Annotated in this window: 423 protein-coding genes, 1 tRNA gene and 5 pseudogenes (2 of these 429 only partly in view); 192 read left to right on the top strand and 237 right to left on the bottom strand. The window is 66.3% G+C overall.

Annotated elements, in window-relative coordinates; translation table 11 throughout:
• The 4 genes from tssJ to tssA form a co-directional block, all read left to right on the top strand.
• Window positions 1-230, top strand: partial view of a type VI secretion system lipoprotein TssJ gene (tssJ, locus tag QFZ83_RS26135; protein WP_307511233.1) — the 3' end only. Its footprint begins 394 nt before the window's first position; the window shows 230 of its 624 coding nt (coding positions 395-624); its start codon lies beyond the left edge, outside the window; the stop codon is at window positions 228-230.
• 68 nt (window positions 231-298) lie between these two features.
• The gene (tssK, locus tag QFZ83_RS26140; RefSeq protein WP_176661955.1) at window positions 299-1645 is read left to right on the top strand and encodes a type VI secretion system baseplate subunit TssK; all 1347 of its coding nucleotides are present in this window, start codon (window positions 299-301) and stop codon (window positions 1643-1645) included.
• A gap of 25 nt (window positions 1646-1670) precedes the next feature.
• On the top strand, window positions 1671-2453 hold the full coding sequence (gene icmH / locus QFZ83_RS26145) for a type IVB secretion system protein IcmH/DotU (protein ID WP_307512817.1): 783 nt from the start codon (window positions 1671-1673) through the stop codon (window positions 2451-2453).
• Window positions 2450-3577, top strand: coding sequence for a type VI secretion system protein TssA (gene tssA / locus QFZ83_RS26150; protein WP_307511234.1), 1128 nt, complete (start codon window positions 2450-2452; stop codon window positions 3575-3577). Before icmH ends, tssA begins: the two co-directional genes overlap by 4 nt.
• A gap of 37 nt (window positions 3578-3614) precedes the next feature.
• Here tssA and QFZ83_RS26155 read toward each other — a convergent pair whose 3' ends face one another.
• The 6 genes from QFZ83_RS26155 to QFZ83_RS26180 all read right to left on the bottom strand — a co-directional run bounded on the left by QFZ83_RS26155 (window position 3615) and on the right by QFZ83_RS26180 (window position 12077).
• Complete coding sequence (locus QFZ83_RS26155) at window positions 3615-4439, bottom strand: OmpA family protein (RefSeq protein WP_307511235.1); 825 nt, start codon at window positions 4437-4439, stop codon at window positions 3615-3617.
• A gap of 5 nt (window positions 4440-4444) precedes the next feature.
• On the bottom strand, window positions 4445-5434 hold the full coding sequence (gene tagF / locus QFZ83_RS26160) for a type VI secretion system-associated protein TagF (protein ID WP_307511236.1): 990 nt from the start codon (window positions 5432-5434) through the stop codon (window positions 4445-4447).
• Window positions 5431-9267 carry a type VI secretion system membrane subunit TssM gene (gene tssM, locus QFZ83_RS26165; RefSeq protein WP_307511237.1) on the bottom strand — a complete coding sequence of 1279 codons (3837 nt, stop codon included), beginning with the start codon at window positions 9265-9267 and terminating at the stop codon, window positions 5431-5433. The genes tagF and tssM overlap by 4 nt, the downstream gene beginning before the upstream one ends.
• A gap of 24 nt (window positions 9268-9291) precedes the next feature.
• Window positions 9292-10791, bottom strand: coding sequence for a hypothetical protein (locus QFZ83_RS26170; RefSeq protein ID WP_307511239.1), 1500 nt, complete (start codon window positions 10789-10791; stop codon window positions 9292-9294).
• Between the two features lie 87 nt (window positions 10792-10878).
• Window positions 10879-11172 carry a PAAR domain-containing protein gene (locus QFZ83_RS26175; protein ID WP_013543900.1) on the bottom strand — a complete coding sequence of 98 codons (294 nt, stop codon included), beginning with the start codon at window positions 11170-11172 and terminating at the stop codon, window positions 10879-10881.
• A 59-nt stretch (window positions 11173-11231) separates the two neighbouring features.
• Window positions 11232-12077 carry a M15 family metallopeptidase gene (locus QFZ83_RS26180; protein WP_013543901.1) on the bottom strand — a complete coding sequence of 282 codons (846 nt, stop codon included), beginning with the start codon at window positions 12075-12077 and terminating at the stop codon, window positions 11232-11234.
• Window positions 12078-12225: 148 nt separating this feature from the next.
• On the opposite strand from QFZ83_RS26180, the gene QFZ83_RS26185 reads away from it, so the two are divergent.
• From QFZ83_RS26185 to QFZ83_RS26215, 7 genes are read left to right on the top strand one after another with little or no spacing between them, the layout of a single operon-like run.
• Complete coding sequence (locus tag QFZ83_RS26185) at window positions 12226-13029, top strand: hypothetical protein (protein WP_307511241.1); 804 nt, start codon at window positions 12226-12228, stop codon at window positions 13027-13029.
• A gap of 27 nt (window positions 13030-13056) precedes the next feature.
• Entirely contained in the window at window positions 13057-16458 is a 3402-nt protein-coding gene (locus QFZ83_RS26190; RefSeq protein WP_307511243.1) for a type VI secretion system Vgr family protein, read from the top strand.
• 5 nt (window positions 16459-16463) lie between these two features.
• Window positions 16464-18938: a hypothetical protein gene (locus QFZ83_RS26195; protein WP_307511245.1), complete on the top strand. Its 2475-nt coding sequence runs from the start codon at window positions 16464-16466 to the stop codon at window positions 18936-18938.
• A complete protein-coding gene (locus tag QFZ83_RS26200) occupies window positions 18935-20059 on the top strand; it encodes a T6SS immunity protein Tli4 family protein (RefSeq protein WP_307511247.1) in 1125 nt (374 codons plus the stop codon). The genes QFZ83_RS26195 and QFZ83_RS26200 overlap by 4 nt, the downstream gene beginning before the upstream one ends.
• A gap of 16 nt (window positions 20060-20075) precedes the next feature.
• Window positions 20076-20363: a hypothetical protein gene (locus QFZ83_RS26205; RefSeq protein ID WP_307511248.1), complete on the top strand. Its 288-nt coding sequence runs from the start codon at window positions 20076-20078 to the stop codon at window positions 20361-20363.
• Window positions 20363-21901: a hypothetical protein gene (locus tag QFZ83_RS26210; RefSeq protein ID WP_307511250.1), complete on the top strand. Its 1539-nt coding sequence runs from the start codon at window positions 20363-20365 to the stop codon at window positions 21899-21901. The genes QFZ83_RS26205 and QFZ83_RS26210 overlap by 1 nt, the downstream gene beginning before the upstream one ends.
• 16 nt (window positions 21902-21917) lie before the next feature.
• Entirely contained in the window at window positions 21918-23108 is a 1191-nt protein-coding gene (locus tag QFZ83_RS26215) for a hypothetical protein (protein ID WP_307511252.1), read from the top strand.
• A 46-nt stretch (window positions 23109-23154) separates the two neighbouring features.
• On the opposite strand, the gene QFZ83_RS26220 is transcribed toward QFZ83_RS26215, so the two are convergent.
• Complete coding sequence (locus tag QFZ83_RS26220) at window positions 23155-23646, bottom strand: hypothetical protein (protein WP_306882969.1); 492 nt, start codon at window positions 23644-23646, stop codon at window positions 23155-23157.
• 188 nt (window positions 23647-23834) lie between these two features.
• Here QFZ83_RS26220 and QFZ83_RS26225 point away from each other — a divergent pair, with 188 nt between their 5' ends.
• From QFZ83_RS26225 to QFZ83_RS26270, 10 genes and pseudogenes are all read left to right on the top strand, one after another.
• On the top strand, window positions 23835-25361 hold the full coding sequence (locus tag QFZ83_RS26225; protein WP_307511254.1) for a class I adenylate-forming enzyme family protein: 1527 nt from the start codon (window positions 23835-23837) through the stop codon (window positions 25359-25361).
• A gap of 893 nt (window positions 25362-26254) precedes the next feature.
• Window positions 26255-26860 (top strand): annotated as a pseudogene (locus QFZ83_RS26230) (sensor histidine kinase); the annotation flags it as partial.
• 3 nt (window positions 26861-26863) lie between these two features.
• The gene (locus QFZ83_RS26235; RefSeq protein WP_307512818.1) at window positions 26864-28225 is read left to right on the top strand and encodes a sigma-54 dependent transcriptional regulator; all 1362 of its coding nucleotides are present in this window, start codon (window positions 26864-26866) and stop codon (window positions 28223-28225) included.
• A 150-nt stretch (window positions 28226-28375) separates the two neighbouring features.
• Window positions 28376-29155 carry a hypothetical protein gene (locus QFZ83_RS26240; protein ID WP_307511256.1) on the top strand — a complete coding sequence of 260 codons (780 nt, stop codon included), beginning with the start codon at window positions 28376-28378 and terminating at the stop codon, window positions 29153-29155.
• 19 nt (window positions 29156-29174) lie between these two features.
• Window positions 29175-30455: an MFS transporter gene (locus tag QFZ83_RS26245; RefSeq protein ID WP_306882964.1), complete on the top strand. Its 1281-nt coding sequence runs from the start codon at window positions 29175-29177 to the stop codon at window positions 30453-30455.
• A complete protein-coding gene (locus QFZ83_RS26250; RefSeq protein ID WP_307511258.1) occupies window positions 30452-31597 on the top strand; it encodes an SLC13 family permease in 1146 nt (381 codons plus the stop codon). Before QFZ83_RS26245 ends, QFZ83_RS26250 begins: the two co-directional genes overlap by 4 nt.
• 42 nt (window positions 31598-31639) lie before the next feature.
• Window positions 31640-32191: a hypothetical protein gene (locus QFZ83_RS26255; protein ID WP_307511260.1), complete on the top strand. Its 552-nt coding sequence runs from the start codon at window positions 31640-31642 to the stop codon at window positions 32189-32191.
• 53 nt (window positions 32192-32244) lie between these two features.
• Window positions 32245-32946 carry an AraC family transcriptional regulator gene (locus tag QFZ83_RS26260; protein WP_307511261.1) on the top strand — a complete coding sequence of 234 codons (702 nt, stop codon included), beginning with the start codon at window positions 32245-32247 and terminating at the stop codon, window positions 32944-32946.
• 72 nt (window positions 32947-33018) lie between these two features.
• Window positions 33019-33864 carry a DMT family transporter gene (locus QFZ83_RS26265; RefSeq protein WP_306882961.1) on the top strand — a complete coding sequence of 282 codons (846 nt, stop codon included), beginning with the start codon at window positions 33019-33021 and terminating at the stop codon, window positions 33862-33864.
• 117 nt (window positions 33865-33981) lie between these two features.
• Entirely contained in the window at window positions 33982-34302 is a 321-nt protein-coding gene (locus tag QFZ83_RS26270) for a hypothetical protein (protein ID WP_013543918.1), read from the top strand.
• A 10-nt stretch (window positions 34303-34312) separates the two neighbouring features.
• Here QFZ83_RS26270 and QFZ83_RS26275 read toward each other — a convergent pair whose 3' ends face one another.
• From QFZ83_RS26275 to QFZ83_RS26300, 6 genes and pseudogenes are all read right to left on the bottom strand, one after another.
• A complete protein-coding gene (locus tag QFZ83_RS26275; RefSeq protein WP_307511263.1) occupies window positions 34313-35329 on the bottom strand; it encodes a fimbrial protein in 1017 nt (338 codons plus the stop codon).
• A complete protein-coding gene (locus QFZ83_RS26280; RefSeq protein ID WP_373457531.1) occupies window positions 35326-37452 on the bottom strand; it encodes a fimbria/pilus outer membrane usher protein in 2127 nt (708 codons plus the stop codon). Before QFZ83_RS26280 ends, QFZ83_RS26275 begins: the two co-directional genes overlap by 4 nt.
• 39 nt (window positions 37453-37491) lie before the next feature.
• Window positions 37492-37976: pseudogene (locus tag QFZ83_RS26285) on the bottom strand (FimD/PapC N-terminal domain-containing protein); the annotation flags it as partial.
• A 20-nt stretch (window positions 37977-37996) separates the two neighbouring features.
• Complete coding sequence (locus tag QFZ83_RS26290; RefSeq protein ID WP_307511270.1) at window positions 37997-38782, bottom strand: molecular chaperone; 786 nt, start codon at window positions 38780-38782, stop codon at window positions 37997-37999.
• A 217-nt stretch (window positions 38783-38999) separates the two neighbouring features.
• A complete protein-coding gene (locus QFZ83_RS26295) occupies window positions 39000-39557 on the bottom strand; it encodes a fimbrial protein (RefSeq protein WP_306882957.1) in 558 nt (185 codons plus the stop codon).
• A 295-nt stretch (window positions 39558-39852) separates the two neighbouring features.
• Complete coding sequence (locus QFZ83_RS26300) at window positions 39853-40743, bottom strand: DUF4019 domain-containing protein (protein WP_307511272.1); 891 nt, start codon at window positions 40741-40743, stop codon at window positions 39853-39855.
• A 103-nt stretch (window positions 40744-40846) separates the two neighbouring features.
• Here QFZ83_RS26300 and QFZ83_RS26305 point away from each other — a divergent pair, with 103 nt between their 5' ends.
• A complete protein-coding gene (locus QFZ83_RS26305) occupies window positions 40847-41149 on the top strand; it encodes a hypothetical protein (RefSeq protein WP_307511274.1) in 303 nt (100 codons plus the stop codon).
• A gap of 3 nt (window positions 41150-41152) precedes the next feature.
• Here QFZ83_RS26305 and QFZ83_RS26310 read toward each other — a convergent pair whose 3' ends face one another.
• The 15 genes from QFZ83_RS26310 to QFZ83_RS26380 form a co-directional block, all read right to left on the bottom strand.
• On the bottom strand, window positions 41153-42196 hold the full coding sequence (locus QFZ83_RS26310) for a fimbrial protein (protein ID WP_307511276.1): 1044 nt from the start codon (window positions 42194-42196) through the stop codon (window positions 41153-41155).
• Window positions 42193-44913, bottom strand: a complete 2721-nt coding sequence (locus tag QFZ83_RS26315; protein ID WP_307511277.1) for a fimbria/pilus outer membrane usher protein — start codon at window positions 44911-44913, stop codon at window positions 42193-42195. The genes QFZ83_RS26310 and QFZ83_RS26315 overlap by 4 nt, the downstream gene beginning before the upstream one ends.
• A 19-nt stretch (window positions 44914-44932) precedes the next feature.
• Window positions 44933-45673, bottom strand: a complete 741-nt coding sequence (locus QFZ83_RS26320; protein ID WP_307511279.1) for a molecular chaperone — start codon at window positions 45671-45673, stop codon at window positions 44933-44935.
• 260 nt (window positions 45674-45933) lie between these two features.
• Complete coding sequence (locus tag QFZ83_RS26325; RefSeq protein WP_307511280.1) at window positions 45934-46488, bottom strand: fimbrial protein; 555 nt, start codon at window positions 46486-46488, stop codon at window positions 45934-45936.
• 165 nt (window positions 46489-46653) lie between these two features.
• Window positions 46654-47697 carry an NADP-dependent oxidoreductase gene (locus tag QFZ83_RS26330; protein WP_307511283.1) on the bottom strand — a complete coding sequence of 348 codons (1044 nt, stop codon included), beginning with the start codon at window positions 47695-47697 and terminating at the stop codon, window positions 46654-46656.
• Between the two features lie 109 nt (window positions 47698-47806).
• Window positions 47807-49159, bottom strand: a complete 1353-nt coding sequence (locus QFZ83_RS26335) for a HAMP domain-containing sensor histidine kinase (protein ID WP_307512820.1) — start codon at window positions 49157-49159, stop codon at window positions 47807-47809.
• 38 nt (window positions 49160-49197) lie between these two features.
• On the bottom strand, window positions 49198-49905 hold the full coding sequence (locus QFZ83_RS26340; protein ID WP_307511285.1) for a response regulator transcription factor: 708 nt from the start codon (window positions 49903-49905) through the stop codon (window positions 49198-49200).
• 50 nt (window positions 49906-49955) lie between these two features.
• On the bottom strand, window positions 49956-50345 hold the full coding sequence (locus QFZ83_RS26345; RefSeq protein WP_307511287.1) for a hypothetical protein: 390 nt from the start codon (window positions 50343-50345) through the stop codon (window positions 49956-49958).
• Window positions 50339-50815, bottom strand: a complete 477-nt coding sequence (locus QFZ83_RS26350; protein WP_307511289.1) for a DUF4260 domain-containing protein — start codon at window positions 50813-50815, stop codon at window positions 50339-50341. Before QFZ83_RS26350 ends, QFZ83_RS26345 begins: the two co-directional genes overlap by 7 nt.
• Window positions 50808-51272 carry a Spy/CpxP family protein refolding chaperone gene (locus QFZ83_RS26355; protein ID WP_307511291.1) on the bottom strand — a complete coding sequence of 155 codons (465 nt, stop codon included), beginning with the start codon at window positions 51270-51272 and terminating at the stop codon, window positions 50808-50810. Before QFZ83_RS26355 ends, QFZ83_RS26350 begins: the two co-directional genes overlap by 8 nt.
• Window positions 51273-51405: 133 nt before the next feature.
• A complete protein-coding gene (locus QFZ83_RS26360) occupies window positions 51406-51780 on the bottom strand; it encodes a DUF4148 domain-containing protein (protein WP_307511292.1) in 375 nt (124 codons plus the stop codon).
• A 170-nt stretch (window positions 51781-51950) separates the two neighbouring features.
• Window positions 51951-53750 carry a phosphoenolpyruvate--protein phosphotransferase gene (ptsP, locus tag QFZ83_RS26365; protein WP_307511293.1) on the bottom strand — a complete coding sequence of 600 codons (1800 nt, stop codon included), beginning with the start codon at window positions 53748-53750 and terminating at the stop codon, window positions 51951-51953.
• A gap of 10 nt (window positions 53751-53760) precedes the next feature.
• Window positions 53761-54030 (bottom strand): HPr family phosphocarrier protein, encoded by a 270-nt coding sequence (locus tag QFZ83_RS26370; protein ID WP_013543930.1) that lies wholly within the window; start codon window positions 54028-54030, stop codon window positions 53761-53763.
• Window positions 53999-54454, bottom strand: coding sequence for a PTS sugar transporter subunit IIA (locus QFZ83_RS26375; protein WP_307511295.1), 456 nt, complete (start codon window positions 54452-54454; stop codon window positions 53999-54001). Before QFZ83_RS26375 ends, QFZ83_RS26370 begins: the two co-directional genes overlap by 32 nt.
• Before the next feature lie 100 nt (window positions 54455-54554).
• Window positions 54555-55094: a hypothetical protein gene (locus QFZ83_RS26380; RefSeq protein ID WP_307511296.1), complete on the bottom strand. Its 540-nt coding sequence runs from the start codon at window positions 55092-55094 to the stop codon at window positions 54555-54557.
• Between the two features lie 105 nt (window positions 55095-55199).
• Here QFZ83_RS26380 and QFZ83_RS26385 point away from each other — a divergent pair, with 105 nt between their 5' ends.
• Window positions 55200-55697 carry a TlpA disulfide reductase family protein gene (locus QFZ83_RS26385; RefSeq protein WP_013543933.1) on the top strand — a complete coding sequence of 166 codons (498 nt, stop codon included), beginning with the start codon at window positions 55200-55202 and terminating at the stop codon, window positions 55695-55697.
• 64 nt (window positions 55698-55761) lie between these two features.
• Here the strand turns inward: QFZ83_RS26385 and QFZ83_RS26390 are convergent, their stop codons facing one another.
• The gene (locus QFZ83_RS26390) at window positions 55762-56208 is read right to left on the bottom strand and encodes a cytochrome c (RefSeq protein ID WP_306882942.1); all 447 of its coding nucleotides are present in this window, start codon (window positions 56206-56208) and stop codon (window positions 55762-55764) included.
• 160 nt (window positions 56209-56368) lie between these two features.
• On the opposite strand from QFZ83_RS26390, the gene QFZ83_RS26395 reads away from it, so the two are divergent.
• On the top strand, window positions 56369-57079 hold the full coding sequence (locus tag QFZ83_RS26395; RefSeq protein ID WP_307511299.1) for a cytochrome b/b6 domain-containing protein: 711 nt from the start codon (window positions 56369-56371) through the stop codon (window positions 57077-57079).
• Window positions 57076-57663 (top strand): GNAT family N-acetyltransferase, encoded by a 588-nt coding sequence (locus tag QFZ83_RS26400; RefSeq protein ID WP_013543936.1) that lies wholly within the window; start codon window positions 57076-57078, stop codon window positions 57661-57663. The genes QFZ83_RS26395 and QFZ83_RS26400 overlap by 4 nt, the downstream gene beginning before the upstream one ends.
• Window positions 57664-57679: 16 nt before the next feature.
• Here QFZ83_RS26400 and QFZ83_RS26405 read toward each other — a convergent pair whose 3' ends face one another.
• From QFZ83_RS26405 to QFZ83_RS26515, 23 genes are all read right to left on the bottom strand, one after another.
• Window positions 57680-58186 (bottom strand): peroxiredoxin, encoded by a 507-nt coding sequence (locus QFZ83_RS26405; RefSeq protein WP_307511301.1) that lies wholly within the window; start codon window positions 58184-58186, stop codon window positions 57680-57682.
• Window positions 58187-58265: 79 nt separating this feature from the next.
• Window positions 58266-58535, bottom strand: a complete 270-nt coding sequence (rpsQ, locus tag QFZ83_RS26410; RefSeq protein ID WP_013543938.1) for a 30S ribosomal protein S17 — start codon at window positions 58533-58535, stop codon at window positions 58266-58268.
• 9 nt (window positions 58536-58544) lie between these two features.
• Window positions 58545-58796 carry a 50S ribosomal protein L29 gene (gene rpmC, locus QFZ83_RS26415; protein WP_306882938.1) on the bottom strand — a complete coding sequence of 84 codons (252 nt, stop codon included), beginning with the start codon at window positions 58794-58796 and terminating at the stop codon, window positions 58545-58547.
• A 13-nt stretch (window positions 58797-58809) separates the two neighbouring features.
• Window positions 58810-59226: a 50S ribosomal protein L16 gene (gene rplP / locus QFZ83_RS26420; RefSeq protein WP_007838137.1), complete on the bottom strand. Its 417-nt coding sequence runs from the start codon at window positions 59224-59226 to the stop codon at window positions 58810-58812.
• Between the two features lie 28 nt (window positions 59227-59254).
• Window positions 59255-60169 (bottom strand): 30S ribosomal protein S3, encoded by a 915-nt coding sequence (gene rpsC / locus QFZ83_RS26425; RefSeq protein ID WP_013543940.1) that lies wholly within the window; start codon window positions 60167-60169, stop codon window positions 59255-59257.
• Between the two features lie 17 nt (window positions 60170-60186).
• Entirely contained in the window at window positions 60187-60519 is a 333-nt protein-coding gene (gene rplV / locus QFZ83_RS26430) for a 50S ribosomal protein L22 (RefSeq protein WP_007838134.1), read from the bottom strand.
• A 9-nt stretch (window positions 60520-60528) separates the two neighbouring features.
• On the bottom strand, window positions 60529-60807 hold the full coding sequence (rpsS, locus tag QFZ83_RS26435; RefSeq protein ID WP_007838132.1) for a 30S ribosomal protein S19: 279 nt from the start codon (window positions 60805-60807) through the stop codon (window positions 60529-60531).
• Between the two features lie 11 nt (window positions 60808-60818).
• Entirely contained in the window at window positions 60819-61643 is an 825-nt protein-coding gene (gene rplB, locus QFZ83_RS26440) for a 50S ribosomal protein L2 (protein ID WP_013543941.1), read from the bottom strand.
• Between the two features lie 2 nt (window positions 61644-61645).
• On the bottom strand, window positions 61646-61981 hold the full coding sequence (gene rplW, locus QFZ83_RS26445; protein WP_007838129.1) for a 50S ribosomal protein L23: 336 nt from the start codon (window positions 61979-61981) through the stop codon (window positions 61646-61648).
• Window positions 61978-62598, bottom strand: a complete 621-nt coding sequence (gene rplD, locus QFZ83_RS26450) for a 50S ribosomal protein L4 (protein ID WP_013543942.1) — start codon at window positions 62596-62598, stop codon at window positions 61978-61980. The genes rplW and rplD overlap by 4 nt, the downstream gene beginning before the upstream one ends.
• On the bottom strand, window positions 62598-63278 hold the full coding sequence (gene rplC / locus QFZ83_RS26455; RefSeq protein WP_013543943.1) for a 50S ribosomal protein L3: 681 nt from the start codon (window positions 63276-63278) through the stop codon (window positions 62598-62600). Before rplC ends, rplD begins: the two co-directional genes overlap by 1 nt.
• Before the next feature lie 243 nt (window positions 63279-63521).
• Window positions 63522-64052: a hypothetical protein gene (locus QFZ83_RS26460; protein ID WP_307511304.1), complete on the bottom strand. Its 531-nt coding sequence runs from the start codon at window positions 64050-64052 to the stop codon at window positions 63522-63524.
• A gap of 11 nt (window positions 64053-64063) precedes the next feature.
• Window positions 64064-65644 (bottom strand): hypothetical protein, encoded by a 1581-nt coding sequence (locus tag QFZ83_RS26465; protein ID WP_307511305.1) that lies wholly within the window; start codon window positions 65642-65644, stop codon window positions 64064-64066.
• Between the two features lie 148 nt (window positions 65645-65792).
• Window positions 65793-66107, bottom strand: coding sequence for a 30S ribosomal protein S10 (rpsJ, locus tag QFZ83_RS26470; protein WP_007838118.1), 315 nt, complete (start codon window positions 66105-66107; stop codon window positions 65793-65795).
• A gap of 24 nt (window positions 66108-66131) precedes the next feature.
• The gene (tuf, locus tag QFZ83_RS26475; protein ID WP_013539103.1) at window positions 66132-67325 is read right to left on the bottom strand and encodes an elongation factor Tu; all 1194 of its coding nucleotides are present in this window, start codon (window positions 67323-67325) and stop codon (window positions 66132-66134) included.
• A 142-nt stretch (window positions 67326-67467) separates the two neighbouring features.
• Entirely contained in the window at window positions 67468-69567 is a 2100-nt protein-coding gene (gene fusA, locus QFZ83_RS26480) for an elongation factor G (RefSeq protein ID WP_307511308.1), read from the bottom strand.
• A gap of 95 nt (window positions 69568-69662) precedes the next feature.
• Window positions 69663-70136 carry a 30S ribosomal protein S7 gene (gene rpsG / locus QFZ83_RS26485; RefSeq protein WP_013543947.1) on the bottom strand — a complete coding sequence of 158 codons (474 nt, stop codon included), beginning with the start codon at window positions 70134-70136 and terminating at the stop codon, window positions 69663-69665.
• Between the two features lie 152 nt (window positions 70137-70288).
• The gene (rpsL, locus tag QFZ83_RS26490; RefSeq protein WP_013543948.1) at window positions 70289-70666 is read right to left on the bottom strand and encodes a 30S ribosomal protein S12; all 378 of its coding nucleotides are present in this window, start codon (window positions 70664-70666) and stop codon (window positions 70289-70291) included.
• Window positions 70667-70849: 183 nt separating this feature from the next.
• Window positions 70850-72019: a D-alanyl-D-alanine carboxypeptidase family protein gene (locus QFZ83_RS26495; RefSeq protein WP_307511309.1), complete on the bottom strand. Its 1170-nt coding sequence runs from the start codon at window positions 72017-72019 to the stop codon at window positions 70850-70852.
• Window positions 72020-72059: 40 nt separating this feature from the next.
• The gene (locus QFZ83_RS26500) at window positions 72060-72692 is read right to left on the bottom strand and encodes an alpha/beta hydrolase (RefSeq protein ID WP_307511310.1); all 633 of its coding nucleotides are present in this window, start codon (window positions 72690-72692) and stop codon (window positions 72060-72062) included.
• A 70-nt stretch (window positions 72693-72762) separates the two neighbouring features.
• Entirely contained in the window at window positions 72763-73116 is a 354-nt protein-coding gene (locus tag QFZ83_RS26505; RefSeq protein WP_307511311.1) for a ferredoxin, read from the bottom strand.
• 36 nt (window positions 73117-73152) lie between these two features.
• Window positions 73153-74277, bottom strand: coding sequence for a VanZ family protein (locus QFZ83_RS26510; RefSeq protein WP_307511313.1), 1125 nt, complete (start codon window positions 74275-74277; stop codon window positions 73153-73155).
• 5 nt (window positions 74278-74282) lie between these two features.
• Window positions 74283-74711: a CopD family protein gene (locus QFZ83_RS26515; RefSeq protein WP_307511315.1), complete on the bottom strand. Its 429-nt coding sequence runs from the start codon at window positions 74709-74711 to the stop codon at window positions 74283-74285.
• A 370-nt stretch (window positions 74712-75081) separates the two neighbouring features.
• Here QFZ83_RS26515 and hemB point away from each other — a divergent pair, with 370 nt between their 5' ends.
• Together hemB and QFZ83_RS26525 are read left to right on the top strand one after the other, a co-directional pair.
• A complete protein-coding gene (gene hemB / locus QFZ83_RS26520) occupies window positions 75082-76068 on the top strand; it encodes a porphobilinogen synthase (RefSeq protein WP_307511317.1) in 987 nt (328 codons plus the stop codon).
• 65 nt (window positions 76069-76133) lie between these two features.
• Window positions 76134-77312, top strand: a complete 1179-nt coding sequence (locus QFZ83_RS26525; RefSeq protein WP_307511318.1) for a magnesium transporter CorA family protein — start codon at window positions 76134-76136, stop codon at window positions 77310-77312.
• Window positions 77313-77392: 80 nt separating this feature from the next.
• Here the strand turns inward: QFZ83_RS26525 and QFZ83_RS26530 are convergent, their stop codons facing one another.
• Window positions 77393-77761, bottom strand: a complete 369-nt coding sequence (locus tag QFZ83_RS26530; protein ID WP_307511321.1) for a DUF4148 domain-containing protein — start codon at window positions 77759-77761, stop codon at window positions 77393-77395.
• Window positions 77762-77977: 216 nt separating this feature from the next.
• Complete coding sequence (locus tag QFZ83_RS26535; RefSeq protein ID WP_307511323.1) at window positions 77978-78319, bottom strand: alpha/beta hydrolase; 342 nt, start codon at window positions 78317-78319, stop codon at window positions 77978-77980.
• Between the two features lie 108 nt (window positions 78320-78427).
• On the opposite strand from QFZ83_RS26535, the gene QFZ83_RS26540 reads away from it, so the two are divergent.
• A complete protein-coding gene (locus QFZ83_RS26540) occupies window positions 78428-79330 on the top strand; it encodes a LysR family transcriptional regulator (protein WP_307511325.1) in 903 nt (300 codons plus the stop codon).
• 49 nt (window positions 79331-79379) lie between these two features.
• Here the strand turns inward: QFZ83_RS26540 and QFZ83_RS26545 are convergent, their stop codons facing one another.
• Both QFZ83_RS26545 and QFZ83_RS26550 read right to left on the bottom strand, forming a co-directional pair.
• Window positions 79380-80063, bottom strand: coding sequence for a dienelactone hydrolase family protein (locus QFZ83_RS26545; RefSeq protein ID WP_307511327.1), 684 nt, complete (start codon window positions 80061-80063; stop codon window positions 79380-79382).
• A gap of 64 nt (window positions 80064-80127) precedes the next feature.
• Window positions 80128-80730 (bottom strand): 2-hydroxychromene-2-carboxylate isomerase, encoded by a 603-nt coding sequence (locus QFZ83_RS26550; RefSeq protein WP_013543960.1) that lies wholly within the window; start codon window positions 80728-80730, stop codon window positions 80128-80130.
• A gap of 74 nt (window positions 80731-80804) precedes the next feature.
• On the opposite strand from QFZ83_RS26550, the gene QFZ83_RS26555 reads away from it, so the two are divergent.
• Together QFZ83_RS26555 and QFZ83_RS26560 are read left to right on the top strand one after the other, a co-directional pair.
• Window positions 80805-81551 (top strand): SDR family oxidoreductase, encoded by a 747-nt coding sequence (locus tag QFZ83_RS26555; protein ID WP_307511329.1) that lies wholly within the window; start codon window positions 80805-80807, stop codon window positions 81549-81551.
• Window positions 81552-81556: 5 nt separating this feature from the next.
• Complete coding sequence (locus tag QFZ83_RS26560) at window positions 81557-82210, top strand: MarC family protein (protein ID WP_080898413.1); 654 nt, start codon at window positions 81557-81559, stop codon at window positions 82208-82210.
• Window positions 82211-82220: 10 nt separating this feature from the next.
• On the opposite strand, the gene QFZ83_RS26565 is transcribed toward QFZ83_RS26560, so the two are convergent.
• The 10 genes from QFZ83_RS26565 to purT all read right to left on the bottom strand — a co-directional run bounded on the left by QFZ83_RS26565 (window position 82221) and on the right by purT (window position 92963).
• On the bottom strand, window positions 82221-82682 hold the full coding sequence (locus tag QFZ83_RS26565) for an EVE domain-containing protein (protein ID WP_307511330.1): 462 nt from the start codon (window positions 82680-82682) through the stop codon (window positions 82221-82223).
• A gap of 62 nt (window positions 82683-82744) precedes the next feature.
• Window positions 82745-83911 carry an ABC transporter substrate-binding protein gene (locus tag QFZ83_RS26570; protein ID WP_307511331.1) on the bottom strand — a complete coding sequence of 389 codons (1167 nt, stop codon included), beginning with the start codon at window positions 83909-83911 and terminating at the stop codon, window positions 82745-82747.
• 40 nt (window positions 83912-83951) lie between these two features.
• Window positions 83952-85832 carry a long-chain fatty acid--CoA ligase gene (locus QFZ83_RS26575; protein WP_307511332.1) on the bottom strand — a complete coding sequence of 627 codons (1881 nt, stop codon included), beginning with the start codon at window positions 85830-85832 and terminating at the stop codon, window positions 83952-83954.
• A 1-nt stretch (window position 85833) separates the two neighbouring features.
• Complete coding sequence (locus QFZ83_RS26580; protein WP_307511334.1) at window positions 85834-86607, bottom strand: ABC transporter ATP-binding protein; 774 nt, start codon at window positions 86605-86607, stop codon at window positions 85834-85836.
• Window positions 86608-86860: 253 nt separating this feature from the next.
• Window positions 86861-87688, bottom strand: coding sequence for an ABC transporter ATP-binding protein (locus QFZ83_RS26585; protein WP_307511336.1), 828 nt, complete (start codon window positions 87686-87688; stop codon window positions 86861-86863).
• Complete coding sequence (locus tag QFZ83_RS26590; protein ID WP_013543968.1) at window positions 87685-88761, bottom strand: branched-chain amino acid ABC transporter permease; 1077 nt, start codon at window positions 88759-88761, stop codon at window positions 87685-87687. The genes QFZ83_RS26585 and QFZ83_RS26590 overlap by 4 nt, the downstream gene beginning before the upstream one ends.
• 6 nt (window positions 88762-88767) lie before the next feature.
• Window positions 88768-89643, bottom strand: a complete 876-nt coding sequence (locus QFZ83_RS26595; RefSeq protein WP_307511338.1) for a branched-chain amino acid ABC transporter permease — start codon at window positions 89641-89643, stop codon at window positions 88768-88770.
• Between the two features lie 18 nt (window positions 89644-89661).
• A complete protein-coding gene (locus QFZ83_RS26600) occupies window positions 89662-90507 on the bottom strand; it encodes an AraC family transcriptional regulator (protein ID WP_307511340.1) in 846 nt (281 codons plus the stop codon).
• Window positions 90508-90642: 135 nt separating this feature from the next.
• On the bottom strand, window positions 90643-91584 hold the full coding sequence (locus QFZ83_RS26605; RefSeq protein WP_307511341.1) for an alpha/beta hydrolase: 942 nt from the start codon (window positions 91582-91584) through the stop codon (window positions 90643-90645).
• A 176-nt stretch (window positions 91585-91760) separates the two neighbouring features.
• Window positions 91761-92963 (bottom strand): formate-dependent phosphoribosylglycinamide formyltransferase, encoded by a 1203-nt coding sequence (gene purT, locus QFZ83_RS26610; RefSeq protein ID WP_307511343.1) that lies wholly within the window; start codon window positions 92961-92963, stop codon window positions 91761-91763.
• Window positions 92964-93154: 191 nt separating this feature from the next.
• Between purT and QFZ83_RS26615 the strand changes: the two genes are divergently transcribed.
• Genes QFZ83_RS26615 through QFZ83_RS26625 form a run of 3 tightly spaced genes read left to right on the top strand, consistent with a single transcriptional unit; the run spans window position 93155 to window position 96222 of the window.
• Entirely contained in the window at window positions 93155-94003 is an 849-nt protein-coding gene (locus QFZ83_RS26615) for a 3-hydroxybutyryl-CoA dehydrogenase (RefSeq protein WP_307511344.1), read from the top strand.
• Window positions 94004-94037: 34 nt separating this feature from the next.
• On the top strand, window positions 94038-94853 hold the full coding sequence (locus QFZ83_RS26620; RefSeq protein WP_307511346.1) for a crotonase/enoyl-CoA hydratase family protein: 816 nt from the start codon (window positions 94038-94040) through the stop codon (window positions 94851-94853).
• A 31-nt stretch (window positions 94854-94884) separates the two neighbouring features.
• Window positions 94885-96222, top strand: coding sequence for a serine hydrolase (locus QFZ83_RS26625; protein ID WP_307511348.1), 1338 nt, complete (start codon window positions 94885-94887; stop codon window positions 96220-96222).
• Window positions 96223-96237: 15 nt separating this feature from the next.
• On the opposite strand, the gene QFZ83_RS26630 is transcribed toward QFZ83_RS26625, so the two are convergent.
• Window positions 96238-97014 (bottom strand): type III pantothenate kinase, encoded by a 777-nt coding sequence (locus QFZ83_RS26630; RefSeq protein WP_307511349.1) that lies wholly within the window; start codon window positions 97012-97014, stop codon window positions 96238-96240.
• A 134-nt stretch (window positions 97015-97148) separates the two neighbouring features.
• Between QFZ83_RS26630 and lysM the strand changes: the two genes are divergently transcribed.
• Genes lysM through QFZ83_RS26645 form a run of 3 tightly spaced genes read left to right on the top strand, consistent with a single transcriptional unit; the run spans window position 97149 to window position 98770 of the window.
• The gene (gene lysM / locus QFZ83_RS26635; RefSeq protein ID WP_306881987.1) at window positions 97149-97613 is read left to right on the top strand and encodes a peptidoglycan-binding protein LysM; all 465 of its coding nucleotides are present in this window, start codon (window positions 97149-97151) and stop codon (window positions 97611-97613) included.
• A 40-nt stretch (window positions 97614-97653) separates the two neighbouring features.
• A complete protein-coding gene (locus tag QFZ83_RS26640; RefSeq protein WP_306881988.1) occupies window positions 97654-98373 on the top strand; it encodes a nucleotidyltransferase domain-containing protein in 720 nt (239 codons plus the stop codon).
• Entirely contained in the window at window positions 98321-98770 is a 450-nt protein-coding gene (locus QFZ83_RS26645) for a DNA-binding protein (protein WP_307511350.1), read from the top strand. Before QFZ83_RS26640 ends, QFZ83_RS26645 begins: the two co-directional genes overlap by 53 nt.
• Before the next feature lie 81 nt (window positions 98771-98851).
• Here the strand turns inward: QFZ83_RS26645 and QFZ83_RS26650 are convergent, their stop codons facing one another.
• A complete protein-coding gene (locus QFZ83_RS26650; protein WP_306881990.1) occupies window positions 98852-99262 on the bottom strand; it encodes a rhodanese-like domain-containing protein in 411 nt (136 codons plus the stop codon).
• A 219-nt stretch (window positions 99263-99481) separates the two neighbouring features.
• Between QFZ83_RS26650 and QFZ83_RS26655 the strand changes: the two genes are divergently transcribed.
• From QFZ83_RS26655 to QFZ83_RS26670, 4 genes are all read left to right on the top strand, one after another.
• Window positions 99482-100597: a TRAP transporter substrate-binding protein gene (locus tag QFZ83_RS26655; RefSeq protein ID WP_013543980.1), complete on the top strand. Its 1116-nt coding sequence runs from the start codon at window positions 99482-99484 to the stop codon at window positions 100595-100597.
• A 93-nt stretch (window positions 100598-100690) separates the two neighbouring features.
• The gene (locus QFZ83_RS26660) at window positions 100691-101320 is read left to right on the top strand and encodes a TRAP transporter small permease subunit (RefSeq protein ID WP_306881991.1); all 630 of its coding nucleotides are present in this window, start codon (window positions 100691-100693) and stop codon (window positions 101318-101320) included.
• Complete coding sequence (locus tag QFZ83_RS26665) at window positions 101317-103311, top strand: TRAP transporter large permease subunit (protein WP_307511352.1); 1995 nt, start codon at window positions 101317-101319, stop codon at window positions 103309-103311. Before QFZ83_RS26660 ends, QFZ83_RS26665 begins: the two co-directional genes overlap by 4 nt.
• Window positions 103308-103844, top strand: a complete 537-nt coding sequence (locus tag QFZ83_RS26670) for a hypothetical protein (RefSeq protein ID WP_307511353.1) — start codon at window positions 103308-103310, stop codon at window positions 103842-103844. The genes QFZ83_RS26665 and QFZ83_RS26670 overlap by 4 nt, the downstream gene beginning before the upstream one ends.
• A gap of 12 nt (window positions 103845-103856) precedes the next feature.
• Here QFZ83_RS26670 and QFZ83_RS26675 read toward each other — a convergent pair whose 3' ends face one another.
• Entirely contained in the window at window positions 103857-105893 is a 2037-nt protein-coding gene (locus QFZ83_RS26675) for a PEP/pyruvate-binding domain-containing protein (protein ID WP_307511354.1), read from the bottom strand.
• A gap of 125 nt (window positions 105894-106018) precedes the next feature.
• On the opposite strand from QFZ83_RS26675, the gene gorA reads away from it, so the two are divergent.
• A complete protein-coding gene (gorA, locus tag QFZ83_RS26680; RefSeq protein WP_307511355.1) occupies window positions 106019-107377 on the top strand; it encodes a glutathione-disulfide reductase in 1359 nt (452 codons plus the stop codon).
• Here the strand turns inward: gorA and QFZ83_RS26685 are convergent.
• Window positions 107374-108279, bottom strand: coding sequence for a ketopantoate reductase family protein (locus tag QFZ83_RS26685; RefSeq protein WP_307511357.1), 906 nt, complete (start codon window positions 108277-108279; stop codon window positions 107374-107376). The genes gorA and QFZ83_RS26685 overlap by 4 nt on opposite strands.
• A gap of 61 nt (window positions 108280-108340) precedes the next feature.
• Between QFZ83_RS26685 and QFZ83_RS26690 the strand changes: the two genes are divergently transcribed.
• Window positions 108341-109858, top strand: coding sequence for an AMP nucleosidase (locus QFZ83_RS26690; protein WP_013543986.1), 1518 nt, complete (start codon window positions 108341-108343; stop codon window positions 109856-109858).
• Between the two features lie 111 nt (window positions 109859-109969).
• Window positions 109970-110983 carry a tripartite tricarboxylate transporter substrate binding protein gene (locus QFZ83_RS26695; protein ID WP_307511358.1) on the top strand — a complete coding sequence of 338 codons (1014 nt, stop codon included), beginning with the start codon at window positions 109970-109972 and terminating at the stop codon, window positions 110981-110983.
• A gap of 9 nt (window positions 110984-110992) precedes the next feature.
• Here QFZ83_RS26695 and QFZ83_RS26700 read toward each other — a convergent pair whose 3' ends face one another.
• Entirely contained in the window at window positions 110993-111688 is a 696-nt protein-coding gene (locus QFZ83_RS26700; protein WP_307511360.1) for a helix-turn-helix transcriptional regulator, read from the bottom strand.
• Window positions 111689-111770: 82 nt separating this feature from the next.
• Here QFZ83_RS26700 and QFZ83_RS26705 point away from each other — a divergent pair, with 82 nt between their 5' ends.
• Window positions 111771-112943 (top strand): cytochrome P450, encoded by a 1173-nt coding sequence (locus QFZ83_RS26705; RefSeq protein ID WP_307511363.1) that lies wholly within the window; start codon window positions 111771-111773, stop codon window positions 112941-112943.
• Between the two features lie 5 nt (window positions 112944-112948).
• On the opposite strand, the gene QFZ83_RS26710 is transcribed toward QFZ83_RS26705, so the two are convergent.
• Both QFZ83_RS26710 and QFZ83_RS26715 read right to left on the bottom strand, forming a co-directional pair.
• Complete coding sequence (locus QFZ83_RS26710; RefSeq protein WP_307511365.1) at window positions 112949-113920, bottom strand: pyridoxamine 5'-phosphate oxidase family protein; 972 nt, start codon at window positions 113918-113920, stop codon at window positions 112949-112951.
• Window positions 113917-114573 carry a glutathione S-transferase family protein gene (locus tag QFZ83_RS26715; protein WP_307511367.1) on the bottom strand — a complete coding sequence of 219 codons (657 nt, stop codon included), beginning with the start codon at window positions 114571-114573 and terminating at the stop codon, window positions 113917-113919. Before QFZ83_RS26715 ends, QFZ83_RS26710 begins: the two co-directional genes overlap by 4 nt.
• Window positions 114574-114698: 125 nt before the next feature.
• Between QFZ83_RS26715 and QFZ83_RS26720 the strand changes: the two genes are divergently transcribed.
• Window positions 114699-115589, top strand: a complete 891-nt coding sequence (locus QFZ83_RS26720) for a LysR family transcriptional regulator (RefSeq protein ID WP_307511370.1) — start codon at window positions 114699-114701, stop codon at window positions 115587-115589.
• A 3-nt stretch (window positions 115590-115592) separates the two neighbouring features.
• Here the strand turns inward: QFZ83_RS26720 and QFZ83_RS26725 are convergent, their stop codons facing one another.
• Together QFZ83_RS26725 and QFZ83_RS26730 are read right to left on the bottom strand one after the other, a co-directional pair.
• Window positions 115593-116285 carry a hypothetical protein gene (locus tag QFZ83_RS26725; protein ID WP_307511371.1) on the bottom strand — a complete coding sequence of 231 codons (693 nt, stop codon included), beginning with the start codon at window positions 116283-116285 and terminating at the stop codon, window positions 115593-115595.
• Entirely contained in the window at window positions 116282-117124 is an 843-nt protein-coding gene (locus QFZ83_RS26730; protein ID WP_307511373.1) for a hypothetical protein, read from the bottom strand. The genes QFZ83_RS26725 and QFZ83_RS26730 overlap by 4 nt, the downstream gene beginning before the upstream one ends.
• Before the next feature lie 88 nt (window positions 117125-117212).
• Between QFZ83_RS26730 and QFZ83_RS26735 the strand changes: the two genes are divergently transcribed.
• The 6 genes from QFZ83_RS26735 (at window position 117213) to QFZ83_RS26760 (ending at window position 122443) form a co-directional block, all read left to right on the top strand.
• Window positions 117213-118193, top strand: coding sequence for an ATP-binding cassette domain-containing protein (locus tag QFZ83_RS26735; protein WP_307511375.1), 981 nt, complete (start codon window positions 117213-117215; stop codon window positions 118191-118193).
• 3 nt (window positions 118194-118196) lie between these two features.
• Window positions 118197-119030, top strand: a complete 834-nt coding sequence (locus QFZ83_RS26740) for an ABC transporter permease (protein ID WP_307511377.1) — start codon at window positions 118197-118199, stop codon at window positions 119028-119030.
• Between the two features lie 83 nt (window positions 119031-119113).
• Window positions 119114-119569 (top strand): MarR family winged helix-turn-helix transcriptional regulator, encoded by a 456-nt coding sequence (locus QFZ83_RS26745; RefSeq protein WP_013543997.1) that lies wholly within the window; start codon window positions 119114-119116, stop codon window positions 119567-119569.
• Between the two features lie 95 nt (window positions 119570-119664).
• Window positions 119665-120090 carry an organic hydroperoxide resistance protein gene (locus QFZ83_RS26750; protein ID WP_013543998.1) on the top strand — a complete coding sequence of 142 codons (426 nt, stop codon included), beginning with the start codon at window positions 119665-119667 and terminating at the stop codon, window positions 120088-120090.
• A 168-nt stretch (window positions 120091-120258) separates the two neighbouring features.
• Complete coding sequence (locus tag QFZ83_RS26755) at window positions 120259-121374, top strand: DUF2855 family protein (RefSeq protein WP_307511380.1); 1116 nt, start codon at window positions 120259-120261, stop codon at window positions 121372-121374.
• Window positions 121375-121408: 34 nt separating this feature from the next.
• Complete coding sequence (locus QFZ83_RS26760) at window positions 121409-122443, top strand: serine/threonine protein kinase (RefSeq protein WP_307511382.1); 1035 nt, start codon at window positions 121409-121411, stop codon at window positions 122441-122443.
• Here QFZ83_RS26760 and QFZ83_RS26765 read toward each other — a convergent pair.
• The gene (locus tag QFZ83_RS26765; RefSeq protein WP_307511384.1) at window positions 122434-123321 is read right to left on the bottom strand and encodes a LysR family transcriptional regulator; all 888 of its coding nucleotides are present in this window, start codon (window positions 123319-123321) and stop codon (window positions 122434-122436) included. The genes QFZ83_RS26760 and QFZ83_RS26765 overlap by 10 nt on opposite strands.
• A gap of 92 nt (window positions 123322-123413) precedes the next feature.
• Here QFZ83_RS26765 and QFZ83_RS26770 point away from each other — a divergent pair, with 92 nt between their 5' ends.
• From QFZ83_RS26770 to QFZ83_RS26780, 3 genes are read left to right on the top strand one after another with little or no spacing between them, the layout of a single operon-like run.
• Window positions 123414-125135, top strand: coding sequence for an acyl-CoA dehydrogenase family protein (locus tag QFZ83_RS26770; RefSeq protein ID WP_307511386.1), 1722 nt, complete (start codon window positions 123414-123416; stop codon window positions 125133-125135).
• 22 nt (window positions 125136-125157) lie between these two features.
• Window positions 125158-126153 (top strand): Bug family tripartite tricarboxylate transporter substrate binding protein, encoded by a 996-nt coding sequence (locus QFZ83_RS26775; RefSeq protein ID WP_373457512.1) that lies wholly within the window; start codon window positions 125158-125160, stop codon window positions 126151-126153.
• Between the two features lie 29 nt (window positions 126154-126182).
• A complete protein-coding gene (locus tag QFZ83_RS26780; protein WP_307511388.1) occupies window positions 126183-127322 on the top strand; it encodes a CaiB/BaiF CoA-transferase family protein in 1140 nt (379 codons plus the stop codon).
• Here the strand turns inward: QFZ83_RS26780 and QFZ83_RS26785 are convergent.
• Entirely contained in the window at window positions 127308-128648 is a 1341-nt protein-coding gene (locus QFZ83_RS26785) for a UDP-glucose/GDP-mannose dehydrogenase family protein (RefSeq protein ID WP_307511390.1), read from the bottom strand. The genes QFZ83_RS26780 and QFZ83_RS26785 overlap by 15 nt on opposite strands.
• 108 nt (window positions 128649-128756) lie before the next feature.
• Here QFZ83_RS26785 and QFZ83_RS26790 point away from each other — a divergent pair, with 108 nt between their 5' ends.
• The 4 genes from QFZ83_RS26790 to QFZ83_RS26805 are packed head-to-tail and all read left to right on the top strand — an operon-like array spanning window position 128757 to window position 132676.
• A complete protein-coding gene (locus QFZ83_RS26790) occupies window positions 128757-129788 on the top strand; it encodes a glycosyltransferase family 2 protein (RefSeq protein WP_306882012.1) in 1032 nt (343 codons plus the stop codon).
• Window positions 129785-130783 carry a hypothetical protein gene (locus QFZ83_RS26795; protein ID WP_306882013.1) on the top strand — a complete coding sequence of 333 codons (999 nt, stop codon included), beginning with the start codon at window positions 129785-129787 and terminating at the stop codon, window positions 130781-130783. Before QFZ83_RS26790 ends, QFZ83_RS26795 begins: the two co-directional genes overlap by 4 nt.
• A complete protein-coding gene (locus QFZ83_RS26800; RefSeq protein ID WP_306882014.1) occupies window positions 130773-131534 on the top strand; it encodes a hypothetical protein in 762 nt (253 codons plus the stop codon). The genes QFZ83_RS26795 and QFZ83_RS26800 overlap by 11 nt, the downstream gene beginning before the upstream one ends.
• Before the next feature lie 8 nt (window positions 131535-131542).
• Entirely contained in the window at window positions 131543-132676 is a 1134-nt protein-coding gene (locus tag QFZ83_RS26805) for a hypothetical protein (RefSeq protein WP_307511391.1), read from the top strand.
• On the opposite strand, the gene QFZ83_RS26810 is transcribed toward QFZ83_RS26805, so the two are convergent.
• The 8 genes from QFZ83_RS26810 to htpG all read right to left on the bottom strand — a co-directional run bounded on the left by QFZ83_RS26810 (window position 132677) and on the right by htpG (window position 144118).
• The gene (locus QFZ83_RS26810; RefSeq protein ID WP_307511392.1) at window positions 132677-133663 is read right to left on the bottom strand and encodes a tripartite tricarboxylate transporter substrate binding protein; all 987 of its coding nucleotides are present in this window, start codon (window positions 133661-133663) and stop codon (window positions 132677-132679) included.
• 4 nt (window positions 133664-133667) lie between these two features.
• Entirely contained in the window at window positions 133668-134879 is a 1212-nt protein-coding gene (locus QFZ83_RS26815) for a VWA domain-containing protein (protein WP_307511393.1), read from the bottom strand.
• Window positions 134880-135030: 151 nt separating this feature from the next.
• A complete protein-coding gene (locus QFZ83_RS26820; protein ID WP_307511394.1) occupies window positions 135031-137373 on the bottom strand; it encodes a DUF5682 family protein in 2343 nt (780 codons plus the stop codon).
• Window positions 137374-137377: 4 nt separating this feature from the next.
• Entirely contained in the window at window positions 137378-138457 is a 1080-nt protein-coding gene (locus QFZ83_RS26825; RefSeq protein WP_306882019.1) for an AAA family ATPase, read from the bottom strand.
• Window positions 138454-140010: a DUF5691 domain-containing protein gene (locus QFZ83_RS26830; protein WP_307511396.1), complete on the bottom strand. Its 1557-nt coding sequence runs from the start codon at window positions 140008-140010 to the stop codon at window positions 138454-138456. Before QFZ83_RS26830 ends, QFZ83_RS26825 begins: the two co-directional genes overlap by 4 nt.
• 55 nt (window positions 140011-140065) lie before the next feature.
• Entirely contained in the window at window positions 140066-141415 is a 1350-nt protein-coding gene (locus tag QFZ83_RS26835; RefSeq protein WP_306882021.1) for an SWIM zinc finger family protein, read from the bottom strand.
• Between the two features lie 52 nt (window positions 141416-141467).
• Window positions 141468-142085, bottom strand: a complete 618-nt coding sequence (locus tag QFZ83_RS26840; RefSeq protein WP_307511399.1) for a hypothetical protein — start codon at window positions 142083-142085, stop codon at window positions 141468-141470.
• Window positions 142082-144118 (bottom strand): molecular chaperone HtpG, encoded by a 2037-nt coding sequence (htpG, locus tag QFZ83_RS26845; RefSeq protein WP_306882023.1) that lies wholly within the window; start codon window positions 144116-144118, stop codon window positions 142082-142084. The genes QFZ83_RS26840 and htpG overlap by 4 nt, the downstream gene beginning before the upstream one ends.
• 284 nt (window positions 144119-144402) lie before the next feature.
• Here htpG and QFZ83_RS26850 point away from each other — a divergent pair, with 284 nt between their 5' ends.
• The 6 genes from QFZ83_RS26850 to QFZ83_RS26875 all read left to right on the top strand — a co-directional run bounded on the left by QFZ83_RS26850 (window position 144403) and on the right by QFZ83_RS26875 (window position 150039).
• Window positions 144403-146691: an SdrD B-like domain-containing protein gene (locus QFZ83_RS26850; protein ID WP_307511401.1), complete on the top strand. Its 2289-nt coding sequence runs from the start codon at window positions 144403-144405 to the stop codon at window positions 146689-146691.
• Window positions 146692-146756: 65 nt separating this feature from the next.
• Window positions 146757-147368: a hypothetical protein gene (locus tag QFZ83_RS26855; RefSeq protein WP_306882025.1), complete on the top strand. Its 612-nt coding sequence runs from the start codon at window positions 146757-146759 to the stop codon at window positions 147366-147368.
• Window positions 147368-148030, top strand: coding sequence for a hypothetical protein (locus QFZ83_RS26860; protein ID WP_306882026.1), 663 nt, complete (start codon window positions 147368-147370; stop codon window positions 148028-148030). Before QFZ83_RS26855 ends, QFZ83_RS26860 begins: the two co-directional genes overlap by 1 nt.
• Before the next feature lie 7 nt (window positions 148031-148037).
• Window positions 148038-148523 carry a hypothetical protein gene (locus QFZ83_RS26865; RefSeq protein WP_306882027.1) on the top strand — a complete coding sequence of 162 codons (486 nt, stop codon included), beginning with the start codon at window positions 148038-148040 and terminating at the stop codon, window positions 148521-148523.
• Window positions 148520-149359, top strand: a complete 840-nt coding sequence (locus QFZ83_RS26870; RefSeq protein ID WP_307511402.1) for a hypothetical protein — start codon at window positions 148520-148522, stop codon at window positions 149357-149359. The genes QFZ83_RS26865 and QFZ83_RS26870 overlap by 4 nt, the downstream gene beginning before the upstream one ends.
• A gap of 53 nt (window positions 149360-149412) precedes the next feature.
• Window positions 149413-150039 carry a hypothetical protein gene (locus QFZ83_RS26875; RefSeq protein ID WP_307511404.1) on the top strand — a complete coding sequence of 209 codons (627 nt, stop codon included), beginning with the start codon at window positions 149413-149415 and terminating at the stop codon, window positions 150037-150039.
• Between the two features lie 67 nt (window positions 150040-150106).
• Here QFZ83_RS26875 and QFZ83_RS26880 read toward each other — a convergent pair whose 3' ends face one another.
• Together QFZ83_RS26880 and QFZ83_RS26885 are read right to left on the bottom strand one after the other, a co-directional pair.
• A complete protein-coding gene (locus QFZ83_RS26880; protein WP_373457513.1) occupies window positions 150107-151153 on the bottom strand; it encodes an ABC transporter substrate-binding protein in 1047 nt (348 codons plus the stop codon).
• A 58-nt stretch (window positions 151154-151211) separates the two neighbouring features.
• Window positions 151212-152132, bottom strand: a complete 921-nt coding sequence (locus tag QFZ83_RS26885) for a LysR substrate-binding domain-containing protein (RefSeq protein WP_307511406.1) — start codon at window positions 152130-152132, stop codon at window positions 151212-151214.
• Window positions 152133-152233: 101 nt separating this feature from the next.
• Between QFZ83_RS26885 and QFZ83_RS26890 the strand changes: the two genes are divergently transcribed.
• On the top strand, window positions 152234-153244 hold the full coding sequence (locus tag QFZ83_RS26890; RefSeq protein WP_307511407.1) for an NAD(P)-dependent alcohol dehydrogenase: 1011 nt from the start codon (window positions 152234-152236) through the stop codon (window positions 153242-153244).
• A gap of 179 nt (window positions 153245-153423) precedes the next feature.
• Window positions 153424-154131: an aquaporin Z gene (gene aqpZ, locus QFZ83_RS26895; protein ID WP_306882032.1), complete on the top strand. Its 708-nt coding sequence runs from the start codon at window positions 153424-153426 to the stop codon at window positions 154129-154131.
• Between the two features lie 16 nt (window positions 154132-154147).
• Here aqpZ and QFZ83_RS26900 read toward each other — a convergent pair whose 3' ends face one another.
• From QFZ83_RS26900 to QFZ83_RS26920, 5 genes are all read right to left on the bottom strand, one after another.
• Window positions 154148-154486, bottom strand: coding sequence for a hypothetical protein (locus tag QFZ83_RS26900; protein ID WP_306882033.1), 339 nt, complete (start codon window positions 154484-154486; stop codon window positions 154148-154150).
• 125 nt (window positions 154487-154611) lie between these two features.
• Window positions 154612-156012: a HAMP domain-containing sensor histidine kinase gene (locus QFZ83_RS26905; RefSeq protein ID WP_306882034.1), complete on the bottom strand. Its 1401-nt coding sequence runs from the start codon at window positions 156010-156012 to the stop codon at window positions 154612-154614.
• On the bottom strand, window positions 156009-156665 hold the full coding sequence (locus QFZ83_RS26910; RefSeq protein WP_013544025.1) for a response regulator transcription factor: 657 nt from the start codon (window positions 156663-156665) through the stop codon (window positions 156009-156011). The genes QFZ83_RS26905 and QFZ83_RS26910 overlap by 4 nt, the downstream gene beginning before the upstream one ends.
• A gap of 121 nt (window positions 156666-156786) precedes the next feature.
• Window positions 156787-157902, bottom strand: coding sequence for a winged helix DNA-binding domain-containing protein (locus QFZ83_RS26915; RefSeq protein ID WP_306882035.1), 1116 nt, complete (start codon window positions 157900-157902; stop codon window positions 156787-156789).
• A gap of 13 nt (window positions 157903-157915) precedes the next feature.
• On the bottom strand, window positions 157916-158749 hold the full coding sequence (locus tag QFZ83_RS26920) for a pseudouridine synthase (RefSeq protein WP_306882036.1): 834 nt from the start codon (window positions 158747-158749) through the stop codon (window positions 157916-157918).
• A gap of 82 nt (window positions 158750-158831) precedes the next feature.
• Here QFZ83_RS26920 and QFZ83_RS26925 point away from each other — a divergent pair, with 82 nt between their 5' ends.
• Both QFZ83_RS26925 and QFZ83_RS26930 read left to right on the top strand, forming a co-directional pair.
• Complete coding sequence (locus QFZ83_RS26925; RefSeq protein ID WP_306882037.1) at window positions 158832-159902, top strand: bifunctional nicotinamide-nucleotide adenylyltransferase/Nudix hydroxylase; 1071 nt, start codon at window positions 158832-158834, stop codon at window positions 159900-159902.
• Window positions 159903-159967: 65 nt separating this feature from the next.
• The gene (locus tag QFZ83_RS26930) at window positions 159968-161413 is read left to right on the top strand and encodes a nicotinate phosphoribosyltransferase (protein ID WP_306882038.1); all 1446 of its coding nucleotides are present in this window, start codon (window positions 159968-159970) and stop codon (window positions 161411-161413) included.
• A 401-nt stretch (window positions 161414-161814) separates the two neighbouring features.
• Here the strand turns inward: QFZ83_RS26930 and QFZ83_RS26935 are convergent, their stop codons facing one another.
• Window positions 161815-162891: an IS110 family transposase gene (locus QFZ83_RS26935; protein ID WP_306883359.1), complete on the bottom strand. Its 1077-nt coding sequence runs from the start codon at window positions 162889-162891 to the stop codon at window positions 161815-161817.
• A 340-nt stretch (window positions 162892-163231) separates the two neighbouring features.
• Between QFZ83_RS26935 and QFZ83_RS26940 the strand changes: the two genes are divergently transcribed.
• The 4 genes from QFZ83_RS26940 (at window position 163232) to QFZ83_RS26955 (ending at window position 166625) form a co-directional block, all read left to right on the top strand.
• Window positions 163232-164374, top strand: coding sequence for a glycosyltransferase (locus QFZ83_RS26940; protein WP_306882039.1), 1143 nt, complete (start codon window positions 163232-163234; stop codon window positions 164372-164374).
• Window positions 164371-164865 carry a hypothetical protein gene (locus tag QFZ83_RS26945; protein ID WP_306882040.1) on the top strand — a complete coding sequence of 165 codons (495 nt, stop codon included), beginning with the start codon at window positions 164371-164373 and terminating at the stop codon, window positions 164863-164865. The genes QFZ83_RS26940 and QFZ83_RS26945 overlap by 4 nt, the downstream gene beginning before the upstream one ends.
• Window positions 164865-165404 carry a dual specificity protein phosphatase family protein gene (locus QFZ83_RS26950; RefSeq protein WP_373425424.1) on the top strand — a complete coding sequence of 180 codons (540 nt, stop codon included), beginning with the start codon at window positions 164865-164867 and terminating at the stop codon, window positions 165402-165404. Before QFZ83_RS26945 ends, QFZ83_RS26950 begins: the two co-directional genes overlap by 1 nt.
• Before the next feature lie 90 nt (window positions 165405-165494).
• Window positions 165495-166625, top strand: a complete 1131-nt coding sequence (locus QFZ83_RS26955; protein WP_307511408.1) for a zinc-binding dehydrogenase — start codon at window positions 165495-165497, stop codon at window positions 166623-166625.
• 47 nt (window positions 166626-166672) lie between these two features.
• Here the strand turns inward: QFZ83_RS26955 and fusA (QFZ83_RS26960) are convergent, their stop codons facing one another.
• Window positions 166673-168691, bottom strand: a complete 2019-nt coding sequence (gene fusA / locus QFZ83_RS26960) for an elongation factor G (protein ID WP_307511410.1) — start codon at window positions 168689-168691, stop codon at window positions 166673-166675.
• Window positions 168692-169289: 598 nt separating this feature from the next.
• On the opposite strand from fusA (QFZ83_RS26960), the gene QFZ83_RS26965 reads away from it, so the two are divergent.
• Entirely contained in the window at window positions 169290-169730 is a 441-nt protein-coding gene (locus QFZ83_RS26965) for a hypothetical protein (protein WP_307511412.1), read from the top strand.
• A gap of 62 nt (window positions 169731-169792) precedes the next feature.
• Here QFZ83_RS26965 and kdpE read toward each other — a convergent pair whose 3' ends face one another.
• From kdpE to QFZ83_RS27010, 9 genes are all read right to left on the bottom strand, one after another.
• Complete coding sequence (gene kdpE / locus QFZ83_RS26970) at window positions 169793-170491, bottom strand: two-component system response regulator KdpE (RefSeq protein WP_307511413.1); 699 nt, start codon at window positions 170489-170491, stop codon at window positions 169793-169795.
• A 4-nt stretch (window positions 170492-170495) separates the two neighbouring features.
• On the bottom strand, window positions 170496-173243 hold the full coding sequence (locus QFZ83_RS26975; RefSeq protein WP_307511414.1) for a DUF4118 domain-containing protein: 2748 nt from the start codon (window positions 173241-173243) through the stop codon (window positions 170496-170498).
• A 17-nt stretch (window positions 173244-173260) separates the two neighbouring features.
• On the bottom strand, window positions 173261-173395 hold the full coding sequence (locus QFZ83_RS26980) for a hypothetical protein (protein ID WP_307511415.1): 135 nt from the start codon (window positions 173393-173395) through the stop codon (window positions 173261-173263).
• Window positions 173385-173687, bottom strand: coding sequence for a hypothetical protein (locus QFZ83_RS26985; protein ID WP_307511416.1), 303 nt, complete (start codon window positions 173685-173687; stop codon window positions 173385-173387). Before QFZ83_RS26985 ends, QFZ83_RS26980 begins: the two co-directional genes overlap by 11 nt.
• 64 nt (window positions 173688-173751) lie before the next feature.
• Window positions 173752-174336, bottom strand: coding sequence for a potassium-transporting ATPase subunit KdpC (gene kdpC, locus QFZ83_RS26990; RefSeq protein WP_307511419.1), 585 nt, complete (start codon window positions 174334-174336; stop codon window positions 173752-173754).
• 12 nt (window positions 174337-174348) lie between these two features.
• The gene (gene kdpB, locus QFZ83_RS26995; protein ID WP_307511420.1) at window positions 174349-176448 is read right to left on the bottom strand and encodes a potassium-transporting ATPase subunit KdpB; all 2100 of its coding nucleotides are present in this window, start codon (window positions 176446-176448) and stop codon (window positions 174349-174351) included.
• Window positions 176449-176461: 13 nt separating this feature from the next.
• Window positions 176462-178270 carry a potassium-transporting ATPase subunit KdpA gene (gene kdpA / locus QFZ83_RS27000; RefSeq protein ID WP_307511422.1) on the bottom strand — a complete coding sequence of 603 codons (1809 nt, stop codon included), beginning with the start codon at window positions 178268-178270 and terminating at the stop codon, window positions 176462-176464.
• Between the two features lies 1 nt (window position 178271).
• A complete protein-coding gene (gene kdpF / locus QFZ83_RS27005) occupies window positions 178272-178370 on the bottom strand; it encodes a K(+)-transporting ATPase subunit F (protein WP_019657711.1) in 99 nt (32 codons plus the stop codon).
• Window positions 178367-178492, bottom strand: a complete 126-nt coding sequence (locus QFZ83_RS27010; protein ID WP_307511424.1) for a hypothetical protein — start codon at window positions 178490-178492, stop codon at window positions 178367-178369. The genes kdpF and QFZ83_RS27010 overlap by 4 nt, the downstream gene beginning before the upstream one ends.
• 311 nt (window positions 178493-178803) lie before the next feature.
• Here QFZ83_RS27010 and QFZ83_RS27015 point away from each other — a divergent pair, with 311 nt between their 5' ends.
• Genes QFZ83_RS27015 through QFZ83_RS27035 form a run of 5 tightly spaced genes read left to right on the top strand, consistent with a single transcriptional unit; the run spans window position 178804 to window position 185757 of the window.
• On the top strand, window positions 178804-179907 hold the full coding sequence (locus QFZ83_RS27015) for an efflux RND transporter periplasmic adaptor subunit (RefSeq protein ID WP_307511426.1): 1104 nt from the start codon (window positions 178804-178806) through the stop codon (window positions 179905-179907).
• Window positions 179904-182984 (top strand): MexW/MexI family multidrug efflux RND transporter permease subunit, encoded by a 3081-nt coding sequence (locus QFZ83_RS27020; RefSeq protein ID WP_307511428.1) that lies wholly within the window; start codon window positions 179904-179906, stop codon window positions 182982-182984. The genes QFZ83_RS27015 and QFZ83_RS27020 overlap by 4 nt, the downstream gene beginning before the upstream one ends.
• A 2-nt stretch (window positions 182985-182986) precedes the next feature.
• Window positions 182987-184417 (top strand): efflux transporter outer membrane subunit, encoded by a 1431-nt coding sequence (locus QFZ83_RS27025; RefSeq protein ID WP_307511430.1) that lies wholly within the window; start codon window positions 182987-182989, stop codon window positions 184415-184417.
• A 43-nt stretch (window positions 184418-184460) separates the two neighbouring features.
• A complete protein-coding gene (locus QFZ83_RS27030) occupies window positions 184461-185126 on the top strand; it encodes a metalloregulator ArsR/SmtB family transcription factor (protein WP_307511432.1) in 666 nt (221 codons plus the stop codon).
• Window positions 185127-185175: 49 nt separating this feature from the next.
• Entirely contained in the window at window positions 185176-185757 is a 582-nt protein-coding gene (locus tag QFZ83_RS27035) for a superoxide dismutase (protein WP_307511435.1), read from the top strand.
• A 16-nt stretch (window positions 185758-185773) separates the two neighbouring features.
• On the opposite strand, the gene QFZ83_RS27040 is transcribed toward QFZ83_RS27035, so the two are convergent.
• Window positions 185774-186151, bottom strand: coding sequence for a VOC family protein (locus tag QFZ83_RS27040; RefSeq protein ID WP_307511437.1), 378 nt, complete (start codon window positions 186149-186151; stop codon window positions 185774-185776).
• Window positions 186152-186362: 211 nt separating this feature from the next.
• Between QFZ83_RS27040 and QFZ83_RS27045 the strand changes: the two genes are divergently transcribed.
• Together QFZ83_RS27045 and QFZ83_RS27050 are read left to right on the top strand one after the other, a co-directional pair.
• Window positions 186363-187343 carry a tripartite tricarboxylate transporter substrate binding protein gene (locus QFZ83_RS27045; RefSeq protein WP_013544051.1) on the top strand — a complete coding sequence of 327 codons (981 nt, stop codon included), beginning with the start codon at window positions 186363-186365 and terminating at the stop codon, window positions 187341-187343.
• 60 nt (window positions 187344-187403) lie between these two features.
• A complete protein-coding gene (locus QFZ83_RS27050) occupies window positions 187404-188447 on the top strand; it encodes an MBL fold metallo-hydrolase (RefSeq protein WP_307511439.1) in 1044 nt (347 codons plus the stop codon).
• 144 nt (window positions 188448-188591) lie between these two features.
• Here QFZ83_RS27050 and QFZ83_RS27055 read toward each other — a convergent pair whose 3' ends face one another.
• From QFZ83_RS27055 to QFZ83_RS27070, 4 genes are all read right to left on the bottom strand, one after another.
• Entirely contained in the window at window positions 188592-188849 is a 258-nt protein-coding gene (locus tag QFZ83_RS27055; protein WP_013544053.1) for a hypothetical protein, read from the bottom strand.
• A gap of 32 nt (window positions 188850-188881) precedes the next feature.
• A complete protein-coding gene (locus tag QFZ83_RS27060; protein ID WP_307511441.1) occupies window positions 188882-189646 on the bottom strand; it encodes an SDR family NAD(P)-dependent oxidoreductase in 765 nt (254 codons plus the stop codon).
• A 71-nt stretch (window positions 189647-189717) separates the two neighbouring features.
• A complete protein-coding gene (locus QFZ83_RS27065) occupies window positions 189718-190188 on the bottom strand; it encodes a hypothetical protein (protein WP_307511443.1) in 471 nt (156 codons plus the stop codon).
• Window positions 190185-190964 carry a Crp/Fnr family transcriptional regulator gene (locus QFZ83_RS27070; protein ID WP_013544056.1) on the bottom strand — a complete coding sequence of 260 codons (780 nt, stop codon included), beginning with the start codon at window positions 190962-190964 and terminating at the stop codon, window positions 190185-190187. The genes QFZ83_RS27065 and QFZ83_RS27070 overlap by 4 nt, the downstream gene beginning before the upstream one ends.
• Before the next feature lie 84 nt (window positions 190965-191048).
• Here QFZ83_RS27070 and QFZ83_RS27075 point away from each other — a divergent pair, with 84 nt between their 5' ends.
• The 7 genes from QFZ83_RS27075 (at window position 191049) to QFZ83_RS27105 (ending at window position 199599) form a co-directional block, all read left to right on the top strand.
• Window positions 191049-193004 carry an AMP-binding protein gene (locus tag QFZ83_RS27075; protein WP_307511445.1) on the top strand — a complete coding sequence of 652 codons (1956 nt, stop codon included), beginning with the start codon at window positions 191049-191051 and terminating at the stop codon, window positions 193002-193004.
• On the top strand, window positions 193001-193786 hold the full coding sequence (locus QFZ83_RS27080; RefSeq protein WP_307511447.1) for an ABC transporter ATP-binding protein: 786 nt from the start codon (window positions 193001-193003) through the stop codon (window positions 193784-193786). The genes QFZ83_RS27075 and QFZ83_RS27080 overlap by 4 nt, the downstream gene beginning before the upstream one ends.
• A 1-nt stretch (window position 193787) precedes the next feature.
• A complete protein-coding gene (locus QFZ83_RS27085) occupies window positions 193788-194717 on the top strand; it encodes a branched-chain amino acid ABC transporter permease (protein WP_013544060.1) in 930 nt (309 codons plus the stop codon).
• 3 nt (window positions 194718-194720) lie between these two features.
• On the top strand, window positions 194721-195785 hold the full coding sequence (locus tag QFZ83_RS27090; protein ID WP_306882063.1) for a branched-chain amino acid ABC transporter permease: 1065 nt from the start codon (window positions 194721-194723) through the stop codon (window positions 195783-195785).
• 72 nt (window positions 195786-195857) lie between these two features.
• A complete protein-coding gene (locus QFZ83_RS27095) occupies window positions 195858-197189 on the top strand; it encodes an ABC transporter substrate-binding protein (RefSeq protein WP_307511449.1) in 1332 nt (443 codons plus the stop codon).
• 99 nt (window positions 197190-197288) lie between these two features.
• Window positions 197289-198101: an ABC transporter ATP-binding protein gene (locus QFZ83_RS27100; protein WP_307511451.1), complete on the top strand. Its 813-nt coding sequence runs from the start codon at window positions 197289-197291 to the stop codon at window positions 198099-198101.
• 253 nt (window positions 198102-198354) lie between these two features.
• The gene (locus QFZ83_RS27105) at window positions 198355-199599 is read left to right on the top strand and encodes a phenylacetate--CoA ligase family protein (RefSeq protein ID WP_307511453.1); all 1245 of its coding nucleotides are present in this window, start codon (window positions 198355-198357) and stop codon (window positions 199597-199599) included.
• On the opposite strand, the gene QFZ83_RS27110 is transcribed toward QFZ83_RS27105, so the two are convergent.
• Window positions 199590-200567, bottom strand: coding sequence for a hypothetical protein (locus tag QFZ83_RS27110; protein WP_307511454.1), 978 nt, complete (start codon window positions 200565-200567; stop codon window positions 199590-199592). The genes QFZ83_RS27105 and QFZ83_RS27110 overlap by 10 nt on opposite strands.
• A gap of 121 nt (window positions 200568-200688) precedes the next feature.
• Window positions 200689-201813, bottom strand: a complete 1125-nt coding sequence (locus QFZ83_RS27115) for a citrate synthase/methylcitrate synthase (RefSeq protein ID WP_307511456.1) — start codon at window positions 201811-201813, stop codon at window positions 200689-200691.
• A gap of 82 nt (window positions 201814-201895) precedes the next feature.
• On the opposite strand from QFZ83_RS27115, the gene QFZ83_RS27120 reads away from it, so the two are divergent.
• Complete coding sequence (locus tag QFZ83_RS27120) at window positions 201896-203065, top strand: citrate synthase (protein ID WP_307511458.1); 1170 nt, start codon at window positions 201896-201898, stop codon at window positions 203063-203065.
• Window positions 203066-203080: 15 nt separating this feature from the next.
• On the opposite strand, the gene QFZ83_RS27125 is transcribed toward QFZ83_RS27120, so the two are convergent.
• On the bottom strand, window positions 203081-203653 hold the full coding sequence (locus QFZ83_RS27125; protein ID WP_307511459.1) for a type 1 glutamine amidotransferase domain-containing protein: 573 nt from the start codon (window positions 203651-203653) through the stop codon (window positions 203081-203083).
• A 433-nt stretch (window positions 203654-204086) separates the two neighbouring features.
• On the opposite strand from QFZ83_RS27125, the gene QFZ83_RS27130 reads away from it, so the two are divergent.
• The gene (locus QFZ83_RS27130; RefSeq protein ID WP_013544074.1) at window positions 204087-205061 is read left to right on the top strand and encodes a tripartite tricarboxylate transporter substrate-binding protein; all 975 of its coding nucleotides are present in this window, start codon (window positions 204087-204089) and stop codon (window positions 205059-205061) included.
• Window positions 205062-205143: 82 nt separating this feature from the next.
• On the opposite strand, the gene QFZ83_RS27135 is transcribed toward QFZ83_RS27130, so the two are convergent.
• Complete coding sequence (locus QFZ83_RS27135) at window positions 205144-207273, bottom strand: carboxypeptidase regulatory-like domain-containing protein (protein ID WP_307511461.1); 2130 nt, start codon at window positions 207271-207273, stop codon at window positions 205144-205146.
• 210 nt (window positions 207274-207483) lie between these two features.
• Between QFZ83_RS27135 and QFZ83_RS27140 the strand changes: the two genes are divergently transcribed.
• Entirely contained in the window at window positions 207484-208461 is a 978-nt protein-coding gene (locus tag QFZ83_RS27140; RefSeq protein ID WP_306882070.1) for a helix-turn-helix transcriptional regulator, read from the top strand.
• A 15-nt stretch (window positions 208462-208476) separates the two neighbouring features.
• On the opposite strand, the gene QFZ83_RS27145 is transcribed toward QFZ83_RS27140, so the two are convergent.
• Window positions 208477-210585, bottom strand: a complete 2109-nt coding sequence (locus tag QFZ83_RS27145; RefSeq protein ID WP_307511463.1) for a PQQ-dependent dehydrogenase, methanol/ethanol family — start codon at window positions 210583-210585, stop codon at window positions 208477-208479.
• A 133-nt stretch (window positions 210586-210718) separates the two neighbouring features.
• On the opposite strand from QFZ83_RS27145, the gene QFZ83_RS27150 reads away from it, so the two are divergent.
• The 6 genes from QFZ83_RS27150 to QFZ83_RS27175 all read left to right on the top strand — a co-directional run bounded on the left by QFZ83_RS27150 (window position 210719) and on the right by QFZ83_RS27175 (window position 221259).
• Window positions 210719-211981, top strand: coding sequence for a helix-turn-helix domain-containing protein (locus tag QFZ83_RS27150; protein WP_307511465.1), 1263 nt, complete (start codon window positions 210719-210721; stop codon window positions 211979-211981).
• Between the two features lie 345 nt (window positions 211982-212326).
• The gene (locus QFZ83_RS27155) at window positions 212327-215263 is read left to right on the top strand and encodes a type VI secretion system Vgr family protein (RefSeq protein WP_373457514.1); all 2937 of its coding nucleotides are present in this window, start codon (window positions 212327-212329) and stop codon (window positions 215261-215263) included.
• Between the two features lie 85 nt (window positions 215264-215348).
• Window positions 215349-218711, top strand: a complete 3363-nt coding sequence (locus QFZ83_RS27160) for a DUF6531 domain-containing protein (protein WP_307511470.1) — start codon at window positions 215349-215351, stop codon at window positions 218709-218711.
• 12 nt (window positions 218712-218723) lie between these two features.
• Window positions 218724-220388, top strand: coding sequence for an RHS repeat-associated core domain-containing protein (locus tag QFZ83_RS27165; protein ID WP_307511471.1), 1665 nt, complete (start codon window positions 218724-218726; stop codon window positions 220386-220388).
• Window positions 220385-220714, top strand: a complete 330-nt coding sequence (locus QFZ83_RS27170; protein WP_306882076.1) for a hypothetical protein — start codon at window positions 220385-220387, stop codon at window positions 220712-220714. The genes QFZ83_RS27165 and QFZ83_RS27170 overlap by 4 nt, the downstream gene beginning before the upstream one ends.
• A gap of 155 nt (window positions 220715-220869) precedes the next feature.
• Window positions 220870-221259 carry a hypothetical protein gene (locus QFZ83_RS27175; protein WP_307511473.1) on the top strand — a complete coding sequence of 130 codons (390 nt, stop codon included), beginning with the start codon at window positions 220870-220872 and terminating at the stop codon, window positions 221257-221259.
• Window positions 221260-221278: 19 nt separating this feature from the next.
• Here the strand turns inward: QFZ83_RS27175 and QFZ83_RS27180 are convergent, their stop codons facing one another.
• From QFZ83_RS27180 to QFZ83_RS27215, 8 genes and pseudogenes are all read right to left on the bottom strand, one after another.
• Window positions 221279-221572, bottom strand: coding sequence for a hypothetical protein (locus QFZ83_RS27180; RefSeq protein WP_306882078.1), 294 nt, complete (start codon window positions 221570-221572; stop codon window positions 221279-221281).
• Window positions 221473-221747 (bottom strand): annotated as a pseudogene (locus QFZ83_RS27185) (hypothetical protein); the annotation flags it as partial. The pseudogene QFZ83_RS27185 and the gene QFZ83_RS27180, both read right to left, overlap by 100 nt.
• 201 nt (window positions 221748-221948) lie before the next feature.
• On the bottom strand, window positions 221949-224408 hold the full coding sequence (locus QFZ83_RS27190; protein WP_307511475.1) for a glucose/quinate/shikimate family membrane-bound PQQ-dependent dehydrogenase: 2460 nt from the start codon (window positions 224406-224408) through the stop codon (window positions 221949-221951).
• 70 nt (window positions 224409-224478) lie between these two features.
• Entirely contained in the window at window positions 224479-225636 is a 1158-nt protein-coding gene (locus tag QFZ83_RS27195; RefSeq protein WP_306882080.1) for an ROK family transcriptional regulator, read from the bottom strand.
• Window positions 225637-225652: 16 nt separating this feature from the next.
• Window positions 225653-226456 (bottom strand): ATP-binding cassette domain-containing protein, encoded by an 804-nt coding sequence (locus tag QFZ83_RS27200; RefSeq protein WP_307511477.1) that lies wholly within the window; start codon window positions 226454-226456, stop codon window positions 225653-225655.
• 1 nt (window position 226457) lies between these two features.
• Entirely contained in the window at window positions 226458-227648 is a 1191-nt protein-coding gene (locus QFZ83_RS27205) for a sugar ABC transporter permease (RefSeq protein ID WP_307511480.1), read from the bottom strand.
• Between the two features lie 117 nt (window positions 227649-227765).
• Window positions 227766-228788 carry a D-xylose ABC transporter substrate-binding protein gene (gene xylF / locus QFZ83_RS27210; protein WP_013544086.1) on the bottom strand — a complete coding sequence of 341 codons (1023 nt, stop codon included), beginning with the start codon at window positions 228786-228788 and terminating at the stop codon, window positions 227766-227768.
• A 113-nt stretch (window positions 228789-228901) separates the two neighbouring features.
• Window positions 228902-229525, bottom strand: a complete 624-nt coding sequence (locus QFZ83_RS27215; protein WP_307511483.1) for a CHAP domain-containing protein — start codon at window positions 229523-229525, stop codon at window positions 228902-228904.
• Window positions 229526-229658: 133 nt separating this feature from the next.
• On the opposite strand from QFZ83_RS27215, the gene QFZ83_RS27220 reads away from it, so the two are divergent.
• Window positions 229659-230681, top strand: a complete 1023-nt coding sequence (locus QFZ83_RS27220; protein ID WP_307511484.1) for a thiamine pyrophosphate-dependent dehydrogenase E1 component subunit alpha — start codon at window positions 229659-229661, stop codon at window positions 230679-230681.
• Window positions 230672-231640 (top strand): alpha-ketoacid dehydrogenase subunit beta, encoded by a 969-nt coding sequence (locus tag QFZ83_RS27225; RefSeq protein ID WP_307511486.1) that lies wholly within the window; start codon window positions 230672-230674, stop codon window positions 231638-231640. The genes QFZ83_RS27220 and QFZ83_RS27225 overlap by 10 nt, the downstream gene beginning before the upstream one ends.
• 16 nt (window positions 231641-231656) lie before the next feature.
• Here QFZ83_RS27225 and QFZ83_RS27230 read toward each other — a convergent pair whose 3' ends face one another.
• Complete coding sequence (locus QFZ83_RS27230; protein ID WP_307511487.1) at window positions 231657-232430, bottom strand: SDR family oxidoreductase; 774 nt, start codon at window positions 232428-232430, stop codon at window positions 231657-231659.
• Between the two features lie 123 nt (window positions 232431-232553).
• On the opposite strand from QFZ83_RS27230, the gene QFZ83_RS27235 reads away from it, so the two are divergent.
• A complete protein-coding gene (locus QFZ83_RS27235; RefSeq protein WP_307511488.1) occupies window positions 232554-233480 on the top strand; it encodes a LysR family transcriptional regulator in 927 nt (308 codons plus the stop codon).
• A gap of 64 nt (window positions 233481-233544) precedes the next feature.
• On the top strand, window positions 233545-234564 hold the full coding sequence (locus tag QFZ83_RS27240; protein WP_307511490.1) for a tripartite tricarboxylate transporter substrate binding protein: 1020 nt from the start codon (window positions 233545-233547) through the stop codon (window positions 234562-234564).
• Window positions 234565-234585: 21 nt separating this feature from the next.
• On the opposite strand, the gene QFZ83_RS27245 is transcribed toward QFZ83_RS27240, so the two are convergent.
• Window positions 234586-234909, bottom strand: a complete 324-nt coding sequence (locus QFZ83_RS27245; protein WP_013544093.1) for a DUF1840 domain-containing protein — start codon at window positions 234907-234909, stop codon at window positions 234586-234588.
• A gap of 12 nt (window positions 234910-234921) precedes the next feature.
• The gene (locus QFZ83_RS27250) at window positions 234922-236196 is read right to left on the bottom strand and encodes a cyclopropane-fatty-acyl-phospholipid synthase family protein (protein WP_306882090.1); all 1275 of its coding nucleotides are present in this window, start codon (window positions 236194-236196) and stop codon (window positions 234922-234924) included.
• A 135-nt stretch (window positions 236197-236331) separates the two neighbouring features.
• Between QFZ83_RS27250 and QFZ83_RS27255 the strand changes: the two genes are divergently transcribed.
• The 6 genes from QFZ83_RS27255 to QFZ83_RS27280 are packed head-to-tail and all read left to right on the top strand — an operon-like array spanning window position 236332 to window position 243269.
• On the top strand, window positions 236332-238716 hold the full coding sequence (locus QFZ83_RS27255; protein WP_307511492.1) for a bifunctional salicylyl-CoA 5-hydroxylase/oxidoreductase: 2385 nt from the start codon (window positions 236332-236334) through the stop codon (window positions 238714-238716).
• A gap of 1 nt (window position 238717) precedes the next feature.
• Entirely contained in the window at window positions 238718-239197 is a 480-nt protein-coding gene (locus QFZ83_RS27260) for a MarR family winged helix-turn-helix transcriptional regulator (protein WP_013544096.1), read from the top strand.
• Window positions 239194-240048: an enoyl-CoA hydratase family protein gene (locus QFZ83_RS27265; protein ID WP_307511494.1), complete on the top strand. Its 855-nt coding sequence runs from the start codon at window positions 239194-239196 to the stop codon at window positions 240046-240048. The genes QFZ83_RS27260 and QFZ83_RS27265 overlap by 4 nt, the downstream gene beginning before the upstream one ends.
• 4 nt (window positions 240049-240052) lie before the next feature.
• Window positions 240053-241246, top strand: coding sequence for an acyl-CoA dehydrogenase family protein (locus tag QFZ83_RS27270; protein WP_307511496.1), 1194 nt, complete (start codon window positions 240053-240055; stop codon window positions 241244-241246).
• A 5-nt stretch (window positions 241247-241251) separates the two neighbouring features.
• Entirely contained in the window at window positions 241252-242874 is a 1623-nt protein-coding gene (locus tag QFZ83_RS27275; protein WP_307511498.1) for an AMP-binding protein, read from the top strand.
• Entirely contained in the window at window positions 242871-243269 is a 399-nt protein-coding gene (locus QFZ83_RS27280) for a RidA family protein (protein ID WP_013544100.1), read from the top strand. The genes QFZ83_RS27275 and QFZ83_RS27280 overlap by 4 nt, the downstream gene beginning before the upstream one ends.
• Before the next feature lie 20 nt (window positions 243270-243289).
• On the opposite strand, the gene QFZ83_RS27285 is transcribed toward QFZ83_RS27280, so the two are convergent.
• Window positions 243290-244267, bottom strand: coding sequence for a GlxA family transcriptional regulator (locus QFZ83_RS27285; protein ID WP_307511500.1), 978 nt, complete (start codon window positions 244265-244267; stop codon window positions 243290-243292).
• A 115-nt stretch (window positions 244268-244382) separates the two neighbouring features.
• Between QFZ83_RS27285 and QFZ83_RS27290 the strand changes: the two genes are divergently transcribed.
• Window positions 244383-245030, top strand: coding sequence for an HD domain-containing protein (locus tag QFZ83_RS27290; RefSeq protein WP_373457515.1), 648 nt, complete (start codon window positions 244383-244385; stop codon window positions 245028-245030).
• A 109-nt stretch (window positions 245031-245139) separates the two neighbouring features.
• On the opposite strand, the gene QFZ83_RS27295 is transcribed toward QFZ83_RS27290, so the two are convergent.
• From QFZ83_RS27295 to rplN, 18 genes are all read right to left on the bottom strand, one after another.
• Window positions 245140-245216, bottom strand: a tRNA-Met gene (locus QFZ83_RS27295).
• Window positions 245217-245234: 18 nt separating this feature from the next.
• Window positions 245235-245633 carry a 50S ribosomal protein L17 gene (gene rplQ / locus QFZ83_RS27300; protein ID WP_013544103.1) on the bottom strand — a complete coding sequence of 133 codons (399 nt, stop codon included), beginning with the start codon at window positions 245631-245633 and terminating at the stop codon, window positions 245235-245237.
• Between the two features lie 87 nt (window positions 245634-245720).
• Complete coding sequence (locus tag QFZ83_RS27305; protein WP_009124827.1) at window positions 245721-246710, bottom strand: DNA-directed RNA polymerase subunit alpha; 990 nt, start codon at window positions 246708-246710, stop codon at window positions 245721-245723.
• A 139-nt stretch (window positions 246711-246849) separates the two neighbouring features.
• A complete protein-coding gene (gene rpsD, locus QFZ83_RS27310) occupies window positions 246850-247473 on the bottom strand; it encodes a 30S ribosomal protein S4 (protein ID WP_013544104.1) in 624 nt (207 codons plus the stop codon).
• A 128-nt stretch (window positions 247474-247601) separates the two neighbouring features.
• Window positions 247602-248006 (bottom strand): 30S ribosomal protein S11, encoded by a 405-nt coding sequence (gene rpsK, locus QFZ83_RS27315; protein WP_009124825.1) that lies wholly within the window; start codon window positions 248004-248006, stop codon window positions 247602-247604.
• 12 nt (window positions 248007-248018) lie between these two features.
• Window positions 248019-248384: a 30S ribosomal protein S13 gene (gene rpsM, locus QFZ83_RS27320; protein ID WP_013544105.1), complete on the bottom strand. Its 366-nt coding sequence runs from the start codon at window positions 248382-248384 to the stop codon at window positions 248019-248021.
• A 23-nt stretch (window positions 248385-248407) separates the two neighbouring features.
• Window positions 248408-248521, bottom strand: coding sequence for a 50S ribosomal protein L36 (gene rpmJ / locus QFZ83_RS27325; protein WP_013544106.1), 114 nt, complete (start codon window positions 248519-248521; stop codon window positions 248408-248410).
• Between the two features lie 75 nt (window positions 248522-248596).
• Window positions 248597-249910 carry a preprotein translocase subunit SecY gene (secY, locus tag QFZ83_RS27330; protein ID WP_013544107.1) on the bottom strand — a complete coding sequence of 438 codons (1314 nt, stop codon included), beginning with the start codon at window positions 249908-249910 and terminating at the stop codon, window positions 248597-248599.
• Between the two features lie 27 nt (window positions 249911-249937).
• Window positions 249938-250369: a 50S ribosomal protein L15 gene (rplO, locus tag QFZ83_RS27335; protein ID WP_013544108.1), complete on the bottom strand. Its 432-nt coding sequence runs from the start codon at window positions 250367-250369 to the stop codon at window positions 249938-249940.
• Between the two features lie 11 nt (window positions 250370-250380).
• Window positions 250381-250566 (bottom strand): 50S ribosomal protein L30, encoded by a 186-nt coding sequence (rpmD, locus tag QFZ83_RS27340; protein ID WP_009124818.1) that lies wholly within the window; start codon window positions 250564-250566, stop codon window positions 250381-250383.
• Window positions 250567-250591: 25 nt separating this feature from the next.
• Window positions 250592-251110, bottom strand: a complete 519-nt coding sequence (rpsE, locus tag QFZ83_RS27345) for a 30S ribosomal protein S5 (RefSeq protein ID WP_013544109.1) — start codon at window positions 251108-251110, stop codon at window positions 250592-250594.
• 18 nt (window positions 251111-251128) lie between these two features.
• A complete protein-coding gene (gene rplR, locus QFZ83_RS27350) occupies window positions 251129-251494 on the bottom strand; it encodes a 50S ribosomal protein L18 (RefSeq protein WP_041944073.1) in 366 nt (121 codons plus the stop codon).
• A gap of 14 nt (window positions 251495-251508) precedes the next feature.
• On the bottom strand, window positions 251509-252042 hold the full coding sequence (gene rplF, locus QFZ83_RS27355) for a 50S ribosomal protein L6 (RefSeq protein ID WP_013544111.1): 534 nt from the start codon (window positions 252040-252042) through the stop codon (window positions 251509-251511).
• A gap of 24 nt (window positions 252043-252066) precedes the next feature.
• A complete protein-coding gene (gene rpsH / locus QFZ83_RS27360; protein ID WP_013544112.1) occupies window positions 252067-252462 on the bottom strand; it encodes a 30S ribosomal protein S8 in 396 nt (131 codons plus the stop codon).
• A 20-nt stretch (window positions 252463-252482) separates the two neighbouring features.
• Complete coding sequence (rpsN, locus tag QFZ83_RS27365; protein WP_013544113.1) at window positions 252483-252788, bottom strand: 30S ribosomal protein S14; 306 nt, start codon at window positions 252786-252788, stop codon at window positions 252483-252485.
• 7 nt (window positions 252789-252795) lie between these two features.
• Window positions 252796-253335 carry a 50S ribosomal protein L5 gene (rplE, locus tag QFZ83_RS27370; RefSeq protein ID WP_013544114.1) on the bottom strand — a complete coding sequence of 180 codons (540 nt, stop codon included), beginning with the start codon at window positions 253333-253335 and terminating at the stop codon, window positions 252796-252798.
• A gap of 11 nt (window positions 253336-253346) precedes the next feature.
• A complete protein-coding gene (gene rplX, locus QFZ83_RS27375) occupies window positions 253347-253679 on the bottom strand; it encodes a 50S ribosomal protein L24 (protein ID WP_013544115.1) in 333 nt (110 codons plus the stop codon).
• A 13-nt stretch (window positions 253680-253692) separates the two neighbouring features.
• The gene (rplN, locus tag QFZ83_RS27380; RefSeq protein WP_013544116.1) at window positions 253693-254061 is read right to left on the bottom strand and encodes a 50S ribosomal protein L14; all 369 of its coding nucleotides are present in this window, start codon (window positions 254059-254061) and stop codon (window positions 253693-253695) included.
• A 272-nt stretch (window positions 254062-254333) separates the two neighbouring features.
• Here rplN and QFZ83_RS27385 point away from each other — a divergent pair, with 272 nt between their 5' ends.
• Together QFZ83_RS27385 and proC are read left to right on the top strand one after the other, a co-directional pair.
• Window positions 254334-255446, top strand: a complete 1113-nt coding sequence (locus QFZ83_RS27385; RefSeq protein ID WP_306882106.1) for an esterase-like activity of phytase family protein — start codon at window positions 254334-254336, stop codon at window positions 255444-255446.
• On the top strand, window positions 255443-256300 hold the full coding sequence (gene proC / locus QFZ83_RS27390) for a pyrroline-5-carboxylate reductase (RefSeq protein WP_306882095.1): 858 nt from the start codon (window positions 255443-255445) through the stop codon (window positions 256298-256300). The genes QFZ83_RS27385 and proC overlap by 4 nt, the downstream gene beginning before the upstream one ends.
• Window positions 256301-256307: 7 nt before the next feature.
• Here the strand turns inward: proC and QFZ83_RS27395 are convergent, their stop codons facing one another.
• The 5 genes from QFZ83_RS27395 to QFZ83_RS27415 all read right to left on the bottom strand — a co-directional run bounded on the left by QFZ83_RS27395 (window position 256308) and on the right by QFZ83_RS27415 (window position 260120).
• Window positions 256308-256775, bottom strand: a complete 468-nt coding sequence (locus tag QFZ83_RS27395) for a MaoC/PaaZ C-terminal domain-containing protein (RefSeq protein WP_307511503.1) — start codon at window positions 256773-256775, stop codon at window positions 256308-256310.
• Window positions 256776-256786: 11 nt separating this feature from the next.
• On the bottom strand, window positions 256787-257647 hold the full coding sequence (gene ubiA, locus QFZ83_RS27400) for a 4-hydroxybenzoate octaprenyltransferase (protein ID WP_307511505.1): 861 nt from the start codon (window positions 257645-257647) through the stop codon (window positions 256787-256789).
• 80 nt (window positions 257648-257727) lie between these two features.
• The gene (locus tag QFZ83_RS27405; protein WP_307511507.1) at window positions 257728-258324 is read right to left on the bottom strand and encodes a Dps family protein; all 597 of its coding nucleotides are present in this window, start codon (window positions 258322-258324) and stop codon (window positions 257728-257730) included.
• A 134-nt stretch (window positions 258325-258458) separates the two neighbouring features.
• Entirely contained in the window at window positions 258459-259424 is a 966-nt protein-coding gene (locus QFZ83_RS27410; RefSeq protein ID WP_013544122.1) for a LysR substrate-binding domain-containing protein, read from the bottom strand.
• Window positions 259425-259508: 84 nt separating this feature from the next.
• Entirely contained in the window at window positions 259509-260120 is a 612-nt protein-coding gene (locus QFZ83_RS27415; RefSeq protein ID WP_307511508.1) for a hypothetical protein, read from the bottom strand.
• A gap of 168 nt (window positions 260121-260288) precedes the next feature.
• Here QFZ83_RS27415 and QFZ83_RS27420 point away from each other — a divergent pair, with 168 nt between their 5' ends.
• Together QFZ83_RS27420 and QFZ83_RS27425 are read left to right on the top strand one after the other, a co-directional pair.
• The gene (locus tag QFZ83_RS27420; RefSeq protein ID WP_307511509.1) at window positions 260289-261662 is read left to right on the top strand and encodes a chloride channel protein; all 1374 of its coding nucleotides are present in this window, start codon (window positions 260289-260291) and stop codon (window positions 261660-261662) included.
• Between the two features lie 358 nt (window positions 261663-262020).
• On the top strand, window positions 262021-263517 hold the full coding sequence (locus QFZ83_RS27425; RefSeq protein WP_307511510.1) for a Crp/Fnr family transcriptional regulator: 1497 nt from the start codon (window positions 262021-262023) through the stop codon (window positions 263515-263517).
• Window positions 263518-264266: 749 nt separating this feature from the next.
• Here the strand turns inward: QFZ83_RS27425 and QFZ83_RS27430 are convergent.
• Window positions 264267-265307, bottom strand: a complete 1041-nt coding sequence (locus tag QFZ83_RS27430; protein ID WP_373457532.1) for a YadA-like family protein — start codon at window positions 265305-265307, stop codon at window positions 264267-264269.
• A gap of 111 nt (window positions 265308-265418) precedes the next feature.
• On the opposite strand from QFZ83_RS27430, the gene QFZ83_RS27435 reads away from it, so the two are divergent.
• The gene (locus tag QFZ83_RS27435) at window positions 265419-268811 is read left to right on the top strand and encodes a hypothetical protein (protein ID WP_307511514.1); all 3393 of its coding nucleotides are present in this window, start codon (window positions 265419-265421) and stop codon (window positions 268809-268811) included.
• A gap of 1082 nt (window positions 268812-269893) precedes the next feature.
• Here the strand turns inward: QFZ83_RS27435 and QFZ83_RS27440 are convergent.
• From QFZ83_RS27440 to QFZ83_RS27450, 3 genes and pseudogenes are all read right to left on the bottom strand, one after another.
• Window positions 269894-270178 (bottom strand): annotated as a pseudogene (locus tag QFZ83_RS27440) (ESPR domain-containing protein); the annotation flags it as partial.
• Between the two features lie 451 nt (window positions 270179-270629).
• The gene (locus tag QFZ83_RS27445; protein ID WP_306881129.1) at window positions 270630-271172 is read right to left on the bottom strand and encodes an ureidoglycolate lyase; all 543 of its coding nucleotides are present in this window, start codon (window positions 271170-271172) and stop codon (window positions 270630-270632) included.
• Entirely contained in the window at window positions 271169-272833 is a 1665-nt protein-coding gene (locus tag QFZ83_RS27450; RefSeq protein WP_306881130.1) for a SidA/IucD/PvdA family monooxygenase, read from the bottom strand. The genes QFZ83_RS27445 and QFZ83_RS27450 overlap by 4 nt, the downstream gene beginning before the upstream one ends.
• Before the next feature lie 157 nt (window positions 272834-272990).
• Here QFZ83_RS27450 and QFZ83_RS27455 point away from each other — a divergent pair, with 157 nt between their 5' ends.
• A complete protein-coding gene (locus tag QFZ83_RS27455; RefSeq protein WP_307511516.1) occupies window positions 272991-273899 on the top strand; it encodes a LysR family transcriptional regulator in 909 nt (302 codons plus the stop codon).
• Window positions 273900-273932: 33 nt separating this feature from the next.
• On the opposite strand, the gene QFZ83_RS27460 is transcribed toward QFZ83_RS27455, so the two are convergent.
• Complete coding sequence (locus tag QFZ83_RS27460) at window positions 273933-276974, bottom strand: autotransporter outer membrane beta-barrel domain-containing protein (protein WP_307511518.1); 3042 nt, start codon at window positions 276972-276974, stop codon at window positions 273933-273935.
• 322 nt (window positions 276975-277296) lie between these two features.
• Between QFZ83_RS27460 and QFZ83_RS27465 the strand changes: the two genes are divergently transcribed.
• Window positions 277297-277929 (top strand): LysE family translocator, encoded by a 633-nt coding sequence (locus QFZ83_RS27465; RefSeq protein ID WP_307511520.1) that lies wholly within the window; start codon window positions 277297-277299, stop codon window positions 277927-277929.
• A gap of 6 nt (window positions 277930-277935) precedes the next feature.
• Here QFZ83_RS27465 and recG read toward each other — a convergent pair whose 3' ends face one another.
• Genes recG through QFZ83_RS27480 form a run of 3 tightly spaced genes read right to left on the bottom strand, consistent with a single transcriptional unit; the run spans window position 277936 to window position 282238 of the window.
• Window positions 277936-280062, bottom strand: a complete 2127-nt coding sequence (gene recG / locus QFZ83_RS27470; protein WP_307511522.1) for an ATP-dependent DNA helicase RecG — start codon at window positions 280060-280062, stop codon at window positions 277936-277938.
• Between the two features lie 11 nt (window positions 280063-280073).
• Window positions 280074-281570, bottom strand: a complete 1497-nt coding sequence (locus tag QFZ83_RS27475; protein WP_307511523.1) for a TIGR01777 family oxidoreductase — start codon at window positions 281568-281570, stop codon at window positions 280074-280076.
• A complete protein-coding gene (locus QFZ83_RS27480; RefSeq protein ID WP_307511524.1) occupies window positions 281567-282238 on the bottom strand; it encodes a DUF4166 domain-containing protein in 672 nt (223 codons plus the stop codon). The genes QFZ83_RS27475 and QFZ83_RS27480 overlap by 4 nt, the downstream gene beginning before the upstream one ends.
• Before the next feature lie 128 nt (window positions 282239-282366).
• Here QFZ83_RS27480 and queA point away from each other — a divergent pair, with 128 nt between their 5' ends.
• Together queA and tgt are read left to right on the top strand one after the other, a co-directional pair.
• Window positions 282367-283410 (top strand): tRNA preQ1(34) S-adenosylmethionine ribosyltransferase-isomerase QueA, encoded by a 1044-nt coding sequence (gene queA / locus QFZ83_RS27485; protein ID WP_307511525.1) that lies wholly within the window; start codon window positions 282367-282369, stop codon window positions 283408-283410.
• Between the two features lie 5 nt (window positions 283411-283415).
• Window positions 283416-284588: a tRNA guanosine(34) transglycosylase Tgt gene (tgt, locus tag QFZ83_RS27490; RefSeq protein ID WP_306881138.1), complete on the top strand. Its 1173-nt coding sequence runs from the start codon at window positions 283416-283418 to the stop codon at window positions 284586-284588.
• Window positions 284589-284608: 20 nt separating this feature from the next.
• Here the strand turns inward: tgt and QFZ83_RS27495 are convergent, their stop codons facing one another.
• Window positions 284609-284983: a hypothetical protein gene (locus QFZ83_RS27495; protein ID WP_307511527.1), complete on the bottom strand. Its 375-nt coding sequence runs from the start codon at window positions 284981-284983 to the stop codon at window positions 284609-284611.
• A gap of 143 nt (window positions 284984-285126) precedes the next feature.
• On the opposite strand from QFZ83_RS27495, the gene QFZ83_RS27500 reads away from it, so the two are divergent.
• On the top strand, window positions 285127-285909 hold the full coding sequence (locus tag QFZ83_RS27500) for an SDR family NAD(P)-dependent oxidoreductase (RefSeq protein WP_307511528.1): 783 nt from the start codon (window positions 285127-285129) through the stop codon (window positions 285907-285909).
• Window positions 285910-285985: 76 nt separating this feature from the next.
• On the opposite strand, the gene QFZ83_RS27505 is transcribed toward QFZ83_RS27500, so the two are convergent.
• The 7 genes from QFZ83_RS27505 to QFZ83_RS27535 all read right to left on the bottom strand — a co-directional run bounded on the left by QFZ83_RS27505 (window position 285986) and on the right by QFZ83_RS27535 (window position 292365).
• On the bottom strand, window positions 285986-286363 hold the full coding sequence (locus QFZ83_RS27505) for a DUF3597 domain-containing protein (protein ID WP_306881141.1): 378 nt from the start codon (window positions 286361-286363) through the stop codon (window positions 285986-285988).
• 186 nt (window positions 286364-286549) lie between these two features.
• Window positions 286550-287614: a zinc ribbon domain-containing protein gene (locus QFZ83_RS27510; RefSeq protein ID WP_307511529.1), complete on the bottom strand. Its 1065-nt coding sequence runs from the start codon at window positions 287612-287614 to the stop codon at window positions 286550-286552.
• Window positions 287615-287640: 26 nt separating this feature from the next.
• Entirely contained in the window at window positions 287641-288426 is a 786-nt protein-coding gene (locus QFZ83_RS27515; RefSeq protein ID WP_307511531.1) for a DUF2145 domain-containing protein, read from the bottom strand.
• Entirely contained in the window at window positions 288423-288881 is a 459-nt protein-coding gene (locus tag QFZ83_RS27520; RefSeq protein WP_306881144.1) for a hypothetical protein, read from the bottom strand. The genes QFZ83_RS27515 and QFZ83_RS27520 overlap by 4 nt, the downstream gene beginning before the upstream one ends.
• Window positions 288878-289420, bottom strand: coding sequence for a YiaA/YiaB family inner membrane protein (locus QFZ83_RS27525; RefSeq protein WP_307511532.1), 543 nt, complete (start codon window positions 289418-289420; stop codon window positions 288878-288880). The genes QFZ83_RS27520 and QFZ83_RS27525 overlap by 4 nt, the downstream gene beginning before the upstream one ends.
• Before the next feature lie 117 nt (window positions 289421-289537).
• The gene (locus tag QFZ83_RS27530) at window positions 289538-291493 is read right to left on the bottom strand and encodes an MFS transporter (protein ID WP_307511534.1); all 1956 of its coding nucleotides are present in this window, start codon (window positions 291491-291493) and stop codon (window positions 289538-289540) included.
• A gap of 14 nt (window positions 291494-291507) precedes the next feature.
• Window positions 291508-292365, bottom strand: coding sequence for a hypothetical protein (locus tag QFZ83_RS27535; protein ID WP_307511536.1), 858 nt, complete (start codon window positions 292363-292365; stop codon window positions 291508-291510).
• A 138-nt stretch (window positions 292366-292503) separates the two neighbouring features.
• Here QFZ83_RS27535 and QFZ83_RS27540 point away from each other — a divergent pair, with 138 nt between their 5' ends.
• Window positions 292504-293238, top strand: coding sequence for a helix-turn-helix transcriptional regulator (locus tag QFZ83_RS27540; protein ID WP_013544144.1), 735 nt, complete (start codon window positions 292504-292506; stop codon window positions 293236-293238).
• A gap of 107 nt (window positions 293239-293345) precedes the next feature.
• Here QFZ83_RS27540 and pyrF read toward each other — a convergent pair whose 3' ends face one another.
• The 5 genes from pyrF to QFZ83_RS27565 are packed head-to-tail and all read right to left on the bottom strand — an operon-like array spanning window position 293346 to window position 297085.
• Window positions 293346-294170 (bottom strand): orotidine-5'-phosphate decarboxylase, encoded by an 825-nt coding sequence (pyrF, locus tag QFZ83_RS27545; RefSeq protein ID WP_307511538.1) that lies wholly within the window; start codon window positions 294168-294170, stop codon window positions 293346-293348.
• A 28-nt stretch (window positions 294171-294198) separates the two neighbouring features.
• Window positions 294199-294999, bottom strand: a complete 801-nt coding sequence (locus QFZ83_RS27550) for a uracil-DNA glycosylase family protein (protein ID WP_307511539.1) — start codon at window positions 294997-294999, stop codon at window positions 294199-294201.
• Window positions 294999-295541 carry a ribosomal protein S18-alanine N-acetyltransferase gene (gene rimI, locus QFZ83_RS27555; RefSeq protein ID WP_307511541.1) on the bottom strand — a complete coding sequence of 181 codons (543 nt, stop codon included), beginning with the start codon at window positions 295539-295541 and terminating at the stop codon, window positions 294999-295001. Before rimI ends, QFZ83_RS27550 begins: the two co-directional genes overlap by 1 nt.
• Entirely contained in the window at window positions 295538-296263 is a 726-nt protein-coding gene (gene tsaB / locus QFZ83_RS27560) for a tRNA (adenosine(37)-N6)-threonylcarbamoyltransferase complex dimerization subunit type 1 TsaB (RefSeq protein WP_307511544.1), read from the bottom strand. The genes rimI and tsaB overlap by 4 nt, the downstream gene beginning before the upstream one ends.
• A 48-nt stretch (window positions 296264-296311) precedes the next feature.
• Window positions 296312-297085: a DeoR/GlpR family DNA-binding transcription regulator gene (locus tag QFZ83_RS27565; protein WP_307511546.1), complete on the bottom strand. Its 774-nt coding sequence runs from the start codon at window positions 297083-297085 to the stop codon at window positions 296312-296314.
• An 80-nt stretch (window positions 297086-297165) separates the two neighbouring features.
• Here QFZ83_RS27565 and QFZ83_RS27570 point away from each other — a divergent pair, with 80 nt between their 5' ends.
• The 3 genes and pseudogenes from QFZ83_RS27570 (at window position 297166) to QFZ83_RS32805 (ending at window position 300948) form a co-directional block, all read left to right on the top strand.
• Window positions 297166-297753, top strand: coding sequence for a GDP-mannose pyrophosphatase (locus QFZ83_RS27570; protein WP_307511547.1), 588 nt, complete (start codon window positions 297166-297168; stop codon window positions 297751-297753).
• A 28-nt stretch (window positions 297754-297781) separates the two neighbouring features.
• Entirely contained in the window at window positions 297782-299206 is a 1425-nt protein-coding gene (gene dacB, locus QFZ83_RS27575) for a D-alanyl-D-alanine carboxypeptidase/D-alanyl-D-alanine-endopeptidase (RefSeq protein ID WP_307511549.1), read from the top strand.
• Window positions 299207-299363: 157 nt separating this feature from the next.
• A pseudogene (locus tag QFZ83_RS32805) lies at window positions 299364-300948 on the top strand (alpha/beta hydrolase family protein).
• 103 nt (window positions 300949-301051) lie between these two features.
• On the opposite strand, the gene QFZ83_RS27585 reads toward QFZ83_RS32805, so the two are convergent.
• From QFZ83_RS27585 to purE, 3 genes are read right to left on the bottom strand one after another with little or no spacing between them, the layout of a single operon-like run.
• Window positions 301052-302053: an L-threonylcarbamoyladenylate synthase gene (locus QFZ83_RS27585; protein ID WP_307511550.1), complete on the bottom strand. Its 1002-nt coding sequence runs from the start codon at window positions 302051-302053 to the stop codon at window positions 301052-301054.
• Window positions 302050-303243, bottom strand: coding sequence for a 5-(carboxyamino)imidazole ribonucleotide synthase (locus QFZ83_RS27590; protein ID WP_307511552.1), 1194 nt, complete (start codon window positions 303241-303243; stop codon window positions 302050-302052). Before QFZ83_RS27590 ends, QFZ83_RS27585 begins: the two co-directional genes overlap by 4 nt.
• Window positions 303240-303791: a 5-(carboxyamino)imidazole ribonucleotide mutase gene (gene purE, locus QFZ83_RS27595; protein ID WP_307511554.1), complete on the bottom strand. Its 552-nt coding sequence runs from the start codon at window positions 303789-303791 to the stop codon at window positions 303240-303242. The genes QFZ83_RS27590 and purE overlap by 4 nt, the downstream gene beginning before the upstream one ends.
• Window positions 303792-303827: 36 nt before the next feature.
• On the opposite strand from purE, the gene QFZ83_RS27600 reads away from it, so the two are divergent.
• The 4 genes from QFZ83_RS27600 (at window position 303828) to QFZ83_RS27615 (ending at window position 307019) form a co-directional block, all read left to right on the top strand.
• Window positions 303828-304748, top strand: a complete 921-nt coding sequence (locus tag QFZ83_RS27600; RefSeq protein ID WP_307511557.1) for a tetratricopeptide repeat protein — start codon at window positions 303828-303830, stop codon at window positions 304746-304748.
• Between the two features lie 125 nt (window positions 304749-304873).
• The gene (locus QFZ83_RS27605) at window positions 304874-305182 is read left to right on the top strand and encodes a helix-turn-helix domain-containing protein (RefSeq protein ID WP_013544157.1); all 309 of its coding nucleotides are present in this window, start codon (window positions 304874-304876) and stop codon (window positions 305180-305182) included.
• A gap of 41 nt (window positions 305183-305223) precedes the next feature.
• Window positions 305224-306513 carry a type II toxin-antitoxin system HipA family toxin gene (locus QFZ83_RS27610; RefSeq protein ID WP_307512826.1) on the top strand — a complete coding sequence of 430 codons (1290 nt, stop codon included), beginning with the start codon at window positions 305224-305226 and terminating at the stop codon, window positions 306511-306513.
• A gap of 65 nt (window positions 306514-306578) precedes the next feature.
• On the top strand, window positions 306579-307019 hold the full coding sequence (locus QFZ83_RS27615; RefSeq protein WP_307511559.1) for an META domain-containing protein: 441 nt from the start codon (window positions 306579-306581) through the stop codon (window positions 307017-307019).
• Between the two features lie 106 nt (window positions 307020-307125).
• Here the strand turns inward: QFZ83_RS27615 and QFZ83_RS27620 are convergent, their stop codons facing one another.
• The 4 genes from QFZ83_RS27620 to QFZ83_RS27635 form a co-directional block, all read right to left on the bottom strand.
• A complete protein-coding gene (locus QFZ83_RS27620) occupies window positions 307126-308031 on the bottom strand; it encodes a phosphoribosylaminoimidazolesuccinocarboxamide synthase (protein ID WP_042577435.1) in 906 nt (301 codons plus the stop codon).
• 108 nt (window positions 308032-308139) lie between these two features.
• Window positions 308140-309204 carry a class II fructose-bisphosphate aldolase gene (gene fba / locus QFZ83_RS27625; protein ID WP_042577434.1) on the bottom strand — a complete coding sequence of 355 codons (1065 nt, stop codon included), beginning with the start codon at window positions 309202-309204 and terminating at the stop codon, window positions 308140-308142.
• Between the two features lie 64 nt (window positions 309205-309268).
• The gene (locus tag QFZ83_RS27630; RefSeq protein WP_307511563.1) at window positions 309269-310198 is read right to left on the bottom strand and encodes an alpha/beta hydrolase; all 930 of its coding nucleotides are present in this window, start codon (window positions 310196-310198) and stop codon (window positions 309269-309271) included.
• A gap of 35 nt (window positions 310199-310233) precedes the next feature.
• Window positions 310234-310719 (bottom strand): Lrp/AsnC family transcriptional regulator, encoded by a 486-nt coding sequence (locus QFZ83_RS27635; protein WP_307511565.1) that lies wholly within the window; start codon window positions 310717-310719, stop codon window positions 310234-310236.
• Between the two features lie 136 nt (window positions 310720-310855).
• On the opposite strand from QFZ83_RS27635, the gene QFZ83_RS27640 reads away from it, so the two are divergent.
• A complete protein-coding gene (locus QFZ83_RS27640) occupies window positions 310856-311872 on the top strand; it encodes a 1-aminocyclopropane-1-carboxylate deaminase (RefSeq protein WP_307511567.1) in 1017 nt (338 codons plus the stop codon).
• Window positions 311873-311945: 73 nt separating this feature from the next.
• Here the strand turns inward: QFZ83_RS27640 and pyk are convergent, their stop codons facing one another.
• From pyk to QFZ83_RS27655, 3 genes are all read right to left on the bottom strand, one after another.
• The gene (gene pyk / locus QFZ83_RS27645; RefSeq protein WP_013544165.1) at window positions 311946-313394 is read right to left on the bottom strand and encodes a pyruvate kinase; all 1449 of its coding nucleotides are present in this window, start codon (window positions 313392-313394) and stop codon (window positions 311946-311948) included.
• A gap of 87 nt (window positions 313395-313481) precedes the next feature.
• A complete protein-coding gene (locus QFZ83_RS27650; RefSeq protein WP_307511569.1) occupies window positions 313482-314675 on the bottom strand; it encodes a phosphoglycerate kinase in 1194 nt (397 codons plus the stop codon).
• Window positions 314676-314768: 93 nt separating this feature from the next.
• Complete coding sequence (locus QFZ83_RS27655; RefSeq protein ID WP_307511570.1) at window positions 314769-315674, bottom strand: LysR family transcriptional regulator; 906 nt, start codon at window positions 315672-315674, stop codon at window positions 314769-314771.
• 84 nt (window positions 315675-315758) lie between these two features.
• Between QFZ83_RS27655 and QFZ83_RS27660 the strand changes: the two genes are divergently transcribed.
• Genes QFZ83_RS27660 through QFZ83_RS27685 form a run of 6 tightly spaced genes read left to right on the top strand, consistent with a single transcriptional unit; the run spans window position 315759 to window position 321292 of the window.
• On the top strand, window positions 315759-316307 hold the full coding sequence (locus QFZ83_RS27660) for a VOC family protein (RefSeq protein ID WP_307511572.1): 549 nt from the start codon (window positions 315759-315761) through the stop codon (window positions 316305-316307).
• Window positions 316300-317421, top strand: coding sequence for a S9 family peptidase (locus tag QFZ83_RS27665; RefSeq protein ID WP_307511574.1), 1122 nt, complete (start codon window positions 316300-316302; stop codon window positions 317419-317421). Before QFZ83_RS27660 ends, QFZ83_RS27665 begins: the two co-directional genes overlap by 8 nt.
• A gap of 7 nt (window positions 317422-317428) precedes the next feature.
• Window positions 317429-319099: an FAD-dependent oxidoreductase gene (locus QFZ83_RS27670; protein ID WP_307511576.1), complete on the top strand. Its 1671-nt coding sequence runs from the start codon at window positions 317429-317431 to the stop codon at window positions 319097-319099.
• Window positions 319096-319305 (top strand): DUF2783 domain-containing protein, encoded by a 210-nt coding sequence (locus QFZ83_RS27675; RefSeq protein ID WP_307511579.1) that lies wholly within the window; start codon window positions 319096-319098, stop codon window positions 319303-319305. Before QFZ83_RS27670 ends, QFZ83_RS27675 begins: the two co-directional genes overlap by 4 nt.
• Complete coding sequence (locus tag QFZ83_RS27680; RefSeq protein ID WP_307511581.1) at window positions 319302-320279, top strand: MBL fold metallo-hydrolase; 978 nt, start codon at window positions 319302-319304, stop codon at window positions 320277-320279. Before QFZ83_RS27675 ends, QFZ83_RS27680 begins: the two co-directional genes overlap by 4 nt.
• A gap of 41 nt (window positions 320280-320320) precedes the next feature.
• Entirely contained in the window at window positions 320321-321292 is a 972-nt protein-coding gene (locus QFZ83_RS27685) for a tripartite tricarboxylate transporter substrate binding protein (RefSeq protein ID WP_307511582.1), read from the top strand.
• A 30-nt stretch (window positions 321293-321322) separates the two neighbouring features.
• Here QFZ83_RS27685 and QFZ83_RS27690 read toward each other — a convergent pair whose 3' ends face one another.
• Genes QFZ83_RS27690 through def form a run of 5 tightly spaced genes read right to left on the bottom strand, consistent with a single transcriptional unit; the run spans window position 321323 to window position 324366 of the window.
• Complete coding sequence (locus tag QFZ83_RS27690) at window positions 321323-321658, bottom strand: AzlD domain-containing protein (RefSeq protein ID WP_013544174.1); 336 nt, start codon at window positions 321656-321658, stop codon at window positions 321323-321325.
• The gene (locus QFZ83_RS27695; RefSeq protein ID WP_306881171.1) at window positions 321655-322395 is read right to left on the bottom strand and encodes an AzlC family ABC transporter permease; all 741 of its coding nucleotides are present in this window, start codon (window positions 322393-322395) and stop codon (window positions 321655-321657) included. The genes QFZ83_RS27690 and QFZ83_RS27695 overlap by 4 nt, the downstream gene beginning before the upstream one ends.
• Window positions 322395-323348: a methionyl-tRNA formyltransferase gene (gene fmt, locus QFZ83_RS27700; protein WP_307511584.1), complete on the bottom strand. Its 954-nt coding sequence runs from the start codon at window positions 323346-323348 to the stop codon at window positions 322395-322397. Before fmt ends, QFZ83_RS27695 begins: the two co-directional genes overlap by 1 nt.
• Window positions 323345-323842 carry a hypothetical protein gene (locus QFZ83_RS27705; protein WP_307511586.1) on the bottom strand — a complete coding sequence of 166 codons (498 nt, stop codon included), beginning with the start codon at window positions 323840-323842 and terminating at the stop codon, window positions 323345-323347. Before QFZ83_RS27705 ends, fmt begins: the two co-directional genes overlap by 4 nt.
• Window positions 323843-323847: 5 nt before the next feature.
• Window positions 323848-324366: a peptide deformylase gene (def, locus tag QFZ83_RS27710; protein WP_306881174.1), complete on the bottom strand. Its 519-nt coding sequence runs from the start codon at window positions 324364-324366 to the stop codon at window positions 323848-323850.
• Between the two features lie 160 nt (window positions 324367-324526).
• Here def and QFZ83_RS27715 point away from each other — a divergent pair, with 160 nt between their 5' ends.
• The 3 genes from QFZ83_RS27715 (at window position 324527) to QFZ83_RS27725 (ending at window position 327537) form a co-directional block, all read left to right on the top strand.
• A complete protein-coding gene (locus tag QFZ83_RS27715) occupies window positions 324527-325744 on the top strand; it encodes a LysM peptidoglycan-binding domain-containing protein (protein ID WP_306881175.1) in 1218 nt (405 codons plus the stop codon).
• Window positions 325745-325781: 37 nt separating this feature from the next.
• Window positions 325782-326933 carry a DNA-processing protein DprA gene (gene dprA / locus QFZ83_RS27720; protein ID WP_307511588.1) on the top strand — a complete coding sequence of 384 codons (1152 nt, stop codon included), beginning with the start codon at window positions 325782-325784 and terminating at the stop codon, window positions 326931-326933.
• Window positions 326934-327018: 85 nt separating this feature from the next.
• Window positions 327019-327537 (top strand): DUF494 family protein, encoded by a 519-nt coding sequence (locus tag QFZ83_RS27725; RefSeq protein ID WP_013544181.1) that lies wholly within the window; start codon window positions 327019-327021, stop codon window positions 327535-327537.
• Between the two features lie 27 nt (window positions 327538-327564).
• Here QFZ83_RS27725 and QFZ83_RS27730 read toward each other — a convergent pair whose 3' ends face one another.
• The 5 genes from QFZ83_RS27730 to QFZ83_RS27750 all read right to left on the bottom strand — a co-directional run bounded on the left by QFZ83_RS27730 (window position 327565) and on the right by QFZ83_RS27750 (window position 337344).
• Window positions 327565-330018, bottom strand: a complete 2454-nt coding sequence (locus tag QFZ83_RS27730) for a DUF1631 family protein (RefSeq protein WP_306881178.1) — start codon at window positions 330016-330018, stop codon at window positions 327565-327567.
• Window positions 330019-330175: 157 nt separating this feature from the next.
• Window positions 330176-331135 (bottom strand): protein translocase subunit SecF, encoded by a 960-nt coding sequence (gene secF, locus QFZ83_RS27735; RefSeq protein ID WP_013544183.1) that lies wholly within the window; start codon window positions 331133-331135, stop codon window positions 330176-330178.
• Between the two features lie 9 nt (window positions 331136-331144).
• Window positions 331145-333037, bottom strand: coding sequence for a protein translocase subunit SecD (secD, locus tag QFZ83_RS27740; protein WP_307511590.1), 1893 nt, complete (start codon window positions 333035-333037; stop codon window positions 331145-331147).
• A 79-nt stretch (window positions 333038-333116) separates the two neighbouring features.
• Complete coding sequence (gene yajC, locus QFZ83_RS27745) at window positions 333117-333449, bottom strand: preprotein translocase subunit YajC (RefSeq protein WP_013544185.1); 333 nt, start codon at window positions 333447-333449, stop codon at window positions 333117-333119.
• 286 nt (window positions 333450-333735) lie between these two features.
• Window positions 333736-337344, bottom strand: coding sequence for an indolepyruvate ferredoxin oxidoreductase family protein (locus QFZ83_RS27750; RefSeq protein ID WP_307511592.1), 3609 nt, complete (start codon window positions 337342-337344; stop codon window positions 333736-333738).
• 181 nt (window positions 337345-337525) lie between these two features.
• Here QFZ83_RS27750 and QFZ83_RS27755 point away from each other — a divergent pair, with 181 nt between their 5' ends.
• The 4 genes from QFZ83_RS27755 to QFZ83_RS27770 all read left to right on the top strand — a co-directional run bounded on the left by QFZ83_RS27755 (window position 337526) and on the right by QFZ83_RS27770 (window position 342242).
• Window positions 337526-338002, top strand: coding sequence for an Lrp/AsnC family transcriptional regulator (locus QFZ83_RS27755; RefSeq protein WP_042577412.1), 477 nt, complete (start codon window positions 337526-337528; stop codon window positions 338000-338002).
• Between the two features lie 166 nt (window positions 338003-338168).
• Window positions 338169-340610, top strand: coding sequence for a hypothetical protein (locus tag QFZ83_RS27760; protein ID WP_307511594.1), 2442 nt, complete (start codon window positions 338169-338171; stop codon window positions 340608-340610).
• Window positions 340611-340618: 8 nt separating this feature from the next.
• Entirely contained in the window at window positions 340619-341341 is a 723-nt protein-coding gene (locus QFZ83_RS27765; protein WP_307511596.1) for a hypothetical protein, read from the top strand.
• A 58-nt stretch (window positions 341342-341399) separates the two neighbouring features.
• Window positions 341400-342242, top strand: a complete 843-nt coding sequence (locus tag QFZ83_RS27770) for a hypothetical protein (protein ID WP_307511598.1) — start codon at window positions 341400-341402, stop codon at window positions 342240-342242.
• A gap of 24 nt (window positions 342243-342266) precedes the next feature.
• On the opposite strand, the gene QFZ83_RS27775 is transcribed toward QFZ83_RS27770, so the two are convergent.
• Complete coding sequence (locus tag QFZ83_RS27775) at window positions 342267-343952, bottom strand: M28 family metallopeptidase (protein ID WP_307511599.1); 1686 nt, start codon at window positions 343950-343952, stop codon at window positions 342267-342269.
• A gap of 195 nt (window positions 343953-344147) precedes the next feature.
• Here QFZ83_RS27775 and QFZ83_RS27780 point away from each other — a divergent pair, with 195 nt between their 5' ends.
• The 11 genes from QFZ83_RS27780 (at window position 344148) to QFZ83_RS27830 (ending at window position 354909) form a co-directional block, all read left to right on the top strand.
• Window positions 344148-344915 (top strand): basic amino acid ABC transporter substrate-binding protein, encoded by a 768-nt coding sequence (locus QFZ83_RS27780; protein ID WP_306881185.1) that lies wholly within the window; start codon window positions 344148-344150, stop codon window positions 344913-344915.
• A gap of 85 nt (window positions 344916-345000) precedes the next feature.
• Window positions 345001-345771, top strand: a complete 771-nt coding sequence (locus tag QFZ83_RS27785; RefSeq protein WP_307511601.1) for an amino acid ABC transporter permease — start codon at window positions 345001-345003, stop codon at window positions 345769-345771.
• Window positions 345772-345802: 31 nt separating this feature from the next.
• On the top strand, window positions 345803-347428 hold the full coding sequence (locus QFZ83_RS27790) for an MFS transporter (RefSeq protein WP_307511602.1): 1626 nt from the start codon (window positions 345803-345805) through the stop codon (window positions 347426-347428).
• 146 nt (window positions 347429-347574) lie between these two features.
• Window positions 347575-348396 (top strand): creatininase family protein, encoded by an 822-nt coding sequence (locus QFZ83_RS27795; protein ID WP_306881193.1) that lies wholly within the window; start codon window positions 347575-347577, stop codon window positions 348394-348396.
• Window positions 348397-348407: 11 nt separating this feature from the next.
• Window positions 348408-349211 (top strand): ABC transporter ATP-binding protein, encoded by an 804-nt coding sequence (locus QFZ83_RS27800; protein WP_013544196.1) that lies wholly within the window; start codon window positions 348408-348410, stop codon window positions 349209-349211.
• Complete coding sequence (locus tag QFZ83_RS27805; RefSeq protein ID WP_013544197.1) at window positions 349189-350070, top strand: ABC transporter permease; 882 nt, start codon at window positions 349189-349191, stop codon at window positions 350068-350070. Before QFZ83_RS27800 ends, QFZ83_RS27805 begins: the two co-directional genes overlap by 23 nt.
• Window positions 350071-350074: 4 nt before the next feature.
• A complete protein-coding gene (locus tag QFZ83_RS27810) occupies window positions 350075-351439 on the top strand; it encodes an FAD-binding oxidoreductase (RefSeq protein WP_307511605.1) in 1365 nt (454 codons plus the stop codon).
• Between the two features lie 56 nt (window positions 351440-351495).
• Window positions 351496-352524 (top strand): ABC transporter substrate-binding protein, encoded by a 1029-nt coding sequence (locus tag QFZ83_RS27815; RefSeq protein ID WP_307511606.1) that lies wholly within the window; start codon window positions 351496-351498, stop codon window positions 352522-352524.
• A gap of 143 nt (window positions 352525-352667) precedes the next feature.
• Window positions 352668-353258, top strand: a complete 591-nt coding sequence (locus tag QFZ83_RS27820) for an NAD(P)H-dependent oxidoreductase (RefSeq protein ID WP_306881198.1) — start codon at window positions 352668-352670, stop codon at window positions 353256-353258.
• A gap of 23 nt (window positions 353259-353281) precedes the next feature.
• Window positions 353282-354250: a PDR/VanB family oxidoreductase gene (locus QFZ83_RS27825; RefSeq protein WP_307511609.1), complete on the top strand. Its 969-nt coding sequence runs from the start codon at window positions 353282-353284 to the stop codon at window positions 354248-354250.
• Between the two features lie 2 nt (window positions 354251-354252).
• Complete coding sequence (locus QFZ83_RS27830) at window positions 354253-354909, top strand: TetR family transcriptional regulator C-terminal domain-containing protein (RefSeq protein ID WP_307511611.1); 657 nt, start codon at window positions 354253-354255, stop codon at window positions 354907-354909.
• Window positions 354910-355024: 115 nt separating this feature from the next.
• Here the strand turns inward: QFZ83_RS27830 and QFZ83_RS27835 are convergent, their stop codons facing one another.
• The 8 genes from QFZ83_RS27835 to mdeB all read right to left on the bottom strand — a co-directional run bounded on the left by QFZ83_RS27835 (window position 355025) and on the right by mdeB (window position 363983).
• Window positions 355025-355480 carry a RidA family protein gene (locus tag QFZ83_RS27835; RefSeq protein ID WP_306881201.1) on the bottom strand — a complete coding sequence of 152 codons (456 nt, stop codon included), beginning with the start codon at window positions 355478-355480 and terminating at the stop codon, window positions 355025-355027.
• Window positions 355477-356673 carry an amidohydrolase family protein gene (locus QFZ83_RS27840; RefSeq protein ID WP_307511613.1) on the bottom strand — a complete coding sequence of 399 codons (1197 nt, stop codon included), beginning with the start codon at window positions 356671-356673 and terminating at the stop codon, window positions 355477-355479. Before QFZ83_RS27840 ends, QFZ83_RS27835 begins: the two co-directional genes overlap by 4 nt.
• Window positions 356670-357488, bottom strand: coding sequence for a 2-oxo-tetronate isomerase (gene otnI, locus QFZ83_RS27845; RefSeq protein ID WP_307511615.1), 819 nt, complete (start codon window positions 357486-357488; stop codon window positions 356670-356672). The genes QFZ83_RS27840 and otnI overlap by 4 nt, the downstream gene beginning before the upstream one ends.
• A gap of 12 nt (window positions 357489-357500) precedes the next feature.
• Entirely contained in the window at window positions 357501-358169 is a 669-nt protein-coding gene (locus tag QFZ83_RS27850) for an aldolase (protein ID WP_307511617.1), read from the bottom strand.
• A complete protein-coding gene (gene otnK / locus QFZ83_RS27855) occupies window positions 358166-359437 on the bottom strand; it encodes a 3-oxo-tetronate kinase (protein ID WP_307511619.1) in 1272 nt (423 codons plus the stop codon). The genes QFZ83_RS27850 and otnK overlap by 4 nt, the downstream gene beginning before the upstream one ends.
• Entirely contained in the window at window positions 359434-360363 is a 930-nt protein-coding gene (gene ltnD / locus QFZ83_RS27860) for an L-threonate dehydrogenase (RefSeq protein ID WP_307511621.1), read from the bottom strand. The genes otnK and ltnD overlap by 4 nt, the downstream gene beginning before the upstream one ends.
• Window positions 360364-360498: 135 nt before the next feature.
• A complete protein-coding gene (locus tag QFZ83_RS27865) occupies window positions 360499-361275 on the bottom strand; it encodes a FadR/GntR family transcriptional regulator (RefSeq protein ID WP_307511623.1) in 777 nt (258 codons plus the stop codon).
• A gap of 53 nt (window positions 361276-361328) precedes the next feature.
• Window positions 361329-363983, bottom strand: coding sequence for an alpha-ketoglutarate dehydrogenase (mdeB, locus tag QFZ83_RS27870; protein WP_307511625.1), 2655 nt, complete (start codon window positions 363981-363983; stop codon window positions 361329-361331).
• A gap of 105 nt (window positions 363984-364088) precedes the next feature.
• On the opposite strand from mdeB, the gene QFZ83_RS27875 reads away from it, so the two are divergent.
• Complete coding sequence (locus tag QFZ83_RS27875) at window positions 364089-364562, top strand: Lrp/AsnC family transcriptional regulator (protein ID WP_013544210.1); 474 nt, start codon at window positions 364089-364091, stop codon at window positions 364560-364562.
• A gap of 21 nt (window positions 364563-364583) precedes the next feature.
• Here QFZ83_RS27875 and QFZ83_RS27880 read toward each other — a convergent pair whose 3' ends face one another.
• From QFZ83_RS27880 to QFZ83_RS27890, 3 genes are all read right to left on the bottom strand, one after another.
• On the bottom strand, window positions 364584-366611 hold the full coding sequence (locus QFZ83_RS27880) for a PhoX family phosphatase (protein WP_307511627.1): 2028 nt from the start codon (window positions 366609-366611) through the stop codon (window positions 364584-364586).
• Between the two features lie 238 nt (window positions 366612-366849).
• Entirely contained in the window at window positions 366850-369087 is a 2238-nt protein-coding gene (locus tag QFZ83_RS27885) for a PhoX family phosphatase (protein ID WP_307511629.1), read from the bottom strand.
• A gap of 268 nt (window positions 369088-369355) precedes the next feature.
• Window positions 369356-370504, bottom strand: coding sequence for a murein transglycosylase A (locus tag QFZ83_RS27890; RefSeq protein ID WP_307511631.1), 1149 nt, complete (start codon window positions 370502-370504; stop codon window positions 369356-369358).
• On the opposite strand from QFZ83_RS27890, the gene QFZ83_RS27895 reads away from it, so the two are divergent.
• The 3 genes from QFZ83_RS27895 to QFZ83_RS27905 all read left to right on the top strand — a co-directional run bounded on the left by QFZ83_RS27895 (window position 370503) and on the right by QFZ83_RS27905 (window position 372170).
• Entirely contained in the window at window positions 370503-370664 is a 162-nt protein-coding gene (locus QFZ83_RS27895; RefSeq protein ID WP_167330566.1) for a hypothetical protein, read from the top strand. The two genes, QFZ83_RS27890 and QFZ83_RS27895, sit on opposite strands and share 2 nt — an antisense overlap.
• 198 nt (window positions 370665-370862) lie before the next feature.
• Entirely contained in the window at window positions 370863-371522 is a 660-nt protein-coding gene (locus tag QFZ83_RS27900; RefSeq protein WP_042577385.1) for an OmpA family protein, read from the top strand.
• A gap of 81 nt (window positions 371523-371603) precedes the next feature.
• On the top strand, window positions 371604-372170 hold the full coding sequence (locus QFZ83_RS27905) for an OmpA family protein (protein WP_307511632.1): 567 nt from the start codon (window positions 371604-371606) through the stop codon (window positions 372168-372170).
• A 4-nt stretch (window positions 372171-372174) separates the two neighbouring features.
• Here the strand turns inward: QFZ83_RS27905 and QFZ83_RS27910 are convergent, their stop codons facing one another.
• The 4 genes from QFZ83_RS27910 to QFZ83_RS27925 are packed head-to-tail and all read right to left on the bottom strand — an operon-like array spanning window position 372175 to window position 379880.
• Window positions 372175-372801, bottom strand: a complete 627-nt coding sequence (locus QFZ83_RS27910) for a response regulator transcription factor (RefSeq protein WP_306881215.1) — start codon at window positions 372799-372801, stop codon at window positions 372175-372177.
• Window positions 372802-372838: 37 nt separating this feature from the next.
• A complete protein-coding gene (locus tag QFZ83_RS27915) occupies window positions 372839-374896 on the bottom strand; it encodes a nitrogen regulation protein NR(II) (protein WP_307511634.1) in 2058 nt (685 codons plus the stop codon).
• 5 nt (window positions 374897-374901) lie between these two features.
• Complete coding sequence (locus QFZ83_RS27920; RefSeq protein ID WP_307511637.1) at window positions 374902-375717, bottom strand: carbon-nitrogen hydrolase family protein; 816 nt, start codon at window positions 375715-375717, stop codon at window positions 374902-374904.
• Window positions 375714-379880 carry a YhdP family protein gene (locus tag QFZ83_RS27925; RefSeq protein ID WP_307511638.1) on the bottom strand — a complete coding sequence of 1389 codons (4167 nt, stop codon included), beginning with the start codon at window positions 379878-379880 and terminating at the stop codon, window positions 375714-375716. The genes QFZ83_RS27920 and QFZ83_RS27925 overlap by 4 nt, the downstream gene beginning before the upstream one ends.
• Before the next feature lie 25 nt (window positions 379881-379905).
• Between QFZ83_RS27925 and glnE the strand changes: the two genes are divergently transcribed.
• Window positions 379906-382710 (top strand): bifunctional [glutamate--ammonia ligase]-adenylyl-L-tyrosine phosphorylase/[glutamate--ammonia-ligase] adenylyltransferase, encoded by a 2805-nt coding sequence (gene glnE / locus QFZ83_RS27930; RefSeq protein WP_307511640.1) that lies wholly within the window; start codon window positions 379906-379908, stop codon window positions 382708-382710.
• On the top strand, window positions 382703-383860 hold the full coding sequence (locus tag QFZ83_RS27935) for a septal ring lytic transglycosylase RlpA family protein (protein WP_306881220.1): 1158 nt from the start codon (window positions 382703-382705) through the stop codon (window positions 383858-383860). The genes glnE and QFZ83_RS27935 overlap by 8 nt, the downstream gene beginning before the upstream one ends.
• Window positions 383861-383866: 6 nt before the next feature.
• Here QFZ83_RS27935 and QFZ83_RS27940 read toward each other — a convergent pair whose 3' ends face one another.
• From QFZ83_RS27940 to QFZ83_RS27950, 3 genes are all read right to left on the bottom strand, one after another.
• The gene (locus QFZ83_RS27940) at window positions 383867-384328 is read right to left on the bottom strand and encodes a carboxymuconolactone decarboxylase family protein (RefSeq protein WP_306881221.1); all 462 of its coding nucleotides are present in this window, start codon (window positions 384326-384328) and stop codon (window positions 383867-383869) included.
• A 94-nt stretch (window positions 384329-384422) separates the two neighbouring features.
• Entirely contained in the window at window positions 384423-385304 is an 882-nt protein-coding gene (locus tag QFZ83_RS27945; protein WP_307511641.1) for an RNA polymerase sigma-70 factor, read from the bottom strand.
• 83 nt (window positions 385305-385387) lie between these two features.
• The gene (locus tag QFZ83_RS27950) at window positions 385388-386245 is read right to left on the bottom strand and encodes a ferritin (RefSeq protein WP_041943094.1); all 858 of its coding nucleotides are present in this window, start codon (window positions 386243-386245) and stop codon (window positions 385388-385390) included.
• A 130-nt stretch (window positions 386246-386375) separates the two neighbouring features.
• On the opposite strand from QFZ83_RS27950, the gene QFZ83_RS27955 reads away from it, so the two are divergent.
• The 6 genes from QFZ83_RS27955 (at window position 386376) to QFZ83_RS27980 (ending at window position 392701) form a co-directional block, all read left to right on the top strand.
• Window positions 386376-386990, top strand: a complete 615-nt coding sequence (locus tag QFZ83_RS27955) for a glutathione peroxidase (protein ID WP_013544225.1) — start codon at window positions 386376-386378, stop codon at window positions 386988-386990.
• A 293-nt stretch (window positions 386991-387283) separates the two neighbouring features.
• Window positions 387284-388591: an NAD(P)/FAD-dependent oxidoreductase gene (locus QFZ83_RS27960; RefSeq protein ID WP_307511643.1), complete on the top strand. Its 1308-nt coding sequence runs from the start codon at window positions 387284-387286 to the stop codon at window positions 388589-388591.
• Between the two features lie 23 nt (window positions 388592-388614).
• A complete protein-coding gene (locus QFZ83_RS27965; protein ID WP_307512827.1) occupies window positions 388615-389391 on the top strand; it encodes a DUF1365 domain-containing protein in 777 nt (258 codons plus the stop codon).
• Window positions 389388-390614, top strand: a complete 1227-nt coding sequence (locus tag QFZ83_RS27970) for a cyclopropane-fatty-acyl-phospholipid synthase family protein (protein ID WP_306881224.1) — start codon at window positions 389388-389390, stop codon at window positions 390612-390614. Before QFZ83_RS27965 ends, QFZ83_RS27970 begins: the two co-directional genes overlap by 4 nt.
• A 6-nt stretch (window positions 390615-390620) precedes the next feature.
• A complete protein-coding gene (locus QFZ83_RS27975; RefSeq protein ID WP_307511645.1) occupies window positions 390621-391910 on the top strand; it encodes an MFS transporter in 1290 nt (429 codons plus the stop codon).
• A complete protein-coding gene (locus QFZ83_RS27980; RefSeq protein WP_307511647.1) occupies window positions 391907-392701 on the top strand; it encodes an SDR family NAD(P)-dependent oxidoreductase in 795 nt (264 codons plus the stop codon). The genes QFZ83_RS27975 and QFZ83_RS27980 overlap by 4 nt, the downstream gene beginning before the upstream one ends.
• 48 nt (window positions 392702-392749) lie before the next feature.
• Here the strand turns inward: QFZ83_RS27980 and QFZ83_RS27985 are convergent, their stop codons facing one another.
• The gene (locus QFZ83_RS27985) at window positions 392750-393361 is read right to left on the bottom strand and encodes a glutathione S-transferase N-terminal domain-containing protein (protein ID WP_013544231.1); all 612 of its coding nucleotides are present in this window, start codon (window positions 393359-393361) and stop codon (window positions 392750-392752) included.
• A 137-nt stretch (window positions 393362-393498) separates the two neighbouring features.
• Here QFZ83_RS27985 and purB point away from each other — a divergent pair, with 137 nt between their 5' ends.
• From purB to QFZ83_RS28005, 4 genes are all read left to right on the top strand, one after another.
• A complete protein-coding gene (purB, locus tag QFZ83_RS27990; RefSeq protein WP_013544232.1) occupies window positions 393499-394878 on the top strand; it encodes an adenylosuccinate lyase in 1380 nt (459 codons plus the stop codon).
• A gap of 138 nt (window positions 394879-395016) precedes the next feature.
• Window positions 395017-396162, top strand: coding sequence for a PepSY domain-containing protein (locus tag QFZ83_RS27995; protein WP_307511649.1), 1146 nt, complete (start codon window positions 395017-395019; stop codon window positions 396160-396162).
• Window positions 396163-396250: 88 nt separating this feature from the next.
• On the top strand, window positions 396251-398383 hold the full coding sequence (locus QFZ83_RS28000; RefSeq protein ID WP_307512828.1) for a TonB-dependent siderophore receptor: 2133 nt from the start codon (window positions 396251-396253) through the stop codon (window positions 398381-398383).
• 34 nt (window positions 398384-398417) lie between these two features.
• Window positions 398418-398978 carry a YaeQ family protein gene (locus QFZ83_RS28005; RefSeq protein WP_307511651.1) on the top strand — a complete coding sequence of 187 codons (561 nt, stop codon included), beginning with the start codon at window positions 398418-398420 and terminating at the stop codon, window positions 398976-398978.
• A 19-nt stretch (window positions 398979-398997) separates the two neighbouring features.
• Here the strand turns inward: QFZ83_RS28005 and QFZ83_RS28010 are convergent, their stop codons facing one another.
• Both QFZ83_RS28010 and QFZ83_RS28015 read right to left on the bottom strand, forming a co-directional pair.
• On the bottom strand, window positions 398998-399303 hold the full coding sequence (locus QFZ83_RS28010) for a putative signal transducing protein (RefSeq protein WP_013544236.1): 306 nt from the start codon (window positions 399301-399303) through the stop codon (window positions 398998-399000).
• A gap of 12 nt (window positions 399304-399315) precedes the next feature.
• On the bottom strand, window positions 399316-399789 hold the full coding sequence (locus tag QFZ83_RS28015) for a DUF3717 domain-containing protein (protein WP_041943095.1): 474 nt from the start codon (window positions 399787-399789) through the stop codon (window positions 399316-399318).
• Window positions 399790-400287: 498 nt separating this feature from the next.
• On the opposite strand from QFZ83_RS28015, the gene QFZ83_RS28020 reads away from it, so the two are divergent.
• From QFZ83_RS28020 to QFZ83_RS28030, 3 genes are all read left to right on the top strand, one after another.
• On the top strand, window positions 400288-401034 hold the full coding sequence (locus QFZ83_RS28020) for a TerC family protein (RefSeq protein ID WP_013544238.1): 747 nt from the start codon (window positions 400288-400290) through the stop codon (window positions 401032-401034).
• A gap of 94 nt (window positions 401035-401128) precedes the next feature.
• Window positions 401129-401593 carry a hypothetical protein gene (locus QFZ83_RS28025; RefSeq protein ID WP_013544239.1) on the top strand — a complete coding sequence of 155 codons (465 nt, stop codon included), beginning with the start codon at window positions 401129-401131 and terminating at the stop codon, window positions 401591-401593.
• 85 nt (window positions 401594-401678) lie between these two features.
• Window positions 401679-402032, top strand: coding sequence for a phage holin family protein (locus QFZ83_RS28030; protein WP_307511653.1), 354 nt, complete (start codon window positions 401679-401681; stop codon window positions 402030-402032).
• Between the two features lie 12 nt (window positions 402033-402044).
• Here QFZ83_RS28030 and QFZ83_RS28035 read toward each other — a convergent pair whose 3' ends face one another.
• Window positions 402045-403622 (bottom strand): M48 family metalloprotease, encoded by a 1578-nt coding sequence (locus QFZ83_RS28035; protein ID WP_307511655.1) that lies wholly within the window; start codon window positions 403620-403622, stop codon window positions 402045-402047.
• A 120-nt stretch (window positions 403623-403742) separates the two neighbouring features.
• Between QFZ83_RS28035 and moaC the strand changes: the two genes are divergently transcribed.
• Window positions 403743-404231 carry a cyclic pyranopterin monophosphate synthase MoaC gene (gene moaC, locus QFZ83_RS28040; protein ID WP_013544242.1) on the top strand — a complete coding sequence of 163 codons (489 nt, stop codon included), beginning with the start codon at window positions 403743-403745 and terminating at the stop codon, window positions 404229-404231.
• 37 nt (window positions 404232-404268) lie between these two features.
• Here the strand turns inward: moaC and QFZ83_RS28045 are convergent, their stop codons facing one another.
• A complete protein-coding gene (locus QFZ83_RS28045) occupies window positions 404269-406008 on the bottom strand; it encodes a Wzy polymerase domain-containing protein (RefSeq protein WP_307511657.1) in 1740 nt (579 codons plus the stop codon).
• Window positions 406009-406117: 109 nt separating this feature from the next.
• Here QFZ83_RS28045 and QFZ83_RS28050 point away from each other — a divergent pair, with 109 nt between their 5' ends.
• From QFZ83_RS28050 to QFZ83_RS28075, 6 genes are read left to right on the top strand one after another with little or no spacing between them, the layout of a single operon-like run.
• Complete coding sequence (locus tag QFZ83_RS28050; protein WP_307511658.1) at window positions 406118-406630, top strand: type IV pilin protein; 513 nt, start codon at window positions 406118-406120, stop codon at window positions 406628-406630.
• Window positions 406627-407214: a GspH/FimT family pseudopilin gene (locus QFZ83_RS28055; RefSeq protein ID WP_307511661.1), complete on the top strand. Its 588-nt coding sequence runs from the start codon at window positions 406627-406629 to the stop codon at window positions 407212-407214. Before QFZ83_RS28050 ends, QFZ83_RS28055 begins: the two co-directional genes overlap by 4 nt.
• Window positions 407215-407270: 56 nt before the next feature.
• On the top strand, window positions 407271-407702 hold the full coding sequence (locus QFZ83_RS28060; protein ID WP_307511662.1) for a hypothetical protein: 432 nt from the start codon (window positions 407271-407273) through the stop codon (window positions 407700-407702).
• Window positions 407703-407707: 5 nt separating this feature from the next.
• Window positions 407708-408850 (top strand): PilW family protein, encoded by a 1143-nt coding sequence (locus QFZ83_RS28065; protein ID WP_307511663.1) that lies wholly within the window; start codon window positions 407708-407710, stop codon window positions 408848-408850.
• Window positions 408847-409542, top strand: coding sequence for a hypothetical protein (locus QFZ83_RS28070; protein WP_307511664.1), 696 nt, complete (start codon window positions 408847-408849; stop codon window positions 409540-409542). Before QFZ83_RS28065 ends, QFZ83_RS28070 begins: the two co-directional genes overlap by 4 nt.
• An 18-nt stretch (window positions 409543-409560) precedes the next feature.
• On the top strand, window positions 409561-413118 hold the full coding sequence (locus QFZ83_RS28075; protein ID WP_307511666.1) for a PilC/PilY family type IV pilus protein: 3558 nt from the start codon (window positions 409561-409563) through the stop codon (window positions 413116-413118).
• 980 nt (window positions 413119-414098) lie between these two features.
• On the opposite strand, the gene QFZ83_RS28080 is transcribed toward QFZ83_RS28075, so the two are convergent.
• From QFZ83_RS28080 to sucC, 8 genes are all read right to left on the bottom strand, one after another.
• A complete protein-coding gene (locus tag QFZ83_RS28080) occupies window positions 414099-414563 on the bottom strand; it encodes a prepilin-type N-terminal cleavage/methylation domain-containing protein (protein ID WP_307511667.1) in 465 nt (154 codons plus the stop codon).
• A 203-nt stretch (window positions 414564-414766) separates the two neighbouring features.
• Window positions 414767-415570 (bottom strand): 3',5'-cyclic-nucleotide phosphodiesterase, encoded by an 804-nt coding sequence (locus QFZ83_RS28085; protein ID WP_307512829.1) that lies wholly within the window; start codon window positions 415568-415570, stop codon window positions 414767-414769.
• A gap of 53 nt (window positions 415571-415623) precedes the next feature.
• The gene (locus tag QFZ83_RS28090) at window positions 415624-417876 is read right to left on the bottom strand and encodes a CHASE2 domain-containing protein (RefSeq protein ID WP_307511669.1); all 2253 of its coding nucleotides are present in this window, start codon (window positions 417874-417876) and stop codon (window positions 415624-415626) included.
• Between the two features lie 54 nt (window positions 417877-417930).
• Window positions 417931-418584 (bottom strand): FHA domain-containing protein, encoded by a 654-nt coding sequence (locus QFZ83_RS28095; protein ID WP_307511670.1) that lies wholly within the window; start codon window positions 418582-418584, stop codon window positions 417931-417933.
• 69 nt (window positions 418585-418653) lie between these two features.
• Window positions 418654-419463, bottom strand: coding sequence for a Stp1/IreP family PP2C-type Ser/Thr phosphatase (locus tag QFZ83_RS28100; RefSeq protein ID WP_307511671.1), 810 nt, complete (start codon window positions 419461-419463; stop codon window positions 418654-418656).
• A 28-nt stretch (window positions 419464-419491) separates the two neighbouring features.
• Window positions 419492-420175: a TerC family protein gene (locus QFZ83_RS28105; protein WP_013544257.1), complete on the bottom strand. Its 684-nt coding sequence runs from the start codon at window positions 420173-420175 to the stop codon at window positions 419492-419494.
• A 118-nt stretch (window positions 420176-420293) separates the two neighbouring features.
• The gene (sucD, locus tag QFZ83_RS28110; RefSeq protein ID WP_013544258.1) at window positions 420294-421187 is read right to left on the bottom strand and encodes a succinate--CoA ligase subunit alpha; all 894 of its coding nucleotides are present in this window, start codon (window positions 421185-421187) and stop codon (window positions 420294-420296) included.
• Window positions 421188-421197: 10 nt separating this feature from the next.
• Window positions 421198-422364, bottom strand: a complete 1167-nt coding sequence (gene sucC, locus QFZ83_RS28115) for an ADP-forming succinate--CoA ligase subunit beta (protein WP_013544259.1) — start codon at window positions 422362-422364, stop codon at window positions 421198-421200.
• 206 nt (window positions 422365-422570) lie between these two features.
• Between sucC and argC the strand changes: the two genes are divergently transcribed.
• Entirely contained in the window at window positions 422571-423494 is a 924-nt protein-coding gene (gene argC, locus QFZ83_RS28120; RefSeq protein ID WP_306881245.1) for an N-acetyl-gamma-glutamyl-phosphate reductase, read from the top strand.
• A 25-nt stretch (window positions 423495-423519) separates the two neighbouring features.
• On the opposite strand, the gene QFZ83_RS28125 is transcribed toward argC, so the two are convergent.
• Window positions 423520-424248: a hypothetical protein gene (locus QFZ83_RS28125; RefSeq protein WP_306881246.1), complete on the bottom strand. Its 729-nt coding sequence runs from the start codon at window positions 424246-424248 to the stop codon at window positions 423520-423522.
• A gap of 117 nt (window positions 424249-424365) precedes the next feature.
• On the opposite strand from QFZ83_RS28125, the gene yiaA reads away from it, so the two are divergent.
• On the top strand, window positions 424366-424806 hold the full coding sequence (gene yiaA, locus QFZ83_RS28130) for an inner membrane protein YiaA (protein WP_306881247.1): 441 nt from the start codon (window positions 424366-424368) through the stop codon (window positions 424804-424806).
• Window positions 424807-424816: 10 nt separating this feature from the next.
• Here the strand turns inward: yiaA and QFZ83_RS28135 are convergent, their stop codons facing one another.
• From QFZ83_RS28135 to recA, 3 genes are read right to left on the bottom strand one after another with little or no spacing between them, the layout of a single operon-like run.
• Window positions 424817-425248 (bottom strand): SRPBCC family protein, encoded by a 432-nt coding sequence (locus tag QFZ83_RS28135; protein ID WP_307511673.1) that lies wholly within the window; start codon window positions 425246-425248, stop codon window positions 424817-424819.
• The gene (gene recX, locus QFZ83_RS28140; protein WP_307511674.1) at window positions 425229-425693 is read right to left on the bottom strand and encodes a recombination regulator RecX; all 465 of its coding nucleotides are present in this window, start codon (window positions 425691-425693) and stop codon (window positions 425229-425231) included. Before recX ends, QFZ83_RS28135 begins: the two co-directional genes overlap by 20 nt.
• A gap of 53 nt (window positions 425694-425746) precedes the next feature.
• Window positions 425747-426859, bottom strand: a complete 1113-nt coding sequence (recA, locus tag QFZ83_RS28145) for a recombinase RecA (protein ID WP_013544265.1) — start codon at window positions 426857-426859, stop codon at window positions 425747-425749.
• Between the two features lie 147 nt (window positions 426860-427006).
• Here recA and QFZ83_RS28150 point away from each other — a divergent pair, with 147 nt between their 5' ends.
• From QFZ83_RS28150 to QFZ83_RS28165, 4 genes are all read left to right on the top strand, one after another.
• Window positions 427007-427492, top strand: a complete 486-nt coding sequence (locus QFZ83_RS28150) for a MarR family winged helix-turn-helix transcriptional regulator (RefSeq protein ID WP_307511675.1) — start codon at window positions 427007-427009, stop codon at window positions 427490-427492.
• Between the two features lie 62 nt (window positions 427493-427554).
• Complete coding sequence (locus QFZ83_RS28155) at window positions 427555-428226, top strand: response regulator transcription factor (protein WP_176661219.1); 672 nt, start codon at window positions 427555-427557, stop codon at window positions 428224-428226.
• Window positions 428227-428275: 49 nt separating this feature from the next.
• Complete coding sequence (locus QFZ83_RS28160; RefSeq protein WP_307511676.1) at window positions 428276-429718, top strand: sensor histidine kinase; 1443 nt, start codon at window positions 428276-428278, stop codon at window positions 429716-429718.
• The gene (locus QFZ83_RS28165; protein ID WP_307511677.1) at window positions 429715-430458 is read left to right on the top strand and encodes a HEAT repeat domain-containing protein; all 744 of its coding nucleotides are present in this window, start codon (window positions 429715-429717) and stop codon (window positions 430456-430458) included. Before QFZ83_RS28160 ends, QFZ83_RS28165 begins: the two co-directional genes overlap by 4 nt.
• 15 nt (window positions 430459-430473) lie before the next feature.
• On the opposite strand, the gene QFZ83_RS28170 is transcribed toward QFZ83_RS28165, so the two are convergent.
• From QFZ83_RS28170 to QFZ83_RS28180, 3 genes are read right to left on the bottom strand one after another with little or no spacing between them, the layout of a single operon-like run.
• Window positions 430474-430671: a hypothetical protein gene (locus QFZ83_RS28170; protein ID WP_013544271.1), complete on the bottom strand. Its 198-nt coding sequence runs from the start codon at window positions 430669-430671 to the stop codon at window positions 430474-430476.
• A gap of 11 nt (window positions 430672-430682) precedes the next feature.
• Window positions 430683-431495, bottom strand: coding sequence for a biotin--[acetyl-CoA-carboxylase] ligase (locus tag QFZ83_RS28175; RefSeq protein WP_307511678.1), 813 nt, complete (start codon window positions 431493-431495; stop codon window positions 430683-430685).
• A 1-nt stretch (window position 431496) separates the two neighbouring features.
• Window positions 431497-432126 (bottom strand): SET domain-containing protein, encoded by a 630-nt coding sequence (locus tag QFZ83_RS28180; RefSeq protein WP_306881254.1) that lies wholly within the window; start codon window positions 432124-432126, stop codon window positions 431497-431499.
• An 89-nt stretch (window positions 432127-432215) separates the two neighbouring features.
• On the opposite strand from QFZ83_RS28180, the gene QFZ83_RS28185 reads away from it, so the two are divergent.
• Window positions 432216-435185 (top strand): DNA topoisomerase III, encoded by a 2970-nt coding sequence (locus QFZ83_RS28185; RefSeq protein ID WP_307511680.1) that lies wholly within the window; start codon window positions 432216-432218, stop codon window positions 435183-435185.
• Window positions 435186-435433: 248 nt separating this feature from the next.
• Entirely contained in the window at window positions 435434-435619 is a 186-nt protein-coding gene (locus QFZ83_RS28190; RefSeq protein ID WP_307511682.1) for a hypothetical protein, read from the top strand.
• A gap of 10 nt (window positions 435620-435629) precedes the next feature.
• Here QFZ83_RS28190 and QFZ83_RS28195 read toward each other — a convergent pair whose 3' ends face one another.
• The gene (locus tag QFZ83_RS28195; protein ID WP_306881257.1) at window positions 435630-436511 is read right to left on the bottom strand and encodes a gamma-glutamyl-gamma-aminobutyrate hydrolase family protein; all 882 of its coding nucleotides are present in this window, start codon (window positions 436509-436511) and stop codon (window positions 435630-435632) included.
• A 136-nt stretch (window positions 436512-436647) separates the two neighbouring features.
• On the opposite strand from QFZ83_RS28195, the gene QFZ83_RS28200 reads away from it, so the two are divergent.
• Entirely contained in the window at window positions 436648-437703 is a 1056-nt protein-coding gene (locus tag QFZ83_RS28200) for a sugar phosphate isomerase/epimerase (protein ID WP_307511684.1), read from the top strand.
• A gap of 9 nt (window positions 437704-437712) precedes the next feature.
• Here the strand turns inward: QFZ83_RS28200 and QFZ83_RS28205 are convergent, their stop codons facing one another.
• Together QFZ83_RS28205 and QFZ83_RS28210 are read right to left on the bottom strand one after the other, a co-directional pair.
• Complete coding sequence (locus tag QFZ83_RS28205; RefSeq protein ID WP_307511686.1) at window positions 437713-438798, bottom strand: catalase family protein; 1086 nt, start codon at window positions 438796-438798, stop codon at window positions 437713-437715.
• A gap of 102 nt (window positions 438799-438900) precedes the next feature.
• Window positions 438901-440358, bottom strand: coding sequence for a PLP-dependent aminotransferase family protein (locus QFZ83_RS28210; protein ID WP_307511688.1), 1458 nt, complete (start codon window positions 440356-440358; stop codon window positions 438901-438903).
• An 82-nt stretch (window positions 440359-440440) separates the two neighbouring features.
• Here QFZ83_RS28210 and QFZ83_RS28215 point away from each other — a divergent pair, with 82 nt between their 5' ends.
• The 4 genes from QFZ83_RS28215 (at window position 440441) to dbpA (ending at window position 444209) form a co-directional block, all read left to right on the top strand.
• Complete coding sequence (locus QFZ83_RS28215) at window positions 440441-441700, top strand: MFS transporter (protein ID WP_307511689.1); 1260 nt, start codon at window positions 440441-440443, stop codon at window positions 441698-441700.
• 390 nt (window positions 441701-442090) lie between these two features.
• A complete protein-coding gene (locus tag QFZ83_RS28220) occupies window positions 442091-442342 on the top strand; it encodes a hypothetical protein (RefSeq protein WP_257863292.1) in 252 nt (83 codons plus the stop codon).
• 60 nt (window positions 442343-442402) lie between these two features.
• The gene (gene infA / locus QFZ83_RS28225) at window positions 442403-442672 is read left to right on the top strand and encodes a translation initiation factor IF-1 (RefSeq protein ID WP_013544282.1); all 270 of its coding nucleotides are present in this window, start codon (window positions 442403-442405) and stop codon (window positions 442670-442672) included.
• A gap of 85 nt (window positions 442673-442757) precedes the next feature.
• Complete coding sequence (gene dbpA, locus QFZ83_RS28230; RefSeq protein ID WP_306881262.1) at window positions 442758-444209, top strand: ATP-dependent RNA helicase DbpA; 1452 nt, start codon at window positions 442758-442760, stop codon at window positions 444207-444209.
• Here dbpA and QFZ83_RS28235 read toward each other — a convergent pair.
• Window positions 444175-445659: an MATE family efflux transporter gene (locus QFZ83_RS28235; protein WP_307511691.1), complete on the bottom strand. Its 1485-nt coding sequence runs from the start codon at window positions 445657-445659 to the stop codon at window positions 444175-444177. The genes dbpA and QFZ83_RS28235 overlap by 35 nt on opposite strands.
• A 59-nt stretch (window positions 445660-445718) precedes the next feature.
• On the opposite strand from QFZ83_RS28235, the gene QFZ83_RS28240 reads away from it, so the two are divergent.
• The 3 genes from QFZ83_RS28240 (at window position 445719) to QFZ83_RS28250 (ending at window position 447267) form a co-directional block, all read left to right on the top strand.
• Window positions 445719-445889, top strand: coding sequence for a hypothetical protein (locus QFZ83_RS28240; RefSeq protein ID WP_013544285.1), 171 nt, complete (start codon window positions 445719-445721; stop codon window positions 445887-445889).
• Between the two features lie 85 nt (window positions 445890-445974).
• Window positions 445975-446295 (top strand): hypothetical protein, encoded by a 321-nt coding sequence (locus QFZ83_RS28245; RefSeq protein ID WP_306881264.1) that lies wholly within the window; start codon window positions 445975-445977, stop codon window positions 446293-446295.
• A gap of 84 nt (window positions 446296-446379) precedes the next feature.
• Window positions 446380-447267 (top strand): EamA family transporter, encoded by an 888-nt coding sequence (locus QFZ83_RS28250; protein ID WP_306881265.1) that lies wholly within the window; start codon window positions 446380-446382, stop codon window positions 447265-447267.
• Between the two features lie 4 nt (window positions 447268-447271).
• Here QFZ83_RS28250 and QFZ83_RS28255 read toward each other — a convergent pair whose 3' ends face one another.
• The 5 genes from QFZ83_RS28255 to QFZ83_RS28275 all read right to left on the bottom strand — a co-directional run.
• Entirely contained in the window at window positions 447272-448207 is a 936-nt protein-coding gene (locus QFZ83_RS28255) for a fatty acid desaturase family protein (RefSeq protein ID WP_307511693.1), read from the bottom strand.
• Window positions 448208-448278: 71 nt separating this feature from the next.
• Window positions 448279-448947 carry a GntR family transcriptional regulator gene (locus QFZ83_RS28260; protein WP_307511695.1) on the bottom strand — a complete coding sequence of 223 codons (669 nt, stop codon included), beginning with the start codon at window positions 448945-448947 and terminating at the stop codon, window positions 448279-448281.
• 20 nt (window positions 448948-448967) lie between these two features.
• Window positions 448968-450251, bottom strand: a complete 1284-nt coding sequence (locus QFZ83_RS28265) for an FAD/NAD(P)-binding oxidoreductase (protein ID WP_307511696.1) — start codon at window positions 450249-450251, stop codon at window positions 448968-448970.
• Window positions 450248-450496: a (2Fe-2S)-binding protein gene (locus QFZ83_RS28270; protein ID WP_013544291.1), complete on the bottom strand. Its 249-nt coding sequence runs from the start codon at window positions 450494-450496 to the stop codon at window positions 450248-450250. The genes QFZ83_RS28265 and QFZ83_RS28270 overlap by 4 nt, the downstream gene beginning before the upstream one ends.
• Window positions 450493-450811, bottom strand: the end of a protein-coding gene (locus QFZ83_RS28275) for an FAD-binding oxidoreductase (protein ID WP_307511697.1). It continues 785 nt past the right edge of the window; only the last 319 of its 1104 coding nucleotides appear in the window; its start codon lies beyond the right edge, outside the window — the gene reads right to left on this strand; the stop codon is at window positions 450493-450495. The genes QFZ83_RS28270 and QFZ83_RS28275 overlap by 4 nt, the downstream gene beginning before the upstream one ends.

The raw sequence follows: 450811 nt of genomic DNA on the forward strand, positions 1-450811 counted from the left end.
ATGCAGTGGGCGTGGTGGTGCTGTTCCATTCGCCCGACGCGCAGCGCTGGCGCTTCGCCTTCAACGCCGCGGACGCGGAAAAAACCGGCATCGTGATGGGCGCACATGCCTGCGCGCTGACTGTCACACAGGGCGCGGTGGTCGGCCAGCAGAATGCGCAAGGCGGTGCCGCGACCGGCAGTGCGCTCAACCTGCTGGGCCCGGTGACCTGCCGGCCTTCGCCAGCCTGACGTGCTTGTCCATCAGCAAACTACGATGCGATACTGCCTGCCGAAAAACTAAGGGGAGCTGATCCGACGTGAGCTATGCCGCCAAGGTCCTCTGGGGAGAGGGCTTGTTTCTACGCCCCCAGCATTTCCAGCGCCAGGACGCGTACCACGAGGCACGCCTGCGTGCCACGGCGCAGACGCTGCATCCGTACTTCTGGGGCGTGCGCTCCATCAGCTTCGACCTGGACGCGCTCGCGAGCGGCATGCTCCGCGCCTCGCAGTTGTCGCTGGTGTTCCCCGACGGCGAGCCCTACTCGGCGCCACAGGCCGATGCACTGCCGCCGCCCATCTCGCTCGACACGCTCAACCCGGGCCAGAACGAGATCACCTTCTACCTGGTGCTGCACCCGGTGAAGGAGCTGGGCAAGAACTACACCGATCCCAACGAAGAAGGCTTTGCCGCGCGCTACACCAGCGACGCGACGCAATCGCTCGACCTCTACACGAATGCGGTGAGCGCCGAGGTGGTGTTCCTGCGCAAGAGCGTGAAGCTGCTCGCCGACACCGAGCCGCGCGAGCAGTTCGTGTCGATCCCGGTGATCCGCATCCGCCGCACAGCCGCGGGCGGCTTCGAGATCGACCGCAGCTTCGTGCCGCCGTGCACCTCCATCGATGCCTCGGCCACGATCTTCCAGCAACTGCGCCGGCTGCTCGACGTGCTGCAGGCCAAGGTCAACTCGCTCTACGGCATCCACCGCGAGCCGAGCAAGAACATCATCGAGTTCCGCTCGGGCGACATCGCCTCGTTCTGGCTGCTGCACACGGCCAACTCTGCGTTCGCCTCGCTCTCGCATCTGTTCCATCACCCGTCGCTGCATCCGGAGCGGCTGTTCCAGGAACTGCTGAGCCTGGCCGGCGCGTTGATGACCTTCGCCAAGACCTACTCGCTCAACGACCTGCCGGTGTACGACCACGAGAAGCCGGGCCCCGCCTTCGCCGAGCTCGACCGCATCGTGCGCGACCTGCTCGACACGGTGATCTCGACGCGCTACTTCGCGATCGCGCTCACCGAGACGCGCAACGCCTTCTACCTGGGGCGCCTGGACTCCGGAAAGATCGACGAGAAGACGGTGTTCTACATGTCGGTCACCGCCAGCATGCCCGCCGCCGAACTGGCAGAGGCGGTGCCTCAGCGCTTCAAGATCGGCGCGCCCGAAGACGTCGACAAGCTCGTGCTCTCGGCCATGCCGGGCGTGCGCATCGTCTATGCGCCGCAGGTGCCGCCGGCCATTCCGATTCGCGCGGGCGCCTGCTATTTCTCCATCGACAGCAAGAGCCAGCTGTACGACCGCATGCTGCAAGCGCAGAGCGTCACCATCTATGCGCCGGCCGGCATTCCTGACATGCAGCTCGAACTGATTGCCGTGACCGGCTGATCTCCTGATCGCAATGAACACCACCATCAACAAGGCCCCTTCCCTGCTCGGCGCCGACGCACCCGCTGCGTCGTTCACGCCCGCGGGCGCCGCCCCCGATGCGGGCGCAAGCCTGCTCGACCTGCTGTACGACGGCTTCGTGATGCTGTTCCTGCTGAAGAAGAAGCAGCAGCCCGCCACCACCGAGCAGTTCCTCGCCGGCATCCGCAACTACCTGGGCGAGTTCGAGCGCAACGCGCGCAAGCTCGACGCGACGGCCGAGCAGATCCACGCGGCCAAGTACGCGTTCTGCGCGACCATCGACGAGTTCGTGCTCTCGGCGCCCGAGTTTGCGATCCGCTCCGAGTGGGAGCGTCGGCCGCTGCAGCTCACGCTCTTCGGCGACCAGCTGGCCGGCGAAAACTTCTTCAACATGCTCGAAGTCGAGCGGGCGCACGGCGCCGCGCGCATCCAGACGCTCGAGGTGTTCTATATGTGCCTGCTGCTGGGCTTCCAGGGCAAGTACGCCATCGACGGCACCGAGAAGCTGGCCTACCTCACCGCGCGCGTGGGCGACGAGATCGCCAATGCCCGCGGCAAGCGCACGCCGTTCGCGCCGCATTGGCCGCTGCCCGACCTGATCTCGCACTCGCTCAAGCGCGAGGCGCCGCAGTGGGTGGTGGCCGCGCTGTTCGCGTTGATCGGGCTGCTCGGTTTCATCGGCCTGTCGGCCCACATCGGCAGCACCACGCAAGGCACGCTCGCGAGCTACCAGGACATCGTGAAGCTCGGCCCGCGCCAGGCCAACCTGACGATCTCGCTGCCATGACGACGCGGCTCGATCTGCCGGCCTTGCTGGCCCCGATCTCGGAAGCCTCGCCTTGCGGCGAGGACATGCTGTTCTCGCGGCAGTTCGACGCCATCCAGGAGGCGCGCAAGCACGACGATCCATCGCTCGAGCAGGGCGAGTGGGTCATCGAGCTGAAAGAAGCCAACTGGCCCTTCGTGATTTCCGAGTGCGAGAAGCTGCTGCGCGAATCCACCAAGGACTTGCGCCTTGCCGTGTGGCTCACCGACGCGCTGGCCAGCCAGCGCGGCTTCGAGGGCCTGGCCGGCGGCTACCGGCTGCTCACCGGCCTCTGCCAGCAGTACTGGGACCAATTGCATCCGCTGCCCGAGGGTGGCGACATCGAGATGCGCGTCGGCAACGTCACGTGGCTGATCGGGCGTTCGGTCGAGTTGCTGCAGCGCGCGCCCATCGTGAGCGATGCCAACACCGGCTACAGCGCGCTGGTCTGGGAGACCGCGCTGGCGCTCGATCAGAGCATCCGCCGCACGCCGGCGCAAGCCGACGAGCTGCAGCGCAACAAGGTGACGGTCGAGCAGTTCGACCGCATCCGCCGCGCGACGCCCGCGAAGTTCCTCCAGAAGACGCACCGCGACGTGCAGGCTTGCGAGCAGGCGCTGGCCGAGTTCGAGGCCGTGTTCGATGAGCGCACCGCCTCCAATGGCCCGAGCTTCCGCGCCGCCAAGGACGCGGCTGCGGCCATCCGCCAGACGGTCGAGCGCTTCGCGCGCGAAGCCGGCGTGCCGATGGACAACGGCGCACCGGCGGCACCCGCAGCGGCACCGGCCGCCGGTACGCCTGCGCCTTCGCGCATCGAGCCGGTGTTCGACGCCGTGGTGCCGCATCACGCACCCGCGGCGGCGCCCGCCGCGCTGCCGCCCGGCATCCACAGCCGCGCACAGGCCATCGCCCAGCTCAAGGAAGTGGCTGCGTATTTCGAGAAGACCGAGCCTTCGAGCCCCGCCGCCTACATGGCAAACAAGGCCGCCCGCTGGGCCGACATGCCGCTGCACGCCTGGCTGCGCAATGTGATCAAGAACGAACAGGAACTGGCCCAGCTGGTGGACCTGCTCGACCTGCCGAAAAGCGACGACGAGTCGCGCTGAGCAACCCGCGGACGCGGGTCGCCGAGCGGCTTGCTCGTCAGGTGCGCCCGACCCGGAACTCGATGCGCCGGTTGCGCGAGCGGCCTTCGTCGGTCGCGTTGTTCGCCACCGGCTGGTCCGGCCCGACGCCCGAGGTCGTGAGCGTCATCGGATCGATCCCCTTGCCGACCAGGTAGCCCTTCACCGCCTCGGCGCGCGACTGGCTCAGCGCCAGGTTCGACGCCCGGCTGCCGGCGTTGTCGGTGTGGCCGATGACCGCCACCGACTTGTTCGTGAGCTTCTGCAGGATCGGCGCCATCTCGTCCAGGATGTCGCGGCCCTTGCGCGTGAGCGTCGCGCTGCCCAGTTCGAATTCGATGGTGCGGTTGGCCAGCGCCTGGTCGACCGTGATCTGCTCCGACACGGGCACGCGCAGGCTGTTCTTGATCGTGTAGGTCGGGTTGAGCGAATTCGCCATGTCGCTCACGATCTTCTGGCGCAGCGCCTCGTTGCCGACCTCGCCGCTCAGCGCCATCTGCGTGCCCTCGATCTGGAACTGCCCGCGGTGGATGTCCTTGAGCGCGGGCGTGATCAGCCGCTGCACGTTGGCGGCCCAGTTGGCCGGCATGCTGACGGTGTTCACCACCTCGATCTTGTCGATGACGCCGCTCGGACCATAGATGCGGCGCAGCGCCTCGATGACGGCGACGCGCGTGGCCTCGTCGGGCACCTGGCCGCCGGCCACGACCTGTTCACCCTTGCCGGCAGCCGCGGGCGTGGTTTCGACCAGAGCGCCGGGAGCACCTGCCGTCTGGGCGTGCACGGCGGCCGCGGCAAATACGAGCCCGAGGCCCAGCGACAGAACGCGCAAATAACTTTTCATGACCGTCATTCCCCGATGAAGACTTCGCGAAAAGCCGTGAGCACGATGTCCAGCGGCAGCTGCGGCTGGTCGAGGTAGCTCACCAGCTTGAACATCGCGTAGTTGCTGTGGATGGTGTCTTCGACCCACTCCGGGTTGTCGATGTCGATGTTGTGCTCGGTGTAGACCTGCGGATGCAGCACGCTCTGCAGGCTGCGCGGCGACAGGCCGTTGAAGCCGATCACCAGCCGCGAACGGCCGTCGATCTCGGTGGCCATCAGCACCAGCTCGAAGTCGGCCTTGGCGAGGAACTGCGACACCAGCTCGAGCCAGAAGGTGGCGATGAGCGAGCGATCGACCGGGTCGCGCGGCAGCGGCAGCGTGAGCCCTTTTTCGAGGTGCGACACCGCGCTGGCCATCACCGGTTGCAGCAGCAGGCCCAGCGCCAGGATGGCGCGACGCAACGACACCTTGTGGCCGTCGAAGTTGAGCATCTGCTCGATGCGCAGCAAGCTCGTGTCGCGCGTGAAAGCCGCATAGGTGGCGCGCGAGGCCGACTTCTTGAAGCCCGTTTCGATGGCCGGATCAAGCGCCTCGAAGCGCTTCAATTCGCTGTCGAGGTCGGTGCCTTCGGCCAGCGCGTTGACCTGCACCGCCATGCGGTCCCAGTAGGGACCGACGAGCATCGGCGCACCGCGCATGAAGTCGAGCGCCTCGTCGACTTCCACCGAGGTGGCCGCCAGGAACGGATAGCGCCGCGACGACTCGTCGCGGCTCGCCTTCAGGTGCCCCGCAATGGCGACGCGGCTGCGCGAACCGAGGCAGACGAAATGGATCGGCGCCGCGTTGTCGTAGATGATCTTCCAGCGCGGGTCTTCCGACAGCATCTCCATGGTCTGCGACAGCCAGTTGTCGAACACCTTGATGAGCTGTGGGTTGTAGAGGCCCTTCACGAAGTCGCCGCGGCCGGGCAACTTGCCGAAGTAGCACAGCTGTTGTGCCTGCAGCGCGCTCATTTGCCGACTCCCTGTGCCGGTGCTCCCGGTGCCGTTGCCGCAGGCGTTGCGCGCGATTGCGCAGGCACGCCGATTTCCGCCACCGACGACGGCAGCACAGTGCCGCGCAATCCCTTGCCTTGCGGCGAATCGCCGCCCGAGCCGCCCGACTGGGTGTTCTGGATCACGCGCAGCTTGACGGTCACGCTCGCGTTGTCGCGCGCCCAGGTGAGCTCGAAACTGCCATCGGGCAACTTCGTGCGCTGGGCCGTGCTGAGCAGGCGCTCCAGCCCGAAGTTGCCAGGCTCGTTGATCAGTTCGACGGTGCGCCCGTCGAAGGTGACGGCGGTGATCCGCGCGCCCGGCGTGCCCTGCGCGTTGGGCCACACGAAGTTGGACCATTGCGGCGGCGTGTTCCGGTAGCGCAGCTGCTGGCCGTCGATTTCCACCATGTATTCCGTCAGGCCCGACACAGGCTGCGGCAGGATCTGGAACAGCGTCTGCGGCTGCGCGGCACCGCCGCCTCCGCCGGCCGCGGCGCCCGAAAGCGGCGCCACCCATTGCGAGAAGCCGTTCACGAAATCGGGGCTCAGCGTGAGGCCCTGGTCGCCCCAGGCGCGTGGCGAGAGCAGGTCGCCGCGGCGGATGACCAGCGAACCCAGCGTCGTCGTCACGAACTTGCCGATGGCGCCTTCAGGCCCGAAGAACTGCGCGATTTCCGCCGGCGAGGCCTCGATCTTCGCGCCCGTGGAGAACGGGTACTTGGTCGCGAGCGACTGCTGGAACGGCTGGTGCACCTGCGCGCTCCAGATCTTGTTGACCTCCACCGCCGTCGGCTGGATCGTCACTGCGTAGGCCTGCAGCAGCGGCCGCACCAGCAAAGGCCGCAGGGCCTGGCGCTGCGAGGCGTCCATACCGGTGAGCATCTGCTCGTCGACGTACTTGAGCGCGTCGGCCAGCTCGGAGCCGTTGCCCTCCAGCGTCTGCTGCATGAGCTGGCGCGCGCCCGGTCCGGGGTCGCCCTGGTTCTTGATCTGATTGAAGCGCCCGCGCAGCTTCGACAGCGTGGCGAGGTAGCCGCGCAAGAGCGAGGTGTTGTCGCGCTCGACCACCAGGCGCGCGACGCCCGCGAACTCCCGACCGATCGGGCCCATCGGAATCTCGGTGCGGTTGCCGCTCGCGTCGATGTTCACGTTGACCTGCGACGGCGTGGCGCGGCTGAAGAGGTTCTTGAACCAGTTCAGCGCCCCCGTGCGCGCCTGCTGCAGGCCGGCATTGACCAGAGAGGGGTTATCCCACGAGGTCTGGTCGTAGACGGTGTCGAAGACCTTGCGGATCGGTGAGTTCTGTGGATCGCCCAGGAGGTTCATCGCCACCACGGCCTGCTCGAAGCTGCCCATGTCCTTGACCGCGATGCCCTGCAGGAAGCGCTGCCATTCCTTGGCGTACTCCAGCTTGTACATGGTGGCCAGCGTCTTGCGGATCTGCTCAGGACTGCCTTCAAGCGTCAGATCGTCGTTGCCCGCGACGTTGAGCACCCAGTCCTTGCTCGATGTTTCCTTGTTGGCGGCATCGCGGATCGCATCGTCCACGTACTGCTGCCAGGCCTCGCGCGTGAAGGCGCCCGAGATGGCGACGCTGCCGGCGATGGTGCCTTCGCTCTCGGCGCCGGCCGTCGCGCCCAGGATGCGCGCCACCGTCATCGGTGCGAAGCGCGTCGAGGCACGCGCCTTGATCTCGGCATACACCCGCTCGCGCGCCGGCATGCCGCGCACCACGCGGCGCAGGTTGTCGCGCGTCTGCTCGACCAGTGCGAGGTTGGTGTCGGCCAGCGCGGGCCAGTTGTCGTCGCCCACGCGGCGCAGGTAGAAAGTGATCATGCGCTCGGCATCGCGGATGACCGCAGCGCGCGGCATGTCGCCACGGTTGCTTTCGAGCCAGCCGCGCCAGAAGCGCGATATCTGGTCCGTCAGGTGCGCGGTCTCCACCTGACGCTTGTCGGACAGCATGAGGTACGTCTTGAGCGCGTTGTAGGCGTCCTGCACATCGGCCGGCGACGAGCCTGCATACAAGCCGCCGCTCTCTGCAGCGGGCGGCGTTGCCGGCGTGGCGGCCGACACAGCGACCGGCGCGGCAGGGTTGCCCGCTGCATCGGCACGCCGGAGGCGCTCCGGATGCGCGTTGACCTCGCGAAGGAACGCCTGCAGGTTGTCGGACACCGGCGCCAGCATCAGCTGCTTGACGCCGCCGTAATACTCGGCGACGAGCTTGTCCTCGAGCTGGTTGCCCTGGTAGAGGCCGAGCGAGAGCGACAGCGGACGGTCGTTGCGGAATTTTTCGAGTTGCTCGATGCGGTCCTGCAGGATGCCCAGTGCCTCGAAGCGCGTGCGCAGCCCGTTGTCGCTGGCCTGCAGCTTGACCACCTTGTCGAGGTCGGCCTGCACGTTCTCCACCAGCTGCCGGTTGCCGAGGTAAGACCAGGTCCATCCGCCGAGCAGGAGCCCCAGCACCGCGACGAAGGCGAAGAAGCTCACGTAGCGCACGCGGGCCTTCACCGGGCTGGAGAACTGCCGCACCGTCTTCTTGTCTGCAAAGATCACCTTGGAGAACAGGTCGCGCAGGAAGAATCCGTTCTGCGAATAGATTTCCTTGGACTTGGTGGCCGCGTTGTTCAGCGTGAGCCCGAAGCGCTTGGCGATGCGCTCGGTCGACAGGCTGCGCATCGTGCCCTCTTGCAATGCGCTGGTGAAGTAGAAGCCGCGGAACACCGGCTTGTGCTGGAACGGATTGCTCTCGAACAGCGTGGCGAGGAAGGCGCGCAGCGCAGGCTTGATGGCTGCGAATTCGAGCGGAAAGATCAGGAGCTCGGGCGACGGGTCGCTGCCGCGATGGCTCGCGAAATGCGAGACGCTGATTTCCTTCAGGCCCAGGTAGAGCTCGTCGAAGCGCTTGTCGAACAGGGCCACGGCATCCTGCTTCTCGTCGCCGTCGTAGGGCAGCGATGCGCCCCACACGCGGTCGCGCTCCATCTTGTCGCTGTCGCCAAAGAACTCCGCAAAACCGGTGATCAGGTCGGCCTTGGTGAACATCACGTAGACCGGCGCGAACACCTCGAGCCGCTCGGTCAGCTCCTGCATGCGCTGGCGCAGGTTCTTGGCGAGCTGGATCGCGAAATCGGGCCGGCTGCCGATCAGCTCGGGAATGCTCGCCGTGATGATGATCCCGTTGATCGGCGCCTTCGGACGGTACTTCTTGAGCAGGTCCAGAAAGCCGAACCACTCCTTGCGGTCTTCCTGGTGAATGGAATAGCGGCCTGCGGTGTCCAGCACGATACCTTCGGTGGTGAAGAACCAGTCGCAGTTGCGCGTGCCGCCGATGCCCTGGATCACCGCGTTGCCCTTGTCGGCGAACGGGAACTGCAGGCCCGAATTCAGGATGGCGCTGCTCTTGCCCGCTGCCGGATTGCCGATGACCATGTACCAGGGCAGCTCGTACAGCGCCTCGCTGCCCGACATCTGCCCGATCTTGGAAGTCTTGATGGTCTTGACCGCCTCGACCATGCGCCCGCGCAGTTCATCGATCTCGGCCTTGCGCTCGGGGTCGCTGTCGCGCACGGCTGCATCGGCCTGGTCTTCGAGCATGTCGCCGAGCTTGCGGTTGGCCGAGCGGGTGCGCATGCGCCGGATGAACCACACGAGCAGCCACAACAGCAGCAGCACGGCGAAGATGCCGACCGCCCAGATCGCGCCGATCTCGAGCGTCTGCGCGCCGATCAGGAGGAACGCGCCGAGCGCGATGGCGCCGATCACCGAGAGGGTGCGCGGATCGGCCAGGAAACTGAAGAATCGCCGCATAGATGTTTCTGGAATCGGTCCGGTTTAGGTGGCTTGTCGTACGGAGTTCGGAGGGGTCGGCGGGCTCGCGGGGCCCGCCAGCATCGCTGTCCGGGCGCGCGCGTCCTGCACCGAAAGCGCGAGCACGTGCCGTGAATCTCGCACGGCGAGGTGACACGCGAGTGCCACGGCGGTCATGTCGGCCGCGGCCCCGAGATGGCCCAGGCTCGCGCAGACGGAAAGGTTGTTTTCGAAGGGCACATGCGGCAGTCGCTCCTGCACGAGCTTGGCGACTTCGGTGACGCGGCTGGTGCGGTGATCGGCATCGCTCACGACCCAGTCGACGGTGTCGGGCTGCACGGCCGAAGCGGAGAGCAGGCGCTGGGCGAAGAGATCGAGCAGGCTCGCGTCGGGCATGCGCGCGGTGTCGGCCGACTCGTCGCGCTGGCCGCTTGCGCTGCGCGAGAGCACCACGCCGTGCGGCTGCGCGAACAGCGCATCCCCGGCACGCGCGAGCAGCAGTCCCGCGGCGGCTTCGCCGGGTACGCGGCCATTGCGGCGCGCGGCGGAATGAAGCAGGCCTTCGGCCTCCCAGCGGGCGATGCACTCGTTGGAAATTGCGGAGTCGGCGGCCAATGCGATCCACAGCGCGGGTCGCTGTTCTCGATGCAGCGCGAGGTTGATGCGGTCGAGCAGCGCCATCGCGGAAACGCCGGCTTCGCTCTTGAAGCAGTCGACGGTCCAGTGCTGCGACGGGTCTGCTTCGCGCGCGAGTTGCTGCACCCATTGCGTGGCGACCGCGCGCTCGCCTTCGCTCCATGCGCCCGGCAACAGCAGAGAGATGCACAGCTGCGGCGCAGCAGCTGCACCGGGAACGATCGCGCCGCTCGACACGAAACGCCCGGGCGCGCGCGCCGACAGTGCATCGCCGGCATTCAGCAGTGCGTCGGTCGCCGAGGCCAGCAGCTCCTGCAGCACGTCGGACATCAAGTGGATGGCACGCAGCCGGTCGTCGGTCAGCGCGTCGGCATCGAAGCCTTCCGGTGCGGGTCGCAAGGTCTCGCGCAGGTGTTCGCGAAGTTCGTTCGCGTCAAGGCCGGCGACGCAGCCCGCGAGCAGGGGAAAGCCCTCGCCGTCGCGCAGCTCGGGGACCAGCTCGGGCGCTTGCGCCTGGCCGACCGCGGTGGCTACCGTGTCGGCATCGTTGCCGCGCGGCGTGTGAAGAGCGAATGCGAGCACCGACATCTGAAGACGCTCTTGCTGTTGCGCATCGGCCGTTGCCCCCGTCGATGCGGTGGCACCCGTTGCAGCGGATGCGCCGCGCGTCGCCGAAGGCAACGCAACGGCAGGCGGCGGGCTCGCGAAGATCCGCCGCAGCACAAGATAGAACACCACCAGTGCCAGCGGCAGCACGACGAGATAGAGCGCGATGTCGCTCGTGCTCGGCATGCGCGCCGTGTAGTTCCAGTAGACGACCACGATCACCCACACCGTGATGAACACGGCGGAGAACATGAGGGTGGGCTTGACCAGTCGCGCCAGCATCAAGGACTCGTCGATGCCTTTGTCACGCGGCGACGCATGCGGTCGCGATGCCGCATGCCATGCCTGCAGCCAACGAGGTGGCCTTTGTCATTCGGACGCGGAAGCGATCTGACTGGACAGCAGCGTGCAGCCGCAGCGGGCCTTGTCGCCGTGCCGTGCAACGTACCGGCCGTCGAGCATGACGTAGCGGCTGCCGGTCACGATGGGGTTGATGCCGTGGCCGGGCCGCGGACACGACACGAGGTCGCCGATGCGTGCGACGCGGCGCTCGTCGATGCTCGTGTTCTCGGACGCGGTGATCACGATGCCGCCGTGGTCTGTCTTGTCGTGCAGGACGATCCACGGACGATCGTTGTCCGCGGTGGGTTGATCCTCTTCCATTCGAACTCCCCCTTGCTTGCCTCGTTGGTTTGTCGATGCGACCGATGCCATGCCGGCATTCAGTCGCGTGGCAATTTGAAACCGGGCTTGCGGTACTCCACGTGACCGTAGTCCTTGATTGAAGACCAACGACCACCCCACACAAGCCCTACGGACTCGGCCACCTCGCCATAAAGACGGTAGCCCTCCATGGCCCACGGGTCTCTTTCCGAGATCACCAGCTTGCCATTGCGATAGAACGCATTGTCTGCCGCAAGTCCATATTGATGATAGCTTTGATTCGCCTTGGCGAGCGTCACCGTGTTGCCCAACGCAGCGAGTTTGGCCTGCCGTTCGGGGCTGCGATAACCCTCGAGCAACGCGAGGTCGTAGCCGTGTTTCTCTTTCATGATCTTGTAGACCAGCAGCAGGCGATTGCGGAAGTCCGCATCGAGCACGGCCCAGTCGCGACTGCCTTCCTTGGTAAGCGGGCGGACCTGTTCGACCTCTGCGGTTGCGAAGATTTCAGGTGGCAGCGCAGGCGGCGGCACGAGCTGCTCGCCCTTGAGAAGCGCCTCGATCTTCGGATCGCTTGTCGCGGTCGAGTCATCAAAAAACAGGACGCGTCCGGTTCCGAAGGCCACGCTCAACATCACCGGAATGACGAGCAAGCCCATGCCCGACAACAACAGATAACGATGACGTACGGCGAAAGTACGCACACCCAAACCGCCATCGCGCACCAACTGAAAACTTGCTTCGGACACCAAGCCGAATCGATGGCCTAACTTGATAAAAAAGACTGCAGTTGCAGTCGTCAAAGTGATCGTGGCTCGCAACACACGCTCACGAAAAGAAGGGAACAAGAAGATGGCAAGCGCAGCCACCATCAAGGCAAAATAACAAAAGAGAGCGAAGAAGATCAACGGTGTTCGAAGAGTGCAATTCATTGTATGAGTCGCACAACACTTCGAACCGCTCGCCGCAACAACTGCATCCAAGTTGCAACGTTGCGTCGGTCACACCATAAGCCGCGGGGGGAAAAAACATGCCTGCTTTCGGGACCACCCATTCATGATGGGCGCGCCAGACGACAACAAGGGACGGCCGAGCCTGCTCGGTTCCAGCACTTCCGCCGCGGACGCATCGTCTGCAACCGCACCCAACGCGGAATCCACGCGCGTGCTCGCGCAACTCGGCGGCCGCGAGAGCGGTGCGAAGTCCTTCTTCAAGCGACCGAGCGTGTGGGCTTCACTCGCACTATTGATCGGCGTTGCAGGTGCTACGACCTATCAGCTGCAATCGAAACGCACCGATGCACCAGTGAACATCGCGACCGCAGCGCCGGCGAAACCTGCACCGGTTGCCGAGGCTTCACCCGTTGCGCCGCCTGCGCCCGAGACACCCGCTGCTGCGCCCGAGCCGGCAACCGCACGCATCGTCGAGGGCGACACGTCCTCGCCTTCTCAGCAGCAGCAACAGCAATCCACACCGTTCGCTGCGATCGGCGCGCAGCCCATGGTCGTTCCGCCTTCGGGCAAGTCGGCGCGCGCCGCGGCCACAACAAATCCGCCACGCGCAGAGAAGACGACGATGACTGCTGCAGCCGCAAAGAAGCCAACGCAAGTCGCTTCGTCGAAGCAGCCTGTGCGCGCGGCCGACGGCAAGCCCGTCAAGACGGCAGCCAATGCATCGAAGACGCCGAAGCGCGCCAACAACGCCACGCAGACGGCATCGCGCCCCAGCAAGCCCGATCCCGACACCGACCTGCTGACCGCCCTCCTCAGGCGCAGCAAGGCACCAGACCCCGCACCGCAACCATCGGCGCTGGCCGAGGTCGCGGCGGATTGCAAGTCCGGCCAGCGATGCAAACCATGAGCCCCCGTGCCGACGCGAACCACTACGATGCCATCCGCTGACCGCAGCGCGCTCTGGGCCGAGCTCAGCCAGACCAACCGGCTCTACCGTCTCGAGACACCAGGCGCTTCATCGACAACCAACGCCAGCATCGACGCCCTGCGCGTCGAAGGCTGGGTGCAGCGCGAGGCCGTGTCGCAGCCGTTCGAGATGCGCATCGTCTGCCTGAGCCTGCGCGCCGATCTCGCGCTCTCTTCGATGATCGACCAGCCTCTCACGCTCATCACCGTGCTGGCCAACGGCTCGACCGGCAAACGCACCGGCCTCATCCGCGCGGTGGAGTCGCTCGGCTCCGACGGCGGCCTCGCACGCTACCGCCTCACGCTCGTGCCATGGATCTGGCTCGCCACGCAGCAGGGGCGCAGCCAGGTGTTCCAGCAACGCTCGGTCGCCGACATCATCGAGCGCGTGCTCGCGCCGTATGCCGACGCGGGCAGCTGGGCCTTCTCTTCCGAGGTGAGCGGCTTCCTGGCCGATGCGCCTGTCCGCACCTACTGCACGCAATACCGCGAGAGCGACTTCGATTTCTTCTCGCGCCTGCTCACCGAAGAAGGCCTGGCCTGGCGCATCGAAGAAGACGAGAAGGCGCCCCTAGGGCACAAGCTCGTGATCTTCTCGGCGAACGATGCGCAACCCGCGGACCCGGGTTCGCCCATCCGCTTTCATCGCAAGAGTTCGCAGGAACGCAGCGACGCCGTGCAGGCGCTGGTGCGCCGCATGCGGCAGTCGGTGGCGCAGGTGCATTTGAGCGCGTGGAACGTCGACGGCAAGCGCCAGTTGGCGGGCAGTGCCGCCGCGCGATTTGCGATCGGCGGCAAGAACGCACCGCGCATCGAGTACGACGATGTGCTCGGCCTGAACGACCGCAGCCGCGGCTGGGACAGCAACCGCACGCTCGAACGCTATGCCGGCCTGATGATGGAAGCGGCCGAATGCCGCGCCGACGTGATGCTCGGCCACAGCACCGTGCGCACGCTGCGCGCGGGCACGCGCATCGCGGTCGACGACGCACCCGCACTTGGTTTGCAGGCAAAGCCCACGCTGCTGCTGGACACCGTCGAGCATGTGGGCATCAACAATTTGCCGAAGGACACCGCGGCATCGATTGCTGCGCAACTGGGTGATCTGTCGGAGCACCTTGTGTTCGACAGGCCCTGCGCATCCGTCACTGCCGAAGACGATGTGTTCGGGCTGGTGCCGACGGCCACGGGCAGTGCGCGCGACGAAGCGAACGATGTCCATCCGCAGGCGCAGAGCCTTGTCGCGGCAAAGACGCTTGGCTATGCCAACAGCTTTTCGGCCGTGCATGTGGATCGCCCCTGGCGGCCCGTGCTCGCGGCCGCGGATGGCGCGCGGCTCCATGCGAAGCCCACGGCCAGCGGCGTGCACAGCGCGATCGTCGTCGGGCCCTCGGGCGAGACTTCGCCGAACGGCGCTGACGAGCTGTATTGCAACGACCGCGGCGACGTGCGCGTGCGATTCCACTGGCAGACCACCGATTCGGCTGGCGGCGATGCACAGCACACCAACGGTGGCGACGCCAAGGACAACCGCAGCACGCGATGGATTCGCGTGGCGCAGCGCCAGGCCGGCCCTGGCATGGGCTGGCAGTGGTTGCCGCGCATCGGGCAGGAGGTGCTGGTGAAGTTTGTCGACCTCGATGTCGACCAGCCGGTGATCGTCGGTGCGCTGTACAACGGGCGCGGCGATGGGGGCATCGAACCTACGCCCGGTGGGGCATCGCGCAATCAGGAAGGCTCGACAAGCCAGGGCCAGGAGAGCGATGTCTTTGCACAGGCGCGCAACGGATCGTCCAGCGCGCAGGCCAACCTTGCCGCTGGCCACGCGCCGGCTTGGCACGGCTCGAGCGCGGATGACAAGGGGCATCGCAACGCTGCAGCGCTGAGCGGCTTCAAGACGAAGGAGTTCGGCGGCGAGGGGTTCAGTCAACTGGTGTTCGACGATTCGAATCAGCAGTTGCGTGTGCAGCTGCATGCGAGCACGGCGCACAGCCAGTTGAACCTCGGACATCTGATTCATCAGGCAGACAACTTCCGCGGGAGCTTCCGCGGACAGGGGCTCGAGCTTCGCACCGATGGCTATGCAGCCTTGCGTGGTGGAAAGGGCGTGCTGTTGAGCACGTACCACGGGGCCGGTGGGAAGCAGCTTGAACCTGTTGGCGACTTTGCTGCGGGCATGGCGTTGCTCAAACAAGTGCAGCAGTTGGGGCAGGCGCTGAGCGAAGCCGCGATGAAGCACGAGACCGTGCAGCTGGCCGGACATATCGGTTCCGACAAGGCCAACGCTTCACAGCTCGACAAGGAGCGCGCACCGTACGCGGCGATGGAGCATGTGGCAAGCGGCATGGTGGCCGGCGATGCGCTGGAGACGGCTTATTCGGATGCGTCGGACAAGTCCGTTACTACCGGCGATGGCAAGGTGCCGCACACGACCGACGCGGTTGTTGCGCTGGCTGCGCGCGGCGGCCTGGCGATGGTCGCGGGGCAGCAACTGCAGATCGTGGCGGGTGAGACTGCCACGTTGGCCAGTGGTGGGGATATCAACCTTGCGTTGGCGGATGTGCTGAGGGTGCACAGTGGGCAGGCGATCGGGCTGTTGGCCGGGGCGCAGAAGGCCGACGCTGAGTCGGGCCTGTCGATCATCGCGGGCAGCGACGACCTGGACTTTCAGGCGCAGCATGATGAGCTTCGGGTGCAGGCGAAGGATGCGCTGAAGATTGCGAGTACGGACAAGACGGTGGAGTTTGCTGCGCAAAAGAAGATCCGTGTTGCCACTGCGCAAGGCGCATCGATCACGCTGCAGAACGGGGACATCACGTTCGAATGCCCAGGGAAGATTACCTATCACGCTATACAGAGGAAGCTGGCAGGGCCCGTGCGACAGAACTATCCGTTGCCGCAGTTTCCACGCTCGGCAATCGACGGAGAACTCAAGTTTGACTTGGTGCTCAAGGACATGCCCGGCCCACATGGTGTGCCGCATATCAATACGGATTGGCGCATTGTGCGGGCGGAAACTCCTGCGGCAGCCTTGATCAGTGCTGAAGAGATCCTCAGTGGCTGCAGTGATGATGATGGGAAACTCGCTCTCGGCGACGTAGACGAGAGGCAGTTGCACGAAGCTTGGAATCGGACGCCCAACGCACTTTGGATCGTTTCGGAAGGCCATGCACACGAATTGGCGTTGACGCGCGACCCCGATGGCTGGACCGATGAGCAGCAACGCGCTCATGCCATGGATGCAATGGGGTATAGCGACGATCTCGAGATGGTGGGTGACGACGGCACAGACGTTTTTCATCGCACTCTGGCGGAACGCGATCTACGACTCTCCACCGGGGCAGGCATGCTCAAGAAGATCAAGGGATAGTTCAAATGGTAGCGCCACCCAAGAGAAACACGCATCAGATCGTCGACAAAGACGGCAAGCCCTATGAATCGACCATTACCAGCAACACCTGGGTCGGTGGCGCCACTGTTTTTTCCCGCGAAACGAAAAACAACAAGGTCATCGCCTTTACGACGGGCAAGGAATACTTTGCAGACCTGATCCAATCCTGCAAGGCGGCGCAGAGCGAGATCTGCATCGCAAGCTGGCAGGTCAGCTGGGATGGTCTGCTCGCCCAAGGTGTCACTCTCTATGACTTGCTGTGCGAGGTAGTCCAGGCTAACAAGAGCGTGCAGATCTACGTTATGCCATGGAACGATACCGAACCTGTACAAACGTATGACGATCAGACTGCTACGGTGCTGCGCTCCATCAACCAGCGCTTCAACACCCAACAGGTCCACGTATTGCTTTCGCCAAGTTATGCGGCTGTCGATCGGCGTTACTTCAGTCATCATCAAAAGCAAGCGGTCATCGATCGCAAGATAGCCTACGTCGGTGGGCTCGATATTTGTTATGGCCGATTCGACGATGCCACCTACGATCTACGCGCTGACGCAGAAGGTCGCCAGGCGCTGAATCGCTACAACGGTTGCGTAGAGCAGGTACAAAAGCTCGATCCTGCCATCTTGATCGACCCTGACCTGATGACCGGTACGTGGGATCGAACGCCGGGTCTGTTTAACTCAAGCAATGCGCAGGTAGAAACAGACAAGTTGCGTGCCGGCAATGCGTGGCAAGTAAAGTACAAGATGGCGGGCAGTAAGGGGATCGTGATCAATCGAGGTTCTACATCGGCCAACGTTTCCGACCCTACTACGCTGGACCCCTCACGGCAGCCGCGCATGCCGTGGCAAGACGTGCATACGCGCATAGAGGGGCCGGCGGTACGCGATCTATTGCGCAATTTTGTGCTGCGTTGGAACATCGAAGCGAAAGGGGAGGACGTGATCCCGCCAGTCGGCCCACCAGCCGAATTTCCCGAAGCGGGTAAAACGCACGTGCAGGTGCTGCGCAGCGCACCTGCAAATCAACTCCAACAAGAGAGCAAGCGCGCTGCGCCTGATGATCGCTGGCCGAATTCTGGAACGCAAGACGATATCCACCGCGCCATGATTTCTCTGATACAGGAGGCGCGGCGTTTCGTGTACATCGAGAATCAATTCTTCGTGAGTGCTTTCGGCACAGAGGCGCCGCGCCCCCCCGATCTCTCACCCGCCGCCCAATTCATCAACACCTACGGTGGTGGAGATCAAAATGCAGGCGCAATTACGGCGGGCAAGGCCAACAGCAAAGGCAAATTCAATTTGGGCGCCTCTGGCATGTTCGACAGAAGCGAGACGTTGAAGCCGCCCACCAACCATATATGCCAAGTGCTAATCGAGCGCATCAGCCGCTCGATTCTTTCTCGGAAGCCGTCGCCCTTTCACGTCTATATCACGCTGCCGGTTTACTCCGAGGGCACGCTATGTACGGCCGGCACGGCGGTGCAGGTGTACTGGACCATGCAAACCCTGGTTTTTGGTACTCAAAGTTTGCTAAACGGCATACGCCGGTACCTGAAGATGCGCGAACTGATGGACAAAGACGTTGCCGACGGCAAGGTCTGTGGCGACCACCGCAATGTGCTGAGCGACGATAACAAGGACTACGAGAGCATTCCTCTCGAGAAATGCTTCGAATACGTCACGTTGCTGAACCTGCGCAACTGGGCCAAAGTGGGCGACCGCTACTTGACTGAGCAGGTGTATGTCCATACCAAGACGATGATCGTGGATGACTTGTATGCGTTGGTTGGAACCGCCAACGTCAACGACCGCAGCTTACTGGGCGAGCGCGACAGTGAGTTGGCAGTGTTAGTAGTGGACGGGGAAACCACGCGCGCCGACATCAACGGCAACGGCAAAGCGCGAGAGGTGAGGGTGTTTGCGCACGAACTCAGAAAGAGCGTGTGGAGAAAGCTATTCGGCATCACCGGTGGGGTACGGCCCGCGACGGAGTTGCAACAAGCCATCGAGCGCCCCGGCAGTCCCAGCAGTTGGACTGCCATTCAGAAGCGAGCGCAACAAAATGCCGAGCTCTACGAGGCGGCGTTTTCCTGGATACCGAGGAGCTTCGCCACAAACGAAAAAGGCGAAACCAGGCCGGCAAGTATTCTTCCAACATGGGATCCGGCCTTGCCAGCGCCTGCAGGCCAGCAATGGGAGGCAGGCAATTTAGGCTCGCCAATGCCTTTTCAGGCAGAGTTTTGGGATACGCCACAACACAATGCAGAGGGTGTTGCAGGACTAAATCAGATCAAAGGTTTTATTACGGCATTGCCTATCGAATGGACCAAAGGCGAGAACGTTCGTTTTGAATACCCCACCGCACTGGTTGCCGATAGAGAAGAATTGCCAAGCATGAATTCCAGCCCGAGCTCGATAGCGCAAAACACCAAGTCAGACGCCGAGGTCGTTTGAAATTGAAAATCGCGCCTCCCACCACCGCTTTGCGCACAGCTGCTGCGCTACTTTGCATCGCGACAGCAAGCGGATGCCTTGCACAACATTCTGAGGCAATCCCGTCTGACTGGGTCACCGACTGTGTAGGCCGCATGCAATTGAGCATGCCTGGGCAGGTGGAAATCGCAGCGTATTCTGCAGCCTCCTTGGCCAAGCTTTTTCAACCCACAGTGGAAAATGGCAAGTTCGAATTTCCAGATGGGCAATCTGCTGGCTATTCAGGATCCTCGTACAACGCGAGTCTCCGTGTAACTCATCCTCTTTCTGAGGCTCAAGCAAAAAACTTGCTTGAGCAAGCAGAAAAACGTGAGGCCCGGACACGTGATTTTATTTGGAAGAGGAAACAATCGCTAAGTGACAATGCTCCTCGCTTCGAAGAAATTGCACTAACGCAGAGGGGCGGCGTGGCATTTCGAGTTGGTGCGAGTTATTCACTGACGGTTCCTGTTGGATCGAATTTATTTCACGCCGACGTTTCTTATCCAGGCAAGGATTGGTCGTCAGTACGCGGTGAATTCGAGGCGCTCGCTTATGGTTCCGCTCCTCGCGCAATTGGGGACGTTCCAAAAACACCTGGCGTTTGCCTACCGTATGTCTTCATCAAAGATGGTGGTGATGCGCGCAGATATGTTGCGACGACATATCGGTTGACGAAGCACCCCGATGTAACGATCATGCTTCGAGACAGCAAGGCAGAGCCAATCTCCAGCAACACGGCCCCTGACAAGATCACACCAGAAGCGCAGATTGAATTTTTCTGGCGGCATGCCTACCAAGACCCCAAGCGTATGGAAAGCATTTGGCGCTTCCTGCATCCGATCAAGTTGGCCAATGTCGATGGCAAAGCCAGTTTTGTTCAACTCACCCGCGTGGACGATCAAGTTGACTATGGCTATCTTGCCGTTGCGCAAGGCGACCCGAATGCCAAGGAAGACACACCCAATCTCATGCTCTATGTGATTCGCGATGCGAAAAACGCCAAGGCCAAGGGTATCGAGCCCCTAGGCAAGGACGAATTCATCAAGCTCGCTCAAACCATCGCAACAAGCGTGAGGCAAAGGCCAATCTCTTCGCAATGACGAAATTGAACAAATTTTGAGCGGCAACATCGATGCCCATCGGATTCTGATCATGGGGTACACGGCATCGGCCTATAAACCTCTACAGCGTGTTCACGGCTACGGTGGCTGGCAGAACACCTTCGTGCTGCCCTCGATCCTGGTGGACATGCGCAGCTACACACGACTCGAAGCGCCCGAACTCACTGTCAATCTGCCGCCGTTCGAGCAAAGCATGGAGCGGCTGAATGCACTGCTGAAGAGCATTCGCTTGCGACCTACAGAGCCGGCAATGCCCGAACTGGCGAATCTGCCCGCGAAGTGATGATGATCGGCACACATGCAGATCGATCACGTGAACCCAAACGTGAAACAGATGCGGTTGCCAAGTCCACGATGATTCGCCGGCGAAATCCGGTGGCGGGACTCCTCTTCTTGACCTGCTTGAGCTCAATCCATGCAGCCTGCAACACGCGCGCAAACTGGCTTGAATCACCTAGTGACGGGATCAAGGTCTTGATCGGCTACGAGCAAGACTTGGGAGGACGCTTCGCATCGCAACCAGCAAACGGACTCGACACGCCTGCGTTCGCACCGCTCCTGCCGCAAGACATCCAGGCAAAGGACGCGCAAGGCATCTTGCCCAACGATCAAGACAAGGGTGTCGTGTCCTACTACGAACCCGACGGCAAGGACGGCTGGCGCATCTGCCGCAAGGAAGACTGGTTCCGACGCAACGAAGGCACCCGCCCGGCCAGCATTGCCAGGACCGAGAAAAACCAGTCGCGCAACACCAGCCTCGCGCCCGTTTTGCGATCGCATGTCATGGGAGCCGCACGGGTCTATCTCTATGACTCGAAAGGAAGAATTCAAGAAACGTTCGCGGCGGCTGTCTATGAGCCGGAGAAGAGCGAGCGCGTGACAACGGACGAGCGTCAGTGCTTTCGCTTCAACGATCAGAACCTGCTGCAGTTGTACGTCTCAGCCACCGCGACCAACGCCTGCCCGTCTGGCGATCCTGACCCGAGGGATACGTGGCGCAGGTTCCGCTATGGGGCATTCAAGAACGACCGCGGCCATACCGAAAACGGCAGCCTCTGGATTCAATGGCACCAGGGGAACGAAGATGGCCGCTGGAGCGAATCCATTGTGTTTCGCAACTCGCCCAAGCCCAGCCCTGAGCGCCATGGTGGCAACGCAAGCGTCGACTCCAACAAAGGCGTCACGCAAATTCTCGGTGGCTTCAACATCGGTCTGCGAGACCGCAGCGACGGCCCCGCGCTGAAGTACACCGACGGAAGTAGCAAGCCAATCGAGTACTACTTCACCAAACCCCCGGTGCCGGTCTCGATCCTTGACGACGTCGACCAGATGTACCGTCATGACCGTCGGCGCGAGACACAGGTGCTCTCGGGCATCAAGCTGATCGAGCTCTACCCCGCGGGCGCGCACCAGCCGCTCGACCGCTTCTACATGGCGGCCGGCCGAACCCTTCGACAGGAACAGTACGACGACTCGGGCAAGCTCAAGCGCGTCATCAATCTGGGCTTCGTCGGGCTGAACAAGAAAGACGGCGGCTTCTACGATGAAGATCTGCGCGGCAAAGTCGGCCTCAAACTCAAGGGCAGCAAGCTGTTGTATCGGGTGTGGGAATATGACGCTGCAGGCAAGGCCAGCCTGATAGCCATCGGCTGGGACGCCAAGTTCGGCTCGGCCGCGCGCGAAGAGCCTCTGGAACTCGCGCAATTGGCCTTCGGGTCGCCCGACGGCACGGTGGGCTGGAAGCGCGAAGATGAATTTTTTAAGGCTTTTGACTTTGATCCGATTGCCAGCCGAGCGTATCCCGATCCGGTTGCTAAATAGGCCGCCGCGGTCTCGTATGAATGCGATGTTGAAAGAACACTTCAGACAACATCCTTTGGTGCTTGCCTTGCTCGGCATGATGCTTTCGAACCAAACTGTTGCGCAATCACTCCCGTCCATCCGTACTGAGTGCCTCGGCTACCAAACGATAGATGTGCCTGGTGAAATCGAATACGCCACTCTGCCACCCAACATGTCGCCTGCAAACGGAGGAGGCTATGGATTCGACACCGGCGTTGGCGTCTGGAAAACGTACCAACTCGTAGACAGTGAGGGCGTATTCGACGCGGATGAAAGCTCCAGATCGATTCACACCTCCAGCCTAAATAGCGCCGCAGGCCTCCAATCGCAATTGCTGGAACTCAATAGAAAACGACAGCAGCAAAAAGACATCGTGCTTGCTCATGCTGACATGCTCGCACGACACGGCGATATGGATCCCGGAGGAAAACTCAGGCAGGCGGACTTGGATGAGGCGGCTGCCTTCCGCTTTTATCAGCCGTACAACGGCGGAAATTCGTTCGGATTCATCAATGGTTCCGGCAAATTCAACTTTTCCACGTTGGCGGGTGATCACGTCGTATCTGCCAGCAGAAAACTCGAAGGCACGCCAGAGCAAACCATCGCCAACTTCCTGAGGTTCTATCGCGCACGCATGCCATTCGCGGTTCCAGCCGAACCCGGCGTTTGCCTACCCTATGGTTTCATGACCGGCGAGAAAAAACCCGCCCATGTTGCCGTCTCTTTTCGACTTGTAGATCGTCCCGACATCGTGGTGTACCTGAGCGACCGCGACGCTTCAAGCGAGGACAGCATCGATTCCGAGAAGTTCGTCAACGAAGCCGTGCAGCGAGGCTACTTTTACGGTGCCAAGCTCACAGAACCATTGGACGGCCGTGTGCGCCCGTTTCATTCAATTACGGTAGACGGGCGACAAGGGCTTGGCGGCATGGCACTCATCACTCGCAGCGTTCTCAGTGGGCCGCCGATTCACAACGAGACCAACAAGAACCAGGACTGGGGCTATCTGGCCTACATACCCGGCGACAAGAACGCACCGCCCGGCACCTCATCCAATCTCATCTTCAAGGTCGAGCGTTTTGGCCGCTTCGCCAAAGCGCCCATGACAGAGAGCGAGTTTCGCGATCTGGTCAAGACCATCGCGCAAAGCATCAAGCGCAGGCCTGGAGCATGGCGCGCAGGTTGATGATTTGATCCGGCACCCGAGGTTGACCGCGCTGCCGTCACACGCATCACCCCCGCGTCGCGTTCTCCTTCATCTTCGCCAACGCAATCGCCAACACCGCCCCACCCAGCGTCTTCACCAACCCCGAGTGCTGCGCATAGAACCGGCTCACCTCGTCGATCACCCCCGCGTGCTGCTCTTCGGCATGCGCTGCAATCTCCGTCACCTGCGTGGGTGACAGCTGCGAGGCCTGCTCCGGCGTGAGTTGCGTCTGCCCCGGCTGCAGCATCCGCCCCAACACGCCGCCTGCCAGCATCGACGCCGCGGCCGGACCCAGCGTCGCCAATATCTGGTTGAGCACGCCAGCCTGCTGCATCGGCGAAGACTGGCCGAACAACCGCCCCACCGTGTCGCCGAACGCCGGCGTCTGGTCGGAGCGCATCGCCGCTGCGAGCCCCGCGCCGATCGCGTCGGGCGACGCGTGCTGCGTGATCTGGTCCACATGCGCACCACCGTTATCGCTGCCGATGGCCTCTTGGAGGATGTCGAGTAGTCCCATGGCGGAGCTCCTTCCTGGAGAAGAAACGTCGATCCTCGACCTGCACCCCTGAGCGGTGGCTGACTGGCTGACCGGCTGCGCGCAGCCGTCGCGCACGGCTCACTGATTTCCGATCGTCTTCGCTATCCTGCCGGCTGGCCAAGACGAAGGATTCGATTTTGCAAACGCACCCCGCCATTCAAGCCGCGATGGAACGTGATTTCGGCGCCATTGCCGACCTGGTTCGCCTCCACGCCCAGCACACGCCCGACCATGTCGCGCTCGCGGACGCGCAGCACGCGCTGAATTACGGCGCACTCGACGCGCTGATGGACCGCATCGCCGCCAGCCTGCAGCGCGACGGTCTCAAGGCAGGCGACGCCATCGCGGTCTGCGCCACCTCGTCGGTGAACTACGCCGCGGTGTTCCTCGGCGCATTGCGTGCGGGCATCGCGGTCGCCCCGCTCGCACCGGGCTCCACGCCCACCAGCCTCGCCCGCATGATCGAAGACGCCGACGCGCGCATCCTCTTCACCGACGCCTCGGCCGCCGTCGTGGTCGGCCCCGCGAAGGAAGGCGGCATTCTGCGCGTCGCACTCGACGGCTCTTCGGCGGGACGCGATTTCGCCGGCTGGCTCGCACCGGTCGGCGCGAAGCCCGAGGCCGTCGAGGTGCAGCCTTCGTGGGCCTTCAACATCATTTACTCCTCGGGCACCACCGGCGAGCCCAAGGGCATCGTGCAGGGGCACGGCATGCGCTGGGCGCACGTGCAGCGCGGCGCCAAGTACGAGTACAGCGCCGACACCGTCACGCTGCTGTCGACGCCGCTCTACTCCAACACCACGCTGGTGGTGTTCTTCCCCACCATCGCCTTCGGCGGCTGCGTGGTGTTGATGCCCAAGTTCGATGCCGGCGGCTACCTGCAGCTGGCCGAAGCGCGCCGCGTGACGCACACGATGCTGGTGCCGGTGCAGTACCAGCGGCTGATGGCGCACCCGCGCTTCGACGCGCACGACCTCTCGTCGTTCCAGTTCAAGTTCAGCACCAGCGCGCCCTTCAACGCCGCGCTCAAGGCCGACGTATTGAAGCGCTGGCCCGGCGGGCTGATCGAGTTCTACGGCATGACCGAAGGCGGCGGCACCTGCATCCTCGAGGCGCACCTGCACCCGACCAAGCTGCACACCGTGGGCCAGCCGGCGCCGGGCAGCGACATCCGGCTGATCGACGAGGAAGGCAACGAACTCCCGCAGGGCAATACCGAGGTGGCCGGCGAGGTGGTGGGCCACTCGGCCGGCATGATGACCGGCTACCACCGCCAGCCCGCGAAGACGCGCGAAGCCGAATGGTTCGACGCCACCGGCAAGCGCTTCATCCGCACGGGCGACGTGGGCCGCTTCGATGCGGACGGCTTCCTCACGCTGTTCGACCGCAAGAAGGACATGATCATCAGCGGCGGTTTCAACATCTACCCGAGCGACCTCGAAGCCGTGCTGCGCGGCCATGCGGCGGTGGCCGACGTGGCGGTGGTGGGCATGCCGTCCGAGCAGTGGGGCGAGACGCCAGTGGCCTTCGTGGTGCGCCGCGAGAACGACGCCACCACCGAAGACGCGCTGCTGCAATGGACCAACGACCAGCTCGGCAAGACGCAGCGCCTGGCGCGCCTGCACTTCATCGAGGAGCTGCCGCGCAGTGCGATCGGCAAGGTGCTCAAGCGCGAACTTCGGGAATTGCGGTAACGGCCGGACGCGCCTCCGGCTGACGCGCCGGGGCCTGGAGAAGAGGCACGATCGCGACATCAATGAAATCTCTTCGCGGCCAGCTCGTCTTCTTCTGGGTGCTGCTGTTCAGCGTGTGCGCCGCGCTGGCCGTGGTGATGCTCACGCTGTACCGCAGCAGCGCGGGCGCGCAGGTCGAGGCGGGGCAGGCGGCCACAGAGCAATCGTGCCGCGCGATCGCGGCGCGCTACGCCAAGTCGGTGAGCGAGCCCTCGCCCCCGCAACCGCAGGTCGACCTGCTGCAGGTGCTGCTGCAACTGGTGCTGATCGAGGCGCCGCATGTCGAAGGCGGCGTGTGGCAAGGGGCCGGCGGGCTGCTGGCCTATGCCTACCCCACCTATGAAGGGAGCGGCGTCAAGCGGGACGTGCCCGCCGCCGAGCAGCCGCTGATCGTCGAACTCTCGCAACTCGCGGCGCGCACCCAGCAGCCGCAGACCGACGTGGTGCGCGGCAGCCGCGAGGCGCTCATCGTGTCGGCCTGCCCGCTCTCCGCGCCGGGCAAGGACCTCGCGGCCTGGACCATGACGCGCACCCACGCCGGTGCGCTGGCGGCGCAAGGGAGCCTGCGCGCCGGGCTGGCGGTGCTGCTGCTGGTCGTGCTGGCCTCGGGGCTGTGGCTCGGCTTCATCCTGTTGCGCGGGCTGCGCCATGTGCAGCGCCTCGAAACCCGGTTGGCAGAGGCCGATGCAAGCGGCGACGCGATGCCCGAGCTGCCGCGCACGGGCGTGCAGGAACTCGACCGCATCGTCGACGGCTTCAACCGCTACCGCCTGCGTTTCGAGGAAGCGCGTGCGAACCTGCGCGCGGCCGCACAGCAACGCAGCCGCGACCAGCGGCTGGCGGCGCTCGGCCGCATGACGGGCGGCGTCGCGCACGAGATCCGCAACCCGATCGCGACGATGCGCCTCAAAGCCGAGAACGCGCTGGCCGCCACGCCCGAGCGGCAGGGCGAGGCGCTGCGCACCATCGTCGGCCAGATCGACCGGCTCGACGGACTGGTGCAGAGCCTGCTCGCGCTGGTGCAGCCGGTCACGCTGGCGCCGCAAGAGGTCGACCTGCACCGCTGGCTCACGGACCGCACGGCTGCCGTCGCGGCGAAGGCGGCCACTGGCGACGTGCAGGTCGCGCTGCGGCACGAGGGCCCCGCAAAGGCGGTGTTCGACCCCGTGCACCTGGCGCGCGCCATCGACAACCTGCTGGACAACGCCGTGCGCCATGCGCCGCGCGGTAGCCGCGTGACCTTGTCCGCATTGCAGCCCGATGTGCGCACGCTGACGATGCGCGTGGACGACGACGGCCCCGGCGTGCCCGAGTCGCTGCAACCGCATCTCTTCGAGCCCTTCGCCACCGGCCGCGCAGACGGCACCGGGCTCGGGCTGGCGCTCGCGCGCGAGGTGGCGCTGGCGCACGGCGGCGAACTGCACCATGTGCCGCTGGCGCAGGGCACCCGCTTCGAACTGGAGATTCCATGGGCGCACCTGCTGATCGTCGATGACGACGACGCCTTTCGCGACACGCTGGCCGAGACGCTGCAGGGCCTCGGCCACGACGTGATCGCCGCGGCCGGCGGCGCCGAGGCGGTGGAGACGCTGGCGCGCGGACGCTTCGACGCCGTGTTCCTCGATCACCGCATGCCCGGCATGGACGGCCTGCAGACGCTCGCCGCCATGCAGGCGCGGCTGGTGCACCTGCCGCCGGTGATCGTGCTCACCGCCTTCGCGAGCGCGGGCAACACCATCGAGGCGATGCGCCTGGGCGCCTTCGACCATCTGGCCAAGCCGATCAGCCGCGAGGCGGTGCGCGAAGTGCTCGAGCGGGCGCTGCAGCAGCGAGCGATCGCAACGACGCCATCGCCCTCCACGGTGGACGAAGACGACAGCGGCGACCTGATCGGCCCGGGCCACGCGATGCGCGAAGTGCACAAGCGCATCGGCCTTGCCGCGGCGAATTCGATGCCGGTGCTGGTGCTCGGCGAAACGGGCACCGGCAAGGAAATGGTGGCGCGCGCGCTGCATCGCCATTCGGCCCGCGCCGACCGGCCCTTCGTGGCCATCAACTGCTCGGCCATTCCGAAGGAGCTGCTCGAAAGCGAACTCTTCGGCCATGTGCGCGGCGCGTTCACGGGTGCGACGGGCGAGCGCCCGGGATGCTTTCGCGCGGCCGACGGCGGCGTGCTGCTGCTCGACGAGATCGGCGACATGGCGCTCGATGTGCAGGCCAAGATCCTGCGCGCGCTGCAGGAGGGCGAGGTCACGCCGCTGGGCAGCCACAGAACGATCAAGGTCGACGTGCGCGTGATCGCCGCCACGCACCGCGACTTGGCCACCGCGGTGCGCGAAGGGCGCTTTCGGGAAGACCTGCTCTACCGGCTCGACGTGCTCTCGATCCGCCTGCCGCCGCTGCGCGAGCGGCTGGCCGACATCATTCCGCTGGCCGAGCACTTCCTGCGTCGCGCGGCAACGCCCGAGGCGCCCAAGGCGCTGTCCGCCGACGCCGCGCAGCGGCTGCTGAGCCACCCCTGGCCCGGCAACGTGCGCGAGCTGCGCAATGTGATGGAGCGTTGTCAGGCGCTGGTGCGCCACCGCGTGATCGGCGGTGCGGACCTGGCTGCCGCACTGGGTGTTGCGCGCCCTGGCGAGACCGAGCAGACGCTACCGGCCGGCTGGCTCGACGCCGAGCTGCCCGCCGCCGTGGAGCGGCTCGAACGGCTGCTGATCGCAAACGCGCTCGCGGAGACGGGGGGCAATCGCGCCGAGGCTGCACGCCGGCTGGGCATTCACCGGCAGTTGCTCTACCGCAAGCTCGCGCAGTACGGGCTCGAGTAAGGCGAGGTGTCCGGAAACCGGACACCCGATGTCCTGGGATCATCCGGGCACCGACCGTCCGTCGCGCGCAAGCTGTTGATTTCAAAGGGTTTCCTGGCTGGCACGTTGTGTGAGATGTCCTTGGGCATCCATCCACACAAGGAGCCCTCCATGACACCCCGCATCACTTTCATCGCCGCCGCCTGCCTGCTGGCCGGGAGCGCGGCCTTCGCGCAAATGCCGCCTCCGCCGCCCGGCGGACCGGTGCCTCCTGCGCCCATCGCTGCAACGCCGGAGGCCGGCACCATCACCGTCAGCGGTCGTGCGCAGCAGTGGCTGATCAATCCGAACGGCGAGGCCGACGGGCTGCTGCTCTCGGACGGCACGCAGGTCGCGTTTCCGCCGCATCTCTCCGCGGCCGTGATGCAGATGCTCAAGCCGGGTGAAACGGTGCAGGTCAGCGGCTGGCGCGCGCCGAACGTGCCGGTGGTGCGTGGCCAAACCCTCGTCGCCAACGGCCGCAGCGTGACCGACCAGCCGCCGGCCCCGGGCATGGCCCCGCCGCCACCGCGCGAATCGGGCGCGCTCAGCGCCATGACCGCGGGCGGCCGCATCGCGCGCCTGCTCTACACCGACCGCGGCGACGTCCATGGCGTGATGCTCGAAGACAAAACCATCGTGCGCTTCCCGCCGCACATCGGCGCCGCGTATGGCGCGCAGCTGCAGCCCGGTGCGCCGCTGCATGCGCGCGGCTGGGGAACCCGCAGCGCGCAGGGCACGGCGCTGGAAGCGACGAGCCTGGGCCAGAGCGCCGACACCGTGCGCGAAGTGTTCAGCGGACCGGGCCTCGAACCCGCACCGCCGGTCGGCGGCCCGCGTGGACCGCGCGGACGGGGTCCGGTGCCGCCGGCCCCGGTGATGCCGCTGCCAGCGCCGAACCCCGCCTCCTGACCCTCGCGCGAAACCCGCCATGACCCGTCCCTCCGCGCCCATCACACCCTCGCGCCGCAGCCTGCGCGCGCTCGACGCGCTGGCCTTCCTCGCGCCCGACATCCAGGGCGGCGTCGGGCCGTTCCTGATCGTCTTCATGGCCGGCACGCTGGCCTGGGACCCGCAGCGCATCGGCACCGTGATGTTCGTCTCGGCGCTGGTGGGGCTCGCGGTGCAGGCGCCGGCCGGCGCGCTGATCGACAGCGTGCGCCACAAGCCGCGCTGGATCGCGGGCGCGATCTCGCTGATCGCCGTCAGCCTGCTCGTCATGGCGAACTGGCCGAGCTATGGCGTGATCCTTGCCGGGCAGTCGCTCATCGGCGCGGCCGGCACGCTGGTCGCACCGGCGATCGCGGCGACCAGCCTCGGCATGGTGGGTCGCGCGGGCCTGGATGCGCGCATCGGCCGCAACGCCGCGATCACCGCGGCGGGCACGGTGCTGTGGGCGCTGGGCACGGGCTGGGTCGGCCATGCATTCGGCCCGCACGCGATGTTCTTCTATGCCGTGGCCATGGCGCTGCCGACCATTGCGGCGGCGCTTCGCATCCGGCACCACGACATCGACCTGCAACTGGCGCGGGGCGCCGATGCCGAGCCGCCTGCCGCGTCTTCGTCCGCGCCGGGTGCGCGCGCCGCACGCTGGTACGACCACCGGCTCCTCGTGCTGCTGGCCTGCGCCTTCCTGTTCCACCTGGCCAACGCCGCCATGCTCACGCTGGTTGCGCAGAAGGTCGGCACGCGGGCCGGCACCTCGGCCGCGCTGTGGCTCTCGGGCGGCGTGATCGTCACGCAGCTGGTCACTATTCCCATCGGTCTGGCGGTCGGACGCTGGGCGCCGCGCTTGCCGCGCAAGCCGATCTTCCTCGTCGGCTTCGCTGTGCTGCCGGTGCGCGGGCTGCTCTACCTCCTGGCCGACAGCCCCGCCGCGCTGCTGGCGCTGCAACTGCTCGACGGCATCGGCGCGGGGATCTTCGGCGTGATGCTCACGCTGACGATCAGCGACCTCACGCGCGGCAGCGGCCACTTCAACTTCGCGCTCGGGCTCGGTGCGGCCTGCGTCGGGCTGGGCGCGGCGCTGAGCAACCTGGTGGCGGGCACGATCGCGCATGCGGCCGGCTACGGCACTGCCTTTTCGGTGCTCGCCGGCATCGCGGCGGGTGCGCTGGCGTTGTTCGCGGTGGCAATGCCCGAAACTCGCGGCCGGGGCCGCTCGCCAGCCGGCGCGCCGACCGCCTCCGCATTGACCTCCACCGCTTCATGACCAAAGACACCGCGCCCGCCCTGCCCGCCTCGTCGTCCGACACCTCTTCGCCGCACGAAGGCGGCGGCAACGGCCTGCTCTGGGTGCTGGTCGTCGTGGCCGTCGCGTTCGCCTTCCTGTGCCCGCGTGCGCCGATGGACTGGCTGAAGCTGGTCGACTGGCAGACCGTGGGCGCGCTGGCCGGCCTGCTCGCCATCACGCAGGGCGTGGAGAAGAGCGGCATGCTGCAGGCCGCGGCCCAGCGGCTGCTCTCGCGCACCACCGACCTGCGCCAGCTCGCGCTGCTGCTCACCGCCGCCGCGGCCGTGCTCTCGGCGCTGGTCACCAACGACGTGAGCCTGTTCCTGCTGGTGCCGCTCACGCGCGTGCTCGCCAGCCAGGCGCACCTGCCGCTGGCCCGGCTGGTGGTGCTGGAGGCACTGGCTGTGAACGCGGGCTCGGCGCTCACGCCCATCGGCAATCCGCAGAACCTCTACCTCTGGCACCGCACCGGCGAGAGCTTTGCGGGCTTCATGGGAATGATGGCGCCCACGGTGCTGGTGATGCTGTTCTGGCTCTTCGTGGCCGTGTGGCTGCTGGTGCCGCGCACGCCCATCGCGCTCAAGCCGGCGACCGAGGCCGCGCCGGTGCAGCCGCGGCTGCTGGCGCTCTCGGGCGTGCTGTTCGTGGGCTTCGTCGTCGCGCTCGACCGCCACTGGCTCGTTGCCGGCTTGGCGGTGGTGTTCTGCGCCTATCTGGTGTTCCAGCGCCGGGTGCTGCGCGACATCGACTGGGCGTTGCTCGCGATCATCGCGCTGATGTTCGTCGACCTGCGCCAGCTCGCGGAGCTGCCGGCCATCGCGTCGCTGATGGGCCAGTGGCCGATTGCCGAAGGCTGGCGCGCCTACCTCGCGGCCATCGTGACCTCGCAGTTCATCAGCAACGTGCCGGCGACCATCCTGCTCGACCGCTATGTGCATGACCTGCCAGCGCTCGCGGCCGGCGTGAGCGTCGGCGGCTTCGGCTGCGTGCTGGGCTCGCTCGCCAACCTGATCGCGCTGCGCCTGGCCAAGGTGCCGCACGGCCTGCGCGAATTTCACCGCATCAGCATTCCCTTTCTGCTCGTGTGCGCAGCGTCCGCGGTGCTGCTGCGGCTCGGCTGATTTTTCCCTCGCTCCCCCAAACACTCCGACAAAGGAACTCCCATGCCGCACTCTCACGACACCATCGACATCTGGTCCGTCGAAGGCCGCTTCCAGCATCTCGTCTACAGCCCCAAGGGTGGCATCGAGGGCGTGCTCATCGACACCGACGGCATCGCCACGCAGTTCGTGTTCGATCGCCACGAACCCACGGCCGCCGCCGCCTTCGCCGGCCTGCGCCCGGGCCAGGCACTGGTGATCGAGGGCACCGAACAGGGCCCGTCGCCCAAGGGAGACGCGGCGCACAGCGTCTACCAGTTCGAACGGCTGGTTTCGGTCGATGGCCGGACGCCGCAGGATGCACCGGCCCATAAAGACATCGCCGGCACCGTGGTGCGCCTTAATTACGCACGGCACGGCGAAGCGAACGGCGTCGTGCTGGACACCGGCGACTTCATCCACACGAAGCCGGACGGCTTCGCGCGCCTCGGGCTGAAAGTCGGCGACACGGTGCGCGCCGAGGGCCGCGCGCAGCCGCTCGCGACGGGTGGCGGGCAGGTGGTCGAGGCGGTCCGGGTCAATGGCCGGCACCTTAAGGAAACCGAAGAAGCCTGAGGCACGGCTTGCGGCACCGCGAGGGCCGCGCGGACAATGCGCAGCAGCCACCTATGCACACGGCACACGAACTCTCCCTGCGCACCTACGGCCCCTCGCACGGCAGCCATGCGCACGACCATTTCCAGGTGCTGATCGGCCTCGATGGCGTGCTGGAGATCGAAGTCGAGGGCCGCGGCGCGGGCATCGGCGCTGGCGAGGCGCAGGTGGTCGCACCGGGCAACCGGCATGACTTCGAAGCCCGCGGCGAAGGCAGCGTTTGCCTCGTGCTCGACACCACGCACGCGCCGTGGGCCCGGTGTGCCGAGCGCGCGCCAGCGGGTGCGCCGCAGCTGCATGCGCTCGCACGCTATCTCGTGCAGTGCATAAAGCAGCCGCAGCATGCCGCGCTCGCGCTGCAGTACGGCCCTGCGCTGCTGCTGGAAGCCTGGCGCCCCGCGGCTTCATCGTCGATGACCGACACGCGTCGCCGCCGCATCGATTGGCAGGCACTTGCGGCCTGGGCCAGAACGCGGTGGCACGAGCCCCTGACCGTTTCCGACCTCGCCGAGGTGGCCTGCCTAAGCCCCAGCCAGTTCGCACAGCGCTGCCGCGAGGAGCAAGGCGTGAGCGCGATGCAGTGGCTGCGCGGACTGCGCCTCTCGCACGCGCGCGAACTGCGGATGGACGGCATGGGCGTCGCGGAAACCGCGCGGCGCACGGGCTACCGTTCGCCATCGGCGCTCACCGCGGCACTGCGCCGCCGGGGCATCTGACGACAAGACCGTCGCCACGCGACGATCGACCGGCGTTGCGCGACGACCGCATCGCGTAGCCTCGCCGGTCTCATGTCTTCCACCGTCTACGCCCTGCTCGCCATCGCGCTCTGGACCAGCCTTGCCTCGCTCGGCACGGCCCTGTCGCACCTGCCGCCCTTCTTGCTGACGGGCCTCGCGCTCATGATCGGCAGCGTGCCGAGCTGGCCGCTCGTGCTGCGCGACCGCCGCGCCTGGAAGGTGCCGCCGCGCACGCTGGCGCTGGGCATCTACGGCCTCTTCGGCTATCACTTCCTGCTGTTCATCGCGCTGCGATATGCGCCGCCGGTCGAGGCCAATCTCGTCAACTACCTGTGGCCGCTGCTCATGGTGGTGCTGGCGCCGGTGCTGCTGCCGCGCATGTCGCTGCGGCCGTTGCACGTGATCGCGGCGCTGCTTGGGTTCGCAGGGGCGGCGGTGGCGATCCTCGGCACGCGCGGCGGCACAACTCCGGGTGCGGATGTCGGGTACTGGGGCTTTCTTCCCGCGCTGGGCTCGGCCTTCATCTGGGCGAGCTACTCGCTGTGGACGAAGCGGGTGGCGGCGTTTCCCACCTCGGCGATCGGATTGTTCGGGCTGGTGTCGGGTGCGCTGTCGCTGATCTGTCACGCGCTGCTCGAGCTCTCCGTCGCGCTGTCGGCCCGCGACTGGCTGCTGGTTTCACTCTGTGGCCTCGGCCCGCTGGGCGCGGCTTTTTTCGTCTGGGACATGGCGCTCAAGCGCGGCGATGCGCGGCAGATCGGCATCCTGAGCTACATCACGCCGCTGGCCTCCACGTCGCTGTTGCTGGCCGTGACCGGGCGCCCGCTCACGTGGAGCATTGCGCTTGCCGCGGCGCTGATCATCGCGGCGGCCGTCATGGGCACGCGCGCCCGCTGAACAAACGAACGATGAACGAATGAACGAATGAACGAATGAACGAATCACGCCCGCGTCCGACGAACCAAGGCGCGTTTTCTGGCTAGAGTGGAGGCTCAGAAACAAGGAGCCACACCCATGGACGGCAAGAACAAGAACGACGACTTCGAAATCACGCCCAAGCTGGTGTTCGACCTGAACCTGGCGCTGTACCTGGATTTGGTGGCCGCGCTCGAAGGCGCAGGCGCCATCACCTACCGCCAGATGGCGGCCCGGGTGCTCAATGTCAGCATGGACGCCCGGGCCGACGGGGAGGCCGGCCTCTCGACGGTGCTCGAAGGCGTCGCCAAGGGCTTTGCGGGCCAGGGCGATGGACTGTCAATCGAACTGTTGAAGGCCGCGCGCGGACTGCGGGAGGATGACGCGATGGGCGACATCCCCATGCGGCCGGCCGACTGACTGATCACAGTTACTTGTAGTCGAGCGTGAAAGTGGCTGTGCCGTTGGCACGCCCTGGCGTCACCTTGTCGCCGGTCTGGAAATAGCGCGCTGTATAGGGCAGCACATAGGCGCCGTCCATCGACGGGCCCACCAGTGCGTCTTCACCGAATTTCACCGGCACGCTCTTGTCGTTCACCACCTGGATGCCCACACCGGTGGCGGTGCTGGCACCAGCCTGCGTGATCTTCAGCACCCCCTGCTCATTCGAGGGGTCCTGCGTGGCGTCCATGCGCAGATAGACGGTGTTCTGCGCGTTCTGTCCGGCCTTGCAGTTGAGCTTGATGTTGAACTTGCGATCGCCCGTGGTGGTGCCCCTGCCCTTGAAGTTGTTCTGCGGCACCTTGCCGAATTCCACCAGGATGTTGCGCGAGCCCAGGTCCACCGAGCACGAGGGCGTGATGATGGTGATGCCCTCGCCCAGCAGGTTCGTGGTGAGCACCGATTTGTTGTCCGCCACGCTGTAGTACTGGGTGTAGGTGCCCTGCGCGAGCGGGCCGTTGCCCGTGACGGTGGCGATCTTGAAGAGCTCCACCTGGAAGCGCGACGCCGCGTCGAAGTTGCCGAAGTCGCTGGTGGTCGTGCGGTCGTGCGGGTAGTAGCTGACTTCGGTGTCGCTGAAGTAGCGCGACAGGCGGATGCCCACGCCGGACACCGCAGTGGTGAACACATGGTCCAGGCCCGGCACCGCGATGCCCTGCAGCATCACGCCCTTCACGCTGCCGCCGCCCACGCAGGTCCAGGGCTTGTTGATAGCGCTCGAAGGTAGCGGGAAGAGTTGCGACTTGAACATCGTGCCCACCGCCGCATCGTTCGGGATGACGACTCGGCCCATTGCCATGTTGACCGTCTTCTCGATATAGCCCGGCGTGACGATGCACGCGGCCCATGCGCCCTGTGCGCCGAGCAGCAGCGCGAGGGCCGGCATGGCGAAGCGCAAGAAACGGCGCGCGGTCTTCACTGCGCGGAATGGATGGCTGCGGTTCATTCCGCTCCCTTCGGTTGCACGTCGATCGGCACCGCGGCGGCGCATTGGCCGTTCAGCTCGCGGATCGGCGGCGGGTTCTTTTCATCGGGCAGGCTGTACGGCACGACGCACTGGTCGGCCTTGCCCTGACCCCATCGCACGGTGAGCTGTCCGCTGCTACCCGCGCCGGTCACGAAGGCCTGGCCGTCGGGTCCGACGATGCCGACCTCCTGGCCTGCTTCGTTCTCGATCTTCGAACCCAGCGGCAGCATGCGGCCCTTCGCGTCCGTCAGCACCATCAGCAGGCGGAAGCCCACCGAGGTTTCGAATTTCGCGACCACGACAGCACCGCGCGTGGGCACGACTTCGGTGGCGGCGTTCTTCACCTCCACCGTGTCGCCCAGGTCGCCGGTGCGGATGGCCAAGCGGTTCAGCCGGTACGGCGTGAGGTTGGGAATGATCGCGTTGCCGGCCCAGTCGGTCGCCACGCCGGGCTGCGACTCGAAGCCCACGCCGGACGCCTTGGGCGCCTGCACCAGCGCCACGGTCTCGCCCAGTGGCTGCGACATCGTGACGCCGCCGCCATGAATCAACACACCGCCCGACACGCCGAAGGTGCTCTGGCCATAACCGCGGCCCTGCGAATGGCCGACGTCGAAGCGACCGACCTGCGACAGGTAGCTCGCGCTTGCGCTGCCGCTGCTGCCGCCGTCCTGGTTCGCCGCGCCGGCAGTCACGTTGTAGGTCAGGCGGCTGTCGTCGAAGGCCGAGCCATAGACGCTGGCCTGCTGGTTGACGCGTCCCGTGCTGTCGCGCGTGACGGCGTACTGTGCGCTGGCACGCGTGTCGCCGAGCGGGATGCTCAGCGTGAACATCACCTGGCGCACGGCCGGCCGGTTCAGGCTGGTGGTGTAGTTGTAGAAGACGCTGTAGCCGAACTGCTTGTAGTTGCCCGAGTAACCCAGTTGCACCAGCCGGTCCTTCGCGCTGGTGCCCCAGTAGCTTTGCTGACGCGCCGACGCGAACACCGTGCCGAGGTCGCCGACCTGTTGCGAGACCTCGAAGCGCACTTCGTTGCGGCGGCTGTTGAACGACTCGAAGGGCCGCAGGTCCTGCATCTGCACCGCTTCCTGGAAAGTGCGGTAGCCGCTGGTCGAGTAGCGGTAGCCCGCCACGCGGAAGTTGGTGCCGGAGGTGAGGAAAGCCTTCGAGTAGAGAAAGCGCACCGATTGGCCGTCGTAGGTCTTCACGCCGTTGATCGGCGTGCGGTCGGTGGTCCGCGCGCTGGAGAGGTCGACCGACACAGCACCGAAATCGCGCAGGTTCTTGCCCACGCCCGCGAGCAGCGACTGGTACATGTTCGCCATCAGGATGCCGCCATAAAGCGAGAACTCGTTGCCGAGACCGCGTGCGAGCGTCGCCTGCATGAAGACGGGCTGCGAGAGCGAAGGTCGCACGCCCAACACGGTGCCGCCGTCGTAGCCGTTGCGGTACTTGCCGACAGTGGCCGAGTAGCGCCAGGTGCCCTCGCGCAGCAGCGTGGGCACAGCCGAGAACGCCTGCGTGTACCTGGTCTGGCGGCCATCGGCCTCGACGATGGTCACCTCGAGGTCGCCGCTCGATGCCGTGGGGTACAGGTCGTCGATGACGAACGGCCCCGGTGCCACGAAGGTGCTGTAGATGACATAGCCGTTCTGGCGCACGGTGACTCGCGCGTTGGTCTGCGCCACGCCGCGGATGGTGGGCGCGTAGCCCTGCTGGCTGTCGGGCAGCATCGCTTCGTCGGACGAGAGCTGCACGCCGCGGAACGGCAGGCTGTCGAAGAAGTTGCCCGGCGTGTTGCCGTCGCCGATCAGCAGACGTCCGTTGATCGAGGCGATGTCGCGCTGCATGTAGGTGTTGATGCCCTGCCAGCGGCTCTTGCCGTCGATGCCGCGGTTGTAGGTCGAGAAATGTCGGAAGCGCCAGTCGCCGTAGTTGAAGCCGGCGCGAAGACCCGCGAACAGGGTGTTGCGCTGCAGGTTCTTGTCACGCTCGGCGAAAGGGTTGCCGTCGAACACGTTCTGCGGGGGCGCAAAGGGGTTGGTGTCGTTGCGGTAGTTGTTGCCGCTGTAGCGCGCGAAATTGACTTGGTAGTCCAGCATGGCGGCGGTGATGCCCTTGTCCCACTTCTCGGGACCGACCGCGCCACGCGCCGAACGCTTGAGCGCCGCCTGCGGAATGCTCACGAACAGGCGCTGCTTGCCGGCGTCGTAGGTCACGGCGGCATCGGGGATCACCTTGATCAGTTCGACGCAGGCCTCGTCCGCGGCCCCTGCAAGTTCAGGAAACACTGCCACGTTGACGCCCATGCATCGAGCATGGCGCGCGTGAGGCAGGGCTCGGCGTCGTTCTTGCCGTCTTTGGCGGCGAAGCGAATCTCGGTCTGCCCGGCGCCGCGCTCGTTCAGCGATACGTCGACCATGTACTTGCCCGCGAGCACGCGGTTGCCGAAGGAGAAGAGCGAGAGATCGGCATGCGGCTGGTCTCCACCGATGCCGAGGAACTCCTCGTTGAAGCTGGAGCCGGCTAACTGCTCCTGCGCATGGCCGGGCGCGCCGAGTGCGCCCAACAAGGCGGCGCACAAGGTCAGCCGGAACGGCGCGCGAGGAGCGGGCGAGTGGCGCATGGCGGTGTGTCTCCGGCGTCTCAGCGCTTGCCGCCGTCGGCGGAAGGCGCGGGCTGCGGGACCAACTCGGCCTTCACCGCCACGGGCACGGCACCTGCGGGAACCTGCACGCGCTCTCCGGACGTCTCGCCGCCGTAGTCATTGAGGGTGGTGAAGTTGACCTGGATGGCCTGCGGCGCCTTCACAGCGGTCAGCGGGTACGTCATCTCGCCGAACGGCGGAACCATGTCCGCATTGATCAGTTGCTGGCCGCTGTTGATGTTCAGCGCAGTGAAGGTCACGTGATAGGCCGTCGGATTGCCGACCTTCAGCACGGCGCCCTGTCCCTCGGTGCCGGCACTCACCGCCCACTTGAGCTGGGCGCGCGATTCTTCGGACTTGCCCACGAGCTTCGAAGGCCGGTAGAACAGCTTGATGCGGCTACGGACCGCGATCTGGAGCACGTTCTCTTCCTTCGACTTCTCGGGAATCTCCTTGACGTTGAGCCAGAAGACCGACTCACGGTCGGCTGGCAACTCGCCCTGCACACGCATGATGCGCAGGATGTTTTCCATGCCCGGGTCCAGCCGCGACAGTGGCGGCGTGACGAGCAGGGGTGTTTTGTTCTTGCCTTCGCCGGCGTCGATCCACGACTGGACCACGTAGGGCGAGGTGCCGGTGTTCTTCACCGGAATGGAGGCTTCGCGGTCCCTCTCGCCCAGGATCACGCGGGTGCCGCCGAGCATCACACCCGCGCCGGCCAACCCCTGGAGGCCCAGCATCAGCAGGATGGCGAAGGCCCAGCGGAAGCGATGGTTGCTGCACATAAAAAAGAAGTCCTTGGGCGCGGGCAAGCCGCACGGAGCACGCGCGCCCTGGCACGCCAGTGCGCATCGGGCACCGACGAAAAAATCGGAAAAAAGAAGGAGATGCCGGCGCCGGCGGGACATGAAGTCCGGCCGCGGCGCAGGCTTGGGCGGCATTGCCGGCCAGCCTGAAGCGGCTATGCGCTCCGGCCGGCCGCGGCAATGCCGCAGACGCTACTTACTTGTAGGCAACCGTGAACTGCGCGACCGAGTTGGCCGGGCCGACCGTGACAGCCGTCTTGGTCGCCACGTAGGCAGCCTGGAAATTCAGCGAGTTGTCGCCCAGACCCAGGGTGTAGACGCCGGACGGCGAACCGAGCGGAATCTTGGTCGCGGCGGAGTCACCGAGTTCGATGGCCACGCCCGCAGCCGCGCCCACACCGACCTGGCCAGCATTGGCCAGGCGCAGGTTGGTGGCGTCGTCGAGGTCGGCGGTGCCAGAGAAGGTCACGGTCGCGCCCTTGGCGGTTGCGCCGCAGCCCAGCAGATCGATCTTGAACTTGGCGGGGGTTGCCTTCTTGCCGACCAGCGCGGTGCCGGCGGTCGGGCCGTCGAATGCCGTGCGCGAAACCTTGCCGAGCGGCACGGTCATGTTCTGGCTGTTGGGCGAGATCGAGCAAGGGGCATCGACGATCTCACCGGTGAAATTGATGGTGCCATCGGCGGCGAAAGCGCCTTGCGACAACACGCCGGCCACGGCCAACGATGCGAACTTGACGAATACAGACTTTTGCATTTTGCGTTCCCTGAGGAGATGAGATAACTGAATTGCAACCTGCCATATGCAGGGCAGGCCGCAGTCTAGTTATCGATGACGCAAGATAGACAGTTGTTATCGTCAGTTCACAGTGGTTAACAGTGTTATCGAACTGAACGTGACATACATCCGAAAGATAACAACTGGAAACCAACTGTTGGCAGCTTCGCCTAGAAAACTTGCAAAGTTCGAGTCGCTACGATGCCTCCGTCGGATCCGCACTCACCCGTACAGGATGTCTTGCGGCGAGATCCCGATGTGAACCCTTAATTCATCAAACGCCAGCTGTCTCCTTGCGGATCAGCCATTGGGTCCCCGAACGCTGAAACTCCAGCGTCTTGCGACCCACTTCGCTCAAATCATTCGCGCGGTAGGTCTGCCGAAATCGGGCGGTTGCGGTCTGACCGTCGATGCTGATCGCCAGCCCCTGGACCGTCACGCTGATGGTCGACTTGCCAGCAATGCGTGCCCGGCGTTCTTCTTCCCAGTTCTTGCGGCTTTGTTGCCTGTTGGCCGGTGTGAACTCTGGCGCATAGGCGAGCAGATAGCGGCCAACGTCCCGGGCCGACCAGGCTGCGGCCCAGGCGTGCACGGCGGCTTCCACTTCGGGCGCGCGGGCATCGGATGCCGAAGATGGCGCTAGCTGCGTCGTGCGGGTGGCCGGCGCTGACGATGTGGCCGGTGCGAGCGGTGCGGCCGGCGTGGCGGACGATGGCGTCGGGGGCGCTATCACATACCCCGTGAAGCGCCAGCTGTTGTTCTCCATCGCAAAGCTGATCCTTTCGGATGCGCTCTTGCCATTGCCCAGCTGGGTCACCAGATCGACATTGGCGTAGAGGCCCGCGGGAAAGCCCGACTCGTTGCCCGCGCGGTACTGCAGGCGCGCCACGCTCGACCAGTCGCGGGCCGTCACCGGCCCCATCGACAGCCGCGCCTTGCGTGTGGTCTCGATGAAGGTGGTCTTGGGCACACGGCTCTTCAGCACGCTCGAGCCCGACTCCCAAAGCTCGCCCAGGCGGTCGGTATCTGCTTTCTGAAGGCTTTGCAATGCGGCACGGACCAACTCGTCGGACGATGTGCCTGGTGGTTGCTGCGCCGCGGCGACGATCAGCGAGGTCGAAGCCATCAAGCATGCGGCAAGAAATTGAGTGAAAAATCGATTCATTGGATGCCTTTTTTTTGAATCTTGTTCAGTTGCTTGCATGGCGAGTAGCGCATGGCTTTGCGTTGGCGAGGCCAGTCTTGGCCTTGTGATCAGTTCGAGAACGATGCCGATGCTGCCCAGCGGGCGTCACTTCGGGCGGCCGCCAAGTTGCCGCGCGCTCACCGTCGATGCGGCGAAACGACGAGCCGTTTCGCGACCGATCGAAAGCCGCCTTGACGGCTACTTGTATATGACCGTGAAAGTGGCCGTGCCGTTAGCTCGGCCCGGCAGATTTTTCGATTCGGCAGAGATGCTCTGGCAAAGTGCCAGAGCTTTTTGTTCTCCGGGTGATTCAGGCAAGGGCTCTGCGCCGACCGTCGATGCGGCGCAACAACGAACCATTTCGGGATCAACCTATCATCCTTGACGGCTATTTGTATGCAATCGTGAAGGTGGCAATGCCGTTTGCACGACCCGGCGTCACCCTGTCACCGGTCTGGTAATAGCGCGCGGTATAGGGCAGTACGTAGTCGCCCTCCTTCGACGGGCCGACCTCTACTTCATCGCCGAACCTGACAGGCACGTTCTTGCCGTCGATCACCTGAATTCCAACACCACCTGCGGTAGCCGTACCCAGTTGCGTGACACGCAACACACCTTGTTCGTTCGACGGGTCTTGCTGGGCATCCATGCGCAGCAAGACCGTGTTCTCCGCGTTCTGTCCCGCCTTGCAGTTGAGCCTGATGTTGAAATTGCGGCCACCTGTGGTGGTGCCCCTGCCTTTGAAATTGCTCTGCGGCACCTTGCCGAACTCCACCGGGATGTTCTTCGATCCTGCATCCACCGAACACGATGGAGTGATGATGGTGATACCGAGGCCGGACAGGAAAGAGTTGATCATCACCGAGCCATCACCATCCCGCGTATAGGTTGTATAGGTACCCTGTGCCAGCGGCCCATTGCCTGTCGTGGCAGCGATCTTCATCAGCTCAACAGTAAAGAACGACGGGCTGAAAATCCTCACGCCGACATTGCCGTTGTATCTGAGGGTATGCGGGTAAAAAGTCTGCGTTCCGCTCCCGTCGTTCTCACTAATTTCGCGCGAAAACCTGATCCCTACGCCAGGCACTTGCGTAGTGAAAACGTTCTCCCTGCCAGGGACCGCGTCTCCCTGCAATATGCGTCCGATCCCGGATCCGCCGTTGACGCAATTCGACAAAGCCTCCGATGCACCATTGACAGGAATGGTGAATCGCTGGGTCTTGAAAACTGCGCCCACGGCCATGTCGTTTGGAATGACCACCCTCCCCATATCCATCGCGATGTTTTTCTGGACAAAGTCAGGAGCCGCGAGACAGGCAGCCCCGGCACCGCTCGCAACCGGCAGCAGGCCCATACCCAAAACGAGAGGCATGACAGACAGTTTTCGGCTGGCCAAGGCTTTCGTCTTGCCGGATAAATTATTGGGGTTCATTTCGCTCCTTGCTTAGTCTCTTTCGTCGTTTCCGGCGCGGCTGCAGCGGGGACTTCACACCGACCGTTCAATTCGCGAATCGGCGGCGGGTTCTTTTCATCGGGCAGGCTGTACGGCACGACGCATTGGTCGGCCTTGCCCTGACCCCAGCGCACCGTGAGGTTGCCGCCCTGGCCCGCGCCGGTCACGAAGGCTTGGCCGTCTGGCCCGACGATGCCGACCTCCTGGCCCGCTTCGTTCTCGATCTTGGAACCCATCGGCAGCACGCCGCCCTTCGCATCGGTCAGCACCATCAGCAGGCGGAAGCCCACCGAGGTTTCGAACTTGGCGACCACCACCGCGCCGCGCGTGGGCACCAGCTCGGTGGCCGCGTTCTTCACCTCGACCGTGTCGCCGAGGTCGGCGGTCTTCAGCGCCAGCCGATTGAGCCGGTATGGGCTCAGGTTGGGAATGACCGCATTGCCGGACCAGTCAGTCGCCACGCCCGGCTGCGACTCGAAGCCCACGCCGGAGGCCTTGGGTACCTGCACCAGTGCGACGCTCTCACCCAACGGCTGCGACAGCGTGACGCCGCCACCGTGGATCAACACGCCACCCGACACGCCGAAGGTGCTCTGACCGAAGCCGCGGCCCTTCGAATGGCCGACGTCGAAGCGGCCGACCTGCGACAGGTAGCTCGCACTTGCACTGCCGCTGCTGCCGCCGCCCTGGTTGGCTGTGCCGGCCGTCATGTTGTAGGTCAGGCGGCTGTCGTCGAAGGCCGAGCCGTACACGCTGGCCTGCTGGCTGAGCCGCCCGGTGTTGTCGCGGTTGACCGTGTACATCGCACTGGCACGCGTGTCGCCTAGCGGAATGCTCAGCGTGAACATCACCTGCCGCACGGCCGGTCCCTGCCGCCCGGCCGCGCCGTTCAGGCTGGAGGTGTGGTTGTAGAAAACGCTGTAGCCGAATTGCTTGTAGTTGCCCGAGTAGCCCACCTGCACCAGCCGGTCTTTTGCGCTGGTGCCCCAGTAGCTCTGCTGGCGCGCGGAGGCGAACACGCTCCCCCAGTCTTTGATCTGCTGCGAGACCTCGAAGCGCAACTCGTTGCGGCGGCTGTTGAACGACTCGAAAGGCTGCAGGTCCTGCATCTGCACCGCCTCCTGGAAGGTGCGGTAGCCGCTGGTCGAATAGCGATAACCTGCCACTCGGAAGTTGGTGCCCGAGTCGAGGAAGGACTTCGAATAGAGGAAGCGCACCGACTGGCCGTCGTGGGTCTTCTGGCCATTGGTGGGCGTGCGATCGATGGTACGCGCGCTCGAGAGGTCGACCGACACCGCGCCGAAATCGCGCAGGTTCTTCCCCACGCCGACCAGCAGCGACTGGTACATGTTCGCCATCAAGAGGCCGCCATAGAGCGAGAACTCGTTGCCGAGACCGCGCGCGAGCGTCGCCTGCATGAACATCGGCTGCGAAAGCGACGACCGAATGCCCAGCACGCTGCCGCCGTCGAAATTGTTGCGGTACTTGCCGATGGTGGCCGAATAGCGCCAGGTGCCCTCGCGCAGCAGCGTGGGCACGGCCGAGAAGGCCTGGGTGTATCTGGTCTGGCGGCCGTCGGCTTCGAGGACCGTCACGTCCAGGTCACCGCTCGACGAAGTGGGGTACAGGTCGTCGATGACAAACGCGCCCGGCGCCACGAAGGTGCTGTAGATGACATAGCCGTTCTGCCGTACGGTGACACGTGCGTTGGTCTGCGCCACGCCGCGGATGGTGGGCGCGTAGCCCTGCTGGCTGTCGGGCAGCATCGCGTCGTCGGACGAGAGCTGCACGCCGCGGAACGGCAGGCTGTCGAAGAAGTTGCCGGGCGTGTTGCCGTCGCCGATCAATAACTGGCCGTTGATCGACGCGATGTCGCGTTGCGCGTAAGTGTTGATGCCTTGCCAGCGGCTCTTGCCGTCGATGCCGCGGTTGTAGGTCGAGAAATGTCGGAAGCGCCAGTCGCCGTGGTTGAAGCCGGCGCGCAGACCCGCGAACAAGGTGTTGCGCTGGCGGTTCCTGTTGCGATCGAAGATCGAGTTGCTGTCGAACACGTTTTGCGGGGGTGCGAAGGGGCTCGGATCGTTGCGCGTGTTGTCGCCGCTGTAGCGTGCGAAGTTGATCTGGTAGTCCAACATGCCGGCGGTGATGCCCTGGTCCCATTTCTCGGGGCCGACCGTGCCGCGTGCCGAGCGCCTGAGTGCCGCCTGCGGGATGCTCACGAACAGGCGCTGCTTGCCGGCGTCGTAAGAGAAGGTCGCATCGGGAATGATCGTGCCCAGGTCGACACAGCGATCGTCGCCCGGGGAGGGTGCAGCAATCACCTCGGTACCAACGGACAGCGCGGGAAAGACCTGGACGTTGACACCCCAGGCGTCCAGCATACTGCGCGTGAGGCAGGGTTCGGCGTCGGCCTTGCCTTCTTTTTCGATGAAGCGGATTTCGGTTTGCCCGACGCCACGCTCGTTGAGTGACACGTCCACCATGTACTTGCCCGCGAGCACACGGTTGCCGAAGGAGAACAGCGAGAGATCGGCGTGCGGCTGGTCCCCGCCGATGCCGAGAAATTCCTCGTTGAAGCTGGAGCCGGCCAGCTGCTGTGCTTTCTCCTGCGCATGGCTGGGTGCGCCGAGCGCGCCCAGCAAGGCGGCGCACAGGGTCAGCCGAAATGGCGCGCGAGGAGCGGGTGAACGGCGCATGGCTGCGTGTCTCCGCGTCTCAGCGCTTGTCGCCGGCGGCGGAAGGCGCAGGCTGCGGGACCAACTCAGCCTTCACAGCCACGGGCTCCGCGCCCGCAGGAACCTGCACGCGCTCCTCAGGCGTCTCGCCGCCGTAGTCGTTGAGCGTGGTGAAGTTCACCTGGATCGCCTGCGGTGCCTTCACCGTGGTCAGCGGGTACGTCATCTCGCCGAATGGCTGAAGCATGTCGGCGTTGATCAGTTGCTGGCCGCTGTTGATGTTCAGCGCAGTGAAGGTCACGTGATACGCCGTGGGGTTGCCGACCTTGAGCACAGCGCCCTGCCCTTCGGTGCCGGCACTCACTGCCCACTTGAGCTGGCCTCGCGATTCATCGGACCTGCCCGCAAGCTTCGAAGGCCGGTAGAACACCTTGATGCGGCTGCGCACCGCAATCTGGAGAACGTTCTCTTCGTTCGACTTCTCCGGAATCTCCTTGACGTTGAGCCAAAAGACCGACTCACGGTCGGCCGGCAACTCGCCGGCCACGCGCATGATGCGCAGGATGTTTTCCTTGCCCGGATCGAGGCGCGACAGCGGCGGCGTGACGAGCAATGGCGTCTTGTTCTTGCCTTCGCCGGCGTCGATCCAGGCCTGGACCACATAGGGCGAAGTGCCTGTGTTCTTTGCAGGGATGGAGGCTTCACGGTCCTTTTCGCCGAGGATCACGCGAGTGCCGCCGAGCATCACGCCCGCAGCGGCGGGCCATTGAAGGCCGAGCATCAACACGATGCTGAAAATCCAACGAAGGTTGTTCTTGCTGCACATAAGAGATGGTCCACCGTGCGCGTGAGGTATCCGGAGCACGAGCACTCAAGCCCGGCGAAGCGCCGAAGTCGGCGCGTTGCCGGGAGGAGAAAATGGAAAATGCCGACGCCGGCCGGGACGTTCAGTCGGGCGCGGCGTCAGACAAGAAGGCATCGCGTGTGTGCGTGCGTGAAGCGCTGCGCGCTTCAGCCAGCCGCGAATGCCGCGGGCGCTACTTACTTGTAGGCGATCGTGAACTGGGCAACGGCGTTGGCCGGGCCGGCCGCCACGACCGCCCTGGTCGCAATGTAGGCAGCCTGGAACTTCAGCGAGTTGTCGCCTTGGCCCAGGATGTAATCGCCCGAGTTGCCCGTATTCAGGTCGATCTTGGTGCCGGCGGAATCGCCGATTTCGATGGCCACGCCCAAGGCGGAGGCCGCGCCCACTTGGCCGGCATTGGCCAGGCGCAGCTTGGTGTTGTTGTCGAGGTCGGCGTTACCCGAAAAACTCACGCTCGCATTCTTGATGGTCGTGGTGTCGCAGCCCAGCAGGTCGATCGTGAATTGGGCCGGCGTCGACTTCGCTCCGATGGTCGCAGGACTGCCGCCGAAGGCGTTGGTCGAGACCTTGCCCAGCGGCACGATCAGGTTCTGGCTGTTCGGAGAAACCGAGCAGGCTTGCGTAGTGATCTCACCGGTGAAATTGATGGTGCCGTCGATGGCGAAAGCGCTTTGCGACAACACACCGGCCACGGCCAGCGATGCGAATTTAATGAGTACAAACTTCTTCATTTTGCGTTCCCTAGGAATTGAATTAATTGAATTGCGACTGCCTTATGCAGGGCAGGCCGCAGTCTAATTACCCAAAGAAAGCATGAAGACGTCAATTCACCACTAATTACACTAGTTAATTATGTTGGTCGGTCGACCGTGAAAAACACCCAATTGCAAATAAGCTTAAACATTAGATATTTGTAAAACAAGCTTTCCGAAATTCTCGCCGCTGAACAGCCGGTTGAGCGCCTCCGGAAAGGTATCGATCCCCGAAACCACATCTTCTTTGCTCTTCATGCGACCATCTTTCAGGTATCCAGCGAGTTCTGCGATAGCGATGTGGTACCGGTCGGCATAGTCGAACACCACGATGCCCTCCATCCGCGCCCGATTCACCAAAAGACTCAGGTAATTTTTCGGACCGGCGCCCGGCATGCTGTTGGCATTGTTGTATTGGCTGATCGCGCCGCAGATGATCACGCGGGCCTTGCGTGCGAGCCGAGCCAGCACCGCATCGAGAATCTCGCCGCCGACGTTGTCGAAGTAGATGTCCACGCCCTTCGGGCAATGTGTCTTCAGGCCTTCGCGCACCGCGCCGGCGCCAGCCTTGTAGTCGATGCAGGCGTCGAAGCCCAACTCCTTGACTACCCAGTCGCACTTGGCGGCACCGCCGGCGATCCCGACCACGCGGCAGCCCTTGATCTTGGCGAGCTGCCCCACCGTCTGCCCGACCGCTCCGGCCGCGCCGGAGATGACGACCGTTTCGCCCGCTTTGGGCTGTCCTACGTCCATCAGGCCGAAGTAGCCGGTCATGCCCGGCATACCGAGCACGTTGAGCCATTGCGTGATCGTGCCCACGCTCAAGTCAATCTTGACCAGCCCGTTGCGCTTGATCTGGTCTTCGGGGATCAGGATGTATTCCTGCACGCCCAGCGTGCCGTACACGGTGTCGCCCACCGTGAACTGCGGGTTCTTCGAGGCGATGACCCGGCCGACGCCGCCGGCGCGCATCACCTCGTCGATGGCCACGGGCGCGATGTAGCTCTTGGCGTCGTTGAGCCAGCCGCGCATCGCGGGGTCGAGCGACAGCGACAGCGTCTTGACCAGCACTCCGCCTTCGGCCGGCTCGCCGACGGGCTCGGTGGTGAACTTCCAGTTCTCGCGGGTGGCCGTGCCTTCGGGACGTTTGGCGAGGCGGACCTGGTGGTTGGTGAGTGAGCTGCTCATGGGTGTCTCCTTGATTGACGGGCGGGCCGGACGCGGTTGGAGGCGCATCGTAGCCGCGCCCATCGCGCCCGCTGGTAGCGCAGGCGACAGGGCCGACACCAGGGAAAACTCAGAGCCGCACGACGATCTGAAGGCCCGGATTCGCGTTGTGCACGGTCAACGAACCGCCGTGCGCCTCGGCGACCAGCCGGCACAGGTACATGCCCAGCCCGACCCCGCCGGTCGCTCGCGCCCGCGCCCCATCGGTGCGATAGAAGGGCTCGGTCAGCCGCTCGAGCTGCGTCTCGTCGACACCCGGGCCGAAGTCGCGCACCTCGAGTTCGACGCCCTGCACCTGGCCATCCACCACCGCGCGCAGCGACACGCACGGCGGCCGGGGCGCTTCGGTGCTGTAGCGCATGGCGTTGTCCAGCAGGTTGCGCACCAGGAGGCGGAGGCGCATGCGGTCGATCGAATGCGGCGGCAGGCCTTCGGCCAGGTCGAGGTGTACGTTCTCGGCGCCGGGCATCTCGGCCACGATCTGGCGCACGAGCACCGCGAGATCGACCGGCTCCCGCTGCAGCGCCGCATGCGGGCTCGCCAGGCGCTCGCTTTCGAGCAGGTCGCTGATCAGGTCGCGCATTTCGTTGAGGTCGCGCAGCAGCGCCTCGCGCTCGGCTTGGCCCTCGGGCGTGGCGGGCAGCAGCTCGGCGTTGAGCCGGGCGCGCGTGAGCGGCGAACGCAGCTCGTGGCTCAACGCCAGCAGCAGTCCGCGCTTGGCATCGAGCATGGCCTGGATGTCGTCGGCCATGGTGTTGATGCGCTGCGCGAGGTCGCCCAGGTCGTCGTTGCGGCGCACCGGAATCGGCTCGGTGAACTCGCCGCGGCCGAAGCGCTGTGCGCCTTCGCGGATGTCGATCAGCGGCCGCAGCAGCCGGCTCACGTACGCATAGCCCAGCAGCACGCACGACAGCAGCAGGCCCAGCGTGGCCCAACCGGTCGCGCGCGGCGCGAGCTGCCAGAGCTTGGGCGCCCAGCCGAAGATCACGCGGTGGCCGTCGGCCGTCGGGCGGATGAACCACTTGTCGCCGCCGAACATGTCTTCGCGATCGTGCATCCAGCCTCCGGGGCTGTTCGAGCCGCCCGGGTTGGAATCCCAGTTGACGGTGGGGCCGACGATGCGGATGGTGATCGGCAGCCGGGCCACCAGCGCCTGTGCACGTGTCACGTCGGGCGGCGTGCCGATCTCGGCGACGAGCCGGTCGGCGTAGTCCACCAGCATCGGCTTGGCGGCCTCGGCCCAGCCGGTGGAAAACGCCTTCTTCATGCCGCCCATGAAGACACCGGCCATCACCAGTGCGAGCAGCACGAACATCATCACGAGACGAATCCGCAGCGACCGGCGCCAGCGGCGCTTGCCCTGCACTTTTTCGTGCCACTGGGCATGCCATTGCTTGCGCATTTCGGCGCGGCGGCAGGCCATCTCGCGCCACGCTTCCCGGTGGTCTCTTCCGCCGAACCTCATGCAGGCTCGCTGCGTGCGACGGCCAGCGCGTAGCCGGCATTGCGCAGCGTCTTGATGCAGTCCAGCGGCTCCAGCTTCTTGCGCAGGCGGCTCACCACGATGTCGACCGCGCGGGTGTAGAGCTCGGCCTCGTGGCCACGCAGGCGGTTCAGGATGTCGTCGCGGCTGAAGACCTTGCCGGGCTCGGCCGCCAGCAGCGCGAGCAGTTCGAACTCGGTGCCGGTGAGTTCGACGCGCTCGCCGTGGCGCAGCACCTGGCGCCGGTCGAGATCGATCGAGAGGCCGTCGAACACGCGCAGTTGCGTGCCGTTGTTGCCATGTCCGTTCGCCACCGCCGGCGTGCTGCGCTGCCGCCGCAGGATGGTCTGCACGCGCGCCACCAGTTCGCGCGGCTCGAAGGGCTTGGGCACGTAGTCGTCGGCGCCGAGCTCGAGGCCGACCACGCGGTCCATCACCTCGCCGCGCGCGGTGAGCATCACGATGGGGATGTCGCTTTCCTTGCGGATCTCGCGGCACAGCGCAAAGCCGTCCATCTCGGGCAGCATCACGTCCAAGATGGCGGCGTCGTACTGGCCGGCGCGCAGCTTGGCGAGGCCTTCGCTCGGGCGCACGGCGCTCTCGAGCGTGCAGCCGAAGCGTGCGAAGTAGGTGGTCAGCGGCGCGGCGAGGTGTTCGTCGTCGTCGATCAGCAGGATGCGCGGCATGGCGGGATTGTGCCTCCTGGCAAACATGTGGCGAATGACTTCGCTGGCCATCAGACCGGTCGGCATCGCACCGCCATGGTCAGGCCTGTCACGAGCGTTGCGAGCAGGAGCGCGTGAAAGACGACGTCGGGCACCGTGTGCGGACCGATGCCGAGCACGATGGTGAAAAAGCCGACCAGCGTGCCGGCGAGCGCGAAGCCTTGGCCGAAGATCGCGGCGCGGCGTGCGTGCTCGGGGCGCAGCCAAGTCTCGGCCGCGGCAAGCACCAGCACGGCGGCGATCACCGCCTCGGCCGTGCGGGCGTGTGGATGGGCGTAGCCCGGCACGAGCAGGCCGGCGTGCACCATCGATGCGACGCCGAGCGCGAGCGCCTCGGCCAGCATCCAGGCGCGCGCGGCCTGCGGGCGCAGCACGGGGGCCATGTCGTTCGCCGTCACCATGGATCGGCGCGGCCGATGCGGCCCAGGTGCGTGAGGCCGAAGCCCGAGGCGTACTTGAGGCCGTAGCCGAGTGCACGGTCGAAGCCGATGTGGGTCAGCCAGATCAGTGCGCCGGCCACAGCCCACGGCATCGATGCGAGCACGCCGAGCACGAGAAGCGCGACAGGTCCGACGTACGAGTGCGCCGCGTTGTAGAACGCTGCGCCCACGCGCGGGCCCGCGAGATAGCCGAGCAGCGACAGGTCGGGCACGAGCAGCCAGAGCGCGAACACGCCCCAGCCGAGACCGAACTGCGTGTAGGCAGCCAACGCGGCGGCCAGCACGAACGCACCTTCGAGGCGCAGCAGCGTGCGCACGCCGCCTGCGGCCGCGTTCGGCGCGTCAGCCGCGGGCGCAACCCGCGTCGCCCATGCCACAGGTGCCGAGGCACGCTGCGCCACGAGCCGGTGCGCGGGGACCGATTCAGCCATGACGGCTCCAGCGGCGGCCGCCGCGGTCCATGAAATCACGGACCTTCTGTTGCTGGGCGGCGTTCAGGCTGTCGAAGAAGTCGGCAGCGGCCGCAATGACTTCGGGGCTGCCGTTCCGCACTGCGGTGGTCTTCTCGTCGATGAGCCGCGTGGCACCCGCTTGGTCGAGCTTGTTGCCCGCGAACAGTGCCTTGAACTGCGAGCGCGGATCGCCCGCGTCACCCGCGCCGCGCAAGGCTTCGCGCTGCGCCTGCAGCTTCTCGGCCAGCACGGTGAGCTTCTGCTTTTGCGTGGTGTCGAGCTCGAGCTTGCTGCCCACGCGCTCGACCATCTTGGTACGGAACTCGGCGCTGTCGCCACCCCAGCCGTGGCGTTGACCTGCACAGCCGGCGATGCTGCCAGCCACCATCGCCGCGCCGGCGAAACCGAAGAGAGTGCGTTTGATCCAGTGTTTCATGAGACGTCCTTGTGTTGTCGGAAGAAGAGGAAGCTCGATGGTGCGATTGGCGCGCTCCGAAGTCCTCTCACCGCGGTTTCGGCGTGTTTCGTTTTATTGCGACGGGTGAGGCAGCAGCGCGAGGCGTGGTTGCTCAGAGCTTGCTGCTGTTGTTGCGCGCGGCTTCGGCACGCGCATCGACGGGGTTCTGCATCGTCGAGATGACCTTGCTGTTCACGCGCGAGCCCGAGGTCACGTTCTGGTCGGGCGCTGCGGCGGTGCGCATGGCTTCGGCCACGACGCGGGCGCGTTCGGTCGACACCGCCACGGTTTCGGGGCCGCGCGAACCGCGCACGATGTTCTGGTTCGGTGCCGATGCGGTGCGCACGGCTTCGGCGCTGACCTCGGCACGGCTCATGGCCGAGACGGCGGGCTGCACGCCCTGGTAGCTCTCGGCCTTGGCGCCCGCTGCGGCGAGCATGGCGAACGAGCCGACGGTGATGAGCTGGGTCAGGGAGAAGGACTTCATGATGCAAACCTTTCAGGGGGTGTTGAGGAGCCCTGATCGTGCTTGCGCAGGCGCGGCAAGTCCTTTCGCCGCGGTTTCGGCGTGTTTCGTTTTATTGCGGCGCTATTGCTTTCGGATTCAACGGCGCAACACCGCGGCCTGCACGCGGCCCGTCGTCCGACGCGCGCGCGTCAGCCCGTGAGCGCGGCCGAGGGGTCGTCCGACTCGAGCACGCCGCGCGCCCACGGCTCCAGCTTGCTGGTGTCCGCGCGCAGCACCTCCTGCTTCACCGCCAGGATGCGCGACGGATGCATCGAGAAGCTGCGCAGGCCCAGGCCGAGCAGCAAGCGGGTGAAAGCCACGTCACCCGCCATTTCGCCGCACACGGCCACGCCCTTGCCCTGGCGGCGGCACTCAGCAATGGTGTCGGCCACCAGCTTCAGCACCGCGGGGTGCGCGGGGTCGTAGAGATGCGCGACCGACTCGTCGGCACGGTCGATCGCCAGCGTGTACTGGATCAGGTCGTTGGTGCCGATCGACAGGAAATCGAAGTGCTTGAGAAAAGTCTTGAGCGTGAGCGCGGCGGCCGGGATTTCGATCATGGCGCCGAGTTTCACGGGGCCATGCACGGCGCCGCGGTTGTTCAGTTCGGTGCGTGCAAAGTCGATCAGCGAGAGCGTCTGGCGGATCTCGCTCGCGTGCGCGAGCATCGGAATCAGCAGGTGGATTTCGCCGTGCGCCGCGGCACGCAGGATGGCGCGCAACTGCGTGAGAAACATCGCCGGATCGGCCAGGCTCCAGCGAATGGCGCGCAGGCCGAGCGCGGGGTTCAGGTGCTCCTGCTTGCTGCCGGACTTGTTCTCCAACTGCTTGTCGGCGCCCACGTCGATGGTGCGGATCGTGACCGGCATGCCCTGCATGCCCTCGACCGCGCGCTTGTAGGCCTGGTACTGCTCTTCCTCGTCGGGCAGGCGTGTCTGGCGCGCAGACGACTCGCGGCCCATGAAAAGGAATTCGCTGCGAAAGAGGCCCACGCCCACGGCACCGGCCTTGACGGCGCCCGCGGTGTCTTCGGGCATCTCGATGTTGGCGAGAAGTTCGACGCGCTGGCCGTCGAGCGTGACGGCGGGCTTGTGGCGCAGCCGCGCGAGCCGGCCGCGTTCGAGGTCGCCCTGGCGCTGCTTGAAACCATACTCGGCCAGGATGATCGGCGAGGGGTCGATGATCATCACGCCGGCATCGCCATCGATGATGACCCAGTCGTCCTGGCGCACCAGCTGGCTCGCGGTGCGCGCGCCGACGATGGCCGGAATGTCCATGCTGCGCGCGACGATGGCGGTGTGCGAGGTGCGCCCGCCCACATCGGTCACGAAGCCCGCGAACACGCTCTTCTTGAACTGGAGCATGTCGGCCGGCGAGAGGTCGTGCGCGATCAGCACCAGCGGCACGTCGATGCCGTCGCCCGCGGTGGGATCGTCGTCGTCATCGTGCGTTGCGGCGCGCTTGCGGCGCGGCGGGCTGGGCGCGAGCACCGCGGCCGTGCCCTTCATGCGGTGCAGGAGGCGCTCGACCACCTGCTCGAGGTCGGCCTTGCGTTCGCGCAGGTACTCGTCCTCCATCTCGTCGAACTGGCGCGCGATGATTTCGAGCTGCGTGGTCAGCGCCCATTCGGCGTTGTAGAGCCGGTCGGTGATCCAGTGCTTGACGCCGCCGGTGAGGGCCTCGTCCTGCAGCAGCATCTGGTGCACCTCGAGCAGCGCGGCAAGCTCGTGCGGCGCGTCGTTCGGGCCCATCTGCGCAACGCTGGTCTGCAGCTTGGCGAGCTCGTCGGCGACGGCATTGCGCGCGGTGCGCACGCGGTCGATCTCGGTCTCGATTTCCTCGGGCTTGATGAAGTAGTGGGCGACGTCGATGCGGCTGGACACCACCAGCACCGCGCGGCCGATGGCAATGCCACGGGCGACAGGGAGGCCGTGGACTGCGAAGGTCATGGCTTGGCCCTTATTCGCCTTCGCCGAACTTGTCGTCCATGAGTTGGACGATGGCGTTCATCGCTTCTTCTTCCTGCTGGCCGTTGGTCTCGAGCTCGACGGTGGAGCCGAGGCCGGCGGCCAGCATCATGACGCCCATGATGCTCTTGGCATTGATGCGGCGGTCGCCGCGCGAGAGCCACACCTCGCAGGGATAGCTGCCTGCGAGCTTGGTCAGCTTGGCCGATGCGCGTGCGTGCAGGCCCAGCTTATTGCTGATGGTCACGGATTTCTTGATCACTGTGCTTTCTTTTTGCCTGGTTCTGGGGAGCCGCCACCGCCACCTGCATGACGCCCGCGGTGCCACCCGCGATGGCGCGCTGCACCAGCGTGTCGAGCGGTTCGTGGCGGTAGGTCACGGCGCGCAGCAGCATCGGCAGGTTGACACCCGCCACCAGCCGCGACTGGATGCCGTCCACCAACTTCTGCGCCACGTTGCAGGGCGTGGCGCCGAACACATCGGCCAGCACCAGCACCTGCGAGCGCGGGCCATGCAGCTGCTGCTGGAGCGTGATGCGAGCGGCGGCCAGCGTTTCCTCGGGCGACACATTGGGCAGCACGTCGAGCGCGACGACGGCCTGCTCGCAGTCGGGAAACACATGCAGCGCGCACTGCCGCAGCGCCTGCGCGAACGGTGAGTGGGCAATGATGAGGATGCTGTTCATGCGGCTCAGGGGACGACGCGTCGATTATGCGGGGGCGCCCAGGGAAAGTAGAGATAAGACATAACGCATCAGCCCGCGAAAAAACGGACAGCGCCGCCGCTCATGGAAGGCGCAGGCCCTCGAAGAAGGTCTTCGAGGCTTCGGGCGCGGATGGCTTGCCGAGCACGGTCGCCTGGTAAAGCGCCACGGTGCCGTTCTTCTGCGATTGGGCGAACCAAAGCACCTGAACGGGCGCGGCGCCCGGCCGGGCTGGTTGCGCATCGAGCCGCGCGGGTGCAGGCATCGCGGTTGCGCGCTGCAGGGCCGCGGGAGCTTCCGCCACCTTCGCCTCGCCCAACTGGCTGCGCGTGGCTGCGCGCCACGCGCTGAGCCAGGCCTCGGCCTGCTCCGGGCTGCCGGCGGAAGCGTGGGCAATGGCGAAGGTCGCGCCGCCGGTCTCGCAGCCGGCCATGTCGACCTGCACGGACTCGGCGCCCAGCGGCAGCGCGCGGTTCGCGCGGTCGGGCTTGCAGGGCAGGAGCGCGACCAGGCCTGCATCGGCGATCTGCACCTCGCGCCAGTTGAAGGTGGGACTGCAGGCGGCGATAAAGGCGGCTGCGGCTGTCAGCGCAAGCCAGGGGCGGAGGGCGAATGACGGCATGGGGGAGCGATTATCGAACCACGCGATGCCGGATGGGCCCTCGCCAGCACGGCTGCACAGGCGGAACTAGAATCGCGCCGCCCTCTCCTCCTCTCAGTCGCCGCCATGAAAAAATACATCGCTGCCGCCGCCGTCGCTCTTGCATTGGCCGTCGGCGTGGGCGTGTACCTCGGCTCCGGCAACACGGCAGCCCCGGCCTCCACCTTCGTGCTGCTGGACGGCAGCCAGAAGACCACCGCCGACCTCAAAGGCAAGGTCACCCTGGTCAACTTCTGGGCCACGAGCTGCGTGACCTGCGTCGGCGAGATGCCCAAGGTGATCGCGACCTACGACAAGTACAAGTCGCAGGGCTACGACACGCTGGCGGTGGCCATGAGCTACGACCCGCCGAGCTACGTCGTCAACTTCGCCGAAACCCGCAAGCTGCCGTTCAAGGTCGCGATCGACAACACCGGCAGCGTGGCGCAGGCCTGGGGCGATGTGAAGCTCACGCCGACCACTTACCTGGTCAACAAGCAGGGCGAGATCGTGAAGCGCTATGTCGGCGAGCCCGACTTCGCCGAGCTGCACAAGCTCATCGAGAAGCTGCTCGCAGAGGCCTGAACCCTCTCCGTCACCCATAAAAAAGGCGCTACCTCGTAGCGCCTTTTGTTTTTTGCAGCCGCCCTTACTGGTTGCGGAAGCTGTCGTGGCAAGCCTTGCAGCTCGCGCCGGTCGGGCCGAACTGGGCCTTCAGCGCGTCGATGTTGCCGGCCTTGGCGGCAACCACCAGCTTGCCGGTTTCCTCGATCAGCTTCTGCTGGCGTTCCTTGAACTTGGCATCTTCCTTCCAGACTTCAGGCTTGGCCTTGCCGCCCTCGGTGCCGGCGCCGAAGCCGGCCCAGGGCAGCTTCGCCATGTCGGCCACGACTTCGGCATTGGCGGCGGCAGCCGCTGCATCGTAGGGAACCCGGCCGTTGGCCATGGCGCCCAGGCGGCCGAAATGCTGGCTCATCACGAACAGCGCGCTCTGGCGGTACTTGATGGCGTCCTCGGGCTTTGCGAACTGGGCTGCAGCGGGCAGGGTCATCGCAGCGCAGGCGGCTGCAAGGGCGAACGAGGCAAGTCGGGTCATCGTGGGTCCTTGTGTGGGGTGGCAACGCCGTCGAACGCAGCGCTGCGGCCGAGTGTAGGGGCAGGCCATGTCGGAGGCATAGCAACAACCCGAAGCAGCCCGGCGCCCGGACTTTGCTAATCTGCGCCTTCCGCAGCCTCGCGCCACCGCGCCCCCATCGATGACCGATACCTCCGTGGCCGCCCTCCAGGCGACCGCCAGCACCGCGGCCCCCACGCGCGTCTGGGACCTGCCGACGCGTCTTTTCCACTGGGCGCTGGCCGTCGCCGTGATCGGCCTGATCGGAACCGGCCTCAGCGGCATCATGGAATGGCACTTTCGGCTCGGGTACACAGTGCTTGCGCTGCTGCTGTTCCGGTTGCTCTGGGGCTTCGTGGGCGGGCGCTGGTCGCGCTTCGCGGCGTTCATCTACGCGCCAGGGTCGGTCATCAACTACCTGCGCGGGCGGGCGCATCCGGACCATCTGATCGGGCACACGCCGCTGGGCGCGCTGTCGGTGTTCGCGGTGCTGGCGATCCTGGCGTTCCAGGTCGCCACCGGGCTGATGGCCGACGACGAGATTTCGGCCTCCGGGCCGCTCACCCGCTTCGTCTCGGGTGCGGTCGTGAGCTTCGCCACCGGTTGGCACAAGGCGCAGGGCAAGTGGATCGTGATCGCGCTCGTCAGCCTGCATGTGCTGGCCGTGCTGTTCTATGTGCTGGTCAGGCGGCATCGCCTGGTGCGGCCGATGGTGTCGGGCGACAAACTCGTAGCGCGCGCCAACGGTGAGGTCGCCGGGAGCCGCGACGACGCGGCTTCGCGCGGGCTGGCGCTGGTGCTGTTCGCGCTGTGCGCTGGCGTGGCGTACTGGGTGGCGTCGCTGCGCGTATGAGCTCTTCGGTTTCGCGCCCCCTGCCGCTGGCGGACACGCCGATCGTCGTGCTCCTCACGCCCGATGAAGCCTATGAGATCGACGCCGCGCGCGCGATCTTTCGCGACTATGCCGCCTCGCTGGACATCGATCTGGACTTCCAGGATTTCGACAGCGAACTGGCTGACCTGCCGGGCGAATACGCCGAACCGCGCGGCACGCTGCTGCTGGCACTCGTGGATCCGGCGAACATCAAGGAAGAAGCCGGCCGGCAGGCCCCGATGCTGCGGCGTGCCGATGGCTCGCTCGCGCACGTGGCAGGCTGCTGCGCCCTGCGCCCGCTCGACAACGCGGACTATGCGAACGCGGCGGAAATGAAGCGGCTGTTCGTGCGCCCCGGCTTTCGGGGACTCGGCCTGGGCCGGCAGCTTGCCGAGGCGATCCTCGACGCGGCACGCGCCGCGGGCTACGGGTGCGTGCTGCTCGATACGCTCGACGACATGGAATCGGCGCGGGCACTCTACGAAGACCTGGGCTTCGAAGAAGTGCCGCCCTACTATCACAACCCCATTGCCGGGGCTCATTACCTCAAGGCCGATCTCTGATCGATCGGCCGATCAATCAGCCGCGGGCTTGCGCCAGCAGCGTGTCGGCGTCGCTGACTTCGAACTTGCCGGGTGCCTCGACGTTGAGCGTCGCGACCTTGCCGTCCTTCACGAGCATCGAGTAGCGATTGCTGCGCAGGCCCATGCCACGGCCCGTCAGGTCGAGCGTGAGACCGGTGGCCTTGGCGAAATCGGCGCTGCCGTCGGCCAGCATGCGCACCTTGGCGCCGGTCTTCTGATCGCGCGCCCAAGCGCCCATCACGAAGGCATCGTTCACGCTCACACACCAGATCTCGTCCACGCCGGCGGTCTTGAAGTCGTCGAAGTGCTGCACGTAGCCCGGCACGTGCTTGGCCGAGCAGGTGGGCGTGAAGGCGCCCGGCAGCGCGAACAGCGCGATGGTCTTGCCGGCCGAAGCCTTGGCCACGTCCACCGCGTTCGGGCCGATGCTGCAGCCTTCGCCCTCGACTTCGGAATATTCCTGCAGAGTTGCCGAAGGAAGGGTGTCACCGACTTTGATCATTGAATGCTCCTGAAAAAGAAAAACGGCCCACATTGTGGGCCGTTTCCGGTTGAGTCGTTCAGAACTCGGTTCGGGAAGATCAGACCAGCACGGCCTTCTCGACCAAGCGGGTCACGACCCAGTTCTTGGTCTTCGAGATCGGACGGCTTTCCGTGATCTCGATGGTGTCGCCCAGCTTGTACTCGCCATTTTCGTCATGGGCGTGGTACTTGCTCGTCTTGGCCACGATCTTGCCGTAGAGCTCGTGCTTCACACGGCGCTCGACCAGCACGGTCACGGTCTTGGCACGCTTGTCGCTGACCACCTTGCCGATCAAGGTGCGCTTGAGGGATTTTTTAGCTTCCGTCATGTTCACTCCTTACTTGGCGGCTTGAGTTTCTTGCTGCTTCTGCGCAAGAATGGTCTTGGCGCGCGCGATGTCGCGGCGCGTCACGCGCAGCGTCGAGGTGTTCGACAACTGTTGCGTGGCTTTCTGCATGCGCAGACCGAAGTGGGCCTTCTGCAGGTCCTTGATTTCGGTTTCAAGGCCTGCGACGTCCTTCGTGCGAAGGGTTGCAGCCTTGGTGACCTTGGCCGGAGCCACGGTTTCTTTTTTCTTACGTGTTGCCATGGATGTTCTCCTCTCAGGCGCCGAGCTGGCGAGCGACGAACGTCGTGCGCAGCGGAAGCTTGGCGGCGGCCAGGCGGAACGCTTCGCGGGCGAGCTCTTCGGGCACGCCGACGATCTCGAACACGATCTTGCCAGGCTGGATTTCAGCGACGTAGTACTCGGGGTTGCCCTTACCGTTACCCATCCGAACTTCGGCGGGCTTGGTCGAGATTGGCTTGTCCGGGAACACGCGGATCCAGATACGGCCACCGCGCTTCACGTGACGCGAAATCGCGCGACGAGCGGCTTCGATCTGGCGCGCCGTGAGGCGGCCGCGGTCGGTGCATTTGAGACCGAAGTCACCGAACGCAACCGAGTTACCCGTGGTTGCGATGCCGGTGTTGCGGCCCTTTTGTTCCTTGCGGAACTTTCTGCGTGCAGGTTGCAGCATTTTTAATACTCCGTAGTTCTAAGACCGATCACTCGGTCTTGGCACCGTCAGCTGCTGCAGCTGGCGCGGCTTTGCGGACGCGCTTAACGGCGGGTTTCGAGTCTGCACCGGCACCGCCGGTTGCTTCGGCGGGCTTGTCGCTGCCATCGGCCGGTGCGGTGTTGCCACCGATCGGGCCGCGGGCGCCGGCACGGGGGCCGGGACCACGACGGTCCGAACCCGGACGGTCGCCACCAGGGCGGCCATCGCGGCGCGGACCACGCGGACGACGTTCTTCTTCAGGACGCGGCGTTTCGACGGCCGGCAGGTCGTTACGACCCAGCGTGTCGCCCTTGTAGACCCAGACCTTGACGCCGATGACGCCGTAGGTGGTCTTGGCTTCCGAGGTGCCGTAGTCGATGTCGGCGCGCAGGGTGTGAAGCGGCACGCGACCTTCGCGGTACCACTCGCAACGAGCGATTTCGATGCCGTTCAGGCGGCCCGACGACATGATCTTGATGCCCAGGGCACCCAGACGCATGGCGTTCTGCATGGCGCGCTTCATGGCACGGCGGAACATGATCCGCTTTTCGAGCTGTTGCGTGATGCTGTCGGCGATCAGTTGGGCATCGATTTCGGGCTTGCGCACTTCTTCGATGTTCACTGCCACCGGCACGCCGAGCTGCTTGCCCAGTTCGCGCTTGAGGTTCTCGATGTCTTCGCCCTTCTTGCCGATCACGACGCCCGGACGTGCCGAGTAGATCGTGATGCGTGCGTTCTTGGCGGGACGTTCGATCATGACGCGCGAGACCGAAGCGTTCTTCAGCTTCTTCTTCAGGTATTCGCGAACCTTGATGTCTTCGGCCAGCATGCCCGCGAAATCGCGGTCGCTTGCGTACCAGCGGCTGGACCAGTTACGGGTGACCGCAAGGCGGAACCCGGTTGGGTGGATTTTCTGTCCCATATTTCTTCCAGGCCTTCTTAGTTGCCGACCGTCACGTACACATGGCACGTGGGCTTGCTGATGCGATTGCCGCGACCCTTGGCCCGCGCCGTGAAGCGCTTGAGCGTTGCACCTTGCTCGACGTAGATGGTCTTGACCTTCAGCTCGTCGATGTCGGCACCGTCGTTGTGCTCGGCGTTGGCAATTGCCGACTCGAGCACCTTCTTGATGATCACAGCGGCCTTTTTCTGCGTGAACTGCAGAACGTTGAGCGCTTGATCGACCTTCTTGCCGCGGATGAGGTCCGCGACCAGACGGCCCTTGTCGACCGACAGGCGGACACCGCGGAGGACTGCACGTGTTTCAGACATGGTCGTTCCTTACTTCTTCTGGACTTTTTTGTCCGCGGGGTGCCCCTTGAACGTGCGCGTGAGCGCAAATTCGCCGAGCTTGTGGCCGACCATCTGGTCGGTGATGTACACAGGCACGTGTTGCTTGCCGTTGTGCACTGCGATGGTCAGACCGATGAACTCGGGCAGAACCATCGAACGACGCGACCAGGTCTTGATCGGCTTCTTGTCCTTGGTCGTCACGGCCTTGTCGGCCTTGGCCACCAGGTGGTGGTCGACGAAAGGACCCTTTTTGAGAGAGCGAGTCATGAGCTATCCCCTTACTTCTTGCGACGCGACACGATGAAGACCTGCGTGCGCTTGTTGTTACGGGTGCGATAGCCCTTGGTCAGGTTGCCCCATGGGTCGACAGGGTGGCGGCCTTCGCCAGTCTTGCCTTCGCCACCACCGTGCGGGTGGTCGACCGGGTTCATCACCACACCGCGAACGGTCGGGCGAATACCCATGTGACGCTTCGCGCCGGCCTTGCCGAGTTGGCGCAGGCTGTGCTCTTCGTTGGCCACTTCGCCGATGGTTGCGCGGCATTCGATGTGGATGCGCCGCACCTCACCCGAACGCATGCGGACCTGGGCGTAGACGCCTTCGCGAGCCAGCAGCGTGGCCGACGTACCGGCCGAACGTGCGATCTGCGCGCCCTTGCCGGGTTGCAGTTCGATGCAGTGGATCGTCGAGCCGACCGGGATATTGCGGATCGGCAGGGTGTTGCCGGCGCGGATCGGGGCTTCGGCGCCCGACAGCAGCGTTGCACCAGCTTCAAGACCGCGCGGGGCGATGATGTAGCGGCGCTCGCCGTCGGCGTAGCAGACCAGAGCGATGTGGGCGGTGCGGTTCGGGTCGTATTCGATGCGTTCGACCTTGGCCGGGATGCCGTCCTTGTTGCGCACGAAATCGACAACGCGGTAGTGGTGCTTGGCACCGCCGCCACGATGACGGATCGTGATGTGGCCGTTGTTGTTACGGCCGGCCTTCTGGAACTGGGGCTCCAGCAGGGGAGCGTGAGGAGCACCCTTGAACAGGTGGTCACGCGAAATCTTCACCGCGCCGCGTTGGCCCGGCGAAGTGGGTTTCATCTTGATGACGGCCATGATTAAGCGCCTTCCCCGACGAGGTTGAGCTCTTGACCCGGCTTGAGCGTCACATAGGCCTTGCGAACGTTGTCGCGGCGGCCGATGGACTTGCCAAAGCGCTTGGTCTTGCCCTTGGTGTTGAGCACCGACACGCCCTGGACTTCGACCTTGAACATCAGTTCGACAGCGGCCTTGATCTCGGGCTTGGTGGCGTCTTGCAGCACCTTGAAAGTGACAGCGTTCGACTTCTCGCCGACCATCGTGGCCTTTTCGGACACGATCGGGGCGACCAGCACCGCCATCAGGCGGCCTTCTTCGAACGTACGTTCAGCGGCGGTAGGGTTCACGCGGCTCATGCGAACATCTCCTTGAGCTTGTCGACGGCACCCTTGGTGACCAGCACCTTCTTGTAGTGAACCAGCGACACCGGATCGGCGTAACGGGGTTCGACCACGAGGATGTTGACCAGATTGCGCGAGGCAAGGTACAGGTTTTCGTCGACTTCTTCGGCGATCACGAGCACGGACTCGAGATTCATTGCCTTGAAACGGGCTGCCAGCGGCTTCGTCTTGGGCGAATCCACGGTCAGCGAATCCACCACGGCCAGACGGCCTTCGCGAGCGAGCTGCGAGAAGATGGCAGCCATGCCGGCGCGGTACATCTTCTTGTTGATCTTCTGCGAGAAGTTTTCGTCAGGCATGTTCGGGAAAATCCGGCCACCCCCGCGCCACAGCGGCGAGGACGTCATACCGGCACGGGCGCGGCCCGTTCCCTTTTGCTTGAAAGGCTTCTTGGTCGAGTGCTTGACCTGTTCGCGGTCCTTCTGGGCGCGCGTGCCTTGGCGGGCGTTGGCCTGGAATGCAACGACGATCTGGTGAACCAGGTCTTCGTTGTAGTCGCGGCCGAACACGGTCTCGGGGGCGTCGTACTTCGACGCGGCCTGGCCTTGTTCGTTCAGGAGTTCGAGTTGCATTACTTCGCTCCTTCAGCCGCTTGCGGCTTGGCCTTGATGGCGGGACGCACGGTGACAAAGCCACCCTTCGAACCCGGGATCGCGCCCTTGATGAGCAGCAGTTGACGCGCTTCGTCGATGCGGAACACGTCGAGGTTTTGCGTGGTCTTGGTCACATCGCCGAGGTGGCCCGTCATGCGCTTGCCGGGGAACACGCGACCGGGGTCTTGTGCCATGCCGATCGAGCCGGGAACGTTGTGCGAACGGCTGTTACCGTGCGACGCGCGTTGCGAGCTCATGTTGTGGCGCTTGATCGTGCCTGCGAAGCCCTTGCCGATGGAAGTGCCTTGCACGTCCACCTTCTGGCCCACGGAAAACACGCTGCCCGCTGCGATCACGCCGCCAGCCTTGTGCTGGCCTGCGGTTTCTGCGGTAACGCGGAATTCCTGGATGATTTCACCAGCTTCGACACCCGCCTTGGCGAGGTGGCCGGCTTCAGGCTTGGTCACGCGCGATGCTTTGCGCGAACCGAACGTCACCTGCAGGGCGACGTAGCCATCGGTCTCTTGGGACTTGATCTGGGTCACACGGTTGTTGGACACATCCACCACCGTGACAGGAACTGCGTCCCCGTCATCGGTGAAGAGACGCATCATCCCCACCTTGCGGCCCAGCAACCCGAGGGAGTTGCTCAGACTCATTTGTTTTCTCCAAAAATGGAAGCTCCCTTCGCCGCTGCCACTTCAATTGGCGACAGCGTTTGGCCGAATCCCTGAAGGTTTCCGGCCTGCGGAAGGAGGTTGATAAATCTCTGCTCGAACTGCATCCCTACGGACGCACCAAGGGCAGAGCCAGCGATTATAGCCCGCGATGCGGGAGCCGTGCAAGCGGTGTTGCGGGCGGGATTCTCAGGGGCGATACGCCCTTTTTTGCCCGTTTTCTGCCTACTTGGCAGGCATCGTGATGATGTTTTCCCCGTCCGGCGTGGACTTCAGTTCGCCGGAGGACTTCAGGACCGGGGCCGCAGCGCCGGTCTGGATGGGGATCGAAATGGCGCTCATGGCGCCCTTTTGCGTGATGAAGACATTGAGGTAGGCAAGCCCTTCCCGTTCACTCACCACGGTGACAGTCGCCGACGTGCGGCCGGCCATCGGCAGCGCCAGCGTGTCGCTGCCCGAAATCTTCAGCCCGGCGTCGGCTGTGAAGCGCACTGTCGCGCCGTCTGGGTCCGTCACATCGCCGAACTCCAACACCACCGGGGTACCGCGCCCCACTTGCGGTACAGCATCGAGCCGGAACCGCAGCGTCACGCCGGAGTCATTCGGCTTGCGCGCTGCGGCTGTCATGGACGCCTCGCGATGTGAAGTGGACTTGGCATGGCGCGCACCCGGCATGCCGTCGGCCAGGGCCGGCACCGAAAAACCGGCGATTGCAAGCCAGGCCAGGGAAATCATCGAACGTGGTCGGATGCTCATGACGGCCTTCCCTACTGAATGGTGACGTTGAAGCATGTCGATGCCCCGAAATTGTTGAGATCGCTGACAGCCAGAACGTAATCGCCCGCCCCCAGGCTGACCTTGCTGCCCGATCGGGCGACCAGGCCGCCCCGGAAGATGTTGAAGTCGGGGTTGGCCCCTATGGGACCGCCGTTCACCGTGAACTGATAGTCGCGATTGGCGGGCGCATTGAATCGAAGATACGCAAAGCTGCCAAGCTTGTTGCCGCGGCCCGCGACGTTGGAGACACAGGCCTGAGTCGGCGCGCCGCCCACGGTTGCCGTCCGATACATCGGCTGCACCACGTTCGGGACCGTCGGCGACCCACCGTTGTTCGCTTCGGTGTCGCCATAGGGATCATTGGCAGTCGTGCTGATGTTCTGGCTGCCGAGCAGGCCAGCCAGTACGGAAGCACTGCTCGGCACGGTCGTGTTGAACGCCGCAGTGAAAGGATGGATCGACGAGACCGGCGCGCCGCCTCTGAAAAGAATGCCTGTCATCGTGTCGTGGATGGGCTTGAAACCGACCTGCTGATTCAGATTCCAGAAGATCGCTTGGATCGAACCTTCCCGGTACCACCCCGGATTGGTCGCCGGCCCCACCGAGAGATTCACGTTGCCGCCCTTTGCCTGTTGGGCTTCCTTCGAATCCACATAGTTGTTCCGCCCGAGCGCAATGCCCGACCAGCCATTGCCCCATCCCTCGGAAAACGCGAGCCGCCGATCGACCCGATCGTCCAGCGAGTGGGCACCGCCTGGCGAGTCATCGCGGCTGAAGGCCGATTGATAGTAGTGACCCCATTCGTGGGCAATCACAGGTGCATCGAACTCATCGGTGTCCACATCCTCCCGGCCGAGAACATAGATCTCGCGGCCCGTGCTCCGGTTGATGAAGAAGGTGCTGCCAATGTCTCCGGCCGCGACGCTCCCGCCAGCCGGCTTGTTGTTGGGACTCCAGAACACACGCAGCACTGGGAACGCCGTTGACGGCGCTACCGACAACACCTTTTGCATTGCCGTGTAGACCGTGTCGAGCACGGCAAACGGCGCAGCTACGCGTTGGCTCGTGTAGCTCGAGCCACCCCAGCCGGTGTCGGCGCGCAGATCGCGCGTCAGCGCGGTGGCGCCAGACGAAAACGCCGATGACTGCATGGAGTAAAGGGCATTGCTCTGAGTGTTGTCGCGAACGCTCACGTCCCAACTCGGAAAGGAGCCGGTGCGGGTCAGTTGCGCTCTCACCCGCACGACGATCGCCGTGTTTGCCGGCACGGCCACCGAGTACGCCCCGCTGTCGTCGGTGGTGGTCACGGCGAGCTGCGCGGAAGAGGTTGCATCGAGCACCTCCAACGTCGCACCGCGCACTGGCTTGACGGAGGTCGCGGAATAGACAAGGGGCCCATTCGTATTCGGAACGGATTCATAGGTGGCCTTGCCGGTCAGGGCGACCGAATTGCCTATCGGAAGAATCGGGAATCCCCCACCACCGCCTCCACCCCCACCACCGCCGCAGCCCGCCAGCAGTACAGCGGCAACGCACGCCGCGCCCAACGCAAAGGAGAACTTGTGACTCATAGCTGTGCTGCCCTCGTTTCAGCCGCGGCCGATGCTTGAAAGAATTACCGGTGCGAGAGGATGCCATAGCCGCACCGCAAAAAACAAAGCCCGCCTGCATTTCTGCAGGCGGGCTTCGTCAAAACGCGACGCTGGGAGCTCTTGCTGCTTACTGCAGCTTGATCTCGACGTCCACGCCGGCCGGCAGGTCGAGCTTCATCAGCGCGTCCACGGTCTTGTCGGTCGGGTCGACGATGTCCATCAGGCGCTGGTGCGTGCGGATTTCGAGCTGGTCGCGCGACGTCTTGTTGACGTGCGGCGAACGCAGGATGTCGAAACGCTTCATGCGGGTCGGCAGGGGCACGGGGCCCTTGACGATCGCGCCGGTGCGCTTGGCGGTGTCAACGATTTCGGCAGCCGATTGGTCGATCAGCTTGTAGTCGAACGCCTTCAGGCGGATGCGGATTTTTTGCTTGGTAGCCATGGTGATGTTTCCTTTGCGTCCGGCTTAGATGTCGAGGATCTTTGCCACGACGCCCGAACCCACGGTACGGCCGCCTTCACGGATGGCGAAGCGCAGGCCTTCTTCCATCGCGATCGGGTTGATCAGCTTGACGGTGATGCTGACGTTGTCGCCAGGCATGACCATTTCCTTGTCCTTGGGCAACTCGATCGCGCCGGTCACGTCCGTCGTGCGGAAGTAGAACTGCGGGCGGTAGTTGTTGAAGAACGGCGTGTGACGGCCACCTTCGTCCTTGGACAGCACATACACCTCGGCGGTGAAGTGCACGTGCGGCTTGATCGAGCCGGGCTTGCACAGCACTTGGCCGCGCTCGACTTCTTCGCGCTTGGTGCCGCGCAGCAGCACGCCAACGTTGTCGCCAGCTTGGCCTTGGTCCAGCAGCTTGCGGAACATTTCCACGCCGGTGCAGGTCGTCTTGACGGTCGGGCGGATGCCGACGATCTCGATTTCTTCACCGACCTTGATCACGCCGCGCTCGACAGCGCCGGTCACCACGGTGCCGCGACCCGAGATCGAGAACACGTCTTCCACGGGCATCAGGAACGTGCCGTCCACGGCGCGCTCGGGCGTCGGGATGTACGTGTCCAGCGCTTCAGCCAGCTTCATGATGGCTTCTTCGCCCAGCTTGCCCTTGTCGCCTTCCAGGGCGAGCTTGGCCGAGCCGTGGATGATCGGGGTGTCGTCGCCGGGGAATTCGTACTTGTCCAGCAGCTCGCGCACTTCCATTTCGACCAGCTCGAGCAGCTCGGCGTCGTCGACCATGTCGCACTTGTTCAGGAAAACGATGATGTAGCCCACGCCCACCTGGCGAGCCAGCAGGATGTGTTCACGGGTCTGGGGCATCGGGCCATCAGCGGCCGAGCACACCAGAATGGCGCCATCCATTTGAGCGGCGCCGGTGATCATGTTCTTCACATAGTCGGCGTGGCCGGGGCAGTCGACGTGAGCGTAGTGGCGGTTGGCCGTTTCGTACTCGACGTGCGCGGTGTTGATCGTGATGCCGCGGGCCTTTTCTTCGGGCGCTGCGTCGATCTGGTCGTAAGCCTTGGCTTCGCCACCGAACTTGGCCGACAGAACGGTTGCAATCGCAGCCGTCAGCGTCGTCTTGCCGTGGTCAACGTGACCGATCGTGCCCACGTTCACGTGCGGCTTGGTGCGGGTGAATTTACCTTTTGCCATTTTTCAATCCTTGAAAGAGCATTCCCGTGTATTGGTTTTATGTCTGCACCCGATTGCTGGTTCGCCTCGCACGGGAACGTGGCGGCACCGGATCGCAGACAACGAAGGCCACGCACTGCGTGGCCTTGCATTCTTCAAAAACTTACTTTGCGCGAGCAGCCACGATGGCTTCAGCAACGTTGCGCGGAGCTTCAGCGTAGTGCTTGAACTCCATCGTGTACGTGGCGCGGCCTTGCGACATCGAACGCAGCGTCGTCGAGTAGCCGAACATTTCCGACAGCGGCACTTCGGCCTTGATGGACTTGCCGCCACCGATCATGTCATCCATGCCCTGCACCATGCCGCGACGCGAGGACAGGTCGCCCATCACGTTGCCGGCGTAGTCTTCAGGCGTTTCGACTTCCACGGCCATCATCGGCTCCAGGATCACGGGGCTGGCCTTGCGGGCGCCTTCCTTGAAACCGAAGATCGCGGCCATCTTGAACGCCATTTCGTTCGAGTCCACGTCGTGGTACGAGCCGAAGTGCAGCGTGACCTTGACGTCCACGACGGGGTAGCCCGCCAGCACGCCTTGCGTCAGCGCTTCGACAACGCCCTTTTCCACTGCGGGGATGTATTCGCGAGGAACCACACCGCCCTTGATGGCGTCGACGAACTCGAAGCCCTTGCCCGCTTCCTGCGGCTCGAGCTTCAGGATGACGTGACCGTACTGGCCCTTGCCGCCCGACTGGCGAACGAACTTGCCTTCGGCATCTTCGACGGTCTTGCGGATCGTTTCGCGGTAGGCAACCTGGGGCTTGCCCACGTTGGCTTCCACGCCGAATTCGCGCTTCATGCGGTCCACGATGATTTCAAGGTGGAGCTCGCCCATGCCGGCGATGATGGTCTGGCCCGATTCTTCGTCGGTCTTGACGCGGAACGACGGATCTTCCTGAGCGAGACGCTGCAGGGCGATGCCCATCTTTTCTTGGTCGGCCTTGGTCTTGGGCTCAACGGCCTGCGAGATCACCGATTCCGGGAACACCATGCGCTCGAGCGTCACGACGGCTGCCGGGTCGCACAGGGTTTCGCCCGTGGTGACTTCCTTCAGGCCCACGCAGGCAGCGATGTCGCCGGCGCGGATTTCGTTGACTTCTTCGCGGTTGTTCGCGTGCATCTGCACGATACGGCCGATACGTTCCTTCTTGCCGCGCACCGGGTTGTAGACGCTGTCGCCCTTGGTCAGCACGCCAGAGTAGACGCGCACGAAGGTCAATTGGCCCACGAACGGGTCGGTCATCAGCTTGAATGCCAGAGCCGAGAACTTCTCGCCGTCGTCAGCCTTGCGGGTGACGGGGGCTTCGTCTTCGTCGGTGCCGTTGACCGGGGGAATGTCGGTCGGTGCGGGCATGTATTCGACGACGGCGTCGAGCATGGCCTGCACGCCCTTGTTCTTGAAGGCCGAGCCGCACAGCATCGGCTGGATTTCGCCGGCGATGGTGCGCTGACGGATGGCAGCCTTGATTTCTTCCTCGGAAAGCTCGCCGCCTTCGAGGTACTTGTTCATCAGCTCTTCGCTGGCTTCGGCAGCGGCTTCGACCAGCTTTTCGCGGTATTCGGCGCAGACAGCAGCCAGGTTCGCGGGGATTTCACCGTAGGTGAAGGTCACGCCCTTGTCTTCGTCCCAGATGATCGCCTTCATCTTCACGAGGTCGACGATGCCCTGGAAGTGCTCTTCGGCACCGATCGGGATCTGGATCACGACGGGGTTGGCCTTCAGGCGGTCCACCATCATCTGGCGCACGCGCAGGAAGTCGGCGCCGGTGCGGTCCATCTTGTTGACGAACGCGAGACGCGGAACCTTGTACTTGTTGGCTTGGCGCCAGACGGTTTCGGACTGGGGCTGCACGCCGCCGACCGCGTCGTACACCATGACAGCGCCGTCCAGCACGCGCATCGAGCGCTCGACTTCAATGGTGAAGTCCACGTGGCCGGGGGTGTCGATGATGTTGATGCGGTGTTCTTCGAACTTGCCAGCCATGCCCTTCCAGAAGCAGGTGGTGGCAGCCGAGGTGATCGTGATGCCACGCTCTTGCTCTTGCTCCATCCAGTCCATCGTGGCGGCGCCATCGTGCACTTCACCGATCTTGTGGTTCACACCGGTGTAGAACAGGATGCGCTCGGTCGTCGTGGTCTTGCCGGCGTCGATGTGCGCGGAGATGCCGATGTTGCGGTAGCGCTCGATGGGGGTCTTGCGGGACATGATTTACTTTCGGTTAAATGCGTTGAGCGCTGGGCCTTGAGCATGGGCGACGTCGCCCGACACTCAATACCCAACGCCCAAGCGAAGTTTGATTTTTAGAAGCGGAAGTGGCTGAAAGCGCGGTTGGCTTCTGCCATGCGGTGCACTTCGTCGCGCTTCTTCATGGCGCCGCCGCGGCCTTCCGTGGCTTCCATGAGTTCGTTGGCCAGACGCAGGGCCATCGACTTTTCACCGCGCTTGCGAGCGGCTTCCTTGATCCAGCGCATCGACAGGGCGAGGCGACGGACGGGACGGACTTCGACCGGCACCTGGTAGTTCGCACCACCGACGCGGCGCGACTTCACTTCGACCATCGGCTTCACGTTGTTGATGGCAACGGTGAAAGCTTCGAGCGGGTCCTTGTCAGGGTTCTTCTTTTCGATGAAGTCGAGCGCGCCATAAATGATGCGCTCGGCGATCGCCTTCTTGCCGCCTTCCATGATCACGTTCATGAATTTCGACAGCTCGACATTGCCGTACTTGGGATCCGGCAGGATTTCACGTTTGGGGACTTCGCGACGACGTGGCATTTTTCTAACCTCTTTGCTTCAGTTGGCACCGTTTCCGGTACCGCGAGAGCCAGTCAGGACTCTCACTTACTCGACCCGGGATTGGGTCACTTCGTTCGATGTGCCCGCCAAGGCAACCGAACACCGTTTGTTTTTGACGACAGGAAAAAGGCTTAAGCCTTCTTGGGACGCTTCGCGCCGTACTTGGAGCGCGACTGCTTGCGGTCTTTCACGCCTTGCAAGTCGAGCGAACCGCGCACGATGTGGTAACGAACACCGGGCAAGTCCTTGACACGACCGCCGCGAACCAGCACGACGCTGTGTTCCTGCAGGTTGTGGCCTTCGCCGCCGATGTAGGAGATGACTTCGAAGCCATTGGTCAGACGGACCTTGGCAACTTTACGAAGCGCCGAGTTGGGCTTCTTAGGCGTCGTGGTGTAGACGCGGGTGCAGACACCGCGACGTTGCGGCGAGTTCTGCATGGCAGGGCTCTTCGAATTGATCTTTTCGACCGTTCGACCCTGACGCACCAGTTGATTGATGGTTGGCATGAATGAATTAGTCCCAAAACAACCCGGCCCTGGTGGTGAAACCGCCCCTGGTCGTGACTCAGAGAAGCCGGGAATAACGAAAACGTGAAACCCTTCGGAAAATTCCGAAAAGCCCACGAGTATAGCAGGCAGGCTTGAAACGGCAAGGTCAGGCGCAGCCCGCGCCCGCCTTGCCCCGCCCTCTTACTTGATCCAGAGGCGGACGGCATCCCAAGCGCGGCCGAAGATGCCCGCCTGCTCGACCGCTTCCAGGGCCACCAGCGGCACGTCGGCCACCGGCTGGTCGTCCAGCGTCACCTTGAGGGAGCCCACGGCCTGGTACTTGGTGAACGGCGCCACCAGCGGGTCGGGACGCGCCACCTGGGTCTTGATCTTGCTGGCGGAGCCGGCGGGGACCGCAACGACGATGGCTTCCGGGCGACCCAGCTTCAGCACGTTTTCCTTGCCCTTCCAGACCGCGGGCGTGGCGGCCGGCTGGCCGGCGTCGAACAGGCGGACGGCGTCGTAGGCCGTGTAGCCCCAGTTCAGCAGCTTCTGCGATTCATTGGCGCGCACGGTCTCGCTCGAGGCACCCAGCACGATTGACAGCAGGCGGCGGCCGCCGGTCAGGTTCGGGAAATCGCGTTTGGCGGTGGCGATCATGCAGTAGCCGGCGGCTTCGGTATGGCCAGTCTTCAGGCCGTCGACGGTCGGATCGCGGAACAGCAGCAGGTTGCGGTTCGTGTCGTTGGTCGACGGCGTGCCCGGGTAGCGGTACTTCTTGATGGCGTAGTACTTGGCTTCCTCAGGGAAATCGCGCACCAGTCGGGTCGCCAGGATGCTCAGGTCGCGCGCCGTGGTGGTGTGGCCGGGCGCGGTGAGGCCCTCGGGATTCTTGTAGCTGGTGTTCTTCATGCCCAGCGCCTTGGCCTGGGCATTCATGAGCTCGACGAAATGCTCGACCGTCCCGCCCACACCTTCGGCCAGCGCCACCGTGGCGTCGTTGCCCGATTGCACGATCAAGCCCTTGATCAGGTCTTCGACCGGCACCTGCATCTTCGGATCGATGAACATGCGGGAGCCCGGCATCTTCCAGGCGCGCGGACTGACCGGGAAGGTCTGGGTCAGCGTGATCTTCTTGGCGCGCAGCGCGTCGAACACGATGTAGGCCGACATCAGCTTGGTGAGCGAGGCCGGCTCCACCGGGCTGTCGATGTCCTTCTGCGCAAGGATCTGGTTGGCGGTCACGTCCAGCAGCAGGTAGCTGCGCGCGGCGACTTCGGGCGGTGCCGGCACCTGGGCGACGGCGATCACGCCGACCGAGGCAGCGGCGGTCAGCACCAGTGCGCGGAGCGCATTGAAAAAACGATTCATGGGGAGGATGAGAAGAGACGAAAACAAGCCCGTGAGGCTTTCATTCAATGCCCGCGCGGAGGTGGCGGGCAACCAAACTTTTGAGCAGCGGCAATTGTCCGTGAAAGAAATGGCCGCCCCCGGGAATAACCGTGACAGGAAGTGACTGCGGCCGCGCCCACTCCATCACGGCGGCCAACGGCACGGTGTCGTCGGCTTCGCCGTGGACCACCAGCATGCGATCGTGGGCTTCGACGGGCAGCGTGGCGACGGTGTTGCGCGCGGCAGCCGTGCCGACCAGAACGACCTGCTGGATGTCGCGCGCGGCCCAGAGCTTTTCGGCAGCGCCGCAGGCAACGAAAGCGCCGAACGAGAAACCGGCAATGGCCAGGGGACCTTCGGGCGCCAACTGGCCGACGACATTCAGCATGTCTTCCAGCTCGCCGCGCCCTTCGTCGTGCACGCCTTCGCTGGCGCCGACGCCGCGAAAGTTGAAGCGCACCGTCGTCCAGCCGCACGACACGAAAGCGCGCGCCAGGGTCTGCACGACCTTGTTGTCCATCGTGCCGCCGAACAGCGGGTGCGGATGGGAGATCACAGCGACGCCGCGCGGGGTGCCGGCAGGTTGGTCGCGCTGCACCTCGATTGCGCCGGCAGCGCCCTGGAGGCTGATCTTTTCGGTCTGGGAGTTCATGGCAAGGTGGGTGAGCGGGCCGGCAGCGCCGGTCGGGAGCACGGTACGAGCGAAGCGTCCGCGGGAAAGTTCAGCGTCCGACGTCGGCGGGCAGCAGGAGCCGCTCGACGACCTCGCCTTTCTTCAGGTGCGACTCGACGATCTCGTCGATGTCGTCGGCATCGACGAAGGTGTACCAGACGGCTTCGGGGTACACCACCGCCACGGGCCCGCCAGCGCAGCGGTCCAGGCAGCCCGCCTTGTTGACCCGCACCTTGCCGGGCCCGGAGAGCCCCGCTTCTTTCACCTTCGCCTTGCAGCGATCGAAGCCTTCCTGTGCGTTGTGCATGACACAGGAGTCTTCGCCGTTCTTGCGTTCGTTGAGGCAGAAGAAGATGTGGCGGCCGTAGTAGCCGGACGGCGCGGCAGAAGTAGAACTGGGCATCGGTCGATTTTAGTGACCGCGGCCTCGCGCCCGGGGCTACGCCGCGAGCCGCCCCCGGCGCGACAGGGCTGCCACCACGTACGCCAGCACCGCGAACGGCCAGATCCATCCCAACCACTGGGCCAACCCATGGAAGCGGATGAAGCGCCCCTGCTCCCAGGTGGCCAGGGTCTGCGCGAAGTACGCGCTCTCGGGTGCCTGGTTCAACAGGCTCAACTGGAGCACGAGCCCCACCAGCAGCAGGGCCGCACACAGCCGGCGCGGCGCGGCCACAAGCAGCACGCCAGCAACGAGCGCAGCCGCCATGCCGACCTGGACGGGAAGATCCAGCCACGCCCAGGCGTGGGCGGGCCCGTAGCTCAGGGCCGCTGACAGCGCCGAGGCGGCAAAACCCGCCAGAAAGATCAGCGGGAGCAGCACCGCGCGCTGGACCACCGTGCGTGCCACCAGATAGCCCAACAGGCACGGCACCAGTGCGCCAAGCATCACGCACAGCAACTCCACCGCCGGCACCAGCGGCTCGAGCTCGAACTGGCGCACAGGCAACCAGTCGATGAAGGGCGTGTCGAGCAGCCATTCGGAAATCGCGACCTCCAGCCGCTCGAACACCTGGCCCAGCCCGAAGGTGACGGCGGCGGGGAACAGCAAGGCAAACGGCCAGAGCGCCAGCAGCACGAGGGCACCGCGCGAATCCTCGATGAACCATTGCGAGCGCGCCCTGCCCCAATGGGCCACCGCCCCCAGCCGCTCGAGCCCCACCGCCAGCACGGCACCGATGACCGCGCCGGCCGTGTTCAGTCCCAGGTCGACGTTGGAAGGAATGCGCACGGGCAGGTAGCTCTGCAGCGTCTCCATCGCGAAGGCGATCGCCGCGCCGGCCACGCTGGCTCGCAGCACCGCGCCGCCGACACCTGCAGTTCGGCGCGTGCGCAGCACCGCCAGGGCGCACAGGAAGCCGAAGGGTACGTAGCCCCCGACATTGATTGCGAAGTCGAAACCCGTCCAGTACTTGGGCCACGGCGCTGATAGATAGGCCCAGGGCGCAATGCCCTGGTCGCGCCAGTCGGCAAAGGGATAGAGGCTGGCGTAGACGATCAACGCCGCATAGGCGAGCGCGAGGGGAAGCGCGGCGGACTTGTGCGGCTTCTCCACCGTGTCCATCGGGCTCAGAACGGCTTGACGACGACCAGGATCACGATGCCGAGCAGCAGCAGCACCGGCAGCTCGTTGAACCAGCGGTACCAGCGATCGTTGCGCCGGTTGCCCCCCGCCACAAAACGGCGCAACAGCACTGCGCAGCCATGGTGATAGCCGATAGCTACCAGCACCAGGGCCAGCTTGGCATGCATCCATCCGTTGCCCGGCCCGCGGCCGATGCCGTAGCCCAGCCAAAGCCAGAGGCCGAAGCCCAGCGCCGGAACGGCCAGGAAGGTGGTGAAGCGCAGCAGCTTGCGCGCCATGAGCAACAGGCGTTCACGCTCTGCGACCGACTCCGGGGGCACCATCGCAAGGTTCACGAAGATCCGCGGCAGATAGAAAAGCCCGGCAAACCAACTGGCGATGAAGACGATGTGGAGAGATTTGACCCAGAGCATGGCGGCAGTTTAGTGGCGCACCGCGCTGGCGCACGGGACCGTCACGTAACGCCCGGAAAGCCGCGGACAAAAAAAAGCCCGACGTCTTCACGTCGGGCTGGGAAGCCCTTTTGCTGTCACACATCAAGGCACCCGCTCAGGGAGGAAAAGCGGGGAGCGGCAAGCCGCCCGCTTCAGAATTTAACAAAGACGAAACAAGGTTTCAAGCGAATGCGCCATTTTCTTTGCAATTCATAACTAATTATTTAGAACTTTATAGCTACGAATTTCCGTAGTTGTCAGACAACTTGTCTCGCAGGCGACAACACGGCGATGGAAGGCTTCAGGCACAATTTTCGGGATTATGACGCGCCCTCACTCCCCCCTTGCCATGTTCCCCGCCGGCCGTCCAAGGCGCCTGCGCCGGGACGCCTTTACCCGCAACCTGGTGCGCGAGAACACGCTGACGGTCAACGACCTGATCTATCCGGTGTTCGTGCAGGAAGGCGAAAAGCGGCGCGATGCCGTCGCCTCCATGCCCGGCGTGGAGCGCCTGAGTCTCGACCTGCTGCTGCCGGTTGCCGAGCAATGCGTGGCGGCGGGCATCCCGGTAATGGCGCTGTTCCCGGTGATCGACGCGAGCCTCAAGACCCCGGCCGGCGACGAAGCATTCAACCCCGACGGACTGATTCCCCGCGTGGTCGCCGCCCTCAAGTCGCGCTTCCCCGAACTCGGCGTAATGACCGACGTGGCCCTGGACCCCTACACCAGCCACGGGCAGGACGGCCTCCTCGATGACAACGGCTACATCGTCAACGACGCAACCGTCGAAGTGCTGGTGAAGCAGGCACTCACACAATCGCAAGCTGGCGTGGACATTGTGGCGCCCAGCGACATGATGGACGGCCGCATCGGCGCCATCCGCACCGCTTTGGAAGCCCGCGGCGACATTCACACGCGCATCATGGCCTACAGCGCCAAGTACGCCAGCGCCTTCTACGGCCCCTTCCGCGATGCCGTCGGCTCGGCCGCGACGCTCGGCAAGAGCAATAAAAAGGTCTATCAGATGGACCCGGGCAACAGCGACGAAGCGCTGCGCGAGGTGGCTCTGGACATCGCCGAAGGTGCCGACATGGTGATGGTCAAACCCGGAATGCCCTACCTGGACATCGTTCGCCGCGTGAAGGACGAATTCCACGTGCCGACCTTCGCCTACCAGGTGAGCGGCGAGTACGCGATGCTCAAGGCCGCCGCCCAGAACGGCTGGCTCGACCACGATGCCGTGGTGCTCGAAAGCCTGCTGGCCTTCAAGCGGGCCGGTGCCGATGGCGTGCTCACGTACTTTGCCCTTGACGCTGCGCGTCTGCTACAAAGTTAATAGCTGCCTGAGCCCATTGAATATGGGCGACCAAGGCAGATAGACAAGAAAACCAAGGCAGGGCGATGCGTATCTTCGAAATCAACCGCTCGCAGGTCAGCGAGCACCCGGCGCTTACGCCGCTGGCCGTGCCGGGTGCGTGCGCCGCCAGCGGGTATCTCTGGATTTCGCTCACGCGCGAGGAATTTCGCGCCTCGCTCGCCGAGGTGCAGCAGATCCTCCAGACGCTCTGCCAGACCCAGCTGGTGGACTTGCACGTGGCCGACCTGCTCAACGACCAGTTGCCCTCGCACTACGACTACACCTCGCAGTACGACGTGCTGGTGTTCCGGCGCCTCGCGACCAGCCAGGGGCAGGCCGCGCTGGGCAACGGCAAGGGAAATGGCAATGAAGCGCCGCCCATTCCCGCCGCCACCACCGCGGCGCCCAAATCCCGGGGCGGCCCACCCGTGTTGCGCCGCGTCGATACCCGTCCGGTCGGCTTCGCGGTGTTCGATCGGGTGCTGCTTTCGGTGCATCCCGAGGACGGCGCGGTACGCGATGCCTTCGCCGCGCGGCTGCTTGCGGCCGGGTCGTCCGACGACCGCGGCGCCCCAGCGCTGGACGTGCGCGCGACCTCCACGCGCGCGCCCACGGGGCCTTCGGACCTGATGCTGCGCGTCATCAACCAGATCGTCGACGGCTACCTGGACCTGCGGCGCGAACTCACCAAGCAGCTCGACCATTGGCAGACCGAGCTGATCGATCCGCGCAGCCGCTTCACGAACTGGGGGGCGCTGATGGAGGCGCGGCAGTCGCTGCACCACCTGGACGAGATCTGCGAAGACCAGCGCGCCGCCATGCAGGACTGGATCGACACGCTCGAAACCCTGCCGCCGCCCAAGGGCGACGCGGAGCAGCGCGAGCGGGAGCTCATCATGATCAGGAGCCGCGACGTGCTGGAGCACATCGAGCGGGTGGTGCACCACGTGCACCGGCTCGAGCAGAACGCCGAGACGGCCGTGCAGATGCACTTCAGCGTCCAGGGCCACCGCGCCAACGACATCATGCGGGTGCTCACGGTGCTGACCGCCATCTTCCTGCCGCTGAACCTGATCGCGGGGATCTTCGGCATGAACTTCGAGTTCATTCCGCTGGTGCACAAGGCCGACGGCTTCTGGATCGCGATGACCGCCATGCTGGTCATCGCGGTGCTGCTGGTGCTGGTGTTCTGGCGCAAGCGCTACCTCGCGCGAACGCGCTGACAACCAACTGCCCGCCCAACGAAAAAAGCCACGCTCTCGCGTGGCTTCTTGCCGAACTGCCCCGAGAGGCGGATTCTTTATTACTTGGCGGTAGCGCCCGTGCCTTGCTGGGCTTGAACGCGTGCGTCCATCGGGTTGACCATGGTCGAGACGACCTTGCTGTTGACGCGCGAACCCGAGGTCACGTTCTGGTCGGGAGCGTAGGAGGTGCGAACAGCTTCGGCTTCGACGATGGCGCGGTCCTTCGACACGGCGACCGTTTCCGGGCCGCGCGAACCGCGGGTCACGTTCTGGTTCGGAGCCGCTGCGGCGCGCACGGCTTCAGCGTTGACTTCGTCGCGGCTCTTGGTCGAGACGGCGGTGTTCACGCCTTGGTAGGTTTCGGCTTGGGCGCCAGTAGCGGCCAGGAGGGTCAGAGCAGCGGCGGCGAGGATGTGCGAGGTCTTCATGTCAATTCCTTGTGTTCGTCGGATGGTTTGTCCACCAGGCTTGCTCGGTCGCTTGCCTGTGCGGCGAGTGTCAGACGAAATTCCCTAGATAAAACGCTCGGATCAGAGACACGGTGTTTCCTCTATTGAAACAATGTGGACACATAGGCATGCAAACGAGAAAGGCCGGGGTCGCACACGCGGCCCCGGCCTTTTTAGAAATCTGAATTCTTCGGTCTAGCGGCCCGGACGCGCGTCTTGCCGCCCTTGGAACTGCGGCGGCACTTCGCTGTTTGCGAAGGCGCGCCGGTCCAGGTTCTGGTTCGGCGCGTGGGCCGCGGCAACGGCTTCCGCACGGACCGAGGCGCGATCGAGCTGGCTCGGGGGCGTGGTCAGCGGCGAGGCCACGACGTCGCCGTAGACATTGCCGCCCCGCGCAGCCGCTGCCCCTTCGGCTTCCAACTGGGCTCGGCTCCCGACGATCTTCAGCGGCTGCACCGGCTCGAAACCCTGTGCGTGTGCGCCGACGGCGGTCAGGATCGACAGGACGGCAACGGCGATGATGTTCGGGGTGTTCATGGTTCGGCTCCTTCGGCGCTTGGTGCGAGTGTGGCGCAGGTCGCCTAAGAAAAACGCCGGAGAATCGAACCACCGCGTTCCTCGAACGGAAACAATGGGCTCTTAGACATGGACAGTCTCGATCTGATCAGAACCTTTCGCGAAGTCGCCTCCCACGGCAGCTTCTCGCAGGCGGCCAAGAAGCTCGACATGTCGAAAGCCACCGTCAGCAAATACGTGGCCGAGCTCGAAACGCGCTTCGGCGTGCGGCTCCTTAACCGTTCCACCCGCTCCGTGAGCCTCACCGATGCCGGTCAGCTGCTGCTCGATCGCAGCACCCCGGTGCTCGAAATGGTGGAGCTCACCCAGGCTGAGCTGCAGGACCGCGCCAGCCAACCCGCCGGGCGCCTCCGGATTTCGGCCCCGCACGGCATGGGCAACGGCGAGTTTCCCAACCTGCTGGCCGACTTCATGCGCTATTACCCCGACGTGAGCATCAGCCTGCAGCTGACCAATCGCACGGTCGACCTCGCGGAGGAAGGCATTGATGTCGACATCCGCAGCGGCCCCGTCGAAGACGCCAATCTCATCGTGCGCAAGCTGCGCCTCATGCAGATGGTGGTCTGCGCCTCGCCGGTCTACTGGAAGAAGCACGGCAAGCCCGAGCATCCGCGCGAGCTGGCCGGCCACGACGCCCTGACCCACTCCCTGCTGGGTGCGCAGCCGGTGTGGCGCTTCGACGATGGCGGGGAGCCGCTGGACGTGCACGTCAAGAGCCGCATGGACTGCACCGAGGGCGCACCGCTGATCCGGGTCGCAATGCGCGGCTTCGGCGTGATCTACCTGCCCTCGATCCTCGTGCAATCGCACATCGAGCACGGCGAGCTCGTGCCGGTGCTGCAGGACTACACGCGCAAGGACATGTGGCTGTCGGCCGCCTATCTCCAGCGGCGCCACAACAGTGCCGCCCTGCGCGCGCTGCTCGACTTTCTTCAGACCCGCGTAGGCGACGCGCCGGGCCTCAAGAAGTAATAAAAAAGCCCGGCACAGACCGGGCTTTTTTCTTGCGCCGACCCGCAGGTCAGCCGACGTGCTTCGCGAAGAACGCCAGCGTGCGTTCGCGCGCCAGCTTGGCGGCATCCGCGTCGTACGAGCCGCGCTGGTCGCAATTGAAACCGTGGCCGACCGGATAGACATGCACTTCCACCTCGGGATGCGCCTTCTTGAAGCTCTCGACGGTGTCCAGCGGAATCCAGTGGTCCTGGTTGCCGAAGTGCGCCAGCACCGGCACCTTGGGCTGGCGGGCGGCTTCTTCGGGCATGGTCATACCGCCGCCGTAGTACGGCGCCGCCGCCGCCAGGCCCGGCAGCAGGCTGGCCGCGCGCCAGGTCAGCAAACCGCCCCAGCAGTAGCCCACGATGCCGACCTTGCCGGCCTTCGATGCGTAGGCGATGGCTGCCTCGACATCCTGCAGCACGCCGGGCGCGGGCAGCGCCTCGACCGCCGCCTTCAGGGCGGAGCCCTCCTTCATGTCCTCGTCGCTGTAGCCCAGCTCGACGCCGGGCTTCACGCGCTGGAAGGTCGCCGGCGCCACAGCGAGATACCCCTCGGCCGCATAGCCGTCGGCCACCGAGCGGATGTGCGAGTTCACCCCGAAGATTTCCTGCACCACGACCACCGCGCCGCGCGGCTTGCCCGCGGGTTCAGCCACGTAGGCGGGAAAGCTGAAGCCGTCCTTGGCTGTGAGATCGATGAATTGACCCATGTTTGTCATGCTCCTGATGGCAATTGAATGAAGAAGAAAAAAAAGAGGGACGCTGTTGTCGCCGTCACTGGCGCAGCGCCCGCTCGACGAAATCGAGCCGGTCCTGCCCCCAGAAAATCTCGCCATCGATCACATAGCTCGGCGCGCCGAACACCTGGATGTCGATGGCCTCCTGCGTGTAGGCCTCGTAGCGCTCCTGCACCGCCTGGCTTTGCGATTGCTCCGAGCGCTTGGCGGGCAGGCCGCATTCGACGACCAGCGCTTCGAGCACGTTCGGGTCGCCGATGTTCCGCTCCTGCACCCACACCGCAGCGAACACCGCCGCGCAGACGCGCATCGCAGCCTCGGTGCCGTCGTGGATATCGACCGCGATGATGATCCGCGCCGCATCGTCGCCGGCCACCGGGAAAAACTTGGGCTTGGTGTTCATCGGCAGGCCAAGGTGCTGCGAGAACCGCGCCATCTCCACCAGCCGGTAGGCCTGCCGCTGCGGCGCCCGCTTGCCCAGAGGCAGCCCGCCGGACACCGGGAACACGCTCCCCATGTCGATGGGCCGCACCCGTACCGTGGCGCCCGCGGCGGCGGCAATCTCCGCGAACCGGGTATGACCCAGATAAGTCCACGGGCTCTGGGGCGCAAAGTAGTAGTCAACCGTTTTCGTGCTCATACGCCAGCCCTCGAATGATGTAATCCAAGCCGACGGTTTTAACTGACACGCAGTTTCTCTGCAGGAGGTAGGTTTTGAATCCAGTGCTACTCATCACCGGCGGCGGACGCGGCATCGGCGCCGCCACCGCCCTGCTCGCCGCACGGCGCGGCTACGCGGTGGCCGTCAACTACGCCAGCAACTCGCTGGCGGCCGACGAGGTGGTGCGCACCATCCGCGAGGGCGGCGGCACCGCCATCGCCGTGCAGGCCGATGTGGGTGACGAGGGCCAGGTGATCGCGATGTTCGAGAAGGTCGACGCCAAGCTCGGCCGCCTCACCGCATTGGTCAACAACGCCGGCGTGGTGGACATGCAGGCGCGTGTCGACGAGATGAGCGTGGCGCGGCTGGAACGCATGTTCCGCATCAACGTGATTGGCAGCTTTGTATGCGCGCGCGAAGCCGTTCGCCGCATGAGTACGAAGCACGGTGGCACGGGCGGCGCCATCGTCAACATCTCCAGCGGCGCCGCGCGCCTGGGGTCGCCGGGCCAGTACGTCGACTACGCAGCCAGCAAGGCCGCCATCGACACCCTCACCATCGGGCTGGCCAAGGAAGTGGGCGACGAGGGCATCCGCGTCAACGCGGTGCGCCCTGGGCTCATCGACACCGAGATCCACGCCTCAGGCGGCATGCCCGACCGCGCCGCCGAGCTCGCGCCCACCGTGCCGATGAAGCGCACCGGCAGCCCCGAGGAAATCGCCGGCGCCATCCTGTGGCTGCTGTCCGACGAGGCGAGCTACACCACCATGGCCCTGCTCGACGTGACCGGCGGAAGGTAGCCCTCATGAGCACCTCGATGGATCTCATCAAGCCGCTGGTCACGCTGGTGGCGATCGTCAACCCACTGGCCATCGTGCCCTTCTTCATCCACTACACGCAGGGCTACAGCGACGCGCAGCGCCGGCACACGGTGCGCATGTCGGCGTTCAGTGCGTTCGTGGTCATCGCGGTGAGCGCGTTGCTGGGGTTGCAATTGCTGTCGTTCTTCGGCATCTCGATCGCGAGCTTCCAGGTCGGCGGCGGCCTGCTGCTGCTGATGAGTTCGCTCTCGATGCTGAACGCCAAGCCGGCAGAGAGCAAGACCAACGTCGAGGAATTGCGCGCCACCGAGGTGAAGGCCTCGATGGGCGCCTCCATCGCGGTGGTGCCGCTCACGATTCCGTTGCTGACCGGCCCGGCGACCATTTCCACCGTGGTGATTTACGCCGACAAGGCGCAGCACCTGTGGGAGCTCGCGGTGCTCGTCGGCTACGGCGTGGTGGTCGCGCTGGCAACTGCGCTGGCCTTCTCGCTCGCGCAGCCGATCGCGCGCGTGCTCGGCAAGACGGGCATCAACATCATGACGCGGCTGATGGGCCTGATCCTCGCGGCGCTGGCCGTCGAGGTGATGGCTGACGGGCTCGGCAAGCTGTTCCCGATCCTGTCGAAAGTCGCCTGACCGCGGAGGCTCAGGCCAGCATCTTCTCGATGACCTTCCAGTGCGCCGGCTCCACCGGCGTGATCGACAGCCGGTTGCCCTTGCGCAGGATGATCAGGTCAGCCAATTCGGGTTTCGCGCGCAATTCGGGCAAGGCCAGCAGCCGGGTCTTGCGCACCGCCTGCACATCCACCAGCAGCCAGCGCGGGTCTTCCTTCTTCGCGCCCGCGTCGTAGTAGGGCGACTTCGCATCGAACTGCGTTGGATCGGGCTTGATGCCCGAGGCCACGCGCGCGATGCCGGCGATGCCCGGCTCGGGGCAGCTCGAGTGATAGAACAGCACGCCGTCGCCGACCTTCATGCCGTCGCGCATGAAGTTGCGCGCCTGGTAGTTGCGCACACCCGTCCACGCGACGGTGGCATCGGGCGCGGCGAGCGCGTCGTCGATAGAGACTTCGTCGGGCTCGGATTTCATCAACCAGTACTGGGGCATGGCGTCTCGCGAAAGTTGGTTTTCGCGAAATATAGCCGCCCGCCCCGATGCTGCGCGAGGGCCTACGGCGTCACGTAGTCAGAGACCACGACCCACTTGCCATCCTTGATCTGCGACAGCCGCGACTGCTCGTTGCCCAGGCGCTTGGTGGCGGTGTAACTGCTCTTCGGGCTGCCGAACATGTCGGGCTCGAAAGTGATGCTGTCCATCGCCTTGATGAAGCTGTCGGTCGTGAGGTTCGGGCCCGCCTTGGTCGCCGCCTTAATGAACGAATCGATGATCACGTAGCCGTACACCGAGAACACCGTCGGGTCTTCGTTGAACTTGGTCTTGTACTTGTTGGCCCAGAAGCGCAGCGGCTGCGATTGCTCGTCGGTGTAGGGGTTCTGCACCGTCATCGTGGCGTAGACGCCGTCCATCGCCTTGCCACCCAGCTTGTGAATGAGGTCGGTATACGCCGCGCTCGAACCGAGGAAGGTCGGGTTGAAACCTGTCTTGCGCGACTCCCCCACCGTGCCGATGGTCTCGCGAATGATCGTGCCCAGCACCACGAGGTCGCAGTTCGCCGCCTTCATCTTCGCGACCTGCGAGCTGAAGTCGGTGGCGCCGCGCTTGAACGAGGTCTTCTCGGCGAGTTCCATGCCCGCGGCCTTCAGCCCCGCCTCCGCGCCCCGCTGCACCTCGAGCCCGAACTCGTCGTCCTGGTAGATCGTGCAGACCTTCTTGGCGCCCTTGTCCTTGATCATCTTGGGCAGTGCCAAGCGGATCTGGTCGTAGTAGGTGGCCGCGAACGAGTACTTCAGCCGGTTCAGCGGCTCGTACATTTCTCGCGCCGCGGTGATCGGCATGTAGTTGACGATGTTCTTGTCGAACTGCACCGGCATCGCCGCCATGTTCTGCGCCGTGCCGATGTGGCCGGCCATGATGAATATCTTTTCCTGGTTCACCAGCTTCTGCGCGGCCAGCACCGCCTTCTTCGGGTCATAGCCCGAGTCCTCGACAAAGAGCTTGAGCTTGCGGCCGTTGACGTTGCCCTGCTCGTTGAGTTCGTCCACGCGCAGCTGCATGCCGTTGCGCGCCTGCTTGCCGAAGCCCGCGAGCGGACCCGACAGGTCCTGGATCGTGCCGATCCGGATCTCGTCCTTGCTCACGCCCTGTTGCTGCTGCGCGGACGCGAGCGTCGCGATAAGGCCCAGCACGGCCAACATCGTCACTGTCTTGAGCTTCATGCGGTTGTCTCCTCGGGTTGACACAAAAAACGTTCGCAGATCAGCGGTACATCGCCTCGATGCGGTCTGCGTACTTCGTCTGCACCAGCTTGCGCTTGAGCTTCATCGTCGGCGTGAGCTCTTCGTCCTCGGCGCTCAGCTGCGTCTCGAGCAGGAAGAACTTCTTGATCTGCTCCACGCGCGCGAACTTCGCGTTGACGCGGTCGACCTCGCCCTGGATCAGGTCCAGCACCTCCTGCGCGCGCGTCAGGCTTTCGTAGTTGCTGAACGGCACGTCGTTGTCCTGCGCAAACTTCTCGACGTTCTCCTGATCGATCATCACGATCACCGTCAGGTAGGGTTTCTTGTCGCCGATCACCACCGCGTCGGTGACATAGGGGCTGAACTTGAGTTCGTTCTCCAGCTCGCTCGGCGTGATGTTCTTTCCACCTGCCGTGATGATGATGTCCTTCATGCGGTCGGTGATGCGGAAATACCCTTTCGCGTCGACCAGCCCCACATCGCCCGTGTGCAGCCAGCCGTCGGCATCGATCGTCTCGGCCGTCTTCTCCGGCAGGTTGAGGTAACCCATGAAGACATTGGGGCCGCGCACCAGGATCTCGCCGGTTTCGGGATCGAGCCGCACCTCGTTGTAGCTGGTGGCCGGGCCGATCGAGCCCGGCGCGATGCGCGACGGCGGCACGCCGGTGGAGGCGCCGCACGACTCGGTCATGCCCCACACCTCCAGCATCGGCACGCCGAGCGCGAGATACCAGCGCACGAGGTCGGGAGAAATCGGCGCCGCGCCGGTCACGAGGAACCGCGCGCGATGGATGCCGATGAGCTTGCGCACGTTGTTGAGCGCAAGCCAGCGCGCGACGCGGAACTTGAAGCGCAGCCCCGCGCCGATCGGCTTGCCCTGCAGCACGCGGTCGGCGATCTGCTGACCCACGCCGATGCTCCAGCCGTAGGCGGCCTGCTGTACGCGGCTCGCTTCCTTCAGCGCGATCATCACGCCCGAATAGAACTTCTCCCACACGCGCGGCACGGCCGTGAACACCGTGGGCGAAATCTCGCGCACGTTCTCGGGCACCGTCTCGGGGTTTTCAACGAAGTTGAGGATGGAGCCGGTGTACATCGCGAAGTACTCGCCGCCCATGCGCTCGGCGATGTGGCACAGCGGCAGGAAGCACATGCGCTCGTCCGTCTCGCCCTGCGCGAGCAGCGTGTTGTAGCCGCGCATGGTGTAGACCAGCCCGCGGTGGCTGTGCATCGCGCCCTTGGGCTTGCCGGTGGTGCCGGAGGTGTAGACGAGGATCGCGAGGTCTTCCGCGCGGCAGGCGGCGATGCGCTGTTCCAACGCTTGCGGGTTCGCCTTCAGGTGCTCGCGGCCAAGGGCGCGCAGCGCATCGAGGCTGATGACGCCTGGGTCGTCGAGGTCGCGCAGGCCTTCCATGTCGAGCACGATGATCTTGCGAAGCAGCGGCAACTGCGCGCGCACTTCGAGCGCCTTGTCCAGCTGCTCATCGTCTTCCACGAAGAGCACGGTGGTGCGCGAGTCTTCGCAGAGATAGTGAACTTGCGAAGCCGCATCGGTCGGGTAGATGCCGTTCGACACGCCGCCGCAACTGAGCACGGCCACATCGCACAACACCCACTCGATGACGGTGTTGGAGAGGATCGACGCGCACTCGCCATGCCCGAACCCCAGCGCCAGCAGGCCTCCCGCGATCTCGCGCACGGCATCTGCGGTCTGGCGCCAGGTCCAGGTGCGCCAGATGCCGAACTCCTTCTGACGCATCCAGACCTTGTCGGCACGAAGTTCCACCGCCTTCCAGAACACGGCCGGAACGGTGTCGCCAGGCACGACGACATCGAGCCGGGGCTGAAGATGCGCCAGGTCCCAGAGACCGGCAGGAGCGCGCAACGCGAGGGTGCTCATGTCATCTCCAGTTCTTCTTCTTTTTCCAGCGCCGCTCGCCGCGCACGCCGTCGTCCTTCACGCCGAGGTAGAACTCCTTGATGTCTTCCTTCTCGCGCAGCCGGTCGCAGGAGTCCTCCATGACGATGCGGCCGTTCTCCAGCACGTAGCCGTGGTCGGCGGCATTGAGTGCCATGTTGGCGTTCTGCTCGACCAGCAGGATCGTGGTGCCGCGCTCGCGGTTGATGCGCACGACGATCTCGAAGATCTCTTTCGTGAGCTTCGGACTCAGCCCGAGGCTGGGTTCATCGAGCAGGATGAGATGCGGCGCGGCCATGATGGCGCGCGAGATCGCGAGCATCTGCTGCTGACCACCGGAGAGCAGACCGGCATCCTGCGTGGCACGCTCTCGCAGGATGGGAAAGTAGGTGTAGACCGTCTCCATGTCCCGCGCCACGCCGTCCCGATCCTTGCGGGTGTAGGCGCCCATCAGCAGGTTGTCTTTTACCGATAGCAGCGGGAACACCTCGCGGCCCTCGGGCACGTGACTCAGGCCCTGCTGCACGATGAAGGCGGGGTCCTTGGCGGTGATGTCCTTGCCCTGGAATTCGATGCTGCCTTTTCTCGGGTCGATGATCCCGGAGATGGTCTTGAGGATTGTTGTCTTGCCAGCGCCGTTCGAGCCGAGCACCGTGGCGATTTCGCCCTGCTTGACCTTCAGGCTCACGCCGCGAATGGCCTTGATCGGGCCGTAGGCGCTTTCGACGTTGAGCAGTTGCAGAACGACGTCGCTCATGCGTGTGCTCCTGAGGTCGGGCGATCACTACACCCCGGAGCCCGGTGTGCGGTGCGGGGCGGGCGCCCCCTCTGCGCCGCCGAGGAGCACAGCGTTTCGCGGATCAGGGCTCGCAGCTGTTTGAGCGAAGCGAGTTCTGCGAGACCCCGCGAAATGCGAGCACCGCAGGGGAGCCGCGAAGCGGCCGGCGCAGTGGGGGCGACCGCCCCGCACCGCATACCGGGCGCCTCTCCAAAGGTAGCGAACAAGACATTCACGCCGCCACCCTCCTCAAGCTGCTCACGTCATCCACGGTTCCGAGGTAAGCCTCGATCACACGCTCATCCGCTTGCACCTCGCGCGGCGTCCCGGTGGCCAGCACCTCGCCCTGGTTCATCGCGAGCACGCGGTCGGACACCTTCGAGACGAGCGACATGTCGTGCTCCACCATCAACACCGACACACCCAGCTCATGCTGGATGTCCTGAATCCAGAACGCCATGTCGGCCGTCTCTTCGACATTGAGTCCGGACGATGGCTCGTCGAGCAGCAGCAGCTTGGGCTCAGTGCACAGCGCACGCGCCAGTTCCACCACCTTGCGAACGCCGTAGGGCAGGCCGGCCACCATCGAATCGCGGTGATGCTGCAGGTCGAGCAGCTCGATGACCTGCTCCGCCTTCTCGCGCGCCGCGATCTCGGCGCGCCGCGTGGCGGACGTGAAGAACACCTCGCTCCAGAAACCCGTCTGCCGGTGCGTGTGACGACCGATCAGCAGGTTGTGCAGCACGGTCGCATGCTCGAAGAGCTCGATGTTCTGGAAAGTGCGTGCGATGCCGAGCGCGGCAATCGAATGCGGCGCCTGCTGCGTCAACGCGAGCGGTCCGACCGGCTCGCCATGCCACGTGATCTCGCCCGTGGTCGGCGTGTAGATGCGGCTGATGAGGTTGAACACCGTCGTCTTGCCCGCACCGTTCGGTCCGATCAGCGTGAACACCTCGCCGCGCCGCACGTCGAAGCTCACCTTGTTGACCGCGAGCACGCCGCCGAAGCGCACGCTCAGGTCCTTCGCCGAAAGGAGGATGTCGCCGTTGCTCGTCGTCATCTCAGCCGGTCCGATTTGGTGAACGACTTCTGCCGCTTGAACAGGCCCTTGCGGTAGAACGGGAAGAGTTGCAGGTACGTCCTGATCTTGAGCCAGCGGCCATAGAGCCCGAGCGGCTCGAACAGCACGAACGCGATCAGCACCACGCCGTACACCAGCCCTTGCAAGCCTGGCGCCTGGCCGATCACTGCGGGCAGCCAGTCCTTGCCCATCGAGATCAGCTGCGGCATTGCGATGAGGAAGATCGCGCCGAGGAACGCGCCGTGCACCGAGCCCAGGCCGCCGATCACCACCATCAGCAGCAGGTCGATCGACTGCAGGATGCTGAACTGGTCCGGCGAAATGAAGCTCAGCTTGTGCGCATACAGCGCACCGCCCAGCCCCGCGAGCGCGGCCGAGATCGCGAACGACATCGTCTTGTAGCGCGCGAGGTGGATGCCCATGCTCTGCGCCGAGATTTCGGAATCGCGAATGGCCACGAAGGCGCGGCCCGTCGGCGAACGCAGCAGGTTCAGGATGCCCAGCGTGCTGAGCACCGCCACCACCAGGCACAAGAAATAGAAGCCATCGCCCGAACCCAGCGACCAGCCGAAGAGCTGCGGCGACTTCACATGCAGCCCCGCGTTGCCGCCGGTGACGCTCTCCCACCGCGCGAACACCTCCTCGACGATGAAGCCGAACGACAGCGTCGCGATGCCGAGATAGATGCCCTTCACGCGCAGTGCCGGCAAGGCGACGACCACGCCGACTGCGGCGGACAACGCCGCAGCGGCGATCAAGGCAATCGGAAACGGCACACCTAGATTCGTCAGCACGCCCTGCGTGTACGCGCCCGCGCCGAGGAACGCCGCGTGTCCGATGGAGAACTGGCCCGTGAAGCCCGCCAGCAGCATCAGGCCCAAGCCGACGATCCCGTAGATCAGCACGAAGGTCAGTTGCGCGAGCCAGTACTCCTCGATCACCCACGGCGCGGCGATGAGAAATGCGATGAGCAAGCCGTACCAGAACACATGCCCGCCATGGCGCGCGAGGCGGATGTCCTGGTCGTAGCTGGTCTTGAAGATGTAGCGCATGAACGTTCAGACTTTCTTGCGCAGCTTCTCGCCGAAGAGACCATTGGGCTTGATCATGAGCATCAGCAGCACCACGATGTACGGCGCCGTGTCCTTGAAGCCATCAGGCAGATAGAACCCCGCGAACGATTCGACGATGCCGATCACCAGCCCGCCGACGATCGCGCCCGGCAGGCTGCCGAAGCCGCCCACCACCGCCGCAGGAAAACCCTTCAGCCCGATGAAGCCCATGTTCGCGTGCACGAAGGTGATGGGCGCGAGCAGCATGCCCGCGATGGCCGCGACCGCAGCCGCCAGCCCCCACACCAGCCCGTTGAGCCGCTTCACAGGAATGCCCATGTAGTAGGCCGCGAGCTGGTTCTGCGACGAGGCCTGCATCGCGATGCCCAGCTTGCTGTAGCGGAACATCGCGAACAGCAGCGCGCACAGGATGGCCGTGGCGACGATGATCGCGAGCTGTTCGAGGTTGACCACCAGTTCGCCCAGCTTCCAGATCTGGTCCTTGTAGGGCACGGGCAGCGTGTGGGTCTCGGTGCCGATGCCTGGCACCATGGTGATGAGGCCGCGCGCCACGTACGCGATGCCGATGGTCAGCATCACGATGGAGAACTGCGGCTGCCCGAGGATCGGCCGGATCACCGCCAGCTCCAGCAGCACGCCGAAGGCCGCCATCGCCACCACCGCGAGGATCGCCGCGAGCCAGAACGGCATGCCGAAGAGCGACATGCCCGCGAACGCGCCGAAGGCACCGAGCATCATCAGGTCGCCCTGGGCGAAGCTCACGGTCTCGGTGGCCTTGTAGATCAGCACGAACCCGAGCGCGATCAGCCCATAGATGCAACCTTGCGCAATGCCCGACAGCAGGAGTTGGAGTATCTGCATGGGGCTCCCGTGTCTCGCCTACTGCCGGAAGCCGCCGGCCGCGTCGTGCAGCGCGAGGCGGCGGGAGCCGGCCAGGATGTCGCTGGGTTTCAGGCCGTAGACCTGGCGGATCGAATGGCTGAAGTGCGTCGAGTCGGGGTAGCCGGTATCGAGCGCGATGTCGGTCAGCGTGGTGGTCTGGCGCACGTAGCGCAGCAGGCTGCGCGCGCGCTTCCAGGCGCGGAAGGCGCGGAACGCCATGCCGGTTTCCTGCTTGAAGAGATGCAGGAAGCGCGAGAACGACAAATGCACCGAGGCCGCGCAGTCTTCGGCCGAGGCGGATGCGGCCGGGTCGGCCACGAGCGCGTCGATGACCTTGCGGATGCGCGCATCGATCGCACGCGGCGCAAGCGCCTCGCCGAAGAAGAGCGCATCGAAATCGAAGCCATCGAAATCCGTGCCGCGGCCCGACGCGGCCAACAGGTGCGCATGCGCATCGCGCACGCGCTTGACGAACGCCGGCGCATCGACCGGCCCGCAGTGCTGCATGAACGCGGGCATGCGCGCAGGATCGACCGACTCCGACTCGATCAGCAGATTGAAGATGAGCGGATGCTGGCTCTCGACATGGTGCGGCACCTGCGGCGGCACCACGATGAGTTCGCCCGTCTGCCAGGCGCCGCCACCGATGCGGATGCGGATCGGCGGCACGCCCGCGGGCGGCACGCCCGCGGGCGACACGTACACGCCGTGCCCGCCCATCGTGCGTTCGGCCGCCGCACCGAGCAGGCCGGCGTAGAACACGCGCTGCGGCGTGAGCCACATGAGGCGTTCGCCTTGCCGTGCGCCGCCGTTTTCCGGGGGCGCATTACTCGCTCGCTGCATGGTGTTTGTCTCCTGCATCGGGTCTGGCCTGCCCTGCGGTGGGCGGCTTCGTGTTGGCTGGATCGTAGCGGCGCAACCCTGTGGCGCGGCATGCATTTGCGCGGGGACTTTCCCTAGTCCGCGCTCGTTTGGCTCTCACCTCATCGCGAACGCGCGATGCAACTCGGTGGCGCAAAGCGCAACGGCGGTGTTGGCCTCGTCGAGCACCTTTCCCATCGTGATGAAGCCGTGGATCTGCCGCTCGAAGCAGACGTAGTCCGCGCGGTTGCCGGCGGCGGTGAGCGCCTCCGCATACGCGAGCCCCTCGTCGCGCAGCGGGTCGTAGCCGGCGGTGATCACGAGCGCAGGCGGCAGCCTCGACAGGTCGGTGTGCAGCAGCGGCGAGGCGCGCCAGTCGAGGTCGTGCTTCGCATCGGTGATGTAGTGATCGTGGAAGTACGCCATCGTCTCGCGGGTCAGCAGGTAGCCCTGCCCGTTCGCCTGGTGCGACGGATGGCCGCGGCGCATGTCGGTCGCCGGGTAGATCAAGAGCTGGAAGGCGATGGGCAGGTCGCCCGCATCGCGTGCGGCGATCGCCACCACGGCCGCGAGGTTGCCGCCGGCGCTGTCGCCGCCGACCGCAAGACGGCTCGCATCGAGCCCCAGGGCCGGAGCTTCGCGGCGCACCCAGCGCGTGGCGGCGAAAACATCGTCGACTGCGGCGGGAAAGCGGTGCTCCGGCCCCATGCGGTAGTCGACGGCAACCACTGCGCAGCCCGCACCGTTGGCCAGCTCGCGGCACAGCACGTCGTGCGTGTCGAGATCACCAATCACCCAACCGCCACCGTGGTAGTACACCAGCACCGGCAGCGGACCGGCGCCCGAACCCAGCGGCCGGTAGAGGCGCACCGGGACGGTGCCGTGCGGGCCCTCTGCCGCGAGGTCGCGCACCTCGGCCACTTCAGCCGGCAGCGGCTGTGTGGCGGCGCGGCGCTCGCGGTAGAAGGCTCGCGCATCGGCGGGCGAAAGCGTGTGGGTCGGCGGAATGCCGCGCGCCTCGATGAAGTCGAGCAAGGCGCGCGCCTGGGGATGCAGCATGGTGTCTCCGGTGATCGAGCTGGCGGGCTCCCAGTGTGAAGCGCATCGCGCATGCGTGGTATCCGCATGCACCCGCCCTTCACCTCGGCCTTCCGGCAAGACCCGCACCATGCCCGCGCCCCTGCGGCGCGGTCTTGCGAAAACTGGCTACGGCTGTCGCGTGCGCCTCAAAAGGCTCAGCCCTTGCGGGGCTTCACGCGTGAGGCGGCTTCCTTGGCGAGCTTGCGCGCGGTGTCGGTGTCGGCCGCGTGCACCAGCGCCACGCCCATGCGGCGTTTGAGAAAGCTCTCGGGCTTGCCGAACAGGCGAATGTCGCTGCCGGGCACCTGCAGCGCCTCGGCCACGCCGTCGAAGGCGATGCCGGTGGCGTCGACGCCGCCATAGATCACCGCGCTCGCGCCCGGGCTCTTGAGCGAGGTGTCGACCGGCAGGCCGAGGATGGCGCGTGCATGCAGCTCGAACTCGTTCTGCCATTGGGTGGCCATCGTGACCATGCCGGTGTCGTGCGGACGCGGGCTGACTTCGCTGAACCAGACTTCGTCGCCCTTCACGAACAGCTCGACACCGAAGAGGCCCTGGCCGCCCAGGTCGGCCGTGACGGCTTGCGCGATCTGCTGCGCCTTCTGCAGCGCGGCGGGTGCCATGGGGTGCGGCTGCCAGCTTTCGACATAGTCGCCGCTCACCTGCACATGGCCGATGGGGTCGCAGAACTTGGTTTCGACAGCGCCGGCCGCGTCTTTCGCGCGCACGGTCAAGAGCGTGATCTCGTAGTCGAAGTCGATGAAGCCCTCGACGATCACGCGGCCATGACTGACACGTCCTCCGGCCATGGCGTAGTCCCAGGCCTTCTGCACGTCGGCGGGGCCATCGATCTTGCTCTGGCCCTTGCCGGAGCTGCTCATCACGGGCTTGACGATGCATGGATAACCGATGCCTCCGTCGATGGCCGCCTGCAACTCGGCCAGCGAATCGCAGAACTTATACGGGCTGGTGGGCACGCCCAGTGTCTCGGCGGCCAGGCGGCGGATGCCTTCGCGGTCCATCGTGAGGCGGGCGGCGCGGGCCGTGGGAATCACGCGGACCACGCCCGCGTCTTCGAGCTGCTGCAGCATCGGCGTGGCGATGGCTTCGATCTCGGGCACCACGAGCATGGGTTTCTCGGCCTCGATGAGCGCCTTCAACTGCGCGGGGTCGCTCATGGTGATGGTGCGCGCATGGTGAGCCACCTGCTGGCCGGGCGCGTTCTCGTAGCGGTCGACCGCGATGGTCTCGACGCCGAGGCGCTGCAGGGCGATCAGCACCTCCTTGCCGAGTTCGCCGGAGCCGAGCAGCATCACGCGGGTGGCGGAGGGGGAAAGGGGGGTGCCGAGGGTGGTCATGGTCGAAGTCGAAAAGAGGGAAGAAAAAGCAACCGCCGCACTGTAAGCCACCGGTGGGCGCCCGTGTCGCGTGCGGGAACGGCGGCCCTGCGAGGCTGCTTCACAATCGATGTCCTCTGTCGCGGCGGCGGCCCAGGCGTCCCGCTCGCTCCCCCTTTTTCCAGTTTTTTGTACTTTCAAGGAGTTTTCTCATGACGATCCAGACCGTCGGCATCATCGGCGCCGGAACGATGGGCAATGGCATTGCGCAGGCTTGCGCGGTGTCCGGCGTCAACGTGGTGATGATCGACGTTGCCCAAGCGGCCGTCGACAAGGGTCTCGCCACCATCTCGGGCAGCCTCGACCGCCTCATCAAGAAGGAAAAGCTCACTGCCGAGCAGAAGGCCGCGGCGCTCGCGCTGATCAAGGGCTCGACCAACTACGACGACCTGAAGGGCGCGCAACTCGTCATCGAGGCTGCCACCGAGAACCACGCGCTCAAGCTCAAGATCCTCAAGCAGGTCGACGAGTTGGTGGGCCCCGAGGTGATCGTCGCCTCGAACACCTCCTCGATCTCGATCACGCAACTGGCTGCCGCCACCTCGCGCCCCGACCGCTTCATCGGCATGCACTTCTTCAACCCGGTGCCGATGATGGCGCTGGTGGAGTTGATCCGCGGCTACCTCACGAGCGATGCCACGCACGACGCCGTCAAGGCGCTGGCCGAGAAGCTGGGCAAGTCGCCGATCACGGTGAAGAACGCGCCGGGCTTCGTGGTCAACCGCATCCTGGTGCCGATGATCAACGAGGCTTTCTTCGTGCTGTCCGAAGGCATTGCCACCGCAGAGGACATCGATGCCGGCATGAAGCTGGGCTGCAACCAGCCCATCGGTCCGCTGGCGCTGGCCGACATGATCGGCCTGGATGTGTGCCTGGCCGTGATGGAGGTGTACCTGGAGCAGTTCGGTGATTCCAAATACCGTCCGTGCCCGCTGCTCAAGGAAATGGTCGCCGCCGGCCAACTGGGCCGCAAGACCGGGCGCGGCGTCTACACCTACTGAGCCACAGAACAAAAACAACTCGGAGACAAAACCAATGACCGCCACGCCCACCAATCCACCCGCCGAAGGCTGCATCGACACCCAGGTGCTTGGCCACGTACTGCTGATCGGCATCAACCGCCCGGCCAAGCGCAACGGCTGGACGCCGCCGATGTTCAAGCAGCTCGCCGAGGCCTACACGCGCCTGGACGCCGACCCGGACCTGCGCGTCGGCGTCCTGCATGCCTTCGGCGACCACTTCACGGCGGGCCTGGACCTGCCCGCGGTCACCGAGTACATGAAGCGCGGCGAGAAGGCGATTCCCGCCGGCCTGGTAGAGCCGCACGACTTCGGCCTGCCCGACTATCGCCGCCGCACCAAGCCGATGGTGGTGGCCGTGAAGGGCATCTGCTTCACGGTCGGCATCGAACTGATGCTGGGCGCGGACATCGTGGTGGCCGCCGACAACTGCCGCTTCTCCCAGATGGAAGTGCAGCGCGGCATCATGGCCACGGGCGGTGCCACGCTGCGCATGGCCGAACGCGCGGGCGTGGGCAATGCGATGCTGCACCTGCTCACGGCCGACGAGTTCGACAGCGCCGAGGCCTATCGCCTCAATTTCGTGCAGAAGGTGGTGCCGGCCGGGCAGGAGCTCGATGCGGCGCTGGCCATTGCACAGCGCATCGCGGCACAAGCGCCGCTCGCGGTGGTGGCCACGCGGCTCAACGTGATCAAGGCCGTCGAACACGGGCCGCTCGCGGCCGTGTCGGAATTCATCGAGACGCAGAAGCGCCTGTCGAACAGCGAGGACGCGGCCGAAGGCGTGCGCTCCTTCGTCGAGCGGCGTCCCGCGCGCTTCAGCGGTCGTTGATGACGATGAATTCATCGGAGCCTTGAAGCCCATGCCCTTCTTCCAACGCGCGGCGCTCGCCGTCGCCTTCACCCTGCTCGCCGTGAACACTTCCAACGCCCAGACGCCCGCGCCCGCCGCGCTGCCCGACCCCGCGGCGACCTCGGTCGATGCGCTCGGCTGGATGAAGGGCTTTCCGCCGCCGCCCGACAAGCAGATCACCTTCGACAACCCCGCCGGCGGCGTGTTTCCGCGCACGCGCTGGAGCTTCTCGCATGTGCGCGAGACGGTGCCCACGACCAACGTGTGGCGCGGCAGCGGTGCGGCGAGTCCGCTGCCTTCGGCGCCGCGCAACGATATCGAAGCGGTCACGTTCAAGCCTCTTGGAAGTGCAAGCAGCGAAGAGACGGTGACCTTCGCGCAGATGATCCCGCGCACCTACACCGACGGCATTCTCGTGATGCACCGCGGGCGCGTGGTCTACGAAAAGTACTTCGGCGCGCTCACGCCCGAGCGGCCGCACATCGCGATGTCGGTGACCAAGTCCTTCGTCGGCACGCTCGCGGCCATCCTCGCGGACGAAGGCAAGCTCGATCCGTCAGCACCCGTCACCAAGTACCTGCCCGAGCTCAAGGGCACGGCCTACGGCGACGCCACCGTGCGTCAGGTGATGGACATGACCATCGGCGTGCATTACTCGGAGAACTACGCCGACCCGAAGGCCGAAATCTGGGACTACGCGCGAGCCGGCGGCATGCTGACGCAAGGGCCGAACTACACGGGTCCCAAGTCGTTCTACGAATTCCTCGCGACGCTCAAGAAGGAAGGCGCGCACGACGCCGCCTTCGCCTACAAGACGGTGAACGCCGAGGTGCTCGCGTGGATCCTGCGGCGCGCGAGCAACCAGTCGCTGGCCGACCTCTTGAGCGAGAAGATCTGGCGCCGCATCGGCGCCGAGCAGGACGCGTACTTCATGGTCGACCGCATCGGCACCGAGTCGGGCGGCGGCGGCTTGAACACCGTGCTGCGCGACATCGCGCGCTTCGGCGAGACGATGCGCAACGGCGGCCGTGCGCCCAATGGGCAGCAGGTGATTCCGAAGGCCGTGGTCGACGACATCCAGCGCGGCGGCGATCCCGCCAAGTTCGCGAAGGCCGGCTATGCGCTGCTGCGGGGCTGGTCGTATCGCAACATGTGGTGGGTGTCGCACAACCCGCACGGCGCGTACATGGCGCGCGGCATTCACGGCCAGAGCATCTACGTCGATCCGAAGGCGGAGATGGTGATCGTGCGCTACGCCGCGCATCCGGTGGCGGCGAGCGCGGGGAACGATCCGCTCACGCTGCCGGCGTTCCAGGCGGTGGCCGAGGCGCTGATGGCGCGGCCCTGACGACTCGTCCTCAGTTCAGGCGGAGGCCCGTTCGCGGGCAATCACCAGCAGGCCGTCCATGATCAGGCTCTCGACAAGTTCGAAGTGGCCGTTCATGACGGGCGCCATCTTCCAGCCCGCACCACCGGTCATGAAGCAGGCCGGCTCCTCGCCGCAATGCGAGCGCACGTGCTGCACCATGCGCTCGACCGCGCCCGCGATGGCGTAGGTGCCGCCGCTGGTGAGCGCATCGCTGGTGTTGGTGGGAAATTCGCGCACCTCGCCGGTCGGCACATGCAGGCCCGCGGTGCCCGATTCGAGCGCGCGCAGCATGATGCCGTGGCCCGGCAGGATCAGCCCGCCGAGGAACTTGCCGCTGGCATCGATCGCCTCCACCGTGACGGCCGTGCCGATCAGCACCACCACCATCGGCCGCGCCGGCCCTTGCGCGAGCATGCGGTGGCGCGCACCGATCATCGCCACGAAGCGGTCGGCGCCCAGGCGCGTGGGATGGTCGTAGCCGTTGACGATGCCCGCCTCGCCGGCGCTCGACACCACCCAGCGCGGCGTGCAGTCGAAGCGCTCGACGATCTGCTCTTCGGCGCGGCGCCGCAGAGTGTCGCCGGCCACCACGCAGCCGAGCATGGAGCCGGGTGCGGGCAGGTCGGCCCAGGGGCCGTCGGCCAATCGTTCGATGTGGTCCAGGAATTCCGCGCCCGAGGCCTGCAACGCGGCGCCCGGATGCGCCCCGTCGTAGAGCGCCCATTTCAGGCGGGTGTTGCCGATGTCGATTGCGAGGAAGGGGGATGCCATGCGCGGGATTATTGCGACTTTGTTGTTATTCCTGCTGGCACGTCGCGGACACACGCGGCATGGGACTACGCCCGGCCTCGGCGCTCCACCGCTACATTCGCAAATTCCATCCACCACGGCACAAGGAGAACACCATGGGATTGCTCAGTTTCATCAAGGAAGCCGGTGAAAAACTGTTCGGCGGATCGTCGGCCCAGGCGGCCACGCCCGACGCGAACACGGCGGCCGCAGCCGCCATCAAGACCTACATCGAGACACAGAACCTCGGCCTCACCGGGCTCGAAGTGACCTACACCGCCAGCAGCGGCGTCGTCACCCTCGCGGGCCAGGCGCCCTCGCAGGAAGCCAGCGAGAAAGCCTCCCTCGCCGCGGGCAACGTGGCCAACGTCACGAGCGTGGAGAACAATCTGGTCGCCCCCGCCGCACCGCCCGCGCAGTACCACGACGTGGTGAAGGGCGACACGCTCTCGGCCATCTCCAAGAAGTACTACGGCGACGCCAACAAGTACAACGCGATCTTCGAGGCGAACAAGCCGATGCTGTCGCATCCGGACAAGATCTATCCGGGGCAGAAGCTGCGGATTCCAGCGCTGAACTGATCTTTCAAGGCTCCCATGAGGAAAAGGCTCACGGCATGCCGTGGGCCTTTTGCTTTTGACAGGCCAGCGCAAAGCAATCGATGCCGAAGGCCTTGTCGAATGTCGCCTTATTGGCAACAATCGTCGCCTAATGAGCAACGACTCTTCCTTGATGGACCTGCTATTCCCCGCGGCGCGGCAACGCACGCTGGCGGTGTTATTGCTGCAGCCGCAGTCGGCCTTTCATCTGCGGGAGCTTGCACGCCTGACCGACAGCCATGCGGGCACACTGGCGCGAGAGGTGGACAAGCTGGCGCGCACCGGCCTGCTGCTGCGCAGCGAACAAGGCAATCAGGTGCGCTACAACGCCAACACGAGCCATCCGCTGTTCGATGACCTGGCTGCAATGTTTCGCAAGACGCATGGCGTGGCGCCTGCCGTGCGCGAAGTGCTCGCGCCGCTGGATGCGCAGATCCGGTTGGCACTCGTGTTCGGCTCGGTAGCGCGCGGCACACCCTCGCCGGGCAGCGATGTGGATCTGCTGGTGCTGGGAAGCGTGGATTTCATGACGCTGGCACAAGCGGTGTTTCCTCTGCACGCGACGCTCGGCCGCGAGGTGAACACGGTGCTCTACACGCCTGAGGAATTTGCAGAACGAGCGCGCAGCGGCGATGCGTTCGCGCGCGACATACTGGCCAAACCAAAATTGCTTGTGAAGGGAAGAGCCGATGAGCTTGCAGAACTTGCTGGCGATCGGGCGGCTGCAGGCCCACCAGCCTGACGGTGCGGGCATCGCCAAACTGCTTCAGGCGGCGCGGCGAAATCTGGCCGACGCGCATGTTGCACAGGTCAGCACCGACAACCGATTCGATGCGGCCTACAAATGCATCATGCAATGCGCAATGCTGGGTTTGTGGGCCAACGGCTACCGCACATCCACCAGCCAGCCGGGCCACCACCAGACCGCCATCCAGAGCCTGGGCCTGACGATGGGCGTGGCACAGCCGGACATCATCGTGCTCGATGCATTGCGTCGGCAACGCAATGCGAGCGACTATGAAGGTGACCCGGTTTCCACCGCCACGCTGCAGGCCTGCATCGAACAAGCCGCGCAATTGCTGGCCGGTTCCGAAAACTGGCTTCGTGCCAATCGCCCCGATCTCCTGACCTCGTCATAGAGAAACGCGTTCTCTTCTACAAGCGGCTTGTTCATCGCTGGGCTTCGGCCGCGAACGCGACATCGTGGACCTGACGCGGATTCAGTTCTGCTTCCAGGGCAGCCCGCGCTTGCGCCACCCACCGATTTGCCCGCGATGGCCGCTTTCATCCGGATTCCCCTCGAAGCCTTCGAGGATGTTGTAAGCCTCCAGCCCCAATTCGGTGGCGCGCTTCGCGGCCGCAATGGAGCGCACGCCGCTGCGGCATAGCAGCACCAGCTTCTTGCCGCCTTCGCCGGCGGCGCGCACGCCCTCGTCGAACGCCGTGTTCAGTGCCATGCCCGGCCATTGCTTCCAGGCCAGCGGCACAGCGCCGGGCACGTAGCCGACCCATTCGCGCTCGGCATCGGTGCGCACGTCGACCAGCACGGCCTCGCCGCTGGCCTGCCATTGCGCCGCCTGCTCGGGCGTCACGTCGCCGGCATAGCCTTTTTCACCAACGGGTTCAGTCATCTCTTTGCTTCCTTCCATTTCATTAGGGTTACCTCGCGGGCCGCCGCATCTTTACCTTGCCTGAAGCCCGCCGGATGGTGGAATTTTTCACCGGTTCGTGAAAACCCTGTTTGTCGCGTTTTCGCGCGCGCCAAAGATCGGGCCTGGGCCTGTCAAACATAACTCCAAGAGCGGGCAGGATCTTTTCGGTCAGTCAGAACTTGTATGGAGAGAGACAACATGACAGAGAGCAAGTCACCCCGCCGCCGCAACCTCCTGAAGGGAGCAGCCGTGGCCGCAGGCGCCATGTCGGCGCCGATGGTCAGCATGGCCCAGACCACGTCGCTGCGCTTCCAGAGCACCTGGCCCGCGAAGGACATCTTCCACGAGTACGCGCAGGACTACGCCAAGAAGGTCAACGACATGGCGGGCAGCCGCCTGAAGATCGAAGTGCTGCCGGCCGGCTCGGTGGTGCCCGCGTTCCAGCTGCTCGACGCGGTCGCCAAGGGCACGCTGGACGGCGGCCACGGCGTGGTCGCGTACTGGTACGGCAAGAACTCGGCGCTCGCGCTCTGGGGCTCGGGCCCCGGCTACGGCATGGACGCCAACATGGTCCTGGCCTGGCACACCTACGGCGGCGGCAAGGCGCTGATGGAGGAGATCTACAAGAGCCTCAACCTCGACGTGGCCTCCTACCTCTACGGCCCGATGCCCACGCAGCCCCTGGGCTGGTTCAAGAAACCGGTGGCCAAGGCCGAGGACATGAAGGGCCTGAAGTTCCGCACCGTCGGCCTGGCGGTGGACGTGTTCACCGACATGGGCGCGGCCGTGAACCCGCTGCCCGGCGGCGAGATCGTGCCCGCGCTGGACCGCGGCCTGATCGATGCGGCCGAATTCAACAACGCCTCCAGCGACAGGGTGCTGGGCTTTCCCGACGTGGCGAAGAACTGCATGCTGCAGAGCTTCCACCAGAGCGGCGAGCAGTTCGAGGTGCTCTGGAACGGCCCCAAGCTGCGCGCGCTGCCGGCCGAGCTCAAGGCGGTGATCGAGTACGCCACGCAGGCCGCGAGCGCCGACATGAGCTGGAAGGCGATCGACCGCAACTCCAAGGACTACGAGGAGTTGAAGAAGAGCGGCATCAAGTTCTACAAGACGCCCGATTCGGTGCTGCGCGCGCAGCTCGCCTCGTGGGACAAGACCATCGCCAAGAAGTCGGCCGAGAACGCGCTCTTCAAGAAGGTGCTCGATTCGCAGCGCGCCTTCGCCGAGCGCGCGGGCCAGTGGCAGAACGACTATTCGGTCGATTTCAAGATGGCCTACAACCACTATTTCGGACGGCAGGCCAAGAAGTCCTGATGCGCTTCCTGTGACGCGAGGGCACCCGCGGGGTGCCCTCTTTTCATGCCTGCACGCAAGCCGCGCCCGGAGCGCGGCGAGGAGCTCGTTCCGATGCAATCTTTCCTGTTGGCGGTCGACCGGTTCTCCACTTGGATCGGCAAGACCTTCGCCTGGTGCGCCCTGCTGCTCACGCTCCTCATCAGCTGGGAGGTGTTCTCGCGCTATGTGCTGAACCATCCGCATGCGTGGGTGCTCGACGCGCAAATCATGCTTTACGGCGCCATGTTCATGACCGCCGGGGCCTACACGCTTTCCAAGAACGGGCATGTGCGCGGCGATGTGCTCTACGGATTCTTCAGGCCGCGCACGCAGGCGCTGGTCGACCTGGTGCTCTACATCGTCTTCTTCCTGCCCGGCATCGTCGCGCTGACCTGGGCCGGCTGGATCTACGCCGGCGAATCGCTCGCGATCCGGGAGCAGACGTTCTCGGCCGAGCCGCTGCCGCTGTATCCGTTCAAGTTCATCATTCCGCTCGCGGGCTTCACGCTGCTCCTGCAGGGCATCGTGGAGATCATCCGCTGCGTGCAGTGCATCCGCGACGGCGCCTGGCCTTCGCGCGAGCAGGACGTCGAGGAAGTCGACGTCGAGAAGCTCAAGGAAATGGTGCACGTGAAGGACGCCGACATCGCCGCGCTCGACCGCGTGGTTGTCGCCAACGAAGCCGGGGGGGCCGCGCGATGAAGATCCGCCGCGAACTCTGGTTCGGCCTCACCTTCATGGCGCTGATCGTGATCGGCGCGGCCACCGTGCTGCTGAGCGCCGAGACCATCACCAACGGCCACCTGGGCCTTTTGATGCTGTCGCTGGTGGTGGTGGCGATCATGCTGGGCTTTCCCACCGCCTTCACGCTGATGGGCATGGGCATGCTCTTCACCTTCATGGCCTACGACCGCGACTGGCACCGCACGCTCGACCTGATGGTGCAGTCGGCCTACAAGACGATGGCCAACGACGTGCTGATCGCGGTGCCGCTGTTCGTCTTCATGGGCTACCTGGTGGAGCGGGCGAACTTGATCGAGTCGCTCTTCAAGAGCCTGCACCTGGCGCTCGCGCGGCTGCCGGGCGCGCTGGCCGTGGCAACGCTGGTCACCTGCACGATCTTCGCCACGGCCACCGGCATCGTGGGCGCGGTCGTTACGCTGATGGGACTGCTCGCGCTACCCGCGATGCTGCGCGGCGGCTACAGCGTGCCGCTGGCGGCGGGCGCGATCACCGCGGGCGGGTGCCTGGGCATCCTGATTCCGCCGTCGGTGCTGCTGATCGTGTACGGCGCGACAGCCGGCGTCTCGGTGGTGCAGCTCTACGCGGGCGCCTTCTTTCCGGGCCTGATGTTGGCGGGGCTGTACATCCTGTACGTGATCCTGATCGCGAAGCTCAAGCCCCAATGGGCACCGCCGCTGTCGGCGGCCGATCGCGTGGTGCCGCTGCCGCCGATGTCGCAGCGGCTGGCTTCCAGCCCCACGGCGCACGCGCTGGTCGGGCTGCTCAAGGGCCGGCGCAATGCCGAAGTGCCGTTCTCGCACGTGCTGCGGCAACTGGCCATCGTGGCGCTGCCGGCCATCGTGTTCGCGCTGCTGGCCGGCTTCAGCTATCGCGCGGTGACCACCGTCGAGGCCGAGGCGCGCTACGACATCGAAGAGATCGGCGCCGCACGCGGGAGCAGCAGCAGTGGCGCGAGTTCGGGCGGCCTCGCGGAACCGCCGGCCGAAGGCGGGCTCCAGGAGCCGCCGTCGGAAGGCGGATTGCAGGAACCACCAAGCGACGGTGGCTTGCAGGAGCCGCCGAGCGGCGAGGCTGCATCGCCGCCGCCCGCAGCACCGGATGCGTCCACGCTCGCCCCGCCACCCGGCGCGCAGCCATCGGCGGCCACTTCAGTTGCGCCCGCACCGGCTGCAGCAGCCGAAGCACCGACCTACCGCGCAGCCCCCACCTGGTGGATCGCGACCTTCGCGGTGTTCGGCGCAATCACGGCGCTCTTCTACCTGTTCCTGAGCTTCGCGCGGCTCGAGATCTTCAAGATGCTGCTGGCGTCGTTCTTCCCGCTGATGCTGCTGATCCTCTCGGTGCTCGGCTCGATCGTGCTGGGCCTGGCCACGCCGACCGAGGCCGCGGCCATGGGCGCGCTCGGCGGCATGCTGCTGGCCGCCGCCTACCGCCGGCTCAACCTCGCGGTGCTGAAGGAATCGGTCTTCCTCACGGCCAAGACCTCGGCCATGGTGTGCTGGCTCTTCGTGGGCTCGGCCATCTTCTCGGCGGCGTTCGCGCTGCTGGGCGGGCAGGCGCTGGTGGAAGAGTGGGTGCTCAGCATGAACCTCACGAAGGTGCAGTTCCTCGTGCTGAGCCAGGTGATCATCTTCTTGCTGGGCTGGCCGCTGGAGTGGACCGAGATCATCGTGATCTTCATGCCCATCTTCATTCCGCTGCTGGACAACTTCGGCGTCGATCCGCTGTTCTTCGGACTCCTGGTGGCGCTGAACCTGCAGACCGCGTTTCTCTCGCCGCCGGTGGCAATGGCCGCGTTCTACCTGAAGGGGGTGAGTCCGCCGCATGTGACGCTCAACCAGATCTTCCTGGGCATGCTGCCGTTCATGGGCATCCAGGTGCTGGCGATCGTGCTGCTCTACATCTGGCCGCAGATCGGGTTGTGGCTGCCGCAGTTGCTGTACAAATGACGGCCGCTTCGCACGCTGGCGCATGCGCGGCGCTGCTCGCGGGCCTCGCCCTGGCGGGCTGCGCCACGAGCTACCAGGAACCCAGGGACGGCCCGACCAGCACCATCGAATTCCGCAACGAAGCGGAGGTGCCCGGGCTGGTCCAGGCCTTCGACGACCCGGTGGAATGCACGGGCCTGCATCCCGTCGACACCCTCGAGCCGAAGGCGCGGCGCACGATCAAGGTCGCCACGGGCAAGCGGTTGGCCGTTTCGATGGCGCTGCAATACAAGAATCCGCTGGCCGGGCAAGGCCTCGTCGGCGGGTTGGTCGCCGCCAAGACCACCCGCCGCTGCACGCCGATCGTCGATTTCACGCCGGAGCCCGACAGGCACTACGTGTTCCTGGTGCGCGCCGGCGGCACCTGCAGCTCCGACTTCTACGGCCAGACGGCCGAGCAGAAGGGAACGCCGCTCAGCATGCCGACCCGGTTCCGGCAGCGCACATGGACCATGCCGGTGACGGTCGCGGGCGCGTCGTGCATCAAGCCCTGACTAACTGACCAACTAACGCCGTCTCTCCCCCACATACGGCCGCGCCTGCAACAGCACGATGCGATCGCCCACCGTTGCCCATTCGATGTCCTGATCGACCGCGTTGAAAGTGCGCTTCACAGCCGCGCCCACATTGGCGAGTCGCACGACGAGCTCATCGGTCAGCACGTTGCGCCCCTGCTCCACCGGCACTTCCTTCACGCCCCCGTCCTTGTCGAGCTGCAGCGCCGTCTCTTCGGCCGAGCGGCTCAGCACCTGGATCGCCTTCGACCAGCTCGAGTACATCACCTGCTCCGCCACGCGCTGCCCCTCGACCACGCGGATGCCGATGCCGCGCTTGGCCGAGATGTAGGTGACGTGCGGGTGACCCGCGTCGAAGGGGTCGCGGGTGATCATCACGCCGGCGTTGGTCGAATCGATGGCGGTCTGCACGAACACACCCATCAGCACCGATTCGGCGCCGAAGCCCGCGGCGCTGCGCGCCTCCCAGGCCTCGGGGTTGAACACCGAGGCCCAGACCTTCTTCACCGCGAGCTCGAGCGTGTCGCCGGTCTTCACATTGGGCACCGTGGTGTAGAGCCCCGCGCCGCTGAAGCCGGGCAGGTCTTCGGAGTTGGACGAGCTGCGCACGAACACACCGCCTCCGCCCAGTTGCGACTGCCATGCGGCGCGCCATGACGCCGCGGTGGCGGCATCGACGGGCCACTTCACGATCTCGTCGCGCAGTTGCGCCAGCGCTTTCTGCCGCTGCTGCGGATCGCTCGCGAAGCCGGGTTGTTGCTGCATGCGCGCAATGCGATCGGCCAGGCCATTGGTTCGCATGAAGCGGTCGTAGTGCGCGAACGGAATGCAGAACCCATCGGGCACGGTCGTCGAGGGAATGCGTGCGGCCAGCACCGCGCCGAGGTTCGCGGCCTTGGAGCCGCACTGCGCGCTGTTGCGCGCACCCAGTGAGGCGAGCGGCAGCAGGCGGGTCTCTCGCAGATCGGGCTTCACGGCTTTGTCACTGCCGGGCACCGCGCCTGTGACCGCGGTGCGCACGGAACGCGGCGGGAGCGCTGCGATTTCTTCCGCCGTGAGACGGCGCAACTGATAACCCGAAGCCGCGACCTTGAGCGCCACCCACTGGCCCGCATGCTCGCGCAGCACGGTCGCGGCATCGCGCACATAGGCATTCGGAATGCCCCAGCCCTTGGCCAGCAGGTTGACGTGCGAGAGCGCGGTCGATGGCCGCTCGGTCAGCACGCCCGCGACCGGCGGCAGATTGATCGGCACCTGGCGCAGCACGGCGATGTCGTCGGGCAACAGCGCATTCAGTCCCGACGCGTCGTTCACGATGCGCACGCGCCCCGTCGCGGTGCCGAGGTTCATCGGCATGTAGGGTTGCTCGCGGATCAGCGCTTCCTGGCTCACGAAATCGATGCCCGCCTCCTTGGCCACACGCTCGTGCAACGTGGAGTTGGTCTTGAACTTCACGGGCGCGAAGAAGCTGGCCTTCACCTGTTCGTCGGCCTGCTTCAGCAGCGGCGCGGTGAGCCGGTCGCCTTCCCAGAACTCGTAGGTGAAGGTGCCGATGTTCTGTTGCCAACTCAGCGTGCCGAACAGGAAGCGGCGATCGGGAACGAGGTAGTTGCGGTCGATCTCGCGCTTGCCCGCGCGCGGCGAAAGGCCGGTGTCGCGCACGAAGCGCACATGCAGCTGGTAGCGCGGCGTGTCGATGTAGTGGGTGCGCACCGGCTTGGCCTGGCGGTCGATGACGAACAGCACATGGGCCAGTTGCATCGGCGTGCCGGGGTCGTAGACGCGTGCGAGTGCGTCGAAGTCGCCCTGGCTGCGCAGTGCCGGCAGTGATGCGGCCATTGCGGGGCGCGGCACGGGTTGTGCCGTCGGACCTTCAGGCTGCGGCTCGATCTGACGCCGATAGAAGGAAGGCTTGGCCGCGAGTTGCGCGTCGGCCGGCAAGGGTGCGATGACCACCGTGCTCAACGCCAGTGCCGATAGCCAGGCCGGCGCCTTGCGCGCGCGATGTGGGGTGCTGTTGTTCTTCATGGAGTGTCCCTCTCGTTGCAGGGCGAATTCTCGCTCGCGTTCCGGCAGGGCCGCATCGCGCCAAGTCCCGCCCGCAGCACTGCCATCGACCGGCCGCTACAGTCGCCCGAAAGGAGCTTCTTCTCATGCCCACATTCGACTTCGACCTCTTCGTCATCGGCGGCGGCAGCGGCGGCGTGCGCGCCGCGCGCATGGCGGCACAGACGGGCGCCCGCGTGGGCCTGGCCGAAGCGGCCGACCTAGGCGGCACCTGCGTCAACGTGGGCTGCATCCCGAAGAAGCTCTACAGCTATGCAGCGGGCTATGCCGAATCGTTCGAAGAGGCCGCGGGCTACGGCTGGAAGCTGCCCGCCGAGCCGCAGTTCGACTGGGCTCATCTCAAGTCGCAGCGCGCCAAGGAGATCGGCCGGCTCAACGGCATCTATGCCTCGCTGCTGAAGAACTCGGGCGTCACGCTGATCACCGGGTGGGCGCAACTGGTCGATGGCCACACGGTGGAGATCGACGGCAAGCGCCACACCGCGCGCCACCTGCTCGTGGCCACCGGCGGCACGCCCTATGTGCCGGAGATCCCGGGGCGCGAGCACATCGTGACGTCCGATGCGATGTTCGATCTCGACCCGTTCCCCAAGCGCCTGCTGGTGGTGGGCGGCGGCTACATCGCCTGCGAGTTCGCCTCGATCTTCAACGGGCTGGGCTCGAAGGTGACGCAGTTGCACCGCCGCGCGCACCTGCTCACCGGCTTCGACGACGACGTCCGCCAGTTCCTCGCGAACGAGATGGGCAAGGCGGGCGTCGACGTGCGCCTGAACTGCGAAGCCTCGCTGATCGCGCGCGGTCCGAACGGCCTCGCCGTGACGCTCGCGCGCGGCCAGCAGATCGAGGCCGACACGGTGCTCTTCGCCACCGGCCGCGTTCCCAACACAGAGGGCCTTGGCCTCGAAGCGGCGGACGTGAAGCTCGATGAGAACGGCGCGATCGCGGTCGATGCGCACTACCGCACCTCGGTGCCGTCGATCTACGCGGTGGGCGATGTCTCCACGCGCGTGCAGCTCACGCCGGTCGCGCTCGCCGAGGCGATGGTGGTGGTCGATGCGCTGTTCGGCAAAGGCAAGCGGCGCATGGACTACGAGTTCATCCCGACGGCCGTGTTCACCCACCCGAACATCGGCACCTGCGGCTACACCGAGCTTGATGCCCGCGCGAAGTTCGGCGAGGTGACGGTGTTCTCGAGCGAGTTCAAGTCGCTGCGCCACACGCTCTCGGGCCGCAGCGAGCGCACGTTCATGAAGCTGGTGGTCGACAAGAAGAGCGACCGCGTGGTGGGCCTGCACATGGTGGGCGCGGACGCGGGCGAAGTCGTGCAGGGCTTTGCGGTGGCGATGCGCGCGGGGGCGACGAAGGCGATCTTCGACAGCACCATCGGCATCCACCCGACGGGCGCCGAAGAGTTCGTGACGATGCGCGAACCGATGCCTGGCTAGACGCCGGCCTTCTGCTGCTTGCCTTCGAGCAGCTTCACCATCACGAACAGCACGCGGTTGGCCGGCGTGGGCACGCCGAGCGCTTCGCCTCGGCGCACGACCAAGCCATTGAGGTGGTCGATTTCGCTGAGCTTGCCGCGTGCGAGGTCCTGTGCTGTAGATGAATACTGCGAAGGCATCGACTGCGCGATGCCGCGGAGGGCCGCATCGGTGTCGCCAGGAATCACGACGCCTTCGGCCTTCGCCACGGCGAGGCATTCGGCGACCACGTCGCGGATGACGTCGTTCACGCCCACGCCCTTCACGAGTTCGCCATAGGGCAGCTGCGACACCGCCGACAGCGCGTTGTAGGCGCAGTTGAGGATCAGCTTGGCCCAGAGCGAGCCGCGCACGTTGTCGGATATCTGCGTCGGGACGACGGCGGCGATCAGGTGCCGCGCCACCTGCTCGCTCGCACGCGATGGCGCGATCACCAACTCGCCGCGACCGTGGTGCTTCACGTGGCCGGGCCCGGCCATCTCGGTGGCCACGTAGACCACGGCCGCCGCCACTTCATTCGACAGCACCGAACGCACCCGCTCGTCGTTGTCGACACCGTTCTGCAGCGTGAGCACCAGTGCGTCGGGCGAGAGGTGTGGCTTGATCTGCGCGGCGGCAGATTCGCTGTCGGTGGACTTCACGCAGAACAGCACGAGATCAGAGCCCCGCACCGCGCTCGCTTCGGTGCTCGCATCGAGGCGCACCTGCTCGTCGAAGGTCTTTGTCTCGAGCCGCAGCCCGTTCGCCTTCACCGCCTCGACGTGCGAAGGCCGCCCGATCAGCACCACGTCATGGCCCGCACGCGCCAGCATGGCGCCGTAGTAACAGCCGACTGCACCGGCGCCCATGACTGCGACTTTCATCGGTTCGTTTCCTTGGTTGTCCGTCCGCCTAAAGGTTAACCGCCCATTGCACAATGCCGCCATGCCCTACATGCCCACATTTGTCGCCCCCGCCCGCTTCACCGACGCCGCCGCCGCACTCGAACAGGTCAAGGCGATCTACCAGGGCGGGCTCGCCCATCTGCGCGAGTCGATGCTGCGCTTCGTGGCCGGGGAGGCGCTGCCGGGCCGGGTGCGGGCCTGTTACCCGTTCGTGCGGGTGCATACGCACACGGTTTCGCGCCACACGCCGCCGGCCAATGCGGGCCTGAGCTACGGCTTCGTCGCCGGGCCGGGCCGCTACGAGACCACGCTGACGCGGCCCGATCTCTTCTCGCGCTACTACCTCGACCAGTTCCGCCTGCTGCTGGAGAACCACCAGGTCGAGCTCGAGGTGGGTACCAGCACGCAGCCCATCCCGATTCATTTCTCTTTCGCCGAGAACGACCACATCGAAGGCACGATGAGCGAAGACCGCCGCGCGCTGATGCGCGATGTGTTCGACCTGCCCGATCTGGGCGTGATGGACGACGGCATCGCCAACGGCACCTACGAGGCACGCGACGGCGAGGCGCAGCCGCTGTCGCTCTTCACGGCCGCGCGGGTCGATTACTCGCTGCACCGCCTTCGCCACTACACCGGCACCGCGCCCGAGTGGTTCCAGAACTTCGTGCTGTTCACCAACTACCAGTTCTACATCGACGAGTTCGTGCGCCTGGGCCACGAAGCGATGGCCGACGAGAACAGCGAGTACATCGCCTTCATCGAACCTGGCAATGTGGTCACGCGCCGGCGCGGGCTGGATGCGGGCGCAAGCGCCACCTTCGGCCACCTGCTCGATGGCAGCCAGGGCACCGCGCCGCCGCGGCTGCCGCAGATGCCGGCCTACCACTTGGTGCGCGAGGACTACAGCGGCATCACGATGACGAACATCGGCGTCGGCCCAGCCAATGCCAAGACCATCACCGACCACATCGCCGTGCTGCGCCCGCACGCCTGGATGATGCTGGGCCACTGCGCGGGCCTGCGCAACACGCAGCAACTGGGCGACTACGTGCTGGCGCATGCCTATGTGCGCGAGGACCATGTGCTCGATGAAGAGCTGCCGCTGTGGGTGCCGATTCCGGCGCTGTCGGAGATCCAGCTCGCGCTGGAGAAAGCCGTGGCCGACATCACCCGCTATGAGGGCCCGGACCTCAAAAAGATCATGCGCACCGGCACCGTCGCGAGCACCGACAACCGCAACTGGGAGCTTCTGCCCGGCAACCAGCCGCAACGCCGCTTCAGCCAGAGCCGCGCGGTGGCGCTCGACATGGAGAGCGCGACCATAGCGGCCAACGGCTTCCGCTTCCGCGTGCCCTACGGCACTTTGTTGTGCGTGAGCGACAAACCACTGCACGGCGAGATCAAGCTGCCCGGCATGGCCAACCACTTCTATCGCGAGCGGGTGGAGCAGCACCTGCGCATCGGCATGCGGGCCATCGACATCCTTCGGGAAGAGGGCTCGAGCCGACTGCACAGCCGCAAGCTGCGCAGCTTCGCGGAGGTCGCTTTCCAGTAATAGTTGGCAGTTGGAAGACCCCTTTTAGGGTTTCTACCTAGGCGTCCGCGCAGGTGTTTTGCACATTTTGCGGACATCATCCGGTTACTTTTGAGAACAATCGGAAACAAAATGCCTAGATCGTCACCTTCTGCCCTTTCCCGCCGCGATTTCAGCGCATGGGTGGCGGGCGGCGTCGCCGCTGCCGGCGCCGGCCAGGCCGCACTGCTGTGGCCCCGCTCGGCCGGTGCGGCCGAGCCGCAGCTGGTTGCCAAGTTGCGCATCGTCATTCCCGCCAACGAAGGCGGCGGCTGGGACCAGACCGGCCGCGCGCTCGGCGCGGCGCTGCTGGCCTCGGGCGCGGCAGGCGACGTGGTCTACGAAAACGTCGGCGGCAAGGGCGGCACCATCGGCCTTGCGAAGTACGTCGAAAAATACGATGCCGACCCCGACACCCTCTTGATGAGCGGCATGGTGATGGTCGGCGCGGTCGCGCTGCAGAAGCCCGCCGTCACCATGGCGCAGGTCGCCCCGGTCGCGCGGCTCACCAGCGATTACGAAGTGGTGGCGGTGAAGGCCGATTCGCCCATCAAGACGCCCAAGGACCTGATCGCAGCCCTCCGCGCCGATGCGGCAAAGACCGTCATCGCGGGCGGCTCGGCCGGTGGCGTCGACCACATGTACGCCGGCATGCTGGCGCGCGTGGCGGGCAACACCGCGGGCCTGGTCTACCAGCCGTACCCGGGCGGCGCGCAGGTGGTGGAGGCGCTGGAAACCGGCAAGGCCGTGGCCGGCATCTCGGGCTACAGCGAGTTCAGCGAGGCGCTGGCCGGCGGCAAGCTGCGGGCGATCGGCGTGTCGTCCAAGCGGCCGTTCCAGGGCATTCCGTCGGTGCGCGAGCAGGGCGTGGACGCCGACCTCGCCAACTGGCGCGGCGTGCTGACCGGCAAGAAAGTGCCCGCCGAACGGCGCGCCGTGCTCCTGGAAGCCGTGCGCCGCGCGACCGGCGCCGATGTCTGGCAGAAGACCATCAAGCGCAACAACTGGGATGCGTACTGGATGGCCGGCAAGGACTTCGAGAGCTTCCTCGAACTCGACCTGGCGATGGCCGGGCCGATGATCTATCTGCTGAAACTCAAGGCCTGACGACCGCCCTCAGGCGAACAGCTCCGGCATCTCGCGCTGCGCCTTGGGCGTGAGCGCGAGTTCGCGCCCGTCGAGCTCTTGCCGCACCCAGCCGCGGCGCAGCGACAACTGCAGCCACGCGGCCCCCAGCGCACCGCCGAGATGCGGACGGCGCTCGCTCCAGTCGAGGCATGCGCAGGCAAAGCGCCGGCGCGAACGGCGCACCGCATCGACTTCGACCCCCAGGCTTTCGAGCGCGATCGCGCCTTCGGGCGTGAGTTCGTACGAGCCGCTCTGCAGCCCGCTGAGCCAGCCTTGCGCATGCAGCCGGTCGTGCAGCGCGACGCCGGCCGTGCCGGCCATGTGGTCGTAGCAGGTGCGCGCGGCGCGCAGGCGGCTCGGCGTGTTCGGCTTGAACCCGGCCGCGCGCGGTGCGCCGGCCACGACCATCAGGCTTTCGAGCGCGGCCGCGACGTTGTCGTCGGCCAAGCGAAAGTAGCGGTGCTTGCCCTGCACGAGCACTTCGACCAATCGCTCTTCCTTCAGGCGCGCGAGGTGCGCGCTGGCGGTGGAGGCGGCCACCTCGGCGACGGTGGCGAGCTCGGTCGCAGTGCGCGCGTGGCCGTCCATCAGGCAGTTGAGCATGCGGGCGCGCGCCGGCTCGGCGATGGCGCCGGCGAGGCGGGCCAGTTGGAGATCTGCGTCGGCGTTCGAGGTCGTGTCCATGCGGCCATCGTAAAACGCTGCGGCAATCCACACTTCGTTCGCGGGCGAAGTGTGCGGCAGCGGCGATTGCACACTGCGCGCCATGAACACAAGCCCCACTTCTCTCGTCGACATGCCTGTCGATCCGGTCGCGGCCGTCATGCACGCGGACCCTTATTCCTTCTATGCGCAACTGCGCGCAGGCCCGCCGCTCATGTGGAACGAGAAGCTGCGCGTGTGGGTCGCGAGCCGTGCGGACGTCATCGAAGCAGTGCTGCTCGCGCACGGCGCGCTGCGTGTGCGGCCCGCCGCCGAGCCGGTTCCGCGCGCCATCGCGGGCAGCCCGGCTGGCGAGGTGTTCGGCCATCTGGTGCGCATGAACGATGGCGCTGCGCACCAGGCGCATCGACCCGCGTTGCAGCGCGCGCTGGCCGGGCTGGACCTGAATGCTGTGCACGCAGCGGCCTTGCGGGTTGCGCGCGACGTGCCGATGGCGCCTTTGTCGGACGCGTTGTTTTCGATACCCGTGCAGGCGGTCGCGCAGTTACTCGGTTTTGCAGATGAAGCGCTGCAGCAGGTGGACCGCTGGATGCGCGATTTCGTCGCCTGCCTGTCGCCGCTGTCGACCGCCGACCAATTGCAGGCGGCGAGCGTTGCGGCAGGCGAACTGATGACGCGCTTCGAGGTGCTGACCGCGAGTACGCCGCCCCGTAACGGAACACTGCTCGCGGCCGCGCTGGCCGAGAGCGATGCCGGCGCGTCGCTCTCGCGCTCGTTGCTCGCCAACCTCGTCGGCCTGCTCTCGCAGACCTGCGACGCGACCGCCGGCCTGCTGGGCAACAGCCTCATCGCACTGGTGCGCGAACCTTCATTGCGCCAGGCTGCGCGCACCCGCGACGGAATACAGGCCATCGTGGAAGAGACGGCGCGGCACGATCCTTCGGTTCACAACACGCGCCGCTTCGCAGTCGAGCCCATCACCATCGCAGGCACGCCGCTGGCGGCGGGCGATGCGGTGCTGCTGGTGCTGGCCGCCGCCAACCGCGACCCGGCTTTCAACCCCGAGCCGGACCGCTTCCAGCTGATCCGCGAACGGCGCCGCATGCTCGGCTTCGGCCACGGCATGCACGCCTGCCCAGGCCAGGCGCTGGCCTGCACGCTGGCGGCTGCAGGGCTCGACGCGCTGCTGCAACGTCAGCCCGATCTCGACGCGATCCGCGCGCGCGGCTGGAGCTATCGCCCTTCGGCCAACGCGCGCATCCCGGTCTTCCACTGACAGGCTCAGCCGCGCGCGGTAACCCAGTGCCCCGTACCCGCAAGGTGCGGCGACAGTTGCGCATCGCCCCAACGCAGCGGCAGCGCGGCCGGGCGGCGCAAGGCGTGCTCGACATGCAGGCGCAGCAGACGCTCGGCGCCCTCGAACTCGGCCAGTTCGGGCCCGTCCAGCACGATCTCCGCGGTCGCCGCCACATGAAGCAGCTCGCCGTTGTCGTAGTCGATGAACAGCAGACCCGCGCGCGGATGCGCGAGCAGGTTGCCGAGCGTGTTGAAGAAGCGGTTGCCGTTGAAATCGGGCACGGTCAGCACACCGCCTTCGTCGACGCGCACGAAACCGGGCCGGCCGCCGCGATGCGACACATCGACGCCGTGTGACCTGGCATCGGCTTCGTCGCCCGCGGCCACTTCATCGGGGTAGGCCGTGGCGATGAACAGCGTGTCGGCGCTGCCGATGAGCCGCTCTGCGGCGAGGTCGAGCCTGTCGAGCCATTGCACCGGCGCGCTGTCCGTCCGCGCAGCCGCGAACACCGGCTCGCGCGCCTGGATGTACCGTGGGCAATTGCCGAAGCTCTGTTGCACCTCGAGCATGAAGCCCGTGGCATCGAGCGATTCGACCGTGCCGTTCATGCGGTTGCGCCGCCGCGTGTGCGGCTCGATGCCTAGGAGGCCGAGCGGGGCGCCTTGCGCGAGTTGGCCCGAGAGCGGATCACCGGCCGCGGGCAATGCATCGATGCGCAGATGCGTCGCATCGGGCGAATGCGCGAAACCCGCGGGCGCCGCGAGCACGCTGGCCCAGGGCTGCAGGTTCGCATCGAGGCTGCCGACCACGACGAACGGCAGTTGCGCGAAGAACTCGCGATGCTGGTCGGGCATGTAATCGCGGATCACGCGCGGCCCCGCGAACGCCATCTGCTCGCGCGAGCCGGCCTGCAGTTGCAAAGCGCGCTCGCCGGCGTGGAAGGGTGCCGAGATCATGCCGCCCCCGCAAGCCCAACCGGCGTACGCACCATCGGCACGAAACCAGGCAAGGCTTCAATGCGCGCGAGCCATTCGCGCACTTGTGGATAGGCTTCGAGCGACACGCGGCCTTCGGGTGCATGCGCCACGTAGGCGTAGTTCGAGATGTCGGCGAGCGTGGCTTCGGGGCCGGCGAGGAAAGGTTGGCGTTCGAGGTGAATTTCCATCACCGCGAGCAGCGCATGCGAACGCGTCACCGTCTCGGTCGGATCAACCGCAAGACCGAACAGCGCCATGACGCGCGCGGCCGCCGGGCCGTAGGCCAACGGGCCGGCAGCCACCGAGAACCAGCGCTGCACCCGCGCCGCACCCACCGCGTCCTGCGGCATCCAGCGCGCCGGGTCGGCCGAATAGCGCGCGTTGAGGTAGACCAGGATCGCGTTGGAATCGGCCAGCGTGACGTCGCCGTCCTCGATCACCGGCACCTGGCCGAACGGGTTGCGCGCCAGGAATTCGGGCGTGCGGTTGTCGCGCTGCTTCAGGTCGAGCTCGATCACCTCGAAGGGCAGGCCGAGCATCGAGAGGAACAAGCGCACGCGGTGCACGTGGCCCGAGATGGCGCTGCCGTAGAGCTTGATGGGTTGCGCGGGGCGGGCGGCGATGGCGTTCATGGGAAGTCCTTTGCAGTGTCGAGACGAGGGCCGGGTTGGCGTGGTCCCGATTCTTCTCTCTTGCATCCGATGAATGAATAGCCATTTCTGTATTTGACTGCTGCGTTTTCCGGTTTAATCGCAGCATGGACCGCTTCAAAGCCATGCAGACCTTCGTGCAGATTGCCGATCAAGGCAGCATGACCCGCGCCGCCGAGTCGCTGGGCACCTCGCTGCCCGCGGTAGTGCGTTCATTGGCCGCGCTCGAGGCGCATCTGGGCGTGCGCCTTTTTCATCGCACCACCCGCCGCCTGTCGCTCACCGAAGAGGGCCGCCACTACCTGCCGAGTGCGCGCGAGGTGCTGCTCGCAGCCGACGCCGCCGACCGCGCGCTCAACGCCGAGGCGCGCGAGCCTGCGGGCCAGCTCACCATCACCGCGCCGGTGCTGTTCGGCCACATGTACGTGGCGCCGGCCATCACCCGCTTCATGAAGCGCTACGACAAGGTGCGCTGCAGCGTGCTGCTGTACGACCGCGCGGTGAACCTGCTGGAGGAGAACATCGACGTCGGCATCCGCATCAGCCCGCTGGAAGATTCGTCGCTCGTGGCGCAGACGCTGGGCACCATCCGGCGCGTGGTGGCGGTGAGCCCCGACTACCTCGCGCGCCACGGCACGCCGCAGCATCCACGCGAACTGAACGGCGCACCGTGCGTGCGCGGCCGCATCGATGCACCGCCGCAATGGCAGTTCCACGAGGCCGGCAAGACGATCAGCGTGACGCCGAGCAACCGCCTGGAGTTCAACCACCTCGCGCCCGCCGTCGAGGCCTGCGCCGCGGGCATGGGCTTCGGCACCTTCTTCTCGTACCAGGTGCTGCCCTATGTCGCGCAGGGGCGGCTGGCGATCGTGCTCGAGGACTTCGAGCCGCCGCCGCGGCCGGTGAGCGTGATCTACCCGAATGCGCGGCTGCTGCCGGCCCGCACGCGGGCTTTCATCGACTGGATGAAGACGGAGTTCAGCGGCTTGCGGATGTAGCCGTCATTGCGCAACAGCGGGCGCGGGTGCCGGGAGCGGCTTGCCCTCGCACAGCGCCGCGGCATCGGTCGCCATGCTGCGCACCGCCTCTTCCATGCCGAGGTTCAGCACCGACATGAACTCGCCATTGCCGCTCGCCCAGTTGGTGCGCGTGCCCATGCCGTGATAAAGGCGCGTGGCCACCTCGCCGCCGGGCAGCCGGTAGCTCACCTTCAGCACCACATGCGAGACGAGGTTGAGCCCCGCGGACCACGCATGGGCGAGGCGCAACGCGACCACGGCCGATACCTGCCCGGCACCGGCAGCCGCAGCGGGCGCGCCGATGGTGGGCTGGAAGCCATAGCGCTGGGTCGACAGCAACGCATTGCGCGTCCACATGCCCGCATCGCCGCTGCGCAGCGACTCCACCGCCCTCGGCGTGGCGTGCAACGTCGGCATCATCAAGGTGAGGTTGCCGGCGTAGACCTGGTTGTTGCGGGCGTCTTCGATAGCCGGCAGGTAGAGCTTGCAGCCCTGCGGCGCGCGAAGGGTTTCGACCGGCGGACCGTTGGGACGCTGCTCCGGTTCCGGCGCCTGCTGGTAGACCATGTCGAGCGGCTCGCTCTCGGTGACCGCCTGCGCGAGACCGGGCACGGCGCAAAGTGCGAACAAAACGGCCGCCGCGAGGCCGATGCGAGGTTGCGACGGTTGCTTCATGGCGCGGCCGTCCGGACCGAATACATCGCGTTGTCCTGGTCGCGAAATGCGATGCGGCCAGGCTGCTCGTCGAAGCCCTGCCCGCCCAGCGTCAACCACGTGCCGTTGACGTTGAACCGCACCGTGCGGATCGCGCCGGAGCGCGCACCCGCCAGGTCCAGCCCGACCACGTGCAGCGTCTGCCGGATCGAATCGCGCATCACGGCCTTGAGCTGCTGGCCGTCGTTGGCGCCCAGCCGCCGAACGACAGTGGCGCGCGCACCGCCGCTGACGGGTGTCTGGTAGATCGTCGCGGAACGGTACGAGGGCTCCTTGTTGCCGTCCTGCCAGAGCAGCGCCGTGGTGCGCGTGGTGAAGGCGCCCAGCCCGGGCTCCAGCATGTACTGCAGCAACAGCACGAGGTAGGCGGGGCCGGATTTGGTGGCTGCGATGCGGGCGTTCTGCTCGGCCTTCGGCGGCATGCCCGCAAGCACTTGCGAGGAGGCGATCTTCAGCGGGAATGCATTGGGCGTATTCAGCACCTCGCCGAGGGCCAGGCCGGCCTCGACCCGGTAGTCGTAGTCGAGCAGGGGGCCGACGATGGCACCGACCTCCGCGCTCATTTCCTTTTGCCGCACCTGCTGCACCGAAGAGTCGATCAGCGCGCCGATCAGGCCGCCGCCCGTGGCCTCGCTCAGGCCGGGCGCCTGCGCGGAGAACATGAAGCTCTCTTGCGCGACGACCACCCGCACATCGATCTCCTGGACCTTTGCCCGGTCCGCCGCCGCGAGCGGCCGGTGGAATTGCGCGCAGGCGCCTAGCAGCAGCACGACCGACAGCGCCAACAGAAAACGCAGCATCTTGGGATCTTTCCTGGCGGTATTCGCCGGGCGTCGATTGTGCCGGGAGTTGCGCCGAACCCGCGCCGCTTGTCCATCGGTTGAAGCGATGGCGGCACGCGCCGCGGGCCTGCGCCAGAATGGCCGCGTGCCATCCTCTTCCTCCACCCCTCCCCTCTTCCACGCCAGCCACTTGCGCAAGCGCTATGGCGACACCACGGTCGTGGACGACCTGTCGTTCGAGATCGCGCCGGGTGAATGCCTCGGCGTGATCGGCCCCAACGGCGCCGGCAAGACCACCACCATCCGCATGTGCCTGGGCCTCACCGCACCCGACGGCGGCGATATCTCGGCGCTCGGTTTGCAGATGCCGCGCGATGCGCTCGCCATCAAGGCGCAGCTGGGCGTGGTCACGCAGTTCGACACACTCGACCCCGACTTCAGCTGCGCCGAGAACCTCGTGGTGTACGGCCGCTACTTCGGATTCAGCAAGGCAGAGGTGCGCGCTCGCGTGCCGCAGTTGCTGGAGTTCGCGGCGCTTTCGCACAAGGCGGATGCGAAGCCGGGCGAGCTCTCGGGCGGCATGCGCCGGCGGCTGTCGCTGGCACGTGCGCTGGTGAACGACCCCAAGCTGCTGCTGCTCGACGAACCGACCACCGGGCTCGACCCGCAGGCGCGCCACCTGATGTGGGAGCGGCTGCAGGTGTTGCTGCAACAGGGCAAGTCGATCCTGTTGACGACGCACTTCATGGACGAGGCCGAGCGCCTGTGTTCGCGCCTGCTGGTGCTCGACCACGGCCGCAAGATCGCCGAAGGCAAGCCGCGCGACCTGATCGCCGAGCACCTGGAGCCCGATGTGGTGGAGGTGTACGGCAACGGTGCGCTGTCGCTGGCCGAATCGGCTGACCTGAAGGCGATGGCGGCGCGCGTCGAAGTGAGCGGGGAGACGGTGTTCTTCTACACGCAGGACGCGCGGCGGCTGCTCGATGCGCTGACGCAGCACAGCGGCCTGCGTACCTTCCATCGCCCCGCGAATCTCGAAGACCTTTTCCTGAAGCTCACCGGGCGGCAGATCCGCGAGGACGGCTAGACCATGAACACGACGACTGCAACGACAACGACGAACGCCCCGACGCCCTCCCCCTGGCGCGCACCCGAAATCTCTCTGCGCTGGTGGCCCGTGTTCCTGCGCAACCTGCTCGTGTGGCGCAAGCTTGCGATTCCGAGCCTCATCGGCAACATCGCCGAGCCGCTGATCTGGCTCGTGGCCTTCGGCTACGGCATGGGGGCGCTGGTGGGACAGGTGGCGGTGGACGGCGTGAAGGTGCCCTACATCCTGTTCCTCGCGAGCGGCTCGATCTGCATGAGCGCGATGAATGCGGCGAGCTTCGAGGCGCTGTACTCCGCGTTCTCACGCATGCATGTGCAGAAGACCTGGGACGGCATCATGAACGCGCCCGTCGGCCTGGACGACATCGTGCTCGCCGAGATGCTGTGGGCCGCGTTCAAGTCGATCTTCACCGTGACTGCGATCCTGTTCGTGATGCTCGGCCTCGGCATCAGCCACAGCCCGAAGTTGATCGTCGCGTGGCTGGTGCTGATCGGCGCGGGCATCACGTTCTCGTCGATCGCGCTGATCTTCAATGCGCTCGCCAAGGGCTACGACTTCTTCACCTACTACTTCACGCTGTTCATGACGCCGATGATGTTCCTGAGCGGCGTGTTCTTTCCGCTGGAGCAACTGCCCTCGGCGGTGAAGGCGGTGGCCGCATGGCTGCCGCTGACCAATGCAGTCGCATTGGTGCGGCCGCTCTTCATGGACCAGTGGCCGGCCGACTGGTGGCTGCATGCGGCGGTGCTCGCGGTGTATGCGGTCGTGGCGTTCTGGATCGCACTGGCGCTGACGCGCAAGCGCTTCAAGGCCTGAAGCTTCCTGGCTGAACGCGTCCTCGAAACGGATGCTTTCAAATTACATTGCACGCAATTCAATTGCTCGCTAGAATTCGTGCCATGCGCTCCACCACCGTCTCCGCCGACGAAATGCTCAAGTTGGACAACCAGCTGTGTTTCGCCGTGTACTCCGCCTCGTTGGCGATGACCCGGCTCTACAAGCCGGTGCTGGAAAAGCTGCAGCTCACCTACCCCCAATATCTCGTCATGCTGGCCCTTTGGGAACAAGACGGATTGATGGTCTCCGAACTCGGCGAGCGCCTCTCGCTCGACTCCGGCACGCTCACCCCGCTGCTCAAGCGGCTCGAAGCCAACGGCTACGTCGCCCGGGTGCGTGACGTGGCCGACGAGCGCCGCGTGCACATCACGCTCACCGCCGCCGGCCGCAAGCTGAAGACCCGTGCCGCCAGCGTTCCCGGTTGCCTGATGGCGGCCACCGAATGCTCGGTGCCCGAACTCATCTCGCTCACCCAGCAGATCCAGACCCTGCGCGACCGCGTCAAGAAGGCGGCCTGACCGACAACGTTTTTCTTCTTTCTCCCCGCTTCGATCAAAGACGAGAGAAGCATTTTTTTCACCTGTCCCCTCCCTCCATCATCAAAGGAATCACCATGACCACCAAGCTCGACAAAGTGCTCTACACCGCAGAAGCCCACACCGTCGGCGGCCGTGACGGCGCAGGCAAGTCCAGCGACGGCGCGATCGACGTCAAGCTCAGCTCGCCCGGTTCGGGCAAGCCCGGCACCAACCCCGAGCAGCTGTTCGCGGTCGGCTATGCCGCCTGCTTCATCGGTGCGATGAAGGCCGTCGGCCCGAAGATCAGCGTGAAGGTGCCTGACGACGTGTCCATCGACTCGAAGGTTTCCCTCGGCCCGACGAACGGCGGCGCTGCTTACGGCATTTCGGTGCAACTGGCGATCACGCTGCCCGGCCTCGACGCTGAACAGAAGCAGAAGCTGGTCGACACCGCTCACCAGGTCTGCCCGTACTCGAACGCAACGCGCGGCAACATCGACGTCGAACTGACGATCGTCTGATTTCGCCATCGGCGAAGTAACAAGGCGCCCCGGCCACAAGCCGGGGCGCTTTTTTCACGGCCGGCGTTGTCTCACGGGCGACGCGGAAAGGGACAACGCGATAGCGCCTTTCATCAAGCTTGGCTAACGTGGCCGCACGCCCTTCAACGCACCGTGGAGATCAACCCCATGAGCACCACCAGCCTCCTCGTCCGCAAGGACAGCCTTCCCACCACGCGCCTGCACACCGCCACCGACCAGCCATTGGTCGACGGCCAGGTGCGTGTGCGCATCGACAGCTTTGCGCTCACCTCCAACAACATCACCTACGCCGCCTTCGGCGATGCGATGAGCTACTGGCAGTTCTTCCCCTCCGAGGAAGAAGGCTGGGGCTCGATTCCCGTGTGGGGCTTCGCGAGCGTCGTGCAGTCTCTGCACCCCGGCGTGGCGGTGGGCGAGCGGCTCTACGGCTACTGGCCGATGGCATCGAGCGCGGTGCTGAGCCCCGACCGGCTCTCGCCCGGCCGCTTCACCGATGCGGCACCTCACCGCGCCGAGCTGCCCGCGGTCTACAACCAGTACTTCCGCTGCAACGCCGATCCGCTCTACACCACCGACACCGAAGACCTCCAGGCACTGCTGCGCCCGCTGTTCATCACCTCGTGGCTGATCGACGACTTCATGGCCGACAACGATTTCTTCGGCGCCAGCACCATGCTGCTGTCCAGCGCATCGAGCAAGACGGCCTATGGCACCGCCTTCCAGCTGCACCAGCGCAAGGGTATCGAGGTGATCGGCCTCACCTCGCCCGGCAACGTGGCCTTCTGCGAGAGCCTGGGCTGCTACCACCGCGTGGTGACCTACGACGCGCTCGACGGCATCGCGGCCGACACGCCCGGCGTGTACGTCGACTTCGCGGGCAATGCCGGGCTGCGCAACGCCATCCACACGCGATTCGCGAACCTCAAGTACAGCTGCTCGATCGGCGGTACGCATGTGGAACAGCTCTCCGCCAAGGGCGCGGGCAAGGACCTCCCGGGTCCGCGCGCCACGTTGTTCTTCGCGCCGGCGCAGATCAAGAAACGCACTGCCGAGTGGGGCGCGGACGAATTCGGCCGGCGCATGGTGGCGGCCTGGCGCAACTTCCTCGCCACGGTGACCGACGCCAACAACCCCTGGCTGCACGCCGAGCAGCATCGCGGCGGCGAGGCGGTGCAGGCCGCCTATGCGCAGGTACTGGCCGGCAAGGGCGACCCGCGCACCGGGCATATCCTTTCGCTTTACAAACAACCCGGCGCTTTGTAATGGCGGCCTGAGCGGGGGTGGCGACAATCGCTGCATGACCCTTTCCCCCGCCGCGCCCGCCAACACCCATCCCTATGAGAGCCTCACGCCCGACGTGGTGCTCGACGCGCTCGCGACGCTCGGCCTGCACGGCGACGGCCGGCTCACCGGCCTGAACTCGTACGAAAACCGGGTCTACCAGGTGTTCCTGGAAGACCGCAGTGCAGTGGTGGTGAAGTTCTACCGCCCCGAACGCTGGACCGAAGCCGAGATCCTCGAAGAGCACGGCTTCTCGCTCGAACTGGCCGCCGGCGAAGTGCCTGCCGTGCCGCCCCTGGTTTTCGACGGCAAGACCTTGCACCACCACGCGGGCTTCGCGTTCAGCGTGAGCCCCTATCGCGGCGGCCGCGCGCCCGAACTCGACAACTTCGAAGTGCTCGAATGGGTCGGCCGCTTCCTCGCGCGCATCCACACCGTGGGCAGCGCCAAGCCTTTCGAGGCCCGCCCCGCGCTCGATCTGCAGACCTTCGGCCTCGACTCGCGCGACTGGCTGCTGGAGAACGACAAGATCCCGCTCGACACGCAGCGCGACTGGGAAAAGATGTGCAACGAGGCGCTGGACATGGTCCGCGCGACCGCCCTCGCGCTGCAGCCGCCGGCCTCCGACTTCAAGCCGCGCAAGCTGCGCCTGCACGGCGACGTGCACCCCGGCAACATCCTGTGGACGCCCACCGACCGCCCCGGCGGCGGCCCGCACTTCGTGGACCTGGACGACGCCCGCACCGGCTTTGCCGTCCAGGACCTGTGGATGCTGCTGTCGGGCGACCGCGCGCAGCGCACCTCGCAGCTGTCGGGCCTGCTCGACGGCTACGAGCAGTTCCGCGAATTCGACCGCCGCGAACTCGCGCTGATCGAGCCGCTGCGCACGCTGCGGCTCATCCACTACAGCGCTTGGTTGGCGCGGCGCTGGGAAGACCCGATCTTCCCGATCAACTTTCCGTGGTTCGGCTCGAGCGACTACTGGAAGGGGCAGATCCTGGTGCTGGAAGACCAGTGCGAGCAGATGGCCGAAGAACCCCTCTACGCCTGAGCCGCGGTTTCCGCTACGCCCTGCAGCAGCCGCTCGATCAGCACATTAGGCGGACCCGTCCGCCACACGCCGTAGGCCTCCGACTGCGCCACCGCGCGATCGAGCGGCCTGAACACCGCGCCGCGCAAGGCCGAGTTGCGCATCGCCTGCGGCACCAGCGCAACGCCCATGCCTTGCGACACCAGCGACACGACGGCCAGCCAGTGACGCACTTCATGCCGCACCTCGGGCAGGAAGCCCGCATCGGCACAGATCGACAGGATGCGCTCGTGATAGTCCGGTGAAGCCTCGCGCGAGAACAGCACGAAGGGCTGGTCGCGCAGGTCGCCCGGCGCCAGCACCTTCTTGCGTGCGAGCGGGTGCCCCACGGGCAGGCAGCACACGAAAGGCTCGGACAGCAGCAAACGGTGATGCAGCTCGGGCGGCATACGGCTCGTGTGGACGAAGCCCAGGTCCAGCCGATCGTGCAGCAGCTCCGATATCTGCACGCCCGAGTTGAGTTCGCTCAGCGTGATGCGAACCGCCGGGTGCTTCGCCTGGAATGCGCGCAGCGCGGGCGGCAATCCGCGATAGAGCATCGCCCCGACGAAGCCGATGCGCAGCCGCCCCGCCGAACCGCTCGCCACATCGCGCGCCTCGGTCGCCGCCTCTTCCGCCTGCTGCAGCAAGCGCCGCGCCGAAATGCGCAGCGCCTCGCCCGCGTGCGTGAGCCGCACTTCCTTGCTGTTGCGCTCGAAGAGCCGCGCGCCCACCGAGTCCTCGAGCTGCCGGATCGCGACCGACAGCGGCGGCTGCGAAATCGACAGGCGCCGCGCGGCGCGCCCGAAGTGCAGTTCCTCGGCCAGCACGGAGAAGTAGCGCAGGTGTCGCAGTTCCATGAATAGGCAAATCGAATCGAACAAGACCAATTCGATATTAGACACAGATCGTGGCAGCTTCAACAATGCGGCGAACCCAGGAGACAAAACGCATGCCTGAAAACGCCGCACCTGCCGCGCTGCCCACCGCGCACGCACATCCGATTCCCGACCGCCACGGCCAGAACCTCTTCACCACCGACACCGAGCTGCACGACCTGCTCGCGCTCTACCTGCCCGAGGGCCTGCGCACCCACATGCGGCCGCACTTCGAGCGTCTGGGCGGCCTCGCGGGCGGCCTGCTCGACGAACTGGCTGGCACCGCCGACCGCAACCCGCCCACGCTGAAGCAGCGCACCCGCACCGGCCTGGACGAGCAGAAGGTCGTCAAGCACCCGGCGTATGTGGAGATGGAACGCCTCGCGCTCAGCGAATTCGGCCTGGCTGCCATCTCGCACCGCGACGAGACGCTGGGCTGGAAAGGCAAGATGCCGCCGCTCGTCAAGTACGTGCTGACCTACCTCTTCGTGCAGGCCGAGTTCGGCCTGTGCTGCCCGGTCTCGATGACCGATTCGCTCACGCGCACGCTCAAGAAGTTCGGTAATTCCGAACTGGTCGCACGCTTCCTGCCACGCCTGACCTCGCTCAATTTCGACGAGCTCGCACAGGGCGCGATGTTCATGACCGAGCAGGCCGCGGGCTCCGACATCGCGGCGACCGCGACGATGGCCCGGCGCGAAGCCGACGGCAGCTGGCGCATCACGGGCGACAAGTGGTTCTGCTCGAACCCCGATGCCGATTTCGCGATGGTGCTCGCGCGCGCCGAAGACGGCGCGGCGGGCATGAAGGGCGTGTCGCTCTTCCTGCTGCCACGGCGGCTGGAGGACGGCAGCCTCAACCACTACCGGATCATTCGCCTGAAAGACAAGCTGGGCACGCGCTCGATGGCCAGCGGCGAGATTCGGCTCGAAGGCGCGGTGGCGTACCTCGTCGGCGAGGAAGGCCGCGGCTTCGTGCAGATGGCCGACATGGTGAACAACTCGCGCCTGTCGAATGGTGTGCGCGCCGCGGGCCTCATGCGCCGCGCGGTGGCCGAGGCCGAATACATCGCCGCCGAACGCCGCGCCTTCGGCCGCACGCTCGACCAGATGCCGCTGATGCAGCGCCAGCTCGACAAGCTGCGCCTGCCGGCCGAGCAGGCGCGCACGATGGTGTGCCAGACCGCGCTCGCGCTCGCGCGCTCCGACGCCGGCGAGCCCGATGCGTACGCGCTGCTGCGCATCCTCACGCCGCTCATCAAGTTCCGCGCCTGCCGCGATGCGCGCAAGGTGACGGGCGATGCGATGGAAGTGCGCGGCGGCTGCGGCTACATCGAGGAGTGGAGCGATCCGCGCCTCGTGCGCGATGCGCACCTGGGCTCGATCTGGGAAGGCACGAGCAACATCGTGGCGCTGGACGTGATTCGTGCGGTGAAGCGCGAGGGCTCGCTGCCGGTGCTGCGCGCGCATTGCGAGAAGCTGCTCGGAGATGCCGCGCTGGCGCCTGCGTTTGCGAAGGCCCTGCGCGATGCGCTGGCACGCGCCGCGGCGCTGGCCGAGACTGCAGCGCGCGAAGGCGGCGACGTGCTCGCGCGCCAGGCCGCATCGGCGCTCTACCACTGCACAAGCAGCATCGCGATGGCGTGGGAGGCATCTCACAGCGGTTCATCCCCGCGCCTGCGCTGGGCGCAACTGGTGCTGCTGCATCGCGTACTGCCGCGCGATCCGCTCGCCCCCGATGCAATGCCCGCGGACTGGAACAGCACCGCGACGCGCACCGCAGAAATCACAGCTTGATTCAAAAGAACGGAGACATACCTTGCCACACCTCACCCACCTCACCCGCCTCTTCGCCGCGGCCACCGCCTGCACCGCACTGCTGAGCGCAGCACCCGCCGCCCAGGCCCAAGGCCCTTTCCCCTCCAAGCCGCTGACGCTGGTCGTGCCCTTCCCACCGGGCGGCCCGACCGACGCCATGGCCCGCACGCTCGCCGCCGAGATGAAAGACCGCCTCGGCCAACCCATGATCGTGGAGAACCGCGCAGGTGCGGGCGGCAACATCGGCGCCGAGTACGTGGCGCGCGCAGAAGCCGACGGCCACACGCTGCTGTTCGGCACCTCGGGCCCGCTGGCCATCAACGCGAGCCTCTATCGCAAGATCAACTACGACCCGGTCAAGAGCTATGCGCCGGTGATCCAGGTCGGCTACCTGCCGAACATCCTCGTGGTGAACCCGGCGCTGCCGGTGAAGACCGTGCCCGAACTCGTCGCGTATGCCAAGGCCAACCCGGGCAAGCTGAGCTATGCCTCGTCGGGCAACGGTGCCTCGTCGCATCTTGCGGGCGTGCTCTTCAACTCGGTGGCTGGCACCGACCTGCAGCACATTCCCTACAAGGGCACCGGCCCGGCGCTCAACGACCTCCTGGGCAACCAGGTCAGCATGACCTTCACCGACATCCTCACCGCGCTGCCTTACGTCAAGGCCGGCAAGCTGCGCGCGCTGGGCGTGGCGACGGTCGCGCGCTCGCAGGCGCTGCCCGAGGTGCCGACGATCTCGGAGCAGGGCTACAAGGGCTACGACGTGAGCGTTTTCTTCGGCATCGTCGCGCCGGCCGGCACGCCCGCGGACCGCGTGGCCAAGCTCAACCATGCGTTCGCCGAAGTGCTGAACTCGCCGAAGGTCAAGCAGATGTTCGCGGCGCAAGGGCTCGAAGCCTCGGCCGATACCTCGCCGCAGAAGCTCGGCCGGTTCATCGTGAGCGAATCGGCCAAGTGGAAGGACGTCGTGAAGAAGTCCGGCGCGCAGTTGGATTGATCGATCGCGAACGCACGGAACAAACGAACATGACCGCACCCCAAGGAGCCCTCGCGGGCATCCGCGTCCTCGACATCTCGCGCATCCTCGGCGGCCCGTATTGCGGCCAGATCCTCGGCGACCACGGGGCTGATGTGCTCAAGGTCGAGCCGCCGCAGGGCGACGACACGCGCACCTGGGGCCCGCCGTTCAAGGAAGGCGTGGCCTCGTACTACCACGGGCTCAACCGCAACAAGCGCGTGCAACACCTGGACTTCTCGACCGAGGAAGGCCGCGAGGCGCTGCTCGCGCTGGTGGCCAAGGCCGACGTGCTGATCGAGAACTTCAAGACCGGGACGATGGAGCGCTGGGGCATCGGCTACGAGACGCTGTCGCAGCGGTTTCCGCGCCTCGTGTGGTGCCGCGTTTCGGGCTTCGGCGCCGATGGTCCGCTGGGCGCGCTGCCCGGCTACGACGCGGCGGTGCAGGCGATGACCGGCATCATGAGCATCAATGGCGAAGCCGATGGCGGGCCGCTGCGCGTGGGCCTGCCGGTGGTCGACATGGTGACGGGCCTGAACGCGGTGATCGGCGTGCTGCTCGCGCTGCAGGAGCGCAACCGCAGTGGCCGTGGGCAATTCGTGGAAGCGGCGCTGTACGACAGCGGCCTTTCGCTGCTGCATCCGCATGCGGCCAACTGGTTCATGGACGGCACGGCGCCGCGCCGCACGGGCAACGCGCATCCCAACATCTATCCCTACGACGCGTTGGCCACGGGCACCGATCCGGTGTTCGTCGCGGTGGGCAACGACCGCCAGTTCGCAAGCCTGTGCCGCTGCATCGGCCTGCCCGAACTCGCGGACGATCCGCTCTATCGCTCGGCCGGTGCGCGCTCGGTGCACCGCGACGGGCTCAAGCAGCGGCTCGAAGCGGCGATGGCGGCTTTCGACGGCCGCGCGCTGGTCGATCAATTGATGGCCGCTGGCGTGCCCGCAGCGCCGGTGCTCCCCGTGGCCGATGCGCTGCAGCATCCGCACACGCTGCACCGCGAGATGGTGGTGGAGATGCCCGGCGGCTACCGCGGCATCGGTGCGCCGGTAAAGCTGAGCCGCACGCCGGCGAGCTATCGCCATGCGCCGCTGACGCCGGGCGATGCGTTCCTGCCAACGGACGATTCAGCGCAGCACTGAACGCCCGCGGCCGATGCCGTAGTAGGCGATGCCGGCGGCTTCGACTTCGGCGGCGTCGTAGATGTTGCGGCCGTCGAAGATCGCGGGCGTCTTCAGCGTGCTCGCGATGCGCGGGAAATCGGGGCGACGGAACACCGGCCATTCGGTCACCAGCGCCAAAACGTCGGCGCCTTCCAACGCGTCTTCGGGCGTGTCGCACCAGCGCACATCGCCGCGCTCGCCGACGATTCCGCGCGCATTCGGCATCGCCGCCGGGTCGTGCACCTGCACGCGTGCGCCCGCTGCCCACAACCGCTCCAGCAGCACGAGGCTCGGCGCATCGCGCATGTCGTCGGTGTCGGGTTTGAAGGCCAGGCCCCAGAGCGCGATGGTCTTGTGCGCGATGTCGCCTTCGAAGTAGTGCGTCATCAGGTCGAACAGCCGGCCCTTCTGCTCATGGTTCGCGGCTTCCACCGCCGAGAGGATGCGCAGCACCTGCCCGTCGCGATCGGCCGCATGCCGAAGCGCCCGCACATCCTTCGCCAGGCACGAGCCGCCGTAGCCCGCGCCCGCCTGCAGGAAGTCGGGGCCGATGCGCCGGTCCGAACCGATGCCGCGCCGCACCATCTCGATGTCGGCGCCCGCATGCCCGGCCACGCGCGCCATCTCGTTCATGAAGCTGATGCGGGTGGCGAGCATCGCGTTGGCGGCGTACTTGGTGAGTTCGGCCGAGCGCCGGTCCATCACCAGCAGTTGCTTCGCGGGGTCTGTGACGAAGGGCGCATAGAGCTGCGTCAACAGGTCGATGGCCGCGGGATCGGCAGCGCCGATCACGACGCGGTCGGGCTGCCGGCAGTCGCGCACGGCCGAGCCTTCGCGCAGGAACTCGGGGTTCACCGCCACCGCGATGCGATGCACCGCACCGCGTTGCGAAAGCTCGTCGCGCAGCACGGCCTCGACCTGCTCCGCAGTGCCGACCGGCGCGGTGGACTTGCAGACGACCACCGCGTCGCGATCGCGGTGCTGCCCGATGCTGCGCGCCACGGCCATCACGTGCTGCAGGTCGACCTCGCCCTCGGCATCGGCCGGCGTGTTGACCACGATGAAGAGCACGTCGCCATGCAGGCTCGTCGCGCACTCGTCGGCCGTGAAACGCAATCGTCCTGCGGCAAGCCCTTCTGCCACCAACGCCTCCAAGCCCGGCTCGTGCAGCGGCATCTGCCCCTGCTGCAAGCCTTCGATGCGGCTCGCATCGGCGTCTGCACACAGCACGTCGTGCCCGGCTTCGGCCATGCAGGCGGCGAAGCTGAGGCCCACATAACCGGCGCCGAAGATGGCGAGCTTCATGCGCAAGCCCCTCCCCGTACCCCTTGCTTAAGGCACTGGCAGCAGCGGCGGTTGTGAGATAAAAGCAGGATGCAAGCCTTCAAAACAATGTCCGGACAGGAAAATTCGATGATGCCCGATCAAGTTGCCGCGCGTTGCGCACTGGTCCTGGAGACCAACAACCTGCGCGGCGGAGCGGATGCCGAAGCCGCCGCGAGCACCAGCCTGCAGCGCCTCGTCGCCCTGCTGGCGAAGCAGCAGGTGCCGCTCTCGGCCCTGGCCCAGGTGGTCATCACGCACGACGGGCTGAGCGCCGCATCGTGCGAAGCCGTCACTGCGCTGGCGGGCCGGCCCATCGACTTCGTGCGCATCGACGCCGCCACCGGCTACTACGACGCCAAGAACGTCGGCTTCGCGGCCACCGATGCGGCGCGCTGCGACCACGTGGTGTTCGCCGATGCCGACTGCCTGCCCGCCGACGACTGGCTGCTGCAGATGCTCATCCCCTTCACGCGCGGCGCCGATGCGCCCGCGGTGGTGGCAGGCCGCACGAGCTACGCGGCCAATATCGTGGGCACCGCGCTCACGACCATCGACTTCATGTATTTCCCGAATGCAGACCACGCGGGCGCCACGAGCAACTTCTACGCGAACAACGTGGCCTTCCGCCGCGACGTGTTCGAGCAGCACAGCTACCAGGCGCTCGATGGCGTGTACCGCGCACACTGCCAGGTGCTGGGCATGCGCCTGAAGGCCGCCAACGTGCCCATCCACTACGCGGCCGCGGCGCACACCGAGCACCGCCTGCCCGACACGCGCGCCGAGGCGCTCAAGCTGCGCTGGATGCGCGGTCAGGACACCTACTCGCTCACCCCGCACCTCTTGCGCAGCTACGTGTCGGCGCGCTGGCAATGGCTGGCGAAGAGCGGTCCGATCGGGCCGCTGTGCGTGCTGTTCACCCGGCTGGGCTTCAGCGTGCGCGCGCTCAATCACCAAGACCTCCCTCCGCTGCGCGGCCTGCGCTGGCTCGCGGGCGTGGCGTTGATCGTGGGCTTCTCGGCCATCGACATGCTGGGCGCTTTCGCACGCGGCATCGGCTTGCACACGACGGGCCGCACCAACGCGGATGCCCAAGCGCTTTCCTACCATCGCCCGACATGAACAAGAAAAACATCCTCAGCCTTCTCGTGCTGGCAAGCGCATGCGTCACAGCCGGTGCCGCCGACTTCACCGGCCGCGGCATCTTCAACTTCAAGTCCGACAGCGGCTGCCCCTTCTCCGCGCTCGCGGGCCCCGCCAACGAGTGCAACCGCCTCGCGCTGGACGATGCCGACACGCGCGCCGCGCTCGACAGCGCCGCGCACACCATCCGCTTCGCCAACCCGCGCGTCTACGGCGAGAAGACCATCGTGGGCGATGTGCTGCTGCAGGGCTCGGGCCAGTCGCGCAGCAATGGCCAGCGCGTGCCATTGACTTTCCACGCGCTCCTGAGCCGCTCGGGCAACGAGTGGTCGGTGAGCAGCCATGCGCACTCGCCCATCGGCGGCGAGTTCGGCGACATCAAGATCGATCCGTACCAGGTCGTGGTGATCGAGGGCAGCGCCGAGCGCGTCGTGTTCACGCCGGCGCAGATCAGCGAGACGCTTTCCAAGCCTTCCATCGCCGCGCGGCTCGCCAACGAGATCGTGCAGGTGCAGGACAACCGCACGGGCGGTGCCACCGATGCGGACGTCACCGTCGGCCTCGGGCTGAGCCGCGCCTCCAAGTCGGTGGCGCGTGCGCGTTTCCGCGCGTCTTCGGCCAAGGGCAGCGAACTCTCCGAAGCGATGCGGCAAGGCAACTGGTCGCTCGAACTGCAGGCGCTGAGCGGGCAGATCCCGCGCCAGGTGGTGCAGCGCGACCTGTTCCTCTATGGCCTCGAATCGCAATCGCTGCTGCAGCCGTTGATGCAGCGCGGCTTCAAGAAGAACGAGAAGCTGGTGCTCGGCGCCGCGGGCGGCAAGGGCTATGTGCGCTACGACGGCCAGCAGCGCGAGTTCGCCGGCGCCGATGCCTCGGCGCGCGCGTTCCTTCAGGACAGCTTCATCGGCCTCGTGCTCGGTTGGCAGCAACAGCAACCGCAGCACCCCCCGGTGGCCAAGGCCAATGGACGCTGACGCCACATCGCCGACCACCCCATTCGACTGCCTCGCGCCGCCGCAGTTGCGCGGCTGGCCGGCGCTGCAGGCGCGGCTGGTGCATCACATCAAGCGCGCCGCCTTGCGCCAGATGCATGCGAGCCGCGCCGGTGAGGTGATGCTGTTGCGCCTGTACCTCGTCGGCGAGGAATCGTCCGAGCAGGCGCTGCAGCGCGAGCTGCGCACGAGCGCCCCCGAATGGCTCACGCGCCAGCTCGACCAGCACTTGGCCGACGAGCAGTTGCATGCGCGCCTCTTCGCCGATGCCATCGTCGAGCGCGGCGGCACCGCGCAGGCGGCTGCATCGCCCGAAGAAGCGCCGCAGCCCGACTGGCTGAGCCAGCGCAAGCTCGCGCGCTGGCAGCGCCTCATCCAGCGCCATGCGCCGCACTTCGCGCACGGCGGTCTCGTGCCGGCCTATGCGATCGGCCTTGCCGCCGAGCAGATGGCCTCGCGCATCCTGCAGCGCCATTGCGCGCTGATCGGCCCGCAGCACGCGCTGCATCCGCTGCTCACGCGCGTGCTCGCCGATGAAGACCGCCACATCCGCCTGTGCAGCCACACGCTGCAGCGCTGCGTGGCGCCGCACGAAGAAGCCAGGCTCGCGCAGTTGATGCACGAGGTGCGCGACACCGAGCGCGGCTTCGGCATCACCGGCGCGCTGGGCATGTACGTCGCGGGTCTGGCCTTGCGCCTGCGCCCGGGCCGTGCGCGGCCGGTCGCCGCCTGAGTCCGTCGATGCCGCCGCGCATCGTCTACCTCGCGACCGCGGACGCGCGCGGCCACCTGATGCGCGCGCAGCTCGTCGCGCATTCGCTGCGCGCCACTGGCGCCAGCGTGCAGGTGCTCACCACCTCCGACGAAGGCGCGCGTTTTCTTGCCGGCTTCGGCATCGAGGCGCCGGTGCTCTCGCGCCACTACGCGGTGCAGTTCGACCGCGAGCAGAACATGCTGCGCCGCGAGACCGACCGCAACGTGGCGCACTACGTGTTCCGCCCGGGTCGCATGCTGCGCGACATCCTGCGGCTGCGCGCGTGGTTCCGCGATGCGGACCTGGTGGTGAACGACTCCTTCCACCCCGCGCTGCTCTTCATGGGCTGGATGCCCGGCTGGCGGCGCAAGGTCGTGCACGTGTACGGCGCGAGCCTGCGGCATGCGCTGGAGACCAATTTCAGCGGGCGCATGCCGGCATGGATGGCGGGCATCTTCGGCCGCATCGTCGCCTGGCAGATCGACCGAAGCCGCGCGCGCATCGCGCACGACTTCGCCTACGGCGCGCCGCAGGACGACGGCCGCGGCGGTCACCGGCTCGCCACGCCGGTGGCGGTGATGGGCGCCGACACGGAAGCGCACGACGACCTCGCGCCGCAGGCCGCGGTCTACCTGAATCCGCATTTCCAGGAGTCCGCGCTGGCCGACGGCCTGGAGCGCGGCTTGGCCGATGCGCGCGTGCCGGCGCACCTCGTCGGCGAAGGCTATGCGCAGCGCGCAGGCTGGCATGCGCAAGACGAGCACTGGATCGAGATGGCCGCGCGCAGCGCCTTCATCGTCTCGGCGCCCGGCATGGCGGCGCTGTCGATCGCGGCGGTGTATCGCAAGCCGATCCTGCTTCTGTTGACCGACCAGCCCGAGCAAGCCATCAATGCGCAGCGCGCCGCGCAGCTGGGCCTGCACCATCGCATCGTGGTGTGGCAAGGCCGCACCGGGGATTTCGCGCGCGCGGTGACGACGGCCGCCGGCGAGTTGCTCGCGTTGGCCGACAACGGCGATGCCCACCAGGCCGCGCAAAAAGGACGTCAGGCGGCCATCGCACGGCTGGAACACTGGACGGCGCTGCTCCACAGCCTGGCGGCGGCAACGCCGCCGGTTTGATCAGTCGAGCAACAAGCCGAGATCCTTGATCAGCGGATGCCAGCGCGCCGTTTCATCGCCGATCAGCGCTTCGAACCGGGCCGGCGTGCTGCCCACCGGCTCCACGCCGAACTCGGCGAGCTTGCGCAGCACAACCGGGTTGTGGATCGCGCTGGCCATCGCTTGCTGCAGCCGCGCCACCAGCTCGGGCGGCGTGCCCGCGGGCACCGCCAGGCCCATGAGCGCGGCGGCCTCGACCCGCGGCAGGCCCAGCTCCGCGAAGGTGGGCACCGCGGGCAGTTGCGGCAGGCGGGTGGCGTTGGCGACCGCGAGGGCGCGCGCCTTGCCGCCCTGGATGAAACGGTTGGCCGCCGCCAGGTCGCTCATCATCGCGGGCAACTGCCCGCCCGCGAGGTCGGCCAGCGCGGGCGCGGCGCCGCGGTAAGGCACGTGCACCATGCGCAGCCCGGCTTGGCGCTGGAGCAGTTCCATCGCCAGGTGCTGCACGGTGCCGGTGCCGGCGGAGGCGAAGCTGACCTTGCCGGGAAAGGCCCGCGCATCCGCGATGAAAGCGCGCGCATCCTTCACGCCGCTGGACGGACCGACCAGCAGCACCATCGGCAACCGCCCCAGCAGCGTGACCGGCGCGAAGTCGCGCGCCGGGTCGTAGCTCAGGTTGCGGTAGAGCGCCGGGTTGAACACCAGCGTGCCGTTGTCGGTCGAGAGCACGGTGTAGCCATCGGCCGGCGCGCGGGCCGCCTCGATGGCGCCGAGCGCGGTGTTGCCGCCGGCGCGGTTCTCGATCTGCACCGGCTGGCCGGTGTCGATGGCCAGCTGGGTGCCGACGGTGCGCGCGACGATGTCGGCGATGGCGCCGGGCGGGTACGGCACGATCCAGCGGATCGGCCGGGACGGGAATTCGCGCTGCGCGTGCGCCACCCGGGCCAACGTGCCCGACACGGCCGCGAGGGCCAGTGCCGCAAGCTTGCGTCGGGACAGGCCAGGCATCGCTTCAAGCAGCGCGGCTGGTCTTCAGGCCTTGGCCCGCGGCCCAGGTTGCGACGTCTTCGCGCTTGATGGCGGCAGCCATGAGCCCCGGAAACGCGTCCGGCGTGCATGCGAACGACGGCACGCCGAGCGCGGCCAGCTTGGAAGCCAGATCGCGGTCGTAGGCGGGCGCGCCTTCGTCGCTGAGCGCCAGCAGCGCGATGAACTGCACGCCAGCCTCGACCAGCTCGTTGGCGCGGCGCAGCAGGTTGTCTTCCACGCCGCCTTCGTACAGGTCGGAGATCAGGATGAGGATGGTGTTGCGCGGCTCGCGCACCAGGCTCTGGCAGTAGCCGACCGCCCCGTTGATGTCGGTGCCGCCGCCCAGCTGCACGCCGAACAGCAGGTCCACCGGGTCCTGCAGCTGCTCGGTCATGTCGACCACGGCGGTGTCGAACACCACGAGCTTGGTCGCCACCGCGGGCAGGCTCGCCATGACCGCGCCGAAGATGCTCGAGTAGACGACCGAGGCGGCCATCGAGCCGCTCTGGTCGATGCACAAAATCACCTCGCGCTGCGGCTGGCGGGCCTTGCGGCCGTAGCCGACCAGCGTCTGCGGCACCACGGTGCGGTATTCGGGCTGCCAGTGGCGCAGGTTGGCGCGGATGGTGCGGTTCCAGTCGATCTCCGAATGGCGCGGGCGGCGGTTGCGCTGGCTGCGGTTGAGCGCGCCGCTCACCGCGCTGCGCATCGGCTCCTCGAGCTTCTTCATGAGCTCGTCGACCACCTTGCGCACCACGGCACGCGCGGTGTCCTTGGTGCCGGCCGGGATCACGCTCGCGAGCGCCACGAGGTTCGCGACCAGGTGCACGTCGGGCTGCGCGTTCTCCAGCATCTCGGGCTGCAGCAGCATCTGGCGCAGGTTCAGGCGCTCCATCGCATCGCGCTGCATCACCTGCACCACCTGGCTCGGAAAGTACTTGCGGATGTCGCCGAGCCAGCGCGCCACGCTGGGCGCCGAATCGCCGCGGCCGCCGCGCTGCCCGCCCTGTCCGAGGCCGCGCCGGCCATCGGCTTCGTAGAGCGCGGCGAGCGCCTGGTCGATCTCGCGCACGCGGCCCTCGACGGCGCCGCAGCTGGCATTGGCTTCGCTGCCGAGCACGAGGCGCCAGCGCTGTAGGCGGTCGGTGGGCGGCAGTGTCTTGTCTTCGGCGGGGTCTTGAAGATTCGCGCTCATTGAGTCGCCTCTGTGCTCGTGTTGCTCCCTCTCCCCTTGGGGAGAGGGCGGGGGTGAGGGCCAGCGACGACAGCGAAGGCGGTGCAGGTGCGAAGGCCCATGCCCTCACCCCAACCCTCTCCCCAGGGGGAGAGGGAGCAAGAGCGAACGTTCATGCTTTCACTCCCAGCAGTTCCCGCAGCAGCGGCAGCGCGAGCACCGCGCGTGTTTCGTCCCAGTCGGTGGCGGCCACGGCCGTCAGCAACGTGCCGCCGACCGCACCGCGTTTCGCACGCTCGCCGAGGGCGCGCCGGTCCGAACCCGAGAAGTCCGCGAAGCTGCGCCGCACCAGCGGCAGCACCTGCACGAAGTGTTCTTCGCCGAGCCCCGCAAGCCAACGGTCGACCAGCGACCAGACGGCCTCGTCGTGCAGCAGCACCATCGCGTTGCGGTTGAGAAAACCTTCGAGCCACGCCGCGGCCTCGGTCGGCGGTGCGCCGGCCGAAAGGTTGCGCGCGAGCTGCTGCGAGGCGCCGTCGCTGTCGATCTGCGCATCGTCCAGCAGCAGCCGGCAACTCACGCCGCGCAGCAGCGGCGCGCCGGTTTCGCCGAAAGCGATGGAGCGCAGCGCGGCGCGCCAGGCGGCGGTGGTTTCTTCGCCGTCGCGCAAGCGCACCGCATCGTGCGTGGCGATGAGCCGGGTGCGCAGCGCCTCGGCGGCTTCGGCATCGAGCGCGCCGCAGGCAATCGGCAAGCCGATGGCGCCGCGCACGATCAGGCTGTCGAGCACGTGGGAGAGCAGCGCGCTGTCGGTCTGGCGCACGCTGCCGTAGCGGAACACGTTGGCCAGCGGCGGCACCGCGCCGATGAGCTGCACCGCGTCGCCGGTGAGCGCGGCGCGATCTTCGAGCGCGCGGGTCACGGCCTGCACGGCAACCGGCAGGTCGGCCAGCAGCACGATGTCGACCTGTTCGGCCAGCGCCGTGAGCGAAGTTTCCGCGGCCAGCCCTTCCATCACGCGTGCGCTCGCGGCATGCGCCACGGTCGCGCCGAAGCGGCTGGCTTCGATGATGCGCAGCGCGAACTCGGGCTGCCATTGCAGTTGCCACACCTCGTGGAAGGTGCCCCGGCTCGCGCGCTGGCCGGCGGTGATTTCGCCCCATGGCAAGTCGAGCAGCCGCAGCCGGTGTAGCAGGTGGCTGCGCGCGAGGTCGTTGGGCTGGCGCAGGTCGAGGTCGAGCGTTTTCGCGGTCGCCTCGGGCTTCAGGCGCAGGCTCTTTTGCGCCTGCTCGATGTCGCGCTGCAGCGGCACGGTCGGCACTTCGGCGGGCACCTGGCCCATGCGGTCGCCGACGGTGAGCCGTTGGTGGATCAGCGTGAGCGGCGCCTGCTCGCCCATGCAGATCACGCTGCGCACCGCCTCGTCGAGCTCGGGCAGGCCGGGCGCGGGGCGCTCGCGGAGCGCGGCGAGCGTTTCGGCGAGCCGCGTGGCCTCGATCAGGTGAGCGGAGGAGCAATCGAGATCGTGTTCGCGCAGCAGCCTTGCCACGCGCGCAAGCCAACCGGTTGTGCGGCCGGCCACTTGCTCGCCTTGCTGCCACAGGTGCTCGTACCAGCCGGGCGAATCGATGCCCGCGCCATAGCCGCTTGCGCTCGTGAGATGGCGATAGGTCCACGGCACCCAGGTCGCGAGCACCTTGAGCTTGGGCAGGCCCTTGAGCAGCGCCGCATCGGCCTTGGCGGTGACCGTGCCCTGCAGCGCCGGCACGTGCCAGGCGCCGCAGACCACGGCGATGCGCTGGTGACCGGCCTTGACGGCTTCGCGGATCGACTGGCGCATGAAGGCTTCGCGCAGCTGCTCGCGCTCCATCGCGCGCTGGCCGCGGCGGTCTTCGGGCGTCTCGGCGCGCACGGCGGTCATGGCTTCGGCGATGGCGCCGAACAGGTCTTCGCCGTCGCCGCGCTCCTCGACCATGTGGTTCCACCAGCTCTCGCCATCGGCATAGCCGGCGGCATGGGCGAGCCAGTCGAAGGGATCGTCGGGCAGTGCGTTGGCAGCCTGCTCTTCCACGGGTTCTTCGACGGTTTCGGCGACCGGCAGCTTGTCGGTCTCGTCGTCGTCGAGCGGTGTCTCGGCGGGCGCTTCAGCCTCCACAGCCTTGGCCTCGTCGGCCGCGCGCGCCGCCTGCTCGATGGCCATGCGATGCGCCTGCGGCAGATCGATGAAGCGCGTGGGCAGCGCGTGCTTCACGCCCCACTGCAGCGCCTGCCACTCGGGCGAGAACTCGGCGAAGGGATAGAAGGCGGCCAGGCGCGTGTCGTCGTTCGCATGCACCAGCATCGCGACTGGCGGGCGCAGGTCCGCATGCGCCATGAAGGAGAGCAGGCCCTCGGCCTCGGGCGGGCCCTCGACCAGGATGCAGTCGGGCTGCAGCGACTCGAAGGCGCGCAGCAGGCTGCGCGCGCAGCCGGGGCCGTGGTGGCGGATGCCGAAGTAATGCAGCGGTGAAGCCATGGGCTCAGAGTTGCTCGCGGCAGGCGCGGTACAGGTCCTTCCAGTCGGCGCGCTCCTTCACCACGGTCTCCAGGTATTCCTTCCACACCACGTGGTCCTGCACCGGGTCCTTGATGACCGCGCCGATGAGGCCCGAAGCCACGTCGGCCGAGCGCAGCACGCCATCGCCGAAATGGCCGGCCAGCGCCATGCCGCTGTTGATGACGGAGATGGCCTCGGCCGTCGAGAGCGTGGAGGTCGGCGACTTGATGCGCGTCTTGCCGTCTTCGGTCTGGCCGTTGCGCAGCTCGCGGAAGATCTGCACCACGCGGCGCACTTCCTGCAGCGCGGGCGGCTCGGCCGGCAGCGCGAGCGCACGGCCCAGCTCGGACACGCGCTTGACCACGATCTGCACTTCCTCGGCCTCGCTCGCCGGCACCGGCAGCACCACCGTGTTGAAGCGTCGCTTCAGCGCGCTCGAGAGTTCGTTCACGCCCTTGTCGCGGTTGTTCGCGGTGGCGATCACCGAGAAGCCGCGCACGGCCTGCACCTCGCTGCCGAGTTCGGGGATGGGCAGCGTCTTTTCCGACAGCACGGTGATCAGCGTGTCCTGCACGTCGGCCGGGATGCGGGTGAGTTCTTCGACGCGCGCGATCTTGCCGAGGCGCATGGCGTGCACCAGCGGGCTCGGCACCAGCGCCTTTTCTGAAGGGCCGTGGGCCAGCAGCTCGGCATAGTTCCAGCCATAGCGCAGTTGCTCTTCGCTGGTGCCGGCGGTGCCCTGGATCAGCATCGTCGAGTCACCGCTCACGGCCGCGGCCAGGTGCTCCGACACCCACGACTTGGCCGTGCCCGGCACGCCGTACAGCAGCAGCGCGCGGTCGGTGGCGAGCGTGGAAACGGCGATCTCCATCAGGCGCGAATTGCCGATGTACTTGGGGCTGACCTCGAAGCCGTTGGCGAGCTTGCCGCCCATCAGGTAGGTGAGCACGGCCCAGGGCGAGAGTTTCCAGTTGGCTGGGCGCTGGCGGTCGTCGACCTTCTGGAGCGCATCGAGTTCTTCGGCGAATTGATGTTCGGCATGCTGGCGCAGGACATTGCTCATGGACGGCCTTGGGATGAGGAAGAAGAAGTGGACGAAAGACGAAGGGTCGCAAAGAGCTGGCGCGCACGCACGATGCGCGCGGTGTCGCTCAGGGCGCTCGCGAGGCCGGGGCTTTCCTCGGCCGCGCGCGGCAGGTCGGCCAGCAGGTGCAGCGCATCGGCGTGCAGCAGCGCGGCCGCGTTGCCGAGCACCTGGCGCAGCACGTAGTCGTTGACGAGGTCGCCGCGCTCCACGCGGGTGCGCAGCGCGGCCGCAAGCTGGAGCGAGAGTTCGGCCGATGGCGTTTCGCCGGGTGCGCAGGCCTGGTCGGCGAAGGCGATCACGTTCTGCACGCCGCTGTCCGCGAGGCCCAGTTCGATCACCCAGTGGCGCTCGCGCCGTTCGCGGGGCAGCAGCGCCAGCAACTGGCCGACCCAGGCGCGCTGGCTGTATCGGGTGTGGTGGTGGTCGAGCATCGCATCGCCCCAGTCGACATCGGCCGTGGCGAGGATGGCTTCGTTCCAGCCGCGGAACAGGGCGTCCTTCCAGTCGCTCTTCTCGGCCCAGCCGAGCAGCGCGGCAGGCGTCATGCCGGTGTGCGTGGTCCACCACGAGAGCGGCGTCTGCCGCACGAGTTGGTAGAGCCACCAGGCGCGCTCGCCGAGGCTGTCGTGGGTGGGGCGCACGGGGTCGATGGCGTCGTCTTTCCAGCGCGGGTCGGCGGCCTCGGGGGCGTTCAACTGCCATGCGTCGCCCACTTGCGAGAGCAGCGGTGCGAGGAAGGCTTCGATGCGCTGAACGTGGGCGCTGGCGGGCAAGCGCTGCAGCAGTTCGACAGCGGCCTGGCGCACGTCGCGGGCGCGGTCCTTGAGCTGGGCGTCGATCAAGGCTTCGTCGTCGGGACTGATGTTCTCGGCCAGCGCGCCAAGCAGCGCGGCGCGCTCCTTGGCGGGAAGCTGCGGCAGCTCCGCGGCGAGACGATCGCGCGCGGCGGCCGGGTCGCTGCGGCGTTGTTCGACGAGCACCGCGCGGCGTTGCTCGAGGCTGCCTTCGTCCCATCGCGTCTGCGCATCGGCCTGCTCGCTGGCGCCGACGGCATAGCGCCAGTCGTCGTTGCGCGCGGCGAGCCAGAGGCCGCGCTCGCCGAGCGCGGGGATCACGGAAGGCCGCAGGTCGATCGCGCGGCGGCCGGCGTCGAGCGCGGTGGGCAGAAGGTTGTGGGGGAGGCGCAGGCCCGCGGCGGTGACCGCGGCAAGACCTTCGTGCTGCAGGCGCAGCGGACCGCTTGCCAGCGCATCGGCGATGGCAGCCTGCAGCGCGGGATCGTTCAGCACGGGGCGTTCATCCGCGGCGGCAATCGGCGCATCGGAGGGCGAGAGGCCCGGCGCCACGAAGCCCGCACGGCGCCCGATGGCGACGGCGCCTGCGACGCGCAGCAACTGACCTTGCGCGTCGCCGGACTGGATCGCCTGCAGCAAACCGCCGAATTCGCCCGCCATTGCATCGGCCGCCGGCACGGGCTGGCGGGCGGTGCCGACCAGTGCGCTCTGCAGCAGGGTGTTCCAGTGACTCATTCGATGACCTCCGCGCTGCGCGCTGCGGTATTCGCCTTGGGAGCGGCCCGGCGGCTCATGCGCGCACTCCAGCCAAGGTCCAGACCGGCGCACTCCCGGCCGCTGCACCCGAAGCCCAGGCGGTGAGCGGCGCGAACTGCTCGCCGTCCCATTCGCCGAAAACGCGCAACGGCGCGCCGCCCGAATGCGCGAGCAACTGCCACGCCTCCTGCGTCGCCAGTTGCATCGGCAAGGCCTGCGGCGCGGCGTCGAGGCGCAGCCACCATTGGTCGCCGTAACGCGCGGGCACGGCTTCGGCCCACACCATCGGCAGCAACGGCTGCCAGGGGTTGGCAGCGATCTGTTGTGCCATGCGTTGCCACTCATCGGGTGTATCGGCTGCGGGTGCCGTCGATGCAGGCGCGTCCGCCAGAAGCTCGGCCACCAGCGCGCGCTGCGACGCGTGGCCCGGATAGAAGCACAGCACCGCGGCGCGCTCGCTGCCGCTGACCCAGCCGGTTTCGAAACCACGGCCGCCATGCGAGTAGTCGAGCAGCAGCGCACGTCGCCCGCTCGCGCGGCCCTGCAGCCACACATGGCGCTCGACCAGCTTTGCATCGCGCTCGTCGATGCATTGGCCCAGCACGAGCCAGTGGTCGCTGATGCGTTCGCCATCCGCGAGCAGGCCCTCGCGGTCCTGCGGCCAGCCGAGCGCGATGCGGAGGTCCGCCAGCGTGGCGGGCGAGAGCGACTCGCGGCGCGGCACCGCATCGACGATCAGTTGAAGACGCCCCAGCCGGTCGAGCAGGCGCGCCGGCCAGCCATCGCCCACGCCGATGAGTTCGGCCGCCTGCGTGATGCGCTGGCCGAGCCCCGGCGCCTGCGCATCGACCATGCGCGCGGCCATCGCGCCCCAGGCCTGTTGCTGCTCGCTGCCGAGCGCGGCGAGGCCGCGCTGGGTCTGGTCGTCGAGCCAGCGCGCGAGCTCCTGCACGCCGGCCTCGATGCGCTTCCAGCGCTGCGCGTCGCGCTTGGCGGCCGCGGCGGGATCGGGCGCGGCCGCAGGTTCGGCGGCGCGCGCTTCTTTCTTCTCGGCCTTGTCGCGGCGCGAGGCGATCCACTCGGCCACCCACGGCGGCGGCGCGGCGGCGGTGAAGCTGGCGCCGCTTTGCGCGCGCAGCAGCATCAACGCGAGGCCGTGCTTGCAGGGGAACTTGCGGCTGGGGCAGGAGCAGCGGAAAACGGGGCCGGAGAGATCGACCTGCGTCTGGTACGGCTTGCTGCCGCTGCCCTGGCATTCGCCCCAGACGGCTTCGTCGGAATACCCTAGCGTGGGCCACTTGGCCGGGGCGAGCAGGCCCTTGGCGGCCTTGGCCGACGCATCGTCGGGTGCGAGCGCCAAAACGGCTTCTGTACTGAGAGTCATCGAGGCACCCTCGCGCCGGTCCGCGGCGCGGATGAATGGAAAGACGCGGCCATCAGGGCGCGATGGGATTGCCCGGCGTGCCGAGGCTGCCCGCCGGAGCGGCGGCAGCGGCAGGGGCCGGTGTGCTGTAGGAAACGCGCACCGCGGGCGCTTGCTGCTGAAGTGCGGGGTTGGCAACCGGCCGGGTCACCCCGCCCTTGCTGACAGTGAGCGGCGCAGCCGGCGAAACCAGCGCCACGGGCGCGGCACCGGTGACACCGGATGTCCCGGAAATCGGCACCGTGGCCCCGACCGCCGCCGTGGTGACCGGTGCGGCGCCGCCCGCGGGCGCGTACCCCGGCTTGCCCGCATTCGGGTCGTGCAGCACCACGCTCTTGCCCACGCCGACGCCGGTGCCGATCGGCCCGATGCCGACACCGACACCCACGCCCGCGGTGCCGGCGACCACGCCGGTGTTGTTGACAGAGACGCCCGCACCGAGCGGGCCCCAGCCGGTGTTCAAGCCCACGGAGAAATTGCCGTCCTTGGTGGCACCGAGCCCGAGCGAGAGCCCGGGCACCAGCGGAATGCCGATGTGATAGTGCGAACAGCCGCTCACCAGGAGCATCGCCAGCAGCGCCGCCGGAACGACGGCTGCTGCACGAAAAGTGGTGCGCGGCCGGATCGTCACACCAGCAGCGCGTTGATGCGCCTCACGTAGGCGGCGGGATCAGCCGGGAGACCCCCTTCGGCGAGCAGCGCCTGGTCGAACAGGATGTTGGCGAGGTCCTCGAAGTGCTCGGAGCTCTCCAGCTTCTTCACCAGCGCGTGCTCGGCGTTGACTTCGAGCACCGGCTTCAGATCGGGCGCGGGCTGGCCGGCTTGCTTCAACATGCGCGCGAGCTGCGTGCTCATGCCGCCGTCCTGCACCACGAGGCAGGCGGGCGAGTCGACCAGGCGGGTGGTCACGCGCACGTCGTCGGCCTTGTCCTTGAGGGCTTCCTTCAGGCGCTCGAGCAGCGGCTTGAAGGATTCGGCGGCCTCTTCTGCCGCCTTCTTCTCGGCCTCGTCCTGCAGCTTGCCCAGGTCGACCGCGCCCTTGGCCACGCTCTGCAGCGGCGTGCCGTCGAACTCGGTGAGGTAGTTGAGCGCCCACTCGTCCACGCGGTCGGTCATGAGCAACACCTCGATGCCCTTCTTCTTGAAGACCTCGAGCTGCGGGCTGTTCTTGGCGCCGGCCAGGGTGTCGGCCGTGATGTAGTAGATGGCGTCCTGCCCGTCCTTCATGCGCGCCTTGTAGTCGGCCAGGCTCACGGTCACGGCGTCGCTGGTGCTGGAGGCGAAGCGCAGCAGCTTGGCGATGCGGTCGCGGTTGCCCATGTCTTCGCCCAGGCCCTCTTTGAGCACCGCGCCGAACTCAGCGTAGAACTTGGCGTACTTGCCCGACTCATCCGCCGCAGCGGCAGCAGTTTCGGCTGCGGTGGGCGCATTCTTATCGACCACGTCCGTCACCGCTTCGGTCGGCTCGGGAGCCGGCACCGATTCGCCCGAGCCCACGTCGATCTTGCCTTCGCCGCTCTCGGGCGAGGTCTTCTGCTTCTTCGCCAGGTCTTCCAGCATGGAGAGCACGCGCTTGGTGCTGCCTTCGCGGATGGCCTTCACGTCGCGGCTTTCCTGCAGCAGCTCGCGGCTCACGTTCAGCGGGAGGTCGGCCGAGTCGATCACGCCCTTCACAAAGCGCAGGTAGTTCGGCAGCAGCGCCTCGGCGTCGTCCATGATGAAGACGCGCTTGACGTAGAGCTTCACGCCCGCGCTCTTGTCGCGGTTCCACAGATCGAACGGCGCCTTGGCGGGGATGTAGAGGAGCTGCGTGTACTCGGTGCTGCCTTCCACGCGGTTGTGGCTCCAGGCGAGCGGCGCCTCGTAGTCATGGCTGATGCTCTTGTAGAACTCTTCGTACTGCTCGGGCGTGATGTCCTTCTTGGGACGGCTCCAGAGGGCGTTGGCCTTGTTGACCGTTTCCCACTCGCCGGTCTTCACCATGTCGCCGGGCTGGTCGTTCTCGCCTTCCTTCCACTCTTCCTTTTCCATGAGGATCGGGAGCGAGATGTGGTCGGAATACTTGCCGACGATCTGCTTCAACTTCCAGGCGTTGAGGTATTCGTCGGCGTCGTCGCGCAGGTGCAGCGTGATGCTGGTGCCGCGCTCGGCGCGGGTGATGTCGGCCACCTCGAAGTCGCCGGCGCCGCCGCTGACCCAGCGCACGCCCTCGTCGGCCGGAAGGCCGGCGCGGCGCGATTCGACGCTGATCTTGTCGGCCACGATGAAGCCCGAATAGAAGCCCACGCCGAACTGGCCGATGAGCTGCGCGTCGGCCTTCTGGTCGCCGCTCAGCTTGCTCATGAAGTCCTTGGTGCCGCTCTTGGCGATCGTGCCGAGGTTGTCGATGGCTTCCTGGCGCGACAGGCCGATGCCCTTGTCGGTGATGGTGAGGGTGCGGGCGGCCTTGTCGAAGGTGAGGCGCACGTCCAGCTCGGGCTGGTCTTCGTACAGCTCGGGGTGGTCGAGCGCCTCGAAACGCAGCTTGTCGCACGCGTCGGACGCGTTCGAGATCAGCTCGCGCAGGAAGATTTCCTTGTTGGAATAGAGCGCGTGCGTGACGAGGTGCAGCAGCTGCGCGACTTCGGCCTGGAAGGGGAGTTTGGTGTTGGAGGAGTCAGCCATGAGAGAGAGAAATGTCGAAATCGAAAAAATTCTAAGTCGGCGCGGCGACCGAAAGACGACGCAGCGCCAACTTCTTCAACTGAGGGCGCAGTGTTCGAAAAACAACGATTGAGCGGGTGAACGCGCGCAGCTTCCACGGTTGGCTCGGAACAATTTGGCACCGACCTCCAAAATGTGAACTTTTGCATCATATAAGTTACCGAAATTAACATTTGTGAATTACTCTCCGCTCCCTGTGATTGCAACCGGGGCCGCACTGCCCAAAGGAACGGAGATGTTTTTCGATGACGAGCGTGGCACCGTCGATTGCCGCCGGCCCGGCCGGAATGCCGTGGCGCCTCGTCGCCGCGCGGCTGGCTGCCGGCTGCGCGGCCATGCTGGCCTGCCTCGGCCTCGGCCTTGCCCGGGCCGAGACCAGCCCCACCAAGGCGGCAGCCGTGCCGTCCATCGTGGCTGATGCCCGCATCCAGTCGATGGACCGCGCCCAGGCCGAGCAGGTACGCCTGAAGGCGCTCATCGAGGCCGCTCCCAAGGCTTACCAGGACAACTTCATGAGCGCGCCGGAAGCCGGCGCCGCATCCGCCGACGACGCCACCGGGGAGGCCGAACAGCCGCAGGGCTTTCGCGCCTGGCTGGTCGAGAGCCGCGTCGGCTTCGGCGATTCGAAGGCTTCGGGCTACGGCCGGCAGCGCGCGACCGAGTTCGGCCAGCGCCTCGAATATCGACAGGAGACGCTCAATTACGGGGAGTTCGTGCTGCAGGCCGATGGGCGGCATCTGAGCGGAAACAGCCTGGCGAGCGGCAGCAGCGTGGGATCGCTCGGCTACGCGCGGGATGCGAGCAGCGGCCGCATCACGCTGCGCAACCTCGGCTTTCCGATCACCCCCAACACCTTCGCCGACAGCGCGGTAGGCGACATCTACAGCGAACTGACCGAGGGTCTGGGCCGCAACTACCGCCTGTCGCTCGGCAGCACCACGGTGCGCGGCGCATCGACGCGCATCTTCAACAACGGCACCGACCTGCGCGCCGGCTTCGGCGAACGAGGCGCCCTGACCGGCGGCCCCTATCCCGGCTTCGAGAAGAGCCAGGGCACGCTCGGCTGGCTCGGCCTCACCCAGCGCCTGGGCGACAAGTGGTTCGCCGCCGCACAGGTGGACCAGGCGCGCGACATCCCCGCGTATTACATCGACCCGCTCACCGCCCAGGGCTTCGGGTCGAAGAGCGTCACGAGCTGGGCCACGTCGCTGGGCTACGGCCGCGAGGTGGCGCAGAGCGGCGACTTCAAGGTCCGCGCCACGTTGCTGGGCAGCCGCATCAGTTCGCAGACGCCTGGCGTCGCCACCGGCGATTCGCAGGGGCTCTTCGTTGAGGCGAGCGCGCGCACCGGCCTCTATCGCCACGAATTTGGGGCCTACACCGCAAAGCCGAACCTGTACTTCGGCGACTACGCCGTGGCCACCGGCACGCGCGGCGCCTACTGGCGCGTGGACCGCAACACGAGCCGCATGAGCTGGGGCGGCGGCCTCGACTACGAGCGCGCGCAGCCCGATGCCAACTTCAATCTCTCGGGCTACAGCCGTACCGGTGCGAACGGCAATTTCCAGTACCTGTTCGACCGCAACACGTCGGCCGGCGGCAGCGTGAGCGTCTACCAGACGCGCTACGAAAAGGCCGAGCGCGGCTCGGCCAGCAGCAGCGCCGACTCGCGCAGCCTCTACGGCAACGCCTTCTATCAGACGCGTTTCTTCGACCTCCCGCGCAGCCGTCTGAGCCTCACGGTGCGGCGCAACGAGCTGATCGTGCTAGGCGACCAGGCCGCCACCGGCCAGGAGCTGCAGTGGGAGCAGGACTGGATCGGTGGCCGCTACGAGAACATGCGCCCCGAGCTCACCACCACCCTGGGCTACGCGCATGACAAGAGCGGCGGCGTGGCGCGCGACTACCCCACGGCGGGCGTGCAGTTCCGCTATTGGCTCGACAGCAGCTTCAACATCGCCGGCAACCTGCGCTACACCTCGCAAAGCGGCGGCCTCTATACGAGCCGCGGCCTCTCGGGCTCGCTCACCGCCGAAAAGGAACTCGCCAAGGGCTGGCGCCTCGGCTTCGCGGCCAGCTTCAACCAGGCGCGCGCCGCCGTGGTGCCGACGTCGATCTCCGGCCCGCAGCTCTACCGCAGCAACGACAAGACCGCCTATATCTACCTGCGTTGGGAGGGCAGCGCGGGCGCCGCCTTCCAGACCGCCGGCGTGCGCGGCAACGGGACAGGCGCGGGCGGCGGCAGCGTCGCCGGGCGCGTGTTCTTCGACGCCAACCGCGACGGCGCGCAGCAATCCGGCGAAGGCGGCGTCGCCAGCGTCGAGGTGCAGCTGGACGGCCGCTACCGCACCACGACCGACCGCGACGGCCGTTTCGAATTCCCGTTGGTGACGACCGGTCGCCATCAACTGACGCTCACCCTCGACAGCGTGCCGCTCCCCTGGGGTGCGGCCGGCGACAGCGGCGTGAGGGTCAATGTTCCCTTGCGTGGCCAGGCCACCGCCGAGATCCCCGTGGTCAAGGTGGGCGAATGAGCGACGTGTTTTTCCCGGTCTTTTTTCGTGTGTCTCCTTTCATCTTTCTCAACCAAGGCAATTTCATGATCCGCAGTTCCATCGCCCATCGCATGCTCGCCATTTCCGTGGCAGCCCTCTCCCTCTTCACCGGCGGCGCCGCCATGGCCGAAAGCCAGTACGGCTCGGGCACCGGCACCATCACGGCGCAGGCCAATGTCAAGCTGAGCGTGGTCGTGCCCAAGCTCATCCTGCTGCGCGTGGGCGCAACCAACACCACGCAAGACACGGTGAGCTGGACGTCGGCCCTGAGCATCCCCGGCGTGGCGCCGACCACCCCCCTGGCCACGGCCGCCAACACCAACGTGGACTGGAGCGGCGCGGCGCCGACCGTGACCACCACCACCGCCGCCGGCGCGCTCACCGTGTACGCCTGGACCAACGCCGGCGCCGGCACCATCAACTGCGCAGTGGCCGCATGGAACGCCACCGGCGGCCCGACGAACGCCAACTTCACGGTGGCGACGACCGGCACGCTGCCGCACCCCGGCGCCAACCTCGGCGCCTGCGCCTCGACGCCGTTCGCCTCCAACACGGTGGCCACGGGCACCTGGACGTACGCTCTGGGCGGCACGCCGGCCAGCTGGCTCGCGAACACGTACACCACCACCATCACCTACACCGCACAGGGCATCTGATGCATTTCCGGGCAGCGCACGTCGACGGATCCGGCCGCAAGGCACGGCGCCGGTGGCGTGGCCTGCTCGGGGCCGCGGTGCTGGCGGCGGGTGCCGCCATGCCCGCCGGCGCGGTCATCACGACGGTGTCGGACAACGGCGGCGTCTACGCCATTTCGCTGCGCGTCGGCTCCCTGACCGGCATCGATACCGTGGCGTTCAGCGTGACCGGCAACAACGTGGCCCTGACGCCCACGGCGGTGACAGGCTCGCAGACCATCGACGTCTCGGTCACGCCGATCCGGCCCGCGAACTCGTCGGGCACCGCACGGCCGGTGACGCTCAAGGTCGATTCGCTGGCGGGCCTGCCCTGCCAGTCGGGCGGCTGCGGCAGCACCATCATTCCCTTCAGCCAGATCAGCTGGGTCGCCAGCAACAACGGCGCCGCCGCCACGGGCGACATCCAGAACGGCCGCTTCAACGACACCAACAACCAGCAGATCGCGAGCTTCAATGCCAACGCGACCTTCTGCTCGTTCCCGCTCATCATCTTCTGCCTGGGCTACACCTACCAGTCGAACGCGATGAGCGCGACCCGACTGCAATTCAGTTACGACAACGACGTCGTCTACCCGGCCGGCAACTACAAGGGCACCGTGCGCTTCACGGCGTCCATGGAGTGACGCGCGCATGCACGCCCTTCTGAAAACCACCGCATGTGCCGGCCTCCTGCTGTGCCTGGCGCTTCCGGCCAGCGCGCTGGTCGCCCGGCTGGACGACTCCACCTCGCCGCGCGCCCAGGTCAACACCGACTTCCGCAACGCGCAGCCCATCGACGGCACCAGCTTCAACCTGCCGTTCGGGCGCATCGAATACCGGCTCGCCACCGCGCCTTACATCGGCCGGCGCGCGCGCATCTTCTATGTGATTCCCGCGGGCATCCCGGGCCTGCGCTCGCCTTCGGGCCTGCAGGTGCAGTGGCGCGGCAACGGCGCCTTCGCGAGCGGCACCGCCCGCCCGGGCGAACGCGTGCCGGTCTGGAGCGGCACCGTCGCCACGCCGTGGATGAACGAGACCTTCGACCTGACACTGCGCATCGATCCGCGCGAACTCCGCCTGCCATCGGGCGCATCCCTGAGCTTCGAATCGATCTTCGAAATCGAGACCCTGCCATGAACAAGTTTCTTCTTCACACCCGCACGCTGCCGCAATGGCTGCGCGCTTCCTCCTTCTTTTTGCTGCTGGCCTGCGCCGGGGCCGCGACGGCCGCGCCGTTCGAGATCGCCGTCTCACCCTCGCGCTTCGAGGTGTCGGGCAAGAGCGGCGTGCGCCTGGGCCAGTCGCTGGACATCCACAACCTCGCGTCGGCCCCTACCGAGGTGTCGGTGCGCACCATCGACTGGAGCTACTCGGCCGACGGCAACATCACCTACCACGACGACCTGCAGCCCGGCAGTTGCCGGCCCTGGGTTGCGCTCGAGCGGCGCAGCGTGACGGTGCCGGCGCGCGGCAAGAAATCGTTCCGTTTCCAGATCGATCCGCCGGCGGGTTCGCCGCGCGGCGAGTGCCGCTTCATGATCGCCATCGAGGGCACCGAGCCCGCGCAGCAGACCATCATCCAGGGCGGCGGCGCGAGCCTGAGCCTGCCGGTGACCGGGCGCATCGCGGTCGCGGTGTACCTCATGCTCGACGGCGCAGAGCCCAAGCTCGAGATGAAGCAGATCGCGAGCAGCGTGGCCGGCGGCAAGCGCCGCACCCTCGTGACCGTGACCAACACCGGCGACGCGCACGGCCGCCTCGAAGGCAGCCTGGACGCGACCGACAGCAAGGGCCGCGCCTTCGAGCTGGTGCCCGAGGGCACGCCGATCCTGCCGGGCCAGACCCGCACGCTCGCGCTGGTGCCCAAGTCCGAAAGCGGCCAGCCCGCGCCGGAGCCCGTCTATCCGGTGAAGACCAGCGGCGCGCTGGACTGGGACAAGGGCAGCTTCAAGGTGGACGCGGAGCTCAAGTGAGGCTTGTCGCGGACATGCGGCGTGCCCGACGCACTCGCACCACAGTTCGCGGCATGGCGGCGATCGCCTGCGCGGCGAGCATCGCCGCGACGATGCCCGCCGCGCGGGCCGACTCCAGCACCTCGGCCACCAGCACCAACGTTCCGCGCAGCACGCAGGCGAGCCTGGACTTCACGATCGGCATCCAGAAGTTCATCTTCTTTCGCATCGGCGACGGTGCCTTCCCCACACCCGGCGGCACGACCAGCACCGTGACCTTCACGCTCACGCCATCGATTCCCGGCGTTCCCACCACGCCCGCCGCCGGCAACAACATGGCGGTGAACTGGAGCGGCGCGGCACCCAGCTTCGCGGTCACGCCCAACGGCAACATGCTGCCCGTGGAGGTGCGCAGCAACGCCGGACAGGTCATCCTGCGCGCCACCGCGACCGCACCGCTCGCCAATGGCGCGAACACCATTCCCCTGTCGGAAATCACGATCGCCTCCAGCGACGCCAACCTGCCCGCGCCGGCGATCCCCAACAGTGGCACGGGCAGCGGTGTGAACGTTGTCGGCACCAGCTTCAACAACCTGGTGACGCAGCGCAACGCGAACTGGACCTTCTCGTACCTGAACTCGGCCAGCCGCGTTGCCGGCACCTACAACGGCACGGTGACGTTCACGGCCAGCACGCCCTGACCTGCCAGCACGCCCTGCGGCGGTGCCGGCAAGGTGTGGGCCGAGCGAGGCCGAGCCCCGCTGAGCCTTATCGCGGCTGCGATTCGACCTCCCGCGTCCACCGATCGATCAACCGCTTGCGCTCGGCCGCCTGCCCGTACTTCTGGAAGTCGTACTTGATGAGCTTCACATCGGCCATCGACGGAATGCGCGCATCGGGCTTGAAGGTCTTGTTGGCCGGCGACTGCAGGCTGCCCACCGTGCCGCCGATGGCCTGGCCCTTCGGGCTCATGAGCCAGTCGTAGTAGCGCTTGGCGTTCTCCTTGTTGCGCGCGCCTTTCACGAGCGCGATGCCGCCGATCTCGTAGCCCGTGCCTTCGCACGGCGCGGCGGTCTTCACAGGAAATTTGTCATACCGCCAGCGCTCGAAGCCGAAGATGAAGCTCACGCCGATGGCCACTTCGCCCTTGGCAACGTTGGGCGCCTGCGCCTGGCCGCTGCGGGTGTAGCTGGTCACGTTCCTGTGCAGCTTCTTCAGATAGTCGAAGGCCGCGTCCTCGCCCATCTGCTGCACGAGGCCCGCGATGATGGTGTAGGCGGTGCCGCTCGATGCAGGGTGCGAGATCTCGATCTCGCCCTTGTATTCGGGCTTGACCAGATCGGCCCAGCACTTGGGTTCATGCAGCTTCTTTTTCTTGAGCACATCGGTGTTGAAGCCGAAGCCGATCGCGCTCGTGTAGAAGCCACCCACCATGTTCTGCGACAGCGCGTACTGCCGCACTGCCCAGTCGTGCAGGTCGTTGATGTAGGCGGGCCGATAGGGCTCGAGCAGGCCCTGCTCGGCCGCCTGCAGGAACGGGTCGCCGGTGCCGCCCCACCAGATGTCGGTCTTGGGGTTCGCGGCTTCGGCGCGCAGCTGCGCGCCGATCTCGCCGGTGCCCTTGTGCGCCTGCTGCACCTTGATGCCGGTCTCGCGCGTGAAGGCTGCCGCGGCGGCTTCGCACCAGCCGGCGTCGGTGCTGCACAGCGCGTTGACGGTGCCCTGCGCGGCCGCGTTCTGCGACGGCAGGAAGAAAGCCGCGAAGCCGGCGAAGGCCATGGCGGCCGGGATGTTCCGGTTGGCTGGGATGCGCATGTGCTTCTCCTCGGATCGGTGGGGGTTCGAAGGCGCAGGATAGCGCCCGCCTTGCAGGTCACGGCGCGACCAGCAGCGGCGGCAGGTGCTCGGCCAGCCAGTCGATCACCACGCGCGTCTTGAACGGCAGGTAGCGGCTGCGCGAGCGGATCACGTTCAGCTCGAAGCCGAAGGGCTTGGGCTCCTCGAACACGCGCACCAGCGTGCCGGCAGCCAGCGCATCCGCCGCGAGCCACGCGGGAAGGCGCGCCAGGCCCATGCCGCCGATGGCTGCTTCGAGCAGCACCTCGGCGCTGTCGCAGCGCAGGCGCGAAGGAAGCGTCACGTCGACAAGCCGGCCGTCGGCACCGTGGAAGTGCCAGGTCGAGACCTGTCCGTCGCGCGCATAGAGCACGGCTTCGTGCGGTGTCTGCGACGCGGTGAGTGCCTCGATGCCGCGCGGATGCCCGCGCTCGGCCAAGTACGCGGGCGCGGCGCACAGCACCATCCACTGCACGCCGACCGGCCGTGCGACGAGTTCCGAGGTGTCGGCCAGCTCGCCGCTGCGGATCGCGAGATCGAGCCCCTCTTCGACCAGGTCCACACGCCGGTCGCTGAACGCGAGTTCGAGCGACAGCGCCGGATGCCGACGCGCGAGGGCCAGCAGCAGCGGGCCGACCTTGAGCCGGCCGAGCATGGCCGGCATGCTGATGCGCACGAGGCCCGCTGCCGTGCTGCGCGCCGTGTCGGTCACGGCTTCGGCCGCGTCGAGTTCGGCCAGCGCGCGGCGGCAGCGCTCGTAGTAGCCATGGCCTTCCTCGGTGAGGCTCTGGCTGCGCGTGGTGCGAAGGAACAGCCGCGTGTTCAGCCGCGCCTCGAGCCGCGCGATGCTCTTGGCAACCGCAGAACGGGTGACATGCAGCCGCTGCGCCGCGAGGGCGAAGCTGCCCGCTTCCACTGCCGCGACGAACTCTTCGATGCCCTGCAGGCGCTGGCTCATTGGATACTTTCAGGCGTCGTGTTGAAGAAAATTATCCGCCACCGGATAGTTTTCATCATCAATAGCATCAAGGCTTCGCTGTTTTTCGTGGAGCTTTTTCGATGCAAGAACCTCAGACGCTGCGCCGCTGGCAGCTTCCCCAATTCGGCCGCGCCCATCTCGAACAGGCCGAGGCGCCGCTGCTCGTACCAGACGCGGGCCAGATCCTCGTGCGGGTCGGCGCCGTGTCGCTCAACTACCGCGACCTCCTGATGATTCGCGACGGCATGGGCATGAAGCTCGACCTGCCCTTCACGCCCGGCTCCGACATGGCGGGCACGGTGGTGGCCGCGGGCTCTGGCGTGACGCGCTTCGCCGTAGGCGATCGCGTCGTCAGCACCTTCTGGGGCGGGTGGATCGACAGCCACTGGCACAGCGACGCCGTGCTCGCCGGCGGGCCTGGGCCGGGCATGCTCGCATCGCATGTGCTGATCGACGCGGCGTGGGCGGTGGCCGCGCCCGCCACGCTGAACCTGGCCGAAGCCAGCACGCTGCCTTGCGCAGGACTCACCGCATGGTTCGCGCTCGCCGAAACCGGCGCGTTGCGCGCGGGCGAAACCGTGCTGATCCACGGCACCGGCGGCGTCGCGCTGTTCGGCTTGCAAATCGCGCGGCTGCATGGCGCGCGAGCCATCGTGGTGACGGGGAGCGAGGACAAGCGCGAACAAACGCTCGCGCTCGGCGCCTCGCACGTGCTGATGCGCGACAGCGATTGGCCCGCGGAAGTGCGCAGGCTCACGAACGACCGCGGCGCGGACCACGTGCTCGAACTGTCGAGCGGCCCGAACCTCGATCGATCACTGCAGGCCGCAAAACAGGGCGGGCGCGTGTCGATCATCGGCATGCTCGGCGGCGAGACCTTGAGCGCATCGTTCTATGCAATGGTGCTTGGCTGCGCGACGGTGCAAGGCATCGGCGTCGGGCATCGTCGCGCGCTCGAAGATCTGGTGCGCGCCATCGACATCAACGCGCTCAAGCCCGTGATCGCTGCGCAGTACGAATTCGATGCGCTGCCCGCCGCGCTCGACCGCCTGGAACGCGGCGCATTCGGGAAGATCGTCATCACGCTTTGAAGTATTGAGGCCTTCCGTTCACATGCAACGCAGTTGCGGCAACGTACAAAACTTGCGCGATCCGTGAAGAGATTCCGTTCACCGCAACAAGGTGCTCGACGCCCCTGATTTCTCGACTCAGAATGCGCCCGCGCTCGGCCCTGGACCGGCGCGCTTTCTCAACTTCAGGATGGAGCGTTATGGAACACAGTACCTACAAAAAGTGGTCGGCCGAATTCATTGGTACTTTCTGGCTCACGCTCGGAGGCTGCGGAAGCGCGGTCCTGGCGGCGGCCTTTCCGGGTGTGGGCATCGGCCTGCTCGGGGTCTCGCTGGCCTTCGGTCTCACGGTGGTGACAGGGGCCTATGCGCTGGGGCCGATTTCGGGTGGCCACTTCAATCCGGCGGTGTCGATCGGCCTTGCAGCCGCGGGCCGCTTCAAGGCATCGCAACTCGCGGGCTACATCGTGTCGCAGGTGCTCGGCGCGATTGCGGCGGCCGGCATTCTCTATCTCATCGCCACGGGCAAACCGGGTGCCGACATCGGCGGCTTCGCGACCAACGGCTATGGCGAACACTCGCCCGGCAAGTACGGCCTGTATGCCGCAGCGCTGTGCGAAGTGGTGATGACGGCCGTGTTCCTGATCGTGATCCTCGGCTCGACGGCCAAGCGCGCAGCGGGCGGCTTCGCGGGCATGGCCATTGGCCTCTGCCTCACATTGATCCACCTGATCTCGATCCCGGTGACCAACACCTCGGTGAACCCGGCGCGCAGCACGGGCCCGGCCCTCTTCGGGCCGTCCTATGCGGTGTCGGAACTGTGGCTCTTCTGGGTCGCGCCCATCGTGGGCGCGATCATCGGCGCAGTGATCTACCGCACCGTTCTCAGCAACGGCAACGACGACTGAGCGTCGTCGACCGCAATCAGCTGCCGTTGGCCGACTTCACCAGCGGCAGCGAGGTCGACTGGCCGATCGATTCGGTGCCGGCCGGGTGCGAAGCGGCAAAGGCGCCGGCCTGCACTTCGGTGTCCGAGACCGTCGACAGCATCGCGGGCGCGCTGGTCGACTGGCCGACAGCCTCGGTGCCGCTCGGACGCGCAGCAGCCATCGCGCCCGCCTGAACTTCGGGGTTTTCGGCCGAGTTCATCTGCAGCGGATGAAAGTCGGAGCCATCGGTCGTTTCGGCCGATGCATGGACGGCGCCCAGCGCTGCGAGCGCAGCGAAGGAACCAATGGCGAGAAGCTTGAAGGAAGTGCGCATGGTGTGTGCTCCTGAGGGCAGGTTGTCTCCGGTCTCGTGCCATCGCGCGAACTGCGCGTGGCAGGACCTGAACGCACTCTAGGCAGCCCGAGTGAGATGAGCGTGAGCGAAGAGTTAGCTGCGGCTTAGCCGGGCAATGGCGGCAGATGCACGCGCGCCATGAGCCCCGGGCCGTCGTCGCGGTTGCGCAATTCGATGCGCATGCCGTTGCGCTCGGCGGCGGTTCGCGCAATCGCCAATCCGAGCCCACTGCCGCCGGCGGCAGCGCCCGGCACGCGAAAGAAGCGATCGAACACGCGCCCCATGGCGCTCTCCGGAATGCCCGGCCCGTTGTCCAGCACATCGACCACCGCATGGCCCTCGGCCTCGTGCAGCCGCACATCGACCACGCCACCTTCGGGCGCATAGCGCAGCGCGTTGTCGATCAGGTTGTCGAACACGCTGCGCAACTCGGGCGCTGGCGCGGACACCACCGGCGTGATGCTGCCTTCGAAGCCCACGTCCACGCGCCGCGCATCGGCCAGCACCATCAGTTGGCTCACGCTCTCGCGCAGCAGCACCTCGATGTCGATGGCCTCGCGCGCCATGGCGCGCTGCGGCGCGTCCTGCCGCGAGAGGCTCAGCAACTGCTCGATGAGGTGCTGCGCGCGCGTGACACCCGCCTCCAGCTGGTTGAAGCGCTCCGTGGCTTCGCCGGCGGGCACGTGCGCGCGCAGGTTCTCGATCTGCAGGCCGATGGCGGCCATGGGCGTGCGCAGCTCGTGCGCCGCGTCCTGCACGAAGCGACGCTGCGTGGCGAAGGCGCTGCGCACGCGCGACAACAGGTTGTTGAAGGCGGTCACCAGCGGCGCGATTTCGTCCGGCACGCGCGCGAGCGACAGCTCGGTGGGGCTGCGCTCGTCCTGCGAAGCCACGTCGCGCGCCACCGCGCGCAGCGAGCGCGAGGCCGCCGACACGATGAGCCAGAGGATCAGCAGCGTCAACGGCAGCAACACCGCGATCGGCAGGCCTTCGAGCAGCGCGCGCTTCAACACGCGGCGCTTCCGGTAGTCCTCGTTCTGCAACACCTGCACGCGCGGCTGGTCGGCGCGGGTGCCGGGCTCGACGGTGTAGGCGCGCCAGTTCGCGCGCGATCGCGTGCCCGCATCCACATCGCTGAAACCGGATCGGGGCTGCAGCGCCACCGGCAGCAACGGCCACGACGTTGCGCGCAACGTGCCGTCGGTGTTCCAGATCTGAACGACGATGGCGCCGTGCTCGAAGATGTCGTCGGCATCGAGCGGCCGCGGCGTCTTCTGCGAATCGCCGCCCCCATAGGACTCGGCCACCAGCCGCATCTGGTCGTCCAGCGCGTTGTGGACCAGGTGGCCGTAGGCGATGAAGGTGAACCAGCCCGTGAGCACCGCCGCTGCTAGATGCAGCGTGATGAGCCAGAGCAGCAACTGAGTGCGCACCGACCTCGGACGCCGCAAGGCCTTGCGCACGATCGGTTCGGCGGACGGGGCCGGGGCCGCCGTGGTGTTCATGCCGCCACGCGCCAACCCAGTCCGCGCACGTTGCGAATCGACTCGGCGCCGAGCTTGCGGCGCATGCCGTGGATCAGCACGTCGATCGCGTTGCTCGTTACCTCTTCGCCCCAGCCGTAGATGCGGTTTTCGAGTTGCTCGCGGGAAAGGATCGCACCCGGCCGCTCCAGCAGCGCATGCAGGAGCGCGAACTCGCGCGCTGTCAGCGCCTCGCGTGCGCCATTCACCAGCACCTCGCGCGTCGTCAGGTCCAGCTGAAGGACGCCGCTGCCCACCAGCGAATGCGCGGCGCCATCGCGGCGGCGCACGATGGCCCGCATGCGCGCGAGCAGCTCGCGGAACTCGAAGGGCTTGAGCAGGTAGTCGTCGGCCCCGAGGTCCAGGCTGTTGATGCGGTCGTCTAGGCCATCGCGGGCCGTGAGCACCAGCACCGGCGTTGCGTCGCCGCGTTCGCGAGCGCGCCGCAGCACGTCGGTGCCGTCCTGCTTGGGCAGGCCCAGGTCGAGCAGCACGCAGGTGTAGCCGCCGTCGCCCAACGCGCTCTGCGCGAGTTCGCCGTCGCGCACCCAGTCGGCGGACCAGCCCGCGCCCTCGAGCGCCTGTTTCAGGCTGCGCCCGATCATTTCATCGTCTTCCACCAAAAGCACGCGCATTGCAGCGACTCCTTGGGCCGCAAGGTAGCACGCGACCGGGATGATCGGTAGTGCCTTGCGCCGCGGCGCAGCGTAGGGGCGAAGTCTTAGGCGGCGCTTAGGCGCCGTGCGGGTGCAAGGGTCACAGCACGCGAACGTCGTGCTGCTCGCCTTCGCCTTCGCGCTCGCCGTCCGCGGCAAAGGCCAGCAGGCGCATCGCTTCTTCCTGCACGCCGAGCCGGTCGGCCTTCGACCAGCGCGTGAAAGGCTCCAGCACCGCAGTGGCCGTGTTCTTCGCCCGCTCGATCTTCCAGGTGCCCGCCACGAAGCCGTCGAGCAGCACCGTGCCGCGCACGATGCCGTTGACGGTGAACACGCGGGCACGGTGGGCCTCGCTCAGCACACGGCTGCGGTCGGCGTGCGAGAGCAGCAGGTTGTCCCATTCGGCCACGAGGCGCGGCGGCGCGGGCGTGTCGGGATCGGGGCGCGGCGCGCGCGGCAGATCGAACAGCTCCTGGCCCTCTTCACCGGTGAACACGCGCAGTTGCGGGCGCAGGCGCTCGGCCACCGCCTTCCAGCCCGTAAGGCCCGACCACGCGCCGGCATCGGCGAGCGTGGCGGGGCCGAAGGCGGCCAGGTAGCGCAGCAGCAGGTCGTCCTGTGTGGCGGGAGCGGCATCGGCGGCGGATTCGCCGAGCCACTGGACGATGGGCTGCAGCCGTGCGTTCTGGTGCGAGTTCCAGCTGCCCGCGGGCGGCAGATGCACCAGCGGCACGTTGTTGCGGATGAGCGCGGCGAGCGAGGCGGGGGCCCGGTCTTTCCAGCGCGCCGCGAGCCCTTGCCCGAGTTCGGTGCCGGTGAGCGGACCGCCATCGAGCAACGCTTTGCCGGCCTTCACCACGGCGGCACGGTCGATGCCTTCGAGCGCCCGCGAATGCTCGCCCGACAGGCCCCGCTGATGCACCGGCTCAAGCAGCGGCCGCCATGCCAGCGCATCCGATGCGGCCATCAGGTGCAGCGTCGCGCGCAACGTCGACATGCGCACGATGCGGCGCTTCTTCAACGCATCAGTCAGTTGCTCACGGCGAAAGCCTTCGAGCCGGCTCCAGAGGCCGATGTACGGCGGGTTCGGCGCCTGCGCCTGCAGCCCCGCCAGCTTCTCGATGGCCTGCACGACCGTCGCCTTGCGCCGCTCCAGCAGCATCTGCCGCGCCAGCGTGGCCCGGTTCAGTGCGCGCTGGCTCAGCACCACGGGCATGGTGTGCGAATGCTCAGAACTTCTCGTGCGGCCCGAGGTAGCGCCACTGGCCCACCGGCAGGTTGCCGAGCATCACCTTGCCGATGCGCACGCGCTTGAGGCCCACCACCTTCAGGCCCACCAGCTCGCACATGCGGCGGATCTGGCGCTTCTTGCCTTCGGTGAGGACGAAGCGCAATTGCTCGGGGTTCTGCCACTCGACCCGTGCCGGCTTGAGCTGCTGGCCGTCGAGGCTGAGGCCATGCCGCAGCCTCGCGAGCATTGCCGGCGGAAAGACCGCCTGCACGTTCTGCGTGACCGGATCGTCGTCATCCATGCGGATGAGCTGCCCCGTGGGCGCGGACTGGCCCGGGCCGTAATAGGCCACGCGCACCAGGTACTCCTTTTCCATCACCGAGTCTTCGCCGATGAGCTGGCGCGCGATGCGGCCGTCCTGCGTCATCACGAGGAGGCCGATGGAGTCGATGTCGAGACGTCCGCAGGGCGCGAGGCCGCGCAACTGCTGGGGGCTGAAGAAGAAGCGCGCGTTGTCGTCGGCCCAGCGGTTCTGCGGCGTGAACAGCGTGACCGCCGGCTCGTGCCCGTCCTCGGCCTGCCCGCTCACATAGCCGATGGGCTTGTTGATGAGGATGGTGACCTGGTTCGCCTGCTGGCCCTTGGCGGCCTTGTCGATCTCGATGCGGTCGGACGGCGTGACCTTCACGCCCATCTCGGCCGGCTTGCCGTTCACCTTCACCCAGCCATTGGCGATCCACTCGTCGGCCTCGCGGCGCGAGCACATCTTGAGTTCGGCCATGCGCTTGTTCAGGCGCACGGGGGCGTTGGGGGAGGTGGAGGGCTCGGTCATCGGGGGCTTGATCAGTGGGCGGCACCGATGCTATCCTGAACCCAAGCGCAAGTTGATTGCGCCAATTTTGGGGGATTCCCAAGTGAGCACACGCAAGTTTCAGTACGCCATCGTCATCGGGCGTTTCCAGCCCGTTCATTTCGGCCACCAGCGACTCATCGAAGAAGGCCTTCGCGCCGCCGATCGGGTCATCGTGGTGGTCGGCTCCGACCGCAAGCCCCGCAGCGTCAAGAACCCCTTCACCTTCGACGAACGCGAACGCATGGTGCGTGCCTGTTTGCGCGGCACCGAGCAGATGCGCGTAAGCGTCGTCGGCGTGGGCGACTCGCCCTACAACGACCAGATCTGGATCGCGTCGATCCAGTCGGCCGTCGACCGGCTGATCCAGCAGGACGGCCACGCACCCGCCGAGGCCAAGGTCGCGCTGGTGGGCCACCTGAAGGACGCCTCGAGCTACTACCTCAAGCTCTTTCCGCACTGGGAGTTCGTCGGCCAGCACAGCGTGGAGAGCCTGAACGCCACCGACGTGCGCAGCCTCTACTTCGACCCCGAGAACCGCGGCCAGCTCGCACGCGCCGACCTGCCCGACGGCACCGCCGCCTTTCTCGACCAGTTCACGCACACCGCCGACTACGCCGAGCTTTGCGAAGAGCGCGCCTTCCTCGTCGACTACCGCGACAAGTACCGCTATGCGGGCAGCGACTTTCCGCCGATCTACACCACGGTCGATGCGATCGTGGTCGAGGCCGGCCACATCCTGCTGGTGCAGCGCAAGTTCCATCCCGGCAAGGGCACCTGGGCGCTGCCCGGCGGCTTCGTCGGCCAGCACGAGCGGCTGCAGGAAGCGGTCATTCGCGAGCTGAAGGAAGAAACGCGCCTGAAGGTGCCCGTGCCTGTGCTCAACGGGAGCATGAAGGCGAGCCATGTGTTCGATGCGCCCGACCGCTCGCAGCGCGGCCGCACGATCACGCACGGCTTCTTCTTCGAGCTGGCGCACAACCAGTGGACGGGTCTTTCAGACGTGCGCGCCGACGACGACGCGGCCGAGGTGCGCTGGGTGCCGATTGCCGAATTTCTCGGCATGCAGGACCGCATCTACGAAGACCATTACTTCATCGCGAACCATTTTTTGGGTGGCCTGGGCAAGAACTGAACGACCAGGCTTTGTCAGCAAGAACGGGCTCCGGTTGACGGGGCCCAAGTGAAAGGAGCTTTCACATGAACCGCAACCTCACCTCTTCGCCCCTGGGCAACAACCTCCTGCTGCGCACCGACTCCTACAAGGTGTCGCACTGGATGCAATATCCGCCCGGCACGCAGACGGTCCACAGCTACATCGAATCGCGCGGCGGCATCTTCAGCCACTCGCTCTTCTTCGGCCTGCAGGCTTATCTGCGCGAATACCTGCAGACACCGGTGACGCTCGCCGATGTCGATGAAGCCGCGGCGCTCATGGCCGTGCATGGCGAGCCCTTCAACCGCGAAGGCTGGCTGCGGCTGATCGAGAAGCATGGCGGGTTCATGCCCGTGCGCATTCGCGCGGTGCCCGAGGGCAGCGTGCTGCCGGTGCACAACGTGCTCGCGACCATCGAGAACACGGACCCCGAATTCTTCTGGGTCACGAGCTTTCTCGAAACCGAATTGCTGCGCGCGATCTGGTATCCGACCACGGTGGCCACGCTCTCTGCGGCTGCGCGCACGACGCTGCTTCGATACCTAGAGGCAACCTGTGACGACCCTCAAGGCCAGATCGCCTTCAGGCTGCACGACTTCGGCGCGCGCGGCGTGTCGAGCCTCGAATCGGCGGCGCTCGGCGGCATGGCGCACCTGGTCAACTTCATGGGCACCGACACGTTGGCCGCACTGGTCGCGGCGCGTCGCTACTACGACTGCGACGTGGCGGGCTTCTCGATTCCGGCAGCCGAGCACAGCACCATCACGGGCTGGGGCCGCGACCATGAGTCGGACGCATACAGCAACATGCTCGACCAGTTCGGCAAGCCCGGTGCGACCTTCGCGGTGGTGAGCGACAGCTACGACATCTTCAATGCCTGCGCGCGCATCTGGGGCGGCGAGCTCAAGGCGAAGGTGGTGGCCTCGGGCGCGACGCTGGTGGTGCGTCCCGACTCGGGCGACCCGGCCGAGACCACGCTCAAGGTGGCGCAGATCCTGGCCGATCGCTTCGGCACCACGACGAATGCCAAGGGCTTCCGCGTGCTGAACAACGTGCGGATCATCCAGGGCGACGGCGTGAACCTCGACTCGCTGCGGCTGTGTCTGTCGAACTTCTTCCACAACGGTTTCTCGACGGAGAACATCTCCTTCGGCATGGGTGGCGGGTTGCTGCAACAGGTCAACCGCGACACCATGCAGTGGGCAATGAAGTGCTCGGCGATGCAGGTGAACGGCGAGTGGCGCGATGTCTACAAGTCGCCGGTGGGCGATGTGAGCAAGGCGTCGAAGAAGGGGCGGCTTGCGCTGGTTCGGAATGCACGCGGCGAAGTGCAGACCTTGCGCGAAGAAGCGCTTGCGGATGGGCAGGTCGATCTGCTGCAGACCGTGTTCGAGAACGGGCGCATCGTTGCGAGCACCACGTTCGATGCGATCCGTGAGCGGGCGGCTGTGGGGGTCAATCAATTCGTCACTTCGCGGGCACCGCTCTGAGTTTTGCGTTGCTCCTTCAGGGCGTGTGCACAGGCCACCGGGTACTCCCCTCCGAATGTCCCCCGGGGCTTCGCCCCTCCTCCTTGTACCGGGACTTCTCACCCAGTCAAGGATGTTTTCTTGCCAAGCTGTATTGCCTGCAAGGCGATGAGGATCAAGGCGCAAGGGAACGAGGAACAGACAGCACATCTACCGACGGTCTTGTTGCACCGGCTCGTGGCCGTGCGGACCCAGATACGAACCGCTCAGCGGGGCTCCATTCATTTCTCGTGATGCCCACCTCAATCGGCATCACCAAGGAGGAGTCGAGCTTGCCCGCTGCCGGTCTGACCTGTTCATTGCATCTTGGAACTCACGTCTGGCAAACAAATAAACAACCGAGCTTGTTCAAGTGGATCGCACTACGCTGCAATGACCACCGCGATGGCGCCCGCAGGCTTGGTGCTCACGTGATGCGCATCGAAGGCCCGGCCCCGTGCGAACACGGCCCACAGGATGCGCGCGTTCTTGTTGGCCAGTGCCACCACCGCCTTCTGCCAGCCGGAGCGCTCGCGCAAGGCCTGCGCCCAGCGCGAGATCGGATCGTCGCGCTTGTGCGCCGTCAGCACTATCGACTTGGCCCCCTGGATCAGCAGCGTGCGCAGGTACGAGTCGCCTCGTTTGGTGATGCGCCCCAGGTTGTTCTTGCCGCCGCTGGAGTTCTGTCGGGGCGTCAGGCCCAGCCAGGCGCCGAACTGCGCAGCGTTCTTGAATTGCTTGAAGTCGCCCACCGTGGCCACCACGGCGGATGCGGTGACCGGACCCACGCCCAACAACTGCTCGGCCTGGCGCACCTGCTCACTGGCCTTGCCATGCGCGGCGATTCGTTCGTCGCACTGGTGCATGTGCGCGTCCAGTTCCTGCCAGTGCTCGTAGGCCATCTGCAGCGCCTGCCGGACCATGCCGCTCATCTCGTTGGTAGCATCCTCCATCGCGTCGGGCAGCGCCTGGCGCAACGCCTCGGGGCTTTGAGCGAACACCACCCCGAACTCCGCCAGCAGGCCCCGGATGCGGTTGATGCAGGCAGTGCGCTCTGCCTTGAAGCCCTCGCGCAGGCGGTGAATGCACAGCATGCTCTGCTGCTCCACGCTCTTGATGGGCACGAAGTGCATCTGCGGGCGCGAAGCGGCCTCGCAGATCGCGGCGGCATCGTTGGCGTCGTTCTTGCCGCTCCTGCCCTGCAGCCGATAGGGCAGGACATGTTGCGCGGCGATGATGCGCGCATCCAGCCCCAGGGCGAGCAGCTTGCGTCCCCAGTGATGGGCGCTGGAGCTGGCCTCCATGGCGACCAGGCAACCCGCGGGAAGTTGCACGCACCAGGCCAGGAACTTGTCGCGTCTCAATGCGCGCCCGGTCACGCGCAGCCCAGCGCCGTTCACCGCGTAGACCTGGATGACGCTCTTTGCCAGATCGACACCAACTCGGGTAATCTCGTTCATGGGGCTTCTCCTTCAAAAGGTTTCAGATTGACTTCGCAAATCAATCTTGGCACTCGATGCCGTGACCATGAAGCGAGAAGTCCCTTCGCATTCATTTCGCTGCGGGGAGCACCCGATGCCCTGCGCACTTGGGCACGCTGCTGGTGTTTCGCTGATCAACGACTGCTCTGAAAACGAGCGCGCCGATGGGGTGCCTTGCGCAGCGAAATCAAGGAGGAGGCCGAAGGCCGGGGGACATTCGCGGAGCAAGGTACCCCGTCGGCGTGATCGCTGTCCCGAACAGCAGGCCCGAAAGCAGTGCCACACGGCTTGTCCATAATCCGCGCAGACCGTCGAATACATGACCAAACTCCTGATCCTCAGCGTGAGCGCCGGCAACGGCCACGTGCGTGCAGCACAGGCGCTTGCCGCCACCGCCCAGTCCCTCGCCCCGCCCTGCACGGCGGTCCACACCGACGCCATGGCCCATGTGGCCGGGGGCTTTCGCAAGGTCTACACCGACTGGTACATCCAGCTCGTGAACCGCGCGCCCGAGCTGTGGTCGTACCTGCACCAGCGCACCGACACGACGCCGCATCACGCGCCCTCGCAGCGTCTGCGCCGGGGCATCGAGCGGTTGAGCACCGGCTCGCTGGTGCGCGAGATCCGGCGCGAGAAGCCCGATGCGGTGATCTGCACGCACTTCCTGCCGGCCGAGTTGCTGATGCGCGAACGCAACCGCGGACGCATCGACTACCCGGTGTGGCTGCAGATCACCGACTACGACCTGCACAACATGTGGCTCGTGCCGGGCATGGCCGGTTATCTGGCCGCGACGGAAGAGGTCGCCTTTCGCCTGCGCGCACGCGGCATTCCCGCGGACCGCATCCACGTGACGGGCATTCCCGTGATGCCGGCGTTCTCCGAGCCCGACGTGCCGGCGCTCGCGCGCAACACCTGCGCAGCGGAACTCGGGCTCGATCCGTCGCGGCCCGTGTTGCTGATGGCATCCGGCGGCGCCGGTGTGGGCGACCTCGCGAGCATGGTCGAGCGCGTGCTCGGCCTGGGCGGTGAAGGCAATTTCCAGGTCATTGCGGTCGCGGGCCGCAACGTCGAGGCGCACGGCAAGCTGCAAGCGCTGGCGGCGCGCCATCCGGGCCGCGTGGTGGCCGTGGGCTTCACCAACGAAATGCACAAGATGATGGCTGCGGCCGACCTTGTCGTGACCAAACCCGGCGGCCTCACCGTGTCCGAGTGCCTCGCGCTCGGCAAGCCGATGCTGCTGATCTCGCCGATTCCCGGACAGGAAGAACATAACGCCGGCTTCCTGATGGAAGAAGGCGCCGCCTGGCTCGCCTACGACGCCATCGGCCTGGACTACAAGGTCGCGCGCCTGATGGCCGACCCGGCCAAGCTCGCGAACATGGCCGCGCGCAGCCGCGCACTCGGCAAGCCGCAGGCCGCACGGGCCGTGCTGCAGCACGTGCTGGGTGCCGTAGCGTGAGCGGCGAGATCGAAAAGACCGGCGTGGGCCGCACGCTGGGCTACCTCTTGTGGGTGGTCGTGATGGCCTTCTTCTTTGCCAATGCCGAGATCCAGATCGAAGGCGGCGCGGGCTGGGCCACGTCGCTGCCCACCTGGCGCATCGAGAACAGCATCTGGCTCGACCTCTTCTGGGGCGGCCGCGCGATGACCGGCTATCACGCCTGGGTCTTCACCTTCATGGCGCTGGTGTTCTTTGCGCCGCTGGCTTTCAACGGCCGATGGACCTGGCGCGATGTGGGGCTCGCCGGCGTGGGGCTGATCGTGTTCTGGGTCTGCGAAGACTTCCTGTGGTTCATCATCAATCCGGCCTTCGGCTGGGCGCGCTTCAACCCGGTCGATGCGTTCTGGCACAAGCACTGGCTCTGGGGTGCGCCGGTCGACTACTGGGGCGGGCTCGCGGTGGCGGCGCTGATCCTCACGGTGCGCCACTGGCGCCGGCGCGCGCGATGATGGCAACGAAGCTCGACGACCTGCGCCCCGGCCACTGGGCCGATCCGCTGGACGAACTGCAGGTCGAGAACCTGCACCGCATCACGCCCACGCTGTACCGCAGCGCGCAGCCGCGGCGCGCGAACGTGGCGGCATTGCAGTCCCTGGGCATCCGCACCATCGTGAGCCTGCGATCGTTTAACGACGACAGGAAGGTGTTCGCCGGCAGCGGCATCAGGCTCGTGCGCGTGCCGATCAACACCTGGTCCATCGACGATGCGAAGGTGCTGCGCGCGCTGGTCGCGATCCGCGAAGCCGAGAAGCAGGGACCGGTGCTCATCCATTGCATGCACGGCGCCGATCGCACGGGCGTGGTGGCGGCGGTCTACCGCATGGCGGTGCAGGGCTGGGACAAGGAGAGCGCGCGCCACGAGATGCTGCGCGGCGGCTACGGTTATCACACGCTGTGGCGCAACATTCCGCGCTACATCGAGCGGCTCGATCCGCTCAAGATGGGCCATGCGCTGGCCCATGCCCCGGTGATTCCGGTGGTGTCCTGAAGGCGCCTGCAGTTTTCGATACCCGCTCCTATACTGGCCGCCCCGTGGCCGATGGCCATCTCCGAACGACCTTTCACAGGGGCTTCTTCCATGGCATTCCAACTCCGTTCCCTCGTCCGCTCTAACGGCGAACTCGAACTCTCGCTGCACGACGAACCGATCCCCGAACCCAAGCCCGATGAAGTGATCGTGCGCGTCGAGGCCTCTCCGCTGAATCCGTCGGACCTGGGCCTTTTGTTCGGCGCGGCCGACATGAGCACCGCGAAGGTGTCGGGCACTGCGGATCGTCCCGTCGTCACCGCCATCGTTCCCGAACGCGCACGGCCTTCGATGGCGGGGCGCCTGGACCAATCGATGCCGGTCGGCAACGAAGGCGCTGGCGTCGTGGTCAAGGCCGGTTCGTCGCCCGCTGCGCAGGCGCTGCTCGGCAAGACCGTCGCGGCCATTGGCGGCGCGATGTACTCGCAGTACCGCGCCTTCCCCGCCGCGCAGTGCCTCGAACTGCCAGCGGGCACGACACCGGCCGAAGGCGCTTCATGCTTCGTCAACCCGCTCACATCGTTGAGCATGGTCGAGACGATGCGGCTCGAAGGCCACAAGGCCCTGGTGCATACGGCCGCCGCATCGAACCTCGGGCAGATGCTCAACAAGATCTGCCAGAAGGACGGCATCGACCTCGTCAACATCGTGCGCAAGCCCGAGCAGGAGGCGCTCTTGCGCGGCATCGGCGCGAAGTACGTGTGCAACGCGACCTCGCCGACCTTTCTCGAAGACCTGACGCAGGCGCTGGTCGACACCGGCGCCACGCTCGCCTTCGATGCGACAGGCGGCGGCAAGCTCGCCGGGCAGATCCTCGGCTGCATGGAAGCGGCGCTGAACCGCACCGCCAAGGAATACAGCCGCTACGGCTCGACCACGCACAAGCAGGTCTACATCTACGGCGGCCTGGACCGCAGCCCGACCGAGTTCGTGCGCAACTTCGGCATGGCGTGGAGCATGGGCGGGTGGCTGCTGTTTCCGTTCCTGCAGAAGCTCGGCGCCGAGGGCACGCAGCGGCTGAAGGCGCGGGTTGTCGCCGAATTGAAGACGACGTTCGCGAGCCACTACACGCGTGAGATTTCGTTGCTCGAAGCACTGCAGCTCGATGCGATCGGGGTGTATGGGAAGCAGGCGACGGGGGAGAAGTTCTTGCTCAATCCGAACAAGGGCATCGCCGCCTGATGTCATAAAAAAGGGGCGGTCCATCAGGACCGCCCCTTCAAGGCCTGTCAGCTCTGAGTGAGCCGGGCCATCTCATCCGCAGGCGCCACTTCGTAGTGATCGAACTGCATCGAGTACTGCGCGCGGCCCGAAGACAACGCGCGCAGGCTGCCGATGTAGCCGAACATCTCCTTCAGTGGCACATGCGCCTCGATGACAGCGGCATTGCCGCGCATCGTCTGGCCGCGGACGATGCCACGGCGCCGGTTCAAGTCACCAATGCAATCGCCCAGGTGATCAGCCGGCGTGATGACTTCCACAGCCATCACCGGCTCGAGCACTTGCGGCTTCGCCTTGGCTGCCGCTTCACGGAATGCCGCAGCCGCAGCCAGTTCGAAAGCCATGGCGGACGAGTCGCGCTCATGGTGGCTACCGTCCACCAGCGTGGCCATGAAGTCCACGCATGGGTAGCCGGCCATCACGCCCGATTGCGCCGCACGGCGAATGCCGGCCTCCACCGCGGGAATGAACTCGCGCGGAATGACGCCGCCTACCACCCTGCTCTCGAAAGCAACGCCTTCACCGCGCATCCGGGGCGCGAGACGAAGCTTCAGCTCCGCGAACTGACCAGGACCGCCGTGCTGCTTCTTGTGAACATGGTTCACCTCCACTTCCTGTGTGATCGTTTCACGGTAGGCGACCTGGGGTCGCCCCACCGACACTTCGACGCCGTACTTCGCGCGCAGCTTCTCGATGGACACGTCGAGCTGCAGCTCGCCCATGCCCGAGAGGATCGTCTGCCCCGACTCGGCATCCTGCCGAAGCTGAAGACTCGGGTCCTCGCGCAACATCGCCTGCAGCGCCTTCGACAACCCCTGCTGATCGGCCTGCGCCTTAGGCTCGATCGCGACATGGATCACGGGCTCGGGCACGCTGATCTCCTCCAGATGCACCGGATGGCTCCGGTCGCACAACGTGTGACCGGTCAGCGTGTCCTTCAACCCGACGATGGCCGCGATGTCACCGGCCACAAGCTCGTCGCGTTCGATGCGATCGTCCGCATGCACTTCGTACAACCGCGCCGCCCGTTCGCTGCGCCCGGTGCTCGCATTGAGCATCGTATCGCCGCGCCTCAGCCGGCCGCTGTAGACCCGCACGAACACCATCGCGCCGTGGTCATCGGACACGACCTTGAACGCGAGGGCCGCGAACGGCGCCGCCGGGTCGCATGCCATCTCCACCTCGCCGGGCTTGGGCAGCCAGTCCACCACGGCATCGAGCAAAGGCTCCACGCCGCGATTGCGGAACGCCGAGCCTGCAAGCACGGGCACGAAGGCACCGGCCAGCACACCCTTACGGATGCACGCGCGCAGCGCTTCGGGCGTCGTTTCTTCGCCATTCAGGTACGCGTTCATCGATTCTTCGTCCTGTTCGACCGCAAGCTCCACGAGCCGTGCGCGATGGTGCAGCGCCGACGCCAGCTCATCGGCCGGCACGTCCGCCACGCGGTACGGCTGACTGGCATCGTCCTTGTCCCAGACAAGCGCACGCATGCCGATCAGGTCGATCACGCCGCGGAATTCGCCTTCCGCGCCGATGGGCAACTGCACGGCAACCGCCGTCACGCCAAGGCGCTCCTCCATCATCGCGACCACGCGCAGGAAGTCCGCGCCGAGCCGGTCGAGCTTGTTGACAAAGGCGATGCGCGGCACGCGGTACTTGTCCGCGAGGCGCCAGTTGGTTTCGGTCTGCGGCTCCACACCGGCGACGCCGTCGAACACGACGACCGCCCCGTCGAGCACGCGCAGGGAACGGTTCACTTCGATGTTGAAGTCGATGTGGCCGGGCGTATCGATCAGGTTGATCTGCGTTGCGCTCCAGTGGACCGTGATGGCCGCGCTGCTGATGGTGATGCCGCGCGTCTGCTCCTGCGGCTCGAAATCCATGCGGGCTGTGCCACGGCTCACGTCGCCGATGCGGTGGCTCTCGCCGGCATAAAACAGGATGCGTTCTGTGGTGGTGGTCTTGCCTGCGTCGACGTGGGCAATGATGCCGATGTTGCGGATGTTTCTGAGTTTCGGGTTCATGACGAATCTTTCTTGTCGAAGCGCCCAATGCACTTCGGATGCCTGGTTGGCGTTGCGCCGGCCCAGGCGAGATTCGCCTGAAGGCTAGCGACGAGAGATGTGCAATCTGCTGATGTGGCGGCCGGAGCCCGGGCGCACGGTGTCCACGCTCCGGCGCAGGGGAATCGTGGCGATCAGCTTGTCGTAGGTACGCATGGTGTGAAGTGACCTCTGAAAAAACAAAACCCCGGAGGGACGAAGCCAGCCGGGGTTGGAGACCGGAAGGCGCAACGCCTCCCGAATGCGATCGAAGGCGGTGTGTCAGGTGGCGGTGATGCTCGCCTCGATGGCTTGGATGAATTTCATGGTGGGGCGGATTGTCTTTGTGCGCGGCACCGAAGACAAGCCGTGCACCATGGTCATGTTGGCCGGGAGCCACAGTGCTTGTCCTTGCAGAAGCCTCGCCACACGACTGGTGCGGGGACTCGGCCGACCTCCGTGGCCGTCACCGATCCGTAAAACTGACGGTGCAGCGGGAGGGTGTAATCGACATCAGGATCTGCGTCTTCGCAGACCATGCACTTCGGCAACCCTCCATTCAACTTTTGAGGAACAAAAGATGGGAATACTTTCGGATTTCTTCGCCGCCAACCCCACGGAGGCGTTGCGCTACGCCAACCGGATCGAAGAGCCCGACGAAGGCGACGAGATCGAGGAACTGCTGAACCCCGCCCAGCACAAGCGCTTTACGGACATAGAGATCACCACGCTCTGGGCCATCATGGAAGGCAAGGAATGGGAAGTCGACAAGCACGCCCTCGAGTACATCGAGATCGGCGAGGACAGCGATGCATGGCTCAACCGATTTCCAGATGAGCTGACGATCCTGTTGACGCGCCTGGATTCCGGGTCACTCGGCCCCGTGCTGGAAAAATGGGCAAAGACGGAGGAGCTCGAATGCGATCCAGCTGAACTGCATCCCGTTGTGGAAGATCTCCGAAGGCTCGCGAACGAGGCGATCGCCAAGAAGAAATCGGTATATCTCTGGGGATGCCTCTGAAGCCAGAGCATGCAGCGTCGAAGGCGGTGATGCCATTGGACCTCTCGGCAGCCCCCCGGCAACTAAACCACCAGCCGGTACCCCACCGCCGTTTCGGTCAACAGATGCCGAGGCTGCGCCGGATCGGCCTCCAGCTTCTGTCGCAGATGCCCCATGTAGATCCGCAGGTAGTGGCTCTGGTCCGTGTGCGACGGCCCCCACACCTCGCGCAGCAACTGGCGCTGCGTGAGCACGCGGCCCGCATTCGCGACCAGCACGGAGAGCAGGCGGTATTCGGTCGGTGTCAGGTGCACCTCGGCGCCGGCGCGGCGCACGATGCGTGCGGCGCGGTCCAGTTCGATCTCGCCGAATCGGAAGACGGCTTCAGCGGGTTCATCGTTGCCGCCACCAGCGGCGCGCGGGCGGCGCAGGTTGGCGCGCACGCGGGCCAACAGCTCTCCGGTACCGAAGGGCTTGGTGAGGTAGTCGTCGGCGCCGGCATCGAGCGCGGCGATCTTGTCGGCCTCGTCGGAGCGGGCCGACAGCACGATGATCGGCACCGCCGACCAGCCGCGCACATCGCGGATCAACGAGACGCCATCGCCATCGGGCAGCCCCAGGTCGAGCACCAGCAGGTCCGGCTGCCGCGTGCCGGCTGCGGCGAGGCCGTCGCGCAGCGTGCCGGCCTCGTGCACCAGCCAGCCTTCGGCCTCGAGCGCGCCGCGCACGAAGCGGCGGATCTGCGGCTCGTCCTCGATCACGATGGCGGTGGGGGATGGCATGGGTTCAGAGTTGGGCTTCGGCCGGTTCGGGGGGCTCGCGACGTGGCAGGGTGACGGTGAATTCTGCACCGCCGTCGCGTGCGTTGGCCGCCGTGATTTCGCCGCCGTGCGCGCTCACCACCGCGCGGCAGATCGCGAGCCCCAGGCCGACGCCCGGCGTAGCCGACTCGGCCTCGCCGCGGGTGAACTTGTCAAACAGCTTCTGTTCGTGGCCCAGCAGCGCGGCGGGCAGGCCGGGGCCGTGGTCGCGCACCGTGAGCACCAGCGTGCCGGGTTCGGCGCGTGCGCCCACCACGATGGGTGGCGCGCCGTACTTGGTGGCGTTCTCCAGCAGGTTGACGAGTACGCGCTCGATCAGAACCGCATCGAACTCGACCAGCGGCAGGTCCGCAGCGAGCGCGGTCTGCACGACGGCATCGCCCAGCGACGTGCGCGCCGCGCGGATCGACGAGCCCACGACCTCCTCGACCGATTGCCAGTCGCGCCGCAGGTTCACCGCGCCGCCCGCGATGCCGCTTTCGAGCCGCGCCATGTCCAGCAGGTTGTTGACCAGCGCATGCAGCTCGTGCGCCTGCGCGACGATGGCGCGTGCCGCGTTGCCGTGTTCTTCGGGCGGCAGTGTCTGCAGCGATTCGGCCAGCGCGGTCAGCGCGGTGAGCGGCGTGCGCACGTCGTGCGAGATCGCGCCGAGCAGGGCATTGCGCAGGCGCTCCGACTCCATCTCGACCACGGCCTGCTGCGCCACCTCGACGTAGTGCACGCGCTCCAGCGCGATCGCGATCTGCCGGGCCAGCGTGTCGAGCTGCTGCGCCTGCTCCGGAATCAGCAGCCAGCGCGGCTGCGCGGGCGACAGCGCCAGCACCCCGCGCACACGCATCGGCGCCTTCAATGGCACGTAGTGCCAAGGCTGCGCAGCCAGCGTGGCGGTCGCAAGGCCCGCAGGTTGACTGTGACGGAAGGCCCAGTCGGCCACCTGCGCATCGAAGCCCTCGGGCGGCTCCGTCGGCAGCACCAGCTGATCGGCCGCATCGGTCACCAGCACCAGTGCATGGCCGCCGAAGTGGCCCTGCACCGCGGCGGCGCCGAGCGTGACGACCTGCGTGCTCTCCAGCGCCGCCGAGAGTTCGCGCGTGAGTTCGAACAGCGAGCGGGCACGCCGCTCGCGGCTGGTCGATACGCCGGCCGCAAAGCGCAGCCCCGCGGTGAGCTGCCCCACCAGCAGGCCGACGCCGAGCATGATCGCGAAGGTCAGCACGTACTGCACGTCGCTCACCGCGAACGACAGGCGCGGCGGCACGAAGAAGTAATCGAACGCGGCCACGTTGAGCAAGGCCGCGAGCGCCGAAGGCCCGCGCCCGAAGCGCATCGCGACACCGACCACGCCGAGCAGGAACAGCATCACGATGTTCGAGAGTTCGAGCACGTTGGCGAGCGGCGTGCAGAGCAGGGTGAGTGCCACGCTGGTGGCCGTCGCCCACGCGTAGCCGGGCCAGTGGATCGGCGCCTTCTCGTGATCGTCGTCGTCGGCGCGCGGCGTGTTGAGCGGCGTGCGCGCGAGGCGGCGCGCGCTGTCGGCACGACCGACTTCCAGGATATCGAGCGCGGGCGCGCGTTGCGCCAGCGCGCGCGGCAACGAGACCCGCGTGGCGGGCCACCAACGACGCCATCCGCCGACCGGCTCGGACCGCCCCATCACCAGCGTCGCGCAGTTGAGCCGGCGGGCCTGCTCGGACAGTTGCTCGGCCACATCGGAACCCGTGAGCACCGCGGTGGCAGCGCCCAGTTCCTCGGCGAGCTTGAGCACTGCGAGGATGCGGTCGCGCTCTGCGGCAGCGAGGCGCTGCAGCCGCGGCGTTTCGACGTACGCCGCATGCCATCGCACGTTGAGCTGGCCCGCGAGCCGCGCCGCGGTGCGCACCGTCTGTGCCGCGCCTTCGTGCGGACCGACGCAGGCGAGGATCGCGCCCGAGGTGTTCCAGGCCTGCAGCGAAGCGCCGCCCTGCCCGTTGCCGACCGCCCCGGACTGCTCGACCCGCCAGCCGCGCACATCGTCTTCCACATGCTCGGCGGTGCGGCGCAGCGCGATCTCGCGCAGTGCGATCAGGTTGCCCTTGCGAAAGAAATTCTGAGCGGCGCGCTCGGCCTGCTGCGGCAGGTACACCTTGCCGGCTGCGAGCCGCGCGGTGAGTTCGTCGGGCGTGACATCGACCAGCACCACTTCGTCGGCCTCGTCGAGCACGGTGTCGGGCACTGTCTCGTGCACGCGTACGCCGGTGATCGCGCCGACCGTGCCGTTGAGGCTTTCGAGGTGCTGCACGTTGAGCGCCGACCACACCTCGATGCCTGCGGCCAGCAGCTCCTGCACGTCCTGCCAGCGCTTGGCGTGGCGCGATCCGGGGGCGTTGGTGTGGGCCAGTTCGTCGACCAGCAGCACGGCGGGCTTGCGTGCGAGCGCGGCGTCGAGGTCGAACTCGGCGAGCGTGCGGCCACGGTAGGCCAGCTCGCGCAGCGGCAGCGTATCGAGCCCCACGAGCAGCGCGGCCGTTTCGCTACGGCCATGTGTTTCGACTACGCCTATGAGCACGTCGCGGCCCGCTGCGCGCTCGCGCTGGGCGGCGCTCAGCATTGCCCAGGTCTTGCCGACGCCGGCGCTGGCGCCGAAGTAGATGCGCAGCTTGCCGCGCAGTGCACGCGCCTCGTCGTTGCGCAACTGCGCAATCAAGGCATCGGGGTCGGGGCGGGCGTCATGCATGGCGGTGGCTGCGCAGGTTATCGCATCGGGCCGCCCTTGCGGCGCCTGGCCGCGTGCCGCCGCGCGGTGCGCGAGAGCGCCCACCACGCAAAGCCGAGCGGCACGAACAGCGCCGCGAGCGCCAGCAGCGCGTGAAGGAGGTCAGTGACCATCGCGCAGCCCGCAGCGTGCCAGGTGCTCGCGCCAGCTCACGAGCCGGCCGATTTCGCCGGAGGGCACGCACTCGATCAGGCGGTGCAGCACCTCGGCGTAGCTGGCGATAGGCAGGCGGATCATCAGGCGCACGCAAGGTGCATCGCTTTCCTGCGAGCAGAGGGCGTGCAACAGCGGCTCGCAGCGGACCACGCCCGCATCGGGGCAACCGGCGATGCTGCGGCGCACGCGCAGTGCGTCGGCGCAGCAGACGGTGACATCGAGCACATAGAACGGGCTCGTACCGGTCATGGGAGCGTGCGATCGCAGCACGCCTGGGTGTTCACGATAAGCGGCATAGGCCATGTTTTTCTCCTCAGCGCACCGATGCATCGAGCGCGAGATTCAATGCGAGAACGTTGACGCGCGATTCACCGAGCAGCCCCCAAAGCGCGCCCTGGGTGTTCTTCTCGATCAGCGCGTTGATCTGCTCGACCGGCACCCCGCGCACGCGCGCAACGCGGGCCGCCTGGTAGTGCGCGGCGGCGGGGCTGATGTCCGGGTCGAGCCCGCTGGCCGAAGCCGTGACGAGGTCGACCGGCACCGGCGCGGTGTTGCCCGGGTCCGCGGCGCGCAGCGCTTCGACACGCGCCTTGGTCGCATCGGTCAGCGCCGGGTTGAGCGGCCCCTGGTTCGCGCCGCCCGAGGCGCTCGCGTTGTAGGGCTGCGGCGCGGTGGCCGACGGACGGCCCCAGAAATGCTTCGGGTCGCTGAAGTTCTGCCCGATGAGTTTCGAGCCGACCGTCGTGCCATCGAGCACGATCAGGCTGCCGGCCGCCTCCTTCGGAAACACCGCTTTCGCGGCACCGGTGACGGCCATCGGATAGATGAGCCCGGTGAGTGCGCTCAACAATGCGAAGAGCACGATGGCGGGGCGAAGAATGCTGCTGTTGTTGTTCATGAGAAATGCTCCTCAGACCAGGCGGACTGCGACGAGCAGCCAGTCGATCAACTTGATGCCGATGAAGGGGACGACGAGGCCGCCCAGGCCATAGATGGCCAGGTTGCGGCGCAGCAGCGCGGCTGCGCCCACCGGCCGGTAGCGCACACCCTTGAGCGCGAGCGGAATCAGGAACACGATGACGAGCGCGTTGAAGATCACCGCCGAAAGAATGGCCGACGACGGGCTTGCGAGGCGCATCACGTTGAGCGCGCCCAGCTGCGGATAGGTCGAGACGAAGATCGCCGGAATGATCGCGAAGTACTTCGCCACGTCGTTCGCGATCGAGAAGGTGGTGAGCGAGCCGCGCGTCATGAGCAGCGCCTTGCCGGTCTCCACCACTTCGAGCAGCTTGGTCGGGTTGGAGTCGAGGTCGACCATGTTGCCGGCCTCCTTCGCGGCCTGCGTGCCGCTGCCCATGGCCACCGCCACGTCGGCCTGCGCGAGCGCGGGCGCGTCGTTGGTGCCGTCGCCGGTCATCGCGACCAGGCGGCCTTCGGACTGGTACTTGCGGATGAGCGCGAGCTTGTCCTCGGGCGTGGCTTCGGCGAGGAAGTCGTCCACGCCGGCCTCGGCCGCGATGGCCGCGGCGGTGAGCTTGTTGTCGCCGGTGATCATCACCGTCTTGATGCCCATGCGGCGCAGTTCGGCGAAGCGCTCCTTGATGCCGGTCTTGACGATGTCCTTGAGCTCGACCACGCCGAGCACGCGGTCGCCCTCGGCCACGGCCAGCGGCGTGCTGCCGCGGCGCGCGGTTTCCTCGGCGGCGCGCAGCATCTCGGCCGGCACGCTGCCGCCCATCGATTCGACATGCCGACGGATCGCATCGACCGCACCCTTGCGCAGCAGCACAGCGTCAGTGTCCAGGCTGTTGGGCGCGGCCGGCAGGTCGACGCCGCTCATGCGGGTCTGCGCGGTGAAAGGCACGTAGCGCAAAACTTCGACGGTGGAGGCCTCCAGGCCATCGCGGCGTGCAAGTTCGACGATGCTTCGGCCTTCGGGCGTTTCGTCGGCCATCGAGGCGAGCATCGCGGCGCGCGCAAGGCGGCCCTTCGGCACGCCGGGTGCGGGCAGGAAGGCGCTGGCCTGGCGGTTGCCGTGCGTGATGGTGCCGGTCTTGTCGAGCAGCAGCACGTCGACGTCGCCGGCCGCTTCGACCGCGCGGCCCGAGGTGGCGATCACGTTGGCCTGCATCATGCGGCTCATGCCGGCCACGCCGACGGCCGAGAGCAGGCCGCCGATGGTGGTCGGGATCAGGCACACGAGCAGCGCCACCAATGCGGTGAGCGACACCACCGTGCCCGCGCCCGCGGCCTCCACGCTGAACACCGAGAACGGCAGCAGCGTGACGGTGACCATCAGGAACACGAGCGTGAGCGCCACCAGCAGGATGGTGAGCGCGATCTCGTTGGGCGTCTTCTGGCGCTTGGCCGCTTCGACCATGCCGATCATGCGGTCCAGGAACGACTCGCCCGGGTTCACCGAGACGCGCACCACCAGCCAGTCGGACAGCACGCGGGTGCCGCCGGTCACTGCCGAGAAGTCGCCACCCGATTCGCGCACCACGGGTGCCGATTCGCCGGTGATGGCGCTTTCGTCGACCGAGGCCACGCCTTCGATCACTTCGCCGTCGAGCGGAATCACGTCGCCGGTTTCCACCAGCACGACGTCGCCCTTGCGCAGGTTGGGTGCCTGTTCAGGCAGCCATTGCGCACCGTGGTGCGGCTCGGCCAGTTTCTTGGCCCAGGTGTCCTTGCGCAGGCCGCGCAGCGACGCAGCCTGCGCCTTGCTGCGGCCTTCGGCCAGGGCTTCCGCGAAGTTCGCGAACAGCACGGTGAACCACAGCCACACGGTGATGGCGAGCACGAAGCCGGGCTTCATGCCGGTGTCGCCCGGGAAGCTGAGCGCATGCACCCAGAGCAGGCTGGTGAGGATGCTCCCGATGTAGACGATGAACATCACCGGGTTGCGCCACTGGGTGCGCGGGTTCAGCTTGGCGAAGGCGCCCCAGAGGGCGGGCTTGACCAGCGCCGCATCGAGCAGCGAGAGAGAGGTTTTGGTATTGGCAGTCATGGTGCGCTCCTTCTTATTTCCAGAGCACGAGGTGTTCGACGATCGGCCCGAGAGCCAATGCCGGCACGTAGTTGAGCAAGCCGACCAACAGGACGGTGCCGATCAGCAAGGAGACGAACAGCGGGCCGTGCGTGGGCAGCGTGCCGCTGGTGACGGGCAGGCGCTTCTTGGCGGCCAGCGAGCCGGCAATGGCCAGCACCGGCACGATCATCGCGAAGCGGCCGAGCCACATGGCCAGCGCGAGCAGTCCGTTGTAGAAGGGCGTGTTGGCCGAGAGGCCCGCAAAGGCACTGCCGTTGTTGTTGGCAGCCGAGGTCAGCGCGTAGAGGATTTCCGAGAAGCCGTGCGCGCCGGGGTTCGCGATGCCGGCCTTGCCGGCGCCCGCGATCACCGCCACCGCGGTGCCGGCCAACACCAGGATCGGCGTGACCAGAATGGCGATGGAGATGAGCTTCATCTCGCGCACCTCGATCTTCTTGCCCAGGTACTCGGGCGTGCGGCCGATCATCAGGCCCGCGATGAACACCGCGAGCATCGCAAAGATCAGCATGCCGTAGAGGCCGCTGCCGACGCCGCCGAACACCACCTCGCCAAGCTGCATGAGCACCATGGGCACCATGCCGCCGAGCGGGGTGAGCGAGTCGTGCATCGCATTCACGGCACCGCACGAAGCCGCGGTGGTGATCGCGGCGAAGAGGGCCGAGGCATCGATGCCGAAGCGCACTTCCTTGCCTTCCATGTTGCCGCCGCTCTGCAATGCGCTGGACATTTGGTCCACGCCGAGCGATGCGAACAATGGATTGCCGCCCTGCTCGGCCGGCGTGATCACCATCACCGCGACCACGAACATGACCGTCATCGCCGCGAGCACGGCCCAGCCCTGGCGCATGTCGCCGACGACGTGGCCGAAGGTGAAGCACAGGGCCGCCGGGATCAGGAAGATCGCGATCATCTGCAGCAGGTTGCTGAGCGCGGTCGGGTTCTCGTAGGGGTGCGCCGAGTTGGCGTTGAAGAAGCCGCCGCCGTTGGTGCCGATCATCTTGATGGCTTCCTGCGACGCGACCGGGCCCATGGCAAGGGTCTGCGTCTTGGTGGTGGCGTCTTCCATCACGGGGGCGCCCTTCTCGTCCTTCAGCGGCTGGCCATCGACGCCGTTCTTCGGCTGCTGGAAGGCGGTGGTCTCGACGGTGGCCACATCCTTGTAGGCATCGAAGTTCTGGATCACGCCCTGGCCCACGAAGAAGACCGCGAGCACGAACGACAGCGGCACCAGCACCCACAGCGTGACGCGGGTGATGTCGGCCCAGAAGTTGCCGACCAGGCCCTTGCTCCCCGCGCCGTCGCCCCGGCGCGCAAAGCCGCGCACCAGCGCGAAGGCCACCGCGATGCCGGTGGCGGCGGAGAAGAAGTTCTGCACCGTGAGACCGAGCATCTGCGTGAGATAGCTCATGGTCGATTCGCCCGCGTAGCCCTGCCAGTTGGTGTTGCTGACGAAGCTCACCGCGGTGTTGAAGGCCGAGTCGGCCGACACCGCGCCCATGCCGGCCGGGTTCAGCGGCAGCACGCCCTGCAGGCGCTGCAGGGCGTAGACAACGACGGCGCCCAGGAGGTTGAAGGCCAGGAGCGCCAGCGCATAGGTGCGCCAGTTCATCGAGCGCTCAGGGGCGGTGCCCGCGAGCTTGTAGAGCGGCGCCTCGACGCGCTGCATCCAGCGCGGCACGCGCTCATTGCAGAGCGCGGCGAGGAACTTGCCGACGGGCCAGGCCAGCACGGCGAGTGCGGCGAGGAAGAGGGCCAGGAGGCCCCAGGCGGACGCGGTCATTTCAGAATTCCTCGGCGCAGATCAGCGCGAAGACGAGATAGGCGAACAGGACCACCGCGATGAGCGCGCCGAATCCGTAGAGGACTTCGAGGCTGATCACGATGCTTCTCCGTTGCCGCTGCTTTTCGGCGGATTCGATCCCTCGAGCCTGTTCAGCCCGACGACCATGGCCGCCACCACGACCCACAGCGCCAGCAAGGCGCCCATCCAGACGATGTCCATTTCGATTGCTCCTGGAGCGAAACACAAGGGCTTCAGTCTCGGCAGGCGTCCGTAAAAACGGGGAACAGAGTCGGTGGGGCCGCATAAAGAAAGCGTAAAAACGCGCCGCTTCCGAGCCCGCCGCGCCTCTTTTTTCCAAGCCCCGGCTGTCACAAAGCCGCATGCCCGCACGTCTTCAGAACAGGCGCCGGACCGCAAGAACCTGCGGATAGCCCGGCCCTATCGGGGTCTTTGCGTTGTCTTGCTCGACAGCGCCTTCGACGGCATTCAATAATCAAAGCATCAACTTTGATAAATAACGGATCGAGATCATGGACACACGATCAAGGGCCTGGCTTGGTGCCGGCCTGGCGGTACTGGTGATGGGAGCGGCCGGCTACGGGCTCGCCAGGCTGAGACCAGCGCATGCGGAGGGCGGCGGCATGCCGCCGGCCAAGGTGGCGGTGGCCGCCGCGCGACCGACGGAGATGGCGCGCTTCCTCAGCGGCATCGGCACGCTGGAGGCCAACCGGCAGGTCGAGGTGCCGGCCGAAGTGGAGGGGCGCGTCGCCAAGATCCTCTTCACGCCGGGCGCCGAAGTGCGCGCCGGCCAATTGCTCGTTCAACTCAACGACGCGCCCGAGCAGGGCGACCTGGAGCGCCTGACCGCCCAGCGCGCCAACGCCAAGGCTTTGCTCGACCGCACGCGCCGCCTGCTGCCGCAGCAGGCCGCCACGCAGGAGCAGTTGGAGCAGGCCCAAGCCGGCTTCGACCAGGCCAGCGGCGAGCTGCGCCGCGTGCAGGCACTGGTCGAGCAGAAGCGCATCAAGGCGCCGTTCGATGGCGTGCTGGGCATCCGCAAGGTCAATCTCGGCCAGTTCGTGCGGGCCGGCGATACGCTGGTGTCGCTCACCGACGGACGCACGCTGTTCGCCAACCTCACGCTGCCCGAGACGGCGCTGCCGGCGCTCAAGCGCAACCAGGCGGTGTCGCTCGCGGTCGATGCGTACCCGGGCCGTGTGTTCCAAGGCAAGCTGAGCGCCATCGAGCCGCAGATCGGCAGCGACACGCGCACCGTGCGGCTGCAGGCCACGGTGGACAACGCCGACGGCGCGCTCACTCCCGGCATGTACGTCAACGGCAAGGTCGCGCTGCCTTCGCGCACCGATGCGATCACCGTGCCCGAGACCGCCATCACCTACAGCACGCACGGCGATTCGGTCTTCGTCGTGCGGCCCGCCGAAAAAGGCGACGGCTTCACAGCCCACCAGGTGTTCGTGAAAGCGGGCGACCGGCAGGACGGCCTCGTCGTCATCGAACAAGGTTTGAAGGCTGGCGAGAAGGTCGTCACCTCGGGCCAGCTGCGCCTGTACACCGGCGCCGCCGTCGCGCCGGCCGGGAAGGACACGCTCGCTTTCACGGAACGCAAGTCATGAAGTTCACCGACCTCTTCGTGCGCCGCCCCGTGCTGGCGCTGGTGGTGAGCACGCTGATCCTGCTGCTGGGCGCCCGCGCGCTCGGCGACCTGCCGGTGCGCCAGTACCCGCTCACCGAGAGCACCACGCTCACCATCACCACGCAGTACCCGGGCGCCTCGCCGGAGCTGATGCAGGGCTTCGTCACGCAACCGATCGCGCAGGCAGTGGCGACCATCGAAAACGTGGACTACCTCTCCTCGTCTTCCACGCTCGGGCGCAGCGTGATCAGCGTGCGCATGAAGCTCAACGCCGATGCCAACCAGGCGCTCACGCAGGCGATGGCGCAGGTGAGCCAGGTCAAGTACCGGTTGCCGGCCGAGGCCTTCGATCCGGTCATCCTCAAGTCGTCGGGCGAAGCCACCGCGGTGGCGTACGTCGGCTTCTCGAGCAAGACGATGCCGGTGCCCGCGCTCACCGACTACCTCTCGCGCGTGGTGCAGCCGCAGTTCGCATCGATCCCCGGTGTCTCGGGTGTCGAGGTGTCGGGCGGGCAGACGCTGGCGATGCGCGTGTGGCTCGACGCCAACCGCATGGCCGCGCGCGGTATCTCGGCCGGCGAGCTGGCCGACGCCCTGCGGCAGAACAACGTGCAAGCCGCACCTGGCCAGGTGAAGGGGCTGTACGTGGTGTCGAACATCCGCGTGAACACAGACCTGGTGAACGTGGCCGAGTTCCGCGACATGGTCATCAAGCGCGAGGGCGACGCCCTGGTGCGGCTGGGCGACGTGGCCACCGTGGAGCTCGGTGCGGCCAGCGCCGACAGCAGCGCGACGATGGACGGCGACAAGGCCATCTACCTCGGCCTGCAGGCGGCGCCCAACGGCAACCCGCTGGTGATCGTGAAGCGCATCCGCGACCTCCTGCCCGGCATCAAGCAGAACATGCCGCCGGGCGTGGAGGTGCAGCTGCCCTTCGAACTCGCGCGCTTCATCGAGGCCTCGATCGACGAGGTGCAGAAGACGCTGCTCGAAGCCATCGCCATCGTGGTGCTCGTGATCTTCCTGTGCCTCGGGTCGCTGCGCGCGGTGCTGATTCCGGTGGTGACGATTCCCTTGTCGATGCTGGGTGCGGCGGCGCTGATGCTGCTGTTCGGATTCAGCATCAACCTGCTCACATTGCTGGCGATGGTGCTGGCCATCGGCCTAGTGGTGGACGACGCGATCGTGGTGGTGGAGAACGTGCACCGCCACATCGAAGAAGGCAAGTCGCGCGTGCAGGCCGCGCTGATCGGCGCGCGCGAAGTGGCCGACCCGGTGATCGCGATGACGCTCACGCTGGCCGCCGTGTACGCACCCATCGGCCTCATGGGCGGGCTCACCGGCTCGCTCTTCAAGGAGTTCGCCTTCACGCTTGCGGGCGCGGTGGTGGTCTCGGGCGTGATCGCGCTCACGCTGTCGCCGGTGATGAGCTCGTTCCTGCTGCCGCAGAACGCCACCGGCAGCCGCATGGCGCGCTATGCGGAGTCGTTCTTCCACAAGCTCGCTACCGCCTACGGCCGGCTGCTCGACGTGTCGCTGCACCACCGCTGGGTGACGGGCCTCTTCGCGGCCGTGGTGCTGGTGAGCCTGCCCTTTCTCTACAACGCGTCGCAGCGCGAGCTCGCCCCGGGCGAAGACCAGGCGATGGTGCTCACCGTCATCAAGTCGCCGCAGCACGCCAACATCGACTACGTCGAGAAGTTCGGCCAGAAGTGGGACGACGTGTTCGCGGCGCTCCCCGAGAACACAGGCCGCTGGCTCATCAACGGCTCCGACGGTGTATCGAACAGCATCGGCGGCGTGCAGCTGTCGGACTGGAAGGACCGCAAGCGCAACGCCGACCAGATCCAGGGCGAGGTGCAGGCGAGCATGGGCGATGTGGAGGGCAGCAACATCTTCGCGTTCCAGCTGCCCTCGCTGCCGGGCTCCACCGGCGGGCTGCCGGTGCAGATGGTGATCCGCAGCGCCGGAGACCACCGCGCGGTGTTCGAGGCGATGGAAACGCTCAAGACGGCAGCGCGCGAGAGCGGCAAGTTCGCCGTGGTCGACAGCGACCTGGAGTTCAACAACCCGGTGACCGAGGTGCGCGTGGACCGCTCCAAGGCCAACAGCATGGGCGTGACGATGAAGGCCATCGGCGACACGCTCGCGGTGCTGGTGGGCGAGAACTACGTCAACCGTTTCGGCATGGACGGGCGTTCGTACGATGTGATCCCGCAGTCGCCGCGCGACCAGCGGCTGTCGGCCGAGGCCCTGTCACGCTACTTCGTGAAGAGCGCGAGCGGGCAGCCCGTGCCGCTCGCGAACCTGGTGACGCTTTCCACCAGCGTCGGTCCCAACAAGCTCACGCAGTTCAACCAGCTCAACGCCGCGACCTTCCAGGCCATTCCGATGCCGGGCGTGACGATGGGCGATGCGGTGGCATTCCTGAGCGACGAGGCGAAGAAGCTGCCCGCGGGCTTCAGCTACGACTGGCAATCGGATGCGCGCCAGTTCACGCAGGAAGGCTCGGCGCTGGTGGTGGCCTTCGTGTTCGCGATCGTCGTGATCTACCTCGTGCTGGCCGCGCAGTACGAAAGCCTGCGCGATCCGCTGATCATTCTGATCAGCGTGCCGATGTCGATCTGCGGTGCACTCGTGCCGCTGGCGCTGGGCTTCGCGACCATCAACATCTACACGCAGATCGGGCTGGTGACGCTCATCGGGCTCATCAGCAAGCACGGCATCCTGATGGTGGAGTTCGCCAACGAGATCCAGGCGCGCGACAACCTGGAGCGCCGCCCGGCCATCGAGCAGGCCGCGCGCATCCGGCTCCGCCCGATCTTGATGACGACCGCCGCGATGGTGGTGGGGCTGGTGCCGCTCTTGTTCGCGAGCGGCGCGGGCGCCAACAGCCGCTTCAGCATCGGTCTGGTGATCGTGGTGGGCATGCTGGTGGGCACGCTCTTCACGCTCTTCGTACTGCCCACGATGTACACGCTGCTGGCGCGCGACCACCGCACGGTGGGGCGCTCACAGCGCACCACCGAACTCGACGCGTTGGTCGAAGGAGCATGACCATGAACAGACTTTTCAACACCGCACCTTTCTTGCTCGGCGCGTTGGTGCTGGCGGGCTGCGCCGTCGGGCCGACCTACACCGCGCCGTCCGACGCGCCGGTCGCCATCTCGGCGCCCGAGCGCTCGCTGTTCGCCAACGATGCCGTGCAGCGCGACTGGTGGCGCCAGCTCGACGATCCGCAGCTCGATGCGCTGATCGAACGCGCGCTCGCCGCCAACCACGACATCCGTATCGCCGAGGCGCGGCTGCTGGAAGCCCGCGCGTCGCAGACCGAGGCCGAGCTGGACCGCCTGCCCGTCGTGACGGTGGACGCGAGCAAGACGCGCGGCATCGCGCAGGGCAACAGCGGCGCGCAGCCCGACGCACGCGCACTCGCCCAGAGCAGCCGCGCGGGCTTCGATGCCTCTTGGGAGATCGACCTGTTCGGGCGCCTCAAGCGCCTCGACGAAGCAGCCACCGCACGCACCGAAGCCAGCGCGGCCGACCTCGAACAGGTGCGCATCGTGGCCGTGGCCGAACTGGCGCGCAACTACTACGAAATGCGCGGTGCCGAGCAGCGCCTGGCGGTGACGCGCCGCACGCTCGAAAGCCTGCGCAGCAGCCTGCGCGTGACCGAGGCGCAGGTGCAGACCGGCCGCGGGCTCGAAGTCGACCTCGCAAGCGCACAGGCCAATCTCGCGACCACCGAAAGCCAGCTGCCCGCCTTCGAGACCACGCGCCGGCAGGCCGCGTACCGCGTGGCGGTGCTGGCGGGCCTGCGCCCCGCCGAGCTGGAGCCGATGCTGCAACCGCGCCCCCTGCGCGTGCTCGACAAGCGACTGCCCATCGGCGACCTGGGCGACCTGCTGCGGCGCCGGCCCGACGTGCTGCGCGCCGAGCGCGGCCTCGCGGCCAGCACGGCCGATGTGGGCGCGACCACGGCCGAGCTGTATCCGCGCTTCGACATCGGCGGCTTCCTCGGCTTCATCGCGCTGCGCGGTTCGGACCTCGGCAGTTCGTCCAGCCGCGCCTTCAGCGTGACGCCGGGCGTGAGTTGGCCGGCGTTCCGGCTGGGCTCGGTCAAGGCCCGCGTGCGCGGCGCCGAGGCGCGAGCCGAGGGCGACCGCGCGCTCTACGAGCAGACCGTGCTGCGCGCCATCGAGGACGTGGAAAGCGCCCTCGCCGGCTACGGCCAGAACCAGCAGCGCCTGCAGTCGCTGGTGCAGGCCGCGGCCCGCAGCGGCCGCGCGGCCGAACTGGCCGAAGTCCGCTACCGCGAAGGGGCCGCGCCCTACCTGAGCGTGCTCGATGCGCAACGTACATTGCTGCGTGCGCAGGACGCGGTGGCCGAGGCCGAAACCGCCTCGTACACCAGCCTCGTCGCGCTCTACAAGGCGCTGGGCGGCGGGTGGCAAGCACCCTCGGATTCGAAGGGAGGGCCGGCCGCCTGACAATCGGCCTAGCAAGAGCCCCACAAGAACCCACGAAACGTCCATGTCCGCCCCCATCGACGCCAAGCCCACCTGGATGCCGCACCAGCCGGCAGACCGCATCCTCTCCACGCTCAAGACCCGTGGCGCACTCGGCATTCCCGACATCGCCAAGGTGCTGGGCGTCACGGTGGAAGCGGTGCGCCAGCAGATGGCCAAGCTGGAGACCGAAGGCCTGGTCGACGCGGAAAGCCGTCCTAGCGGACGCGGGCGGCCGACGCAGATCTGGCGACTCACCGGCGAAGGCCACAAGCGCTTTCCCGACACGCACGCCGAGATGACGGTGCAGATGATCAGCGCCGTGATCAGCGTGTTCGGCGAGAAGGGCATGGACCAGTTGATCGGCGCGCGCGAGAACGCGATGCGTGCCACCTACACCGAGGCGATGCGCGGCGCGCGCAGCCTCAAGACGCGGCTGGAGCGGCTGGCCGAGATTCGCAGCCGCGAGGGCTACATGGCCGAGTTCCGGCCCGAGGGCGATGGCTTTCTCTTCATCGAGAACCACTGCCCCATCTGCACCGCGGCGCAGGCCTGCACCGGTTTTTGCCGCAGCGAACTGCAACTCTTCGACGAAGTGCTGGGGCCCGAAGTGACCGTCAGCCGCGTCGAGCATGTGCTCGCCGGTGCGCGGCGCTGCGCCTACCAGGTGAGCCCGAAGCCGCGCGCCTGACTGAACACCGAACAACGATTTACCCACAACCGACCGAAAAGGAACCACGATGGAACACAAGCTCCCACCCCTGCCCTACGCCCTGGACGCGCTGGCACCCGAGTACTCGCAAGAGACGCTCGAATACCACTACGGCAAGCATCACAACGCCTACGTGGTGAACCTCAACAACCTGCAGAAGGGCACCGAGTTCGAAGCCCTCACGCTGGAAGAAATCATCAAGAAGGCCAGCGGCGGCATCTACAACAACGCTGCGCAAATCTGGAACCACACCTTCTTCTGGAACTGCATGAAGCCACAAGGCGGCGGTGCACCGACCGGCGCCCTAGCCAAGGCCATCGATGCCAAGTGGGGCAGCTACGACGCCTTCAAGGAAGCGTTCGTGAAGTCGGCTGTCGGCAACTTCGGTTCGGGCTGGACCTGGCTCGTGAAGAAGGCCGACGGTTCGGTGGACATCGTGAACACCGGCGCCGCCGGCACGCCGCTGACGACTGCAGACACGGCGCTCTTGACCGTGGACGTCTGGGAACACGCCTACTACATCGATTACCGCAACCTGCGCCCGAAGTTCGTCGAGACCTTCCTGACCAAGCTGGTGAACTGGGACTTCGCGGCCAAGAACTTCGGTTGAGATTTCGGCTGATCGATCAGCCGTTGATCAGGTTCAGGATGTTCCCGTCCGGGTCCTTGAACCACGCGACCTTCATGCCGCCCATGACATGGAGGTCGCCTTCGAGCTTCGTATCGGGCATGTCGTAGTGCTCGAAGCGCACGCCCTTGGCCTTGAGCGCCGCGGCGAGGCGCTCGATGTCCTCGCCGACCTGCCAGGTCACGGCCGTCGCCTGGTTGGTGCCGGCGAACGCCGAGCGATACACGTTGACGCGCGTGTTGCCGCTGCGGTAGACGACGACTTCGTCGCCCTCCGCGTCGACTTGCGAAAGGCCCAGCGTGTCTTCATAAAAGCGGCGGGCCACCGCGAGGTCTTTCACCGCGAGGTTGGGCGCTGCATCGATGTTTCCGAGCATGGTTGTCTCTCCTTGGTATGGATCGACATGTCATGTTCGGCGCCGAAACCGCCCTGTCAAGTCGCCGCCGTCTGATACGGGGCCCATCGCAAACCACGAAAACACCATCGCGGCGCTTGCGGCACACTGCACCCTCGGTGCAGTGAGGCCAAAAGACCTCCATCGTCGCCACAGCTGCAACCCCGATCCGTCCAGACCAAGAGACAAACCCATGATCCGCAAACTCACCCGCACGCTGGCCCTTGCGCTGGCGCTTCCCCTGGCCTTTGCCGCCGTCGCCGTGCATGCGCAAAGCTACCCCGCCAAGCCCATCCGCATGATCGTGCCGTTCCCGCCAGGCGGCGGCACCGACATCCTGGCGCGCCTGGTCGCGCAGAAGCTCACCGAGGCCAACCACTGGACCGTGGTGCCCGACAACCGCGGCGGCGCCGGCGGCACCATCGGCATCGCCGAGGCCGCGCGCGCCGCGCCCACGGGCTACGACATCGTGATGGGCCAGAAGGACAACATGGTCGTGGCGCCCTGGCTCTACAAGAACCTGAGCTACAACCCGGTGAAGGACCTCACGGCCGTGGCCCACGTGGCCTACACGCCGGTGGTGATCGTCACGCAGGCCAACTCGAAGTTCAAGACGCTCGACGATGTGGTGAAGGCTGCGCGCGCCGCGCCCGACACCGTCACCTACGGCTCGCCCGGCAACGGCACCACCATCCACCTGGCCGGCGAGATCTTCAACAGCGCCGCCAAGATCAAGATGCGCCACGTGCCCTACAAGGGCTCCAACGCGGCCATGATGGACGTGCTGGCGGGCAACGTCGACCTGATGGTGTCGTCGGTGCCCTCGGCACTGGCTCAGATCAAGGCCGGCAAGCTGCGTCCGCTGGCCGTCACCTCGGCCAAGCGCAGCACCTCGCTGCCCGAGACGCCCACCGTCGCCGAGCTCGGCTACAAGGGCTTCGACGTGAGCACCTGGTATGGCGTCTTCGTGCCCGCCGGCACGCCCAAGGACATCGTCGCCACGCTCAACACCGAGATCAACAAGCTCCTGGCCACGCCCGAAATGAAGGCCGCGATCATCGCCCAGGGCGCGGAACCGGAAAGCATGACGCCCGACCACTTCGGCACGCTGCTGAAGACCGACTACGAGAAGTGGAAGGGCATCGTGCAAGCCTCGGGCGCGACCATCGAATAAGCCTCGCAGTCGCAGAATGGTGTCTCCACAACGGGCCGCGACGACGGCATGGAGACACCGATGGCATTTCTTCGCGAGAACTCACGCACGCTGCTGCTGAAGACAACCGCCCTGGCAGCGGTTGCCGCGTTCCTCCAGGGCTGCGCGCAGACACCGGCGCAGCAACAACAACCTCCTTCGGAAGCCACCGTGGCCGCGCACGTCGCCGCGGCCACGCGCACGGCCGGCACCGACCTCACGCCGTTCCTGTCGCTGTGCAAGCCCGCGCCCGCCGCGCAGCCTCCGCAGGCCGAGCTGGACAAGGGCCTGAAGGCGCTCATCGACAAGCCCGCGCCGCCGCCGGGCAAGGCCTTCGATAACCTCTACTTCGTGGGCGCCGACTGGGTGAGCGCCTGGGCGATCAAGACCTCGGACGGCATCATCCTCATCGATGCGCTCAACAACCAGATGGAAGCCGCCGCGCTCATCGAAGGCGGCATGCGCCGGCTCGGCCTCGATCCGGCCCAGATCAAGTACGTGGTCGTCACGCACGGCCACGGCGACCACTACGGCGGCGCGCCCTACCTTGCGCAGAAGTACCGAGCCCGCGTGGTGATGAGCGAAGCCGACTGGACGATGACCGAGACCAAGCTCGAGTTCGCCACGCCGATCTGGGGCGCGCCGCCCAAGCGCGGCGCGGGCGACCTGTCGGTGAAAGACGGCGACCGCCTCACGCTGGGCGACACCACCCTCACGCTCTACATCACGCCGGGCCACACCATGGGCACGATCTCGCCTGTGTTCGACGTGAGCGCGAACGGCCGGAAGCACCGCGCAATGCTCTGGGGCGGCACCGCCTTCAACTTCGGCAAGAACCTGCCGCGGCTGGAGAGCTACATCGGCGCCACGCGGCGCATGGACACCGTGGTGAAGGCGCAGAACGTCGATGTGCTGCTGTCGAACCACTCGGCCATGGACAGTTCGCAGATCCGCCTGGCGGCGCTGCGGCAGCAGCCGGCGAACGGGGCGAATCCGTTCGTGATCGGCACGCCCGCGGTGTCGCGGGCGTTGAACGTGATGGGGGAGTGCGCAGAGGCGCAGCGGGATCGGTTCGCGATGCAGTGATGCGGTCTTGCTCCTTCCCCCTCTGGGGGAAGGTTGGGATGGGGGCTAGACGGCGTTTGATACGCCGCTAGTGCTTGATGCGCCGCGAGCCCCCACCCCTGCCCTCCCCCGAAAGGGGAGGGAGAAAGAAAGAGATACCGAGGGTCAGTCCGGCACGAACTTCGTGTTGAAGATGTCCACGTCCGAAGCCAATTCGAACGTCGCCACCTGCCCCATCTTCCCGTCGCTCATCCTGCACGCCGAGAACAGGCTGTAGCGCCCCTTGAAGTAGAACTCGTCCATCACGATCAGCGCGTACGGGTACGGCACGAATACCTGGTGTTCGAAGACGATGCGGTGCACGTTCCTCGGCGAGGGAAAGAGCTTGTACTCGAGGGTGTCGATCGACTTTGCGGTGGCCATGGCGTGTTCGCTTTCTTCTTTCTTCCGGGCGCTCAGGCCGGGTCGCGCACGTCGGCCACGGGGTTCGCGCCGAAGTCTTCGCGCGCCAGGTACTTCAGCACCTTGGCGGCGGCGCTCGCGGGGCTGTCGAGCCGGCCTTCTTCCTTCATGCTCACGAAGCGCGTGCGGTCCGGAAAGTTCTCGGCCGATGCGCCGCGCAGTTGCACCTGCATGTCGGTATCGATGATGCCCGGCGCGAGCGAGACGATGCGTGCGCCGTTCGGTGTGCCCGCTTCCTCGAGCGCCACGGCCTGCGAGAAACGGTCCATGCCGGCCTTGGCGGCGCAGTAAGGCGCCTGGCTGCCCATCGCGTTGCGGCCGAGGCCAGACGAGATGTTCAGCACCTTGCGCGCGCCGCGCCATTCGCGCGTGGCACCGAGGAACGCGGCAGTCAGCAGCATCGGCGCTTCGAGGCCGATGCGCAGCGCCTGTGCCAGCTCGGCCGGCACGGCGCTCGCGAGCGGCGCCGGGTTGCCGACCGTGCCGGCGTTGTTGATGAGGGTCACGCTGTCGAAGCGCTGCGCATCCAAGGTCTTGAGCCATGCAGACACGCGGGCCGATGCAGCCACCGGATCGGACAGGTCCTGCTCCCATTGAACGAGTTCGGGGCCGGCGGCCTTGGCCACGTCGGCCAGTTGCGCATCTTGCTTGCGCGAAATGCCGAGCACCGTGTGGCCGGCCTGCAGCAACTGTTCGGCCATGGCACGGCCCAGGCCGCGCGAGGCGCCGGTGATCAGGGTGAGGTGGGAAGCAGTCATCGGGAAAGTCTTTCTTGAACGAAGGCGGGGAGGAGGCCGGGAGGTTAAGGGGTATCGAGAGGCCTTGCGGCTCAGCCGGTACGGAACTGTTTGCGCAGGAAGGCGCGGTGCCGCGCGATGTGCTGCAACTGCGCGGGCGCGATGGTGCCGCCGAGGTCGACTTCATCCGCGCCGTTGAGCACCGCGTTGGCGTTCGTCATTGCACGCGCGACGACTTCTTCTTCGCTCACGCCGAGCTGCGCCGCGAGGTCGAGCGCCACGCGGCGCATCGCACGCTGCGAGAGCATCCACATCGCGCCGAAACGATCCCAGGCGAGCGCGGCTTCCTCGGCCTTCTCGCGGTCGCCGAGGATCTCGCTGAGCGGCTTGGCCAGGATGGCATCGAGCGCATCGATCTTCTCGGTCAGCGTCTCGTTGCGCGCGATGGCTTCTTCTAGCGTCGGGCCGGTTTCTGCGGCTTTCGCCTTCGTCGTTTCGGGCGGTGGAATGAAGGCCGCTTCCGCGTTCGCGGGCACGACCTGGAGCTGGTCTTTGAGGGTCATGAGGTTTCCGTTTCCGCCGAGGCGTTCTTCTTGTTCGACATCGCGGTCGCGCGCAGGCCCGGCAGATCGAGCACGCGCAGGCCGCCGTATTCCACGCGGATCAGGCCCTGCGCCGAGAGGCCGTTGAGCGCCTCGTTCACGCGCTGGCGCGACAGGCCCACCAGGTACGCGAGCTCCTGCTGCGTGATGCGCAAGACTTCGCCCACGCCGGGGTACAGCACCGGGTTGAACAGCGACACCAGGTTGCGCGCCACGCGCGCGTCGGGGTTGTTGAGCCGGTCGATCTCCAGTGCGGCAATGAACTGGCCGAGCCGTTCGTTGAGCTGGTTCATCACGAAGCGGTTGAAGCCGATCGAGTGATCGAGCAGCCAATGGAAGCTCTCGATCGGCAGGCCCGCCACCACGCTGCGGCGCAGCGCCTGGATGTTGTAGCGGTAGGGCTCGCGCTTCATCACCGTGCCTTCGCCGAACCAGCCGCCGGGCGGAACGCCCGTGTAGGTGACCGAGCCGCCGTCGGCGTTGTCGTTGCTCATCTTCAAGAGGCCTTCGACCACGCCGAACCAGTAGGTGGGTGAGCGGCCGACGCGGCACACGAGGTCGCCGGGCTCGGCCTCGCCCACCACCAGCGCGGCCTCGGCGCGGCGGCGTTCGGCGGGCGTGAGCGTCGGCAGCCAGGGGATGCCGTCGAGCTCCGCGGCATTGGCGGGACGCACGCGGTCCTTGATCGAGTTGCCGAGCGAGCCGAGCGGGCTCTGGTTGAGGTTGCCGTGAGGCATCGGGAAACTCCGGGGAGTAGTGTCCCTAGGATTGTCGTCGGAACGACAACCGGGCGTCAAAGTGAAGCCTACGATCCGCCCACTGTGCAAACAAACGACCCCACCTTCCCCCGGCTGCTGCTCGCGCATGCCCAGGCCCAACCCGAGTCGCCCGCCGTGCGCGAGAAAGACCTCGGCATCTGGCAGACCTGGAACTGGAACGCCGTGGCAGAGGAGGTGCGCGAGATGGCCTGCGGCCTCGCGAGCCTCGGCTTCAAGCCCTTCGACAACCTCGCCATCGTGGGCGCCAACCGGCCGCACCTGTACATGGCGGTGGTCGCCGCGCAGAGCCTGCGCGGCGTGCCGGTGCCGCTCTACCAGGACGCGGTGGCGAGCGAAATGGTCTTCATGCTGCAGGACGCAGCCATCGACTTCGTGATCGTCGAAGACCAGGAGCAGGTCGACAAGCTGCTCGAGTGCCGCGAGCTGCAGAAGGACCAGCAGCACGGCATCCGCCACATCATCTACGACGACCCCAAGGGCCTGCGCCACTACGACCAGCCCGGGCTCATGAGCTACGAGCAATTGCGCGCACTCGGCCGCGAGTTCGACAAGGCCAACGTAGGCTATTACGACCGCGCGGTGGCAAGCGGCGAAGCCACTGACGTCGGCGTGATCCTCTACACCTCGGGCACCACCGGCCGCCCCAAGGGCGTGTGCCAGACGCATGCGAGCTTCATCGCGGCGGGCCGCGGCGGCGTGGAGACCGACAGGCTCGGCCCCGGCGACAACATCATGAGCTACCTGCCGATGGCGTGGGTCGGCGACCATCTGTTTTCGGTGGCGCAGTGGCTGGTGGGCGGCTTCACGCTCAACTGCCCCGAGTCGGCCGAGACGGTGATGAACGACATGCGCGAGATCGGCCCGAGCTACTACTTCGGCCCGCCGCGCACCTTCGAAGGCCTGCTCACCGCGGTGTCGATCCGCATGGAAGACGCGGCGGCTCCCAAGCGCTGGCTCTATGCGAAGTTCATGGCGCTCGCGCAACGCGTGGGTGCCGACATCCTCAACGGTGCCACCGTGAGCACGGGCGACCGGCTGATGTACGGCCTCGGCAACCTGCTGATCTACGGGCCGCTGCGCAACGTGCTGGGCATGAGCCGCATCCGCGTGGCGTACACGGCCGGCGCAGCCATCGGCCCCGACCTGTTCCGCTTCTACCGCTCCATCGGCGTGAACCTGAAGCAGTTCTACGGCCAGACCGAGACCTGCGCCTATGTATGCCTGCAGCAGGACGGCAAGGTCAAGCTGCAGACCGTAGGCACCGCCGCACCGGGCATCGAACTGAAGATCGCAGAAGACGGCGAAGTGCTGGTGCGCGGCGTCTCGGTGCTGAAGGAGTACTACAAGCGCCCCGACGCCACCGCGGAGGTGCTCGATGCCAACGGCTACTTCCACACCGGCGACGCGGGCGTGCTCGACAGCGAAGGGCACCTGCGCATCATCGACCGGGCGAAGGACGTGGGCAGGCTCGTGAGCGGCGCGATCTTTGCGCCCAACTACATCGAGAACAAGCTCAAGTTCTTCCCGCAGATCAAGGAAGCGGTGTGCTTCGGCAACGGCCGCAACGAGGTCTGCGCGGCCATCAACATCGACTTCGAAGCGGTGGGCAACTGGGCCGAGCGCCGGGGCCTTGCCTATGGCGGCTACGTCGACCTGGCCGGCAAGCCCGAGGTGCTCGCGCTGATTGCCGAGTGCATCGGCAAGGTCAACGCCGACCTCGCGAGCGAAGACGGCATGGGCGAGACGCAGATCGCGCGCTTCCTTGTGCTGCACAAGGAACTCGACCCCGACGACGACGAACTGACCCGCACGCGCAAGGTGCGCCGCGGCTTCATCGCCGAGAAATACGCCGTGCTGGTCGATGCGCTCTACGGCGGCAAGACCGCGCAGTTCATCGAGACCCAGGTCAAGTTCGAGGACGGACGCACGGGGGTTGTCAGCGCCACGCTGAAGATCAACGACGCCAAGACCTTCCCCATCGTGAAGGCCGCTGCATGAGCAACCGAAAGATCGGCGACGTCATCCTCGACGTCCAGAACATCAGCCTGAGCTTCGGCGGCGTGAAAGCGCTCACGGACATCAGCTTCAACGTGCGCGAGCACGAGGTGCGGGCCATCATCGGACCGAACGGTGCGGGCAAGAGCTCGATGCTGAACTGCATCAACGGCGTGTACTGGCCGCAGCAGGGCTCCATCACTTTCCGCGGCCAGACCTTCAAGCACATGAACTCGCGCCAGGTGGCCGAGATGGGCGTGGCGCGCACCTTCCAGAACCTGGCGCTCTTCAAGGGCATGAGCGTGCTCGACAACATCATGACGGGGCGCAACCTCAAGATGAAGAGCGGCCTGCTCGCACAGGCGCTGCGCTGGGGTCCGGCCGAGCGCGAGGAACTGCGTCACCGCGAGTTCGTCGAGCACATCATCGATTTCCTGGAGATCCAGGCGCACCGCAAGACGCCGGTGGGCCGCCTGCCCTACGGCCTGCAAAAGCGCGTGGACCTCGGCCGCGCGCTCGCGATGGAGCCGCAGGTGCTGTTGTTGGACGAACCCATGGCCGGCATGAACGTCGAGGAGAAGCAGGACATGAGCCGCTTCATCCTCGATGTGAACGACGAATTCGGCGCGACCATCGTCCTCATCGAGCACGACATGGGCGTGGTGATGGACATCTCCGACCGCGTGGTGGTGCTGGACTACGGCAAGAAGATCGGCGACGGCACGCCGGATGAAGTTCGGAACAACGAAGACGTGATCCGGGCGTACCTCGGCGTGGAGCATTGACATGGGCTTTTTCCTAGAGACATTGTTTGGCGGCCTCATGGTCGGCATGCTCTATTCGCTGATCGCCATCGGCTTCGTGCTGATCTACAAGGCCTCGGGCGTCTTCAACTTCGCGCAGGGCGCGATGGTGCTGTTCGCGGCACTCGCCATGGCGCGGTTCTCCGAGTGGTTCCCGCTGTGGTTCGGCTTCCAGAGCCTCATCCTCGCGAACATCCTGGCCTTCATCGCAGCGATGGCGGTGATGGTGGTGGTGGCCTGGCTCATCGAACGGCTCGCGCTCAGCAAGCTGGTGAACCAGGAAGGCATCACGCTACTGATGGCCACGCTGGGCATCGCCTACTTCCTCGATGGCGTGGGCCAGACGATCTTCGGCAACGACATCTACAAGATCGACGTGGGCATGCCCAAGGAACCGCTGATGGTGCTCGAAGGCACCTTCCCCGGTGGCCTGCTGCTGAGCCAGGAAGACCTGGTGGCCGCAGCGGTCTCGGCCGCGCTCGTGGTGGTGCTGGCCATCTTCTTCCAGAAAACCGCCACCGGCCGGGCGCTGCGCGCAGTGGCCGACGACCACCAGGCCGCGCAGTCCATCGGCATTCCGCTCAAGCGCATCTGGGTGATCGTGTGGTCGGTGGCCGGCTTCTCGGCACTGGTGGCCGGGATCATCTGGGGCTCCAAGCTCGGCGTGCAGTTTTCTCTCTCGCTGGTGGCGCTGAAGGCGCTGCCGGTGGTGATCCTCGGCGGACTCACCTCGATTCCGGGCGCGATCATCGGCGGCCTCTTGATCGGCGTGGGCGAAAAGCTGTCTGAAATCTATCTCGGCCCCATGCTCGGTGGCGGCATCGAGATCTGGTTCGCCTACGTGTTGGCGCTCGTCTTCCTGCTGGTTCGGCCCCAGGGCTTGTTCGGCGAAAAAATCATTGATCGGGTCTGAGCCATGTTCTATAGAGAAAACGGCCAGTTCAAGTCGAGCTACAGGGCCGATCAACAGATCCTGCCCATCGCTCAGGACCGCATCGCGATGCTGGTGCTGCTGCTCGTGGCGTTCATCGTCGTGCCGCTGGGCGTGTCCGACTACTGGATGCGCGCCATCCTCACGCCCTTTTTGATCCTGTCGCTCGCAGCGCTCGGCCTCAACATCCTGGTCGGCTACTGCGGACAGATCTCGCTGGGCACCGGCGCCTTCATGGCGGTGGGCGCGTATGCGGCCTACAACTTCCAGGTGCGCATCGACGGCATGCCGCTCATCGCCTCGCTGCTGCTGGGGGGCCTGTGCGCCACGGTGATCGGCGTGCTCTTCGGCATTCCGAGCCTGCGCATCAAGGGCCTGTACCTCGCGGTGGCCACGCTGGCCGCGCAGTTCTTCACCGACTGGGCGTTCCTGCGCATCCAGTGGTTCACCAACAACTCGTCGTCGGGTTCGGTGAGCGTGGCGGGGCTCAACGTGTTCGGCATGCCGATCGAATCGCCGGTGCAGAAGTATTTGTTCTGCCTCATCTTCGTGGTGGTGTTCGCGCTGCTGGCAAAGAACCTGGTGCGCAGCGCCATCGGCCGCGAGTGGATGGCGATGCGCGACATGGACGTGGCTGCCGCGGTGATCGGCATTCGCCCGGTGTACGCCAAGCTCACGGCCTTTGCGGTGAGCAGCTTCATCGTCGGCGTGGCCGGCGCGCTGTGGGGCTTCATTCACCTGGGTGCGTGGGAGCCGGCGGCGTTCAGCATCGACCGCTCGTTCCAGCTGCTGTTCATGGTGATCATCGGCGGGCTCGGCTCGATCATGGGCAGCTTCTTCGGCGCTGCGTTCATCGTGCTCTTGCCGCTCTTTCTGAACCAGTTGCCCGCGTGGCTGGGCTTCTCGATTTCGACCGCGCTGGCCTCGCACCTGGAGACCATGATCTTCGGCGCGTTGATCGTGTTCTTTCTGATCGTCGAGCCGCACGGCCTCGCGCGGCTGTGGTCCACGGCCAAGGAGAAGTTGCGGCTCTGGCCCTTCCCGCACTGACAACGCATTTCGAGAGTTCCGTTCGTTCGTTCGTAAAAACCGGCACCGAGGTGCCCACAAAAGGAGACAGGCATGAAACTGAAATCGCTCGCTCTGACCGCCGCCCTGGTGGCCAGCACCCTCGGCGCCATGCTCGCGCCATCGCTCGCACAGGCGCAGGCCAAGGAGCAGTTCTTCCCGCTCCTGGTGTATCGCACCGGCCCCTATGCGCCCAACGGCACGCCCTGGGCCAACGGCAAGCAGGACTACATCAAGTACGTCAACGCCACCGGCGGCATGAACGGCGTGAAGATCGCCTATGAAGAGTGCGAGACCGGCTACGCCACCGACAAGGGCGTGGAATGCTACGAACGCCTGAAGGGCCGCCCGGGCGTCGCGCTGTTCGATCCGCAAGCCACCGGCATCACCTTCGCGCTGACCGACAAGGTGCCCAACGACAAGATCCCGCTCATCACGCTGGGCTACGGCCTCTCGGCCTCGCAGGACGGCGGCGTGTTCAAGTGGAACTTCCCGCTGATGGGCAGCTACTGGACCGCGGCCGACATCCTGATCCAGCACATCGGCAAAAAAGAAGGCGGCATGGACAAGCTCAAGGGCAAGAAGATCGCCCTCGTCTATCACGACTCGCCGTTCGGCAAGGAGCCGATTCCGCTCCTGCAGGAACGCGCCAAGCAGAACGGCTTCGAGCTCTCGCTGATTCCGGTGACCGCGCCCGGCGTGGAACAGAAGTCGGCCTGGCTGCAGGTGCGCCAGTCGCGGCCCGACTTCGTGCTGCTGTGGGGCTGGGGCGTGATGAACTCCACCGCCCTGAAGGAAGCCGTGGCCACGGGCTACCCGCGCGAGAAGATGTACGGCGTGTGGTGGGCCGGCGCCGAACCCGACGTGAAGGACGTGGGCGCCAACGCCAAGGGCTACAACGCGCTCGCGCTCAACACCTCGGGCACGCAGCCCAAGGTGATCCAGGAGATCCTGAAGCAGGTGCACGACAAGGGCCAGGGCACGGGTCCGAAGGAAGAAGTGGGCTCGGTGCTCTACACGCGCGGCGTGATCATCCAGATGCTGACCATCGAGGCCGTCAAGCGCGCGCAGGAACGCTTCGGCAAGGGCAAGGTCATGACCGGCGAGCAGGTGCGTTGGGGCATGGAAAACCTCGCGCTCGACCAGAAGAAGCTCGACGCACTCGGCTTCTCGGGCGTGATGCGTCCGGTGAGCACCTCGTGCCAGGACCACATGGGCTCGACCTGGGCACGCGTGCACACGTGGGACGGCGCCAAGTGGGGCGGCATGTCCGACTGGTATGAAGCCGACGAACAGATCATCAAGCCGATGGTGAAGGCTGCCGCCGACAAGTACGCCGGCGAGAAGAAGCTGACGCGCCGCGAAGCGGCCGATTGCCAGTCCTGATGCACTGACACCCAAAGAAAGTGCGGTGGCGGCTCGCAAGAGCCGCCATTCGCAAGGACGGCAGCCCCTGCTGTCCTTGCGAATGCTTCGGACCACACCATGAGCGAACCCAAAATCCTTCTCAACGTCAACGGCATCGAGGTTATCTACAACCACGTGATCCTCGTGCTCAAGGGCGTCTCGCTCACCGTGCCCGAAGGCGGCATCGTGGCGCTGCTCGGCGGCAACGGCGCGGGCAAGACGACCACGCTGCGCGCGGTGAGCAACCTGCTTGCGGGCGAGCGCGGCGCGGTGACCAAGGGCACCATCGAGCTGCGCGGCGACCGCATCGAGGCGCTGTCGCCGGCCGAGCTGGTCAAGCGCGGGCTCATCCAGGTGATGGAAGGCCGCCACTGCTTCGCCCACCTCACGATCGAAGAGAACCTGATGACCGGCGCCTACACGCGCACCGACGGCAAAGCCGCGGTGCAGCAGACGCTGGAGAAGGTATATGCGTATTTCCCGCGCCTGAAGACACGGCGCACCTCGCAGGCGGCCTACACCTCGGGCGGCGAGCAGCAGATGTGCGCCATTGGCCGCGCGCTGATGGCCAACCCGACGATGGTGCTGCTGGACGAACCCTCGATGGGCCTCGCACCGCAGATCGTGGAAGAGGTGTTCGAGATCGTGAAAGACCTCAACACCAAGGAACACGTGACCTTCCTTTTGGCCGAGCAGAACACCAACATGGCGCTGCGCTACGCCGACTACGGCTACATCCTGGAAAACGGCCGCATCGTGATGGACGGCGAGGCCAAGAGCCTGCGCGAGAACGAGGACGTGAAGGAGTTCTACCTTGGCGTCGGCGGTGCCGATCGCAAGAGCTTCAGGGATGTGAAGAGCTACAAGCGGCGCAAGAGGTGGCTGGCTTGAATCGCCTGTGTGCCGTCGTCGTCCAGGGCGCGATCACGCCGACGGGGTACCTTGCTCCGCGAATGTCCCCCGGCTTCGCCTCCTCCTTGATTTCGCTGCGCAAGGCACTCCATCGGCGCGCTCGTTATTCGGTGCAGTCGTTGATAGGCCACGCATCAGCAGCGCGTCCAGGTACCCGGTGGCCTGTTGTGCACACGCCCTGAAGAACACCCGTCAGCAAAGACACTGAACTGAAAAGATGAAGGGTACGGACATGACCGACCACTACGACAAGCTAGAGATCCGTGACCCCGCCGAACGCGAGCGCGACATGCTCGCCGCATTGCCCAAACAGATCGCGCAGGCACAGACAGCCACGTCCGCCTTCAAGAAGATCCTCGACGGCGTGAAGCCCGTGGACATCACGACGCGCCAGGCGCTCGAGCAACTGCCGGTCACGCGCAAATCGGAATTGCTTGAGCTGCAGAAGCAACGTCGCGCCGACGATCCTTTCGGCGGCTTCGCATCGATCGTGCGCGGGCCTCGCATGCCGCGTGTGTTCGCGAGCCCCGGCACCATCTACGAACCCGAGGGCGAAGCGCGCGACTACTGGCGCACGGCGCGCGCGCTGCATGCGGCCGGCTTTCGCAGCGGCGACCTCATCCACAACAGCTTCAGCTACCACATGACGCCGGCCGGCTCCATCATGGAAACCGGTGCGCACGCCCTGGGCTGCACCGTGTTCGCGGGCGGCACCGGCCAGACCGAACAGCAGCTCGAAGCCATTGCCGACCTGAAGCCCGCAGGCTATGCGGGCACACCGAGCTTCCTGAAGATATTGCTGGAGAAGGCCGAGGAGAAAGGCCAGAAGCTGCCCTTCATCAAGGCACTCGTCTCCGGCGAAGCCTTTCCGCCCAGCCTGCACGACTGGATCGCCGCGCATGGCGTGAAGGGAACGCAGTGCTACGCCACCGCCGACCTCGGCCTCGTCGCGTACGAGACCAGCGCGCGCGAAGGCCTGGTGATCGACGAGGGCGTGCTGGTCGAGATCGTGCGCCCCGGCACCGGCGACCCGGTGCCCGATGGCGAGGTGGGCGAGATCGTCGTCACCAGTTTCAACCCAGACTACCCGCTGGTGCGCTTCGGCACCGGCGACCTCTCGGCCGTGCTCGCGGGCGCCTGCCCCACCGGCCGCACCAACAAGCGCATCAAGGGCTGGATGGGTCGCGCCGACCAGACGACCAAGGTGCGTGGCATGTTCGTGCACCCGTCGCAGGTGGCGGAGATCGTGCGGCGTTTCCCCGAGATCCAGCGCGCGCGCCTCGTGGTGTCGGGGGAGATGGGCGACGACCAGATGACCTTCAGGCTCGAATGCGCCGGCACGCCGGACGGGCTCGATGCGCGCATTGCCGATGCGGTGCGCGAGGTGACCAAGCTGCGCGGGACCATCGAGTTGGTGGCACCGGGCACGCTGCCGAACGACGGCAAGGTGATCGAGGACGCGCGCAGCTACAAGTAGCGGCTGTAGAGCCAACCCACGGTCGACCGCGTCAGCATCACCATCAGAACCACGTAGATGACCGCCAGCCCCACCGCGGGGCCGACGATGTTGTCCACGTGGCCGGGGCGCAGGACCCACAGCATCCACGCGATGGCAATGGCGATGCAGACCAGTTGCAGCAGCACGAAAGCCAGCGCCGATGCGGCGATGGCGCGCAGCGGTCGCGGCTGTACGGCCTCGCGCGCGCCCATCCAGGCGCCCCAGAACGTCAGTGCGAGGACCACCAGCGGCGCGACGACCCAACCCAGCACGAGCGGGCCGGCGCCTGGAGCCTGCTGCATGCCGATCCAGCCCTGGAACAGGCTGCTCATCAACATCTGCAGGCACACGAAGAACACGCCGACGACCCATGCGATGGCGGCGCGCGGAGACGACGAGGAAGAAACCTCGTGCGCCGAAGCATCCACACCGCCGGCGCTGCCGCCAGTTTGGCGCCGCAGCGCCAGCCAGCAGGCGAACCCCGCGATCAGCGCCACCAGCACCAACTGCAACACCGAACTCAGCGCGAAGACAAAGCCCGCAGCGGCCATCGACCCCGCGGTGTTCTGGATATAGGACAGTGCCGCCTGATGGACCAGCGGCGCCAGCACATAACCCTGCGCCAGCACCAGTAGCAAGAAGACGACGCCGAAGATGCCGCGGGCACCTGCTGGACGCGCCAGTCCGGCGGGCCCATGGCGATCGAGCGCATGGCGTGCGAAGCACCAGGTCAGAAGGGCGGCGAACGCCCAGTTCACGAAGGCCGACGACAGCATCGGTACCAGGGTTTGCGCCGTGGCATAGACCCGACGCATGTCTTCGGCATAAGGCGACCAGATCAGTTGCGCGCCGATGCCGGCCACAGCGACACCGGCCTGGATGGCCAGAGCGATGAGCGCGAGGTCTTTGGGCAGGCGCTGCACGCGCTCGATCGAGGATGTCGTCATTGGGGATACCTTCGCCTTACATGACACGCGGTGCGGCCGGCGGAGGCCCCGGTGCGCGAAAACGGCGAGGGTATCGGATTGCGACAGATGCGCCCGAAAAGCAGTCGGCTCGGTGCGCGAGTCAGTGCGCGAGTTCGGTATCGGCGTCTTGCGGCATGGGGCCCACGTACACCGATTGCGGTCGGATCAGCCGCCCCTTCTTCACCTGCTCGCGCGCATGCGCCACCCATCCGCTCAAGCGGCCCGCGGCGAACACGCAGGTGAAGCTCTCGCGGCCGAAGCCCAGGGCTTCTAGCAGCAGCGCGGTATAGAACTCGACGTTGGTCTCCAAGGCGCGGTCTGGCTTCTTTTCGCGCAGGATCGCCAGCGCGGCCTGCTCGGCGGCTTCGGCCAGTTCGAAGCGCGCGGCGTTGACGCTGCCCTCCACGCTCAACCGGCGCAGCGCGCCCTTGAGCGCGTCGGCGCGCGGATCGCGCACGCGGTAGATGCGATGGCCGAAGCCCATCAGGCGCTGGCCGCTGGCCACCGCGCCTTCGAGCCAGTGGCGCGCGTTGGCCGCGGTGCCGATGGCATCGAGCGCATCGAGCACCGGGCCGGGCGCGCCGCCGTGCAGCGGACCCTTGAGCGCGCTGATGCCGGCGAGCACCGCCGATGCCAGGCCCGCCCCTGTCGATGCGACCACGCGCGCCGCGAAGGTCGAGGCGTTGAGGCCGTGGTCGCACACGGTGACGAGGTAGGTGTCGAGCGCGGCGGCCTGCGCGGCCGTGGGTGTGCGGCCGTGCAGCATGCGCAGCATGTCGGCCGCATAGGGCAGCGACTCGTCGGGCGCGAGGGCCTGCACGCCGAGGCGCCAGCGCATCACGGCCGCGGTGTAGACGGCGGGCGCCGCGACCAGCCGCAACGCGGTGGCGAGGTCGTCGCCATCGGGCAGCCGCGCGAGCAGCGCGCGCACCGCCTCGATCGGCGGCATCTTGCGCAGCACCGCATCGTCGTTGGGCTGCAGGCGCTCGAAGGCTTCGCGGCGCGCGCGGCCGAGGGCGCCGCGCAGTGCGGCGGCATTCGGCACCGTGTCGAAGAAGCCCTGGAACAACAGCGCCACCACGTCTTCATAGCGCCAGCGCTGCGCGATCTCGTCGAGCTGGTGGCCGCGGATCACCAGCCGGCCGGCGGCGCCGTCCACTTCGGACAGCACCGTGTGCGCGGCCACGACACCTTCGAGCCCGCCAAGTCCATCTTCGTCATTCATCGCTTCGTACTCCTGATTTGTCACGATGACGTTGATTCTGGCGAGGCTAATATTGACGTCAATCTTGATCTATTCCATCAACATGACCAAGGCTCCTCTCTGGCTTCCGGCCGCCGAAGCGCTCGAACTGATGCAGGTGCGTCCACAGACGCTTTATGCGAGCGTGAGCCGCGGGCGCGTCCGCGCCAAGCCCGATGCGACGGACCCGCGCCGCAGCCTCTATCACCGCGACGACGTGCAGCGCATCGCGGCGCGCACGCGCGGCCGGCGCAGCAGCGAAACGGTGGCGAGCGAGGCCATCCAGTGGGGTGAGCCGGTGCTTCCCTCTGCGGTGTCGACGGTGGCCGACGGACGGCTCTGGTATCGCGGGCAGGACGCCTGCGAGCTGGCGCAACACGCCACGCTCGAAGACATCGCGGGACTGTTGTGGGAAAGCGCGCCACCGCGCTTCGCGGCCGCGAGTTCCGGACCGGCGCACATCGACAAAGCCGCGACGCCGTTGCAGGCCGGCTTGCTCGCACTCGCCGCGCGCGCCGCCACCGACCCGCCTTCGCGCGGCCGTTCACGCAGCGTGCTGCAGGCCGAGGCCGCGGATGTGATCGGCACGCTCGCCGATGCGCTGCTCGGTCCGTCGATCTCCCCTAAAGCGACACACCTGCACACACGGCTCGCTGCCGCCTGGCACCGGCCGCGCGCAGCCGATGTGCTGCGCCGCGCGCTGGTGCTGATGGCCGACCATGAACTCAACGCATCGACTTTCGCCGCGCGCGTGACGGCCTCCACGGGCGCCTCGCTCGCGGCTTGCCTGCTCACGGGCTTGTCTACGCTGACCGGCCCTTTGCACGGTGGGGCGGCGGCCGCCGTGCAGGCCCTGATGCGCAGCGTCTCGACGCTCGGCAGCGAAGCCGCCGTGCGCGAATGGCTGGCACATGACCGGCCGCTCGCGGCCTTCGGGCATCCGCTCTATCCGGCGGGCGATGCGCGCTGCGCCGCGTTGCTTGAGGTCATCGAACTGCCGCCGGCTTTCGCCGAACTGCGCGCCACCGGCGAGAAGCTGCTGGGCGAAGCGGCGAACATCGACTTCGCACTGGCCGCCATGGCGACAGTGCACAAGCTGCCAGCCGATGCGCCGCTGATGCTGTTCGCGCTGGCGCGCACGGTCGGCTGGACGGCGCATGTGCTCGAGCAGCAGGCCACGGGACAGCTGATCCGGCCGCGCGCCCGCTACACGGGACCCGACATCGCGCGCTGAACCTGAGCATTGGCTCTAGTGCAGGGCCGCCTCGTACGCCAGCTCGAACATCTTCGTCATCTCTCGATTGAAGGCCGGCAGGTCGTCGGGCTTGCGGCTGGTCACGAGGTTGTTGTCGACCACGACCTCCTTGTCGCTCCACTGCGCGCCCGCGTTCTGCAGGTCGGCGCGCAGGGAGGGCCACGAGGTCATCTTGCGGCCCTTGACGCCGCCCGCGTCGATCAGGGTCCACGGGCCGTGGCAAATCGCGGCAATCGGCTTGTCCGCCTCGACGAAGGCGCGCACGAAGGCCACGGCCTGCTCATCGATGCGCAAGGTGTCCGGGTTGACGACGCCGCCGGGCAGCAGCAGCGCATCGAAGTCCTCGGCCTTCGCGCCCTTGAGTGGCACATCGACCTCGAAGGTGTCGGCCGGATCGTGGTGGTTCCAGCCGCGCACGCTGCCGTCCATGGGGGACACGATCTGCGTGTGCGCGCCGGCACGGTCGAGCGCCTGGCGCGGCTCGGTCATCTCGACCTGCTCGAAGCCGTCCGCAACGAGGATGGCAACTTTCATTCCGTCGAGGGACGAGGTGGTGATGGTGGGCATGGATGTGCTCCTTGTGAGTGAGTGAGTGGGTGGGTGGATGAATTTCTGAATTTCGGGGTCGACGAAACTTCACCCTAGGGCGCTCGCAGGTCCCACGCATCGGCATGCGCCGGGTCCGCCTGTCGGACAGTTCGACGGGCGGCAACCTTCTCTTACGACGCTTTACGCACGCCCGTATTTGCGTCGCTGGCGCGCCGCGCCATCCAGGCGATGACGACCGACTGTGCGAACACACAGGCGATGAAGCCGGCCGCCCGTCGATGCGCGCGATGCCCCGGGAGCCGAGCGCCGGCAGCCCCGAAGAGGGGGCGCCCACGCCGAACGCAAAGGGGCGGATTTCGTCACGGACCTAAGGGCTATTCGGTATAGGTCAGGCGGTGGTCAGCCTATAAGATCGCGGCCGATTTTCAAACTCAACCGCCCCGGAGACTTCATGAAGAAATTGCTTGCCCTTACCGCGATCGCCGCCGCCGCCGTCGGCGCTCACGCCCAGGATTTCCCCGCAGGCAAGACCGTCACGCTGGTGGTGCCTTTCGCAGCCGGCGGCCCGACCGACCGCGTTGCACGCGACCTGGCAGAAGCCATGCAGAAGACGCTCGGCACCACCATCGTGGTGGACAACACCGCCGGTGCCGGCAGCTCCATCGGCACCGCCAAGGTGGCGCGCGCCAACCCCGACGGCTACACACTGCTCCTGAACCACATCGGCATGTCCACGATGCCGGCGCTCTATCGCAAGCTCCCGTTCAACGTCGAGACCGATTTCGAATATCTGGGCATGGTCAACGAAGTGCCGATGACGCTGATCGGCAAGCCCGGCCTGCCCGCCAACAACTACAAGGAACTGACGGCCTGGATCGATGCCAACAAGGGCAAGATCAACCTGGGCAACGCCGGCCTGGGCGCCGCCTCGCACCTGTGCGGCCTCTTGTTCCAGAGCGCGATCAAGGTCGAGATGACGCCGGTTCCCTACAAGGGCACGGCCCCCGCCATCGCCGACCTGCTGGGCGGCCAGATCGACCTCCTGTGCGACCAGACCACCAACACCACCTCGCAGATCGAGGCCAAGAAGGTCAAGGCTTACGCCGTGACCACCGCCAAGCGCCTGACGACGCCGGCGCTGAAGGACCTGCCCACGCTGTCCGAATCGGGCCTGAAGGACTTCGAGGTGTCGATCTGGCACGGCGTGTACGCCCCCAAGGGCACGCCGGCACCGGTGCTCAAGAAGTTGAACGAAGCCATCACGGCCGCCATGAAGGACCCGGGCTTCATCAAGCGCGAAGAAGCGCTGGGCGCGGTGATCACCACCGACAAGCGCACGCAGCCGGCTGAGCACAAGAAGTTCGTCTCGGCTGAAATCGCCAAGTGGGGGCCGATCATCAAGGCGGCTGGCGTGTACGCCGACTGATCTTCTTTTCGATCTTTTCAAGGAAAAAGCCGCCGGCCCTCGGGACCGGCGGCTTTTTCATGGCGGTGACAGCAAAGGAAACTCAAGGCAGCGTGACGGTCCAGACTTCGAAATTCTTGCGCACGTCGACCTGACGCGCGGTGCGGGCGGTAAAGACGAAGGTGCTGACCGAGGCGCCTTGGGCGTACTGGTAGACGTTGGGGGCCACCTGGGTGCAGTGGTTGTCGCTCTGCGTATTCACCGGCTGGCAGTAGATGATCGCCTTGCGGGCGGTGGTGCGTACGGTGATCGAATCGGTAAAGCGGTTGTTGTTGGGACCGCGGCCGGAAACGAGGAACGTGGTGGGCGCGAGCGCGCCGCCCGGCACCACCCAGCCATCCAGGTTGCCGTCGGCGCTGAAGTCGATGTTGTTCGCATCGGGGTCCGACGGGATCGGTGCCGGAAACACGATACCCCGGGCAACGCCCTCGGTCTCCTGCAGCAACTCGGCACGCAGCGCCGGCGCAAGCTCCACCAAAGGTGTCTGCACGGCTTCGGCAACGGTGGGAGCGCGTGAGAAGGTGCGCACGTATTGAACCGTGTTCTCGCCGCCGGCCGCATGGAAGAACTCGAGCTTCCACACGGTCTGATCGGCGATCTTGCCCAGCTGCTCGTCGGTGTACTGCGGCGCGGCGAAGAGGTTGCCGGTCTCGAACTGGCTCGGGTTGCCCGGCTGCGCCGGGTCCGCGTAGCGCGCCGCCATGCGCCAGACCGACGAGTTCAGTGGCGTGCCGTTCGCCGTGCCGTCGGAGGTGAGCACCAGCGTGGTGAGCCCGTCCCTGGGCACCAGCACCAGTTCCTTGCCCGGCAGCGATGCGGTGGTGGCTACCACCTTCGAGAAGATCGGGCTGCCCTGGCTGAGCACGTTGTCCACCGACAGGGCGTAGCCGGCCGAGTGATACACCAGGTTCGGATGCTTCAGGAAGTCCTTCTTCTCCAGCTGCGGCCGCACGAATGCGCGGTAGGCGTTGCTGTTGCCGGTGAGCTTGAGCGTGCCGTCCACCACCTTCGCATTGAACACGTCGTTGTCGGTGTTGCCCACCACGTCGGTCCAGCGGTAGGTGAGCGCGATGTCGCCGTTGGGATAGAAATACTCGAAGTTGCCGCGGTCGTGCTTCAGGTTGGTGGGGCCGAAGCGGAACAGGCTGTCGAACGGGCGCCGCGCGCCGCCGGCCGCGCGGCCGATGGAAATACCCGCCGCCACGAAGTTCTCCGGGTTGTCGCCCACGAACAGCGTGCGGCATTCGGGCGCGACCACGTTGGCCGCTGTGCCGAACGCGTTGCCGTCCTGGTTGATGGGGCTGTCGACGCGCTGTTCGAGCGGCAGCGCATAGCAGGCGTTGATGCGCGCCAGCAGCGCCTGCACCATGGCCGGCGTGGGCGGCTGCACCAGCGCCGCCGCGTCCACTGCCGGCAGCGGGGCGATGGTGGCGTCGCCGCTGCGAAAGACGATGGACACCGGCGCGCTCTCTTCGCCCGCCGGCAGCGCCTTGACGGTGATCTCGATGTTGGAGGCCGTGCCGTCGGGGCGTACCGACACGTTGATCGAATCGAGCACACGGTCCTGCCCCGAGCCGTTGGCCTGGAACTCGCCGCTCATCGGGTCGATGCTGAGGTTCAGCGCGGTGAGCAGCGGCTGCAGGGCAGCGACGAGCTTGGCGACCTGGTCGCCGATCGAGCCGGCCGTCACGGCACCGGCATCGGCCTGGATCGCTGCGGCCAGCTTCGACGGGTCGCCGTTGGGTGCGAGCTGCGCCACGATGATCGTGGTCAGCGGCGTCACGTTGGTGGTGCCGGTGGCGGTGCTTGCCGTGGTGCTGTAGAGCGTGAGGTCGTCGCGCACGGCCTGGATCACCAGCGGCGCCTTGGTACCCGCGGGCAGCGAGCAGGTGTAGGTGCCCTCGGGCGTGGTGGTCACTTCGCAGACCTTGGCGCCGGTCTGGTCGAAGACCGTGAGCGCCGCACCGGCGAAGGCCGCACCGGTGGCGACCGTGCCGCTGAGCGTGGTGCTGGCCGCCGGGGGCGGATTGCCGCCGCCGTTGCCACCCGATGCCGGTGGGAGGAAGCCCAGGCCGCCGCTGCTCCCGCCTCCTCCACCCCCTCCGCATGCGGCGAGAAGCGCCAGGGTGACGACGGACAGCGCATGGGGAATCTTGCGGGTGAGATAGGGCATGTTTGGGCTCTTCGAAAGGGTTGAAAACTCCGGGCCTCCCGGCGTTCCGCAAACAATAGCTTTCACTTTTCGAAGAAAAAATGATGCAAATGCATCATTCTTGAAACGCAGCAACCTTCATTCCGTCCAGAAAGAGAATAGAAAAGTACGCGTTTGCAAATCACGGAAACATGGGATGCGGTACCCCGCCACTGCGGGAAGACTCGGCCCATGAATCGTCCGGAACTGCATGACTTCAGCATGCTGCTGGTGCAGCTCTACCGGCTCTCGCACGAATTGCCGATCGACGCTTTCCAGGATGCCGCGCTCGAACTGGTCAAGCCGGTGCTGCCCTTCGACGCCTCGATGTGGGGCACGGCCACCACTGCGGCCGAGGGAATCGACGTGCACACGCTGCACCTGTACCGCAAGACGCCCGAGATGATGATGGAGTACGACGACTTCAAGCACCTCGACTCCGCGGCGGCCAGCTTCTTCGGCAAGGGGCACGGCACGCGGGGCTTCCACTCGAAGAGCTGGTGGAGCGGGCCCGAGTACGCGCCGTTCCTGGACTACGTGCAGCGCTACGACCAGAACAACATCTTCATCACGATGGACAGCGATCCGCGGTCCAACTTCATGCACTGGTTCTCGCTGTTCCGCGCCGATCCGGACGCGCACTGCAAGCCGGAGGAGGTGAACCTCCTGGCGAGCCTCTCGCCGCACCTGATGCAGGCGCTGGCATTCAACCGCATCGTTCACCTGGACCGGCTGGAGTCCGGCACGCAGGCGGCGTCCGGCTCGGCCATCGGCGACCTGCGCGGCGTGCTCTATCACGCCGACAACTTCTTCGAGACGACGCTGAAGACGGAGTGGCCCTCATGGCGCGGGCGCACGCTGCCCGATGCGCTGCTCAAGCACTTTCTGCGTGGCGAAGCGCCCTACAGCGGGCATGCGATCGTGGTCACGCACCGGGTAGAGCAGCGCCTGCTGTTCCTGAAAAGCCGCATGCGCTGCCGCGCCGACAGCCTCACGCCGCGCGAGCGCACGATCGCCGAACTGCTGGCGCGCGGCGATACGCACAAGGACATCGCCGGCATCCTGAGCCGCTCGCCGGCCACGGTGCGCAACCACATCCAGTCGATCTACGACAAGCTGCAGGTGTGCAACGTGGCAGGGCTCATCCACGAGTTGCGGCTGGCGGGCTGACCCCGCCGCCTTTCTTCACTTCGGGCGGACCGCGTCCGCCGTCCCCTGAATGAACGCCTTGATGCTCTCGATGTCCTCCCCCGAGAGCTTGCCGGTGAAGTCGGGCATGCCGCGCGCCATGGCCGGGCCCTTGAGGATGAACTTGTCCAGGTTCTCGATGTAGGCCGAATCCATGTAGCCGAGGTTGGGGATGTTGCCGCCGCGGTCCACGCCCGGCACGCCGTGGCAGAAGACGCAGTTGCTCACGTAGAGCATGGTGCCGGCCTGCACCTTGGCCGGGTCGTACTTCACGCCCTGCACCAGCTTGCTCATGCGGTACTGCACGAAGTCCGGCATCTTGGCGGTGCCGCCGACCGCGAAGGTGTAGACCGTGCCCGGCCCCTGCTTCTCGGTGGCGCGCTGCGCAAGGCCGTACACGCCGCCCCAGCCCACGGCCACCGACACGTACTGCTTGCCGTCCACCATGTACGTCGACGGTGCCGCAACCACGCCGGTGCCGGTGGGCGTTTCCCACAGCTTCTCGCCAGTCTTCGCGTTGTAGGCGAGAAGCCGCCCGTCGGCCGTGCCCTGGAACACGAGGTTGCCTGCGGTGGTGAGCGTGCCGCCGTTCCAGGGCGAGGCGTAGTCGACGCCCCATGCTTCCTTCTGCGCGACCGGGTCCCAGGCGACGAGGCGGCCGAAGGGCTTGCTCTTGGGCGGCTCGGCGTTGGCGAACATGCCGGTGTTCCAGCCCAGCGCCGCATGCGGACGGCCCGGGGCGTTCTGGTCGAACTTCCAGTCCTTGTCGTCCATGAGGTTGAGCGGCACGTGCTGCGCTGGCAGGTAGGCCAGCCCCGTCTGCGGGTTGAACGACATCGGGTGCCAGTTGTGCGCGCCGAAGGGGCCGGGGATGCTGTCGCCGGGCTTCTCGTTCTGCCGCGCGGCGGCGATCTCGATGGGCCGGCCGTTCTTGTCGTAGCCGGTGGCCCAGTTCACCTCGACGAAGTTCTTCGCAGAGATGAACTTGCCATTCGTGCGGTCGATGACGAAGAAGAAGCCGTTCTTCGGCGCATGCAGCAGCACCTTGCGCGACTTGCCGCCGAGCTTGACGTTGGCCAGGATCATCGACTGCGTGGAGGTGTAGTCCCAGTTGTCGCCGGGCGTCTCCTGGTAGTGCCACACGTACTTGCCGGTGTCGGGGTCGAGCGCGACCACCGAGCCGAGGTACAGGTTGTCGCCGCCCTTGGGGCTGCGCGCCTTGTGCGCCCAGGGCGATCCGTTGCCGGTGCCCACGTACATCAGGTTGAGTTCGGGGTCGAAGGCGAAGCTGTCCCACGCGGTGCCGCCGCCGCCGGCCTCCCAGTACTTGCCGCTCGGGTCCCAGGTCTTGGCGGCGCGCGCCATGGATTCGTCCTCGAAGGGTTTCGCCGGATCGCCCGGCACCACGAACCAGCGCCACTTCTGGTCGCCGGTCTTCGCGTCGTAGGCGGTGACGTAGCCGCGCACGCCGTACTCGGCGCCGCCGTTGCCGATGATGACCTTGCCCTTGAAGACGCGGGGCGCGCCGGTGATGGTGTAGCTGCCCTTCTGTCCATCGATGGTGTTCTTCTCCCACACCTTCTGGCCCGTGGCCGCGTCGAGCGCAATGAGCCGGCCGTCGTAGGCGGCGACGTAGACGCGGCCTTCGTGCAGCGCCACGCCGCGGTTCACCACGTCGCAGCAGCCCCTGAAGCCTTTGGATTTATCGACCTGCGGATCGAAGGTCCAGAGCTTCTGGCCGGTGCGCGTGTCGATCGCATGCACCACGCTCCACGAGGCGGTGACGTACATGATGCCGTCGACCACCAGCGGCGTGGCTTCCACCCCGCGCGTCGATTCGAGGTCGTACGACCAGACCAGCCCGAGCTGCTTCACGTTGCCCGCGTTCACCTGGTCGAGCTTGCTGAAGCGCGACTCGGCGTAGTCGAGGCCGACGCTGGGCCAGTCGGGTGTTTTCTGCGCCGCGTTGGCGCGCACGAAGTTGCCGTCGACCTTCTTCACCGCGGTGGCGGCACGGTCCTGCGGACTCTGGGCCGTCGCCATCGATGCGCCCAGGCACAACAATGCGCCGGCCAGCAGATGCAGCCCGGTGGTGGTTTTCTTCATCGTGAGTCTCCTTGTGCTGCAAGGATCGTTTGCGCGACGCCGGCCTTCATCTTCGGGATTTCCCCAATCGAGCCTTGTTCCATTGCGGAACACATTCGCTGTGGTCCCCGAATCCAGGGAGGCATCGAGCACCATGGCTCACGACATGTTCGACAGGCTGGGCACCGCGGATGCGCCGCGCCAGCTCTTCACCAGCACGCCCGCGGAGCGCGTGGCGCTCGCGCGGCGGCAGTTCTTCGAGGAAGGCGTGCGGCCCTCGGGCCTCATCGGCGAGGCGGTGCTGCAGTCATGGATGCGCTGCACCCGCACCCATGCCGACCGCCAGCGCATCGTGCCCTTCGATGCCGTCACGCCCAGCCGCCTGCACGCCACGCTCGCGCGCAACCGCGAGCTGCTCGACGTGGCCCGGCAGGAGCTCGGGCAGATGGAGCACGCGCTCGCCGGCACCGACTGCCGCGTGATCCTCACCGATCGCGACGGCGTGGTGGTGCACGTCACGCACCAACCCGCCGCTGCGCACCAGCCGGTGCTGCGCAAGACCGCGCGCGTGGGCGTGAACATCTCCGAGCGCATCGTGGGCACCACCGCGCCCGGCATCGTCGCGAGCACCGGACAGGCCTGCACGGTCGATGGCGCGGAGCACTACTTCGACGTGCTGCGCGAGATGCAGTGCGCCGCCGCGCCGATCCGCGACGTGACGGGTCGCCTCGCCGGCGTGCTCGACCTCACGGTGGAGGCGCGGCGCTTCGGTTTCGATGCGGCATCGATGGTGTCGCTCTATGCGACGACGATCGAGAACCGCTTGCTGCAGGCGCAGTCGCGCGACCACCTCATCCTGCGTTTCCAGGCGAGCCCGACGCTGCTCGGCACGCCGATGGAGGCGCTCGCCGGCGTCGCGCCGGACGGCACGATCGCGTGGCTCAACAACGCGGGCGCGCGCTTGCTCGGGCGCTTGCCCGAGGCGGCGGACGAGCGCGATGTGGAATGCCTGCTGGGCCACGACCTCGCGAGCCTGCTGCGGCTGGGGCGCCGCGAATCCGCGCAGCCGCTGCGGCTTGCGAGCGGCCTGGGCGTGTGGGTGCAGGCGCATCTGAAGGGCGCGGACGGCGTGGACTTCAAGCATGCGGTGGCGATGCCCGCCCTGCATGCGTCGACGCCCATCGCACACACGGTCGATGCGGTCGCCGCCGAAGAAGACTGCACAACCGCAACCGACGACGAACAGACACCGCATGCCGAGACCTTGCGCGAACACAGCCGCAAACTGATCGAGGAGACGCTCGCGGCGCACGGCGGCAATGTGTCGCAGGCGGCGCGCCAGTTGAACGTGTCGCGCGGCACGCTCTATCGACGCATGCGCGGCTGGCGAGAGAGCGAGCAGCCACAGGCCGAATGAAGTTCGGGGCATCGTCTGCTCGTTGCAGAGAAGCCGGGAACAAGATGGTCTGAATGATCGTGAGGTCATTCGGCCAGGCGGATGGGCGGTGGTGGCCGTGGAGACCGCCTTTCGCTGTATCACCGGGCGCGCAGTAGTGTGTCGAGCCGGGCATGGTCGAGCCCAGCGCCACAAATTTTTCACGTCTCGCTGTGCCAATTCCCGGCGTGAGCCCCGGTTGACCATTGTTTGCAACGGTGCAGTTCCAGCTGCCAGAGACTGCCGGACCGTCGTTCACCCGAGGTCCAGCCGATGTCTCGAACCCTTGCCGTTGCTAGTTCCGCTATTCCCGATTCGCTGGAGCCCGTGCGGCTCTCGGGCCGCGAGGGCATCAACAGTCTGTTCGAGTATGAATTGCTGCTCAAGACCCCCGATGCGCTCAATTTCAGCTTTGGTGCTGCGGCGGATATCGATCTCGACAGCTTCGTCGGCCAGGAGATCAGTTGTCTGATTGAACTCGATGGCGCGGGCGAGCGGCAGATCAACGCGCTCATCACCGATGCGCAACTCTGGGGCGAGGAAGGCCGGCACGTTCAGTACAAGCTCACTCTGCGCCCCTGGCTGCACTTGGGCACGCTGACCAGCGACTGCAAGATCTACCAGAACAAGACGGTCGTCCAGATCCTGGATGAATTGCTGGCGGACTATGTGTTCCCCGTCGACAAGCACTTGAGCGATATCTACCCCGTCCGGGACTTCCAGACGCAATTCAACGAGAGCGATTTCGCGTTCTTCGAGCGCTTGTGCCAGGAGTGGGGTCTGAATTTCTACTTTGCGCACGGCGAAGGCAAGCACCGCCTCGTGCTCACCGACAACACGGGTGCGCACGTCCCCATGGACAGCGTTGCGTACCGACAGGTCGAGTACCACGCGCCCGGCTGGAAGCTCGATGCCGAATACATCAGCAGTCTCGTTCCACACCACCAGCTCACCAGCGGGCGCTACGTCAGCCGCGACTACGACTACACCCGTCCCAAGGCCGACCTGAGCGTCAAGCGCGCCGATCCGCGCCCTACCGGGCAGGCCGATCAGGAGGTCTACCAATGGCACGACGGCCAGGCCGGCAGTCACTACGCGCAGCCTCGCGCTGGAGCAGGTACCAACGAGCCTCTTGCAGAGGGTGATCGCATTGCGCTGCTGCGCATGCAGGCATTGCGTACTCACGGTGCACGCGCCAAGGCCAGCGGGAATCTGCGCGGCATGGCCCCCGGCTTCACTTTTCAGTTGCAGAAGCACCCTCGCGGAGCGGCCAACATTCAGTACCTCGTTCTCGACAGCCAGTTCCTCATCGAGAACGTCGCACAGGACAGCCAGGACACAGGAGCCGCACCGCATCGCAAACAGCAGTGGCGCGTCGAGGTCGACTTCACGGCCCACCCCATCACTGAACCGCTGCGCCCCGAACTGTCGCGGCACAAGCCGCACACGCAAGGCCCGCAGGTCGCACTGGTCGTCGGACCCGAGGGCGAGAACCTGTGGACCGACGAGCTGGCTCGCATCAAGGTCCAGTTCCCTTGGGATCGCCTGGGCCAGAAGAACCAGCATTCCACCTGCTGGCTGCGCGTGAGCTCGCCGTGGGCCGGCAACCAACTCGGTGGCGTGCATGTGCCGCGCATCGGCCAGGAGGTGATCGTCGACTTCATCGGCGGCGACCCGGACCTGCCCATCTGTACCGGCCGGGTGCACAACCAGATGAATCTGCCGCCCTGGGAGCTACCAGGTCAAGTCGCCTTGTCGGGCTTCAGAAGCAGGGAGCTTGTCAAGGAAGGCGGCAACGGTTCGGGCAGTCGCTCCAACCACCTGATCCTGGATGACACCGACCAGAAGATTCAGGCGCAACTCAAGAGCGACCACCAGAGCAGTTCGCTGAGCCTCGGCCACGTCACGCGCATCGACGGCAATGCAGGTCGCCAGGACGCACGGGGCGAAGGTTTTGAATTGCGCACCGATGCTCACGGCGCCATCCGTGCCACGCAGGGCCTGCTCATTACGACCGAGGCGCGCCCCAACGCCCGCGCGCATTTGCTCGACAGCGGCGAGACCCGCCAGCGGCTGATCGAAGCCCGAGATCTGCATGACGCGGGGGCGCAGGAGGCGCAGAAGAACAAGGTCCAGGAGGGCAACGACCAGGCTGAAGTTGCCAAGTCCTTGAAGGAGCAGAACGATGCGGTCAAGGGCCAAGGCGCAGCCGATGTCGAAGCCGGGCGCTTCCCCGAGCTGGCCCAGCCGCACCTGGTGCTGGCCAGCCCCGCCGGCATCGAGACCACCAGCCAGTTCAGCACGCACATCGCCAGCGTCGAGCACACGGCCCTCACCAGCGGCAAGCACACCAGCATCACCAGCGGCGACAGCCTGCTGGGCGTGGCGCTGCAGGCCATCAAGCTCTTCGCGGCGCAGAAGGGCATCAAGATCGTTGCCGCCCAGGCCGACATTGACATCCAGGCGCTGAAGACCTGCATCAACCTCCTGGCCAAGGACGAGATCACCATTCGGGCCGACAAGATCAGGATCGAGGCCAAGACGGAGTTGCTGATCAGTGGTGGCGGCAGCTACGCGCACTACAAGGGCGGCAGCATCGAGAGCGGCACCACCGGCCCGCATGTTCAGCATGCAAGCGTGCACAGCATGGTTGGACCGAGCAGTGTCAGCCGGCCCAGCCTGCCGGAGGGGCTAAGGCCGGGCAAGGGACAGCTCGAGCTCACGCACCGCTATGCCAACAGCCATGGCTTGAAGGGTGCCGACTACAAGGTCACCGACTCGGCCGGGCAGGTCAAGACTGGCAAGCTCGATGACAAGGGTTTCGCGGCTGTCTCGGGACTGGCACCGGGTGGTGCTCGCATTGAATTGGGCAAGGATCCGCGCAATCCGTGGGATCACTCCAGCTACTTTGGAATCCCTACATGGCCGTCCAAGAAAACGGATGGCCCTGCGGACGCGACAACCGCTCCTGCAAACGACATGCTCGCTGGCCTCATGAAGCAGGCCAGTGGCGCAGCCAGCACAGCCAGTGCAGCCATCGGCGCAACAGCCGCATTGGCTGGCGGTCAGCTCGCCAAGTCGGCAAGTGGCGCGGTCAGCGTTTCTGCCACGGCCGGTGTCGCCCGCGCCGTGACGAGCGGCAATTTCGCCAGCATCGCCAAGACCGCTGTCACATCGGTTGCAAACAGCGTGGTTGGAGACATGGCCGGCAAGGCCGTGGCGCGATTGCCACCGGGCGTGGTACTGCCTCACACCACGGTCTGAAGCCCACGCCACATGCGCGCGCATTGCGCGCATCCAGTGCATTCAAAAAAATCGATAAGAGCCAAGCGGCTCAGGGAGTTCCAGCATGGCCGACATGTCGCAGGCGGAGATGACGAAGAAAGAGGACGAACAGGAGATGTTCGTCAAGCCGCTGGACCAGATCGACCCTGCAGAGCTTCCGGGCGCCAAGAAAGTTGTCAACGACTGGCTCAAGAGCATCAGCGGCGACCACGTCACGGTGGACAGAGTCATGACTGTCGCCAGTGCCGTTCCAATACTCGGCAACATCCTGGCGGCCATCGATGCCGTGTGCGACATCATCGTTCTTGTCCAGAACAAAACCTCCAGCAGCATCGAAAAGGGGCTCAACTGGGTCAGCCTTGGCATCAACCTGATCGGCATCATTCCGTTCCCCCCGACCATGGCTGCGGCGCGGACCAGCCTGAGGCCTGCACTGCATCTTGTGCGAAGCAAGTTGCGCACAGTCGGCCACGGACTCGACGATGCCCTCGTCGTGCTGCTTGTTGACCATCTCAATGCCACCCTGGCTGGTGAGATCGACAAGTTCGTGAACGAGGCCATCCAGAAGCTCGAGAGCATTCTGGACGAAGCCGCCACCATGGCGCACGACCTGATCTCCGGATTGAGCAATGCCTTGCGCAAGCTCGCATCGGGCACGCCGTTCGATACCAGTGCACCAGCGCCAGCACTCCCCTTGAAGCGCGACCCGGAGACAACCTACGAGAGCGGCGTCTGGGGAGCCATCAAGGGGATTGCAGACGATGTCGGGGACGGAATCGCAGACGGCGCCGGTTATGTCGGCGGGAAAGTCGTGCAAGGCGCCAAGGTTGCGGGCAATGCCGGAGTCGGCCTGGTCATGCGCAACACCGAGGGCGGCGGCAAGGCTTCAAAGCTGATGAACACCTACGCCAACTCGTTGGACAGTCTGGCTAAAACGGCGAAGGCGCAGATCAAGGCGTTGGGCAATGCGGGAGCCGGCATGTCCATCGCCTGGCTTCTCGTGAGGCTCAAGGATGCCGTGTTGCGCTTTCGCACCAAGGGCAAAGGTAAAGCGGGAGGCACCACGGTCAATGACAAGACCACCGCAAAGCACGAGCAGAAGAAGCCGGAAGGGGAGCTGGACACGGGGAGCTCAGAACGCACAAAGAGGGTGCGTGATGCCAATGCTTGCAAGAATTGCGAAACGGGTGCCGCAACGCCTCGCTCCATCAGCTTTGCAACTGGCAGCGAGACCTTCGTCCATACCGACTTCACCTTGCCGGGCCACATGCCCATCGTCTGGAGTCGCACGTACTACTCGCGCCTGGCAGCCTACGACCACCCGCAGCATCACTCCGCACATACCGACAGCAGCGCCTATCTCGGTGCTCGGTGGACCAGTCCCTACACCACCCGCATCGATCAGGCCTTAGATGGCAGCCTGAGCTACTTCGCGGCCGATGGCCGCGAGCACCGCTTCCCCAAGCTGGCCGAACCCGAGGATGGCAAGGTCGGCCAGACTCACCACAATGCCATCGAAGACCTCACCCTCGGGCGAGGTCATGCCGGCCTGCTCATCCTGAGCCATGCCCGCGACTACATCGAGACCTTCGAGCTCGCCCCCCAGTTCATGCGCGAGGGCAAGGCGCGCACCAAGAACAAGGTCGTGCATTACCGGCCAGCAAGCCAGCGCACCCGCGCTGGTCACACGACCGAGTTGGCCTATCGCCACGAAGGCGGGCAGCTCTCCGATATCGTCAGCGGCCAGGTCCATGTCAGCACCGCCATCGATGAGCATGGCCGCATCCAAAGCCTGTGGCTCGTGCAGGATGGACAGGCCGTGCGCCAACTGGCCGCCTATACCTATCAGACGCTGGCCGATGGCAGCAGTGATCTCATCGCCGCCCAGGATGAGAACCAGCAAAGCTGGCACTACGAATATCAGGCTGCGGGGGAGAAAGCCAGCACCCACCTGATCTCTGGCTATACAGACCGCACCGGCCGTGGCACCCATCTCCATTGGAAGCACGAAGACGGTTTCGACATCGGCCTGAGCGCCGACAACAGCGCCGAGGCCAAGGCGTATCGCGAACACGCCGACGACGGCAGCTTCGACACCACCATCGTCTGGAACAAGCACATTCGCCTGGCCACCGTCATCGATGCCCTTGGCGCGCAGACACGCTACTACTTCGACTTCCTGGGCTACACCTACCGCATCATTCATCCGGAGGTGCGCGGTGCGGACGGACTGCTCTATGCGCATGAAGAGTGGTTCTTCCGGGATGCGAACAAGAACATCACCAAGCATCTGCATCCTGATGGCAGCCAGGACCGCTACACCTACGACGCGCACAGCAACCTCGTGAGCCACACCCGTGCCGACCACAGCACGGTGCACATCGCCCACGACGACATGGACAACCTCACCGGCATTCGCGATGCCGAAGGGCATGCGTGGAAGCGCACCTACGAGGGCGTCAATCTCATTGAGGAAATCGACCCGCTGGGCCACAAGACCGAGTACGCCTACAACGAGCACGGCCTGCCGGTGGAGATCACCGACGCCAAGGGCGGCAAGAAGCAGTTGGCTTATGACGATGCCGGCCAACTCGTTGCGTACACCGACTGCTCGGGCAAGACCAGCAGTTGGGCCTATGACGAGCGCGGCCGTCTGATCAAGCAGAGCAATGCGGCCGGCGAGATCACTCGGTACCGCTACGAGCGCGGCCAACTGACTCGCATCATCGATCCCGACGGCACCGAGGAGCAGTTGGCGCACGATGCCGAAGGCCGCTTGCTCTCGCACCGCGATGCACTGCAACGTGAAACCCGCTATCAATACACCGTGGCGGGCCAGATCGCTCGGCGCACCGACGCCAACCGCAACACCATCGACTACCAGTGGGACCGCCTGGGCCGCCTGGCAGCGCTGCGCAACGAGAACGGCCGCACCCACAGCTTCAGCTACGACCCGCTGGGCAAGCTGCTTTCCGAAGTGCAGTTCGACGGCAGCAGGACCGTGTACGGCTACTCCCCTGCCACGGGTGTGCTGCGCCAAGTCACCGAAGGCGATGCGGTCACCCAGCTCGACTTCGATCCCAAGGGGCGCCTGACGAAGCGCACCGCGGGGCTGTATATCGAGCCCACGGACAGCCAGGGCCGGCCAACCGGGCGTACGCTGGATGCGAAGAGCATCCAGACCGATAGCTATGCCTACGACGGCAACGGGCAGCTCATCGATGCCCGCAACCCGCATATTCACTTGCAGTGGTTCCCTGATGCTGCGGGCAACGTCAAGACCGAGCACCATCATTACCTGATCGACGAAGAAGGTAGGCCGAGCAGCCAGCCGATGACGGCAGTCTGGCAGCACCGCTACGACGAGTTGGGCAACCGCATCCAGACCACGCGCCCTGACGGCCACACCACCACCTGGCTGACCTAAGGCTCAGGTCACGTGCACGGCCTGATGCTCGATGACATGGAGGCCGTGCAGATCGAGCGCGACGACTTGCACCGTGAGGTCAAGCGGATACAGGCCAACGAGGTGGGGCAGGAGCAGCAGTACGACCCAGCAGGGCGGCTGAAGGCTCAGGTGCTCCGCCGGGTGGAGAGGCTGGGCGAGAGTCGAGGCAGTCCTTCTCCTTCTGCCCCCAACGCCAGCGCACTCGGCATCCAGCGCAAGTACAGCTACGACCGAGCCGGCCAGCTCACCGACATCGGCGACAGCCGCCGAGGCAGCCTGAGCTACCGCTACGACCCTGTGGGCCGTCTGCTGCAGGCCCAGAGCCAACTGGGCACCGAGACCTTTGCGTTCGATCCGGCCAGCAATATTCTGGACCCGATGGCGCCGGCGGCCAGAGAGGCTGGGGCGATTCACAGCATCCCAGCGATCCTGAACAACCTGGTGAAGGACTACGCTGGCACGCACTTCGAATACGACAGCCGCGGCAACATGGTCAAGCGGCTGCACAACGGCCAGCGCACGCGCTTTACGTGGGATGCGCTCGGGCGATTGACCGACGCGCGCACCCAGGACACGCGCACCTCATTCCTGTACGACCCGCTCGGCCGACGCATTGCCAAGCGCAGCGAACCCATCGTCATCACCAGTTCGATGGACGGCAGCCACTATCACGCGGCCGAGTACCAGCGCCAGATCCACGAACGCGGCCTGGGCACGGTGCTCTTCGGTTGGGATGGTGACCAGATGGCTTGGGAAAGCGACCAGGCTCGACAGCGGACGGTGCACTACGTGTTCGAGCCCGGCAGCTTCGTGCCGTTGCTGCAGGCCAAATCCAATGCAGACATGCGTCGGGCGATGCTGCAGCGGCCAAAGGCGGCGACGCAAAGCTATGTCGATGCGCAAGGCAACTACGACCTGGATCAGGACCCGCTGTACAACGGGATGTACGAGGCGGGCATCGGCAGCGACGGGGAGCCGCCAGCGCCACTGGAGAACATTCACTTCTACCAGTGCGACCACCTGGGCACACCATTGGAGCTGACCGATGAGGCCGGCAACATCGCATGGGAGGCGAATTACAAGGCTTGGGGTGAGGCAAGGCTCACGATCAGCGAGGCCGCCAGGAAAGCCGGGCTGAAGAATCCGATCCGATTCCAGGGGCAGTATCTGGACGTAGAGACGGGGCTGCACTACAACCGGTTCAGGTATTACGACCCGGTGATGGGGCGGTTTGTATCGAAGGATCCAATTAGATTGCGAGGTGGAATTAATGTATTCCAATATGCCTCCAATCCGGTGAAATGGATTGATCCGACCGGACTTTCTGCAGCATCCGATTTACCTCGAATGAAAGGGCGAAGCGTGCCACGTGTCGGATCGATCCTGAGTAATGCGGGGTTTAATAAAACAAAAGGCAATGGCGCGAATGAAACTTGGAAGCACACGGATGGATCAGAGGTCAGAGTTCATAAATACGGAAATAAATGCCTATGCCCTTATAAATCAGGAAATAACGCACATATTCATAAGGAAGATCCTGCAGGATGGCAACTTAATGATCACGGGCGTGTATCAGTAGACCCGGTCGAAACCCACATTGGTATTCGTAACCCTATGGATCTGCCATTTTTTCGAGGAAGGTCGCACGGATCATGAGCTATGAATATAGATTGCTGCTCGATAGCACTATCTCGGCGCAGCATTTTATGAACTCATTAATGCTGAGTGAGGCATGCGTCAAGGCGCAAGCAAGAGAGGTCTATTTAAAAGACCAAGAGTTGCAGACTCCAGCTGAGTATGACGCCAGGTTAATTCAGGAGGGCAATCAGTCAATATGGATGGAAATCAATTTAAAGTCGGTGAATTTATATAGATTGATCCACTCATCACTGAGCGGCGGGGTTGTTCGATGTTATGAGGATGGAGATTTAGATGATGAGGTTTCTCTGAAAGAAGCATTTCGCATCAAAATCAAAAAATAAGCGAGCCATTCAATAAAATCGAAGCGGCAACGTTCCGATTTGAGAAGGACTATTGGAGAAGGATACCGAAGTGGTGGAGGGTGTCGTGTCACCACTTCGCGGGTCACGGTTCGAAGAAATAAATCTGGCGGCGTTTATACCGCATGCCCTCGATTATGAATTCAGTTAACCTCAATTATATACGCGGCCTCTACGATTTTTTATTTGGGAAAATCGATGAGGAATTAGAGGAATTTGACATTAATTTACCTGAGAATCAGAGAATTCTCTTTGAAGAGATGGCGCACAATTTTAAAAAATTCGGCCCGACTTCAAAGAGAAACATTCTTGATGGTCTGAACTTAATTTTTCATAATTCTTGCGATGAAGAATTATGGAGAAATGCTATTCCACATGACCTCCCTCTTAACCGCGTGGCGGACAGGCGAGGTTATTTGGAAGGAGTTATTTTTGCATTGACAAAAAATACCCCTGAATTGCTTGATAAACGTCAAATTCTATTGATTAATGAAATAGGAGCACATGGGTTGGATTTTTCAAAATGATCAGTTATTTTAATGCAAATCAAATTTCATTAATCATCGTGCGCACCTCGAGCCAAGGGTAAATAGCGCTCAAATTCAATGCAATTTTCTCGGTCACATTCATGGAATGCACTACGTGCTCTCCATGAGCGGTGGCGATCTCGATGATCTCTATATCAATAATAAGAGTGGCCGCACCAAGCTGTTTGATGCGATGAAAACTGACTTCAATATCTACGGGCCGGTCAGCAAACAAAGGACTCTTGAAATAATCAATGCCATTGGACTCGATAGCCCTGCTCGCGCGCGTACTGCGTACTGGCTCGGCGGCCATCCGACGTGACGGGTGGAGGCGACGCTGAACATGCTCGCGAAGCTGAAGCCGACGCGTTCGGCGATCTCGGCGACGCCGCCTTCGTTGGGCGGAGCAAACCCTTCGCGGGCGCGCCATGCGAGCAAGTACCCATCGGGGCCACTCCCACCTTGCGGCTGAGGCGATCAAACAACGTGCGCGTGCGCGTCGTGCTGCCCGGCTCCTAGGGCGAGACCAGTTTTCGGAACGCCGCGCGCCTGCACCGCATCGAGAACGAGGTCTGTAGCGACTTCATGAAAAAGACCATGCGCCCGCATGCTCGCGTCCACCGGCCCCGGGGCACGCGCGCGAAGAACTCGGCCGAGGCCGTGCAGTGGGCGGCCGGTCGGTGCGTGTCTCAGCGCTTGGGCAACGCGTAGGCGATCACATGGTCCCCGGTGCGCGTGCCGAGCGAGCCGTGTCCGCCGGCGGCCACCAGCACGAATTGCCGCCCGTCGCTGCCGCGATAGGTCATCGGCGTCGCCTGCCCGCCTGCCGGCAACCGGCTGCGCCACAGCTCCTTCCCATTGCCGACGTCGTACCCCCGCACGTACTGGTCGAGCGTGCCCGACAGGAACGCCACGCCCCCCGCGGTCATCACCGGCCCGCCGAGATTCGGCACCCCCATCGCGAACGGCAGCGGCAGAGGCGAGCTGTCGCGCACCGTGCCGTTCTTGTGCATCCAGATGACCTTGCCGCTGCGCAGGTCCGCGCCCGCCACATGCCCCCATGGCGGCGCCTGGCACGGCAGCCCCAGCACCGAAGTGAACGCGCTGAGCTTGATCGCGAACGGCGCGCCGAAGTTCTCGTTGAGCGCGGGCAGGCTGTCGTTCGGCCGGCTCTTGCCCTGCACGTACAGCGTGGTGTCGTCCGCGCGCGGCACCAGCTGCGACACGAAGGCGAGCGACGCCGGCGTGGTGAAAGCGATCTGCCGCTGCGGATCGACCGCGATGCTCCCCCAGTTGAAGACGCCGAAGTTGCCCGGGTAGATCAGCGAACCCTGTGTCGACGGCGGCGTGAAGCGGCCCTCGTAGCGCAGCCGGTGAAACGCGATGCGGCAGGCGAGCTGGTCGAAGATCGTGCCGCCCCACATGTCGGACGGCTTCAGCGCGGGCGGATCGAACGAGAGCCCCGACACCGGTTGCGTCGGCGCGGTGCGGTCGCCGGTGGCGGCGCCCTGCGGCGCGGGCCGCTCGTTCACCGGCACGATGGGCCGGCCGTTGCGCCGGTCGAGCACGAAGAGCTCGCCCTGCTTGGTCGGCTGCACGAGCGCGGGAATGGTCTCGCTGCCCACGCGCAGATCGATGAGGCTGGGCTGCGAAGGCACGTCGTAGTCCCAGAGATCGTGGTGCACCGTCTGGAAGCTCCAGCGCACGCGGCCGGTCGTGAGATCGAGCGCCACCACCGACGACGAATAACGCTCCGCGCCCTCGGTGCGCTTGCCGCCCCACTGGTCCGGCGGCTGGTTGCCCGTGGGCACGTAGACCAGCCCCAGCGCCTCGTCCACGCTGGAGATGGACCAGCTGTTGGGCGAGTTGACGGTGTAGGTGCGGTCGGCCGCGATGGGCGCTGTCTCGTCGGGGTTGCCCGAATCCCAGTTCCACACGAGCGCGCCGGTGTTGACGTCGAAGGCGCGAATCACGCCCGAGGTTTCCTTGGTCGAGACGTTGTCGAGCACCGTGCCCCCCACCACGATGAGCGAGCGCGTCACGACGACGGGCGAGGTCGAGTAGTAGGAGCCCACCTTGACGTTGGGCATGTTCTTCCAGAGATCGATCTGGCCGCTGCCGCCGCCGAAGGCCATGCAGGGCTTGCCGCTTTCGGGGCTGAGCGCGATCACGCGGCCGTCGGCGGTAGGCATGAAGAGCTTGGCGTCGCACTCGCCTGCCGGTGCTGAAGGCGAAGGCGACGGCGTCGGTGTGGCGCCCTGTGCCGTGCTGCCGGCGTAATACGAGAGGCCGCGGCAGGTCAGGTGCTGCAGCGCGAGCGATTTCTGGATGTCGGGCGTGTAGCGCCAGATCTGCTCGCCCGTGGTGGCGTTGAGCGCGATCACCGCCTGGTGCGGCGTGCAGAGAAAGAGCCGCTCGCCGATCTTGAGCGGCGTGACTTCGAAGGTCGTCTCTTCCGGATCGCCGGGCTGGCCGCGCACGTCGCCGGTGCGGAAGTGCCAGGCCTCTTCGAGCTGCCCGACGTTGGCCGGTGTGATCTGGTCGAGCGCCGAATAACGCTGGCCGAAGCCGGTGCCGCCGTAGGCGGTCCAGTCGTCCTTCGGCGGAGGCGGGCTGGCGAGCGCGGCAGCGGCTGCTGCGTTGCCCGATGCATCGGGCAACGGCGCGATGCCTTCTATGCGGCCGGGCTCGCGCGTCCACGAGAACACCGCCGCCAGCAGGAATGCCGCGAGCACCACGCCGAGCACGGCGCGCGTGCGGCCGATGCCGGTTGCATCGCGCCGCGCGAGCGCACGCGCCACCCAGGGCGAAAGCAGGAACAGGCCGATCACGAAGAACACATCGCCGCGCGCGGCCAGCGGCCACCAGTCGAAGCCCACTTCCCACAACGCCCACACCAGCGTGAGCAACACCACCGCCGCATAGAACAGCAACCCGATGCCGCCACCACGCCTGAGCAGCAAGGCCGACGCGATGAGCCCGAGCCCCGCCACGAGGTAGTACCACGAGCCGCCGAGCGCGATGAGCCATGCGCCCGCGACCACGAGCGCAAGGCCCGCGAGACCGAGGACCACGGCGACAACGACAAGCAATGCGGAGGGCGACGAGGACTCGGCGGGCTGGGTGAACTGGGCGGAGGAACGCGTCATGCTGGGACTCCTGGAGGCGGAATCCTCAAACGGTAGGGCATCGATCGCGCGGCGCGCGTAGGCCGAAGGCTCAGGCAGTGGCTAGAACGCGCTCGGCGCGCGCGCGACGCGTTCTCGCATCGGGTTGCAGCGGCCTTAAGTATTCGTGCAACGCCAGCGCCGCGGCGCCGACCGCGGGCGCGAGCTCTTCATAGCGCGCAATGCGCAGCCCGGGAGCCGGCATGCCCGCGCCATCGGCATGGCGCTTCACGGCCTCGAACGCGGCCTGCACGAAGCCGCGATGCGCCGCGCACGACTTGCCGCCCAACACGATGGCGCGCGGATTGAAGGTCACCCACAGGTTCTGCAGCAGCACGCCGAAGAAGGCCGCGGCGCGCTGCATGTCCACGCCTTCGCGCTCCAGCGTGCGCGAACCGAAGAAGGCTTCGGCGCAGCCACGCCGGCCGCACGAGCACAGCGGCCCGTCGAGTTCGAGGATCGTGTGGCCAATCTCGCCGGCCATGCCCTGCGCACCGGTGAAGAGGCGGTCGTTCAACACCACGCCCGCGCCCACGCCGACGTCGCAGCTCACGAAGATGAGCGGGTCTTCGCCCTCGCCCGCAGCGAATTCGTATTCGCCGAGCACGGCCGCGTCGGCATCGTTCTGCAGTTGCACCGTGACGCCGGGCAGGCCCGCGGCGGCGAGCGATTTTTCGAGTGCAGGCAGCAAGCTCACGTTGCGCCAGCCGAGGTTGGGCGCGAAGCGGACGACGCCGGTGCAATCGTCCACCGCGCCCGGCACGCACACGCCGATGCTCGAGAGGCTAAGACCCAGCGCGTCGAGCTGCTTGTGCGCGGCCGAGGCCATGCGCGCGACCTGCGCGCACACGCCAGCGGGCGAGCCGTCTGTCAGCGCGTGGGTGTTGGAGTACAGCACCTCGCCCTGCAGCGAAACGCACACGAGCCGCACGGTTTCCACCGCGATCTCCACGCCCATCAATGCGCGCACGCCGACATTGATCTGCAGCGGCGTCGAGGGCCGGCCGAGCCCGTCGTTCACGGCCGCATCGGACTCCTTGAGCCAACCTTCGTCGAGCAGCTCGCGCACCAAGAGGCTCACGGTGGATTTCGTGAGGCCGCTCTCGATGGCCAGGCGTGCACGCGACAACCCCGGCTGCGCGCGCAGCAGCCGCAGCAGCACGCTGCGGTTCATGCGCTTGAGCAACTGCTGGTCGCCGATGGTCTTCATGTCGCGACGTGCGTCGTCAGGCGGTTGCCGCGGCGGCGGTCGCGGCGTGGTGGGCCTGCTCCCTGCCTTCGGGCCGCTTGCCCGCGATGATCATGCCGAGCACTTCGTCTTCGGTGACATCCTGGGTGCGGTAGGTGCCCACGAGCTTGCCGTTCTTCATCACCGCGAGGCGATCGCTCAGCGAGAACACGTCGGGCATGTCGTGCGTGATGAGGAAGATGCCCACGCCATCGGCCTTGAGCTGCTTCACGAGGCCGCCGACCATCGCGGTTTCCTCGGGGCCGAGCGCGGCGCAGGGCTCGTCCATGATGAGGATGCGCGCATTGAAATACAGCGCCCGCGAGATCGCCACCACCTGCCGCTGGCCGCCCGAGAGGCGGCGCACCGGCACGCGGATGTTGGTGAAGTTCTTGTTCAGGCGATGGAACACCTTGCGCGCCTGCACTTCCATGAAGTGGTCGTCCAGCGTGTTCCAGCGCGTCATCTTCTCGCGGCCGAGAAAGAGGTTGGAAACGGAATCGAGGTTGTCGGCGAGCGCGAGCGTCTGGTAGATGGTCTCGATGCCTTGCGCCTGCGCTTCGGCGGGCGTGCGGATGTTGACCTTCTCGCCCGCGATCAGCGTGTCGCCCGAGTCGATGGGGTAGGCGCCCGCGAGCATCTTCATGAGCGTCGATTTGCCCGCGCCGTTGTGGCCGAGCAGCGCGACCACTTCGCCGGGGTAGAGGTTCACGCTCACGCCGTCCACGGCCTTCACGCCGCCGAAGGCCTTGCGGATCTCGCGCAGTTCGACGAGGGGTTTGGAGGTGTCGATGTCGGCCATTTCAGTTCTCCCCGAACTTGCGGCGGTAGAGCACGTCGAACACGACCGCCACGATCAGCACCTGGCCGATGATGACCATGCGCTTGCCGATGGGCACATCGAGCAGCAGCATGCCGCTGTCGAGCGACTGCATGATGAGCGCGCCCAGCACAGAACCGAAGATCGAGCCGCTGCCGCCCGCGAGCGCCGTGCCGCCGATGACGGCTGCCGCGATCACGTAGAGCTCCATGCCGGTGCCCAATGAATTGGTGCCGGCGTTGAGCCGCGCGATCGACACGATGGCCGCGATGGTGACCAGCACCGCCAGCAGCGCGAACAGCATCAGCGTGACGCGTTTGACCGGAATGCCGACCAGCGCAGCCGCATCGGGATTGCCGCCCATCGCGAACACGTAACGCCCGAAGCGCGTGCGGTGCACGATGAACGACAGCACGATGGCCACCACCGCCCAGATCAGCACCGGAATCGGAATGCCCTGCGGCTCCGACTTCGAGGAGATCTGGTAGTTGTTCATGACCGCCGCGAAGCCGAAGACCACCGCGACCGGCACGGCCGTGATGAGTACGTCGAGCCACAGCGGCTCGGTGGGCATGTCGTAGCGCTGGCGCGCGCGGCGCTTCTGCACCATGCGGCCGAAGAGCACGAGCGCGACCAGCGCCGCGATCACCCAGCTCGCGGTGGTGCCGATGCCGCCGTCGTAGCCGCCGCCCAGGCGCTGGAAGAATTCATCGTTCACCGGCTGCGTCTTGCCGTCGGCCACGAGAAAAGCCGCGCCGCGGAACGACATGAGACCGCCGAGCGTGACCACGAACGAGGGCACGCCGAGCACCGCGGTGAGCCAGCCTTGATAGATCGACACCAGCAGCGCCACGGCCAGGCCCGCGAGGCAGGCCGTGGGCCACGACCAGCCCGAGGTGTATTGCAGGTACGCGATGAGCACGCCCACGAAACCCATCACCGAACCGACCGACAGGTCGATGTGGCGCGCCACGATGATCAGCACCATCACGGTGGAGACGATGCCCACCACGGCGGTCTGCTGCGCGACGTTGTAGAGATTCTCGGGCGAGAGAAACACGCCGCCCGACATGACGCTGAAGGCCACCGCCATGACGACCAGCAGCACGCACATCAGGATCAGGCGCAGGTCGATGCCCGTGCGGCGCCACCATCCCGGAGTTTCATTGCTCATTTTTTGGGTACCCCCTCAAAGCGGATGCGCGACCGCGGCCCGGCCGGGCCTTGCGGGCCCGGCCTGACGCATGCATCGCGCGGATTGACTGACGACTGGCTGGCTTGGCTTGCTTACTTACTTGCAGGCCGCGGGTGCGCTGGCGGCGGGAACGCCCTTGCAGAGCTCGTCCTTCTTGATCCAGCCGGCCTTCACGACGACATCGAGGTTGTCGCGCGTGACGGGCACCGGCGTGAGCAGGCGGGACGACAGCGCGACCTTCTTCGGGCCCGAGTTCCACTGCGCGGCCTTCTCGACCGGCTTGCCCTGCGACAGCGCGATGGCCGCGGAGGCGGCTTCGCGGCCGAGCTCGCGCGAGTCCTTGAAGATGGTGGCCGTCTGCGTGCCCAGCGCGATGCGGTTGAGCGCCGCGAAGTCCGCGTCCTGGCCCGACACCGGCACGCCGCGCAGGCCCTTGGCCGTGAGCGCCGCGACCGCGCCGCCGGCGGTGCCGTCGTTGGCAGCCACCACCGCATCGACCTTGTTGGCGTTCTTGGTGAGGATCTGCTCCATGTTCTTCTGCGCGACCTCGGGCTTCCAGCCTTCGGTGTATTCGTCGCCGACGATCTTGATGTCGCCCTTCTTCACGGAGGGCTCCAGCACCTCCTGCTGGCCCGCGCGCAGGAAGTCGGCGTTCGGGTCGCTCGGCGAGCCCTTGATGATCACGTAGTTGCCCTTGGGCTTGACCTTGAGCACCTCGCGCGCTTCCATGCGGCCGACCTCGACGTTGTCGAAGGTGATGTAGAAGACGCCGGGCGCTTCGATGAGGCGGTCGTACGCGACCACGGGCACCTTCTGGCGCGTGGCCTTGGTAATGGCGGGCAGGATCGCGTCCTTGTCCATCGCCAGCACGATGAGCGCCTTGGCGCCCTTGGACATCAGGCCCTCGATGTCGCCCAGCTGCTTCTCGGGCGAGCCGCCCGCGTCGGCGCTGATGTACTTGGCGCCGAGCTTTTCGAGCTGCGCCTTGATGGCCGCCTCGTCGGTCTTCCAGCGCTCTTCCTGGAAGTTGGACCAGCTCACGCCGACCACGGTCTGGGCCAGTGCGCTCACGGCGGTAAGGCCGAAGGCCATGGCGGCCAAAGTTTGTTTGAGTTGCATCGGTGTCTCTCCTGCCGTGTAAGAAATTAGTTAGTTTGAAAGGCGAACTAACTATCCCATCGCAGCCGGAAGATTGGCATCGGGGAATTCCCCGAGCGCCGCGACGCAACGAATCAGAGCGGAACGGGCGTCGGTGAAAGGGCTGCGGCCACCCGGAGCCAGCCCAGTGCGCTGCCCGCCACCGTCCAGCGGCCGTCGACGGCCTCCAGGGCAAAGCGGGCCCGGCTGCCCGAGAACGGGCCGGGGTTCTGCTGGACGATCTCGACCTCGCGCTCGCTGACCGCGGCAACGATCGCGACGTGGCCGTACGGATTGAAAAGCGTGGGCGGGAACACGATGAGGTCGTCGACCTGCGGCTTCTCGGACCCGGCGTTGCGGTACTGCACGAGCGCCCGCTTCGGGTTCAGCGCGCCCTGCGCCGTGTTGGCATCGAAGAAGTCCTTGGCGTTGCCGAAGGCATCGGGCATGCGGTGATTGAAGCGCTCGAAGTAGTAGCGCTTCACGAACTCCACGCATTGGTACTTGATGCCCAGGTTGTAGCCATCGCGCGAGAGAGTGCGGCCCTCGGAGTTGTTGACGCCGCCGTTGTAGTAGACCTTCACGCCGTTGAACTCGTCGACCACCGCGCCCACCTCCTGGCCGGGGTTGAGATTGGTGTAGGTCACGACGCGGTAGCCGGCGGCCGCCACCACGGCGGCACCGGCGAGGCAAAGAAGAAGGGTTCGCAGACGAATCATGGGCTGGAGGTTAACGCCCGACGATAGGGGCGCCGCACCGGCGCGGCCAGTGCCGAAGGTCACCCCCGCGAATGCCTCGCCGCCTGTCCTCGGGCATGATCGCGGGCACAAAAAGACTGGAGACGAGACACCGATGGACCCGAGCATTTCCCCCGGCGCCGGCGAGGCGCTGTACCGCACGATGGTGCGCATCCGCGCGTTCGAGAATGCCGCCGAAACAGCAAGCCAGGGCGGCGTGAGCGCCTACGGCCAGCAGGCCGGCGGCGCCGCGAAAGTGCGCGGCCCGCTGCACCTGTCGACTGGACAGGAGGCCGTGCCCGCGGGCGTGTGCGCGCACCTGCGCACCAGCGACTACCTCACCTCCACGCACCGCGGCCACGGCCACACGCTGGCCAAGGGTGCGGACCTCACGCGGATGATGTGCGAGCTCTTCGGCAAGGCCACGGGCTTCAACGGCGGCAAGGGCGGCTCGATGCACATCGCGGATTTCTCGGTCGGCATGCTGGGCGCCAACGGCGTGGTGGCGGCGGGGCTGCCGATCGCGGTCGGGGCGGCGCATGCGCAGAAGCTGCTGAAGAAAAGCGACGACATCACGGTCTGTTTCTTCGGCGATGGCGCCATCAACCGCGGCCCCTTTCTCGAAGCGCTGAACTGGGCGCGCGTGTACGAGCTGCCGGTGCTCTTCGTCTGCGAAGACAACCGCTGGAGCGCGACCACGGCGAGCGGACCGATGACGGCGGGCGACGGCGCCTCGGCGCGCGCCATGTCGATGGACATCGCGGCCACGCAGGTCGATGGCAACGACGTGTTCGCGGTGCACGAAGCCGCCGCGCGGCTCGTGAATGAAGTGCGCGGCGGCGCCGGCCCGCGCCTGCTGCATGCGCTGACGTATCGCGTGAAGGGCCACGTGTCGGTCGATCTCGCGGCGTACCGCGATCCGGCCGAACTGGCTGCGGCGCTCGAGACCGATCCGATCGCGCGCACGCGCGGCCACCTGCTCTCGACCGGCGTGAGCGCGGCCATGCTCGACGCCATCGAGAACGCGGCGCGCGACGAAGTCGATACCGCACTGGCCATCGCCGATGCAGCACCCTGGCCCGATGCCAGCGCCGCATTCACCGACGTGCAGACCATCGGAGCAGGCCAATGGCATTGAAGAAGAAGGAACTGAGTTACTCCGAAGCCGCGGTGCTCGCCGTGCAGCGCGAGATGGAAGCCGACGCGCGCGTGGTCGTGCTCGGCGAGGATGTGGGCCGCGGCGGCATCTTCGGCCAGTACAAGGGACTGCAGCAAACCTTCGGCGCCGAGCGCGTGATCGACACGCCGATCAGCGAGGCCGCAATCATGGGTGCCGGCGTGGGCATGGCGCTCGCGGGGCTGCGGCCCGTGGTCGAGATGCGCGTGGTCGATTTCGCGCTCTGCGGCATGGACGAGCTGGTGAACCAGGCCGCCAAGAACCGATTCATGTTCGGCGGCCAAGGCCGGGTTCCGCTGGTGGCGCGCATGCCGGGCGGCATCTGGGACGCATCGGCGGCGCAGCATTCGCAATCGCTCGAGGCCTGGTTCGCGCACCTGCCTGGCGTGGTGGTGGTGAGCCCATCCACGCCGCAGGACAACTACGGCCTGCTGCGTGCGGCGCTCCAGTGTGGCGACCCGGTCGTCTACATCGAGCACAAGACGCTGTGGGGCCTGCGCGGCGAAGTGGACGAAGACATCGCCGTGCCGCTCGGCAAGGCGGCGCGCGTGCGCGAGGGCAATGCGCTCACGCTCGTGAGCTGGAGCCGGCAGATGCAGGCCTGTGCCGCCGCGTGCGATGCGCTTGCGGCCGAAGGCATCGCGGTGGACCTGATCGACCTGCGCACGCTGTGGCCGTGGGATCGCGAGACGGTGCTTTCGTCATGTGCGCGCACCGGGCGATTGCTGGTGGTGCACGAGGCGGTGCAGGCCGCGGGCTTCGGCGCGGAGATCGCGGCCAGCGCCGCGGAGGCCACGGGCTGCCGCATCGCGCGGCTCGGGGCGCCGCGCATTCCGGTCGGCTATGCGCCGGTGCTGGAGGCGCAGTCGCGCATCGGCGTGGAGGCCATCGCGGCCGCCGCGAAGAAGCTGCTGGACTGAGCCTGCGGGTCCGGCCTCAGGCTGCGAAGCCGCCGTCGACGTTCAGGCTCGCACCGGTCACGAAGGCCGCTTCGGGGCTGGCGAGGTACGCCACCATGCTCGCGATTTCATCGGGGTGGCCGTGGCGGGGCAGCGCCATCAGGCCGTGCATCGCGGCGGCGTTGGGGCCGTCGACCGGGTTCATGTCGGTGTTGACCGGACCGGGCTGCACGTTGTTCACGGTGATGCCGCGCGGGCCGAGGTCGCGTGAAAGCCCTTGCACCAGGCCCTTCAACGCCGACTTGCTCATCGCATAGGCCGCGCCGCCGGGCCAGGGCATGCGCTCGGCGTTGGTACTGCCGATGTTGATGATGCGGCCGCCCTCGCCCATGTGGCGCGAGGCTGCCTTCGCTGCGACGAACACGGCGCGCACGTTGACGTCGAGCGTCTTGTCGAAGTCTTCGAGCGAGAAGTCGTCCAGGGCGCCGCCGAGGAACACGCCGGCGTTGTTCACCAGGATGTCGATCTTGCCGAGCGTGCGGGCCGCTTCGTCGATGCCGGCTGTGAGGGCCGCGGCATCGGCGCTGTCGATCTTCAGCGCGAGCGCGCGGCCGCCTTCGGACTGGATGCTGCGCACCAGTTCGTCGGCCGGTGCGGCCGAGCTCGCGTAGCTGAAGGCCACGGCAGCGCCGTCGCGCACGAGGCGGCGCACGATGGCCGCGCCGATGCCGCGCGAACCACCGGTGACGAAGGCGACCTTGCCGGCCAGGACAGAAGAAGAGGAGGAAGAAGAAGAAGTGGTGGAAGCCATGATTTTTCCGTTCATTGAGTGGAGGAATGACTTCAGTGTCGGGATTCCACTCCTTCTCCGGTAGCCATCAATCGGCGCAATCAAATTCAACCCAAAGTTGAAGATGAGGTCGAAAATGGGCGCATGGAACCGCTCAATCACCTCGAATCCTTCGTGCAAAGCGCCGAGAGCGGCAGCTTCTCGGCCGCCGCGCGGCGCCTCGGGCTCACGCCGGCGGCGGTCAGCAAGAACGTTGCGCGGCTCGAAGCGCGGCTGGGCGTGCGCCTCTTCCAGCGCAGCACGCGACGGCTCACGCTGACGGAAGGCGGCGAACGCTTCCTGGCGCAGATCGGCGGGCCGCTCGCCACGCTGCAGGAGGCGGTCGCCGGGCTCGCCAAGGACGACGGCCAGCCCGCCGGCACGCTGAAAGTGAGCATGGGCCAAGCCTTCGGGCGCGAGCATGTGCTGCCGATGATGGGCGACTTTCTCGCGCGCTATCCGTCGATCCTTCCCGACTGGTACTTCGACAACCAGCAGGTCGATCTGGTCGGCGAGGGCTTCGATGCGGCCATCGGCGGCGGCATCGATCTGTCGCCCGGCGTGGTGGCGCGCGAGCTGTCGCGCATCCACGTGGTCGCCGTGGCTTCGCCGGCCTACATGGCCGGACGCGCGCCACCCGCGCAGCCCGCCGACCTGGCGGGCTTCGACGCGCTGCTGCGGCGCTCCTCGCCCACCGGCCGGCTGCGCAGCTGGACGCTGCAGCACGCGGGCGGCCAGCAGGCCACGGTGGAATTGCCACGGCCGCGCGCGATCTTCAACGACCCCGAGGCCATCGCCCACGCCGCGCTGCTGGGACTGGGCGTGGCGATGCTGCCGATGCCTTTCGTCGAGCGGGGCCTTCGCAGCGGCGAGCTGGTGCGGCTGCTGCCCGAATGGCATTTCGACGCGGGCGTGGTGTGGCTCTACTACCCGAGCAAGAAGCTGCTGCCGCCCAAGACGCGCGTGTTCGTCGACTTCGTGCTGGAGCGCTTTCGCCGCGAGCGCTTCGCCGAGCGGATGCGGGTGGCCTGAACGCGTCGATTCCCGGGGTTTTCACTCGCGGCGGCGGGGCCGGTTCGCCTGTAAAAAGACGCGCATGAACTTATCTTTCAAAACGAATCGCCGGACCGCGCTGACGGCATCGGCCGCGGCTGCTGCCATTGCCTTGATGGCGCCCGCCGCATGGGCCCAGGGCACCTGGCCGACCAAGCCGGTGCGCATCGTCGTGCCCTTCGCGGCCGGCGGCACCACCGACATCCTGGCGCGCGCGGTCGCGCCCGAGCTCTCCAAGGCCTTCGGCCAGCAGTTCATCGTGGACAACCGCGCGGGCGCGGGCGGCAATGTAGGCGCCGAAATCGTGGCGCGCGCGCCGAACGACGGCTACACGCTGCTGATGGGCACGGTGGGCACGCACGGCATCAACCGGGCGCTGTACCCCAAGCTGCCCTTCGATCCGATCAAGGACTTCGCGCCGATCACGCTGGTGGCGGCCGTGCCGAACGTGATGGAAATGAACGCCGACAAGGCCAAGGCACTGAACATCCACAACGTGCAGGACTTCATCAAGTACGCCAAGGCGAACCCGGGCAAGCTGAACATGGCGTCGAGCGGCAGCGGCACCTCGATCCACCTGGCGGGCGAGCTCTTCAAGAGCATGACGGGCACCTTCATGGCCCACATCCCGTACAAGGGCTCGGGCCCGGCGCTGCTGGACATGGTGGGCGGCAATGCCGACGTGATGTTCGACAACCTGCCCTCGTCGATGGCGCAGATCAAGGGGGGCAAGCTCACGGCGCTGGCCGTGACCAGCGCGCAGCGTTCGCCGGCGCTGCCGGATCTTCCGACGGTGGAGGAAGCGGGCGGCCCGACGCTCAAGGGTTTCGAGGCGAGTTCATGGTTCGGCCTGCTGGCGCCGGCCGGCACCTCGCCCGAGATCGTGAACCGGATTCAGCAGGAAGTGGCCAAGTCGCTCGGCACGCCCGCCATCAAGGAAAAGATGCTCGCGCAGGGTGCGATCCCCAGCGGCAATTCGCCGGCCGACTTCACGAAGCTCATTGCGAGCGAGCACGTGAAGTGGGCGAAAGTCGTCAAGGACTCCGGCGCAAAGGTCGACTGACGACGACCTGCTTCAGGTGCTTCAGGTGCTCCAGGTCACATCCTTGTTGTCGGCCTGCGAGTCCTTGAGCATGTGAAGCAGGGGGGCTGCACGCTGGTGCAGTCCGACATGCTGCTTCTCGGCCTCGCTGGTGTGGCCTTCGACGGCGTAGTCGTCGTTGTTGTGGCTGTTGCTGCCCTCGCGCGCCAGTGCGGCCTCGAGCGCGGCGATGGCCGCAGGAATCTGCTCGACCGTGATGATGCCTTGCGGCGCCGGGGACTTGCCGACGATGTCGAGCAGTTGGCGCGCATGGACTTCGAGCATCACGAAATCAGGAGCGGCCCGGGACTTGAAACGATAGAGCATGGTTGTGTTCACTCACTTGTTGTAGATGTAGTCACGGGCAAAAGGGTACACCGATTGCGCGCCGCGCAAGACGCCTGCGCGCCCTACATCGCCGTCAGGCTTTGTCGACAACATCTGGTGCAAGGAGATCCATCCCTGCTCGAAACTCATGGCCGAGCCCGCGAGGTACAGGCGGTAGGCGCGCAGCACGCGCTCGGCGTTCTCGGCCTGGCGGCCGCCGCTGCGCTGCAGCACCTCGCGCGCCGCATCGAGCTGCGCCTCGAGCGCGTCGGACCAGGCCCAGAGCGTGCGCGCATAGTGCGGGCGCAGGCTCTCGGTGTCGACCATCTCCAGGCCCGCGGCCGCCGTCTCGCGCAGCACGTGCGTCACGTGCAGCAGTTCGCCGCCGGGGAAGATGTACTTCTCGATGAAGTCGCCCATGCCCGCGCCGAGCTGCCGGTAATTGAGCTCGCCCGACGTGATGCCGTGGTTCATGACCAGGCCGCCGGGCTTCAGCAGCGAATGGATCTTGCGGAAGTAGGTCGGCATGTTGGCCGCACCCACATGCTCGAACATGCCGACCGAGGAGATCTTGTCGAAAGGCTGATCGGCCGAGAGCTCGCGGTAGTCGCGCAGCTCGACGCGCACGCGGCCCTGCAGGCCCTTCTCTTCGATGAGGCGCTGCACATAGGCAAGCTGGTTCTTCGACAGGGTGATGCCGGTCGCATCGACGCCGTAGTGCTCGGCCGCCCACAGGAGGAGCGCGCCCCAGCCCGAGCCGATGTCCAGGTAGCGCTCGCCCGGCTGCAGCATGAGCTTCTTGCAGATGTGGTCGAGCTTGGCTTCCTGCGCCTCGGCCAACGTGAGTTCGGGCGTGCGGAAGTAGGCGCATGAATAGACGCGGCGCGCATCGAGCCAGAGCGCGTAGAAGTCGTCGGAGACGTCGTAGTGGAACTCGATCTGCGCCGCGTCCTTGCGCAGCGAATGCGAGCCATGCGACTTGGCCCGGTGCTGCAGGCGGCTCCACCAGCCGGTGTCGGTTTCGGCCGGGTTGCCGGGGAGCATGCCGACGGTGGCATCGATCAGGTCGCGCATGGCGCCTTCGATCTGCACCTTGCCCTCGACATAGGCCTCTCCGATGGCCCCCACCTGCCGGGCGGCCAGCTTGGCCAGCACCGTCCACTCCTTGAAGGCCAGCGTGACGCGGGCCCCCGCCTGGGCTACGCGCCGGCCATCCGGCAGCTCCAGCGCGATGGGGACAGGCAGCGAAGCCAGCTGCGACTCGATCTTGGGTATCAAGTGTTGCATGGGCCGATGGTATTGATTTTTGCAAGTGTTTGCATCCCTGCCGCGCGGTCCCGCCGCGGGGCCATCGCGGAGCCATCGCGGGGCGTTACCAAACCCGGATTGACAGCAAATCGTTTATGCCTAAACTATTCAATCATGAACAGCCTAAGCCCGCTTCAATCCGCTCCCGCCTCGGACCTCCAGCGCATCCTGTGCATCGGCGGCGGTCCGGCGGGCTTGTATTTCGCGCTGTTGATGAAGGCGCGCAACCCCGCGCTGCAGATCACGGTGGTGGAGCGCAACCGGCCCTTCGACACCTTCGGCTGGGGCGTGGTGCTGAGCGACCAGACGCTGGGCAACCTCAAGGCGGCCGATGCCGAAACCGCGGCACTGATCGGCAACGAGTTCCACCACTGGGACGACATCCAGGTCTTCTTCAAGGGCCGCCAGGTGCGCTCGGGCGGCCACGGCTTCTGCGGCATCGGGCGCAAGCGCCTGCTGAACATCCTGCAGGAGCGCTGCCTCGCGCTGGGCGTGGATCTCGTGTTCGAAACCGATGCCGCCGACGACCAGGCGATCGCCGCGCAGTACAAGGCCGACCTCGTGATCGCAAGCGACGGCCTCAACAGCCGCATTCGCCAGCGCTACGCCGATGTGTTCAAGCCCGATGTCGACCTGCGCAACTGCCGCTTCGTGTGGCTGGGCACGCACCAGACCTTCGACGCCTTCACCTTCGCGTTCGAGGAAACCGAGCACGGCTGGTTCCAGGCGCATGCCTACCAGTTCGACGACAAGACCTCGACCTTCATCGTCGAGACGCCCGAAGCGGTGTGGAAGGCCCACGGCCTCGACCAGATGGAGCAGCCCGAGGCCGTCGCCTTCTGCGAGAAGCTCTTCGCCAAGTACCTGGGCGGCCACTCGCTCATCAGCAACGCCACGCACCTGCGCGGCTCGGCCAACTGGATCCGCTTTCCGCGCGTGGTCTGCGAGCGCTGGACGCACCGCATCGACGTCGAAGGCCGCTCGGTCCCCGTGGTGCTGATGGGCGACGCGGCGCACACGGCGCACTTCTCGATCGGCTCGGGCACCAAGCTCGCGCTCGAAGATGCGATCGACCTCGCGAACGAATTCGAGCAGGGCGGCACCGTCGACCATGTGCTCGAAGGCTATGAGGCACGCCGCAGCGTCGAGGTGCTGAAGATCCAGAACGCGGCGCGCAACTCGACCGAATGGTTCGAGAACGTGCCGCGCTACACCGGCATGCAAATCGAGCAGTTCGCCTACTCGCTGCTCACCCGCTCGCAGCGCATCAGCCACGAGAACCTGCGCGTGCGCGACACGCAATGGCTAGGCGGCTACGAACAATGGCTCGCGGGCGGCAAGGCGATGGCGCCGATGCTCATGCCGTACAAGGTGCGCGGGCTCACGCTGAAGAACCGCATCCTGGTTTCGCCGATGGCCACCTACAGCGCGGTCGATGGCGTGCCGCAAGATTTCCTGCTGGTGCACCTGGGCGCGCGCGCGCTCGGCGGCGCCGCGATGGTGTTCGTCGAAATGACGAGCCCGACGCCCGAGGGCCGCATCACGCCGGCCTGCACCGGTCTCTACAACGACACGCAACAAGCCGCCTTCAAGCGCATCGTCGATTTCGTGCACAGCCAGTCGAGCGCGAAGATCGCGATGCAGCTCGGCCACAGCGGCCCCAAGGGCTCGACGCGCGTCGGCTGGGAAGGCACCGACGAGCCGCTCGAAGACGGTAACTGGCCGGTGCTCGGCGCCAGTGCGCTGCCCTATGGCGAACAGAACCAGTTGCCCGCCGCCATCACGCGCGCCGAAATGGACACGCTGCGCGACCAGTTCGTCGATTCGACTCGCCGCGCCGTCGAATGCGGCTTCGACTGGCTCGAGCTGCACTGCGCGCACGGCTACCTGCTGTCGGCCTTCATCAGCCCGCTCACCAACCAGCGCACCGACGAGTACAACGGCGACATCGAAGCGCGCTGCCGCTACCCGCTCGAAGTGTTTCGCGCGATGCGCGCCGTGTGGCCGGAAGACAAGCCGATGAGCGTGCGCATCTCCGCGCACGACTGGGCACCCGGCGGCAACACCGATGCAGATGCGGTCATCGTCGCGCGTCTCTTCAAGGAAGCCGGCGCCGATTTCATCGACGTCTCGTCGGGCCAGACCACGCGCGCCGCCAAGCCGGTCTATGGCCGCATGTACCAGACGCCGTTCTCCGACCGCATCCGCAACGAGGTCGGCATCGCGACCATCGCGGTGGGCGCGATCACCGATGCGGATCAGGCCAACAGCATCATTGCCGCCGGTCGCGCCGACTTGTGCGCCATCGCTCGTCCGCATCTGGCGGACCCGGCCTGGACGCTGCACGAAGCCGCCAAGCTGCAGAGCCGTGATGTCGATTGGCCCAAGCAGTACCTGAGCGGCCGCGACCAGATGTACCGCGAGATCGCGAAGCAACAGCAGATGGCCGCGGCCGCGAACGCTGCGGTGGCAGCGCAGAACACCGAGGAGACGCATTGACATGGACCTCGAAGCGCGCGCGCACAGCGAACACCCGGAAGCCTTGCGGCTCTGGCTGCGGTTGCTCACCTGCACCCAGCTCATCGAGAAGCAGGTGCGCAACGAACTGCGCTCCCAGTTCGCGACCACGCTGCCGCGCTTCGACCTGATGTCGCAACTCGAGCGCTCGCCCGAGGGCCTCAAGATGAACGAACTCTCGCGCCGGATGATGGTGACCGGCGGCAACGTCACCGGCATCACCGACCAGCTCGTGACCGAGGGGCTGGTCGAGCGCATCAATGTCGAAGGCGACCGGCGCGCCTGGCGCGTGCGCCTCACCGCGCGCGGACGCAAGCTCTTCAACGACATGGCGCAACAGCACGAAGACTGGATCGTCGGGGCCTTCGCGGGCCTCAGCGGCAAAGAGATCACGCAACTGCACAAGCTGCTTGGCAAGGTCAAGCAGCACTCACACAACCAATCGATGGCGGAGACCGAATGAAGCACTACATCGGCGCAGGCAATCCCATGCGCGCGCAATTCGAAGCGAAGGCAGCCTACAACGCCGAGCACTTCGCATGGAGCTACGAGGCCGGCGTCGGCACCGTCACGCTGAACCGCCCCGAGCGCAAGAACCCTCTGACCTTCGACTCGTACGCCGAGCTGCGCGACCTGTTCCGCGCGTTGAACTACGCGACCGACGTGAAGGCCATCGTCGTGACTGGCGCGGGCGGCAACTTCTGCTCGGGTGGCGACGTGCACGAGATCATCGGCCCGCTCACCGGCATGCGCATGCCCGAGCTGCTGGAGTTCACGCGCATGACGGGCGACCTGGTGAAGGCGATCCGTGCCTGCCCACAACCGATCGTGGGCGCCATCGACGGCGTGTGCGCCGGCGCCGGCGCGATGATCGCGCTGGCCTGCGACCTGCGCTATGGCTCGCCCGCCACGCGCACCGCGTTCCTCTTCACCCGCGTGGGCCTTGCCGGCGCGGACATGGGTGCGTGCGCACTGCTGCCGCGCGTGATCGGCCAGGGCCGCGCATCGGAACTGCTCTTCACCGGCCGCGCAATGACGGCCCAGGAAGGCCACGCCTGGGGCTTCTTCAATGCGCTGCACGAAAGCGATGCACTGCTCGAAGCCGCCACCAAGATGGCGCGCGAGCTGGCCGAAGGCCCGAGCTTCGCGCACGGCATGACCAAGACGATGCTCGCGCAGGAATGGTCGATGACCATCGACCAGGCGATCGAGGCCGAAGCGCAGGCGCAGGCGATCTGCATGCAGACCGAAGACTTCAAGCGTGCCTACGAAGCCTTCGCAGCCAAGCGCAAGCCCGTGTTCGGTGGGGACTGACGCCATGATGAGGAAGATCCCCGCACCGCCTTCGACAGCGCATCTCGCGCTGCCCTTCTTCGATGAAGCCCATCGAGCACTCGCACGAGACCTGCTGCCCTGGTGCGCAGCGCAAGAGATCGACGAGCACGACGACCGCGCGGCCTGCCGCGAATGGGTGCGCCGCCTCGGCGACGGCGGCTGGCTGCGCTATGCCGTGCCCGGCAGCGCGGGTGGTGCGCTGGAGCGCCTCGATTCACGTGCGCTGGTGCTGCTGCGCGAGACGCTCGGCTACCACTCGCCGCTGGCCGACTTCGCCTTTGCGATGCAGGGGCTGGGCAGCGGTGCGATCACGCTCGCTGGAACACCGGAGCAGCAATCGCAGTACCTCACCGCCGTTGGCAAAGGCGACAAGATTGCGGCATTCGCGCTGAGCGAACCCGATGCGGGCTCGGACGTGGCCGCGATGGCCATGCGCGCAGAACCCACGGCCGACGGCTGGCTGCTGAACGGCACGAAAACCTGGATCAGCAACGGCGGCATCGCCGACTTCTATTGCGTGTTCGCAAAGACCGATCCGACCGGCGGCACGCGCGGCATTACCGTCTTCATCGTCGATGCGACCACGCCCGGCCTCGACACCTCCGAGCACATCGACGTGATGGCGCCGCACCCGCTCGCCACGCTGCGCTTCGAGAACTGCGTCGTGCCGCGCACCGCGCAACTCGGCGAACTCAACGGCGGCTTCAAGCTCGCGATGCGCACGCTCGACATCTTTCGCGCATCGGTTGCGGCTGCGGCGCTCGGCATGGGCCGCCGCGCACTCGCCGAAGCCATCGCGCATGCGAAGGGCCGCCGCATGTTCGGCCAGACGCTCGCCGACTTCCAGCTCACCCAGGCCAAGCTCGGCGAGATGGCCGCGCTGATCGACAGCGCCGCACTGCTCACCTATCGCGCCGCATGGATGCGCGACGACGCCGAGCAACGCGGCGCAGCGGCAGTCGGCGATGTGTCGGCTGCGGCAGCGATGGCCAAGATGTGCGCCACCGAAAACGCGAGCCGCGTGATCGACATGGCATTGCAGATGCACGGCGGCCTCGGCGTGAAGGTTGGCACGAAGATTGAAAGCCTCTACCGCGACATCCGCTCGCTGCGCATCTACGAAGGCGCGACGGAAGTCCAACAACTGATCATTGGCAAATCCGTTCTGCGGGGATAAATACCGTGTCTGCCCAAGTCGACCGCTTCGTTCACGACCGCCTGCCGCCTGCCGAGCAGTTGCCGGTGTTTCGCTATGACCTGCCCGAGCTGCAGTTGCCCGACCAGCTGAACCTCGTGGAGGAGTTGCTGGACAAGGCGGATGCGAAGGGCTTCGGCGACAAGCCGATGCTGCGCTCGCCGGCCGGCACGCTCACGTACAACCAGGCCGCGGTCGAAGTCAATCGCATCGCGCAGGTGCTGACCGAAGACCTCGGGCTCGTGCCCGGCAACCGCGTGTTGCTGCGCGGCGGCAACTCGGTGGCGATGGCGCTCGCGTGGCTCGCGGTGGTGAAGGCCGGCTTGATCGCGGTGGCGACGATGCCGCTGCTGCGCGCGAAGGAACTCGGCGAGATCATCGAGAAGGCGCGTCCCGTTGCAGCGCTGTGCGATGGCCGACTGCTCGACGAATTGGCGATTGCGCAGAAAGAGCATCCAGTGCTCGCGACGGTGATCGCATTCAACAAGCCCGACGCTGCGGACTCGCTCTCCGCGCGCGCCGCCGGCAAGAGCGGCGTGTTCGTTGCATGCCCCACGGCAGCCGACGACATCGCATTGCTCGCATTCACGTCGGGCACCACGGGCAAGCCCAAGGCGCCCGTCACGACGCACCGTGACGTGCTCGCGATGTGCGAGACCTGGCCGCGCCACGTGCTCAAGGCACGCAGCGACGACATCGTGGTAGGTTCGCCGCCGCTGGCTTTCACCTTCGGACTCGGCGGCCTGCTGGTGTTCCCGATGTGGGCCGGCGCCTCGGTGTACTTCGCCGATGCGCCATTCACGCCCGAGGGCCTGGTGAAGCTCATCAACGAGATCGGCGCGACCATTTGCTACACGGCGCCCACGTTCTACCGCCAGATGGCGCCGTTCGTGAAGCAGCACGGCATGCCGAGCCTGCGCATCAGCGTGAGCGCGGGCGAGGCGCTGCCCGACGCGACGCGCCAGCTGTGGAAGGAAGCCACTGGCATTGAGATGCTGGACGGCATCGGCGGCACCGAGGTGTTCCACATCTACATCTCCGCAGCGGGCGACGACGTGCGCAAGGGCGCAGTCGGCAAGGCAGTGCCCGGCTTCACCGCGAAGGTGGTCGACGACAAGGGCAACGAAGTGCCGCACGGCACGGTGGGCAAACTCGCGCTGCAGGGGCCGGTCGGCTGCCGGTACCTGGACGATCCGCGCCAGTCCGACTACGTGAAGAACGGCTGGAACTACCCCGGCGATTCGTTCGTGCAGGACGACGACGGCTACTTCTTCTACCAGGCGCGCGCCGACGACATGATCATCACGGCCGGCTACAACGTCGGCGGTCCGGAGGTCGAGGACGCGCTGCTCAAGCACCCCGCGGTGGCCGAGTGCGGCGTGATCGGCAAGCCCGATGCCGACCGCGGGATGATCGTGAAAGCCTTCTGCGTGCTCAAGCCCGGCAACGAAGGCGATGCGGCCCTCGTGAAGGCGCTGCAGGACCATGTGAAGGCCACCATCGCGCCTTTCAAATACCCGCGGGAAATCGAGTTCGTGACGGTGCTTCCGCGCACCGAGACCGGCAAGCTCCAGCGATTCAAACTGAGACAACTCAACAGCACACCATGATCAATAAACTCCTGCAGCCCGAGGGCTGGTTGCCTCCCAAGGGCTATGCGAACGGTGTCGCCGCGCGCGGCACCATGCTGTTCGTCGGTGGCCAGATTGGCTGGAATGCGCAGCAGCAATTCGAGTCGGACGACTTCATCGATCAGTGCGGCCTGGCGCTGCGCAACATCGCCGAGGTGCTGCGCGCGGGCGGCGCGGGTCCGGAGCACATGGTGCGCATGACTTGGTACGTGACGGACCGCGACGAATACAGCCGCCGGCTGGCCGAGCTGGGTCCGGTCTATCGCGATGCGATGGGGCGCAACTTTCCGGCGATGACCTGCGTGCAGGTGGCGGCGCTGGTCGAGCACCGGGCGAAGGTCGAGATCGAGGTCACTGCGGTCATTCCGGACTGATCGTTTCTTTCGCCATGCCGTCAGCCGACGGCGTGCGCGTAGCGCTTGCGGTACTCCGCCGGCGTGATGCCGACCTGGCGCTGGAACGCGCGCCGCAAGGTGTCGGCATCGGCAAATCCGCATTGGGCCGCCACCTGCTTCGGTGCGGCGTCTCCGGCCTCGAGCAGCCGACGCGCGGCGGAGACGCGAATGCCCTCCACCCAGGCTGCGGGCGTGGCGCCGACCTCTTGCGTGAACAGCCGTGCGAAATGGCGGGGGCTCAGGCTCATGCGTCCGGCAAGGTGGGCGACGCTGTGATCTTCCGCGGGGTTCGCCGCGATCCAGCGCTGCACTTCCTGCAAGGCCGATCGGCCGGTTGGCGCGGCTTCGCCCTTGCGGCTGAACTGCATCTGGCCGCCCGGGCGCTTGAAGAACATCACGAGCTGGGCAGCGACTTTCATGGCGATCTCACGGCCCAGGTCCTCTTCAACGAGAGCGAGCGAGAGGTCGAGGCCCGCGGTCACGCCGGCAGCAGTGCGCAGGCGGCCGTCGCGCACATGGATGGCATCGGCATCGACTTGCACCGCGGGGAAGGACTGAGCGAGCTGGTCGGCCACCGCCCAGTGCGTAGTGACCCGCCTGCCGTTGAGCAATCCCGCCTGCGCCAGCACGAAAGCACCGCTGCAGACAGAGCCGAAACGGCGCGCCTTGGGCGTGAGCTTGCGCAGCCATGCAGTGACGTCGAGATTGGTCGCCGCTGTCGCGGCATGCGGCGTGCCGGCCACCAGGAGCGTGTGGATCGGCTCGTCCCCCATGTCTTCGCCGATGACGGCGTCAGGCATGAGTCGCACACCCGATGAACTGCGGATCGCACCCGGCTGGCTCGCGATGACGCGCAGCCGGTAGGCCTCGGCGCGCGCCTGAACGTTCGCCTCGGCGAACACATCGAGCGGGCCGGAGACATCCAGCAACTGGACGCCGGGCATGGCGAGGATCGCGATGGTCTTCGTGGTGCGCATGGTTGTTTTCTGTGTCTCTTTCGACGCTGCAATGGCAGAAATTGCCGCCTCACGTCCATTGAAGACAATGTAGCCGACTCCTAAAGTTGTTCCGACACTCACAGGAGAAATCCACATGGCTTTGACGACGACGATCGAAGGGGTCCGCATCCCCGACAGCAAGCTTGCACGCGAGATCACCGAGGTGGTCCGGGACACTGCGCCCTCGCTGCTGTTTCATCACTCCAGCCGGGTCTATTACTTCGGCGCGCTGGCCGGCAAGCGCCGCGGTCTCACCTTTGATCCGGAACTGCTTTATGCGGGCGCGATGTTCCATGACATGGGGCTAGTGCAGGCGCACAGCAGCGCGAACGAGCGCTTCGAAGTCGATGGGGCGAATGTGGCGCGGGATTTCCTGCGCGGGCACGGGATCTCGCATCAGGATGTCGACTTGGTCTGGACGGCGATCGCGCTACATACGACGCCAGGTATTCCGCAGCACATGCACCCGGTCGTGGCGCTGGTGACGGCCGGTGTCGAAATGGACGTCCTCGGACTGACCTACCCGGAGTACAGCGAGGCCGAGCGCACACAGGTCGTGCATGCGCACCCGCGGACCGAACACTTCAAGGAAGACATCATCCAAGCCTTCTACGACGGCATCAAACATAAGCCGGATACCACGTTCGGCAACGTGAAGGCCGACGTGATCGCGGACAAGGAGCCGCACTTTCATCGCGGTAATTTCTGCAGCGTGATTCGATGCTCGGCCTGGCACGGATGAGAAATCGCGGAAATCCGAGAAATAAAAAAGCCCTCATTGCGAGGGCTTGATCCATTCAATTCACCGACCCAAGAAAAAAGGCCCTTTGAAATTCAAAGGGCCTTTAAATTGGTTGCGCGAGCAAGATTTGAACTTGCGACCTTTGGGTTATGAGCCCAACGAGCTACCAGGCTGCTCCATCGCGCGGCAAGATGGAATTATACCTTATTCAGCAGCGCCTTGCTCGGCATCTGCTTCTTTAATTTCAGGACGGTCGACCAGTTCGACCAGAGCCATCGGTGCGTTGTCGCCCACGCGGAACCCCATTTTCAGAATGCGCGTGTAGCCGCCCGGACGTGCCGCGAAACGCGGGCCCAGATCGGCGAAGAGCTTGACGACGCTGTCGCGGTCACGCAGGCGGTCGAAGGCCAGGCGCTTGTTGGCGAGCGTGGGCTTCTTGGCGAGCGTGATCATCGGTTCGATGACGCGGCGCAGTTCCTTGGCCTTGGGGACCGTGGTCTTGATGACTTCGTGCTCGATGAGCGAATTCATCATGTTCTGCAGCATCGCAAGGCGGTGCGAGCTGGTGCGGTTGAGTTTGCGAAGTCCGTGTCCGTGACGCATGGTGCTTTTCCTTTACTTTATTAAACAGACAGCCGTATCAGGTACTGCCCGGGCACGAGCCCTCATGGGCTCAATTCAAAACAAAAATCAACGCTTGTCGAGACCGGCCGGCGGCCAGCTTTCAAGCTTCATACCCAAGGTCAGGCCGCGCGAAGCGAGGACTTCCTTGATTTCGTTGAGCGACTTGCGACCCAGGTTCGGGGTCTTGAGCAGCTCGTTCTCGGTGCGCTGGATCAGGTCACCGATGTAGTAGATGTTCTCGGCCTTCAGGCAATTGGCCGAACGCACGGTGAGCTCAAGTTCGTCGACAGGGCGCAGCAGGATCGGATCGAATTGCTGTGCGCTGCGCGGTGCCGGTGCATCGAATGCAGCCAGTTCGCCGCCTTCGAGTTGCGCGAACACTGCGAGCTGCTCGACCAGGATTTTAGCCGAGGCGCGAACCGCATCTTCAGCGGTGATGGCACCGTTGGTCTCGATTTCGACGAGCAACTTGTCCAGGTCGGTACGTTGTTCGACACGGGCGCTTTCGACCGTGTAGCTCACGCGCTTGACGGGCGAGAACGACGCGTCGAGGACGATGCGGCCAATCGACTTGGTCGGCTCGTCGGCGTAGCGGCGCATCGTGCCGGGAACGTAGCCGCGACCCTTTTCGACCTTGATCTGCATGTCGAGCTTGCCGCCTTGCGACAGGTGCGCGATCACGTGGTCAGGGTTGATGATCTCGACGTCATGCGGGGTTTGGATGTCCGATGCCAGGACCGGACCTTCGCCGTCCTTGCGCAGGCTCAGCGTGACTTCGTCGCGGTTGTGGAGCTTGAACACCACGCCCTTGAGATTCAGAAGAATGTTGACGACATCTTCCTGCACGCCGTCGATCGACGAGTACTCATGCAGAACGCCAGCGATCGTGACTTCGGTGGCCGAGTAGCCGACCATGGACGAAAGCAGAACGCGACGCAGCGCGTTGCCGAGCGTGTGGCCGTAGCCGCGCTCGAAAGGCTCGAGCGTCACCTTGGCCTTGTTGGCGGCAAGTTGCTCGACCTGGATGGTCTTGGGTTTCAGCAGGGTGGTTTGCATGCAGACTTCCTCTCAATACCCCCGGCTCGTTACACCGGTAAGGCTGGTGAAGCACCTGACCCGCAGCAAAGCACGGGGCAGGAACGTGAACAACAAAAAACTTGTTTCCCACACACGCCAGGTGTGCGGGAACAAAAAATCAACGCGAATAGAGTTCGACGATCAGCGATTCGTTGATGTCGGCTGCGAATTCGTCGCGATCGGGCACCTTCTTGAAGGTACCTTCGGCCTTGTCGGCGTTCACTTCGACCCAAGCCGGGATACCGACTTGCTGGGCCAGTTGGAGCGCTTCGGCAATGCGGGTCTGCTTCTTCGACTTGTCGCGCACGGCGATCACGTCGCCGGTCTTGACCAGGTACGACGGGATGTTGACCGACTGGCCGTTCACCGTGATCGCCTTGTGCGACACGAGTTGGCGTGCTTCAGCGCGGGTCGAGCCGAAGCCCATGCGGTAGACGACGTTGTCCAGGCGCGATTCGAGGATGAACAGCAGATTGGCACCGGTGTTGCCACGGCGGCGGTCGGCTTCTTCGAAGTAGCGGCGGAATTGCTTTTCCAGCACGCCGTACATACGCTTGACCTTCTGCTTTTCACGCAGTTGCAGACCGTAGTCCGACGTGCGCTGACCCGAAGTGCGACCGTGCTGGCCGGGCTTGGAATCGAACTTGGCCTTGTCTTGAATGGAGCGACGGGCGCTCTTCAGGAACAGGTCGGTGCCTTCACGGCGGGAAAGTTTGGCCTTGGGGCCGAGGTAGCGTGCCACGAGTATTCCTTTGTGTATCTGCCGCAGTTGCCTGCGGGAGCCATCGGCGAGACGCTGATGGCGGTGGGCTTAGTTAAAAAACAAATGCGCAGCCGCTCGAAAGCTGGCTGCGCCTTGCGGACTGACGATCAGATGCGGCGACGCTTCTGGGGACGGCAGCCGTTGTGCGGAACGGGCGTCACGTCGGCAATGGAATTGATCCGGATGCCGAGCGCAGCCAGTGCGCGCACCGACGATTCGCGACCGGGGCCGGGGCCCTTGATCTCGACGTCGAGGTTCTTGATGCCTTGTTCGACAGCAGCACGGCCGGCCACTTCGGAAGCGACCTGCGCAGCGAACGGGGTCGACTTGCGCGAGCCCTTGAAGCCCTGGCCACCCGACGAAGCCCACGACAGGGCGTTGCCCTGACGATCGGTGATCGTGATGATGGTGTTGTTGAACGAGGCATGCACGTGGGCGATACCGTCCGCAACGTTCTTGCGAACCTTCTTGCGAACGCGCTGTGCGGCGTTGTTTGCAGGTGCTTTAGCCATGCTGGTCTATCCTTATTTCTTCAGGGACTGCGCAGCCTTGCGCGGACCCTTGCGGGTGCGGGCATTGGTGCGCGTGCGCTGGCCGCGCATCGGCAGGCCGCGACGGTGACGGAAGCCGCGATAGCAGCCGATGTCCATCAAACGCTTGATGTTCATCGTCGTCTCGCGACGCAGATCGCCTTCGATCGTGAACAGAGCGATCTGATCGCGGATCTTCTCGAGATCGGCGTCGGTCAGATCCTTGATCTTCTTCGAATATTCGATGCCGCTCGCTTCGCAGATTTGACGGGCGCGGGTGCGACCGATACCGAAAATGGCGGTCAGGCCGATTTCAGCGTGCTTGTGCGGCGGAATGTTGATGCCAGCAATACGTGCCATGTGCGTCCTCTAATACTCTTCAATCAACCCTGGCGCTGCTTGTGGCGCGGGTCGGTGCAAATCACACGCACCACACCTTTACGGCGGATGACCTTGCAATTACGGCAGATGGTTTTGACCGAAGCCGAAACTCTCATTTCATTCTCCTAAAACTGTTTAACGTGGCGGTACACCGCCCACACCCAATATTCTCAATACTGAAACTCACGGCCCTACGATGTCTTGAAGTTCGCCTTCTTCAGCAGCGATTCGTACTGCTGGGACATCATGTAGTTTTGTACCTGGGCCATGAAGTCCATCGTGACGACCACGATGATCAGCAGGGAGGTACCACCGAAGTAGAACGGTACGTTGTACTTCAGGATCAGGAACTCGGGCAGCAGGCAGACGAAGGTGATGTACACCGCGCCGGCCAACGTCAGGCGAACCAGAATCTTGTCGATATAGCGAGCGGTCTGGTCACCCGGGCGAATGCCAGGAATGAATGCACCACTCTTCTTCAGGTTGTCGGCCGTTTCCTTGCTGTTGAACACGAGTGCCGTGTAGAAGAAGCAGAAGAAAACGATCGCGGCAGCGTACAGCAGCACGTAGATCGGCTCGCCCGGACGCAGTGCGTTGGCAATGTCCTTGATCCAGCGGAAGCCACCTTCACCGGTACTGAACCAGCCAACCACCGTTGCGGGCAGCAGGATGATCGACGAAGCGAAGATCGGCGGAATCACACCGGCCATGTTCAGCTTCAAGGGCAGGTGCGACGACTGGCCACCATAGACCTTGTTGCCAACCTGGCGCCGCGCATAGTTCACGAGGATCTTGCGCTGGCCGCGTTCGACGAACACCACGAAGTAGGTCACCAGGACCACCACCGCGATGATGAAGAGCGCAACGATCGGGTTCATCGCACCGGTGGTCACCAGCGAACCCAGACCCGCCACGGCGCTCGGCAAACCTGCCGCGATACCCGCAAAGATCAGGATCGAGATGCCGTTGCCCAAGCCGCGTTCGGTGATCTGCTCGCCGAGCCACATCAGGAACATCGAACCTGCCGTCAGGCTCACCATGGCGGTCAGGCGGAAGCCAAAACCGGGGGCGATCACCAGACCAGCCGACGACTCGAGTGCCACTGCGATGCTGAACGACTGGAACAGAGCCAGACCGAGCGCGCCATAGCGCGTGTACTGCGTGATCTTGCGGCGGCCGGCCTCGCCTTCCTTCTTCAATTGCTCGAAGGTCGGAAGAACGTAGGTCATCAGCTGCATGATGATCGACGCCGAGATGTACGGCATGATCCCCAACGCGAACACAGTGAAGCGCGACAGCGCCCCGCCCGAGAACATGTTGAACAGGCTCAGAATGCCGCCCTGCTGGCCCTGGAACAACGCTGCCAGCTGGTCCGGGTTGATACCCGGCACAGGAATGTGCGCGCCAATCCGGTAGACCACGAGCGCGAGCAGCAAAAAGACGAGCCGACGACGGAGGTCGCCGAACTTGCCTGTTTTTGCGATCGTTGCCGCGTTAGTTGCCACGAAGAACTTCTTTCAGTCCGAGGGTGATCAGGCGATGCTGCCGCCGGCTGCTTCGATCGCAGCCTTGGCGCCAGCCGTTGCACCCACGCCCGTCAGCTTGACGGCCTTGGTGAGTTCACCGGTCTTGATGATCTTGACGACCTTGGCGAGCTGGCCCACGAGGCCGGCTTGCTTCAGCGCCAGGACATCCACTTCGGCCAGACCGAGCTGCTCGAGGGCAGTCAGCGTGACTTCGGCGTTGAACTTCAGCAGGTGCGACTTGAAACCACGCTTGGGCAGGCGACGTTGCAGCGGCATTTGGCCGCCTTCGAAACCAACCTTGTGGAAGCCACCAGCGCGCGACTTCTGGCCCTTGTGACCGCGACCTGCGGTCTTGCCGATGCCCGAGCCGATACCGCGGCCAACGCGGCGCTTGGCGTGCTTGGCGCCGGCTGCCGGCTTGATGCCATTGAGTTCCATATCAGTCTCTCTTACAGAACTTTGACCAGATAACTGATCTTGTTGATCATGCCGCGCACCGCCGGGGTGTCTTGCAGCTCGCTCACGCTGTTGAGCTTGCGCAGGCCGAGGCCACGCACGGTCGCGCGATGCGATTCCTTGGTGCCAATCGGGCTCTTGACCAATTGCACCTTGAGGGTTTGTTGTTGCGTCGTCATTTGAATGCTTCTTTCAGGCTTGCGCTTAAGCGAAGATTTCTTCGACGGTCAGGCCACGCTTGGCAGCCACTGCGGACGCGGTCGTCGAGTTCTTCAACCCGTCGAGCGTGGCGCGAACCATGTTGTAGGGGTTCGACGAACCATGGCTCTTGGCCACGATGTCGGTGATGCCCATGACTTCGAACACGGCGCGCATCGGGCCGCCGGCGATGATGCCGGTACCCTTCGGGGCGGGGATCATGACAACCGAAGCGGCGCCATGGTGACCCGTCACGCGGTGATGCAGCGTGCCGTTCTTGATCGAGATCTTGGCCAGGTTGCGACGGGCTTCTTCCATTGCCTTCTGCACTGCAGCAGGCACTTCCTTCGACTTGCCCTTGCCCATGCCGACGCGGCCTTCGCCGTCGCCCACCACGGTGAGTGCTGCGAAACCGAGGATACGACCACCCTTCACCACCTTAGTGACGCGGTTGATCGCGATCATCTTCTCGCGCAAACCGTCTTCAGGGCCTTCGTTCTGCGTTCTTGCTTGAATCTTTGCCATTTTGAATCTCGTGTCCGGTTAGAACTGCAGACCGGCTTCGCGAGCCGCCTCGGCCAGCGCCTTGACGCGGCCGTGGTACGCAAAACCTGCGCGGTCGAAGGCGACCTTCTCGACGCCGGCAGCCTTCGCCTTTTCAGCGATGCGCTTGCCGACGGCGGTGGCTGCAGCGGCGTTGCCGCCCTTGCCCGAACCGCCGAGCGAGGTACGCATTTCGGCTTCTGCCGTCGATGCGGTTGCAATCACCTTGGTGCCGTCGTCGGAGATGACGGTGGCATAGATGTGCAGGTTGGTGCGGTTCACCGTCAGACGGGCCACGCCCTGCGTCGCGATGCGGATGCGGGTCTGGCGCGAGCGGCGAAGACGCTGTGCTTTTTTGGTCAACATCATTTTGCTGCCCCTTACTTCTTCTTGGTCTCTTTGATCACGATCTTCTCGTCCGAATAACGGATGCCCTTGCCCTTGTAAGGCTCAGGCGGACGAACAGCGCGGATCTCAGCGGCGATTTGACCAACGCGCTGACGGTCAGCACCCTTGATCACGATTTCGGTCGGGGTCGCGGTGGCCACCGTGATGCCTTGCGGCATGTCGATGTTGACCGGGTGCGAATAACCGACCTGCAGGTTCAACTTGTTGTTGGACGCCGCGGCCTTGTAGCCGACGCCGACCAGGTTGAGCTTCTTCTCGAAGCCCTTGGTCACGCCAACCACCATGTTGTTCACCAGCTGACGGATCGTGCCGCTCATCGCATTCGCTTCACGCGATTCGTTGGCCGGTTCGAAGTTCAGCTTGCCGTCATTGCTGACGACCTTGACCAGGGGGTTGCGTGCAAGGTTGAGCGTGCCGCCCGTGCCCTTGACGCTGATCTGGTCTTCCTTGATCGACACATCCACGCCTGCGGGGATGGTGATCGGCATTTTTCCTACTCGGGACATTTCAGTGACTCCTCGATGTCTCGGTTAGGCGACGTAGCACAGAACTTCGCCGCCGACACCGGTGGCGCGAGCCTTGCGGTCGGTCATCACGCCCTGGGGGGTCGTGACGATCGCAACGCCGAGGCCGTTCTGGACTTGCGGAATGGAAGCACTGGCCTTGTAGACACGCAGGCCAGGACGGCTCACGCGCTCGATGCGCTCGATGACCGGACGGCCAGCGTAGTACTTCAGGACGATTTCAAGTTCGCTCTTGCCGGCTTCGGTCTTGACCTGGAAGCCGTCGATGTAACCCTCGTCCTTCAGGACTTGTGCGATCGCGATCTTCACCTTGGAAGACGGGACCGACACGGTGGGCTTCGCCACCATCTGCGCGTTACGGATACGCGTCAGCAGGTCGGCAATGGGATCACTCATGCTCATGTTGTTTGCTCCTGCCTGGCTTACCAGCTGGCCTTGGTGACACCGGGGATGTCGCCATTGAAAGCCAGTTCACGGATCTTGGCGCGGGCCAGACCGAATTGACGGAAGGTGCCACGCGGACGACCGGTGATGGCGCAACGGTTGCGCTGACGGGTCGGGTTCGCGTTGCGCGGAAGCTTTTGCAGGCCCAGGCGGGCAGCTGCGCGCTCTTCGTCGCTCTTCTTCAGGTCGTTGGAAGCCGCCTTCAGTTCTGCGTGCTTCGCAGCGAACTTGGCAACCAGCTTGTCACGCTTGAGTTCGCGTTGGATCAAAGATTGTTTAGCCATGTTCGCCTCAGTTCTTGAACGGGAAACGGAAGCCAGCGAGAAGCGCCTTGGCTTCTTCGTCGGTCTTGGCCGTCGTCGTGATGCTGATATTGAGACCGCGCAGGGCATCGACCTTGTCGTACTCGATTTCAGGGAAAATGATCTGTTCCTTGACGCCGATGTTGTAGTTGCCACGGCCATCGAACGCACGGCCGGAGATGCCGCGGAAGTCGCGAACACGCGGCAGCGCGATGGTCACGAAACGGTCCAGGAACTCATACATCTGCACGCCACGCAGCGTGACCATGCAGCCGATCGGCTGGTTTTCGCGGATCTTGAAACCGGCGATAGCCTTCTTCGACTTGGTGACCACGGGCTTCTGGCCGGCGATCTTGGTCAGGTCGGCGACAGCGTTGTCGAGAACCTTCTTGTCGGCGACTGCTTCACCCACACCCATGTTCAGGGTGATCTTGGTGAGGCGGGGGACCTGCATCGGCGACTTGTAGCCGAACTTTTCCGTCAGGTCTTTCGCGATCTTTTCGCGATAGTGTTGTTGGAGACGTGCCATGTGAGTACCTCTTAGGCGAACTTGATTTCGTCGCCGCTGGACTTGAAGACGCGAACAGCCACGCGCTTGCCGTCAGCACCCTGGGTGACCTTGATGCCCACGCGATCGGCCTTGCCGGTCGCGGCATTGAAGATCGCCACGTTGGATTGGTGAATGGGCATGGACTTCTCGACGATGCCACCGGTCGTACCCTTGAGCGGGTTCGGCTTGGTGTGCTTCTTCACGAGGTTCAGGCCTTCGATGACGACGTGCGAGTCGTCCTTGCGAAGCGAGACGGTGCCGCGCTTGCCCTTGTCACGACCGGCCAACACGATGACCTGGTCGCCTTTGCGAATCTTGTTCATGGCGTTGTTGTCCTTACAGAACTTCAGGTGCCAGCGACACGATCTTCATGAACTTTTCGGTGCGCAACTCGCGCGTCACCGGTCCGAAGATGCGGGTGCCGATAGGCTCCAGCTTGGCGTTGAGCAACACGGCTGCGTTGCTGTCGAATTTCACGAGCGAGCCGTCGGCGCGACGGATGCCCTTGGCGGTACGGACCACCACTGCACTGTAGATCTCGCCCTTCTTGACGCGACCACGTGGAGCGGCTTCCTTGATGCTGACCTTGATGACGTCGCCCACGCTGGCATAACGCCGCTTGGAGCCACCGAGCACCTTGATACACAGGACGGATTTCGCGCCCGTGTTGTCGGCCACTTCGAGCCGGGATTCAGTTTGGATCATTTCTTGATATTCCCAACTTGTACCGATGAGCCTCCAGGAGGGAGACACCGCGGTCAGTCTTGGGCCCGTCGTTGGCACCTCGAACCACTCGAGGCACTTCCGCTTTGGGCTGAAAGCTTCGCCTTTTGGAAGCGAAGCCCGCGATTATTGCAGGCACTTCTGCCGATGTCAACCGACTCATTACACCATCACGTGCTGGCACTAGACTTCGAGGCGTGCGCGCCACTGCCAAAACCCCTTTTTCGCCCCCGTTCCCCACCCGCCGCAGCCTCTTGGGAGGCGCGGGTGCCGCGCTGGCGCTGGGTCTCACCGGATGCGGGAGCGCGACGCCGATTCCGGACACGGGGCGCCTCCGGCGAATCGCCGAGGCCCGCTGGGCGCACAGGCTGCATATAGAAGACACCACAGCGGGCGGCCTCTCGGGCATCGACTATGACGCCTCACGAGGTGAGTACCTGCTTATCAGCGATGACCGGTCAGACCTGGCCCCTGTTCGCTATTACACGGCTCGCTGGCCTCTGCCGCAGACCGCCCAGCCCGAGCCAACCGGTGTTGTTCGGCTGCAACGCCCCGGTGGTGGCCCCTGGCCCGACCGTCGCCACGCAGTGAGCGGGCTCCCGGTCCCCGACCCCGAAGCCATTCGCCTGCGCCCCTTCGCCGGCACTTTGCTCTGGACCAGCGAAGGCGACATCTCCCGCGGTTTCGGCCCCGCACTGTATGAATCGACGCGCGACGGCCGCTTTTTGCGCGAATTCGCCCTGCCCGCCATGTTCACGCCCGATACGGCCCAGCGCCGTGGCCCGCGCGACAACCTGACTTTCGAGGGCATCGGCCTCACGCCCGACGGCCGTTTTGCCTGGCTGTCGATGGAAAACGCCCTGATCCAGGACGGCCCCATCCCCACCATCCGCGCACCTGGCGGCCCCTGCCGCTTCACCCGAGTCGACCTGGAGACCGGCCAGGCGACGCGCCAGATCGCCTACGTCCCCGACGCCATCCCCCTGCGCCCCCTCGTCCCCGGCACCTATGCCGACAACGGCGTGAGCGAGGTGCTGATGCTCGATGCGCACCGCATGCTGGTGCTCGAACGCGCCTATGCCACCGGCACCGGCAACTCGCTGCGCCTCTACGAGATCGACACCCGCGCCGCCAGCGACGTGCTCCAGGTGGACGCGCTCGCGCCAGGCAACCACCAGCCCGTCGCCAAGACCCTGGTGGCCGACTTCGCCGCGCTCGGCCTGTCCCGCCTCGACAACACCGAGGGCATGTGCTGGGGCCCGCCGCTGCCCAACGGCAACCGCCTGCTGGTGGTCGTGAGCGACGACAATTTCAATCCGCTGCAAGTGACCCAGTTCGCCGCCTTCGAATACATCGACCGACCATGACCATCGCCGTGACCTTCCTGCCCCGCACCGCCCCCGCGCCGCTGCCGCCCATCGCCTTCATCGGCGGCGGCAACATGGCCAGCGCCATCATCGGCGGGCTGATCCAGCAAGGCACCCCAGCCAATGCGTTCGAGGTGGTCGAGCCCTTCGAGGCGGCACGCACGAAGCTCGCCCAGTCCTTCGGTATCACCGCGCAGGCCGAGGCCAGCGAGGCGCTTTCACGCTGCGCGGTGGTGGTGTGGGCCGTCAAGCCGCAGACCTTCTCCGAAGCCGCCAAGCCGGTGCGCGCTTTCGCAGAAGACGCGCTGCACCTGAGCGTGGCCGCGGGCATTCCGTCGGACAGCATCGCCCGGTGGCTGGGCACCGAACGCGTGGTGCGCGCCATGCCCAACACGCCCGCGCTGGTTGGCCAGGGCATGACCGGCCTGTTCGCGCGGTCGGATGTCACCGGCGCCGATCGCGCCCTCGTCAGCCAGCTGCTGACGCCCACGGGCGAGCTACTCTGGGTCGATGCCGAACCGGCGCTCGATGCGGTCACCGCCATGTCCGGCTCGGGTCCGGCCTACGTGTTCTATTTCATCGAGGCGATGACCGAGGCCGGCGTCGAGATGGGCCTCACGCCCGACCAGGCCCAGCGCCTGGCCATCGGCACCTTCACCGGCGCCTCGGCGCTGGCGCACAGCGCGACCGAGCCGCCTTCGGTGCTGCGCGAACGCGTGACCTCCAAGGGCGGCACGACCTACGCGGCGATCACTTCGCTGGAAGGCGCGGACGTCAAGGCGCAGTTCAAGACCGCCATCCGGGCCGCACAGAAGCGGGCCGCCGAGCTGGGCGAGGAATTCGGGCGCGGTTGAGCCTCGATCAGGCCGCGAGCGCGCGCGGCCCGAGGAAGAACAGCCACTCGGCCGCCAGCGTGACGGTGCCGTCCTCGAGTTCGAGCAGCACCTCTTCCTTCAGCAGGAAACCGTCTTCGCCCTTGGGCGTCGCGCCGAGGATGCGCACCCGCGCCCGGAAGCGCGCGCCCACCGGCATCGGTCTGACGAACCGCAGGCGATCGAAGCCGTAGTTCAGCGCGTGGTTCGAATCGAAGGGCAGCAGCGTGCGCATCGCCTCGCCGGTCAGCCGGATCAGGTGCGCGACCTGGAAGAAGCCGGGAACGATCGTGCCGCCGTACTCCGTCTCGCGGGCCGCGCGCTCCGGATCGAGATGGATCCACTCGCCTTCGCCATCGCCCGACAGCACCGCGTACCGGTCGACCATCTCCTGCGTGATGACGTGCCATTCGGACAGGCCCTCCTGGCCGATTTTCTGCGTCAGGCGATCGAGCATGCGCGGCTCCTTCAACGAATGGCGTAGCCGGCGACAACGCCGGCGAACACCGTGAAACCCAGCCAGTGGTTCAGCCGGAAGGCTTTGAAGCAGCCGTCGCGGGTCCGGTCGCGAATCAGCCGCCAGTGCCAGAGCGCTTGACCCGCGGCAATGGCGATGCCCGCGAAGAACAACGCGCCCAGCGACCGGCTGGCACCAGCCCACGCCCAGATCGCCAGGAAGAGCGCGTAGCTCAGCATCACCGCCGTCACGTCGAAGCGGCCGAAGGTGATGGCCGAGGTCTTCATGCCGATCTTCAGGTCGTCGTCGCGGTCGACCATGGCGTACTCGGTGTCGTAGGCCAGCACCCAGAACAGGTTGCCGGCAAGGAGCCACGCGGCGAACACGGGCACGGTGGATTGCACTGCCGCGAAGGCCATCGGGATGCCGAAGCTGAAGGCAATGCCCAGCACCGCCTGCGGGATCGACACGAAGCGCTTGGCGAAGGGATAGATCAACGTGATAGCCAGCGCCGCGAACGACCACAGCACCGTCACCCGGTTCGTGGTGAGCACGAGCCCGAAGGCCATCAACGCCAGCACGGCGCCTAGCGCGAGCGCTTCCTTGACCGAAATCGCGCCGCTGGTCACGGGCCGCTGGGCCGTGCGCTTCACATGGCGGTCGAAGTCGCGGTCGGCCACGTCGTTGACGCAGCAGCCCGCACTGCGCATGAGGAAGGTGCCGAGCGTGAACACCACGACCAGCTGCCAACCCGGCCAGCCGTCGGCCGCGAACCAGAGCGCGCCCAGCGTGGGCCAGAGCAACAACAGCCAGCCGGCAGGGCGGTTCCAGCGGATCAGGTCAAGGTAGAGCGCGAGACGGCGTGTGAGCATGCAGAAAGAGACGGACGAAAAAAGAGCGGCCATTGTGCCGCTCCAGCTTTCGCCTCCCGGATTCCGGGATGCCTGCCGACTCAGTCTTCCAACAGCGAGCGCAGCATCCAGGCGGTTTGATCGTGCACCGTGCAGCGCGCGGTCAGCATGTCGGCGGTCGGGTCGTCACCGGCCTCTTCCGCCACGGGAATGAATTCGCGCGCGATGCGCGAGACGGTCTCGTGGCCCTTCACCAGGATGCGCACCATCTCCATCGCCTTGGGCGGGGTCTGCGGCACGTCGGGCACAGTGGCGATCTTGCTGAACTCGGCGTACGAGCCCGGCGCGTAGTGGCCGAGGGCGCGGATGCGTTCGGCGAGCACGTCGGTCGCGGTCCAGAGTTCGGTGTACTGGCCCATGAACATCGCGTGCAGCGAGTTGAAGTGCGGACCCGTCACGTTCCAGTGGAAGTTGTGCGTCGTGAGGTACAGCGTGTAGGTGTCGGCCAGCACGCGGCTCAGGCCTTCGGCGATGGCCGCGCGGTCCTGGCGCTCGATGCCGATGTTGATGATCGGCGCGTTGCGGCTGCCGGACTCCTGCGCGACGATCGCACCGCCCTTCTTGGGCACCTTGCCCGAGGAGGAGGAAGAAGGGGTGGGGGTCGATGCGGGCTTGGTTTTCTTCGGAGCTTTGGCCATGGCGAAAGGTCTTTCTTCAGGTTGACAGGAACGCTGCAATTCTCGAAGCCGGCGGGCGGCTTCGCAACAGCGTCACTCTATCCCAGCGATCAACGATTCAAAACAGCGGCCGCGTAGGCCAAGGCCGCCAATCGCTATGACAAACGCTTCACGCCCGGCAGTTCGCACGCATAGATCGCATTGCGCAACGCGGCAATGGCCTCGTAGCGCGTGAAGGTGCGCCGCCATGCGAGTACCACGCGGCGCGTGGGCGGATCACGGTCGTTCGCATCGCGCACCGGCAGGTAGCGCACCATCTGGTCGGACTCCTTCTTGCCCTTGCCCTTCGGCTTGAGCGCCTCGGCCGGCACCGACAGGCGTGGCACCAGCGTCACGCCCATGCCCGAGGCCACCATGTGCTTGATGGTTTCGAGCGACGAGCCCTCGAAGCTCTTGCGGATGCCTTCGGCATTGCTGGAGAAGCGCGCGAACTCGGGGCACACCTCGAGCACGTGGTCGCGAAAGCAATGGCCGGTGCCCAGCAGCAGCATGGTCTCGCTCTGCAGCTCTTCGGAGGTGATCGATTCGCGTCCGGCGAACTTGTGATTGACCGGCAGCGCGGCCATGAAGGGCTCGTCGTACAGCGGCGCCATCGCAAGGCCGGTGTCGGGAAAGGGCTCGGCCATCACGGCGCAGTCGATCTCGCCGGCGCGCAGCATTTCCAAGAGCTTGGCGGTGAAGTTCTCCTGCAGCACCAGCGGCATCTGCGGCGTGCGCGCGATCACCTGGCGCACCAGGTCGGGCAGCAGATACGGGCCGATGGTGTAGATCACTCCCAGGTTCAGCGGGCCGGCCAGCGGGTCCTTGCCGCGCTTGGCGATCTCCTTGATGCTGGCGGCCTGGTCGAGCACGCTTTGCGCCTGCTGCACGATCTGCTCGCCGAGCGGCGTGACGGTCACTTCGCCGGCGCTGCGCTCGAAGAGCTTGACCTCGAGTTCGTCCTCGAGCTTCTTGATGGCCACCGAGAGGGTCGGTTGGGAGACGTAGCAGGCCTCGGCCGCCTTGCCGAAGTGCCGTTCGCGGGCTACTGCGACGATGTATTTGAGTTCTGTGAGAGTCATAGCTTGCGTCAATTATGCGCAAGCCTTCGTGACCCGGCGTTGTCAGGGGGTACGGCCCGCCCCCGCATGCGAGCCGCCTCGATGCTAGGAGCGAGACAGCGCGGCCAGCTTTTTTTTCGCGCTTTGCAGCAGGCCGAGCCGCTCGACGGGCAACTGCGCCTTGGTGTCTTTCGGCGCAATGATCTCGAACGTCGAAGCGGCGGCCAGTTTTGCGGCCAGTGCGTCGCGACTTGTGAGGCCGTTGAACCTGGCCGTCGAAATCACGTGCACCTGCAAATGCCTATGAAGGGTCTTGGACAGCTTCTGGCAAGCGGCCGTCATCGCAGCCTGGTCGGGTACCACTGCGCCGTGCACGATCAGGACCTCGATGACGTTGTCCTCGTCCTCTCCCAGGATGAAGGCGCGCACGACCGAGTCCTTGAACTTGCCGCGCAGCATGGCGCGGATCGGCTCGGCCGCGGCGAACGACTTCAGTGCGATGCTGCGCAGTTCGCGGTAGAAGATGAACGACCGGTCCACCTTGACGGCTTCGGGCTCACCCGCCGGCACCTTTTGCCTTGCAAGGATCCCGCTCGTGACGAGATGCTGCAATGTCTGCTCGACCACGTCCGGCGCCTGCTTCGTGCGTTGGGCCAGCTCGCTCGCCGAGAACGGGCTGTCGGGGTCTGCATAGATGACCCGCATGAGCTGTTGCACGGCGGGGGACAAGAGAAAATCTGCAGCACTCACGGGCGTTCCGATTTGTTTGGTTTTCAGGGAGGCCCGGATTATGAAGTTGACGCACTGAAGTGCCCCGGACCGGGCCTGTCAGCCAAGCCACCGCTCCTACCCCGAGGGCCATGCGTAAACTGATCGCGCACATATATGAATCGCGAACCGGACTTTCTTGAGCATTTGCGCGCCGAACTGTCGAGCGGGCGCATCTGGCTCGACCGAGCCATCGTGCTGGGCTACGCCATCGCAGCCGGGCTGTTCGTGGTGGGGTTCACGCTGGCCAGCGACTGGGTCTTCGGCGGCTTCCAGCGTTTCTACCGCGCGTGGCCCTGGGCGGTGCTGGTGACGACGCCGATCATCACGGCGGGCATCGTCTGGTTCACGCTGCGCTTCTTTCCGGGCGCGAGCGGCTCGGGCATTCCACAGATCAAGGCGGCGCTGCACCCCGCGTTGCCCGACGAACGGCGCTTCATGTTCGCCTCGCTGCGACTCACGGTCGCCAAGATCGGCCTCGGTGTGGCCGGCTTTGCGGCCGGGCTGTCGATTGGCCGCGAAGGCCCCTCGGTGCAAGTGGCGGCCGGCGTGATGCAGCATGCGCGCCGCTGGCTCTCGCCCAACACCACCATCGACGGCCGCGCGCTGCTGGTGGCGGGCGGTGCGGCAGGCATCGCGGCCGCCTTCAATGCACCGCTGGCGGGTGTGGTGTTCGCCATCGAGGAACTGTCAGGCCGGCTCGAAGCGCGCTCCTCCGGCCTCATCATCACGGCCATCGTGCTCGCGGGCCTGGTGGCGGTCTCGGCCTTCGGCAATACCAGCTACTTCGGCGTGATCCGCGTGCCGCGCCTGGGTTGGGACGCGCTGGGCCCCGGCCTGCTGGTCACGCTGCTGGCGGGCGCCGCAGGCGGCCTCTTCGCCCGGCTGCTGATCGCCTCGCTCACCCGCGCGCCCGAGCGGCTCAATCGATGGCGCGCCCGGTTTCCCGTGCGCTTCGCGGCGCTCGGCGGGCTGGCGGTGGCGGTGATCGGACTGGTCACGGGCGGCGTCACCTTCGGCGCCGGCTCGGAAGCCGTCAAGCAGATGCTGCAGGGCCACGACGAGCTCACGCCGCTGTACACCGTGCTCAAGTTCGTCGCCACCTGGCTCACCGCCTGGTGCGGCGTGCCGGGCGGCATCTTCGCGCCGTCGCTGTCCATCGGCGCGGGCATCGGCGATGCCGTGGCGCACCTGGCCAGCAGCGACCTGGGCCCGGCGCTGATCGCGCTGGGCATGGCCGGCTTCCTGGCCGCAGTGACGCAGGCGCCGCTCACCGCCTTCATCATCGTGATGGAGATGGTCGACGGCCACGCGATGGTGCTGAGCCTGATGGCCGCGGCCATGTTGGCGAGCTTGATCTCCCGCATGATCAGCCGCCCGCTCTACGACACGCTGGCCGAGCACATGGTCGGCAAGGCCGTCGCTGCATCCGAGCATGTGCAGGTGTCGCCGTCATCGTCGTCGCAGCCGGTCGGCCCTTCATCGTCTTGACGGTGCGACGGCGTTTCGGCCTGCATCGATACGCGCGGAACCTCCGCCCACTGTCTCGGGCACCGCATCCGTCGCGCTGGAGTTCGGTCCACCATGCGCTCCTCCAACGCAATGCGCCCTCGATGACTCGCTGCATGCTGCATGCCGAGCACCTTTGCGGCATCCACGCATGGACCGTGACGCAATAAATTCGCTTCAGAACGCGGCCAATATGACGAATCCTTGAAAAATTCGATTCGCCCCGAATGCATGATGAGTTGCAGACTTTTTAGAGGTGCTGCGAGCCGAATTCTTTTTTGACCCTCCTTCAGAACAGGAACACGATGCAGCTTGTCCTATGCAATCTCAGAGGAAGCCAATGGTCAAGACTGAACCACGCCTGAGCGACAAGGAACTGATGGAACGCACCTTGCGCGACTTGCCGGCCTTTGCCGCGTGGTCGTCGCTGGGCATGAGCCGCCTCTTGGCAGCCTCCAGATTGCAATGGCACGCGCGGGGGGATTCGCTGTCCGACAAGGACCGCGATCCGGACGTCCTGGTACTTGTGAGTGGCAGCGTTCTATACGCCGAGCCTGCCGCCAAAGGCCTTGACGCCGGGGCAGCCTGGACGCTTCTGGGGACGGGACTGCTGCTTGGCCTTGCCCACATGGTCGCGCTCGAAGATGACCTCTTCGAATACTTCGCGAACGACGATGTCGTTGCCATTCACATCCAGGGACATCTGCTTTTCGAGCTGCTCGACAGCGACGCGGAGCGGTGGAGAGACATGGGCCATATGGTCATATCGCAAGACCTGAAACAGGGTGACCTGACAAGCAGCCAGATGGCCGGGCGGCTGTCACGGCGACTCGCCGAAACGATCGAAAAGCTGGCTGCATCCCACGGCACTCCCAACAAAGAGAACGGCTCGATTCATCTGCGCCTGACGCAACACGACCTGGCGGCCATGCTGCGGGTCAGCCGTCAATCCGTGAGCAAGGAACTGGCGAGCCTCAGCATCTCCGGCGCGATCCAGCTGAAATACAACGGCATCCTGGTTCTCGACCCCATTGCATTGCAGCGCATCGCTCGCCCACCCCCGGTGCAGCCTGCAACCCAGGTCGCCCTCCGCACGGGAATTGGCGGACGCTCTGCCGAAGAGCGCGTGCTCATGGAAAGAACGCTGCGCGGCAAGCGCGCGTTTCTGCCCTGGTCTTCCTCGGCAATGAAGCGACTTCTGGACTCTTCGCGGCTTGAACGGCATCCGCGAGGCGCTGTTGTCTGGACCTCCCTGAGCGGCATCGCTGAGTACGTCTTTTTCATCTCGGGTCACGCATCGGTCGGCCGTGTATCGCCCGAGGGCGAGCGCTTTGCGCTGTTGCTCTTCGGGCCCGGAGACTTCTCGTATATCAAACCAACCCAACAAGCGTCATTGCCCACGCTTCACGGAAGCTACGACTACATCGCCGACAGCGACGTCATGTCGATCCACATGCCGATGACCCTGATCCTTGAGACGCTCGACAGCGAACCCATGCTCTGGAAAGAAGCCTTGCTGATGTCCGAACGCCAGCATGCGTCGTACACCCAGACGGTCTACCGGCAGGTCGCGGGCTCGCTGCGTCAGCGCCTGGCGTCCACCATCCATCGGCTTGCGGAACTCCACGGCGTACGGGCTGAAAAAAGCGAGAGCGCCACGCGGCTGAAGGTATCGCAGGTGAGTCTCGCATTGCTTTTGCAAGCGAACCGGCAAGCGGTGAACAAGGAACTCAAGGCATTGGCGACCACTGGCGCCATCGAACTCGGATACAACGGCCTGACAGTGTTGGATCGTGAGTCGCTGGGGCGTATCGCCATTCGATCCCTCGACAGCTAGGGCCTCTTCTTCTGTCCATCCTAGGCTGGACAGCGGGAATTTGAATGGGGACGCCTGTGCGCAGTGAGCCACGGTGCCGATGCCTGCAGCCGGAGCACAGGCATCGGCGTCTTAGCCGCGATACGTTCGATCAGCAACTCGAGACTTCAGAAATAGATCTGATGTTCCTGCTTTCCATTCATGCTTCTTGCAATTCGCCTAGAGAGCGATTTCACCTCAACGCGCACGACGAGATGGAGCTGGGCTCCGGCACTTGGCAGCCCACTCTCATAGGGCCTGTCGCCAGGACCCTGATGCCTTCCGTGTTGCATGGACGCTCGAATGCGCCGCGTTGCATAGCGTTGCTTCGACGGCACTGAAGGTGCGGCGGTTTGTCGACCATTGGCAGGTAGACGGGTGGATTGGGCATAGATGCGCTTCTCTCGCGGCATCGAAATTTCCTTGTTTTCCGAAGATGCTTCCGGCAATGGCTGCGCACAGACTTTGGATCCGACGCATCGCGCCTTCTCAGGCCGCTGCTCGATATGCTCCGCGCGCGCAGCATCGACTTTGGCCCTTGAGGAGAGCCTCGTCGTCTTGCTCTGAGTACAGAAAATAAAGGCGCAACCAGGGGAAAAGGCGCATCCATCTCTGTTGGGGAATGCGCACCAAGAAGCTCGGATCGGATGAAAAACTAAACATCGAAATTCGTTTTTCCGTAGAGGGAATATCGTTGAAGCGCCGCTGACTTCAGTCGATCGCGAGGCGAGTTACCACTCATACCCGACCCCCACCCCAAGGTTGAATCGCTGGCCCGCATAGGCGCCATTGACCTTGTAGATCCACTTCCCGTCTTCGGAGCGAGCCGAATAGCCGAAGGCAACCGCGGCATAGCCCGAGTAGGTGCCTGTACCGAGGGAGACCAGACTCTTGCCCGGCGTCATCGCCTGCGGCAGGCTGCTCATTGCCGTCGCCATGGCAATCCCTGAGTACGCGATCCGCGCAACAGCGCCGACCTGGCTTCGCACCTGGTTCAATTGCTCGACGTTGACCGCGTCGTTCGGCAGGATGCCCGGTGCCACGTTCGAGATGCGCGTGCCGCCCGGTGCCTGGCCGCCACCCAGCGTAATCTGGTTGTAGTTGATCGACCCGTCCGGATTGGTCTCGTACTGCGCGCTGCTGGCTTGCGATGCGCTCGACGCAGCCTTGAGCTGTGCGATGTTGGCCGCGTCACTGTCGGCCGAGCCTGCGGCGACGCCAGTGATCTGGCGGAACTGGCCGCCGGAAGCATCGCCCACAGACACCGCAGCTTGCGTGCCGGTGGTACGCGCGATGGCTGCCTGCTGGTTTTCCGGCGCATTACCCGGTACATAGCCAAGCACGCCAGCAGGTCGAGAAGCCACGGAGCCCGAGCCGAGCGCCACGCCGCCACTTTGCTGGACCACAGCGCCGAAGCCGATGGCCGTGCCCTTCGACACTCCTTGTGCCTGGCTCAGTTCTGTGCCGCCAGCATCGGCGCTGTCGCCGAATGCCGCTCCGCCATTGCCCGCCCGAGAGTTGGCACCGAACGCCTGCGAGCCGGAGGCTAGAGCGCCCGTCCCGATCGCGATCGCGTTGTTGCCGGTGGCCTGAGCGCCGAATCCGACGGCGATCGCGCCATCAGCCGTAGCTTTCGCGCCGTTGCCGGCGGCGAAAGAATTGGCTCCGCTAGCCACAGACCGCGGTCCGATCGCTACCGATTCCTGGCCGCTCGCTACGGAATCGGCGGCTGTCGACTTGGCATGGAAGTACGGCGTTCCGTTTTCGACAATGTTGTTGACCGTCTGTCCAAGGTTATCAAGTTGCTGTTGGTCGAACTCAAACCCGTGGACAGACTGGAGATGCCACCTGCGGCGGTACTCAGTCCAGTGGACAAGCTACCAATGTTGCTGCTCGCCGTGCTCAGGCCGGTGGACAGGCTCGAGATGCCGCTGGTGGCGGTGCTCAGACCCGACGACGTCGAGGTCGACAGGCTGTTGACCGTGCTGTCCGTCGTGCTCAGGCCGGTGGACAGGCTCGAGATGCCGCTGGTGGCGGTGCTCAGACCCGACGACGTCGAGGTCGACAGGCTGTTGACCGTGCTGTCCGTCGTGCTCAGGCCGGTGGACAGACTCGAGATACCGCTGGTCGCTGTGCTCAGACCAGACGACGTGGAAGTCGACAAGCTACCGATGCTGCTCGTCGCCGTGCTCAGACCAGACGATGTTGAGGTCGACAGGCTGTTGATCGTGCTGTCCGTCGTGCTCAGGCCGGTGGACAGGCTCGAGATGCCGCTGGTGGCGGTGCTCAGACCCGACGACGTCGAGGTCGACAGGCTGTTGACCGTGCTGTCCGTCGTGCTCAGGCCGGTGGACAGACTCGAGATACCGCTGGTCGCTGTGCTCAGACCAGACGACGTGGAAGTCGACAAGCTACCGATGCTGCTCGTCGCCGTGCTCAGACCAGACGATGTTGAGGTCGACAGGCTGTTGATCGTGCTGTCCGTCGTGCTCAGGCCGGTGGACAGGCTGGTGATACCACTGGTCGCTGTGCTCAGACCAGACGATGTCGAAGTCGACAAGCTGCTGATGCCGCTCGAGGTAGACGTAGACAGGCTACCGATGCTGCTGGTTGCCGTGCTCAGACCAGACGATGTTGAGGTCGACAGGCTGTTGACCGTGCTGTCCGTCGTGCTCAGGCCCGTGGACAGGCTCGAGATGCCGCTGGTGGCGGTGCTCAGACCCGACGATGTCGACGTCGACAGGCTGTTGACCGTGCTGTCCGTCGTGCTCAGGCCCGTGGACAGGCTCGAAATACCACTGGTCGCCGTGCTCAGACCAGACGACGTGGAAGTCGACAAGCTGCTGATGCCGCTCGAGGTAGACGTAGACAGGCTACCGATGCTGCTGGTTGCCGTGCTCAGACCAGACGATGTTGAGGTCGACAGGCTGTTGACCGTGCTGTCCGTCGTGCTCAGGCCGGTGGACAGGCTCGAGATGCCGCTGGTGGCGGTGCTCAGACCCGACGATGTCGACGTCGACAGGCTGTTGACCGTGCTGTCCGTCGTGCTCAGGCCGGTGGACAGGCTCGAGATGCCGCTGGTGGCGGTGCTCAGACCCGACGATGTCGACGTCGACAGGCTGTTGACCGTGCTGTCCGTCGTGCTCAGGCCCGTAGACAGGCTCGAAATACCACTGGTCGCTGTGCTCAGACCAGACGACGTGGAAGTCGACAAGCTACCGATGCTGCTCGTCGCCGTGCTCAGACCAGACGATGTCGAAGTCGACAGGCTGTTGATCGTGCTGTCCGTCGTGCTCAGGCCGGTGGACAGGCTGGTGATACCACTGGTCGCTGTGCTCAGACCAGACGACGTGGAAGTCGACAAGCTACCGATGCTGCTCGTCGCCGTGCTCAGACCAGACGATGTCGAGGTCGACAGGCTGTTGACCGTGCTGTCCGTCGTGCTCAGGCCGGTGGACAGGCTGGTGATACCACTGGTCGCTGTGCTCAGACCAGACGACGTGGAAGTCGACAAGCTACCGATGCTGCTCGTCGCCGTGCTCAGACCAGACGATGTCGAAGTCGACAGGCTGTTGATCGTGCTGTCCGTCGTGCTCAGGCCCGTGGACAGGCTCGAAATACCACTGGTCGCTGTGCTCAGACCAGACGACGTGGAAGTCGACAAGCTACCGATGCTGCTCGTCGCCGTGCTCAGACCAGACGATGTTGAGGTCGACAGGCTGTTGACCGTGCTGTCCGTCGTGCTCAGGCCCGTGGACAGGCTCGAGATGCCGCTGGTGGCGGTGCTCAGACCCGACGACGTCGAGGTCGACAGGCTGTTGACCGTGCTGTCGGTCGTGCTCAGGCCGGTGGACAGGCTGGTGATACCACTGGTCGCTGTGCTCAGACCCGACGACGTCGAGGTCGACAGGCTGTTGACCGTGCTGTCCGTCGTGCTCAGGCCGGTGGACAGACTCGAGATACCGCTGGTCGCTGTGCTCAGACCAGACGACGTGGAAGTCGACAAGCTACCGATGCTGCTCGTCGCCGTGCTCAGACCAGACGATGTTGAGGTCGACAGGCTGTTGATCGTGCTGTCCGTCGTGCTCAGGCCCGTGGACAGGCTCGAGATGCTGCTCGTCGCCGTGCTCAGACCAGACGATGTTGAGGTCGACAGGCTGTTGATCGTGCTGTCCGTCGTGCTCAGGCCCGTGGACAGGCTCGAGATGCTGCTGGTTGCCGTGCTCAGACCAGACGATGTTGAGGTCGACAGGCTGTTGATCGTGCTGTCGGTCGTGCTCAGGCCGGTGGACAGGCTGGTGATACCACTGGTCGCTGTGCTCAGACCAGACGATGTCGAAGTCGACAAGCTGCTGATGCCGCTCGAGGTAGACGTAGACAGGCTACCGATGCTGCTGGTTGCCGTGCTCAGACCAGACGATGTTGAGGTCGACAGGCTGTTGACCGTGCTGTCCGTCGTGCTCAGGCCGGTGGACAGACTCGAGATACCGCTGGTCGCTGTGCTCAGACCAGACGACGTGGAAGTCGACAAGCTACCGATGCTGCTCGTCGCCGTGCTCAGACCAGACGATGTTGAGGTCGACAGGCTGTTGATCGTGCTGTCCGTCGTGCTCAGGCCCGTGGACAGGCTCGAGATGCTGCTCGTCGCCGTGCTCAGACCAGACGATGTTGAGGTCGACAGGCTGTTGACCGTGCTGTCCGTCGTGCTCAGGCCGGTGGACAGACTCGAGATACCGCTGGTCGCTGTGCTCAGACCAGACGACGTGGAAGTCGACAAGCTGCTGATGCCGCTCGAGGTAGACGTAGACAGGCTACCGATGCTGCTGGTGGCCGTGCTCAGACCCGACGACGTCGAGGTCGACAGGCTGTTGACCGTGCTGTCCGTCGTGCTCAGGCCGGTGGACAGGCTGGTGATACCACTGGTCGCTGTGCTCAGGCCAGACGACGTGGAAGTCGACAGGCTGCCAATGCTGCTCGTAGCGGTACTCAAACCAGACGACGTCGAGGTCGAAAGACTGCCAATGCTGCTCGTGGCGGTGCTCAACCCACTCGACGTGGAAGTCGACAAACTGCTCATGCTGCTAGCAGCGGTGCTCAGGCCGGACGATGTCGAGGTCGACAGGCTGCTGACGCTGCTGGTGGCAGTACTCAAGCCGGACGATGTTGAAGTCGACAGACTGCTCACGCTGCTGGCGGTGGTGCTCAACCCACTTGACGTCGAGGTCGACAAACTGCTCACGCTGCTGGCAGCCGTGCTCAGGCCTGTACGCAGCTGATTGATAGTCGCGATGTCCTGCGACGCGGCGCCGTCAGCCACATTCGTGATGCGGCGCAAAGCCGAGGCCGATCCAACCGAAACTTCCGACGCAGGTGCGGCCTGGCCGGTCAGGAACGCTGTCCCCGTGGGTGCCGCGGCACCGGTCGTGCTGCCCGAACCGATCGCCACGCTGTCGGCATAGACGGCGGTGGCACGGTCACCGACCGCCACTGAAGAATCGCCGAACGCCTTGGCCTCCGCGGCGATGGCGGTGGCGCGGACTCCGATTGCCTGCGAAAAACTACCGAGTGCCGTACCGAGAGCCTGGTTGGCGCTGGCCGCCGTACCGAACGCTATCGCGTTCGCCCCACCAGCGAAAGCCGTGTGGCCAATGGCAGCAGACGTTATCCCTGCTGCATTGGCCGACGGCCCGAAAGCCGTAGAGCCGGCGGCGATGGCTCTCGCGCCACTTCCAAACGACGTCGATGGTCTTTTTCCGTCTTCACTTCCACTCGCGAATGCGTTAAGGCCTAAAGCCATATCACTTGCGAAGACGGCGGTGGCGCCGGTGCCGACCGCAATGCCATTCAACCCCCCCGCAGAAGCCCCGGTGCCGACCGCAGTGCTATTCACCCCCCCCGCCGAAGCCCCGGTGCCGACCGCGATCGCGTCGTTACCGGCGGCCTGCGTTGCCGTAGTGCCTGCGCCTATCGCCAGCGCTCGGGAGCCAGAAGCTCCGCTCAGCGTCGATGCGCCGCCGATGCGCATGCCGTTGGAAGCGGTACCGCCGCCCAGACTCAGATTACCGGAGTTGACAAAAAGCTGCCCACCGAGCGACAGGGAGGAACTGCTGCCAGGGCCGCCGCCGCCCGTTGGGCTGAAAAACATACTCGCCGCCGTTTGCGTTGCCGGGTTGGAATTGCAGTTGGGCGAGGGCGTATTGGGCCCCCACGCTCCATTGCCTCCTACATCCGTCAGCACCAAACAATTGTTATCTCGCGCATCATTGATATAGACCTGCGCCCGCGATGGATTGCTGAAGCCCAGCAAGCCCAAGGCAACCGACGTCAATGCCACGCCAACAAAGGCATTCGAGCTCGATGCCAGAACGCTCCCTCGAAGAGCGCTTCTGCTGGAACCTTTGCCACGGCTGCGGCTGATCTCGGAGGCAGCGACCCAAGCACCTAGTGCTTCGTTCCAGATAGTTTGAAAAGTCTTGTTCATTGAAATTCGATCCGAAGAAGAAACGGCATGCGCCGCGCCTGCATCGATCGCAAAAGAACGACAAGAAGAGTGCCGAGAGCGCATACGGATCAACCGTCTTGCTGCGCAGTGCCGGACTTCCGCAAACAACAACCGGCTGCGCATCGTTCGATGCGTGCTCATGTCTGTTCTGGGGTGTTTCTCGCAACGGGTGCGAGTCCGAGATCTGCCTCAACCACTCGACTCGCTGATGAAAACCACGGAACCCGTGCAGCGATCGAAGGGGGCGAATCTAAATTCGCAAACAGTTGGAGAGGTTCTTAAAATGTCTATAAAACGACTTTCATATCCATCGCCGTTCTGACAATGTGAACAATTTCCGGATCAACCGAGCGCACGCGAGTGCATGTATGAGCGAGTGAATACGTGAGAGAAATATGCGTCGCTTGGTCGCTGACAGGTGGGGAAGGCGGCGCAAGAGCGGCTTGAACGCGTCGAGTGCGGCAGCATCCGCGAGCGATGTTCTTCGTTTGCAGGATCAAGGCAGGCCAGCGGGCTTGGCACGCCGGCATCGACTGTCAGGTCGCCAACGCGCTCGATGAAAGCGTTCGCGATGATCCGCCTGCACGAAGCCTCACAGCGACTGAAGCACCAGTTGAACAGTCACGCCGTACCGATCCGTCAGATTGCAGGTGTGATGGTCGACGATGTTGGTGTCGGCAAGTTCAAGATTGAAGAAGGACATCTCCTCCGCATCGAACAGCGGCCCGGCATGCCATGTGCCGACGTGCAGCATCACCGCCACGTCGCCCCGAATCAGGAACGCACGGATGTCCTCCAATCGCGGTTCTGCATCGGGCTCTTCCAGGGCAATGGGTGGTGCCACGGCCATCACCCAGTCGAAGCCGCCGACGGAGGCCAGCGCCTGCGTCACCAAGCGATGGCGCGTGATTCGATTGAAGCGGAGGCCACGGCCTGGCAGGCGCATGTTGTAGAAGCGCGGCGTGCCTCTTGAAAGATCCAGCTGTGCATCCTGTGGGCCGAAAGGTACGCCGTCGTCGGACTTGGAGATGACGGTTCCGAAAGCGGCAAACGCTTCGGCACTCAGCGGTTGCACACGCAGTTCCACGGTGCGCTGGTCGGCGATGGCGTTGGGGTGTTGATGTGGCGTGTTCATGGCGATGCAAGGCTCTTCAGAGGGTTCAATGATTGGCTCACTGACGCGTCGGGAGACGGCAACCAGCAGTCGTTTTCGATGCCGTTCGGCAGCACGAGCTCGGGCTCGTCGTAGGCCCGAAGGCCCGGCATGAGTTGGGCGGTCTGGTCCAGAAAAAGCTGCTGGGTCACACCGCGAACCACGCGCGGCAACGTGTGCTTGTGGCCGCTGATCGAGGTGCAGTGCGGCCCATGGCTGATGTGCGAGGCGCTGTTGAAGGCGAACACACGCGACACCCACGAATCGGTGCTCGGGGCCAGCGCCTGAAACTCGAAGTGGGCGCCGAGATAGGGAGCCTCTCCCGCATTCGCTGCTGCAGCGGGCGCATGACGATCGCGCCAGCGCGAGACAAGCGGCGCCAGGGTCTGCAGCTCCGGGCGGGCTGCCAGATCCAGCGTCTGGCCGGTCGCGCAGATCAGGTGATCGAACTGCAGCGTGCCATGCGGCGTCTCCACCTCGATCTCTTGCTCCTGCGTCATTCGCACGGTTGTCCACGGACAGGCTGATCGCATGCGAAAACCCGGCAGCTTCAGGGCCGCATCGAAGCTGCCGCGCGGTGGCGGTTGGTCGGCGGCGCGGAAGTATTGCGCCACCTGCCAGCGTGTCGCGTCGGGGAGCGCATGAAAGTGCTGCATGAACCCGGCCGTCTCGATATGCCGATGCGGGTTCGCACGCGGCAGCCGTTCGCGGCGAAAGCACAGATCGACCGATGCGGCGCCAGCGCGCAGCGCCGCCGCTGCGTTGTCGAACGCCGACGCGCCGTGCCCGAGGATTCCGACGCGCCGCCCCTGCAGGCGTGCGAAGTCGATGCGATCGGCCGAGTGGTTGTAGCGCGTCGATGGCAACGCATCGGAGACGACGGCGGGAACGCGCCAGGCACCCGCACCGTCGAAGCCCGTGGCCAACACGACCGAGCGCGCCAGGTAGGTCCGCGGACCGGTCGGCGTCTGCGTGTCGACGGCGATCCATACGCCTGCCGGACGCACGTCGTGCACCTGTACCCGGTTGTGCATGGGGAGCGCCAATGTGTGGCGGTACCAACGCAGGTAGTCGGCCCACGCGGTGCGCGGAATGCGATCGATGCGCTCCCAGGCGTCGACGCCATGGCGCGCCTGGTACCAGCGCTGCACGCTGAGACTGGCCAGCCCGAGGTCCATGCCGTTGAGCACCTTGGGCGTCCGCAATTCGGGCATGCGCGCAAAGTTGTCCCACACGCCTTCGGCACCCTCCTCGGCCGCATCCAGCATCAGGACGTTGTTCACGCCATCACGGTGCAGCCGGGCACTGATCGCCAATGCCGATTGGCCACCGCCGACGATGAGGACATTCAACAAGGCCGGCGTGGCGCCGCCTGCTTTCGACAAGGGCGGGGACTCTACCCAGGAGCGATCCGGATAAGCCAGCAGTGTCATCTCGGCGCGCGCTGTCTGGGCAAGCGCCGCCGTGTTGGCGCACTCATGCGGCCTCATCTGAAGAGACGACGCGGACTCGTGAACGGATGGATGCGTGTTGGGCATGAAGGGTGAACCGGGTTGGATCGAGGAGCCATCTTTGGTGCCGCCAATGCGCGACATCGCCGATCTTTCGTCGAGGTGAGTTCGGGAACTGCCGCCGATCTTCACAGCGCAAGACGGCGCCGGGAAGAAACCAAAAGTCCACGGGGCGTTGCCGTTAAAGCGGCACTACGCCAACGATTCGCCGCACACCGCGAAGCCCCAGAATCCGTGCACTGCGCATCGCGCCGCACGCTTCCTAACCCACTTTCCCGACTGCTCCCGCATGCACCTTCACTGGAACGCGCTCGTCTACTTTCGTGAGTCCGCACAAAAGAAATCGATGCGCAAGGCCGCCGAATCCCTGGACATCACACCTTCGGCGGTGCATCGCCAGATTCTCAAACTCGAGGAGCAGATGAAGTGCCAACTCTTCGAACGCAGCGCCGAAGGCGTAAGCCTCACTGCGGCCGGCGAGACCTTCTACCGGTACGTGCAGCAGACGCACCACGGGCTCGAACGCATGCTCTCGGAAATCGAGGACCTGCGCGGCATCCGTCGCGGCCACATCAACATCGCTTGCGAGGAGGGCCTCGGCAAAGACTTCCTGCCGCGGATCGTTGCGCCTTTCAGCGAGCAGTACCCGGGCGTGAGCTTCAGCGTCAAGGTGACGGACATGCCGACCATCACCGAAGGCACGGCCAAGGGCGACTACGACATCGGCCTGGCCTTCGACCCGACGCCTCATCCGCAGGTCCAGCGACGCAAGCAGGTGTCGGTGTCCGTGGGGGCGGTGATGTTGCCCACGCACCGGCTCGCGAAGAAAAAGACGGTGCGGCTGGCCGATCTGGTGGGCGAACCCCTGATCGTTCCCGACGCGGGCTACGCAATCCGCCAGATGCTGGACCGCAAGTTCATCAACGAGTCGTCCAGGCACCTGACGATGCGCGTGGAGTCGAACTCGTTCGAGACCATCAACAGCCTGGTGAAGATGGGCATGGGAACGGCCCTTCGCACGCGCGTGGGCATCATGGACGAGATCGAACGCGGCGTGCTGGTGTTCGTTCCTCTCACGGACCCAGGCATGCACACCGACAACGTCGCAATCTGCATCAAGCGCCGACGCCCGCTGCCGGTGGCGGCGTCCATCCTGATCGAACGCCTGGTTTCCGGGCTGGCGGCGCTGGGCGACTGACTGACGGAGCGCAGCCCCGCGCGCCTGCCCCGCTCACCACTTCACGCGCATGCCCACGCTGGCGTTGATGCCGCTCTTCACGCGCGCGTCGCCGCCCGAGGCGAAGAGCTTGCCCACTTCCGCGTACAGGCTGGTCCGCTCGCCGACGGCCAAGGTGGCGCCGCCCGCAAGCTCGGTGCTGGTGCCGCCGGTGCGCGTGCCGATGTCGGTCCAGCCCGCGGAGCCTATGAAGCGCGCCACGTCCGTGCCGCTGGAAGTGCGATACACGTTCAGCCGCGCATACGGCTGCAGCACGCCGGCCCCGGTGGCGATCTGTCCCTTGAGCCGCACGCCGGCGCGAACCGTCCAGCCGCTGTCGGTGTCCTGCGAAACGCGGGCGCCGGAGAGTGACACGTCATCGAGGTTCAAACGCTGGTGCACCAGTTGCAGCTGCGGCTCGATCTTCCAGTCGCTGTTGAGCGCGAAGCTCTGGCCCACCTCCAGCGACAGCAGCGTGCTCTTGCCCTTGCCGGAAGCCGAGGGCGAACTGTCGAGAGGCCCGGCCGTGTAGCGGTGGCGGCCGCCCTGCAGCACCGCATCGGCGTAGAAGCCCGCATCGCTCGTGAAGCCGCCATACAGGCCGAGGTAGTCGCTGCGCAGGTCGTTGCTGCCGACGGCGAGGTCGAACACGCCGCGCGCGAAGCCGCGGGTGCGGGCATCGCCTTCGAGCCGGCCGACGTACACGCCGGCGCGCCAGTTGCGGTCGGCCCACAGGTCGGTGCCGGCCTGCAGCCCTGTGAGCTGCCCCTCGCTCCTCGGGCTCACGGTGCCTTGCTGGCTGATCTTCAGGTTCGTGCTGATGACGCGGCCCCATGCGCTGCGCAGCGGCGCGCCGCTCTCGTCGCCCGCATCGTTGCGGCCGACCCGGGCGCCGTCGCCCATGCGCGCGCGCGAGTTGCCCAGCATGGCGAGGTTGCCCTGGCGCAGTTGCTCGGGCAGCGCGGCGAGCATCGGGACCTCGGTGCGGTAGGTGGGAATTTGCGACCCCAGAGACGGCGCTGCCGAACGCAGATACCAGTTTTCGCCCGCGCCGTTCACGTCGGCCGCATACAGCCGGTACTCGTAGGCGCCCGCATCCACATGGCCGCCCGCGACCGCGAAGGCGTCCTTGGTGGTCTGCGCCGTCGTCGTCGCGCCGTTGATCGCGCTGATGAGTTCGACGCCGTTGCCGACGGTCATGGCGCCAAGGCTGCCGACGTTGGCGATCTGCACCGAGGTTCGGCCGCTGGCGCTCGCACCCGCACCGTCGAGGACGAGCCGGTCGCTCGCAGGGCTGCCGAGTCCCGGGACGATGCCCATCCGCAGCGTGCCGTTGTTGCCCACATAGGCGCTCGTGATGGTGAGCGTCGTTCCAGGCGCCGCACCGACCAGCGAGACCACGCCGCTGTTCGTGAGCGAGGGCAGCTTCTGGCTGAAGCCCGCGAGGTCGAGCGTGCCGCCCGCGCCCACGCTGTGCGCCGATGCGCCGCTGAAGGCGTTGACAGCACCGGCCTTGAGCGTGCCGCCGTTCACCGCGGTGCTGCCCGTGTAGCTGTTCTGGCCGCTCAGGGTCAGCGTGCCGGCGCCGAGCTTCTCGAGGCTGCCTTCGTAGACCCGCGTGCTGCGCGCCGCTTCGCGCGCCACGCCGGTGGCGTATTCGCTGCGGTCCGCATCGCTCGCGCCGCCGGGCAGGCCCGCGGTCCAGCCACGCGTCTGCCTGGTCGTTTCCCAGGCGGCGGCCTCGGCGGCGTCTTCCGCGCGGCGCGCCCGGATCGCGACATCGGAGATGTCGTTCGACCAGGTGTCGTTCTGCCCCTGCGTGTTGACCGCGAACGGCCCGATGAACTGCCCCGGCCCGTTCATCGCGCGCCGCAGGCTGGGCGTGCCCCAGCCGTTGACCACGTCGGGCACCTTCACCTGCTGGCCCGCCTCGGGGTTGGCCATCGTGCCGGTGCCGGCCGCATCGACGATGGTCGCGTTCTGGGTCGCGGTGGTCTTCAGCACGGTGAGCACCTGCTCGTTGGTCATGTAGCTGAAGCGCTCCATGATGAGCGCGAGCGCCCCCGAGGCGTGCGGCGCGGCCATCGACGTGCCCGACAAGGAGGCGTAGCCGCCGGCCAGCACGGTGCCGTTGATCAGGTGGCCCGGCGCCGTGACGCAAGACCACTTCGCCACACCGCATTTGTTGTAGCGCTGCGTGCCCGGCACGTTGATGGAACCGTCGGCGTTGAAGCTCTGCCCGATGGCGCTCAGCGCGGAAACCCCGAGCCAGTTCTTTTCAAGCTCGGGATTGAAGTACGGCGCCGCCGCCCTCGGGCTCGGGTTGAGCCAGCCGCCGTTGCCGGCGCTGAACACCATCAGCGTGCCGGTCTTCGCGGCATCGAACGCGCCCTGGATCCAGGTGTTGTTGGCCATGTAGTAGCCGTTGGCGGTGTGCAGTTGCGCGAGGGTGTTGTACTGCTCGCCTGCCGGCGGACTGCCCCAGCTCGTGCTGATGATGCGCACGCCCTGCGCGTTGGCCGCGCGGTAGACATCGGCGATGTGCTGGTTGTCGACGGTGATGACCGCCGAGTCGCCGGGCAGCGGCCGCCCGAAGTTGGCGCCGTCGGTCTTGGCCGTGTTGGCGACGAAGAGGTCTGCGTTGAAGGCCACGCCATGCATGTTCTGCACGGCGGCGCCGCCATCACGGCTCGCGGCGATGGTGCCGCCGACGTGCGTGCCGTGGCGGTCGTTGTACGCACCGTCGTAGGCGCCGGGAATTGCGCCCACCAGCACGCCGTGATAGCGCGAGAACGGGAACTCGGGATGCGAGGCGTCGTATCCCGAATCGACCTCGCCGATCCTGATGCCCGCGCCGCTCACGCCCGCCGCGTACGCGTACTCGGTGCCCATCGCGATAAGGCCCCAGTCGCGCATGAATTCGGCTGTGCGCCAGCTGGCCGGCGCACCGATCATTCCCGGGTCTCCGGCATAGGTCTGGATGGCCCATGCCTGGTGCGTGGCCAAGCCGGCGAGGGCCATGGCGAGTGCGAGTCTGTTCATCCTCTTGGAAGTCATGGCGACTGTCCTCCGTGCAGTGTGTTGTTGGAATATTCAGCGTGCGAATCGCTCTTCGAAACGCGTGCAAAACGTTTGCAAGACGCGGACCAGTAGCGAAAAAGTCTGAAGAAAAATGCGGCCTCGCACAGCCCGCCAAAGCCATGCGGAAAAGCATCGCGGCGCAGTCTAGAAAACAAGTCGCGCGACAAGAACCCCGCGTAAACACCGTGGCGCTAATGCAGCGTTGTTGCATCTGCAGGCTTTCGTCGTACACATCCGCGGGGCTGCGGATAATGGCGAACCTTCGTCATCGCAGTTATCTGCGTAGCAGGATGCAACCATGAGTTTGTCCACCTACCTGTTGTTTCTTCCGGCCTGCTTTGCCATCAACATGGCCTTCGGCCCCAACAACCTGCTGTCGGTCACCAACGGTGCGCGGCACGGCGTCTCGCCCGCGGTGATCGCGGCGAGCGGGCGCCTCGTGGCCTTCGCGCTCATGATCGCGGTCGCGGGCCTGGGCATGGGCGCGGTGCTGGTGGCCTCGGAGCTGGCTTTCGATGTCATCAAGTACATCGGCGCGGCGTACCTCGTGTGGATCGGCATTCGTCTCTTGCGCGCACCGGCGCCCACGGCCGATGTGCAATCGCAGGGCACCGCCGCGCCGCCTTCGATGCGCGCGCTGGCACGGCAGGAGTTCACCGTGGCGGCCGGCAATCCGAAGGCCATCTTGGTGTTCACCGCGTTCTTTCCGCAGTTCGTTGTGCCCGGTGCGTACGCCTCCAGCTATGTGCTGCTGGGGGCGACCTTCCTGGTGTTCGAGCTGGTCGCGATCGCGCTCTACGCGATGCTGGGCGCGCGCATGCGCCGGCTGGCGAACGGCAGCCGCGCGATGCGTTGGTTCAACAAGGTGAGCGGCAGCATGATGGTTGGCTTTGGGTTGATCCTCGCGCTCACGCGCCGTCCCGCGGCATAGAGCCGCTCAAGCCTTCAAGTATTCGGCCTTGGTGCCGAGCCACCGGTCGATATGGCGCTGCGCCAGGTCGGCGTGCTTCTGCAGCATCACCGGCGCGAGCTCGCGCGCCCAGTCGAGCAGCAACGTGTCGGTGGTGAGGTCGGCGAAGCGCAGCAGCGGCGCCCCCGATTGGCGAGCGCCGAGGAATTCGCCGGGCCCGCGGATCTCCAGGTCGCGCCGCGCGATCTCGAAGCCGTCGCCCGTCTCGGCCATCGCTTTGAGCCGCGCGCGCGCCGCCTCGCCCACGCGGCCACTGTCACCCGGCGCGTAGAGCAGCACGCAAGCCGAAGCCGCCGCGCCGCGCCCCACGCGCCCGCGCAACTGGTGCAACTGCGAAAGCCCGAAGCGCTCGGCATGCTCGATCACCATCAGCGAGGCGTTCGGCACATCGACGCCCACCTCGATCACCGTGGTGCTCACCAGCACCTGAATCTCGTTGGCGGTGAACGCCGCCATCACCGCCTGCTTCTCGGCCGTGGGCATGCGCGAATGCAGCAGGCCGACATGGACGGCCTCGCCCAGCGTCCCGGCGAGTTCGTCGCGCGTTTCGGTGGCATTGCGCAGGTCGACCGCTTCGCTCTCCTCGATCAGCGGACACACCCAATAGACCTGCCGGCCCTGCGCGATCTGCGCCTGGATGCGGTCGATCACCTCGTCGCGCCGGTGGTCGGCCACCAGCTTGGTGACGATGGGCGTGCGGCCCGGCGGCAGCTCGTCGAGTGTGGAAACGTCCAGGTCGGCGTAGTAACTCATCGCGAGCGTGCGCGGAATCGGGGTGGCGCTCATCATCAGCAGGTGCGGTTCGAGATGGCCCACGGCCTTGCCGCGCAATGCGAGCCGCTGCGCCACGCCGAAGCGGTGCTGCTCGTCGATGATCGCGAGCGCGAGATTCTTGAAGCGCACCTTCTCCGAGATGACCGCGTGCGTGCCGATGACCAGCGCGGCCTCGCCGCTCTCGACCGCGGCAGACATCGCATCGCGCTCTTTCTTCTTCTGGCTGCCGGTGAGCCAGGCCACGCGCAGGCCGCGCTCGGCCAGCAAGGGATCCAGCCAGCCCACGAGCTTGCCGAAATGCTGCGCCGCGAGGATTTCGGTCGGCGCCATCAGCGCGCACTGGAAGCCCGCGTCGATGGCGCGCGCCGCTGCAAGCGCCGCCACCACAGTCTTGCCCGAGCCCACGTCGCCCTGCAACAGTCGGTGCATCGGGATCTCGCGGCCGAGGTCGCGCGTGATCTCCTCGCCCACGCGTTGCTGCGCGCCGGTCAGGCCGAAGGGCAGCACGGCGAGCAGTTGCGCATGCAGCGACGTCGCCACGGGTTCCGGCGGTGAAGGCAGCACCGGGGCGCGCTGGGCCGCGCGTTCCATGCGGGCCTGCAACTGCGAGAGCTGCTGCGCGAGCAGCTCCTCGGCCTTGATGCGCTGCCAGGCCGGGTGGCTGTGGTCTTCGAGCGTCGCCATCGCCACGTCGGGCGTGGGGTAGTGCAGGAAGGTCAGCGAACTGCGCAGGTCCCACGCGCCGCGAAGGCCGATCTGCACGGGGATCGTCTCGTCGAGCACCGCACGCGCGAGGCCCGAGCGCACCTCGCGCCGCAGCACCGGCTGCGCCAGGCCCGCGACGGTCGAGTACACCGGCGTGAGCGCCTCCGGCAGCGAGGTGCCCGCGGCCTTGACCGTGGGATGCATGATCTGCCGCCCCACGAAGCCGCCACGCATCTCGCCCCGCACGCGGACCCGCGCGCCGACCGCGAGCTGCTTTTGCTGCGAAGGATAGAAGTTGAAAAAGCGCAGCTGGCAGGTGTCGCTGCCGTCGTCGATGGTGGCGATCAGCTGACGACGCGGGCGATACACCACCTCGCACTCGGTGACCACGCCCTCGACCTGCGCCATGTCGCCGTCGCGCGTGTCGGCGAGCCTGACGATGCGGGTCTCGTCCTCGTAGCGCATCGGGAGGTAGAGGGCGAAATCGATGTCGCGCACGAGGCCGAGCTTGCGCAGGGCGCGTTGCACGAGGCTCAGGCCGGTGCCGGGCGGCTGCGGTGGCGACGGCGCGGTGGCTGCGTCCGCGGGCGTGGAGGGGGCTTTCTTGGCTGGCACGGGCAAGGCTTCTATCGCGGCCGGCAGAGGTCCGTCAAGGCGCTGCGGGCGTCGGGAAATGCGAACCGAAACCCGGTCTGAAGCAGGCGGGCCGGCACCACGCGCTGGCCTTCGAGCAGCAGGTCGGCCTGTTCGCCGAGCAGCAGCTTGACTGGTGCACCGGGCGTCGGCATCCAGAAGGGGCGGTGCATCACGCGGGCGGCGACGCGCGTGAAGTCTTCCTGGCTGAGCGCGCCGGGTGCGGTGAAGTTGAAGGCCTGCGCGGTCGCAGGTCCGTCGGCTCCCGCCTGCTCGGCAGCGCTCCACACGTGGGCCATGGCACGGATGACGTCGTGCACGTGCACCCACGACAGCCATTGCCGCCCGCTCCCCAGCCGTCCGCCCATGCCCAGCGCGACGGGCAGCAGCAGTTGCGGCAACGAGCCCTGGTGGCCCAGCACGAATCCGAAGCGCATGCAGGCGACGTGCACACCATGTGCGGTCGCGGCCCGCGCCGCGTTCTCCCATCGTTGGCACAGCGTCGACATGAAGATGTCCTGTGGCGGCGCGTCTTCGGTCAGCTCGGCGGCATCGCCTTGCGGCTGCACGCCGTAGTAGCCGATGGCCGAGCCCGACAGCAGCAGCCAGGGCTTGCGCGGTCGCGTGGCGATCCAGGCGACCAGCGTGCGGGTGAGGCCCTCGCGGCTTTGCAGCAGTTGCCGCTGGCGCCGTTCGCTCCAGCGCCGGCCGAGGATGCGTGCGCCCGCGAGATTGATCACCACGTCGCACGGGTCGGTCTCGGGAATCTGGTCGAGCCGTTGCACGCAGCGCACCGCCCCGCCGAAGTTCCATGCGGCCGAGCGCGCATCGCGGGTCCAGACCGTCACGGCATGACCGTCGGCCACGAGATGGCGCACCAGCGTCTGGCCGATGAAGCCGGTGCCGCCGGTGACCAGCACGCGCTGCGGTTTCGTACCGAAACGCACCGGCGCCTCGATGGCTCGCGTCTCCTCCTGCGCCGTCCGGCGGAACAACGCGCGTGCCGCGAGCCCGTCGCGCAGCCCAGAGATGCCGACACCCACGCCGCACAGCGCGAGAAAAGCGCCAAGCCAGCCCTGCGGTTGCCACACCAGCGCCGTCGGCTGTGCGGCCCAGGCCACCGCATTCATCGCCAGCAGCGCGATGAATGCGCCGGCGTTGATGGCCAGCACGGTGTGCGTGACGCGCTCGGTCGGAGGCAGGAGACGGCTGCCGTCTTCCACCACGAAGTCCCACAGCGTGAGCACGATCTCGACGCCGAACACCGCCAGCAGCACCCATGCCCACACGCCATGCCAGGCCCACGACGACAGCCCGATGAACATCGCGCAGTAGATCGACGAGCGCACCGCATGGATCGCCAGCTCGCGCCGCGCCGTGTTGCGCTGCGCGAGGGCCTCGGTGCCTTCGTGGTGATAGAGCGTGTCGAACGCGCCCATTAGCCCCTGCGCGGCCATGAGCTGCAGCGCCAGCAGGTGCGTGTCGATCATGCGGCGGCGGCCCCCGGGTCGGCCACTTCCTCGAATACGCCGACCTGCGTGAAGGTCGTGCCCATGAGCCAGTGGCGGATCTCGATGCGGATGTTGAAGCGCTCGGGCGTTTCGTTGTGGTGCCAGAGAAAGGTCTTGCCGGGCGTGAAGACGCCGGGCAGCGGAATGCGCCAGCCGAACACGTCCCAGAAATAGCCGTCGCTCTGGAAGTGCAGGCTGCCGTTCTCCACGCTCAGCACCAGCTTCATGCCCAACCCCATGCCCACGTACTCCAGCACTTCGCCGCGTTCGCTCTCGCGCATGAAGCTGGTGAACTGGATCGGCTCGCGGCCGTGCAGGCGATAGATGCGCTGCTTGTAGATGGCCGGATCGTCGGGCTTGGCGTAGACCTGGATCTCGACCGGGAAGTGGCTGTCGCTGTAGGGGATCAGTGCGCCCTGGATCAGCGGCTGCGTGAGGTGCCCCAGCAGCTTGCCGAAGCGCGAGCAGCGCAACTCGCTCAACGCACCCAGGTAATGCAGCGCCTTGCCCGGCGAGGGGTTCTTGTCGAAGCGCCGGCGGATGTCCGGGTGCAGGCCCTGCCAGGCGCTTCCGAGGATCTTCTTGAAGAGCTCGCCTTCGGAGGGAGGGGGCGCCAGCAGAACGCGCGCGACGGATGAATCGACCATCCGTCGATTCTGCCTCGGCAACCCCGTGCCGGGCTCCGGAATCCGAGCATGGGACAATCGCCGCCTTCCCGCGATTTCCTCCCTTTCCCATGCCTCCTTGGCACGGGCCCGTCCGGCCCTCAAGCACCATGCGCGCCTTCACGCTCTCCGATTTCGATTTCGACCTGCCACCCGAGCTGGTGGCGCAACACCCGGCCTCCGGACGCACGTCTTCCCGTCTCCTCGACGGCACAGGCGACGCCCCGGTCGACCGCATCTTCAAGGACTTGCCCTCGCTGCTGCGCGCGGGCGACCTGCTGGTCTTCAACGACACGCGCGTGGTCAAGGCGCGCCTCTTCGGCGAGAAGCCGACCGGGGGCAAGCTCGAACTGCTGGTCGAGCGCGTGCTGCAGGGCCAGGAGGTGGTCGCGCACATGAAGGTCAGCAAGAAGCCGCCTGTGGGAACGACACTGGAAATGGTCGGCGGCTTTCGCGCCACGCTGCTGGGCCGATGGCCCGAGGAGGACGGCGCGCTGTTCCGCTTTGCCTTCGAGAGCGACACGGGCGAGAACCCCTACATGCTGATGGAGCGATGCGGCCACGTGCCGCTGCCGCCCTACATCACGCACACCGATTCGGCCGACGACGAGAGCCGCTACCAGACCGTGTTCGCACGCGTGCCCGGCGCCGTGGCCGCGCCGACCGCTGCACTGCACTTCGACGAAGGCCTGCTGGCCGCACTCGAAGCGCGCGGCGTGCGGCGCGCCAACGTCACGCTGCATGTGGGGGCCGGCACCTTCCAGCCGGTAAAGACCGAGAACATCGCCGAGCACACGATGCATGCCGAGCGCTACGAGGTGCCCGAGGCCACGCGGCGCGCGATTGCCGAATGCAAAGCGCGCGGCGGCCGTGTGATCGCGGTCGGCACGACCACCGTGCGCACGCTCGAATCGTGGGCCAAGAGCGGCGAGGCCACGGGCGACACGCGCATCTTCATCACACCGGGCTTCGCCTTCACGCACGTCGATGTGCTGGTGACCAACTTCCATTTGCCCAAGAGCACGCTGATGATGCTGGTCTCGGCCTTCGCGGGCTACGAGCGGGTGATGGCGCTGTACGCCCACGCCATCACCCATCAATACCGCTTCTTCAGCTACGGCGACGCCATGCTGCTTGCACGGACCCAGGACTGAACGACATGCTGAACTTCGAACTCCTCAAGACCGACCCCGACAGCCACGCGCGCCGCGCCACGCTCACGCTCAACCACGGCAAGGTGCAGACGCCGATCTTCATGCCCGTGGGCACCTACGGCACGGTCAAGGGCGTGATGCCGCGCAGCCTGGAAGAGATGGGAGCGCAGATCATTCTGGGCAATACCTTCCACCTCTGGATGCGCCCCGGTCTCGACGTGATGGCGAGCTTCGGCGGGCTGCACCAGTTCGAGAAGTGGAACAAGCCCATCCTCACCGACTCGGGCGGCTTCCAGGTGTGGTCGCTGGGCGCGATGCGCAAGATCAGCGAGGAGGGCGTGAAGTTCGCGTCGCCCGTCAACGGCGACAAGCTGTTCCTCACGCCCGAGGTCTCGATGCAGATCCAGACCATCCTGAACAGCGACATCGTGATGCAGTTCGACGAGTGCACGCCCTACGACACCAAGGGCCACATCACGACCGAGGCCGAGGCACGCATCTCGATGGAGCTGAGCCTGCGCTGGGCCAAGCGCTGCCAGAGCGAATTCGCGCGGCTCGAGAACCCGAACGCGCTCTTCGGCATCGTGCAGGGCGGCATGTTCGAGAACCTGCGCGAGGAGTCGCTCGCCGCGCTGGTCGACATGGACTTCCCCGGCTACGCCATCGGTGGCGTGAGCGTGGGCGAGCCGAAGGAAGAAATGCTGCACATCATGGGCCACACGCCGCACCGGCTGCCCGCGAACAAGCCGCGCTACCTGATGGGCGTGGGCACGCCCGAAGACCTGGTGCAGGGCGTGGCCGACGGCGTGGACATGTTCGACTGCGTGATGCCCACGCGCAATGCGCGCAACGGCACCATGTTCACCCGCTTCGGCGACCTGAAGATGCGCAACGCGCGCCACAAGAGCGACCCGCAGCCGGTGGACCCGAGCTGCACCTGCCATGCCTGCGCGGGCACGTCAGGCGTGTCGTGGAACGACGGCGGGCGCGAAGGCTTCAGCCGCGCCTACCTGCACCACCTGGACCGCTGCGGCGAAATGCTCGGGCCGATGCTGTGCACCATCCACAACCTGCACTACTACCTGAACCTGATGACCGAGATTCGCGCGGCGCTCGATGCGGGCACGTTCACGGAATTCCGCGCACGGTTCAAGGCCGAGCGAGCGCGCGGCGTCTAGCCGGCGGGCTGGTCCGCGCCCTACTTCGCGGCGCCCGGCGGCTTGATCGCGAGCGGCGTGGTGTAGGGCTCGATGCGCAACAGGTCGTTCTTGAAGACGACGATCTGCCGCAGCGGCGCCTGCACCAGCGCGCCGCCCTCGCCGTGCTGCGAGGCGTACTGCCACAGCGTGAGCTGGCCCTTGTCGGCCAGCATCGCGGCCAGGCGCTGCACGGGCGGCGTCGTGCCGGCGCCGAGCTGGGCCGCCTCGATGCCAACGACCACATCGTCGCGCGGCGAGATCACCTTGAACAACAGCACCGGTGCCGCCCCCGCCTGGGCGCGCACCTGCCGCGCCACGATGAAGGCCGGCAGAAGCGCAAAGCTGACGAGAGCGCGACGGTGGAAGGAATTCATGTCGGCAAGCCTATCCACGCCACGCCCTCCTGCCCACAGGCCGGAAGCCATACGCCGGGCGGAAGCCCGCGTTTCCCCCATGGCGGCGGCATCCGGTACGCTCATGGCCTGTTTCCATCTTCATCGCCGTCGTCTTCATTCCCATGACCACAGCCACCTCAACCTCTCCCTACACCGCCCGCTATCCGTCGCTCGCCGGGCGCACCGTCTTCATCTCGGGCGGCGCCAGCGGCATCGGCGAATCGCTGGTGCGGGCCTTCCATGCGCAGGGCGCCAAGGTCGGCTTCTGCGACCTCGACGCGGCCGCAGGCACGGCGCTCGCCGCCGAACTGCAGGGCGAGACGCCCGCGCTGTTCAGCGTCTGCGACGTGACCGACACAGCCGCGCTGGCCGCGACCATCGCCGGTGTGCGGGCGCGCTTCGGGCCCATCGCCGTGCTGCTGAACAACGCGGCCAACGACCGGCGCCACGAGATGGCCGACGTGACCAGCGAGGACTTCGACCGCCTCGTGGCCGTGAACATCAAGCATCAGTTCTTTGCCGCACAGGCCGTGGCCGAGGACATGCGCGCACTGGGCGGCGGCTCGATCATCAACTTCGGCTCGATCAGCTGGATGATGAAAGGGCGTGGCTACCCGGTCTATCAGGCCTGCAAGGCGGGTGTGCGCGGCCTCACGCGCTCGCTGGCGCGCGACCTCGGCAAGCAGAACATCCGGGTCAATACGATCATGCCGGGCTGGGTGATGACCGAGCGGCAGATCAAGCTGTGGGTGAAGCCCGAATCCGCCGCGGAAATCGATGCGGCCCAGTGCCTGCCGGGCCGCGTGATGGCCGAGGACATCGCGGCGATGGCGCTGTTCCTCGCAGCCGACGATTCGCGGATGTGCACCGCGCAGGACTACGTGGTGGACGCCGGCTGGATCTGAAGCCTTTCGCCGCTCCCTTCAAAGTAAAAAAGCCCGGCAGTGCCGGGCTTTTTTGGTTGCGCGAGCCGAAGGGCGATCAGTCGCGCAGTTCAGCTGGCAGCGTGCCGCCATTGGCTGCAATGCGGGTCATCACCTGCTTGTGCAGGCCGATGTTCCATTCGGCCGAACCCGGCTCGCCGTCGCTGTAGAGAATTTCGCTGGCCAGCTCCTTGCGCGCGGCGAGGCTGCTGTCCAGGCCCAGCAACTTGAGCAGGTCGACGATCGAAGTGCGCCAGTTCAGGCCGGCGGCACCAGGCATTGCGTCCAGGATCGCCGGCACGTCGCCCAGCGGGATCGAGGGCGGTGGTGCCGCAACGGCCGGTGCGCCCGGTGCAGGCGCCGGCGGTGCGGCGACGACTTCAGCGGCGTTGGCCGACGGAAAAATCTTGGAAAAAATCTTGCCGAAAAAGCTCATGGAAGGAGGTCCTCGTCGTGTGTGGTGGAGGCCGGGCGACGCATGAAAGTGAACGCCGGCTGCGTGCGAAATGCAGCGCAGGCCAAGGTTCTAACACTTTGCCGCGACAGCTTCGCCAAAAAAGATGACCACGCAGCGTGCGGAATACCCGCTCGCGGTGGAAAGATGCCGTGCCTCTGCGCCCCCTCAGGCCGGCGCTGTGCCGCCACCGGCCCCCGCATGCGCCGAGGTGCCGCAGGCGTGGCAGAACTTCGAGAACGCGCTCTTGCGCGATTCGCACTGACCGCAGTGGTCGAACAGACCGATGCCGCAGTGCGGGCAGAAATCGATCTCGCCGTTCTTCAGGTCGACCGGCCGCTCGCAGCCTGGGCATACGCCCTTGCCGAGCCGCGCGAGCGCGACGTCGTAGCTCAGCTCCTCGCGGCGCACCTGGTCGGGCTGCTGCTCGGCGAGCTTCTGCCGCGCGAGGTAGGCGTTGAGCGCCACGATGGCGTGGCGCCCCACGAGCACGGTGAGCAAGATGCCGACCACGTAGCGCACATAGCCGCCGTAGCTCGGCAGGTAGGGCACCAACTCCACGAAGAACGCGAACAGCGCGAAGAAGATGAAGCCCCAGACGAACGGCCAGTAGGTGCTCTTGCGCTTTTTCGCGAACAGCCAGCCGGCCACGGCCAGCAGCGGCAGCGTGAGCGCGAGGCGGTAGGCGAACACCCGCAGCTCGATGCGCCGGTACTCGGCATCGAGCTTCACCTGCGCATCGCGCTCCAGTTCCGCGAGCGTCGTGCGGGCGCGCTGCTCGGCCTGGCGCGCATCGAGCATGATTTTTTGCTGCGCGTTGACCTGGCGCTGGACGGCGTCTTCCTTCTGCTTGAACGCATCGAGCGCCTTGGTGCGCGCGATGAGCTCGGTGTCCTGGTCGGGCTGCGCGGTGGCGCGGCGGGTGGCGATCCAGTTGCCGAAGGTCTCGCGCGCATTGGCGCTGGCCTGCTGCGCGGCATTGAGCTGCAGGCGGATCTGGTCGAGATCGCGTGACGCCTGCAACTCCGCGGCTTCCGAGGCCTTGATGGTGTCGCGCAGCGGCTCGGCCGCGCGCAGGTCGATGAAGTCGTCGATGCCGCGCACGCGCTCGACCTGCGGCAGGTCGCCGACGACCGTGCTGCCCAGGCCGATCAGGAAGCTCGCGAACACCAGCGCCACGAGCCAGAGGCCGCGGCGGAACCATTTTTCGGACAGGCGCAATGACTTGCTCATTTCGTTTTCTTTCTGAAGATTTCTTCTTATTGCAGCTTGAACGCCACCGGCGCCCCACCCAGCCCCGCGCGCGGCATCCACGCAAAGACCGAGTCGACAGTCACTGTCTCGATGCGGTCCGAAAACCGCTTCTCGTTCGGATGGTCGTCGAAGGCGATGTTGGCCGAGCCCACGCGGCCGCCGAGGCGCGTCAGCGGGCCGAGCTTCAGCGTGGTCGGCTCATAGCCCTTGAATTGCATCCACGCTTGCGCCTGCGCGCGGCTGTTGATGGTGGCGGGCTCCATGGCGGCGGCCAGCGTCTCGACAGCCCACTGGTTCGACTGCTGGTACTTCTGCCCCCACGCGTAGCTCACGATGCTGTAGGGCGCCACGTTGAGCCGAACGATGCGCGAAGGCGACTCGTTGAGCGCGGCCAGGAGCTGCGTCTGCACCTGGGGCGTGGGAATCACCCAGGCGGCTTCGTAGCGCCACAGGTCGTCGAGGAAGAACTCGCCCAGCCCCTGCCGGTAGACCGCCGCCACCGCGGTGCCGCACTGGTTGAGCTTGTGCACCACGCGCCACGGGCCCTCGTCGGTCTTGTAGGCGATGCCCAGGTGCGAGTAGCGCAGGCCGTACTTGCTCAGGTCCTGCCCCGCACGCGCCAGCAGCACGACACGGGCGCCGCTCGCATCGAGCTGCTGCGAGGTGCGCTCGGCCAGTTGCATGCCCTTGACGATGAGCGCCGGGCTCGGCTTGACCTGCTCGCAGGAGCGGCCGGCCTGCGCCTGCAGCGCCGCGAACGCAAGCAGGCACACCGCAAGTGCGCGCTTCATGACAGCCTCTCGTTGTGCAACAGCGCGCGGCCGATGGCGTTCGGCACGAAGGCCAGCACCTCTCCCGCGGCCGACAGCACGACGCCGCTGCCGATCACGCTGACCAGGACCGCCGTGCCGACCGATGCGGCCGCACCGTTGGCGGCGCGCCCCATCACCTTGACGCTGGCGCGTGCGCCGTCCGACGCGCGTTCGAGCACATAGACGGTGCCGTCGGCCGACGCTTCGACGGCGACCACCGCGAGCGTCGAGCCGCCCACAGACAGCGCCGCGGGCACCGCGACTACCGCCGTGGCCGATGCGCCAACGACGGAGGCCGCGCCGATCACCGAGGCGACGGGCATCAGCGAGAGAGCGACCGAAGCATCGCTCTGGGCCTGTGCGTGAAGAGGAGCCGCGACACCCGCGAACGCGGTGCAGACAGCGAGAGCAAGCGTGGCAATCGACTTTTTCATGACGTTCTTTCGTTGGTTGACGGTGGGTGGAATACAGCGGCGCATTCGGCCGAAGCTGAAGCAGCAGCTTCCTGGCGAGCGGCGCGGCGGCCTTGCAGTCGCGCGTCGATCAGATCGGCTTCATGGCGGTCGCGCAGCGTCTTGGCCAGTGTGAAGACCGAGCTGATGAGGAACAGCCAGCTCACGCCCAGGAAGGCCTTGTAGGCGTCGTTGATCTCCATGCGGACCAAGCCCCAGCCTGTCAGGCCCATCGCGGTGAAGAAGCTGCCCCAGACGACGAGGCGCCACATCGGCACGTCGCGGCTGGTGGTGCTTTCGGCCTGCTGGTTGTCGCGGATGAACTTCGCCAGCATGAAAGCGGTGCTCAGGCAGAACACGTAGCCCATCACCATGAACGCCCGGTCCAGCGTCTCGCCCGGCAGCCAGCTCAAGCCGGTGGCGCAGAGGAAGACGGCGACTGCGAACGACGCCCAGACCTGGAACTGCCAGGCTCGCGTGTCACGCTGGATCGAAACGGTGGTGGATGAGAAGGGTTGCATGAGTGCCTCGCGGCGTTGTGAAGGTGGGCGAATGATGGTTCGCCACCGCACCGCGGGACTCGAATGCTTCGACCAGTTGCGGTTTGAGCCGCCACTGGTATCTCAAGGGGATACTTTTCAGGCCGCCAGCAAGCCGCTCACGCGCTGCTGCAGCGCCTCGGGCTGCACCTCGGACGGCGGCACGACTTGGCCGACGTTCAGGCCCACGCGGCTGTAGAAGCCGCGGCGAAAGGGCTTGGCCATCGCGACCTGCTGGCCGCCGCGCAGTTCGATTCGGCTGAAGTACGAGCCCCAGAGGTTGGTCAGCGCCATCGGGATCACCGGCGGCTCGATGCCTTCGGCGCGCGCGCTCTCGACGATCTTCATCACGCCGCCCTTGAAGGGCTGCAGCGTGCCGTCGCGGGTGATCGCGCCCTCGGGGAAGATCGCGAGCAGATCGCCTTCGCGCAGCACGGCCAGCGCCTTGGCGAAGGCCGCTTCGTAGGCGGCCGGGTCTTCCTTCTGCGGCGCGATTGGGATCGCCTTGGCCAGCTTGAACAGCCAGCCGAGCACCGGCACCTTGAAGATGCGGTGGTCCATGATGAAGCGAATGGGCCGCGGGCTCGCCGCCATCAGCAGCACCGCGTCGATGAAGCTCACGTGGTTGCACACCAGCACGGCGGCGCCTTCGGTGGGGATGTGCTCGTCGCCCTTGATCTCGAAGCGGTAGACGAAGCGCGACAGCACCCAGGCCACGAAACGCAGCAGGTACTCGGGCACCAGCATGAAGATGTAGAACGCCACCACCGCGTTGGCGATGCCGGTGAACAAAAAGATCTGCGGAATCGTGAAGCCCGCGCCCAGCAGCGCGCCCGCGATGACCGAACTGCCGATCATGAAAAGCGCATTGAGGATGTTGTTCGCCGCGATGATCCGCGCCCGGTGCGTCGGTTGGCTGCGCAGCTGAATGAGCGCGTACATCGGCACGCTGTAGAGCCCCGCGAACAGCGACAGCAGCCCCAGGTCGGCCATCACGCGCCAGTGCCCGGGCTGGTGCACGAAGGCGCCGAGGCCCATTTCGGCCACCTTCGGCAGCGCGCGCGAGGCGAAGTACAGGTCGATCGCGAACACGCTCATGCCGATGGCGCCCAGCGGCACGAGGCCGATTTCCACCTGCCGGCGGCTCAGCGTCTCGCACAGCAGCGAGCCGACGCCGATGCCGATGGAGAACACCACCAGCAGCAGCGACGCCACCTGCTCGTCGCCATGCAGCACCTCCTTGGCGAAGCTGGGGAACTGGCTCAGGAACACCGCGCCGAAGAACCACATCCACGAAATGCCCAAGAGCGAGCGGAACACCACCACGTTGCCGTGCGCGAGCTTCAGGTTGCGCCAGGTCTCGCTGAAGGGGTTCCAGTTGATGACCAGCCCCGGGTCGGTGGCCGGCGCCTGCGGAATGGCCTGCGCCACGCCGCGGCCGAGCAGCGCGAGCAGCACGCAGGCCACGGCCACGCTGGTGTGGCCGATCTGAGGCACCGCCACCAAGAGGCCGCCCGCCACCTGGCCCAGCAGGATGGCGACGAAGGTGCCCATCTCGACCATGCCGTTGCCGCCGGTGAGCTCGCGCGAATCGAGCACCTGCGGCAGGTAGGCGAACTTGACTGGCCCGAACAGCGTGGAGTGCAGCCCCATGAGGAACACGCAGCCCAGCAGCACCACCGCATTGGCGGTGACGAAGCCCCAGGCCGCGATCAGCATGATCGCGATCTCCAGGTTCTTGACGAAGCGGATCATCTTCGTCTTGTCGAACTTGTCGGTGAGCTGCCCGGCCGTGGCCGAGAACAGCAGGAAGGGCAGGATGAACAGCGCGCCGATCGCCAGGCCAGCCATGGCCGGCGGCATCCAACTGAGCTGCAGCTGGTAGGTCACCATGACGGTGAAGGCGAACTTGAAGAGGTTGTCGTTCGCCGCGCCCGCGAACTGGGTCCAGAAGAAAGGTGCGAAGCGCCGCTGCTTGAGCAAGGCGAACTGGTTGGCGTGGGCGTTCGCTTCGTGAGGCGCCACGGAGGTGGCGGCAGCGGCGGGGGTTGTCATTCGAAGAATTCTCCTCAGGCCGTCATTGCGGCTGCGTCGGGATTGTGCCGCAGCAGGTCCGCTTGCCAGCCCTTCTCGAGCGACCTGAGCGCCAGCAGAACCGGCAGGCCCGCCAGCGCCGCCGTCAGGTGCTTGAGCGTGTGGCCGGAGACCAGGTGCTGCGTCGCCTCGTAGATCTGCCGGTCGCCCAGCTCGAAGGCCTTGGCCAGTGCGTAGAAGAAGATCACCCAGCCCAGCTTGAGCCCCACCGCGCCGCGCATCGGCGCGGCCAGCGCCAGGGTGAGCACCAGCGCCATGCCGCCGAACTGCACCAGCGCCCAGGGCATGACGTTGCCGGTTTCCTGCGACACCTCGGCCGCCAGCAGGCCGGCCGTCAGGATGAACCAGGCAGCGGGCCAGCCGGCGCGCTGGCTCACCCGTTCGCACACCGCGATGCCGATCAGTCCGGCAAAGGCCACCGCCATGCCTGCGCGGTCCGCCGCGAGCCTGGGGGCGTCGGGCATCAGGTGATAGAAGGCCGAGCCGGCGGCGGTGGCGACGAGGCCGGCGAAGAAGAGCCAGGCGCAGTCCAGGGTGTTGTCCGGCGGATCGCTGGCGGGCGGCGCGAGTGGAAATTCGGCCAGCGCCTCCTGGTGCGAGCGGTCGATCCGGTTGAGGCGATACAGCCCGAGGAAGCCGATGACCACGAAGGGCAGGTTGCTCAGCACGTCCATCGCGTTCGGCAGCCCGTGCCAGGCCCGGTTGTCCGCGAAGACCGAGGCGAACGCCACGTCGGCAGCCGGCAGCGCGGGGCCGAAGAAGGCGAGCAGCGTGAGCAGCGCGAAGGTGAAGAGCAGGGCGCGTTCGCGGCGGCTGAAAGTGGGCAGGAGCATGGCGGACCTCGGTGGGTGGGTAACGAGCCGCGGAATTTAGTTGCCAGCCTCTCTGGCGGCATCGAGAATCGATACGAGGCACTATTTCACACCCAACGGTATCCTTTTCTAATACCCATCCAGCGCCCCGCACCCCTCATGAGCACCACCGTCGACCTCGTACTCGCCCTCAAGAACGAACTCAAGAACGCCCGCATGACCTACGCCGACCTGGCCCGGTCGCTCGACATGGCCGAATCCAGCGTCAAGCGGATGCTGGCCAAGAGCGACATGCCGCTGTCGCGCGTCGATGCCATCTGCCGGGCCCTGAAGATCGATTTCGCCGAACTCGCCCGCCGCGTGGCCGACGCCCAGCCGCTGCTCAAGGAACTGACGCAGGAGCAGGAAAAGGCAGTGGTCAAGGACAAGAAACTGCTGCTGGTGGCCATCAGCGTGCTGAGCCAGTGGACGCTGGAGCAGATCGTGACGGCCTACCGGATCAGCGAGGCCGAGTGCATCGGCTGCCTCGCGCAACTCGACCGCATCGGCATCATCGAGCTGCGCCCGCTCAACCGGTATCGCCTGAAGCTCGCGAAAACCTTCCGCTGGCGGCCGCACGGACCGGTGATGGAGTTCTTCCGCGAGAACGTGGTGCTCGACTACTACCGCGGCGGCTTCGACGGCCCGGCCGAGGGCCTGCTGCTGGTGCACGGCTCGATCAGCCGCTCGCTGGCGCCGGCCTTCCTGGAGCGCCTGCAGCGCGTGGCGCAAGACTTCGCGCAGCAGCACCAGACCGACCAGAAGCTGTCGGCCAAGGACCGCGAGGGCTACACGCTGCTGCTGGGGATGCGCAATTGGGAGTTCGAGCTCTTCACCCGCCTCCGCCGAGCCTGAAAACGATGTCCGGACGCGGAGGCACGCCCCCGCACCGTTCGGGCTGAGCTTGTCGAAGCCTTGCGCGGCGCTTCGGCAGGCTCAGCGTGAACGGCTGATCGGCCGCCTCAGGGCTTGGCGGCTTCGAGCGCGTCGCGGGTGGCGCGCGCGGCGTTCTTGGCGGCGTCCGCGAAGTCTTCGCCCGACGAGGCGTAGATGATCGCTCGCGACGAGTTCACGATGATCGGCGCATCGGCCCGCCAGCCGGCACGCACCGTGGCGACCGCATCGCCGCCCTGGGCACCGACGCCCGGAATCAGCAGCGGCACCGTCGGTGCCAGCGCGCGCACACGCTCGATTTCCGCCGGGTAGGTCGCGCCCACCACGAGGCCGAGCTGGCCGTTGAGGTTCCACGGCCCTTGCGCCAGCTTGGCGACGTGCTCGTAGAGGAAGGGCTGGCCTTCGATGTCCGCCAGCCGCTGGCCCTGCAGGTCGGCGCCGCCCGGGTTGCTGGTGCGGCACAAGAGGAACGCGCCCTTGCCTTCGTGCTTGAGGTACGGCGCCACCGAGTCGAAGCCCATGAAGGGCGAGAGCGTCACCGCGTCGGCGCCGTAGCGTTCGAAAGCCTCGATGGCGTATTGCTCGGCGGTCGATCCGATGTCGCCGCGCTTGGCGTCGAGGATCACCGGCACGTGGGGCGCGTTGCGGCGCATGTGCTCCATGAGTTTTTCGAGCTGGGCTTCGGCGCGGTGCGCGGCGAAGTAGGCGATCTGCGGCTTGAAGGCGATGACCAGGTCGGCCGTCGCGTCGACGATGCGCGCGCAGAAGTCATAGATGCTGCCGGCGTCGTCCTTGTATCCCCCGGGAAACCTGGCTGGCTCGGGATCGAGCCCCACGCAGAGCAACGAACCGTTTTTTTGCTGTGCGGCGGCCAGCTTGTCGAGAAAAGTCATGGGGGCCGATTTTAAGGACCCCATTTCGTCAGCCCTGCTTCGAGGGCGTTTGCTGTTCCGCGGCAAGGCACAGGTCGGCCCAGGCGCGCGCCTTGTCGGCGGGATTCCGCAGCAGGTACGCCGGGTGGTAGGTCGCCACCACCGGCACGCCATTGATCGACGCCAGCGGCACCGCGCGGCCGCGCAGCTTGCCCAGCGGATCGCCGCTCTGCATCAGGCTTTGCGCGGCTAGCGGGCCCATCGCCAGCACGACGCTCGGCGCCAGCGCAGCGGCGTGCTTCGCGAAGGCTTCGTCCATCTGGCGCGGGCTGCCGGGCTGGGCGGCGGCCACGCCGCGGTGCGTGCGCATGAGATGCACCGGCGTCTTGCCGTCGTGCAGCTTCAGGGCGCGCAGCATGTTGTCGAGCAGCCGGCCGGCATCGCCCGAGAAAGGCTCGCCGTGGCGGCCGTCGGCCTCGGGGGGCATGTCGGCCACGACGAGCCAGCCGCCTTGCGGGGAAGCCGGGGCTTCGGCCGCGTCGGCATAAAGGCGGCAGGGCGCTTCGACGAGCACGGCGGCGCCTTGCGTTGGCGTCACCGCAGGGCGTGCAACCGGCGCGGATGCCGCCACGGGCCTTGCGACAGGCGCAGGCGCTGGCGCGGCAACCGGCGCTTCCGCCACGTACCGCTCGGCGACGGGTTCCGGTGCCGCCGCGACCGCTTCTTCGGCGACCGGCGCAGCCTCGACCACTTCGGCCGCCTGAGGGACGGGCCACCAGACCTTCACCCCCATCTCGTCGAGCATCGCGCGCTGGCGCGCATCGAGCTTCAGTGTCTGCACGGCGGTCATTACTTCAGGGCTCCCCAGGCGGAGCCTGTTTCGTTCAAACGCAAACTCATCACGACCGCGTCTTCGCGCTTGCCTTCGAACGCCGGGTAGTAGCCCTTGCGCACGCCGACGCTGCGAAAACCCTGGCGCGCGTAGATCTCCAGCGCGCGCCGGTTGCTCTCGCGCACCTCCAGCCAGAGCCACTGCGCGCCCTCGGCGCGCGACCAGCCGGTGAGCGCCTCCAGCATCAGCGGCGCCCAGCCCTGGCGCTGGAAGGCCGGCGCCACGGTGATGTTGAGCAGATGCACCTCATCGACGCCCTTCATGGCGACGAAATAGCCGATCAGCGTTTCGCCCAGGCTGGTGACCGGCGAGGTCACGCCCTCTGCGAGGCCGGGTGCCAGCAGGCACTGGCAGTGATAGCCCACGGCCATCGAATCGGTGAAGTTCGCGCGCGTCCAGGGGTGCGTGTAGGCCATCTGCTCGACCGCGCAGACGGCCTCGATCCGCTCGATGGTGAGCGGATCGAGGCGGGCTTCGACGGGCTGGAGGACAGCGCTCATGCGGTGGTGGGTGGCGTCACAGCGGCAGCAGCCGCCGCCTTGATGGCGGCGCGCTCCTCGGTGGTTTGCGCCACTTTATCGCGAACATAGAGCGGCCAGGCCTGTGCGGATGGCACGATCCGCCCGGCCGCGAGCAGCGCGGGCGCCAGCCGCAGCATCGCGGTGGCGGTCGGCAGCACTTCGTGGCGGGCAGTGGCCGGCGCCAGGCGCGGGCCGTAGGCGGCTAAGGCATTGCCGGCGAGCGACCAGCCCGCGGGCACTTCGAGCGCCTCGGGCGCCAGCAGCAGCGGCTCGTCGTCCCCGCCGAGCGGGCCGGCCGCATCGAAGTCGTAGCGCGCGGCGTAGAGCTGGTCCATGCGCGCGTCGAGCACGGCGACCACCTGCCGGGCGCCGAAGGCGTGGCGCGCCTCCTCGGCCACGGCCAGCAGCGTGTCGACCGGCAGCAGCGGCACGTTGGCGCCGAAGGCCAGGCCCTGCGCCACCGAGCAGGCTGTGCGCAGGCCCGTGAAAGAACCCGGTCCGCGGCCGAAGACGATGGCATCGAGATCGGCCAGCGCCAGCCCGGCGTCGGCCAGCAATTGCTGGATCAGCGGCAGCAGCGTGGTCGAGGCCTGCGCGCCGCCTGCGCCGCTGTGTGCGAGCAGCTGCTCGCCGTTCTGCACGGCCACCGACAGGTGCTCGGTGCTGGTGTCGAAGGCGAGGAGGCGGGACGCAGTGGGCATCCCCCGATTATCGAGGGCGCTCCGAGGCGATGTCCGCACGGGGATGTATCAGCCGGCACCCGGATCGTCGCTGCGCAGGATGGCGAGCCCGGCCTTGCGCAGCGGCGCCAACGCCTTGGCGGGCGCGTCCGGCGATACCAGCAAGCTCGTCGCCGCGGTGACGGGGTTGATCACCCAGGCCGACGCCACGCCGAGCTTTTCGGACGAAGCCAGCACCACCGTCTCGGCGGACGCCGCCATCAGCGCGCGCTTGATCTCGGCCTCCTCGATGTTGCCGGTGGTCAGCCCGGCCTCGGCGTGCACGCCCACGACGCCCATGAAGTACGTGTCGGCGTGAACCCGCGCGATGGCGCCCATGGCCGCGGCACCCACCGCCACCAGCGAGTGCTTGAAGAGCCGCCCGCCGATCAGCACCACCTCCAGCTGCGTGTGCGACACCAGCTCGATCGCCACCGAGGGGCTGTGCGTCACCACCGTGGCCTGCAGGTTCTTCGGCAGATGGCGCGCGAGCTGCACGGCGGTGGTGCCGCCGTCGATGAAGACCACCTGCCCCGGCTTCACAAGGCGCGCGGCGGCGCGGCCGATGGCCACCTTCTCGTCGGGCGCGAGCTGCTGGCGGCTGGCGAAATCGGTGTCGGCCGGCGCAATGGGCAGCGCGCCGCCGTGCACGCGCTGCAACAGCCCTTCGGCCGCCAGCTCGCGCAGGTCGCGCCGAATCGTGTCTTCGGAGAGCGCGAGTTCTTCGCTGAGCGACTTGGCGACGACATTGCCGTCGCGCTGCAGGACCGAGAGGATGTGTTGCTTGCGCTGGCGGGTGAGCATCGGCCGATGGTAGCCGGGCTGCACGATTTCTGCACGAAATTTCTTGTTATTGCACGAATCTGCGCATATGCTCGCCGCCCATGACCATTCATGACCGCGTCCGGGTGCACGAAGTCACCCTCCTTTCCGACAACTGGTACACGCTCAGGACCACCCGCTTCGAGTGGCTGCGCAACGACGGCCAATGGCAGCGCATGGACCGCGAGACCTACGACCGCGGCAACGGCGCGACGTTGCTGCCCTACAACCTCGCGCAGCGCACGGTGCTCCTGACGCGGCAGTTCCGCTATCCGGCCTTCGTCAACGGGCACGACGACCTGCTGATCGAGGCTGCCGCGGGCCTGCTCGACAACGCGGCGCCCGAAGAGCGCATCCGCGCCGAGGTCGAGGAAGAACTCGGCTACCGCCTCGGGACCGTGCAGAAGATCTTCGAGAGCTTCATGAGCCCGGGTTCGGTGACCGAGAAGCTGCACTTCTTCATTGCGCCCTACGAGCCCGCGATGCGCATCGGCAGCGGTGGCGGGCTGGCCGAGGAAGGCGAGGACATCGAGGTGCTCGAACTGGGCATCGACGAGGCGCTCGCGATGGTGGCGGACGGCCGCATCGCCGACGCCAAGACGGTGATGCTGCTGTATCACGCGAAGCTGCACGTCTTTGCCGCGGCGTAGCTGCAAACGTGATCGGGATAATCGCCCGATGCCTTTCGCCACCCGCCTGATCCCGTCCCTCTTCGTCTTCCTTGCCACGCTGGTTTCGGCCAGTGCCTTCGCCCAGCAGGCCCTCCCCACCGGCGTCGAAGCCGCCCTGGCGCGCGCCAAGGTGTCGCGCGAAACGGTGACGATGCTGGTGGTCGATGCCGACGGCACCCGCCCGCCGCGCCTGGCCTGGCGCTCGCAGGTGCCGGTGAACCCGGCGTCGATGATGAAGCTGGTCACCACCTACGCGGCGCTCGACCTGCTCGGCCCCGCCTACAGCTGGAACACGCCGGTGTACGTCGAGGGCACGGTGAACAACGGCGTGCTCGACGGCAACCTCTACATCAAGGGCCAGGGCGATCCGAAGCTGGTGCTCGAACGCGTGTGGCTGATGCTGCGCCACGTGCAGGGCCTGGGCATCACCACGGTGAGCGGCGACATCGTGATCGACCGCAGCGCCTTCGAGAACACGGCCGAGAACGATCCGAGCGCCTTCGACGGCGAGCCGCTGCGGCCCTACAACGCGTCGCCCGATGCGCTGTTGATCAACTTCAAGTCGGTCAACATGACCTTCGCGCCCGACCGCGCCGGGCAGATCGCACGCGTGAGCTACGAGCCGCCGCTCGCGAGCGTGGCGATGCCGGCCACGGTGCCGCTCGTGCCCGGCGAATGCGGCGACTGGCGCACCGCGCTCAAGACCGACTTCAGCGACGTCAACCGCATCCGCTTCAACGGCGGCTTCCCGGCCGCCTGCGGCGAGAAGAGCTGGGCCGTGGCGTACGGCGATCCGCGCACCTACAGCCTCCGCGCGATCGGCGGCATGTGGGCCGAGATGGGCGGGCGCGTCGGCGGCCAGATGCGCGAAGGCCGCGTGCCTGCGAGCTTGAAGCCGGCCTTCGAGTTCGGCTCGCCGCCACTCGCCGAGGTGATCCGAGACATCAACAAGTACAGCAACAACGTGATGGCGCAGCAGGTGTTTCTGACCATCGGCCTCACGCAGAAGAGCCGCGGCACCTTCGAGGCCTCGCGCAGCGCGCTGGGCCAGTGGTGGCGCGACCGCATCGGCACCGGCGAGGCGCAGCCGGTGTTCGAGAACGGCTCGGGCCTGTCGCGCGACGAGCGCATCAGCGCCGCGGCGCTGGGCAAGATGCTGCAGGTGGCGTGGCGCTCGCCGGTGATGCCGGAGCTGATGTCCTCGCTGCCCGCCTCGGGCGTCGATGGCACGCTGAAGAAGCGGGCGCTGCGCTCGGGCGGTGCCGCGCACCTGAAGACCGGCACGCTGCGCGATGCCTCGGGCGTGGCCGGCTACGTGCACGGCGCGAGTGGCCGGCGCTATGTGCTGGTGGCCATCGCGAACGGCGAGAACGCGGGCGCCACGCGCACCGCGTTCGACGCGCTGGTCGACTGGGCTGCGCAGGACAACTGACCGACGACAAACGGCTGCCTCGCCGCGGCTTCGGCCAGCCTTGTACTGAAAACTTCTGTAGGTGTAGGCCGCTTGCGCGCGGCCATGGCGCTGCCCAGAATCGGACGCTCGTTCGGTTCAACACTCAGCGATACAGCGCCACAGCAGGAGACACGCCTTGAACAAGCCGCAACCACAACGACCCACCACCCCGCTGCACAGGACGGTGGCCCTTGCCGGCGTCACGCTGCTGCTAGCAGCCTGCGGGGGCGGCGGAGATGGAGGCGGCATCGGCGTCGGCTTCCCGCCGCCCGTCACCGACACCGGGCGCGGCTCGGTCGTCACCAATCCGCCCGCGCAGGTCACGCGGCTGTCGGTCGACCAGTTCAAGACGCTGCTGGGCGCCGACGACAAGGGCCGCGCGCTGCTGCAGGTCGCGGGTACGCCCAAGTGCGGCATCGACACGCGCTACCTCGAATACCGCACCGTCGGCGGCAAGGGCGAAGCCACCACCGCCACGGCCGCGATCATGGTGCCCTCGGGCACCGACGTGGCCTGCAATGGCGCGCGGCCGGTGGTGCTCTACGCCCACGGCACGAACGCCGCGCGCGACTACAACCTCGCCAAGTGGACCGACATCAACCAGGCCGCCGCCGGGGAGGGCGTGGTGGTCGCCGCCATGCTCGCAGCCCAGGGCTACATCGTGGTGGCGCCCAACTACGCGGGCTACGACAAGTCGACCCTGGCCTACCACCCGTACCTGAACGGCGACCAACAGGGCAAGGACATGGTCGATGCGCTCACCGCCGCGCGCAAGACCTTCTCGGGCATCGATGCGAACGACGCGGGCTCGCTCTTCATCACCGGCTACTCGCAGGGCGGCTACGTCGCGATGGCCGCGCACCGCGAGATGCAGGCCACGGGCAGGACGGTGACGGCCTCGGCGCCGCTGTCGGCGCCCTCGGCCATCAGCCTCCTGACCGACTACACCTTCCAGGGCTGGCCGGCGCTGGGCGCGACGCTCTTCGTGCCGCTGCTCTCGACCAGTTGGCAGCAGCAGTTCGGCAACGTCTACAACGCCACCGGCGACGTGTACGAAGCGCAATACGCCACCGGCATCGACACCCTGCTGCCGAGCGCGACGCCCGACACGCTGTTCTCCGGCGGCAAGCTGCCGCAGCTCGCGCTGTTTCCGGCCAACGCGACGCCGGGGCCGGTGAGCCCCGACCTGTCGATCTTCTACGGCGCCAACAACCTGGTGCGCCAGAGCTACCTCACGCAGGCGGCCGGCGATGTCCAGTCCAACCCCTGCCCCGGCAACGCGCTGCCCGCGACGGCGGCATCGCTGAGCTCGACGTCGCCGCTCAATTGCAGCCCCTCGACGGGCTTTCGCAAGGCGGCGCTGGCCAACGACCTGCGCAACTGGGTGCCGACCCGGCCGGTGCTGATGTGCGGCGGCGCCAACGACCCGACGGTGAACTTCGTCAGCACCCGCGCCACCGCGGGCTACTTCCGCGCGAAGGGCATGCCGGCTTCGGCGTTGGCGGTGGTGGACCTGGAGGATTCGGGCGCGACCGACGCCTACTCGGCCGCCCGTGCCGGCTTCGCGCAGGCCAAGGGCACGCTCGCGCAGAACACGCCGGGCAGCAACGCCGACAAGGCACGCGCGGTCACGGCCGCGTACACACGGCACGCTGGCGCCGCCGTTCTGCCTGGCGGCAGCGCGTGGGTTCTTCCAGGGCGTGCTGGCCGCGGGGGGCTAAGGCTCGCCTGCCCCCAAGGCTGCGCGCACTTCGTGTCGCGCGCGCCTTCCCCTGCCGGGGCAACACCGGAGGCCCGGCCAAGCCGGTTCCTCGGTGTTCTGGGTCAGGCGGCCGAGGCTCGCTGGAGCCGGTCGCGCACACCTTCCCATTCGGGTGTGTCGGGCGGCGTCTCGACCCAGATCAGCTTGACGCCCTGCGCGTCGAACTCGCGCAGCACCGCGAAGAGCTGATGCGCGCTGGCCGCCGCGTCGTCGGGCATGCGCCGCTGCAGCACGCGCTGCGAACGGCAGCGCAGGCTGGTGCGCGACCAGACGGCGATGTGCGCGGCATTGGCGCCGAGCACATCGAGCCCGGTCTGCAGCGCCTTCGCATCCATCAACCGCACCTTGGCATTCGGCGCGTAGTGCGCCTCGAGCGTGCCCGAGGCGCGTGGGTCCGGGGTTTCGAGCACGTCGCGGTCGCTGAGCTTTTCGCCGCAGGCCGCTTCGATCTGGGCCCGCGTGATGAGGCCCGGGCGCAGCAGCACGGGCGCGCCGCGGCTGCAGTCGACGATGGTCGATTCGATACCGACCTCGCAGGCGCCGCCGTCGACCACCGGCACCGCCTCGCCGAACTCCTCGTACACATGCTGGGCCGTGGTCGGGCTCACGCGGCCGAAGCGGTTGGCGCTCGGTCCGGCGACGCCCGGCACGCCCTGCTCGGCGCAAGCTTCGAGCAGCGCCTGGGCCACGGGGTGCGAGGGGCAACGGAGGCCGATGGTGTCCTGCCCGCCCGCCGCAGCGGCGCCCACGCCGGGCTGGCGCGTGACGATCAGCGTGAGCGGACCGGGCCAGAAGGCCTGCACCAGCTTCTGCGCGAAGAGCGGCAGCGGCTGGGCGAAGCGCGAGAGCGCCTCGGTGCCCTTCATGCCGGCCGCAACGTGAACGATCAACGGATGGTCGGCGGGCCGCCCCTTGGCCTTGAAGATCCCGGCCACGGCCATGTCGCTGCTCGCGTCGGCACCCAGGCCGTAGACGGTCTCGGTCGGGAAGGCGACCAACCCGCCCGCGCGCAACATGCGCACCGCCTCGGCGATGGCTTCAGGGGATTGGCCGTCGAGGATCATGCGAGGCCGGTCACTTCCACCGGCGGCAGTCCCAGCAGTTGGGCAGCCTGCGAGGCGTTGGCGCGCACGCTCTCCAGCGTGGCGCCGGTGAGGGTCAGGTGGCCCATCTTGCGGCCGTGCCGCGGCTCGATCTTTCCGTAGAGGTGCAGGTGCACGCCGGGCAGCGCGAGCACGTCGCTCCAGCGCGGCGAGACGGGTTTCTCTTCACCCGAGGTGAACCACAGGTCGCCCAGCAGGTTCAGCATGATCGCGGGGCTGTGCTGACGCGGCGGCGCGAGCGGCAGGCCGGCGAGGGTGCGCACCTGCAGTTCGAACTGCGACACGTCGCAGGCTTCCATCGTGTAGTGGCCGCTGTTGTGCGGACGCGGGGCCATTTCGTTGACCACCAGCGAACCGTCGGCCAGTGCGAAGAACTCGACGCACAGCACGCCCACGTAGCCCAGGCCGTTGGCGATGCTTTTCGCGGAATTGACCGCGCCCTGCGCCACCGTCTTGGGCATGTTCAGCGCATGCACCTCGGTGACGGCCAGGATGCCGTCGCGGTGCAGGTTGCGCTGGGCCGGGAAATGCACGATCTGCCCGTCGCGGCCGCGCGCGAGGATCACCGAGCATTCGAATTCGAGCGGCAGCAGCTTCTCGAGCACGCAGGGCACGCAGCCCGAGGCCTGCCAGGCCTCGACCAGCTCGGCGCGGGTCTTCACGCGCTGCTGGCCCTTGCCGTCGTAGCCGAGGCGCGCGGTTTTCAGGATGCCGGGCAAGAGGTGGTCTTCGATGGCGGCGAGCTGCGCGGCCGTCTCGATGACCGCGTACGGTGCGCAGGGCACGCCGCAGCGGGTGAAGTGGGCCTTCTCGGCGATGCGGTCCTGCGCGATGGCGATGGCCGAGGCGGCGGGTGATACCGGTCGGGCGACCGCCAGATGTTCCAGCGAGGGCGCTGGCACGTTCTCGAACTCGGTCGTCACCGCGTCGGCGAGGCCGGCGAGGCGGGCGAGGCCGTCGACATCGGCGTAGTCGCTGTGGATGTGGTGGTGGCTCACCCGGCCGGCGGGGCTGTCGGCATCGGGGTCGAGCACCGCCGTGAAGTAGCCCATGCGCTGGGCCGCGTGCGCGAACATGCGGCCCAGCTGGCCGCCCCCGAGCACGCCGAGCGTGGCGCCCGGGAGGATGGGCAGGTCGCCGTTCTGGGTCACAGGGCACCTCCGCCTTGCGGCGAGAAAGGAGAAACGGCGGGCGCTTCGCCGGCAGGGGCCGGCGGCAGCGTCATGGCTTCGGCGGCGGCGGTCTGGGCCGTGCGGAAGGCGTCGAGCTTCGCGCGGAGCGCCGGGTTGTTCACCGCCAGCATCGCCACAGCGAACAGCGCCGCGTTGGCCGCGCCGGCATTGCCGATCGCGAAAGTGGCCACCGGCACGCCCTTGGGCATCTGCACGATGCTGTAGAGGGAATCGACGCCCCGCAGGTGGCGGCTGGCCACCGGCACGCCGAGCACCGGCACCGTGGTTTTCGAGGCCAGCATGCCCGGTAGATGGGCCGCGCCGCCCGCGCCCGCGATGATCGCGGTGAGCCCGCGCCCGGCGGCGCTTTCGGCGTACGCGAACAGCGCATCGGGCATCCGGTGGGCCGAGACCACCTTTGCTTCGTGCCCGATTCCGAATTGCTGGAGAATCTCGACCGCGTTGCGCATCGTCTCCCAATCGGAGCTCGAGCCCATCACTACACCGACCTGAATGGTTTCGTTCATGGTTTCAATTTTACGTTTCACCCCCAGTTGGTTCCGATGATCGACATCACTCTCGAAAATTTCCAGGCCGAGCTGATCGAAGGCTCCGTCGCCACGCCGGTGCTGCTGGACATCTGGGCCGAATGGTGCGGCCCCTGCAAGCAGCTCGGACCGGTCCTCGAAAAGCTTGAGGTCGAGTACGCCGGCCGCTTCACGCTGGCCAAGCTCGATGCCGACAAGGTGCCGCAGATTTCGTCGCAACTGTCCGAGATGTTCGGCGTGCGCAGCATCCCGTTCTGCGTGATGTTCAAGGACGGCCAGCCGGTCGACGGCTTCGTCGGCGCCATTCCGGCCGAGAAGATACGCGAGTTCCTCGACAAGCACGTGCCCGGTGCCGACGAGGCCGAAGCCGCGTCGGAAGAAGCCGCCGCGCAGGAAGCGCTGGCCGAGGGCGACACGGAGGGCGCGCTCGAGAAGCTGCAGCACGCGGTGGCCACCGATCCCGCCAACGACGACGCCCGCTTCGACTACATCAAGCTCCTGCTGCAGGAAGGCCGCGTCGACGATGCCAAGGTCGCTTTTGCACCGGTGATCGCCAAGACCGCGCTCGTGCGCCGCTTCGACTCGCTGCAGCGCTGGATGGACGCCATCGACTTCGCGGCGCCCGTCACCGGAGCCGCACCCGCGATCGCCGAGTTCGACGCGAAGATCGCCGCCAACAAGCGCGACTTCGACGCCCGCTTCGGCCGCGCCCGCCTCCTGATGGCCGAACAGCGCTGGACCGACGCGATGGACGAACTGCTCGACATCCTGATGCGCGACAAGACCTGGAGCGAAGACCTCGCCCGCAAGACCTACATCGCGATCCTCGATGTGATCGAGCCGCCGAAGGTGAAGGTGGCCGACGGGCAGATTCCGCCGGACGATCCGGTCGTGGCCACCTACCGCCGTCGGCTCAGCAGCGTGGTACTGAGCTGAAAACTTAAAATGCGCAGCTTGATGCGCATTGAATTGAAAAAGCGACCCAAGGGTCGCTTTTTTATTGCTTGCTTATCCCTAAATAGATAGTATTGCTACTCAATTTGAAGAAAAAGCGTACGCCAATGCTCCAACTCACCGAAGAACTCGAAAAAGCCCGCAAGGCCGGCGGCCTGAGCCAGGAAGCACTGGCCACCCAGGCCGGCCTTTCGCGCATGACGGTGCAGCGCATCGAAAGCGGCCAGATCGATCCGCGGCTGTCGACGCTGCTCGAAATGGCGCGCGTGCTGGGGCTCGAGCTGATGCCCGTACCCGCCACCCTGCGCCCGCAGCTCGAGGACTTCGTGCGCTCGGGCGGCCGCCTGCTCGGCCAGCCGGCGGGCGTGGGCGCACCGCCGTCCATTGCGCAGAGCCTGGCTGACGAGAGCCGGTGAGCACCCGCGCCGCGTTCAACACCGGCATCCGCTACCTGCGGATGCATCTGCATGCGCCAGACGGCAGGCGGCGCGCCATCGGCTATCTTTCGCAATACGGCGACATCCTTCGCGTGTCGTTCGACGAGGCGTACATCGCCGACCCCGGCCGCCCGACGCTTTCGCTCGCCTACCGCGGCGCCGACGAAGCCGCGACCCGCGCGATCCTGGCCTCGGCGCGCGACACCCGCGTCTCGCGCAGCGACGGCCACTGGCCGAGCTACTTCCAGAACCTGCTGCCCGAAGGCCACAACCGCGAGCGCCTCGCGCAGCAGCGCGGCTGCGCGGCCGACGACGAGTTCGAACTGCTCGCCGCCGCCGGCCACGATCTGATGGGCGCGCTCGAGGTCGAGCCTGTGCCCACGGCCGAAGGCATTCCCGACACCGTGCGCCACTGGCACACCGCGCTCGGGCTGGACGTGCTGGAGCCCGGCTTCGTCGAGATGCCGGTGGAAGACGCCGCCGCCATCCCAGGCGTGGTGACCAAATTTTCAGCGGTGCAGGATGGGCGCCGCTACGTGGTGCGGCGCCATGGGGCCGCGGGCTCCTTCATCCTCAAGCTGCCGAGCACGCGGCATCCGGACCTGGTCGACAACGAGTTCACCGGCTATCGCCTCTGCGGCGCGCTCGGCCTCGATTGCGCCGAAGCCAGCGTGATCGGCCGCGCCGACGCCGACCTCCCCGAGCAGGTGCGCTTCGAGCAGATCCTCGCGGTGCGCCGCTTCGACCGCACGCCGGAAGGTGGGCGCATCCACATGGAAGAGTTCGCGCAGGTGCTGCAGTACGAGCCCCGGCAGAAATACGGCCGGGGCCTCGCGGTCGACTGGCCCGCGATGCTGCGCGTGCTCGACCGCCTCTCGCCCAACCCGGTGGCGGACGTGCGCGAGTGCGTGCGCCGAATCGTCGCGTTCATCCTGCTGGGCAACAGCGACGCCCACCTGAAGAACTGGGCGCTGCGCTACCCCGACGGCGTGGCGCCGGTGCTCGCGCCGCTCTACGACCCGGTGTGCGTGGCCGCCTTCTTCGAGGATGTGCCCGCCGGCGACTACGGCGTGAACCGCGCGATCGACGCCAAGCTGCGCGCCTTCGACTGGCCGGCGCTCGACGCCCTGCTGCGCTCGGCGGGCCTGCTGCGTCCGGCGCGGCTCATGGCGATTGCCCGCGACACGGTGCGCCAGGCGCAGGCCGAATGGCCCGCACTGCTCGCCCAGGACGGCACGCCAGCCAGCGTGCGGCGCTGCGTGGAGGCCCGGCTGGCGGGCGGCGTGGCGCTGGCGTCATTGGCGAGCTGAGCCACGTCGCATACGATGGCGCCCGATTTCATCTTGTTGCAGATTCTCAAAAGGAAAGACTGGCCATGCGTTCCTTCGCCCGCCACATCGCGCTCCCCGTGCTTGCCACGGCCGCGCTGCTGACCACCTTGACCGGCTGCGGGAGCGGCATCAGCCTGGACGAACCCATCGAAGGCCCGGTGTGGCGCCTCGCGCAGCTGGGCGACGAGCCCATCGCGCCGGGCGGCGATGCGCAGATCCAGTTCGACCGCAGCAGCGGGCGCGTGAGCGGATCGGGCGGATGCAACCGCGTGTCGGGTACGTTCACCCGCAGCGGCATCACGCTGAAGATCGGGCAGTTGGCTTCCACGCGCATGGCCTGCGCCGACCCGGTGCGCGGGGCCAACGAGGCGCAGTTCCTCTCGGCCCTGCAGAGCACGACGAGCTACAGCCTTGCGCCGGGGCGTCTCGCGCTGCTCGACGCCGGCGGGCGGACCGTCGCGACGTTGAGTTCAGGGAGCCGCTGACGGCGGCCGCCGCCGGGCCGCCCCAAGGCGAGCCGCGCCTCCCTCTCGGGGGGGTGGCGAATTACACGCAGCGAAGCGAAGTGAAAAGCCGGGGGGGCTCTACAAATCAGCCGGTGAGACGCTCCAGCGCCTCACGATACTTGGCCGCAGTCTTCTCGATTACCTCAGCCGGCAGGCGCGGCGCCGGCGGCGTCTTGTCCCAGGGCTTGCCGTTGATCTTCGTGGCCTCGAGCCAGTCGCGCACGAACTGCTTGTCGTAGCTCGGCGGATTGGTGCCGGCGGCCAGCGCGGCTTCGTAGCCTTCGACGGGCCAATAGCGCGAGCTGTCGGGCGTGAGCACTTCGTCCATCAGCACCAGCGTGCCGGCTTCGTCCAGGCCGAATTCGAACTTGGTGTCGGCAATGATCATTCCCTTGGTCAGGGCGATCTGCGCGGCGGTTTCGTAGATCGCGATGCTGGTCTCGCGGATCTGCTGGGCCAGCTTGGGGCCGACGATCTCGACCACGCGGTCGTAGCTGATGTTCTCGTCGTGCTCGCCGGCCGCGGCCTTGGCGGCGGGCGTGAAGATCGGGCGCGGCAGCTTGCTCGCGTTGGTCAGGCCCTCGGGCAGCGGCACGCCGCAGACCGAACGCGATTCCTGGTATTCCTTCCAGCCGCTGCCCGCCAGGTAGCCGCGCACCACGGCCTCGACCGGGATCGGCTTCAGGCGCTTGACCAGCATCGAACGCTTGGTGACCTGGGGCACCTCTTCGGCGGTGACCACGCTCTCGGGCGCATCGCCGGTCAGGTGGTTGGGGCAGAGCTGGCCGAGCCGCTCGAACCACCACAGCGCCATCTGCGTGAGGATCTCGCCCTTGCCGGGAATCGGCTCGCCCATGATCACGTCGAAGGCGCTCAGCCGGTCGCTCGCAACCATCAGGATGCGGTCCTCGCCGACGGCGTAGTTGTCGCGCACCTTGCCGCGCGCAAGCAGGGGCAGGCTCTGGATGGAGGAGGTGTGGACGGTGGTCATGGGCGCAAAGAGGGGGAGATGCTGTGGGGAAACGGGTGACGGGAAAGCGGATTGTGCGCGCAGAAAAAAGCCACCGCGAACGGTGGCCTTCGAATCGCGGGGAAGTTTTTAGACGACTTCCTGGGCCAGTTCGCCCTTGGCGTACCTGGCGGCGACCACCTGCAGCGTGTCGCCCTTGATCTTGGCGCCCTGGCCTTCGCAGCCGAACTCGATGTAGCGCTGCTTGCAGATCAGCTTGGCGGCTTCGCGCGCGGGCTTGAGCCATTCGCGGGCGTCGAACTTCTCGGGGTTTTCGGCCAGGAACTTGCGCACCGCACCGGTCATGGCCAGGCGGATGTCGGTGTCGATGTTGATCTTGCGCACGCCGTGCTTGATAGCTTCCTGGATTTCCTTGACGGGCACGCCGTAGGTTTCCTTCATGTTGCCGCCGTACTGGCGAATGATCGCCAGCAGTTCCTGCGGCACGCTCGACGAGCCGTGCATCACCAGGTGGGTGTTGGGAATGCGGCGGTGGATTTCCTTGATGCGGTCGATCGCCAGGATGTCGCCGGTGGGCTCGCGGGTGAACTTGTAGGCGCCGTGGCTGGTGCCGATGGCGATGGCCAGCGCGTCGATCTGGGTGCGCTTGACGAAGTCGGCGGCCTGCTCGGGGTCGGTGAGCAGTTGCTCGCGCGTCATGGTGTCGTCGGTGCCGTGGCCGTCTTCCTTGTCGCCCTTCATGGTTTCGAGCGAGCCGAGGCAGCCGAGCTCGCCTTCGACGGTCACGCCCAGGCGGTGGGCCATGTCCGACACCTTCTTGGTGACGTCCACGTTGTAGTCGTAGCTGGCGATGGTCTTGCCGTCGGCTTCGAGCGAGCCATCCATCATCACCGAGCTGAAGCCCAGGTCGATGGCGCCCTTGCAGACGTCGGGGTTCTGGCCGTGGTCCTGGTGCATGACCAGCGGGATGTTCGGGTACTGCTCGATCGCGGCCTGGATCAGGTGCTTGATGAAGGCTTCGCCGGCGTATTTGCGGGCGCCTGCACTGGCTTGCAGGATGACGGGGGCGCCGGTTTCCTTGGCGGCCTCCATCACGGCCTGGACCTGTTCGAGATTGTTGACGTTGAAGGCCGGGATGCCGTAGCCATTGGCTGCGGCGTGGTCCAGCAGTTCGCGCATCGAGACGAGTGCCATGGGAAATACCTCGCGGGAATTAGGGGAAAAAGAAGGCTGAAAGACGAGAAAAACTGCCGTAATTCTACCGAGCCCCCTTGTGGGACAGGACTGACGCCAACCCGAGGAAGTCCATGACCGGCGGTAGCACCGGACCGCCCAGCCACTGCACCGGCTTGCCGAAGGCGCCGATCAGCGTGACGTGGCTCAGGTTGTCGAACAGCCGCACCTGCACCGGAACCCCGGCGGCGCGGAGGGCCGCGGCCATCTGGCCGGTGTTGCGGTCGGGGTAGACGAGGTTGTCCTTCGATGCCGCCATGAGCAGCGCGCGAGGCGATGCCGCGCTGGCGTGCGCGAGCGGCTGGGAGTCGCGCGGCGTGTTCGGCCAGTTGAAGGCGGCCCGCGCCTGCGGATCGCCGATGGGCAGGAAGTCGTAGGGGCCGGCCAGGCCGATCCAGCCCGCGAGCTGCCGGGGGCTGGCGCCGAGTTCGCCGAGCCAGCGATCGTCCAGCGCCACCATCGCGGCGTTGTAGCCGCCCGAGCTGTGGCCCATCACGTAGACCTGCTTCGGGTCGGCGCCGAGCTGCGCGGCGTTGTCGAGCGCCCATTTCACGGCCAGCGCGCTGTCGCGTACGAAGACGGGGTAGGTGAAGGCGGGAGAGAGCCCGTAGTCGGGGATCACAACCACTGCGCCCCGGGCGGCCAGCGCCTCGCCGACGAACTTGTAGCTCGCGCGGTCGCCGCTGGTCCAGGTGCCGCCGAAGAAGAACACCACCAGCGGCCGCGCGCCCCGTGCCGGCGGCGTGACGGGCAGCGGCTGGTACACGTCGAGTTGCTGCCGGGGGGCTGCGCCATAGGCGATGCCGCCCTGGAACTGGTAGGTGTCTTCCGGCACCAGCCCGTTGAGCACCTTGATTGGCGAGCAGGCCGACAGCACGGCGGCTGCGGTCACGGTAAAGGCGGTGGTGATGGCGCTGCGGCGCCGGCGCAGGGACGCGAAGGTGGGAAAGCTCATCGCACCAGTACGCACGCGGGCGCGCCGCGGTTTCGTCAGATCGGAAGCTGCGTCGTCGACAGCACCTGCTTCAGGACCATGAAGGTGCGGATCTGCCGCACGCCCGGCAAGTACAGCAATTGCTCCGCGTGCAGGCGGTTGAAGCTGTCGTTGTCGCGGGTGCGCACGAGCATGAAGTAGTCGAACTCGCCCGAGACCACGTGGCATTCGAGGCAGCCCGAGACCTTCTGCGCGGCCTTCTCGAAATCGGCGAAGGAATCGGGCGTGGAGCGGTCGAGCACCACGCCGATCATCACCAGCATGCCGACCTCCAGCGCGTCCGGATCGAGCAGCGCGACGATGCCCTTGATGAACCCGGCCTCCTTCAGGCGCTCGACGCGGCGCAGGCATGCGGGGGCACTCAGATTGACCTTGGCGGCCAGGGCCACGTTCGATACCGAGGCATCGCGCTGCAACGCGCGCAGGATGGCGCGATCGGTGCGATCGAGTTCCAACGGGGGACGCAACTTTATTGTGCTCATGCAGCCATCCTTGAACTGAAAAACTTCTATTGTCGAATATTGCCTTCTTTTTTCCCGAAATCATTCAGAAATTCGCAAGCACGTTGCGAGCGCTTCTTCCTACGATCAATGGCTTCAACCCCTCGGAGCCGCGTCGATGAACCTGAAGAAATTTCCCCGCCATGCCCTGACCTTCGGCCCCACGCCGATCCATCCGCTCAAGCGCCTGAGCGCCCACCTGGGCGGCAAGGTCGAGCTCTACGCCAAGCGCGAGGACTGCAACAGCGGCCTTGCCTTCGGCGGCAACAAGACCCGCAAGCTCGAATACCTGATCCCCGAGGCGCTCGAAGGCGGCTACGACACGCTGGTGTCCATCGGCGGCATCCAGTCGAACCAGACTCGTCAGGTCGCCGCCGTGGCTGCGCACCTGGGCCTCAAGTGCGTGCTGGTGCAGGAGAACTGGGTCAACTACTCCGACGCGGTGTACGACCGGGTCGGCAACATCGAGATGTCCCGCATCATGGGCGCCGACGTGCGCCTCGACGCCGCGGGCTTCGACATCGGCATCCGCAAGAGCTGGGAAGACGCGATGGAAAGCGTGCGCCAGGCCGGCGGCAAGCCTTTTCCGATTCCGGCGGGTTGCTCCGAGCATCCGAGGGGCGGCCTGGGCTTCGTGGCCTTCGCCGAAGAAGTGCGCCAGCAGGAAGCCGAGCTGGGCTTCAAGTTCGACTATGTCGTGGTCTGCGCCGTGACCGGCAGCACGCAGGCCGGCATGGTGGTCGGCTTCGCAGCCGACGGCCGCGCCGACCGCGTGATCGGCATCGACGCCTCGGCCAAGCCGCAGCAGACCTTCGAGCAGATCCTGCGTATCGCGAAGAACACCGCCGAACTGGTCGAGTTGGGCCGCGATATCACCGAGAAGGACGTGGTGCTCGACCGCCGCTTCGGCGGCCCGGAATACGGCCTGCCGAACGAAGGCACGCTGGAGGCGATTCGCCTCTGCGCGCGCTTCGAAGGCATGCTGACCGACCCCGTGTACGAGGGCAAGTCGATGCACGGGATGATCGAGAAGGTGCGGCTCGGGGAGTTTCCGGCTGGATCGAGGGTGCTGTACGCCCATCTGGGCGGCGTGCCGGCACTGAACGCCTACAGCTTCCTGTTCCGCAACGGCTGAACGGGCCGACGGGCTGAATCACGCAACGAAAAAGGCCGGCATTCGCCGGCCTTTTGCCTTGCTGAGCGCGTGCTCAGCTCGCGCGGCAAATCTTCAGCATGTTGGTGCCGCCCGGGGCGCCCATCGGCTCGCCGCAGGTGATCGCGTACACGTCGCCGCTCTGCACGATGCCGCGCTTCTTCAGATGGTTCTCGGCCTGCTGCAGCGCGGTGTCGCGGTCGCTTTCCGAATCCATCAGGAGCGGGCGCACGTTGCGGTACAGCGCGAGCTTGCGCTGCGTGGCGAGGCGCGAGGTCAACGCGTACATCGGGATGTGCGCGCGGTGGCGGCTCATCCACAGGATGGTGGAGCCCGACTCGGTCAGCGCCACGATGGCCTTTGCGCCCAGGTGATGCGCAGTGAAGAGGGCGCCCATGGCAATCGACTGGTCGATGCGGCTGTAGGCCTTGCCGCTGAAATCGGCGTCGAGCGTCTTGTCTTCGGCGGCCTCGGCGGCTTCGCAGATGCGGCTCATCTCCTGCACGGTTTCCAGCGGGTAGCGGCCCGAGGCGGTTTCGGCGGAGAGCATCACGGCGTCGGTGCCGTCGAGCACGGCGTTCGCCACGTCGCTCACTTCGGCGCGGGTGGGCACGGGGTTGGTGATCATCGATTCCATCATCTGGGTCGCGGTGATCACCACCTTGTCCATGTCGCGCGCCATGCGGATCATCTTTTTCTGCAGCGCGGGCACGGCGGCATTGCCGACTTCAACGGCCAGGTCGCCGCGGGCGACCATGATGCCGTCGCTGGCGCGCAGGATCTCTTCGAGCTTCGGAATGGCTTCGGCGCGCTCGATCTTGGCGATCATGCCGGGCTTGTGACCGTACTCGGCGGCCGCCACGTTGCACAGCTGGCGGGCCATTTCCATGTCGGTGGCGTTCTTCGGAAAGCTCACGGCCACGTAGTCGGCCTGGAAGCTCATCGCAGTCTTGATGTCTTCCATGTCCTTGGCGGTCAGCGCAGGGGCGGTGAGGCCGCCGCCCTGCTTGTTGATGCCCTTGTTGTTCGAGAGCTCGCCGCCCAGCTTGACGATGGTGTGCACCGCTTCGCCCTTGACGCCTTCGACCGTCAGCACGATGAGGCCGTCGTTCAGCAGCAGCTTGTCGCCCGGCTTCACATCGCGCGGCAGGTCCTTGTAGTCGAGGCCCACGGCGTCGATGTCGCCCAGCTCGGTGCGCGAGGCGTCGAGCACGAACTTGGCACCCGCCTCGAGCATCACCTTGCCCTGCGCGAACCGGCCGACGCGGATCTTGGGACCCTGCAGGTCGGCCATGATGGCTACTTCGCGGCCTGCCTTCCGGGCAGCTTCGCGAACCATGGTGGCGCGGTCGATGTGGTCCTGCGCGGTGCCGTGGCTGAAGTTGAGGCGCACCACGCTGACCTTGGCCTGGATCATCTTTTCCAGCAGTTCGGGGGTGCTGGACGCCGGGCCGAGCGTGGCAACGATCTTGGTGGCGTGGCGGGGGATGCGATCCGTGCTCATGAAGTTGGTCTCCGTTTTGTATTCGCTACTGTATACACTTTGTGTGTCTGACGGAAGTCACCCTCGCGAGATTCCCCGCCGCCGAGGTCAGCCGGCCGCGCGCTTGCTCAGGATTTCGAAGGCCGGCAGGGTCTTGCCCTCCAGCACTTCGAGGAAGGCGCCGCCGCCGGTCGAGATGTAGCCGACCTGCTTTTCGATGCCGTACTTGGCAATGGCCGCCAGCGTGTCGCCGCCGCCGGCGATCGAAAACGCGCTGCTCTCGGCGATCGCCTGCGCGATGGCCTTGGTGCCGCCCGCGAACGCATCGAACTCGAACACGCCAACCGGACCGTTCCAGACGATGGTGCCGGCTTCGCGCAGCTGCGCAGAAAGAATCGCGGCCGTCTTCGGACCGATGTCCAGGATCAGGTCGTCGTCGGCAACATCGCTCGCGTCCTTGACGGTGGCGGGCGCATCGGCCGCGAAGGTCTTCGCCGTGACAACGTCCACCGGGATCGGCACGTCGGCGCCGCGCGCGCGCATGGCTTCGATCACTGCCTTGGCCTGGTCGATGAGGTCGGGCTCGGCCAGCGACTTGCCGATCGAAAGGCCCGCGGCCAGCATGAAGGTGTTGGCGATGCCGCCGCCGACGATCAGCTGGTCCACATTGGCCGACAGGCTCTTCAGGATGGTGAGTTTGGTGCTGACCTTCGAGCCCGCCACGATCGCCACCAGCGGCCGCTTGGGCTGGGCCAGCGCCTTGGTGATGGCGTCGATCTCGGCTGCGAGCAGCGGGCCGGCCGCGGCGATCTTGGCGAACTGCGCAATGCCGTAGGTGGTGGCCTCGGCGCGATGCGCGGTGCCGAAGGCATCGTTCACATAGATGTCGGTGAGCGCGGCGAGCTTGCGAGCCAGCGCCTCGTCGTTCTTCTTCTCGCCCTTGTTGACGCGGCAGTTCTCCAGCAGCACGACCTGCCCGGGCTTGACGTCGACGCCGTCGACCCAGTTGGCGACCAACGGCACATCGCGGCCGAGCAGTTCGCCCAGGCGCTTGGCCACGGGAGCGAGCGAGTCTTCGGGCTTGAATTCACCCTCGGTCGGGCGGCCCAGGTGCGAGGTGACCATCACGGCCGCGCCGGCGTCGAGCGCCAGCTGGATGCACGGCACCGAGGCGCGGATGCGCGTGTCTTCGGTGATGTTGCCTTGGTCGTCCTGCGGCACGTTGAGATCGGCACGGATGAAGACGCGCTGGCCGGCGGCCTTGCCCTCAGCGCAGAGGTCGGTGAATCGAATGACGTTCATGGGTCTCTGGAGATAGTGGAAAACAGGTCGTCTTGCATTGTAGGTATCGCCCCAGGGCCGCTCTATGCGCCTCTTGCAGCGTTCCGATGCTTTTCAACCCTTCGGCTGCGCCTTCGCAAAGCGCTCCAGCAGCTCGACAAAGCTTGCCGCGGCCGGAGAGAGCGTGCGCCGCGCCGCGCTGTAGACGCACACCTCTCGGTGGAAGTCGGGCGATTCGAGTCGGACCATCTGCAGCCCGTGGGCGCGCACCAGCGGCGCGGAATAGGTCGGGCACACGGTGAGCCCGAGCCCTGAGGCGACCATGCCGAGCGCCGTGGTCATGTACGAGACCTCCTGGGTGCCGGGACGCAGCATGTAATCGCGCTCGGCCGGGGCCAGCTCGGGCAGCACGCGCTGGCGGAAGTCGCGCGTGGGCGCGATGAAGGTGTAGGGACCGAGCTCGTGCCAGCGCACCTTGCGGCGTTTGGCAAAGGCGTGGTCCGGCGGGCAGATCAGCCAGTGGCGGTCGCGAAACAGCGTACGGCGGTCGATGGCGCCATCGACCGCCACGTCCTGCCCCACCGCCAGTTCGACATCGCCGGCCATCACGCCGGCCAGCAGGTGCTCGGGCAGCGTGTCGGCCAGGCGCACGTCGACATCGGGATACGCCTCGCGGTAGGCCGCGATCACGCGCGGCATCAGCGTGCAGGCCATGAGTTGCGGCGCCGCAAGACGCAACAGCCCTTTCTTCTTGTCACGCAGATCGGTCACGCCGGCCACGGCACTCGTCAGATCGCCCAGCAGCCGGTGCACCGAAGGCAAGAACTCGCGCCCCGCCTCCGAGAGCTGCACGCGCCGCGTGTGGCGGTCGAGCAGCTGCACGCCCATCTCGCGTTCGAGTTCCCGCACCAGCACGCTGAGCGCCGACTGCGTGAGATGCAGCTGCTGCGCCGCGGCGGTGAAGCTGCCGGCTTCGGCGACGGCGGCAAAGGCGCGCAGTTGGCGCAAGGTCAGATTCATATGGTTATTTCATCAATTGATGAATTAATTTCGATTGCATCATAAGACGCGGCGTCGCCCAATCGCGGTTCACTGGAGACACGCATGCCGACGACCATCCACACCGCGCCACCTGTGCGCGGGCTGCACCACTTCGCCTGGCGCTGCCGCGACAGCGAGGAGACCCGCCACTTCTACGAAGACCTGCTGGGCCTGCCGCTCGCGCACGTCATCCAGAGCGACCACGTGCCCAGCACCGGCGAGTACTGCCCCTACGTGCACATCTTTTTCCAGATGCGCGACGGCTCGTACATCGCCTTCTTCGACCTGGGCGACGACACCGCCGCGCTGCCCTCGCCCAACACGCCCGCGTGGGTGAACCACATCGCACTGCGCGTCGACTCGGTGGACGACCTGCTCGCCGCCAAGGTGCGGCTCGAAAGCGCGGGTGTCGAGGTGCTGGGCGTGACCGACCACCACATCATCGAATCGATCTACTTCTTCGACCCGAACGGCATCCGCCTCGAGCTGACGACGCCGACCGTGCCGCAGGCCGAGATGGATGCGCATGCGCGGCGCGCTCGCGCGGACCTCGACGCATGGACCGTGCGCAAGGCGGAACTGCGCGCAGCGAAAGGCGCGACGCATGTCTGATCTGCAACTCGCCGTCATCGACGTGAAGCCCGGCGCGGCGATGGAAAGCCAGTCGGGCCTGCAGTTGCTGCGCCCGCGCATCTACGGCGCCTTCCGCGCCCCGCAGGGCCCCAAGAAGGTCGCGGCCATCGTGATGCACCCGACCAGCAACTTCATGGGCCACTACCTCATCGGTCCGCTGGCCGAGCGCGGGATCTGCTGCATGGGGCTGAACTCGCGCTTCGTCGGCAACGACACGGTGCTGCTGATGGAGCGCGCCATTCAAGACCTGGGTGCCGGCGTGCAGTACCTGCGCGAAGCCGGCTACGAGAAGGTGTTCCTGGTCGGCAACTCCGGTGGCGCGGCGCTCGCGGCCTTCTACCAGGCACAGGCCGAGAACCTCACAGCCACGCACTTGCCCGACGGCGACCCGACGCACCTGCACCCGAGCGACCTGCCGCCGGTGGACGGCATCGCGCTGTGCGCCGCGCACCTCGGCCGCACGCGATTAATGCGCGACTGGATCGATCCCTCGGTCATCGACGAGCACGACCCGCTCTCGGTGAACCCCGACCTCGACATGTACGACCCGCGCAATCGCGTGCCCTACGACGCTGAATTTCTCGCGCGCTTCAGCGCAGCGCAGAAGGCGCGGCTGGACCGCATCGAGCAGTGGTGCATCGAGCGCCTCGCGCTGCTGCGCAGTACGCCGGGCGCACCGCGCGACCAGACCTTCATCGTCTACCGCACGCACGCCGATCCGCGTTGCGTCGATCTGTCGCTCGATGCGAACGACCGCCTGCCCGGCAGCGTATGGGGCGATGCGCGCCAGGTGAACTACTCGGCGAATGCGATGGGCCGAACCACCTCGCTCACCGCCTTCCTCTCGCAATGGTCGTCGCGCTCGCAGGCTGACGGGCCAAGCAACCTCGCGCGCACCACCGTGCCCAAGCTGCTGCTGACCTACACGGGCGACCAGTCGACTTTCCCGAGCACGCGCGATGCGTGGATGGCCGCGGGTGGCGCGCGCATCCGCAACGTCGACATCGTCGGCGGCAACCACTACCTCGCGGGGCAACCCGAGCTGATCCCGAAGGCGGCCGACGCCATCGCCGAATTCGCGCACGCCCTTTAGAAGAGACATGGAAACCTTTGCATTTGCGCCGGCCTACGAGCTGCCGGCCTGGCCTTTCACACCGCCACCGGAGCTGGACAGCCCCAAGGTCGTGCGCCACCCGATCGTCATCGTCGGCGCCGGGCCTTCGGGGCTCACGCTGGCATGCGACCTCGCGCAGCGCGGCGTGAGCGCCGTGCTGCTCGACGAGGACGACACCGTCGGCGTGCGCGGCGCCTCGTCGCGCGGCATCTGCTACGCGCAGAAGAGCCTGGAGATCTTCGAGCGCCTGGGCATCTACGAACGTGTCGCGGCCAAGGGCATCACCTGGTCGTTCGGGCGCACCTTCTCGGGCGACGAGGAGGTCTACAACTTCAACCTGCAGGCGAACAGCGTCTCCAGGCAGCCGCCGTTCATCAACCTGCAGCAGTTCTACGTGGAGTGGTTCCTGGTCGAGCGCATCCTCGAACTCGGCGTGACGGACCTGCGCTGGAAGAGCCGCGTGACGCGCGTGCAGCAACTGGCCGACGGCGTGCGGCTCGACATCGAGACACCCGCCGGCAGCTACACGATCGAGGCCGACCGGCTCATCGACGCCACGGGCGCCAACAGCGCGATCCGCACGCAGCTCGGCATCGAGGCGCACGCCTCGCGCAGCACCGACCGCTGGTGCATCAGCGACGTGCGCTTCAAGAAGCCGCTGCCCACCGAGCGCTGGACCTGGGTCGACGCGCCTTTCAACGAAGGCCGCGGCGTGTGGCAGCACCTGATGGCCGACGGTGTGTGGCGCATCGACTACCAGATGCCCGAAGACTGCGACACGGCCTACATCAGCCAGCCTGAAGTGGCCGGCGCGCGGCTGCGCGAACAGCTCGGGCCCGATGTGGAGTTCGAGTTCGTGTGGATCGGGCCCTACGGCTACCGCGACCACCTGCTCGACAGCTTTCGCCACGGCCGCGTGTTCTTCATCGGCGACGCCGCGCACGTGGTGAGCCCCTTCGGCGCGCGCGGCGGCAACAGCGGCATCCAGGACGCGGCCAACCTCGGCTGGAAGCTGGCGCTGGTCGCGCAGGGGCGGGCCGGCGACGCGCTGCTCGACAGCTACGACGCCGAGCGGCAACCCGCGGCCAGGGAGAACCTGCAGGTGACGAGCCGCTCGGCGCGCTTTCTCGCGCCACGCTCGCCCGCCGAACACACGCTGCGCCGCGCGGTGGTGGCGCTGGCGGCGCGGCATCCGTTCGCGCGGGCGCTGGTGAACACCGGACGCATGTCGGTCGCGAACGCCTACCCGGTCGCGCCGCTGCTGCCCGAAGGCGGGTGCACGGTGCAGAACCTGCCGCTGCGCTGGGCCGACGGACGCGAGACCACCCTGATGCGGTTGCTGGCCGACGGCACGCAATGCATCGGGCTGTGGTTCGCACCGACGCGCGAGCAGGCCGACGCGGCGCGCGAGGCCACGGCCTCGTTGCCGCTGCGCTTGGTGGCCGTGGGTGGCGAGAGCGACAACCATGGGCTGCTCACGCTGCAACCCGACGACACGCTGGCCGCGCACCTCGGCATCGGCATCGGCATCGACGACCGAGGCAGCTTCGCGCTGGTGCGCCCCGACGCCTACCGCGCCGCCGTGCTGGCGAACGCCACGCCGACGACCATCGCCGCCGCCCTGCGCACGGCCCTCGCCTTGGACGCTGCCCCATGAACACAGCACCCCGTATCCCCGACCCCGACGGCTTCTACGCCGCCCTGCTCGCCGCGCACGAAGGCCGCAGCGAAGCGCAAAGCGCCGACCTCAACGCCCGCCTCGTGCTGCTGCTGGCCAACCAGTGCGCCGACCAGGCCGTGCTGCTCGCCTGCATCCACGCGGCAGCGACCGCCGAAGACCCCACGACCACCCAAGCCCCATGACCACGTCCGTCTCTTTCGCTTCCGCCTCCGACACCCGCGAACAGAAGCCGCACCTGCGCGAGCTCGCGCCGGGCGCCTACGGTTACATCAGCGACTTCGACCCCAACTGCGGCTTCGTGGTCGGCGACGACCACGTGGTGCTGATCGACACGCGCCCCACGCCGCGCATGGCGCGCGACTTTCTCGCGGCCATCCGCACCGTGACGGACAAGCCCGTCAAGACCATCGTGCTCACGCACTACCACGCGGTGCGCGTGATGGGCGCGAGTGCGTTCGACGAGGTGGCGCAGATCGTCGCGAGCAACGGCACGCTCGACTGGATCCGCACGCGCGGGCAGGCCGACTTCGACTCGGAAGTGGGCCGCTTTCCGCGCCTGTTCGCGGGCGTGGAGGAAATCCCGGGCCTGACCTTTCCGACGATGAGCTTCGCCGGCGAGATGAGCCTGTGGCTCGGCCCGCGGCCGGGCACGGGGCGCGAACTGCGCCTGATGGCGCTGGGCCGTGGTCATTCGAGCGGCGACACGGTGGCGTGGCTCCCCGACTGCGGCGTGCTGTTCTCGGGCGACGTGGTGGAGAACCACTGCGGCGTGTACGCGGGCGACGCCTACATCGGCGACTGGGCCGGCACGCTCGATGCGGTGGCGGCGCTGGGGCCGCGCGTGCTGGTGCCGGGACGCGGCGCGGTGCTGCAAGGCGAGGCCGCGTGCGCCGAGGCCATCGGCCTGACCCAGGCATTTCTCTCGACGCTGCTCGACAGCGTGAAGGCGGGCATTGCCGCGGGCGACACGCTCAAGGGCTGCTTCGCGCGCGCCGAGGCCGCCATGGCGCCGCGCTTCGGCGGCTGGCCGGTGTTCCAGCACGTGCTGCCCTTCGACGTGTCGCGCGCCTACGACGAGCTGCGCGGCATCGAGCACCCGGTGGTGTGGACCGCCGAGCGCGACCGCGAGCTGTGGCAGGTGCTGCGCGGCGAGTGACCTGAACCGATTCCAAGACAAGCAAACGGAGACGAGAAACGATGAAGCGATTTTTTCCCCTGCTGGCCGCGACCCTCGCGCTGGCAACCACCTTCGCGTCGGCGCAGCCGGCGGCCTACCCGAGCCAGCCGGTCAGGTGGATCGTGCCCTACTCGGCCGGCGGTGGCACCGACAACCTGGCGCGCACGCTGGCCGAGGCGATGCAGCCGTCGCTCGGGCAGCCGCTGATCATCGACAATCGGCCCGGCGCCTCGACCAACATCGGCGTGTCCGTGATGATGCAGGCCAAGCCCGACGGCTACACGGTGATGCAGGCCGAGAACGCGGCGCTGCTGTTCAACGAGCACATGTTCGTCAAGCTCCCGTACAAGCCCGCGAGCGACTTCACCTACATCGGCACCATCGGCCGCTTTCCGGTGGCACTGGTGGTGCACCCCGACTTTCCCGCGAAGAACGTGGCGGAGTTCGTGCGCTACGTGAAGGCCAACCCCGACAAGGTGAGCTACGCCTCGCCCGGCAACGGCTCGCCGCACCACATGGCGATGGAGCTCTTCAAGCAGAAGGCGGGCCTGACGATCACGCACGTGCCGTACAAGGGCGCTGCGCCGGCCATGACCGACGTGATGGGCGGGCAGGTGCCGGTGATGATGCTGGACCTGGCCTCGGGGCTGCCGATCATCCGCTCGGGCAAGGTGCGGGTGCTGGCCATCGCGCTGCCGCAGCGCGCCAGTGCCCTGCCCGAGGTGCCGACCTTCGTGGAGGCTGGCTTCAGCGACGTGAACGCCTACGCTTTCCACGGCCTGATCGGCCCGGCCGGCATGGCGCCCGAGGCGGTGGCGCGGCTGAACGCCGAGCTGCAAAAGGCCATGAAGGCGCCGAAGGTGGTGAAGCTGTTCGCGGACTTCGGCTTCGAGGCATTGCCGGGAACGCCGCAAGACTTCTACAAGCTCTCGCGCGCGGAAAGCGACCGCTGGGGAAAGATCATCGCGGCGGCTGGCGTGAAGCTGGACTGACCCGGGGGCCTTCCATCCCCTTCTCTTCGCTTACCAGCCAAGGCCGAGATGCAAGGGCAGGTAGACGGCCATGCCGGCCAGCATCGTGCCGAGCACGCCGCGGCGCCAGAAATAGTAAGCGCCGCCGACAACGGCCGCGTACAGGCGCGCGTCGTGCAGCGTGGTGATGAGGTGGCCTTGCGTCATGACGATCTCGGGCGCGATCACGCCAGCGAGCGCCGCGGCTGGCGCGTAGTGCAGCGCGCGGTGCGCCCAGTCCGGCAGGCCCCACGGGCGGTCGAGGATGAAGAAGAAGCAGCGCGTGAGCACCGTGACCAGGGCCAGCCCGACGATCACGCCCAGCGTCCAGAGATCGGTGCCCCTCACTTGTCGTCCTCCGCGTCGGGGTCGAGCCCGAACTGCTTCTCGAGCCAGAAGCACAGCAGCACCGCCGCACCGATGGCCACGACGATGTTGAGCTTGAGCGGCAGCGCATAGGCTGCGACGGCGGTGGCGCCCGCGATCAGCGCGGCCAGGATGCGCAGCGGCGTCGTCGCCATCGAGCAGACGATCGCCACCAGGCTCAGCACGCCGGCGAAACCGAGGCCCCAGGTCTGCGGAATCAGGTTGGCAAGCGCGATGCCGAGGAGGCTCATGCCCATCCACGAGCACCAGGTCACGAAGTAGTTGCCGGTGAGGTAGGCCTCCTGCGACTGCTGCTCGGCGAGAGTCACGGGCGGCGCCGGGTATTGCTTGGTAAAGAGCGCGTAGCTCAGGTCCGCCGTCAGGTAGCCGTGCGTCATGCGGCGCAAGCGCGGCATGTGCATGAGGTAGGGCCGCAGGTGCAGGCTGAAGACCACGAAGCGCAGGTTCACGCAGAAGCCCGTCGCCAGGATCACCCAGGCCGGCGCGCCCGCGAACAGGAGCGGAATGGCTGCGAGCTGGGAGCTGCCGGCATAGACGAACAGCGTCATCGCCACCGCCTCGACCACGCTCATGTTCGACTTGACCATGGCCACACCGGTCATCAGGCCCCAGGCGCCGATGCCCAGCGCCGCCGAGGACATGTCGCGCATGCCCTTGCGGAATTCGGGGCGCTGGCGGATGGCGGCCGAAAGAAACATCAGCCGAATGCCTGCCCGGCCTTCAGGTCGAAGCCGCGCAGGAAATCGGCCACGGACAGGCGCTTGCCGCCCGGACGCTGGAGCTCGGTGAGCATCACGCCTGCATCGCCGGCAGCCACCTCGACGCCGGCGTCCGAGACGGCCAGGATCGTTCCGGGCGCGGCGGGCACGCTGGCGGGCACCGCGTGCGCGGTCCAGAGCTTGACGGTCTCGCCGTCGAGCGGGCTGTTGGCGCCCGGGAACGGATCGAAGGCGCGGATGCGCCGCACGATGGCGTCGGCGGGCTGGGTCCAGTCGATCAGCGCTTCGTGTTTTTCGACCTTGTTGGCGTAGGTGACGCCTTCGGCCGGCTGCGGCGTGCGGGTGAGGCTGCCGATGTTCTCCAGGGCCTCGACGATCATCCGGCCGCCCAGTTCGGCCAGCCGGTCGTGCAGGCGGGCGGTGTTGTCGCTGCCGATGGCCACGGCTTCGCGCAGCAGCATGTCGCCTGTGTCCAGGCCCGCGTCCATCTGCATGATGGTGATGCCGGTTTCCGCGTCGCCGGCCTCGATGGCGCGGTGGATCGGCGCGGCGCCCCGCCAGCGCGGCAAAAGGCTCGCGTGGATGTTGAGGCACCCGTGTGCCGGCAGGTCGAGCACCCACTGCGGCAGGATGAGTCCGTAGGCGGCGACCACCATCACGTCGGGTTGGGCCCGCATCACGGCATCGCGACCGATGGCGGCTTCGTCCGGGTACTTGCCGTCGAGGCGCAGGCTCCGCGGCTGCGCCACCGGCCAGCCATTGGCGACCGCGCATTGCTTGACGGGAGAAGCCTGCAGCTTCATGCCGCGGCCCGCGGGCCGGTCGGGCTGGCTCAGCACCAGCACGACGTCATGGCCGGCGGCGGCGATGGCCTCCAGGGCGACGCGCGCGAACTCGGGCGTGCCCGCAAAAGCGATCTTGAGCCGACTCAATCCCGGATCCGTTCGAATTCGAGGTCATCCCCCGTGTGATAGCGACGGACCACGCCGGTGGGGTCTATATAGATATAGAGCATGCGGCGCTCGTTCACGGCCTTGTAGCGCCAGGTCCAGACCGTACCGTCGAAGGAGCTCACGCGGTCGATCTGGTAGGGCCGGCCGTAGAAGGCCATGACGTCGTTCTGGCGCCACTGATCGACCTTGATGTCGTATCCGAAGCGCGCCTCGTTGAGGACCTGAGTCACCGAGACGACCTTGCCCGAAGCGTCCACGTCGATGTCGGTGACCTCGAAGCCGGCCGGCATGCGCGAATACTGGAGGCGCTCGCCGCCGTTGTTGAGCGGATAGCGGCCGGTCGGCGCGCCCAGCCGCTGCAGGGTTTCGGCGGCGGTGGTGCCGGGCTGGATGCGAGTGGGCTCGTTGGCGCAGCCGGCAATCGCCGCGAGAACCGCCAATGCCGCGAGGGAGCCGAGGCTGCGCAAGGTCATGAGCTTCAGGCCCGTTCGCGCGTTTCTTCGCGCTGCTGCTTGAGCAGCTTGCTCTTGATGCGGTTGCGCTTCAGGGGCGAGAGGTATTCGACGAACACCTTGCCCAGCAGGTGGTCGAGCTCGTGCTGGATGCACACGGCCAAGAGCCCGTCGGCCTCGATGGTGCGCATTTCGCCGTTTTCGTCGAGCGCCTGGACCTTGACCGAGGTGGAGCGCATCACGCCGTCATAGATGCCCGGCACCGAGAGGCAGCCCTCTTCGTTGAGCACTTTTTCGTCGCTGGCCCAGGTGATTTCGGGGTTGATCAGCACGATCGGCTTGTTGCGCTCTTCGGAAACGTCGATGACGACGAGCCGCTCGTGCACGTCGACCTGGGTCGCTGCCAGGCCGATGCCTTCGGCGTCGTACATGGTCTCCAGCATGTCGGCGACCAGGGCCTTGATGCGCGCGTCGACGCCCTGTACCGGCTTGGCGACCGTGTGCAGGCGCTTGTCCGGGTAACTCAGAATGATTCGTTTGGCCATGAAATCGGGGGGAAGTTGTGGCTATTTTCGCCAATTCCGCGACGCGAGGCCGCCTCCGGACCCGAAAACGTTGCCCTCTCAAGGGCTTCGGGCGCAGAATTCGTAGCAAATTGTGAGATTCGTATGCGCCGCGATACGTCGTGCGCTCACCCATCCAGACATGAAAAAGCTCAGATCCACCGAACGCCAGCGCCCCAATCTCTTCGCCACGCTGACCGCCCTGGCGGTAATCGGCAGTTGCGGCGCCACCACGGCCTGGGCTCAGAACTACCCCGTCACGCCGCAGCAACGCGCCACCGCCCAGCAGACCGCCCAGGCAGGGGTTCCGCTGAGCGAGCTGTCGCCGAAGGCGCCCGACGAGTACACGGTCAAGCCCGGCGACACGCTCTGGGCCATCTCCCGCCTCTACCTGCTGCGCCCCTGGCGCTGGCCGGAGCTGTGGGGCATGAACATCAACGAGATCGCCAACCCCCACCGCATCTACCCCGGCCAGGTTCTCTATCTGGACAAGAGCGGCGGCCGGGCTCGCCTGACCACCCGCCGCGGCGGCGTGAGCGGCGATGGCGGCACCATCAAGCTGTCACCGCGCACCCGTTTCGACTCGCTGGCCGGCATGGCCCTGCCCACGCTCAACCCGAGCCTGATCGAGCCGTTCCTGAGCGAACCGATCGTGGTGGACGCCAACACGCTCGAAAGCGCGCCGCGCATCGTTGCCGGCAACGACAGCCGCGTGCTGCTGTCGCGCGGTGACCGGGCCTACGCCCGCGGCAACCCCGAGTCCCCGCTGGTCGAAGTGCCGGGGCCGATCCAGAACTTCCGGATCTTCCGCAACGCCACGCCGCTCAAGGATCCGGGCACGGGCGAAATCCTCGGCTACGAGGCGCAGTACCTGGGCAAGGCCCAACTGCAGCGCGGCGAATCGACCACCATCGAGACGGTCGAGGACAAGGACATCATCACCGTCGTCCCCGCCAGCATCGACATCGTGGCCTCGCGCGAGGAAATGCGCGCCGGCGACCGCCTGCTGCCCGAACCGCCGCGCCAGCTCTTGAGCTACGCACCGCGTGCGCCTTCGACGCAGGTCGATGGCCGGATCATCTCGGTCTACGGCAACGCGGTGCAGTTCGCGGCGCAGAACCAGGTGGTGGCCATCAACAAGGGCACGCGCGACGGCATCGACAGCGGCCACGTGCTGGCCATCCTGAAGAACGGCGAAACCATCCTCGACCGCACCGGCGCGCGCAAGGAAACCATCAAGCTGCCGAACGAACGCATCGGCCTCTTGATGGTGTTCCGCACCTTCGAGAAGGTGTCCTACGCCCTGGTGCTCGAGATCAACGACACCCCGAAGGCGGGCGACTTCCTCGTCAACCCCTGACAGGTTTTCCGCCCCCCACGTCCTCGCCCGCACCCGTTTGGAACGCGCAGAACTCGCAGGCTGGCTGCGGCTTTCACTGACGCCGGGCATCGGCGATGGCGCCGCGCGCAAGCTGCTCGCGGCCTTCGGTCTGCCCGAGGCCGTCTTTTCGCAGACCCATGCGGCACTGCGACAGGTCGTCAGCCATGCGCAGGCGGAGGCGCTGCAGCAGGCGCCCCACGCCCTCCAGGCATCGGTCGACCAGACTTGGCAATGGCTGCAAGCGGCCGAGGGCAACGGCGTCGCCCGCCGCCTCGTCACGCTGGGCGATGCCGGCTACCCGGCCTCGCTGCTTGAGATGGCCGATCCGCCGCTGATGCTGTACGTGCTCGGCGCCTCCGACTTCGACCTGACGCAGTTGCAGAACAGCATCGCCGTCGTCGGCAGCCGCAATCCGACGCCGCAAGGCGCCACCAACGCGCGCAGCTTTGCGCGGGCGCTGGGCGATGCGGGCCTGCCGGTGGTGTCCGGGCTCGCGCTGGGCGTCGATGGCGCAGCGCACCAGGGCGCCCTCGATGCAGCCGGCGATGCACCGCGACTCGCCACGGTCGCCGTGGTCGGCACCGGCCTGGACCGCGTGTACCCCGCGCGGCATCGCGACCTCGCGCACCGCATCACCTTGCAGGGGCTGATCGTGAGCGAGCTGCCGCTCGGCACACCACCCCTCACGCAGAATTTTCCGAAGCGCAACCGGCTCATCGCAGGGTTGGCGCGTGGCACGCTGGTGGTCGAAGCGGCCTTGGCGTCGGGATCGCTCATCACCGCGCGGCTCACCTCGGAGCAGGGCAAGGAAGTGTTCGCCATTCCAGGCTCGATCCACTCGCCGCAATCGCGCGGCTGCCATGCGCTGATCCGCCAGGGCGCGAAGCTGGTCGAGTCGGTGGCCGACATCCTCGAAGAGCTGCCGCCGCTGCGCACCGGCAATGCGGCCAACGCCCAGTCTTCGAACGGCCACGCAGGCAACGAGGCAGCGGTTTCCGAAGACCCGCTGCTCGACGCTCTCGGCTTCGAGCCCGTGAGCCTCGATGCGCTCAGCGCACGCACCGGGTGGAGCGCCGCGGCACTGCAGGCCAGGATGCTCGAGCTCGAACTGGACGGGCACATCTCGCGCCTGCCCGGCGGGCTCTTTCAACGGACCGCATCCGCTTGACGTGTTGCCACGCAAATAGCTGCGCGGACGAAATGCGGGGCAACACACTAGCCTGCCCTGCACATTCGTGGGCTATATTGGGCTCATGTTCGAAGTGCTTGTTTTTGTCTACGAAAACTATTGGCGCGGCGATGCCTGCCCCGAACCCGAACAACTGGGCCGCAAGCTCAGTGCCCACGGCTTCGAGGCAGACGAGATTCGCGATGCCCTGCACTGGCTCGACGGCCTGAGCCTCGCAACGCAGGGGATGCAGCTGGAGCTCGATGCCGACGACGACACCACCGCCACGGTCACCTTCCGCGGCGCGCCCGAATCCTCCCTGCCCCAATCGGACGACGCCATGCGCGTCTACTCCCAGGCCGAGCAGGAACACCTGGGTGCCGAGTGCCTCGGCTTCATCCGCTTCCTCGAATCGTCGAACGTGCTGTCGTGTGGATTGCGCGAGATCGTGATCGAACGCGCGATGGCGGCACCGGGCGATCCGGTGGCGCTCGACGAGCTCAAGATCATCGTGCTGATGGTGCACTGGAGCACCGGCATCGAGCCCGATGCATTGGTGCTCGATGAGCTCTGCGAGAGCCGCGAAGGCCGCGTAGCGCACTGACCAAGCCGGCCGCGGCGGCCTGCCAGTTCAGTTCAGCAGCCGCTCCGGATTCGCATCGAGCTTCGCCAACGCCTCGCGCGTGGCGCGCACCGTGAGCGTCTCTTCCTCGGCCGGCACCAGGAGACCGGCCTGCAGGTACGTCGCCAACCGACCCGCCTGAATCAGGAAGCTGCGGCCGTCCGCCGTAGCGAACAGGTGCAACTGCTTCCGATCGCTGCGCCAGACGAACTGCACCTGGCTCACGCGGTCGTTGTGGTCCAGCATGAACCAGTTGCCCACCTGCAGTTCGTGCGCCCAGGCCAGCATGTCCTCGGGCACCTGCACGCCGGCCGCATCGGGCACCACCTCGATCGAGGCGGCGTCCACGCCCAGCAGCAGTTCGATGCTGTGCGCATCGAGCGGCAGGTCGGCGGTGCCGCCGATGTCGCTCACAAAATCTTCCAGGTGCGCCAAGCGCTCGGCCATGGCTTCGATCTTGGCCTGCGGGATCGCCTCGGTCTTCGACAGGAAGGCATCGGACAGCGTGGCGCCGATGGTCTTGATGTGCGCTTCCTGCGGCTCGTCGACGATGCCCAGGAGCGCCATCCCTTGGCGCAGGCGCTGCAGCAACTGCGGCAGGTCTTGAATGACGCGGGCGCGGTCGGTGCGGTTGGGTTTGGCGCTTGCGGCCCAGACCAGCTCGGAGGCCACGCGCTTCAACATCACCGTCTGCTCACCCTGCGCGCCGTAGCGCAGCGCGGCAATCGCCAGCACCTCGGCCCACACCTTGAACAGGAACTCGCGGATCTCGTCGCGCACCGGCATGTCGTTGAGCATCTTGCGTAACTCGATGGTGTACTGGATCGCCATCGTTTCCTTCTGCTCGACCTGCTGCGCGACGCTCATCACGCGCTGCGTGGTGTCGCTCTGCGTGAGATAGCGATTGAGGAAAGCGACGAACTCGTCGAACACCAGCTTGAACACGCGCTGGCCGGTTTCCGGGTATTGCTCGATCACCTGCACCACGCGGCGGATTTCGCCTTCGAGCGCGCTGCCGGTGATGGCGGCTGCATCGAAGCCCATCACGCAGGAGCCCATGCGGTCGATCAGCATGCGCGCGGGGTGCTGCAGCGTGCCGAAGAACTCGGGCTCGGCGATGGCCACGCGCAACACCGGCATCTGCAGCCGCGCGAACCACACGCGCGCCGAGAACGGAATCCGCTCCTCGGCCAGGATGGCCTGGAACATGAGCGCGACGATTTCCACGGTGGCCTTGTCGGCCGTGGTGGGCGCACGCTTCTTGAGTTCGGTGCTGCGCCGGCGCAAGTCGACTGCCGTTTGCTGGATCACCGTGGCCTGCTCGCCCGATGCGTCCATGTACTGCGTGGCGGCCATGCGGTAGGCTACCTCGGCTTCGGCGATGGCGCCGGCAAAGGTCCTGGAGAACTGTCGCGGCGCGGTGTTCCCACCAATGCCAGGCGCGCCGCCGCCGGGACCGGTCGTGCGGCCCGCCGACGCGGTGCCGGTGATCGAATTCTGGGCGGGGACGGTGGTGGTGGTATCGCTGCCGATGCGCCCCGTGACGAATCGCTTGAGGCTCAGCAGCGCGGTCTGGGCTCGCTGCCGCGCCATCATCAGCGGCGAGCCGCCGATCGTCGACGTGCCAGCGGGCATCGGTACGGAAGCTTGCGGTTGCGACTGGTGCGGGTGTTGTGGCGCCTGCGTGCCGTAGCCGGGGCGCTGCTGCGAGCCGCCGCCGCCACCGCCGTCCATCGGCGCGGTCGCCGAAGCCACCCCGCCCGCAAAGGAGGTGTTGAAGCCCGCACTGTTGCCAGCACCTGCGGCATTGCCGGTGCGCCGCACGAAGCTCTTGAGATCGATCTCCTGCATCACGCCGTTGGCGATCAGGTAGGCATTGGCGCTCTCGTAGGCCTTGACGATCACATCGATCAGTTGCTGCTGCACCGTGTCCTGCACCCGGGCCCAGAGCTCGCGGCTCAGGCCGGCGGCCAGCCACTGCTCCACCAGCAGCCTGGCCAGCGTCTCGGGCTTGAGCACGTCCTTCGAATCGAGTTCGTTCGTGCCTTCGAGGTGCTGGATGCGCAGGCGCAAATCGCTGAGCTCGAAGCTCGCCTTGTCGTGAATCACCTGCGCGAGGCGCGAGGCGAGGATGTTGGTCTCGACCACCTCGTCGCCGATCAGCTCGAGCCGCAGCGCCGTGGGAAAGGTCGTCAATCCGCCGGTGGGCGCAGCGGCGCCGAGCGCCTTGCGCCAGCTCGCCTGCGAGAGCGTCACCCATTGGGTGGCCTGGCCCTGGAACGCCACGAAGTCGTCGCGGTGCTCCTGCATGGCGCGGGCGTTGCTCACCTCGGAGGCCAGCTGCGTCAGCCGGTCGCGGATCGCGCGGGCCAGCGGGACGATGGCCCCTTCCGTGGCCAATACGAAACGCTCACGCGTCTCGCGTGCGAGCTGCAGGGAAGAGGCGGACCGCGCAATGCTCATTGAAGGATCGGGAAGGCCAGGGGGAACTGTTCATCGGCAACAACAACCGCGAGCTTGCATCGGGAAGCGCCACCGCACAAGTGTGGACACTGCCCGGCGTTGCACGGGAACAGCGGTGCGGCCTTGCCGCCCGCTTTGTTGAACCCTGAAGTATCCGTCAGACCACGGCGCCGGCGTTCGGGTCTTCTTCCGTCTCGCCTTCGCGCTTGGTCGGCGGGCCGCCGCCCTTGATCAGGTCTTCGCGCTTCACGCCCAGCCACATCGCGATGGCCGCTGCCACGAAGCAAGAGGAGTAGATGCCAAAGCAGATGCCGATGGTCAGTGCCAGGGCAAAGTAATGCAGCGTCGGGCCGCCGAAGAAGAACATCGACAGCACCACCAGCTGCGTGGAGCCGTGGGTGATGATCGTGCGGCTGATGGTCGAGGTGATCGCGCTGTCGATGACTTCAGCCGTCGTCATCTTGCGGTAGCGGCGGAAGTTCTCTCGCACCCGGTCGAAGATCACGACCGATTCGTTCACCGAGTAGCCCAGCACCGCCAGCACCGCCGCCAGCACCGCCAGCGAGAACTCCCACTGGAAGAAGGCGAAGAAGCCCAGGATGATCACCACGTCGTGCAGGTTGGCCAGAACGGTAGCCAGCGCAAACTTCCATTCGAAGCGAAACGCCAGGTAGATCATGATGCCCACGACCACCATGGCGAGCGCCTTCAGGCCGTTGCTGGTGAGCTCGTCGCCCACCTGCGGGCCGACGAATTCGTTGCTGCGCAGTTCCACCGTCGGCTCGATGGCCTTCAGGGCGCCCATCACCTGGTCGCTCTGCTGGGTCGAGGTCATGCCCTTGGCGACCGGCAGGCGGATCTGCACCGAGGTGCCGAAGCTCTGCACCTGCACCTCTTGATAGCCCAGCTTGGCGACGACTTCGCGCACCTTGCCGACGTCGGCCGATTGCTTGTAGGCCACTTCCATCACCGTGCCGCCGGTGAACTCCACCGACAGGTGCAGCCCGCGGTGGAACAGGAAGAACACGGCCAGCGCGAAGGTGACGAAGGAAACGATGTTCAGCACCAGCGCGTGGCGCATGAACGGGATGGTCTTGTGGATCCGGAAGAATTCCATGGCGGTCTCTTATTTGGTTTCGGCCACGACCGCGGCATCGGTGCCATCGGTCTTTGGACGCCATACCGTGCCGATCGACACGCTCTTGAGCTTCTTCTTCTGTCCGTACCAGAAGTTCACCAGACCGCGCGAGAAGAACACGGCCGAGAACATCGAGGTGACGATGCCGATGCAGTGCACCACCGCGAAGCCGCGCACCGGGCCCGAGCCGAAGGCCAGGAGCGCGATGCCTGCGATCAGCGTGGTCACGTTGGAGTCAAGAATGGTGCCCCAGGCGCGCTCGTAGCCCGCATGGATCGCCGCCTGCGGCGAGGCCCCGTTGCGCAACTCTTCCCGCACGCGCTCGTTGATCAGCACGTTGGAGTCGATGGCCACACCGATGGCGAGCGCCATGGCGGCAATGCCGGGCAGCGTGAGCGTGGCCTGCAGGATCGAGAGGATCGCCACCAGCAGCATCAGGTTGACCGCCAGCGCGATCGACGAGAACACGCCGAACAGCGCGTAGTAGATGCACATGAACACCATGATCGCGGCGAAGCCGTACATCACGCTGTCGAAGCCCTTCTTGATGTTCTCGGCGCCTTGCGTCGGGCCGATGGTGCGTTCCTGGATGATTTCCATCGGCGCGGCCAGCGAGCCGGCACGCAGCAGCAGCGCGAGGTCGTTCGCCTCACTCACGGTCATCGCGCCGGAGACCTGGAAGCGGTTGCCCAGCTCGCCGTTGATCGAGGGAGCGGTGAGCACTTCGCCCTTGCCCTTCTCGAAGATCAGCATGGCCATGCGCTTCTTGTAGTTCTCGATGCTGACCTGCCGCATGATGTTGCCGCCCTTCGAGTCCATCGTCAGGTCGACCTTGGGCTGGTTGGTCTGCTGCTCGAAGCCGGGCTGCGCGTCGGTGAGGTTCTCGCCGGTGACCAGCACCTGCTTCTTCACGATCACGGCGCGGCCGGAGCGGTCGAGGAATTTCTCGGAACCGAACGGCACCGGGCCCGTGCCTTGTTCGGCCGCGCGGCCTTCGGTGCTTTCGTCCACCAGGCGCATCTCGAGCGTGGCGGTGCGGCCGATGATGGTCTTGGCCTGGGCCGGGTCCTGCATGCCGGGCAGCTGCACGACGATGCGGTCGAGGCCCTGCTGCTGGATCACCGGTTCGGCCACGCCGAGTTCGTTGATCCGGTTGTGCAGCGTCGTTACGTTCTGCTTGAGCGCCGCGTCCTGGAAGCGGCGCGCGGCTTCGGGCTTGATGCTGGCCACGATGCGCGATTCGGTGCCCTGCTGGCTCTCGACGGTGCTGAGGTCGGGCATCTGGTCCTGCAGCATGCGCCGGGCGATCTCCAGGCTGGCGGCGTCGCGCAGGGTGATCTCCACGGTCTGGCCGTTGCGGTTCACCGCGCTGCCGCGCACCTTCTTGTCGCGCAGGCCCGCGCGGATGTCGCCGGCGAAGGACTCGGCCTTCTTGTCCAGCACGCCGCGCATGTCCACCTGCAGCAGGAAGTCGACCCCGCCGCGCAGATCGAGGCCCAGGTACATCGGGAAGGCGTGCAGCGCCGTCAGCCAATGGGGCGAGCGCGACACGAGGTTCAGCGCCACCACATAGGAGGCTTCGTCCGCGTTCGGCACCAGCGCCTGCTGCAGCGCATCGCGCGCCTTGATCTGGTCGTCCGTGGTGACGAAGCGCGCCCGCACGGCGGTCGGCTCCAGCGTCAGCAGGTCGGGGGTGAGACCGGCCGTCTTGAGCACCTCTTCGACCCTGGCTTGGGTCGAGGCATCGATCTTGACGGTGGACTTGGCCGCCGACACCTGCACCGCAGGCGACTCGCCGAAGAAATTGGGCAGGGCGTAGATGAGCCCCACGAGCAGCACGATCACGATGATCGTGTACTTCCAGACCGGGTAACGGTTCATGAGAAAGCGCTTTTCAAGAAACGGGACACGGCGTGAATTGGGGCCCTGCGCCGCAAAGCGCAAGGATCAGCTCACGCTTTTATTTGACGGCGCCCTTGGGCAGGACCTGAACCACGGCGCTGCGCTGGATCTTGATTTCGATGCCGTTGGCGATTTCCAGGCCGAGGTACTGGTCGCCCAGCGAGGTGATCTTGCCGAGCACGCCGCCGGCCGTTGCGACTTCGTCACCCTTGGCCAGGGCCTCGATCATGGCGCGGGCTTCCTTCTGGCGCTTCATTTGCGGGCGGATCATGACGAAATACAGCACCACGAACATCAGCACCAGCGGCAGCATGCTGCCGAGGGAGGACAACATGTCGCCGCCGCCGGCGGCTGCGGGCGCGGTCTGGGCGAAAGCAGAGGAAATGAACAAGAGAGTCTCCAGCAGAGGGAAGAGAAGAAAGCGAGAGGAGTGCGGGCCGGGCCTGCCATTCCATCTCTGAGCGGTTGCGGGAAAAACCGGCCGCAAATCAAAGCTCGGCGGGGCTTGGCCACCGCACAGCACCGGGCATTGTATTCGGGGCACGGCGCCCTTCCAGCGGCTTATCCGGCGCGGTGGGGAGGGCTTTCCGGGTATCCGGCCCGGCCGTTCTTTGCTACGTTTTGAATAGCAAAAAGCGCCCGGCGGGCGCTCTTTGAAGACGGGAACGACTGAAAGATCAGGCCGCCGCGCGCTGCCCCTGCGGGTTGCGCCACTTGGCCATCAGTTCGCTCCAGCGCGCACGGGCCGCCACGAGGTTGCGCTCCTTCACATGGCCGTAGCCGCGGATCTGCTCCGGCAGGCTCGCGATTTCCAACGCCACCGCGTGGTTGTCGGCACGCAGCGCGCCGATCACCTCTTCGATGCTCGCGCGGTACTCGGCGATCAGGGCGCGCTCGGTCTTGCGTTCTTCGGTGCGGCCGAAGATGTCGAGCGCCGTGCCGCGCAGGCCCTTCAACTTCGCGAGGAAGCGGAAGCCCGTGAGCATCCAGGGACCGAACTTCTGCTTCTGCAATTGGCCCTTGGCGTTCTTCTTGGCAATGATCGGCGGCGCGAGGTGATAGTTGAGCTTGTAGTCGCCTTCGAACATGCCTTCGACGCGGTCGAGGAACGTGCGATCGGTGTGCAGGCGCGCGACTTCGTACTCGTCCTTGTACGCCATCAGCTTGAACAGGTAGCGCGCCACCGTCTCGGTGAGGGCCGTCTTGCCCAGCGGCGATTCCGACTGCTGCACCTTGGCGACGAACTGCCTGTATTCCTCGGCGTAGGCGGCGTTCTGGTAGCCAGTCAGGAACTCGGCGCGGCGGGCCACCAGGCTCTCGACGGTCTCGCGCTTCTTGAACTCGATGACCTGGCCCGGGCGCACGCGCTTTTGCAGTTCCTCGGGGCGAACGGCTGCCTGGCGGCCCCATTCGAAGGCGGTCTTGTTGTTCTCGATGGCCACGGCGTTGAGCTCGATGGCGCGCATCAGCGACTCGTGCGCCAGCGGCAACCAGCCCTTTTGCCAGGCGTAGCCCAGGATCATCGGGTTGACGTAGATGCTGTCGCCCATCAGCGTGGTCGCGGCCGCGTCGGCGTCGAAGGTGCCGATGCCGTCGAAGCCCACGGCGCGCGCGATTTCGGCGGCACAGGCGTCTTCGGGGTTCTGCCAGTTGGCATTGCGCACGAAGGCGGCCGTCGGCGAACTGTGGCTGTTGAGCGCCACGTGCGTGCGCCCTTCGCGCATGCGCGCCATGGTTTCGCCGTTGACCGTGACCAGCGGATCGCAGGCCAGGATCAGGTCGGCCGCCGCGGTGCCGACGCGCGTGGTGCGGATGTCCTCCTGCGTGTCGCCGATGAGCACATGGCTCCAGGTGGCGCCGCCCTTTTGCGCAAGGCCCGCAGCATCCTGCGTGACGATGCCCTTGGCCTCGATGTGCGCTGCCATGCCGAGCAACTGGCCGATGGTGATGACGCCGGTGCCGCCGACACCCGCCACCACCACGCCCCAGACCTTGCCGCCCGCGAGCGACGGAATCACGGGCTCGGGCAAGAGGCCGAATTCGGCCGGCGTCGCGCCCTTGCTCTTGCTCTTCTTCTTGAGCTGGCCGCCCTCGACGGTGACGAAGCTCGGGCAGAAGCCCTTCAGGCAGCTCATGTCCTTGTTGCAGCTGCTCTGGTTGATGGTGCGCTTGCGGCCGAATTCGGTTTCCAGCGGCTCCACCGAAAGGCAGTTGCTCTGCACGCTGCAGTCGCCGCAACCTTCGCAGACCAGTTCGTTGATGACCACGCGCTTGGCCGGATCGACGGCCGTGCCCCGCTTGCGGCGGCGGCGCTTCTCGGTCGCGCAGGTCTGGTCGTAGATGATGGCCGTGGTGCCGGCCATCGCGCGGAACTCGCGCTGAATTTCATCGAGCAGGTCGCGGTGCTTCACCTGCACGTGGTCGCCCGGAATCGAGACGCCCTCGTACTTCTCGGGCTCGTCGGTGACGATCACGACCTTCTTGGCACCCTCGGCATGCAGGCTCTCGGCAATCTGCAGCACCGAGTGGCCTTCGGGCCGCTCGCCGACCTGCTGGCCGCCGGTCATCGCGACCGCGTCGTTGTAGAGGATCTTGTAGGTGATGTTCACGCCGGCCGCGATGCTCTGGCGAATCGCGAGCAGGCCGCTGTGGAAGTAGGTGCCGTCGCCCAGGTTCGCGAAGATGTGCTGGTCGGTCGTGAAGGGCTGCTGGCCCACCCATGGCACGCCCTCGCCGCCCATCTGCGTGAAGCCGATGGTGGAGCGGTCCATCCAGGTCGCCATGAAGTGGCAGCCGATGCCGCCCATCGCGCGCGAGCCTTCGGGCACCACGGTGCTGGTGTTGTGCGGGCAGCCCGAGCAGAACCACGGCTGGCGCGTGGCGTCGGCCACGCTGGTGGAGGCCTGCTGCACCACCATCGAACGCTCCTTGGCTTCGAGGATGGCGAGTTGCGCGTCGATGCGCGCCGTCATGTCGGCGCCGGCCGCGGCCAGGAGGCCCGTCTTCTTCAGGCGCAGCGCGATCGCCTTGGCGATCAGCGCGGGGTTCAGGTCGGCATTGGCGCGCAGGAGCGTGTGCGCGGTCGGGTTGGGCATCGACCATTCGCCGCCCGAGTAACCCTCGGCCGCGTGCACTTCGCCTTCGTCGAACTTGCCGACCACGTTGGGACGCACGTCGGGGCGCCAGTTGTAGAGCTCTTCCTTGAGCTGGTATTCGATGACCTGACGCTTCTCTTCGACGACCAGGATTTCTTGCAGGCCGGTGGCGAATTCGCGCGTGAGCTGCGCTTCCAGCGGCCACACCACGCCCACCTTGTGCAGGCGGATGCCGAGCTGGCGGCAGGCGGCGTCATCGAGCCCCAGGTCGAGCAGCGCCTGGCGCGTGTCGTTGAAAGCCTTGCCGCTGGCCATGATGCCGAACCGATCGTTCGGACCTTGAATGACGTTGTGGTTCAGCCGGTTGGCGCGGATGTAGGCGAGCGCTGCATACCACTTGTAGTGCATGAGCCGAGCTTCCTGCTCCAGCGCATGGTCGGGCCAGCGGATGTGCAGACCGCCGGGCGGCATTTCGAAATCGGTGGGAATGACGATCTCGACACGCTCGGGGTCGATCATGGCCGTGGCGCTCGACTCGACGATCTCCTGGATCGTCTTCATGCCCGACCACACGCCCGAAAAGCGGCTCATGGCGAAGGCGTGGATGCCCAGGTCCAGGATTTCCTGCACGCTCGTCGGAAAGAACACCGGCGTGCCGCAGGCCTTGAAGATGTGGTCGCTCTGGTGCGCGGCGGTGGAGCTCTTGGAGATGTGGTCGTCGCCCGCCACCGCGATCACGCCGCCGAATTCGGTGGTGCCCGCCATGTTGGCGTGCTTGAAGACGTCGGAGCAGCGGTCCACGCCCGGGCCCTTGCCGTACCAGATGCCGAAGACGCCGTCGAACTTGTTGGTGCCCGCGGGCGAGAAGCCCAGCTGCTGGGTGCCCCAGAGCGCGGTGGCCGCGAGCTCTTCGTTCACGCCCGGCTGGAAGACGATGTTCTGTTCCTTGAGGAACTTGCTGGCCTTCCACAGCGCCTGGTCGTAGCCGCCGAGCGGGGAGCCGCGGTAGCCGCTGATGAAGCCGGCGGTGTTCTTGCCGGCCTGCTTGTCGCGCAACTGTTGAAGCATGGGCAGCTTCACGAGGGCCTGGACGCCGCTCATGAAAGCGCGGCCGTAGTCGAGGGAGTATTTGTCGTCGAGCGTGACGGTTTCTAGCGCGCGGCGAATGTGCTCGGGCAGCGGGGCGTTCATGTTTGTCTGTCTCCGTATTGGCAGGGCCTTGTGGGCCTGGCTGGATTGGCTGTGGGTCTGTGCCCGGTAGGGCGCGAGCCCATGATCACGCAAAGTGTATGCCGGGGTCCGCGACAGGTGTTTGCGTTCTTTGCCCCGAAAAACGCGCTTCCAGAAAGAATCTTGCTTAACATCGGCATCCATGGAAAGCATTGACAAGTTCGACCTCGCAATCCTGCAAGAACTGCAGGCTGACGGACGCCTCACGAATGCCGAGCTTGCGCAGCGCGTCGGGCTCTCGGCGGCACCCTGCTGGCGGCGGGTGCGGGCGCTGGAGGAGGCGGGTTTCATCAAGGGCTACCGCGCCGAGATCGACCGCCACAAGATAGGGCTGGGCGTGCTCGCTTTCGTGCGCGTGGACACCGAGCGCGTCACCAACGAGGCCACCCGCAAGCTGGAAGACGCGATCCGCAAGATGCCCGAGGTGGTGGCCTGCCACTACATCAGCGGCACCGGCACCTTCGAGCTGCAGGTGGTGGCGCAGGACCTGAACGGTTTTTCGGCCTTCGCGCGGCAGCACTTGATGAACCTGCCGAACGTGAAGGACCTGCACACGAGTTTTTCGCTCGGTGAGGTGAAAGCGAGCAGTGCGCTGCCGCTGGGGCATCTGGCGAAGTAGCGGCGCAGCACGGGCCCGCTCGATCCAGCCAATGACTTTTGCCCGCTTCGCGCGGGTTTTGTGCGCGCCCCGCATGCAGGGGTGACCATTGTTGGCATTGCGAAATCGGTGAGCCGACAAGACTGTGGAGCCCCGGCCGGGACGAGCCCGGCCTTCCACCTTCTTCATGGTTCGCATGATCCTCAGCCCACCCTTTCTGCCTGCCCGCACGTCGCAATCCGAAACCGCCTGGCTCGACGCCGCCATGGCGCAGCCCACCTCCCGGCTCTCCAACACCAATGCCGCCGAAGGCTCCTTTCCCCTCAGCCTCCGGCTGGGCTGGCACAACGGTATCCATATCCAGGCACCGCAGGCCGCGGGCGCGTACCTGCCGGTGCGCGCCGTTGCCGACGGGACCGTCGTCTTCGTGCATCCGCCGACCGCGCCCAACAACGACGTCAACCACGCGCTCAACTACAACCCGTTCAACGGAGGCACGCCCAGTCCCGCGTGGACCAGCGACGGCTTCGTCGTCATCGCGCACAAGGGCGAGATCGGGGCGGCGGGCACGGTGGCGACCGAGTTCGTCTACTACAGCGCGTGCATGCACCTGGGGAGCCTCGCCAATCACCCCAGGACGCGCCAGCCGCTGAAGGCCGGGGACGTCGTCTTTCGCAAGGAAGCGCTGGGCACACCGGGACAGATCTACGGCCACGACGGGCAGATCCATTTCGAGATCTGCTGCGACGAGGCGAACCTCGAGAAGCTGACCACCCGCAAGCGGAACTGGGCCGATCCGCTGGCGCCCCAGCCACCGGCGGCCAACGGCCGCACCGACGCCGTTTTCGGAAGCCTCTATATCTATCTCCCCGCAGGCACGCCAACGCGCGCGAGCCAGCCGACCAGCCACCTGCGGTCGGCCGTCCACGCAGGCGGCGCGGCGAGCGCCGCCACCGACTTCTTCCTGCCCGACACCTTGCGCACCGCGCAGTGGGTGCAGATCACCTATGAGCACGGCAGCGCGATCCTCGCCAGCTACGACAGGCTGGGCGCGCCGATCGGCCAGCCCCGCAACGACAGCCGCTACGACTACATCACCGTCGCCACCATGCGCCCCGGCGCCTCGCAGAGCTTCGAGTACGACCTGTCCGCCGTTGCCAACGACCGGCACGGCGCGCTCGATGCCGCCACCCAAGCCTTGAGCAGCCCCAGCGGCTGGTACGAACTGCTGCGCTTCGGCCGCAACCTGGGACCCGACGCATTGCCCGCCAACGCCGCCCACTGGCGCAAGGTCGTCACGCCGGACGGCGGGCTCTGGGTCGATCTCAATGCGCCCGGCACCTTCAAGTTCAGCGACGCCGATTTCCTGGCGATCACGGGCTGGAACTGTTTCGACGACGACCCGACCCCGACCGACCAGCGTTGCGATTCACTGCGCATGAAAACGCTGATCCGCGATCCGGACAGGACCAATGAGGGGCGCATGGAACGGGCGCAGTTGGCGCGGCGATTGGGAGAACCCGAGGTGCGCAACAAGCTGCGCCGGACGATCTGCAAGTTTCCGAGCGAGTGGGACCAGAAGGATGTCGAGAAACGGTACGGCTGGCTGGAGACGGAGGACTTCAAGTCAACGGACGACGACGCGACGGGGGCGCAGAAATGGGAGCGGTTTGTGAAGCACGCGAAGGCGGTGACGTTTACGAATCTGCCGGACGCGTTCCTGAAAGCCGACTGGCGATTTCATCCCAGGGAATTCGTGGGGCATATGAGGCAATGCGGGTGGTTGAGCCGCAGTGAGATGGAGCAAATCTATGGAAACCACACCCGCCCCAAAGACAAACCTTCAATACTCCTTGCCATCGAAAAATACCAAACACCATTTAACCGAATGACGGAGAAATATCTGCTGAATACAAGAAAAAGATTGCCGCACATTCTCGGCCAGGGTGCAACAGAATCAGATTTTCTGAGGGTCATGCAGGAAACCGCCATGTCCGGCAGTGCCGTCAATGGAGAGGTGCACGGGGTTGTAGGCGCAATCAACTCACAATCCACCGTTGACGAAAGTCGATTTGGGCATTGGTGGGGATTGAATCCGAATGAGCGCGTCGATTGGTATAACTCGAAAAAATTCAGCAGCACAGGGGTTCTGATCGCAAGCTCCTACAACTGGCGAATGGGCAACCTGGGAGATCCAGATGCTCAAAAATTCCGTGGCAGAGGATTCAAGCAATTGACCGGCAGGGACAATTATGTTCAGTACTGGGTTTATCGAGGATGGCTGGCCGCCGCCAGCTTTGACGCGCATTGGTGGAGCGATCCGCAATACACCGCCAAGAATCCTTCCGGCATGCGCAAAATCCCGGGCGTCGTCGACAACCCTCAAGTCGTCGGAACGCTGCCTTATAACTGCATGGACGCTGGAGGCTGGTATATGACTTTCCAGCGCTCCGCCGTGATTCGAACGATGGATGGTGATATGGATTATCTGGCCGTCAGTCCTGGTGACCAAGCACAAGAAATGGGAATATCCAAGGCCGTTACCCGTGCCATCAATGGAGGAGAAAACGGGTGGGATCAACGCTTGGTGAATACCAGAGCCGCCAAGAAAATTCTTCTCGATCAATGAGGCTTGCGATGCTGAAGAAAATAATTCCAACCGTCCTGTTGCTCGTGGCATCTTCGATTTGCTTTTCGCAAGACATAGTCGCAATAAAAAAAGGAAATCGAACACTATCCCTCAAAAAAGGAACGCAATATCGCACTTGCTCCACCGAATTAGATTTTGAGAATTTTGACTATTCGGGTGATCGTCATTTTTTGCTCTTCAGGCATTTTGACGAGAAATTGAAGGTCACTCTTTTTCTAGGATTCAGCAATCTGTCAGAAGCCTATGATCAATGCAGCAAGAACATAAAAATCAAGATCATGCGAGAGTCGGCCGGCAAGAATATCCTGGACATCAATGAGGAAAATCGAATTTACTTGACCTATTTGCAGGACATGTATCGCGTTGGGGGCAACACACTGGGCGTTCGAACCTCCATTGCCGCCAAGCGACTGGATACTTCCAGAGAGATTATTTTTCCCTTTAGCATCAGAAAGCATGATTCCGAAAAAGCGGTAATGCGAAAAATTGATCGCATTGGAGGATTTTCCTTTTTCGATCCGACAAGCATTCCAAAAGAGTTTCGCTTTATATCGAAAAATGGAAAATACATTGCACCGCTTGGCACTTCATGCAACCTGGAAAAGTTCTACATGGGCATCTGGAATGTTGAAACAAGAAAGGAAATTTCCGCAAAAGAAATCGACGACCTGATCCGAAAAGGCGTTCGATGCGAGGACATGTTCGGTTGATGTCTTTCTGCGGTATGCGAGCATCCGCCCCATCACCGACACAAGAAGAGGGAGCCGCATGAATCTCGACCCCAGCCGCCGCGCACTGGACCATCTGCAGCAAGTCCGCCTGCTCACCGACGCCGAATACGCAGCCGCCACCAACGATCCCGAGTTGCCTAACGCCCTGTTTCGCACGCCAGCCGAAGCCCTCGCCTGGGTCGTCGCCCGCGAGATCGTTCCGCAGGCGCAACTCCCCGACCTGCCCACCCGCGCGGCCGGCACAGGCCAGGAGAACGAAGCCCAGGCCATCGTTTCCGAGGCCACCGACCTCATCAGCGGCGAGTTCCCTCTGCCGCCGTGGGCGCAGTTGCACATCCGCCTGCTGGACCGCCGCGTGCACGACGGCGTCAGCGCCACCGCGCTCGACCAGTTGCTGGCACTGCAATTGATCGACGCGGCGCAGCACTCGCACAGCCTCTCGATGCTGCCCACCCACGAGGAAGCCTGGGCCGCGCCCGATTCGCTGGCCGCCACGCTCGCCTGGACGGTGCTCCGGGCGGGCGCGCTGAGCGCGGATGACCTGAAGCCGCTGGCCGGCCGTACGGCGCATGACGAGATCGTTGCGGACGCCATGGCCCGCGTGGCCGGCGCGCGAACGGAGATGCGAGCGACGAAGACCACGACGACGTTCTCCGTCGATTCGATGGACTTCACCACCTCGTCGTCTTCGTCGACGTCTTCCTTGCCGTCCGTGCCGTTCGCGGTGCCGCCGTCTTCCACCTCGCAGACGCGGACGTTCACCTGGACATCGTCCTCGGCTTCAGAGTCCGCCCCGGGCGGTTGGAAGAACAAGTTGATCGGCGCCGTCGTGATCGCGCTGATCGCGCTGATCGCGCTCTACTTCCTCTTCGGCCGCTGAAGAGAAGAGGGCAAGCGCGCCCCATCAACGCCGCTCGGCGCGGCTCGCATCGCGCGTCGCGCGGAACTCCGATCCCTGCCCCCATTCCGGCCAGCGCTTGCTGTTCGCCAGTGTCTCGCCCACGCGATAGAGCAGCGGCAGGTCGTGCGCCATGCCGGTGAAGGACCAGTCGGCCTTCCATTCGTCGGCCGGCTGGTGGTAGCGCTCGGCGGTGTAGGCCTTGGCGGACGCTTCGCCGGCCGCGAGGCCGCCCTCGACCCAGTCGTTGCCCGAGGCGAACGAGAGCGCCGGCACGCCGCGCTTGGCAAAGGAGAAATGGTCGGAGCGGAAGAAGTAGCCGGCCTCGGGGTGCGGGTCCGGCGCGTAGGCGAGGCCGAGGCCCTTGGCCTGTTCGACCAGCAGGTCCTGCAGCTGCGACTCGGCGCTGCCCGAGGTACTGAAGTTGCGCGCCGGGCCTTCAGGGCTGAGCGCGTCCATGTTGATGACGGCCACGGTCTTCGCCAACGGGTAGAGCGGCTTGGCGCCGTAGAACTCGGAGCCCAGCAGGCCGCGCTCCTCGGCCGTCACGGCCAGGAAGACGACGGAGCGCTCGGGCTTCTTCGGCGCGCTGGCGAAGGCGCGGCCCATCTCGATGAGCGCGGCGAGGCCGGTGCCGTTGTCGACCGCGCCGTTGTAGATCCTGTCGCCCTTGGCATCGGGGGCGCCGACGCCCAGGTGGTCCCAGTGGGCGCTGTAGATCACGGTTTCGCCAGGGCGCTGGCGGCCCTCGACGCGGCCGACCACGTTCTTGGAAACGATCACCTGCCGGTCGATCGCGTACTCGGCCGTGAGGCTCGCATCCTTCAGCACCTGCGGCTGGAACTCGCGCGTCTGCGCGAGCTTCTTCTGCGCCTCGAAGTCCAGGCCCGCGCGGCGCAGCAGTTCGACCGCCACATCGCGCTGGATCCAGGCCTCCAGCTTCGGATGCACGGCGGCGGGCTGGTCGCGTTCGATGTCGAGCATGGTCGCGGTGTTGGAGTTCTTCACCGTGGCCCAGCCGTAGGCGGCGGGCGCGGTCTCGTGCACGATCAGCACGCCCAGGGCGCCGCGGCGCGCGGCCTCCTCGAACTTGTAGGTCCAGCGACCGTAGTAGGTCATGGCCTTGCCGCCGAAATCACCGCTGACGCCCTCTCCAGCTTCGAAGTCGGGGTCGTTCACCAGCACGACGGCGATCTTGCCCTTGAGGTCGACGCCCTTGTAGTCGTCCCAGCGCCGCTCGGGCGCGCTCACGCCGTAGCCCACGAAGACCAGCGGCGCCTGCTGGATCGAGACCGAAGTGGAGCCGTCCATCGCGGCGCGCACCGCGATCTGTTCGCCCTGCACCAGCGCATCGCGCTGCGTGCCGACCTGCAGCGTGAGCTTCGGGGCGCCGCGGAACTCGGTCTTCACGAGCGGCACCGACTGCGTCCAGCCGCGCTTGCCGCCTTCGAGGTCGCCGCCGGGCACGAGGCCCGCGGCCTTGAACTGGGCCACGAGGTAGTCGACCGTCTTCGCCTCCGCCGGCGTGGCGGGGGCGCGACCCTCGAAGTCGTCGCCGGAGATGGTCTTCACGATCTGCAACAGGCGCTGCGGGTCGAAGCGCGGCGCCGGGTCGGCGGCCAGCGCGCCTGTGGCGCTCCATGCAAGGCCAACGCCGCAAAGAAGACGAGAAAGGGCACGCCGCTGGATCATGCAAGGCTCCTGAATGGGGATGCCACGGATGCTAGTCAGCAAGCTGCCGCCGCCGAGGTATGTCCCCGGCCTCTCCCGGAGAACCTTAGTTGGCCTGCACAGCCAGACAAGCGAACCAAAGGGGCATCCGATAGCGCCAGCCTAAAATCCTCGCCCACCACCTGCCGCCTTCCGCGGATCGAAGAGGACCCTCGAATGAACCCCATCCGCCGCGCCCTGGCTTCCGGCCTTGTCGGCCTCGCAGCCGTCACGCTCGCCTTCGGTGCCCACGCGCAGAACCGCGAACTCACCGTCGCCTCCAGCGCCACCTACGCCCCCTTCGCCTTCGAGAACAAGGACAAGCAGATCGTCGGCTTCGACATCGACATCATCAACGCCATCGCCAAGCAGCAGGGCCTGAAGATCAAGGTCGTCAACACGCCGTTCACCGGCATCTTCGGCGCGCTGAACAACGGCGACGTCGACCTGGTGATCTCGGGCGTGACCATCAACGACAAGCGCAAGCAGAGCTACGACTTCACGCCGCCCTACTTCGCGGCCCGCCAGTTGATCGCGCTGCCGAAGAACAGCACGGTCGCCTCGCTGAAGGACCTGGCCGGCAAGAAGATCGCCGTGGTGAGCGCCTCCACCGCCGACGACATCGCCTCGCGCGAGTTCGGCAAGACCAGCCCCAACATCCGCCGCTTCGAGAGCACGCCGCTCATCATTTCGGAGCTGGCCGGCGGTGGCGTCGATGCGGCCATGGGCGACAACGGCGTCATCGCCTACCGCGTGGCGCAGCATGCCGACCTCAAGACGCTGGACGACAAGTCCTTCCCCGAAGAAGGCTTCGGCATCGTCGTGAAGAAGGGCGACAAGGCGCTGCTCGACAAGCTCAGCGCGGGCCTGGCGGCCATTCGCGCCGACGGCAGCTACGTCACCATCTACAAGAAGTGGTTCAACAAGGACCCGAACGTGCGCTGAGCCGCACGGCACCTGTGACCCGATCACGGCCGCCTTCGAAGCGGCCGTTTGTTTTTTCTGAGACGACGATGTGGAGGCGATGAATATGGAACAACCGATCCTTTTGTTTGGATGGTTCCGCTGGGACATCCTGGTCGAATACAAGGACCTGTTCTGGCAAGGCGCATGGATGACGCTGCGCATGACGGTGGTGTGCGTGCTGCTGGGTTCGAGCTGGGGCCTGTGCCTCGCGCTCGCTCGCCTCGCGCAGCCGCGCCACGCGCCGTGGACCTGGGTCGCGCGCTTCTTTTTGCGCTGGCCGGCGACGGTGTACGTGAGCTTCTTTCGCGGCACGCCGCTGTTCGTGCAGATCCTCTTGATCCACTTCGCGGTGATGCCGGTGTTCATCCATCCGACAAGCGGCATCCTCATCGACGGCGAACTCGCGCGCACGCTGAAGCAGGAGCACGGCGCGCTCATCTCGGGCGTGGTGGCGCTCACGCTCAACTCGGCGGCGTACATCTCGGAGGTGTTCCGCGCGGGCATCCAGTCGATCTCGCGCGGGCAGTTCGATGCGGGGCGCTCGATCGGTTTCTCGCCGGCGCAGGTGATGCGCTACGTGGTGCTGCCGCAGGCTTTCCGCCGCATGCTGCCGCCGCTGGGCAACAACGCGATCGCGCTGTTGAAAGACACGTCGCTGGTCTCCGCCATCGGCCTGGCCGAGCTGGCCTATGCGGCGCGCACCGTGGCCGGCGCGTATGCGCGCTACTGGGAGCCGTACCTCGCGATCTCGGTCATCTACTGGGTGATGACGCTGGTGCTGACCACGATGCTGCGCCGACTCGAACACCGCCTCGCACGCAGCGACCGGGGCTGACGCCAAAAAGCGCGCGCCACAATAGCGCCACATGCCACCCATAACGACCGAAGAGACACCCCTGCCGCCCACGCGGCCGCAACCCTCGAAGTTCGCGGCCCTCGAGCCCCTGAAGCTCCCCGTGTTCCGCATGCTGTGGAGCACCTGGCTCATTGCCAACATCTGTATGTGGATGAACGATGTGGCCGCGGCGTGGATGATGACCTCGCTGACCACCTCGCCGATCTGGGTCGCGCTGGTGCAGTCGGCCTCCACGCTGCCCGTCTTCCTGCTGGGCCTTCCGAGCGGTGCGCTCGCCGACATCCTGGATCGCCGGCGCTGGCTTGTGGCCACGCAGTTCTGGCTGGCCGGCACGGCCATCGTGCTGTGCGCGGCACTGGCGCTCGATTTGATGACCGCGCCGCTGCTGCTCGCGCTCACCTTCGCCAACGGCATCGGCCTCGCGCTGCGCTGGCCGGTGTTCTCGGCCATCGTGCCGGAGCTCGTCCCGCGCCCGCAGCTGCCGGCGGCGCTCGGCCTGAACGGCATCGCGATGAACGCCTCGCGCATCATCGGCCCGCTCACGGCCGGCATGCTGATCGCGAGCGCGGGGACCATCTGGGTGTTCGCGCTCAACGCGGTGCTGTCGGTGGCCTCGGGCTTCGTGGTGCTGCGCTGGCGGCGCGAGCACACGCCCAATCCGCTGGGGCGCGAAAAGCTCATCAGCGCGATGCGCGTGGGCGTGCAGTTCGTGCGGCAGTCGCAGCGCATGCGCGCGGTGTTGACGCGCATCTCGATCTTCTTTTTTCACTCGACGGCGCTGCTCGCACTGCTGCCGCTGCTGGCTCGCAACCTGAAGGGCGGCGATGCGGGCACCTTCACGCTGCTGCTGGCCGCAATGGGCTCGGGCGCGATCATCGCGGTGCTGTTCCTGCCGCGGCTGCGCCAGGCCTTGGGGCGCGACCAGCTGGTGCTGCGTGGCACGCTGCTGCAGTCGGGCGCCACGGCGGTGATGGCCTTCGCGCCCAACGCATGGGTCGCGGTGCCGGCGATGTTCTTCGGCGGCATGGCGTGGATCACGGTGGCCAATTCGCTCTCGGTGTCGGCGCAGCTCGCGCTGCCCGACTGGGTGCGGGCGCGCGGCATGTCGATGTACCAGATGGCGATCATGGGCGCGAGCGCGATCGGTGCGGCCATCTGGGGCCAGGTGGCGACCATGACGGCGCTGAACCTGAGCCTGGCGGTGGCCTCGGTGAGCGGCACGCTGCTGATGCTCATCGCCCTGCGCTTCGTGACCGACGTCACCGGTGAAGACGACACCAGCCCCGCCGAAGCCGGCTGGGCCGCGGGCCCGCCGGCCGAGGCGCCGCAGGAAGAAGGGCGCGTGGTGATCACGGTCGAGTACCTCATCGAGCCGGCGCGTGCCGCCGCCTTCCACATCGTCATGCAGCAGACGCGCCGCGCGCGCCTGAGCCAGGGCGCGATCGGCTGGGAGCTGCTGCACGACATCGCGCAGCCCAGCCGCTACGTGGAACAGATCGTCGACGAGTCGTGGACCGACCACCTGCGCCGCTTCAACCGCGCGACGGCCAGCGACATGGTGCTGCGGGAGCGCCGGCTGGCGTTCCACATCGGCGAAACCTCGCCGGTCGTCACGCGCTACATCGTGCGGCGATGAGAGTGCCTGAATTCATCCAGATCGTCTGATTTGGTGCTCGGGCAGATCACCTGCTCGATCAGGGTGGGTAAATGCTGAGCCACTTTTTTTGACCGATCGGATAATTTAGGTCATCATCGCGCCGTCGCGTCACGAGGTACACCCCGATGAATCCGCCCACACTGCGCAGCCGCTTCTGGTCCGACCTGACCAGCGAAGAGTTCTCCCGCCTCGACCGCGAACGGCTCATCGCCGTGCTGCCGGTGGGCGCCACCGAGCAGCACGGCCCGCACCTGCCGATGTCGACCGACACCGCCACCATCGACGGCATGGTGCGCGCCACGCTCCCGCACCTGCCCGACGACCTGCCGGTGCTGTTTCTGCCCACCGTGCCCTACGGCAAGAGCAACGAGCACTCGCGCTACCCGGGCACGCTCACCGTGTCGGCGAACACGCTGATCTCGCTCTGGAAGGACATCGGCGCCTGCGTCGCCAAGGCCGGCGTGCGCAAGCTCGTGCTCTACAACAGCCACGGCGGACAGATGAGCGTGATGGACATCGTGGCGCGCGACCTGCGCGAGGAACACGACATGATGGTCGTGGCCGCCAACTGGTACACGCTGGGCCTGCCCGAGGGCCTGTTCACCGCGCACGAGGGCAAGCACGGCATCCACGCGGGCGACCTCGAAAGCTCGGTGATGCTGCACCTCACGCCCGACTATGTGCGCAAGGACCAGTTCCAGAACTTCAGCTCGATGACCGAGCAACTGGCCGAAGAAAACAAGTTCCTGTCGATCACCCCCAGCGGCAAGCTCGGCTGGCAGATGCACGACATCAACCCCTCGGGCGCGGCCGGCGATGCCACGCGCGCCACGGCCGAGAAGGGCGCCGCAGTGCTCGACCATGTGGGCCGCCGCTTCGTCGAACTGCTGCACGAGGTGGACCGCTTCCCGCTCTCTCGCCTCGCCAACGAACCTGCCTGGCGCTAGGCTCGCCCACCATGGAAAGCACCACGCCATCCACCACCCCGCCGCTGGTCAGCCTGCGCCATGTCAGCAAGCGTTTTGCCAACGGCACGCTCGCGCTGCAGGGCATGACGCTCGACATCGGCGAGCACGACTTCATCAGTTTTCTCGGCCCCTCGGGCTGCGGCAAGAGCACGGCGTTGCGTCTGATTGCCGGCCTCACCCGGCTCAGCTCGGGCGAGATGCAATGGTCCGGCGCCAACACCGGAAAGACGCAGAGCGACCGCGACCTGGGCTTCGTGTTCCAGGAGCCCACGCTCATGCCCTGGGCCAAGGTGTTCGACAACGTGTGGCTGCCGCTCAAGCTGGCCGGCCAGAGCCGCGATGCGGCGGCGCCGGTTGTGCAGCAGGTGCTGGAGATGGTCGGCCTCTCGCGCTTTGCCGACGTGTACCCGCGCGAACTCTCGGGCGGCATGAAGATGCGCGTGTCGATCGCGCGCGCGCTGGTCACGCACCCGCGCCTGCTGCTGATGGACGAGCCCTTCGCCGCGCTCGATGAAATGACGCGCATCAAGCTCAACAACGACCTGCTGGCCATCTGGCGCGAGCACCGTTTCTCGGTGGTGTTCGTCACGCACAGCGTGTACGAGTCGGTGTATCTGTCGAACCGCATCGTGGTGATGGCCGCGCGCCCGGGCCGCGTGATCGACGAGATCCGCATCGAGGAGCCCTATCCGCGCGGCGAAGAGTTCCGCACCTCGAGCCGCTACAACGCGCACTGCACGGCGGTGTCGCAATCCCTGCACGGAGCCCTGCATGGCGTCGACATCGATCACTGAACCCGTCGCCCTCGCGGACGTGGACACGGCGCCCTCCGAGGCCTCGCTGCGCGCGCACGAAGACAAGTTGCGCCGCCGCGAATCGCTGCTGCGCATCACCGTGCCAGCGGCCATCGTCGTGCTGCTGTTGCTCATCTGGGAATGGACGGTGCGCGCCAACAACATCCCGCACTACATCCTGCCCGCGCCCTCGCTCATCCTGAAGACGCTGTTCGACAACTGGGACACGCTCTCCAGCGCGCTGTGGTTCACGGTGAAGCTCACGCTGCTCGCACTGCTGGCGGCCATCGTCGGCGGCGTGCTGCTGGCGATTGCGTTCGCGCTCTTCAAGTGGGTCGAGATCGGCCTCTTCCCCATCGCGGTGATCCTGCAGGTGACACCGATCATCGCGATCGCGCCGCTGATCCTGATCTATGTGTCGAGCACCACTGCGGCGCTGTTGCTGTGCGCGTGGATCGTGGCGTTCTTCCCGATCCTGTCGAACACGGTCATCGGCTTGAAGAGCGCCGACAGCAACCTGCGCGACCTGTTCCAGCTCTACAAGGCCTCGCCCTGGCAGACCTTCCGCTACCTGCTTGCGCCGAGCGCACTGCCGTACTTCATGGCGGGCTTGAAGATCGCGGGCGGGCTGAGCCTGATCGGCGCCGTGGTGGCGGAGTTCACGGCGGGCACCGCGGGCAAGGAAACGGGTCTCGCCTCGCGCATTCTCGAATCGAGCTTTCGCACCGAGATCCCGATGATGTTCGCGGCGCTGCTGCTGGTGTCGTTGCTGGGCATCGTGATCTTCATCGTGTTCGCCGCGCTGTCGCGGATGGTGCTCGGCCATTGGCATGAAAGCGAGATGCGCCGTGAACGCTAGGCCGATGCACACGGTCATCGATTGGGACGCTGTCCGCGAAGACCTGCGCGGCCTCAACCTCGTCACCGCACCGAGCCAGCGCAAGCAGCTGTCGAAAGACTTCTACTGGTACAGCCCCATCCTCACCGCACAGCTCGCGGGCTGCGTGGCCGACCTCGTGGTGAAGGTCAGCACCGAGGACGATGTGCGGCAAGCTGCAGCGGTCGCCGCGAAGTGGAAACTGCCCCTCACCGTGCGCGCGGGCGGCACCGGCAACTACGGCCAGTGCGTCCCGCTCGAAGGCGGCATCGTGCTCGACGTGACGCAGATGTGCCGCGTGCTCGACATCCAGGACGGCCGCATGCGCGTGGAGGCCGGCGCGCGCATGCACGACATCGACCTCGCCGCGCGCGAGACCGGGCAGGCGCTGCGCATGTGGCCCTCGACCTGGCACGTGGCCAGCATCGGCGGCTTCATCGCGGGCGGCTTCGGCGGCATCGGGTCGTTTCGCCACGGCATCCTGCGCGACCCCGGCAACCTGCTGCGCGCGCGCGTGCTGACAGTGGAGCGCGAGCCGCGCGTCATCGAACTCGTGGGCGACGAGATCCAGCAGGTGCATCACGCCTACGGCACCAACGGCGTGATCCTCGATGTCGAAGTGGCGCTGAGCCCAGCCGTCGAATGGGTGCACTGCACGGTGCTGTTCGAGACGTACCGCGGCGCGCTCGACTTCGGCATCGCAGCGCAGGCGCCGACGCTCGACATCTTCCTGCTCTCGACGGTGGAGGCCCGCTTCTCGCCGTACTACACGGCAATGCGCGACCGCTTCCCGATCGACCGGCATGCAGTCTTCACCATGGTCTCGCCCGAGTCGATGGCCGAGTTCCGCGCGCTCGCCGATGCGCACGGCGGCATGATCTCCGTCGCCGGCACCGAGGCCGAACTGCTCGCCGACGGCCTGCCGCCTGCCTACGAGTGCGCGTTCAACCACACGACGCTGCAGGCGCTGAAGGCCGACCGCGGCTGGACCTATCTGCAGGTCGCGTATGCCCAGCCCTTCGATCCATCGGTGGTCGAGCGCCATCTGCAAATCTTCGGCGACGACGTGCTGCAGCACCAGGACTTCGCGCGCGCGGGCGGCGAGTGCGGCACCTTCGGCATCCTGCTCGTGCGCTGGAAGGGCGAGGCGCACCAGTACGAAGTGATCCGCGAGATCGAGTCGCAAGGCGGCTGCCAGATCTTCAACCCGCATGTGGTCACCATCGAAGACGGCGGCATGAAGACCATCGACACGCAGCAGATCGAATTCAAGAAGCGCAGCGACCCGATGGGTTTGATGAACCCCGGAAAAACGCGCGGCTGGACGCCCGAGATGGCCGTCGAACGCTGAAAAGATTTAGTCTCCGCATCCCGTACTTTTCAAAACCTCCACAGGAGTCCGTCCCCATGCGCATCCCCGCTTTCAATCTCCGACCGCTTGCCTTCGGCTTGGCTCTCGCTGGCGCCGCCTTCGCCGTGCAGGCGCAGGAAAAAGTGGTGTTCGCCACCAACTGGAAGGCGCAGGCCGGCCACGGCGGCTTCTACCAGGCGCTGGTGGATGGCACGTACAAGAAGTACGGCCTCGATGTCGACATCCAACAGGGCGGACCGATGGTCAACAACCGGCCAATGCTGCCGGCCGGCAAGGTCGACTTCCTCATGACCGGCAACCTGCTGCAGTCCTTCGACAACGTGAAGAACGGCGTGCCCACGGTGGTGGTCGCGGCCTTCTTCCAGAAGGACCCGCAGGCCATGTTCGCGCACCCGGGCCAGGGCTTCGACACCTTCAAGGACATGACCAAAGCGCCCGTCGCCTTCATCGGCAAGGACGGCCAGTTCAGCTTCTGGCAGTGGATGAAGTCGGAGCACGGCTTCAAGGATTCGCAGCTCAAGCCCTACACCTTCAACGTCGGCCCGTTCCTCGCGGACAAGAAGTCGATCCAGCAGGGCTATGCGATTTCGGAGCCGCTGTCGATCAAGGCGCAGGCCGGGTTCGATCCGGTGGTGCAACTGCTGGCGGACAACGGCTTCTCGACCTACTCGACCACCATCGAGACGCGCGCGGACCTCATCAAGACCAAGCCCGAGACGGTGCGCAAGTTCGTCGAGGCCTCGATCATCGGCTGGAACAACTACCTCTACGGCGACAACAAGGCCGCCAACGAGATGATCGCCAAGATCAACCCCGATTCGCCCGTGGCTGCGTTGCAGGGCTCCATCGAGCTGATCAAGAAGATGGGCATCGTGGACAGCGGCGATTCGCTCACCAAGGGCATCGGCGCGATGGACGAAGCCCGCGTGAAGGACTTCTACGACAAGATGGTCAAGGCCGGCCTCTACAAGACGGGCGAGGTCGATCTGTCGAAGGTCGTGACCACGCAGTTCGTGAACAAGGGCGTCGGTGTCGACGTCCGCAAGAAGCTCACCGGCAAGTAAGAACACTTTCGATTTTTCCCGTGGGTCGCGCGGGGCTTGCGCCGGGGTCAGATGCCGGCGCCTGGGTTGCCATAAGGCACCGCGCGGCCTTTGATCCCTTGGGCTCTGACCCCGTCTCGCCGACAGGCGATGCGGCCCTCCACATGAAAACGCTAGTCGTCCACTGCCATCCGAACCCTGACAGCTTCAACCACGCGCTCTACCGCACCGCCCTCGAAGCGCTCGAACAGCGGCATACCGTCCGCGCCATCGACCTCTACGCCGAGGGCTTCGATCCGACGCTCACCCGCGAAGAGCGCATCGCCTACATCGACAACCCCGACCTCATCCGCGAACGTGTGAAGCCACATGTCGAAGCGCTGCTGTGGGCCGAACACCTGGTGTTCGTGTTCCCCATCTGGTTCTATGGGCCGCCGTCCATGCTCAAGGGCTGGCTGGAGCGGGTCTGGCTGCCGGGCGTGGCCTTCCTGCCGGCCGAGCGCAAGGGCCAGCTCACGAAGTCGGGCATGCGCCACATCCGGCGGCTCACGGTGGTGACCACGGGCGGTTCGCCGCGCTGGTTCCTGAAGGTGATCGGTGACCCCTGCAGGCGGTTGTTCACGCGAGGTCTGCGCGCGCTGTTCGCCTGGCGCTGCAAGGTGACGTGGCTGCAGCTGCACGACATGAACGCCGTCACCGAGCGCGACCGCACGCATTTCATCGAGCGCGTTTCGCGCAAGCTGCAGAACATCTGAAGAAAGCAGGGAGAACCCAGACCATGAGCCTCGAACGCACGCTGACCGTCCGCGTCGAACGCATCTCGCGCGAGACGCCGGAGATCCTGGCCTTCGAGCTGGCGCATCCATGGGGGCGCGCGCTGCCGGGGTACGAGGCGGGAGCGCACATCGATGTGCACATGCCGGGTGGGTTCTCGCGGCAGTACTCGCTCGCACGATGGTCGGGTGCGCCGTCGAATGCGCCGTCTTATGTGATCGGGGTGAAGCGCGAGCTTGCGAGCCGCGGCGGATCGGCCTCGATGCACGAGCGCGTGCGCGAGGGCGACCTGATCGCGATCAGCACGCCGCGCAACACCTTCCCGCTGCGCGAAGAGGCCGCGCATCACTTGTTGATGGCAGGTGGCATCGGCATGACGCCGCTGCTCGCGATGGCGCAGGCGCTCGCGGCGCGCGGCGCGTCGTTCACGCTGTGCGTGTTCGCGCGCAGCGAAGAGCACCTGGCGTTTGCCGATGCGCTGCGCGACCCCGCGCTCGCGCCGCATCTGCGTCTGCACCTCGACCAGGGCGATGCATCGCAACGCATCGACCTGCAGGCATTGCTGGCCGATCGCGCACCCGACACGCACCTCTACGTCTGCGGCCCCGGCGGCTTCATGAAGGCGGTGCGTGACGCGGCTGCGCACTGGCCCGAAGACGCGCTGCACACCGAGTACTTCGCCGCGCCGACCGATGCCAACACGACCACCGGCCTGCCCTTCACGCTGAAGCTCGCGCAGCGCGGCATCACGGTGCCGGTCGCGGCGGACCAGACGGCCGTCGATGCGCTGCACGAAGTCGGCATCGACATTCCCGTGTCCTGCCAGCAAGGCTTGTGCGGCACCTGCGTGGTCGAGGGCGACGGAGAGGCCGCCGAGCACCGCGACTTCTGCCTCACCGGCACCGAACGGCGCAGCAAGGTGGCGCTGTGCTGCTCGCGCGCCAAGGGCCTCGAACTGGTGCTGCAGCTGTGAGCGTGGAAGAGAAAGGCATCGAGAGCGACAGCGAAGCGCCGGCCACGCGCGGCCGGTCGCGCAAGTACACGCAGGTGCTGGGCGTGATCTACCAGGCCGCCATCGAGGTGTTCGCGAGCGAGGGCCTGGCCGGTGCAACCACGCAGGCCATCGCCGACAAGGCCGGGCTCTCGAAGGCGCAGCTGCACTATTACATCGACAGCAAGGAAGCGCTCTACCGGCTGGTGCTGCAGGACATCCTGAACGACTGGATCGTAGTGTTCGGCTTCAGCGACGAGGCCTTCGGGCCGCGCAAGGTGCTGAGCGATCTGATCCATCGCAAGATGGTGTTCTCGTTCCAGCATCCACTGCGCTCGCGCATCTTCACCGCCGAGATGATGCGCGGCGCGCCGGTGCTCAACACCATGATGGACACGAGCAAGGCGCGCACCGACCAAGCGGCCGCCGTGATCCAGAACTGGATGAACCAGGGGCTGATGGAAGAGGCCGACCCGATGCTGGTGCTGTTCCACATCTGGGCGGTCACGCAGTTCTATGCGGACCATGCGACACAGGCCGCCTACTTCCGCAACGTCGCGCAGGACGGCGACGACAAGGACCGGCGCTACCTGATCGAGCAGGTGACGGATTTCCTGCTCAAGGGCGCAGGCGTCAAGTAAGTCCCGCTACGGCTTCTTCGCGAAACACCGCGGGACCGGCTTTGCCGGACCGCAGGTGTTGCCCCGGTAGGGGGAAGGAGAAGCGACACGAAGTGCGCGAAGCCTGGGGGCGAGCTTATTTCGGCAGGTACATCGTGGCTTCGACTTCGACCAGCACCTCGTCCCCCGGCAGGAAACGCGACACCTCGACCACCGTGCTCACCGGCGGCTCGCCCGGATAGAAGAGGCCGCGCACGCGGTTGTAGAACGCGTAGTGCGGCAGGTGGCGGAAGTACTGCACCAGCTTGACCACATCGTCCATCGTGCCGCCATGCTCGGCGGCGATCTGGCGGATGCGCTCCAGCACGAACCAGCTCTGCGCGACGATGGCGGCTTCGAACACATCGACCGACATCTGGCCGGTGGCGTAGCCCACGCCCTGCAGGGCGGTGCGGGCTTCTTCGGGGATGTCGTCGTAACCCGCGACGGCGCGGCGCTTGGCCGGATCGACCGCGACCACGCCGCTCATGAAGACGAAATCGCCGACGCGTTTCGCGGCGGCGTAGTTGGCCATTGGCTTGCCCATGCTCATAGTGATTTCTCCAGAATTCGACCGGCACGGATCACAGTGCGTTCGCGTCCGCGCGGCCCGATGAGCTCATGCTCGTCAGTCGCCGCGAGCAGCACCAGGTCCGCGGGGCAGCCCGGCGCGATGCGGCCGTCCCACGCGAGGCCGAGCGCCTTCGCGGGGCTGACGGTGATCGCATCGAGCCAGTCGCCCGCGGGCGCGAGGTGCGCCATCTGCACGCCGAGGCCGAAGGTCTCCAGAAGATCGTAGCTGCCGTAGGGATAGAAGGCGTCCTGCACGTTGTCCGTTGCCAAGCTCGCACGCAAGCCCCGTGCCGCTGCTTCGTGGATGCGCGTGATGCCGCGCGGCACGGGGGTGCGGTCCCAGGCGCCTTGCAGATAGAGGTTGGTGGTGGGCAGCGCGACGATGTGGATGCCGGCCCCTGCGCACAGCGCGAGCGTTTCGTTGGCGACGGCGTCGTCCTGCACCGAGAGCGAACAGCAATGGCCGCAGACGACGCCCTGCTTGAAGTCGCGCGCACGCACCAGTTGGGCGATGCTGCGCAGGCCCGTGGCCTCGGCATCGAGCCCTTCGTCGACATGGAAGTCGAGGCCGAGGCCATGCTGCTGCGCGAGATCGAACACGCGGCCCAACTTGTGGACGATGCCTTCGTTGCGGTAGACGAAGGCGCCGAGCACGCCGCCCGCGCGCTTGACTTCAGCGGCAATGCGCTCGCCTGCCGCGAGGTCCGCGAACACGTCGAGCGGCGTGAGCGAGACGAACTGCAGTTCGACGCGGTCGCGCCATTCCTCGCGCAGCGCTTCGAACACGGCCAGCGCGGCCGGCGGCTCGGGCTGCACCCAGTCGATGTGTGTGCGCAGCGCGCGGGTGCCCGATTGCCACGCGTCATGCAGCGCGCGCTCCATGCGCAGGCGCAGCGTTTCGCCGGTCCAGCCGGCGCGGTGCTTTTCCATGCGCTCGATGGCCGCGAACAGGTTGCCCTGTGCCGCGCCCACTTCCTGCACGGTGTAGTTCTTGTCGATGTGCGCATGGGCTTCGACCAGCCCGCTCAGCAGCGTGCCGCGCGCTTGCGTCTGCGAGGCACTGGGCACGATGGCCGCGACCTTGTCGCCATCGAGCGTGACGTCGAAGACCTGCGCACCGCCCGCCGCGAAGCCGCGCAGTGGCGCCGGGATGCGCAGCGCTTCGAGCTTCATGCGCGTTGTTGCAGTGCGCGCAGCCAGCCCAGGCCGGCCGACGTGCCGCCGGGCTCCGAGCCGCGCCTGGGACGGTACTCGCAGCCGACCCAGCCCTGCCAGCCGCTTTGCTTCGACACTTCATCGATCACGTCGAAGAGATAGCCATAGTTCTGCTCGCCGATGTCGGGCTCATGCCGCTCGGGCACACCGGCGATCTGCAGGTGGCCGACGCGGCCGGTCGGCAGGTACTTGCGGATCTTCATCGCCACGTCGCCTTCGACGATCTGGCAGTGGTACAGGTCCATCTGCACCTTGAGATTCGATGCACCGACGGTCTCGACGATGTCGTGCGCATCGTCTTGCCGATTCAGGAAGAAGCCTGGGATGTCGCGCGTGTTGATCGGCTCGATCAGCACGTCGCGCCCGGCCTTCGCGGCCTCTTGTGCCGCAAAGCGCAGGTTGTCGAGGTACACGGGCCGCACGGCATCGCGCTGCAGGTCTTGCGGCACGAGGCCGGCCATGACGTGGATGCGCGGGCAGTCAAGGGCCACGGCGTAGTCGATGGCTTTCGCGATGCCTTCGCGGAATTCGGCATCCCGGCCGGGCAGGCACGCGAGGCCGCGCTCGCCGCCCTCCCAGTTGCCGGGCGGGCCGTTGAAGAGCACCTGCTGCAGGCCGTTGTGCTTCAGGCGCGCGACGATGTCTTCCTTCGCGAACGCATAGGGGAAGAGGTACTCGACGGCCTTGAAGCCGTCTTTGGCGGCGGCATCGAAGCGGTCGAGGAAGTCGAGCTCCGGATAGAGCATCGAGAGGTTGGCTGCGAATTGGGGCATGGCTTGTTTCTGCTACCAGCGCGCACCGAAGGTGGTGCGCAGTTCATCGATCTGTGAGGCATCCAGCGGCGACGGCCTTGCGGCATTCGTGAGCATCTGGAGCCTGGCGGTTTCTTCGAGTTCCTCGAGCACGGCCATGGCGGCGGCCGGCGTCTCGTGCCACACGTTGGGGCCGAGGCGTTCGAGCATCACGGCGCGAAGGGGCGTGCCCGCGGCGCCGAAGCGCTCGATGGCTTGAGCCACCTTCTCTGCCGCTTCCGGCGCGCCGGGGCGGTGGTACGGAATGAGCGGCACATGGCCGACCTTCATCACGAAATACGGCGTGAGCGCGGGCAGCAGTTCGTCGCCCTGGGCATTCAGCGTGAGCGCGACGCAATGCGTGCTGTGCGTGTGGATGACGCAGGCGGTCTGCGCATCGAACTTGCGCGCGGCCGCGTAGATGCGCGTGTGCAGCGCGATGGTCTTGCTGGCGCGGTCGCCGCCCGTCTGCTTGCCATCCGCATCGAGCCGCGCGAGCCGCGCCGGATCGAGAAACCCGAGGCACGCATCGGTCGGCGTGATGAGGAAGCCATCGTCATTGAGCCGCACGCTGATGTTGCCCGCCGTCGCATGCACATAGCCGCGCTCGAACAGGCTGCGGCCGACACGGCAGATTTCTTCGCGTGCTTGGTTCTCGGTCATGCCAGCACTGTAAAGGCCTTGGTGAAGAAATCGTCGCCGCCGAAGTTGCCGGACTTGAGCGCGATGTGCACGCCCGCGCCCTCCGCTGCTTCGGCGCGCGCATGGCACCACGGCACGCCGGGGTCGATCTGCGGGCCGATCTGCATCTGCGCGATGCCCAGTGCCTGCACGCACGCGCCCGAGGTTTCGCCACCTGCAACGACCAGTTGGCGCACGCCCTTGTCGACCAGGCCGCGCGCGATGGCGGCGATGGTGCGCTCGACCATCGCGCCCGCTTCCTCGACACCGAGCTTGCCCTGCACCGACTTCACGGCGCCGGCCTCGGCGGTGGAGTAGACCAGCACCGGTTGCCTGGCGACGAGCGGCGCGGCCCATGCCAGCGCTTCGGCCGCGACATCGACCCCCGCCGCGATGCGCAGCGGATCGACCGCCAGCGCCGCGCCGCCGCGCTGGATGAAGTCGAGCACCTGCCGGTTGGTGGCGAGCGAGCAACTGCCCGACACCACCGCGCGCAGCCCGCCCGCGGGCGGCAACGCGCTGGCTTGCGAGGAAGGCGAGAGCCCGAAGTTGGCCGGCAATCCGATGGCCACACCCGACCCGGCAGTGACCAGCGGCATCTTCGCGAGCGCCGGGCCGAGGCGCAGCAGGTCGTCGTTGGACACCGCATCGACTATCGCGATCGAAACTCCTTCGCCCTTGAGTTGCGCGATGCGCTCGGTGATGGCCGCATCGCCGCGCGCCACCACCGTGTGATCGATCAGCCCCACCTTGCGCGTGCACTGCGCTTGCAGCACGCGCACGAGGTTCGCATCGGTCATCGGCGTGAGCGGATGGTTCCGCATGCCGCTCTCGTTGAGCAGCACGTCGCCCGCGAACAGGTAGCCCTTGAAGACGGTGCGCTTGTTGTCGGGGAAGGCGGGCGTGGCGATGGTGAAGTCGCAGTTCAGCGCGTCCATCAGCGCTTCGGTGACCGGGCCGATGTTGCCTTGCGGTGTGCTGTCGAAGGTGGAGCAGTACTTGAAGTAGATCTGCCGCGCGCCCTGCGCCTGCAGCCAGCGCAGCGCGTCGAGCGATTGCGCGATGGCCTCGGCCGGCGCGATGGTGCGCGACTTGAGCGCGACCACGACGGCATCGACCTCCGCATCGAGCGGCGTGGCCGGAACGCCGATGGCCTGCACCACGCGCATGCCCGCACGCACGAGGTTGTTGGCGAGATCGGTCGCGCCGGTGAAATCGTCGGCGATGCAGCCGAGCAGCAACTTGCTCATGGCGCTTTTCCTTTGGCTCCCGGCAGTTCGATGCCGGGAAAGATCTTGATGACCGCACTGTCGTCTTCGCGTGCGAAGCCGGCGGTCGATGCCTGCATGAACATCTGGTGCGCGGTGGACGAGAGCGGCAGCGGAAACTTGCTCGCTCGCGCCACGTCGAGCACGAGGCCCAGGTCCTTCACGAAGATATCGACGGCAGAAAGCGGCGTGTAGTCGCCCGCGAGCACGTGGGCCATGCGGTTCTCGAACATCCAGCTGTTGCCCGCGCTGTGCGTGATGACGTCGTAGAGCGCGTCGGGGTCCACCCCTTCGCGCAGGCCCAGCGCCATCGCCTCGGCCGCCGCGGCGATGTGCACGCCGGCCAGCAACTGGTTGATGACCTTCACCTTGCTGCCCGCTCCCGCCGAATCGCCGAGGCGGTAGACCTTGGCGGCCATCGCGTCGAGCATGCCGCCCGCCTTGGCGTAGGCGGCAGGCGTGCCGGCGGTCATCATCGTCATCTGGCCGCTCGCGGCCTTGGCGGCGCCTCCGGAGATCGGCGCGTCGAGGTACAGGATGCCCTGTGCCGCGAGGCGCGCTTCGAGCGCGACCGACCAGTTCGGATCGACAGTCGAACACATCACGAAGAGGCTGCCAGGCTTCATCGACGCCGCGCAACCGGGCGTGGTGCCGTCGCCGAACAGCACGGACTCGGTCTGCGCCGCGTTGACGACGACGCTGACCACGATGTCGCACTGCGCACCGAGCGCGGCCAGCGTGTCGCACGCCGTGCCGCCATCTCGCGCGAACGCTTCGGCAACGCCGGGGCGCACGTCGAACACATGCGGCGCATGGCCCGCACGGCGCAGCGATTGCGCCATGCCGCTGCCCATGGCGCCGAGCCCGACGAGGCCGATGATCGAGGGAATGTTGGAGGTGTCTGTCATGGTTGTTGCTCCGTTCGAACGAGGTTGCCCCGCCGCCATGCAGCGCGGTCACCTCTTGATTTGTCAGGTCATCATACAAATTCAAGACAAGTTGACCGACCCGGGTAAACCCTCGAGCCGCACCTCGTTTCCTTCTTACTTGCCTGCCGGCCAGCCCTCGACCAGCGGCCGCGCGAGCTGCGCGCCCTCCTGCTGCCAGAAGGCCGGATCGGCCTGCTCGATGCGGCGGATCGCGTTGTCCATGTGGGACTTGGCGGCCTCGCGGGCGCGCAGCGCATCGCCAGCCTCGATGGCTTCGACGATCTGCGCATGCTCTTGCGCAACCTCGCGCGCGAAGTCCGCACGGCGCGCCTCGTTGGCGCGGGTGACGCGCGTGGCGCCGTGCAAAAACTGTCGCAGGTACTGCAGCGTGCCGATCAGGAACGGGTTGCGCGCCGCCTCGGCGATGGCGCGGTGAAAGCGCACGTCTTCGTCGGCGCCGTTGCCGCCGGCCGCCACCGCGGCATGCAGCGCGTCGATGGCATCGCGGATATGTTGAACGTCTTCGGGCGTGCGGCGCTCGGCGGCCAGCGCGGCCACTTCGGCTTCAAGCGCGCGGCGCAGTTCGACCATCTGGATCACCGCTTCGCGCGAAGCGACGTGCGGCATCTCGAAACGCAAGGGCTCGACGCCCGCGGCACGCACATACACGCCGCTGCCCTGGCGCGAATCCACGAGCCCCAGCGACTTGAGCCGCGAGACCGCTTCGCGCACCACGGTGCGGCTCACGCCGAACTGCTCGGCGAGCACCGCCTCGGTCGGCAGCCGGTCGCCTTCGGACAAGCGTCCGCTGCGCACCTCGGCCGCAAGCGCATCGGCCACTTGGTCGGCCAGGCGGACGGCGGGGGCGAGGGATTGGAAGCGGGCGGTCATATGAACCGCGCGACTCTAACGCAGGGCTGCCCGCACTACACCCCCGTTAGAGCTCAGCCCAGCGCGTACCGCGCAGCCCGCGCGATGCTCGCCGCATCCACGCCGAAGAACGCGCGCAGCGCGGCGCGCGTGTCGCTGCGGCCGAACCCGTCGGTGCCGAGCGTGACGTAGCGGCGGCCTTCGGGCAGGAAGGCGCGCACGCTCTCGGGCACGCTGCGCACGTAGTCGGTGGCGGCGACGATCGGGGCCTTGCCTGCGCCCAGTTGCTGCGCAATGAAGGGCACGCCGTCTTCTTCTTCGCCTGCAATTGCGCGCTGCTCGCACGCCAGGCCATCGCGCGCGAGTTCGCTCCAGCTCGTGACGCTGAACACCTCGGCCTCGATGCCTTCATCGGCCAGCAATTGCGCAGCCTTCACGACTTCAGTAAGGATCGCGCCCGAGCCCATCAGCGTGACCTTCTGCTTCGCCTTGCCCTTGGCCGGCGCATAGGTGCCGAAGCGATAGCACCCACGCAGGATGTCCGCCTCCGCACCCGCGGGCACATCGGGCTGCGCGTAGTTCTCGTTCATGAGCGTGACGTAATAGAAAACGTCCTTCTGCTCGACCATCATTTCGCGGATGCCCGCATCGACGATCACTGCCATCTCGCCCGCATAGGCCGGGTCGTAGGCCTTGCAGTTCGGGATGGTCGCGGCCACGAGGTGGCTGCTGCCGTCCTGGTGCTGCAGGCCTTCGCCGCCGAGCGTGGTGCGGCCCGACGTGGCGCCGAGCAGGAAGCCGCGCGCGCGCTGGTCGGCCGCGGCCCAGATCGCATCGCCCACGCGCTGGAAGCCGAACATCGAGTAGTAGATGTAGAAGGGCAGCATCGCCAGGCCATGCACGCTGTAGCTGGTGGCCGCGGCCGTCCAGCTCGCGATGGCGCCGGCTTCGCTGATGCCTTCTTCGAGGATCTGCCCGTCGGTCGCTTCGCGATAGCTCAGCACCGAGCCGATGTCTTCCGGCGCATAGCGCTGGCCCACGCTCGAATAGATGCCCACCTGCTTGAAGAGGTTCGCCATGCCGAAGGTGCGCGCCTCGTCGGCCACGATGGGCACGATGCGCGGGCCCAGGGCCTTGTCCTTCATGAGGTTGCCCAGCATGCGCACGAACGCCATGGTGGTGCTCATTTCCTTGCCGGCCGCCGCCGTGGCGAACTGCGCGTAGCTTGCGATGTCTGGCTTGGGCACCACGTCGCAGGCAGTCTCTCGGCGCGGCATGGCGCCGCCGAGCGATTCGCGGTGCTGGCGCAGATAGCGCATCTCGGCGCTGTCTTCGGCCGGGCGGTAGAAGTCCATCGCGGTGGCCTGCGCATCGGTGAGCGGCAGGTTGAAGCGGTCGCGGAATTCGATGAGGTCCACATCGCCCATCTTCTTGTGCGAGTGCGTGGTCATCTTGCCCTGCGCGGCGCTGCCCATGCCGTAGCCCTTCTTGGTGTGGGCGAGGATCACGGTGGGTTGGCCCTTGTGCTTGGCGGCCGCGGCGTAGGCGGCGTGGATCTTTACAAGGTCGTGGCCGCCGCGCTTGAGGCGATCGATCTGCTCGTCGGTCATGCCTTCGGCAAGCCGCGCGAGCTCGGGGTTCTGGCCGAAGAAGTTGTCGCGGTTGAAGCGGCCGTCCTTCGCGGCGAAGGTCTGCATCTGGCCGTCGACGGTGTTGGCGAACACGCGCGCGAGCGCGCCGCTCACGTCCTGCGCGAAGAGACCGTCCCAGTCGCTGCCCCACACGAGCTTGACGACGTTCCATCCCGCCCCGGCGAAGAGCTTCTCGAGCTCGTCGATGATGCGGCCGTTGCCGCGCACCGGGCCATCGAGGCGCTGCAGGTTGCAGTTGACGACCCACACGAGGTTGTCGAGCTTCTCGCGCGCGGCGAGCGTCAAGGCGCTCATCGATTCGGGCTCGTCCATCTCGCCGTCGCCGAACACGCCCCAGACCTTGCGGCCTTCGCAATTGAGCAGGTTGCGGTGCGTGAGGTAGCGCATGAAGCGCGCGTGATAGATCGAGCTGATCGGACCGATGCCCATCGAGCCGGTGGGGAACTGCCAGAAGTCCGGCATCAGGTACGGATGCGGATAGCTGCTGAGGCCGCGTGCGCCGCTGCCTTCGGTGAAGGCCGGCGCGGTGAGTTCTTGGCGGTAGTGCTTGAGGTCTTCTTCGCTGAGGCGCCCTTCGAGGAAGGCTCGCGCATAGACACCGGGCGCACTGTGCGGCTGGAAGAACACGAGGTCGCCGCGATGCTGCTCGCTGCGCGCATGGAAGAAGTGGTTGAAGCCGGTCTCGAACAGGTCGGCCGCGCTCGCGTAGCTCGCGATGTGCCCGCCGAGTTCGCCGTACGCCTGGTTGGCCTTGGCCACCATCGCGAGCGCGTTCCAGCGCATCAGCGAAGCCAGGCGCTCTTCCACCGCGAGGTCGCCCGGAAACGGCGGCTGGTCTTCGGCGGCGATGGTGTTGACGTATGGCGTTGCCAGTTCAGGCTGCCAGCCGATGCGCTGCTGCCGCGCGAGACGGGCCAGCTCGACCAGCATCTGGCGCGCGCGCTGCGGGCCGTGCGTTTGCGCGAGCGCCAGGAAGGCATCGCGCCATTCGGCGGTCTCCGCGGGATCGGGGTCGTTCGACATTGGGCTGTCGAGCAACAGGGCGCGCATCTGGTCGGCTGAAATCGGGGCGTTCATGACGGCACTTTAAGCCGGTGCGCGGAAAATTAGCTACCGGCGCAGGCAATACCACGCGCTCATAGCGGCATAAAATGCCGCCACTTCTTCATTTCGAAGCATTTCATGCAACTGGACGCCATCGACCTGCGCATTCTCGACGAGCTGCAACGCGACGGCGCGCTGTCGAACGTGGAGCTTGCGCGCCGCGTTCACCTCTCGCCATCGCCCTGCCTCGCGCGCGTGAAGATGCTCGAAGCCAATGGCGTGATCGACCGCTACGTGGCGCTCGCAAGCGCGAAGGCGCTGGGCCTCGGGCTCAATGTGTTCATCTCGATCAGCCTCACGACGCAGAGCAAACAGTCGCTCGCCGACTTCGAGCAGCGCATCGCCGAGCACGACGAGGTGATGGAGTGCTATCTCATGACCGGCGACAGCGACTACCTGATCCGCATCGCGGTGGCCGACATGGCGGCGCTGGAGCGGTTCATCATGGAGCAGCTCACGCCGATTCCGGGGATCGAGAAGATCCGCTCGAGCTTTGCGTTGAAGCAGGTCAGATACAAGACGGCGCTGCCGTTGCCGGCAGCGCCGTCCTGAATCTGAAGAAACGCCGGGAACTTACTTGGCGAGCTTGGGCTGGATCGGATCGGCCGTGAGGTAGCCCACAGCGGCGCTGAAGCGATCCCTGTAGTTCGCGCGCACCAGCGAATCGAGCGTGGACTGCACGTTGACGTGAAGGTCCTTGTTCCAGTCACCCGGATGCTGGAAGTTGCTCATGATGTAAGTCCAGCCGTTGATCTCGTCGACCGCGTGCAGGCCAGTCGATTCACCGCCTGCGGGAATCGACATGAGGCGCGAAAGCTTCTTCGTATCGACGTTGTAGGCCCACAGGAAGTTGTTGACGTGGCTGCTGCTGTCCTCGCCGATGAACAGCGTGCGCATCTTTTCCGAGAACTTGAGGTTGTCGGGGTTGCCGATCGTGTTGGGGTTGGAGGTGTTGCCGAGCGCATCGGGGGTGGGAAGGTCTTCGCCCACGATCAGCGCGCGGGTCTGCATCGGCACCCATTCGCTGTTGATGGCGGTGCCGTCGGCATCCTTCTGGCCGCCGCCGAGGTTGTGCGCCATCACGCCGCCGGCGCTGAGCTTCTTGGGCAGCGCGATGTTGGTCGCAGCCGACCAGCCCTTTCCGCCGCTGACCATCGAGTCCTGGATGTTCTGCAGCGCGGAGTAGGCGACCTTGTCCTTGATGTTGACCGTCGTGCCCTCCATCTTCGTGAAGGCCATGCTGGCGCCCTTGAGGTTGGCATAGCGGTGGGTCTCCAGGAAGGCGGCCGCCTTCTCCATGCCGGGCTGGAGCTTGACCCAGTTGGCCACGCCGTTGGCGAACAGCTTGGTGTAGCTCACGTCGGTCGGATCCGCCGTCTTCACGTCCATGATGTCGGCCGCCTTGAGCGTGTTCGCAAGGTTCTCGATCTCGGCGCTGGTCGCATGGCCCAGGTTGATCCAGGTGATCCTGGTGGCCGCCGCGGCCGGGTTGATCGAGTAGCCCGCGTCGTACTTCGCGACGTAGAGCGTGCCGGCCGACAGGTCCTTTTCCTTGTCGGCGACGAACATGAAGAAGCCGCCGTTGGTGTAGTCGTCGCCCATGATGGCGGTGCGCTGGTCGGGCATGACCTGGATCAGCTCGTGCGAGATCCGGCCCATGCAGTAGTGCTTCTTGACGCTGCCGGTACCGTCGGGGTTCACCGTGACTTCGGGCAGGTGACCGTAGTGGTACGGGTTGGCCTTTGTCTCGTCGCCGAACACGTTCTTGCTGTAGGCCTTGAACTGCTTGTCGCCCGAGGAACCGGCCGCGGCGAATGCATCAGGCTCGTACTCCTCGCTCGACAGGTGGGTGTTCCAGGGCGACAGGCTCGCGCCGCAGGTGATCCACAAGCCATGCGCGCTGGACATGTCCACGTTGTGGTACTTCACCAGGCTCAGCTTGCCGGTGGCCTGGTCCTGGTCGAGCGTGAGCACGGCGATCGGGGACGGCAGCACGCCGTAGGTGTCGGCGCCGCTCTGGTCGCGGGTGTTGTATTCGAACTGCACCACCGCGAACACCGGCTTGCCCTTGACGCCGGCCACATTGGCATTCGGCAGTGCAAGCAGCGACGTGCCATCGGGGCTGTCGGAGAAGAACTGGCGCTCCTTGCCGGCGACCGAGGCGTCGATGATCGGCTTGTTGTTGATGTCGACATAGCCGCCCGCGAGGATCTGGCTGCCCTTGCCGTCGGACACCATGTCGCCGGTCAGGAAGAAAGGCTGGTAGGCCAGCTTGTATTCGGTGGAGCTGCCGTTGTCGAACGAGACCTTGAGCGTGGACTCGACGGTGGTGGTGGCCATCTTGGCCGCAGCGGCGAGCGTCGGCGCGGCCATGCCGGTGAATTCGGCAGAGACGAAGTTAGCGGCGGGAGCCGGTGTCGTTCCTGGCGCGGGCGCGGGCGCCGGCGGCAGCACGATGGGAGGGAATGCCTGGCCGCCGCCGCCACCACCACCGCAGGCGGTGAGGAAGGCGAGGCCGCCCAGCGGGAGCATCGGGGCCGCGCCCAGGAGTTTGAGGGCGTGGCGGCGGGAGGCGACGGGCGCCTTGTTGGAATCAGTCATTGGTTTTCCGCAGATCGTGGGGTGGTTGCGGTGAGGCCGAAAGTCAGCCTCCCGTCAGAGCGTGGACCTTAAGAGGCGCCCGTGACGAAACCGTGCATCGCGCATGACAGAGCGATGACACACCAAGGCCTGCGAGCGCGACGCTCGAAAGGCTTCGTCCAACCATCCGCGGAACCGACGCACCGTGGAACCGGCGAGGGGCCGGGTCCCGGTGCGTCCGCTCACGATGCGCGAGGTCTCAGAGACCGATCAGGCCGCCGTCGTTCCTCGTGATCACCACCGTCGCCGAGCGCGGACGGGACGTGCCGCCGTCCGGCCAGTGGCTGATCGGCGCCTTGATGTCGCTCGTGCCTTCGCCCGGGTGCTGGATGTTCACGAACAGCGCGCGACCGTCGCCCGATTCGGCGATGCCGGTGAGTTCGCAGTCCTTCGGGCCGACCAGGAAGCGGCGGAGGCCTTCGGTGCCGGGCGCCTTGCCCACGAAGGTGTTCTGCGTGCGCGGGGTGCCGGCATCGACGTTGGTGATCACCTTGGCGCCGCCGTCGCCCACCTTGCCGGGCAGTGCGGCCAGCAGCATGCAGTTGGTGACGTCGGTGTAGGCGCCGTCGTCGGTCTGGAGCCACAGGAGGCCGGGCGCGGCGTGGCTGAACCACATGCCATCTGGGCTGGACATGTCGTTGTCGGCCGTGAGCTGCGAGAGGTTGACGTCGGCCGAGGCCGTCGAGCGCGCGGCGAAGAGGTACACGTCCCACTTGAAGCCCCGCGCGGTCGGGTCGGCGTTGTCGTCCGCGAAGCGCACGATGTGGCCGTTCGGGTTGCCCAGCTGCGACTTGCCGCCGGTGGTCTTGTCGTCGTAGTAGCGCGGATTGGAGGCGCTGGTCTTGGTGATCGGGCGCGAGGCAGCGTTGGTGTTGGTCAGCGTCACGTAGACGTCGCCGGTCTTCGGGTTGACGGCGGTCCACTCGGGGCGGTCCATCTTGGTCGCACCGGCAGCATCGGCGGCCAGGCGGGCGTTGGTCACCACGTCGGCCGCATCGGCGAAGGCGTACTTGTCGTAGCTCGAGGTGATGTTGTTCACGCCGAGCTTGAGTTCGAGCCAGACGCCGGTGCCGTCTTCGTTGAAGCGGGCCACGTACAGGCGGCCATCGTCCATGTACTTGTCACCCGAAGCGATGCCGCCGCCGATGTCGGCCGCGTCCCAGTTCTTGGTGGAGACGAACTTGTAGATGTACTCGTTGCGCGAGTCGTCGCCCATGTACCAGACCAGCGGCTTGCCGACCACGACCGGCCCGAGGCAGGCGCCTTCGTGGCCGAAGCGGCCGAGGGCGGTGCGCTTCTTGGGCATGCTCGACGGGGTGAAGGGATCGATCTCGACCACCCAGCCGTAGGTGTTGTGGCCGTTGCGGTAGTCATCGGTAGCCGTGGCGCCGATGACTTCGGTGTTCCAGCGGCCGTAGAGATCGTCGGGGGTGTCGGGCGTGACGGTGGCCCAGAGTTCGCGGCCAGTGCTGGCCACGCCGTAGCGGCTGAACGATGCCTTCTCCTTGGTGCTGCGGTTCTTGTCGTCGTTGGCAGCAATGCGCCGGAAGTAGCCGGCCCAGTTCTCTTCGCAAGTCAAGTAGGTGCCCCAAGGCGTGGTGCCGTTGGCGCAGTTGTTGAGCGTGCCGCGGGTCTTGCTGCCGTCGGTCGAGTACTTCGTCTTCAGGTAGTCGGTCTTGGCGGCCGGGCCCGAGAAGGCCATTTCGGTCAGCGTGTGAACGCGGCGGTTGAAGCTCGAGTCCTGCTTGTAGGTCCAGGTATTGCCGACCTTGTTGACCTCGATCACGCTCACGCCGTGCAGGTAGAACTCGCGCAGCACTTCGTCGGCGACGGTGCGCACGCCGCCCACCACCGTCTGGCCGGCGGGGTGCAGGAACAGCGGCGTGATGGCTTCGTGGTTCATCACGAGCAGGCCGCGCGATGCGCCGGCCGGGTCCCACTTGTTCGACGCATTGATGCCGAAGAAGGTCATGCCGTCGTGGTGGTCGCCGGCGCGGCGGTCGTAGGTGGACGGTGCGTCGGTGCCGTCGTTGGCGTAGGCGGGCACACCGGCGGCGATCGGGTCGCCCAGGCGATAGAGCACGCTGGCGGTGTAGCCGGCGGGAACGGTCACCACGTCGTCCAGGCTCTTGGCCACGGCATTGAAATTGAGTTTGAGCGGTGCCTGCTGCGCGGGCGGTGCGGGCGTCGGTGCCGGCGGTGCGGGCGCGGGTGCCGGGGGCAGGATGGGGAACGAAGTGCCGCCACCGCCACCACCGCCACCACCGCCGCAAGCTTGCAGCAGCGCCGTGCCTGCAGTGCCGACACCCAGGCCGAACAGATGGCGTCGGCTCAGGCGCGAGGCGATCAGGTCGGTGAACGAGGGGTTGGCGGTGGGGTTGGTGCCGATGTCGTCGAGATCGATTCCGGATTCGTCGGAACGGGTGTTTGCGGTCATGCGCAATTTCTTTCGTGGGTTGAAGAAGAAGACAACCCGCGAAGCTAGGCACTTCGTATGACACTCCCGTGAATTGATCAGGTTCCCGTCAGGTTGTTCTGAAAGGCGTGGCTCGCCCCAGGCGGGACGTGGCTCGCCCCCAGGCTGCGCGCACTTCGTGTCGCTTCTCCTTCCCCCTACCGGGGGCAACACCAGAGGCCCGGCAAAGCCGGTTCCTCGGTGTTTCTGGAAAGGGATCGGGAAAGGATCGGCCGATCCCGTTCTTCGGTCAGGGCGCGGGGAGCTGCCTTGGCCAGAGCGCCCAGAGGCGCAGCGGCTGGTTCACGCTCGCGGCGAGCCGGCCCGCATCGGGGCCGGTGCCGGCAAAGTAGTCGGCGCGCACCGCGCCGAGGATCGCGCTGCCGGTGTCCTGCGCCACCACCAGCTTCTGCAGTTGCGCCGCCGGCCCGCTCGAGGCGAGCCACACCGGCGTGCCGTAGGGAATGCTCTCGCGGTCGACCGCGATCGAGCGGCCCGCGGTGAGCGGCACGCCCTGCGCGCCGCGCGGGCCGAACGCGGCATCGACCTCGCTCATGGTTTCCTCGCGGAAGAACACGTAGCGCGGATTGCTCCACAGGAGCTGCGGCACGCGCTGCGGGTTCTGCACGGCCCAGGCCTTGGTGTCGTCGGGCCACTTGCCGACCTTGCTCACGCCCTGGCTCATGAGCCACTGCTGCACGCTGCGGTAGGGCTGCTCGTTGGTGGCCGCGAAGGCCACGCGCACAGTGTGCTGGTAGCCGTTGGTCTCGGTGATGCGCAGGCGCCCCGAACCCTGGATGTGCAGCATCAGCGCATCGATGGGGTCGGCCATCCACGCGATCTCGCGGCCACGCAGCGCGGCCTGGGCTTCAGGCAGGGTCTCGATTTCCTGGCGCGTGTACCAGGGGCGCTTGGGCACGAGGCCATCGGGCGCCTGGTAGAGCGGCACGTTGAAGGCGGCGCTCGGCACGCGCGAGGCTTCGTACACCGGCTCGTAGTAGCTGGTGAGCTTGCCTTCGCTCTGGCCCGCGAGCGATTCGACGCGGTAGGGCTGCAGCCGGTCGGTCATCCACTGGCGCTGCTCCTCGGGGGTCGCGATGGCGAGCTGGCGCACATCGCGGCACAGCGGCGCGAAGGCGGCGTTGGGGCGCACGCAGTTGGCGAGCAGCGCGATCCAGGCTTCGTGCAGCGGGTCTTCGCTGAAGCCCGGCAGCTCCGCCCAGCCGACGGGCACCCAGCGGCTCTTGGGGTGCGCGAGCGATCCGGTCAGCGGACCGAGCTCGCGCGGCGGGGTGGCGGAAGGCCGGGTGGGGGCGTCGGGCACGCGGGGGCCGACGGAGCAGGCGGCGAGCGTTGCTACGATCGCAAGCCCGACCAGCCACTGGAGTCCATTTCTCATGGGTTTGATTCTGCTTGAAGCCCTCGCCGCGGGACTCGTGTTCATCTTGATCATCTGGTGGACCATGTTTTCCGGCCGCAGCAAGGGTGAATTGCATGACGACACGGAGGCTGAAGCCGACCGCGCGCCCGACGATGGACGCCCGCCGCCGAAACCGTGAATTGCTCGTGTAGCCCGCCGCCGCGCACCCGTGTCGGAGAAGCGCCTGGTCGCTATTACTTTAGTAGCAATCATCGCAGCATGCACGCGCAATGGCGAAGGTTTTCTTATTTTCCGTAGGGCCTTGAACCCGTACCATCGCGTACCCTCCCCAGCGCTAAGCTGTGCCCCGCTTGATTCAACATCGAAAGGGATCGCCATGAAAAAGTTCGTACTCGCCACCTGTGCCACCGCCATCGTCCTGTCCGGCTGCGCCGGCGGCATGACAGACACCCAACGCAACACCGGCATCGGTGCCGGCATCGGCGCACTGGGCGGCGCCGCCATCGGCTCGGCCACCGGCGGCAACCGCGGTGCCATCGGCACGGGCGCGGTGGTCGGCGCGGCAGCCGGAGCGCTCGGCGGCTACCTGTGGTCGCAGCGCATGGAAAACCAGAAGCGCCAGATGGAAGCCGCCACGCAGGGCACCGGCGTCGCCGTGACCCAGACCCAGAACAACGAGCTGAAGCTGGCCATTCCGAGCGACGTGTCGTTCGACGTGGGCCGCGCCAACATCAAGCCCAACTTCGCACCGGTGCTCGACCAGTTCGCCAGCGGCCTGCGCAACAACCCGAATGCCGAGGTGCGCATCATCGGCCACACCGACAGCACCGGTTCGGACGCCATCAACAACCCGCTGTCGGTCGACCGTGCCACCAGCACGCGCGACTACCTGGTCGCACGCGGCGTGAACGCGGCGGCCTTCCGCATCGAGGGCCGCGGCTCGCACGAACCGGTGGCCGACAACAACTCCGACGCCGGCCGCGCGCAGAATCGCCGCGTCGAAATCTACGTGGGTGAGCGCGGCCCGCGCGGCTAAGCAGCCACCCACCGGGAAACCGGCCGCATCGAACGGCCGGTTCCCGCCATCGTTTTTATTGGTCCATAAGAGGGAAAACTCATGAGGAAGCTTCTTGTCTCGGGTGCAGCAGCAGCGGCTGCGTTGATGTTCATTGCAGGTTGCGCTTCGCAGTCCGCACCGCCGCCGGCACCCGCGCCGGCCGCACAGCCGGCAGCGCCCGCCAACAGCTGGACAGCGCGCCTGGCCGCACTGAAGTCCGACCTGGAAGCCTCCACCAAGGGCACGGGCGTGGTGATCGAGCAGACCGCCGACAACCAGCTGCACGTGGTCATTCCGAATGAGCTGTCGTTCGACACCGGCCGCGCCAACGTCAAGCGCAACCTCGCGCAGGTGCTCGACAAGGTCGCCGAAGGCCTGAAGACCGCCACCGCCGCCAGCGTGCGCGTGGTCGGCCACACCGATGCGACGGGCAGCGAAGAAGGCAACGAGCGCCTCTCGGTGAGCCGCGCCGACAGCGTGCGCAACCACCTGGTGGGCCGCGGCGTATCGACCACCGCGATCACGACCGACGGCCGCGGCTCGCGCGAACCGCTGGCCGACAACGGCACCGCCGCTGGCCGTGCCCAGAACCGCCGCGTCGAGATCTTCGTCGCGGAAAAGGCCTGATCTCTTAAAGATCCCGAAGTCGGTTCGCCAATTCGACGGCCGACTTCACCTCCATCTTCTCGAACACGCGCGCCCGGTGGACCTCCACCGTGCGCACGCTGATGGCCAACTGATCGGCGATCAGCTTGTTCGGCAGTCCCTCGACCACGAGCCGCATCACGTCGCGCTCGCGGTCCGTCAGTTCGGCGATGCGCCCGGCGAGGCTGCGGCGCGCGCGCTGCACCTCGAGCGCCCGCAGCGACGCACCGAGCGCCTGCTCGATGCGGTCGACCAGCGCGTTGTCCGAGAACGGCTTCTCGCAGAAATCGAAGGCTCCGCGCTTGACGGCATCGACGGCCGTCGGCACGTCCGCATGGCCGGTGAGAAAGATCACCGGCATCGCGTCCAACAGGCCGCGTTCGGCCAAGCGGTCGAACAGCACGAGCCCGCTGGTGCCGGGCATGCGCACATCGAGCAGCAGGCAGCGCGGCTGATCGGGCAGCGGGCCCTCGGCCAGCAACTGCTCGAAGGCCTCGGCGCTGCCGAAATGCTCGCTCGCCAGGCGCCGCGAGCGCAGCAGCCAGGCGAGCGCCTCGCGCACGCTGGCGTCGTCGTCGACGATATAGATGAGTCCATCGATCAGCGGTTGCATATCAACAATTCCAGGAAGAGCGAAGGCCGGGAGCGCGTCATGTGCTCGGCAAGGTGAATCGGAAAATCGTGCCGCGCGGCCGGTTGGGCTCGTGCATGAGCGCGCCGCCGTGTTGCTCCACCACCGTGCGGCACAGGCTCAGCCCGAGGCCCATGCCGTCGGCGCGGGTGGTGAAGAAGGGCGTGAAGAGCCGCTCGGCCACGTCGTCACTGATGCCGCAACCCAGGTCGGCCACCGAGAACTCGAGCCAGCGGCGGGCGTCGTCGGGGGCGGTGCTTCCGCCCACCGCCACGGCGCGCGCCACGCGCAGCCGCAGCACGCGGCTGCCGACGTTGTCGGGGCTGTCCATCGCCTGCATCGCATTGCGCGCGAGGTTGAGCAGCACCTGCTCGACCAGCGTGCGGTCGCACATGGCCGCGGGCAGCCGGTCTTCGAGCACCACCTCGATGATCACGCCGAGCTTGCGCGCCTGCAGCCGCACCAGCGGCAGCACCGCATCGATGAGTGCCTGCGGCGCGACGGCCTCGCGCGTGCGGTCGCGCCGGCGCACGAAGTCATGCACGCTGCGGATCACCTGGCCCGCGCGGTCGGCCTGCTCGGCGATGCGCTTGACCGCCATCGCGACTTCGCCCTGGTCGCCCTTGGCGTTCGGCCCGAGCAGGTTGAGCGAGCCGCTGGCATAACTCGCGATCGCGGCCAGCGGCTGCGTGAGTTCATGGCTCAGCAGCGATGCCATCTCGCCGACCGTGGCGAGCCGCGCGCTGGCCTGCAGGCGCTCCTGGCTTGCACGCGAAAGCTCCTCGATGCGGCGCTGCTCGCTCACGTCGATGAACGCGCTCATCCAGCCGGTCTGCACGCGGTGCGCGTTGATCAGCGGCGCCTCGAAGATCAGCACCGGAAAGCGCGTGCCGTCCTTGCGCATGAAGACCGATTCGAACCCCTCGCGCGGCGGCATGCCGCCGGCCAGCCGCCGCGCCTGGCGCTGCTGGTATTCGTGCGCCAGTTCGGTGGGCCAATAGGGCGCTTCGGGTGCATCGGCGCTGTCGGCCATGAGCTCCTCGGGGGTGAAGCCGACCATCTCGCAGAAGGCCGGATTCACGTAGGTGATGCGCCCCTGCAGGTCGCGTGCGCGCAGGCCGGTGATGACGGAGTCTTCCATCGCCTTGCGGAATGCGAGCGCATCGGCCAGGTCGCGCTCGGCGCGCAGGCGCATCCGCGTGTCGCGCGCGAGCAGCACCAGCACCGACACCAGCGCGATCGAGATCGCGGTGACCAGCGCCGTGAGCATGTTCGGGAACAGGTCGGGCGCGGCGCGCCAGCCGTCCACGCGCAGCATCAGCGCGGCGCCGGGCAGGTCGATCAGCTGCTGCGAGGTGAAGACGCGCGTGCCGACGCGGCGCGAACTGCCCAGCGCCACCAGCCGCGTGCCGTCGGTCTCGGTGAACGCCACTTCCTGCCCGCGCGTGAGCGTGGGGCCGACCAGCTCGATGAGCGCGTCGCGCAGCGAATAGCTCGCGACGAGAAAGCCGCCGCCGTCGATCGGCACGCAGAACTCCATCACCTCGACACCGCCGCCGCCGGCAATCGGCACGTAGTGGCTCGGCGAGTACGCGCCCGCGCCGAGCTTGCGGGCGGCCGCGCAGGCCAGCATCACGTCGGACTGCTCGGGGCCGCGGCTCGCTTCGTCCAGAAGGCGCATGCGGTAGGGCGTGTTGATGGCCTCGACCGGCCGCAGCGCGGCGTCGCGCCATTCGAGGCGCAGCCACTCGCGGTGCTCGCGCAGCAGGGCGGCCGCGGCATCGTTCCATTTCGCGCGGTCCGTGCCCGGCGTCTGCGTGGCGCGCAGGCTCTGCGCATTGCGCTGGAAGCCGCTGCGCAGATCGGCGACGGCGTCGGCGGTGTCGCGGTCGAGCTGGGCCTGCACCTGCTCGACCTCGTGCCGCCCCGCGAGCCACACCACCGTGACCAGCAGCACCGACACCAGCACCGCAAGCAGCAGCCACAAGAACCAGCGCTGCCACAGCGAGCGCATCCGCACATAGGCGGATCGCGCCCACCGCGGCGGTGCGACGGTCAGCAGCGCATCGGAGGACATCGCGGCTAAAGCACGCAGTGCGACAGCACGGGCAGCTGCGCGCGCGTGCGCTCGATCTGCTTCGCGTCGATGTCGAACAGCACCACGCCTTCATCGCTCGCCTGCTGCGCCACCACCGTGCCCCAGGGATCGATGACAAGCGACTGGCCCCAGGTCTGGCGGCCGTTCTCGTGCGTGCCGCCTTGCGCGGGTGCCACCACCCACGCGAGGTTCTCGATGGCGCGGGCGCGCAGCAGCACTTCCCAGTGGGCCGCGCCGGTGGTGCGGGTGAAGGCGCTGGGCACCAGCAGCAGGTCGGCGCCCTGCTTGGCGAGCGCGCGGTACAGCTCGGGAAAGCGCAGGTCGTAGCAGACGCTCATGCCGATGCGCCAGTTGTGGCCGTCGCGCGAAGGCAGGTCGAACACGACCGGTTGGGCGCCCGGCGCGATGACGCGGCGCTCGTCGTAGCGCTCGGTGCCGTTGTCGAAGAAGAAGAGATGGATCTTGTCGTAGCGCGCCACGCACTGGCCGTCGGGCGCAAAGGCCAGCGAGCTGTTGAAGACGTGCTCGGCATCGGTGCTCTCGATGGGCAGCGTGCCGCCCACGATCCACAGGCCGAACTCGCGTGCGGCATCGGCCAGGAACCCCTGCACCGTGCCCGCGCCGGCTGTCTCCCGCAGGCCCAGCTTGTCGGTGTCGCGCGCGCCCATCATGCAGAAATACTCGGGCAGCACCGCGAGCTCGGCACCCGCCGCGGCGGCCTCGGCAAGCAGGTCGTGGGCGCGCGCGAGGTTGGCTTCGCGGGCGATGGCCGACACCATCTGGATGGCTGCGACTTTCATTGCGTGGTCTCCGTTTTCTTGCCTTCTTCCGCGGCTGCGGAACCGGTCCGGCCCGGTGATCCCGGCAATCCCGGGAGGCTCGGCATTTGCAGCGAGCGCGGTACCTTGGCTATTTTGGGGTCGGCCCAGGTGCCTTCGATGTGGAACTCCTGCGTGGCGGCGGCGGCGAGCGGCTTGCTCAGCACCCATTGCGCGAGGAAGGTGCCGAGGCCGATGGCCGGGTTGATGGCCGTGGCCACCAGCGCGGCAGTGCCGGCGTTGATCTCGGGCACCACCACCACGCGCAGGTTCTGCGTCTCGCGCACGATGTCGGCCGAGCCGTCCATGAGCGCGGCGGCGTTGACGCCCTTCATCTGCAGGTTGTTGGTGCTCGCGATGCCCTTGTTGATCTTGGCGTCGCCGCGGATGAAGTCGAAGGCGAAGCCCTCGCTGAACACGTCGCGGAAGTCCAGCGTGAGGCGGCGCGGCAGCGCCTGCAGGCTCAGCACGCCGAGCAGCTTGGCCAGCCCCGGGTCGGCCTTGAGGAACTGGCCCGATTCCACATCGACCTGCAGGTTGCCGCCCAGGCTCGGATAGTCGAGCGAGAACGGCGAGCCGCGCCAGTTGACGTCGCCTTCCAGCCGCCCCTTGCCGCGCCGCAGCACGCCGGGCATGCCGAAGCGCGCGAGCAGGTCGCCTGCATCGGCGATGTCGAGGCGGAAGGTCATGGCCGTGCGGCGCTGGCCGGCGGCGGCGCCGGGAATGGCGGCCCAGGTGCCCTTGGCCGCGAAGCTCGCCTCGGGCATGGTGAAGGTCAGCTTGTTCAGCAACCACTCGCGGCCCGCGCCGCCCCGGTTGACCGCGTCGATCTCGGCGCGGCCCAGGCGCTTGCCGAGCAGTTCGAAGTCGTCGATCACGATGTCCAGCGCGGGCAGCGTGCCGGGCTGCTCGTCGAGCAGGGCCTCGACCTGGGTCGCCTCGGACGGCGCGATCTTCAGGCGCGCGAGCCGCGCATAGAGCCGGCCGGCCTGCGTGTGCCGGTACTCCGCGTAGCCGCTCAGTTCGGTGGCGTCGATGTTGGCGCGCCAGAGCGCCCCTTCGCGCGTGCCGCCCAGCACCACGTTGTGCAGCGTGCGCCCGGCAACGCCCAGCTGCTGCGCGCGCACCGCGATGCGCGTGGGCATGTAGGCCTGCGCGGCGTCCTCGCCGGCGCCGGGGGCTTCGCTCGGGGTGCTGCTGCTCGCGGCGGCGCCCAGGAGGGCGTCCCATGCGGCGATGTCGAGCTTGTCCACATTGACGTTCGCGAACACGCCCTTGTCGGGCAGGCTCGCGGTCTCGCCCGCCGAAAGGCCGACGCCGATGCTGCCGCGCAGCACGCGCGCCTCGGCACCCGAGATGTCGCGCACGAACTGCACCGCGCCGACGCGGCCCAGTTCCAGCGAGAGCTGGTCCTGCGTGGCGACGGTGGCGCCGCCCTGGCGGCTGTCGCGGGTCTCGCGTGCCAGCACCTTCTTCTCGATGCGCAGCGGCATCTGCTCCTCGGCCGTCTTCATGAGCGGCGCCGGCAGTTGCAGCGCGAGGCCCTGCAGGCTGCTCGTGAGCGAGAGCTCGGAGGCACCGTCGCGCACCGAGAACGTGGCCGCGTACGGCGTGCTGCCGGTGGCCTTCTCGGCGAGGCGCGCGAGCCAGTCGACCTCGCGCGCGCCGCGCAGGCCCTCGGCGGTGGCGGTGCCCTGCGCCTTCAGCGCGACCTCGCGGTTGGGGCCGGTGAAGCGGCCCTTGCCTTCGAGGCGGATGTCGCCGCCGAGCAGCTTCGCCTGCACGCCGGCCAGAGAGAAGCCGGTCTCGGTGAAGTTCAGCGTGCCTTTGCTGTGCGTGAGCGAGGGCGCCTCGGGCACGACCTGCAGTTCGTTGTCGGCCAGTGCGACGCTGGCCTGCACCTTGGCGTTGTCCATCGCCGCGAGCGGCAGCTCCAGGTGCAGCTTGTAGTCGGCCGAGCCGGTGGCGCGCGCGGTGCGCATGATCTCGCCCGTCTCGCCGGCCAGCGGCGCGCCCACACGCAGCACCTCGCCGAGCGGGCCCTTGGCCTGCACATCGACGCGCAGCACCTGCGCGTGGTGCGACAGCTCGGGAATCTGCGCCTCGCCCTTGGTCACCTCGACACCGGTGGCGCCGACCAGGCGGCCGCGCGCATTGCGCACCAGCATGCTGTCGCGCTCGAACACCAGTTCGCCCGAGAGGGCGGTCAGCGCCGGCCACACCGGGGCGGGCGCTGCGCTGCGGGGCGATGTGGCGGCGAGCGAGGGCGGCACATAGGCGTAGTCGACATCCGCCACCTTGGCCGCGATGCGGAAGTCGCCCAGCTTCGGGTCCTTGAACGGCATGTCGTGCAGATCGCCGCGCACGCGGAAATCGACGGTGCTCGCCGTGCCCTTGGTGACGGCGTCGCGCACGTAGTCGCGGGTGTGCTGGGGAATTTCGAGCGGCAGGTAGCGGAACACGCGCGTGCCGTCGGCCCGGGTGAGCTTGCCCTGCAGGTCGAGCACACCGGGGAAGCGACCCTTGCCGCTCGAGACCGCCGGATCGCTGGTGCGCCAGCTGGCCTCGGCATCGCCCTCGGCGTCGGTGTTGGCGAAGCGCAGCTTGGAGACCTGCAGCTGCGCGTTGCCGTTGTCCAGCTTCCACTGGAGCTGCGTGGAGAGCCGATCGATCGGGATCACGGGCTCTTCGAACACGCCCGGGAATTCGAGCGTGCCTTGCGCGATGGCCAGCGTGGCCGTGCCGCCGGCCTGCGTGGCGTCGAAGTCGACGGTGGTGCCGCTCAGGCCGGGCGTGCCGGGATGGGCGCGAGGAGGCGTGGCCGTGGCCGCTGCCGTGGCAGGCGTCGCAGGTGGAGCCGGCTGCGAGGCCACGCGCAGGCCGCTCACGCGGCCGCGCGCCTGGTACTTGTCGGGCGCGCCCAGCGAACCCTGCCAGCTCAGGTCGATGTGCTCGACCAGCCCGCGCGGCGCGTAGCTGTCGAGCACGCGGTGCGTGGCATCGCCCAGCGGCAGCCGGTCGGCGATGAGCGCGAGCGCGGCCAGGTCGAGCCGGTCGGCGCGCAACGCGCCCTTCTCGGGCGTTCGGCCCTTGGCCGGCGTGTGCTGCAGCCAGAGGTTGCCGCCGGGCCAGCGCATGCCGTCGGAGGTGTCGAACTGCAGCGCGGTGGTCGAGAACTCGAGGGTGTCGTCTTTCAGGTGCCCCGCGAGGCGACCGGTGACCGAGCGCAGCACCAGCGGCTGCAGGCCCTTGCCCAGCGAGGCATCGACGCGGTCGAGCCCCAGGTCGGCCGCGCCGCCCACGAGCTGGCCGTCTTTCACGTCGGCCCAGAGGCGCACCGCGCCGTTGCCTTCGCGGATGCGCGCATCGAGCGAAACGTATTGGCCGAGGCGGGTGACGTCGATGTAGGGCAGGTCGGCGTAGATCTGGCCGTCCCAGGTCTGCCAGCGGCCGGTGCGCACCGACAAGAGCGGCTGGCGGAACTGCCCGCGCAGCGTGAAGCGCTGGCCCCAGCCGGCGGGCGGCGTGGCGTCGAGCCTGAGGCCGTGGCGGCGGCCTCCATTGCGCGCCACGAAGCGCACGTCGGTCAAGAGAAGCGGCTCGGCCTGGCGCTGCTCGTCGGTCCAGCGCACGGTGCCGCCTTCGATGACCAGCTCGCGCTGCGCGAAAAACCAGTCGGCGGCGCGGGTCTCTCCGGTCGTATCGGTGTCCATGTGCAATCCAGCCACATGGAGTTTTCCCTGAGCATCGCGGCGCACGTCGAGCTGCGGCCCCTCGATGTAGAGCTGCTCGAAACTGAAGCGCCAGATCGATCGAGGCGACACGCTGGCCACCACGCGCACGAGGCGAAGTGCCTCGCGCTGGTCGGCATCCTGCAGCACCACGTCGCGCAGTTCGAAGGCCGGGAAAAGCCCCTCGGGACGGGCGGTGATAGACCCGATGCGAACCGGCACGCCGATGGCCTTGCTAGCCTGTGCCTCCAGAGCGCCGCGGAAATCACCGATTCGCGGCACAATCCACGCGTGTAGGACAACGACTGACAGCGCCAGCAGAAGCCATGCAGCGATCAGCAAACCCAACAGCCAGCGCGCCGTCACAGCGGTGATTTTGAGCAGACGTGAAGGGGTAGACGCCGTGTCGTTCATTGAGGATCGCGCTGTGTCGGGAATTATGACCGCCAGCATTCAGAGGGGTTCCACGGAAACCGATAGCAGTGTGAACCAGTTGCCAGCCACTTCGACGCAGACCGCACAGGTCGCGTTCTCTTCCTACTCCCGTTTTGTCCAGCGCCTGCGTCGCAGGTATGCGGCCGAGCTTGCGTTGCTTCCCCCGGGCGAGCCGCGGCGCGAATCGATGACCGTGGCCTTCGAGGCATTGCGCCAGCGCGGTGATGCGGTGGGCGATGCCTTGCGCATTGTCAGGCAGCTCGTGATGGAGCGGCTCGTTACGCTCGATTGCGACCAGCAAGCGCCTCTTGCCGTGGTGACCACCGCGGTCACCGAACTCGCCGAATTCGCGCTCGATATCGCCTGCGCCGATGCCTGCCGCGAACTCGACGCGGTGCATGGCGCGCCGCTCGGCCCCGAGGGCCAGCGCGCGCAGCTCTGGGTGATCGGCATGGGCAAGCTCGGCGCGCGCGAGCTCAACGTGTCGAGCGACATCGATCTCATCTATCTCTACGACCTCGACGGCGAGACGAAAGGCGACGCCGACGGGCGCGGGCGCCTCGCGAACCAGGAGTACTTCTCGCGCGCCGTGAAGCGCATTTATGCGCTGGTGGGCGACACCACCGAGCACGGCTTCGTGTTCCGCGTCGACCTGGCGCTCCGGCCCAACGGCAACTCGGGGCCGAGCGTGGTTTCGCTCGATGCGCTCGAAGAATATTTCCAGGTGCAGGGCCGCGAGTGGGAGCGCTTCGCGTGGCTGAAGAGCCGCGTGGTGGCGCCGCGCGATGTCGTGCTGAGTGGCAATGCACAGGGTCTGCGCGGTGCGGTGCTGCCCTTCGTGTTCCGGCGCTATCTCGACTACAGCGTGTTCGATTCGCTGCGCACGCTGCACCGGCAGATCCGCGAGCAGTCGGCACGGCGCAGCGCCGGCCGGCCCGAGCGTGCGAACGACGTCAAGCTCTCGCGCGGCGGCATCCGCGAGATCGAATTCACCGTGCAGCTCCTGCAGGTGGTGCGCGGCGGGCAGTTCCCCGAGCTGCGCACGCGGCCCACGCTCGACGCGCTGCAACGCCTCGCACGCGCCAACCTCATGCCGCAGGAAACCGCCGATGCGCTGGCCCTCGCCTACGAGTTCCTGCGCCGCGTGGAGCACCGCATCCAGTACCTGGACGACCAGCAGACCCACGTGCTGCCGGTGGCCGACGACGACCTGCGCTGGATCGCGCAGTCGATGGGTTACGCCGACTGCTGCCCTTTCCTCGCGCAGCTCGACACCCACCGCGAGTTCGTAGCGCAGGAGTTCGACAAGCTGCTCGGCGGCGAGAAGCCATGCAGCGGCAAGTGCAACGGCAAGAAGGCCTCGGCCCCTACCGATCTGGCCGACCTGCTCGATGACCTGCCCCCCGTTTTCGCCGAGCGCATCCGCGACTGGTGCGAAACGCCGCGCGTGCTCGCGCTGCGCGAAGAAACCCGCGGCCGGCTGCGCCAGCTGGTGCAGCGCACCGGCCAGTGGCTGAAGGAACCCGATGGCGATGGCCCCGGCCAGACGCCGCGCCACGTCGATGCCGCGATGCGCTGGGCCGACTGGATCGAACCGCTGATGCGCCGCGAGAGCTACCTAGCGCTGCTGGTCGAACGCCCCGCCGTGCAAGAACGCCTGCTGCGCCTCTTGGGCGCCGCGAAATGGCCCGCGCGCTACCTGATGCAGCACCCCGGCGTGATCGACGAGCTCGCGAGCGACGAGATGCTGTCCGGCCGTTTCGTGGCCGACGAATTCGAGCGCGAGCTCGAGGCACGCCACGCGTCGCTCACCCGCACCGGCGAGGCCGACGAAGAGCGCCTCTTGAACCTGCTGCGCCATGCCCATCACGCCGAGGTGTTCCGCGCCCTGGCGCGCGACGTCGATGGCCGCATCACCGTCGAGCAGGTGGCCGACGACCTGAGCGCGCTGGCCGACACCACGCTGCGCGTGACCGCCCGCTGGTGCTGGCCCCATGTGCGCAACCGCCATCGCGAGGTGGCGCAGTTCGCCATCATTGGCTACGGCAAGCTGGGCGGCAAGGAGCTGGGCTACGGCAGCGACCTGGACATCGTGTTCGTCTACGACGATGACGACGAGCGCGCCGGCGAGGTCTATGCGGCCTATGTGCGCAAGCTGATCAACTGGCTCACGGTGAAGACGCGCGAGGGCGACCTGTTCGAGATCGACACGGCGCTGCGGCCCAACGGCAACTCGGGTCTGCTCACCACCAGTTTCGAGGCCTACGAGAAGTACCAGCTCCGACGCGGCAGCAACACCGCATGGACCTGGGAGCACCAGGCCATGACGCGCGCGCGCTTCGTGCTCGGCAGCGCGGACCACGGTGCCGAACTGGGCGTGCGTTTCGACCAGGTGCGCGAGGCCGTGCTGGTGTCGCCGCGCGACCGCGAAGCGCTCAAGGCCGAGATCATCGCGATGCGCGACAAGCTGCGCGGCGCACGGCCGGTGAAGGCCGGCCGCTTCGACGTGAAGCACAGCCCGGGCGGCATGGTCGATGCCGAGTTCGCGGTGCAGTTCCTGGTGCTGTCGTCGTCGGGCGAACACCCCGAGCTGATTCCGAACGTGGGCAACATCGCGCTGCTGCTGCGCGCCGAACTGGCGGGGCTGCTGCCCGAAGGCATCGGGCGCAGCGCGGCACGGGCGTATCGCGAGCTGCGCCGCGTGCAGCATCGCGCGCGCCTGAACGAAGAGCCGACACAGGTCACCCCGCCCGCATTGGCCGCGGAACGCGACGCCATGCTGGCGCTCTGGAAGGCGGTATTTGGCTGACGGAGCCCGCTACCGCACGACCACCGCGCTGGCTGCGTGCGCGGTTGCCGGCGCCGTCTTCCTCGCCGGTTGCGCGAGCGGTCCGCGCAGCGGTGGCGGCGTAGCCAGCGGCCGTGACGGCCCGGGCACGAACATCCCCTCGGACCTGGACCGCGTGCCCGACGCCGAGCCCCGCATCGAACCCATCCGCAACAGCGGCGGCACCAGCAAGCCCTACACGGTGCTGGGCCGGGGCTACCAGCCGATCACCGACGACCGGCCGTTCCGGGAGTCGGGGCTGGCTTCCTGGTACGGCCGCAAATTCCACGCCGCATCGACCTCCAGCGGCGAGCCCTACGACATGTACGCGATGACGGCCGCGCACAAGACGCTGCCGTTGCCCAGCTATGTGCGGGTGCGAAACCCGGCCAACGGGCGCGAGGTGATCGTTCGGGTGAATGACCGCGGGCCCTTCGTCGACGGACGCGTCATCGACCTGAGCTACACGGCCGCGCTCAAGCTCGATCTCTTGCGCGGCGTGGCGCCGGTGGAGATCGAGCGGATCACGAACGAGGACATCCGCACGGGCGCATGGCGGCGGGATTCGGGGACTGCGTATGCGGCAGCTTCGCCGGCACCGCGCGCCGCGGCTGCGTCGGTGCCTGTGCCCTCGGCCTGGGTGGCGCCGGTGGCGATGATGAATGCGCCGGCGGCTTCCACGATGCCTGTCACACCGCAAACACCGGTGACGGCGATGGCACCTGTGGAACAACAGCAGCCCGTGGCGCAAGCAGCGCCGCAGGCCGTCGAAGCAGATGTGCCATCACCGCCGCGGCAGCCGATCGTGGTCACCGACCTTGCGCCGATGGCACCGCTCGACGTACCTGCAAGGACGCCGTCGGCAGCTTCAGCAGCCGCGCCGTCTGCAGCCTCGGCGACGGGTTTCTGGGTGCAGCTCGGTGCCTTCCGCGAACGCGACGGTGCGGAAACCCTGCTGAGCCAGGCCGCACGTGGATTGCCTTCGCTCGCGCCGCAACTGCGCGTGTTCAGCGAGGCCGGCACGCACCGTCTGCAGGCCGGGCCGTTTGCCTCGCGCAACGCGGCCGGCGAAGCCGTCACGCAGTTGCGCGAAAGCCTGCGGATCGCGCCGATGGTGGTCGAGCGCCGCTGAAGAAGCTCAGTCCAGCGCCTTCAGAGGCACCGGCACGCGCATGCCGACGTTGATGCGGTTCCAGGTGTTGATCTGCGCAACCGCCACGGTGAGCTCGGCGATCTCGACATCACTGAACTGCGCCTTCAGCGCTTCGAACTCGGCTTCGCGCTCGTCGTGGTGGTCGGCCAGCCGTGTGAGCGATTCGGCCCAGGCCAGCGCCGCGCGTTCGCGCTCGTTGAAGAAGCTCACTTCGCGCCAGGTGGCCAGGCTGTTGATGCGCTGCCATCCTTCGCCCTGCTTGCGCAGATCGCGCACGTGCATGTCGAGGCAGTAGGCGCAGCCGTTGATCTGCGAGACGCGGGCGAAGACGAAGTCGAGCGTCGTCTTGCCGACGGTGCTCGCATCGATGCTGGCGCTGACGGCCAGGATCGCTTCGAAGGTCTTGGGGATGGTCTTGAACCAGTTCAGGCGAGGGGTCGTGTTCATGCGAAGGCTCCAGTGGATGGGTTGAAGAAAAATCTGCTTCCTACCCACTGAAGACGGGCCAGCTTTCGGCCCTGTGACACGCCGCGCGAACTATTTATTTCGAGGCGAAGCGCTCCGCGATGCGGGCGAGCTTGTCGGGATTGCGCTGCACGCGGATGCGCGCGATGCGGTCGCCCTCGATCTCGAAGGTCTGCGCCGATTCGAGCTCACCGTCAACGAAGCGCAGGAGGCCGGGCTCGCCGTTGATCTCCACCATTTCCATGCGCACCACCGGGCCCATGCGGCGCCAGAGCGAGTAGTAGAGCTGCGCGAGGCGCTGGTTGCCGGTGAGCACCTTGCTGAACGACTGCACCTTGCCGCCGCCGTCGCCGATGAGCTCGACCTGTTCGGTCATCAGCGCCTTCAGGTCCTGCATGCTGCCGCGCGCGGCAGCATCGGCGAAGGCGCGCAGCAGGCGTTGGTGGGTTTCGCGCGAGACCTGGTAGCGCGGGCGGGCGTCCTGCACCTGGGCCTTGGCGCGGTGCACCAGCTGGCGGCAGGCGGCTTCGCTCTTGCCGAGCGTGAGCGCCACTTCGTCGTAGTCGGCCTCGAACACCTCGCGCATCAGGAAGGCGGCGCGCGCCTCGGGGGCCAGCCGCTCGAGCACGGCGAGGAAGGCGACGGAGATGTTGTCGGCGCGCTCGAGCGATTCTTCGGGCGTGTCGGGTGATTCGGTCAGCGTGGGTTCGGGCATCCAGGCGCCGATGTAGTGCTCGCGCTGGACCTTGGCGGCGCGCAGCCGGTCGATCGACAGCCGCGTGACGACCGTCACGAGCCAGGCTTCGGCGCTGTCGAAACTGGCCTTGTCGGCTTCATGCCAGCGCAGCCAGGCGTCCTGCACCACCTCCTCGGCCTCGGCCACGGAACCGAGCATGCGGTAGGCAATGCCCTGCAGGCGGCGACGGTGGCTGTCGAAGGTAAGGGTCGGGTCGTCCATGCCCGATTAGACGTTCGGCGCCCGCGGGTTGTGACACCGGGCGCCCAAAAAAATCGCCCCGGATTGCGGGGCGAAGTTTCTGGTTATGCGCCTTGGTACTCGGGCTTGGGCCCCAGGGTGGCGGCGACTTCCTTGCGGTACCGGTTCAGTTCCTGCACGGTCTTGAAGCTGCGGTTCATCAGGAGGCTCAGGTTGTGCAGGATGCGCTCGCCGACCTTGGTTTCCCAGACGGCATCGAACTTGATCTGCTTGTCGAGCCAGTGCTCGAGCCAGTCCGGGTCGGGCATGCGGCTCTGGATGGTGTCGTTCGGGAACAGCGCCTTGTTCACGTGCAGGTTGGTCGGATGCAGGGCCTGGGCGGTGCGGCGGGCACTGGCCATCAGGACGCCGACCTTGGTGAACGCGGCACGGGCCTCGTCGCCGAACTTCTCGAGCGCGCGCTTCATGTAGCGCAGGTACGCGCCGCCATGGCGGGCTTCGTCCTGGCTCAGCGTGGTGTAGATGTGCTTGATGACCGGCTCGGTGTGCCACTGGGCGGCACGGCGGTACCAGTGGTTCAGGCGGATCTCGCCGCAGAAATGCAGCATGAGGGTTTCGAGCGGGGGGGCCGGGTCGAAATCGAAGCGCACTTCGTGCAGCTCGGCTTCGGTGGGCGCGTGCTTGGGGCTGAAGCGCTTGAGGTACTCCATCAGCACCAGGGAGTGCTTCTGCTCCTCGAAGAACCAGATCGACATGAAGGCGGAAAAATCGCTATCGTGGCGGTTGTCGCGCAGGAACATCTCGGTGGCCGGCAGCGCCGCCCACTCGGTGATGGCGTTCATCTTGATGGTCTGGGCCTGCTCTTCCGTCAGCAAGGAAGCGTCGAACGACTGCCAGGGAATGTCCTTGTCCATGTCCCAGCGGACGGATTCGAGTTGTCTGAAGAGTTCCGGATAGAGCATCAAAGTCTTTCTATGGCCGCCGATTTTAGTCGGCCCGTTTGGCGCGCCCATGACAGACGCGCGATGATGCGAATACGTGCGCCGTAGCGGCACGGATGCACACCCCCCACTTTTGAACCAGGAGCCCGCCATGCGAACCCTTTTCTTATTGTCGACGCTCTGGCGCTGCACACCGGCGGTTTCCCTCGTGGCGGCGCTGTTTACGGCGCTTCCGGCGAGTGCCCAGACACCGCCCGCCGCGCCTGCTCCGGCAGAGGCTGCAGGTTGCCCCGCCATCCTTCAACACACCTTCCCGCGACTGCAGGACGAAAAGCCCCAGACTTTGTGCCAGTACTCCGGAAAGGTGGTCCTGGTGGTCAATACGGCGAGCTTCTGCGGCTTTACCCCGCAATACAAGGGCCTGGAAGCACTGGACCTGAAATACCGCAACCGCGGGCTGGTGGTTCTGGGCTTCCCGTCAAACGATTTCTCCCAGGAATCGGGCTCCAACAAGGAAATCGCCGACTTCTGCGAAAGCACCTTCGGCGTGAAGTTTCCGATGTTCGCCAAGTCGTCGGTGCGCGGAACGGACGCCAATCCGCTGTTCAAGCAGCTCGCCCAAGCCTCGGGCACCACGCCGAAATGGAATTTCTACAAGTACCTGATCGGTCGCGACGGCAAGGTCGTCCAGGCTTGGTCGAGCATGACGGCGCCGGATGAAAACGGCTTCGTGAACGTCATCGAGAAGCAGCTCGGGACAAATTAAGACTGACCAGTTCACAAAAAAACGAATCGGTAATATTATTTACCGATGCGTCCAACCAATCGTGAACTGAACGTCACAAACGTTTACCACTGCACCGGGAACCCGGCCCCGGGAGCCGCGCTCATAATTTGCGTGGGTGGTCAACGCCCACCAGTTTTCATGTTGCGAGGTCTTCCAGGCGCTTGCCGTCTGGTCGAAATCCCGAGGCGATTCTTCTCCTCCTCCCTCCCTCCCTCCTTCGCGTCGGGGCGCCTCGCAGCATTTTTATATTCCCGCCGGAACAAGGGCCCGCGATGACGCAGCCCCTTCGAGTCGCCGTCATCGGCGCCGGCATCTCGGGATTGGCCGCAGCACACGCCCTTCGCGATTCGGCCCGCATCACCCTGTTCGAAGCCAGTGACTACTTCGGTGGCCACGCCCACACGGCAACGATCGAGCTGCCACGCTCTTCGGCCGACCCGACCCACGTCCCTCACGGCGTCGACACGGGCTTCCTGGTCTACAACGACCGCACCTACCCGAACCTGATCCGCCTGTTCGCCGAACTCGGCGTCGAGACCGCGCTTTCGGAGATGTCGTTCTCGGTCCAGGCCACCCGCGACAACGGCGGCCGCCTCGAGTGGAGCGGCAACAACCTCGCCACCGTCTTCGCCCAGCGGCGCAACCTCGCCGACCCGCGCTTCCTCGGCATGCTGGCCGACCTTTTGCGCTTCAACCGGCTGACCACGCGCATCGCCCAAGCCGGCACGGAGGGCGAACTGGCCCAGCCGCTCGGCGATTTCCTGGACGCCCACCGCTTCGGCGCCGCCTTCCGCGACTGGTACTTCCTGCCGATGATGGGCTGCATCTGGAGTTGCTCGACCGCGCAGATGCTGGCGTTCCCGGTCGCGACCATGATCCGGTTCTGCCACAACCACGGCCTGATCCAGACCGCCAACCGGCCGCAGTGGCGCACGGTGCGCGGCGGCTCGCGCCACTACGTCGAGAAGATCGTCTCGGGCCTGGAAGACAAGCGCCTGCGCACCCCCGTGCGCCGCATCACCCGCACCGACGACGGCGGCGTGCTCGTCGCCACCGACGCCGGCACCGAGCGCTTCGACCACGCGATCCTCGCCACCCATTCCGACCAGTCGCTCGCCATGCTCGGCGACGCGAGCCCCGCCGAAGCCGCCGTGCTCGGCGCGATCCGCTACCAGCCCAACCACGCCGTGCTCCACACCGACGCCTCGGTGCTGCCGCAGCGCCGATCCGCCTGGGCCGCCTGGAACTACGAGCGCGCGGCGGCCAGCGAGCGCGAATCGGGCCGGGTCTGCCTGCACTACCTGCTGAACAAGCTGCAGCCGCTGCCGTGGGAGCAACCGGTGATCGTTTCGTTGAATCCGGTCCGCGAAATCCAGCGTAGTCAGGTCATGGCCGAATACGACTACGACCACCCGGTGCTCGACCTTGCCGCGATCCGCGCGCAAGCCGAGGTGTCCGCCCTGCAAGGCCAGCGCAACACCTGGTTCGCCGGCGCGTGGATGGGCTACGGCTTCCACGAAGACGGCCTCAAGGCCGGCCTGGCCGCGGCCGCCGGCCTGCGGGCGAGGTCCGCAGCGTGACCCAGGAGCGCCCGCTTCCGTTGATGGGCTTCGGCGAGGTGCGCCATGCGCGTCTGCGTCCTGCGCGCAACGCCTTCGTCTATCCGACCTATTTCCTGATGCTGCCGATGCGCACTCTCCGCGCGCACGGCAGCGACGCGCTCGCGCTCAACAGGCGGGCGGCGCTGTCCTTCCACGACATCGACCACGGCGACGGTCGCATGCCCGCGCAAGGCGGCGCGCTGGCCTGGCTCGACGACCTGCTGGCCGCCCACCAGATCCACGACGCGACCGGCGAAGCCTGGCTGCACTGCTACCCGCGCGTGTTCGGCTACACCTTCAAGCCGGTGAGCTTCTGGTACTGCCACACGGCCGAAGGCGCGCTGCGCGCCATCGTGGTCGAGGTGAACAACACCTTCGGCGAGCGCCACTGCTACCTGCTCGACCGCCCGGTCTACGGCCAGGAGCTCAAGGCCACCAAGGCATTCCATGTGTCGCCGTTCTGCGAGGTCAGCGGCGGCTACCGCTTCCGCTTCTTCGTCGATGCCGAATTCGCCCACACGGTGGTGCGCATCGACCACGACGACATCGACGGTCCCTTGCTGCAAACCAGCGTCAGCGGCGAACTCGCCCCGCTGACCGCCGCCACCGTGCGCCGTGCGCTCTGGCGCTATCCCGCGATGACCTTCGGCCTCATTGCGCGCATCCACTGGCAGGCCGCCAGGCTCTGGCTCAAGCGCGTTCCTTTCGTCGCCAAGCCGGCGCCGCCCCGCCATTTCGTGTCCAGCGACCACCCGCACCAGCAGCAGGCGAACCCATGACTCCCACCACCACCGCCCCCCAGGTTTCGCGCTTTTCGCTGCCCCAGGATGCGCCCGGCGCCGCGCGCACCGTGCTCGGCCTGCTGCAGCGCCTGGCGCACGGCTCGCTCACGGTGCGGCTGCCCGACGATTCGGTGCGGCACTTCGGCGCCGCGCCCGGCAGCAGCGATCTCACGGCCTCGCTCACGCTGCGCAACTGGGAGGTCTGCAAGGCCGCGCTCAAATCGGGCGACATCGGCTTTGCCGAGAGCTACATCGCGGGCGACTGGACCACGCCGAATCTGGTCGAGCTGATCAAGGTGTTCATCGCCAACCGCCGCGCGATCGAGGACGTGGTCTACGGCAGCTGGTTCGGCCGCCTCGTGTACCGCGTGCGGCACCTGATGCACCGCAACAGCAAGGCCGGCAGCTCGCGCAACATCCACGCGCACTACGACCTGGGCAATGCCTTCTACAAGCTCTGGCTCGACGAGACGATGAACTATTCGTCGGCCTGGTTCGAAGGCAACTTCGACAAGCCGATGCCCGAAGCCCAGCGCGCCAAGGTGCGGCGTGCGCTCGAGCTGGCCGGCGTGAAGCCCGGCGACCGCGTGCTGGAGATCGGCTGCGGCTGGGGCGCGCTGGCCGAGATGGCGGCCTTCGATTTCGGCGCCTCCGTCACTGGCGTGACGCTCTCTACCGAACAGCTCGCCTTTGCCCGCCAACGCACCGCGGGCCTCTCCGCCGACCTGCGCCTGCAGGACTACCGCGACATCGACGACGCCCCCTTCGACGCCATCTGTTCCATCGAGATGGTCGAAGCCGTGGGCCGCGAGTACTGGCCGACCTACTTCCAAAGCGTGAGCCGGCTCTTGAAGCCCGGCGGCCGCGCCTGCGTGCAGAGCATCGTGATCGACGACCAGCTCTTCGACCGCTACATCGACTCGACCGACTTCATCCAGCAGTACATCTTCCCCGGCGGCTGCCTGCCCTGCCCGCGCGAGTTCCGGCGCGAGGCCGAGGCCGCGGGGCTGGCTGTGGTGGACGAGTTCGCCTTCGGCGCCGACTACGCCGAGACGCTGCGCCGCTGGCGCGAGCACTTCCTCGCGCAGCGCGGGCAGATCCTGCAGCTGGGCTTCGACGAGCGCTTCATGCGCATCTGGGAGTTCTATCTCGCCTACTGCGAGGCGGCGTTCTCGCAGGCCAACATCGACGTCGTCCAGTACACGCTGCAAAAGCGCTAGCCCTTCGTGTCCTCCTTCGGACCTCTGGCCGGCGTGCGCTATGGGCTGCTCGGCCTGCCACTCGCCTTCGTCGCGCTGCCGCTCTATGTGCTGCTGCCGAACCACTACGCACGCACCTTCGGCGTGCCGCTCGCCACGCTGGGCGCGGTGCTGCTGGGCGCTCGGTTGCTCGATGCGCTGATCGATCCGCTGCTCGGTCGGCTCAGCGACCGGCTGCACGCGCGCTCGGCGCAGGCGGTGCTGGGCTTCGGCGCTGTCGCCGCGGGCGTCTTGCTGCTGGGCTTCGGGCTGCTCTTTTTTCCGCAACTGCTGGTCGACCCTGCGCGCCATGGCGCGCTGCTCGTGGTGGCCGCCGCGCTGCTTGCGCTGACCTACGCGGGCTACAGCATGCTGAGCATCGCCCACCAGTCTTGGGGCGCGATGCTGGGCGGCGATGCCTCGCAGCGCAGCCGCATCGTGGGCTGGCGCGAAGGCATGGGGCTGGTCGGCGTGGTGCTGGCTTCGGTCACGCCGACGCTGGCGGGATTGCCCGCGACCGTCGCTCTGTTCGGCGTGCTGCTGGTGGCCGGATGGTTCTTCTGGACGCGGGCGCCACGGCCGGCACGCAACGCCGCGCCGCATGTATCGGTCGACCTGCGGCTCCCGCTGCGCCGTGCGCCGTTTCGCCGCCTGCTCGCGGTGTTCGTGCTCAACGGCATCGCGAGCGCGGTGCCGGCCACGCTGGTGCTGTTTTTCGTGCAGGACCGGCTGCGCGCGCCGGCCGCGATGGAGCCCGCGTTCCTCGGTCTTTATTTCGTGGTGGCCGCGGCGTCGATCCCGGCGTGGCTGCGCATTGTCCGCCGCTGGGGGCTCGCGCGCAGTTGGCTCGGCGGCATGTGCATGTCGGTGGCGGTGTTCGCATGGGCCGGTGCGATGGGCGCGGGCGATGCGGTGCCTTTTCTCGTCGTCTGCGCGCTGTCGGGTTTCGCGATCGGCTCGGACCTCGTGCTGCCGAGCGCATTGCTGGCCGGGATCATTGCCGACGCAGGTGATCAACCGCATGCCGGCGCGTACTTCGGCTGGTGGAATTTCGCGACCAAGCTCAACCTCGCGCTCGCTGCAGGCCTCGCGCTGCCGTTGCTCGGACTGGCCGGCTACGTGCCCGGCGCGCGCGATGCGTCGGCGCTGCAGGCGCTGTCGCTTGCGTACTGCCTGCTGCCCTGCGTGTTGAAGGTGGCGGCCGGTGCGGCGCTGTGGGCGCTGGTGATTCGATCGCCCGCTTCCGCCCTTGCGCTTCCTGCGAAGGCTGCGCCGTGAAGCCCTTCAATCCGCCGCTCGACGACTGGCAGGGCAAGACGGCTTGGATCGTCGGCGCCTCCTCGGGCATCGGCCGCGCGACGGCGCTGGCGCTGCTCGAAGGCGGCGCGCGGGTCGCGGTGTCGGCCCGCAACGGCGAAGCGCTCGAGGAACTCGCGGCGCTGCACAACGATGCCGCGATGCCGCCGCGGGTGATCGTTCTGCCGCTCGACGTGCGCGACGCCGCCGCCGTCGCCGCCGCCTATGCGCAACTGCAGGCGATGGCCGGCACCGTCGACCTCGTGCTCTTCAACGCCGCCACCTATGGCGTGCTGCGCGCGGACGCCTTTGCGCTCGACGAAATGCTCGCGCACCAGGAGGTCAACTACGTCGGCGCATTGAACGTGCTGGCGGCCGTGCTGCCCGGGTTCGTGGCGCGCGGCGCGGGGCACATCTCGCTCACCGCCAGCGTCGCCGGCTTTCGCGGATTGCCAAAGAGCCTGGCCTACGGCCCGACCAAGGCAGCGTTGACCAATCTGGCCGAAGTGCTCTACATCGACCTGCACGCACGCGGCATCGGCGTGAGCGTGATCCAGCCGGGCTTCGTGGCCACAGCGCTCACCGCGAAAAACGACTTCACGATGCCGGCGCTCATCACGCCCGCGCAGGCGGCCGAGGCCATGCTCGACGGCTGGCGCCGGGGCGCATTCGAGATCCACTTTCCGCGTCGCTTCACCTTCTGGATGAAGCTGATGCGGCTGCTGCCGTACCGGCTCTACTTTCCGGCCGTTGCCAGGTTCACCGGGCTCTGAAAAAGAAAAAGGCGCCGGATGGGCGCCTTTGTCGTGGGTCGTGCCGTCTCAGGGCTGCGTGTCGATGAAGCTCGGGCGGAGCATGAGCTTGTCGTACAGCTTGGCCAGGTTGGCGTGCTCGCCGCGCCAGTCGATGTCGGGAAAGCGCAGGCTCAGCCAGCCCAGCGCGCAGCCCACCGCGATGTCCGACAGGCTCAGGTGGATGCCGCTGCAGAAAGGCTTGTCGCCCAGGCCCTTGGACATGGCGGCCACGCCTTCCACGACCTTGGTGCGCTGGCGCTCGATCCAGGTCGTGCTGCGCTCGTGGTCGTTGCGGCCGGACCAGGTGGCTTCCAGGCGCCAGAGCACGCCGGCGTCCATGACGCCATCGGCCAGCGCTTCCCAGGTCTTGACCTCGGCGCGTTCGCGGCCCTGCTGCGGGATGAGCTTGCCTACCGGAGACAGCGTGTCGAGATATTCCACGATCACGCGCGAATCGAACATCGCCTCCCCGCCTTCCATGATCAGGCAGGGCACCTTGCCCAGCGGATTGGAGTTGGAGATGGTGGTGTCGGCGGACCAGACGTCCTCGAGCACGAACTGGTAATCGAGCCGCTTTTCGGCCAGCACCACGCGCACCTTGCGCACATAGGGGCTGGCGGCGGATCCGATCAGTTTCATGAAGGCTCTCTCCCTTTGTTCTTGGCTGGATGACACTTGCTAATAATCATTTTAGGTGAACGGGACCGGCGGAGCCCCGAATCCGGCCCGATGTGTCGGTACGGCCCCACGGACCGCCGGCCGCCTAAAATTCGGGCATGAGCTTTTCCACCGTCTCCGCCCTCTCCCCCCTTGACGGCCGCTATGCGGCCAAACTCGCGGCCTTGCGCCCGCTGATGAGCGAACAGGGCTACATGCACCGTCGCGTGCAGGTCGAGGTGGCGTGGTTCATTGCGCTGTCCGACTGCGGGTTCGCCGAATTCAAGCCCCTCACCGGCGGCGCCCGCAAGTACCTGCTGGGCCTGGTGTCCCACTTCTCCGAGGCCGACGCGCTGGCCATCAAGGAGATCGAGAAAACCACCAACCACGACGTGAAGGCCGTCGAATACTGGATCAAGTCGAAGTTCGAAGCCCGGCCCGAGCTGCTCGCCGCCGCCGAGTTCGTGCACTTCGCCTGCACCAGCGAAGACATCAACAACACCAGCCACGCCCTGCAGATCCAGGCCGCGCGCGAAAAGGTGGTGCTTCCGGCCATCGACGGCCTGATCGCCAAGCTGCGCGAAATGGCGCACCAGTTCGCCGGCGTGTCGATGCTCTCGCGCACCCACGGCCAGACCGCCAGCCCGACCACCGTCGGCAAGGAAATCGCCAACGTGGCGGTGCGCCTGTCGAAGGCCCGCGCGCAGATCGCCTCGGTACAGCTGCTGGGCAAGATGAACGGTGCCGTCGGCAACTACAACGCCCACCTGGCAGCCTGGCCCGATTTCGACTGGGAGGCTTTCAGCCGCAAGGTCATCGAGACGCCCGCGCCGCTGGGTCTCGGCCTGAGCTTCCAGCCGTACAGCATCCAGATCGAGCCGCACGACTACATGGCGGAGCTCTTCGACGCGGTGGCGCGCGCCAACACGATCCTGATCGACTTCTCGCGCGACGTCTGGGGCTATGTGAGCCTGGGCTACTTCAAGCAGCGCCTGAAGAAGGGCGAGATCGGCTCCTCGACGATGCCGCACAAGGTCAACCCGATCGACTTCGAGAACGCTGAAGGCAACCTGGGCCTGGCCAACGCGGTGCTGCGCCACCTGAGCGAGAAGCTGCCCATCAGCCGCTGGCAGCGCGACCTGACCGACAGCACGGTGCTGCGCAACATCGGCGTGGCTTTCGGCTACGCCACGCTGGCCTATGCGAGCCTGGCCACCGGCCTCGGCAAGCTCGAACTCAACGAAGAGGCGCTGGCCGAAGACCTGAATGCCTCGTGGGAAGTGCTGGCCGAGCCGATCCAGACCGTGATGCGCCGCTACGGCGTGCAGGGCGCCTACGAGCAGTTGAAGGAAGTGACGCGCGGCAAGACCGTCACGGCCGAGGCGCTGCATGGCTTGATCCGCTCATTGGCCATTCCGGATGAGGAAAAAGCCCGCCTTCTGGCCATGACACCTGCCAGCTACGTCGGCAAGGCCGCAGAGCTCGCCACTAGAATCTGAGCCCCCGTGCATCGATCCACCAACCGTCGCGAGCGGTTGGCCGGACTCGCACACAAACCCCGACTTTCCAGCCAACGCACCCTTTCAGGGACGCGCCAGCCGACAACCATGACGGGACTCTCGAGGTCCCCGTGATTCATGCTGCGCGCTCCGCTGCGACGTCTCTGGCTGAAAATCCACCGCTGGACCGGGCTCACGCTCGGCCCGATCCTGGCCCTCACTGCGCTGCTCGGCGCGGTGCTGGTGGTGGCCCAGCCGATCGACCGCCAAGTCCATTCCGATCTTTTCGTCTCGCGCAGCGCGGGTGATGCCATCGCGGCCGCCGCCGCGGTGCCGCTCGAACCGCTGCGCCAGCGCATCCTGGCCGAGTTCGGCCCCGACACCAATTTCACGCTGCGCCCGCCGCACCACGCCGACGAAACGCTCTGGGTGCTGGTGCGCGGCAAGTGGAGCGGCACGCTCTACCTCGACCCCGCCAGCGGCGCCGAGCAAGGCCGGCGCGGCACCGAGGAAGGTTTCTACAACCTCGCCTACAAGATCCACAACAGCCTGCTGCTCGAGGGCACCGGCAAGGGCATCCTGGCTTTCGTGGCCCTGTCCTACCTGTTCCTGCTGGTGACGGGCCTGGTGCTGTGGTGGCCGGTGCGCTGGCCGCCGTCGCTGCGCATCGTACTGAACCGCGGCCTCTTGCGCGGGCTGTTCGACCTGCACCGCACCGGTGGCGCGGTGCTCGGCCTCCTGATCGCGGTGTCGGTTGCCACGGGCGCCTACATGGCCTGGCGGCCGCTGGGCGATTTCATCTCCGCTGCCATGGGGCAGAAGCCAGTCAAGGCGCCGGCAATTGCGAAAGGCAGCGCGAGCGGCCCGCGCATGCCACTCGACAAGATCGTGGCCCGCGCGCAGCAGGTGTTTCCGGACCAGCCGATCGGCTACGTGCTGGTGCCCGGCAAGGCGGACCGGCCGGTGCGCGTGCGCTTCCGCCTCGCGGACGATCCGCATCCGAACGGCATCAGTTCGGTGTGGCTCCACCCGGTCAGCGGCGAAGTGCTGGCCGCACGCAAATGGCAGGACCTCGATGCCGGCAACGGCGCGGTGGCGGTGATCTTTCCGCTGCACACCGGCGAGCTGGGCGGCGTGGCCCACCAGGTCGTGACCGCGCTGCTCGGTCTTGCACTCGGCGGCCTGGGTTTCAGCGGCATCTGGCTCTGGTGGCGTCGACGCGCCATGGCCGCCGCGGCCCGCCGCAACAACGACAGCGCGCTTTCCAGTCGAACGACGTCCTGAAGAAGAAGCCCCACGGCCCGCCACAGGTTTTTAGTTTTCACCCCGGAGGATTTCCCCCTTGTTCCCGCACAAACGCACCGCCATCGCGATGGCCCTGTTGCCCCTGAGCCTGCAAAGCTTTGCAGCCGACGCAGAACCCGCCACCGACCCGTCGAAGTCGCTGGACACCATCACCGTCACCGGCGACTGGCTCGCCAGCCCCAACGAGACCAAGGTGCTCGAGCACGCCGGTGCGCGCAGCATCGTCGAGCGCAAGCAGATCCAGGAAAGCGGCGCTTCCAGCGTGCGCGACGTGCTGCGCCAGATTCCGGGCGTGCAGGTGCAGGAGAGCAACGGCACCGGCGGCAGCGACATCTCGCTGAACGTGGGCGTGCGCGGCCTGACCGCCCGGCTGTCGCCCCGCTCGACCATCCTGCTGGACGGCGTGCCGCTGGCCTATGCGCCCTACGGCCAGCCGCAACTGTCGCTGGCGCCGCTGTCGCTCGGCAGCATCGAGACGGTCGACGTGGTGCGCGGCGGGGGCTCGGTGCGCTATGGCCCGCAGAACGTGGGCGGCATCATCAACTTCGTGACGCGCGCGATCCCCAAGCAGTTCTCGGGTGAGGTCGGTGTGGGCATCGAAGGCGCCGGCCACGGCGGCGGCACCAAGACCACGCCCACGCTGTTCGTCGGCGGCACCAACGACAAGGGCCTGGGCCTCGCGCTCTTGTATTCGGGCACCCACGGCGACGGCTTTCGCCAGAGCAACGACCACACCAGCATCGACGACCTGATGCTCAAGGGCGCCTACCGCATCTCGAACACCGACGACATCGCCATTTCGCTGCACCACTTCGAAGGCAAGGGCCGCATGCCGGGCGGGCTGACCACCGCGCAGTTCGCGGCGAACCCGTTCCAGTCCGACCGCCCCTTCGACGAATTCACCGGCAGCCGCACCGACGGCTCGATCAAGTACACGCACAACGACGGCGTGAACAAGTTCGAGATGCTGGGCTACTACACCGACTCGTTCCGCAGCAGCTACCTGGAGCAGGAAGGCACCGGCACCAACGCCGGCAAGCGCCGCCTGACCAGCTCGCCGCGCAACTACAAGACCTTCGCCATCGAGCCCCGGTATTCGCGCCTCTTCGATTCGGGCAGCGTGGTGCAGGAAGTCAGCGTCGGCTTCCGGTACCTGCGCGAACAAGCCTCCGAGGTGGCAACGCGCACGGTCTACTACACGCCCTCGCCTCTGGAAAACGCCTACAACCGCACCCAGTCCCCCTTCCAGACCAGCAAGGGCGGCACCGTCGCGCACGCGTTCTACATCGACGACCGCATCGACTTCGGCAACTGGACGGTCACGCCCGGCGTGCGCTACGAATCCTTCAGCTCGCACAACGACGTGTTCACCGTGGCGAACAACCGCATCACGAACGCGATCTATCCGAAGATCGATTCCAACGAGGTGCTGCCGACGCTCTCGGTGCTCTACCGCGCGAGCGAGCGCTGGTCGCTGTTCGCGAATGCCGGCGTGTCGTTCGGCCCGCAGCAGTACGCCCAGCTCGCGCAGTCCACCACCAGCCTGCATCCCGAGAAGGCCAAGACCTACGAAATCGGCACGAAGTACAAGGGCGAGGCCTGGAGCGGCGAGTTGACGCTGTTCAACATCAACTTCGACAAGGAGCTGCTGCTGGCGCGCTCCATCACCGGCGACGTCGGCCAGTGGACCGACCTGGGCGCCACGCGCCACCGCGGCCTGGAATCGGCGCTGCGCTACGACCTCGGCGACCTGAGCGCATCGCTCAAGGGCCTGTCGGTGTCGGGCACGTACACGTACACGCAGGCCACCTCCAAGGCCGGCAACTTCGCGGGCCGCGACCTGCCGTTCTACTCGCGCCAGATCCTGACGCTCGGCACGCGCTACGAGCGCGGGCCGTGGACCTTCAACGCCGACATCTACGCGCAGTCCAAGCAGCGCTCGCCGGGCTCGCCGGAAGACGGCAAGCCGTACATCACGCTGGAAGATTCGACCGGCCGCTTCGGCAACATCCCGGGCTACAGCACCGTGAACCTGCGCGCGGCCTACGACTTCGGTCCGTCGATGAGCAACCTGAAGCTGGCCGTCGGCATCAAGAACCTGTTCGACCGCCGCTACTACAACCGCTCGGTGGACAACAACGGCGGCAAGTACGTCGGCCAGCCGCGCACGCTGTACCTGCAGGCGTCGGTGGCGTTCTGAAGCCAGGGGAGCGCGGGCATACACTCGCGCACCCATGGCGCTCAAATCCACCATCTTCAAGGCCACCCTCGCGGTGGCCGACATCGACCACGGCTACTACGCCGACCATGCGCTGACCCTGGCGCGCCACCCGAGCGAGACCGACGAACGGATGATGATCCGGCTCGTCGCGCTCGCGCTCAACGCCCACCAGCTGCAGGACATCTGCCAGGGCGACGGCACGCTGGCCTTCGGCGCGGGCCTCTCGAACGTCGAGGAGCCCGATGTGTGGCTGCGCGACTTCACGGGCGAGGTCAAGATCTGGGTCGAGGTCGGCCAGCCCGAGGACAAACCCATCATCAAGGCCTGCGGCAAGGCGGACGAGGTGATCGTCTACTGCTTCAACCACGCGGCCGAGATCTGGTGGCGCGGCATCGAGAACAAGCTCACGCGTCCGCAGAACCTGAAGGTCTACCGTGTGCCGACCGACGCCTCGCAGGCGCTGGCCGCACTTGCGCAGCGCAGCATGCAGCTGCAGGCGACGATCCAGGAAAACACGCTCACATTGGGCGACGGCACGAACAGCATCGACGTCGAACTGCTGCGCTGGAAGTAGCGCTTCAGCCTCCGCAGCGCTAGGCGGCCGGCATCATCTCACCGCACTGCCAGCACTGCTCGAAACCACCCTCGATCCGCTCGCCGCACACGCACTGCCAGTCGTGCTGCGGCCGGTGCTGCACCGCATGCAGCAATTCCTTGGCGCGATCGAACTGGCTCTCGTCGTCGATCCAGATTTCCGGCAGGCACTGGTCGGGCGGCAGCTGGCCCATGACGGCGCCGAGGAACTCGCGCTGCACCGTGGCTTCGACACCGTCTTCACGCAGGGCGTGCACCCACAGGGTCGCGATGGCGAGATTGGGCGCTTGGGCAAGACGACGCACGGCGATGGCCTCTTAAGGCGTGTCGTCGGGACCGAGGGGTTCGGCGGGGTCGTCGGGCCCATCAGGCCACTTGGGCGGTTCTGCTTCGCGCGCCCGCTCGGCGTACTTGTTGAAGCGCCAGGCCGAGTCTTCCATCGTGATGCGGCGCCAGGTCACGCGCTTCTCGACTGGCGTCATCGCGGGCCAGTGCTGCACTTCGTCGAAGCTGCGGCCGCAGCCTTTGCATTCGTCGTCGCCCTGGCTGGTGGAGCAGATCGCGATGCAGGGCGTGTCGGGGGTGCTGTGGTACCAGTCGAGCCAGGCGGCCCAGGCCTTGGGCGGAAAGCCGACCTCGTCGACCTCGTCCTCGTGGTGGAACACCATGAGCGCGTAGACCTCGGCCAGCGCGCGCAATTCGGGCGCCAGCGTGATGCCGTCGGGCGAGGGACTTTTCGCGCGCCAGTGGTTGATGGCGGCCTCGATGTCAGTGATGTGAATGGCGGCCATGGGGGAGTGAAAAAGCAGCGAGCGGCGATCATAGTCCGCCAATGTCCCGCAGCCTCGAAGGGACATGGTCGCTACAAATCAAATAGCACGCAAGCCCCTGTTCATCGGCCCTCCCGAGCGGTTCTCTTCGGATGCCTGAAAACTTTCGGTTGCCACGCCGCGAGCTTCGATGCTCTAATCCCGCCCACGAAGGGGAGTAGCTCCCGACCGCCGTGGACAACGGCGGACATCGACAGGTCGTCAATACGAAGCACAACACTTCCGGCCTTTCGGACAACGCATGCGCACTGGCGCAGGCGCTGTTGAGCAAGACCTTCGATTTGAACCTGCGCAGGTTTGGTCGAAGCGTTCGCAAGTCCCCGGAGTCCACACCCGGCGCCTTCGTTTCCTAGCTTTCGACCAGCCCCGTGCGGGATGAATCGAAACGCATCGATATGCGCCTGCCCGTCGCGATCCAATCAAGGAACGGCAGGAACGGCGCGAAGACAAGAGGAAGCTATGGAACAGTTCATGACCCCGGAATTCTGGGTCGCCGTCGGTCAGATCATCATGATCGACATCCTGCTGGGCGGCGACAACGCCGTCGTCATCGCGCTGGCGTGCCGCAAGTTGCCGCCGGCCCAACGCACCCAGGGCATCCTGTGGGGCACCGCCGGCGCCATCGTGCTGCGCGTGATCCTGATCTTCTTCGCGCTCACGCTGCTGGCCATTCCGTTCCTGAAGCTGGTGGGTGCCCTCCTGCTGCTGTGGATCGGCGTGAAGCTGCTCGCTCCCGAACATGACGACGCGCACGGCAACATCACCGGCAGCGACAAGCTGTGGGGCGCCGTCAAGACCGTGATCGTGGCCGACCTCGTGATGAGCGTGGACAACGTGATCGCCATCGCCGGCGCCGCACAGGGTGCGGGCGAAGGCCACCAGATGCCGCTCGTGATCTTCGGCCTCTTGGTGAGCATTCCGATCATCGTCTGGGGCAGCCAGCTGGTCATCAAGCTGATGGACCGCTTCCCGCTGATCATCACGCTGGGCGGCATGCTGCTCGGCTGGATCGCCGGCACGATGGCCGTGTCCGACCCGGCCCTGGCGAACCCCACCAACTGGACCTGGGTGCCGAAGGTGCCGCAGACCGACACGATCAAGTACGCAGCCGGCATCGGTGGCGCGCTGCTGGTGCTCGCGATCGGCAAGTGGGTGGCCATGCGCCAGGCCCGCAACAAGCCGGAAACGGCTGTGACGACCGGCTGAGCACTGGCATACCCCATTGATCGCCAGAAACTTCGCTGAGAAACTTTCCTGTCCAAACCAGTCTCTGCCACTCCAACTATCTGAAGGAGCACTCATGGAAAAGATCATTCTTTATGTCGACGACGCCGTGTATGCCAGCGAGCAGTTCGCCGAACTCGCGCCGGATGCCAACAGCGTCGTGGCGCGCCATTGGGTGCTCGTGGCCTGCGCGCCGCGCATGACGCATCGCATCAGCAAGTGGGTGAGCCACAGCGCACGCGAGAACTGGCGCGCCAAGTGGTTCAGCAAGGTGCAGGCGCAGCTGCTGCCCCTGCTCGAGCGCAACGGCGGACAGGTAACGCCGGTGCTGGCCAAGGGGCCGCTGGCGGAACTCACGGTGCAACTCAAGCGCGAGCACGGTGCATCCCACGTGGTCGATGCGCGCCGCCCGAAGATCGGCGTCGACCTGGAGCCGGTCACGCCCGACCAGACGCCCGCGCATCAATCGGGCTGGGCCTTTCCCGGCGCAGTGATGGGCATGGGTGCATTGCTGGTGCTGGCGAACGAGCTGGCTGAATAAGCAAGACAGACACTCCCTGACGAGCCCCGGTGCGGCAACGCACCGGGGCTCGTTGTTTTGAGGGCTCTGGGGTATCCTGCGCCGCATGCGCATCATCATCAAATGGCTGCTCAGCGCCGTCGCGCTGCTGGCGGTGGCTTATCTCTACCCAGGTGTCCAGGTCGCGAGCTTCGGCTCCGCACTCATCGCAGCCGCGGTGATCGGACTGCTCAACATGATCGTGCGGCCGGTGCTGGTGGTGCTGACGCTGCCGGTCACCGTCGTCACCCTCGGGCTATTCCTGTTCGTGATCAACGCGCTGCTGTTCTGGGCAGCGTCGGGGCTCCTGGGCGGCTTTCACGTCAACGGCTTCGTGGCCGCGCTGATCGGCTCGCTGATCTACTCACTGCTCGGCCTTCTCATCGAGACCGCGCTCGGCGGCCTTCTCTCCAAGCGTTGAGCACGACTGCTGCTATCTCAGCGGCGGCTCTTCCGCCTGCTGCTTGACCAGCACATCGACGGCGCGTGCGCGGGTGTCGATGATCGACGCCTCGTAGTGATCGATCGGCGCGCCCGAAGCGCCCGACTTGCGCACCAGTTCCTGCGCCGCCTTGAAGCGGTCCCGCGCCGCGGGGTAGTCGAGGATCGCCACGTTGGCTTCGGCATCGGCGCGCACCGCGCGCAGCGTGTCGTTCTGCGCGCCGTACAGGTTGCCCAGCACGCGCCACACGGTGGCATCGCGCGGATTGGCGGCCACCCAGTCGCGCAGCACGGGAATCATCGGCTCAGGCTGGCGCGTGGCGGTCGCGGCTTCGGCCGCAAGGATCATCTCGGGCCGTTCCTTCGACTTGGCATCGAGCAGCCCGGCCGCCTTGGCCGGGGCGCCGGCGGCCAGCTCGATTTCGGCACTGAGCCAGCGCGCCTGCTTCGCCGCGGCCGGGTCTTCCGCCGTGCGCGCGACTAGCCGTTCGGCCAGCGTGCGCGCGGCCTTGTAGTCGCGCAGCTCCTTGGCGCCCAGCGCCGCCGCATAGAGCGTGCCGGCCTGCTGGGCCGGCGTGCTCTTGGCGAACTCGCCGCTCGCGGCCGACTGGATCCAGAGCCGCAGCACGTCGACGCCCGGCCGCGTCAGCACGCGGGCGCGCGAAGCGATCATCGCGTGGTCCATCGCGAGCGGCAACGCGGGGGCCGTGTCCATGCGGAACTGGAAGCGGCCCTGCATGTCCGAGATGCGCTCGGTCGTGAGCGGATGGCTGCGCAGGTACGGATAGGAGCCGTTGTCGTTCAGGCGCGAGGCGTACTGCAGCTTCTCGAACATGGCGGCCGCGCCCTGCGGCGCAAAGCCCGCCTGCGTCATCACGCCGAAGCCGATGCGGTCGGCCTCGCGCTCCATGTCGCGCGAGAAGCTCAGCTGGTTCTGCATGAAGAGCGCCTGGCTGCCCATGATCACGGCCTGGCCGGCGTCGCCGTTGCGGCTCTTGCTCGCGGCGATCATCCCGAGGATGAGGCCCGCGATCATCAGCGGCATCTGCTTGCCCTGCTTGCTCATCATCCGGGAGATGTGGCGCTGCGTGACGTGCGAGAGCTCGTGGCCGAGCACCGTCGCCAGCTCGTCGCGGCTGCCCACCGCGGCCACCAGCCCGAGGTTCAGGCCGAGATAGCCGCCCGGCAGCGCAAAGGCGTTGATGTTGCGGTCGCGGCCCAGCACGACGATCCAGGCGAAGCGCTCGTCCAGCTCGGGCGTGAGCTCGCCGCGCGCGCGGGCGGCGGTCAAGAGGCGCTGCCAGATCTCTTGCACGTAGGCGGCGATCACCGGATCGTCGATGTAGTCGGTGTCGCGGTACAGCTCGCGGGCGATCTGGTCGCCGAGGCTGCGCTCGGCGCTGGCGGTCATCTCGCCGCCGTCGCCGAGGCCGGGGAGGATCGACTGCATCTGCGCGCCGGCGGGTATCGGCAGCAACGCCTGCGCCGCTATCAAAACGGAAGCGCATAGCGCGCGCAGGGTGGGCGTTGCGGTGGTCTTTGGCTTTGCGGAGGGAGTCAAGCGCGGCATTCCTCGTCCATGGCTCGGGCTCTTATGATGCACCTTCGAAACGAACGTTCACCCATGAGCATCGCGCCGGATGGCTCGCAGCAAGCTCGACGCGGTGCGAAGCACGAAGGTATCCAATCCATGAACACTCTTACCCACTTCGACGCCCAGGGCCAGGCCCACATGGTCGACGTGGCCGCCAAGCCCGCCACCCACCGCGTGGCCGTGGCCACGGGACGCATCGAGATGCAGGCGGCGACGCTCGCGCTGATCGAATCCGGCACGGCGAAGAAAGGCGATGTGCTGGGCATCGCGCGGATCGCCGGGATCCAGGCGGCGAAGAAGACGAGCGATCTGATTCCGCTGTGCCATCCGCTGGCGCTGACACGGGTCGCCGTGGCGTTTGCACTGGCGGATGCGGGCAGTGCGCCGCAAGTGGCTTGCACGGCGACCGTCGAGACCGTCGGGCCTACCGGCGTGGAGATGGAGGCGCTGACTGCGGTGCAGGTGGCGCTATTGACGATCTACGACATGTGCAAGGCGGTGGACCGGGGGATGCGGATCACGGATGTGCATGTGTTGGAGAAGCATGGGGGGAAGTCGGGGAGTTGGGTGGCGGCTGCCGACTGAGCGCCCGGCTGGCGCTTCGGCGAAAAAAGGAAGAAGCCTACGGCGCAGGCGCATCGCCCTGCTTTTCGTCCAGCCATCGAGCGAACGCGGCTGGGAATGCAATCCTGAAGCGCTCGGCTTGCGCCCGGGCCTCGTCGTCCAGCCCCAGCAATTCGGCGCTTTCGATCAGTTTAACGATGACGCGCGGCTCGGGCGAAAAATGCAATGTCCGCTCGGCCAGTGCATGCATCCTCGCCGCATTGGCTGGCGTCACGTCGGTCAGCGTGAGTTCTGCGAAGTCCACCTGACGCGCAAAAAGCCATGAGCCCTCGAGTTTGGAAAGCGTGTCGTCCGCGTAGGCAGGCAGGCGCTCGTCGCGCGGAAGGTAGATCTGGCTGATGCGGATGTAGTCCCAGCTGGCGTAGGCGACGACGGCCAGCAGGGCCGCGGCCATCAACGAAGGCAACGCACGGGTTTTGCGCCATCTTGGCTTCGTGCCCGTCGGGACAGAGCGACTGCCCACGCCCACCGCGGGCCACAGGATTCCGAGGCACAACCCGAACACCAACTGGAACGGTCCGTACCAGAGCGGGTACTCGAGCAGGCTGTGCAGGACGATCGCGCCCAGCATGCCCCACGCCATCAAGCGGGTGGGGTCTCGCTCTCGCCAGGGCTTTGCAGCGATCACCATCCAGATGAATCCTCCGCAGATCAGGACGGCCGCGGGGACGCCCAGCTCGACGGCGAGGTGCAGCGGCAGGTTGTGGGCGTTGTCCAGGATCTCGGTGAAGCGCGCGCCGGGATAGGAAGTGGTGAAGTGCGCAAAGCTCAGCTCGCCCCAGCCCCAGCCGGTCCAGGGACGCTCGCCGATCAATGTGAGCACGTTGCGCCAAAGGACGAGCCGGCCGTGAACATCGGCGGTCCTGGTCTGCAGGCGTTGAAGCATGCCTTCGACGCCGCTGCCTAAGAAGTGCGGCAATGCCCAGGCGACGGCGAAGTAGAAGGGGATCATCGCCAACAGTGCAAGCGGCGGTGGGAGGCTGAAGCTTGGAGCTGGAGCGCCAGATGGTGCGTCGCGGCGCTCGCGATGGGCGATGAGGCTCGCCACGGCGACGATCGACAGGAGTTGCAACAGGCCTGTCCGCGAGGTCGATGCGGCGGCAGCGATCAGCAGCAACACGACGGCCGCCACCAGTGCACGCCGCGTGCGGGACGAGGCTGGGGCACGCGCGGCGTGAAGCCACAGGGCCGCAATGATCGCCATGCTGATCAGCGTGGCGAATTGGTTGCGCTGGCGGAGGTTGCCGTAGGCCCGCCCCAGTGGAGGCGAGGTGGTCCAAGGAATCAATGGGTCAGCCAGCCCGTAGTACTGGCAGAGGCCCAGGACCGCGCTGAAGAGGCCAGCAACAAGAACACCTGCTGCCAAGGTCGAGGCAAAGGGCGCTCTGCCCGTGACCATGCCAGCACCCACACAAGCTGCGGTGGCAATGCCCGCTATGGCAATGCATGCGGGCAACCATGCTGCGACCGAAAGGCCCCCGTAAAAACCGGCCAGCACCACACCCAGCCATCCCAGGCCTAGCCAACCTAGAACGCTGCGCGCGGGAATCCCCGCCTGGCCCGCGAAAAGCAGCAGTGAGAGGCAGAACCACGAAGCCAGCAACTGCCAAGCGTTGATCGACGGCCCAGCAACGAAGGGACAAAGAAATGGAAAAGCGATCAATGCCGCACAGAAGGCTTTGGTCGCGTTCCGCAAAGGGAGCGCCGCTGGAAATCGCGTGCGTCGAACTTCACTCATTGCGTGCGCAGGCCATCTTGGACCGACGAGTGGTCGTGAGCGGGAGATGAGCGGATTTGCAAAGAGAAACGCAAAAAGACATTCTTTGACAACTGTCTGCAATTGTTTCGTGCGCTACCTGCACACGCAGACCCACGGGTCTAAAGGGTACTTTTTGATGAAACAGCAATCGGCCACGCGCCCCACCACACCCACACGCTATGCCTCGGGGGGCTTCACGCTCATCGAAGTCATGGTCACCGTCGTGATCGTGGCGATTCTGGCTGCTGTTGGAATCCCAAACTACGTCGACTATGTCCGGCGCGGAAATATTCAGGATGCCGTCGGAAGCCTGTCGAATCATCGAACTCAGATGGAGCAGTACTACCAGGATCATCGCAACTATGCGAATGGCACGGACTGCGGGATCAGTGTGCCGGCAACCACTGTGAATTTCTCCTATAGCTGTGCGCTTGGCGGGACTTCCCAGACCTATACGACGACAGCAACCGGTCGAACGGGCTCCAAGGTCGCAGGCTTTGCCTACACGATCAATGAGCAGGGCACCCAAGGAAGCACCTGCACAGGTTGCGCTTGGGGTTTCAGTGCTCAATCCAGCACTTGGGTCTTGCGCAAGCCATGAAGTCCTCCGCTTACTGTCGGGAGAAAGGCTTCACCCTCATCGAGCTGATGGTGGGTGTCGCACTCCTTGGAGTTTTGTTCATGCTCGCCTACCCGAGCTATACGAGCTTCATCCAGAACGCCCAGATCCGCACTGCCGCAGATTCCGTCATCAATGGCTTGCAACTCGCTCGCGCGGAGGCTATCCGGCGCAACAGCAATGTCCAGTTTCGGCTGCTGAATACCTCGGGAGGCGTAGCAGTCACGGGAGGAACCGATTGGCAAATCGCGGGATTTGCCACCGCAACGTCCACGACGTTCGACGACGTCGTGCAGACCCGCCGCGAAAGCTCGACGTCGTCCAATGCCCGCCTGGGTGTCGCAAACAGCGTGAGCAGCACCCAGGCAGCGCCCGGTGCCGGCATGCCCGCGGACATCGTCTTCACCGCCGTGGGACGCCTGAGCAACGCATCTGCCGTGCGACAGATCGACGTTTCGGGCGCTACGGGCGCCCGCAGGCTAACGGTCGTCTTGGCGCCTGGAGGCGATGTCAGGCTCTGCGACCCGGGCCTCTCTCTCTCCACCAACCCCCAAGGCTGCTCATGAAGCAAGCGCACTCCTCCAGGGCCTCTCGGGCGAGATTTCGCCGACAGCGCGGCATCATGCTGATCGAGGCGCTCGTTGCCATCGCCATTTTTTCCCTTGCAATCCTCGGCATTGTTGGCTTGCAGGCAACGGCGATACGCACGGTGAACGAAGCCGACTATCGCGCCAAGGCAAGCTTTCTCGCCACCCGGATCGTTGGGCAAATGTGGGGCGATCGGTTCAATGTCCCCACCTATGCGCTGAATGCCGGCATCACCCCTTGCACCGCTGGAACGAACTCTGCGGCCAATCCTGCTGTGACCACCTGGCTCGGGGAGTTGACCGACCTGAGCAACCCGGGCGCGCTGCCGGGGGCGGCCAATCTGAAGCAGCAGATCACCGTGGGGCTGAACAACACGGTGACCGTGACGATCTGCTGGAAAAGCCCTCAAGCGGCCACCGCCGCAGAGCCGCACAACTTCACTCTCACGACACAGATTCAGGGCTGAACTCCATGTCATTGCTTCAACAAGCCGCGCGTCGACACCAGCGAGGGTTCAGCCTCGTCGAAATTCTCGTGGGCATGGCCGTGGGCTTCGTGGTCACGATCATCATCTACCAGGTCATTTCCACCTACGAAGGCATCAAGCGCTCGACCACGTCGGGCGCCGACACGCAGCAAAACGGCATCTTCAGCCTGTCGACCATCGAGCGGGACGTTCGTGCAGCCGGGTGGGGCCTGCCGACGGCGACCGTCATGCCTTGCGCTACCTACCTCACGTACTACAGCACGGGGGCCGCGAGCGGTGCGGTGCCCAACTTTCCGAACACACCTGTACGGATCACCGATGGCGGCACCGCGGCGGGAGCTTCCGACAGCATCACGATGCTCTGGGGCACGTCCATACGCAGCAACGTGCGCAATGTCCTGCTGCAGAACGTCACAGCCAATCCGCCTGGGACCCCGGCAGCGAATCTCCAACCAACCAGCAATGTAGGAATGTCGTCCGTTGGCGGCTTCGTCTGGTTGACCGACGATGCGAACAACTGCGCGCTGACGCGCATCACGGCCAGCGTGACGAACCCGGCCAGCACCACCAGCGTGATCCTTTCTCACGATTCGGGAACAGGTACGGCGACCGCACCTGTCTACAACCCACCTGCCGCCTTCATGACAGCCAATGGCTGGCCCGCCACCTACACATCGAATCCACGAATCTTCGACGTGGGAGCGCTAACCCAGCGAACCTACTCTGTGGTGGGAGGATCGCTGATTTCGCGTGATTTCTTCAGTTCCATGACGGAAGCGGAGCTCGCCAACAACGTAGTGGGCCTCAAGGCGCAATACGGCATCAGTGCTGCGGGCAGTCAGGTGGTCAACAACTGGGTCAGCGCTACGGGAACCTGGGCCACGCCTTCAATGGACGATTTCAAGCGTATCAAGGCCGTGCGAATCGCCGTCGTGGTGCGAAGCCCGCTGAAAGAACGAATCAAGTCGGGGAATACCGCGTGTGACACCACCACTGCCGCGCCTGCCAGCTGGTCCGGCGGCCCCGCTCTGGATCTGAGCAACGACGCCGACTGGCGTTGCTATCGCTACCGCAGTTTCGAAACCGTCGTGCCGGTTCGCAACGTTCTTTGGGCCAACTATTCATGATCGACCTGTCCTTCATTCCCCTATGGCCACGGTCTGCTCGCCTGATCCACCGCAGTCGCGCAGCCAAGTCTCAACGCGGCGTGATCGTGTTTATCGCACTGATCGCATTGCTGGTTCTTTCGCTGGCGGCTGCCGCGCTCTTGCGCTCCACGGATACAGCGGGCGTGATATCGGGCAACGTGGCGTTCAAGAATGCGACCACGGCGGCGGCCGATACCGGCGCGGAGCGCGCCTTCAATGCGCTGCCGGCGCTTGCGACAGCTGATGCCAACGTGTCCGGACAGTACTTCCGCCTCAAGCAACCCGTGGATACCAACGGTGTTCCAAGCACGATCAATTGGAGCTCGGTGAGCTGCTACGACAACATTGGCGGAGCGACCACCATCAGCTGCAGCGACGAATCGACCTACCGGGTGCAATACGTCATCGACAGGCTTTGCGATACCGCGCCTGCGGCAACCGACCCACTGACGCTGCTGACCACCAAATGCGTGGCGGGACAACCGTTTTCTTCGGGTGGATCCGCGGGCGACGACCTCAACAGTCATGCCCAGACCACCAACGTTTTTGGCAGCCTGACTCCACCGCCACCCACTCGCCCGACCATCCATTACCGGGTGACTGTGCGCGTATTGGGCCCTCGCAAAACCGTAAGTATTGTCCAGACAACCATCGAATTGCCATTCGGTTGAATTTTTGCCGCGACAACAATGAGCACCACCATGCACGCAAATTCAAGAAAATCGCTCGGCAAATTCTTTGCCATCGCGACTATTTTCTCCTTGGTATTTCAGCCGCTCGCGTCTTTTGCCGCCTCGACCGATTTGACCGACGTTCCGCTGATTGTCCAAAACCGGGTTAAGCCCAATATCTTATTTACGCTTGACAATTCCGGCAGTATGGTGTGGGGATCCATCACCGGCTCGGATGCATTGGATGAATATACGGGAGGCGACAAGGACATGCGGGCCTACTACTCCCCAACCTACAACAAGATCTATTACAACCCGGCAATTACCTATTTGCCCGCGGTTCAATATGATGCGAATGCGACGGCTTCCAATTACACGTCTTCGAAGGGCAATGCCTCGACAACCGCGACACCAATCGATCCCTATTCGGGCGGCAACGATACTGTCAATTTGACCCTGTCATGCTGGACGACCGGTACCGCGCCTTCCTTGCCTCGGTACAACCCCAGCAGTTTTAGCAGCACGGACACTACCGCCACAGGCAGCTGCAGAGCAACTTCAAGCAGTTCGAGAACAAGCGAATTCGCACGCTATGCCTTTTATTACGTTTGGCAGGGCACTGGCGCAGAAACAGGAAACAGCGGACAAAATTCGGACTCCAGCACGACTTACAAGCGTGTTGAGATAATTGGCTCCAGTTCGACGTACCCCAAGGCAGCCAGCCGAACTGATTGCGGAACGGCTGCGACTTGTACGTACGCACAGGAAATCCAGAACTTCGCGAACTGGTTCTCCTATTACCGAACTCGCATACTGACGGCCAAGAGTTCTTTGGGAATTGCCTTTTCCGTTCTCGATACAAAGTCGCGAGTCGGTTTCTCGACAATCAACAACAACAACAGCCAGAACAATACGAGCGCGGCAAACTTCATTGCTTTGGCGGATTTCGGTTCTGCACAAAAAAGCGCTTGGTACTCACAGCTTTACTCCATCAGCCCGGGTGGAGGCACCCCGCTTCCCGCTGCGCTCGATCGCGCCGGTCAGTATTTTCAAAGCGGGCAAATGCCTGGAGGCGCTGCGACCGCACGCTCCACAACGGTTCCGCTCGCGTGCACACCCAACTACACAATTCTTTCCACAGACGGATATTGGAATGGGACGCTGCCAAATGTGGATAACAGCGACACTACGGTCCCGACCCTGCCGTCAAATGTGTACGTAGATGACAAGGGCGCAGCGGTCAACGATCCGGTCGCAGGAGTTCCGTTGGTGGCTGGGAGAAACTTTCCCGCGCCGTTCTATGACAGTACCAGCACTGGCAAAACACTTTCCGACGTTGCAATGAAGTACTGGATCACCGATCTGGCACCCACGACTCCCGCCAACCGCAAGGTAGCGCCCAATTCTTCGGACCCGGCCACGTGGCAGCACATGGTGACCTTCACCATCGGTCTTGGTGCAAGCGGCACTCTGTCATCACCTCCGACCGGTTCAGCCTCATGGCCGAAGCCGGTCGCCGACTCAGCCACCGCCATCGACGACCTCTGGCATGCGGCCCTCAACGGCCATGGCAGCTATTTCAACGCCAACGATCCGGCCAAGCTACAGACAGCGCTCGCGTCCATTCTCAGCAACATCGTCAACCGCACGGGTGCAGCTGCGTCGGTCGCGGTGAGCAATCCGAACGTCAGTCCCGGTGACAACACTGCCTTTGCCTCTACGTTCAATTCGGGAACCTGGTACGGCGACCTCGAAGCGTTTGCAATCGATGTGAACACTGGGTTGCTGGGATCCACCGCTTTGTGGTCGGCCCAGGCGCGACTCGACGCCAAGGCATTCGGTACGCGCAACATCGCGAGCTTCGATGGCAGCGCCGGCGTACCGTTCACGGCCGCGGGGCTCGGTGCCACCAAAGTGGCGCGCCTGAATTCGCCCATCAACCCGCCTGGCACCACCGATAACGCCGACGTGATTTCCTATCTGCGCGGGGATCGCACGAAAGAAGGCACCGACAAGGCCAGCACCAAGCCCTATCGAACACGCACCCACGTGCTCGGCGATATCGTGAACGCGGAGCCTGCGTACGTATCAGCACCTCGCTCCAGCTATACCGACAGAGGCTATGCAACCTTCAAGGCCGGTGCGGCCAATCGAACCAAGGTTGTCTACCAAGCTGCCAATGACGGCATGCTCCACGCTTTCGATGCAGCAACAGGCAACGAACTGTGGGCCTATCTGCCAGGCAACCTGCTGGACATGGATCTTTCCGCCACTGCCACGTCGACCAGTTCGCTCGTGGGATTGACTCAACAGTCGCCGGATTTCCGGCATCGTTTCTATGTTGATGGCACTTCGATTGCCACCGACGTGGACCTCAGCAACACGCAAGCCAATCAGCCCACCCCGCCCGCACCCAGTTGGGCAACGGTTCTGGTCGGCAGCCTGGGCAAAGGCGGCAGGGGTTACTACGCGTTGAACGTGACCGACCCGACAGCCGCATCGGACGCGGCCGTGGCCAGCAAGGTCATGTGGGAGTTCCCGAACGCGAACACGCCAGCGGCGGTGCGAAACAACATCGGGTACTCCTACGGCACACCGCTCAACGTGAAGACGAAGGCAGCCGGCTGGGTCACGCTGGTGACCTCGGGCTACAACAACGGCTCCGACACCAGCGGCGACGGCATGGGGCACCTCTATGTGCTGAATACCGCCACGGGTGCCCTGATCAGCGATATCAGCACGGGCGTCGGTTCTGCAGCCACTCCAAGCGGCCTTGCCAAGATCAGTGCGTTTCTCGTCAGCCCGGGTACGGACGACACCGCGGACTATGTGTACGGCGGTGACCTGCTCGGCAACGTCTGGCGCTTCGACCTGTCGACCGATTCGACGACGGACTGGAACGTCAAGCGGCTTGCCACGCTGGTTGACACCAGCGGTACGGCACAGCCTGTCACGGGATCGCCAGAGCTTGGCGTGGTCAATACCAAGCGCATGGTGTTCGTGGGCACGGGCAGGTACCTCGGGTCGACGGACGTCCCCGGCACCGACGCCAATGCCAACGCGAGCCAGGCACAGTCGTTCTACGGGTTGCTCGATGACAAGTCCGCAAATCCGACGATCACACCGCTGCGGACTCAGTTGGTACGGCAGACGGCCACGCGGGCAGGCGACAACATCAACGTCACCAGCAACCCCCTGGATATCACAGTGAAGAAGGGGTGGGTACTGGACTTTCAGAACACGCCTCTGGCCGGCGAGCGCTCCTACACAAGCCCGGTGCTGTTCCAGGGAGTCCTGGCCTTCACTACCAACAGGCCCTCGGCCGACGAGTGCACGCCAGGAGGTAGCTCGAACCTCTATTTCCTGAACTACAAGAACGGTGGTTCCATTCCAAATCTGAGCAGCCGCTTCATCGGTGACGTGCTTGCGAGCCGTGTTCAGCCTGTGGGGTTGCCGGATGGGTCGGTGAAGATCCTTGTGCGTACGTCCGACGGAAAGAACAAGGTGTTCAGTGTGGCGGTGCCCTCGTCGACGACACCTACCCGGATCATGTGGCGGGAAGTCATTACGAACTGATAGGAGGCCGGCTTTAGCTATGGACAGCCGGCGACCGATCGAATTTCATTCCTGGCGCTTTGCGCTTTGCGCTTTGCGCTTTGCGCTTTGCGCTTTGCGCTTTGCGCTTTGCGCTTTGCGCTTGAAGAATAGCCGTAACGCGAGCTCCCTGCGAGCTACAGCAAAAGATGCTGTGCTGCAGAAATACCCATCCAAAGGCCTCTAAACCGCCAACACTAACGTGGTTAACTGCCCACGCATCGAAATCGCCCGAGCGGCACGCAAGGAACAGTTCCTACAAACGATACCGGATCGGCTTTTGCTGAGCAAATCGCTGGTCAAGCTATTGTTTTCGAACTGGTCAAAAATTGCCGAAATTGGCATACGGTGCCGCTCAAAGCCGCGGCTTGAGGGTTTCCTAAGTAACGGAGCCCTGAGGCCAGACCAGTGCTAACCGACTCACGGTTCGCTGCGCGAAGCTGGGCCAGATCAGCACCCTAACATTGCGTACCGGTGAGTGGCTTAATTTTCTTGAGAAGGTCAATTTGGCGTTTACTCGCGCGGCCATTGAACAATTACGCGCGCGTCAGCTCTGCAAATGCACGGTGACGAAGCTAAAGATTCGTTTGTCGCGCTTCTTCGGTCTGGGCTGGATAGCCCCTAATACGGCGATCTTGGCTTCACCAAGCAACCGACACAAACCTGTGTCAAATACTTGTTCAGTGAGCCTTAGTCGCTATAGGCCGACGATAAGGCCGAGCAGTTCACACCGATTTGCTTACGCGGAATGAGTTGGAAGATTGCGCCAGTCCTCGGATCGCAAGTTCTTCCATCTTTAATTCGAGCAACTTAGTTCACATCGACGAGGTTTCGAAATCGGCAAACTGCGGCCCGCCCCCCAGCACAGCGCATTATTTTCAATAAGAAACATATCACACTGAAGCCAATTTTTCTGAAATAAAAAAGCCGCCCGAAGGCGGCTGTTATTAGTTAACTCTAATTTACGGGCAGTCGCCTTGACCGGGCTTGAAGCCACGAGTTGTATTGCAGGAAGTGCCGCTATTGGTCCAAAGCATGTTGGCAGCGCCGGCGGCGATCGTAGGCGTATCAACGATGGTCAGACCAACCGGCGGGCTCGCGGTACTCGTCGCGCCCGTTGTGACGGTAATCACGCCGTCGGTGACCGAAGTGATTGCGGTCAGGTTCTTGGAGATCGACATCGTGGGCACGCCGTTAGAGCCGGCGCTGCAGCCGCTGAGCGTGCCAAGGTCGCTGTAGCACTGGGCAACCGCCTGTTTGGTTGAATTGATTTCTGCAGCAGCGCCAGCCGCTCTGCTGCGCGAGGTGTAATCGCTGTATTGCGGAATCGCAATAGCAGCCAAGATACCAATGATCGCCACAACGATCATCAATTCGATAAGGGTAAAGCCGGCCTGTGCGCGGCGGGCAATCTTGCGAACGTTCATGAGAAAAACTCCAGGTTGGTTGTAGAGCCCGGGAACCAGCCCGGAGCGCAGTACCTTCCGCAGCATCCGTGCCACCCGGTTTTCCCGCCCACACCAACCAAAATCGTCAATTTTGTTCACATTGGCGTTACACCATGTGACACAACTTGCTTCAAGATGCTACAAGCAGTGACAAATTTGTCATGCCACGCAGCCAGCAAGGATCAGAACGTCAGGATCCCATCCGCCTTCAGCCACCGAATATCCCGCTGCGCCAGCCCCGCCACCTGCCGCCCGGCCAGCGTCTCGATCTGGCTCATGATTTCTTCAGTCTCCGCCGGCTTGGTGTGCGTGATGTAGATCGGATAGCGTTTCCCCGGATCGATGTGCGACAGCTCATCGGCCAGCACCTCGGGCGACAGGTGCAGGCTGCGTTCCGCCAGCGCCTGCTCGCGGCTACTGAAAGCCGTCTCGATGACCAGCATCGCCACGTCGAGCGCGTTGACGCGGTCCCAGAAGGGCGCGTTGCGCTCGGTGTCTCCGCTGAAAACCCAATGCGCGCCGCCGGTGGCGCGGCGCACGGCAAAGCCGCAGGCCGGCACGGTGTGGACGGCCGGCAGCACCTCGATGAGCTTGGGCGCGCTGGTGCCCAGTTGCAGCACCTGGCCGACCGTGATGTCGTGAAAGCTCACGAACGGCGCCTCGGGGCTCGGGATGCTCTCGAAATCGGGCCAGATGACGTTGTTGAACACATGCGCCCGCAGCGCCTCGATGGTGGCGCGCAGCGCATGCACGCGCAGCGGCTGGGTGCGGCGGCTGCCGACGGCGTCGAGCATCAACGGGAGCGCGGCGATGTGGTCGAGGTGGCTGTGGGTGAGCACGACATCGTCGATGCGCGCCATCTCGTCGAGGGTGAGGTCGCCGACGCCGGTGCCGGCATCGACGAGCAGGTCCGTGTCGACCAGGAACGAGGTCGTGCGGCAGTCTTTGGCGATGGCGCCTGAGCAACCCAGCACACGAACCTGCATTGTGAGAGACCCCTTGAAGGTGTTGGGCTGCGCGCGTGCGCAGGTGTCTGTCGTCATTTGGTTTCGAACCGGGTTGCGCCGTCCCAGCCCGGGTCTTGCGGCCGCAACGCCATCGAGGCTAAACGCTGGGCGTAGAGCTGGTAAAGGACTTTTTTCGCGTCGGCCGCGAGCAGGGGCGCGAGCAGGTTCCGGCCGGTGGCCCAGTCTTGGCGGCGGTAGGCCGCGAGCACCTGGCTCCAGCGCTGCAACTGCCCCGTTCGTTGGGCCGCTATGGCGGCTCCGGTGGTGAGCGGCGTGAAGACGGCCACGGCCTGCGCCCTGCCCTTGACGAGCACGCTGTCCAGCTCCTGCCAGGTGCAGCAGTCGGGCGCGAGGTCGCGGGTCGTGCCGCTGGCCACAATCTCGACGCCGTAGTGCCCGCTCAGGCCTTCGAGCCGCGATGCGAGATTGACCGCATCGCCGACCACGGTATAGCTGCGCCGCGCGGCCGAGCCCATGTCGCCGACGCTCATCACGCCGCTGTTGATGCCGATGCCCACGCTGATCTCGGGACGGCCGCCCGCGCGGTGGATGCGGTTGATGTCGCGCACGGCATCGGCCATGTCGAGGGCCGCGCGCACGGCCAGCGCCGCGTGGTCGGGCGTGTCGATCGGCGCGCCCCAGAAGGCCATGACGCAATCGCCCATGTACTTGTCGACGGTGCCGCGGTGGGCGCTGATGACGTTGGTGAGGCGGCTGAAAACGGTGTTCAAAAAGGCCTGCAGTTCGGCCGGCGCCATCTGTTCCGAGAGACGTGTGAAGTCGCGCATGTCGCAGAACAGGACGGTCATTTCCTTGCTCTCGGCGCGCATGCTGTAGCTGCCCGGACGCACGAGCATTTCGTCGACCAATTGCGGCGGCACGTAGGTGCCGAAGAGCCGCACCAGCCCACGCCGCGCACGTGACTCGACGAAGTAGCCCCAGCTCATGTTGAGCGCGAAGGCCAGCGCGGTCATGACGAGCGCCGACGCGAGCGGCAGCACGAGGCTGTGGCCGACGTAGAGCCAGGTGTTCAGGCCGATCAGCACCGCAGCCGTTCCCGCGCCCAGCAGCACCGCCCGCGGCGCCGACAGCAGCGACAGCCCGAACGCCAGCACGAGCCCCGCGACCAGCACCGTCAGCACCTCGTAGCCGGGCGCGTAATCCGGCACGGCGAGCAAGCGCTGATCGAGCAGGCCCGAGACGATGTTGGCGTGCACCTCGACACCCGGAAACGCCGCACCGACGGGCGTGGCGCGCAGGTCCTGCAGGCCGGGCGCCGTTGCGCCCATGAGCACGATCTTGTCCTTCAACTCGCCGGGCGCGAGCCGGCCTTCGACCACATCGGCGGCCGCCACGTAGCGGAACGAGCCGCCGTCCGCGCCGCCGGGTCCGCGAAACGGCACCTGCATGCTGGCGTTCTGGTCGACGGGAATGCGCAGGCGTCCGAGCGCCAGCGAGTCGAGCCGCTGCATGGCGCCGCCCGGCGCGAGGAGCGGCCGCACCGGCGGCGATCCGTTCGCGAGCCGGTAGACGGCCAGGGCCAGCGACTCGTAGTAGCCGGGGTTCGCGTGCTCGCCTTCGTAGCGCGCGATGAGCGGCACGCTGCGAATGACGCCGTCGCCGGTCTCGCCGATCAGCGTGTTCAGGAAGCCCGCGACGGGCGCGGCTTCCGCCAGCATCGGCAGGCCGGCGCCGAAACCGCTCCAGGCCGTGGCGTAGGAGGCGCCTTTCGGAAAGGTGTCGGGTGGCAGCAGCGGCGCGGACGGCAATTGCCCTTTGGCGCTCGGCACCGGCGTCCGGGTGAAGTAGTAGCCGAGTGCGACGCGCCGGTTGTGCAGCGCCGCGGCGAACGTGATGTCGTGGTCGAGCGCGGGCGCGAGCCGTTCGATCTCGGCGGCAAGACCGGTCATGTTGCGCAGCGGCCCGCTCGCGATCTGGCGCAGCCTCTGGAGGCCCGAACTCCGGTCGGGCTCGAGAAACATGACGTCGAATCCGAGCACGGCCACCTGCTGGCGAACCAGGAGCTCGGTCGTCAGGCGGGCCATCGTGTCGCGCGCCCAGGGCCACTGCCCCTGGCGCGCGAGGCTCGCGTCGTCGACATCGACGATCACGACGCGCGTGTCCAGCGTCCGCGGCATGGTGGCGCGCAGGCGCATGTCGTAGATCAGGTGGTCGAGGCGTTCGAGCGTCGACAGCTGCCAGAGGCCGGTGGCATGCGCCAGCGCCAGCAGCACCGGCAGCAGCGTGATGGCAATGCGCGGCCAATGCCGCTGCAGCGCGTTCATGGCGCCTCGATCAGCCGGCCTGCGCCGCACCGTGGAATGAGAGGAAGAAGACGCTCAGACCCGCACGAACTGCATGCGCGTGGCGCCACCGAGTTCGAGCACGTCGCGCTCCTGCAAGGCGACGGCATCGGTGCCGAGCACCGCGCCGTTGAGCGTGACATCGCCCATGACGCTGGCGGCCACGTAACCCTGCCGGCGGCGCGTGACGACCGCGACGGCCACGCCGGGCTTGCCGATGGTGGTGACCACTTTCTGCAGTGGCACATCATGGTTGTCACTGCCGCCCGAGAGCACGCGAAGCATCGGAACGCCGAGCTCGATGAGCGCGCCGGATTCCGTGGGTGCCGAAGACAGCGGGATGGAAGTGGAGAACTCGCCCGGTGCCGTGCGCGTCGAGGAAGAAGCGCCGACGGCCAGGTTGCTGCGGGCGCGAAAGTGGATGCGGCAGCCGCCGACCTCGATGACGTCGTTGTCCTCGAGCGTCTGCTTCTGGACGGCCAGCGCATTGACGTACGTGCCGTTGGTGCTGTTGAGATCTTCAATTTGGACTTCGCCATCGCTCATGTGCAGCACGGCATGCTCGCCGCTGACCGCCAGGTTGTCGATCACGATGTCGTTGTAGGCGCGCCGTCCCAGCGTCGTGCGGTCCTTGGCGAGCGCCACTTGCCCGATGACAACGCCATCGACCGAAATGATCATCTTCGGCATTGCCGGCTACCCCTCAAATGCAGAACTGTATCGATCGCAAGCGCGGCGGCGGGTTGCCGCTGCGGCCTGCTAGCCGGCCATGCGGGACGTGTCGCCAACGTCCGCCCTTGCCAGAACAACCGAAATGTTGTCCCGGCCGCCATTGTCGTTTGCAATTGCAACCAAAAGTTGCGCTTTTTTCTGAAGGCCGGCATCGTGTTCTAAAAGCGTGAAAAGCTGCGCATCGGTCACCATCTCGCTGAGACCGTCGGAGCAAAGCATATAGAGATCGCCGGGTCTTGCGCTGTGTTCATGCATTTCCAGCAAGACTTGGGCCTCCACGCCGACCGCCCGGGTCACGAGGTTCCGGGTGGGCGAACTCAGCGCTTCCTCGGGGGTGATGGCGCCGGCGTCGAGTTGCTGCTGGCGCAGCGAGTGGTCGCGCGTGAGCAGTTCGAGCTTGTTGTTGCGCAGGCGATAGCAGCGCGAATCGCCGATGTGGCCGACCAGCACGCGCTGCGTCTGGAAGGCCGCCAGCACCAGGGTCGTTCCCATGCCCTGCAGTTCCGCCTGGGTCGTGCCGGCATGGAGGATCGATGCATTCGCCTCGTCCGTGGCGGCCTGCAGCGCCCGGCGCACCACGCGCGCCGGCGCCTGCGGCCCGCCTTGGGCGAACCAACGGCCGAAGCTGGCATGCACCAGCGAGACGGCCATGGCGCTCGCGACCTCGCCGCCCTTGTAGCCGCCCATGCCGTCAGCCAGCACGGCCAGCCCGAGCGCGGGGTCGACGTGAACGGCGTCCTCGTTGTGGGCGCGCACGCGGCCGGTGTCGGTCAGCGCGGCGTATTCCCAGCACAGCGCTGGCCGGTTCGAGAAAAGGGATGCGCCGAGGCTCGCCATGGTCTGCGTGCGTCGGCCGGCTAAAGGCTCAGTGTGCAGCGGCGTGGGCACGCCGTTGCAGCAAGCGGCCCGCGGCCACGACGAACACCGCACCGGCGGCAGCCGCCGCGTAGTGCAACCAGGGGTTGGCCACCAGCACGTCGCGCAGCGCGACGTCGCTCACGATGGTTTCGCCGCCGACCCAGCCGATCAGCGCGGCACCCAGCATGACGATGATCGGGAAGCGTTCCATGAGCTTGATCATGAGCGTGCTGCCGAAAATGACCAAGGGAATGCTGATCGCCAGACCCAGGACCAGCAGCACCATGCTGCCCTGCGCGGCCGCCGCGACGGCGATCACGTTGTCCAGGCTCATCACCAGGTCGGCCAGGAGGATGGTGCGCACCGCGACCATCATGCTGCCGTATTCCTTGGATTCGCCCTCGCCGTCGTCTTCTTCGCTCAGCAGTTGCAGGCCGATCCACAGCAGCAGCAGGCCGCCGACGATCTGCAGGTAAGGCAGCGCCAGCAGCTTGGCCGCCACCACCGTCAGCACGATCCGCAGCACCACGGCCGCGCCCGAGCCGAACAGCACGGCCTTTTTCTGCTGCGCAGGCGGCAGCGAGCGCGCCGCCATGGCGATCACCACGGCGTTGTCGCCCGAAAGAATGATGTTGATCCAGATGATCTTGACCAGACCGATCCAGAAATCTGTGCTTTGAAGGAGTTCCATGTCTCTGATCCCACTGTGTTTTATTTGAAAAAAGCGCCCGCAATCGAGTGCGGGCGCTTTTTTATTTCTGTGGTCCTCGCATGACCCGGCTCTGTGGCCGGTGTCCTGCACCCGTCTCTTACAGCTTGGCCTTGAGCAGCTTGGCCAGTTCCGAGAAGTTGCGCGTCACGGTGAAGCCGCACTCTTCCATGATGGCGAGCTTGGCATCGGCCGTGTCGGCACCGCCCGAGATCAGCGCGCCGGCGTGGCCCATGCGCTTGCCGGGAGGAGCGGTAACACCGGCGATGAAGCCGACGACCGGCTTCTTCATGTGTTCCTTGCACCAGCGGGCTGCGTCGGCTTCGTCGGGGCCGCCGATTTCGCCGATCATGATGACGGCGTCGGTGTCCGGATCGTCGTTGAAGGCCTTCATCACGTCGATGTGCTTCAGACCGTTGATCGGGTCGCCGCCGATGCCCACTGCCGACGATTGGCCGAGGCCGATTTCCGTCAGTTGCGCCACGGCTTCATACGTGAGCGTGCCCGAGCGCGAGACCACGCCGATGCGGCCCTTGCGGTGGATGTGGCCGGGCATGATGCCGATCTTGATTTCGTCGGGCGTGATGAGGCCGGGGCAGTTCGGGCCCAGCAGCAAGGTCTTCTTGCCGCCGGCCGCTTCCTTGGCCTTCATCTTGTTGCGCACTTCGAGCATGTCGCGAACCGGGATGCCTTCGGTGATGCAGATCGCCAGGTCCAGGTCGGCTTCGACAGCTTCCCAGATGGCGGCCGCGGCGCCTGCCGGCGGCACGTAGATCACCGACACGGTGGCGCCGGTTTGCGAAGCGGCTTCCTTCACCGAACCGAAGATCGGGATGTTGAAGATCGACTCGCCGGCCTTCTTCGGGTTCACGCCCGCCACGAAGGCGTTCTTGCCGTTCGCGTATTCCTGGCACTTCTCGGTGTGGAACTGGCCGGTCTTGCCGGTGATGCCTTGCGTGATGACTTTGGTGTCTTTGTTGATATAGATCGACATGACTTTTTCCTTAGGCCTTCTTGACTGCTGCGACGACCTTCTGGGCGGCGTCCGCCATGGTGTCGGCGCTGATGATCGGCAGGCCCGAATCGGCCAGCAGCTTCTTGCCTTCGACTTCGTTGGTGCCCTTCATGCGAACGACCAGCGGCACTTGCAGGTTCACGGCCTTGCAGGCCGCGATCACGCCGGTGGCGATGGTGTCGCACTTCATGATGCCGCCGAAGATGTTCACGAGGATGGCTTCCACGTTCTTGTTCTTCAGCATGATCTTGAAGGCTTCGGTGACCTTCTCGGGGGTGGCGCCGCCGCCCACGTCCAGGAAGTTGGCCGGCTCGCCGCCGAACAGCTTGATGGTGTCCATGGTGGCCATGGCCAGGCCGGCACCGTTCACCAGGCAGCCGATGTTGCCGTCCAGCGAGATGTAGGCGAGGTCGAACTTGGAGGCTTCGACTTCAGCCGCGTCTTCTTCGTCGAGGTCGCGCAGGGCCACGATTTCGGGGTGGCGGAACAGCGCGTTGCTGTCGAAGTTGAACTTGGCGTCCAGCGCCATGACGTTGCCCTTGCTGTCACGGTTGAGCGGGTTGATCTCGACCAGCGAGGCGTCCGTCTCCATGTAACAGGCGTAGAGCTTCTTGAGGATGTCGACCGTCTGCGCGGTCGAGTCGGCCGGCATGCCGATGCCGTCGGCGATCTGCTTGGCCTGTTCGTCGGTCAGGCCCTTTTCGGGGTCCGCGAACACGGTGATGATCTTCTCGGGCGAGGAGTGAGCCACTTCCTCGATGTCCATGCCGCCTTCGCTCGAAGCGATGAAGGCCACCTTCTGGGTCGCACGGTCGGTCACGGCCGAAACGTAGTATTCCTTGTTGATGTCGGCGCCATCTTCGATGTAGAGGCGGCGCACCTTCTGGCCTTCGGGGCCGGTCTGGTGGGTCTTGAGCTGCATGCCGAGGATTTCGCCGGCCAGCTTCTTGACGTCTTCGATCGACTTGGCGACCTTGACGCCGCCGCCCTTGCCGCGGCCACCCGCGTGAATCTGGGCCTTGACGACCCAGACCGGGCCTCCAAGCTTCTGGGCGGCTTCGACAGCCTCCTGAACCGTGTATGCCGGAATGCCGCGCGGCACCGGCACGCCGAACTTGGCAAGGATTTCCTTGCCTTGGTACTCGTGAATCTTCATGAGGGATGTCTCTCGGAAGGAGGAAGTTGAGAACGGGAGATCTGGGGTCTGAGGCTTCTTTGGCTCTGTTGCTCGCGGGCGACGGCAGCCTGACGGCTGGGGGCGGCGAACAACCGCGGACTGTATCATGGTGCGCCGCACCAATACTCGACGTGCGGTTGCGGTCAATACGTACTTTCTTCTAGCCCCTCTACGCACACTCCGATATGGCCAAGGTTTTCATCGACGGCGAAGCCGGCACCACCGGCCTTCAGATTCGCGAGCGGCTGCAGACGATGCCGCAGATCGAGCTCGTGAGCATCGCGCCCGAGCTGCGCAAGGACGTGAACGCCAAGCGCGAACTCATGGCCGGCGTCGATCTCGTGGTGCTGTGCCTGCACGACGACGCAGCCCGCGAATCGGTCGCGCTGATCGACCAGCTGCCGGCCAAGAAACCCAAGATCATCGACGCCTCCACTGCGCACCGCGTGGCGCCCGGCTGGGTCTTCGGCTTTCCCGAACTGGTCGAAGGCCACTGGCAGGCCGTGGCGAAGGCCGACCGCGTCGGCAACCCCGGCTGCTACGCGACCGGCGCCATCGCCATGCTGCGTCCGCTGGTCGATGCGGGCATCCTTCCGGTCGACTTTCCGGTGTCGCTGCCCTCGGTGAGCGGCTATTCGGGCGGCGGCCGGGCCATGATCGAGGAGTACGAGAGCGGCAAGGCGCCGCTGTTCGAGACCTACGCGCTGGGCCTGAAGCACAAGCACATTCCCGAAATCATGGCGTACACCGGCCTCACGCGCCGGCCGGTCTTCATTCCCTCGGTGGGCAATTTCAAGCAGGGCATGCTGGTTCAGCTGCCGCTGCACCTCGACCTGCTGCCCGGCAAGCCGAAGTCCGGCGACCTGCAGGACGCGCTCACCGCGCACTACGCGCGCAGCAACACGCCCGAGCAGTTCGTGAAGGTGCTGCCGCCCACCGAGAGCGGCAAGCTCGATGCGCTTGCGCTAAACGACACCAACCAGCTCGAGATCCGCGTGTTTCCGAACGAAGACCACCGCCATGCCGTGGTGATCGCGCGCCTGGACAACCTCGGCAAGGGCGCCAGCGGCGCCGCGGTACAAAACCTGAAGCTGATGCTGGCGCTCTGAGCGCCACGCACTTTTTCTTCCTTGGTTACCTGACGAGCCAGAGGCCCACGCCCAGCAGGACGGCGTGCGCGGCCAGCGCTATATAGAGCGGCTTGCGTGAAGGCGTCGACATCTCCTGCAGCGTCTCGTTGATGCGGCGCGTGAGCAGCGCGCGAAGCGCCGGGTCTTGCGCCGCGCCCTCCCCCGCCACCGGCTCCCCTTGCGCGGCGCGGCCTTGCTGCCACTCGGCCAGCATGTCGCTCAATGGCAGGCGGTTCAGCACGAAGGCCACCACCGATCGCACCGCCTTGCCCTCGCCCAGCACCGGCGCGAGTTGCTTGGTCAATGCATCGACCGACAGCCAATCGGCCGTCCGCTGCAGCGCGCCATGCGTACGCGGCATCGCCTCGATGCGGCCCGCGACAGCGCCGGCCAGCCGCTGCGACACCGCCTCGCCACGCGCTGCGACCAGGTGCTGCATCGCCTTGGCGCGGCCCTGGTGCACGCCCAGCATCGTGTAGACGACCACGAACAGAAGCAGCAGCACCGCGACCAGCACCGGCGGCGAAGTGACGAGCGCCACGATGGCCCCGGCACCGCCGGCCCGCGCCGCTGTATTGCCCGGCCCGTTCAGCTGGCTCAGGTAGAAAAAGAAGACACCGCCACCGAGCACCACGCCGAGCAGTCCGCCCTTGATGACGGAGCCGGCGAAAGAGAGTCCGGCCTTGGCGCCGGTGCGGACGAGAGAGGGTTGATTGACGGGTTCAGATGACACGGGAAGCTCCTCCGGTTTTTTTTCACGCCGCCTCGCACGAGGCCGGTCGCCGCAGATCATGCCATCGACATCCAACACCATAATCGCGCCCACATCACAACGAGGAGAGGGATCGCCATGGCAACAGTCAAATTTCAGAAACCGACCGGCGCATTTGTCGCCGCCTCCTGGGCCGCGCTGATCATCGGCGCCATCGTCTACCTGATCGGGCTGTGGAACGCCTCGATGCAGCTCAACGAGAAGGGCTACTACTTCACCATCCTCATGTACGGCCTCTTCTCCGCCGTGTCGCTCCAAAAGACCGTGCGCGACCGCATCGAGGGCATGACCGTGACCGGCATCTACTACGGCCTGTGCTGGATCTCGCTGCTGCTGTCGGTCGCCCTGCTTTCGGTCGGCCTCTTCAACGCCACGCTGGCGGCCAGCGAGAAAGGCTTCTACGCCATGGCCTTCCTGCTGAGCCTCTTCGGCGCGGTGGCGGTGCAGAAGAACGTGCGCGACATCGCGGCGCACAAGGGCGAGGCCCCGGCGTTCGACGACACGCCCGAGGCCAGCTGAAGCCGCCGGCTCAGTCCGCTTCGAGCAGCCGCTTCAGCGCCTGCAGGTCGCGCGCGATCCACGCGGCATCGCGCTCGAAGGCCGCGTCGTCCATGTGCGGCTGGCGCAGCAGGGTGAACTGCAGCTCGCAGGCATCCGGCGCCACGCCGATCACGCGAAACGGCAGGTAGACCTCGGGCACGCCTTCGGGCGCGACCCAGTGGTCGAGCACGCCGAAGTCGTTGGCGGGTGCAAAACGCATGCGAGCGTCGCCGCTCTCGGGCGTGCGCACGATCCAGTGATCGCCCTGCGGCAGCAGCGCGCTCTTGGCGAGCCCGCTGGCCCAGTCGGGCAATCGCATCGGGTCGGCGGCGACCCGGTAGGCGCGGCGCCATTCGCAAGCCACGCGCTGCGCGATGACGCGCGACTGCACGCCGCGATCTTCATTCGTCTGCTGATTCATCATCGAAATCGCTCCTGAGCACCTTGGACACGACGGCGCCCGAGAAACCGCGCGCCATCAGGAATCGCATCTGCTTCGCCCACTCTTTCGCGTCGGCTGGCGGGGCGTCGAAGCGGCGGCGCCACAGGGCCGTGGCACGTTCGACCTCGGTGTCCTGCAGGCCGGCCACCGCTTCGGCGATGGCCTCGGGCGCGATGCCCTTGGCCTGCAGTTCCTGCCTGACGCGCAACGCGCCCGATCGGGCGGCCCGCTGGTTCAGCACCGAGGCCACCACGCGCGGCTCGCTGATGAAATCCTTGGCCACCAGCTCGTCGAGCGCCTTCGCCAGCGTGCCGGGTTCTTCTTCGTGCCTGGCGAGCTTGCGCTCCAGCTCCGCGCGCGAATGCTCGCGCTGGCTCAGGAGCCGCAGCGCGCGGCCTTTGAGAGAGGGGGCGCCGAAAGCCATCCGGGGTTCGCTCGCGCGGCCCGTGAAACTCGCGAAGGGCCGCTATCGAACTCTTACTCCGCTGCCGCCTTGTCGGCCTTGGGCGCCTTGGCAGGCTTCTCGGCCTTCTCCGGCTCCGAGCCTGCATCGGCAGCCAGCAGCGGGATGCCCAGCGACTCGCGCACCTTGTTCTCGATCTCGCGCGACAGCTCGGGGTTCTCGCGCAGGAACTCGCGGGCGTTGTCACGGCCCTGGCCGATCTTCTCGCCGTTGTAGGCGTACCAGGCGCCGGACTTGTCGACGATCTTGGCGGTGACGCCCATGTCGATGACTTCGCCTTCGCGGCTGATGCCTTCGCCGAACAGGATGTCGAACTCGGCCGTCTTGAACGGAGGCGAGACCTTGTTCTTCACCACCTTCACCTTGGTTTCGTTGCCGATGGCCTCGTCGCCCTTCTTGATGGTGCCGATGCGACGGATGTCCAGGCGCACCGAGGCGTAGAACTTCAGCGCATTGCCGCCGGTGGTGGTTTCGGGCGAGCCGAACATCACGCCGATCTTCATGCGGATCTGGTTGATGAAGATGACCATGCAGTTGGTCTTCTTGATCGTGGCGGTGAGCTTGCGCAGCGCCTGGCTCATGAGGCGAGCCTGCAGACCGGGCAGCGAGTCGCCCATTTCGCCTTCGATTTCGGCCTTGGGCGTGAGCGCGGCGACCGAGTCGATGACGATCAGGTCCACAGCGCCCGAGCGCACCAGCGAGTCGACGATTTCGAGCGCCTGTTCACCGGTGTCGGGCTGACTGATCAGCAGGTCGGACAGGTTCACGCCGAGCTTCTGGGCGTACTGCACGTCGAGCGCGTGCTCGGCATCGACGAAAGCGCAGGTGCCGGCCTGCTTCTGCATGGCGGCGATGACCTGCAGCGTGAGCGTGGTCTTGCCCGAGGATTCCGGACCGTAGATCTCGATCACCCGGCCGCGCGGCAAGCCGCCGACGCCCAGGGCGATGTCCAGGCCCAGCGAGCCGGTGGAGACCACCTGGATGTCTTCCAGCGCCTCGCCTTCGCCCAACCGCATGATCGTGCCCTTGCCGAACTGCTTTTCGATCTGGGCCAGCGCGGCTTGAAGAGCCTTGGCCTTTTCACTGTTGGCGACCGAGATGCTTGCGCCCTTGACGACTGCGTCCATGTGGAAATCTCCTTGAAAATCAACGGTTTGTGTCTGGTTTCCATCCATCTGCTTTTAACCACAGGCTGGATGTTTGAACAGTAGTGTAGTGGCTCATGGGTTTACGTAAACCCATTTTTTGGTCAGTTTGCTTTACCATCTGGCGCCATGGCCGAAGCTGCTTTCCCGACCGATCCGGACGCCTGGCGACAGACCCACCTGGGCCGCCTGCTGGGCCATGCGATGCGCCGTTTCGACGAGCGCGTGCTGGAACTGATGGCGCACGACGTCGACGTGCCACTCGCCCTCTCGAACCTCGCCGCGCGCGCCCAGGTGAGCGCCGCGCACATCCACATCACCCGGCATCTCGCGCGCGAAGGTTCGCGTCTCACAGAACTGGCCGACCGTGCAGGCATGACCAAGCAGGCGATGGGTGCGCTCGTGGACCAGTGCGAAGCCTGGGGCCTGGTCACGCGCGGCCCCGATCCGCTCGATGCGCGGGCGCGGCGCGTGCTCTTCACGGCCGACGGCCTCGCCTGGCTCGACGCCTTCCGCAGCGCGGTGACTCAGGCCGAGCGCGAGTTCCGCAGCAGCGTCGGCGACGAGATCGCCACCGTGGTAACCATCGGTCTCGAAGCCTATACGGCGGGCTAGACTCGGCCGAGAGACAAAGTGAATGGCGCCGGCATGGCGCCCGAACCGGCCGGAGGTGGCTCATGCGAATACTGATTGCCGAAGACGACCAGGTGCTCGCCGATGCCCTGCTGCGGAGCCTGCGCACCTCGGGTGCGGCGGTCGACCACGTGGCCAACGGCTCGCAGGCCGACACCGCGCTCATGACCCACAGCGAGTTCGACCTGCTGATCCTCGACCTGGGCCTGCCCAGCCTGCACGGCATCGAGATCCTCAAGCGCCTGCGCGCCCGCGGCTCGCAACTGCCCGTGCTGGTGCTCACCGCCGCAGACAGCGTGGAAGAGCGCGTCAAGGGCCTGGACCACGGCGCCGACGACTACATGGCCAAGCCCTTCAGCCTGCAGGAACTCGAAGCGCGCGTGCGCGCCCTCACCCGCCGCGGCATGGGCGCCACCAGCAACGCGATCCGCCATGGCCCGCTGGTCTACGACCAAGCCGGCCGCGTGGCGACCATCGACGGCAAGATGATCGAACTCTCGGCCCGCGAACTCGGCCTGCTCGAAGTGCTGCTGCAGCGCGCCGGGCGGCTGGTGAGCAAGGACCAGCTGGTCGACCGTCTGTGCGAATGGGGCGAAGAGGTGAGCCTCAACGCGATCGAGGTCTACATCCACCGCCTGCGCAAGAAGATCGAGAAGGGCCCGGTGCGCATCGCGACGGTTCGCGGACTGGGTTATTGCCTCGAAAAGATCCAGTGACGATGGCGCAGCCGCCCCGCGTGCGCGGCATGCCGGAGGGCTCGGCCCGATGAAGCTCTTTCAGCGCGCCCAGCGTTCGCTCTTTGGCGAAATCCTCGACTGGATGCTCACGCCGCTCCTGCTGCTGGTGCCGGTGAGCATCGGCGTCACCTGGCTGGTGGCGCAGGGCATCGCCAACGCGCCCTTCGACCGCGCGCTCGAACACAACGTGAAGGCCCTGGCCGAATTGGTAACGGTGAAGGAAGGGCACACGCAGTTCGTGCTGTCCCAATCGGCGCGCGAGATCCTGCGGGCCGACGACACCGGCCACGTGTATTACCAACTGCTCGACGGCCACGACACGCTGCTCGGCGGCGAACGCGACCTTCCGATGCCGGGTCTCGACGAACCGCTGCCGCCCGGTCAGGTCTTCCTGCACAACAGTGCCCTGCACGGCAATGAGGTGCGCGTGGCCTCGCTGTGGATTCCCAGCGGCGTAGACGACGTGCCGCCCACGCTGCTGCAACTGGCCGAAACGCGCGAGAAGCAGTCGGTGCTCGCCCTCGAGATCATCAAGGGCGTGCTGCTGCCGCAGTTCGCGATCCTGCCGCTCGCGGTGCTCCTGATCTGGCTCGCGCTGGTGCGCGGGATCAAGCCGCTGTCGGTGGTGGAGGCGCGCATCCGCGAACGTCGGCCCGGCGACCTGAGTCCGCTCGACGAATCGTCGGTGCCGCTCGAAGTCGTGCCGCTGGTGTCGTCTGTCAACGAACTGCTGAACAAGCTCAACGACTCCATCGACACGCAAAAACGCTTTCTCGCCGACGCCGCGCACCAGCTCAAGACGCCGCTCGCGGGCCTTCGCATGCAGGCCGACCTCGCGCAGCGCGAAGGCGCCAATGCCGATGAACTGAAGCAGTCGCTCAAGCAGATCGGCCGCGCCAGCGTGCGCGCCACGCACACGGTGAATCAGCTGCTGTCGCTCGCGCGCGCCGAGGGCAACAGCGCCAACACGCACCGCCAGCCCTGCGACCTCGCGCGGCTCACCATCGAAGTGGTGCGCGAGGCCGTGCCGCGTGCCATCGAAAAGCGCATCGACATCGGCTACGACGGCGCGGAGGCCGGTGCGCCCGGCGTGATGTTCGACGGCAACCCGACGCTCTTGAAAGAGCTGGTGCGCAACCTCGTGGACAACGCGCTCAACTACACGCCCTCCACGCCCGAGCACCCCGGCGTGATCACCGCCCGCGTGCTGGCCGATCCGTTCGGCCATGTGCTGCTGCTGCAGGTGGAGGACAACGGACCCGGCATCGCCGAGTGCGACCGCGAGCTGGTGTTCGAGCCCTTCTACCGCGTGCTCGGCAACGAGGCCGACGGCTCGGGGCTGGGCCTGCCGATCGTGCGGGAGATCGCGAACCAGCACCGCGCACAGGTGAAGCTGGAAGACGCGCATCCCGGCAAGCATCCGCCAGGTGCGCGCTTCACAGTGCGTTTCGAAGGGGAGCATCTGCAGTGAGCGCGTCCGCCAAGGAGAGCAAAGCCATCGACGCGCTGCGCCGGCGTTTCAAGGCGATCCGCATCGACACCGACGTGTCGGACATGTTCGACTTCGGCGCCGACCTGCTGGCGCTTCAGTCGGCCGAGGCGCTGGCCTTCCACTACGAACTGCTGCGCGACACCGGCATGGACAGCGAGTTGTTCGACTGGCTTTGCCGCAAGTTCAGCGAACGCGGCGACGCAGCCGAAGACCATCTGCTCGCGTGTTTTGCAAAGGAGCACGACCCGACGATGCAGGCGACGGTGCTTCAGATGCTCGGCACCTTCAAGTACCGCAAGGGCCGGCGACTGAAGGAAACAGCGGCACTGGCGCGCGCCGCGCTCGCATCGCCCAACGAAGACCTGCGCTGCAAGGGCCTGTGGGTGATCGGCTGGCTCGGCGGCACGGCCGACGTCGCGAAGGTGGCACCCCTGCTCGCCAGCGACCCCATCGCTGCGAACCGCCAATGGGCCGCCAGTGCGCTGATGCAGATCGTGCTCAACCGCCGCAGCGCGGCGCCCAAGGCGCTCGAATGTTTGCGCACCGCCCTCGAGGCCGAGACCGATCCGGTGGCGCTTCGCGGCATCCTGGTCGCGGTGCAGGAAATTGCGGGCAAGAAGTTCGGCCTGAGTTCAAGTTCGCACGAGCAACCATCCGAAGAAAAGCTGCAGGCCGCGCTGACCAAGGCGCGCCGCATGTTCGCGCGCGCCGCCGCCTGATCCCCGTATCTCCAACTACGGCGCGGGCGCGCCCGCCTTCGCTTCCTTGCGCACCTGCACCCACTCGGGCTTGATCTGCCGAGACACCCGCTGCGGCTCGCGCTCGTTGAGGCTCGCCGGCGCCAGGCCGAAGCCCACCAGATCACCGCGTGCCCACAGGAAGTAGCCGGCGTTGGCCAGCAGCAGGACGATCAACGCCAGGCGCAGTTTCATGGGGATGATTTTCAGAACGCCATGCCGCGAGGGCGCACGCTCACTTCGTCGCTCGTGATGATCTGCAGGCCCGCGGCCGTGCGCACCTGCAGCTCGCCGCTCCAGGCCACGCCTTCGCAGACGCCTTCGGTGCCGTCGCTCAGCACCACCTCGCGGCCGCGCAGCACATCGCGCGCGGCAAAACGTTCGGCGAACTGCGCGAAGCCCTGCGCCTCGAAGGCGAGCACGTTGCGCACCAGCGGCTCGGCCAGTTCGCGCAGCACCTCGGGCGCGGCCGCGTCGGGGCGCCATTGGTGCAGCCATGCGGGCGGCGTGCGCATGCCGTCGGCTTCGCGCGCGCCGATGTTGATGCCGATGCCGATCACCACGAACCGCTGCGCACCGGGGCCGGCAGCATGCGGCAATGCGGTTTCGATGAGGATGCCGACCAGCTTGCTGTCGTTCACCCAGATGTCGTTGGGCCACTTGAGGCCGACCTTGTGTGCGCCCGTCGGATCGAGGCTTTCGGCCACGCTGACACCGACAGCGAGCGACAGGCCCGACCAGTCGGCCGGCGCAAGCGGCAGGCCCAGCGAGAACAGGAGCGAGGTCTGTGCCTGGCTCTGCGGTGCGCTCTGCCACACGCGACCGAGGCGCCCACGGCCTGCGGTCTGGCGCTCCGCCACCAGCAGCACCGGCTCGACGCGACCGGCGCGCGCACGGCGCATGAGCTCGGTGCTGGTGGAATCGATCTCGGCCACGGCCTCGACCGCGAAGCCTGGCAACAGCGGCGCGACCGACGCGACGATCCTGTCTTCCTGCCAGGCGCCCGTGCTGCTGCTCATGTCAGTCCTTCTTGGACTTCTTCTTTTCGGTTTGCTTCTCAGCCTTTTTGTCGGCTTTCTTCTCGGCCTTCCTGGCCTCTTTTTTCTTCTCTTCTTTCTTCTCGGCCTTTTTCTTTTCGGCCTTCTTCTTGGCTTTCTTCTTCTTTTTCTTTTCTTCGTCCTCATCCTTGGGTGTCAGCAGCGTGCCGCGGCACTGTTCGGAGCCGCACCAGCAAGGAAATTCGGACAAGAGCTTCGGCGTGTACGGCTCGTCGATGATCAGGCCGTAGTCGTAATTGAGCTCTTCTCCTGCAGCGATGTTGCGCAGTGCCTTGATATAAACGCGCCCATCGACTTCGTCGGCCTCGCAGTTCGGCTCGCACGAGTGGTTGATCCAGCGGGCGTCGTTGCCCTTGACGTTGCCGTCGATCACGCGACCGTCGTCGATGTGGAAGTAGAAGGTGTGATTCGGCTGGGCCGGGTCGTGCGGATGGCGGCGCAGCGCCTCTTTCCAGTTGATGACCTCGCCCTTGTATTCGATCAGCGTCTCGCCTTCGGCCAGGTCGTCCACCGCGAACACGCCGTTGCCATGGACATCCGAGCGCCGCATCTGGATGCGGCGGCCGGCGAGTTGTGGGGATTTGGAAGGCATCGCCGAAGTCTGTTAGTTTGAATATGCACACACATGCGCGTGTGCGCGTGCACACACGCGGGAAGCCGCAGAGTATAGAGAGCCCTTAGATGACAAAGACGTTGGTAATCGCAGAAAAGCCATCGGTGGCACAGGACATCGTCCGCGCCCTCACGCCGGTGGCCGGCAAATTCGACAAACATGACGAGCATTTCGAGAACGACAGCTATGTCGTGACCAGCGCTGTCGGTCACCTGGTCGAGATCCAGGCGCCCGAGGAGTTCGACGTCAAGCGCGGCAAGTGGAGCTTTGCCAACCTGCCCGTGATCCCGCCGCACTTCGACCTGAAGCCGGTCGACAAGACCAAGACGCGGCTGAACGCCGTGGTCAAGCAGGCCAAGCGCAAGGACGTGACGCAGCTCATCAACGCCTGCGACGCGGGCCGTGAGGGCGAACTGATCTTCCGCCTCATCGAGCAGTACGCCGGCGGCAAGAGTCCGCTGGGCAAGCCGGTCAAGCGCCTGTGGCTGCAGTCGATGACGCCGCAGGCGATTCGCGACGGCTTCGATGCGCTGCGCACCGAAAAGCAGATGCAGGGCCTGGCCGACGCGGCGCGCTCGCGCTCCGAGGCCGACTGGCTGGTGGGCATCAACGGCACGCGCGCGATGACCGCATTCAATTCGCGCGACGGCGGCTTCTTTCTCACGACCGTGGGCCGCGTGCAGACGCCGACGCTGTCGGTCGTCGTGGAGCGCGAAGAACAGATCCGCAAGTTCGTCTCGCGCGACTACTGGGAAATCCACGGCAGCTTCGCGGCCGAGGCCGGCCAGTACCCGGGCAAGTGGTTCAACCCCGACTGGAAGAAAGCGAACGCGCCGCTGCTGGCCAACGGTGAACCCGATGCCGAGCAGCGCGCCGACCGCGTGTGGACCGAGCAGGAAGCCCGCGCCATCGCCGACGCCTCGCGCGGCAAGCCCGCCACGGTCACCGAAGAGAGCAAGCCCACCACGCAGGCCTCGCCCGCGCTGTTCGACCTGACTTCGCTGCAGCGCGAGGCCAACGGCCGCTTCGGCTTCAGCGCCAAGACCACGCTCGCGCTGGCCCAGAGCCTGTACGAACGCCACAAGGCGCTGACGTATCCGCGTACCGATTCGCGCGCGCTGCCGGAAGACTATCTGCCGGTGGTCAAGGACACCATGGAGATGCTCGCCAACAGCGGCATGAAGCACCTGGCGCCGTTCGCCAAGCAGGCGGTCGACGGCAACTACGTCAAGCCCAACAAGCGCATCTTCGACAACGCCAAGGTGTCGGATCACTTCGCCATCATCCCGACGCTGCAGGCCCCGAGCGGCCTGAGCGAGGCCGAGCAGAAGCTGTATGACTTCGTGGTGCGGCGCTTTCTCTCGGTGTTCTTCCCGAGCGCCGAGCACCAGGTGACCACGCGCATCAGCACGGTGGAGCAGGGCGGCAAGAAGTACCCGTTCCGCACCGACGGCAAGGTGCTGGTCAAGCCGGGTTGGCTCGCCATCTACGGCAAGGAAGCGCAGGACGACGAGAAGGAAGACGACAAGGACGGCAAGCGCCTCGTGCCGGTGAAGCCGGGCGAGATCGTGCAGAACGAGTCGGCCGACCTCAAGGGCCTGAAGACGCGCCCGCCCGCACGCTATTCGGAAGCCACGCTGCTGGGCGCCATGGAAGGCGCCGGCAAGACCATCGACGACGACGAGCTGCGCGAGGCCATGCAGGAGAAGGGCTTGGGCACGCCAGCCACGCGTGCGGCCACCATCGAAGGCCTGATCGCCGAGAAGTACATGCTGCGCGAAGGCCGCGAACTCATTCCGACCGCGAAGGCCTTCCAGCTCATGACGCTGCTGCGCGGCCTGGGCGTGGAAGAACTCTCCAAGGCCGAGCTCACCGGCGAGTGGGAATACAAGCTCGCGCAGATGGAGAAGGGCGCCCTGAGCCGCGACGCCTTCATGCGCGAGATCGCCCAGATGACGGAGCACATCGTCAAGAAGGCCAAGGAGTACGACCGCGACACCGTGCCGGGCGACTACGCCACGCTCGCGACGCCGTGCCCCAACTGCGGCGGCATCGTGCGCGAAAACTACCGCCGCTACGGCTGCGTGGGCAAGAGCGGCACGGGCGAGGACGCCTGCGGCTTCTCGTTCGGCAAGTCGCCGGCCGGCCGCACCTTCGAGGTGGCCGAGGCCGAGGCGCTGCTGGCCAACAAGCACATCGGCCCGCTGGAGGGCTTCCGCTCCAAGGCGGGCTGGCCTTTCACCGCCGAGATCATCCTCAAGTACGACGAGGAAGAATCGAAGAACTGGAAGCTGGAGTTCGACTTCGGCGACGACAAGAACGGCGACACCGGCGAGATCGTCGACTTCAGCGAGCAGGACACCGTGGGCCCGTGCCCGGTGTGCGGCGCGCCGGTGTTCGAGCACGGCAGCAACTACGTCTGCGAGAAGTCGGTGCCGACCAACGCGCAGCCGACACCCAGCTGCACCTTCAAGACCGGCAAGATCATCCTGCAGCAGCCGGTGGAGCGCGCGCAGATGGAAAAGCTGCTCGCCACCGGCAAGACCGACCTGCTCGACAAGTTCGTGAGCATGCGCACCCGCCGCGCCTTCAAGGCCTTCCTCACCTGGAACGCCGAAGAAGGCAAGGTGACCTTCGAATTCGCGCCGCGCGAAGGCGGCAGCAAATTCCCGCCGCGCAAGACCTTCGGCAAGCCGGCCGCCAAGACCGCGGCTGCGAAGAAGGTGGCGGCGAAGAAGACGCCCGCGGCCAAGAAGGCACCGGCCGCGAAGAAGGCCCCCGCGCCGCGCAAGCCCGGCGCGGGTCTGAAGCCCAGCGACTCGCTGGCCGCTGTGATCGGCGCCGAACCGGTGGCGCGCACCGAGGTCATCAAGAAGCTGTGGGACTACATCAAGGCCAACGGCCTGCAGGACGCGACCAACAAGCGCGCGATCAACGCCGACGCGAAGTTGAAGCCCGTGTTCGGCAAGGACCAGGTGACGATGTTCGAACTCGCGGGCATCGTGGGCAAGCACCTCTCGGCGCCCGACGCGGCCTGACGACACATGCGGCGGCGCGGCCTTCGCCCAGGCCGCCGCGTGGCCTGACAGGCCCATCAAGCTGGTCGTGCCTTTCCCGCCAGGGCAGGCCACCGAGATCGGCCTCTGGGGCGCGGCCCGTCAAGGCATCGGGCGCCAAGCCCGAATAACGGGGTGGACAAGCGCCCGGTGGCGGGTGGGTTGTTACAAGGCCGGTCGGGACGCGCGCCTATAGTGGTCCGCAGTCCCACCCATTCCTGGAGTTTTCCGTGAAGTCATTCATTGCAGCTGTGTTCGCCCTCGCGATGGGCGCCTTGGTGGCGGGCTGCGCCGGCACCGGTTCTGCGGGGCCGACCAGCGGCGCCTCGAGTACCTCGTCCAGCAGCGGCGTCACGGTGTTCGGCACCATCGACGCCAGCGTCAGCGGCAGTTCGAACCGCTCCGACCGCCGCTGATCCTTCTTCTTCAGCGCCGCAGCAACGCCTGCCGCAGCACCCGCGCCGCGCGGTCGCGGATCTTGCCGGAGCCCGAACGCGGCGGCGTCTTCGGCGCGACCTTGGCGGTCGCGCAGGCCCACAGGAAGTCATGCAGGATCGGCGTGTCGTCGACCGTCTCGGTGCTGCCGTACTTGTGGAACTCGGGGTGCCACTGGGTCGCGGCGATGTAGCTGCGGCCCTTGTCCGGCCGGCGGCGGATCGCCTCGGGCACCCGGTCGGGCAGACTCCAGGCCTCGATCTCGAAACCCGGCGCGAGCCCCTTGATGCCCTGGTGGTGGATGCTGTTGACGCGCGCCGTTTCCACCTGCGGATAGAGCTTCGAAAGACGCGTGCCCTGCACGATCTCGATCTGGTGGAAGTTCTGGTCGTAGGTCACCGGATCGCGGTGGCGCAGGCCCCCTTCGTGCTGCGCCTCGATGTCTTGGTAGAGCGTGCCGCCGAAGGCCACGTTGATGAGCTGCAGCCCGCGGCACACGCCGAAGATGGGCTTGCCGGCCTGCTCGAAGGCTTCGACCAATGCCAGGTCGTAGAGATCGCGGATCTGGTCGCCGATCCACGCGTCCTTGAGCGGCACCTCGCCGTAGCTGCCGGGCCAGACGTCGGCGCCGCCGTGCATCACCACGCCGTCGAGCCATTCGGCGTAGTGCGAGAGCTTGGTGTCGCCGCGTGCGGTTTCGCCGGTGGGGCAGGGGACCATCACGACCATCGCGCCGGCCGACATGAGCCAGTGCGCGATCGATTGCTCGACGTACTGCAGCGTCTTGTTGGTGAAGAGCGAGCGGGCCGGGTCGGCGTGCGAGAAGCAGGCGGACAGGCCGATCTTGAGCCGGGCGGAAACGGGTTGCGTCATCGCGGGACTGTCAGCGCGAACTGATCGGGAGGTGCGGAAAGGAAAGTCCATTGTGGCTCGTTGGCCTCTCGCACGGGGTCGGACGACACGCCAAGTATGCTTTCAACGCCGCCACGACGCATAAGGAAGACAAGCCATGAAAACCATCAAGGGCCCCGCCATATTCCTGGCCCAGTTCGCGGGAGACACCGCCCCTTTCAACACGCTCGACGGCATCGCCGGCTGGGCCGCGGGCCTCGGCTACAAGGGCGTGCAAATTCCGAGCTGGGACGCGCGCCTGTTCGACCTCCAGAAGGCCGCCGAGAGCAAGACCTACTGCGATGAAGTAAAGGGCACGCTCGCAAAACACGGGCTGGAGATCACCGAGCTTTCGACCCACCTCCAGGGCCAGCTGGTCGCGGTGCACCCGGCCTACGACGCGGGCTTCGACGGCTTCGCGGCGCCCGAGGTGCGCGGCGATCCGGTCAGGCGCCAGCAGTGGGCCGTGCAGCAGCTGCACTTGGCAGCGAAGGCGTCGGCCAACCTCGGACTCACGGCGCACGCGACTTTCTCGGGCGCGCTGGCGTGGCCGTATCTTTATTCGTGGCCGCCGCGCCCGCCAGGGCTCATCGAGGAAGCCTTCGACGAGCTCGCGCGCCGCTGGCGCCCGATCCTCGACGCCTTCGACGCCGCGGGCGTGGACGTGGGCTACGAAATCCACCCCGGCGAAGACCTGCACGACGGCGTGAGCTACGAGATGTTTTTGGAGCGCGTGGGCAACCACCCGCGCGCCTGCCTGCTGTACGACCCGAGCCACTTCATGCTGCAGCAGCTCGACTACCTGGCGTACATCGACCACTACCACGAGCGCATCAAGATCTTTCACGTGAAGGACGCCGAGTTCAACCCGACCGGCAAGCAAGGCGTGTACGGCGGCTTTCAGAGCTGGATCAACCGGGCCGGTCGCTTCCGCTCGCTGGGCGATGGGCAGGTGAACTTCAAGGCGATCTTCTCGAAGATGGCGCAGTACGACTTTCCGGGTTGGGCGGTGCTCGAATGGGAGTGCTGCATCAAGCATCCGGAAGACGGTGCGCGCGAAGGTGCGGCCTTCATCGCCGACCACATCATCCGCGTGGCCGACCGGGCCTTCGACGACTTCGCTGCGGGCGGTGTGGACGTGGCGTCGAACCGGAAGATGCTCGGACTGGGCTGAATCTCTAGCTCAGCGGTGCAGGGGGCATCCGTTGCGTTCGCTGCGGTAGTTCGACGAGGCGGCGTACGCGGCCTTGCGCGCACGCATCACTTGGCCCAGCGGCCGGTGCGCGGCCAGCGCGTGCCAGGGGTTGAAGGCCATGCCGTCGTCGATCTCGCGCGCGAGGTCATCGCTCCAGCCGGCCTGCGGGCCGACGGTGATGCGCGCCACGGGTACGAAGGGGCTCAGGTCCTGCGGCCATTCGATCGAGGCGTCTTCGACGGGCATGCGCTCCAAATCCACGCACAGCTGCACGCGCAGTTCCCATTCGGCGGACTGCTGTCGCACGAAATCCGCGACCGCTTCGCGCGTGCCGTCCGGCTTGCCGTCGAGGTCGATGGGTTGGCCCTCGAGCGCGACGAGATTGGGCGAGACCGGCGCCAACTGCAGCTTGGCGATGTAGTTGCCGTAGCGGATCGGCACCTGCGTGAAGAAGGTGGCGCCCAGCGGATGCACCTCCGGGTGGCCGCCCATCGCGATGAGCGTTCCGCTCTGGCCGCCGGCCGCCTCGAAGGCCTTCTCCACGCCCTGCAGCACGCTCGAGAGCACGCGCTTGGCGTTGGGTGCCTTGTCGGTGGTGCCGGCGAGCAGCTTCAGGCTCTTGAGGAAACCCTTGGCGTCGGGCGCGGGAAACACGGGTCCGTCGACGAACAGGAAATCCTGCGTGGTGTGGGCCTCCGAGCCTTCCACGCGCTCGCCTTCGACATCCATCACCTTGAGCGCCATGCCGCGCGGCAGCGAGACGCGGTCGTCCAGCATTTCGGCGGGCGGCGTGGAGAGGCGCATGACGACTTGATGGCTGCCTGGCGCAGCGAAAAGGCCCTGCGCCAGCGGCTCGGGCAGGCCGCCCTGCACGCGCAGTTCGCCGCGCAGCAGGCCGTGGCTCTTGGCATGCACGCTGCGCGCCGCGTGGCCGGTGTGATCCGCCATGGTCCTGGACATACCGAGCAGCGTGGCGACGAGTTCGGATTGGGTCTGGAGTTCGTCGTCGGCCACCGTCTCCACGGACGGTTCGAAGCGCACGGGCGCGGTAGTGGAAAGCGTGGCGGTGTTCATCGGCGGTCTTTCTTCTGCGTGGGACTTGCGCCCACGATCCAGCGCACCCGCAAGGCGCCGTGTAGGAGCGCAGCGCCAATGCGTGCGCGCGAAGGGGGCCGCTCAGAGCAGCGGGGCGAGGCGGCGGATCGCGCCGTCGATCTGCGATTCGTCGATGAGGCCGTAGCCGAAGGCGAGGCCGTTGGGTACATCGGGCGCCTGCGGGTCGAGTGCAAAGCGCGAGAGCGGCGGCAGCGTGATGCCTGCCGCGGCGGCGCGTTCGACCACGGCGTGGTCGCGGGTGTCGGTGCGCAGCCAGGCCGACAGGTGCAGGCCCGCATCGGACGGGATCACCTCGAGCCGTCCCGCTGTGTGCTTCGCCAACGCCTCAAGCAGCGCGGTGCGCCGCGCGCCGTAGACCTTGCGCATCTTGCGGATGTGGCGCGCGAGGTGCCCTTCGGCAATGAAGGCGGCCAGCGCCTCTTGGCCGAGCACCGGCCCATGCCAGTCGGCCAGCTCGCGCGCCCGCACCAGCGCCGCGCGTGCCCACGGCGGCGCGACCACGAAGCCCAGGCGCAGCGCGGGGAACAGGCTCTTGGAGAAAGTGCCGACGTAGCAGACTGACTCGGCGCGGTCGAGCGTCTGCAGCGCGTCGAGCGGGCGGCCGGCGAAGCGGAATTCGCTGTCGTAGTCGTCCTCGATGACGACCGCGTTGCGCGCCCGGGCAAAGGCCAGCAGCGCCGCGCGGCGCTGCGGCGACATCGCGACGCCGGTCGGGAACTGGTGCGAGGGCGTCACGCAGATCACGCGCGCCTCGGGTGGCAGCCGATCGACGCACAGGCCCTTGACGTCGGTCGGCACGGTGACCACCTTCGCGCCTGCGGCCGTCATGGCCTCGCGCAGCGAGGGATAGAAAAGCTGCTCGACAGCGACCACGGTGCGGCCCGGCACGACGAGGATGCGCGCGAGCAATCCGAATGCCTGCTGCGCGCCGGCGGTGACGACGATGTCGTCGGCCGTGCAGCCGACCGCGCGGGTGAACGACACGTGCTTGGCGATGGCCTCGCGCAGCGCGGCCTGACCCTGCGGCTCGGCGTAGTCGGCGGGCTCGCGCGCGATGCGGCGCAGCGCGCGATCGGACAGGCGGCGCCAGATGTCGAACGGGAAGGCGCTGGTGTCGGGCAAGCCGACGCGGAAATCGTCGCGCGCGCGTTGGGGCTGCAGCGTGGGCGCGAGGTCGGCGCCCGGCACGTTCAGCGGCACCAGGCGCGGGTCGCGTCGCACGGATGCGCTCTTGGAAATGCGACCGCGGCGCGACTGGGGCAGCGTGTCGGCCACATAGGTGCCGGCGCCGGGGCGCGCAAGCAGGTAGCCCTCGCTCAGCAGCAAGTCGTACGCCGCGAGCATGGTGTTGCGCGACACGCCCAGCCGCCCGGCAAGCGCGCGCGTGGCGGGCAGGCGCGCACCGGGCTGCAGCCGGCCGTCGAGGATGGCGTCGCGCAGCTGCCGGTGCACCTCGCGCAGCAGGTCGCGCGAGCCTGCGCCCGGCAGACGGATGGCGAGTTCAAAAAGTGGCTCCATGAAGTTCGCAGATTGTGGTTCTTTTGAAGAGCCAATCGCAAGCCTATTCTGAAGGCCTCAGAACGCTCACCGGAGTCTCGCCATGAACACCGAACCCGTCGCCAGCCCACAAGCGCAACCTGCCGAACGCCTGCCTGAACGCCTGCCTGTGGGCCTGGCGTGGCTCGCGCTCGGCGCCTTTGCCATCGGCACCGAAAGCTTCATGGTCGCGGGACTGCTGCCGGTGCTGGCGGCCGACCTGCAGGTGAGCGCCACGCGCGCCGGGCAGTTGGTGCTGCTGTTCGCGCTGAGCTACGCGATCGGCTCGCCGCTGATGGCCGCGCTGTTCGCGCGCTTTGGCCGGCGCCCGTTGCTGATTGCCAGCCTTGGGGCGTTTTCGGGCCTCACGCTGGCGGCGTCGATGGCGCACGGCTTCGCGCAACTGGCGCTGGCGCGGGTCGCGCTGGGGTTGGTGGCCGGCGTGTTCTTGCCGACCGCGAGCGCGGTGGCGGCATCGATGGTGTCGCCCGCGCTGCGCGGCCGGGCGCTCGCCATCGTGTCGGGCGGCGGCACGGTGGCGGTCGCGCTCGGCGTGCCGCTGGGCGCGTGGATCGCCGGTTGGGGCGGCTGGCGCACGGCCTACCTGCTGATCGCCGCGGTGGCGGCACTGGCCACCTGGGGCCTGCCCGCCGGTTTGCCGCGCGGGCTGGCGTCGGCACCGGCCGCTGCCGCGCGCACGCCGTCGTTCTCGGTGGCACGCGAACCCGGCGTGCTGCCGGCACTGCTGACCACCATGCTGTGGGCGACGGGCGGCTTCAGCTTCTATACGTACATCGCGCCGTTCCTGTCCGGCACGCTGGATTTCGGCGTCGAGGGCGTGAGCGCGGTGTTCTTCGCGATCGGCATCGCGGCAGCCATTGGCACCGCGGCCGGCGGCTGGGCGACCGACCGCTTCGGCGCCGATCGCATGGCGCAGGGCTTCGCGCTGATGCTGGTGGTGATCCTGGGCGGCCTGTCGTTCTCCGCGCAGATGCTGCCGCGCGAACTGGCGCTGCCGCTGATCGTCGGGCTGTCGGCGCTCTGGGGCTTTGCGGGCTGGGGCTTCGGCCCGGCGCAGGCGGTGCGGCTGATCCGTCTCGCACCGGAGCGCGCGCCGATGACGCTGTCGCTCAACGCCTCGGCGGTCTACCTCGGGATCGCGGCCGGATCGGGGCTGGGCGGCGTGGTGATCGAGTGGGTCGGCGTAAGTGCCGTGGGCTGGGCCGGCGCGGTTTGCCAACTCGCGGGATTGGGCTTGATGTTGCGCGCTGCCCACAAGTCGCGGACTGCGCTTTCCTCGCCGACATCGCCGCTGGCCGCCTGATTGCAGCGAGTTTCGCTATATTTTCAATAGCAAACTTCGCAAGAGCGACCGTCCTTCTCGGGGCCATTGAGGCTCCGCTTGCTTTGAAGGTGAGCAACTGTCATGCCCGTCAAGCTATAATGGCGGGTTCGTTTCGATACCACGACGAAGCACTTCGTCAAATTGCCGGCTGACCTGCAACTATCCCTTGGATTTTTCAGGCCCCCACACTTTCAGCCGGCTTCACAGTGTGTTGGAGCGCCAGACCGGGCGCCCATGATTGCCACCACTGCCTTCGTTCTTGTTGAAGCGAATAGCGCGTCCGCCGCGCCATTCCGGCCGGCCCACGCCCGTTTTCAATTATTTTTCAGGCACTTCGCGTTCAACATTCGCGCGCTGTGCCAAGGCTTCATGGACATCATTCAACACAGTATCGCGGTGGGCAAGTACCTTGTTTCTCCGCTCATTCGACACCAGGACGACGGCAATTTCGCCGCCTCCGTCTCGATCCGCTCCGGCCACGGCAGCGGCATGCACGACCGCGTGATGCGTTTCACGCCGCGTTTTGCGAGCCACGCCGCCGCCGTCGGCTATGCCATCGACCAAGGCCTGGGCTGGGTGCGCGAGCGCAACGCGCCGCTCGCCTTGCCGTGCGCAGGCTGAAACAATCACGCCCATCTTCATATCCAACACACATCGAACGAGATTCAGAGGTAACCAAGCATGCCCAAGGAAGAACTGATCGAAATGAACGGCGCAGTGACCGAAGTCCTGCCCGACTCGCGCTACCGCGTCACGCTGGACAACGGCCATCAGCTGATCGCCTACAGCGGCGGCAAGATGCGCAAGCACCACATCCGCATCCTGGCGGGTGACAAGGTGTCGCTCGAGCTCTCGCCCTACGACCTGACCAAGGGTCGCATCACCTTCCGTCACCTGGAACGTCGCGGCCCGCCGCCGACCTCCGGCGGCAACAACTCTCCCCGCCGCTGATCCGCGACGGACATGAGGCCTTGCGGCACCCCGCGAAGGGTGCCGGCAAGGCCTTTGTTTTTCCCGGGTCCCGGCTGCTGAAACGATGACTACGACCAATCCCACAGCCGACGGCTCCCAAGCCCAGGTTTCGACCGACAACGGCTTTGCCACCCTGGCGCTCTCGCCCCAGATGCTGGCCAACCTTACCCAGCTCGGCTACACGCAGATGACGGCCATCCAGGCCGCCGCCCTGCCGCCGGCGCTGCTCGGCAAGGACCTGATTGCCCAGGCCAAGACCGGCAGCGGCAAGACCGCCGCCTTTGCCCTCGCGCTGCTCGCCAATCTCAATGCACGCCGCTTCGCCATCCAGGCGATGGTGCTGTGCCCGACGCGCGAGCTGGCCGACCAGGTCACGACCGAGATCCGGCGCCTGGCGCGTGCCGAGGAAAACATCAAGGTGGTCACGCTCTGCGGCGGCGTCGCGCTGCGCGGGCAGATCGCGAGCCTGGAGCACGGCGCGCACATCGTCGTGGGCACGCCGGGCCGGATCATGGACCACCTGGAGCGCGGCAACCTCGACCTCTCGGCGCTCAACACGCTGGTGCTCGACGAAGCCGACCGCATGCTGGACATGGGCTTCTTCGACGACATCGTGAAGGTCGCGCGCCAGTGCCCGAAGGAACGCCAGACGCTGCTGTTCTCGGCCACCTACCCCGAAGGCATCGCCAAGCTCGCGCAGCAGTTCATGAAGAGCCCGCAGCAGATCACGGTGCAGGCGCAGCATGAAGGCAGCAAGATCCGCCAGCGCTGGTACCAGGTGAAGGACAGCGAGCGGCTGCACACCGTGAGCCTCTTGCTCGACCATTTCCGTCCCGTCAGCACGCTGGCCTTCTGCAACACCAAGCAGCAGTGCCGCGACCTCGTCGAAGTGCTTCAGGCGCAGGGCTTCAGCGCGCTGGCGCTCTTCGGCGAGCTCGAACAGCGCGAGCGCGACCAGGTGCTGGTGCAGTTCGCCAACCGCAGCTGCTCGGTGCTCGTGGCCACCGACGTGGCGGCGCGCGGGCTGGACATCTCGCACCTCGAAGCGGTGATCAACGTCGACGTAACGCCTGATTCGGAAATCCACATTCATCGCGTCGGCCGCACCGGCCGCGTGGGCCAATCGGGCGATGCCGAAGGCCTGGCGCTGAACCTGGCCAGCATGAACGAGATGGGCAGCGTCGGAAAGATCGAGCAGTTGCAGGGCCGCGAGTCCGAATGGCACGAACTGGCCGAGCTCACGCCCGGCAAGGGCGCGCCGCTGCAGCCGCCGATGGCCACGCTGCAGATCGTCGGCGGGCGCAAGGAAAAGATCCGCGCCGGCGACGTGCTGGGCGCGCTCACGGGCGACTGCGGCTACACGAAGGACCAGGTCGGCAAGATCAACGTCAACGAGTTCTCGACGTATGTGGCTGTGGACCGCGCGATCGCTGCGGAAGCGGCGCACAAGCTCGGCAGCGGCCGGGTCAAGGGCAAGTCGGTCAAGGTGCGCCTGCTGACGCTGCAGGACCAGTAACCGCCGCCGGCTGCGGCGTCGCGAGCGCCGCCGCATCGCCATGCGCCGAGGTCGGCGCCACCGGTGCGTCGAGCACCGGTGCAGGCGCCTTCATCGACGGCTCCTGCCGCGCCAATTTGGCCGCCAGCCGGAACGCCACCACCACCGCCAGCAATCCGAAGATCGACGAGCCCACGGCCTGCCCGACGAGCACGCCGGCCGCGCCGTGGTGCGAGCCCCACCAGGCAAACGGAATCGTGCCCAGCGTGGCGCGCCCCCAGTTGAAAAAAGTCGACAGCAGCGGATGCCCGAGGTTGTTGAACGACGCGTTCGCCACGAACAGCCCGCCTGAAAAGAAGAAGCTGGCCGCGAGCCAGGTGCAGAACAGCGCGATCAGCTCGGCGGCCTGTCCTTCGGCCGAGAACGCGCGGATCAGCACGCCCTGTCCCAACGCCAGCACGAGCCAGGCGACGGCGACCGAGGCCACCATGAAGAGCAAGCTGTCGCGCAATCCTTCCTGCACGCGGCGGTACTGGCCGGCGCCGAGGTTCTGCGCGAGGATCGGCCCGACCGCGCCGCTCAGTGCGTAGACGAGCCCGAACGCCACCGGGCTCAAGCGGTCGATGGTGGCCGCGCCCGCCACAGCAGACGGACCGAACTGCGCGATCGCATGCGTAACGAACGCAGCGCCGACGGGCGTCGCGAGGTTCGTCAGCACCGCCGGCCCCGCAACGCTCGCGAGGGCACGCGCGTCGCCGGCCAGCCGCGGCGCTTCGAAGCGCCCTAGCATCCGGTGCTTCACCATCACGCCATGCAGCCCGATGGCTGCGAGCACCATGCGCGACACCACCGCGCTGATCGCCGCGCCGTCGAGCCCCAGGCCGAAACCGAAGATCAAGATCGGATCGAGCACTGCGGTCACAAAGGCCGCGGCGAGCGTGACCGTCATCGAGCGACGCGCATCGCCGATGGAGCGCAAGAGCGCCGAGCACGCCATGCCCAGGCCCAACAGCGGCAGCGTGTGCACCGTCACTGCGAGGTAGCGCTGCGCGAGCCGCGCCGTCTCGCCCTCGGCACCGAGCACGTGAAGGGCAGGGTGCAGGAAGAAGGCCGTGCCGCTGCCCACCACCACCGACGCGGCCGTCATCAACACGAGGCTCGAGGTGGCGATGCGCCGCGCATCCATCGCGCGGCCGGCGCCCACGGTGCGCGACACCACGGCCGCGATGCCGATGGTGAGGCCGATGCACAGCGACGCATGAAAGAACCCCACCACGCCTGCGAAACCGACCGCCGCCGCCGTCTCTTTCTCCCCGAGCAGCGAGATGTAGAAGAGGTTGATCAGGTCGACCGCGAACACCGCGATCAGCCCGATGGCACCGGTGCCGGCCATCACGCAAACATGGCGCAGCAGCGAGCCCGAAACGAAGCGCGGACGCTCGACGGCACCCGCCGTTTCGGTTATTGGCATATGAAATCCTCGATGTGGCCTAATTGCGGGTTCGAACATTACTTTTACCCGAGCTTTTCATGCCCAAGACATTCCGTACCGAAGCCGAACGCGTTGCCACCCCGAAGCCGACGCCGCTGCCCGGCTACACGCTGCCCAAGACCGGTGGCGGCCAGAAGGTCAGCCTGGAACGTGGCACCGCAACGCGCAGCAAGAAGAACCCCGGCAAGCGCGCCAAGAAGGGCGGCTGATCCAGCACCTGCGGCTCCCCGGGAGCCACGACGAACGCGCCCTCGGGCGCGTTTTGTCGTTGGGCCAGCTATAAACAACGCCGCGATGTCCGACGACAACCAGATCTTCATCCCGCCCTCGTTCTTCGCGGTCTACAGCGATGCGCGCCAGCGTTTGAGCGAGCCGATCGGCGTGGTGCGCGAGCGCTACGAGATCTGCGAGGACCTCGCCAACCACCTCGTGGGCCATGCGCAGATCCAGCATCACACCGAGGTGCCGGTCGAGAGCGAGATCCTGCGGCGCATTCACGCCGGGCTCGCGACGCCGGAATCGGGCGTGTCGCCCGCCGAGGCCGAGTGGATCGTGCAGCGGCTGGCCGAGCTGCTGGGCTGGCCCGGCCCCGAGCCGGCGGCCGCAGTTGACTGAGCCGCGGACGCCATCTGGCGGCCGATGCGCCGGCAAGGCGCCTCGGGCCTGGACACCAGCTCGACTCCCCAGGAGGACCAGGTCATGACCAGCCGAACCACCGACGTTCTCCTTACTGCCGCCGCGCCCGCCATCTGGGGCAGCACCTACATCGTCACCACGGAACTCCTGCCACCGAACTACCCGCTGACGGTCGCGCTGCTGCGTGCGCTGCCCGCGGGATTGCTGCTGCTGCTGATCGTCCGTCAACTGCCCGAGCGCGCGTGGTGGGGCCGCATCTTCGTGCTCGGCGCGCTGAACTTCGCGATCCTCTGGGCGATGCTGTTCGTCGCGGCCTACCGGCTGCCGGGCGGCGTTGCGGCGACGATCACTTCGGTGCAACCGCTCTTCGTTGTGTTCCTTGCAAGCGTGCTCCTCGGCTCGCCGATACGCGCGCTGTCGATCGCGGCGGCGGTGGTCGGCATCGGCGGCGTCGCGCTGCTGGTGCTCACGCCGAATGCAGCGCTCGATGCGCTCGGCATTGCCGCGGCGGTGGCAGGCGCGGTGTCGATGGCCTTCGGCACGGTGCTCGCCCGCCGCTGGCAGCCGCCGGTTTCGGCGCTGGTCTTCACCGCATGGCAGCTCACCGCGGGCGGGCTCCTGCTGCTGCCGTTCGCACTGCTGCTGGAGCCGCCGCTGCCCGCGCTCACCGCGCAAAACTGGATCGGCTTCGCATGGCTTGGCCTCGTGGGCGCCGCGCTCACCTACATCGTGTGGTTCCGCGGCGTGGCGCGGCTGGAGCCTTCGGCGGTCGCGCCGCTGGCCTTCCTGAGCCCGGTGACGGCGGTGATCCTGGGCTGGGCGCTGCTGGGTCAGCGCCTCTCGGTGCCGCAGATCGCGGGCATCGGCATCGTGATCGCGAGCATCTGGATGAGCCAGCATGCACAGCGCGGCGCGCGGCCGACGGTGCTCGCGAAACCCGCGGCGCGCTAGCCGATCAAGCGACAGCCTGCACCGCTGTCGCCTGCCTCAGCAGGTGCAGGTACCCCGGCTGCACTTCCATCCGATCGGTGATGCCCCGGCGCAGCAGCAGGCGGTGCGCCTTCGGCAGCGCCCAGCAGGGGAGGTTGGTGAACATGTGATGTTCGCAGTGGTAGTTGACCCAGTAGGGCGCGATGAAGATGCGCTCGACCAGGTTGGCATGCGTGGTGCGCGCCTGGCGCAACGGATCGGCCTCGTTCTGCGCCACCAGCGCATGCTCGGCGATGTTGCGCACGCGGCTCACCAGCGGCAGCCAGGTCGCCATCGGCAGCAGCCACGTCAGCACCCAGGCCCACCAGTAGCCAGCCAATGCGAAGGCCAGCAGGCCGAGACCGTTGCCGATGAGAAAGCGCCGGTCCTTCGCGATCTCGCGGCCGAACACCTGCAGCGCCGATTCGCCGGGCGCGCGATTGCGGATGCCCTCCGCGATGTGGCCGAAGCGCTGCTTGTAGAAGGTCTGCCCGCTCAGGTCGCGCACGACCTTGCGCCACATCGATTCGCGCGTGATCGGGAAGGGCGCCGACAGCACGAGGTCCGGGTCTTCGGTCTGCTGCACGAAGCGGTGGTGCTGCAGGTGATAGGGCCGGTAGTCGCGCAGGGTGTACGAACACAGCCAGTGGCCGACCCAGTCGTTGACCTTGCGGCTGCGGTGCAGGCCCGCATGCGCCGCGTCGTGCATGAGGATGAAGAGCCCCAGTTGCCGCGCGCCGACGACCGGCACCATAAGCGGAATGGTCCACGGCCACACGATGCCCGCAAGCATCGCGGCGCCGATCACGCCCCAGCAATGCGCCACCAGCCACAGGCCTTTCCATGACGAACGGCAAGTGAGCGACTGCCACTCTTCGGGCGTGAAGAAATCTTCGGGTTGGGCGCGGGGTGCGACGGCCATCAGGCCAGTATGCGCTGGGGGCCTCGACAAATCACGCGTAGTTCCCCGGTGTGGAAATGCAGTCCTTCGACCTATTTGTCGATGATCTTGCGAGCGAAAAGCTCCAGGTAATCCATGAGGCGCTCGGCGCCCGCAACCGCCGCGGCCTCGTCACCGGTCGCGATGCCCTGCGCGAGTTCGAGGTGCGCGTTCGCGCCTTCGACGATCTCGCCTTCGTGCTGGTAGGCGTACCAGAAGCGGCGGCATTGCACGATGGGCGGGATCACCGCCTTCACGGCCGAATCGTTGTGGCTCGCCTGATGGTTGACGAGGTCGAGCGCGTGGTCGGCGCGCATGTAGTCGGTCAGGTCGCCGCGGCCCGCGGCCTCGACCATTTCCTCGGCGCAGCGCACGATGTCCTTGCGCTGCAGCGCGGTCGCGCGGCGCGCCGAGCAGCCCGCGATCACACGTTCGAGCACGCGCCGGGTCTGGATCACATCGAGGTGGTCGGCCAGGTCGATGGCCGATACCAGGAGCCCGCGGCGCGGCTGCTGAACGATGAGCCCGATCGACACCATGCGCATCAGCGCCTCGCGCACCGGCGTGCGGCCGAGGCCGGTGCGCGAGGCAAGGTCGGCCTCGACGATCTGGCTGCCGGGCCGCAGCTGCATGGTGGACAGCAGCGTCTCGATGGCGTCGTAGGCCACGTCGGCGGCGCGGCGCTTGGGCGGGGGGCGGGGGGTGGTCTTCGGGGGGGCCATGGTTGTCTTCGGATGCGGCCTCATTGTCGGGCGTCGTCCTCGCTGGCCAATCCGGCCAGCGTTGCGATGCGCACCGGCGACAGCGGGGGGCGCGGCGCGGGCGGCGCCCAGCCGAAGAGGAACTGCGCCGCATCGCCGCACACGCGGCCCTGGCAGGCGCCCATGCCGCAGCGGCGGTGCAGCTTGGCATCGGTCCAGCCGGTGCAGTCCGCGAGCGCGGAGAAGGGCACGTCTTCGCAGCGGCACACGAGGGTGTCGGGCTGCGGCATCTGTTTGATCTCGGGGGCCAGCGCGAAGCTGCGGTGCAGTTGCGCGGCGAAAACGTCCCAGCGGGCGCGTTCGGCTTCGTGCTGCTTTGCGGCGCGTTCGTTGCCGACGGCCGCGTAGCCGGCGATGGTGCCCTGCGCGAGCGCGCGCTCGCTGCCGCCGAAGCCGGTGCATTCGCCGGCGGCGTAGACATCGGGCAGGCTGGTGAGCTGCCGCGTGTCGACGGCCAGCGCCTGCGCGCCGACACCTTCGGTCGTGAGGGCGCAGCCGAGCAGGCGGCCGAGTTGCGTGTTCGGCGTGAGGCCGAAGCCGCAGGCCACGCGGTCGCAGGCGATTTCCACTTCGCGCCCGCCTTGGAGAAGCCAAGCCGATTCGACCTGCGCGTTGCCTTGTGCGGACACGATGCGCGACGAAGTGCGGTACTGCGGATCGGCCAGCGTCACCGACTGCGCGGCCTTGCCCGGCCAGCGCCAGAGGTTCGCGGCGAAGCCCGCGACCGCCGAGAACGTGGCCTGCTCCGCGATGCGCACCACCTTCGCGCCGGCAGCGCGCGCAGTGGCCGCAGCGGCGAGCAGCAACGGCCCGCTGCCCGCGATCACGATGCGCTCGCCTTCGACCGGCAGGCCTGCCTTGATGAGCGCCTGCAATCCGCCAGCACCCGTCACGCCGGGCAACGTCCAGCCGGGGAAGGGCAGCAGCAGTTCGCGCGCGCCGGTGCAGAGGATCAGCTGCTTCCACTGCACGCGCCAGCCGCGTTCGGCGTCTTCAAGCAGCAGTTCGTTGCGCGCAGGCGCGGCGATCACGCGCGTGCCGCTGCTGACGCGGATGTTGGCGTGGCGCTCGAGCGCATCGCGCCACTTGCGCGCTGCCGGGGGCAACGAGGCGCCGGGGCCGTCGCGCCAGATCTGTCCGCCGGGTATGGGGTTGTCGTCGATCACGACGATCGATGCGCCGCTCGGCGCGGCAGCGACAGCCGCCGCCATGCCTGCAGGGCCCGCGCCGACGATCAGCACATCGCAGTGTTCGAGCGCGGTCATTCCGAGGTCTCCACGCGCATGCCTTCGCCGCAGACTGTCTGGCAGGCGAGCCGGCGGCGGCCGTCGATCAGCACGCGGCATTCCTGGCACACGCCCATGCCGCAGAACGGCGCGCGCGGCTGGCCCGTGACGGAGGTTCGCGCCACGCCCATGCCGCCCGCGATGCGCAACGCGGCGGCGACCGAACTGCCCGCCTTCACGCGCACCAGATTGCCATCGATGTGCAGCAAGGTGTGGGCGCTCATGCCATCTCCAGCAGACCACGCGGCGCATAAGGCGCCGCATCGAATTCAGGTGCGGCACCTGTCATCAGCGCCCCGAGCAGGTGCGCGCTGCCCGGCGCGGTGGTCACGCCCAGGCCCTCGTGGCCGACGGCGAGCCAGAGCTTCTCGCGCCACGGATGCTTGCCCAGCAGCGGCAGGCCATCGGGCGACGCGGCGCGCATGCCGGTCCACGAACGCACCGCGTTGAGGTTGCCGAGCCCCGGCAGGTAGTCGAGCGTGCGCTGCAGCATGCGCGCGAGCATCGGCGCTTCCACGGCCGGGTCGGTCGTGTCGAAC

The sequence above is a fragment of the Variovorax sp. W1I1 genome (genome assembly GCF_030815625.1).
Lineage (GTDB): Bacteria > Pseudomonadota > Gammaproteobacteria > Burkholderiales > Burkholderiaceae_C > Variovorax > Variovorax paradoxus_C.

Coding starts and splice junctions, on each gene's coding strand:
- QFZ83_RS26855 (WP_306882025.1), top strand. CDS start 146,757: ATGATCCGCAGTTCCATCGCCCATCGCATGCTCGCCATTTCCGTGGCA.
- QFZ83_RS26930 (WP_306882038.1), top strand. CDS start 159,968: ATGAACCGCAACCTCACCTCTTCGCCCCTGGGCAACAACCTCCTGCTG.
- QFZ83_RS26525 (WP_307511318.1), top strand. CDS start 76,134: ATGCGTATCTTCGAAATCAACCGCTCGCAGGTCAGCGAGCACCCGGCG.
- ltnD (WP_307511621.1), bottom strand. CDS start 360,363: ATGACAGACACCTCCAACATTCCCTCGATCATCGGCCTCGTCGGGCTC.
- QFZ83_RS26595 (WP_307511338.1), bottom strand. CDS start 89,643: ATGCAGATACTCCAACTCCTGCTGTCGGGCATTGCGCAAGGTTGCATC.
- QFZ83_RS26730 (WP_307511373.1), bottom strand. CDS start 117,124: ATGCTGCGTTTTCTGTTGGCGCTGTCGGTCGTGCTGCTGCTAGGCGCC.
- QFZ83_RS27280 (WP_013544100.1), top strand. CDS start 242,871: ATGATCAATAAACTCCTGCAGCCCGAGGGCTGGTTGCCTCCCAAGGGC.
- QFZ83_RS26620 (WP_307511346.1), top strand. CDS start 94,038: ATGACCGCCACGCCCACCAATCCACCCGCCGAAGGCTGCATCGACACC.
- QFZ83_RS28215 (WP_307511689.1), top strand. CDS start 440,441: ATGAACACCGAACCCGTCGCCAGCCCACAAGCGCAACCTGCCGAACGC.
- QFZ83_RS27055 (WP_013544053.1), bottom strand. CDS start 188,849: ATGGCCACCGCAAAGTCGATCGACACCCTCGAGTACAAGCTCTTTCCC.
- infA (WP_013544282.1), top strand. CDS start 442,403: ATGCCCAAGGAAGAACTGATCGAAATGAACGGCGCAGTGACCGAAGTC.
- rpsS (WP_007838132.1), bottom strand. CDS start 60,807: ATGACTCGCTCTCTCAAAAAGGGTCCTTTCGTCGACCACCACCTGGTG.
- QFZ83_RS26865 (WP_306882027.1), top strand. CDS start 148,038: ATGCACGCCCTTCTGAAAACCACCGCATGTGCCGGCCTCCTGCTGTGC.
- rpsJ (WP_007838118.1), bottom strand. CDS start 66,107: ATGGCTACCAAGCAAAAAATCCGCATCCGCCTGAAGGCGTTCGACTAC.
- QFZ83_RS27455 (WP_307511516.1), top strand. CDS start 272,991: ATGCACCTTCACTGGAACGCGCTCGTCTACTTTCGTGAGTCCGCACAA.
- QFZ83_RS26340 (WP_307511285.1), bottom strand. CDS start 49,905: ATGCCGCGCATCCTGCTGATCGACGACGACGAACACCTCGCCGCGCCG.
- mdeB (WP_307511625.1), bottom strand. CDS start 363,983: ATGAACGCCCCGATTTCAGCCGACCAGATGCGCGCCCTGTTGCTCGAC.
- QFZ83_RS27220 (WP_307511484.1), top strand. CDS start 229,659: ATGGACCCGAGCATTTCCCCCGGCGCCGGCGAGGCGCTGTACCGCACG.
- QFZ83_RS27880 (WP_307511627.1), bottom strand. CDS start 366,611: ATGACTGATTCCAACAAGGCGCCCGTCGCCTCCCGCCGCCACGCCCTC.
- QFZ83_RS28255 (WP_307511693.1), bottom strand. CDS start 448,207: ATGGCCGTCGCACCCCGCGCCCAACCCGAAGATTTCTTCACGCCCGAA.
- QFZ83_RS27565 (WP_307511546.1), bottom strand. CDS start 297,085: ATGCTCACCCGCCAGCGCAAGCAACACATCCTCTCGGTCCTGCAGCGC.
- QFZ83_RS27540 (WP_013544144.1), top strand. CDS start 292,504: ATGAGCACCACCGTCGACCTCGTACTCGCCCTCAAGAACGAACTCAAG.
- QFZ83_RS27605 (WP_013544157.1), top strand. CDS start 304,874: ATGCTCCAACTCACCGAAGAACTCGAAAAAGCCCGCAAGGCCGGCGGC.
- QFZ83_RS28065 (WP_307511663.1), top strand. CDS start 407,708: ATGTCATTGCTTCAACAAGCCGCGCGTCGACACCAGCGAGGGTTCAGC.
- QFZ83_RS26780 (WP_307511388.1), top strand. CDS start 126,183: ATGACCGCACCCCAAGGAGCCCTCGCGGGCATCCGCGTCCTCGACATC.
- QFZ83_RS26625 (WP_307511348.1), top strand. CDS start 94,885: ATGCCCTTCTTCCAACGCGCGGCGCTCGCCGTCGCCTTCACCCTGCTC.
- QFZ83_RS27780 (WP_306881185.1), top strand. CDS start 344,148: ATGAACCCCATCCGCCGCGCCCTGGCTTCCGGCCTTGTCGGCCTCGCA.
- rplR (WP_041944073.1), bottom strand. CDS start 251,494: ATGTTGACCAAAAAAGCACAGCGTCTTCGCCGCTCGCGCCAGACCCGC.
- QFZ83_RS27825 (WP_307511609.1), top strand. CDS start 353,282: ATGAGCCTCGAACGCACGCTGACCGTCCGCGTCGAACGCATCTCGCGC.
- QFZ83_RS26260 (WP_307511261.1), top strand. CDS start 32,245: ATGCACACGGCACACGAACTCTCCCTGCGCACCTACGGCCCCTCGCAC.
- QFZ83_RS26750 (WP_013543998.1), top strand. CDS start 119,665: ATGACCACCAAGCTCGACAAAGTGCTCTACACCGCAGAAGCCCACACC.
- QFZ83_RS26545 (WP_307511327.1), bottom strand. CDS start 80,063: ATGGGTCAATTCATCGATCTCACAGCCAAGGACGGCTTCAGCTTTCCC.
- QFZ83_RS26385 (WP_013543933.1), top strand. CDS start 55,200: ATGAAAAAATACATCGCTGCCGCCGCCGTCGCTCTTGCATTGGCCGTC.
- QFZ83_RS26905 (WP_306882034.1), bottom strand. CDS start 156,012: ATGAACACCACGGCGGCCCCGGCCCCGTCCGCCGAACCGATCGTGCGC.
- QFZ83_RS28055 (WP_307511661.1), top strand. CDS start 406,627: ATGAAGTCCTCCGCTTACTGTCGGGAGAAAGGCTTCACCCTCATCGAG.
- QFZ83_RS27270 (WP_307511496.1), top strand. CDS start 240,053: ATGATGAGGAAGATCCCCGCACCGCCTTCGACAGCGCATCTCGCGCTG.
- QFZ83_RS26850 (WP_307511401.1), top strand. CDS start 144,403: ATGACGAGCGTGGCACCGTCGATTGCCGCCGGCCCGGCCGGAATGCCG.
- QFZ83_RS26590 (WP_013543968.1), bottom strand. CDS start 88,761: ATGCGCTACATCTTCAAGACCAGCTACGACCAGGACATCCGCCTCGCG.
- otnK (WP_307511619.1), bottom strand. CDS start 359,437: ATGAGCAAGTTGCTGCTCGGCTGCATCGCCGACGATTTCACCGGCGCG.
- QFZ83_RS26795 (WP_306882013.1), top strand. CDS start 129,785: ATGAACAAGAAAAACATCCTCAGCCTTCTCGTGCTGGCAAGCGCATGC.
- QFZ83_RS26880 (WP_373457513.1), bottom strand. CDS start 151,153: ATGCGCATCCCAGCCAACCGGAACATCCCGGCCGCCATGGCCTTCGCC.
- QFZ83_RS26395 (WP_307511299.1), top strand. CDS start 56,369: ATGACCGATACCTCCGTGGCCGCCCTCCAGGCGACCGCCAGCACCGCG.
- QFZ83_RS27475 (WP_307511523.1), bottom strand. CDS start 281,570: ATGATCGACACGCACCTGCTGGCGCTGCAGCTCATGGCCGCGCAGGGG.
- QFZ83_RS26685 (WP_307511357.1), bottom strand. CDS start 108,279: ATGAAAGTCGCAGTCATGGGCGCCGGTGCAGTCGGCTGTTACTACGGC.
- QFZ83_RS27305 (WP_009124827.1), bottom strand. CDS start 246,710: ATGCAAACCACCCTGCTGAAACCCAAGACCATCCAGGTCGAGCAACTT.
- ptsP (WP_307511293.1), bottom strand. CDS start 53,750: ATGACCTTCGCAGTCCACGGCCTCCCTGTCGCCCGTGGCATTGCCATC.
- QFZ83_RS27530 (WP_307511534.1), bottom strand. CDS start 291,493: ATGACAACCCCCGCCGCTGCCGCCACCTCCGTGGCGCCTCACGAAGCG.
- QFZ83_RS27670 (WP_307511576.1), top strand. CDS start 317,429: ATGGAAACCTTTGCATTTGCGCCGGCCTACGAGCTGCCGGCCTGGCCT.
- secD (WP_307511590.1), bottom strand. CDS start 333,037: ATGAACCGTTACCCGGTCTGGAAGTACACGATCATCGTGATCGTGCTG.
- QFZ83_RS27535 (WP_307511536.1), bottom strand. CDS start 292,365: ATGCTCCTGCCCACTTTCAGCCGCCGCGAACGCGCCCTGCTCTTCACC.
- QFZ83_RS26935 (WP_306883359.1), bottom strand. CDS start 162,891: ATGAACGAGATTACCCGAGTTGGTGTCGATCTGGCAAAGAGCGTCATC.
- QFZ83_RS27895 (WP_167330566.1), top strand. CDS start 370,503: ATGGGTTTGATTCTGCTTGAAGCCCTCGCCGCGGGACTCGTGTTCATC.
- QFZ83_RS27775 (WP_307511599.1), bottom strand. CDS start 343,952: ATGATCCAGCGGCGTGCCCTTTCTCGTCTTCTTTGCGGCGTTGGCCTT.
- QFZ83_RS27675 (WP_307511579.1), top strand. CDS start 319,096: ATGAACACAGCACCCCGTATCCCCGACCCCGACGGCTTCTACGCCGCC.
- rpmC (WP_306882938.1), bottom strand. CDS start 58,796: ATGGCAACACGTAAGAAAAAAGAAACCGTGGCTCCGGCCAAGGTCACC.
- QFZ83_RS26675 (WP_307511354.1), bottom strand. CDS start 105,893: ATGAAGAACAACAGCACCCCACATCGCGCGCGCAAGGCGCCGGCCTGG.
- QFZ83_RS27080 (WP_307511447.1), top strand. CDS start 193,001: ATGAGCAACCGAAAGATCGGCGACGTCATCCTCGACGTCCAGAACATC.
- QFZ83_RS26955 (WP_307511408.1), top strand. CDS start 165,495: ATGGCATTCCAACTCCGTTCCCTCGTCCGCTCTAACGGCGAACTCGAA.
- QFZ83_RS26920 (WP_306882036.1), bottom strand. CDS start 158,749: ATGACCGAGCCCTCCACCTCCCCCAACGCCCCCGTGCGCCTGAACAAG.
- QFZ83_RS27120 (WP_307511458.1), top strand. CDS start 201,896: ATGACCAAGGCTCCTCTCTGGCTTCCGGCCGCCGAAGCGCTCGAACTG.
- QFZ83_RS27865 (WP_307511623.1), bottom strand. CDS start 361,275: ATGACCGCCCGCTTCCAATCCCTCGCCCCCGCCGTCCGCCTGGCCGAC.
- QFZ83_RS27515 (WP_307511531.1), bottom strand. CDS start 288,426: ATGAAGCGCGCACTTGCGGTGTGCCTGCTTGCGTTCGCGGCGCTGCAG.
- QFZ83_RS27915 (WP_307511634.1), bottom strand. CDS start 374,896: ATGTCCTCCGATGCGCTGCTGACCGTCGCACCGCCGCGGTGGGCGCGA.
- QFZ83_RS27955 (WP_013544225.1), top strand. CDS start 386,376: ATGCGAACCCTTTTCTTATTGTCGACGCTCTGGCGCTGCACACCGGCG.
- QFZ83_RS27840 (WP_307511613.1), bottom strand. CDS start 356,673: ATGAAGCTCGAAGCGCTGCGCATCCCGGCGCCACTGCGCGGCTTCGCG.
- QFZ83_RS27790 (WP_307511602.1), top strand. CDS start 345,803: ATGCCACCCATAACGACCGAAGAGACACCCCTGCCGCCCACGCGGCCG.
- QFZ83_RS26215 (WP_307511252.1), top strand. CDS start 21,918: ATGAATGCGATGTTGAAAGAACACTTCAGACAACATCCTTTGGTGCTT.
- QFZ83_RS28170 (WP_013544271.1), bottom strand. CDS start 430,671: ATGAAACTGCGCCTGGCGTTGATCGTCCTGCTGCTGGCCAACGCCGGC.
- QFZ83_RS27695 (WP_306881171.1), bottom strand. CDS start 322,395: ATGTTTCTTTCGGCCGCCATCCGCCAGCGCCCCGAATTCCGCAAGGGC.
- QFZ83_RS26800 (WP_306882014.1), top strand. CDS start 130,773: ATGGACGCTGACGCCACATCGCCGACCACCCCATTCGACTGCCTCGCG.
- tssM (WP_307511237.1), bottom strand. CDS start 9,267: ATGCGGCGATTCTTCAGTTTCCTGGCCGATCCGCGCACCCTCTCGGTG.
- rpsN (WP_013544113.1), bottom strand. CDS start 252,788: ATGGCTAAACAATCTTTGATCCAACGCGAACTCAAGCGTGACAAGCTG.
- QFZ83_RS27405 (WP_307511507.1), bottom strand. CDS start 258,324: ATGGCCAAAGCTCCGAAGAAAACCAAGCCCGCATCGACCCCCACCCCT.
- QFZ83_RS27820 (WP_306881198.1), top strand. CDS start 352,668: ATGAAAACGCTAGTCGTCCACTGCCATCCGAACCCTGACAGCTTCAAC.
- QFZ83_RS27900 (WP_042577385.1), top strand. CDS start 370,863: ATGAAAAAGTTCGTACTCGCCACCTGTGCCACCGCCATCGTCCTGTCC.
- rplO (WP_013544108.1), bottom strand. CDS start 250,369: ATGGAACTCAATGGCATCAAGCCGGCAGCCGGCGCCAAGCACGCCAAG.
- QFZ83_RS27495 (WP_307511527.1), bottom strand. CDS start 284,983: ATGAATTCCTTCCACCGTCGCGCTCTCGTCAGCTTTGCGCTTCTGCCG.
- QFZ83_RS27960 (WP_307511643.1), top strand. CDS start 387,284: ATGACGCAGCCCCTTCGAGTCGCCGTCATCGGCGCCGGCATCTCGGGA.
- hemB (WP_307511317.1), top strand. CDS start 75,082: ATGTTCCCCGCCGGCCGTCCAAGGCGCCTGCGCCGGGACGCCTTTACC.
- QFZ83_RS26355 (WP_307511291.1), bottom strand. CDS start 51,272: ATGAAACACTGGATCAAACGCACTCTCTTCGGTTTCGCCGGCGCGGCG.
- rplQ (WP_013544103.1), bottom strand. CDS start 245,633: ATGCGTCACGGACACGGACTTCGCAAACTCAACCGCACCAGCTCGCAC.
- QFZ83_RS28100 (WP_307511671.1), bottom strand. CDS start 419,463: ATGGCGAGCCTCGGCGCATCCCTTTTCTCGAACCGGCCAGCGCTGTGC.
- QFZ83_RS27620 (WP_042577435.1), bottom strand. CDS start 308,031: ATGACCACCGTCCACACCTCCTCCATCCAGAGCCTGCCCCTGCTTGCG.
- rplB (WP_013543941.1), bottom strand. CDS start 61,643: ATGGCCGTCATCAAGATGAAACCCACTTCGCCGGGCCAACGCGGCGCG.
- rplE (WP_013544114.1), bottom strand. CDS start 253,335: ATGGCACGTCTCCAACAACACTATCGCGAAAAGATCGCGAAAGACCTG.
- rpsQ (WP_013543938.1), bottom strand. CDS start 58,535: ATGACGGAAGCTAAAAAATCCCTCAAGCGCACCTTGATCGGCAAGGTG.
- rimI (WP_307511541.1), bottom strand. CDS start 295,541: ATGAGCGCTGTCCTCCAGCCCGTCGAAGCCCGCCTCGATCCGCTCACC.
- QFZ83_RS27465 (WP_307511520.1), top strand. CDS start 277,297: ATGAGTTTGTCCACCTACCTGTTGTTTCTTCCGGCCTGCTTTGCCATC.
- rplW (WP_007838129.1), bottom strand. CDS start 61,981: ATGAGCCGCGTGAACCCTACCGCCGCTGAACGTACGTTCGAAGAAGGC.
- QFZ83_RS26765 (WP_307511384.1), bottom strand. CDS start 123,321: ATGGAACTGCGACACCTGCGCTACTTCTCCGTGCTGGCCGAGGAACTG.
- QFZ83_RS26270 (WP_013543918.1), top strand. CDS start 33,982: ATGGACGGCAAGAACAAGAACGACGACTTCGAAATCACGCCCAAGCTG.
- QFZ83_RS26335 (WP_307512820.1), bottom strand. CDS start 49,159: ATGGCCTGCCGCCGCGCCGAAATGCGCAAGCAATGGCATGCCCAGTGG.
- QFZ83_RS27965 (WP_307512827.1), top strand. CDS start 388,615: ATGGGCTTCGGCGAGGTGCGCCATGCGCGTCTGCGTCCTGCGCGCAAC.
- QFZ83_RS27170 (WP_306882076.1), top strand. CDS start 220,385: ATGAGCTATGAATATAGATTGCTGCTCGATAGCACTATCTCGGCGCAG.
- QFZ83_RS27910 (WP_306881215.1), bottom strand. CDS start 372,801: ATGCAACCGCTGATCGATGGACTCATCTATATCGTCGACGACGACGCC.
- QFZ83_RS26460 (WP_307511304.1), bottom strand. CDS start 64,052: ATGAGCATCCGACCACGTTCGATGATTTCCCTGGCCTGGCTTGCAATC.
- QFZ83_RS27635 (WP_307511565.1), bottom strand. CDS start 310,719: ATGAGCACAATAAAGTTGCGTCCCCCGTTGGAACTCGATCGCACCGAT.
- QFZ83_RS26565 (WP_307511330.1), bottom strand. CDS start 82,682: ATGCCCCAGTACTGGTTGATGAAATCCGAGCCCGACGAAGTCTCTATC.
- QFZ83_RS26820 (WP_307511394.1), bottom strand. CDS start 137,373: ATGGCTTCACCGCTGCATTACTTCGGCATCCGCCACCACGGCCCCGGC.
- QFZ83_RS28075 (WP_307511666.1), top strand. CDS start 409,561: ATGAGCACCACCATGCACGCAAATTCAAGAAAATCGCTCGGCAAATTC.
- QFZ83_RS28245 (WP_306881264.1), top strand. CDS start 445,975: ATGTCCGACGACAACCAGATCTTCATCCCGCCCTCGTTCTTCGCGGTC.
- QFZ83_RS26695 (WP_307511358.1), top strand. CDS start 109,970: ATGCCTAGATCGTCACCTTCTGCCCTTTCCCGCCGCGATTTCAGCGCA.
- QFZ83_RS27805 (WP_013544197.1), top strand. CDS start 349,189: ATGGCGTCGACATCGATCACTGAACCCGTCGCCCTCGCGGACGTGGAC.
- QFZ83_RS26185 (WP_307511241.1), top strand. CDS start 12,226: ATGATGGGCGCGCCAGACGACAACAAGGGACGGCCGAGCCTGCTCGGT.
- QFZ83_RS26910 (WP_013544025.1), bottom strand. CDS start 156,665: ATGCGCGTGCTTTTGGTGGAAGACGATGAAATGATCGGGCGCAGCCTG.
- QFZ83_RS27800 (WP_013544196.1), top strand. CDS start 348,408: ATGGAAAGCACCACGCCATCCACCACCCCGCCGCTGGTCAGCCTGCGC.
- QFZ83_RS26175 (WP_013543900.1), bottom strand. CDS start 11,172: ATGGAAGAGGATCAACCCACCGCGGACAACGATCGTCCGTGGATCGTC.
- QFZ83_RS26985 (WP_307511416.1), bottom strand. CDS start 173,687: ATGACCGGTACGAGCCCGTTCTATGTGCTCGATGTCACCGTCTGCTGC.
- QFZ83_RS27160 (WP_307511470.1), top strand. CDS start 215,349: ATGGCCGACATGTCGCAGGCGGAGATGACGAAGAAAGAGGACGAACAG.
- QFZ83_RS26615 (WP_307511344.1), top strand. CDS start 93,155: ATGACGATCCAGACCGTCGGCATCATCGGCGCCGGAACGATGGGCAAT.
- QFZ83_RS28195 (WP_306881257.1), bottom strand. CDS start 436,511: ATGACGCAACCCGTTTCCGCCCGGCTCAAGATCGGCCTGTCCGCCTGC.
- QFZ83_RS27105 (WP_307511453.1), top strand. CDS start 198,355: ATGACCGACCACTACGACAAGCTAGAGATCCGTGACCCCGCCGAACGC.
- QFZ83_RS27135 (WP_307511461.1), bottom strand. CDS start 207,273: ATGCCCTATCTCACCCGCAAGATTCCCCATGCGCTGTCCGTCGTCACC.
- QFZ83_RS26965 (WP_307511412.1), top strand. CDS start 169,290: ATGGGAATACTTTCGGATTTCTTCGCCGCCAACCCCACGGAGGCGTTG.
- QFZ83_RS26375 (WP_307511295.1), bottom strand. CDS start 54,454: ATGAACAGCATCCTCATCATTGCCCACTCACCGTTCGCGCAGGCGCTG.
- QFZ83_RS26325 (WP_307511280.1), bottom strand. CDS start 46,488: ATGAAGAAGTTTGTACTCATTAAATTCGCATCGCTGGCCGTGGCCGGT.
- QFZ83_RS28105 (WP_013544257.1), bottom strand. CDS start 420,175: ATGGAACTCCTTCAAAGCACAGATTTCTGGATCGGTCTGGTCAAGATC.
- QFZ83_RS26770 (WP_307511386.1), top strand. CDS start 123,414: ATGCCTGAAAACGCCGCACCTGCCGCGCTGCCCACCGCGCACGCACAT.
- QFZ83_RS27610 (WP_307512826.1), top strand. CDS start 305,224: ATGCATCTGCATGCGCCAGACGGCAGGCGGCGCGCCATCGGCTATCTT.
- QFZ83_RS27570 (WP_307511547.1), top strand. CDS start 297,166: ATGACCATTCATGACCGCGTCCGGGTGCACGAAGTCACCCTCCTTTCC.
- QFZ83_RS26690 (WP_013543986.1), top strand. CDS start 108,341: ATGCCCTACATGCCCACATTTGTCGCCCCCGCCCGCTTCACCGACGCC.
- QFZ83_RS28210 (WP_307511688.1), bottom strand. CDS start 440,358: ATGGAGCCACTTTTTGAACTCGCCATCCGTCTGCCGGGCGCAGGCTCG.
- QFZ83_RS27140 (WP_306882070.1), top strand. CDS start 207,484: ATGAATCGTCCGGAACTGCATGACTTCAGCATGCTGCTGGTGCAGCTC.
- QFZ83_RS27505 (WP_306881141.1), bottom strand. CDS start 286,363: ATGAGCTTTTTCGGCAAGATTTTTTCCAAGATTTTTCCGTCGGCCAAC.
- proC (WP_306882095.1), top strand. CDS start 255,443: ATGACCATCGCCGTGACCTTCCTGCCCCGCACCGCCCCCGCGCCGCTG.
- QFZ83_RS26275 (WP_307511263.1), bottom strand. CDS start 35,329: ATGAACCGCAGCCATCCATTCCGCGCAGTGAAGACCGCGCGCCGTTTC.
- rpsM (WP_013544105.1), bottom strand. CDS start 248,384: ATGGCACGTATTGCTGGCATCAACATTCCGCCGCACAAGCACGCTGAA.
- QFZ83_RS27250 (WP_306882090.1), bottom strand. CDS start 236,196: ATGCAACACTTGATACCCAAGATCGAGTCGCAGCTGGCTTCGCTGCCT.
- QFZ83_RS26290 (WP_307511270.1), bottom strand. CDS start 38,782: ATGTGCAGCAACCATCGCTTCCGCTGGGCCTTCGCCATCCTGCTGATG.
- QFZ83_RS26580 (WP_307511334.1), bottom strand. CDS start 86,607: ATGAGCGACGTCGTTCTGCAACTGCTCAACGTCGAAAGCGCCTACGGC.
- QFZ83_RS27755 (WP_042577412.1), top strand. CDS start 337,526: ATGGAAAGCATTGACAAGTTCGACCTCGCAATCCTGCAAGAACTGCAG.
- QFZ83_RS26495 (WP_307511309.1), bottom strand. CDS start 72,019: ATGAATCGTTTTTTCAATGCGCTCCGCGCACTGGTGCTGACCGCCGCT.
- QFZ83_RS28270 (WP_013544291.1), bottom strand. CDS start 450,496: ATGAGCGCCCACACCTTGCTGCACATCGATGGCAATCTGGTGCGCGTG.
- otnI (WP_307511615.1), bottom strand. CDS start 357,488: ATGCCCCAATTCGCAGCCAACCTCTCGATGCTCTATCCGGAGCTCGAC.
- rplD (WP_013543942.1), bottom strand. CDS start 62,598: ATGCAACTCGAACTCCTGAACGAACAAGGCCAGGCCGCGTCGAAGTAC.
- QFZ83_RS27215 (WP_307511483.1), bottom strand. CDS start 229,525: ATGATTCGTCTGCGAACCCTTCTTCTTTGCCTCGCCGGTGCCGCCGTG.
- dacB (WP_307511549.1), top strand. CDS start 297,782: ATGCCTTTCGCCACCCGCCTGATCCCGTCCCTCTTCGTCTTCCTTGCC.
- QFZ83_RS27850 (WP_307511617.1), bottom strand. CDS start 358,169: ATGACCGAGAACCAAGCACGCGAAGAAATCTGCCGTGTCGGCCGCAGC.
- tuf (WP_013539103.1), bottom strand. CDS start 67,325: ATGGCAAAAGGTAAATTCACCCGCACCAAGCCGCACGTGAACGTGGGC.
- QFZ83_RS26245 (WP_306882964.1), top strand. CDS start 29,175: ATGACCCGTCCCTCCGCGCCCATCACACCCTCGCGCCGCAGCCTGCGC.
- QFZ83_RS27285 (WP_307511500.1), bottom strand. CDS start 244,267: ATGCGCACCACGAAGACCATCGCGATCCTCGCCATGCCCGGCGTCCAG.
- fusA (WP_307511308.1), bottom strand. CDS start 69,567: ATGTCCCGCAAGACCCCCATCGAGCGCTACCGCAACATCGGCATCTCC.
- QFZ83_RS26785 (WP_307511390.1), bottom strand. CDS start 128,648: ATGAAGCTCGCCATCTTCGGCGCCGGTTATGTGGGCCTCAGCTTCGCC.
- QFZ83_RS26950 (WP_373425424.1), top strand. CDS start 164,865: ATGGCAACGAAGCTCGACGACCTGCGCCCCGGCCACTGGGCCGATCCG.
- QFZ83_RS26870 (WP_307511402.1), top strand. CDS start 148,520: ATGAACAAGTTTCTTCTTCACACCCGCACGCTGCCGCAATGGCTGCGC.
- QFZ83_RS27795 (WP_306881193.1), top strand. CDS start 347,575: ATGAATCCGCCCACACTGCGCAGCCGCTTCTGGTCCGACCTGACCAGC.
- QFZ83_RS27245 (WP_013544093.1), bottom strand. CDS start 234,909: ATGCTCTATCGTTTCAAGTCCCGGGCCGCTCCTGATTTCGTGATGCTC.
- queA (WP_307511525.1), top strand. CDS start 282,367: ATGCGCGCCTTCACGCTCTCCGATTTCGATTTCGACCTGCCACCCGAG.
- QFZ83_RS27235 (WP_307511488.1), top strand. CDS start 232,554: ATGGAACCGCTCAATCACCTCGAATCCTTCGTGCAAAGCGCCGAGAGC.
- glnE (WP_307511640.1), top strand. CDS start 379,906: ATGACCGCCAGCATTCAGAGGGGTTCCACGGAAACCGATAGCAGTGTG.
- fusA (WP_307511410.1), bottom strand. CDS start 168,691: ATGAACCCGAAACTCAGAAACATCCGCAACATCGGCATCATTGCCCAC.
- QFZ83_RS26890 (WP_307511407.1), top strand. CDS start 152,234: ATGCAAGAACCTCAGACGCTGCGCCGCTGGCAGCTTCCCCAATTCGGC.
- QFZ83_RS27510 (WP_307511529.1), bottom strand. CDS start 287,614: ATGAGCAAGTCATTGCGCCTGTCCGAAAAATGGTTCCGCCGCGGCCTC.
- QFZ83_RS26190 (WP_307511243.1), top strand. CDS start 13,057: ATGCCATCCGCTGACCGCAGCGCGCTCTGGGCCGAGCTCAGCCAGACC.
- QFZ83_RS27265 (WP_307511494.1), top strand. CDS start 239,194: ATGAAGCACTACATCGGCGCAGGCAATCCCATGCGCGCGCAATTCGAA.
- QFZ83_RS26405 (WP_307511301.1), bottom strand. CDS start 58,186: ATGATCAAAGTCGGTGACACCCTTCCTTCGGCAACTCTGCAGGAATAT.
- purB (WP_013544232.1), top strand. CDS start 393,499: ATGAGCTTTTCCACCGTCTCCGCCCTCTCCCCCCTTGACGGCCGCTAT.
- QFZ83_RS26835 (WP_306882021.1), bottom strand. CDS start 141,415: ATGACTCTCAGTACAGAAGCCGTTTTGGCGCTCGCACCCGACGATGCG.
- QFZ83_RS27435 (WP_307511514.1), top strand. CDS start 265,419: ATGTTGCTGCTCGCCGTGCTCAGGCCGGTGGACAGGCTCGAGATGCCG.
- QFZ83_RS27115 (WP_307511456.1), bottom strand. CDS start 201,813: ATGAATGACGAAGATGGACTTGGCGGGCTCGAAGGTGTCGTGGCCGCG.
- QFZ83_RS26535 (WP_307511323.1), bottom strand. CDS start 78,319: ATGAACACCCCGAACATCATCGCCGTTGCCGTCCTGTCGATCCTGACC.
- QFZ83_RS27985 (WP_013544231.1), bottom strand. CDS start 393,361: ATGAAACTGATCGGATCCGCCGCCAGCCCCTATGTGCGCAAGGTGCGC.
- QFZ83_RS26305 (WP_307511274.1), top strand. CDS start 40,847: ATGCCGATGCTGCCCAGCGGGCGTCACTTCGGGCGGCCGCCAAGTTGC.
- QFZ83_RS27970 (WP_306881224.1), top strand. CDS start 389,388: ATGACTCCCACCACCACCGCCCCCCAGGTTTCGCGCTTTTCGCTGCCC.
- kdpE (WP_307511413.1), bottom strand. CDS start 170,491: ATGCCATCCCCCACCGCCATCGTGATCGAGGACGAGCCGCAGATCCGC.
- QFZ83_RS26815 (WP_307511393.1), bottom strand. CDS start 134,879: ATGAGCGCGAATCTTCAAGACCCCGCCGAAGACAAGACACTGCCGCCC.
- QFZ83_RS27725 (WP_013544181.1), top strand. CDS start 327,019: ATGTTCGAAGTGCTTGTTTTTGTCTACGAAAACTATTGGCGCGGCGAT.
- lysM (WP_306881987.1), top strand. CDS start 97,149: ATGGGATTGCTCAGTTTCATCAAGGAAGCCGGTGAAAAACTGTTCGGC.
- tssA (WP_307511234.1), top strand. CDS start 2,450: ATGACGACGCGGCTCGATCTGCCGGCCTTGCTGGCCCCGATCTCGGAA.
- QFZ83_RS26630 (WP_307511349.1), bottom strand. CDS start 97,014: ATGGCATCCCCCTTCCTCGCAATCGACATCGGCAACACCCGCCTGAAA.
- QFZ83_RS27205 (WP_307511480.1), bottom strand. CDS start 227,648: ATGAGCAATGAAACTCCGGGATGGTGGCGCCGCACGGGCATCGACCTG.
- sucC (WP_013544259.1), bottom strand. CDS start 422,364: ATGAAGATTCACGAGTACCAAGGCAAGGAAATCCTTGCCAAGTTCGGC.
- QFZ83_RS26975 (WP_307511414.1), bottom strand. CDS start 173,243: ATGCATGACGCCCGCCCCGACCCCGATGCCTTGATTGCGCAGTTGCGC.
- QFZ83_RS27665 (WP_307511574.1), top strand. CDS start 316,300: ATGTCTGATCTGCAACTCGCCGTCATCGACGTGAAGCCCGGCGCGGCG.
- QFZ83_RS26255 (WP_307511260.1), top strand. CDS start 31,640: ATGCCGCACTCTCACGACACCATCGACATCTGGTCCGTCGAAGGCCGC.
- QFZ83_RS27500 (WP_307511528.1), top strand. CDS start 285,127: ATGACCACAGCCACCTCAACCTCTCCCTACACCGCCCGCTATCCGTCG.
- QFZ83_RS28095 (WP_307511670.1), bottom strand. CDS start 418,584: ATGCCGAAGATGATCATTTCGGTCGATGGCGTTGTCATCGGGCAAGTG.
- QFZ83_RS27045 (WP_013544051.1), top strand. CDS start 186,363: ATGATCCGCAAACTCACCCGCACGCTGGCCCTTGCGCTGGCGCTTCCC.
- QFZ83_RS28000 (WP_307512828.1), top strand. CDS start 396,251: ATGGCCCTGTTGCCCCTGAGCCTGCAAAGCTTTGCAGCCGACGCAGAA.
- QFZ83_RS26710 (WP_307511365.1), bottom strand. CDS start 113,920: ATGATCTCGGCACCCTTCCACGCCGGCGAGCGCGCTTTGCAACTGCAG.
- QFZ83_RS26300 (WP_307511272.1), bottom strand. CDS start 40,743: ATGAATCGATTTTTCACTCAATTTCTTGCCGCATGCTTGATGGCTTCG.
- QFZ83_RS26295 (WP_306882957.1), bottom strand. CDS start 39,557: ATGCAAAAGTCTGTATTCGTCAAGTTCGCATCGTTGGCCGTGGCCGGC.
- rplN (WP_013544116.1), bottom strand. CDS start 254,061: ATGATCCAAACTGAATCCCGGCTCGAAGTGGCCGACAACACGGGCGCG.
- QFZ83_RS26700 (WP_307511360.1), bottom strand. CDS start 111,688: ATGGACACGACCTCGAACGCCGACGCAGATCTCCAACTGGCCCGCCTC.
- QFZ83_RS28250 (WP_306881265.1), top strand. CDS start 446,380: ATGACCAGCCGAACCACCGACGTTCTCCTTACTGCCGCCGCGCCCGCC.
- QFZ83_RS26360 (WP_307511292.1), bottom strand. CDS start 51,780: ATGAAGTCCTTCTCCCTGACCCAGCTCATCACCGTCGGCTCGTTCGCC.
- QFZ83_RS26560 (WP_080898413.1), top strand. CDS start 81,557: ATGAGCACCTCGATGGATCTCATCAAGCCGCTGGTCACGCTGGTGGCG.
- rplC (WP_013543943.1), bottom strand. CDS start 63,278: ATGAGTCTGAGCAACTCCCTCGGGTTGCTGGGCCGCAAGGTGGGGATG.
- QFZ83_RS27035 (WP_307511435.1), top strand. CDS start 185,176: ATGGAACACAAGCTCCCACCCCTGCCCTACGCCCTGGACGCGCTGGCA.
- QFZ83_RS27040 (WP_307511437.1), bottom strand. CDS start 186,151: ATGCTCGGAAACATCGATGCAGCGCCCAACCTCGCGGTGAAAGACCTC.
- QFZ83_RS27240 (WP_307511490.1), top strand. CDS start 233,545: ATGAACTTATCTTTCAAAACGAATCGCCGGACCGCGCTGACGGCATCG.
- QFZ83_RS28220 (WP_257863292.1), top strand. CDS start 442,091: ATGGACATCATTCAACACAGTATCGCGGTGGGCAAGTACCTTGTTTCT.
- QFZ83_RS27260 (WP_013544096.1), top strand. CDS start 238,718: ATGGACCTCGAAGCGCGCGCGCACAGCGAACACCCGGAAGCCTTGCGG.
- QFZ83_RS27255 (WP_307511492.1), top strand. CDS start 236,332: ATGAACAGCCTAAGCCCGCTTCAATCCGCTCCCGCCTCGGACCTCCAG.
- purT (WP_307511343.1), bottom strand. CDS start 92,963: ATGACCACCCTCGGCACCCCCCTTTCCCCCTCCGCCACCCGCGTGATG.
- QFZ83_RS26240 (WP_307511256.1), top strand. CDS start 28,376: ATGACACCCCGCATCACTTTCATCGCCGCCGCCTGCCTGCTGGCCGGG.
- QFZ83_RS26980 (WP_307511415.1), bottom strand. CDS start 173,395: ATGGTCACTGACCTCCTTCACGCGCTGCTGGCGCTCGCGGCGCTGTTC.
- QFZ83_RS27010 (WP_307511424.1), bottom strand. CDS start 178,492: ATGGACATCGTCTGGATGGGCGCCTTGCTGGCGCTGTGGGTCGTGGTG.
- QFZ83_RS27680 (WP_307511581.1), top strand. CDS start 319,302: ATGACCACGTCCGTCTCTTTCGCTTCCGCCTCCGACACCCGCGAACAG.
- QFZ83_RS27110 (WP_307511454.1), bottom strand. CDS start 200,567: ATGACGACATCCTCGATCGAGCGCGTGCAGCGCCTGCCCAAAGACCTC.
- QFZ83_RS26915 (WP_306882035.1), bottom strand. CDS start 157,902: ATGCCCGTGGTGCTGAGCCAGCGCGCACTGAACCGGGCCACGCTGGCG.
- QFZ83_RS27655 (WP_307511570.1), bottom strand. CDS start 315,674: ATGAATCTGACCTTGCGCCAACTGCGCGCCTTTGCCGCCGTCGCCGAA.
- sucD (WP_013544258.1), bottom strand. CDS start 421,187: ATGTCGATCTATATCAACAAAGACACCAAAGTCATCACGCAAGGCATC.
- QFZ83_RS27225 (WP_307511486.1), top strand. CDS start 230,672: ATGGCATTGAAGAAGAAGGAACTGAGTTACTCCGAAGCCGCGGTGCTC.
- tagF (WP_307511236.1), bottom strand. CDS start 5,434: ATGAGCGCGCTGCAGGCACAACAGCTGTGCTACTTCGGCAAGTTGCCC.
- htpG (WP_306882023.1), bottom strand. CDS start 144,118: ATGGCTGACTCCTCCAACACCAAACTCCCCTTCCAGGCCGAAGTCGCG.
- QFZ83_RS28080 (WP_307511667.1), bottom strand. CDS start 414,563: ATGAACGTTCGCAAGATTGCCCGCCGCGCACAGGCCGGCTTTACCCTT.
- QFZ83_RS26810 (WP_307511392.1), bottom strand. CDS start 133,663: ATGCCTGGCCTGTCCCGACGCAAGCTTGCGGCACTGGCCCTCGCGGCC.
- QFZ83_RS27875 (WP_013544210.1), top strand. CDS start 364,089: ATGCAACTGGACGCCATCGACCTGCGCATTCTCGACGAGCTGCAACGC.
- QFZ83_RS28015 (WP_041943095.1), bottom strand. CDS start 399,789: ATGGCCGCCATTCACATCACTGACATCGAGGCCGCCATCAACCACTGG.
- QFZ83_RS27950 (WP_041943094.1), bottom strand. CDS start 386,245: ATGCTCTATCCGGAACTCTTCAGACAACTCGAATCCGTCCGCTGGGAC.
- QFZ83_RS28175 (WP_307511678.1), bottom strand. CDS start 431,495: ATGAGCAGCAGCACGGGCGCCTGGCAGGAAGACAGGATCGTCGCGTCG.
- QFZ83_RS27550 (WP_307511539.1), bottom strand. CDS start 294,999: ATGACCGCCGTGCAGACACTGAAGCTCGATGCGCGCCAGCGCGCGATG.
- QFZ83_RS27685 (WP_307511582.1), top strand. CDS start 320,321: ATGAAGCGATTTTTTCCCCTGCTGGCCGCGACCCTCGCGCTGGCAACC.
- QFZ83_RS26155 (WP_307511235.1), bottom strand. CDS start 4,439: ATGAAAAGTTATTTGCGCGTTCTGTCGCTGGGCCTCGGGCTCGTATTT.
- QFZ83_RS26225 (WP_307511254.1), top strand. CDS start 23,835: ATGGAACGTGATTTCGGCGCCATTGCCGACCTGGTTCGCCTCCACGCC.
- argC (WP_306881245.1), top strand. CDS start 422,571: ATGGCCAAGGTTTTCATCGACGGCGAAGCCGGCACCACCGGCCTTCAG.
- QFZ83_RS28150 (WP_307511675.1), top strand. CDS start 427,007: ATGGCCGAAGCTGCTTTCCCGACCGATCCGGACGCCTGGCGACAGACC.
- QFZ83_RS26400 (WP_013543936.1), top strand. CDS start 57,076: ATGAGCTCTTCGGTTTCGCGCCCCCTGCCGCTGGCGGACACGCCGATC.
- QFZ83_RS27290 (WP_373457515.1), top strand. CDS start 244,383: ATGGCTTTGACGACGACGATCGAAGGGGTCCGCATCCCCGACAGCAAG.
- QFZ83_RS27145 (WP_307511463.1), bottom strand. CDS start 210,585: ATGAAGAAAACCACCACCGGGCTGCATCTGCTGGCCGGCGCATTGTTG.
- QFZ83_RS27085 (WP_013544060.1), top strand. CDS start 193,788: ATGGGCTTTTTCCTAGAGACATTGTTTGGCGGCCTCATGGTCGGCATG.
- QFZ83_RS26170 (WP_307511239.1), bottom strand. CDS start 10,791: ATGCTGGCGCGACTGGTCAAGCCCACCCTCATGTTCTCCGCCGTGTTC.
- QFZ83_RS27750 (WP_307511592.1), bottom strand. CDS start 337,344: ATGAACGCCCCGCTGCCCGAGCACATTCGCCGCGCGCTAGAAACCGTC.
- QFZ83_RS27615 (WP_307511559.1), top strand. CDS start 306,579: ATGCGTTCCTTCGCCCGCCACATCGCGCTCCCCGTGCTTGCCACGGCC.
- QFZ83_RS26900 (WP_306882033.1), bottom strand. CDS start 154,486: ATGCGCACTTCCTTCAAGCTTCTCGCCATTGGTTCCTTCGCTGCGCTC.
- QFZ83_RS26940 (WP_306882039.1), top strand. CDS start 163,232: ATGACCAAACTCCTGATCCTCAGCGTGAGCGCCGGCAACGGCCACGTG.
- QFZ83_RS27480 (WP_307511524.1), bottom strand. CDS start 282,238: ATGGTCGATTCATCCGTCGCGCGCGTTCTGCTGGCGCCCCCTCCCTCC.
- QFZ83_RS28265 (WP_307511696.1), bottom strand. CDS start 450,251: ATGACCGCGCTCGAACACTGCGATGTGCTGATCGTCGGCGCGGGCCCT.
- QFZ83_RS27065 (WP_307511443.1), bottom strand. CDS start 190,188: ATGACCCTCAAAGACCAGCTCCAGGTCGTGCCCGCGAACGCGGAAGCG.
- QFZ83_RS27425 (WP_307511510.1), top strand. CDS start 262,021: ATGGTCAAGACTGAACCACGCCTGAGCGACAAGGAACTGATGGAACGC.
- kdpC (WP_307511419.1), bottom strand. CDS start 174,336: ATGAACAACAACAGCAGCATTCTTCGCCCCGCCATCGTGCTCTTCGCA.
- QFZ83_RS28070 (WP_307511664.1), top strand. CDS start 408,847: ATGATCGACCTGTCCTTCATTCCCCTATGGCCACGGTCTGCTCGCCTG.
- QFZ83_RS27785 (WP_307511601.1), top strand. CDS start 345,001: ATGGAACAACCGATCCTTTTGTTTGGATGGTTCCGCTGGGACATCCTG.
- QFZ83_RS26195 (WP_307511245.1), top strand. CDS start 16,464: ATGGTAGCGCCACCCAAGAGAAACACGCATCAGATCGTCGACAAAGAC.
- QFZ83_RS26605 (WP_307511341.1), bottom strand. CDS start 91,584: ATGCTGCATCCCCAGGCGCGCGCCTTGCTCGACTTCATCGAGGCGCGC.
- QFZ83_RS27600 (WP_307511557.1), top strand. CDS start 303,828: ATGATCGACATCACTCTCGAAAATTTCCAGGCCGAGCTGATCGAAGGC.
- QFZ83_RS26505 (WP_307511311.1), bottom strand. CDS start 73,116: ATGCCCAGTTCTACTTCTGCCGCGCCGTCCGGCTACTACGGCCGCCAC.
- QFZ83_RS26660 (WP_306881991.1), top strand. CDS start 100,691: ATGCAATCTTTCCTGTTGGCGGTCGACCGGTTCTCCACTTGGATCGGC.
- moaC (WP_013544242.1), top strand. CDS start 403,743: ATGAACACTCTTACCCACTTCGACGCCCAGGGCCAGGCCCACATGGTC.
- QFZ83_RS28155 (WP_176661219.1), top strand. CDS start 427,555: ATGCGAATACTGATTGCCGAAGACGACCAGGTGCTCGCCGATGCCCTG.
- QFZ83_RS26550 (WP_013543960.1), bottom strand. CDS start 80,730: ATGAGCACGAAAACGGTTGACTACTACTTTGCGCCCCAGAGCCCGTGG.
- QFZ83_RS27630 (WP_307511563.1), bottom strand. CDS start 310,198: ATGAGCTTTCCCACCTTCGCGTCCCTGCGCCGGCGCCGCAGCGCCATC.
- QFZ83_RS27995 (WP_307511649.1), top strand. CDS start 395,017: ATGCTGCGCGCTCCGCTGCGACGTCTCTGGCTGAAAATCCACCGCTGG.
- pyk (WP_013544165.1), bottom strand. CDS start 313,394: ATGAGCACGGATCGCATCCCCCGCCACGCCACCAAGATCGTTGCCACG.
- QFZ83_RS26830 (WP_307511396.1), bottom strand. CDS start 140,010: ATGAGTCACTGGAACACCCTGCTGCAGAGCGCACTGGTCGGCACCGCC.
- QFZ83_RS27150 (WP_307511465.1), top strand. CDS start 210,719: ATGGCTCACGACATGTTCGACAGGCTGGGCACCGCGGATGCGCCGCGC.
- QFZ83_RS27905 (WP_307511632.1), top strand. CDS start 371,604: ATGAGGAAGCTTCTTGTCTCGGGTGCAGCAGCAGCGGCTGCGTTGATG.
- QFZ83_RS26720 (WP_307511370.1), top strand. CDS start 114,699: ATGGACCGCTTCAAAGCCATGCAGACCTTCGTGCAGATTGCCGATCAA.
- rpsE (WP_013544109.1), bottom strand. CDS start 251,110: ATGGCAAAGATTCAAGCAAGAACGCAGAACGAAGGCCCTGAAGACGGT.
- secF (WP_013544183.1), bottom strand. CDS start 331,135: ATGGAATTCTTCCGGATCCACAAGACCATCCCGTTCATGCGCCACGCG.
- QFZ83_RS26825 (WP_306882019.1), bottom strand. CDS start 138,457: ATGAGCAATGTCCTGCGCCAGCATGCCGAACATCAATTCGCCGAAGAA.
- rpsH (WP_013544112.1), bottom strand. CDS start 252,462: ATGAGCATGAGTGATCCCATTGCCGACCTGCTGACGCGTATCCGTAAC.
- QFZ83_RS27585 (WP_307511550.1), bottom strand. CDS start 302,053: ATGATCCTCGACGGCCAATCCCCTGAAGCCATCGCCGAGGCGGTGCGC.
- QFZ83_RS26585 (WP_307511336.1), bottom strand. CDS start 87,688: ATGACGACGAGCAACGGCGACATCCTCCTTTCGGCGAAGGACCTGAGC.
- QFZ83_RS26740 (WP_307511377.1), top strand. CDS start 118,197: ATGAACACGACGACTGCAACGACAACGACGAACGCCCCGACGCCCTCC.
- QFZ83_RS26735 (WP_307511375.1), top strand. CDS start 117,213: ATGGCGGCACGCGCCGCGGGCCTGCGCCAGAATGGCCGCGTGCCATCC.
- rplF (WP_013544111.1), bottom strand. CDS start 252,042: ATGTCCCGAGTAGGAAAAATGCCGATCACCATCCCCGCAGGCGTGGAT.
- QFZ83_RS26725 (WP_307511371.1), bottom strand. CDS start 116,285: ATGAAGCAACCGTCGCAACCTCGCATCGGCCTCGCGGCGGCCGTTTTG.
- QFZ83_RS26380 (WP_307511296.1), bottom strand. CDS start 55,094: ATGCCGTCATTCGCCCTCCGCCCCTGGCTTGCGCTGACAGCCGCAGCC.
- rpsL (WP_013543948.1), bottom strand. CDS start 70,666: ATGCCAACCATCAATCAACTGGTGCGTCAGGGTCGAACGGTCGAAAAG.
- QFZ83_RS26515 (WP_307511315.1), bottom strand. CDS start 74,711: ATGCTCTGGGTCAAATCTCTCCACATCGTCTTCATCGCCAGTTGGTTT.
- QFZ83_RS27730 (WP_306881178.1), bottom strand. CDS start 330,018: ATGAGCATTGCGCGGTCCGCCTCTTCCCTGCAGCTCGCACGCGAGACG.
- QFZ83_RS27090 (WP_306882063.1), top strand. CDS start 194,721: ATGTTCTATAGAGAAAACGGCCAGTTCAAGTCGAGCTACAGGGCCGAT.
- QFZ83_RS26875 (WP_307511404.1), top strand. CDS start 149,413: ATGGCGGCGATCGCCTGCGCGGCGAGCATCGCCGCGACGATGCCCGCC.
- QFZ83_RS27760 (WP_307511594.1), top strand. CDS start 338,169: ATGGTTCGCATGATCCTCAGCCCACCCTTTCTGCCTGCCCGCACGTCG.
- QFZ83_RS26600 (WP_307511340.1), bottom strand. CDS start 90,507: ATGCAGCGAGCGAGTAATGCGCCCCCGGAAAACGGCGGCGCACGGCAA.
- QFZ83_RS27815 (WP_307511606.1), top strand. CDS start 351,496: ATGCGCATCCCCGCTTTCAATCTCCGACCGCTTGCCTTCGGCTTGGCT.
- QFZ83_RS27095 (WP_307511449.1), top strand. CDS start 195,858: ATGAAACTGAAATCGCTCGCTCTGACCGCCGCCCTGGTGGCCAGCACC.
- QFZ83_RS26510 (WP_307511313.1), bottom strand. CDS start 74,277: ATGGACACGGTGGAGAAGCCGCACAAGTCCGCCGCGCTTCCCCTCGCG.
- QFZ83_RS27230 (WP_307511487.1), bottom strand. CDS start 232,430: ATGGCTTCCACCACTTCTTCTTCTTCCTCCTCTTCTTCTGTCCTGGCC.
- QFZ83_RS27945 (WP_307511641.1), bottom strand. CDS start 385,304: ATGGACGACCCGACCCTTACCTTCGACAGCCACCGTCGCCGCCTGCAG.
- QFZ83_RS27650 (WP_307511569.1), bottom strand. CDS start 314,675: ATGAACGTCATTCGATTCACCGACCTCTGCGCTGAGGGCAAGGCCGCC.
- QFZ83_RS27925 (WP_307511638.1), bottom strand. CDS start 379,880: ATGAACGACACGGCGTCTACCCCTTCACGTCTGCTCAAAATCACCGCT.
- QFZ83_RS27050 (WP_307511439.1), top strand. CDS start 187,404: ATGGCATTTCTTCGCGAGAACTCACGCACGCTGCTGCTGAAGACAACC.
- QFZ83_RS27175 (WP_307511473.1), top strand. CDS start 220,870: ATGAATTCAGTTAACCTCAATTATATACGCGGCCTCTACGATTTTTTA.
- QFZ83_RS28160 (WP_307511676.1), top strand. CDS start 428,276: ATGAAGCTCTTTCAGCGCGCCCAGCGTTCGCTCTTTGGCGAAATCCTC.
- QFZ83_RS26665 (WP_307511352.1), top strand. CDS start 101,317: ATGAAGATCCGCCGCGAACTCTGGTTCGGCCTCACCTTCATGGCGCTG.
- QFZ83_RS27765 (WP_307511596.1), top strand. CDS start 340,619: ATGCTGAAGAAAATAATTCCAACCGTCCTGTTGCTCGTGGCATCTTCG.
- QFZ83_RS28205 (WP_307511686.1), bottom strand. CDS start 438,798: ATGAACACCGCCACGCTTTCCACTACCGCGCCCGTGCGCTTCGAACCG.
- QFZ83_RS26575 (WP_307511332.1), bottom strand. CDS start 85,832: ATGAGCACCCTCGCGTTGCGCGCTCCTGCCGGTCTCTGGGACCTGGCG.
- recX (WP_307511674.1), bottom strand. CDS start 425,693: ATGGCTTTCGGCGCCCCCTCTCTCAAAGGCCGCGCGCTGCGGCTCCTG.
- QFZ83_RS26220 (WP_306882969.1), bottom strand. CDS start 23,646: ATGGGACTACTCGACATCCTCCAAGAGGCCATCGGCAGCGATAACGGT.
- QFZ83_RS28020 (WP_013544238.1), top strand. CDS start 400,288: ATGGAACAGTTCATGACCCCGGAATTCTGGGTCGCCGTCGGTCAGATC.
- QFZ83_RS26250 (WP_307511258.1), top strand. CDS start 30,452: ATGACCAAAGACACCGCGCCCGCCCTGCCCGCCTCGTCGTCCGACACC.
- QFZ83_RS26760 (WP_307511382.1), top strand. CDS start 121,409: ATGACCCTTTCCCCCGCCGCGCCCGCCAACACCCATCCCTATGAGAGC.
- rplV (WP_007838134.1), bottom strand. CDS start 60,519: ATGTCTGAAACACGTGCAGTCCTCCGCGGTGTCCGCCTGTCGGTCGAC.
- QFZ83_RS27025 (WP_307511430.1), top strand. CDS start 182,987: ATGAACAGACTTTTCAACACCGCACCTTTCTTGCTCGGCGCGTTGGTG.
- kdpA (WP_307511422.1), bottom strand. CDS start 178,270: ATGACCGCGTCCGCCTGGGGCCTCCTGGCCCTCTTCCTCGCCGCACTC.
- QFZ83_RS27445 (WP_306881129.1), bottom strand. CDS start 271,172: ATGAACACGCCACATCAACACCCCAACGCCATCGCCGACCAGCGCACC.
- QFZ83_RS26390 (WP_306882942.1), bottom strand. CDS start 56,208: ATGACCCGACTTGCCTCGTTCGCCCTTGCAGCCGCCTGCGCTGCGATG.
- QFZ83_RS27940 (WP_306881221.1), bottom strand. CDS start 384,328: ATGAACACGACCCCTCGCCTGAACTGGTTCAAGACCATCCCCAAGACC.
- QFZ83_RS28085 (WP_307512829.1), bottom strand. CDS start 415,570: ATGCAGGTTCGTGTGCTGGGTTGCTCAGGCGCCATCGCCAAAGACTGC.
- QFZ83_RS26655 (WP_013543980.1), top strand. CDS start 99,482: ATGACAGAGAGCAAGTCACCCCGCCGCCGCAACCTCCTGAAGGGAGCA.
- QFZ83_RS28235 (WP_307511691.1), bottom strand. CDS start 445,659: ATGCCAATAACCGAAACGGCGGGTGCCGTCGAGCGTCCGCGCTTCGTT.
- QFZ83_RS28005 (WP_307511651.1), top strand. CDS start 398,418: ATGGCGCTCAAATCCACCATCTTCAAGGCCACCCTCGCGGTGGCCGAC.
- QFZ83_RS26540 (WP_307511325.1), top strand. CDS start 78,428: ATGGACAGTCTCGATCTGATCAGAACCTTTCGCGAAGTCGCCTCCCAC.
- aqpZ (WP_306882032.1), top strand. CDS start 153,424: ATGGAACACAGTACCTACAAAAAGTGGTCGGCCGAATTCATTGGTACT.
- QFZ83_RS27030 (WP_307511432.1), top strand. CDS start 184,461: ATGTCCGCCCCCATCGACGCCAAGCCCACCTGGATGCCGCACCAGCCG.
- QFZ83_RS26645 (WP_307511350.1), top strand. CDS start 98,321: ATGAGCTTGCAGAACTTGCTGGCGATCGGGCGGCTGCAGGCCCACCAG.
- rplP (WP_007838137.1), bottom strand. CDS start 59,226: ATGCTGCAACCTGCACGCAGAAAGTTCCGCAAGGAACAAAAGGGCCGC.
- rplX (WP_013544115.1), bottom strand. CDS start 253,679: ATGAACAAGATTCGCAAAGGCGACCAGGTCATCGTGTTGGCCGGTCGT.
- pyrF (WP_307511538.1), bottom strand. CDS start 294,170: ATGACTTTTCTCGACAAGCTGGCCGCCGCACAGCAAAAAAACGGTTCG.
- QFZ83_RS27810 (WP_307511605.1), top strand. CDS start 350,075: ATGCACACGGTCATCGATTGGGACGCTGTCCGCGAAGACCTGCGCGGC.
- tgt (WP_306881138.1), top strand. CDS start 283,416: ATGCTGAACTTCGAACTCCTCAAGACCGACCCCGACAGCCACGCGCGC.
- QFZ83_RS28025 (WP_013544239.1), top strand. CDS start 401,129: ATGGAAAAGATCATTCTTTATGTCGACGACGCCGTGTATGCCAGCGAG.
- QFZ83_RS28240 (WP_013544285.1), top strand. CDS start 445,719: ATGCCCAAGACATTCCGTACCGAAGCCGAACGCGTTGCCACCCCGAAG.
- rpmD (WP_009124818.1), bottom strand. CDS start 250,566: ATGACGACGCAACAACAAACCCTCAAGGTGCAATTGGTCAAGAGCCCG.
- QFZ83_RS28260 (WP_307511695.1), bottom strand. CDS start 448,947: ATGGCCCCCCCGAAGACCACCCCCCGCCCCCCGCCCAAGCGCCGCGCC.
- QFZ83_RS26670 (WP_307511353.1), top strand. CDS start 103,308: ATGACGGCCGCTTCGCACGCTGGCGCATGCGCGGCGCTGCTCGCGGGC.
- QFZ83_RS27885 (WP_307511629.1), bottom strand. CDS start 369,087: ATGACCGCAAACACCCGTTCCGACGAATCCGGAATCGATCTCGACGAC.
- QFZ83_RS27420 (WP_307511509.1), top strand. CDS start 260,289: ATGAATCGCGAACCGGACTTTCTTGAGCATTTGCGCGCCGAACTGTCG.
- QFZ83_RS27395 (WP_307511503.1), bottom strand. CDS start 256,775: ATGCTCGATCGCCTGACGCAGAAAATCGGCCAGGAGGGCCTGTCCGAA.
- QFZ83_RS28200 (WP_307511684.1), top strand. CDS start 436,648: ATGAAAACCATCAAGGGCCCCGCCATATTCCTGGCCCAGTTCGCGGGA.
- QFZ83_RS26210 (WP_307511250.1), top strand. CDS start 20,363: ATGATGATCGGCACACATGCAGATCGATCACGTGAACCCAAACGTGAA.
- tsaB (WP_307511544.1), bottom strand. CDS start 296,263: ATGCCCACTGCGTCCCGCCTCCTCGCCTTCGACACCAGCACCGAGCAC.
- def (WP_306881174.1), bottom strand. CDS start 324,366: ATGGCCAAACGAATCATTCTGAGTTACCCGGACAAGCGCCTGCACACG.
- QFZ83_RS26755 (WP_307511380.1), top strand. CDS start 120,259: ATGAGCACCACCAGCCTCCTCGTCCGCAAGGACAGCCTTCCCACCACG.
- QFZ83_RS26570 (WP_307511331.1), bottom strand. CDS start 83,911: ATGAAGCTCAAGACAGTGACGATGTTGGCCGTGCTGGGCCTTATCGCG.
- QFZ83_RS26530 (WP_307511321.1), bottom strand. CDS start 77,761: ATGAAGACCTCGCACATCCTCGCCGCCGCTGCTCTGACCCTCCTGGCC.
- QFZ83_RS27920 (WP_307511637.1), bottom strand. CDS start 375,717: ATGAAAGTCGCAGCCATCCAGATGGTGTCGGCCATCGCCCGCGAAGCC.
- QFZ83_RS27660 (WP_307511572.1), top strand. CDS start 315,759: ATGCCGACGACCATCCACACCGCGCCACCTGTGCGCGGGCTGCACCAC.
- QFZ83_RS27520 (WP_306881144.1), bottom strand. CDS start 288,881: ATGAAAAAGTCGATTGCCACGCTTGCTCTCGCTGTCTGCACCGCGTTC.
- QFZ83_RS26705 (WP_307511363.1), top strand. CDS start 111,771: ATGAACACAAGCCCCACTTCTCTCGTCGACATGCCTGTCGATCCGGTC.
- QFZ83_RS27100 (WP_307511451.1), top strand. CDS start 197,289: ATGAGCGAACCCAAAATCCTTCTCAACGTCAACGGCATCGAGGTTATC.
- QFZ83_RS26745 (WP_013543997.1), top strand. CDS start 119,114: ATGCGCTCCACCACCGTCTCCGCCGACGAAATGCTCAAGTTGGACAAC.
- QFZ83_RS27070 (WP_013544056.1), bottom strand. CDS start 190,964: ATGCCTCACGGCAACCTCAACCAGAGCCCGCTCGGCTCGCTCGGCAAC.
- QFZ83_RS27130 (WP_013544074.1), top strand. CDS start 204,087: ATGAAGAAATTGCTTGCCCTTACCGCGATCGCCGCCGCCGCCGTCGGC.
- QFZ83_RS26500 (WP_307511310.1), bottom strand. CDS start 72,692: ATGAACTCCCAGACCGAAAAGATCAGCCTCCAGGGCGCTGCCGGCGCA.
- QFZ83_RS27060 (WP_307511441.1), bottom strand. CDS start 189,646: ATGACTGCTTCCCACCTCACCCTGATCACCGGCGCCTCGCGCGGCCTG.
- QFZ83_RS28045 (WP_307511657.1), bottom strand. CDS start 406,008: ATGAGTGAAGTTCGACGCACGCGATTTCCAGCGGCGCTCCCTTTGCGG.
- QFZ83_RS26345 (WP_307511287.1), bottom strand. CDS start 50,345: ATGGTGACGGCGAACGACATGGCCCCCGTGCTGCGCCCGCAGGCCGCG.
- rpmJ (WP_013544106.1), bottom strand. CDS start 248,521: ATGAGAGTTTCGGCTTCGGTCAAAACCATCTGCCGTAATTGCAAGGTC.
- rpsK (WP_009124825.1), bottom strand. CDS start 248,006: ATGGCTAAAGCACCTGCAAACAACGCCGCACAGCGCGTTCGCAAGAAG.
- gorA (WP_307511355.1), top strand. CDS start 106,019: ATGCCCACATTCGACTTCGACCTCTTCGTCATCGGCGGCGGCAGCGGC.
- QFZ83_RS27015 (WP_307511426.1), top strand. CDS start 178,804: ATGGACACACGATCAAGGGCCTGGCTTGGTGCCGGCCTGGCGGTACTG.
- fba (WP_042577434.1), bottom strand. CDS start 309,204: ATGGCACTCGTCTCGATGCGCGAACTGCTGGACCACGCCGCAGCCAAT.
- QFZ83_RS27640 (WP_307511567.1), top strand. CDS start 310,856: ATGAACCTGAAGAAATTTCCCCGCCATGCCCTGACCTTCGGCCCCACG.
- QFZ83_RS27180 (WP_306882078.1), bottom strand. CDS start 221,572: ATGGCCGCCGAGCCAGTACGCAGTACGCGCGCGAGCAGGGCTATCGAG.
- kdpB (WP_307511420.1), bottom strand. CDS start 176,448: ATGACTGCCAATACCAAAACCTCTCTCTCGCTGCTCGATGCGGCGCTG.
- QFZ83_RS26465 (WP_307511305.1), bottom strand. CDS start 65,644: ATGAGTCACAAGTTCTCCTTTGCGTTGGGCGCGGCGTGCGTTGCCGCT.
- QFZ83_RS27195 (WP_306882080.1), bottom strand. CDS start 225,636: ATGAAGACCATCGGCGACCAGCAGTTGCTCAAGCGCATGAACCGCAGC.
- QFZ83_RS26310 (WP_307511276.1), bottom strand. CDS start 42,196: ATGAACCCCAATAATTTATCCGGCAAGACGAAAGCCTTGGCCAGCCGA.
- QFZ83_RS27705 (WP_307511586.1), bottom strand. CDS start 323,842: ATGACCTTGCGCAGCCTCGGCTCCCTCGCGGCATTGGCGGTTCTCGCG.
- yiaA (WP_306881247.1), top strand. CDS start 424,366: ATGGCAACAGTCAAATTTCAGAAACCGACCGGCGCATTTGTCGCCGCC.
- QFZ83_RS26885 (WP_307511406.1), bottom strand. CDS start 152,132: ATGAGCCAGCGCCTGCAGGGCATCGAAGAGTTCGTCGCGGCAGTGGAA.
- QFZ83_RS26315 (WP_307511277.1), bottom strand. CDS start 44,913: ATGCGCCGTTCACCCGCTCCTCGCGCGCCATTTCGGCTGACCCTGTGC.
- QFZ83_RS26320 (WP_307511279.1), bottom strand. CDS start 45,673: ATGCTCGGCCTTCAATGGCCCGCCGCTGCGGGCGTGATGCTCGGCGGC.
- QFZ83_RS28035 (WP_307511655.1), bottom strand. CDS start 403,622: ATGCCGCGCTTGACTCCCTCCGCAAAGCCAAAGACCACCGCAACGCCC.
- dbpA (WP_306881262.1), top strand. CDS start 442,758: ATGACTACGACCAATCCCACAGCCGACGGCTCCCAAGCCCAGGTTTCG.
- QFZ83_RS26805 (WP_307511391.1), top strand. CDS start 131,543: ATGCCGCCGCGCATCGTCTACCTCGCGACCGCGGACGCGCGCGGCCAC.
- QFZ83_RS26650 (WP_306881990.1), bottom strand. CDS start 99,262: ATGACTGAACCCGTTGGTGAAAAAGGCTATGCCGGCGACGTGACGCCC.
- rpsC (WP_013543940.1), bottom strand. CDS start 60,169: ATGGGACAGAAAATCCACCCAACCGGGTTCCGCCTTGCGGTCACCCGT.
- QFZ83_RS26265 (WP_306882961.1), top strand. CDS start 33,019: ATGTCTTCCACCGTCTACGCCCTGCTCGCCATCGCGCTCTGGACCAGC.
- xylF (WP_013544086.1), bottom strand. CDS start 228,788: ATGCAACTCAAACAAACTTTGGCCGCCATGGCCTTCGGCCTTACCGCC.
- rpsG (WP_013543947.1), bottom strand. CDS start 70,136: ATGCCACGTCGTCGCGAAGTCCCCAAACGTGAAATCCTGCCGGATCCC.
- recA (WP_013544265.1), bottom strand. CDS start 426,859: ATGGACGCAGTCGTCAAGGGCGCAAGCATCTCGGTCGCCAACAGTGAA.
- QFZ83_RS27410 (WP_013544122.1), bottom strand. CDS start 259,424: ATGACTCTCACAGAACTCAAATACATCGTCGCAGTAGCCCGCGAACGG.
- QFZ83_RS28135 (WP_307511673.1), bottom strand. CDS start 425,248: ATGAATCAGCAGACGAATGAAGATCGCGGCGTGCAGTCGCGCGTCATC.
- ubiA (WP_307511505.1), bottom strand. CDS start 257,647: ATGCTCACACGCCGTCTCGCGCTCTACCTTGACCTGATCCGCTGGAAC.
- QFZ83_RS26350 (WP_307511289.1), bottom strand. CDS start 50,815: ATGGCTGAATCGGTCCCCGCGCACCGGCTCGTGGCGCAGCGTGCCTCG.
- QFZ83_RS27835 (WP_306881201.1), bottom strand. CDS start 355,480: ATGAGCATGGGCAAGCCAATGGCCAACTACGCCGCCGCGAAACGCGTC.
- QFZ83_RS28185 (WP_307511680.1), top strand. CDS start 432,216: ATGACAAAGACGTTGGTAATCGCAGAAAAGCCATCGGTGGCACAGGAC.
- QFZ83_RS27020 (WP_307511428.1), top strand. CDS start 179,904: ATGAAGTTCACCGACCTCTTCGTGCGCCGCCCCGTGCTGGCGCTGGTG.
- QFZ83_RS27190 (WP_307511475.1), bottom strand. CDS start 224,408: ATGACGCGTTCCTCCGCCCAGTTCACCCAGCCCGCCGAGTCCTCGTCG.
- QFZ83_RS27715 (WP_306881175.1), top strand. CDS start 324,527: ATGAAAAAGCTCAGATCCACCGAACGCCAGCGCCCCAATCTCTTCGCC.
- QFZ83_RS27200 (WP_307511477.1), bottom strand. CDS start 226,456: ATGGCCGACATCGACACCTCCAAACCCCTCGTCGAACTGCGCGAGATC.
- QFZ83_RS26280 (WP_373457531.1), bottom strand. CDS start 37,452: ATGCTGGACTACCAAGTCAATTTCGCGCGCTACAGCGGCAACAACTAC.
- QFZ83_RS28090 (WP_307511669.1), bottom strand. CDS start 417,876: ATGAACGCGCTGCAGCGGCATTGGCCGCGCATTGCCATCACGCTGCTG.
- QFZ83_RS26330 (WP_307511283.1), bottom strand. CDS start 47,697: ATGAGCAGCTCACTCACCAACCACCAGGTCCGCCTCGCCAAACGTCCC.
- QFZ83_RS28060 (WP_307511662.1), top strand. CDS start 407,271: ATGCTGATCGAGGCGCTCGTTGCCATCGCCATTTTTTCCCTTGCAATC.
- QFZ83_RS27525 (WP_307511532.1), bottom strand. CDS start 289,420: ATGCAACCCTTCTCATCCACCACCGTTTCGATCCAGCGTGACACGCGA.
- QFZ83_RS27125 (WP_307511459.1), bottom strand. CDS start 203,653: ATGCCCACCATCACCACCTCGTCCCTCGACGGAATGAAAGTTGCCATC.
- QFZ83_RS27770 (WP_307511598.1), top strand. CDS start 341,400: ATGAATCTCGACCCCAGCCGCCGCGCACTGGACCATCTGCAGCAAGTC.
- QFZ83_RS28030 (WP_307511653.1), top strand. CDS start 401,679: ATGCGCATCATCATCAAATGGCTGCTCAGCGCCGTCGCGCTGCTGGCG.
- QFZ83_RS26860 (WP_306882026.1), top strand. CDS start 147,368: ATGCATTTCCGGGCAGCGCACGTCGACGGATCCGGCCGCAAGGCACGG.
- QFZ83_RS26790 (WP_306882012.1), top strand. CDS start 128,757: ATGATGCCCGATCAAGTTGCCGCGCGTTGCGCACTGGTCCTGGAGACC.
- QFZ83_RS27460 (WP_307511518.1), bottom strand. CDS start 276,974: ATGACTTCCAAGAGGATGAACAGACTCGCACTCGCCATGGCCCTCGCC.
- QFZ83_RS27890 (WP_307511631.1), bottom strand. CDS start 370,504: ATGAGAAATGGACTCCAGTGGCTGGTCGGGCTTGCGATCGTAGCAACG.
- QFZ83_RS28180 (WP_306881254.1), bottom strand. CDS start 432,126: ATGCCTTCCAAATCCCCACAACTCGCCGGCCGCCGCATCCAGATGCGG.
- QFZ83_RS26715 (WP_307511367.1), bottom strand. CDS start 114,573: ATGAACGCCATCGCCGCCCGCCCCGCGCAACCCATCAAGCTCTACGGC.
- purE (WP_307511554.1), bottom strand. CDS start 303,791: ATGAACGAAACCATTCAGGTCGGTGTAGTGATGGGCTCGAGCTCCGAT.